The sequence below is a fragment of the Anaeromyxobacter sp. Fw109-5 genome (assembly GCF_000017505.1).
GTDB lineage: Bacteria > Myxococcota > Myxococcia > Myxococcales > Anaeromyxobacteraceae > Anaeromyxobacter.
Genome location: NC_009675.1, coordinates 3,264,952 through 3,724,083 on the forward strand (window position 1 = coordinate 3,264,952; position 459,132 = coordinate 3,724,083).

General features: G+C 74.0%; 359 protein-coding genes and 8 pseudogenes (2 of these 367 cut by a window edge). 169 read left to right on the forward strand and 198 right to left on the reverse strand.

What is annotated here, in order from left to right; genetic code table 11:
* Positions 1-103, forward strand: the 3' end of a protein-coding gene (locus tag ANAE109_RS14470) for an ABC transporter substrate-binding protein (protein ID WP_012097623.1). The gene continues 893 nt to the left of window position 1, outside the view; the window shows 103 of its 996 coding nt (coding positions 894-996); the start codon falls outside the window, past its left edge; it ends in the stop codon at positions 101-103.
* Positions 100-1,605 carry a HAMP domain-containing sensor histidine kinase gene (locus ANAE109_RS14475; protein ID WP_012097624.1) on the forward strand — a complete coding sequence of 502 codons (1,506 nt, stop codon included), beginning with the start codon at positions 100-102 and terminating at the stop codon, positions 1,603-1,605. The genes ANAE109_RS14470 and ANAE109_RS14475 overlap by 4 nt, the downstream gene beginning before the upstream one ends.
* An 18-nt stretch (positions 1,606-1,623) precedes the next feature.
* Here the strand turns inward: ANAE109_RS14475 and ANAE109_RS14480 are convergent, their stop codons facing one another.
* Positions 1,624-3,408, reverse strand: a complete 1,785-nt coding sequence (locus ANAE109_RS14480) for a hypothetical protein (RefSeq protein WP_012097625.1) — start codon at positions 3,406-3,408, stop codon at positions 1,624-1,626.
* Positions 3,409-3,561: 153 nt separating this feature from the next.
* Between ANAE109_RS14480 and ANAE109_RS14485 the strand changes: the two genes are divergently transcribed.
* The 3 genes from ANAE109_RS14485 to ANAE109_RS14490 all read left to right on the forward strand — a co-directional run bounded on the left by ANAE109_RS14485 (position 3,562) and on the right by ANAE109_RS14490 (position 4,768).
* Positions 3,562-3,957, forward strand: a complete 396-nt coding sequence (locus ANAE109_RS14485) for a hypothetical protein (protein ID WP_012097626.1) — start codon at positions 3,562-3,564, stop codon at positions 3,955-3,957.
* The gene (locus ANAE109_RS25320) at positions 3,954-4,124 is read left to right on the forward strand and encodes a hypothetical protein (protein ID WP_012097627.1); all 171 of its coding nucleotides are present in this window, start codon (positions 3,954-3,956) and stop codon (positions 4,122-4,124) included. Before ANAE109_RS14485 ends, ANAE109_RS25320 begins: the two co-directional genes overlap by 4 nt.
* A 146-nt stretch (positions 4,125-4,270) precedes the next feature.
* The gene (locus ANAE109_RS14490; protein ID WP_012097628.1) at positions 4,271-4,768 is read left to right on the forward strand and encodes a DUF421 domain-containing protein; all 498 of its coding nucleotides are present in this window, start codon (positions 4,271-4,273) and stop codon (positions 4,766-4,768) included.
* A gap of 49 nt (positions 4,769-4,817) precedes the next feature.
* On the opposite strand, the gene ANAE109_RS14495 is transcribed toward ANAE109_RS14490, so the two are convergent.
* Entirely contained in the window at positions 4,818-5,162 is a 345-nt protein-coding gene (locus ANAE109_RS14495) for a cupin domain-containing protein (protein WP_041448369.1), read from the reverse strand.
* 218 nt (positions 5,163-5,380) lie between these two features.
* Between ANAE109_RS14495 and ANAE109_RS14500 the strand changes: the two genes are divergently transcribed.
* Entirely contained in the window at positions 5,381-5,677 is a 297-nt protein-coding gene (locus ANAE109_RS14500; protein WP_012097630.1) for a TIGR04563 family protein, read from the forward strand.
* 166 nt (positions 5,678-5,843) lie between these two features.
* Here the strand turns inward: ANAE109_RS14500 and ANAE109_RS14505 are convergent, their stop codons facing one another.
* Positions 5,844-7,127 carry a DNA polymerase domain-containing protein gene (locus tag ANAE109_RS14505; protein WP_012097631.1) on the reverse strand — a complete coding sequence of 428 codons (1,284 nt, stop codon included), beginning with the start codon at positions 7,125-7,127 and terminating at the stop codon, positions 5,844-5,846.
* A gap of 186 nt (positions 7,128-7,313) precedes the next feature.
* Here ANAE109_RS14505 and ANAE109_RS14510 point away from each other — a divergent pair, with 186 nt between their 5' ends.
* The 4 genes from ANAE109_RS14510 to ANAE109_RS14525 all read left to right on the forward strand — a co-directional run bounded on the left by ANAE109_RS14510 (position 7,314) and on the right by ANAE109_RS14525 (position 10,687).
* Positions 7,314-7,730 (forward strand): YciI family protein, encoded by a 417-nt coding sequence (locus ANAE109_RS14510; protein WP_012097632.1) that lies wholly within the window; start codon positions 7,314-7,316, stop codon positions 7,728-7,730.
* 81 nt (positions 7,731-7,811) lie between these two features.
* The gene (locus tag ANAE109_RS14515) at positions 7,812-9,056 is read left to right on the forward strand and encodes an RNA polymerase sigma factor (protein ID WP_049768730.1); all 1,245 of its coding nucleotides are present in this window, start codon (positions 7,812-7,814) and stop codon (positions 9,054-9,056) included.
* 30 nt (positions 9,057-9,086) lie between these two features.
* Complete coding sequence (locus ANAE109_RS14520; protein WP_012097634.1) at positions 9,087-9,389, forward strand: DUF2277 domain-containing protein; 303 nt, start codon at positions 9,087-9,089, stop codon at positions 9,387-9,389.
* A gap of 65 nt (positions 9,390-9,454) precedes the next feature.
* The gene (locus tag ANAE109_RS14525; protein WP_012097635.1) at positions 9,455-10,687 is read left to right on the forward strand and encodes a winged helix-turn-helix domain-containing protein; all 1,233 of its coding nucleotides are present in this window, start codon (positions 9,455-9,457) and stop codon (positions 10,685-10,687) included.
* Between the two features lie 72 nt (positions 10,688-10,759).
* Here ANAE109_RS14525 and ANAE109_RS14530 read toward each other — a convergent pair whose 3' ends face one another.
* Positions 10,760-12,598 carry a hypothetical protein gene (locus ANAE109_RS14530; protein ID WP_012097636.1) on the reverse strand — a complete coding sequence of 613 codons (1,839 nt, stop codon included), beginning with the start codon at positions 12,596-12,598 and terminating at the stop codon, positions 10,760-10,762.
* A gap of 239 nt (positions 12,599-12,837) precedes the next feature.
* On the opposite strand from ANAE109_RS14530, the gene ANAE109_RS14535 reads away from it, so the two are divergent.
* Genes ANAE109_RS14535 through ANAE109_RS14545 form a run of 3 tightly spaced genes read left to right on the forward strand, consistent with a single transcriptional unit; the run spans position 12,838 to position 15,810 of the window.
* The gene (locus ANAE109_RS14535; RefSeq protein ID WP_012097637.1) at positions 12,838-14,484 is read left to right on the forward strand and encodes a vitamin K epoxide reductase family protein; all 1,647 of its coding nucleotides are present in this window, start codon (positions 12,838-12,840) and stop codon (positions 14,482-14,484) included.
* Positions 14,481-15,170, forward strand: coding sequence for an OmpA family protein (locus tag ANAE109_RS14540; protein ID WP_012097638.1), 690 nt, complete (start codon positions 14,481-14,483; stop codon positions 15,168-15,170). Before ANAE109_RS14535 ends, ANAE109_RS14540 begins: the two co-directional genes overlap by 4 nt.
* The gene (locus ANAE109_RS14545) at positions 15,160-15,810 is read left to right on the forward strand and encodes a TlpA disulfide reductase family protein (protein WP_012097639.1); all 651 of its coding nucleotides are present in this window, start codon (positions 15,160-15,162) and stop codon (positions 15,808-15,810) included. The genes ANAE109_RS14540 and ANAE109_RS14545 overlap by 11 nt, the downstream gene beginning before the upstream one ends.
* Before the next feature lie 79 nt (positions 15,811-15,889).
* Here the strand turns inward: ANAE109_RS14545 and ANAE109_RS14550 are convergent, their stop codons facing one another.
* Positions 15,890-16,441, reverse strand: a complete 552-nt coding sequence (locus ANAE109_RS14550; protein WP_012097640.1) for an O-acetyl-ADP-ribose deacetylase — start codon at positions 16,439-16,441, stop codon at positions 15,890-15,892.
* Between the two features lie 120 nt (positions 16,442-16,561).
* Between ANAE109_RS14550 and ANAE109_RS14555 the strand changes: the two genes are divergently transcribed.
* On the forward strand, positions 16,562-18,790 hold the full coding sequence (locus ANAE109_RS14555) for a hypothetical protein (protein ID WP_012097641.1): 2,229 nt from the start codon (positions 16,562-16,564) through the stop codon (positions 18,788-18,790).
* Between the two features lie 4 nt (positions 18,791-18,794).
* On the opposite strand, the gene ANAE109_RS14560 is transcribed toward ANAE109_RS14555, so the two are convergent.
* Positions 18,795-19,385 carry a carbonic anhydrase gene (locus ANAE109_RS14560; RefSeq protein ID WP_012097642.1) on the reverse strand — a complete coding sequence of 197 codons (591 nt, stop codon included), beginning with the start codon at positions 19,383-19,385 and terminating at the stop codon, positions 18,795-18,797.
* 166 nt (positions 19,386-19,551) lie between these two features.
* Between ANAE109_RS14560 and ANAE109_RS14565 the strand changes: the two genes are divergently transcribed.
* Positions 19,552-20,322 (forward strand): OmpA family protein, encoded by a 771-nt coding sequence (locus ANAE109_RS14565; protein ID WP_012097643.1) that lies wholly within the window; start codon positions 19,552-19,554, stop codon positions 20,320-20,322.
* 16 nt (positions 20,323-20,338) lie between these two features.
* Here the strand turns inward: ANAE109_RS14565 and ANAE109_RS14570 are convergent, their stop codons facing one another.
* Positions 20,339-21,655 carry a WS/DGAT domain-containing protein gene (locus tag ANAE109_RS14570; protein ID WP_012097644.1) on the reverse strand — a complete coding sequence of 439 codons (1,317 nt, stop codon included), beginning with the start codon at positions 21,653-21,655 and terminating at the stop codon, positions 20,339-20,341.
* Between the two features lie 232 nt (positions 21,656-21,887).
* Here ANAE109_RS14570 and ANAE109_RS14575 point away from each other — a divergent pair, with 232 nt between their 5' ends.
* Entirely contained in the window at positions 21,888-22,415 is a 528-nt protein-coding gene (locus ANAE109_RS14575; protein ID WP_012097645.1) for a phosphate-starvation-inducible PsiE family protein, read from the forward strand.
* On the opposite strand, the gene ANAE109_RS14580 is transcribed toward ANAE109_RS14575, so the two are convergent.
* On the reverse strand, positions 22,360-23,226 hold the full coding sequence (locus ANAE109_RS14580) for a trans-aconitate 2-methyltransferase (RefSeq protein ID WP_012097646.1): 867 nt from the start codon (positions 23,224-23,226) through the stop codon (positions 22,360-22,362). The two genes, ANAE109_RS14575 and ANAE109_RS14580, sit on opposite strands and share 56 nt — an antisense overlap.
* Positions 23,227-23,362: 136 nt before the next feature.
* Here ANAE109_RS14580 and ANAE109_RS14585 point away from each other — a divergent pair, with 136 nt between their 5' ends.
* Together ANAE109_RS14585 and ANAE109_RS14590 are read left to right on the forward strand one after the other, a co-directional pair.
* Positions 23,363-25,186, forward strand: a complete 1,824-nt coding sequence (locus ANAE109_RS14585) for a M20/M25/M40 family metallo-hydrolase (RefSeq protein ID WP_049768594.1) — start codon at positions 23,363-23,365, stop codon at positions 25,184-25,186.
* Between the two features lie 73 nt (positions 25,187-25,259).
* Complete coding sequence (locus ANAE109_RS14590) at positions 25,260-26,333, forward strand: TolB family protein (RefSeq protein WP_012097648.1); 1,074 nt, start codon at positions 25,260-25,262, stop codon at positions 26,331-26,333.
* Here ANAE109_RS14590 and ANAE109_RS14595 read toward each other — a convergent pair.
* Positions 26,311-27,243, reverse strand: a complete 933-nt coding sequence (locus ANAE109_RS14595) for a LysR family transcriptional regulator (protein ID WP_012097649.1) — start codon at positions 27,241-27,243, stop codon at positions 26,311-26,313. The two genes, ANAE109_RS14590 and ANAE109_RS14595, sit on opposite strands and share 23 nt — an antisense overlap.
* 113 nt (positions 27,244-27,356) lie before the next feature.
* Between ANAE109_RS14595 and ANAE109_RS14600 the strand changes: the two genes are divergently transcribed.
* On the forward strand, positions 27,357-27,848 hold the full coding sequence (locus tag ANAE109_RS14600) for a hypothetical protein (protein ID WP_012097650.1): 492 nt from the start codon (positions 27,357-27,359) through the stop codon (positions 27,846-27,848).
* Positions 27,849-27,946: 98 nt separating this feature from the next.
* Here ANAE109_RS14600 and ANAE109_RS14605 read toward each other — a convergent pair whose 3' ends face one another.
* The 3 genes from ANAE109_RS14605 to ANAE109_RS14615 are packed head-to-tail and all read right to left on the reverse strand — an operon-like array spanning position 27,947 to position 30,583.
* Positions 27,947-29,116 carry a dipeptidase gene (locus tag ANAE109_RS14605; protein WP_012097651.1) on the reverse strand — a complete coding sequence of 390 codons (1,170 nt, stop codon included), beginning with the start codon at positions 29,114-29,116 and terminating at the stop codon, positions 27,947-27,949.
* A gap of 53 nt (positions 29,117-29,169) precedes the next feature.
* Positions 29,170-30,048 (reverse strand): DUF2231 domain-containing protein, encoded by an 879-nt coding sequence (locus tag ANAE109_RS14610; RefSeq protein WP_012097652.1) that lies wholly within the window; start codon positions 30,046-30,048, stop codon positions 29,170-29,172.
* Positions 30,049-30,064: 16 nt separating this feature from the next.
* Entirely contained in the window at positions 30,065-30,583 is a 519-nt protein-coding gene (locus tag ANAE109_RS14615; protein ID WP_012097653.1) for a cytochrome P460 family protein, read from the reverse strand.
* Positions 30,584-30,927: 344 nt separating this feature from the next.
* Between ANAE109_RS14615 and ANAE109_RS14620 the strand changes: the two genes are divergently transcribed.
* The 5 genes from ANAE109_RS14620 (at position 30,928) to ANAE109_RS23520 (ending at position 34,734) form a co-directional block, all read left to right on the forward strand.
* Entirely contained in the window at positions 30,928-31,647 is a 720-nt protein-coding gene (locus ANAE109_RS14620; protein WP_012097654.1) for a carboxypeptidase regulatory-like domain-containing protein, read from the forward strand.
* A gap of 38 nt (positions 31,648-31,685) precedes the next feature.
* Positions 31,686-32,834: a metallophosphoesterase gene (locus tag ANAE109_RS14625; protein ID WP_012097655.1), complete on the forward strand. Its 1,149-nt coding sequence runs from the start codon at positions 31,686-31,688 to the stop codon at positions 32,832-32,834.
* Positions 32,835-32,867: 33 nt separating this feature from the next.
* A complete protein-coding gene (locus ANAE109_RS14630; protein WP_012097656.1) occupies positions 32,868-33,311 on the forward strand; it encodes a c-type cytochrome in 444 nt (147 codons plus the stop codon).
* A 79-nt stretch (positions 33,312-33,390) separates the two neighbouring features.
* Positions 33,391-34,176: a thiosulfate oxidation carrier protein SoxY gene (locus tag ANAE109_RS23515; protein ID WP_158305893.1), complete on the forward strand. Its 786-nt coding sequence runs from the start codon at positions 33,391-33,393 to the stop codon at positions 34,174-34,176.
* Positions 34,177-34,212: 36 nt separating this feature from the next.
* Entirely contained in the window at positions 34,213-34,734 is a 522-nt protein-coding gene (locus ANAE109_RS23520) for a rhodanese-like domain-containing protein (RefSeq protein WP_012097658.1), read from the forward strand.
* Between the two features lie 2 nt (positions 34,735-34,736).
* Here the strand turns inward: ANAE109_RS23520 and ANAE109_RS14645 are convergent, their stop codons facing one another.
* The 8 genes from ANAE109_RS14645 to ANAE109_RS14680 all read right to left on the reverse strand — a co-directional run bounded on the left by ANAE109_RS14645 (position 34,737) and on the right by ANAE109_RS14680 (position 40,693).
* Positions 34,737-35,276: a hypothetical protein gene (locus ANAE109_RS14645; RefSeq protein ID WP_041448370.1), complete on the reverse strand. Its 540-nt coding sequence runs from the start codon at positions 35,274-35,276 to the stop codon at positions 34,737-34,739.
* 110 nt (positions 35,277-35,386) lie between these two features.
* On the reverse strand, positions 35,387-36,310 hold the full coding sequence (locus tag ANAE109_RS14650; protein WP_012097660.1) for a cytochrome c: 924 nt from the start codon (positions 36,308-36,310) through the stop codon (positions 35,387-35,389).
* 13 nt (positions 36,311-36,323) lie between these two features.
* A complete protein-coding gene (locus ANAE109_RS23525; protein WP_012097661.1) occupies positions 36,324-36,950 on the reverse strand; it encodes a cytochrome c oxidase subunit 3 in 627 nt (208 codons plus the stop codon).
* Between the two features lie 16 nt (positions 36,951-36,966).
* The gene (locus ANAE109_RS14660; RefSeq protein ID WP_012097662.1) at positions 36,967-38,757 is read right to left on the reverse strand and encodes a cbb3-type cytochrome c oxidase subunit I; all 1,791 of its coding nucleotides are present in this window, start codon (positions 38,755-38,757) and stop codon (positions 36,967-36,969) included.
* Entirely contained in the window at positions 38,754-39,572 is an 819-nt protein-coding gene (locus tag ANAE109_RS14665; RefSeq protein WP_012097663.1) for a cytochrome c oxidase subunit II, read from the reverse strand. Before ANAE109_RS14665 ends, ANAE109_RS14660 begins: the two co-directional genes overlap by 4 nt.
* Entirely contained in the window at positions 39,569-39,751 is a 183-nt protein-coding gene (locus tag ANAE109_RS14670) for a hypothetical protein (RefSeq protein WP_041448371.1), read from the reverse strand. The genes ANAE109_RS14665 and ANAE109_RS14670 overlap by 4 nt, the downstream gene beginning before the upstream one ends.
* On the reverse strand, positions 39,748-40,068 hold the full coding sequence (locus tag ANAE109_RS14675; protein ID WP_012097664.1) for a cytochrome C oxidase subunit IV family protein: 321 nt from the start codon (positions 40,066-40,068) through the stop codon (positions 39,748-39,750). The genes ANAE109_RS14670 and ANAE109_RS14675 overlap by 4 nt, the downstream gene beginning before the upstream one ends.
* A 7-nt stretch (positions 40,069-40,075) precedes the next feature.
* Positions 40,076-40,693, reverse strand: coding sequence for a cytochrome c oxidase subunit 3 (locus ANAE109_RS14680; RefSeq protein ID WP_012097665.1), 618 nt, complete (start codon positions 40,691-40,693; stop codon positions 40,076-40,078).
* A 130-nt stretch (positions 40,694-40,823) separates the two neighbouring features.
* Here ANAE109_RS14680 and ANAE109_RS14685 point away from each other — a divergent pair, with 130 nt between their 5' ends.
* From ANAE109_RS14685 to ANAE109_RS14695, 3 genes are all read left to right on the forward strand, one after another.
* Positions 40,824-41,477: an SCO family protein gene (locus tag ANAE109_RS14685; RefSeq protein ID WP_012097666.1), complete on the forward strand. Its 654-nt coding sequence runs from the start codon at positions 40,824-40,826 to the stop codon at positions 41,475-41,477.
* 257 nt (positions 41,478-41,734) lie between these two features.
* A complete protein-coding gene (locus tag ANAE109_RS14690) occupies positions 41,735-43,735 on the forward strand; it encodes a cation/acetate symporter (RefSeq protein ID WP_012097667.1) in 2,001 nt (666 codons plus the stop codon).
* 80 nt (positions 43,736-43,815) lie between these two features.
* Positions 43,816-44,355, forward strand: coding sequence for a hypothetical protein (locus ANAE109_RS14695; protein ID WP_012097668.1), 540 nt, complete (start codon positions 43,816-43,818; stop codon positions 44,353-44,355).
* Positions 44,356-44,359: 4 nt separating this feature from the next.
* Here the strand turns inward: ANAE109_RS14695 and ANAE109_RS14700 are convergent, their stop codons facing one another.
* The gene (locus tag ANAE109_RS14700; protein WP_012097669.1) at positions 44,360-46,984 is read right to left on the reverse strand and encodes an AsmA-like C-terminal region-containing protein; all 2,625 of its coding nucleotides are present in this window, start codon (positions 46,982-46,984) and stop codon (positions 44,360-44,362) included.
* Positions 46,985-47,231: 247 nt separating this feature from the next.
* On the opposite strand from ANAE109_RS14700, the gene ANAE109_RS14705 reads away from it, so the two are divergent.
* The gene (locus ANAE109_RS14705) at positions 47,232-47,552 is read left to right on the forward strand and encodes a hypothetical protein (protein ID WP_012097670.1); all 321 of its coding nucleotides are present in this window, start codon (positions 47,232-47,234) and stop codon (positions 47,550-47,552) included.
* A 5-nt stretch (positions 47,553-47,557) separates the two neighbouring features.
* On the opposite strand, the gene ANAE109_RS14710 is transcribed toward ANAE109_RS14705, so the two are convergent.
* Complete coding sequence (locus ANAE109_RS14710; RefSeq protein ID WP_012097671.1) at positions 47,558-48,523, reverse strand: methyltransferase domain-containing protein; 966 nt, start codon at positions 48,521-48,523, stop codon at positions 47,558-47,560.
* Between the two features lie 327 nt (positions 48,524-48,850).
* Here ANAE109_RS14710 and ANAE109_RS14715 point away from each other — a divergent pair, with 327 nt between their 5' ends.
* Positions 48,851-51,100 carry an MSCRAMM family adhesin SdrC gene (locus tag ANAE109_RS14715; RefSeq protein ID WP_234945301.1) on the forward strand — a complete coding sequence of 750 codons (2,250 nt, stop codon included), beginning with the start codon at positions 48,851-48,853 and terminating at the stop codon, positions 51,098-51,100.
* An 819-nt stretch (positions 51,101-51,919) separates the two neighbouring features.
* Here ANAE109_RS14715 and ANAE109_RS23530 read toward each other — a convergent pair.
* The 3 genes from ANAE109_RS23530 to ANAE109_RS14730 form a co-directional block, all read right to left on the reverse strand.
* Positions 51,920-52,375, reverse strand: a complete 456-nt coding sequence (locus ANAE109_RS23530) for a hypothetical protein (protein WP_012097674.1) — start codon at positions 52,373-52,375, stop codon at positions 51,920-51,922.
* Between the two features lie 53 nt (positions 52,376-52,428).
* Positions 52,429-53,643 (reverse strand): trans-acting enoyl reductase family protein, encoded by a 1,215-nt coding sequence (locus ANAE109_RS14725; RefSeq protein WP_012097675.1) that lies wholly within the window; start codon positions 53,641-53,643, stop codon positions 52,429-52,431.
* 85 nt (positions 53,644-53,728) lie between these two features.
* Positions 53,729-55,420, reverse strand: a complete 1,692-nt coding sequence (locus tag ANAE109_RS14730; protein ID WP_012097676.1) for a methyl-accepting chemotaxis protein — start codon at positions 55,418-55,420, stop codon at positions 53,729-53,731.
* 616 nt (positions 55,421-56,036) lie between these two features.
* Here ANAE109_RS14730 and ANAE109_RS14735 point away from each other — a divergent pair.
* The gene (locus ANAE109_RS14735) at positions 56,037-56,345 is read left to right on the forward strand and encodes a hypothetical protein (RefSeq protein ID WP_143827978.1); all 309 of its coding nucleotides are present in this window, start codon (positions 56,037-56,039) and stop codon (positions 56,343-56,345) included.
* A gap of 24 nt (positions 56,346-56,369) precedes the next feature.
* Here ANAE109_RS14735 and ANAE109_RS14740 read toward each other — a convergent pair whose 3' ends face one another.
* Genes ANAE109_RS14740 through ANAE109_RS14750 form a run of 3 tightly spaced genes read right to left on the reverse strand, consistent with a single transcriptional unit; the run spans position 56,370 to position 61,771 of the window.
* Positions 56,370-58,148 (reverse strand): acyl-CoA dehydrogenase family protein, encoded by a 1,779-nt coding sequence (locus ANAE109_RS14740; RefSeq protein ID WP_012097677.1) that lies wholly within the window; start codon positions 58,146-58,148, stop codon positions 56,370-56,372.
* Positions 58,149-58,189: 41 nt separating this feature from the next.
* Positions 58,190-59,362, reverse strand: a complete 1,173-nt coding sequence (locus tag ANAE109_RS14745) for an acetyl-CoA C-acyltransferase (protein ID WP_012097678.1) — start codon at positions 59,360-59,362, stop codon at positions 58,190-58,192.
* Between the two features lie 21 nt (positions 59,363-59,383).
* Complete coding sequence (locus ANAE109_RS14750; RefSeq protein ID WP_012097679.1) at positions 59,384-61,771, reverse strand: 3-hydroxyacyl-CoA dehydrogenase/enoyl-CoA hydratase family protein; 2,388 nt, start codon at positions 61,769-61,771, stop codon at positions 59,384-59,386.
* Positions 61,772-61,992: 221 nt separating this feature from the next.
* Here ANAE109_RS14750 and prpR point away from each other — a divergent pair, with 221 nt between their 5' ends.
* Positions 61,993-63,939, forward strand: a complete 1,947-nt coding sequence (gene prpR, locus ANAE109_RS14755; protein WP_012097680.1) for a propionate catabolism operon regulatory protein PrpR — start codon at positions 61,993-61,995, stop codon at positions 63,937-63,939.
* A 3-nt stretch (positions 63,940-63,942) separates the two neighbouring features.
* On the opposite strand, the gene ANAE109_RS14760 is transcribed toward prpR, so the two are convergent.
* The gene (locus ANAE109_RS14760) at positions 63,943-64,329 is read right to left on the reverse strand and encodes an ACT domain-containing protein (RefSeq protein WP_012097681.1); all 387 of its coding nucleotides are present in this window, start codon (positions 64,327-64,329) and stop codon (positions 63,943-63,945) included.
* A gap of 387 nt (positions 64,330-64,716) precedes the next feature.
* On the opposite strand from ANAE109_RS14760, the gene ANAE109_RS23535 reads away from it, so the two are divergent.
* Complete coding sequence (locus tag ANAE109_RS23535; RefSeq protein ID WP_143827979.1) at positions 64,717-67,602, forward strand: fibrinogen-related protein; 2,886 nt, start codon at positions 64,717-64,719, stop codon at positions 67,600-67,602.
* A gap of 60 nt (positions 67,603-67,662) precedes the next feature.
* On the opposite strand, the gene ANAE109_RS14780 is transcribed toward ANAE109_RS23535, so the two are convergent.
* Positions 67,663-67,932 (reverse strand): acyl-CoA thioesterase, encoded by a 270-nt coding sequence (locus tag ANAE109_RS14780; RefSeq protein WP_369729520.1) that lies wholly within the window; start codon positions 67,930-67,932, stop codon positions 67,663-67,665.
* Between the two features lie 221 nt (positions 67,933-68,153).
* Positions 68,154-68,759, reverse strand: coding sequence for a hypothetical protein (locus tag ANAE109_RS14785; RefSeq protein ID WP_012097684.1), 606 nt, complete (start codon positions 68,757-68,759; stop codon positions 68,154-68,156).
* 183 nt (positions 68,760-68,942) lie between these two features.
* Between ANAE109_RS14785 and ANAE109_RS14790 the strand changes: the two genes are divergently transcribed.
* A complete protein-coding gene (locus ANAE109_RS14790) occupies positions 68,943-69,653 on the forward strand; it encodes a hypothetical protein (protein ID WP_012097685.1) in 711 nt (236 codons plus the stop codon).
* Positions 69,654-69,659: 6 nt separating this feature from the next.
* Here ANAE109_RS14790 and ANAE109_RS23540 read toward each other — a convergent pair whose 3' ends face one another.
* The 3 genes from ANAE109_RS23540 to ANAE109_RS14805 all read right to left on the reverse strand — a co-directional run bounded on the left by ANAE109_RS23540 (position 69,660) and on the right by ANAE109_RS14805 (position 71,879).
* A complete protein-coding gene (locus tag ANAE109_RS23540) occupies positions 69,660-70,355 on the reverse strand; it encodes an endonuclease V (protein ID WP_012097686.1) in 696 nt (231 codons plus the stop codon).
* On the reverse strand, positions 70,352-70,831 hold the full coding sequence (locus ANAE109_RS14800; protein ID WP_041448375.1) for a YbhB/YbcL family Raf kinase inhibitor-like protein: 480 nt from the start codon (positions 70,829-70,831) through the stop codon (positions 70,352-70,354). The genes ANAE109_RS23540 and ANAE109_RS14800 overlap by 4 nt, the downstream gene beginning before the upstream one ends.
* 61 nt (positions 70,832-70,892) lie before the next feature.
* Positions 70,893-71,879: an aldo/keto reductase gene (locus tag ANAE109_RS14805; protein ID WP_012097688.1), complete on the reverse strand. Its 987-nt coding sequence runs from the start codon at positions 71,877-71,879 to the stop codon at positions 70,893-70,895.
* Positions 71,880-72,011: 132 nt separating this feature from the next.
* On the opposite strand from ANAE109_RS14805, the gene ANAE109_RS25555 reads away from it, so the two are divergent.
* Positions 72,012-72,158: a hypothetical protein gene (locus ANAE109_RS25555; RefSeq protein WP_012097689.1), complete on the forward strand. Its 147-nt coding sequence runs from the start codon at positions 72,012-72,014 to the stop codon at positions 72,156-72,158.
* A gap of 36 nt (positions 72,159-72,194) precedes the next feature.
* On the opposite strand, the gene ANAE109_RS14810 is transcribed toward ANAE109_RS25555, so the two are convergent.
* The gene (locus ANAE109_RS14810; RefSeq protein ID WP_012097690.1) at positions 72,195-72,587 is read right to left on the reverse strand and encodes a VOC family protein; all 393 of its coding nucleotides are present in this window, start codon (positions 72,585-72,587) and stop codon (positions 72,195-72,197) included.
* Positions 72,588-72,691: 104 nt separating this feature from the next.
* Here ANAE109_RS14810 and ANAE109_RS14815 point away from each other — a divergent pair, with 104 nt between their 5' ends.
* Positions 72,692-73,369: an SAM-dependent methyltransferase gene (locus ANAE109_RS14815; RefSeq protein ID WP_012097691.1), complete on the forward strand. Its 678-nt coding sequence runs from the start codon at positions 72,692-72,694 to the stop codon at positions 73,367-73,369.
* A gap of 47 nt (positions 73,370-73,416) precedes the next feature.
* Here ANAE109_RS14815 and dps read toward each other — a convergent pair whose 3' ends face one another.
* From dps to ANAE109_RS14830, 3 genes are read right to left on the reverse strand one after another with little or no spacing between them, the layout of a single operon-like run.
* A complete protein-coding gene (gene dps, locus ANAE109_RS14820; protein ID WP_369729524.1) occupies positions 73,417-73,953 on the reverse strand; it encodes a DNA starvation/stationary phase protection protein Dps in 537 nt (178 codons plus the stop codon).
* A 27-nt stretch (positions 73,954-73,980) separates the two neighbouring features.
* A complete protein-coding gene (locus ANAE109_RS14825; protein WP_012097693.1) occupies positions 73,981-74,265 on the reverse strand; it encodes a GIY-YIG nuclease family protein in 285 nt (94 codons plus the stop codon).
* Positions 74,266-74,298: 33 nt separating this feature from the next.
* Positions 74,299-75,261 carry a patatin-like phospholipase family protein gene (locus ANAE109_RS14830; protein ID WP_012097694.1) on the reverse strand — a complete coding sequence of 321 codons (963 nt, stop codon included), beginning with the start codon at positions 75,259-75,261 and terminating at the stop codon, positions 74,299-74,301.
* Between the two features lie 180 nt (positions 75,262-75,441).
* Here ANAE109_RS14830 and ANAE109_RS14835 point away from each other — a divergent pair, with 180 nt between their 5' ends.
* On the forward strand, positions 75,442-75,663 hold the full coding sequence (locus ANAE109_RS14835; protein WP_049768597.1) for a hypothetical protein: 222 nt from the start codon (positions 75,442-75,444) through the stop codon (positions 75,661-75,663).
* A gap of 103 nt (positions 75,664-75,766) precedes the next feature.
* Here ANAE109_RS14835 and ANAE109_RS25325 read toward each other — a convergent pair whose 3' ends face one another.
* Positions 75,767-75,922, reverse strand: a complete 156-nt coding sequence (locus tag ANAE109_RS25325) for a hypothetical protein (RefSeq protein WP_158305894.1) — start codon at positions 75,920-75,922, stop codon at positions 75,767-75,769.
* A 171-nt stretch (positions 75,923-76,093) separates the two neighbouring features.
* Between ANAE109_RS25325 and ANAE109_RS14840 the strand changes: the two genes are divergently transcribed.
* The gene (locus ANAE109_RS14840; RefSeq protein ID WP_012097697.1) at positions 76,094-77,035 is read left to right on the forward strand and encodes a LysR family transcriptional regulator; all 942 of its coding nucleotides are present in this window, start codon (positions 76,094-76,096) and stop codon (positions 77,033-77,035) included.
* A 7-nt stretch (positions 77,036-77,042) separates the two neighbouring features.
* On the opposite strand, the gene ANAE109_RS14845 is transcribed toward ANAE109_RS14840, so the two are convergent.
* The 6 genes from ANAE109_RS14845 to ANAE109_RS14870 all read right to left on the reverse strand — a co-directional run bounded on the left by ANAE109_RS14845 (position 77,043) and on the right by ANAE109_RS14870 (position 85,727).
* The gene (locus tag ANAE109_RS14845) at positions 77,043-78,059 is read right to left on the reverse strand and encodes an electron transfer flavoprotein subunit alpha/FixB family protein (RefSeq protein WP_012097698.1); all 1,017 of its coding nucleotides are present in this window, start codon (positions 78,057-78,059) and stop codon (positions 77,043-77,045) included.
* A gap of 16 nt (positions 78,060-78,075) precedes the next feature.
* Positions 78,076-78,888, reverse strand: a complete 813-nt coding sequence (locus ANAE109_RS14850; protein ID WP_012097699.1) for an electron transfer flavoprotein subunit beta — start codon at positions 78,886-78,888, stop codon at positions 78,076-78,078.
* 66 nt (positions 78,889-78,954) lie between these two features.
* On the reverse strand, positions 78,955-80,775 hold the full coding sequence (locus ANAE109_RS14855; RefSeq protein WP_012097700.1) for a 4Fe-4S ferredoxin: 1,821 nt from the start codon (positions 80,773-80,775) through the stop codon (positions 78,955-78,957).
* 78 nt (positions 80,776-80,853) lie between these two features.
* Positions 80,854-83,019 carry an acyl-CoA dehydrogenase family protein gene (locus ANAE109_RS14860; protein WP_200860861.1) on the reverse strand — a complete coding sequence of 722 codons (2,166 nt, stop codon included), beginning with the start codon at positions 83,017-83,019 and terminating at the stop codon, positions 80,854-80,856.
* Positions 83,020-83,579: 560 nt separating this feature from the next.
* Positions 83,580-84,653, reverse strand: coding sequence for an HNH endonuclease (locus tag ANAE109_RS14865; protein ID WP_041448376.1), 1,074 nt, complete (start codon positions 84,651-84,653; stop codon positions 83,580-83,582).
* 633 nt (positions 84,654-85,286) lie between these two features.
* Positions 85,287-85,727: a hypothetical protein gene (locus ANAE109_RS14870; RefSeq protein WP_012097703.1), complete on the reverse strand. Its 441-nt coding sequence runs from the start codon at positions 85,725-85,727 to the stop codon at positions 85,287-85,289.
* A 175-nt stretch (positions 85,728-85,902) separates the two neighbouring features.
* On the opposite strand from ANAE109_RS14870, the gene ANAE109_RS14875 reads away from it, so the two are divergent.
* The 3 genes from ANAE109_RS14875 to ANAE109_RS23545 all read left to right on the forward strand — a co-directional run bounded on the left by ANAE109_RS14875 (position 85,903) and on the right by ANAE109_RS23545 (position 91,915).
* Positions 85,903-86,511 (forward strand): DUF2059 domain-containing protein, encoded by a 609-nt coding sequence (locus ANAE109_RS14875; protein WP_012097704.1) that lies wholly within the window; start codon positions 85,903-85,905, stop codon positions 86,509-86,511.
* 70 nt (positions 86,512-86,581) lie between these two features.
* Positions 86,582-89,161 carry a PEP/pyruvate-binding domain-containing protein gene (locus tag ANAE109_RS14880; RefSeq protein ID WP_012097705.1) on the forward strand — a complete coding sequence of 860 codons (2,580 nt, stop codon included), beginning with the start codon at positions 86,582-86,584 and terminating at the stop codon, positions 89,159-89,161.
* 123 nt (positions 89,162-89,284) lie between these two features.
* Positions 89,285-91,915: an HD domain-containing phosphohydrolase gene (locus tag ANAE109_RS23545; protein ID WP_012097706.1), complete on the forward strand. Its 2,631-nt coding sequence runs from the start codon at positions 89,285-89,287 to the stop codon at positions 91,913-91,915.
* A gap of 46 nt (positions 91,916-91,961) precedes the next feature.
* On the opposite strand, the gene ANAE109_RS23550 is transcribed toward ANAE109_RS23545, so the two are convergent.
* Positions 91,962-92,522, reverse strand: a complete 561-nt coding sequence (locus ANAE109_RS23550; protein WP_012097707.1) for an isoprenylcysteine carboxylmethyltransferase family protein — start codon at positions 92,520-92,522, stop codon at positions 91,962-91,964.
* Entirely contained in the window at positions 92,519-94,078 is a 1,560-nt protein-coding gene (locus tag ANAE109_RS14895; protein WP_012097708.1) for a GNAT family N-acetyltransferase, read from the reverse strand. Before ANAE109_RS14895 ends, ANAE109_RS23550 begins: the two co-directional genes overlap by 4 nt.
* 315 nt (positions 94,079-94,393) lie before the next feature.
* On the opposite strand from ANAE109_RS14895, the gene ANAE109_RS14900 reads away from it, so the two are divergent.
* The 5 genes from ANAE109_RS14900 to ANAE109_RS14920 all read left to right on the forward strand — a co-directional run bounded on the left by ANAE109_RS14900 (position 94,394) and on the right by ANAE109_RS14920 (position 105,342).
* Positions 94,394-95,593, forward strand: coding sequence for a 3-phosphoglycerate dehydrogenase family protein (locus ANAE109_RS14900; protein WP_012097709.1), 1,200 nt, complete (start codon positions 94,394-94,396; stop codon positions 95,591-95,593).
* Positions 95,594-95,694: 101 nt separating this feature from the next.
* A complete protein-coding gene (locus ANAE109_RS14905; protein ID WP_012097710.1) occupies positions 95,695-97,686 on the forward strand; it encodes a hypothetical protein in 1,992 nt (663 codons plus the stop codon).
* A 316-nt stretch (positions 97,687-98,002) separates the two neighbouring features.
* Complete coding sequence (locus ANAE109_RS14910) at positions 98,003-99,361, forward strand: APC family permease (protein ID WP_012097711.1); 1,359 nt, start codon at positions 98,003-98,005, stop codon at positions 99,359-99,361.
* A gap of 13 nt (positions 99,362-99,374) precedes the next feature.
* Positions 99,375-100,007, forward strand: a complete 633-nt coding sequence (locus tag ANAE109_RS14915; RefSeq protein WP_012097712.1) for a class I SAM-dependent methyltransferase — start codon at positions 99,375-99,377, stop codon at positions 100,005-100,007.
* Between the two features lie 94 nt (positions 100,008-100,101).
* A complete protein-coding gene (locus ANAE109_RS14920; RefSeq protein ID WP_012097713.1) occupies positions 100,102-105,342 on the forward strand; it encodes a carboxyl transferase domain-containing protein in 5,241 nt (1,746 codons plus the stop codon).
* 66 nt (positions 105,343-105,408) lie between these two features.
* On the opposite strand, the gene ANAE109_RS14925 is transcribed toward ANAE109_RS14920, so the two are convergent.
* Positions 105,409-106,281 (reverse strand): sugar kinase, encoded by an 873-nt coding sequence (locus ANAE109_RS14925; RefSeq protein ID WP_012097714.1) that lies wholly within the window; start codon positions 106,279-106,281, stop codon positions 105,409-105,411.
* Positions 106,282-106,289: 8 nt separating this feature from the next.
* Positions 106,290-108,047 carry a DEAD/DEAH box helicase gene (locus tag ANAE109_RS14930; protein WP_012097715.1) on the reverse strand — a complete coding sequence of 586 codons (1,758 nt, stop codon included), beginning with the start codon at positions 108,045-108,047 and terminating at the stop codon, positions 106,290-106,292.
* A 124-nt stretch (positions 108,048-108,171) separates the two neighbouring features.
* Between ANAE109_RS14930 and ANAE109_RS14935 the strand changes: the two genes are divergently transcribed.
* Together ANAE109_RS14935 and ANAE109_RS14940 are read left to right on the forward strand one after the other, a co-directional pair.
* Positions 108,172-109,332 (forward strand): hypothetical protein, encoded by a 1,161-nt coding sequence (locus ANAE109_RS14935; protein WP_012097716.1) that lies wholly within the window; start codon positions 108,172-108,174, stop codon positions 109,330-109,332.
* Positions 109,329-109,910, forward strand: coding sequence for a c-type cytochrome (locus tag ANAE109_RS14940; protein WP_012097717.1), 582 nt, complete (start codon positions 109,329-109,331; stop codon positions 109,908-109,910). The genes ANAE109_RS14935 and ANAE109_RS14940 overlap by 4 nt, the downstream gene beginning before the upstream one ends.
* 7 nt (positions 109,911-109,917) lie before the next feature.
* On the opposite strand, the gene ANAE109_RS14945 is transcribed toward ANAE109_RS14940, so the two are convergent.
* Positions 109,918-111,270 (reverse strand): GAF domain-containing protein, encoded by a 1,353-nt coding sequence (locus tag ANAE109_RS14945; RefSeq protein ID WP_012097718.1) that lies wholly within the window; start codon positions 111,268-111,270, stop codon positions 109,918-109,920.
* Positions 111,267-111,746, reverse strand: coding sequence for a hypothetical protein (locus tag ANAE109_RS14950; protein ID WP_012097719.1), 480 nt, complete (start codon positions 111,744-111,746; stop codon positions 111,267-111,269). The genes ANAE109_RS14945 and ANAE109_RS14950 overlap by 4 nt, the downstream gene beginning before the upstream one ends.
* 196 nt (positions 111,747-111,942) lie before the next feature.
* Between ANAE109_RS14950 and ANAE109_RS14955 the strand changes: the two genes are divergently transcribed.
* Positions 111,943-113,478: a serine/threonine-protein kinase gene (locus ANAE109_RS14955; RefSeq protein WP_012097720.1), complete on the forward strand. Its 1,536-nt coding sequence runs from the start codon at positions 111,943-111,945 to the stop codon at positions 113,476-113,478.
* Positions 113,479-113,511: 33 nt separating this feature from the next.
* Here ANAE109_RS14955 and ANAE109_RS14960 read toward each other — a convergent pair whose 3' ends face one another.
* From ANAE109_RS14960 to ANAE109_RS14990, 7 genes are all read right to left on the reverse strand, one after another.
* Positions 113,512-114,930, reverse strand: a complete 1,419-nt coding sequence (locus tag ANAE109_RS14960) for a (Fe-S)-binding protein (RefSeq protein WP_012097721.1) — start codon at positions 114,928-114,930, stop codon at positions 113,512-113,514.
* Positions 114,931-116,145 (reverse strand): FAD-binding oxidoreductase, encoded by a 1,215-nt coding sequence (locus ANAE109_RS14965; RefSeq protein WP_012097722.1) that lies wholly within the window; start codon positions 116,143-116,145, stop codon positions 114,931-114,933.
* Entirely contained in the window at positions 116,142-117,635 is a 1,494-nt protein-coding gene (locus tag ANAE109_RS14970) for an FAD-linked oxidase C-terminal domain-containing protein (protein WP_012097723.1), read from the reverse strand. Before ANAE109_RS14970 ends, ANAE109_RS14965 begins: the two co-directional genes overlap by 4 nt.
* Positions 117,632-119,605 carry a TRAP transporter large permease subunit gene (locus ANAE109_RS14975; RefSeq protein WP_012097724.1) on the reverse strand — a complete coding sequence of 658 codons (1,974 nt, stop codon included), beginning with the start codon at positions 119,603-119,605 and terminating at the stop codon, positions 117,632-117,634. The genes ANAE109_RS14970 and ANAE109_RS14975 overlap by 4 nt, the downstream gene beginning before the upstream one ends.
* Positions 119,602-120,234, reverse strand: a complete 633-nt coding sequence (locus ANAE109_RS14980) for a TRAP transporter small permease subunit (RefSeq protein WP_012097725.1) — start codon at positions 120,232-120,234, stop codon at positions 119,602-119,604. The genes ANAE109_RS14975 and ANAE109_RS14980 overlap by 4 nt, the downstream gene beginning before the upstream one ends.
* A 7-nt stretch (positions 120,235-120,241) precedes the next feature.
* Positions 120,242-121,405: a TRAP transporter substrate-binding protein gene (locus ANAE109_RS14985; RefSeq protein ID WP_012097726.1), complete on the reverse strand. Its 1,164-nt coding sequence runs from the start codon at positions 121,403-121,405 to the stop codon at positions 120,242-120,244.
* Positions 121,406-121,790: 385 nt separating this feature from the next.
* A complete protein-coding gene (locus ANAE109_RS14990; protein ID WP_012097727.1) occupies positions 121,791-131,207 on the reverse strand; it encodes a Calx-beta domain-containing protein in 9,417 nt (3,138 codons plus the stop codon).
* A gap of 695 nt (positions 131,208-131,902) precedes the next feature.
* Here ANAE109_RS14990 and ANAE109_RS14995 point away from each other — a divergent pair.
* Complete coding sequence (locus tag ANAE109_RS14995) at positions 131,903-132,595, forward strand: PrsW family glutamic-type intramembrane protease (protein WP_041448378.1); 693 nt, start codon at positions 131,903-131,905, stop codon at positions 132,593-132,595.
* On the opposite strand, the gene ANAE109_RS15000 is transcribed toward ANAE109_RS14995, so the two are convergent.
* Positions 132,588-133,715, reverse strand: a complete 1,128-nt coding sequence (locus ANAE109_RS15000; RefSeq protein WP_041449249.1) for a triacylglycerol lipase — start codon at positions 133,713-133,715, stop codon at positions 132,588-132,590. The two genes, ANAE109_RS14995 and ANAE109_RS15000, sit on opposite strands and share 8 nt — an antisense overlap.
* A 226-nt stretch (positions 133,716-133,941) precedes the next feature.
* Entirely contained in the window at positions 133,942-134,340 is a 399-nt protein-coding gene (locus ANAE109_RS15005; protein ID WP_012097730.1) for a GNAT family N-acetyltransferase, read from the reverse strand.
* Positions 134,341-134,370: 30 nt separating this feature from the next.
* On the opposite strand from ANAE109_RS15005, the gene ANAE109_RS23555 reads away from it, so the two are divergent.
* From ANAE109_RS23555 to tdh, 3 genes are all read left to right on the forward strand, one after another.
* Positions 134,371-136,242: an ATP-binding protein gene (locus tag ANAE109_RS23555; protein ID WP_012097731.1), complete on the forward strand. Its 1,872-nt coding sequence runs from the start codon at positions 134,371-134,373 to the stop codon at positions 136,240-136,242.
* Between the two features lie 217 nt (positions 136,243-136,459).
* Positions 136,460-137,653 (forward strand): glycine C-acetyltransferase, encoded by a 1,194-nt coding sequence (locus ANAE109_RS15015; RefSeq protein WP_012097733.1) that lies wholly within the window; start codon positions 136,460-136,462, stop codon positions 137,651-137,653.
* 12 nt (positions 137,654-137,665) lie between these two features.
* A complete protein-coding gene (tdh, locus tag ANAE109_RS15020) occupies positions 137,666-138,697 on the forward strand; it encodes an L-threonine 3-dehydrogenase (protein ID WP_012097735.1) in 1,032 nt (343 codons plus the stop codon).
* A gap of 61 nt (positions 138,698-138,758) precedes the next feature.
* Here tdh and ANAE109_RS15025 read toward each other — a convergent pair whose 3' ends face one another.
* A complete protein-coding gene (locus ANAE109_RS15025; RefSeq protein WP_012097737.1) occupies positions 138,759-139,157 on the reverse strand; it encodes a tautomerase family protein in 399 nt (132 codons plus the stop codon).
* Between the two features lie 128 nt (positions 139,158-139,285).
* Between ANAE109_RS15025 and ANAE109_RS15030 the strand changes: the two genes are divergently transcribed.
* Positions 139,286-139,831 (forward strand): hypothetical protein, encoded by a 546-nt coding sequence (locus ANAE109_RS15030; protein ID WP_012097739.1) that lies wholly within the window; start codon positions 139,286-139,288, stop codon positions 139,829-139,831.
* An 84-nt stretch (positions 139,832-139,915) separates the two neighbouring features.
* The gene (locus tag ANAE109_RS15035; protein ID WP_012097740.1) at positions 139,916-141,088 is read left to right on the forward strand and encodes a HAMP domain-containing sensor histidine kinase; all 1,173 of its coding nucleotides are present in this window, start codon (positions 139,916-139,918) and stop codon (positions 141,086-141,088) included.
* Positions 141,089-141,112: 24 nt separating this feature from the next.
* On the opposite strand, the gene ANAE109_RS15040 is transcribed toward ANAE109_RS15035, so the two are convergent.
* Positions 141,113-141,664 carry a hypothetical protein gene (locus ANAE109_RS15040; protein WP_012097741.1) on the reverse strand — a complete coding sequence of 184 codons (552 nt, stop codon included), beginning with the start codon at positions 141,662-141,664 and terminating at the stop codon, positions 141,113-141,115.
* Positions 141,665-141,806: 142 nt separating this feature from the next.
* Between ANAE109_RS15040 and ANAE109_RS15045 the strand changes: the two genes are divergently transcribed.
* Positions 141,807-142,409, forward strand: coding sequence for a tetratricopeptide repeat protein (locus tag ANAE109_RS15045; RefSeq protein WP_012097742.1), 603 nt, complete (start codon positions 141,807-141,809; stop codon positions 142,407-142,409).
* Positions 142,410-142,526: 117 nt separating this feature from the next.
* The gene (locus ANAE109_RS15050) at positions 142,527-143,558 is read left to right on the forward strand and encodes a ChaN family lipoprotein (protein WP_234945150.1); all 1,032 of its coding nucleotides are present in this window, start codon (positions 142,527-142,529) and stop codon (positions 143,556-143,558) included.
* Between the two features lie 114 nt (positions 143,559-143,672).
* Here the strand turns inward: ANAE109_RS15050 and ANAE109_RS15055 are convergent, their stop codons facing one another.
* Positions 143,673-143,888: a hypothetical protein gene (locus tag ANAE109_RS15055; RefSeq protein ID WP_012097744.1), complete on the reverse strand. Its 216-nt coding sequence runs from the start codon at positions 143,886-143,888 to the stop codon at positions 143,673-143,675.
* A gap of 225 nt (positions 143,889-144,113) precedes the next feature.
* Between ANAE109_RS15055 and ANAE109_RS15060 the strand changes: the two genes are divergently transcribed.
* The 5 genes from ANAE109_RS15060 (at position 144,114) to ANAE109_RS15080 (ending at position 150,074) form a co-directional block, all read left to right on the forward strand.
* A complete protein-coding gene (locus tag ANAE109_RS15060) occupies positions 144,114-145,679 on the forward strand; it encodes a B12-binding domain-containing radical SAM protein (protein WP_012097745.1) in 1,566 nt (521 codons plus the stop codon).
* Between the two features lie 128 nt (positions 145,680-145,807).
* Positions 145,808-147,295 (forward strand): DUF2868 domain-containing protein, encoded by a 1,488-nt coding sequence (locus ANAE109_RS23560; RefSeq protein WP_049768600.1) that lies wholly within the window; start codon positions 145,808-145,810, stop codon positions 147,293-147,295.
* Positions 147,292-148,818 carry a DUF3482 domain-containing protein gene (locus tag ANAE109_RS15070; protein WP_012097747.1) on the forward strand — a complete coding sequence of 509 codons (1,527 nt, stop codon included), beginning with the start codon at positions 147,292-147,294 and terminating at the stop codon, positions 148,816-148,818. The genes ANAE109_RS23560 and ANAE109_RS15070 overlap by 4 nt, the downstream gene beginning before the upstream one ends.
* A gap of 24 nt (positions 148,819-148,842) precedes the next feature.
* The gene (locus tag ANAE109_RS15075) at positions 148,843-149,118 is read left to right on the forward strand and encodes a hypothetical protein (protein ID WP_012097748.1); all 276 of its coding nucleotides are present in this window, start codon (positions 148,843-148,845) and stop codon (positions 149,116-149,118) included.
* Positions 149,115-150,074: a lipid kinase gene (locus ANAE109_RS15080; RefSeq protein WP_012097750.1), complete on the forward strand. Its 960-nt coding sequence runs from the start codon at positions 149,115-149,117 to the stop codon at positions 150,072-150,074. Before ANAE109_RS15075 ends, ANAE109_RS15080 begins: the two co-directional genes overlap by 4 nt.
* Positions 150,075-150,306: 232 nt before the next feature.
* Here ANAE109_RS15080 and ANAE109_RS24210 read toward each other — a convergent pair.
* The 3 genes and pseudogenes from ANAE109_RS24210 to ANAE109_RS24640 all read right to left on the reverse strand — a co-directional run bounded on the left by ANAE109_RS24210 (position 150,307) and on the right by ANAE109_RS24640 (position 152,869).
* A pseudogene (locus ANAE109_RS24210) lies at positions 150,307-151,477 on the reverse strand (HNH endonuclease).
* A gap of 675 nt (positions 151,478-152,152) precedes the next feature.
* The gene (locus ANAE109_RS15095; protein WP_012097752.1) at positions 152,153-152,518 is read right to left on the reverse strand and encodes a PilZ domain-containing protein; all 366 of its coding nucleotides are present in this window, start codon (positions 152,516-152,518) and stop codon (positions 152,153-152,155) included.
* A 63-nt stretch (positions 152,519-152,581) separates the two neighbouring features.
* Positions 152,582-152,869, reverse strand: a complete 288-nt coding sequence (locus ANAE109_RS24640; protein ID WP_041448381.1) for a hypothetical protein — start codon at positions 152,867-152,869, stop codon at positions 152,582-152,584.
* 167 nt (positions 152,870-153,036) lie between these two features.
* Here ANAE109_RS24640 and ANAE109_RS15105 point away from each other — a divergent pair, with 167 nt between their 5' ends.
* The 3 genes from ANAE109_RS15105 to ANAE109_RS15115 all read left to right on the forward strand — a co-directional run bounded on the left by ANAE109_RS15105 (position 153,037) and on the right by ANAE109_RS15115 (position 156,400).
* A complete protein-coding gene (locus tag ANAE109_RS15105) occupies positions 153,037-153,660 on the forward strand; it encodes a methyltransferase (protein WP_234945152.1) in 624 nt (207 codons plus the stop codon).
* A 66-nt stretch (positions 153,661-153,726) separates the two neighbouring features.
* On the forward strand, positions 153,727-155,544 hold the full coding sequence (locus ANAE109_RS15110) for an OPT family oligopeptide transporter (protein WP_012097755.1): 1,818 nt from the start codon (positions 153,727-153,729) through the stop codon (positions 155,542-155,544).
* 4 nt (positions 155,545-155,548) lie between these two features.
* Positions 155,549-156,400, forward strand: a complete 852-nt coding sequence (locus ANAE109_RS15115) for a PfkB family carbohydrate kinase (RefSeq protein WP_012097756.1) — start codon at positions 155,549-155,551, stop codon at positions 156,398-156,400.
* Between the two features lie 48 nt (positions 156,401-156,448).
* On the opposite strand, the gene ANAE109_RS15120 is transcribed toward ANAE109_RS15115, so the two are convergent.
* Positions 156,449-157,168 (reverse strand): RNA methyltransferase, encoded by a 720-nt coding sequence (locus tag ANAE109_RS15120; protein WP_012097757.1) that lies wholly within the window; start codon positions 157,166-157,168, stop codon positions 156,449-156,451.
* A 168-nt stretch (positions 157,169-157,336) separates the two neighbouring features.
* On the opposite strand from ANAE109_RS15120, the gene ANAE109_RS15125 reads away from it, so the two are divergent.
* From ANAE109_RS15125 to ANAE109_RS15135, 3 genes are all read left to right on the forward strand, one after another.
* Complete coding sequence (locus ANAE109_RS15125) at positions 157,337-157,744, forward strand: CBS domain-containing protein (protein ID WP_234945153.1); 408 nt, start codon at positions 157,337-157,339, stop codon at positions 157,742-157,744.
* A gap of 70 nt (positions 157,745-157,814) precedes the next feature.
* On the forward strand, positions 157,815-158,468 hold the full coding sequence (locus ANAE109_RS15130; RefSeq protein ID WP_012097759.1) for a trimeric intracellular cation channel family protein: 654 nt from the start codon (positions 157,815-157,817) through the stop codon (positions 158,466-158,468).
* A gap of 120 nt (positions 158,469-158,588) precedes the next feature.
* Complete coding sequence (locus ANAE109_RS15135) at positions 158,589-159,146, forward strand: cytochrome c3 family protein (protein WP_012097760.1); 558 nt, start codon at positions 158,589-158,591, stop codon at positions 159,144-159,146.
* 59 nt (positions 159,147-159,205) lie between these two features.
* Here ANAE109_RS15135 and ANAE109_RS15140 read toward each other — a convergent pair whose 3' ends face one another.
* From ANAE109_RS15140 to ANAE109_RS15150, 3 genes are all read right to left on the reverse strand, one after another.
* Positions 159,206-161,302, reverse strand: coding sequence for a GtrA family protein (locus ANAE109_RS15140; RefSeq protein WP_012097761.1), 2,097 nt, complete (start codon positions 161,300-161,302; stop codon positions 159,206-159,208).
* Positions 161,303-161,436: 134 nt separating this feature from the next.
* Positions 161,437-161,799, reverse strand: coding sequence for a response regulator receiver protein (locus ANAE109_RS23565; RefSeq protein ID WP_012097762.1), 363 nt, complete (start codon positions 161,797-161,799; stop codon positions 161,437-161,439).
* A 94-nt stretch (positions 161,800-161,893) separates the two neighbouring features.
* Positions 161,894-162,226 (reverse strand): hypothetical protein, encoded by a 333-nt coding sequence (locus tag ANAE109_RS15150; RefSeq protein WP_012097763.1) that lies wholly within the window; start codon positions 162,224-162,226, stop codon positions 161,894-161,896.
* Between the two features lie 79 nt (positions 162,227-162,305).
* Here ANAE109_RS15150 and ANAE109_RS15155 point away from each other — a divergent pair, with 79 nt between their 5' ends.
* The 3 genes from ANAE109_RS15155 (at position 162,306) to ANAE109_RS15170 (ending at position 166,408) form a co-directional block, all read left to right on the forward strand.
* On the forward strand, positions 162,306-163,061 hold the full coding sequence (locus tag ANAE109_RS15155; RefSeq protein ID WP_012097764.1) for a 16S rRNA (uracil(1498)-N(3))-methyltransferase: 756 nt from the start codon (positions 162,306-162,308) through the stop codon (positions 163,059-163,061).
* Positions 163,062-163,213: 152 nt separating this feature from the next.
* Positions 163,214-164,392 (forward strand): alanine--glyoxylate aminotransferase family protein, encoded by a 1,179-nt coding sequence (locus tag ANAE109_RS15160; protein ID WP_012097765.1) that lies wholly within the window; start codon positions 163,214-163,216, stop codon positions 164,390-164,392.
* 558 nt (positions 164,393-164,950) lie between these two features.
* On the forward strand, positions 164,951-166,408 hold the full coding sequence (locus ANAE109_RS15170; RefSeq protein WP_143827981.1) for a hypothetical protein: 1,458 nt from the start codon (positions 164,951-164,953) through the stop codon (positions 166,406-166,408).
* Positions 166,409-166,414: 6 nt separating this feature from the next.
* Here ANAE109_RS15170 and ANAE109_RS15175 read toward each other — a convergent pair whose 3' ends face one another.
* The 4 genes from ANAE109_RS15175 to ANAE109_RS15190 all read right to left on the reverse strand — a co-directional run bounded on the left by ANAE109_RS15175 (position 166,415) and on the right by ANAE109_RS15190 (position 172,269).
* Positions 166,415-167,596, reverse strand: coding sequence for an efflux RND transporter periplasmic adaptor subunit (locus tag ANAE109_RS15175; RefSeq protein ID WP_012097767.1), 1,182 nt, complete (start codon positions 167,594-167,596; stop codon positions 166,415-166,417).
* 2 nt (positions 167,597-167,598) lie between these two features.
* On the reverse strand, positions 167,599-169,959 hold the full coding sequence (locus ANAE109_RS15180; RefSeq protein ID WP_012097768.1) for an ABC transporter permease: 2,361 nt from the start codon (positions 169,957-169,959) through the stop codon (positions 167,599-167,601).
* Positions 169,956-170,672 carry an ABC transporter ATP-binding protein gene (locus tag ANAE109_RS15185; RefSeq protein WP_012097769.1) on the reverse strand — a complete coding sequence of 239 codons (717 nt, stop codon included), beginning with the start codon at positions 170,670-170,672 and terminating at the stop codon, positions 169,956-169,958. The genes ANAE109_RS15180 and ANAE109_RS15185 overlap by 4 nt, the downstream gene beginning before the upstream one ends.
* Positions 170,673-170,838: 166 nt before the next feature.
* The gene (locus ANAE109_RS15190; RefSeq protein WP_012097770.1) at positions 170,839-172,269 is read right to left on the reverse strand and encodes a short-chain fatty acyl-CoA regulator family protein; all 1,431 of its coding nucleotides are present in this window, start codon (positions 172,267-172,269) and stop codon (positions 170,839-170,841) included.
* A 196-nt stretch (positions 172,270-172,465) separates the two neighbouring features.
* Between ANAE109_RS15190 and aceB the strand changes: the two genes are divergently transcribed.
* From aceB to malQ, 4 genes are all read left to right on the forward strand, one after another.
* Positions 172,466-175,798: a malate synthase A gene (gene aceB / locus ANAE109_RS26075; RefSeq protein ID WP_012097771.1), complete on the forward strand. Its 3,333-nt coding sequence runs from the start codon at positions 172,466-172,468 to the stop codon at positions 175,796-175,798.
* 135 nt (positions 175,799-175,933) lie between these two features.
* Positions 175,934-177,157: a hypothetical protein gene (locus ANAE109_RS15200; protein ID WP_234945154.1), complete on the forward strand. Its 1,224-nt coding sequence runs from the start codon at positions 175,934-175,936 to the stop codon at positions 177,155-177,157.
* Between the two features lie 31 nt (positions 177,158-177,188).
* Positions 177,189-177,887 carry a hypothetical protein gene (locus ANAE109_RS15205; protein ID WP_234945155.1) on the forward strand — a complete coding sequence of 233 codons (699 nt, stop codon included), beginning with the start codon at positions 177,189-177,191 and terminating at the stop codon, positions 177,885-177,887.
* A 9-nt stretch (positions 177,888-177,896) separates the two neighbouring features.
* Entirely contained in the window at positions 177,897-179,423 is a 1,527-nt protein-coding gene (malQ, locus tag ANAE109_RS15210) for a 4-alpha-glucanotransferase (RefSeq protein ID WP_012097774.1), read from the forward strand.
* A 20-nt stretch (positions 179,424-179,443) separates the two neighbouring features.
* On the opposite strand, the gene ANAE109_RS15215 is transcribed toward malQ, so the two are convergent.
* Both ANAE109_RS15215 and treS read right to left on the reverse strand, forming a co-directional pair.
* Positions 179,444-179,782 (reverse strand): hypothetical protein, encoded by a 339-nt coding sequence (locus tag ANAE109_RS15215; protein WP_012097775.1) that lies wholly within the window; start codon positions 179,780-179,782, stop codon positions 179,444-179,446.
* A gap of 218 nt (positions 179,783-180,000) precedes the next feature.
* Complete coding sequence (gene treS / locus ANAE109_RS15220) at positions 180,001-181,662, reverse strand: maltose alpha-D-glucosyltransferase (RefSeq protein ID WP_012097776.1); 1,662 nt, start codon at positions 181,660-181,662, stop codon at positions 180,001-180,003.
* A 237-nt stretch (positions 181,663-181,899) separates the two neighbouring features.
* Between treS and ANAE109_RS15225 the strand changes: the two genes are divergently transcribed.
* From ANAE109_RS15225 to ANAE109_RS15250, 6 genes are all read left to right on the forward strand, one after another.
* The gene (locus ANAE109_RS15225) at positions 181,900-182,433 is read left to right on the forward strand and encodes a hypothetical protein (protein ID WP_143827982.1); all 534 of its coding nucleotides are present in this window, start codon (positions 181,900-181,902) and stop codon (positions 182,431-182,433) included.
* A 143-nt stretch (positions 182,434-182,576) separates the two neighbouring features.
* Complete coding sequence (locus ANAE109_RS15230; protein WP_041448384.1) at positions 182,577-182,999, forward strand: cyclic nucleotide-binding/CBS domain-containing protein; 423 nt, start codon at positions 182,577-182,579, stop codon at positions 182,997-182,999.
* 365 nt (positions 183,000-183,364) lie between these two features.
* Positions 183,365-184,462 (forward strand): Re/Si-specific NAD(P)(+) transhydrogenase subunit alpha, encoded by a 1,098-nt coding sequence (locus tag ANAE109_RS15235; protein ID WP_012097779.1) that lies wholly within the window; start codon positions 183,365-183,367, stop codon positions 184,460-184,462.
* A gap of 11 nt (positions 184,463-184,473) precedes the next feature.
* Positions 184,474-184,776: an NAD(P) transhydrogenase subunit alpha gene (locus tag ANAE109_RS15240; RefSeq protein WP_012097780.1), complete on the forward strand. Its 303-nt coding sequence runs from the start codon at positions 184,474-184,476 to the stop codon at positions 184,774-184,776.
* Entirely contained in the window at positions 184,773-186,161 is a 1,389-nt protein-coding gene (locus tag ANAE109_RS15245; RefSeq protein WP_012097781.1) for an NAD(P)(+) transhydrogenase (Re/Si-specific) subunit beta, read from the forward strand. The genes ANAE109_RS15240 and ANAE109_RS15245 overlap by 4 nt, the downstream gene beginning before the upstream one ends.
* 173 nt (positions 186,162-186,334) lie before the next feature.
* Positions 186,335-187,387 carry an NAD(P)-dependent alcohol dehydrogenase gene (locus ANAE109_RS15250; protein ID WP_012097782.1) on the forward strand — a complete coding sequence of 351 codons (1,053 nt, stop codon included), beginning with the start codon at positions 186,335-186,337 and terminating at the stop codon, positions 187,385-187,387.
* Between the two features lie 95 nt (positions 187,388-187,482).
* On the opposite strand, the gene ANAE109_RS15255 is transcribed toward ANAE109_RS15250, so the two are convergent.
* Positions 187,483-187,941: an ester cyclase gene (locus tag ANAE109_RS15255; RefSeq protein ID WP_012097783.1), complete on the reverse strand. Its 459-nt coding sequence runs from the start codon at positions 187,939-187,941 to the stop codon at positions 187,483-187,485.
* Between the two features lie 280 nt (positions 187,942-188,221).
* Here ANAE109_RS15255 and ANAE109_RS15260 point away from each other — a divergent pair, with 280 nt between their 5' ends.
* The 3 genes from ANAE109_RS15260 to ANAE109_RS15270 all read left to right on the forward strand — a co-directional run bounded on the left by ANAE109_RS15260 (position 188,222) and on the right by ANAE109_RS15270 (position 190,993).
* Complete coding sequence (locus tag ANAE109_RS15260; RefSeq protein ID WP_012097784.1) at positions 188,222-188,923, forward strand: HAMP domain-containing sensor histidine kinase; 702 nt, start codon at positions 188,222-188,224, stop codon at positions 188,921-188,923.
* 127 nt (positions 188,924-189,050) lie between these two features.
* Positions 189,051-190,574 carry a S41 family peptidase gene (locus tag ANAE109_RS15265; RefSeq protein ID WP_012097785.1) on the forward strand — a complete coding sequence of 508 codons (1,524 nt, stop codon included), beginning with the start codon at positions 189,051-189,053 and terminating at the stop codon, positions 190,572-190,574.
* 5 nt (positions 190,575-190,579) lie between these two features.
* A complete protein-coding gene (locus tag ANAE109_RS15270) occupies positions 190,580-190,993 on the forward strand; it encodes a hypothetical protein (RefSeq protein WP_143827983.1) in 414 nt (137 codons plus the stop codon).
* An 81-nt stretch (positions 190,994-191,074) separates the two neighbouring features.
* Here the strand turns inward: ANAE109_RS15270 and ANAE109_RS15275 are convergent, their stop codons facing one another.
* Positions 191,075-191,464, reverse strand: a complete 390-nt coding sequence (locus tag ANAE109_RS15275) for a hypothetical protein (protein ID WP_012097787.1) — start codon at positions 191,462-191,464, stop codon at positions 191,075-191,077.
* A 163-nt stretch (positions 191,465-191,627) separates the two neighbouring features.
* Here ANAE109_RS15275 and ANAE109_RS23570 point away from each other — a divergent pair, with 163 nt between their 5' ends.
* From ANAE109_RS23570 to ANAE109_RS15290, 3 genes are all read left to right on the forward strand, one after another.
* On the forward strand, positions 191,628-192,239 hold the full coding sequence (locus tag ANAE109_RS23570; protein WP_012097788.1) for a TetR/AcrR family transcriptional regulator: 612 nt from the start codon (positions 191,628-191,630) through the stop codon (positions 192,237-192,239).
* 91 nt (positions 192,240-192,330) lie between these two features.
* Complete coding sequence (locus tag ANAE109_RS15285) at positions 192,331-193,440, forward strand: efflux RND transporter periplasmic adaptor subunit (RefSeq protein WP_012097789.1); 1,110 nt, start codon at positions 192,331-192,333, stop codon at positions 193,438-193,440.
* Between the two features lie 28 nt (positions 193,441-193,468).
* On the forward strand, positions 193,469-196,555 hold the full coding sequence (locus ANAE109_RS15290; RefSeq protein ID WP_012097790.1) for an efflux RND transporter permease subunit: 3,087 nt from the start codon (positions 193,469-193,471) through the stop codon (positions 196,553-196,555).
* An 88-nt stretch (positions 196,556-196,643) separates the two neighbouring features.
* On the opposite strand, the gene ANAE109_RS23575 is transcribed toward ANAE109_RS15290, so the two are convergent.
* From ANAE109_RS23575 to ANAE109_RS15305, 3 genes are all read right to left on the reverse strand, one after another.
* Complete coding sequence (locus ANAE109_RS23575) at positions 196,644-197,228, reverse strand: DUF5666 domain-containing protein (RefSeq protein ID WP_012097791.1); 585 nt, start codon at positions 197,226-197,228, stop codon at positions 196,644-196,646.
* A gap of 222 nt (positions 197,229-197,450) precedes the next feature.
* On the reverse strand, positions 197,451-199,091 hold the full coding sequence (locus ANAE109_RS15300) for an AMP-binding protein (protein WP_012097792.1): 1,641 nt from the start codon (positions 199,089-199,091) through the stop codon (positions 197,451-197,453).
* A 102-nt stretch (positions 199,092-199,193) separates the two neighbouring features.
* Positions 199,194-200,165: a quinone oxidoreductase gene (locus ANAE109_RS15305; protein WP_012097794.1), complete on the reverse strand. Its 972-nt coding sequence runs from the start codon at positions 200,163-200,165 to the stop codon at positions 199,194-199,196.
* Between the two features lie 119 nt (positions 200,166-200,284).
* Between ANAE109_RS15305 and ANAE109_RS15310 the strand changes: the two genes are divergently transcribed.
* Positions 200,285-201,556: a hypothetical protein gene (locus tag ANAE109_RS15310; RefSeq protein WP_012097795.1), complete on the forward strand. Its 1,272-nt coding sequence runs from the start codon at positions 200,285-200,287 to the stop codon at positions 201,554-201,556.
* A gap of 259 nt (positions 201,557-201,815) precedes the next feature.
* The gene (locus tag ANAE109_RS15315; protein ID WP_012097796.1) at positions 201,816-202,991 is read left to right on the forward strand and encodes a hypothetical protein; all 1,176 of its coding nucleotides are present in this window, start codon (positions 201,816-201,818) and stop codon (positions 202,989-202,991) included.
* A 148-nt stretch (positions 202,992-203,139) separates the two neighbouring features.
* Here ANAE109_RS15315 and ANAE109_RS15320 read toward each other — a convergent pair.
* The 3 genes and pseudogenes from ANAE109_RS15320 to ANAE109_RS25330 form a co-directional block, all read right to left on the reverse strand.
* A pseudogene (locus tag ANAE109_RS15320) lies at positions 203,140-204,562 on the reverse strand (IS3-like element ISAnsp11 family transposase).
* Positions 204,547-206,271: an HNH endonuclease gene (locus ANAE109_RS15330; RefSeq protein ID WP_369730613.1), complete on the reverse strand. Its 1,725-nt coding sequence runs from the start codon at positions 206,269-206,271 to the stop codon at positions 204,547-204,549. The pseudogene ANAE109_RS15320 and the gene ANAE109_RS15330 overlap by 16 nt, the downstream one beginning before the upstream one ends.
* Positions 206,272-206,439: 168 nt before the next feature.
* Complete coding sequence (locus ANAE109_RS25330) at positions 206,440-206,589, reverse strand: hypothetical protein (protein ID WP_158305895.1); 150 nt, start codon at positions 206,587-206,589, stop codon at positions 206,440-206,442.
* 245 nt (positions 206,590-206,834) lie between these two features.
* Here ANAE109_RS25330 and ANAE109_RS15335 point away from each other — a divergent pair, with 245 nt between their 5' ends.
* Complete coding sequence (locus ANAE109_RS15335) at positions 206,835-207,122, forward strand: rhodanese-like domain-containing protein (RefSeq protein WP_012097799.1); 288 nt, start codon at positions 206,835-206,837, stop codon at positions 207,120-207,122.
* Positions 207,123-207,383: 261 nt separating this feature from the next.
* Here the strand turns inward: ANAE109_RS15335 and ANAE109_RS15340 are convergent, their stop codons facing one another.
* The 5 genes from ANAE109_RS15340 to ANAE109_RS15360 form a co-directional block, all read right to left on the reverse strand.
* The gene (locus ANAE109_RS15340) at positions 207,384-208,436 is read right to left on the reverse strand and encodes a 2-oxoacid:ferredoxin oxidoreductase subunit beta (RefSeq protein WP_012097800.1); all 1,053 of its coding nucleotides are present in this window, start codon (positions 208,434-208,436) and stop codon (positions 207,384-207,386) included.
* Between the two features lies 1 nt (position 208,437).
* A complete protein-coding gene (locus tag ANAE109_RS15345; RefSeq protein WP_012097801.1) occupies positions 208,438-210,276 on the reverse strand; it encodes a 2-oxoacid:acceptor oxidoreductase subunit alpha in 1,839 nt (612 codons plus the stop codon).
* A gap of 224 nt (positions 210,277-210,500) precedes the next feature.
* The gene (locus tag ANAE109_RS15350) at positions 210,501-213,950 is read right to left on the reverse strand and encodes a pyruvate carboxylase (RefSeq protein WP_012097802.1); all 3,450 of its coding nucleotides are present in this window, start codon (positions 213,948-213,950) and stop codon (positions 210,501-210,503) included.
* Positions 213,951-214,976: 1,026 nt separating this feature from the next.
* Positions 214,977-215,915: a hypothetical protein gene (locus ANAE109_RS23580; RefSeq protein WP_012097804.1), complete on the reverse strand. Its 939-nt coding sequence runs from the start codon at positions 215,913-215,915 to the stop codon at positions 214,977-214,979.
* 221 nt (positions 215,916-216,136) lie between these two features.
* The gene (locus ANAE109_RS15360; RefSeq protein ID WP_234945156.1) at positions 216,137-216,565 is read right to left on the reverse strand and encodes a bacteriohemerythrin; all 429 of its coding nucleotides are present in this window, start codon (positions 216,563-216,565) and stop codon (positions 216,137-216,139) included.
* 127 nt (positions 216,566-216,692) lie between these two features.
* On the opposite strand from ANAE109_RS15360, the gene ANAE109_RS15365 reads away from it, so the two are divergent.
* The gene (locus tag ANAE109_RS15365; protein WP_012097806.1) at positions 216,693-220,376 is read left to right on the forward strand and encodes a DUF3683 domain-containing protein; all 3,684 of its coding nucleotides are present in this window, start codon (positions 216,693-216,695) and stop codon (positions 220,374-220,376) included.
* Positions 220,377-220,585: 209 nt separating this feature from the next.
* Positions 220,586-221,932, forward strand: coding sequence for an NADP-specific glutamate dehydrogenase (gdhA, locus tag ANAE109_RS15370; RefSeq protein ID WP_012097807.1), 1,347 nt, complete (start codon positions 220,586-220,588; stop codon positions 221,930-221,932).
* A 134-nt stretch (positions 221,933-222,066) separates the two neighbouring features.
* Here gdhA and ANAE109_RS15375 read toward each other — a convergent pair whose 3' ends face one another.
* Positions 222,067-223,974: a GAF domain-containing protein gene (locus tag ANAE109_RS15375; RefSeq protein ID WP_012097808.1), complete on the reverse strand. Its 1,908-nt coding sequence runs from the start codon at positions 223,972-223,974 to the stop codon at positions 222,067-222,069.
* 107 nt (positions 223,975-224,081) lie between these two features.
* On the opposite strand from ANAE109_RS15375, the gene ANAE109_RS15380 reads away from it, so the two are divergent.
* Positions 224,082-225,764: an acyl-CoA dehydrogenase family protein gene (locus ANAE109_RS15380; protein ID WP_012097809.1), complete on the forward strand. Its 1,683-nt coding sequence runs from the start codon at positions 224,082-224,084 to the stop codon at positions 225,762-225,764.
* A 131-nt stretch (positions 225,765-225,895) separates the two neighbouring features.
* On the opposite strand, the gene ANAE109_RS15385 is transcribed toward ANAE109_RS15380, so the two are convergent.
* Entirely contained in the window at positions 225,896-227,305 is a 1,410-nt protein-coding gene (locus tag ANAE109_RS15385) for an NAD-dependent succinate-semialdehyde dehydrogenase (RefSeq protein ID WP_012097810.1), read from the reverse strand.
* A gap of 113 nt (positions 227,306-227,418) precedes the next feature.
* On the opposite strand from ANAE109_RS15385, the gene ANAE109_RS15390 reads away from it, so the two are divergent.
* Positions 227,419-227,994, forward strand: a complete 576-nt coding sequence (locus ANAE109_RS15390) for a type II CAAX prenyl endopeptidase Rce1 family protein (RefSeq protein ID WP_041449270.1) — start codon at positions 227,419-227,421, stop codon at positions 227,992-227,994.
* A 13-nt stretch (positions 227,995-228,007) separates the two neighbouring features.
* Here the strand turns inward: ANAE109_RS15390 and ANAE109_RS15395 are convergent, their stop codons facing one another.
* The 11 genes from ANAE109_RS15395 to ANAE109_RS15440 form a co-directional block, all read right to left on the reverse strand.
* Positions 228,008-229,657, reverse strand: a complete 1,650-nt coding sequence (locus ANAE109_RS15395; RefSeq protein WP_012097812.1) for an ATP-binding protein — start codon at positions 229,655-229,657, stop codon at positions 228,008-228,010.
* Between the two features lie 4 nt (positions 229,658-229,661).
* Complete coding sequence (locus ANAE109_RS15400) at positions 229,662-230,666, reverse strand: NAD(P)H-binding protein (RefSeq protein ID WP_041448385.1); 1,005 nt, start codon at positions 230,664-230,666, stop codon at positions 229,662-229,664.
* Between the two features lie 101 nt (positions 230,667-230,767).
* Positions 230,768-232,243 (reverse strand): deoxyribodipyrimidine photolyase, encoded by a 1,476-nt coding sequence (locus ANAE109_RS15405; RefSeq protein WP_200860862.1) that lies wholly within the window; start codon positions 232,241-232,243, stop codon positions 230,768-230,770.
* 2 nt (positions 232,244-232,245) lie between these two features.
* The gene (locus ANAE109_RS15410) at positions 232,246-233,202 is read right to left on the reverse strand and encodes a DUF523 and DUF1722 domain-containing protein (protein ID WP_012097815.1); all 957 of its coding nucleotides are present in this window, start codon (positions 233,200-233,202) and stop codon (positions 232,246-232,248) included.
* An 80-nt stretch (positions 233,203-233,282) separates the two neighbouring features.
* On the reverse strand, positions 233,283-234,362 hold the full coding sequence (locus tag ANAE109_RS15415; RefSeq protein WP_012097816.1) for a YihY/virulence factor BrkB family protein: 1,080 nt from the start codon (positions 234,360-234,362) through the stop codon (positions 233,283-233,285).
* A 160-nt stretch (positions 234,363-234,522) separates the two neighbouring features.
* On the reverse strand, positions 234,523-235,347 hold the full coding sequence (locus ANAE109_RS15420) for a DUF1206 domain-containing protein (protein ID WP_158305896.1): 825 nt from the start codon (positions 235,345-235,347) through the stop codon (positions 234,523-234,525).
* A 207-nt stretch (positions 235,348-235,554) separates the two neighbouring features.
* Positions 235,555-235,713, reverse strand: a complete 159-nt coding sequence (locus ANAE109_RS25560; protein ID WP_200860863.1) for a hypothetical protein — start codon at positions 235,711-235,713, stop codon at positions 235,555-235,557.
* 26 nt (positions 235,714-235,739) lie between these two features.
* Positions 235,740-237,914 (reverse strand): bifunctional alpha,alpha-trehalose-phosphate synthase (UDP-forming)/trehalose-phosphatase, encoded by a 2,175-nt coding sequence (locus ANAE109_RS15425; RefSeq protein ID WP_012097818.1) that lies wholly within the window; start codon positions 237,912-237,914, stop codon positions 235,740-235,742.
* A gap of 132 nt (positions 237,915-238,046) precedes the next feature.
* Positions 238,047-240,857, reverse strand: coding sequence for an Hsp70 family protein (locus tag ANAE109_RS15430; protein ID WP_012097819.1), 2,811 nt, complete (start codon positions 240,855-240,857; stop codon positions 238,047-238,049).
* 3 nt (positions 240,858-240,860) lie between these two features.
* Positions 240,861-242,723, reverse strand: coding sequence for an Hsp70 family protein (locus ANAE109_RS15435; protein ID WP_012097820.1), 1,863 nt, complete (start codon positions 242,721-242,723; stop codon positions 240,861-240,863).
* On the reverse strand, positions 242,720-243,583 hold the full coding sequence (locus ANAE109_RS15440; protein ID WP_041448388.1) for a DUF2760 domain-containing protein: 864 nt from the start codon (positions 243,581-243,583) through the stop codon (positions 242,720-242,722). The genes ANAE109_RS15435 and ANAE109_RS15440 overlap by 4 nt, the downstream gene beginning before the upstream one ends.
* A gap of 250 nt (positions 243,584-243,833) precedes the next feature.
* On the opposite strand from ANAE109_RS15440, the gene ANAE109_RS15445 reads away from it, so the two are divergent.
* Together ANAE109_RS15445 and ANAE109_RS15450 are read left to right on the forward strand one after the other, a co-directional pair.
* Positions 243,834-244,085: a hypothetical protein gene (locus ANAE109_RS15445; RefSeq protein ID WP_012097822.1), complete on the forward strand. Its 252-nt coding sequence runs from the start codon at positions 243,834-243,836 to the stop codon at positions 244,083-244,085.
* Between the two features lie 319 nt (positions 244,086-244,404).
* A complete protein-coding gene (locus ANAE109_RS15450) occupies positions 244,405-245,133 on the forward strand; it encodes a DUF72 domain-containing protein (RefSeq protein ID WP_012097823.1) in 729 nt (242 codons plus the stop codon).
* Between the two features lie 173 nt (positions 245,134-245,306).
* On the opposite strand, the gene ANAE109_RS15455 is transcribed toward ANAE109_RS15450, so the two are convergent.
* A complete protein-coding gene (locus tag ANAE109_RS15455) occupies positions 245,307-247,901 on the reverse strand; it encodes an ATP-binding protein (RefSeq protein ID WP_012097824.1) in 2,595 nt (864 codons plus the stop codon).
* A gap of 112 nt (positions 247,902-248,013) precedes the next feature.
* Here ANAE109_RS15455 and ANAE109_RS25335 point away from each other — a divergent pair, with 112 nt between their 5' ends.
* From ANAE109_RS25335 to ANAE109_RS15475, 5 genes are all read left to right on the forward strand, one after another.
* On the forward strand, positions 248,014-248,163 hold the full coding sequence (locus tag ANAE109_RS25335) for a hypothetical protein (protein WP_158305897.1): 150 nt from the start codon (positions 248,014-248,016) through the stop codon (positions 248,161-248,163).
* A 31-nt stretch (positions 248,164-248,194) separates the two neighbouring features.
* The gene (locus tag ANAE109_RS15460) at positions 248,195-249,139 is read left to right on the forward strand and encodes an aldo/keto reductase (RefSeq protein ID WP_012097825.1); all 945 of its coding nucleotides are present in this window, start codon (positions 248,195-248,197) and stop codon (positions 249,137-249,139) included.
* A 48-nt stretch (positions 249,140-249,187) separates the two neighbouring features.
* On the forward strand, positions 249,188-250,711 hold the full coding sequence (locus ANAE109_RS15465; protein ID WP_012097826.1) for a LysR substrate-binding domain-containing protein: 1,524 nt from the start codon (positions 249,188-249,190) through the stop codon (positions 250,709-250,711).
* Positions 250,708-252,420, forward strand: a complete 1,713-nt coding sequence (locus ANAE109_RS15470; protein WP_012097828.1) for an ABC transporter permease — start codon at positions 250,708-250,710, stop codon at positions 252,418-252,420. Before ANAE109_RS15465 ends, ANAE109_RS15470 begins: the two co-directional genes overlap by 4 nt.
* A gap of 220 nt (positions 252,421-252,640) precedes the next feature.
* A complete protein-coding gene (locus ANAE109_RS15475) occupies positions 252,641-253,492 on the forward strand; it encodes a putative selenate ABC transporter substrate-binding protein (protein WP_012097830.1) in 852 nt (283 codons plus the stop codon).
* Between the two features lie 64 nt (positions 253,493-253,556).
* On the opposite strand, the gene ANAE109_RS25565 is transcribed toward ANAE109_RS15475, so the two are convergent.
* Positions 253,557-253,916, reverse strand: coding sequence for a hypothetical protein (locus ANAE109_RS25565; protein WP_200860864.1), 360 nt, complete (start codon positions 253,914-253,916; stop codon positions 253,557-253,559).
* A 397-nt stretch (positions 253,917-254,313) separates the two neighbouring features.
* On the opposite strand from ANAE109_RS25565, the pseudogene ANAE109_RS24225 reads away from it, so the two are divergent.
* Positions 254,314-255,240: pseudogene (locus tag ANAE109_RS24225) on the forward strand (hypothetical protein).
* Between the two features lie 105 nt (positions 255,241-255,345).
* On the opposite strand, the gene ANAE109_RS15495 reads toward ANAE109_RS24225, so the two are convergent.
* The 11 genes from ANAE109_RS15495 to ANAE109_RS15545 all read right to left on the reverse strand — a co-directional run bounded on the left by ANAE109_RS15495 (position 255,346) and on the right by ANAE109_RS15545 (position 267,951).
* The gene (locus tag ANAE109_RS15495; RefSeq protein WP_012097832.1) at positions 255,346-256,311 is read right to left on the reverse strand and encodes a hypothetical protein; all 966 of its coding nucleotides are present in this window, start codon (positions 256,309-256,311) and stop codon (positions 255,346-255,348) included.
* Positions 256,312-256,334: 23 nt separating this feature from the next.
* The gene (locus ANAE109_RS15500) at positions 256,335-256,655 is read right to left on the reverse strand and encodes a nitrogenase-stabilizing/protective protein NifW (protein WP_049768604.1); all 321 of its coding nucleotides are present in this window, start codon (positions 256,653-256,655) and stop codon (positions 256,335-256,337) included.
* Complete coding sequence (gene nifB / locus ANAE109_RS15505; RefSeq protein WP_012097834.1) at positions 256,652-258,139, reverse strand: nitrogenase cofactor biosynthesis protein NifB; 1,488 nt, start codon at positions 258,137-258,139, stop codon at positions 256,652-256,654. Before nifB ends, ANAE109_RS15500 begins: the two co-directional genes overlap by 4 nt.
* 7 nt (positions 258,140-258,146) lie before the next feature.
* Positions 258,147-258,410 carry a ferredoxin III, nif-specific gene (fdxB, locus tag ANAE109_RS15510; protein ID WP_012097836.1) on the reverse strand — a complete coding sequence of 88 codons (264 nt, stop codon included), beginning with the start codon at positions 258,408-258,410 and terminating at the stop codon, positions 258,147-258,149.
* 43 nt (positions 258,411-258,453) lie between these two features.
* Positions 258,454-258,867 carry a nitrogen fixation protein NifX gene (nifX, locus tag ANAE109_RS15515; protein ID WP_012097837.1) on the reverse strand — a complete coding sequence of 138 codons (414 nt, stop codon included), beginning with the start codon at positions 258,865-258,867 and terminating at the stop codon, positions 258,454-258,456.
* 15 nt (positions 258,868-258,882) lie between these two features.
* The gene (locus ANAE109_RS15520) at positions 258,883-261,636 is read right to left on the reverse strand and encodes a bifunctional nitrogenase iron-molybdenum cofactor biosynthesis protein NifEN (protein ID WP_012097838.1); all 2,754 of its coding nucleotides are present in this window, start codon (positions 261,634-261,636) and stop codon (positions 258,883-258,885) included.
* 34 nt (positions 261,637-261,670) lie between these two features.
* The gene (nifK, locus tag ANAE109_RS15525) at positions 261,671-263,140 is read right to left on the reverse strand and encodes a nitrogenase molybdenum-iron protein subunit beta (RefSeq protein ID WP_012097839.1); all 1,470 of its coding nucleotides are present in this window, start codon (positions 263,138-263,140) and stop codon (positions 261,671-261,673) included.
* A gap of 99 nt (positions 263,141-263,239) precedes the next feature.
* Positions 263,240-264,691, reverse strand: coding sequence for a nitrogenase molybdenum-iron protein alpha chain (nifD, locus tag ANAE109_RS15530; RefSeq protein WP_012097840.1), 1,452 nt, complete (start codon positions 264,689-264,691; stop codon positions 263,240-263,242).
* 107 nt (positions 264,692-264,798) lie between these two features.
* The gene (gene nifH, locus ANAE109_RS15535) at positions 264,799-265,665 is read right to left on the reverse strand and encodes a nitrogenase iron protein (protein ID WP_012097841.1); all 867 of its coding nucleotides are present in this window, start codon (positions 265,663-265,665) and stop codon (positions 264,799-264,801) included.
* A 221-nt stretch (positions 265,666-265,886) separates the two neighbouring features.
* The gene (locus ANAE109_RS15540; RefSeq protein ID WP_012097842.1) at positions 265,887-266,345 is read right to left on the reverse strand and encodes a GNAT family N-acetyltransferase; all 459 of its coding nucleotides are present in this window, start codon (positions 266,343-266,345) and stop codon (positions 265,887-265,889) included.
* A gap of 25 nt (positions 266,346-266,370) precedes the next feature.
* Positions 266,371-267,951 carry a sigma-54-dependent Fis family transcriptional regulator gene (locus ANAE109_RS15545; RefSeq protein ID WP_041448394.1) on the reverse strand — a complete coding sequence of 527 codons (1,581 nt, stop codon included), beginning with the start codon at positions 267,949-267,951 and terminating at the stop codon, positions 266,371-266,373.
* A 117-nt stretch (positions 267,952-268,068) separates the two neighbouring features.
* Between ANAE109_RS15545 and ANAE109_RS15550 the strand changes: the two genes are divergently transcribed.
* Positions 268,069-268,857 (forward strand): NAD(+)--dinitrogen-reductase ADP-D-ribosyltransferase, encoded by a 789-nt coding sequence (locus tag ANAE109_RS15550; protein WP_012097844.1) that lies wholly within the window; start codon positions 268,069-268,071, stop codon positions 268,855-268,857.
* 37 nt (positions 268,858-268,894) lie between these two features.
* Here the strand turns inward: ANAE109_RS15550 and draG are convergent, their stop codons facing one another.
* Together draG and ANAE109_RS23585 are read right to left on the reverse strand one after the other, a co-directional pair.
* The gene (gene draG, locus ANAE109_RS15555) at positions 268,895-269,815 is read right to left on the reverse strand and encodes an ADP-ribosyl-[dinitrogen reductase] hydrolase (protein ID WP_012097845.1); all 921 of its coding nucleotides are present in this window, start codon (positions 269,813-269,815) and stop codon (positions 268,895-268,897) included.
* A gap of 143 nt (positions 269,816-269,958) precedes the next feature.
* Complete coding sequence (locus ANAE109_RS23585; RefSeq protein ID WP_049768605.1) at positions 269,959-272,985, reverse strand: M4 family metallopeptidase; 3,027 nt, start codon at positions 272,983-272,985, stop codon at positions 269,959-269,961.
* A gap of 433 nt (positions 272,986-273,418) precedes the next feature.
* On the opposite strand from ANAE109_RS23585, the gene ANAE109_RS15570 reads away from it, so the two are divergent.
* Both ANAE109_RS15570 and ANAE109_RS15575 read left to right on the forward strand, forming a co-directional pair.
* Positions 273,419-273,709 carry a hypothetical protein gene (locus ANAE109_RS15570; RefSeq protein WP_041448395.1) on the forward strand — a complete coding sequence of 97 codons (291 nt, stop codon included), beginning with the start codon at positions 273,419-273,421 and terminating at the stop codon, positions 273,707-273,709.
* Positions 273,710-273,834: 125 nt separating this feature from the next.
* On the forward strand, positions 273,835-275,163 hold the full coding sequence (locus ANAE109_RS15575) for a sodium-dependent transporter (protein WP_012097848.1): 1,329 nt from the start codon (positions 273,835-273,837) through the stop codon (positions 275,161-275,163).
* 7 nt (positions 275,164-275,170) lie between these two features.
* On the opposite strand, the gene ANAE109_RS15580 is transcribed toward ANAE109_RS15575, so the two are convergent.
* Complete coding sequence (locus ANAE109_RS15580; RefSeq protein WP_012097849.1) at positions 275,171-276,583, reverse strand: sodium:alanine symporter family protein; 1,413 nt, start codon at positions 276,581-276,583, stop codon at positions 275,171-275,173.
* Positions 276,584-277,158: 575 nt separating this feature from the next.
* Between ANAE109_RS15580 and ANAE109_RS23590 the strand changes: the two are divergent.
* Positions 277,159-278,144, forward strand: a pseudogene (locus tag ANAE109_RS23590) (HNH endonuclease).
* A gap of 520 nt (positions 278,145-278,664) precedes the next feature.
* Here the strand turns inward: ANAE109_RS23590 and ANAE109_RS15590 are convergent.
* The 5 genes from ANAE109_RS15590 to ANAE109_RS15615 all read right to left on the reverse strand — a co-directional run bounded on the left by ANAE109_RS15590 (position 278,665) and on the right by ANAE109_RS15615 (position 288,164).
* The gene (locus ANAE109_RS15590) at positions 278,665-279,459 is read right to left on the reverse strand and encodes a WecB/TagA/CpsF family glycosyltransferase (RefSeq protein WP_012097851.1); all 795 of its coding nucleotides are present in this window, start codon (positions 279,457-279,459) and stop codon (positions 278,665-278,667) included.
* A gap of 104 nt (positions 279,460-279,563) precedes the next feature.
* Positions 279,564-280,424: a formate dehydrogenase accessory protein FdhE gene (locus ANAE109_RS15595; RefSeq protein ID WP_012097852.1), complete on the reverse strand. Its 861-nt coding sequence runs from the start codon at positions 280,422-280,424 to the stop codon at positions 279,564-279,566.
* 80 nt (positions 280,425-280,504) lie between these two features.
* Positions 280,505-282,739, reverse strand: a complete 2,235-nt coding sequence (locus ANAE109_RS15600) for a 4Fe-4S dicluster domain-containing protein (RefSeq protein ID WP_012097853.1) — start codon at positions 282,737-282,739, stop codon at positions 280,505-280,507.
* A gap of 37 nt (positions 282,740-282,776) precedes the next feature.
* Positions 282,777-285,839 (reverse strand): formate dehydrogenase-N subunit alpha, encoded by a 3,063-nt coding sequence (gene fdnG / locus ANAE109_RS15605; protein WP_083776901.1) that lies wholly within the window; start codon positions 285,837-285,839, stop codon positions 282,777-282,779.
* A gap of 339 nt (positions 285,840-286,178) precedes the next feature.
* Positions 286,179-288,164, reverse strand: coding sequence for a sigma-54-dependent Fis family transcriptional regulator (locus ANAE109_RS15615; RefSeq protein WP_083776902.1), 1,986 nt, complete (start codon positions 288,162-288,164; stop codon positions 286,179-286,181).
* A 185-nt stretch (positions 288,165-288,349) separates the two neighbouring features.
* Between ANAE109_RS15615 and ANAE109_RS23595 the strand changes: the two genes are divergently transcribed.
* From ANAE109_RS23595 to ANAE109_RS15630, 3 genes are all read left to right on the forward strand, one after another.
* The gene (locus tag ANAE109_RS23595; RefSeq protein ID WP_049768607.1) at positions 288,350-290,323 is read left to right on the forward strand and encodes a Cache 3/Cache 2 fusion domain-containing protein; all 1,974 of its coding nucleotides are present in this window, start codon (positions 288,350-288,352) and stop codon (positions 290,321-290,323) included.
* Positions 290,308-291,192 carry a formate dehydrogenase accessory sulfurtransferase FdhD gene (gene fdhD, locus ANAE109_RS15625; RefSeq protein ID WP_012097859.1) on the forward strand — a complete coding sequence of 295 codons (885 nt, stop codon included), beginning with the start codon at positions 290,308-290,310 and terminating at the stop codon, positions 291,190-291,192. The genes ANAE109_RS23595 and fdhD overlap by 16 nt, the downstream gene beginning before the upstream one ends.
* Positions 291,193-291,314: 122 nt before the next feature.
* A complete protein-coding gene (locus ANAE109_RS15630) occupies positions 291,315-292,184 on the forward strand; it encodes a universal stress protein (protein WP_012097861.1) in 870 nt (289 codons plus the stop codon).
* A 54-nt stretch (positions 292,185-292,238) separates the two neighbouring features.
* Here the strand turns inward: ANAE109_RS15630 and ANAE109_RS23600 are convergent, their stop codons facing one another.
* From ANAE109_RS23600 to ANAE109_RS15675, 9 genes are all read right to left on the reverse strand, one after another.
* Positions 292,239-298,484 (reverse strand): CxxxxCH/CxxCH domain-containing protein, encoded by a 6,246-nt coding sequence (locus ANAE109_RS23600; protein WP_012097862.1) that lies wholly within the window; start codon positions 298,482-298,484, stop codon positions 292,239-292,241.
* Between the two features lie 591 nt (positions 298,485-299,075).
* Positions 299,076-300,035: an aldo/keto reductase gene (locus tag ANAE109_RS15640; protein WP_012097863.1), complete on the reverse strand. Its 960-nt coding sequence runs from the start codon at positions 300,033-300,035 to the stop codon at positions 299,076-299,078.
* Between the two features lie 163 nt (positions 300,036-300,198).
* Positions 300,199-301,821, reverse strand: coding sequence for a fumarate hydratase (locus ANAE109_RS15645; protein ID WP_012097864.1), 1,623 nt, complete (start codon positions 301,819-301,821; stop codon positions 300,199-300,201).
* Between the two features lie 154 nt (positions 301,822-301,975).
* Positions 301,976-302,404, reverse strand: coding sequence for a bacteriohemerythrin (locus ANAE109_RS15650; protein WP_012097865.1), 429 nt, complete (start codon positions 302,402-302,404; stop codon positions 301,976-301,978).
* A 159-nt stretch (positions 302,405-302,563) separates the two neighbouring features.
* Entirely contained in the window at positions 302,564-303,391 is an 828-nt protein-coding gene (locus ANAE109_RS15655) for a hypothetical protein (RefSeq protein ID WP_012097866.1), read from the reverse strand.
* Complete coding sequence (locus ANAE109_RS15660) at positions 303,388-303,825, reverse strand: phage holin family protein (RefSeq protein WP_012097867.1); 438 nt, start codon at positions 303,823-303,825, stop codon at positions 303,388-303,390. Before ANAE109_RS15660 ends, ANAE109_RS15655 begins: the two co-directional genes overlap by 4 nt.
* A gap of 9 nt (positions 303,826-303,834) precedes the next feature.
* Positions 303,835-304,203, reverse strand: coding sequence for a hypothetical protein (locus tag ANAE109_RS15665; protein WP_012097868.1), 369 nt, complete (start codon positions 304,201-304,203; stop codon positions 303,835-303,837).
* Positions 304,204-304,392: 189 nt separating this feature from the next.
* Positions 304,393-305,883 (reverse strand): glycine betaine ABC transporter substrate-binding protein, encoded by a 1,491-nt coding sequence (locus ANAE109_RS15670; RefSeq protein ID WP_012097869.1) that lies wholly within the window; start codon positions 305,881-305,883, stop codon positions 304,393-304,395.
* Positions 305,880-306,656 carry an ATP-binding cassette domain-containing protein gene (locus ANAE109_RS15675; protein ID WP_012097870.1) on the reverse strand — a complete coding sequence of 259 codons (777 nt, stop codon included), beginning with the start codon at positions 306,654-306,656 and terminating at the stop codon, positions 305,880-305,882. Before ANAE109_RS15675 ends, ANAE109_RS15670 begins: the two co-directional genes overlap by 4 nt.
* A 93-nt stretch (positions 306,657-306,749) precedes the next feature.
* Between ANAE109_RS15675 and ANAE109_RS15680 the strand changes: the two genes are divergently transcribed.
* Together ANAE109_RS15680 and ANAE109_RS24240 are read left to right on the forward strand one after the other, a co-directional pair.
* Entirely contained in the window at positions 306,750-307,208 is a 459-nt protein-coding gene (locus ANAE109_RS15680; RefSeq protein WP_041448397.1) for a DUF6496 domain-containing protein, read from the forward strand.
* A gap of 637 nt (positions 307,209-307,845) precedes the next feature.
* Positions 307,846-309,011 (forward strand): annotated as a pseudogene (locus tag ANAE109_RS24240) (HNH endonuclease).
* A gap of 1,038 nt (positions 309,012-310,049) precedes the next feature.
* Here the strand turns inward: ANAE109_RS24240 and ANAE109_RS15690 are convergent.
* A complete protein-coding gene (locus tag ANAE109_RS15690) occupies positions 310,050-310,508 on the reverse strand; it encodes a DUF2721 domain-containing protein (protein ID WP_012097872.1) in 459 nt (152 codons plus the stop codon).
* Positions 310,505-311,212 (reverse strand): TIGR02206 family membrane protein, encoded by a 708-nt coding sequence (locus tag ANAE109_RS15695; RefSeq protein WP_012097873.1) that lies wholly within the window; start codon positions 311,210-311,212, stop codon positions 310,505-310,507. Before ANAE109_RS15695 ends, ANAE109_RS15690 begins: the two co-directional genes overlap by 4 nt.
* A 167-nt stretch (positions 311,213-311,379) precedes the next feature.
* On the opposite strand from ANAE109_RS15695, the gene ANAE109_RS15700 reads away from it, so the two are divergent.
* Entirely contained in the window at positions 311,380-312,030 is a 651-nt protein-coding gene (locus ANAE109_RS15700) for a hemolysin III family protein (RefSeq protein WP_012097874.1), read from the forward strand.
* 18 nt (positions 312,031-312,048) lie between these two features.
* On the opposite strand, the gene ANAE109_RS15705 is transcribed toward ANAE109_RS15700, so the two are convergent.
* Positions 312,049-312,567, reverse strand: a complete 519-nt coding sequence (locus ANAE109_RS15705) for a hypothetical protein (protein WP_012097875.1) — start codon at positions 312,565-312,567, stop codon at positions 312,049-312,051.
* Between the two features lie 315 nt (positions 312,568-312,882).
* On the opposite strand from ANAE109_RS15705, the gene ANAE109_RS15710 reads away from it, so the two are divergent.
* Positions 312,883-313,368, forward strand: a complete 486-nt coding sequence (locus ANAE109_RS15710) for an aminoacyl-tRNA deacylase (protein WP_041448399.1) — start codon at positions 312,883-312,885, stop codon at positions 313,366-313,368.
* Positions 313,369-313,382: 14 nt separating this feature from the next.
* Here ANAE109_RS15710 and ANAE109_RS15715 read toward each other — a convergent pair whose 3' ends face one another.
* Together ANAE109_RS15715 and ANAE109_RS15720 are read right to left on the reverse strand one after the other, a co-directional pair.
* The gene (locus ANAE109_RS15715) at positions 313,383-314,399 is read right to left on the reverse strand and encodes an alcohol dehydrogenase catalytic domain-containing protein (protein WP_012097877.1); all 1,017 of its coding nucleotides are present in this window, start codon (positions 314,397-314,399) and stop codon (positions 313,383-313,385) included.
* Positions 314,400-314,459: 60 nt separating this feature from the next.
* Positions 314,460-314,657, reverse strand: coding sequence for a hypothetical protein (locus ANAE109_RS15720; RefSeq protein WP_041448400.1), 198 nt, complete (start codon positions 314,655-314,657; stop codon positions 314,460-314,462).
* 65 nt (positions 314,658-314,722) lie between these two features.
* Between ANAE109_RS15720 and ANAE109_RS15725 the strand changes: the two genes are divergently transcribed.
* Positions 314,723-315,115, forward strand: coding sequence for a TraR/DksA family transcriptional regulator (locus tag ANAE109_RS15725; protein WP_012097878.1), 393 nt, complete (start codon positions 314,723-314,725; stop codon positions 315,113-315,115).
* A 3-nt stretch (positions 315,116-315,118) separates the two neighbouring features.
* Here the strand turns inward: ANAE109_RS15725 and ANAE109_RS15730 are convergent, their stop codons facing one another.
* The 6 genes from ANAE109_RS15730 to ANAE109_RS15755 form a co-directional block, all read right to left on the reverse strand.
* Positions 315,119-317,215, reverse strand: coding sequence for a beta-propeller domain-containing protein (locus ANAE109_RS15730; RefSeq protein WP_012097879.1), 2,097 nt, complete (start codon positions 317,213-317,215; stop codon positions 315,119-315,121).
* A 147-nt stretch (positions 317,216-317,362) separates the two neighbouring features.
* Positions 317,363-318,820 carry a sensor histidine kinase gene (locus ANAE109_RS23605; RefSeq protein WP_012097880.1) on the reverse strand — a complete coding sequence of 486 codons (1,458 nt, stop codon included), beginning with the start codon at positions 318,818-318,820 and terminating at the stop codon, positions 317,363-317,365.
* Between the two features lie 13 nt (positions 318,821-318,833).
* Positions 318,834-319,256 carry a response regulator gene (locus ANAE109_RS25340; RefSeq protein ID WP_012097881.1) on the reverse strand — a complete coding sequence of 141 codons (423 nt, stop codon included), beginning with the start codon at positions 319,254-319,256 and terminating at the stop codon, positions 318,834-318,836.
* A 104-nt stretch (positions 319,257-319,360) separates the two neighbouring features.
* Positions 319,361-323,014, reverse strand: coding sequence for a 1,4-alpha-glucan branching protein GlgB (gene glgB / locus ANAE109_RS24645; protein ID WP_012097882.1), 3,654 nt, complete (start codon positions 323,012-323,014; stop codon positions 319,361-319,363).
* A gap of 16 nt (positions 323,015-323,030) precedes the next feature.
* A complete protein-coding gene (locus tag ANAE109_RS15750; RefSeq protein ID WP_012097883.1) occupies positions 323,031-325,055 on the reverse strand; it encodes an alpha-1,4-glucan--maltose-1-phosphate maltosyltransferase in 2,025 nt (674 codons plus the stop codon).
* Between the two features lie 153 nt (positions 325,056-325,208).
* Positions 325,209-327,101, reverse strand: a complete 1,893-nt coding sequence (locus tag ANAE109_RS15755; protein ID WP_012097884.1) for a 4-alpha-glucanotransferase — start codon at positions 327,099-327,101, stop codon at positions 325,209-325,211.
* A gap of 26 nt (positions 327,102-327,127) precedes the next feature.
* Here ANAE109_RS15755 and ANAE109_RS15760 point away from each other — a divergent pair, with 26 nt between their 5' ends.
* Together ANAE109_RS15760 and ANAE109_RS25830 are read left to right on the forward strand one after the other, a co-directional pair.
* Positions 327,128-327,526 carry a hypothetical protein gene (locus ANAE109_RS15760; RefSeq protein WP_041448401.1) on the forward strand — a complete coding sequence of 133 codons (399 nt, stop codon included), beginning with the start codon at positions 327,128-327,130 and terminating at the stop codon, positions 327,524-327,526.
* Between the two features lie 407 nt (positions 327,527-327,933).
* Positions 327,934-328,248: pseudogene (locus ANAE109_RS25830) on the forward strand (four helix bundle protein); the annotation flags it as partial.
* Positions 328,249-328,298: 50 nt separating this feature from the next.
* Here the strand turns inward: ANAE109_RS25830 and ANAE109_RS15770 are convergent.
* Positions 328,299-328,709: a four helix bundle protein gene (locus tag ANAE109_RS15770; protein WP_041448403.1), complete on the reverse strand. Its 411-nt coding sequence runs from the start codon at positions 328,707-328,709 to the stop codon at positions 328,299-328,301.
* Positions 328,710-328,856: 147 nt separating this feature from the next.
* Here ANAE109_RS15770 and ANAE109_RS25570 point away from each other — a divergent pair, with 147 nt between their 5' ends.
* Entirely contained in the window at positions 328,857-329,273 is a 417-nt protein-coding gene (locus tag ANAE109_RS25570) for a hypothetical protein (protein WP_041448404.1), read from the forward strand.
* On the opposite strand, the gene ANAE109_RS15780 is transcribed toward ANAE109_RS25570, so the two are convergent.
* Both ANAE109_RS15780 and ANAE109_RS15785 read right to left on the reverse strand, forming a co-directional pair.
* Entirely contained in the window at positions 329,249-330,424 is a 1,176-nt protein-coding gene (locus ANAE109_RS15780) for an HNH endonuclease (RefSeq protein ID WP_012097887.1), read from the reverse strand. The genes ANAE109_RS25570 and ANAE109_RS15780 overlap by 25 nt on opposite strands.
* Before the next feature lie 886 nt (positions 330,425-331,310).
* The gene (locus ANAE109_RS15785; protein WP_012097888.1) at positions 331,311-332,933 is read right to left on the reverse strand and encodes a GMC oxidoreductase; all 1,623 of its coding nucleotides are present in this window, start codon (positions 332,931-332,933) and stop codon (positions 331,311-331,313) included.
* Between the two features lie 151 nt (positions 332,934-333,084).
* Between ANAE109_RS15785 and ANAE109_RS25440 the strand changes: the two genes are divergently transcribed.
* Together ANAE109_RS25440 and ANAE109_RS15795 are read left to right on the forward strand one after the other, a co-directional pair.
* Positions 333,085-333,537: a hypothetical protein gene (locus ANAE109_RS25440; protein WP_012097889.1), complete on the forward strand. Its 453-nt coding sequence runs from the start codon at positions 333,085-333,087 to the stop codon at positions 333,535-333,537.
* Positions 333,538-333,694: 157 nt separating this feature from the next.
* On the forward strand, positions 333,695-335,143 hold the full coding sequence (locus ANAE109_RS15795) for an IS4 family transposase (RefSeq protein ID WP_011985615.1): 1,449 nt from the start codon (positions 333,695-333,697) through the stop codon (positions 335,141-335,143).
* A gap of 78 nt (positions 335,144-335,221) precedes the next feature.
* Here ANAE109_RS15795 and ANAE109_RS15800 read toward each other — a convergent pair whose 3' ends face one another.
* On the reverse strand, positions 335,222-336,748 hold the full coding sequence (locus tag ANAE109_RS15800) for a hypothetical protein (RefSeq protein WP_012097890.1): 1,527 nt from the start codon (positions 336,746-336,748) through the stop codon (positions 335,222-335,224).
* Between the two features lie 235 nt (positions 336,749-336,983).
* Between ANAE109_RS15800 and ANAE109_RS15805 the strand changes: the two genes are divergently transcribed.
* On the forward strand, positions 336,984-337,676 hold the full coding sequence (locus ANAE109_RS15805; RefSeq protein ID WP_012097891.1) for an Hsp20/alpha crystallin family protein: 693 nt from the start codon (positions 336,984-336,986) through the stop codon (positions 337,674-337,676).
* A gap of 32 nt (positions 337,677-337,708) precedes the next feature.
* On the opposite strand, the gene ANAE109_RS15810 is transcribed toward ANAE109_RS15805, so the two are convergent.
* The 11 genes from ANAE109_RS15810 to ANAE109_RS15865 form a co-directional block, all read right to left on the reverse strand.
* The gene (locus ANAE109_RS15810) at positions 337,709-339,283 is read right to left on the reverse strand and encodes a DUF3943 domain-containing protein (protein ID WP_012097892.1); all 1,575 of its coding nucleotides are present in this window, start codon (positions 339,281-339,283) and stop codon (positions 337,709-337,711) included.
* A gap of 280 nt (positions 339,284-339,563) precedes the next feature.
* Positions 339,564-340,397 (reverse strand): EamA family transporter, encoded by an 834-nt coding sequence (locus ANAE109_RS15815; RefSeq protein WP_012097893.1) that lies wholly within the window; start codon positions 340,395-340,397, stop codon positions 339,564-339,566.
* Positions 340,398-340,421: 24 nt separating this feature from the next.
* Positions 340,422-341,036 (reverse strand): alpha/beta family hydrolase, encoded by a 615-nt coding sequence (locus ANAE109_RS15820; protein WP_012097894.1) that lies wholly within the window; start codon positions 341,034-341,036, stop codon positions 340,422-340,424.
* 24 nt (positions 341,037-341,060) lie between these two features.
* The gene (locus ANAE109_RS15825; RefSeq protein ID WP_012097895.1) at positions 341,061-342,803 is read right to left on the reverse strand and encodes a hypothetical protein; all 1,743 of its coding nucleotides are present in this window, start codon (positions 342,801-342,803) and stop codon (positions 341,061-341,063) included.
* A gap of 57 nt (positions 342,804-342,860) precedes the next feature.
* A complete protein-coding gene (nrfD, locus tag ANAE109_RS15830; RefSeq protein ID WP_012097896.1) occupies positions 342,861-344,078 on the reverse strand; it encodes an NrfD/PsrC family molybdoenzyme membrane anchor subunit in 1,218 nt (405 codons plus the stop codon).
* Positions 344,078-344,869, reverse strand: coding sequence for a 4Fe-4S dicluster domain-containing protein (locus ANAE109_RS15835; protein WP_012097897.1), 792 nt, complete (start codon positions 344,867-344,869; stop codon positions 344,078-344,080). The genes nrfD and ANAE109_RS15835 overlap by 1 nt, the downstream gene beginning before the upstream one ends.
* 11 nt (positions 344,870-344,880) lie before the next feature.
* Positions 344,881-345,342 (reverse strand): cytochrome c3 family protein, encoded by a 462-nt coding sequence (locus tag ANAE109_RS15840; RefSeq protein ID WP_012097898.1) that lies wholly within the window; start codon positions 345,340-345,342, stop codon positions 344,881-344,883.
* 16 nt (positions 345,343-345,358) lie between these two features.
* Positions 345,359-345,541 (reverse strand): hypothetical protein, encoded by a 183-nt coding sequence (locus ANAE109_RS25835; RefSeq protein WP_041448405.1) that lies wholly within the window; start codon positions 345,539-345,541, stop codon positions 345,359-345,361.
* Positions 345,542-346,061: 520 nt separating this feature from the next.
* Positions 346,062-346,283 carry a hypothetical protein gene (locus ANAE109_RS15855; RefSeq protein WP_012097899.1) on the reverse strand — a complete coding sequence of 74 codons (222 nt, stop codon included), beginning with the start codon at positions 346,281-346,283 and terminating at the stop codon, positions 346,062-346,064.
* A 53-nt stretch (positions 346,284-346,336) separates the two neighbouring features.
* Positions 346,337-347,143, reverse strand: coding sequence for a hypothetical protein (locus ANAE109_RS15860; protein WP_041448407.1), 807 nt, complete (start codon positions 347,141-347,143; stop codon positions 346,337-346,339).
* Complete coding sequence (locus ANAE109_RS15865) at positions 347,140-347,979, reverse strand: PhnD/SsuA/transferrin family substrate-binding protein (protein WP_143827989.1); 840 nt, start codon at positions 347,977-347,979, stop codon at positions 347,140-347,142. Before ANAE109_RS15865 ends, ANAE109_RS15860 begins: the two co-directional genes overlap by 4 nt.
* A 74-nt stretch (positions 347,980-348,053) precedes the next feature.
* Between ANAE109_RS15865 and ANAE109_RS15870 the strand changes: the two genes are divergently transcribed.
* Positions 348,054-350,384: an RND family transporter gene (locus ANAE109_RS15870; RefSeq protein WP_012097902.1), complete on the forward strand. Its 2,331-nt coding sequence runs from the start codon at positions 348,054-348,056 to the stop codon at positions 350,382-350,384.
* Here ANAE109_RS15870 and ANAE109_RS15875 read toward each other — a convergent pair.
* Positions 350,366-351,529, reverse strand: coding sequence for an endonuclease/exonuclease/phosphatase family protein (locus ANAE109_RS15875; protein ID WP_012097903.1), 1,164 nt, complete (start codon positions 351,527-351,529; stop codon positions 350,366-350,368). The genes ANAE109_RS15870 and ANAE109_RS15875 overlap by 19 nt on opposite strands.
* A gap of 257 nt (positions 351,530-351,786) precedes the next feature.
* Here ANAE109_RS15875 and ANAE109_RS15880 point away from each other — a divergent pair, with 257 nt between their 5' ends.
* From ANAE109_RS15880 to metG, 4 genes and pseudogenes are all read left to right on the forward strand, one after another.
* Positions 351,787-352,239, forward strand: coding sequence for a universal stress protein (locus ANAE109_RS15880; RefSeq protein ID WP_012097904.1), 453 nt, complete (start codon positions 351,787-351,789; stop codon positions 352,237-352,239).
* Between the two features lie 446 nt (positions 352,240-352,685).
* A pseudogene (locus ANAE109_RS26160) lies at positions 352,686-352,922 on the forward strand (chorismate mutase); the annotation flags it as partial.
* Positions 352,908-354,071 carry a 3-deoxy-7-phosphoheptulonate synthase gene (locus tag ANAE109_RS15885; RefSeq protein WP_255342635.1) on the forward strand — a complete coding sequence of 388 codons (1,164 nt, stop codon included), beginning with the start codon at positions 352,908-352,910 and terminating at the stop codon, positions 354,069-354,071. The pseudogene ANAE109_RS26160 and the gene ANAE109_RS15885, both read left to right, overlap by 15 nt.
* Positions 354,072-354,554: 483 nt before the next feature.
* On the forward strand, positions 354,555-356,129 hold the full coding sequence (gene metG, locus ANAE109_RS15890; RefSeq protein WP_012097906.1) for a methionine--tRNA ligase: 1,575 nt from the start codon (positions 354,555-354,557) through the stop codon (positions 356,127-356,129).
* Between the two features lie 26 nt (positions 356,130-356,155).
* Here metG and ANAE109_RS15895 read toward each other — a convergent pair whose 3' ends face one another.
* Complete coding sequence (locus ANAE109_RS15895; protein WP_012097907.1) at positions 356,156-357,523, reverse strand: NAD(P)H-dependent oxidoreductase; 1,368 nt, start codon at positions 357,521-357,523, stop codon at positions 356,156-356,158.
* 55 nt (positions 357,524-357,578) lie between these two features.
* Between ANAE109_RS15895 and ANAE109_RS15900 the strand changes: the two genes are divergently transcribed.
* The 4 genes from ANAE109_RS15900 (at position 357,579) to pta (ending at position 361,860) form a co-directional block, all read left to right on the forward strand.
* Positions 357,579-357,947 carry a membrane protein gene (locus tag ANAE109_RS15900; RefSeq protein ID WP_012097908.1) on the forward strand — a complete coding sequence of 123 codons (369 nt, stop codon included), beginning with the start codon at positions 357,579-357,581 and terminating at the stop codon, positions 357,945-357,947.
* 43 nt (positions 357,948-357,990) lie between these two features.
* On the forward strand, positions 357,991-358,194 hold the full coding sequence (locus tag ANAE109_RS15905; RefSeq protein ID WP_012097909.1) for a 4-oxalocrotonate tautomerase family protein: 204 nt from the start codon (positions 357,991-357,993) through the stop codon (positions 358,192-358,194).
* Positions 358,195-358,501: 307 nt separating this feature from the next.
* The gene (locus ANAE109_RS15910; protein WP_012097910.1) at positions 358,502-359,698 is read left to right on the forward strand and encodes an acetate/propionate family kinase; all 1,197 of its coding nucleotides are present in this window, start codon (positions 358,502-358,504) and stop codon (positions 359,696-359,698) included.
* 26 nt (positions 359,699-359,724) lie between these two features.
* A complete protein-coding gene (pta, locus tag ANAE109_RS15915; protein WP_012097911.1) occupies positions 359,725-361,860 on the forward strand; it encodes a phosphate acetyltransferase in 2,136 nt (711 codons plus the stop codon).
* A 67-nt stretch (positions 361,861-361,927) separates the two neighbouring features.
* Here the strand turns inward: pta and ANAE109_RS15920 are convergent, their stop codons facing one another.
* Positions 361,928-363,985, reverse strand: coding sequence for an APC family permease (locus ANAE109_RS15920; RefSeq protein ID WP_012097912.1), 2,058 nt, complete (start codon positions 363,983-363,985; stop codon positions 361,928-361,930).
* Between the two features lie 204 nt (positions 363,986-364,189).
* Here ANAE109_RS15920 and ANAE109_RS15925 point away from each other — a divergent pair, with 204 nt between their 5' ends.
* From ANAE109_RS15925 to ANAE109_RS15935, 3 genes are all read left to right on the forward strand, one after another.
* The gene (locus ANAE109_RS15925) at positions 364,190-364,453 is read left to right on the forward strand and encodes a hypothetical protein (RefSeq protein WP_012097913.1); all 264 of its coding nucleotides are present in this window, start codon (positions 364,190-364,192) and stop codon (positions 364,451-364,453) included.
* A 134-nt stretch (positions 364,454-364,587) separates the two neighbouring features.
* The gene (locus ANAE109_RS15930) at positions 364,588-366,138 is read left to right on the forward strand and encodes an ATP-binding protein (protein WP_234945158.1); all 1,551 of its coding nucleotides are present in this window, start codon (positions 364,588-364,590) and stop codon (positions 366,136-366,138) included.
* The gene (locus ANAE109_RS15935) at positions 366,135-366,836 is read left to right on the forward strand and encodes a response regulator (protein ID WP_012097915.1); all 702 of its coding nucleotides are present in this window, start codon (positions 366,135-366,137) and stop codon (positions 366,834-366,836) included. The genes ANAE109_RS15930 and ANAE109_RS15935 overlap by 4 nt, the downstream gene beginning before the upstream one ends.
* A gap of 210 nt (positions 366,837-367,046) precedes the next feature.
* Here the strand turns inward: ANAE109_RS15935 and ANAE109_RS23610 are convergent, their stop codons facing one another.
* Positions 367,047-368,399 (reverse strand): RIO1 family regulatory kinase/ATPase, encoded by a 1,353-nt coding sequence (locus tag ANAE109_RS23610; RefSeq protein ID WP_012097916.1) that lies wholly within the window; start codon positions 368,397-368,399, stop codon positions 367,047-367,049.
* Between the two features lie 27 nt (positions 368,400-368,426).
* Positions 368,427-369,158, reverse strand: coding sequence for a translation initiation factor 2 (locus ANAE109_RS15945; RefSeq protein ID WP_143827991.1), 732 nt, complete (start codon positions 369,156-369,158; stop codon positions 368,427-368,429).
* A 348-nt stretch (positions 369,159-369,506) separates the two neighbouring features.
* Here ANAE109_RS15945 and ANAE109_RS15950 point away from each other — a divergent pair, with 348 nt between their 5' ends.
* Positions 369,507-369,857 carry a response regulator transcription factor gene (locus ANAE109_RS15950; protein WP_041448408.1) on the forward strand — a complete coding sequence of 117 codons (351 nt, stop codon included), beginning with the start codon at positions 369,507-369,509 and terminating at the stop codon, positions 369,855-369,857.
* A gap of 107 nt (positions 369,858-369,964) precedes the next feature.
* Here ANAE109_RS15950 and ANAE109_RS15955 read toward each other — a convergent pair whose 3' ends face one another.
* Positions 369,965-370,564: a dihydrolipoamide succinyltransferase gene (locus ANAE109_RS15955; RefSeq protein WP_143827992.1), complete on the reverse strand. Its 600-nt coding sequence runs from the start codon at positions 370,562-370,564 to the stop codon at positions 369,965-369,967.
* A gap of 585 nt (positions 370,565-371,149) precedes the next feature.
* On the opposite strand from ANAE109_RS15955, the gene ANAE109_RS15960 reads away from it, so the two are divergent.
* A complete protein-coding gene (locus ANAE109_RS15960) occupies positions 371,150-375,343 on the forward strand; it encodes a multicopper oxidase domain-containing protein (protein WP_234945159.1) in 4,194 nt (1,397 codons plus the stop codon).
* A 167-nt stretch (positions 375,344-375,510) separates the two neighbouring features.
* Entirely contained in the window at positions 375,511-376,023 is a 513-nt protein-coding gene (locus ANAE109_RS15965) for a copper-binding protein (protein ID WP_012097921.1), read from the forward strand.
* A gap of 161 nt (positions 376,024-376,184) precedes the next feature.
* Here the strand turns inward: ANAE109_RS15965 and ANAE109_RS15970 are convergent, their stop codons facing one another.
* The 3 genes from ANAE109_RS15970 to ANAE109_RS15980 all read right to left on the reverse strand — a co-directional run bounded on the left by ANAE109_RS15970 (position 376,185) and on the right by ANAE109_RS15980 (position 380,005).
* The gene (locus ANAE109_RS15970) at positions 376,185-378,935 is read right to left on the reverse strand and encodes a hypothetical protein (protein WP_012097922.1); all 2,751 of its coding nucleotides are present in this window, start codon (positions 378,933-378,935) and stop codon (positions 376,185-376,187) included.
* Positions 378,936-379,423: 488 nt separating this feature from the next.
* The gene (locus ANAE109_RS15975; protein ID WP_041448411.1) at positions 379,424-379,711 is read right to left on the reverse strand and encodes a hypothetical protein; all 288 of its coding nucleotides are present in this window, start codon (positions 379,709-379,711) and stop codon (positions 379,424-379,426) included.
* Between the two features lie 48 nt (positions 379,712-379,759).
* Positions 379,760-380,005 (reverse strand): hypothetical protein, encoded by a 246-nt coding sequence (locus ANAE109_RS15980; RefSeq protein WP_012097925.1) that lies wholly within the window; start codon positions 380,003-380,005, stop codon positions 379,760-379,762.
* Positions 380,006-380,538: 533 nt separating this feature from the next.
* On the opposite strand from ANAE109_RS15980, the gene ANAE109_RS15990 reads away from it, so the two are divergent.
* On the forward strand, positions 380,539-380,919 hold the full coding sequence (locus tag ANAE109_RS15990; protein ID WP_012097926.1) for a tautomerase family protein: 381 nt from the start codon (positions 380,539-380,541) through the stop codon (positions 380,917-380,919).
* Between the two features lie 139 nt (positions 380,920-381,058).
* Here ANAE109_RS15990 and ANAE109_RS23615 read toward each other — a convergent pair whose 3' ends face one another.
* Both ANAE109_RS23615 and ANAE109_RS16000 read right to left on the reverse strand, forming a co-directional pair.
* Positions 381,059-382,723 carry a serine/threonine-protein kinase gene (locus ANAE109_RS23615; RefSeq protein ID WP_049768609.1) on the reverse strand — a complete coding sequence of 555 codons (1,665 nt, stop codon included), beginning with the start codon at positions 382,721-382,723 and terminating at the stop codon, positions 381,059-381,061.
* 269 nt (positions 382,724-382,992) lie between these two features.
* Positions 382,993-383,871 carry a tetratricopeptide repeat protein gene (locus ANAE109_RS16000; RefSeq protein ID WP_041448413.1) on the reverse strand — a complete coding sequence of 293 codons (879 nt, stop codon included), beginning with the start codon at positions 383,869-383,871 and terminating at the stop codon, positions 382,993-382,995.
* 320 nt (positions 383,872-384,191) lie between these two features.
* Here ANAE109_RS16000 and ANAE109_RS16005 point away from each other — a divergent pair, with 320 nt between their 5' ends.
* A complete protein-coding gene (locus ANAE109_RS16005; RefSeq protein WP_012097929.1) occupies positions 384,192-385,169 on the forward strand; it encodes a DUF3365 domain-containing protein in 978 nt (325 codons plus the stop codon).
* Positions 385,170-385,239: 70 nt separating this feature from the next.
* On the opposite strand, the gene ANAE109_RS16010 is transcribed toward ANAE109_RS16005, so the two are convergent.
* The 4 genes from ANAE109_RS16010 to ANAE109_RS16030 form a co-directional block, all read right to left on the reverse strand.
* Positions 385,240-385,833 carry an RNA polymerase sigma factor gene (locus ANAE109_RS16010; RefSeq protein ID WP_012097930.1) on the reverse strand — a complete coding sequence of 198 codons (594 nt, stop codon included), beginning with the start codon at positions 385,831-385,833 and terminating at the stop codon, positions 385,240-385,242.
* A 266-nt stretch (positions 385,834-386,099) separates the two neighbouring features.
* Positions 386,100-386,366 (reverse strand): hypothetical protein, encoded by a 267-nt coding sequence (locus ANAE109_RS16020; protein ID WP_012097931.1) that lies wholly within the window; start codon positions 386,364-386,366, stop codon positions 386,100-386,102.
* A gap of 348 nt (positions 386,367-386,714) precedes the next feature.
* Positions 386,715-386,942, reverse strand: a complete 228-nt coding sequence (locus tag ANAE109_RS16025; RefSeq protein WP_041448415.1) for a hypothetical protein — start codon at positions 386,940-386,942, stop codon at positions 386,715-386,717.
* 289 nt (positions 386,943-387,231) lie between these two features.
* On the reverse strand, positions 387,232-387,456 hold the full coding sequence (locus ANAE109_RS16030; RefSeq protein WP_012097933.1) for a hypothetical protein: 225 nt from the start codon (positions 387,454-387,456) through the stop codon (positions 387,232-387,234).
* Between the two features lie 276 nt (positions 387,457-387,732).
* On the opposite strand from ANAE109_RS16030, the gene ANAE109_RS16035 reads away from it, so the two are divergent.
* The 3 genes from ANAE109_RS16035 to ANAE109_RS16045 all read left to right on the forward strand — a co-directional run bounded on the left by ANAE109_RS16035 (position 387,733) and on the right by ANAE109_RS16045 (position 393,384).
* Positions 387,733-389,229 (forward strand): HlyD family secretion protein, encoded by a 1,497-nt coding sequence (locus tag ANAE109_RS16035; protein WP_012097934.1) that lies wholly within the window; start codon positions 387,733-387,735, stop codon positions 389,227-389,229.
* On the forward strand, positions 389,229-391,382 hold the full coding sequence (locus ANAE109_RS16040) for a peptidase domain-containing ABC transporter (protein ID WP_158305899.1): 2,154 nt from the start codon (positions 389,229-389,231) through the stop codon (positions 391,380-391,382). The genes ANAE109_RS16035 and ANAE109_RS16040 overlap by 1 nt, the downstream gene beginning before the upstream one ends.
* A 73-nt stretch (positions 391,383-391,455) precedes the next feature.
* Positions 391,456-393,384, forward strand: a complete 1,929-nt coding sequence (locus ANAE109_RS16045) for a peptidase domain-containing ABC transporter (RefSeq protein ID WP_041448417.1) — start codon at positions 391,456-391,458, stop codon at positions 393,382-393,384.
* A 41-nt stretch (positions 393,385-393,425) separates the two neighbouring features.
* On the opposite strand, the gene ANAE109_RS16050 is transcribed toward ANAE109_RS16045, so the two are convergent.
* The 3 genes from ANAE109_RS16050 to ANAE109_RS25345 form a co-directional block, all read right to left on the reverse strand.
* Positions 393,426-394,772: a TolC family protein gene (locus tag ANAE109_RS16050; RefSeq protein WP_012097937.1), complete on the reverse strand. Its 1,347-nt coding sequence runs from the start codon at positions 394,770-394,772 to the stop codon at positions 393,426-393,428.
* Positions 394,773-394,946: 174 nt separating this feature from the next.
* Entirely contained in the window at positions 394,947-396,347 is a 1,401-nt protein-coding gene (locus ANAE109_RS16055; RefSeq protein ID WP_012097938.1) for an FHA domain-containing serine/threonine-protein kinase, read from the reverse strand.
* A 104-nt stretch (positions 396,348-396,451) separates the two neighbouring features.
* A complete protein-coding gene (locus ANAE109_RS25345) occupies positions 396,452-396,619 on the reverse strand; it encodes a hypothetical protein (RefSeq protein ID WP_158305900.1) in 168 nt (55 codons plus the stop codon).
* Positions 396,620-396,778: 159 nt separating this feature from the next.
* On the opposite strand from ANAE109_RS25345, the gene ANAE109_RS16060 reads away from it, so the two are divergent.
* The 8 genes from ANAE109_RS16060 to ANAE109_RS16095 all read left to right on the forward strand — a co-directional run bounded on the left by ANAE109_RS16060 (position 396,779) and on the right by ANAE109_RS16095 (position 405,305).
* Positions 396,779-397,000, forward strand: a complete 222-nt coding sequence (locus ANAE109_RS16060; protein WP_041448418.1) for a hypothetical protein — start codon at positions 396,779-396,781, stop codon at positions 396,998-397,000.
* Positions 397,001-397,081: 81 nt separating this feature from the next.
* A complete protein-coding gene (locus tag ANAE109_RS16065; RefSeq protein ID WP_041448419.1) occupies positions 397,082-397,369 on the forward strand; it encodes a hypothetical protein in 288 nt (95 codons plus the stop codon).
* Positions 397,370-397,430: 61 nt separating this feature from the next.
* On the forward strand, positions 397,431-398,627 hold the full coding sequence (locus ANAE109_RS16070) for a vitamin K epoxide reductase family protein (protein WP_012097939.1): 1,197 nt from the start codon (positions 397,431-397,433) through the stop codon (positions 398,625-398,627).
* 239 nt (positions 398,628-398,866) lie between these two features.
* Positions 398,867-399,196, forward strand: a complete 330-nt coding sequence (locus ANAE109_RS16075) for an STAS domain-containing protein (RefSeq protein WP_012097940.1) — start codon at positions 398,867-398,869, stop codon at positions 399,194-399,196.
* A 3-nt stretch (positions 399,197-399,199) separates the two neighbouring features.
* Positions 399,200-401,023 carry a glycosyltransferase gene (locus ANAE109_RS16080; protein ID WP_012097941.1) on the forward strand — a complete coding sequence of 608 codons (1,824 nt, stop codon included), beginning with the start codon at positions 399,200-399,202 and terminating at the stop codon, positions 401,021-401,023.
* Positions 401,020-402,366, forward strand: coding sequence for a DUF3131 domain-containing protein (locus ANAE109_RS16085; RefSeq protein WP_012097942.1), 1,347 nt, complete (start codon positions 401,020-401,022; stop codon positions 402,364-402,366). Before ANAE109_RS16080 ends, ANAE109_RS16085 begins: the two co-directional genes overlap by 4 nt.
* Positions 402,363-404,411 carry a DUF3131 domain-containing protein gene (locus ANAE109_RS23620; protein WP_012097943.1) on the forward strand — a complete coding sequence of 683 codons (2,049 nt, stop codon included), beginning with the start codon at positions 402,363-402,365 and terminating at the stop codon, positions 404,409-404,411. The genes ANAE109_RS16085 and ANAE109_RS23620 overlap by 4 nt, the downstream gene beginning before the upstream one ends.
* A gap of 18 nt (positions 404,412-404,429) precedes the next feature.
* A complete protein-coding gene (locus tag ANAE109_RS16095; protein WP_012097944.1) occupies positions 404,430-405,305 on the forward strand; it encodes a glycoside hydrolase family 16 protein in 876 nt (291 codons plus the stop codon).
* Between the two features lie 15 nt (positions 405,306-405,320).
* Here the strand turns inward: ANAE109_RS16095 and ANAE109_RS16100 are convergent, their stop codons facing one another.
* Complete coding sequence (locus ANAE109_RS16100) at positions 405,321-405,662, reverse strand: conjugal transfer protein TraR (RefSeq protein WP_012097945.1); 342 nt, start codon at positions 405,660-405,662, stop codon at positions 405,321-405,323.
* 264 nt (positions 405,663-405,926) lie between these two features.
* Between ANAE109_RS16100 and ANAE109_RS16105 the strand changes: the two genes are divergently transcribed.
* The 11 genes from ANAE109_RS16105 to ANAE109_RS16155 all read left to right on the forward strand — a co-directional run bounded on the left by ANAE109_RS16105 (position 405,927) and on the right by ANAE109_RS16155 (position 417,855).
* A complete protein-coding gene (locus ANAE109_RS16105) occupies positions 405,927-407,363 on the forward strand; it encodes a GuaB1 family IMP dehydrogenase-related protein (protein ID WP_012097946.1) in 1,437 nt (478 codons plus the stop codon).
* A gap of 71 nt (positions 407,364-407,434) precedes the next feature.
* Positions 407,435-408,595 carry a site-2 protease family protein gene (locus ANAE109_RS16110; RefSeq protein WP_012097947.1) on the forward strand — a complete coding sequence of 387 codons (1,161 nt, stop codon included), beginning with the start codon at positions 407,435-407,437 and terminating at the stop codon, positions 408,593-408,595.
* Between the two features lie 60 nt (positions 408,596-408,655).
* Positions 408,656-409,495: a pirin family protein gene (locus tag ANAE109_RS16115; RefSeq protein ID WP_012097948.1), complete on the forward strand. Its 840-nt coding sequence runs from the start codon at positions 408,656-408,658 to the stop codon at positions 409,493-409,495.
* A 226-nt stretch (positions 409,496-409,721) separates the two neighbouring features.
* A complete protein-coding gene (locus ANAE109_RS16120; RefSeq protein ID WP_012097949.1) occupies positions 409,722-410,276 on the forward strand; it encodes a hypothetical protein in 555 nt (184 codons plus the stop codon).
* A gap of 126 nt (positions 410,277-410,402) precedes the next feature.
* On the forward strand, positions 410,403-410,996 hold the full coding sequence (locus tag ANAE109_RS16125) for a 3'-5' exonuclease (protein ID WP_041449303.1): 594 nt from the start codon (positions 410,403-410,405) through the stop codon (positions 410,994-410,996).
* A gap of 203 nt (positions 410,997-411,199) precedes the next feature.
* Entirely contained in the window at positions 411,200-411,478 is a 279-nt protein-coding gene (locus ANAE109_RS25575; RefSeq protein WP_041448421.1) for a DUF4212 domain-containing protein, read from the forward strand.
* A complete protein-coding gene (locus tag ANAE109_RS16135) occupies positions 411,475-413,388 on the forward strand; it encodes a sodium:solute symporter family protein (protein ID WP_012097952.1) in 1,914 nt (637 codons plus the stop codon). Before ANAE109_RS25575 ends, ANAE109_RS16135 begins: the two co-directional genes overlap by 4 nt.
* 53 nt (positions 413,389-413,441) lie before the next feature.
* The gene (locus ANAE109_RS16140) at positions 413,442-413,723 is read left to right on the forward strand and encodes a hypothetical protein (protein WP_012097953.1); all 282 of its coding nucleotides are present in this window, start codon (positions 413,442-413,444) and stop codon (positions 413,721-413,723) included.
* Between the two features lie 54 nt (positions 413,724-413,777).
* Entirely contained in the window at positions 413,778-414,206 is a 429-nt protein-coding gene (locus ANAE109_RS16145) for a hypothetical protein (protein ID WP_012097954.1), read from the forward strand.
* Positions 414,207-414,213: 7 nt separating this feature from the next.
* Positions 414,214-416,040 (forward strand): putative nucleotidyltransferase substrate binding domain-containing protein, encoded by a 1,827-nt coding sequence (locus tag ANAE109_RS16150; protein WP_012097955.1) that lies wholly within the window; start codon positions 414,214-414,216, stop codon positions 416,038-416,040.
* Between the two features lie 9 nt (positions 416,041-416,049).
* On the forward strand, positions 416,050-417,855 hold the full coding sequence (locus tag ANAE109_RS16155; protein ID WP_012097956.1) for a DUF294 nucleotidyltransferase-like domain-containing protein: 1,806 nt from the start codon (positions 416,050-416,052) through the stop codon (positions 417,853-417,855).
* Positions 417,856-417,878: 23 nt separating this feature from the next.
* Here the strand turns inward: ANAE109_RS16155 and ANAE109_RS23625 are convergent, their stop codons facing one another.
* Positions 417,879-418,403: a BON domain-containing protein gene (locus tag ANAE109_RS23625; protein WP_012097957.1), complete on the reverse strand. Its 525-nt coding sequence runs from the start codon at positions 418,401-418,403 to the stop codon at positions 417,879-417,881.
* Between the two features lie 300 nt (positions 418,404-418,703).
* Between ANAE109_RS23625 and ANAE109_RS16165 the strand changes: the two genes are divergently transcribed.
* The 3 genes from ANAE109_RS16165 to ANAE109_RS25350 all read left to right on the forward strand — a co-directional run bounded on the left by ANAE109_RS16165 (position 418,704) and on the right by ANAE109_RS25350 (position 420,579).
* Complete coding sequence (locus tag ANAE109_RS16165; protein WP_012097958.1) at positions 418,704-419,654, forward strand: PAS domain-containing protein; 951 nt, start codon at positions 418,704-418,706, stop codon at positions 419,652-419,654.
* A gap of 143 nt (positions 419,655-419,797) precedes the next feature.
* Positions 419,798-420,271, forward strand: a complete 474-nt coding sequence (locus ANAE109_RS16170; protein ID WP_012097959.1) for a carboxymuconolactone decarboxylase family protein — start codon at positions 419,798-419,800, stop codon at positions 420,269-420,271.
* Positions 420,272-420,408: 137 nt separating this feature from the next.
* Positions 420,409-420,579, forward strand: a complete 171-nt coding sequence (locus ANAE109_RS25350) for a hypothetical protein (protein WP_158305901.1) — start codon at positions 420,409-420,411, stop codon at positions 420,577-420,579.
* Between the two features lie 241 nt (positions 420,580-420,820).
* Here the strand turns inward: ANAE109_RS25350 and ANAE109_RS16180 are convergent, their stop codons facing one another.
* From ANAE109_RS16180 to ANAE109_RS16220, 9 genes are all read right to left on the reverse strand, one after another.
* Complete coding sequence (locus ANAE109_RS16180) at positions 420,821-421,060, reverse strand: hypothetical protein (RefSeq protein WP_041448422.1); 240 nt, start codon at positions 421,058-421,060, stop codon at positions 420,821-420,823.
* 170 nt (positions 421,061-421,230) lie between these two features.
* A complete protein-coding gene (locus tag ANAE109_RS16185) occupies positions 421,231-421,881 on the reverse strand; it encodes a hypothetical protein (RefSeq protein ID WP_012097962.1) in 651 nt (216 codons plus the stop codon).
* A gap of 2 nt (positions 421,882-421,883) precedes the next feature.
* Complete coding sequence (locus ANAE109_RS16190) at positions 421,884-423,860, reverse strand: hypothetical protein (RefSeq protein WP_041448423.1); 1,977 nt, start codon at positions 423,858-423,860, stop codon at positions 421,884-421,886.
* Between the two features lie 200 nt (positions 423,861-424,060).
* Positions 424,061-424,642 (reverse strand): 50S ribosomal protein L11 methyltransferase, encoded by a 582-nt coding sequence (locus ANAE109_RS16195; RefSeq protein ID WP_012097964.1) that lies wholly within the window; start codon positions 424,640-424,642, stop codon positions 424,061-424,063.
* 39 nt (positions 424,643-424,681) lie between these two features.
* Positions 424,682-425,629, reverse strand: coding sequence for a hypothetical protein (locus ANAE109_RS16200; protein WP_012097965.1), 948 nt, complete (start codon positions 425,627-425,629; stop codon positions 424,682-424,684).
* Positions 425,630-425,778: 149 nt separating this feature from the next.
* Complete coding sequence (locus ANAE109_RS16205; RefSeq protein ID WP_200860865.1) at positions 425,779-426,585, reverse strand: alpha/beta hydrolase; 807 nt, start codon at positions 426,583-426,585, stop codon at positions 425,779-425,781.
* A 73-nt stretch (positions 426,586-426,658) separates the two neighbouring features.
* Positions 426,659-427,159: a rubrerythrin family protein gene (locus tag ANAE109_RS16210; RefSeq protein WP_012097967.1), complete on the reverse strand. Its 501-nt coding sequence runs from the start codon at positions 427,157-427,159 to the stop codon at positions 426,659-426,661.
* 133 nt (positions 427,160-427,292) lie between these two features.
* Complete coding sequence (locus ANAE109_RS16215; protein ID WP_012097968.1) at positions 427,293-429,371, reverse strand: M13 family metallopeptidase; 2,079 nt, start codon at positions 429,369-429,371, stop codon at positions 427,293-427,295.
* Positions 429,372-429,566: 195 nt separating this feature from the next.
* Positions 429,567-430,049 (reverse strand): cupin domain-containing protein, encoded by a 483-nt coding sequence (locus ANAE109_RS16220; protein ID WP_012097969.1) that lies wholly within the window; start codon positions 430,047-430,049, stop codon positions 429,567-429,569.
* 673 nt (positions 430,050-430,722) lie between these two features.
* On the opposite strand from ANAE109_RS16220, the gene ANAE109_RS16225 reads away from it, so the two are divergent.
* The 3 genes from ANAE109_RS16225 (at position 430,723) to nadB (ending at position 435,723) form a co-directional block, all read left to right on the forward strand.
* Positions 430,723-431,094 (forward strand): VOC family protein, encoded by a 372-nt coding sequence (locus tag ANAE109_RS16225; RefSeq protein ID WP_041448424.1) that lies wholly within the window; start codon positions 430,723-430,725, stop codon positions 431,092-431,094.
* 156 nt (positions 431,095-431,250) lie between these two features.
* Positions 431,251-434,091 (forward strand): cation-translocating P-type ATPase, encoded by a 2,841-nt coding sequence (locus ANAE109_RS16230; RefSeq protein WP_041448425.1) that lies wholly within the window; start codon positions 431,251-431,253, stop codon positions 434,089-434,091.
* A gap of 27 nt (positions 434,092-434,118) precedes the next feature.
* Positions 434,119-435,723, forward strand: coding sequence for an L-aspartate oxidase (gene nadB, locus ANAE109_RS16235; protein ID WP_012097972.1), 1,605 nt, complete (start codon positions 434,119-434,121; stop codon positions 435,721-435,723).
* Between the two features lie 31 nt (positions 435,724-435,754).
* Here the strand turns inward: nadB and ANAE109_RS16240 are convergent, their stop codons facing one another.
* The 5 genes and pseudogenes from ANAE109_RS16240 to ANAE109_RS16255 form a co-directional block, all read right to left on the reverse strand.
* Positions 435,755-436,696: a hypothetical protein gene (locus ANAE109_RS16240; RefSeq protein WP_041448426.1), complete on the reverse strand. Its 942-nt coding sequence runs from the start codon at positions 436,694-436,696 to the stop codon at positions 435,755-435,757.
* A 44-nt stretch (positions 436,697-436,740) separates the two neighbouring features.
* Positions 436,741-437,187, reverse strand: a pseudogene (locus ANAE109_RS26165) (tetratricopeptide repeat protein); the annotation flags it as partial.
* Between the two features lie 178 nt (positions 437,188-437,365).
* Positions 437,366-438,679: a PAS domain-containing sensor histidine kinase gene (locus ANAE109_RS23630; RefSeq protein WP_012097974.1), complete on the reverse strand. Its 1,314-nt coding sequence runs from the start codon at positions 438,677-438,679 to the stop codon at positions 437,366-437,368.
* A gap of 82 nt (positions 438,680-438,761) precedes the next feature.
* Positions 438,762-441,167, reverse strand: coding sequence for a catalase (locus ANAE109_RS16250; RefSeq protein ID WP_012097975.1), 2,406 nt, complete (start codon positions 441,165-441,167; stop codon positions 438,762-438,764).
* Between the two features lie 236 nt (positions 441,168-441,403).
* Complete coding sequence (locus tag ANAE109_RS16255; protein WP_041448427.1) at positions 441,404-442,735, reverse strand: hypothetical protein; 1,332 nt, start codon at positions 442,733-442,735, stop codon at positions 441,404-441,406.
* Positions 442,736-442,860: 125 nt separating this feature from the next.
* Here ANAE109_RS16255 and ANAE109_RS16260 point away from each other — a divergent pair, with 125 nt between their 5' ends.
* Positions 442,861-445,299, forward strand: coding sequence for a GNAT family N-acetyltransferase (locus ANAE109_RS16260; protein ID WP_012097977.1), 2,439 nt, complete (start codon positions 442,861-442,863; stop codon positions 445,297-445,299).
* Between the two features lie 56 nt (positions 445,300-445,355).
* Here ANAE109_RS16260 and ANAE109_RS16265 read toward each other — a convergent pair whose 3' ends face one another.
* On the reverse strand, positions 445,356-446,309 hold the full coding sequence (locus ANAE109_RS16265) for an electron transfer flavoprotein subunit alpha/FixB family protein (RefSeq protein ID WP_012097978.1): 954 nt from the start codon (positions 446,307-446,309) through the stop codon (positions 445,356-445,358).
* 17 nt (positions 446,310-446,326) lie between these two features.
* Positions 446,327-447,124, reverse strand: a complete 798-nt coding sequence (locus tag ANAE109_RS16270; RefSeq protein ID WP_041449310.1) for an electron transfer flavoprotein subunit beta/FixA family protein — start codon at positions 447,122-447,124, stop codon at positions 446,327-446,329.
* A gap of 151 nt (positions 447,125-447,275) precedes the next feature.
* On the opposite strand from ANAE109_RS16270, the gene ANAE109_RS16275 reads away from it, so the two are divergent.
* Positions 447,276-448,334, forward strand: a complete 1,059-nt coding sequence (locus ANAE109_RS16275; protein ID WP_012097980.1) for an AraC family transcriptional regulator — start codon at positions 447,276-447,278, stop codon at positions 448,332-448,334.
* Between the two features lie 21 nt (positions 448,335-448,355).
* On the opposite strand, the gene ANAE109_RS16280 is transcribed toward ANAE109_RS16275, so the two are convergent.
* From ANAE109_RS16280 to ANAE109_RS16295, 4 genes are all read right to left on the reverse strand, one after another.
* A complete protein-coding gene (locus tag ANAE109_RS16280; protein ID WP_012097981.1) occupies positions 448,356-450,152 on the reverse strand; it encodes an acyl-CoA dehydrogenase in 1,797 nt (598 codons plus the stop codon).
* Between the two features lie 103 nt (positions 450,153-450,255).
* Complete coding sequence (gene icmF / locus ANAE109_RS16285) at positions 450,256-453,549, reverse strand: fused isobutyryl-CoA mutase/GTPase IcmF (RefSeq protein ID WP_012097982.1); 3,294 nt, start codon at positions 453,547-453,549, stop codon at positions 450,256-450,258.
* A complete protein-coding gene (locus tag ANAE109_RS16290; RefSeq protein ID WP_012097983.1) occupies positions 453,546-455,249 on the reverse strand; it encodes an AMP-binding protein in 1,704 nt (567 codons plus the stop codon). The genes icmF and ANAE109_RS16290 overlap by 4 nt, the downstream gene beginning before the upstream one ends.
* A gap of 342 nt (positions 455,250-455,591) precedes the next feature.
* Complete coding sequence (locus ANAE109_RS16295; RefSeq protein ID WP_012097984.1) at positions 455,592-456,206, reverse strand: methyltransferase domain-containing protein; 615 nt, start codon at positions 456,204-456,206, stop codon at positions 455,592-455,594.
* A 257-nt stretch (positions 456,207-456,463) separates the two neighbouring features.
* Between ANAE109_RS16295 and gpt the strand changes: the two genes are divergently transcribed.
* The 3 genes in view from gpt to ANAE109_RS16310 are tightly spaced (at most 13 nt apart) and all read left to right on the forward strand, a layout consistent with a single transcriptional unit that may run on beyond the window.
* Entirely contained in the window at positions 456,464-457,024 is a 561-nt protein-coding gene (gpt, locus tag ANAE109_RS16300; RefSeq protein ID WP_012097985.1) for a xanthine phosphoribosyltransferase, read from the forward strand.
* 13 nt (positions 457,025-457,037) lie between these two features.
* Positions 457,038-458,576, forward strand: coding sequence for an ABC transporter ATP-binding protein (locus ANAE109_RS16305; RefSeq protein ID WP_012097986.1), 1,539 nt, complete (start codon positions 457,038-457,040; stop codon positions 458,574-458,576).
* On the forward strand, positions 458,573-459,132 hold the 5' portion of the coding sequence (locus ANAE109_RS16310; RefSeq protein ID WP_012097987.1) for an ABC transporter permease. 529 nt of this gene lie beyond the right edge of the window; only the first 560 of its 1,089 coding nucleotides appear in the window; it begins with the start codon at positions 458,573-458,575; its stop codon lies off the right edge, out of view. The genes ANAE109_RS16305 and ANAE109_RS16310 overlap by 4 nt, the downstream gene beginning before the upstream one ends.

Sequence of the window (459,132 nt, forward strand, 5' to 3'; positions counted from 1 at the left end):
GGGCGCGGGCCCCGATCTGCAGCGGCTCCTCGCACGCGGCCTCCTGGAGGACGTCGAGCCCGAAGCCGTCATGCTCCTGCCTGCGACGGGGGCCGCGCGGTGAAGAGCCTGACGCGCGCGATCTTCGTGCAGACGGTGGTCCTCGCCTTCGTCATCGGCGCCGCGCTCGCGTTCCTGGGCTGGGAGTCCGCGCGTCAAGCCCGCGCGCTGGAGCGGGACGCGAACCAGGTCCGCGTCGCGACCGCGCTCGCGCTCGCGCTCACCGACGCCGCGCACGAGGAGGAGCGCTGGATCTCGTCGCTCGCTTCTCGCTCCGCGGCGCTCCAGGAGACGCGCATCGCAGAGGCAGGGGAGCACGTGGCCAGGCGGTCCACGGACATCGAGGCGTTCCCGCTCTCGCCGCGTGCAGCGGAGGTCTGGACGCAGTTCGTCGGATCGCGGCGGGCCCTGCGCCCGTACACCGAGGAGGTGGTCGCGGCCGCGAGGCGCGGCGACCCGACGGCGATGACCCTCGCGCTGGACAAGTGGCGACTCATGAACGCCCGCGCGGACCTCCTGCTCAGCAACTTCACCGCCTACCACCTCAACCGGCTCGATCGGACGGTGGCGGATCTCCAGCGGCGCCGGACGCGCACGCTCGCGCTGGCAGGAGCCGCGGTCGCCGCCGCGCTCCTGCTGGCGGCCGGGTTCGCCGCCGCGCTCTCGCGCAAGGTCGTGCTGCCGCTCGTCGAGATGGCGAGCACCGCGAACCGCATCCAGGCGACGGGGACCGCGACCCCGGTCGCGGGGGCGGAGCGCCGCGACGAGCTGGGCGTCCTCGCCCGCGCCTTCAACGACATGACGGGACGGCTCGTGTCGGCGAACACCACCCTCGCCGGCGCCAACGCGAGCCTCGCCGAGGCCGTGCGCGCGCGGGACGAGTTCATCTCCATCGCGTCTCACGAGCTGAAGACGCCCATCACGCCGCTCGCCCTTCGCGTCCAGCATCTGCTGCGTATCGCGCGCGAGGCGCAGCACGGCCTCGTCCCACGCGAGCAGCTCGTCAGGGTGACCCGGAACCTGGACACCCACGTCGTCAAGCTCTCGAAGCTCGTCGAGAACCTGCTGGACGTCTCGCGCATCAACTCGGGTCAGCTCGCGCTCCGGATGGAGGACTTCCCCCTCGCCGCCGCCGTCGGCGACGCGCTGGACCGGGTCTCCGAGGAGCTGTCGGCCGCGAGCTGCGACGTGCGCGTCGAAGGCGCCACGGACGTCATCGTCCGCGGCGACCGATCGCGGGTCGAGCAGGTGCTCGTGAACCTCCTCGGGAACGCCGCCAAGTACGCGCCCGGCGGCCCCGTGGTCGTGAGGGTGGCGGCGAGCGCCGACGTGGTCGAGGTGGAGATCGAGGACGCCGGGCCGGGGATCACTCCCCAGGATCAGCAGCGCATCTTCGAGCGGTTCGAGCGCGCGGCCGCCGACCGGCACGTCTCCGGGCTGGGACTCGGCCTCTACATCGCGCGCGAGATCGTGCAGGCCCACAGCGGCGAGCTCTCGGTCCGGAGCGAGCCCGGTCGCGGGGCGACGTTCGCGATGCGCTTCCGGAGAGCGTCGCCGGGAAGCTAGCCCCGGCCGCCCGCGCCGCTAGCGCGCCGGGATCGCGAGCTTCGTCCCGAACCGCGCCTCGTACCGCGTCGCGAGCGCGGCGAGCGCGGGCGCATCCTCCAGCCGCCGGTAGGCGAGCGCGAGGCGCGTCCAGGCCTCGCCGTCCCCGTCGTCGAGCTCGATGGCGCGGCGGAGGTGCGTGGCCGCGTCGGCCCAGCGTCGCTCCGCGATGGCGGTCTCGCCGAGGGCGCGGGGCGGATAGGGGGCGTCGGGAGCGGCCGCCGCCGCGGCCTCGCAGGCCCTCCGGGTCGCCGCGAGGCGCTTGCCGGCGGCGCGCACGCGGCAGCTCACGAGCGCGGCGCCCGGCGTGCCGGCGAACGTCCGCTCGAGCCGCGCCGCGCCATCGGCCGCGGCGTCGAGCTTCGCCAGGGCGACGTGCCGCTCCGCCTCGCGGAGCGCGGCGACGTACTCGGCCTCGCGGTCCGCCGGGAGCGGCGGCGACACCGACGCGAGCCCGACCTGGCGGCGGGTCCGCGCGCAGTCCGCCCGGAGCACGTCGGCGCCCGGCAGGGAAGCGACGCGCGCGGCGAGCCGCTCCGCGGCGGAGCACGCCTCGACCTCCCCGTAGAGCTGCGCGACGCGCAGCCAGGTGTCCGGCGCCGCGCCGCGCGCCTCCAGCACCGGCTCCGCGCGCACGAGCGCCCGGGCGGCGCCCGGCCGGTCCCGCTGGTCCAGCAGGACCATGGCGAGCGCGACGAGCACCTCGGCGCCGGCGTCCGGCGCGTCCGCGGCCGCGCGGCAGGCCGCGAGCGTCTCTCGAGCCCGCGTGGAGCGCGCCATGGCGGCGAAGCAGGCGCGGCCCGGCCCCGGCGAGACGCCCGCGGCGGCCGGGCCCGGCGCCGGCGCCGCCCCGCCGGCGGGCCCGAAGAAGGCGTCCGCCGCCGCGAGCGCGCCGTCGCGGGTCGCCCCGTTCCACGCCGCTCCGGTCCGTGCGACGACGTCGCGGTACCCCCGCGCCCACTCCGCGCGCGCCGCCGGGTCCCGCGTGTCCCGGTGTCGAAGCCCGAGCCGCACGAGCGCGGCGGACTCCTGCGAGAACCGCGAGCCGCGCGTGCCGTAGAACGGCGACATGAGCCACTCCGGCGCGCGCTCGTGGAACGCGCCGAGCGTGTGCGCCCACTCGTGCAAGAGCACCGCGGTCTCGCGGTGGAGCATCCGCTCGCGGACGACCGCCTCGCGCTCCGAAGCGGAGAGGTGGTCGAGCGAGGCCTCCATCGCGTTCCGCTCGTCGCGCGAGTGCATCGCGCGGATCACCACGTGCCGGCCGAACTGGAACGCCATCCCGAGGAGCGGATCCGCCACGGCCACGGACTCGCTCGCGGGCACGAACCCGAACACCCAGTCGACGTCGCCCCCCGGATCGACGGCCGCGAGCGAGGCGAGCGCCGCCTCGAGGTTCCCCGAGCCTTCGCCGCTCTCCCAGGTGCGCACCGACTCCACGGCGAGCCGCGCGCCGAACAGCGGCTCGAGGACCCGGTTCGCACGCTCGAGCTGGGCGTGGAGCTTCTCTCGCCACCTGAGCGTCTGCCGCTGGTACCCCGCGTCCACGTACAGACGCACGCGATAGGTGCGCGCGGCGGGAGGGGCCTCCGCCGCGGAGGGCGCCTCGATGTCCGCCGGCCGCAGCGTCCTCGCGTAGTCGCGCTGCACGTCCGCGGTGGTGCGGCAGCCCGCGAGGATCGCCAGCCCCGCGATGAGCGCCGTGGCCGCGAGCCGGTGCAGCCGCTCCCCGCGCCGAGCCGCGCGGCATGTCCCTGGTGCCATCGTCGCCCCCTCGCGCGCGCAGTGTACCGAACCGGCCGGTTCCGCGTCCGGAATGACCTCGGCGAGCCCGCGGATTTGCCGTACAGCGACCGAAGGTGCAATCTTCGCGTCGACGTCTCCACACATCGCGATCGCCGAGGGCGGGGAACCCACATGACGCGTGCCACCAGGGCTGCCGTACTCATCGCCACGCTTGCGCTCTCGGGCTGCGGCGGCGGCGGCGGCGGCGGCGACTCCGACGGCGCACCGCTCCCGGACCAGTCCGCGAGCTTCGTGGGGCGGTGGGATGGCACGTTCAGCATGACCATGGAGGGCCAGACCAGCTCGGCGCTGGTCTACGTCCCGATCACGCGGCACGGGACGAACTCCATCAACGTCGGCGGGTTCTGCGCGGACGGCAGCGGCGTGGACGCGCAGGTCACGTCGAGCAGCTCGTTCCTCGTCGACGGCCTGACGTGCCCGCCGCAGGCGATCGGGACCTGCCCGGCCGTCACGTTCACGTTCCTCCGAGGCGGGACGGGAATCTGGCGAGCGGCCAGCTCACGATGAACGTCGCCGGGTCGATGTCGGGCTGCGACAAGACGTTCCCGTTCACGACGACCTTCGCCGGCGCCAGGACCTCGAGCGAGCCGCAAGCGATCTCGATGGCGCGAGACGATCGGGGCGGGAGCGACACCGTCGCCGCCGCGATCGCCGCGCAGGCCGGGCTCTTCTAGGCGCGGCAGGCCCCGCGACGCGTCGACGGCGACGGGCGCGCCGATGCCCTGGCCCGCTCTGCGCCCCGGCGTGCGGGCGCTCGCGCCGACGGGCCGGTGGCGCAGCGGCGGTACCGCCCGACGCGCGTCAGGCCCAACGTGAAGGCGTGAAGGGCTTCGACTTCGCGTCACTCTGGGCGCCCGAGCTGTCACCGTGGGAGGTCGTCCTCAGGGCGACGATCATCTACGTGTTCATCCAGGTGCTGTTCCGCGTCGTGGGGCGGAAGGAGCTCGCGCGATGGGGCGCGTCCGACATCGTGCTCCTGTTCCTCATCGCGACGGCGGCGCGCAAGAGCATCGTGGCGGACGACCCGAGCCTGACGACGGCGATGGTCGCGCTCGGGACGATCGTCGGCCTCGACTGGGCGCTCTCCGCGCTCTCGGCCCGGAGCAGCCGCGTGGCCGACTTCGTCGCCGGGCCGGTCAGGCAGCTCGTGCGGGACGGAGAGCTGCAGCGCGAGGTCATGCGCAAGACGCGCGTCTCCGAGGACGAGCTCCTCTCGCACGTGCGCGAGAAAGGGAAGGAGAGCCTCGCCGACGTGAAGCACGCCTTCCTGGAGCGGTCCGGCAAGATCACGGTGATCCCGCGCGAGCGGGGGCCCTGAGGGACCCCCGCCCGCCGACCTTCCCGGCGCCGCACCGTCACCGCCCCGCTCACTCGGGCTTCGGGTCGCGCAGCATCACGAGGAGCATGCGGGTCCGCTCGTCGGCGTCGAGCGAGTGCGGGACGTTCGCCGGCATCCGGGTGATGCTGCCCGGCGGCGCCGCGACCGGCTTCCCGCCGATGTGGAGCGTCATGGCCCCCTCCAGCACCACCACCAGCGCGTCGAACGGGGAGGTGTGCTCGGTGAGCCCCTGCCCCTTCTCGAAGGCGAAGAGCGTGACGTTGCTCGTGCCCTTCTTCGCGAGCACCCGGCTCGCGATGCCGTGCTCGGCATAGCCGAGGAGGTCCTGGAAGCGGTGCGCCTCGGCGGGTGGCAGGGTGTTCTCGCTCGCCATCAGGTCGATCCTTTCATGTCGCGCCGCCATCGAGGCCGCGCTCCGACAGGATAGGCGCCAGCGGGGAAGGGAGCACCGTCTCGCCGGCGCGCCGCGTGGACGGCAGGCCCGCGGAGCTCCCCCCAACGGGCGATACGGAGCGCAAACGAGCGTCCGCCGAATTGCCCGGCGCCTCTACCCGGGTACGATGCGGGGGGCACGGCGGAGGGAAAGTAGGAATGGCCTCGACCGACAAGCAGAAGCAGTCGCTGTATTTTCCCGAAGAGATGCTGCAGGAGATCATGCGGGAGGCGAACCGGCTCGACCGGTCGCTCTCGTGGACCATGCAGCAGGCGTGGCGCCTCGCGCGCGAGGAGGTCCGGAAGTTCCCCGCGATGAACCCACATCGCGGCCGGGCCGAGCAGCCGCGGCCGCCCCCGCTCGACGTCCGCCGCGCCGACGCGCCTCCGCGGGCCCCGTCGGCTCAGGTCCTCGAGTTCCTCCGGGGCAAGTTCGACCGCGAGCTCGCCGGCTGACGCGGCGGCGACGCCTCGGCCTCGCCCGCCACGCACGAGCCGCCCACCCCTCCCCTGCCACCGCCCGCGGCGTGCACCGCGCGCCGGACGTGCGCTCGCGGAATTAACGCCGAGTCTCGCGAGCCACACGCAGCGGCGCCGGACGACGGGGCCCTGGGCGGAGCGACTACCGCGCGTCGCGCGGATCCCACAGCGCCTGGTCGAAGTCCGGGTCGGGGGCCTCCGGGGCGGGGCGCTCCGGCTCCGGCACGTTGCGCAGGTTCACGCGCACGCGCGTCCACGTCGTGTAGCGCCCGCGCATGGCGTCCACCAGGACGTCCTCCGGCCGCAGGCGCGCCGCCGCCTCCGGGTGGCGCGCCCGCCACCGCTCGAAGCCGGCGAGCGCGTCGTCCTTGCGCGCAGCGCGCGCCACGACGACGAGCGGCATCCTCGCGCGAGGGGCGCCCTTGCGGCGCGAGGGCTGCACGCGGGAGGGCTCGTCGGCGGCCTTCGCATAGTGAGGGGGCCACGGCGCGTCGCCCATGCCGTCGGCCCGCTGGCGGGCGGAGAGCTCGAGCAGCGGGAGGAGCGAACCCGCGCTCGCGTCGATCCCCGCCCCGGGATCGCCCATCGCGGCCACGCGCGCGGGCACGGTGCGCAGGGTGAAGTCCGCCGGGTCGCAGGCCGGCAGCTCGTCCCAGGTGATGGGCGTCGAGACGCGGGCGTCCGGCGTCGGGCGCACGGAGTACGCGGAGGCGGTCGTGCGGTCCTTGGCGTTCTGGTTGTAGTCCACGAACACGCCGTGGCGCTCCTCCTTCCACCACTTGCTCGTCGCGCTGCGCGGCGCGCGCCGCTCCACCTCACGCGCGAGCGCCAGCGCCGCCTCCCGCACCTCCGTGAACGTCCAGCGCCGCTCGATGCGGGCGTAGACGTGCATGCCGCGGGAGCCGCTCGTCTTCGGCCACCCGGTGAGCCCGTGATCCGCGAGCACCTCGCGCACGACGGAGGCCACCTCCCGGACCCGCTCCCACCCGACGCCCGGCACCGGATCGAGATCCACGCGCAGCTCGTCGGGGTGCTCGAGATCGTCTGCTCGCACGGGGTGCGGGTTGAGATCGATGCAGCCCAGGTTCACCACCCACGCGAGCTGGGCGGCGTCCCGCACCACCACCTCGTGCGCGGTGCGGCCGGAGGGGAAGGCGAGCTCGACCACCTCCACCCAGCCCGGCCGCGACTCCGGCGCCCGCTTCTGGAAGAAGAACTCGCCCTCGGCGTCGTCGACGAAGCGCTTCAGCGCCATGGGCCGGCCCTGGACGCCGCGCAGCGCACCGCCGTGCACGGCCAGGTAGTACTCGACGAGCTCGAGCTTGGTGACGCCCGCGCCGCGGAACTTCAGCTTGTCGGGACTCGAGATGACGACCTCGCGCCCGGCGATCTCGAGGACGACACGCTTTCGCGCGGAGGACCCCATGCGCCAGGATCTGCTCGCGCGAGCGCGCGCTCGCCACCCTCCGTGCGTAAACGCCCGCTTGGCACGGCCCTCAAAGAGGACGCTCCGCGCCGTGTCGATCCCGCGGTGCTCCGTTCGTCGAGGCACTAGAGCCAGGGACCACGGCGATCATCGCCGGCATCCCTGCCCAACCGAAGGAGAACGACGATGCGAGTCATGGTGATCGTGAAGGCGAGCAAGGACTCCGAGGCCGGCATCCTCCCCGACGAGAAGCTCCTCACCGAGATGGGGAAGTTCAACGAGGAGCTCTCCAAGGCGGGCGTGATGCTGGCCGGCGAGGGACTCCACGCCAGCTCGAAGGGGGCGCGGGTGCGGTTCTCCGGCGGGAAGAAGACGGTCCTCGACGGTCCGTTCGCCGAGACGAAGGAGCTCGTCGCGGGCTTCTGGCTGTGGCAGGTGCGCTCCATGGACGAGGCCATCGAGTGGCTGAAGCGCGCGCCGTTCGAGGACACGGAGGTGGAGATCCGGCCGGTGTTCGAGGCAGACGACTTCGGCGCGGCGCTCACGCCCGAGCTCCGCGAGCAGGAGGAGCGCATTCGCGCGGAGGCGGCCGCGAGGCACTAGGCCCGCCGGCTGCCTCGCCATCCCGTACGAGCCGCCTTGACGACCAGCGACACGCGCCGCGCCATACACGCGGTCTACCGGATGGAGTCGGCGAGGCTCGTCGCCGGGCTCACGCGGATGGTGCGCGACGTGGGCCTCGCGGAGGAGCTCGCGCAGGACGCGCTCGTCGCGGCGCTCGAGCGGTGGCCTGAGTCGGGCGTCCCGGACAACCCGGGCGCCTGGCTCATGGCCGCCGCGAAGCATCGCGCCATCGACGAGCTGCGCCGGGGCAAGCGGCTCGAGCAGAAGCACGAGGAGCTCGGCCACGCGCTCGCGGCCGAACGAGAGGCAGGCGCGCCCGAGCTCGAGGCGGCGCTCGACGATCCGGTGGGCGACGACCTGCTGCGCCTCGTGTTCATCGCCTGCCACCCGGTGCTCTCGACCGAGGCGCGCATCGCGCTGACGCTGCGCCTCCTCGGCGGCCTGACCACCGAGGAGATCGCGCGAGCGTTCCTCGCCGCGGAGCCGACGGTGGCCCAGCGCATCGTCCGCGCGAAGCGGACCCTCGCCGAGGCCCGCGTCCCCTTCGAGGTGCCTCGCGGGGCCGAGTTCGCCTCCAGGCTCTCGTCGGTGCTGCAGGTGATCTACCTCGTGTTCAACGAGGGCTACACCGCGACCGCCGGGGAGGACTGGATGCGACCGGCGCTCTGCGAGGACGCGCTCCGCCTCGGGCGCATCCTGGCCGGGCTCGTCCCCGGGGAGCCGGAGGTGCACGGGCTCGTCGCCCTCATGGAGCTCCAGGCGTCGCGATCGCGGGCGCGGCTCGGCCCGTCCGGAGAGCCCATCCTCCTGCTCGATCAGGACCGCGCGCGCTGGGACCACGTCCTCATCCGGCGCGGGCTCGCCGCCCTCGCTCGGGCCGAGCGCCTCGGCGGGCTCGGGCCCTACGGGCTGCAGGCGGCCATCGCCGCCTGCCACGCCCGGGCGCGCACGGCCGCCGAGACGGAGTGGGTGCGCATCGCCGCCCTCTACGACGCGCTCGCCCAGCTCTCCCCCTCCCCGATCGTCGAGCTGAACCGCGCGGTCGCCGTCGCCATGGCGTTCGGGCCGGCGGCGGGGCTCGAGCTCGTCGACGCGCTCCGGACGGAGCCGGCGCTCAAGGCCTATCACCTCCTGCCGGCGGTGCGCGGCGACCTCCTCGCGAGGCTCGGACGGCTGGACGAGGCGCGCGCCGAGCTCGAGCGCGCGGCCACGCTCACGCGCAACGCACGCGAGCGCGATCTCCTGCTCGGGCGCGCCGCGAGGTGCGGCGGCGGCGCGCGTGAAGCGGGCGGGGCCGCGGATTAGGACGGACGAGGTGAGCCACGGAGGAGCCCCATGTGCCGCAACATCCGGGTGCTGTACCACTTCGACCCTCCCACGACGGAGGCCGAGATCCGCGACGCGGCGCTCCAGTACGTGCGCAAGGTGAGCGGGCTGCGCGAGCCCTCCGCGGCCGACGCCCCGGCGTTCGAGCGCGCCGTCGCGGAGATCGCGCAGAGCACCGGACGGCTCCTCGCGGCCCTCACCGCGCGCACCGCCGTGCGGACCCGCGAGCACGAGCGGGAGAAGGCGCGCCTTCGCGGCCTGCGACGCGCGGTCCCATCCGCCGCGAGCCTGGCGCCCCCTCGGCGAAGATGATCCCGCGCGGCACGGGGAGCGCCCGCGGCTGGCGCGGCGCCTGCCCGGCACGCTAAGACCTCGGCATGCCCGCCCCCGCGCCCCGGCGCCGCCCTCGCCCGCCGGCGACGGTGCTCACGCCGGCCGAGGCCCGCGCGTTCCTCGTCGGCCACCACGCGCTCGCCGCGCCCGAGCTCCCGCGCGGCGCGGCCGGCGTCCGCGCCCTCCTCGCGCGCCTCCGCTGCATCCAGCTCGACCCGCTCGATCCCCTCGGCACGAACGCGGATCTCGTCGCGCTCGCTCGCGTGGACGGCATCGGGAAGGGCGACGTCTATCGGCACCTCCTCCCCGGCCACGCCTTCGAGCACTTCGCGAAGGAGCGCTGCCTGCTGCCGGCGGATGCCTTCCCCTGGTACCGGGCCGAGCTCGCGGTCGAGGCCCAGTGGTGGTCGCACGCCGAGCGGCTGCGGCGCCTGCCGGCCGGCGTCGTCGAGAAGGTGCTCGAGGAGGTCCGCGCGCGCGGGCCGGTGGCGGCCGACGACCTCTCCGATCACGGCCGCGTCGAGCCGCTCGACTGGAGCGGCTGGAAGGGCACGCCGCGCGCCGCGAAGATGGCGCTCGAGGTCCTGCAGACGCGCTGCGAGGTGGTGGTGAGCGGACGCGGACCGCGCGGCAAGCTGTACGACGTGCCGGAGCGCGCGCTGCCGGACGCGGCGCGGCGGCGCGTCCACCCGCCCGGCCGGGGGGCCGAGGCCCGGGTCGAGGCGTTCCGGCGCTGGGCGCTCCTCGAGCGCGTGGAGGCGGCCGGGCTCCTCTCTCGAGGCGGCGGCGCGACCTGGTCGATGCTCGATCCCGCCCGGCGCGCCGGCATACCGGAGGCGCTCCTCGCCGAAGGCGCCGTCGAGGAGGTGCAGGTCGTGGGCTCGACGCGCGCGTACCTGGCGCCGCGGGGCTTCGCGGCGCGCAGGCACCCCGCGCCCGACGGCCGGGTCCGGCTCCTCGGCCCCCTCGACCCGCTCATCTGGGATCGGGGCCTGGTCCGCGCCGCCTTCGGCTTCGACTACAGCTGGGAGGTCTACCGCCCTGCGCACCTGCGCCGCTTCGGCTGGTACGTCTGCCCGCTGCTCCGCGGCGACGCGCTGGTCGGACGCCTCGACGGCGCGGTGGAGCGGGGCGCGCTCCGGGTCCGCGCGGTGTGGGCGGAGCCGGACGGCGACCTCGACCGCCTTGCGCTCCTCGCCTGCCTCGAGCGTCACGCGGCCGCATGCGGGGTGGAGCGGGTGGTGCTCCCACGCCGGATCCGCATGAACCGCGGGTGAGGTTCGCCGCGCGGCCGAAGGTCGGGGGACGACCGCGGCCAGGGGCTGGTGAGCCGCCAAACCCCGCGTCGGCTAACGCAGCGCCGGCGCGCTCGCCTCGGCGGCGGTCGCCCCCGTCGCGCCGGGCGGAGCCTTCGTCCGCCGCGACAGGCTGACCAGGCGCTGCGGGACGCGCCGGATCTTGCCGCGCACCCTCCCCTCCAGCACCTCGACCTCGACGGGCGGCGTCAGCTCGAAGCGGTAGCCGCGGTGCGGGATCGGGTGCCGGAGCGTCATGCCACGCCAGGTGAACTCGTGCACGAAGGGGCGGGCGACGAGGCCGTGACGGACGTGCTGCCGGTGCTGCAGGAGGAACGACGCCAGCTGCACCGCGGCGTGGTTGAACAGGCGGTGACAGCCGTGGCTCTCGCTGCCCAGGATGGAGTGGTAGTTCACCGATCCGTGCGTGCGGATGCCGTTGTCGTACCAGAGCGTGCCCTCCGCGCCCTCCACCGGTCGCAGGTGCGGGAGCATGACGAGGCCGTACGCGGAGGCGTAGCCCGGCCCGAGGAGGTCCGTGTCGGGCAGCCACTTCCGCGCTCCGTGCGCCCGGTGCACCAGGGCGCGCGCCGGGGTCTGGGGCGGCGGCAGCCACGCCGGCGACGCGACCACGAAGCGCCAGAGGCGCTTGCCCACGTCCGAGTTCTTGTAGCGAAGGCCGACCCTCCCCCGGCTCCCCACCTCCTTCTTCCACCCGCCGATGGTGGTCGGCCACCGCACGAGGGCGACCTCCTCTCCGCCGGGGGTGCGCGCGTAGAGGGTGAGCGTGGGCCGGTTGGTGATGCGCCCGCGCCACGTCGGGAGCTCGTACCAGACGTCGCCGCGATCGATCTCCGCGCGCAGCTCCATGTGCTCGGCGTGGTACGCGGGGGCGGGCGGGAGCCTCACGGCCACGAGGAGCCGGCGCGTGGCCCCGAACCCCCGCGCGCGGAAGAACCCGGCGGCCGCCTCCCCGTCGATCCATCCCAGCGCCTCCGCCGCGGCCTCGGTCGCCGGGGAGATCACGTCCGGCGCGCCGCCCTCCAGCGGCTCGAGCCGATCGGTGGCGTGGAACGCGTCCCCGTCGATGCGCCGCGACAGGATGGTGCCCCGGTCCGCCGCCGCGCTGCCGTCCTCCAGGAGCCCCGCGGCGTCGACCACGCGCGCGCGGAGCGAGCGCAGGAGCGCCCTGAAGTCCAGCTCGCGGCTGTCCTCCGCGAGCGCCCTGCGCGTCTCGCGATCCAGGACGCCCCAGGAGACGATCGCGTGCTTGCGCTGATACGCCTCGAGCGCCTCCTGCAGGCGCCACCGCGGCGTGCGCCGCGCGGGAGGCAGCAGCCGGTCGCAGATCAGCCGCTGCTCGAGCGCAGCGAGCGCGCTCCGGACGGAGGGCGATCGGGCTGCGGACGCGGGGCGCGGCGCGCTCGCGAGCGCCTGGATCGACGCCGCGTCGACGAAGGCGTGGCACCCGTGGCGCTCGTCGTCGAGGAGGCGCTGCGCCAGCACCCGGAAGCTCGGGAAGATGCCGTACGGCTCCAGGAACCCGTCGCGGCGCGCCCGCTCGCCGTCGTCCCCGGCCGGGAACTCCTCGTTCGCCAGCGCCACGTAGGTCGCGCGGTACGGCTGCGGGAGCTGGACCAGGTCGTCCGGATCCCGGAGCGCCATGGGCGCCCAGTCGTCGGACAGGTCGACCACCGTGAGGCCGTAGCTCCGCGCCTGCTCCGGGCAGATGCGCCCGACCTCCCCGCCCTGCTCGAACACCGGGACCGGGGTCTCGCACTCCTGCGCCGTCGGCTGGTCCGGCGTCCCGCCTCGCCCCGCCTCCGCCGCGGGCGCGCACATGGGCGCGGGCGGGGGCGGCGGCTCCACGACGCACCCGCCGAGGAGCGCCACGACGACCGGTGAGACGAGCCAGGGCGCCCGCGATCGCGGCGACGGCCTGGGGGCTCCACATCGTTGCTGCACGAACGAACTGTAGAGCGACGACGCGACGGGGCTCGATGTATTCGTCGGCGCACATCGCCCCGGGCGGTCGCGCGTGCACGCTCGGTGCCGGCCCGCTGTGCGCGACGGGAGCAGAGCGACGCAGCGCGGTCCTTGACCCTCCGAGGGCTGCTTGCTTTGTCAGCACGATGCCCACGCACGATCCAGCGTTCACGGAGCACCTCCGGGGGGAGCCTCCGCCGGTCGTGGAGCCGCGCCGGCGCCCGCCGCGCCGCGGCGACTTCCCGATCGCAGCACTCCTCGTCGCGCTCGCCGCGGCGCTCGTGGGCGCGACCTTCGCCGCGCTCAGCACCGGCGACTTCATGCAGCACCTCGACCGGCAGGTGCACGCGATCCACTGCTCGTTCCTGCCCGGAGCCGCGAAGGACCTGGCCGCGAGCGGCTGCCGCACGGTCATGATGAGCCCCTACAGCTCGTTCTTCCGCGAGAGCCTCTGGGGCGGCGTGCCGGTGAGCCTCTGGGCGCTGGCCGTGTTCGCGTTCCTCGCCTACCGCACCGCGCTCGTCCTGTGGCGGGGCGAGACGTCCGAAGGCGAGACCAAGGTGCTCCTCGCCGCCTCCGTCCTGCCGGTCGCGATGTCGGCCCTGTTCGGCGCGGTCTCCGTCGTCGCGCTCGACACCCTCTGCAAGATCTGCATCGGCATCTACGCCGCGAGCGCGCTCTGCTTCGGCGGAGCGCTCTTCGCGTACCGCGCCCAGCGCGCCTCGGCGCCACGCGAGGCGCGGTTCGCGCCGGCGCTGCTGGAGGGCGCCGGTCTCGTCGCCTTGCTGACGGTGGCGTACGTCGTCCTCGCGCCGAAGCCGGATCCCAGGAGCGCGACGTCGGGGTGCGGCTCCCTGGTCCGGGCGGAGGACACCGCCGGGGTGATGATCCCGCTCACGTCGAGCCCCGGCGGCGCCCCGTCGATCGAGGTGCTCGATCCGCTGTGCGCCTCCTGCAAGGCGTTCGACGCGCGGCTCGCGGCGAGCGCGCTCGGCGAGCGGCTGCAGCTGAGGGGCGTGCTGTTCCCCCTCGACTCGGCCTGCAACTGGATGGTCACCGAGGCGGTCCACCCGGGCGCCTGCGCCGTCAGCGAGGCGGTCCTGTGCGCCGCGGGGGTGGGAGACGCCCCGAAGGACGGCGCCGCCGCGGCAGCCGTGCTCCGGTGGGCCTTCGCGCGCCAGGAGGACCTCCGGGCGCTCGGCGCGAGGGACGAGGCCGGGCTGCGGGCGGAGATCGAGCGGGAGTTCCCGGCCGTTCGCGGCTGCCTCGGCGGCGCGCTCGTCAGGAGCAAGCTCACGAAGAGCCTGCGGTGGGCCGTCGCCAACGCCGTCCCGGTGCTCACCCCGCAGCTGTTCGTGGGGGACGTCCGGATGTGCGACGAGGACACGGATCTCGGCCTCGAGTACACGCTGGCGCGCATGCTGTCGCCGGAGGCCGAGCGGGAGCGCGCCAGGATGCGCGCCGCCGAGCCGCCCCGCCCCGCTCCCCCGCCCCCGCTCGCGGACCTCCAGGCGGCGGCGCCGGTGAAGGCGCCCGACGAGGCCATGGCGAGCGCGACCACGCCAGCCGCGCGACCGGCGAACGACCCCCCGTCTCCCGGGGAGTCCCAAGGGGCGGAGCCTCCGCGTTCGCCCACGCTCGTGGAGGCCGCGGCGAGGGAGGCGCCCGCCGAGCCGGCGCCGGACGAGGGCGGGGACGCGGAGCGCGCAGAGCCCACGCCGGAGCAGCCGCCCAGCGATCCCGAGGCGCCGCCCGAGGGCGTGCGCGCCTCGGGCGAGGAGACCGAGCCATGAACGACGCGTCCAAGCGCTGGATCCTCCTCGCCGCCGCGCTCGCGATCCCGACCGCGCTGGTGGTCACCTGGGCGCGGGCGGCGGAGCGGCGGCTCGCGGAGAGCGGGGGCGCGGCCCGCGAGGTGGCGACCGCGAGCGTCGCGAACGACGCCTACTGCACGCCGGAGCTGAAGGCCATCGTCCGCCGCGTCGCCGGCGCCTGCGGCCTGCTCGACGCCGGCGGCGGGGGGAGGGGCTGCCAGCCGCTCCAGGCCAGGAAGGTGGCGGCGCTCTCCGGCAGCGACTTCAACGCCATCTTCGAGCCGCTCGCTCACCGCGCGCACATCGTCCAGTTCGACCCCGCGACGGCGGCGCTGGACGATCCCGCCCGGCGGCTGATCGAGCAGGCCTGGAGCGATCAGCGCGGCGGGAGCTTCTTCTTCGTCGTCACCCGCGCCAGCGCCGACGGCGACGAGAAGTACAACGAGGCGCTGAGCCGCGACCGCGCCAAGGCGGTGCTCGAGTACCTCGACGGCAAGTTCCACGACGAGGACCTCCGGAAGCAGGTGGGCCTGCTGTGGCTGGGCGAGGAGTTCGCGCAGCTGTCGACCGAGTTCTGCGGGTGGGACCGCTCCCGCTCCGGGACCTGCAGCCGCTCCGACATCAACCGCAGCGCCTTCATCGCCTGGATCGACTGTGCGATCTGACCGGCGCGCGTCCGCCGGGGCGGCCGCGCTCCTCGTCCTGGCGCTCGGGACCGGGTGCCGGGAGCAGCCGGCCTCCGCGGCGGCCGCGGTCCCGGAGCGCTTCGCGGGGGTGCGGAAGCGCGACGCCTCCCCGGCGGCGCAGAGCCCGTTCTGCGAGCGCAGCTATCCCGCCGACGGCGCCGGCGCCCGCCGCTACGCGGCTCCTCCCCTGCGCCCCCTCCCCGGCGGCGAGGTCCGGCCCACCTCCGCGGGCACGAGCCAGGGGGCGAACGCCTGGACCTGGCTCAATCTCTGGGCCACCTGGTGCACCCCGTGCGTCGAGGAGATGGACCTGCTCCGCCGCTGGCGCGACGGCTTCGCCCGCGACGGCCTCGAGGTCCGCTTCGAGCTCGTCAGCATCGACGCAGCGGATCGAGAGAGGGAGCTCGTCGCCTGGCGCTCGAAGGGCCTCCCCGGGCGGCTGGGCTGGCTGCGCTCGGAGGGCGAGCTCGCAGCGGTGCTCGACTCGCTGGGGGTGGCGCGGGACGCGATGATCCCGATCCACGCGCTCGTGGACGGCTCCGGCCGGCTGCGCTGCGTCCGCGTCGGCGCGGTGCACGAGCAGGACTACGCCGCGGTGAAGGCGCTGCTCGCGCCATGAAACTCCGCCGGCGGCGCCTCGACGCCGGCCACGAGGCGCCCGCGGTCATGGTGACCGCCTCGCGGCGCAGCGCGTCCGTTCACGCGGGGCGCTGCGGGACGGCCAGCTCGTCCAGCGTCCGCCGGTAGACCGCGGCGTCTCGAGAGGAGAAGCAGCAGAAGATCGTCCGCTCGACGCTCGTCCCCCGCGCGATCGCGGCCAGGATCTCCCCGACGGCGATGCGGGTCGCCCGCTCGATGGGGAAGCCGTAGACGCCGGTCGAGATCGCAGGGAACGCGACCGAGCGGAGGCCATGCTCCTCGGCGAGCCGCAGCGCGCCCCGGTAGCAGGACGCGAGGAGGCCGTCCTCGCCCGCGCCGCCGCCCCTCCACACGGGGCCGACGGCGTGGAGCACGTACCGAGCAGCCAGGTCGTGACCCCCGGTCGGCTTCACCTCGCCCGTGCGTGCGCCACCCAGCCGGCGGCATTCCTCCAGCAGCTTCGGCCCCGCGGCGCGGTGGATGGCGCCGTCCACCCCGCCGCCGCCGAGGAGCGAGGTGTTCGCCGCGTTCACGATCGCGTCCACGGCGAGCGTCGTGATGTCACCCTCGACGACCTCCACGCGCCCGCCGGCCCAGCCGTGCTCCGCCATGCGCCGTCCATAACCCGGCGCGCCCGTCCCGCGGAGACCTTCGCTGCGCCCCCACCCGGGCGCTCCCTCGCTCGCCCGGCCAGTCGCCTCCGCACGCCCCTTCGCGGTAAGAAGGACGCCATGTCCCAGCCGAACGCCGCAGCCGACCTCTCTCCGGACGCGCCGGAGACGCCCGCAGCGCCGAGGTCGCGAGCGCGACACCGCTTCAAGTTCCACCGGGTAGGCGGACTCGATCAGGTCGCCCTGGAGACCGGCGCGGACCTCCTCGCGCTCGAGGAGCTGGACCAGAAGCTCTGGATCTCCCTCTCCTGCCCGACGCGCGGCCTCGAGCTCGATCCGCGCACGCTCGACCTCCTCGACCTCGATCGCGACGGGCGCGTCCGCGCCCCCGAGATCCTGGCGGCCATCCGCTTCTGCGCGGCGCGCCTGCGGGACGTGGGGCTCGTCCTGTTCGGCGCCGACTCGCTCGCGCTCGCCGAGCTCCGGGAGGACACGCCGGAAGGGACGGCCGCGCTCAGCGCCGCCCGCCACCTCCTCGAGCACGTCGGCCGGCCGGAGGCGACGTCGATCCGGGTGGAGGACGTCGCCGACACCACCAAGGTGTTCGAGCGGACGCTCTTCAACGGCGACGGCATCGTACCGCCCGAGGCGGCCACGGAGCTCGAGACGCGCCAGCTCCTCCACGACGTCCTCGTCACGATGGGCGGCACGACGGACCGGAGCGGCAAGCCGGGGGTGGACCGCGCCCGCGTGGACGCGTTCTTCGCGGAGGCGGAGGCGTACGCGGACTGGTGGCGGTGCGGCCAGGAGCTCCCGGACGTGCTGCCGCTCGGCGAGCGGACCGCCGCCGCGCACGCCGCCGTCGAGGCGGTCCGCGCGAAGGTGGACGACTTCTTCGTCCGCTGCGGGCTGGCCGCCATGGAGCCCCGCTCCGCCGCCGCGCTGAACCGGACCGAGCCCGAGTTCGCCGCGCTGGCCGCGAAGGATCTGGCCTCCGCCCGCGCCGACGTCGCCGCCTTCCCGATCGCGCGCATCGAGCCCGGTCGCGCGCTCCCGCTCGCGCAGGGCGTCAACCCCGCCTGGGCGGCCGCCGTCGCCGCCCTCCAGCGGGACGCCGTCGCGCCGCTCCACGGCGACGGGAAGGACGCGCTCACGCTCGAGGAGTGGACCTCGCTCGTCGCCCGGTTCGCGCCGTACGAGGCGTGGCTCGCGACGAAGCGGGGCGCGAAGGTGGAGGCGCTCGGGATCGCCCACGTGCGCAAGCTGCTCGCCGGGGCCGGCCGGACCGGCGCCGACGCCCTCCTCGCGAGGGACGAGGAGCTCGCGTCCGAGGCCGCTGCCATCGGTGACGTCGTCCGCCTGGTCCACTACCACCGCGACCTCGGGACGCTGCTCAAGAACTTCGTCTCGTTCGCGGACTTCTATGATCCCCTCCGCCCGGCGGTGTTCCAGGCGGGCACGCTCTTCCTCGACGCCCGCAGCTGCGAGCTGTGCATCCGCGTGGACGACCCGGCTTCCCACTCGGCGCTCGCCTCGCTGTCGCGCATGTACCTGGCCTACTGCGAGTGCCGGCGGCCCGGCGGCGAGGCGATGAAGATCGTCGCCTGCTTCACCCAGGGCGACGCGGACTACCTCATGGTCGGCCGCAACGGCATCTTCTACGACCGCAAGGGCCGCGACTGGGACGCGACGATCGTGAAGATCGTGGAGAACCCGATCAGCCTCCGCCAGGCGTTCTGGGCCCCCTACAAGAAGGGGCTCAAGTTCGTCGAGGACCAGGTCGCGCGCTTCGCCCAGGCCAAGCAGAAGGCGGCGGACGAGAAGGTGGAGGGCACCGCGACGCGCGTGGCGGACGCCGCCATCCTGGAGAAGGCCCATCCCCCGCCGCCCGTGGACGTCGGCAAGATGGTGGGCATCATCGCCGCCCTCGGCGTCGGCATCGGCGCCCTGGGCACGCTCCTCGGCGGGTTCGTCACCGGGTTCATGGACCTGCAGCCGTGGTGGGCGAAGGGCGTCGCCGTCGGCGCCATGGTCCTCGTGGTGTCGGGCCCCTCGGTGCTCATCTCCTGGCTCAAGCTCAGGCACCGCACGCTCGGGCCCATCCTCGACGCGAACGGCTGGGCCGTGAACGGCCGCGTCCGCATCAACCTGCCGCTCGGGACCGCGCTCACCGACCGCGCGGCGCTCCCGGCCGGCGCGCGCCGCCGCCTCGACGATCCCTACTCCGACGACCGCTCCCGTCGCCGCACGCGCCTGCTCTGGGCCGCCGCCCTCCTCGCCGCGCTCGCGCTCGCCGCCGCCCGCCACCTGGGCGCGTGGCCGTTCGGGCCGCCGTTCTGGCGGGGGTGACCGCTCAGTCCCCGCTCAGCCCCCGGATCGCCCCGGTGGCCATGTCGTAGACCCAGCCGTGGATGCGCAGCCTGCGAGCGTTCAGCGCGTGGCGCACGAACGGGTACTCGCGCAGGTGCTCGAGCTGGAGCCGCACGTTCTCCTCCACGATGAGGCGCGAGCGCTGCTCCGCAGGCAGCTCGACGTGGAGCCCGCGCAGCTTCTCGTCGACGCGCTCCTTCGCCTTGTAGGCGTTGATGAGCCAGACCGGGATGTACTTGTCGTTCCCGTCGTCCTCGTCGAGCGCCGCGATGCCGCCGCAGCCGTAGTGCCCGCAGATGACGACGTCCGGGATCTCGAGGTGGTTGATCGAGAACTCGAGGACCGCGGAGAGGTTCCAGTCGTTCGTCGCGACGACGTTTCCCACGTTGCGGTGCACGAACACCTCGCCGGCGTGGGTGCCGGTGATGATGTTCACCGGCACGCGGGAGTCGGAGCACCCGATCCACAGCACGGTGGGGTGCTGGCCCCGGGCGAGCTCCGCGAAGAACTCCTTCTCGCGGGCGAACGTCTCCGCGACGAAGCGGCGGTTTCCCTCGAGCAGCTTCGTGATCATCACGACCTCCGGACGGCGCTGGCACACGATGCCGCAGCGCGATCGGCCCTGCCAGCGCGAGGGTGCTCCGCGCGCGCCGTGCGCCGCACATGGGCGCCGGACTCCCTCCTTTGCCCGTCCCACGCGCTCGGTACAATGCGGCCTCCCCTTCGCCGGAGGTCAACCGATGCGCGCCGTCCTCGTCGTCGCCCTCGCCGGGCTCACGTCCGCCTGCGTCTCGCAGGGCAAGTTTCGCAACAAGGCCGCCGAGGCCGATCAGCTGAGGGCCCGCGGGGCGGAGCTCGAGGCCGCGCTCTCGACGACGCAGGGCGAGCTCGCCAGCTCCCGCGACGAGGCGTCCGCGCTGAAGGCGCAGCTCGACGCGCTCTCCGCGTCGAAGCAGCAGCTGCAATCCCAGGTCGCCGACCTCGCCACCTCCAAGACGAAGCTCGAGACCGTCAAGGCGGAGCTCGAGAAGAAGAGCTCCGAGTACGAGAAGATGGCGAACGCGCTCCGCGGCGAGATCGACGCCGGCCGGGTGGAGCTCACCGAGCTGCGCGGCAAGATGACCGTCAAGATGAAGGACAAGATCCTCTTCTCGTCCGGCTCGGCGACGCTCGGGCGGGCCGGGAAGGACGCGCTCCGCGCGGTGGCCGAGGTGCTGACCGGCGTGGAGGGCAAGGTCATCCGCGTCGAGGGGCACACCGACAACGTGCCGCTCGGCCGCGGCTTCGCGACGAACTGGGACCTGTCGGTCGCGCGCGCCCTCGCGGTCGTGCGCTTCCTGCAGGAGTCGGGCGTCCAGCCCTCGCGCCTGGCCGCCGCCGGCTACGGCGAGCACCAGCCGATCGCCTCGAACGACACGCCCGAGGGCCGCAGCCAGAACCGGCGCATCGAGATCGTCCTCGCGCCCGGGGAGCTGCCCGAGCCGGCCCCGGCGGCGCCCGCCGGGACGTGATGCATGAGGTGGGGCCCTACGCCCCTCCGCCCGCGCGCGGCGGCGTCCGGCGCCTGCCGCGGGTCCGGGCGCGCCGCACGCCGAGCGCCCTCGTCTCCGCCTCGATCCGGGCGACGAGCGCCGCCGGCTCCGCGAGGACCGCCGTGTCCGCCCGGACGCCCACCCGCACGTCCCCGGCGTAGCCCAGGACGCTCACGCCGAGCCCCAGGTTCGCCGGGTGCGGCACCCAGAACATCGCGGCCGCGAGCGGGCGGCCCGCGAGGTGGATGGGGCTCCTCGGCCCGGGGAGGTTCGTCAGGACGAGCGACGCCTTGCGCGCGAAGAAGCGGGTCAGCGCGTGCTGCACGGCGCTCGGCGCGTAACCGGCGAGCGCGAGCACGTCGTGCGCCACGAGCGCGCCCGCCCCGGAGCGCAGCGCCGCGACCCGCGCGTGGACCGCCTCGAGCCGCGCGCGCGCCGCCGCCAGGTCGACCGGCAGGTCGAGGAACACGAGCCCGAAGCGGTTCCCCAGCGACGCGTCGGCGCCGAGATCGGGCCGGCCCGGACGGAAGTTCACGGGGATGAACGCCCGCACCGGGCGCGGCGGCCGCCCGCCCCGCGACACGAGCGGCCGGAGGGCGCCGGCGATCGCCGCCACCACGAGGTCGTTCACCGTCGCTCCCGCGCGGTGGGCCGCCTCGCGGATCGCGTCGAGCGGCAGAGCGTCCGACCACGCCACCCTCCGCACGCCGGAGAGCGGCGCCGCGGAGAGGGCGGGAGGATCGCTCGGCATCGCCGCGAGGCGAGCGAGCGTCACGGCGAACCCGGCCGCCTCGCGCACGGCGGTGAGGTCCGGCCGGCCCGGCCAGGCGTGCGCCGCCGGATCGATCCGGGCGCGCGGCGCCTCCTGCGCGGCGTGCTCGTCGGCGAGCGCGAGCAGCAGCGCCACCAGCGCGAACCCGTCCCCGAGCGCGTGCTGCAGCTTCGCCACGATCGCGCCGCCGCCGCCGCGCTCCCGCACCACGTGCACGCGCCACAGCGGATGCGCCGGATCGAGCCACGAGGTGGCCACCTCGCCGATGAAGTCGCGGAGCGCGCCGGGTGGGAGCTCCGTCGCGGTGAGGTGGCGGCGCAGCGAGAAGCCCGGATCGAGCTCCCAGCCCGGCGCCCCGATCCAGGCCGGCACGGGACGCTGGCGGAAGCGCTCGACGGAGAGGAGCCGCTCCTCGACGAGCCGCTTCACCCGCCCCAGCTCCACGGCCCCACGGAACGCGAGGAGCGCGACCACGTCGGTCTCGTTCCTCGGACGATCCATCCGGTACCAGGCGGCGTCGCCGGCGGTCATCCGCTGCATGCCGAACCCCCGGCCGGCGCTGCACCCCCGCGCCGGTGCTGCACCCCTCGCGTGCAGCGTAGCGCCGTGCCACGAGGCGGCGTCCCCGTCCACGCGGGGCCCGGGAGCCGAGCCCCGCGCCGGCGCCGCGTGCGGACGGGCGCTCGTCCGCCCTCCGGCCCGCCGCACCCTCCGGGCGGACGGGTCGTCGCTGCCCACCGCCGCGGGTGGCTACTCATGGTGATGACGCTGCGTGATCGCGGCGAGCCCGGAGCGCGCGGCGGCCCGAGGAGCGGGGCGCCCGGAGGTGGCGGTGAGGCAGGAGAAGAGCGACGAGGGAGCGCGGGGCCTGTTCTCGATCGCGTTCACGCGGCTGCAGGACGTCATCTACCTCGCGCTCGGCGCGCTGCTGGGCGTGAGCGCCGTCGCCCTCGTGGTCCACGGCGGCATCGATCTGGTCCGCGCCATCCTCGCCGGGGTGGACGTCGCCGCGGTCGTCACGCTCCTCGACCGCATCCTGCTCGCGCTCATGGTCGTGGAGCTGCTCTACACGGTGCAGGTCTCCTTCCGCGAGCACGCCCTCCTGCCGGAGCCGTTCCTGCTCGTCGCCCTCATCGCCGCGGTCCGGCGGATCCTGGTCATCACCGCGGAGCTCGGCGCGAAGCCCGGGGTTCCGGAGGACGTCTTCCGCCACGTGATGTGGGAGCTCGTCCTGCTCACTGGCCTCATCCTCGTGCTGGTCGCCTCCGTCGTGATCCTGCGGAAGCGGGCGGCGGACTGACGCGCCTCCGCCCGATCACGTAGGCGATCCAGCCGGCCTGGTTGCGCGCGCTCGCCCGCGGCAGGTAGCGCGAGGGGCCGGAGGCGACGTCCCAGAGCACCTCCAGGTCGACGAGCCCGGCTTCGCCGAGCAGCTCGGTCAGCTCGGGGAGGCTCCACAGGCGCCAGTCGTACTCGAACGCCCGGCGCATGGGACGGCCGCGGGCGAACTCGAAGTGGATCGCGCAGCGGATCCCGTGCGTGATGGGATCGAAGCGCTGCTGCTCCCAGACGTAGGTCACGCCGCTCCCGATCCGTCGCCGCTCGACGAGCTCCTTCTGCGCGTCCCAGCCGCCGAACGCGTCGAGCATCAGCACCCCCCCCGGCGCCAGCGCCGCCCGCGCGGAGCGCAGGTACCCGCGCAGGGCGGCGCGCGTCCGGAACACCCCGTAGCTGAAGTTGAGCGCCACCACCGCGTCGAACCGCTCGCGTGGCGCCTCGCGCACGTCGGCCTGGACGAGGCGGAGCCGCGCCGCCGCGTCGCCCAGGGAGGGGATCCGGTAGCTGCGGGCCCAGGCGTGCACGGAGGGATCCAGGTCGACGGCGACCGCGATCCGCTCGGGCCCCCGCTCGACCCAGCTCGCCGCGAGCGCGGCGGTCCCGCTGAAGTCCTCGCGGAGGCGGCGCGCCGGCTGCTCGAACCTCCGGAGGACGCGCTCCACGACGGCGACGTCGGCGGCCGGGTCCTGGACGGCGCGCTCGTAGAGCCGGTGGCGGTCGCGAGGGCCTGGGGTGGGGAGAGCGTCGGCGCTGGAGTCGTGGGGGGCGCGCATCGGGGCGCCTCCATACCGCTCCGGCGGGTGTCCGGCAAATCCGCCACCTCGCCCCCGCCGCGGCCGCCCTCGCCGGGTACGCCCTCCGGTGGAGGCCGCCCTGCCCCGCCGCGCCTGCCGCCCTATCTACCGGCGCATGCGCCTGCCGGGAACGCTCGCCCTCCTCGCCCTCGCCCTCGCCTCCTGCGGTCGACGCGCCGCGACCCGCGCGGCGCCGGAGCCGGCCTTCGACGCCGGGCGTGCGCGCGCGGAGGTGGGCTGGCTCGCCGATCCGGCGCGCACCGGGCGCGGCGTGGGGACCCCCGGCGCCGCGCAGGCGGCCGACTGGATCGCGGCGCGGTTCCGCGAGGCGGGGCTCGCCCCCGCCTGGGACGAGGGGTACCTGCAGCGCTTCGAGGCGCCGTTCCGCGCCACGCTCGGCGAGCGGAACGCGTTCGCGGTGGGGTCCTCGCACGGCGAGCTCGAGCGGGACTTCCTCCCGTTCGACTTCAGCGACGACGGCGCGGTCGAGGCCGAGGTCGTCTTCGCGGGCCACGGGATCACCGCGCCGGCCCTCGGCCACGACGACTACGGCGGCCTCGACGTGAAGGGGAAGATCGTGCTCGTGGCGCAGGACTTCCCGCGCGAGTCCGACGCCGCCTCGCCCTTCCGCGACCCGCGCCACTACCGCTTCGCCGAGTGGCGCTACAAGGCGACGAACGCGCGCGAGCACGGCGCCGCGGCGCTCATCGGCGTGCGCGACGTCTGGGCCGAGGGGCACGGGGGCGCCGACGACCTGCCCCCCTGGCGCGGCCAGGTCTCGTCGCGCGCCGGGATCGTCGCGGCGCGCGTCACGGCCGCGGCGCTCGCCCGGGCCGGCGTCGACGTGCGCGCGCTCGCCGCTCCGGGCGAGGCCGACGGCAAGCCCCACTCGCGGCCGCTCGGCGTGCGCGCACGGCTCGAGGTGCGGGTGCTGCACGAGCGGGCCACCACCGCCAACGTGGTCGCCATCCTGCCCGGGCGGGATCCCGCCGTCGCGGGCGAGTGCGTCGTCGTCGGCGCCCACCACGACCACCTCGGCCTGGGCGGCGACTCGTCGCTCGCACCCGAGCGGCTCGGCACGGTCCACCCCGGCGCGGACGACAACGCGAGCGGGGTGGCCGCGCTCCTCGCCGTCGCCCGCGCGTTCGCCGCGGAGGGCCCGCCGCGGCGAACCCTCCTCTTCGCGGCGTTCGGCGCGGAGGAGCTCGGGATCCTGGGCTCCTCGGAGCTCGCCCAGCACCCCCCGCCCCGCTGCCCGACCGAGCGGATGCAGCTCATGGTGAACCTCGACATGGTGGGCCGCCCCGCCGCGGGGAAGGTCTACGTGGACGGCGCCGACACGGCGCGCGGGCTGCGCGACCTCGTGAAGGCGCTCGCCGAGCGCCCCCCGCGCCTCCCGCTGAAGCTCGCCTTCGGCGAGGGCGACGGCTACGGGCCCTCGGATCACACGAGCTTCTACGCCCGGGACGTCCCCGTGCTGTTCCTCTTCACGGGCCCCCACCCCGACTACCACCGGCCCTCGGACACGCCCGACAAGATCGACGGGGCGGGACTCGCCGCCGTGGCGCGCCTCGCCTACCGGGCGGCGCGCGAGGCCGCCGAGCGGGACGGCCGGCTCGAGGTGGTCCGGACCGCCTCGCCGCCGCCGCGCGAGCGCGGCGAGCGCGGCTACGGCACCTACCTCGGCGCGATCCCCGACTTCGCCGAGCGCAGCGCCCCCGGCGTGCTCCTCACCGGGGTGCGGGCGGGCAGCCCCGCCGAGCGGGCGGGGATCGCGGCGGGGGACGTGCTCCTGCGAGTCGGCCCGACGAAGCTCCTCGGCCTGCAGGATCTCGCCTTCGCCCTCCGCTCGCACCGGCCGGGCGACGAGGTGGAGGTGGAGTGGGAGCGCGCCGGGGCGCGCAGGACCGCGAAGGTGAGGCTCGAGGAGCGGCGGTGAGCGGGTCCCCTCGCTGTAGGGCCTCCCCCGTGCGGGAATCGACAGGCGCCCGCGCGGCGGGAAGCTTCGACCCATGAGATCCCTCGCCGCCGCCCTCCTCGCCGCCGCCTGCGCCGCGCCGGCGCCTCCGCCCGCGTCCGTCTCCGCAACCGCGCCGAGTCCGGACTCGGCCGCGCCCCGCCTCGCGCTCCCGGGCGAGCGCCACCTCGGAAACGTCCGGCAGCTCACCTTCGGCGGCGAGAACGCGGAGGCGTACTTCAGCTTCGACGGACGGGAGCTCGTGTTCCAGGCCACCCCGGAAGGCGCCGGCTGCGATCAGCTCTACGTGATGGGCGCGGACGGCTCCGGGCTTCGTCGCGTGTCGCGCGGGAAGGGTCGCGTCACCTGCGGCTACTTCTTCCCGGGGGGCGAGCGGATCGTCTACTCCTCGACGCACGCGTCGGCCGCGGAGTGCCCTCCCAAGCCGGACCACTCGAAGGGCTACGTATGGGCGCTGTACGACTACCAGCTCTACACGGCGCGGCCGGACGGCTCGGACCTCGCGCCGCTCGCCCCGGCCCCCGGCAAGTACAACGCGGAGGCGACGGTGTCCAAGGACGGCTGGATCGTCTTCACCTCGACGCGCGACGGCGACCTCGAGCTCTACAAGATGCGCCTCGACGGCTCCGGGCTCGTCAGGCTCACGCACACTCCGGGCTACGACGGCGGCGCGTTCTTCTCCGCCGACGGGCGCCGGATCGTGTTCCGCGCGAGCCGCCCCACGACGGAGGCGGAGCTCGCCGACTACCGCGCGCTGCTCGGGGAGGGGCTCGTGCGGCCCGGCAAGCTCGAGCTCTTCACGATGAACGCGGACGGCTCGGACGTGCGCCAGGTGACGCGCCTCGGCGCGGCGAGCTTCGCGCCGTTCTTCCACCCCGACGGGCGGCGCATCGTGTTCGCCTCGAACGTGGGCGACCCGAGGGGGCGGAACTTCGACCTGTACGTGGTGAACGACGACGGCACCGGCCTCGAGCGGATCACCACCAACGAGACCTTCGACGGCTTCCCCATGTTCTCGCCCGACGGGAAGCGGCTGGTCTTCGCCTCGAACCGCAACGCGTCCCGTCCCGGCGAGACGAACGTGTTCATCGCGGACTGGATCGAGTAGGCGCGACGTCGGCGCTCACCCGCCAGCGCTTCTTCGCGAGCTCGAGCCAGGCGCGCGTGGCGGGCGACAGCTGGCGGTCGCGCCGCCAGATGAGGGCCACGTCCCAGGGGATCCGCGGCTCGGAGATGCGCACCGAGCGGACCTGCTGCGGGTCGAGCTGGCGGCAGATCGTGTTCGGCAGCAGCGCCACCCCGATGTTCGCCGCCACGGCCGCGACGATGAAGTCCCAGTGCGAGCTCTCGCTCACCACGGTCGGCTTGAAGCCGCTGCGGCGGCACGCCTCCAGGATGTGGCCGTGGAGGGCGAACTCCGGCCGGTAGAGCACGAAGGGTGTACCCTCCAGCTCGCGCAGCGTGAGCGCGCTCCGGCGGGTGAGGGGATGGGTCGGGTGGAGCACCGCCCTGAGCTCGTCCTTCACGAAGGGCATCGTGCCGAACGCCTGCTCGTCGGTGGGCAGCACGATGGCGCCCACGTCGAGATCGCGGCTCATGATGAGCGCCTCGAGGTGGTGCGAGCCCTCCTCGCGCAGCTCGAGCAGGATGCCGGGGTAGGCCTGGTGGTACTCCGCGAGCAGCGGCGCGACGAAGGTGACGCCGACGATGGGGGGCATGCCGACGCGCAGCCGCCCGCGCCGGAGCTGCGAGAGCTCCGCGACCTCCTCCTCGATCATGCGCAGCGAGTCGAGCACGCCCTCGGCGCGCTCGAGCACGATCTGCCCGGCGTCGGTGAGGGTCACGCGCCGGCGCTCGCGCACGAGCAGCGCCGCGCCGAGCTCCTCCTCCAGCGCCTTCACCATCTTGCTGATGGCGGGCTGGCTCACGTGCAGCGAGCGGCTCGCCCGCGTGAACCCGCCCTGCCGCGCCACCTCGACGAAGTACCGCAGCGCCGTGACGTCCACCGTCTCCTCCATGTCGGTTGGTTATCACTAGAATAGCAAGAATGAATTTCCGGCATACACGGATCTTCGACTAGGTTGCGCGCGGGCTCACGGGAAGGACCTCCGGAGCCACACGGGAGACGACGATGACGATGGAAGATCTGCTGCGCGACGAGGAGGCGGCCATCCTGGAGGAGGCCGCACTCGAGGCCGCGCAGCTCGAGCACTACCGCCGCGACGGCGCCCAGGCGACGCGCGGACGGCTCGAGCTCCTCTACCGCCAGCTGGTGGACGCGGTGCTCGCACGCGATCTCAACGCGCTGCGCGCCCACGTCACCCGCCTGGCGCACGAGCGATTCGCGGCGGGGTTCGACCTCTCCGAGGTGCAGGCCGCGTTCTCGATCCTCGAGGACGCCATCTGGCGGAAGGCGCTGTCCCGGCTGCCGTCGGACGAGCGAGCCTGGGGCCTCAGCCTGGTCGGGACCGTCTTCGCGCAGGGCAGGAGCACGCTCGCGCGAACCTACGAGTCGCTCGCGCCACGCGCACCGGCGCCGTGCGTCGATCTCGCGCCCCTGTTCTTCGGCGCGGACTCCGTGCGGACCTCGCGGTTCGTGGAGGAGCTGGTCTACCCGGTCTGATCGCCGTTCGCTCTCCAGGGCCCCCGCCGCGATCGCGCGCACGCGCGGGCGGCGGGGGTCAGGGGGGGGTGTGGATCGAGCGATTGTTTCACGGCGCCTCAAGGGAGGTTCGCGAGCAGGAAGCGCAGCGCGTTCTCGCCCATGACGGCGCGGATCGCGTCCTCCGAGAGCCCCTCGTCGAGCAGCGCCTGGGTGAGCACCTCCAGGCGGGAAGCGTCGAACGGCACCGTGGTCGCGCCGTCCCAGTCCGAGCCGAGCGCGACGTGCCTCACCCCGGCGACCTTCACGGCGTGCCGGATCGAGCGGGCGATGGCCCGCGGCGAGCGATCGCACACCGCGCCGTCCCAGTAGCCGATGCCGACGAGCGCGCCGTTCCGGGCGAGCCTGCGGAGCTGCCCGTCGGCCAGGTTGCGCGGCCCCGGGCAGACGGCGCTCACGCCGGTGTGAGACACCATCACCGGCCGGCGCGCCTGCGCGAGCGCCTCGTCGAAGGCGCGCGGCGAGGCGTGCGCGAGGTCCACGATCATGCGGCGCTCCTCCATGCGACGAAGCGCGTCGCGGCCGAGGGGGGTGAGCCCGCCTCGACGCGCCCCGTGCGCCGAGCCGGCCGCCGCGTTGTCCGCGAAGTGCGCGAGCCCCGCCGAGCGGAAGCCCGCCTCGAAGAGGGCGTCGAGCGTCTCGAGCCGCCCCTCGAGCGCGTGCAGCCCCTCCGTCGCGAGCACCGCCACCACCACGCGCCGTCCCGCCGGCTGGCGTGCGCGGGCCTCCAGCGCGGCGGCGAGCTCCGCGCGCGAGGTGGCCAAGACCAGCCGGCCCTCGGACTCCGCGGCCGCCCGGCGGAGCTTGTCGCCCTGGTGGAGCGCCCGCGCGAGCCGGCTGTTCCAGCTGCTCGCGGGCCACCGCGAGGCGATCGCGAGCGGCGTGACGAGGTCCATGCCGCCGGCGTTCGCGTCGTAGTTGTAGCCGCGCGGGACCTCGGTGACCGTCGAGAACAGCTGCACCGCGACGTTGCCCTCCTCGAGGCGCGGCACGTCGCTGTGGCCCCGCGTCGAGCGGCGCAGCGGATCGCGATCCCAGAGCAGGAGGTCGTCGTGCAGGTCGGCGATCCGCAGCGAGGCGTGCAGGCGGCGGGCGCGGTCCGACACCTCGTGCACCGCGCGCGTCTCCACGCGGTTCAGGCGCCCCGCCACCAGGGGCGGGAGCGCGAAGAAGAAGATCCCCGCCGCGGCGAGGAGGAGCGCTGTGGCGAGGCGGAGCACGGAGGGCATGGTACGCCACGGCGAGGCCCCGCGGGCCGCCGTTCCCTGAGCCGGGCTCGTGATCAGTGGGCGTGCACCCCACTCCAGCGGGCCGCCTCGTGGCAGCCGGCGCACGCGCTCGTCACGGCGCCGAGGGATCGGGTGACCGCGGACCAGCGCCCCGCCGTCGCGGCGGCCTCGAGCTGGACCGCGCCCTCGCCGAGCAGCCCCGCCAGCTGCTCCACCGTCGCCGCCACCTCCGGCCCCGCGTGCTCACCGGCGTGCTCCGCGACGCGCCTCGGCCCCTCCGCCTCGAGCCAGCGCGCGACGCGCGCGATCTCCCCCGCCGCGCCCGCCACGCGCGCGTAGCCGCCGGCGGTGGGGCGCTCGACCAGCATCCGGCCGTAGGCCGCGCTGGCGTCGGCCCACGCGCCGCGGAGCCGCTCCATCGCGTCGTCGAGATCCTCGGGCGGAGTGCTCCGGCGCGACAGCGTGGGCGCCAGCGCGCCGTGGGCCGCCGCGGTCACGGCCATGCCCGAGTGGAAGACCAGCACCTCCCCGCCGATCCAGCCCGTCCCGGCGAGGAGGACCGCGAGCAGGAGGGCGCACGCCGCCGTCCCGCGCCCCGCGATCGCGCCGCGGCGGAGGGCCCGGAGCCGAACGGCCGCGAGCGCGAGCAGGAGCACGGTGCCGGCGGCGCCCATCCCGAGGTGCAGCCATCGCCAGGTCCCGAGCCCTTCCGGCCACGGCAGGAGCGCGTTCGCGACCAGGCCCGCCCCTGCCGTCGCGACCGCGAAGACCGCCCCCACGCCGAGCGCGACGTCCCCCGCGAACGACCAGCGATCGGAGCGCCGGACCGCGGCGAGCCCGTACGCGAGGACGACCACCGGGAGGACGCCCAGCGTGACGTGCACGAGCGCGGGGTGCACCGTCGTCGCGCGGATGGCGCTGAACGGGTCCACGACGTCCCGGCTCCGGTCACTTCGAGAAGACGAGGTCGTTCGGGGCGGCGGTGTGGCAGCCGACGCAGCCCTTCACATCCGGCCCCGCGACGGGCTTGCCGTCCCGCGTGAAGACCTTCCAGTCCGGCGTCGCGCGGATCCAGAACCAGGAGCCGTTGCGCTTCGCCATGACGGTGAGCGACGCCGCGTCGGCGTCGGGCTGGGGGCGGTTCTCCTTCACGATGACGCTGCCCTCCGGGTACTGCCCGCCCGCCGTCGGCCCCTTCGCCGCCGCCTCGTTGCGCCAGGCCACGACGTAGGTCCCCCCGTGGCCCTTCGAGAGCACGGGCCTGGCGTACTGCGGGAACGTGCTCCAGGATCGATAGCCCTTCGCCTCCTCGAGGATCGCCCGCGCCTCACCGGCCGGCGCGACGCCCTTCTGCTCCTCCCCTTTGCCGTGCCCGGGCTGCGCTTGCGCGGCCGACTGCGCCAGCACGCCCACCGCGGCGACGCTCGCGACGAGCGCCGCCAGGGCGACACCGTGGACTCCCTTCATCGTGGCTCCTCCGTCCAGGCGCTCCACCTGCAGTGTCGAGTGCACTAGGCCGGGCGCCGCGCCGAGGACACGGCGCGGATGGGCCGTCGCGACGGGGCCAGGACATCGGTGAGCGCGCGACCACGCGCCAGGCAGGATCCCCCAGGGACGAGCGTCCGCCCGGGAGAAGGAGAGTCGCTGCGAGGGCGGGAGCACGTCCGCTTCTCCGCCCGTGAAGCGGCTGCTGCCGCCCCCGGTCCCGACGCGGCGCGCCAGGACGCGCACTTATGAGACTTGACGCCGGTCAAGCGCAGCAACACGGAGTGAAACGAACGCGCAGACCATCGCCAAGGAGGCATCGACTCATGCCACGCCAGCGACTCATCCCGAGCTCGATCCTCGCCGTTCTCGTCACGGCCGCTCTCCCCTCCTCCGTCCTCGCCTACGAGGTCGCGCCGGTCGCGGACGGCGGGACCATCAGCGGGAAGGTCACGTTCAGCGGGCCCGTCCCGACGAAGAAGATCATCCCGACCAAGGACAAGGAGGTCTGCGGCGACATCCGCGAGGAGCCGGAGATCGTCGTCGGCGCGGACAAGGGCGTCCTCGACGCGGTCGTGTACCTGAAGTCCGTCGAGAAGGGGAAGGCGTTCCAGAAGCCCGCCCAGAAGCCGGAGATCGTGAACAAGGGGTGCCGCTTCGTCCCCAACGTCCAGGCGTTCCCGGTCGGGACGGTCGTCATCGTCAACTCCGACCCGGTCATGCACAACACCCACGGCTTCCACGACAAGGCGACCGTCTTCAACGTCGCGCTGCCGATGAAGGGGCAGCGCATCGAGCGGCCGCTCAAGAAGCCGGGCATCACGCGCGTGGAGTGCGACGCGCACGGCTGGATGCTCGCGTGGATCTACGTCGCGGACAATCCGTACTACGCCGTCACGCAGAAGGACGGCGCGTTCAGCATCACCGACGTGCCGCCGGGGAACTACACGCTCGTCGCCTGGCACGCGTTCACGGGCCCGACCGAGGTGGCGGTCACCGTGAAGCCGAAGGAGGCGGCGAAGGTCCCCGTCGAGCTGAAGAAGTAGTCCCGCCGTTCGGGATCGAAGAGTCGGAGGAGACGCCGATGGAACACAATCAGAGAGAGCGAAGCGAGCTGCACGAAGTGCTGCAAGGCTCCGGCGAGCGCCCCGACCGTTCGCTGGTCATCACCCGCCGCACCTTCCTCCACAGGTCGCTGCTGACCGGGACGGCGGGCGCGGCCGCCTACGGTTGGTTCCCGCTGATCAACACGCTCGACCTGGCCCTCGGTGCGCAGCAGGGGTTCAAGTTCGCCTGGATCTCCGACACGCACCTGTATCCCAAGGACGTCAACACGCGCTTCGTCGACAAGGCGGTGCGCGCGACCAAGGAGGTCATCGCGATGAGGCCCGCCGCGGACTTCCTCATGTTCGGCGGCGACCTCGCCCAGCTCGGCGATCCCGTGGAGCTCGACCTCGGCAACGAGATCCTCAAGGAGGTGAAGATCAAGAAGTACTTCATCCCGGGGGAGCACGACTGGTACCTCGACATGGGGCAGCGGTGGACGAAGCTGTTCGGCCAGCCCAACTGGACGTTCGACCACAAGGGCGTCCGCTTCGTCGGGCTCGACACGGTGAGCCGCGGCCCGGACTACTGGACGGCCAAGAAGATGAGCCCCAAGGAGCGGATGGGCCACATGGCCACGCTCGACGGGAGCGTGGCCGGGGCGTGGGCCGGCGTCGGGCGCGATCAGCTGGAGTGGCTCGGCAAGACGCTGTCGGACTGGCGCAAGGACGCGCCCGTCGTCGTCTTCAGCCACAACCCGCTCTACGAGTACTACCCGCCCTGGAACTTCTGGGTGCGCGACTGGCGGGAGGTGAACGAGGTCCTGCGGCCTTTCACCAACGTCACCAACATCCACGGCCACACGCACCAGGTCCTCTACAACGAGCTCGGCAAGATGCGCTCCATCGGCATGCTCGCCACCTCCTGGCCGTGGCCCTACGCGCCGCAGGGCGTGCCGGCGCTGACGAAGTGCATGGTCCGCGCCGATCCCGGCGACCACTTCGACGGCGTCGGCTGGTCGTCCCTGACGCTCACCGCCGCGAACAAGGTGGAGAACGAGTACGTCATGTGGCGGAAGGACGTCCTCGCGGAGGCCGCGACCGACTCGGGATGCGCGGACAACGTCAACCAGGAGACGCACCCGCGCGTCGCCGACCAGGCCTGGCCCTACTACGGCGCCTACAAGTGAACAGGCGGGCGTCACGACGAAAGGAGGAACGGTATGAAGATCGCGCGATACGGGTTCGTCGCGGCGGGCGCCTTCCTCGGGCTCATGATGATCTCCCAGGCGCTCGCTCACAAGGCGAAGCACTCGCCCGAGCAGCTCAAGGCGTTCGAGGACGTGTTCATGGAGCAGGTCCGGCTGGGGGACCTGCTCTTCCACGGTGACGAGGCGGCGCAGAAGAAGCTCGGGGTCCAGCTCTCCAAGACGGGGATGGCCTGCGCCATGTGCCATCCGTTCGGCACGGACGTCCACCCGCACGAGTTCCCCAAGTTCCAGGAGCAGATCGGCCAGTTCGCCACCCTCCGGGACATGATCAACTGGTGCGTCGAGAAGCCGAACGAGGGCGTGAAGCTCGAGCCGGACTCGCCCGCCATGAAGGCGCTGGAGACGTACATCTACTATTCCAATCGAGGCAGCACGCTCGACCCGGGGAGACATTGAGCCGAGCCCTGCGCGCTGCGCCATGACGCGCGATCCCGCCGCACCGATGGCCGGCGTCACCCGCAGACGCTTCCTGGGGATGACGTCGGCCGCCGTGGGGCTCTGGATCCGGCCGGCCTGGGGCGACGGCGCCCGCGACGGACCCCGCCGCTCCTCCTCGCTCGCGCGCGATCACCGTCCGGTGCTCCACCTCCCGGAGACGACCCGGAACGGCGCGAAGGTTCCGATCCTGGTGGAGATGGCGCACCCGATGACCGAGGACCACCACATCACCCGCGTCCAGGTGGTCAACGCGACGGACCCCGTCCCGCTGAAGGGCGACTTCCACCTCACGCCGGGGAATGGGCGCGTCTACCTCGCGTTCCAGGCGCGGATGCACGGCGGCGCCTCGGAGGTGTCGGTCACGGCCGAGTGCAACCGCCACGGCGAGTGGTCCACCACGCGCACGATCGAGATCCCCGCGGACGCGGGCGGCTGTGCCGGGACCGCGCCCTCGGAGGGGGGGCCCACCCTCCCCGACGACATCCGCGGGCCCGCGATCCGGATCGCGGAGCTGGTGGAGCGCGGCAGGCTCCGTCGCGGAGAGCTCGTCCACGCGAGCGTGAAGATGAGGCATCCGAGCCGGACCGGCCTCGCGCTCCGCGACGGGCGCTTCGTGCAGGAGTCGGAGCCGCTCCACCTCGAGGAGCTGGAGGTCCACTACGGCGGCCAGCGCGTGAGCCGCTTCTCGCTCACCCCGGCGCTGGCCGACGATCCGTTCATCACGTTCTGTCTGCTGGCGCGGGTGGAAGGGCCGCTCACGGTCCTCCTCACCAACAACCGGGGCCGGCGCTTCGAGGCGACGCACGACCTCCGCTTCTCCTGACGGGTGAAGCGGCGTCTCGCGGGAGGGAGGCGAACGATGCGCAAGATCCCGGCGGCACTGGGGCTGGCGGTGGTCCTCGGCGCCTTCGCCGACGCGGCGCAGCCCGGCGCAGGAGGTTCACCCGGCCGGACCGCGACGAGCGAGCAGCTCGCCAGGTTCTTCGACCGGACGAAGGGGATGACCCGGGTGGTCCCCGCCTCCGACGTGTGGGAGAGCCTCCACGCCGGCCGGAGCAGGTACCTCGTCGTCGACGTCCGCCCCGCGGACGAGTACGCGAAGGGCCACGTCCCCGGGGCGATCAGCATCCCGGTCGACGTGCTCTTCCTGGAAGGAAGCCTGGCGAAGCTGCCGTCCGGCCGGACGCCGATGATCCTCCTCGTGTGCCAGAGCGGGCACGTGGAGTCCATGGCCCTCGGCGGGCTCGCCGCCTTGGGCTACGAGCCGTACGTGATGCGGTTCGGCATGATCGGCTGGAACGCCGAGACGAGGGTGAAGGCCGGCGCGCCCGGCCAGGAGCCCGACACCGTCCGAGGCGTGGGCGGCCCGATCGAGAGGTAGCGTCAGAATCCAATGCCGGTGTGGAGCACCACGTCCAGGGTGAGGTCGGGATCGGGATCCGAGCGCAGGAACGTGGGAAACGCGGCCTCGACGAACCACGTGGCGCCGCCGCCCAGATCGACCAGGCCCTTGTTGACGAGCGGGATGACGCCGACGTTGGCTGGCGCGCCGATCACCGACGCCACCCGGAGGCCGAGCGCCACCGGTCCGGCGCCGTAGACCACTCCCGGATCGATGACGAGCGAGCTCTCCCCCCTCGGGTCGACCGGGTTCTGAACGATCATCTCGAAGTCGATGACCAGCCTCTCGCTGATCTTCACGCTCACGCCGACGGGATTCGCGATGACGAAGTCGTCGCCGATGTTCGTCGTGTCGTCGGACGTGACCGTCACGAGCGGCGTCGCGATCCCGACGTGCCCCCCGACGCTCCTCTCCGGGGGCGGTGCCGCCATCGGCGGCGGCTCCTGCGCCTGCGCCCCGGCACGCAGCGCGACCGCCAGAACGATCGCCAGTCGGCAAGCGAACGACATGAACTTGCTCATGGCTCGACCTCCTCCAGGCGCTGGGCACTCCTGGTGCGGCTTCCCTAAGGCCCTTCGCCCTGCGCGCGCGGGCATGACGGGCAGCAACGATGGTGGGAAGCACGGGTGATTCACTTCCGGTCAGGCGTGGGGGGCTTCCACGCCGCGTCGGCCGCCCGGTTCTCGTCGGCCAGCCGGCGCGCCGCGTCCGTGCCCTTCAGCGCCACGAGCGAGTCCACGAAGTGCACGAGCGCCCAGAGGTCCTCCTCCGGCAGCGAGCCCTGCCAGGTGGGCATCGCCGTCCCTCCGACCCCGGAGGCGATGACCCGGTACAGATCCTCCTTCCGATGCTCCGGCCGGACGGAGCGCAGCTCGGAGCGCACGAAGTCCGGCGGGAGCAGCTTCACGCCGTAGTCGCTGTCCGTGAGGACCGCCCCGTACATGTCCTCGCGGAACGAGCTGGTGGCGTTGCCGGTCAGCTCCTTCGAGGCCTGGCTGATGAAGGCTCTCGACGCGTACGCCGGGTGGCAGGAGAGGCACTGGGCGAGGCCGTGGTAGAGCTTCCGGCCGCGCGCCACCGCGTCCGCCTCCCGCCCGGCCCAGGGGTCGGGCGTGGGCCGGATGGCCTCCCCGGGCTCCTCGTCCTTCCAGCGCGGCGAGAACGTCTTCAGGTACTGGACGATCTCCCGGACCTTGTGCTCCGGGACCCCGTCCCACGCCAGCATGGCGGTGCCGTGCAGGCCGCTGCGGACGATGCGCTCGAGGTCCTCGTCGTTCGGGAGCATGCCGCCCTGCACGGCGGCGAACTTGAACACTCCCAGGGTGAAGTCGCGCGGCGGGGGACGCAGCCCCTTCGCCGCGGGCCCCTTGCCGTCGCCCTTGTCGCCGTGGCATGCGCGGCAGTACTGCACGTAGGCGCGCTCGCCCTCGGTGAGCACCTCGGCCGGCACCACCTTGCCCCCGAGCGTCCGCGGCTCGTCGAAGCCCTGCGGCCGGTAGCCCTTGCAGGCCACGGCGGCGATCGCGAGGAGCAGGAGCAGCGACGCGCGGATCATGGCGACCTCGACCTCACGCCAGGTAGACGGTCAGGTAGAGCACTCCCCACACGACGCCGACGAAGTGCCAGTACCAGCCCCACAGCCGCACGTCCGTGCGGAGGGACTCGCCGCCGGCGCGCGCGCGGACGGCGAGCCACGCCAGCGCGGCCAGCCCGACGACCACGTGCAGCGCGTGGAACGCGGTGAACGCGTAGAACACCGACGGGTAAGGACCGCCGGCCGGCACGAGCCCTTGCCGCCAGAGGCCGCTCCACACCACCCCCTGCACGAGGAGGAAGATCGCCCCGAGCACGACCGCGGCCGCGAGCGCCGCCGTCACGCCGCGGGGCCGGCGAAGCTCCTGCGACCGGGTGGCGCGCACCACCGCCGCGCTGGACGCCGCGATGACGAGCGTGTTCAGGCCCGGGAGCAGGCGCGGGAGCGGCGGGGCGTCGAGCGGCGGCCAGCTCGGCGCCCGGGCGCGCAGGAACGCGTACGCGAAGAACAGCGCCACGAAGAGCATCGCCCAGGAGCCGAGGAACACGGCCATGCCGACGTAGGCGGTGCGCTCCGCGCCGTGCGGGCGGCGCCGGTAACGGGTGAGGTCGCGCACGAGGCCGGGCGCCGGCTCGCGGCCGCGTTCCTCGCGCTGGGCCATGACGCGCGCCACCGCCTCAGCCCTTCCTGGCCGCGACCGCCGCCGCGCCGTCGCCCGGCAGGAGCTCCGCCTGTCCCGCGAAGTCCCTGCCGGTGAGCCGCCGCACCTCGGGGTTCGAGAGCTCGTGGGGCCCCCGGACGACCTCGGGGATCCGATCGAAGTTGTGGAACGGCGGAGGCGAGCTGGTCGCCGTCCACTCGAGCGTCGTCACGTGCCACGGGTTCGGGCCGGCCGGGGCGGCGCGCCTGCCGAAGACACCCCTGAAGAAGTTCACGACGAAGAAGAGCTGCCCCGTGAAGAGCGCGAACGCGAAGTAGCTCGTCCACCGGTTCAGGCCGCGGAGCCCCTGGATGAACGTGTACTGGAACGGATCGAAGAGCCGCCGCTCCTGGCCCGCGTACCCGGCGAGGAGCTGCCCGCCGAAGACCAGCGTGAGCCCGAGGAAGGTGAACCAGAAGTGGATCTTCCCGAGCCGCTCGCCGAGCCGCCGTCCGAACATCTTGGGGAACCAGAAGTAGATCCCGGTGAACGCCCCCATCACCGAGGCCGCCGCCATCGTGAAGTGGAAGTGGCCGACCACGAACATCGTGTCGTGGAGGTAGAGGTCCATGCTGATGTCACCCAGGAAGAGCCCGGTGAGCCCGCCGACGCCGAAGACGAAGACCGTCCCGAGCGCGAAGAGCATCGGCGTGTCGTAGCGGAGCGAGCCCTGCCAGAGGGTGAGGACCCAGTTCACCACCACCACCATCGACGGGATGCTGATGAGGAGCGTGAAGAGCATGAAGCCCTCGCCCAGGAGCGGGCTCATGCCGGTCATGAACATGTGGTGGCCGTAGACCATCGCGGAGAGGACGGTCACGAGGACCATCGCCCACACCGTCCCGCGGTACCAGTGGTGGGGCTTCCGCGCGAAGAAGGAGAGGACGTCGCCGAGGATCCCCCAGGCCGGGAGGATCATGATGTAGACCTCGGGGTGGCCGAAGATCCAGAACAGGTGCTGCCAGAGGATGGGATCGCCCCCGCCGCGCACCGCCGACGCTCCCGCCACGAAGAACTCCGTGCCGAAGCTCCGGTCGAGCAGGAGCAGGAGCGCCGCCGAGCCGAGCACCGGCACGAACAGGGCGTTCAGGATGGCGGTCAGCCACAGGCCCCAGATCGTGAGCGGCAGGCGCATGTACGTCATCCCCGGCGCTCGGAGCCGGATGACCGTGGTGATGTAGTTCACCGCCCCCATGGTCGACGAGACGCCGGTGACGAAGATGGCGGCGACGACGAGCGTCTGGCCCATCCCCGGCATGCCCACGTTCGTCGAGAGCGGCGTGTACGTCGTCCACCCGGCGCCCGCGGAGCCGAGCGGGGCGAAGAACGAGGCGAGGACCAGCAGCTGCGACAGCAGGAAGGTCCAGAACGAGTACATGTTGAGGCGCGGGAAGGCCATGTCGCGCGCGCCGATCATGAGCGGGATGAGCAGGTTCCCGAACGTGCCGATGAGCACGGGCGTCACGGCGAAGAAGATCATGACGAGCCCGTGCGTGGTGAAGATCTGCTGGTACGTCGCCGGCCCGATCACGCCCGACTCGCCGAAGAGCAGCCTCCCCACCAGCGGCACGGGCCGGTACGGGAACCCCCACTGCCAGCGGATCAGCATGGCGAGCGCGCCGCCCACCAGCAGGAACAGCAGCCCCGCCCACAGGAACTGCTTCGCGATCATCTTGTGGTCGATCGAGAAGACGTACCTCCGCCAGAACGAGGTCGGCGCCGGGTGGATCGGCTGCGCCTCCTCCATGAGCGCCTGCGCGGGCGTCATTCTCTCCTCCTCCACTCCCAGCCCCAGCGGGCGTCGGCGTCCTCCGGGTCGTGGGCGCGGCGGGCGTCGGCCACCGCGGCGTCGAGCCATGCCCGGTACCGCTGCGGCGGGAGCACGGTCAGGACGCCCCGCATCTTGTAGTGGTTCGGACCGCAGTGCTGGGCGCAGGCGATCTCGTACTCGCCCGCCGTCCGCGCCTGGAACGTGAGCCTCGTGATCTCTCCCGGGACCGCGTCCCGCTTCACGCGGAAGTGCGGCAGGTTGAAGCTGTGGATCACGTCGACCGAGGCGAGCTGGATGAGCACCGGGGCGCCCACCGGGACGCGGATGTCGTTCAGCGTGACCGCGTCGTCCTCCGTGTTGAACCGGCCGTCGGGCCCGGGGTACCGCGCCTGCCACGCCCACTGGTGCGCCTGGACCTCGATGCGCACGGTGTCGGCCCGGTCCTCCGCGGCGGCGAAGTTCCAGAAGAAGCGGCGCATGTCGACGATGGTGTGGAAGAACAGGTACCCGTCGACGATCAGCGCCACGAGCGCGACGAAGCCCAGCGCCACGCCGATGGAGAGCTTGCTCCCGTGGCTGTGGACCGCCGCGTGGTCGCGCCGGTGGCGGACGAGCGCCACGAGGAGCACCGCCCCGACGATCACGAAGATCAGGGTGGTCGCCGCGATCGTGTAGTGGATGAGCGAGTCGACCCGCCCGCCGTCGAGCGACGCGTCGCGCGGCAGCCCGAACCCGGACTCCGGCGCGGGGGCGGCCGCCGCCGCGCGCGCGACCCCGAGCGCTCCCGCGACCACCAGGCGGCGCCACGTCATCGCTCGTCTCCCGCCGCGCGGATGGCGCGGATCACCAGCGCGGCGACCACGTAAGGCGCCGCGATCATCCCGCCCACGAGGAGCGCGGAGGCCGGGTTCTGGTCGCGCGCGCACACCGGACACGCGACCGCCACGGAGGGCGCGAGGGCCGCGGCGAGGGCGAGGAGGCGCCTCCTCATGACGTCGCCCTCCAGGCGCGCTCGGCGATGAGGATGACGCCGTAGGCGGCGGGCGCCAGCAGCGGGCCGAGCACCGTGAGCCGCAGGATGCGCGTCTCGAAGCGCAGGTGCATGTAGAAGAGCGCGATGAGCGCCGCCTTGGCGACGGCGAGGCTCACCAGCGCGAGGACCACGGCCGCGCGTGCGATCCCGGGCGTCCGCGCGACCCCGAGCTCGACCAGGGTCAGGACGCCGAGGACGACGAAGACGACGACGTACTGCCGCCGGTGCACGGCGCCGTGCGCCGTGGCTCCCTGCGCTCGGGCGAGATCGGCCATCGCGGCCTCAGGGCATGAGGTAGACGAAGGAGAAGACGAAGATCCAGACGAAGTCGACGAAGCACCAGTACAGCCCGAGGAGCTCGACGTGGTGCGCGGTCGCGAGCCCGCGCAGGTAGCGCGCGAGCACGGCGAGGATGTAGACGACGCCGACCAGCACGTGCAGCCCGTGGTAGCCGGTGATCACGTAGAAGGTGCTCGCGCGCGCCGAGCGACCGAGGACGAGCCCCTCCTCCGTGAGCCCCGGCCCCCAGAGCCCGAACCACTCGTGGTACTGGCCGGCCAGGAACAGCACGCCGCCCGCGGCGGTCACCGCGAGGAGCGCGGCGGCGGCGCGGCGCCGGCCCTCGGCCGCGGCCGCCCAGGCGAGCACGTTCGTGAGGCTCGTGGCGACGAGCAGGAACGTGAGGAGGGCGGTGAACGGGATCGCGAGCGCCGGCTCGCCCTGCCGGATCCACTCCGGCTGGCCGCTCCGCAGGATCCCCATCGCGATGAGCAGGCCGGCGAACGAGAAGGCGTCCGAGAGGAGGAAGATCCACATGCCGATCTTCCCCGGCGTCGCCGCGCCGTACTGGGCGTCCGGCGGCCAGGCAGCTGGCGCGTGACCGTGGAGCGCGACAGCCATGCGAGGTCCTCGAGCGATGAGACTCGGACTCGGCTAAGGTTGGCGCTGCTACGCCGCGGCGCCATGCCGCAATCCATCCTCGTTGGGTCCGCCGGCTTGACCGCGCGCGATCGCGGACTACGACGAGGGCATGCCCGCCTCCGCGCGCGCCGCACGACTCGACTCCGCGGTCCGCGCCGCTGCTGCTCGTCCGCTCCTCTGGGTGGGAGCCGTCCTCCTGCTCGCCGCCTGGCCGGTGGTCTGGGCGCTGCGGACAGACGTGCCGCCTCCGCCGCCCGTGCTGGGGGAGGTGCCCGCGTTCGAGCTCGTCGATCAGGACGGGCGAGCGTTCGGCTCCGCCGACCTGTCCGGCCGGATCTGGGTGGCGAGCTTCATCTTCACCCGCTGTCCGACCGTCTGCCCGGCCATCACGCGTCAGATGGAGCGCGTGCAGGAACGGACGCGGAGCCTCGAGCCGGCGCTCCACCTCGTCTCGTTCAGCGTCGATCCCGAGCACGACACGCCCGCCCGGCTCGCCGCCTACGCGCGCGAGCACCGCGCGAATCCTCGCCGGTGGCGGTTCCTCACCGGCTCCACCGACGCGGTGCGGGAGACGGTCGAGCGGGGCCTGCGGGTGAGCATGGGCCGCGAGGGGGGCGACCCCTCGCCTGCCGCCATCTCGCACGGCACGCACCTCGTCCTCATCGACAGCTCGGCGCGGATCCGCGGCTACTACGACCCCGCCGAACCCGACGCCCTCGACCGGCTGGTGCGCGACGCCGCGCTCCTCGCCAACCGCGGATGATCCGCCCCGGCAGCCGCCTCCCTTCGTGGACCAGCGCGGTCGGGTGAGGGAGCTTCCCCCGGTTGTGGACGAGACGCGCGACGTGGGACCGTGCCGCCCCGGTCCAGGTCAGTCTCCCGACGACCAAGGCCCCCGCCACACGCCGCGCCGCGCCCACGGTCAGTCTCCGCCGCGACGATCAAGGGTCCAGACAGAAAACCCCGCACCCGACTCGCCGCGGCGCAAGCGCGCCGGCGTGCCGAGCGACGGAGCTCTTCATGAGCAGCGAGATGTACGAACGGATGCGCAGCAACCCCAAGTTCCACCTGCTGGTCGCCCGGCGTGGACGGTTCGCGTGGACCCTCGCGATCACCGTCCTGGCCGTCTTCTACGGCTTCGTGATGCTGGTGGCCTTCAACCCCGGCGCGCTCGGCGTGCCGGTCGCGGACGGCTCGCCCTTGACGGTCGGCGTGGCCCTCGGCCTCTTCATGTTCGTCTTCTTCTGGATCCTCACCGCCCTCTACGTCCGGCGGGCGAACGGCGAGTTCGACGCGCTGACCGCGGACGTCGTGAAGGACGCCCGGGACCGGGCGGCGCAGGAGGCCGCGCGCAAGGCCGGCTCGGTCGCCCAGCGCACGCTGGGCGCCCTGCTCCTGCTCGCCGCACCCGCCCTCGCCCTCGCGGGCCCGGCGGTGGACGGGATCGCGGAGAAGCAGCCCCTCAACGTGCACGCCATCGGGATGTTCCTCGCGTTCGTCGCCCTGACGATGGGGATCACCTACTGGGCGTCGCGCCGGACCCGCTCCACGGCCGACTTCTACACGGCCGGCGGCGGCATCACCGGCTTCCAGAACGGCCTCGCCATCGCCGGTGACTACATGTCGGCGGCCACGCTGCTCGGCCTCACCGCCATGACGTACACGCAGGGCTTCGACGGCTACATGTACATGATCGCGTTCTTCGTGGGCTGGCCGGTCATCCTGTTCCTCATGGCCGAGCGCCTGCGGAACCTGGGCCGCTTCACCTTCGCCGACATCACGTCCTACCGCCTCGACCAGGGGAAGGTGCGCACGATGGCGGCGGTCTCGTCGCTCATCGTGGTGTGCTTCTACCTCATCGCCCAGATGGTGGGCGCCGGCCAGCTCATCAAGCTGCTGTTCGGGCTCGACTACGCCGTGGCGGTGATCGCCGTGGGCACGCTGATGATGGTCTACGTGATCTTCGGCGGGATGATCGCCACCACGTGGGTGCAGATCATCAAGGCGGGCATGCTGCTCACCGGCGGCACGCTGGTGATGGTGCTCGCCATGAGCCGGTTCGGCTTCTCCTACGCCACGCTGGTCGAGCGGGCCACCGCCGTCCACAAGCTCGGGCCCAAGCTCTTCGCGCCCGGCCCGCTCCTCGCCGATCCGGTGAACGCCATCTCGCTGGGCATGGGGCTCATGTTCGGCACGGCCGGCCTGCCCCACATCCTGATGCGCTTCTTCACGGTCACGAACGCCAAGGAGGCCCGCAAGTCCGTGCTCTACGCCTCGGGCTTCGTCGGCTACTTCTTCAACGTCATCTTCCTGATGGGCCTCTGCGCGATCCTCATCGTCGGCCAGGACCCCGCCTTCTTCGAGGGCGGCAAGCTCGTCGGCGGCGGCAACATGGTGGCCATGCACCTCGCCAAGGCCGTCGGCGGGAACTACCTCCTCGGCTTCCTCGCGGCCGTCGCCTTCGCGACCATCCTCGCGGTCGTCTCGGGCCTCGCGCTCGCGGGCGCCTCCGCGATCTCGCACGACCTCTACGCGCGCGTCATCAAGCAGGGGAAGGCGACCGAGCAGGCCGAGATGCGCGTCTCCAAGATGGCGACGGTCGGCCTCGGGATCGTGGCCATCGGCCTCGGGATCCTCTTCGAGAAGCAGAACGTGGCGTTCATGGTGGGCCTCGCCTTCGGCATCGCCGCCGCGGCGAACTTCCCGGTGCTGATCCTCTCGATGTACTGGAAGGGCCTCACCACCCGGGGCGCCGTCGCGGGCGGCTACGGCGGCCTCGTCTCCGCGGTGCTGTTCGTCCTGCTCTCGAAGTCGGTGTGGGTGAGCGTCCTCGGCAACGCGAAGGCGATCTTCCCTTACGACCAGCCCGCGCTCTTCGCGATGCCCGTCGCGTTCCTCGTGACCTTCGTCGTCTCGAGGCTCGACGCGTCCCCGCGCGCCCGCGCCGAGGCGGAGGCGTTCGAGGATCAATACGTGCGCGCCCAGACCGGCTTCGGGGCGGCGACGGCGAGCAAGCACTGAAGGCGCCGGCGGCGGGGCCCCGGCGAATTCCACGCCGCCGGGGCGCCCGCCCCGCCGCCGCCCGAGGTAGAGTTCCCGCCATGGAAGAGCCCAGGGCGATGGGGATGGTGCTGGCGATGCTGGTCAACGCGGCGGGCAAGCCCGTCCGCAACGGCTCCGCGAAGGGACAGCTCTACGCGACGGGCGGCGAGCTCATGGTCGTCCGCCCGAGCGCCGGCGCGGAGCTCCTGCAGCGGGCCGCGACGGTGCTCCTGCTCGGCTCCATCGCCGCGGTGCTGGTGAACCTGTTCACGTGGAAGAACCCGGCGGTGCTGTGGGGGGCGATCGCGGCCCAGGCCGTCTACTGGCTCACGCTCCCCGCGCGCCGCCGCGCGCTCGAGCCGGAGCCGCTCGACGCCCGCGGCCTCGCCGCCGCCCGCAGCGCGGGCCGCGTGGCGATCCACCTCCCGGCGAGCGCGATCCTGCGGACCGTCGCGCCCGAGCCTCCGCGCAGCGGCTTCCGCAAGCCCGCCCGGTTCGAGCTCGCCGACGGCGCGCTCGAGGTGTACCTGTCGCCTCGGCAGCACGCCGAGCTCGCGGCCGCGCTGGGCCTGCGCGAGGTGCCGGCCCCGCGGGGCTGAGCCCTCACCTCCCGAACAGCCCCTTCAGCTTCTTCTTCGCCTCCTCCTCCAGCCTCTTCTGCTGCTTCTCGGCCTCCTCCCGCGCCTTCGCCTCCGCCTCCGCCTTCTTCTTCGCGGTCACCTCGCCCACGGACGAGCCCTCGACGCCGACGGCCCGGCCGATCGCCCCGGCCGCGGCCTGCTCCACGATGGCCTTCACCGCCGCGTCCAGCGCGAGCCCCCCCACGCTGGGCCTCCACGCCGGGCCGCTCAGCTCGAAGGCGACGGGGATCGGGCCCGTGGGCTTCGCGCGACCGCCGGTGATCCTCGAGATGAGCTCGGGCGCGAGCGCGAACGTCGCGGGCATGGCGAGCGTGCCGTCGAGCCGCAAGCCTCCCTCGAGCGAGAGCGTGCCCTGCCCGGTCTCGGCGCGCAGCGGCTTCGACAGCGACGCGAGGCCGTTCGCGATCTTGAAGCCGAACGGCAGCTCCTTGCCGAGCTTCGTCGCGCCGGCCTCCGGCAGGCGGGACGCCGCGAACGGGAGCTTCGCCGCGAGGGGGCTCGCCACCGAGGCGACCAGGTCCTTGCCGAAGAAGGCGCCGTTGCGCAGCGTGCCGTCCACGCCGCCCGTGACCGACTTCGTCAGGAGCCCGGCGTTCCAGCCGGTGCCGCCGAGCTTCAACACGGCGTCGAGCGTCCCGCCGATCACCTTGCGGTCGCCGAGCAGCTTCAGCGCCTCCTCGCCGGCGACTCCCTTCAGGTCGAGCGCGACCTCGAACGGCGCGTCGGGGCGCGCCACCGCGAGGTGCGTGCCGGCGGCCGACACCGCGCCGCCGAAGGCCTCCAGGCGCGCCTGCTCGAAGGTGACCTCGTCGCCCTTCACGCGCACCCGCACGGCGACGTTGCGCGCCTCGAGGTGCTTCATGCGCAGCTGGCCGAGGCGCAGGTCGGCGACCCCGGAGAGCCCGGCGAACGCCGCCGGATCGAGCGGCTCGGTCTCCTCCTTCGCGGGCTCCTTCGCCTCGGGCGCGGGGAGGAGCAGCTCGTCCAAATCCAGCCGCTCGCCGCGCAGCTCCGCCTCGAACGTCGTGGTGGCCGTCTTGCCCGCGCCCGCCAGCGCCACCTTCCCCTTCCCATCGAGCCGCGAGCGCAGGACCGCGAGCTGGACGGCGTCGAGCCGCACCTCCTGCCCGCCGCCCGCCTGGCGGTAGGTACCGGTGGCCCGCAGCGACATGGGATCGCCGGGCTTCTTCGCGAGCGTCCCGCCCGGCCGGAGGTCCGCGCCGGCGAGATCGAGCGTCGCGTCGAAGCGCATGCTCCCGCCCCCCTGCGCCGCGTCGGCCCGCACGAGCAGGGTCAGGGGCGCGCCGGCCGCCTTCGCGAGCTGCTGCGGTACCACGAGCCGCACCGGCGTGAGATCGACGCGGAGCTCGGCCGTCTGCGCCGCCTCGCCGCCCGAGCCGCGCACCACGAGCCCGATCGGTCCGGCGACCACGACACCCCCCATCTGCTTCCTGAGGGGCGGGTAGTACGGGACGAGCGCCTGCGGGTCGAGGTTTCGCCCGACGATCTCCAGCCCCTCGAACCTGGGCGAGTCACCGTTGAGCCCGGTCGCCCGCCCCTTTCCGACGAGCGCCGCAGGCCCGGCGGTGAGCTCCAGCTTGCCGATGCGAAGCTCCCCCGCCTTCATGTCCGCCTCGAGGTCCGAGTCGAGCGCGACGTCCAGCGCCTTGCCGCCCTCCTGCCCGGCGAAGGCGAGCTGCGTCGCGCGAAAGCCCCCGCGGACCTCGAGCGGTCCCTCTCCGCCCGGGACGGCGCCGCCGAGATCCGCGGAGAGATCCGCCTGGAAGCGCCCTCCCCGAAAGCCGAGCTCGGCCGGCAGGAAGGGGGCGAGCGGATCGAGGACGATCGGCTGCACCTTCAGCACGACCTCCTCCGGGACGACCTCGAGCGACGCGGGCAGCGGCGCCGCCTTCACGCGCAGCTCCAGGTTCTGCGTCTGCGCGAGCACCGCCGCGCGGACCACCAGCTCGAGCGGCTTGCCAGTCTCGAGGTCCTTCACCTCGACGTCGAGATCGTCGACGTACAGCTCCTTCGCGCCCGGGACGGTGCGGTCCAGGAAGGCGATGCGCGCGTTCTCGACCGCCGCCCGATCCACGCGGAGCAGGCGGAAGGGAGGCTGCTCCGGCGGCGCAGGCTCGGCGGGCCGCTCCTCCTCGGGCTTCGCCAGGCGGTCCGCGACGCGCTCCAGGTTCGTGGTGCCGTCGGGCAGCTTCACGACGTTGACGCGGAGCCCCTCGAGGACCGCCTCGTCGACCTGGATCTCCTCTCCGCCGGTCCGGAGGGCACGGAGGAGGTTCGCCTCCACCTCCGCGCGCCGGAGCTCGGCGAGCGGCAGCGGCTCCCCCTCGCCGGCGCCGATCTTCACGTCGGTCACCCGCACGCCCAGGCCGCCCCAGAGCTTGGTCGCGACGCCCCCGATCTCGACCGGGCGGCCGAGCTGCTGCGAGAGCGTCGCGGCCTGCTTTCGGGCCTGGGAGAGCAGGATGCGGTCGAGCGCGAGGAGCACGCCCGCGACGAGGACGACCAGGACGAGGACGACGGCGGCGAGGATCTTCGGCCAGCGCCGCTTCGGACGGGGCTCGGACATGCGCGCAAGCTACGGCAGACGACGCTGGGTGTCAGCGGATCCGTGGGGCTGGGCTGGGCCGCCTCGCGGGAAGCAGGGCGCCGAAGGCGTTGAAATCCTTCGTCGTCCGGGATAGATAAGCAAGGACGAGCGTCGGCGGGGCCTCCGGGCCCGACGAACACGGCGCCTCCACCCACATCGCAGCCGTGCCGGCCGAGCAGACGCCACGCGTCGCCGAGCCGCCGCCGGGCCGAGATCACAGGACCACATGCTGGACAGACCGCACCAAGAGAACCGCAACGGCGCCCGCGGCAACAACCGGCGCCGCCGCCAGCGCCCCGCGCGCGGCCCGGGAGGGCGCCGCGAGGAGCGCATCACGCTGACCGAGGAGGGGGTTCCCGCCGCGACGCCCGACGCGACGCCGGTGTCGCCGGTGGTCTTCGTCTCGGACGAGGCCCGCGCCCGCTACCCCTGGATCCCGGGGCGGGTGATCGCCGGGAGCGTCTGGCGCGGCCCGGATCACACCCGCGTCCGCGTGGACGAGAACGGGAACGCCGCGCCCTGGAAGACCGTACGGCGCGCCGGGTAGCAGGCTCAGCGCTTCACCGCGACCACGAAGTAGCCCGAGGTCCGCCGCTCGCGGTCGTCGAGGTGGTCGAAGGGAGCCCGGAGCCTCCGCGCCGGGAGCCCGTCCTCCTCCTCGTGCAGCAGCTCGGTGCGCACCTCGAAGAACCGGCGGATCGCCCGCGCGTGCGCGCTGTAGGGCAGCCGGTTGATGAGGTACACGCGGCGACCCCGCATGACCCGCCACGCCAGGCGCGACACGCCCCAGTGCCCGTTCCACTCCGGGAAGAGCTCGTGCGAGCGCAGGTCGATCTGGTGGCTCACGAAGCCGCCCGGCCTGAGCCAGCGTTGCATGGCGGCGTACGCCTCCTCCAAGTCGTCCACGTGCTCCATCACCGACTGCGAGTAGATCCAGTCCACCGAGGCGGGCTCGATCGCCGAGGCGGACGTCCACGGACAGTGATATCCGACGTGGATGGAGCCGCTCGGGCGGCCCTCGAGGGCCGCCCGGATCCCGTCGAGGCGGGCCGGCTCGAGGCTCGCCCGGAGCGCGTCGCGGCCCAGGATTCGGCTCGGGAAGAACTCGCCGTCCAGCAGGTGGTCGTAGTTGGGCCACCCCCATGACGGGTTCGGCCGGCGCTCGCGCAGGAACGCGATCAGCTCCTCCAGCACGAGCCCGTTGTGGGCGGCGAGCGAGTACGGGACCACGTCGAGCCCGGCGTAGCGCTCCGCGCCGGCGAGGAGCATGGCGAGGCCGATGCCGATCGAGTCCCCCGGCCCGATCTCGGCGACCGAGCGCGGCACCGCGCCCATGCCGGCCTCCGCGCACAGGGTGAGGTGCTTCAGGAAGACCTCGTAGCAGTAGGGAGCGGAGTCGGTCCCGCCGGTGCGCCCCCAGCTGCGCCGCGCGCCCGGCAGGCAGGTCTGCAGGCCGCGCGCGACCTGCACCGCCGACGGCGGCAGCACGCGCTTCAGATCCGAGACTCGGAGAGACACGCAGCCTCCGGGCGCCGCGCGATCGCCTGCCGGCGCCTACCTTCCGCTGGGAGTGGAACCCTACCCCGCCCGCCCCCCTGTGGCAGCGTGACCTCGCGGGGACGCTCGGACGAGGGGCCCTGGGTGCGCGCTCCGCCGCGTGGCCCGAACCGCCGCCGGCGCGCGTACCGCGGCGCACCCGGCCCCACGACCACCTTCACGGAGCGGAAAATACCCGGGCGATCTCGGCGCGCGGGCCCCCTATGATGCCGCCGCTCCCCGGAGGTGCTCCAGATGACGTGCGCGCTCTCTTCCCGTGCTGCCGCGGCACTCGCGGCGTCCTTGATCGTGTTCGCGACGGCGTGCGGTGGTGGCGGCGGCGCTTCGGCGTCGCGCTGTGACGGCGCGACGTGGACCGGGGACGACCCCGCCGCGGATCGCGACGGCGACGGGCTCCTGAACGCGGACGAGTGCGCGGGCGGGCTCGATCCCGCGCGAGCGGACACCGACGGCGACGGCGCGCTCGACGGGGCGGAGGTCGCCGCAGGCACGGACCCAGCGGACGCGGACACGGACGACGACGGCCTCGCCGACGGGGCGGAGACGAGCCAAGGCACCGACCCGAAGGACGCCGACACCGACGGCGACGAGCTGACGGACGGCGCGGAGGTGGACGGCGGGACCGACCCGACCCTCTCGGACACGGACGCCGACGGCCTCGCCGACGGGGACGAGGGGACCTACGGGACCGATCCCCGGAGCGCCGACTCGGATTCGGACGGGCTGGGCGACGGGGACGAGATCGCCCTCGGCTACGACCCGGCGGACCCGACCGACCCTCCCTCCGGCGGCGTGTGCGGCGTGCTCGCCGCCTGCGCTCGCGACGCGCTCGCCCCGGTGCACTGGGCGGAGCGCGCGGTGGGAGACTTCAGGCTCGCGTTGCCGGGCAGCGCCGCGACGAGCGAGGTCGCGTTCACGGGAGCGCCGGCCGGCCGTCGCGCGGCGGTCGGCTTCGACCTGCGCGACGCCACGGTCGCCGGGTTCCTCTTGTCGATGGACGAGCCGGTCGCGGGCGGCAGCCCCGCCGCGCAGCTCGACGCCCTCGCGGCCCGCCTCGCGGCGGCGACCGGCGCCCCGTGGACGGGGACCGAGCCCGTCGCCGGCCGCGCGATCCAGACCTGGGACGGGTTCCCCGCGATCGTGTCCGCGCGCGTGAACCTCACCGGCCCCAGCGACCTGCCTGCCGTGCGGCTCGCGGCGCTGGCGGCGATGGCCGGCCTCCCTACCACCGCGCTCTCCGGCCTTCCCAGCGGGGCGACGTTCGGCGCGGGCACGGACTTCGTCCTGGGGCTCGAGGTGGTCTCGCGCGAGAACGCGCAGGGCGACGCGAAGCGCGTGGTGGTCGTCGCGGCGATCGCGCCGAAGGCCGAGTTCGACGCTCGCGCGAAGCCGGCGCGGCTCGCGCTCTCCGACCTGTCGGGTGGTACCGCGATCGGTCAGTCCGGCGACGGCGAGAGCACGCGCTGCGAGCACCTCGACGTGGCGAGCGAGCCCAAGGCGGACTTCGTCTGGATGAGCGACATCTCCGCCTCGACGGACGACGAGCGCGGCCCGATCGCGGGGAACGCCCGCGCGGTGTTCACGCGGCTCGAGGACCTCGGGATCGACTTCCGCATGGGCGTCGTGAAGCACACCTCAAACTCGGTGACGGACAGGACCCCCGCGGGCCAGCTCCTCGGCGCGGGGTTCACGCGCGACGAGACCACCTTCGCCGGCTTCTGGTCCGACGTCGCGAGCAGCGACGGCCAGGAGTACGGCCTCACCGCCGTCGACGACGTGATCGGCCCGGCCGGCACCGCGGTCCCGCGCACCGCGACCGAGGAAGCTCGCAAGGTCCGGGAGGGCGTGAAGCTCGTCGTCGTCTACGTCTCCGACGAGCACGCCCAGGAGGTGGAGAGAACCTGCTCGGCGGCGGTGAAGGACGCGTGCAACAACCCCAGCGACGCGGACTACCCATGCGCGGATCTCACCGGCAACGCCTGCATCGCCGGGGCGGTCCAGCCATTCATCGACACGCTCGCCGCCCAGGACGCGATCGCCTTCGGGATCATCGCGCCGCCCCCCGGGGGCTGTGCGACGAGCTACGAGGTCGGCTGGGGATACGCGGAGGCGATCCAGGCGACCGGCGGCTCCTACGGCTCCGTCTGCGCCTCGGATCCCGGGCAGACGCTCGACGACATCGTCAACGCCGTCGCGGGCGCGTCCTCCAGCATGAAGCTCACCGGAGCCCCCATCGCCCTCACGCTCAAGGTCGTCGTCACGCCTGCGAACGCCGCCTGCGCTCCCGACGACCCCACCGCCGGGCTCCGCGAGCTCGCGCGCAGCCAGGTGGACGGCTTCGACTACGACCCGGTGAGCAACACCATCTTCTTCGTCGGCCCGAGCCGCCCGCAGCTCGGCGACACCGTCACGGTGAGCTACCGGGAGTGGGTGGACCGGACCGCGAACCCGGACCCGGACGGCACCGACTGCTGCGGCGGGTGCAACGACCGGATGTGGTGCAACGTCGCCACGTGCAAGTGCCAGTCGGCCGGCTGAGGAAGGAGCCATGGGGCCGGCTGGCGGACCGCTGTGCGCGGCCTCCCCTCGTTCGCACGCCGACGGGCCGGTGACGCCCATCTCGCCCGCGCAAGCAAGTCCCGCCGCGCCGGGATTGAGCCTCGCCGCGACCTGCGGTCTCCTTCTCGCTCGAGCGAGCGCGGAGGCGAATGGAACCGGAGCTGCGGGCAGCGTTGTTGAAGATGTACCTCGAGCGGCTGCGATCGCTGGGCGACGACGACGCCGCGGCCATCCGCCTCGACGTGGACCCCGCGACCCTCCGCCAGGTCGAGGGCGCGCCGGTGTCGGGGTGGCTCCCGCTCGCCCTGGAGGTGGAGATCCTGCAGGCCGTCGAGCGTCGCCGGGGCGAGGACGGAGTGCGCCAGCTCGGGCGCGTGCTCGGGCGTGTCGCCGTCGAGAGCCCCGTGTTCCGCCCGCTGGTCGCCGCCACGTTCGCGATGCTGGGGCGCCTGCCGGCGACGCTCGTCCCGCTCGCGATGCGGGGATGGGAGCTCGCGACGCGACATGCGGGACGGGCCTCTTACCGGTGGGTCGGGCTGCGGCTCGCGCACGGCGTCCTGGACGACCTCCCGCCCGTCTGCCGGAACCGCGCCCATCTCGTGCGCACCTGCGGCGCGATCGAAGGGTTGTTCGACTCCGTGGGTCGTATCGCGCGTGGAGCTCGAATGGGAGGCAGGGTCCGAGCGCGCCGTGTTCGCCGTCTCTTGGCGATCGCCGCCGCGCACTCCGCCGGGTCGCTCCGTCCGGCGGCCCACCGAGGCGGGTCCCAGCCGGCGCGGCCATCGCGGCCCAGCGGCGCTAAGGCGACCAGACCGGCTTCAAGGAAGCGTCGATGCGCCAGCGCAGCGAGAGCTGCACGTGCCCCCAGCCTCCGGCGCGGGGGGTGGAGCGGTCGAGCGCCGCGGGCGTGAAGTCGAAGCGGAGCCCGGTGGCGACGAGGAAGTGCGAGACGCTCGCCAGCGGCTCGAGGTGCGCGCGGTCGAGGAGGTGAGCGGCGAGCTCGGTCCGCTTGCCGCGGATGGAGAGCTTGGGCTCGTACCCCGGCACCGCCACGCGCGGCTGGCACAGGTCCCCCACGCACGCGGGGGCCGCGCCGTCGGCGGCGATCCCCTCCGCCGTCGCGAGCGGAGCTCTCAGGTCCTCGAGCGCCGCGTGAGAGGTCACGGCCGGCCGCTCGACCAGGCGAAGCAGCGGCCTCGCGGTCGAGCCGCTCCCGGCCAGCACGGCGACGAGGGGTATCCACGCGAGCGGCATCCCCTTTTCATCTAGGGATCGGCGCGGACCAGCTCAACTGCCCGTCCGTGCCCCTACGCACGCACCAGGGGCCCGATCTCGATCTGCAAGCCGGCGGCCTCGAGGCGGTCGAGCAGCAGGAGGCCGAGCCCGGTCGCCGGCGTGAGGACCCCGCCGGCGGGCGAGCGCGGCAGCGCGTCGCGCTGCATCGCGAGGGCGAGCGCCGCCTGGCAGAGGCACATCACCGTCACGCGGCTGCCGGGATCCCCGCTCGCGGCGAGCGTCGCCCGCACGAGCCGCCCGGAAGCCGCCTCGCCCACCAGGCGCAGCCGCACGGCTCCGTGCTCGCGGGCGGTCTCCGGCGGTCCCTCTCCGGGCGCGGGCCCCAGGCGCCGGATGAGCGCGCGCGACGGCTCCCACGCGAGCGCGCGCTCGAGGATCTTCAGGCCCAGCCGCGTCGCCGCCGCGGCCGCGCGCGTGCGGTGCTCGCCCGCCTCCTCGTACGCGAACTCCGGCCCGTAGCCGCGCCCCGCCGCGGCGAGGAGCGCGTTGCTGCGCCGGACGACTCGGGTGTTCACGCGCGCCATCGCGAAGGGCGCGAGCCAGACGCGGCGGACCGGATCCCATTCGACGGCGTCGCGGTCCACGCTGCGCGCCCGCTCCGCGTCGCTCGCGTGCTCCGGAGGGTTGAGGAGCAGCACGTCGCGGCCGACCTCGAGCTCCCCGGTCTCCGCCGAGTGCAACAGGGTCGCGAGCGTCCCACCGCTCCAGCCGCCGCGCAGCGCGAAGCTCGCGCTCACCCGGCGGGTGTCCTGCCCCCAGCGATCGCGGATGAAGGAGGCGACGAGGAGCGTGCCGAGATCCGAGGGAACCGAGTCGAACCCGCAGAACGGCACGAGGCGGATCCCCGCCGCGGCGGCCGCGGCGTGGTGACGGTCCACGAGGCCGCGGACCCACGCCGTCTCGCCCGTGATGTCGGCGTAGTCGGTGCGCTGGCGGACGCACGCCTCCACGACCGGGCCACCTCGATGGGCGAACGGACCCGCGGTGCTGGCCAGCACCCGGGTGCCGGCGGCCAGCTCGTCGAGCGTGGCGGGATCGTCGGCGTCGGCGACGACGAGGCCGCTGGCGTGCGTCTCGGCCTGGAGCAGCTCGAGCTTCGCGCGGTTGCGACCGGCGACCGCCCAGAGGAGGCCCGGGGTCGCGTGCTCCGACAGGTACCGCGCCGCCTGCCGGCCGGCGAAGCCGGTCGCACCGAAGAGCGTGACGTCGTACCGCCTGCCGGCCACCCGGATTTGCCCGCCCGCACCACCCTCGCACCGGCGGGGCCGCGGCGCACTCGCCTGGGCGGGTCCGCCCCCGGCGAGGTCACGGTCATGCGCGCGCGCCGCCCGCCTTCGGGAGCGGCCGGGACTCCGGCTCCGGGCCGGCGCCGCCGCGCCACGCCGTCCAGCCGGCGCCGTCCTCGAGGAGCGGGCGGCTCCTCGTCGAGGGCGGAGGCAGCGGCTTCGGCGTCGAGTCGGCCGGCGCGGTCGAGCTCGGCGCCGAGCCCAGCTCGTCGCGCACCTGGAAGAACCCGACCAGCCGCTGCAGCGACTCGGCCTGCGCCGCCAGCTCCTCGGCCGTGGACGAGAGCTCCTCGGCAGCGGCGGCGTTCCGCTGGGTGGTCTGGTCCACGACCGCCATGGCCCGCGAGACCTGCTCCACGCCGGCCGCCTGCTCCTGGGACGCCGCCGCCACCTCCTGGACGAGCTCCGCCGTGCTCCGGATGCCCGGCACGAGCTCGCGGATGAGCGTGGCCGAGCGCTCCGACACCGCCACGCTCGACCCGGCGAGCGTCCCGATCTCCTTCGCCGCCTTCTGCGCGCGCTCCGCGAGCTTGCGCACCTCGGCCGCGACGACGGCGAACCCCCGGCCGTGCTCGCCGGCGCGCGCCGCCTCGATCGCGGCGTTCAGCGCGAGGAGGTTCGTCTGGTAGGCGATCTCCTCGACGACCGAGATCCGCTCGGTGATCGCCTTCATGGCCGCGACGGTCTCGGCGACCGCGCGCCCACCCTCCTCCGCCCGGCCCGCCCCTGCGGTGGCCGCGGACGCGGTCTCCCGCGCGCCCTCGGCGTTGCGCGAGATCGACGCGTTCATCTCCTCGAGCGACGCGCTCGTCTCCTCCACGCTCGCCGCCTGCTCGCCGGTGCCCTGCGACAGGAGCTGCGAGGTCTCCGCCACCTGCTGGGCGGCGCCCCCCAGCGCGCCCGCGCCCGCGCGCACCTCGGCGATGACGGCGGCGAGCTTCTCCGCCATGGCCGCCATCGCCGCCTGGAGGCGGCCGAGCTCGTCGCGCCGCGTGACCGCCACCGCCTCGCGCAGGTCGCCCCGCGCGATCCGCTCCGCGACGCCGATCGCCCCGGCGAGCGGTCCGGTGATGCTGCGGATCACGATCGCCGCGCCGAGCACCAGCACCGCCACGATGGCGAGCGCCACGCCGAGGATCCGCCACGCCTCGTGGGCCGTCGCCGCCTCCAGGTCGTCGAGGTAGACGCCCGAGCCGACCACCCACCCCCAGGGCTCGAACAGCTTCACGTACGAGATCTTGCGGACGGGCTCGCGCGAGCCCGGCTTGGGCCAGAGGTAGGCGACCACGCCCGCCCCGCGCCGGCGCGCGGTGTCGACGAACTCCATGAAGAGCCGCTTGCCGGAGGGGTCCACCTCGTTCGCGAGGTCCTTCCCGTCCAGCTCGGGCTTGATCGGGTGGACGATCATCCGCGGCGCGAGGTCGTTCACCCAGAAGTACTCGCTCCCCTCGTAGCGGAGCGCCCGGATGGTGAGGATCGCGGCCGCCTGCGCCTCTTCCCGGGTGACCCGGCCCTCGGAGACGAGGCGGGCGTGCTCCCCCAGGACGCCGTGCACCGTCTCCACCGCGGCGCGGACCTTCGCCTCCCGCTCCTCGAGCATGCGCGACTCGAGCACCCGCACCGCCTGCCCAACGAGCGCGGCGAGCGCGAGGGCGCTCGCCCCGACGACGAGGCGCAGCTTCGCTGCCACGGTGAAGCTCCCCAGAAACCGAGTCATCTATCCTCCGGACGATGGTGCAGGACCTGCGTTGGAAGTCCCGTACCGCCGGGTCCCGGCGAGGAGCCGTCACGCCGAGTCGCCCGCTCGGGTCCGTGAATCCGCGGAGTTGCCACGGATCTGCGGGGGCCTGCAGACGATGCGGCGGCACGCAAGATGCGGGAGTGACGCGGGCCCCGGGTCAGGGCGGCCCGGGACAACCTGCCTCGTGGGATGCTGGCCGCCGCAAGCGCACACGCACGCCCGCGCGCAATACGGGCGGGCGGATCCCGCCCGCGGCGACGCGCACGATCCCCCGCGGCGACGCCTCGGCGAGCGCGCCGCGAGGCGCAGAACCCCGCGACGCTCTCGCGCCTCTCGGCACGGAGCCGGTTCATCCACCCACAGTGAACGCGTCCCGCGGGCCCTACGCGCCCTCGGAACAAGGCGAGCCTAGCGCCGCCCTCTGACACCGGGCGCGCGCGTCTCCGTCGGGTCGCTCGGCGCCATTTCTTTGACTTCCTACACGAGCGCCCTTGCGCGCCGGGAAGGCCCACCTAGCTTGATCGGCGGGTGGCAGCGTGGGCGGAGAGGGGCAGTGCCGGAGAGCGTCATGGGTGTGCTGGAGAGGATCCGGATGATGACCGCCGAGCAGCGCGCGGCGCTTCGCGCGATGGACGCGGAAGAGCGGCTCGCCCTCGAGATCGAGGAGCTCGAGGCGGAGCACCTCGCCGCGGAAGACGCCTACCTTCGCCGGCGCGACCGGCTGCTCGGGCGCGAGGTCCAGCAGAGCTACGTCGAGATCGAGACCGCCCGCGCGCTGCTGCACCGCGCGAAGGCGGAGCGGCAGCGGCGCTTCGAGCGGCGGCGCATGGCGGTGCTCGCCGGCCACGGGCTGAGCGCCGGCTTCCCCCCCTCGCAGCTCGATCTGCTCCCCGGCGAGTGACCGGGGGCGAGCCGGCGGGCGCCGTCAGAACGGGTAGCGCTCGATCTCGAGGGTGGCGGCCGCCAGCCGCCGCTTGGCGGGGAGCAGCCCGGTGGCGTCGTACCGGGTGAAGCGGCGGACGCCGCCGAGCAGCGCGGCGAGCGTGTCGCCCTCGGCGACGTAGAACGCGGCGCGGCGCGCGGCCGAGGCGAGCCGCTCCACCGCCGCGAACGTGTGGACCTTCACCGCCGCCGCGACGTCCGCCCGGCGCGACTCGGCGAGGCGCGGCGAGATCCTCTCGGCGCGCAGCAGCGCGCTCTCGATGGCGAAGACCTGGATGGCCACGTCCGCGAGCGCGAGCAGCACCTCCTGCTCGTCCTTGAGCGCGTCCTGGTGCCGTTGGACCGCGGCGCCCGCCAGGACGAGGAACGTCCGCTTCAGCCCGCCGAGGGCCGCCCGCTCCGCCGCGAACGGCCGGGACGGATCGGCGTCGTCGAGCGAGGGCGAGAGGAGCGCGTCCATCGCCTTCGCCACCTCGCGCTGCAGCGGGAGCTCCCCCTTCAGCGCGCGGCGCAGGATCGTGCCGGGCACGAGCAGGCGGTTGATCTCGTTCGTGCCCTCGAAGATCCGGTTGATGCGCTCGTCTCGGTAGTACTTCTCGGCCGGGTACTCCTGGATGAACCCGTAGCCCCCGTGGATCTGCACCACCTCGTCCACCACGTCGGCGAGCACCTCGCTGCAGAACACCTTCGCGACGGCGCACTCGATCGCGTACTCCTCGATGCCCTGCTGGTAGGCCTCGTAATAGCCCGGGGTGTCCTTCGGGATCGTCGCGAGCCGGTCGTCGATGAGGCCGGCGAGCCGGTAGACGAGGGACTCGGCGGCGAAGAGGGCGGCGGTGAGGTCCGCGACCTTCTCCTGGATGGCCCCGAAGCGCGCGATGGGGACGCCGAACTGCTTGCGGGCGTTCGCGTAGGCCGCGCCCGTCCCGAGCGCGAGCTTCGCCGCGCCGGTCACGGCCGCCCCGAGCTTGAAGCGGCCGACGTTGAGGACGTTGAACGCGATCTTGTGCCCCTTGCCGATCTCGCCGAGCACGTTCTCGACCGGCACCTGCGCGCCCTCGAAGATCACCGAGGTCGTGGAGGAGCCCTTGATGCCGAGCTTCTTCTCCTCCGGGCCCACGGTGAGGCCCGGCGTGGTCCGCTCCACCAGGAACGCGGTGAAGTGCTTCCGGTCCACGCGCGCGAACACGGTGAACAGATCGGCGAAGCTGCCGTTGGTGATGAACTGCTTCGTGCCCTCGAGGAGGTAGTGCCTCCCGTCGGGCGAGAGCGTCGCGCTCGCCTTGCCGCCGAGCGCGTCGCTCCCCGCCTCCGGCTCGGTGAGGCAGTACGCGGCGCTCCACTCCCCCGTGACCAGCTTCCCGAGGTAGCGATCCTTCTGGGCCTCCGTGCCGTAGTACACGAGCGGGAGCGTGCCGATGCCGCTGTGGGCCGCGTAGGACACCGAGAACGCGCCGCCGGCGCCCATCCGCTCCGCGGCGAGCATGCTCGTGGCCTTGTCGAGCGCGAGGCCACCGTACGCCTCCGGCGCGTCGATCATGAGCAGCCCCGCCTCGCCCGCCTTGCGCATGAGGGCGACCGCCAGGCCCGGCTCCTGGTGCTCGAGCCGCTCGAGGACCGGCCTCACCTCCTCGTCCACGAACTGCTCCGCCGTGCGCGCGATCTGCCGCTGCTCCTCGGTGAAGTCCTCCGGCGTGAAGACGTCGTCCTTCGTCGCCTCGGAGATGAGGTACTCCGCGCCCTTGAAGAGTCTCGCCGCCATGGTGTCGCCTCCCGGGCCGCCAGCGGCCCCGCCGCCGCGCGCTACGCGCGCTCGAAGACCGCCGCCGCGCCCATCCCGCCGCCCACGCACATCGACACCGCTCCGTACCGCTCGCCGGTCCTGCGCAGCCCGTGCAGCAGCGTGGCGGTGAGCTTCGCGCCGGTGCAGCCGAGCGGGTGGCCGAGCGCGATGGCCCCGCCGGTCGGGTTCACCCGCGCCGGGTCGAGCCCGAGCGCTCGCACGCAGGTGATCGCCTGGGCCGCGAAGGCCTCGTTCAGCTCCACCTGCCCGAGCTGCTCCTCGAGGATCCCGGCGCGCGCGAGCGCCAGCGGGATCGCCTCCACCGGTCCGATCCCCATGACCTCCGGCGGCACACCCCGCACCGCGTACGAGACGAAGCGGCCGAGCGGAGCGACCTCCGTCCGGGCGAGGAACGCCTCCGAGACCACGAGGACCGCGGCCGCCCCGTCCGTCATCTGGGAGGCGTTGCCGGCGGTGACGCTGCCGTTCGCCTTGAACGCCGGCGCGAGCCGCGCGAGCGCCTCCGGCGTGGTGTCGGCCCGCACCCCGTCGTCGGCCTCCACGCGCTCCCGCCCGCGCGCGAGCTTCCCGTCGACGAGCGCGACCCGCTCCACGTCCACCGGGACGAGCTCGCCGGCGAAGAGCCTCTGCGCCTGCGCCGCCGCCGCGCGCGCGTGGCTCTGCGCGGCGAAGGCGTCCTGGTCCTCGCGCGAGACGCGGTAGCGTGACGCGACGAGCTCGGCCGTGATCCCCATCGCGGCGTACGACTCGGGCCAGGAGGCGACGAGCCCGGGGTTCGCGCTGAACCTCGCGCCGCCCATGGGCACGAGGCTCATGCTCTCCGCCCCGCCGGCCACGATCACGTCGGCGTGGCCGGCCAGGATCCGCTCGGCCGCCGTCGCGATCGCCTGCAGCCCCGAGGCGCAGAAGCGGTTCACCGTCTGCCCCGGCACCTCCACCGGCAGGCCGGCGCGCATGGCCGCCACCCGCCCGAGGTTCATGCCCTGCTCGCCCTCGGGGAACGCGCAGCCCATGATGACGTCCTCGACGCGCCCCGGCTCGACCCCGGTCCGCTCGAGCAGCGCGCGGATCGCGATGGCCGCGAGGTCGTCGGGGCGGACGTCCTTCAGCTTCCCCTTCTTCGCCTTGCAGCCGGGTGTGCGGACGGCGCCGAGAATCCAGGCTCCACTCATGGTGATCACCCCTTCCGCGCGTCAGTTCCGCAGCGGCTTGCCCTTCTTCAGCATGTGCCGGATCCGCTCGAGGGTCTTCCGCTCGCCGCAGAGCCGGAGGAACGCCTCCCGCTCGAGGTCGAGCAACCACTGCTCGGTGACGGGGGTCCCGGCCGGCACGTCGCCGCCGGTGATGACCCCGGCGATGGTGCGACCGAGCTGCTCCTCGTACTCGGTGATGAACCCGCCCATGCGCAGGTTCCAGAGGCGCGTGGCGAGGCTCGCCGCCACCCCGCGCCCCGGCGCGCGGAGCGCGGTGGCCGGCGCTTGCGGGCGGTGGTTCGCGGCGAGGGCGATGGCCCGCTGCTTCGCGTCGTGGATCAGGCGGTCGGGGCCGAGCGTCACCCCGTCGCCGGCCCGGAGGAGCCCCATCCCGCGCAGCTCGTCGGCCGAGCCGCTCACCTTCGCGGTGGCGATGGCCTCGAAGTGCTTGAAGAGGAAGGGCGAGACGTCGGTCTCGTATCGCTCGGCGAGCCGCACCGCCCGGAGCGCCAGCTCCTTCGTGCCCCCGCCGGCGGGCAGGAGCCCGACGCCGACCTCGACGAGCCCCATGTACGTCTCGGCGAGCGGGTTCAGCGCGGTGGCGTGCAGGCAGAGCTCGCAGCCGCCGCCGAGGGCCAGCCCGTGCGGCGCGGCGACGACCGGCACCGCCGCGCACTTCACCGCCATCATCGCCTTCTGGAAGGCCCGCACGGTGAGGTCGATCTCGTCGTACGCCCCCTCGGCGATGGCCATGGCGACGAGCATCAGGTTGGCCCCCGCCGAGAAGGCCTGGCCCTGGTTGGCGACGACGAGCCCGCGCCCTTCGGCCTCGGCGCGGCGGAGCGCCCGGTGCACCATGGCGAGCACCTCGTCGCCGAGGGCGTTCATCTTGGTGTGGAACTCGAGGCAGAAGACGCCGTCGCCGAGGTCCAGCACCGACGCGCCCGCGTTCCGCTCGACCACCCCGCCCGACCTCGCGAGGACCTCGAGGTCGAGGTGGTCCGGCGGGCGTGGCACGTCCTGCCAGCCCTCGCCGTGCGCGAGGTCCACGTACCGCCGCCGCCCGCCCTCCTCCGAGTAGAACGAGGGCACGCCGTGGAGCGCGGCCGGGACGGGGACGCCGTCCGCCTGCGCCCGGCGCACGACCTCGGCGACGCCGATGGCGTCCATCATCTCGAACGGCCCGAGCTCCCAGCCGAAGCCCCAGCGCATCGCGGCGTCCACGTTGACCACGTCGTCCGCGATCTCGGGGACCCGCGCGAAGGCGTACAGGAGCGTGTCGCGCAGGCTCCGCCAGGCGAAGTCCGCCGCCGGGTCGGTGCCGGCGAGGACGGCCCGGAGCCGCCTCGCCGGGTCGTCGATCCCCCTGGCGGCCTCGACGGAGGCGAACCGGGGCTTCCTCGCCGGGAGGTACTCGCCGGTGCGGTGATCGAAGAAGAGGACCTGGGAACCCTCCGCGCCGCTCGTCTTCCTGAAGAAGCCGCCCTTCGCCTTGTCGCCGAGGAGGCCCCGCGCGACCATGCGGGCGACGAACTCGGGCAGGACGAAGGTGTCGCGCCGCTCGTCGTGGGGCAGCAGCTCGTACGAGTTCCGCGCCACGTGCGCGAGCGTGTCGAGCCCCACGAGATCGGCGGTGCGGAAGACCGCGCTCCGCGGGCGTGCGGTGGCGGGTCCGGCGACCGCGTCCACCTCCTCCACCGTCAGGCCGAGCTCGACCATGTGGTGGAGGGCGTTGCAGAGGGAGAACACGCCGATGCGGTTCGCCACGAAGTTCGGGGTGTCCTTGGCGCTCACGACCCCCTTCCCCAGCCGGACGCGGAGGAGCTCCGCCATGCGCGCCGCGACCGCCCGATCGGTGAAGCGGCTCGAGACGAGCTCCACGAGCCGCATGTAGCGCGGCGGGTTGAAGAAGTGGGTGACGAGCAGCCTGGGCCGGAGCGGCTCTGGGAGCGACTCGGCGAGCGCGTTCACCGAGAGCCCGCTCGTGTTGGTCGAGAGCACCGCGTCCGGCCGGAGGTGCGCCGCGACGCGCCCGAGGAGCTGCTGCTTCACGGCCAGGTCCTCGACGACCACCTCGATCACCCAGTCGCGGTCGCGGAGGCGAGGGAGATCGTCCTCGAGGTTGCCGACCTCGATCCTCCCCGCGTGCTCCGGCAGGTACAGCGGCGCCGGCTTCAGCCTCTCCAGCCCGGCGCGCCCCGCGGCCGCGATCCGATCGCGGACCGCGCGATCGCCGAGGCCCAGCCCCGCCGCGCGCTCTTCCTCGCTCGGCTCCTTCGGGACGACGTCCAGGAGGAGCACGCGGAACCCGGCGTTCGCGAGGTGGGCGGCGATCGTCGAGCCCATCACCCCCGCCCCGAGCACCGCCACCCTGTCGATCCGTTCCATGTCTCTCCCTCGCGGCCGGGCCCTTCCGCCTGCGCACTGCACGGGACGCACCGGAACGGGCGGTTCCCCGCGCGCGTTCGCAAGCGACCCGCGCGACTGGCGAATCCTCCCGCGCGTGGCTCCGGGCGGCCTGTCCGGGGCTCCCCTGTTCCACCGCTTTCGGAACAGGTACGTTTCGCTATCGGAACACCAGGTCGCCTGGCTGGACGAGGGAGAGCGCCATGGCCATCGACGCGGACCGCCGCCCGATCGTGTGGGCCTTCAGCACGAGCCGGCTGCGGCACGTCTTCGAGAGCGTCGCGCCGCTCCTCGCCGACGTCGCCGAGGTGCGGGTCTTCGACAAGGGCTTCGAGGAGGCGCTCCAGGTGTCGCGCGCGCTCGTCGAGGCCGGCGAGGAGGTGGACGCGTTCGTCGCCGCCGGCTCGAACGGCGCGTACCTGCGCGATCACGCGAGCGTCCCGGTGGTGGTGGTGATGGCCTCCACCCTGGACGCGCTCCAGGCGCTGGTCCAGGCGCGCAAGCTGTCGAACCGGATCGCGGTGGTGAACTTCCGGCGGGTGGTCGCGGGGCTCGAGCAGGGCATCGGGCTCATGGAGGACACCACCATCGTGCAGCGACCGTACGTGACGCCGGAGGACGCGAAGGCCCACGTGGCCGACCTCGCCGCCCAGGGGTTCGGGGTCGTCGTCGGTCCCGGCCCGGTGTGCGACCTCGCGGAGCGCGCGGGCCTCCCGTCGGTGCTCCTGTACGGGCAGGACTCCCTCTCGGAGGCGATCCGCCACGCCGCGGAGGTGGCGCACATCGCGCGCGCGGCCGAGGCGAAGCGGCTGGACGTCGAGCGCGTCCTCCGCCACCTGGACGTGGGGGTGGTCGCGGTGGACGGCGAGGAGCGGATCCAGACGGTGAACCCCGCGCTGCAACGGCTGCTCGGCGTCACCGCCCCGGAGCTCACCGGACGCCGCCTGTCCGCGGTCGCCCCCGAGCTCTCCCTCGCGCGGGTGCTCGAGACGGGCACGCCCGAGCTCGACGTGGTGCAGCGGCTCGGCAGCCGGACGCTGGTGGTCAGCCGGGTGCCGCTGCGCGAGGGGGGAGCGCAGCGCGGCGCCCTGCTCACCTGCCAGGACGCCGCGGTCATCCAGCGGCTCGAGCGCGGGCTCCGCACCGAGCACCGCCCTCCCCGCTTCGTCGCCCGGTTCGACCTCGGCGGCCTCGTCGGCGCGTCCCCGGCGATCGCCGGCGTGCGCGCGCTCGCCGAGCGGTACGCGCGCACCGACGCGACCGTGCTCATCACCGGCGAGAGCGGGACCGGCAAGGAGATGGTGGCGCAGGGCATCCACCGCGCGAGCCGCCGGCGCGACCGGCCGTTCGTGGCGGTGAACTGCGCGGCGTTCCCGGAGACGCTCCTCGAGGCCGAGCTGTTCGGCCACGAGGAGGGCGCCTTCACCGGCGCGAGGCGCGGCGGGCGCCCCGGCCTCTTCGAGGCGGCGCACACCGGCACCCTGTTCCTCGACGAGATCGGGGACGTCCCGACCACCCTCCAGACCCGGCTCCTTCGCGTGCTGCAGGAGCGGCAGGTGCTGCGCCTCGGCAGCAACCACCCCACCCCCGTGGACGTCCGCGTGGTGGCCGCCACGCACCGCGACCTGAGGGCGGCCACCGCGCGCGGCGAGTTCCGCGAGGACCTGTTCTACCGGCTGAACATCCTGCCGCTGCACGTCCCTCCGCTCCGCGAGCGCGGCGAGGACGTCCAGGCCATCGCCGCCGAGCTCCTGAAGCGCGCGCTCCTCCGCCACGGGGAGCCGGACGCGCACCCGCGCGCGCTCGCGCTCGTCCTGCCGCGGCTCGCCGGCTACGCCTGGCCCGGGAACGTCCGCGAGCTCGAGAACGTGCTCGAGCGGGTGGCGGCGCTGTTCGTCGATCGGGGACCGCGCGCTCGCATCCCGGAGGAGGAGCTGCGCGCCGCGATCCCCGAGCTCCTCGCCCGGCCGGGCGCGACGCCGGCGGCGCCCGCCGCGCCGCGGGCGGATCTGCGCGCGGCGCGGCGCGAGCAGGAGCGCGCGCACGTCGAGCGCGTCCTCGCCGAGTGTGGCGGGAACCAGGCGGAGGCGGCCCGCCTCCTCGGCATCGGCCGCACGACCCTGTACAGGAAGCTCGGGCGCGTGCGCTGATCGCTACCGCACCGCCTTGAGGGCGGTCTTCAGATCGGTCACGCCCATGAACAGCGTCGCCTTCCGGGCCGGCGCCGTGCCGACGAACACGTGCGTGATGTCCACGCCGGCCTTGCCGATGGCGGTGGCCGCGCGGCCGAGCGCGCCCGGCTTGTCCGGCAGCTCGAGCTCGAGGATCTCCTGCTCCTCCACGGCCCAGCCGCGCTTCGCGAGCGCGCGCTTCGCCGCGGCGGTCCGATCCACCACCAGCCGGACCACGCCCTCGTTCCCTTCGACCCACGCGTTCACCGCGCGCACGTTCACGAGCTTCTCTCCCAGCACGGTGGCGATCTCGCCCAGCATCCCGGGCCGGCTGGGGACGCGAACCTTCAGCTCCTTCGCTCGAGGCATTCGGTGCTCCTCCCGCTCCCCATCGCAGCCCGTCGCGGCCCGCGTCGCAAGCCCGTACGTGGGGTACGCGCGAGTCACTGTCGGTGACCGCGGCCCGGCCTCGGCGCTCAGGCAGGGCGCCCTGCGCATCGATCTAGGACGGTCGCCGTAGGGCGTTCGCGGGACGGCAGGGGCGTTCACGTCGGAGGGACCCGCGGCGGGTCCGCCAGACGCGCGACAGGCGGGCGCCCGGGGCCCTGCCTAGCTTGCGAGCCATCCAGCGTTCGCCGGCTACGCGCCGGCCTTGGGGGCAGCATGTCGTCGAGACCGCTCGTCGGTCTGGCGCTCGCCGCGTTCGTCGCCGCGTGCTCCAGCTCGAGCCCGAAGAAGACCGAGAAGCCATGTAGCGTGACCTGCGCAGCACCGAACGTCTGCGTCGGAGAGGTCTGCAGCCCTCCCTCCTGCACGGACGGCGTGCGCGATGGCGACGAGACGGCCGTGGACTGCGGCGGCGCGTGCGCGCCGTGCACCAGCGGCGGCGCGTGCACCCTCCCGGAGGACTGCGACTCCGGCGTGTGCTCCGATGGGTCGTGCGCCGCGGCGAGCTGCGGTGACGGCGTCGAGAACGGTCAGGAGACGGACGTGGACTGCGGCGGGAGCTGCTCGCCGTGTCCCGGCGGCGGCGCCTGCACCGGCGGGGGCGATTGCGCCTCCGGCGTCTGCGCCTCGGGGACCTGCGCGGAGCCCTCCTGCGACGACTCCGTCCAGAACGGCGACGAGACCGACGCCGACTGCGGCGGCTCGTGCGCGCCGTGCGCGAGCGGGGACGGCTGTGAATCCGGAAGCGACTGCGCCTCCGGAGCGTGCGCGTCCGGCGTGTGTACCCCGCCTGGCTGCGCGGACGGCGTGAAGAATGGCAGCGAGACCGACGTGGACTGCGGCGGCGCGTGCGCGGCGTGCGGCGTCGGCGGCGGCTGCGGCGCCGGGAGCGACTGCGGCTCGGGCGTTTGCAGCGAGGGCGCGTGCGTCGCCCCGACGTGCTCCGACGGTGTCACGAACGGGACCGAATCGGACGTGGACTGCGGCGGCACCTGCGAGCCATGCCCCGACGACGCGGGCTGCAACTCCCCCGCCGACTGCGCGTCGCAGGTCTGCACCAGCGGCGCTTGCCAGACGCCGACCTGCGATGATCGAGCGAAGAACGGGGACGAGACCGGTACCGACTGCGGCGGGCCGGCCTGTGGGCCGTGCGCGAACGGAGGCGGGTGCACCGAGGGGGCGGACTGCCTCTCCGGCACGTGCGCCGTCGGCGTCTGCGCCGACCCGAGCTGCACCGATGGGCAGCCCAACGGCACCGAGACCGGCACCGACTGCGGCGGCGGGAGCTGCCCGCCCTGTGGCGCGAACGAGGGCTGCGTCGTCCCGGCCGACTGCGCCTCCCAGGTCTGCACCGGCGGGGTGTGTCAGGCGCCTGCCTGCGACGACCAGGTGAAGAACGGCGACGAGAGCGACGTGGACTGCGGCGGGACCACGTGCGCTGGGTGCGTCGACGGGTTCTCCTGCGCGGGCCCTGAGGACTGCGCCTCTGCGAAGTGCATCGCCGGCGTCTGCTACCCGCAGTTCTGCGGGAACGCGCGGCTGGACGGCGACGAGACCGACGTCGACTGCGGCGGCTCTTGCCTCGCTTGCGGCCCCGGGGGCGCCTGCATCACTCCCGAGGACTGCACCTCGGGCGTGTGCACCGGGAACGTCTGCCTCTCCCCCACCTGCGATGATCGCGTGAAGAACGGCCCCGAGACCGACGTCGACTGTGGGGGCCCGACGTGCAACGCGTGCACGACCGGGTACCAGTGTGCCACCGGTACCGACTGCACCTCCGGAATCTGCACGGATGGGATCTGCCAGGCCCCGACCTGCGTCGACCAGGTGAAGAACGGGTTCGAGACCGGCGTCGACTGCGGCGGCTCCTGCGCGGGCTGCGGTGACGGCGGCGCGTGCCGGGTCGGCCCCGATTGCGACTCCGGCGTCTGCGCCGGGAACGTCTGCCAGGCACCGACCTGCGCGGACGGAGTGAAGAACGGCGCGGAGACGGGCGAGGACTGCGGCGGCGGAACCTGCAGCCCGTGCGAGAACCGCGAGGGTTGCGCCTCGAACGGCGACTGCGCGTCGGGCCTCTGCGTGAGCGGCGTGTGCGTCGCCGAACACTGCACGGACGCTGCGACCAACGGGGGCGAGACCGGTCTCGACTGCGGCGGCCCGGACTGCGCGCCGTGCGGCGACGGAGGGAATTGCCAGGTCGGGACCGACTGCGCCTCCGGCGTGTGCACGAACGGCACGTGTGCGCCGGCGACCTGCACCGACGGCGCGAAGAACGGTGACGAGAGCGACGCCGACTGCGGCGGGTCCTGCCCGGACTGCGGCGCGAACCAGGCCTGCACGTCGCCGTCCGACTGCGCGTCGGGGGTGTGCGTGAGCGGCGCTTGCCGAGATGCGACCTGCACCGACGCGGTCGAGAACGGCGGCGAGAGCGACATCGACTGTGGCGGCACCTGCCCGGCTTGCCCGCTCGGGCGGACGTGCACGAGCCCAGCCGACTGCAACGCGGGCGCGTGCGTCGCCGGGAAGTGCGCCGCGGTGAGCTGCGTGGCGCTGAAGCGCAGCGGGCTGGGCTTCCCCACGGGCACGTACTTCATCGCGCCGAACGGGACCTCGCCCGTCACGGCCTACTGCGACATGCGCACGCTCGGCGGGGGCTGGACGCTGGTTCTCCGCGCGACGTCGACGAGCGGAGCGGAGTACCCGGCGGGCCTCGCCTACACGCAGTCCTACTCGGATTGGCTCACGTCCGGCGTGGGGAGCCCGGTCGTCGCGCCGAAGGTGCTCTCGAGCCAGTACGTGTTCCCTCTCGAGCAGCTGAGGCGCCTCACCCTGCTCAGGAACGCGTACCTGCGCTTCTCCGCCGACGGCGTCACCCAGGTCGCGCGTCTCCGCAAGGTGAAGCTGTCCCCGGAGTACGCCATCCAGGGCCAGAATGGGCTAGCCGTCGCCGAGAAGCTCTGTGGGATCCAGTCGACCACGAGCTGCTTCCTGCGGGATCGTGGCATGCCGTTCGCGGCCCAGGGCGGCCCGGTTGGCCCCGCCGGCGCATGCGTCCTCGCGAACGGAGGGGTCGGGTTCTGGTACGACCCGAGCGGCTGCTACTCGCACAACCCGTTCCACGTGGACGACCCAGTCGCCTTCTCGAGAACGACGTCGGCCTCGGACACCGGGCACTGGAGCTGGTGGGTGCGCTGAGGGCGCAGGCGTCCGGAGCGGCGCGACGATGCCGCTCCGGACGCTCCGCCGGCGCGCTCCTCACCCAGCGTGAGCGGGCGCGCCGACCACGGCGCGGAACGCCGCCGGCATGCTGACCACCCGGCGAGCCCCGTAGTCGAAGAAGACGATCCCGGTCTTCACCCGCGCGATCTCCCGGCCGGTGGCGACGTCCGAGATCCGGTAGAGGAGATCGCACCCGCGCGTGCGCACGTCGTCCGGGGCGATCTCGACCGCGAGCGTCATCCCGTGGCGCCCCTCCGCCCGGTAGACGATCGCCGCGTCCACCATGAGGATCCCGGCGCCGCCCACGTCGAGCTCGCCGAGCCCGTGCGCCGCGAGGAAGCGGACGCGCGCCTCGTGCGCGATGGGCGAGCACCGCGTCGTTGCCGAGGTGCCCGCCGTAGTTCACGTCGCCGATGCGGACCGGGATCTCGGTGCGGAAGAGGAACGTGTCGGGGAGCGCGATCTCGACTCGGGCCATGCCCTCCCGTACCGCGAAAGCGGCCACGACGGCCAGGGCGCCCCTCGAGTCACGTCCCGCAGAGCACCCGCACCTTCCGGACGGCGACGTCCACCTCCGCGGCGACGCGCGCGCGGAGCAGCTCCTCCTTCGCCGCCGAGCAGCGCGCGGCGTCCTCCTGCGCGCTCCGCGCGAGCGCCGGGTCGGACGGCTCCGGCGGCGCGGGCTCGCAGAGCGCTCCGGAGACGCGGCGGAGGTTCGTGAACCGCGCGGTCTCGACCGCCACGCAGTCGCCGGGACGGAGGTCCGGCTGCTCGGTCACGACCCGCACCGAGCGCCCGTCCAGCAGGGTCACCGTGTACATCCAGGCCGGCATGGCGCCCTCGGCGGCAGCCGTCACCGCGCCGCCCACGAACGCGCCGGCGATCATCCCCGCCAGCGCGTCGGCCGGGCCGTGGTGATGGCCGCCGGTCGCGAGGAGTCCGATGAGCCCCCCGAGCAGGGCGCCGGCGGGCGCGTTGGACGGCCGCGCCACGTGCTCGGCGCCCACGACGCGCCCGTGCTCGATGGTGACGTACGGCTCGAGCGGTGGACCTCCGGGCGCGTGGACGCAACCGGAGGGGAGCGCGAGCGCGGCGACGAGCGACGCGAACGCGAGACGGGGACGGGACGTCATGGCGACCGACCTCTCCTGCTGGCGCGATCCTACGCGCGCGGGAACGCGGCGGAGCGCGCTCGCCACGGGCGCTTGGGTTCGCGGCATCGGGCTGAGGCGTCTCGCGCCAATCGCTCGCCTGCTCGTCCGGCGCCGAAGGGCACGTTGTCCCGTCCCCTCCTCCGCGGGTAGGCTGCCGCTCCCATGATCTCGATCACGCGCTCGCTCCTCGCCGTCGCGCTGCTCGCCCGCGGCGCGCCCGCCCTGGCGCAGTCGTCCCTCTCGGCGCCCGGCGCCGCGCCCGCTTTCGGCGCGGAGGCGGAGTCCACGGCGGGCTGCCACTGCTTCCGCGACCGCACGTTCGAGCTCGAGCGGCCTGCGGCGGCGGACCCGTACATCCTGGCGACCACGCGCAGCTCGCTGCTGTCCGCGGCGTTCGGGCCCGCGAAGGCGAGCCTCGTGCAGGCGGTGATGACCGGCACGCCGCCGGAGGACCTGTGGATCGCGCACTTCGCCGCGGCGCGGGCGGGCGCGGAGCCGGGCGCGCTGCTCGAGGCGAAGGGCGCGAAGGGCGCCTGGAAGGCGGCGCTCGCGGGTACGAAGGGGATCGACGGCCCGTTCGCGGCTGCGCTCGCCCGCGGCGCGCCCGACGCCGAGCTCGCGGCGCTCGCCGTGGAGGACGTCCTCGTGCGGCGCGCCGGGTCCACCGCCGAGGAGGTCCACGCGCTCCGCCAGGCGGGCGCGTCCACCGAGGACACGATCGTCGCGATCGTGCTCTCGAAGAAGCTCGCCACCCCCGCGGTGCCGCTCGTGCAGCGGGTGCGCGGCGGACACGCCACCTGGGGCCGCGTGCTGAACGACGCGGGGATCGTGCCGAAGCAGATGGACGGGATCGTGCGGGCCCTCGTGCGTTGACCCCGCTCACCCGTCCCGCAGCGCCCGCGCCCGCTGGACGGCGCGGCGCAGCGGCTCAGGGAAGCGCGTGCCGCGCGTGGCGGCGAGCACGACCTCGGCCGCGATCTCGGGCGTGGTCCGCCAGCCCGCGTGGGCGACGATCGGGTGGACCCCTGCGCGCGTCCGCACCCGGCACGCGACCTCCTCGCCGTCGCGCGTGAGCGGGGCTCGCGCGCCGACGCGGTCCTCCGGCAGCGGCCCGCCGGCCACGAGCGGCCGGCGCGTGACGCCGACGGAGGGCAGGCCGAGCGCCGCGCCCAGCTTCACCGCGAGCCCGCAGGCGCGAGGGTGGTCTCTCCCCGCCGCGTGGACGAGGAGCAGGCCGGGGGCCTCGGGGAGCGCGACCACCGCCTCCGCGAGCAGGGGCCCCTCGCGCAGCGCGAGCAGCCCGCTCTCGAACCCTGCGCGGAGGGCGCCGACCGCCGCCGAGTACGCGAGCGCGGCCAGGCCGTCGCGGCCCAGCTCGACGAGCGCCGCCGCGGCGAAGCCGAGCTCCTCCTCCGCGGCGACCGCCCCGCCACGACGCGAGACGACGGCGCACCCCGCGACTCGCAGGGCCCCGCCCTCCCACCCCCACGGCGGAGGACGCGCGGCGCCGAGCCTCGCCTGAGCGTCCTCCAGCTCCGCACGCGTGCGCGGCCAACCGCGGAGCGCGACGCTCACCGGCTCTTCTTCTGGTACGTCCCCATGACCCGCGCCTCCTCGAGGACGTGGCCCTTCATCGCCGCCTCGAGCTCCGCCTTCGTCGGGTGGCCCAGGTCAGGGAGCGCCGTGTCGAGCGCGTACAGCTTGAAGAAGTAGCGGTGACGGCCGATGGGCGGGCACGGCCCACCGTACCCGGTGCGCTTCCAGTCGTTGATCCCCTCGCGCGTGCCCGGCGGAAGATCCTTCGCCGCGACCGCCTCGGGCAGGCCCTTCGCATCGGATGGCAGCCCGTAGAGCACCCAGTGCACGTAGGTCATCTTGGGCGCCCTGGGATCGGGCGCGTCCGGATCGTCCACGACGAGCGCCAGGCTCCTCGCGCCCGCCGGGACGCCCGACCACGCGAGCGCCGGCGACGTATCCTCCCCCTCGCACGTGTGGACCTGCGGGACCTCGCCTCCGTCCTCGAAGGCGGTGGAGCGGATCGACATCGTCATGACGCTTCCCCCTCTGGCGGCGGCGCAGGCGACCGCGGCCGCCGCGTCCCCCGCGGCTCGGTCACAGGTTCACCATCTTCATGCCCGACTCCTGGTAACGGTCGCCGGCGGCGACGCCTTTCGGCGCGATCGCCTCGATGCGCGCGAGCTCCTCCGGCGCGAGCCGGACGTCCGCGGCGGCTGCGTTCTCCTCCAGGTACTTGCGCCGCTTGGTCCCGGGGATCGGCACGATGTCGGCGCCCCGCGCGAGCACCCACGCGAGCGCGAGCTGCGAGGGCGTGACGCCGCGCGCCTGGGCGAGCGCGCGGACGTGCTCGACGAGCCGCAGGTTGTGCGCGAAGTTGTCGCCCTGGAAGCGCGGGGCGGTGCGTCGGTAGTCGTCCGCCGGGAGGTCGTCGATCGAGCGGATCTGGCCGGAGAGGAAGCCGCGGCCGAGCGGGCTGTAGGCGACGAACCCGATGCCCAGCGCGCGGACGGTGGGGAGGATCTCGTCCTCCGGCTCGCGGCTCCAGAGCGAGTACTCGCTCTGGAGCGCGGTGATGGGGTGGACCGCGTGAGCTCGCCGGATCGTCCCGGCCGCCGCCTCCGACAGCCCGAGGTACCGCACCTTGCCCGCGCGGACGAGCTCCGCCATCGCGCCGACGGCGTCCTCGATGGGCACCTTCGGATCGACGCGGTGCTGGTAGTAGAGGTCGATCACCTCGACGCCGAGCCGGCGCAGCGACGCGTCGCACGCGCTCCGGACGTACTCGGGACGGCCGTTCACGCCCAGCCAGCTCCCGTCCGCGCCCCGCTCGTTGCCGAACTTCGTCGCCAGCACGGCGCGATCCCGCCGGCCGCGGAGCGCCTGCCCGACGAGCTCCTCGTTCTTGAACGGACCATACATGTCCGCCGTGTCGAGGAAGGTGACCCCGAGCTCGAGGGCCCGGTGGATCGTGGCGATCGACTCCGCCTCATCCGCAGGACCGTAGAACTCGCTCATCCCCATGCAGCCGAGCCCCACCGCGGAGACGGTGAGCCCCTGCTGCCCGAGCTTGCGCTGCTCCATCGCACACCTCCCACGCGTGGTCGTGCTCCCGCCGACCGCCGGGCGCAACCCCCGGGCGCGGCGAGGCGAGAAGGCCGTGCCGGCGCGGGGCCGGCTCCTTATCCGTACGGGCAGGGCTCTCCCGGAGGAAGGATGGAGATCGATCCGATCGCGGTGATTGGCGCGCTGGTGCTCACGCTCCTCGCCGTCCTGCTCACCGGGCCAGGCTTGTGGAGCGAGAAGTGGGGCTGGTGGATGCTCAACCGCCGCAAGCGGGACGGCGCGAAGCCGCGCGAGTGAGTTGCTGCGCCCCTGCCCGCTCATCGCGCGGCTGCGTCACAGGCCGCCGATCGGCTGCCCGAAGGTGAACTCGACGAGGTGCCCGTCCGGATCGCGGACCATGGTCACGTAGCCGATGTCGCCGCCGCCGTCGAACGGGGGCTCGGCGAGGATGCCGAGCCGCGCGCCCTCGGCCGCGAGGCGATCCACCTCGGCGCGCGCCTCGCACTGGAAGCCGAGGTGGTCGAGGCGGAAGTCCACGCGGGTGAGGTAGAGCACGAGCACGAACGCCGGCGGACCGTCCGGCCGCGCCGCGGGCGCGAGCCAGACGGTGTGCCCTCCGGGACGGCCGTCGCGGACGACCTCCAGCCCGCAGAACCGCCGGTAGAAGGCGATCGAGCGCTCCAGGTCCGCGACCTTGACGACGACGTGGGTCCAGCGGGCGGCCATGACGGCAGTATCGCCGCGGCGCCGCGAAAGTCACCCGGCTCCGCGGCGCGCATCCCGTCCGCTCCGCTCCACGACGGCGCCCGCGCGCGGGTTATGGTGCCCGCATGCCGGGGAGCCTCCTCTCGCGCCCGATCTCCGCGCCGCGCCGCGCCGTGCACGTGGGCGACGGCGTCGCCTGGCTCGAGGCGGGAGCGCTCCCGGCCGACCACGCGCTGGTGACGTCGCTCCCGGACGCGTCCGAGCTGCCGGCGCTCGGGGCCGACGGGTGGCGGCGCTGGTTCCTCGCCGCCGCGGAGCGCGCCTGCCGCGCCGTCGCGGACGAGGCGGTCGCGATCTTCTACCAGACGGACGTGAAGCGCGACGGCGCCTGGGTGGACAAGGCGTTCCTCGTGCAGCTCGCGGCGGAGCGCGCCGGCAGCGCCCTCCTGTGGCACAAGATCGTCTGCCGCGTCGCCCCGGGGACGACCACCGTCGGCCGGCCCGCCTACGCGCACCTCCTCTGCGTGAGCCGGGCGCTGCGGCTCGCGCCGGGCCAGTCGTCGCCGGACGTCCTGCCCGTGGCGGGCGCCATGACCTGGCCCCGCGCGATGCCGCTCGAGGCCTGCGCCGCCGCGGCGCGATTCCTCGTCGCGCACACCCGCTGCCGGACGGTGGTGGATCCGTTCTGCGGGCTCGGCTCGATGCTCGCGGTCGCGAACGCCCACGGGCTCGACGCCGTGGGCGTGGAGCTCTCCCGCCAGCGCGCGGAGCGGGCGCGCGCGCTCGCCCTGCCCTGCGCCTGATCGCGCCGCCGCGAGCGAGCCCGCGCCCGGGGCCACGGGCAGCGCGATCACTCACCGAGGGTCGCGCGCAGGAACCAGCCGTGCTTCTCGAACTCGGTGGCGATCCCTGTGAGGAGATCCACCGTGTCGAGGTCCCGGTGCTCCTCGGCGACCGCGCGAGCCGATCGGAGGCCGGCGAGGTAGACCTCGATCCGGTCCGCCAGGAGCCGGACGTGGTCGAGGTCGCGCGTCGTCTCCTGCGGGTACTCCGGCAGCCGGGACGCGCCGGCGACGTGCCGGGCGGTGCCGTACGCCTTGGCCCCGAGCGTCACCGCGCGCTCGGCCACCGAGTCGTCGTGCGCGGCGAGCGACACGGCGAACGTCTCGAGGAGCGGGTGCAGCGCCGCGAAGTGCGGGCCCTTGACGTTCCAGTGGGCCACCTTGAGCTGGCCGTGCAGGTCGAGGCCGTCGGCGAGCACCTCGTTCAAGGCGGCGGCGATCCGACGGCGGGACTCCTCGGGCAGCGGGTTCGGGCTTCGGTACATGCGTGCTTCCTCCTGTTCGGGAGACACGATGCGCCACGGCCGTCGATAGCGCCAAGACATCGTAACGAACCATGTGATTGGTTAAGCCTATCGCCTGCGCGTGCGGCGCCCGGGCCTCGACTGCACCAGGGCGAGCTTCTCCGCCCGCGTGAGCCGCTTCAGCGCCGCCTCGCGCCGGAGCGCGGCGGAGCGGTCCCCGGCCCGCTCCGTGTAGACGAGCACCACCGGCAGGCGCGCGCGGGTATAGCGCGCGCCGTCGCCGGCCGCGTGCCGCGCGACCCGGCGCTCCACGTCGTTGGTCGCCCCGGTGTAGAGCGAGCCGTCCCCGCAGCGCAGGACGTACACGTGCCAGGTCGGGCCGCGCCGCGCCATGCGGCAAAGCCCTAGCACGGGCAGGAGCGCCCGTCAGCCGCGCGGCGGGACGGGCCGGGTGGCCCGGTCCCGGGGCCACGCCGCGAGCACCTCGCGGATGCGCGGCAGCGCGGCGCGCGCGGCCTCCTCGCCGGCGGCGATCGCCGCGTCCTTGCGGTCGAAGTCGATGAACCCGACCTTGCCGACGTCCGGGACGAGCGTGACGTCGGCGATCCCTCGCAGGGTGTCCGCCTCCGCCCGCGCGACGAGGCTCACGACGCGGAAGATGACCTCGACGAAGCTCTCCGGCGTCGCCTTCGGCTCGAGCTCGGCGAGGTCCACCGCGATGATCACGTCCCCGCCCAGCAGCCGGGCGACGTCCACCGGCAGGTTCCGGACCACGCCCCCGTCCACCAGCACGCGCCCGTCGTGCCGGACGGGCTCGAGGACGCCGGGGATGGCGCAGGAGGCCCGCACCGCCCGCGCCACGTCTCCCCGACGCAGCACCACCCGCTCGCCCGTGTCGAGATCGGTCGCCACCGCCGCCACCGGGATGCGGAGCGCCTCGAACGTCCGCGCGCCGACGCGCTCGCGCACGAACCGCTCCAGCCGCTCGCCCGAGGCGAGCCCCCGGCCGAACAGCGCCGGCGCGAGGGAGAAGTCGAAGAAGTCGTCGCGATCCAGCCCGCGCGCCATCCGCTCCAGCGCGTAGCTGTTCGGCTGAGCGGCGTAGATCGCGCCGACGAGGCTGCCGACGCTGGTCCCCACCACGAGCTCGATGGGCACCCCGGCGTCCTCGAGCACGCGGATCACGCCGACGTGGGCGAACCCCTTCGCGCCACCACCGCCGAGGACGAGCGCCACCCGCGGCGGCACCTCGTCGTACGGCGCCGGCGCCACGTCGGGCAGCGGCGGCGGGGCCGCGGTCCGGCAGCCCGCGAGCGCGACGATGGCGGCGAGCGCGCAGACGGCGCAGAGCGGCGTGTACGGCCTGGGTCTCGCGAGCGTGCGTCTCATGCCTTCCCCCCGCCGCCTGGCGACCACGGCCTCGCCATCATGCGGCCGGGCGGCGACGCGGAGGGTGCTCCGGTGGGTTCCCGGCCGCCCGTGAGGTCGGGGAGCAGGCCCGCGGACGACGGCCGCCCGTTGTCGGTGGCGGCCGCCATCGGCAGCTTTCGAGGACCAGGGAGGGAGCACATGCACGAGAAGGAGCGGCCAGAGCTCGAGGGCGAGGGCAGCAGGAAGGCGGATCGGCGCTACCGGGAGGGCGTGCAGGAGCACCTGCGCAAGGGGCACGTCGAGGAGGAGGCCGAGCGCGCCGCCCGCGAGGTCGCCGAGCGGCCGGAGGAGTTCCGCCGCGCCGAGGACGAAGGGAAGAAGCGCAGCGCGGGCGATCTGCCCGAGGATCTGAAGCGCTGACCCTCACTCGAGCGCGCGGGGAGCGGGCGGCCCGGAGGATGGGCCGCCCGCTCCGTCGTCTGGGGCACGCCGCTGCGAGCGCGATGGGCCGAACCGGCCCGCGTCAGCGCACCAGCCGCAGGGTCGCGGCGGGCTCCAGGATCCCGACGAGGAAGAGGACCCAGAGCACCGTCCATCCGACGAGCAGCGCGAGGCCCGCCAGCACCTCCGGCGTCACCGCGTCCGCGAGGCGCCGCGCGCGCGCCGCCATGCGGTTCACGATTGGTCCGAGCGGCCGCGCGAGCCGTCGACGCTCGACGCGAGCCCCGTCGAGGATGGGAACGAAGGGCCGGGGGCCCCAGGAGGGCGGTGAAAGGCGGGTCCGGGCGGGCGAGGTCATCGTGGTCTCCTGGCGCGGAGTGGGGGGCGCGCTCCGGGAGGAGAGGTATCGATGGCGAGCACACCGTTGAACGCGCAGGTGAGCGCCGCCCCCGCGCACGAACGCGCGGGCCGGCTGGACTGGGGCAACCTGCGGTTCTTCCTGGAGCTGACGCGGTCCGGGAGCCTCTCCCGCGCCGCCCAGCGGCTGTCCGTCGACCGCAACACGGTGGCCCGCCGCGTGGCGGCGCTGGAGGAGGAGCTGGGGCTCGCGCTGTTCGAGCGTGGGCCGCAGGGCTGGACCCGGACCCCCGCGGGCGACGAGCTGGCGTCGCTCGCGTCGCGCATCGAGGAGGACGTGCTCGCCCTCGCCCGGCACGTGGACGCGCGCGACCCGGCCGTCGCGGGGGCCGTGCGGCTCACCACCGCGATGCACCTCTCCGCGCACCTGCTCGTGCCGGCCCTCCCGGCGCTCCGCGAGCGGCACCCCGCGCTCGTCCTCGAGATCGCCGCGGACCAGCGCACGTTCGACCTCGGCCGGCGCGAGGCCGATCTCGCCCTGCGGATGGGGCGGCCCCGGGACGCGGGGCTCGTCACGCGCAAGCTGTCCGACGTGGCCTACGGCCTGTACGCCGCGCGCGGGTCGCCCGCGGGGCGGCGCGGCGCCGTCGACTTCCTGAGCGATCCGTTCATCGGCCTCGACGACTCGCTCGCGAGCGCGCCCCAGGAGCGGTGGCTCGCGCGCACCGCGCCGGAGCGCCGGGTGGTGTTCCGCAGCAACAGCACCGCCTCCCTCCACGCCGCGGCGCGCCTCGAGGTGGGCGTGGCGGTGCTGCCGTGCTTCGTGGCGGAGGCGGACCCCGGCCTCGTCCGGCTCGACGCCCCGGAGCCTCCGCACCACGAGCTCTGGCTGCTCGTGCACGGCGACCTGCGGCGCACGCCGCGGGTGCGCGCGGTCATCGAGTGGGTCGACGCGCTCGTCGAGGCGGCGCGCCCGTCGCTCTGCGGGCCCTGACCGGCGGCTACTTCGCGCCGAGCAGCGCGTTCACCTTGTCCATCACCGCGAAGGCGTCCGCGACGTACAGCACGTCGGCCTTGCCGCGCGCCCACCCGCAGCCGGGGTCGAGGTTCACGGCCCGACGCTCGCGGATGAAGCGCCACCCCACGACGTGCGGCTCCTCCCCGTGGCAGCAGGTGGCGAGCCCCCTCGGGTGGCGAGGCGTGGCGCCGGTCTGCCCGATCTGGTTCAGGTGCGTCATGAACTCGAACACCTGCTGCCCCTCCCCGGCCTGATCGACGAGCGACTTCGACGAGCCGAGCGAGGCCCCCGACGCGCGCAGGAATCCGAGGATGAGCGCCTGGGCCTGGTCGGGGTGGGGCTTGCCGTCGGCCTGCTTCTTCGTCCAGCCCGCGCCGGCGACGAACAGCAGCTTCGCGTCGGGGCGGATGGTCTGCTCGCCCGACGAGGGCGCCCGGAGGCCGACGACCTTCGTGGAGGTCGTGCCCTCGGCGATGACCGCCAGCTTCTCGACGGGCGGCGCGACGCCGCGCTCCAGGGCGGCGGCGGGGTACGCGCCGGGATCCACGAGGAGCACCCACGGCCGCTCCTTCCGGCGGAGCCTCGCCTCGATGCGCTGCTTGTAGAACCAGCGCGTGGCCGCGAGCCCGCCCTCCGCCGAGAGCTGCGTCACGTGCGTGTCCACGCGACCGCCGAGCCGCTGCGCGACCCCGGCCGCGATGCGCGCCATGCGGCTCGTGGCGGGCGCCACCACGACCGTCGCGCCCGAGGCCCTCGCCAGGGCGGCGGCGGCCGCGGCGTCGGTCCCGTAGCGCGGGTCCGCGAACGCCGGCCCCTCCACGGCGAGGAGCTTCGTGGCGCCGGCGCCCCCGAGGGCGGCGGCGGCGGCGTCGACGGCGCCGCCGAAGAGGCCGATGACGAGCGGGCCGCCCACGGCGCGGGCCGCCGAGAGCGCCTCGAGCGCGGCGCGCGGGAGGCCGCCGTCGGGATCGGTGTGGGTGAGGAGGAGAACGGTGTCCATGGCGGGAGCCCTCGCGCTAGTCCTGGCCGATCCACTCGACGAGCTCGCGCGCGATCTCGTCGGGGCTCATGTCCTTCACGATCCGCGTCTCGCGCAGCGCCTTCGGCACCGCGACCGAGACGAACTCCACCCCCCCGGTGCCGACCTGCGCCGGCGGCGCCTTCTGCAGCGCCGGCATGACGCCGCGCATGTTCGCCATGCCGATCTGGGGGTTGTTCCTGGGCTCGCCCAGGCCACCCGTCGCCCAGCCGAGCACCGCCGGCGCGCCACCGCACCAGGAGACCTGGTGCTTCCCTCCCTCGACGCGCTCGAGCACCTCGAACGAGCCGTCCGGGCCGGGCGTCAGCTGGTCCACCCCCTGGAACTGGTCTGTGATCTCGAGCCGCTCGCCCACGAGCTGGAGGGTGACGCCCGCGCCGCGCGAGGCGGACTCCCAGCCGCCGAACAGGAGCAGCCGCGAGCGATCGAGCCCCGGGAGCGCCCTCACGGCCGCCGCGAGCGCCGCGGCGACCTCGTGCGGATCGGTGAAGCCTCCGGCGGGACCGTCGAGCGCCACGAGGTCGAACGGGACCTTCTGGCCCACCGCCATCATCACCTGCTGGAGCTTCGCCTTCGGACCGAGCGCCACGAGCGTCACCTTCGACCCGGGCGCCTTCGCGGCGAGGCTCGCCGCCTCGTACAGCGCGTGGGCGGCCCAGGGATCGAGCACGTGCGGCAGCATGAGCTCGTTCTTGAGCCCCGGCCCCTGGGGCGTCTGGGCGGGCTCGAGGGTCTGGAGCGGGTCCGGCACGACGCTCCCGAGGACGACGATCTGGTATCCGTTGCTCATTCCGACTCCGGTCTGCCGGCCGTGGGTGGAAGGCGGCGCTCCACGCACGGCCGGTCTGGTCAGCGCTCAGTTCTCCGCAGAGTGAAGCCCGCCCGTGCCGGCGCGGAGCAGCAGGTTCACCTCGTCCGATCCGGCGACGCGCCCGGTGCAGCTCCACAGGCACGCCCCGCAGTGGACGCACTTCTCCCGATCGAAGCCGGGGACCCCGTCCTCGCCTGGCCGGAGCGCCTCGGCGGAGCAGATCTCCACGCACGCGCGCCTGCCGCAGGCCCGGCACGTCTCGGCCGAGCGGAAGGTGACGTGGTCGGCGTAGCCCGCGGGCGCCTGGACCTTGCCGCCCACGAGGAGGGCGTCCTGCTGCGAGACGAGGAGCTTCCCGTCGAGCGGCACGGCGGGCCAGCCGGCGCGATCCATGAGCGCGTCGTGCAGCGGCGTCCCCTTCGCGTCGCACTCCGCCCGGAGGCGCGCGAGCTCCTCGGCCGGAATGCGCCCGGCGTAGAACTCCTCGAGCGTTCCGACGGCGTCCGCCGGGTGCGGCGGCTCGTGCCCGAGCGCGACCCTGCCGCGCGTGAGCCCCGCGAGCGCCATCCCGAGCAGCCCGGGCACGACCCCGCGCTGGAAGCCGTCGCGCGCCTTCTCCGCGACGCGCCCCTCCGCCTCGACCCAGCTCGCGCGGCGCCGCGCGACGTAGGCCTCCTCGAGGGTCTCCCGGGTGAGCGGCCTCCCCGCCTCGAGCAGCGCGATGACGCCCTCCGCGAGCTGAGCACCCGTGGTGAACGCCTCGTCGACGCCCGACGAGGTGAGCACGTTCGTCGTCCCGGAGCCCTCCCCGATCCGCGCGAAGCCGTCGCCGGCGAGGACGGGCTCGCCCCGCCGGCCCGACTCGAGGATCGACTTCGCGCCCCACGAGCGGAGCCGTGCGTCCTTCAGGTGCCGCCAGAGCGCGGGGTGCTGGACGTAGTGCTGCAGGTAGCGGTAGCTCGTGCGCGCGGGCGACTCGAACCAGCTCGGCACGAAGATCCCGACCGACGCCACGCGCTCCGGGTGGACGTAGAGGAACCCGAAGATCTCCGGCTCCGGGAACCCGAAGGTGTGGAGCACCGTGCCCGCCTCGAGCGCGGTGTCCTCCGGCAGATCCACGACGAACTTCATCCCCACCGCCCACTCGCGCCGCGCGTGGCCGGGGGGCATCCCCAGCTCCGCGTCGAGCTGACGCCCGACCGCGCCCACCGGCCCGTCGGCCACCACCGTGAGCGCCGCGAGCACGTCCATGCCCGGCAGGTACCCGGCCCCCGGGCGCCCGTGGCGATCGACGCCCTGGTCGAGGAGCCGCACGCCCCGGACCTTCCCGTCCTCCACGAGCGCGCGCTCCACCGGGGTGGAGGGCCAGATCTGCACGGCGCCGTCCGCGAGCACCTGAGCGCCCATCCACTGCATGAGCTGCCCCATCGAGAGGACGAGGCCGCCCTGCTTGTGCAGGAACTCGGGCGTCCAGGGCAGCTCGACCGCCTCGTCGGCGTAGGGGAGCGCGCGCCGCAGCGCGCGGATGCCCCGGTCCGCCGCGCGCAGCGTCGCGGAGCGGCGGCTCGCCCCGACCGGATCGAGCAGGTACAGGATGCGCTCGTCCTTCACCGGCGCCGCCATCGGGATCTGCGCGGGGTCGAGGTCCGGGAACCGCTCGCGGATGCCGCGGGCGCGGGTGACGACCCCCGACACGCCGAAGCCGACGTCGTCGGCGCGCTCGTAGCACACGACCTGCAGCGGCAGGCCCGGCGCCGCGGCGCTCTCGAGCGGCGGCCGGTCGGCCGCGGCGAGGCGGCGCGAGAGCGTGGTGAGGAAGCCGGCCGTCGCCGGCCCGAAGCCGACGCAGGCGATGTCCACGGACATCGTCTGACGCTCCGGCTGCTCTGGGGTCCCGAGGGGCTCCACGCGGTTCTCCTTCGCGAGCGCGAGCGAGCGCGGCCGCTACAGCGGGTAGTCGAGCGCCTCGGGGATCATCACCTTCGAGAGGGCCTCCGCCGCGCGATCCTTGGCGAGCATCGCGCCCGTCAGGCACCCGTCGACCTTGACGCGCAGCGAACGGAAGTCGCTGATGCCCTGGCACGAGGCGCACGGGCCTTCCTTGTCGGGGTGGGCGCCCTCGGTGAGCACGTCCACCGAGCAGCCGGCGAGCCCGGGGATGATCCCCTCGAGCGCGTCGGCGTCGCTCGCCGACCAGCACGCCGCGCGCCCCTCGGCGTCCCAGGACGGGTGGCGGTTGTAGCCGTGGACGAGCTCGGCGCAGATGCGGCCCACCTCGCCCGCGGTCCGCGCCGCCTGCGCGTGGCACAGGTCGGCGAAGAAGCGGGCGGTGCCGGCGTGGGCTTCCCCGAGCACCGCGCCCCCCTCCTCGGCGAGGACGACCGCGTCGAGGATCTGCGCGCGGGACGCGACGAGCCACCCGAGCGCGTCCGCGAGCTTGAAGGTGACCCCCTGGCGCGGGGACTGGACGAGCTTCACGCCGTCCGCGTCCGTCGAGCGCTCGAGGTGGCGGTAGGTCCAGAGCCAGAGGTCCATGGCCGAGGCGATCACGCACCCGCCGAGGCCCGGGTGCTCGCCGGAGAGGTGCCGGAGCTCGCGGACCCACGCCTTCAGCTGCGCGAGGAAGAGCGGATTGCCCATCGTCACCGACAGCTGGCGCCGCTGGACGGCCTCGGGCCCCTCGTACGTGGCCTCCAGCTGGGCGTCCATCCACTTCTGGCCCAGGAAGCCGGGGCAGTCCTCGGTGATGCCGTAGCCGCCCATGAGCGAGACCGCCTCGCGCATGAAGTCCGCGCCCACGCCGGTGTTCCAGAGCTTCGTCGCCGGGCAGAGGACGTTCGCCTGCGCGTCGAGCAGCGCGAAGCGGACCAGCTCGTCGCCGCGGAGCTCGGCGATGCGCGCCTCCTGCTTCTCGCCGCGCGGGTGCGCCTCCAGCTCCAGCAGCTCGAGGGCGCTCCGCTCCAGCGCCTTCATCCACTTCATGGTCGCCTTCATCCCGCCGATGCCCTGCGCGGCGAGCGCGGCGTCCTTCTTCCTCTCGAGCGGATCGAGCTCGTCGAAGAGCCGCGCCGTCGCGAAGCCGAGCGACGCGCCCGCCTCTCCCGCCGCCCACACGTCCACGAGCCGGTGCAGCGCGTCCTCGCGCTGCTGGATGCCGAGCTCGTAGCGCACGGAGCCGGGCGCGGCCTGCTCGGCCCCGCGGAACCGCCCCCGCTGGTAACGGATCACCGGCTCGACCGCGCTGAGCAGCTTCGCGGACGTCATGACCCCCACGGTCACGCGCGTGCGCCGGAAGACGGCCTCGATCACCTGCGAGTGATCGAAGTTCGGGACGATGACCCCGTCCTTGACGGTGTATCCGCCCACGATCCGGCTGGCCGGGACGCGCAGGCTGAAGATGGGATCGCTCGTCGACGAGAGCTGGTGCACGAGCTTCTTCGTGGGCGTGCCGCGGTCGAAGGTCCCGGGGTCGGTCTCCTCGAGGATCACGAGACAGGAGGACTTGATGCGCGGGTCGGCGGTGTCCACCGCCGCGGTGACGAAGTTCGCGAACCCCATGTTCGTGATGAACCGGCCGCGCTTCTCGACCTGCAGCACCGGCTCCGCCCCCGGGCTCCACTCCGCGACGCTCACCTTCCCGGAGAGCATCCCGGTGTCCACGCCCACGTACGGGATGGGCTCGGTGAGCGCGAACGCCGCCCGCCACGGCGCGCGGTCCTCGCCCGGCTTCGCGGGCGCGGCCAGGCTCATGTAGTGCCTCAGCTGCTCCGGCGTGCCGCGCTCGTGGATCGGGGAGAGCCCGAGGAAGCCCGCGAGGGCGCCGGTCGCCGCGCCCGCGTCGACCCAGGCGAGCTCGAAGGCGGCGAGCGCCAGGGCGAGGTTCTTCGGCCCCGTGATGAACCCACCCTCCTCCGGCTCCATGAACGCCGCCGTGATGCCCGAGGCGTCGTAGTGAGAGAGGAGCTCGTTCTTGCGCGCGGTCCACTCGTGCGCGTTGCGCCCACCGTCGGCGACGAGCCGCGCGACCGGTCCGCGCGCCACCCCGCGCGCCGACTGCACCAGCATCTGGAGGTCGTAGCGATCCGCGAACCGCCACATCAGCTGGCGCACGTCGTCCCCCGGGAGGGTCCGGAGGGTGTCGGGGGGTGTATTCAGGGCAGGCGTCGCCATGGGAGTTCCTCGCGGGGAAGTGCGCGGCTGCGCGCACCGTGAATTCGAGCGGACCCGATGTCCAGCGGCGTGCGGCGGACAGTAGCAGAGGAACGGGGGACGGCGGCAATTCCACCGACCCAGATCGAGCGTGATTGATCAATCGATTGTCCGGGATCCAGCCAATCCGCGACAATTCGCCACGCCAGCCCGGGATCCGCGGCGACCGCGGCCGCCCCCCTCGAGGCTGATCATTCGTCACAAGTCCGGCCGCCGGGTCCGTGACGGTGGTCCGTCTCCGCCTCGTGCGCGTCGCCGAGGTTGGCTCGGGACGAGGGTCAGGACCGGCCCGGTCCCGAGTGCCGGAACCGGTGCGGCGCGATCGGCTCACGAGAAGCCCATACGGGAAGCGGCGCACGGCGGCCCCGCGGCTCGTAGGTGGCCTGGAGCCATCCGGTCGCAGCAAGAGTGGCGGACGAGGCAGGAAGCTGTCGCAAGCGAATGCAGGCTCTGCTCGGGCGTCAACGGCCGACGGCGCGGTAGCGGTCCATCACCGCATCTCCAAAGACCTGCCGGGCCGCGAGAAGATTGTGGGGACGGCAGGCGAGCCGGACGTTGTCCATCGTGGACGCCCCGCCCAGCGCGAGGGGCTCGATGTGATCGTACTCGAGACGCCGCCGGCAGTCGCAGCGCTCGCCGGACTCGAAACGCCACTCGCACTGCCCCCCGGCGCGGCGCCACACCTCCCGCTTCACCTCGGCAGGGATCGTGTCGCGGCGGGACCCTCCGCGGCCTTTCCGAGGCTTCTCGACGAGACCGCGGCGCTTCGCGTGCTGGGCCAGGATGAGGTCGAGGCCGCGCTCGAGGATCTCCGCCGCGCTGCCTCCCGGGCAGGCATGCCCGAGCGCGTCCGTGGCGGCCTCGAGCTTCTCGAGGAACCGGCGGGAGACGGTGACGTGCACGCGGGCGACCTCGGCGTCGAGCCGCTCCACGGACTCGCGCGGTGGCGGCGGAGGGGGCAGGGACCTGGAGGCAGCGACCATGACGGGAGCGGTCGGTTCATCCAGGTGAACCAGAACCGGTTCATCCGGGTGAACTGGGAGCGCCGGCGACTCGGGCGAGGGTGCCGGGAGCGCGGCGGCCATGACCGCTCGGAGCGCCTGGGCGGCCGGCCGGAACGCGGTGATGACGTCGCGGGTGGGCACCACCTCGGCCGGCCGGAGCGACATGGCTACCGCCTCCGCCTCGCGGCGCGAGAGACCGAAGAACCGGGGCAGCACCTCCGCGCGGTTCTCGGGGGTGAGCACCTTCGCGAGCTCGTTCACGGTGGTGAGGCAGAGCTCGCCCGCGCGCAGCGCCGCCTCGACTTCGGGGAACGCCTGAATGAGCTCGGCCGCGGTCTTGCGGTTCTGGGCGGCGCCCTTCGAGAGCCTGAGCTCGCGGTGGAGGTAGTAGAACAGTGAGGCATGACCGAGCTCGCGCCAGAGCTTCTTCCGATCGAAGTCGGCGAGGGCGAGGAGGAAGTCGGCCATTGCGCCCTGCTCCTCGCGGAGAAGGCGGACGAGGTGGTTCGTGAGCTCGCGTGCGGTGGACATGCACGGAGTGTCTCATGCGAATTCCGGCCCTCCCCAAGCGCACGAGGAGGGCGCGCGACGCGAGCGACGCGCAGGGGACCGCGCCCCCTCCCGCGCAGCGCCGGCGCCCCCGGGCGGCCCGCGAGCGCTGCGAGGCACGCGTTCTCGTGCTGCGCGCGCCGCAGAACGCAAGCTGCAAGAAGATCATGTCAAATGGGTTCCCACGGGCAAATGGGTTGCCCTGGCACGACGAGAAGCGTCCTGGTTCGCCAACAGTGAACTAGCCTGGTCCTCATCCAGAGTTCCGCGCCAAGCGCCCGAGCACGCCCGCGCCGCGTCTCGCCATCGGGTTTCTTGTTAGCCGATCGCGCGGAGACGGTTCCGGTCCTCGGTAACGTTCCGGCCGGCCCGCCCCTTGTCTCGAGCCAGCCTCGGGACGCCCGCCTGGCGGACACGGCCGTTCCCGGCTGAACCGGTGCCGACTTGTGATGGATGATGAGCCCTCGCGGCCCTCCTCGGGGCGCCGGGGCGCGTCGCCGCCCCCGGAACCGCGGCGAGCCTCAATCACGGACCGTGAATAGCGACCAGCGGACACCGCCGGCGATCGTGACCTCGGGGAGACGTCGCCTCCACCCGCGAGCCACGGGCCGCGCGTCAGAGCGGGAACGCCAGCCGCACGCCCACCATCGCGGTCGGGTCGAGGTAGCCGACCTCGAGCCCGAGCGACATCCCGCCCGTCAGGAGGCCGAAGCCGACGCCCGCGTGGAGCTTCAGGGCGTCGTCGTCGTCGAACACGATCCACGGCCCCACGAGCCCCTCGAGGTAGAGCCGGTCCATCCGGATGCGCAGCTTCACGTCGATGGGGACGCCGACGCGCGTCGGCTCCGAGAGCAGCATCGCGCCGAACCGCGCGCCCACCGACAGGTGCCGCGCGAGCGGCTTCGCGACGGCCAGGGTGAGCTGGAACTCGCCGATCTCCGGATCGAGCAGGTAGTCCGCGCCGAGCCCGATCGCGGCGGAGGCGTCCGCCGGCCGCGCCCAGGCGAGCGCGGCGGCGATGGCGAGCGAGGCGACGGTGGCGCGGGCGGCGTGCATGTCGGAGGCTCCTTCCAGGCGAGGGGGGAGGCGGACGGGAGGCCGCCATCCTACGCATCGAGCGCCCGCCGGAAAGGCCACGGTGTCAGCGCTTCCGTGCCGATGTGCGATGTACCGCACGGGTCGCGACGGGCACGGGTCCGTGCTACGGTGCCCCCCCAACCCGGGAGCCTCGATGCCCTCTGCCCGCCGCCTCGCCGTCGCAGCCCTTCTCCTCACCCTCGCCGCCCCGGCGCTCGCGGCGGACCCCGCGCCCCCGGCGAAGCCCGCCGAGAGCAAGCCGGCCGCCGCCGCCGCGGTCAAGCCGGGCGCGAGCGATCTCGCGCGCGTGCTCATGCCGAAGAAGACCTGGGACGACGGGCTCGCCGCCCTCGCGAAGAACGTCCAGGCGCAGATGACGATGCACCCTGGTGGCTCGAAGCTCCAGGTCCCGGCCGATCTGAACAAGCAGATCCGCACCGAGCTCGACCAGGCGCTGCCCTACGAGGCGCTGCTCGACATGCACGCCCAGGAGCTCTCGGCCGCGTACACCGAGCCGGAGCTGAAGGACCTGCTCGCCTTCTACAAGACCCCGGTCGGCCAGAAGTCGCTCACGACGATGGGCACCGTCTCCGAGAAGGTCTCGATGCGGACGCAGGAGCGCATCGAGAGCAAGATGCCGGACATCATGAAGAAGGTCGGCAGCTCGGTGAAGGCGCCCGCGGGGAAGAAGGCGCCGGCGGGACACGGCGCGCCCGCGGCGAGCTCGAAGCCCGCGGCGAAGCCGGCCTCGCCGGCGAAGTAGCGAGCGGCCTCCGCCCGATGGGCTCGAGCGCCGGCGCGAGCCCGCCGGGCGCCGCGCGACGAGGAGCTCGATGACCTCCGTTTCTTCGCCCGGCACCGGCCTCGCCGGCCTCGACGCCGTGCTCCGCGGCCTCCGCGAGGGCGACAACGTCGTCTGGCAGATCGAGTCGGTCGAGGACGACTACGCGCCCGTCGTGGCGCCGTTCGTCCGCGCCGCGCGCGCGGCCGGGCGGCGCGTCGTGTACCACCGCTTCGCCCGTCACCCGGCGCTGGTCGCCCAGGGCGCAGGGGTCGAGCTGGACGCGCTCGACCCGTCGATGGGCTTCGAGAGCTTCACCGCCGCGATCCACGCCTCCGTGGAGCGCGCCGGCGCCGGCGCCTGCCACGTCTTCGACTGCCTCTCCGAGCTCGCGGGCGACTGGTGCAGCGACCTGATGCTCGGGAACTTCTTCCGGGTCACCTGCCCGTACCTGTTCCAGCTCGACACCATCGCCTACTTCGCGGTGCTCCGCGACGGCCACTCCCTCGAGGCGGTGCACGCCATCCGGAGCACGACCCAGCTCCTCGTGGACGTCTTCCGCCAGGGGCTCACGCGGTACGTCCACCCCCTCAAGGTCGAGGGGCGCCACTCGCCCACCATGTACCTCCCGCACGCGTGGGAGGGCGACCTGTTCCGGCCGCTCACCGAGAGCGCGGTGCTCGCGGAGGCGCTCGCCGACGCCTCGGCGGGCCGGCTCGATCCCGCCGCGCGGCTCGACGTGTGGGACCGCCGCTTCATCGAGGCGCGCGAGATCCAGGAGGCGGTGCGCGCCGGCGCCCGTCCGTGGAGCGACGAGCGAGACGCCTTCCGCGCGCTCGTGCGGATGATGCTCACGCGAGACGACCGGCTCGTCGAGCTCGCGGAGCGCTACCTCGAGCTCAACGACCTGCTCGCCATCCGGCGCCGCATGATCGGGACCGGGCTCGTGGGCGGGAAGGCGGCGGGCATGCTGGTCGCCCGGGCGGTGCTCGAGGTGACGGAGCCCGCCTGGCGGCACCGCTTCGAGCCGCACGACTCCTGGTACATCGGCTCCGACGTCTTCTACACGTACCTCGTGCAGAACGGCGCCTGGCACGCCCGCCGCGGGCAGCGGAGCCGCGACTCCTTCCTCGAGGGCGCGGCGCAGGCCCGCGAGCGGCTCCAGGCGGGCGCCTTCCCGCCCTTCGTCCTGCACCAGTGCGTCGCGATGCTCGACTACTACGGGCAGTCGCCGATCATCGTGCGGTCGAGCAGCCTGCTCGAGGACGGGTTCGGCAACGCCTTCACCGGCAAGTACGAGAGCGTCTTCTGCCCGAACCAGGGCGCGCCCGAGGAGCGGCTCGAGGCCCTCCTCGCCGCGGTGCGGACCGTCTACGCGAGCGCCATGAGCGAGGCGGCGCTGCGCTACCGCGACGATCGCGGGCTGCTCGATCGCGACGAGCAGATGGCGATCCTCGTGCAGCGCGTCTCCGGCGCGGTGCACGGGCGCTTCTTCTACCCGCAGGCGGCGGGCGTCGCGCTCTCCTACAACCCGTACGTCTGGAACCACGCCATCGACCCGGACGCCGGGGTGGCCCGGCTCGTGTTCGGCATGGGCACGCGGGCGGTGGACCGCTCGGACGACGACTACACGAGGATCATCGCGCTCAACGCGCCGCAGCTCCGGCCCGAGCACAGCCTGGACGAGGTCACCGAGTACGCGCAGCGCCGGGTGGACGTGCTGGACCTCGAGGCGAACCGCTTCACCTCGGCGCCCATCGACGAGGTCGTGGCCGAGAGCCCGAACCTGCCCATCGACCTGTTCGCCACGCGGCGCCGCGGGGCGGGCGGCGGCTGGGTCCTCACCTTCGAGAAGCTGCTCTGGGCCACGCCGCTCGTGGACGAGCTGCGCCAGCTCCTCGCGACGCTGCGCGAGGGCTACCGCTACCCGGTGGACGTCGAGTTCACCGCGAACTTCCTGGCCGGCGGGGACTTCCGGTTGAACCTCGTCCAGTGCCGCCCGCTCCAGGTGAAGGAGGGCGGGATCGTCCCGCCGCCGCCGGACGGGTTGCCCGACGAGGACCTCCTGGCGGCGAGCCGGGGACCCGTCGTGGGCCAGAGCACGAGCGCGCGCGTGGACCGGGTGATCTTCGTGGACCCCGACGCGTACGCCACGCTCTCCACCCAGGACCGCCACGAGGTGGCGCGCGTGATCGGGCGCGCGACGCGGGCGGACGAGGCGGGGCGGCGGGTGCTCCTGCTCGGCCCGGGCCGCTGGGGGACGACCACCCCTTCACTGGGAGTTCCGGTTTCGTTCGCGGAGATCCGCCGCGTGGCGGCCCTGGGAGAGGTGATGCGGCTCGGCGACGTCATCCCCGACGTCTCGCTCGGCTCGCACTTCTTCAACGATCTCGTGGAGTCGGGGATGCTGTACGTCGCATTCTATCCCACCCACCCCGGCCATCGGCTCGACGAGGCGCGCCTGCGGGCGGCGCCGAACCAGCTCTCGCGCCTGCTGCCCGACGACGCGCGCCTCGCGCAGGTCGTGCGCGTGGTGGACTTCCCGCTCCCGGGCGACGGGCGCGCGCTGTGGCTGCACGCGGACTGCGTTCGACAGGAGGTGATGTGCTACCTCCGCGCCGCCCGGGAATGACGCCGCGTCGTGGGACGCCCGCCGCGGCGCGCCCCGCTTCTAGAGAGCGGCCCTGATCCACTACACTCCGCGGGACCCCGAGACGGCGCGCTGCGCGCCCGGTCGCGGCGGTTCGAGGTCGGCGTGAGCGAGCAGCCTCCATCCGAAGGGCCACGACGGCGCCGCCGCCTCGATCGGAGGGGGCTGCTCACCTGGCTCTTCCCGGAGCTCCGGCTCGACGGCACGCCCTGGCGGGCGCAGTGGCGCGGACACGAGGACCGGCTCATCGTCCTCTCCGGCCGCATCGCGCTCGCGACCTCCATCGTCGGCCAGGTGCTGCACCACTTCGTCGTGGACGTCCCGCTGCGGCTGGAGCCCGCCGGCCGGTGGGCGGCGTACCGCTTCGGCAGCTCGGCGCTGTACGCGCTCCTCCTCCTCGCCACCCTCCTGCCCAGGCTGCAGCGCGGGGCGCTGGCGCGCCTCCCCCTCTTCGTCCTCGCGGTCGTGGTCAGCTCGCTGCAGGCGCTGACGGTCGTGTGGCTCCCGAGCGTCTCGTACCTCTACGCGTTCGTGTTCAGCGTGGTGGGCGTGCTCCTGCTGCGCCAGCCGGTGCCGAGCGCGATCGCGACGCTCTCGTTCTTCGCGGCCTGCCAGTGGGCGGTCGCGTGGCGCCACACCGACATCCACCCGTCGCGGCTGGTGAGCGTCTTCACCCTCGCGGTCGGGCTCGTCATCCTGTTCCGCGCGCGGATGACCACGGACGTGCGCGCGTTCCTCACGTCCCGGCGCGAGCGGCAGACGCAGCAGCGCCTCCTGGAGACGCAGGTCGAGCTCGATCGCGTGAAGACCAACTTCTTCACGAACGTCTCCCACGAGCTGCGGACGCCGCTGACGCTCATCCTCGCCCCGCTCGAGACGATGATCTCCGGCGAGCGGGCGGTCCCCGCCGACCTGCGCGCGGACCTCGAGCTCATGCTGCGCAACGCGCAGCGCCTGCTCCGCCAGATCAACACCCTGCTCGACCTCTCGCGCCTCGACGCGAAGCACGAGTTCCTGAGGCTGGAGGAGCTCGACGCCGTCGAGCTGGTGGGGTCGCTCGTGGAGAGCGGGAGGCCGCTCGCCGCGCAGCGCCACGTCGCCCTGGCCTTCGCCGTCGAGGGCCGCGTGCCGCCGTTCCCGGTGGACCGGGACAAGCTCGAGAAGATCGTCCTCAACCTCCTCTCGAACGCGATCCGCTTCACCGACGGGACCGAGGCCCGCCCCGGCGCCGTGACCGTGCGCTGCTCCCTGCGGGTGGACCGCTTCGTCTGCTCGGTCGAGGACACGGGCATCGGGATCCCCGACGACGAGATCGAGCGGGTGTTCGACCGCTTCCACCAGGTGCAGCGCCCCGCCACGCGCGGCCGCGGCGGCAGCGGCATCGGCCTCGCCCTCGTGCGGCAGCTGGCCGAGTTCCACATGGGCTCGGTGAGCGTCCGCAGCCGGGTCGGCGAGGGGTCCTGCTTCACGGTGGAGCTCCCCATCGATCGGGCGGTCTACCCGCCGGAGCGGCTCGACCGGCGGCAGGAGCAGGTCTCGGTCCCGGTGGAGCGGCGGCGCTCGCGGCCCGGCCCGGCCGAGCTGCACCTCGCGGGCGCCCGCCTCCCTCCGCGCCCGGTGCGGATCACCCCCACGCCGTCCACGCGCGCGGCGGCGGCGGCGAAGCCCCTCGTGCTCGTGGTGGACGACAACCGCGAGATGCTCGAGTTCGTCGCGGGGCAGCTCGCGGACGAGTTCCGCGTCCGGCTCGCCGAGCGCGCCGAGGAGGCGCTCCGGATGGCGGCGCTCGAGGCGCCGGCGCTGGTGGTGAGCGATCTCATGATGCCGGACCGCTCCGGGACGGACCTGCTGCGCGATCTGCGCCGCGACCCGCGGCTGCGCGGCGTCCCGGTGATCCTCGTCACCGCCAAGGCCGACCTGCAGAGCAAGATCGAGAACCTGCAGCAGGGCGCCGACGACTACCTCGCGAAGCCCTTCAGCGTGGCGGAGCTGCGCGCGCGCATCCGCTCGCTCCTGGAGCGGCGCAAGCTCGCCGTCGAGCTCGCCGAGAAGAACGAGTACCTCGCGAAGCTCAACTTCGATCTCGTCCTCTCCAAGCGGCAGGTGTTCCTGGAGACGATGGAGGCCTTCGCCGTCGCGGTCGAGGCGAAGGACCCGTACACGCACGGCCACTCGCGCCGCGTGTCGCTGCTCTCCGAGAGCGTCGCGCACGAGCTCGGCGTCTCCGACGCCGACCGCGAGACGATCCGGATCGCCGGCATCCTCCACGACGTCGGCAAGATCGGCACCCCCGAGGCGGTGCTGGTGAAGCCGGGCAAGGTCACCTCCGCGGAGTACGAGATCTTCAAGCGACACGCGCAGATGGGCTGGCGGATCGTGTCGGCGGTGAAGGAGCTCGACGGCGTCGCCCGGGCGATCCTCCACCACCACGAGCGCTTCGACGGCGCCGGCTATCCCCACGGGCTGGCCGGGCAGGAGATCCCGGCGCTGTCGCGGGTGCTCGCGGTGTGCGACGCCTACGACGCGATGACGAGCGACCGGCCGTACCGTGCCGGCATCGAGCACCGCCTCGCCCTCGACGAGCTCCTGCGCTGCAGCGGCACCCAGTTCGATCCCGAGTGCGTGCAGGCGTTCCTGCGGCTCTACGAGGAGGCCGCGCCCCGGTTCCCCGAGTTCCCCTCGGCCCTGCGCGAGCTCGCGACGTCCCGCGACTGCCTCCCGGGCGAGGGCCGCTGAGCGGCCGGGCGTCGATCGACCGCGCCGGCTCCGGCCGGCCCGCCGCTCACCCGCGGTCGCGCGGCAGCGGGAGGCGCGGCACGAACATGCCCACCCGCGCCGCGTACTCCTGGTGGGCCTGCGCCAGCGCGCTCGCGGCGAAGCCTCGCTCCTCCCGCGTCGCGGCGCGCCAGTAGGTGAGCGCGCCGAGCGCGATGGGAGCGAGGAGCCAGGGGTTCCCGGCGGCGACGAGCCCCCCGGCGAACGCGAGCAGGTAGCTCGCGTAGAACGGGTGGCGCACCAGGGCGTAGGGGCCGCGCGTCTGGAGGTGCTCGGGGACGTGCGCGGCGAAGGCGAGGAGGAGCGGCCGCTCTCGGTTGACCCGCGCCGCCCAGAAGAAGAGCCCGAGCGAGGCGCCGAGCAGCGCGAGCGCGCCGGCGAGCCGCGCGGGCGGGACGGGACCGGCCGCGATCGCGGCGGCCTCGGAGGCGAGGACGAGGCCTGAGACGAGCGACGCCCGGTAGCGGTGGGGGCCTTCGGGGCGACGGAACACGCGGCGCACTCCGCCGAGGAAGGTGGCGGCGACCCCCGCGAGCGCGGCGAGCGCGACGAGGCGCAGATCGCTCATCGGCGCCACCCCCGCGCGCCCTTGCGGCGCACGTGGAAGGCCGCGGCGGCGCGGGCGAGCGGGCCGAAGAGCCGCCACACCGCGACGCGCGCCTCGAGCAGCCTGCTCTCCGGCGCCACGCCGCAGAGGCGCGAGAACGACCAGAGCTCCCAGCCGCCCATCAGGTTCCAGACCACGGGGTTCACGTGCTTGCCCGACACCACCCGCGCGACCTCGGCCATCATGAGGTGGTGCTCGAGCCTCATGGTCGGGTGGACGTAGGACGCGCCGAGGGGACGGAAGCCGACCCGGCCGTACGCCTTCACGAGCTCGTCCGTGCAGCTCATCACCGCGTACCGCCGCCCCGACTGCAGCGTGGTGAGCGCGCAGTGCTTCACGAGCGTGTAGAAGAGATCGCTGCCGCGGAACTCGGGGTGCGTGCAGAACTTGGAGAGCTCGACGATCTCGTCGTGGGGCGGGGTCCCGGGCGGCAGCGTGACGTAGTCCTGGTGCTTGAGCGGCGAGTCCGGCGTGGGCGGGAACAGGAGCCGGACCGTCGCGACGATGCGGCCACGGTACTTCGCGACGAGGATGCGCGAGCGCGCGTCGAGGGCGTCCGCCATCTGCTCGTCGGTGGCCTCCGGCCCCGCCTTGCCCGCGTGCACGTACGCGAGGCGGCGAAGCGCGAGCACCTCCCGGTACTCCTCCTCGCTGCGGACGGCGCCGAAGTCCATGGCGCGGCTGGAGGAGCGGACGTGGAACCCGGTCTCGCGCAGCTGCTGCACGCTCGCGCCCGGGCCGAACTGCAGCAGGTACTGCCCGACGAGCTCGCGCGCCCCGGGCTCCTCGACGGACCAGGTCACTCCCAGCGCCAGGCTGCGCTTCGCGCCGTGCTGCGCGACCCGCGCGTGGACCACCTGGAAGCGGACCTCGGCCTGGCCCATGGTCGGGAAGGTGCAGGTGCCGCTGAACTCGACCCCGGGGATGAGGAACTTGTTCCGCAGGCTGGTGACGAGCTGCATCCCGTCCCGCGAGATGTCGACGATCCGGAAGTGGATGCGGTCGTCGTAGCGGACCGCGCTCGCCGCCACGCCCGTGGGGAGCCACTCGCGCTCGCAGGGAAACCGGGAGGCCCCGCGCTTCTCTTCGGGCGAGGGCTCCGGGTCCGCCGGCTCCGACCAGCGCACGGCCAGGATCTCCCGCCCGCGGTCGGAGCGGAGCGCGGCCACGCGGAGCGCGGCGAACGTGGTGGTGCTCGCGCCCACCCGCAGCGTCACGTCCAATTCGTCGCCGGGGGCGACCGTCCCGAGGGCAGGGCTGCGCACCAGCTCCACGCCGAGCGGAGACAGCCGCCAGACCTGCGCGGCCAGCTCGCCTGCCCGGCCCGCCACGCGGACCTGCGCCGAGATCGGGTCACCCGGCCGGACGTCAGCCGGCGAGATGGCGCCGTGGACCGGATCGCGCGCGGCGAGCGGGTGCACACGCGCCGTCGCGCCCTCGAGTCCGTCGAACCGGCCTCTCGGCAGCTCCGGCGCCGAGCGAGGGGGGTGGTAGAGCGGGGTGTTCAGCGATCGCATCTGTCTCCATCTCCAGGCCCCCCGGCCTCCCGCACTCGCGGGACACGCTAAGGTAGCAGAGCGGTCCCCTACGGGTCACATTTCACGTACCGTAGTGGGTGCACGCACATGTTGACGCCGGTCACGGATCGGAGGTCCAGATGGGCGCCGATTGCTCCTGAAATCGCTGCCGTTGCACAGGGTTACACCGGACTCCCGCCGCACTTTTTCCGGGCGGTGAAGCGGCTTCGCGGCTAAGGGCACCCGAGCGGCTGCGGCGGAAAACCGCACGCTGCCGCCCCCCACGCTCTCGATACCCCGACTCGGAGGCCCACCGTGAAGATCCTCGTCGCCGACGCTTTCCCGACCGAGCGCCTCGCCGACTTCCAGGCGCTCGGGCTCGAGGTCGCGCATCGCCCCGACGTCGCCGTGCAGGAGCTCGCCGCGGCCGCCCGCGACGCGGCGATCCTCGTGGTCCGCTCGAAGCAGGTGCAGGCGGACGTCTTCGACGCCGCGCCCGGCCTCTCCCTCGTGGTCAGGGCCGGCGCCGGCGTGAACACCATCGACGTGGCGGCGGCGTCGCGGCGGGGCGTCTACGTCGCGAACTGCCCGGGCCAGAACTCCATCGCGGTGGCGGAGCTCGCCATCGGCCTCGTGGTGGCGCTCGACCGGCGCATCCCCGACAACGTCGCGCTCCTGCGCGCCGGCAAGTGGGACAAGAAGACGTTCTCCGAGGCGCAGGGGCTCTACGGGCGCACGCTGGGCGTCGCCGGCGTCGGGTCCATCGGCCGCGAGGTGGCGCGGCGCGCGCAGGCGCTCGGGATGCGCGTCGTGGCCTGGTCGCGCTCGCTCGACGACCGCCAGGCGAAGCTGCTCGGCGTGGAGCGGGCTCCCGACCTGGCCGCGCTGGCGCGCGAGTCCGACTTCCTCTCCCTGCACCTCGCGCTCTCGAAGGAGACGCGGGGCATCGTCTCGCGCGAGGTGCTCGAGGCGCTGAGGCCCGGCGCCGCCCTCGTGAACACGGCGCGCGCCGAGATCGTGGACCAGGCGGCGCTCCTCGAGCTCGCGCGGGCAGGCCGGCTCCGGGTCGGCACGGACGTGTTCGCCGGCGAGCCCGAGAAGGGCAAGGCGGAGTTCGACAGCGAGCTCGCGAAGCTGCCGAACGTGTACGGCACGCACCACATCGGCGCGTCGACCGCCCAGGCGCAGGACGCCATCGCCCGCGAGACCGTGCGGATCGTCGAGGCGTTCGTGAAGAGCGGCGAGGTGCCGAGCTGCGTGAACGTGGCGCGGAAGACGCCCGCGCGCGCCCGGCTGGTCGTGCGCCACCTCGACAAGGTCGGGGTCCTCGCCAACGTGCTCGGCGCGATCCGCGAGGCGGGCATCAACGTCGAGGGGGTCGAGAACACGATCTTCGAGCACCACCAGGCGGCGTCGTGCACCATCGACCTCGACGAGCGCCCGCCGGCGCCCCTCCTCGAGCACCTGCGGACTCGCGTGGGGGACGTGCTCTTCGTGGGCTCCTTCGACCTGTGAGCGGCCCTCGGCGCGGGGACGTCCGCGGGGCGGCGCGGCGCGCTTGCCCGCCCCGCTCCGCGCGACTAGAACGCTGCGTCACCTCGAGCCGGAGCCCTCGGATGAACCACGCGCGCGCCGCCTTCCTCGCCGTCCTCCTCGCCTCCTCCTCCGCGGGCTGCGCCACCCGCGGCGGCGCCCCCGGCGCGATCCGGCCAGGCGCGCCGGGGCGCGCGGCGCTGAACCGCGCCTCCCTCGAGCTCGCCTATCCCCTCTTCTGGAGCGAGGACCGCGACGGGGACGGCGTCCTCGATCCCGAGGAGCTCGCCGTGGTGTGGGGCCTCGATCCGCGCCCGCGCGAGCACTGGGTGACGAAGGACGGCAGCTTCACCCACGCCTTCCTCGAGGCGTGGGACCGCGTCCGGGCCCGCGCCGCCGCTCCGCCCGCGCCGGAGGACGCGCGCCAGAGGGCGCTCGCGAAGGAGCTGGCGCAGAGCTACTTCACCGTCCTCGAGAGCGACTTCACGCCCGCGCCGGAGGAGGAGCGCGCGCTCGTGCGACACGTGCTCGAGGCGGCCCGGCTCGTCGAGCGGCTCCACGCGAGGCAGCTCGGGACGTACGGGATGGAGGCGCGGATCCCGCCCGCCGACGGCCGCTCGCGGCTGGTCTTCTTCCTGAACCAGGGCCCCTGGTGCAGCGGCCCCGCCACCGAGAAGGACCCCGCCTGCAGCGCGATCGCGCCCACCCCCGCGCGAATCTCCGGCCTCTACCCTCCCGAGCTCCAGACCGGCGCCGGGTTCTGCGACGCCCTCGCGAACGGCGCGCGGGGCGGCGAGCTCGCGCGGCCGTTCTCGCTCGTGTCGCGCGACGGGGCGGGCGACCTCGTGCCCGTCCCGTACCACGTCGCCTATCGCGAGGACATGGAGGCGATCGCGCGGGAGCTGGAGGCGGCGGGCGCCGCCCTCCGCGATCCCGGCGAGGCGGCGCTGCGGGCGTACCTCGCGGCCGCGGCCCGCGCCTTCCGCACCGGCGACTGGGCCGCCGCCGACGAGGCGTGGGCGCGCATGGACGCGGAGAGCTCGCGCTTCTACCTGCGCGTGGCGCCGGACGAGGTGTACTTCGAGCCGTGCAACCAGAAGGCCGGCTTCCAGCTGAGCTTCGCCCGCATCGACCGCGCCTCGCTCGAGTGGCAGCGCCGGCTCGACCCGGTGAAGGGGGAGATGGAGCAGGCCCTCGCGGCGCTGGCGGGGCCGCCCTACGCCGCGCGCGCCGTGTCCTTCCACCTCCCGGACTTCATCGAGATCGTCGTGAACGCCGGCGACGCCCGCGCGGCCCGCGGCGCCACCATCGGCCAGTCGCTGCCGAACTGGGGCGCGGTGGCGAACGAGGGCCGCGGCCGCACCGTCGCGATGACGAACTTCTACACGGACCCGGAGAGCAAGGAGATCCAGCGCCGGCGCGCGGAGTCGCTGCTCTGCCCGGCGACGATGGCGCGCTACTCGGACGACCGGGACGCGTCGGTGCTCGGCACCGTGCTGCACGAGGCGGCGCACAACCTCGGCCCCGCCCACGAGTACGCGGTGGAAGGGCGCACCGACGATCAGATCTTCGGCGGCCCGCTGGCGACCACGCTGGAGGAGCTGAAGGCGCAGACGAGCGCGCTCCACCTCACGGACTGGCTCGCCGCGCGCGGGATCCTCGACCGCGACCTCGCCGAGCGCGCGCACGTGCGCGACGTGGTGTGGACCTTCGGCCACGTGAGCCGGGGCATGTACGACGCGGAGGGGAAGGTGAAGCCGTACAGCGCCCTCTCGGCGATCCAGCTCGGCTTCCTCCTGAAGGAAGGCGGGCTCGCGTGGCGCCCCGAGGCGGATGCCGCGAACGGGCGCGACCGGGGGTGTCTCGACATCGACTTCGCCGCCTTCCCCGCCGCCGTCACCCGGCTCGAGCAGGTGGCGCTCGGAGTGAAGGCGCGCGGCGACGCCGCGGCCGCGCGGGCGCTGGAGGCCGAGTTCGTCCGCGGCGGGGGGGCCTTCGACGAGGTGCTGCGCGTCGTCGCGGAGCGCTGGCTGCGCCATCCCGGCGCGACGTTCCTGTACTCGGTCCGCTACTAAACCATGGTTCGTGATTCGCGATCACCTTCGGTGTCGCGAATCACGCCATGGTTTAGCCATGTTCTGACGGGGGCTGCGCCCCCGCCCCGCCGAGCGAAGCTCGTCGGGGCCCCACCCCTGCTACGCGGGGCCCGGGCGCGCTTCGCCCCTCGGGGCTCGCGCGCCGTCCCGCGGGCGCGGCTTCGCCGCGCTGTTTCCGAATCGCGCACGGTCGTTTAGGGCCACCCGCACGCTCGGCCGCCGGGGCGACGCCCGCCCGCGCGCGGCGAATGCGGAGCGTTGACGCCCGCTGCGGCGCGGCCGAACGTGGGCGGGCATGGGGGCGGGGGGAACGTCCGCGCGGCGAGGGGATCGGGACGGTGCGCCGCGCCCGTCGCTCGCGCGGCACGACGCGATCGCGCTGGTGCTCGGGATCGTCATCGGCGCGGGGATCTTCCGCGCGCCGTCCGCGGTCGCGGCGAGCGCGCCGGACGCCGCGGCGATCCTCGCGGCCTGGATCGCGGGCGGCGTCGTCTCCCTCGCCGGGGCGATGTGCTACGCGGAGCTCGCCGCCGCCTACCCGCACGCCGGCGGCGACTACCACTTCCTCACCCGCGCGCTGGGGCGCCCGATCGCCTTCCTCTTCGCGTGGGCGCGGCTGACGGTGATCCCCACCGGCTCCGTCGCGATGCTCGGCTTCGTGTTCGGAGACTACGCGGCCGACCTCCTCGGCGCGCCGCGCGCGAGCGGGCCGCTCGCCGCCGCCCTGGTCGTGACGCTGACGCTCGTGAACGCCGCGGGCCTCCGGGTCGCGCGCCGCCTGCAGAACCTCCTCACCGTCGCGCTCGTGCTCGGGCTCGTGGCGGTGATCGTGACGGGGTTCGCGCTCCCGCCGGCGCCGCCCGCCGCCGCGCATGTCCCGGCGCGGCCGGCGTTCGGCCTCGCCATGGTGTTCGTGCTGCTCGCGTACGGCGGGTGGAACGAGGCGGCCTACGTCTCGACCGAGCTGCGCGGGGGCCGGCGCGCCATCGCGATCACCCTCGTCGTCTCGCTCCTCCTCGTGACCGTGCTGTACGTGCTCGCGAACGTGGCGTACCTGCGCGGCCTGGGGGTCGACCGGGTTCGGGAGTCGAGCGCGGTGGCGGCCGACCTCCTCGCGCGCGGCCTCGGGCCGGCGGGCGCCGCGGCGATCGCGGCGATCGTCATCGCCGCGGCGGTGACGTCGGCGAACGCGACGCTGCTCATGGGCTCGCGGCTGGTGTGGGCCTTCGGTCGCGACTTCCCCCTCTTCGGCTCGCTGGGGCGGTGGAGCGAGCGCGCCTCCTCGCCCGTCAACGCCGTGCTGCTGCAGGGCGCGATCGCCCTCGCGCTGGTGGGGCTCGGCACCCTCTCCCGCCGCGGCTTCGAGGCGATGGTGGCGTACACGGCGCCGGTGTTCTGGCTGTTCTTCCTGCTCACCGGGATCTCGCTGTTCGTGCTCCGCCGCCGCGATCCCGCGGCGGCGCGCCCGTTCCGGGTCCCGCTCTACCCCGCCACGCCGGCCGTCTTCTGCGCGGCGTGCGCGTTCCTGTTGTGGTCGAGCCTCGTCCATGCCGGCCCCGGCGCCATCGCCGGCGTGGCGGTGCTCGCGACGGGGCTCGCACCCATGTGGCTCTCGCTGCGGCGGGCGCAGGCGCGCCCCTCCCCCGCGGCGTGAAGGAGGAGACGAGATGACCGCACGCTTCGAGGTCCCGTTCTCGGCGCGGCGCATCGCCGCGCGTGCCGCCGCCGCGGCCACCCTCGCCGTCGCGCTCGCGGGGCAGGCCCGCGCCCAGCTGGCACCGCCGCCCGGCGCGGCCGTCGAGGAGGCGCCCTCCCGGATCCCGGACGTGGTCTACGTGCCGACCCCTGAGCGCGTCGTCGCCACGATGCTCGACCTCGCGAAGGTCGGCCCCCGCGACGTGGTGTACGACCTCGGCTGCGGGGACGGCCGCATCGTCGTGGAGGCGGCGAAGCGCGGCGCCCGCAAGGCGATCGGCGTGGACATCGACCCGGAGCGGATCGCCGAGGCGCGCGAGAAGGTGCGCGCCGCGGGCGTAGGGGACCGGGTGGAGATCCGGGAGGGCGACCTCTTCGAGATGGACTTCTCCGACGCCACCGTCGTGACGCTCTACCTCCTGCCCGATCTCAACCTCAGGCTGCGACCGAAGCTCCTCGCCCTCCCGCCCGGCACCCGCATCGTCTCCCACGCCTTCGACATGGGCGACTGGGCGCCGCAGGAGGTCCGGCAGGTGGACGGCAAGACGGTCTACTTCTGGACCGTCCCCGCCCGCCCCAAGGCGCAGGCCCGGACCGCGAAGTAGCGGGGTTTTCGCCTGTGCCGCCGGCGCCTCCCGGCTAGATCCCACGCGCGCGCCGCTTCTCGCCGGATGGGCGTCCGCGGCGCGAGGAGGCGCGGTGCACGAGCGCAACGGGCTGGGCCGAGTCGCGGTGGTGGACCCGAGCGAGGCGGCGCGCCGCGTCGTGCGGGCCGTGCGTGCGCTGGGCCGGGAGGGGCTCGCGGACGGCGCAGTGGTGGTGCACGCCGCCGAGCCGCGGCGCGCCCCGGCGGTGCGCGAGGCGGACGAGGCGGTCGAGGCCCTCGCCGACGTGGAGGAGACGCTCCGGCGCGCGCGCGCCGACGCGGCCTGGCTCGGGCCCGCCCCGGTCGCGGAGCGGGCCGCCTTCGCGGAGGCGTGCGCCCGCGCCGGCGTGACGCACGTCGGCCCGCCCGCCGACGCGCTGCGCTGGCTGGCGGCGCCCGGGGCGCTCTCCGCGCTCGCCGAGAGGGTGGGCGTGCTCGCCGGCGAGGCGGCCGGTCTCGCCAGGCGCATCGAGGTCGTCGTCGCACGCGACCGGGCCGGCGCGGCGCGCGTGATCGGCGTCGGGGACGCCTCCCTCCGCGCCGCCGGAACCACCTCCCTCGTCGAGTCGCCACCCGCCGGGCTGGCGCCGGAGGTGGTGGAGCGCGCGCGCTCGCTCGGCCTGAGCGTGGCCGCCGAGGCGGGTTGGGTCGGCGTGTGCGGGGTGGAGCTCGCAGTCGACGCCGCGGGGCGCATCTCCCTCTCCGCCATCGGCGCCACCCCCGCCTCCGCGCCCGCCGTCGAGGAGGCGAACGGCGCCGACCTCGTGAGGCTCGCGCTGCGGCTCGCGGCCGGGCAGCCGCTCGACGCCGCCGCGCCGCCCCCGGCCGCGGCTCACGCGCTGGCGGCCCGCGTGGTCGCAGCGGGAGCCCCCGCAGGGCGGGTCGAGGTGCTCCGGCTCCCCTCGGGGCCGGGCGTGCGCACCGACGCGGCCCTCGACGAGGGCGACGACGCCCCCGCGGGCGCGGTGATCGCGACGGTGATCGCGCGCGCGGAGGAGCGCCGCGAGGCGCTCGAGCGGCTCGTGCAGGCGCTCGCGGAGAGCGACGTGCTCCTCCGCGGCGCGGCGCCCTCGACGGCATGGCTCCGCGCCCTCTGCGGGCGAGCGGAGATCCGCGCCGGACGTTTCGGCGCCGGGCTCCTCGACGCGCTGTCCTCCGCCGGGGAGCCGGCGGTGCCGCAGCGCCCGGAGGTCGCCGTCGTCGCGGCCGCGCTCGAGGCGTACGACGCCGAGCTGGACCTGGAGCGGGCGCGCTTCATCGTCGAGGCGCGGCGCGGGCGGCCTCGCGTGGGTCCCTCCTCTGGACGGAGCATCGAGCTCCGCCACGGGGGCCGCCGTCATCGCCTCGACGTCCGGCAGGTCGCCACCGACGCCTACCGTGTCGTCCAGGCGGGTGGCGCGCCGCTCGAGCTCCGGGTCGAGCGGCTCGGCGCCCACGAGCGCCGGCTCGCGTGGCGCGGCGGCCACGCGCGGCTCCTCGTCGCGAGCGACGGGCGGCGCCAGCTCGTCCAGGTCGACGGCGTTCCCCACGTCGTGCGGCTCGACCCGGCGGGCGTCGTGGCCTCGCCCTTGCCGGCGGTGGTGGTGGCGATCCCGGTCGCTCCCGGGCAGCGCGTGTCGGCGGGTGAGCCCATCGCGCGCGTCGAGTCGATGAAGGTCGAGATGGTGGTGCCCGCGCCGTACGGGGGGGTCGTGCGCGAGGTCCTCGCCGTCCCGAACGCCCAGGTCGACACCGGCGCGCCGCTCGTCAGGCTCGACCCCGAGGGCGAGGGCGCGCCGGAGCCGGCCGCTCCTCCGCTCTCCCTCGCCGCGGCGGCGCCCGTGGAGCCCGCCGACGCGGGCGGCCGCTACCTCGTCGCGCTCGCCGAGCTCCAGCGGCTGGTGCTCGGCTTCGACGTGAGCACGGCCGAGGCGCGCCGGCTCGCGGCCGCCTGGCGCGAGCTCGCGGGCGCCGCGCCGCACGGCGACGCGAGCACCCTGCGCGCCGAGTCGGCCGTGGTCGCCGCCTTCGCGGACGTTCAGTCGCTCTACGGCCGCGCCCGCCCGGCGGCGGAGGACGGCGGCGCGAAGCCCCCGCTCGAGGAGCTGTGGCGTTACCTCCACGAGCCCGAGGCGCGAGGCGCCGGGCTCGCGCCGTCGTTCGTCACGGCCCTGCGGCGCGCGCTCTCGCACTACGGCCTCTCGCTCGAGGTGCCCGGGGGGGCGCTCGAGGTGGCGCTGCTGCGCATGCAGAAGGCGTACGAGCGCGCGGAGGAGCAGCTCGCGCCGCTGCTCGGCATCCTCGAGCGGTGGCTCGCCGCGCCGGACGCGCCGGCCGCGCTCGCGCCGCGCGAGCAGCTCGACCGGCTCGCCGCGGTCGGCGAGGAGCGCTTCCGGGCGCTCGCCGACCTCGCGCGGGAGGTGCGCTACCGCCGTCACGACCAGCCCGGCATCGATCGCTTGGCCGCGGAGACGTACGCCCAGGCCGAGGCGGACCTGGCGCGGCTCCAGGACGCGGAGGCCGCGGAGCGCGAGGCGCTCGTCGAGCGGATCGTCCAGTGCCCCCAGTCGATCGCGACGCTGCTCGTCTCGCGCATGGCGGAGGCCGCGCCGCCGCTCCGGGCGCGGCTCGTCGAGACCCTGCTCCGGCGTTACTACCGCGACCGGGCGCTCGGGCCCGTCGAGCTCGGCGGCGTCGAGGGGCTCGCCTGCGCCTGGGCGGACTACGACCTCGACGGGCAGCGCTTCCGGGTGATCGCCGCCTTCGCGCTCCCCGGCGAGCTCGACCAGTCGGTGCGGCGGCTCGCGCGGCTCGCCGCCGAGGTCCCCGCGGACCGCGCGGTGGCGGTCGAGCTGTACGTCTGGCACGACGGGCCGGTGGAAGGCCCCGACGCTGCGGCCGAGCGGCTACGCGCCGCGCTCACGCAGGCCGCGTTCACGCGCGCGCTGCGACGCGCGTCGTTCCTGCTCGCGATCCGCGGTCGCGGCCTCGGCCGCCAGGCGAGCCAGGAGCACTTCACGTTCCGCGGCGGGCCGGCGGAGTGGATCGAGGATCGCCGTCACCGCGGCGTGCACCCCATGCTGTTCAAGCGGATGCAGCTCGGCCGGCTCGCGGGCTTCGAGCTCGAGCGCCTCCCCTCGGTGGAGGACGTCTACCTGTACCGCGGCGTCGCGCGCGAGGCGCCGAGGGACGAGCGGCTCTTCGCGGTCGCCGAGGTGCGCGCCATCGCGCCGGTCCGCGACGCCTCCGGGCGCGTCGTGCAGATGCCCCACGTCGAGCGCATGCTGCACGAGGCCCTCGCGGGCATGCGCCGGTTCCAGGCGCGGCGCGCGCCGGGGCAGCGGCTCGAGTGGAACCGCGTCCTCCTGACGGTGGGCCCGCCCCTGCCGCTCACGCCGGAGGAGATCCGCGGGCTGGCGGACCGCATGGCCCCGGCGGCCGCGGGGCTCGGCCTCGAGATGGTGCTCATCGACGCCCGGATCCCGGATCCGGCCACGGGCGAGCCCCGGCGCACCCTGCTGCGCTTCCTCGCGGACGACCGGGGCGGCGTCTCGATCCGCTGGGACGAGCCCACGGACCGGCCGCTCGAGCCGATGGCGGAGTACGAGCAGCGGGTCGTGCAGCTCCGCCGCCGCGGCCTCACCCACCCGTTCGAGATCGTGAAGCTGCTCGCGCCCCCGCGCGGCGGCCAGAGCTCCGTACCGCCGGGCGAGTTCGTGGAGCACGACCTCGACGCCGGGGGCGCGCTCGCCCCGGTGGACCGGCCGCCGGGGAAGAACGCGGCGAACGTGGTCGCCGGCACGGTGCGCAGCTTCACGCCGAGTCACCCCGAGGGGATGCTCCGGGTGGTCCTGCTGGGTGATCCGAGCCGCGCGATGGGCTCGCTCGCGGAGCCGGAGTGCCGGCGCATCGAGGCGGCGCTCGCGCTCGCCGAGCGGCTCGGCGTGCCGCTCGAGTGGTTCGCGGTGTCGGCCGGCGCCAGGATCTCCATGGAGAGCGGCACCGAGAACATGGACTGGATCTCCCGCGTGCTGCGCCGCATCGTCGAGTTCACCCAGCGCGGCGGCGAGCTCAACGTGATCGTGGTGGGCATCAACGTCGGCGCCCAGCCGTACTGGAACGCCGAGGCCACGATGCTGATGCACACCCGCGGCATCCTGGTCATGACGCCGGGCTCGGCGATGGTGCTCACCGGGAAGGAGGCGCTCGAGTACTCCGGCAGCGTGTCCGCGGAGGACAACCGGGGCATCGGCGGGTACGAGCGGATCATGGGGCCGAACGGGCAGGCGCAGTATCAGGCTGGCAGCGTCGCCGAGGCCATCGACCTGCTGATGCGCCACTACGCGCACGCGTACGTCGTGCCGGGGGAGCGGTTCCCGCGGCGCGTGCCGACGGCCGACCCCCTGGACCGCGACGTGCGCTCGTCGCCCCACGGCCCCGAGGGAGGCGCCGGGTTCGACACGATCGGCGACGTGTTCAGCGCAGAGCGGAACCCGGATCGCAAGAAGCCGTTCGACATCCGGCGCGTGATGGCGGCCTGCGTGGACCAGGATCACCCGCCGCTCGAGCGCTGGCCCGACCTGCGCGGCGGCGAGACCGCCGTCGTGTGGGACGCGCACCTCGGCGGCTTCCCCGTCTGCCTCGTCGGCATCGAGTCGCGCCCGCTGCCGCGGCTCGAGTTCGTGCCCGCCGACGGCCCCGAGCTCTGGTCGGCCGGGACGCTCTTTCCCCAGTCCTCGAAGAAGATCGCGCGGGCGCTCTCCTCCGCGAGCGGGAACCGCCCGGTGGTGGTGCTCGCGAACCTCTCCGGCTTCGACGGCTCCCCCGAGTCGATGCGCCGCCTGCAGCTGGAGTACGGCGCGGAGATCGGGAGGGCGGTGGTGAACTTCCGGGGGCCCATCGTGTTCTGCGTGGTCTCGCGCTATCACGGCGGGGCGTTCGTGGTGTTCTCCAAGGCGTTGCGCGACGACATGGAGGTGGTGGCGGTGGAGGGGGCGCGCGCGTCGGTGATCGGCGGCGCTCCGGCCGCCGCGGTGGTGTTCGCGCGCGAGGTGGACACCCGCGCCCGCAAGGACCCGCGCGTGCTCGAGGCCGAGCGGGCCGCCGCCGCCGGCGGTTCCCGGCTGCACCTCGAGGACGTGCTCGCCGCGGTTCGCGCCGAGAAGGTGGGCGAGGTCGCCGAGGAGTTCGACGCCATCCACACCGTGGAGCGGGCGCTCCGCGTCGGCTCGCTGGACCGCGTCATCCCCGCCGGGCAGCTCCGGCCGTACCTCGTGGACGCGGTGGCGCGGGGGATCGCGCGGGCGGGGCGCTGACCGCGCCGCGGCGCTCCGCCCATTCGCGCGCCCGCCGCCCGCGGGTGACGTCGCGCCGCCGCCCGCTCAGCGCGGCAGCGCGAGCGGCAGCTGCCCCTCGCGCGGATCGATCCCGCCGAGCACCGCCGCGCCGTGCTGGCCTGCGCGCGCGCACGCCTCCGCGATCGGCACGCCCGCGGCCAGGAAGAACGTGAGCGCCGCGGCGAAGCTGTCCCCCGCGCCGTACGCGCCGCCGCCCGCGGGCGGCGAACGCGGCGCCTCGAACGTGGCGGTCCCCTCCTCCGTCTCGATGCGCCCGCCGCGCGCGCCGTCCGTCAGCACCAGCGCGACCGGCGGCACCGGGTAGTCCGCGCGCGCGCTCGCCTCGCGCGGATCGCGGGCGCTGCCCACCACCACGTCGGCGCGGACCCCGGAGGCCGCGAGCGCCGGCCGGCGCCGGGCGGCGACCACGAGGAGGCGGGCCGCGCGCGCCGCGCGGAGCGCGGCGGGATCCTGCGCCGTGAAGTACGCCGCGTCGAGCCCCGCGAGCGCCCCCCAGGGCAGGGGGTCCTCGGCGCGGGGGTGCAGCGGCTCGCCCACGACGAGGATCGTCCGCTCGCCGGCGGGGTCGATCATGGCGATGGCGCGGGTGTGCGGCTCGGACCGGCGCACCGCGTGGACGTGCGCGCCGCTCGCCCCGAGCTCGGCCGCGATCGCGTCGCCCGCGGCGTCGTCGCCGATGGCCGTGTAGAGGTGCACCTCCGCCGGGCTCCGAACGAGCTGCCAGAACGCGACGCCCCCGCCGCCCCCGGGGAAGGCGAGCGGCGCCGCCAGGTGGACGATCGCGCCCGGCGCGGGCACCGCGGGGACGCGACCCGCCGTGACGTGCTCGACGTGGCCGACGACGGCGAGGCGGAGGCTCACCCGCCGGTTGTAGCGCGGGAGCGGCGGGCGGCGCACGCCGACCGCTACCTCGGCCCGCGCCGCTTGGCGGCCGGCGCGCTCCGCCGCGGCGGCGCCGGCTCCCCGTCCGCGCGCTCGTGACGCCGCGCCCCCTCCGCCCGGACCGGACGCGGGGCGTGCCGCGGCTCGCCGGCGCGCGGGTTCGTGCCCAGGAGCTCGATCCGCGCGTCGGGCATGCGCGGGTCGGGCCGCCGCGCGGCGCGGAGGAAGCGCTGGGCCGCGTCGGCGGCGACCTCGAAGCGCGTCTCCTCGGGCTGGATGACGATCTTCCCGATCTCGTCGCGGGTCACGCCGCCGCGCCGGCAGAGGAGCGGCAGCACCCAGCGCGGATCTGCCTGCCGCGCGCGGCCGAGGGAGAGCCGGAACCACACCGCGTTCGCGGGCGGCCCGGCGCGCGGCGCGCGCTTCTCGGCGCGCGCCGGCACCTCGCGGGCGGCGCGTGCCGTCTCGGGCAGCTCCTCGGGGGCGGGGCGCCGCGACCGATCGCGCCGCACGAGCGCGACCGCCAGCTCGAGCGCGGAGCGGCTCTCGGCGAGCCGCCGCGCCGCCGCGAGATCCTCCTCCGCGGCGTCTCCGGCGAGCGCGACCACGTCCGCGGCGAGCCGCTCGGCGTCGCCCGCGCGGATGGCCTCGGCGGTCGGCACCGGCGTCCACTCGGCGCGCACCCCCGCGTCGCGGAGCATCCGCTCGAGCCGGTAGCGCTCGGGCGGCGCGGCGAGGAGGACGGCGACGCCCTTCCGCCCCGCCCGGCCGGTGCGGCCGCTGCGGTGCTGCAGCGCCTCCGCGTCGCGGGGCAGGTCGGCGTGCAGCACGAGGGCGATGCCGGGGAGGTCCAGCCCGCGCGCGGCGACGTCCGTCGCGACCAGGACGCGGGCGCGGCCGTCGCGCAGCGACTTGAGCGCCCGCGTCCGCTCCGCCTGGGTGAGCTCGCCGGAGATGGCGACCACCTCGAAGCCCCGCTCGCCCAGGCTCACGGCGGTGTGCTGCACCGCCTCGCGCGTCGCGCGGAAGACGAGGGCGCTCGGAGGCTCCGCCTCGCGCAGCACGTTCACCACCGCGTGCTCCCGCTCCCTGGGCGCGACGACGTGCGCCCGGTAGGCGATGTCGGCGTGCGCCTCGCCGGCGGGCGTGGCGGCGATGCGCGACGCGTCGCGCGTGTAGCGCTTCGCGAGCTCGAGGATCGGCCTCGGCAGGGTCGCCGAGAAGAGCACGGTCCGGCGATCCGGCGGCGCGGCCCCGAGGAGCTTCTCGAGCTCCTCCCGGAACCCCATGTCGAGCATCTCGTCCGCCTCGTCGAGGACGAGGGCGCGGAGGGCCGAGAGGTCGAGCGCGCCGCGCTCGAGGTGATCGACGAGGCGCCCGGGCGTGCCCACCACGACGTGGGTCCCCTCGGCGAGGGCGCGCGCCTCGCGGCGCGGGTCCATCCCGCCCACGCACGAGGCCACGCGCCCACCCGCGTCCGCGAAGAGCCAGGCCAGCTCGCGCTGGACCTGGACCGCGAGCTCTCGCGTGGGCGCCACGACCAGCGCGCCAGGCGGGCCTGCCTCGCCGAAGGCGTCGGCGTCGCCGAGCAGCGTCTCCGCCAGGGCGAGCCCGAACGCGACGGTCTTGCCCGAGCCGGTGCGTGACGAGACCAGCAGGTCCTGGCCGCGGTGCGCGGGCTCGAGGACGGCGGCCTGGACGGACGTCGGCTCGAGGTAACCGCGGCGGTCGAGAGCGGGGAGGAGCGCGGGGTGCGCCCCGACGGAGCTAAAGGTGTTCACGGGCCCCCTTGTATCTCCCCCGGCGCCGGACCGTTAGGCACTTCTTAGGAAGCGCGCGCCGCCGCGTCCGGTCACATTGCGCACGGCACCGCGGGGGACGGAGCCCCCGGGGGCCGGAGGCGAGATGCGACGGACGGCGGGAGCGGGGCTTCGGGGCGGCTCCCGCCGGCGCCGCGCGGGCGTCGCGGCGGCGGCCGCGGCCCTGGCCGGCGCGCTGCTGACCCTCGGCGGCCCCGCCCCGCGCGCCGCGCCGGGGGACCACGGGGGATCGGCGGCCCCCGGCGCGCCGGCGCCCGCCCACCTCTCGGACACCGGGCTGTACGCCGACGCGGCCACGCGGCGGGTGGCTCCGGACGTGCTTCCCTACACGCCGCAGTACCCTCTCTGGTCGGACGGAGCCGCGAAGCGGCGCTGGATCCGCCTGCCCCCAGGGACGGCGATCGACGCCTCGGATCCGGACGCCTGGGTGTTCCCGGTCGGGACCCGCCTCTGGAAGGAGTTCAGCTTCGGGAGGCGCGTCGAGACGCGCTACATGGAGCGCACCGGCGACGGCAAGTGGCTCTTCGCGGCCTACGCCTGGACGCCGGACGGCGCCGACGCGCTCCTCGTCCCGGAGGGCGGCCTCCGCGCCGCGGCCGAGAGCCGCCCGGGGCTCCCCCACGACATCCCGTCGGTCTACGACTGCCGCGCCTGCCACGAGGGCGGTCCGACGCCCGTGCTCGGGTTCTCGTCGCTCCAGCTCTCGCCCGATCGCGATCCGCTCGCCGCCCACGCGGAGCGACCCGGGGCGGGCGACGTGGAGCTCCCGGCGCTCGTGGCGCGCGGGCTCGTCCGCGGCCTGCCCCAGGCGCTGCTGGACCGGCCGCCGCGCATCGAGGCGCCGACCGGGAGGGCGCGCGCGGCGCTCGGCTACCTCCACGCGAACTGCGGCATCTGCCACGACTCGCGGGGCCAGCTCGCGCCGCTCGGGCTCTCGCTGGTGCAGCGCGTCTCGGCGCCCGGCGGGGCCGGCGCGGCCCTGGCGACGGCGAGCGACGTGCCGTGCCGGTTCCACCCGCCCGGCACCGAAGGCGCCGCGCTGGTGCGGATCCGGCCGGGGCGACCCGCCGACAGCGTGCTCGTCGCGCGCATGGCGTCGCGCGATCCGCTCGTCCAGATGCCGCCGCTCGGGAGCCACGCCGTCGACGACGAGGCGGTGGCGCTCGTCTCCGCCTGGATCCGCGAGCTGCGGCCGCGGGCGCCGACGCTCTCTCGCAGCACCCATCCCAAGGAGGAAGCCCGATGAAGAAGCGCATCGTCCCCGTCACCCTCGGCGGCGCCGCCATCCTGCTCGCAGCGCTCGTCCTCGGCCGCGCGAGCGCGCAGGCGGGCGGTGACGTCGCCCGCGGCAAGTACCTCGTCACCGTCGGTGGCTGCAACGACTGCCACACGCCGTGGAAGCTCGGGCAGAACGGTCCGGAGCCGGACATGACGCGGCTGCTGTCCGGGCACCCGGAGCAGCTGACGATGCCCCCCGCGCCGACGCTGGCGAAGGGGCCCTGGATGACCACGGTGGCGGGCTCGATGACGGCGTGGGCCGGCCCCTGGGGGGTCAGCTTCACGGCGAACCTGACCCCGGACCCCGAGACCGGGCTCGGCAAGTGGACGGAGAAGGACTTCATCGACACGCTTCGATCCGGCCGTCACCTCGGCCGCGGGCGGGCCATCCTCCCGCCGATGCCGTGGCAGAACTACGGCACGATGACCGATGACGACCTGCGCGCGGTGTTCGCCTACCTGCGGTCGATCCCGGCGATCCGCAACCGCGTCCCCGAGCCCCGCCCGCCCGCCGTCGCCGCAGCGCAGGGGAAGCCGGCGCGGTGAGCCGCGCTCACCCGCACTCCTTCTCGACGAGCGCCACGGCACAGTCGAGCTTCAGGGCGAAGCGGCCGCGGCACACCGGCACGAGCCGCACCTCCGGACACTTCTCCTGGAGACGCCGGCGCAAGAGGATGAGCCGGCTCTCCAGGTTGTCCTTCAGGGGGGGCAGCCCGAGCCCCGGGTCGAGGCGCAGCTCGCGGTTCGTGAACTCGTTGCGGCCCTCGCTCCGGTTCAGCGCGAGCAGCTTCCAGAGGATCTTCCCCGGCACGTTGCGGACGAGGTACTCCCCGTCCACGAACACGCAGTCGTCGTTCCGGTAGTAGCAGAAGACGCGGGTGCGCGCCGGGGCGGGGCCGTCCCGCGGCGCCTCCCGCTCGACGGCGGGGCGCCGCACGCGGTCCATGCCCATGGCGATGAGGTTCCCGACCACCCCGAGGAACGCCTCGTCCCAGTCGTCGAAGCGGAGCGGATCCCGGCTCTCGAACGCGAGGACGCCGAGGAGCCGATCGCCTGCGAGGAGCGGGAGCGCGAGCTGCGCCTGCGCGTCCGCGAGCCCGGGGAGCGGAAGCTCGGGGTGGAGCGCGCCGCCGTCCCCGCAGGCCGCCGCCCGCTCGCGGATCGCGCGGCCGTAGCGCAGCTCCGAGCCGACCTTCGCCACCCGGACCAGCCGCCGCCGCTGGGCGACGCAGCCGATGATCCCCTCCCCCACCCGCACCGACGCGCCCAGGCCGGAGACGCCGTAGCCCCGGCTCGCGACGGTCACGAGCCGTCCCGCCTCGGAGGGCACGAGCACCATCGCGTGGGAGAACCCGAACAGCGCGTCGAGCGCCTCGAGGGCCTCCGCGAGGAGCGTCCGGAGGTCCGCCGCGCGGGCGATCCGGTCCGACACGAGCTGCAGCCCGCGCAGCTCCGTGAGCGGGCCCGCGGGCAGCGCGGGGGCCGGCTCCTCCGCCGCGGTGGCCGCCAGCAGCCCCTGCACGTGCTCGATCGAGAGCACCTCGTACACGTCGGCGGAGCGGAGCGCGAAGACTCCCGCCATGCCGGTGTGCGAGGCGATCACCTGGATCCGCGCCGCCATCGTCTCGAAGAGCGGCCCCTCGGTCTCCGCGTGGTCGAAGCGGAGCCGCAGCCGGTACGCCTCGAAGCTGAGCGGATGCCACACGACCACCGAGGCGAGCGGGTTCTCGTCGACGTTGCGCCTCGTCTTGTTGAAGAACTGGCAGGAGAGCGCCACGTGGCGAGCGTCCAGGTGGTGGACGTGCGAGAGGTACGTGACGTTCGGCTCTCCGTCGCGGCTGCACGTCGCGATCTGCGCCGGGACGACGCCTTGGAAGCACGGGCCGAGCTCCTCGAGCCGGATCATCGCGCGCCCCCGCCGCCTCCCTCGAGCGGCGCCCCCGCCCCCGGCCCGGGCGTCTGAACGAAGACCCCCTCCACCCTGAGGCGCACGACGTGACACGGCCAGTGCGCCAGGCGGAGGGTCGCGCGTGGCGGCACCCCCACGTAGCCCAGCTCCTCGGCGAGCGCGGCCCGGTACCGGTCCACCAGCGCCCGCTCCGGCTCCGCCGCGAGGCGCACCTCGATCGCACGGCCCTTCACCTGCACGGCGCGATGATCGAAGGCCCGGGAGAAGCAGACCGCGATCCGGCCGTTCTCGCCGACGTTCGCGAGCGCCGTCGCGCAGGTGGCGGCGGGCAGGAACACCATCAGCTCGCCGCCGCCGTGCACCACGCGAGCCCCCACCGCGCGTGTGGCGTCGGGCGCGAGGCGGGCATCGCGCGTGCCGACGAGCACCGAGACGCCCGACTCGAGAAATCCGGCGAGGTCCTGCGGGATCACGGCGCCTCCGTCGGGTGATCCTAAGCGGCGCAAGGTCTGCGCTCGATCCGTGCGTCGATCCCGAGCGGGTCCGGCGGCTGGTCGGGCGACGCGATCGACGCCCCGGCCTGCGTCCCGTCCTCCGGCGGCTTCTCGGCGCGCGCGACAACCGCTAACGTGGATCGTCCGCCCCGACGCACGCCCTGTGGAGAACGCGGTGACCCGAGAGGAGACGCTCCAGCTCGCGCTGCCTCCGTCCCCCGCGGCCGCGCCCGCCGAAGCGGCCGGAGCTGCGGGGATCCGCCCCGGATACCTGCTGGACGGGCGCTACCTGCTGCAGGCGCTGCTCGGCGAGGGCGGCATGTCGAGCGTCTGGCGCGCCGAGCACGTGCGCATCGGTCGCCCGGTGGCGGTGAAGATCCTGCGCTCCGAGGTGGCGGCGCACGGCGCGCGCGACGCGGAGCGCTTCCGGCGCGAGGCCCGGATCGCCGTGCGCCTGTCGTCGCCGCACGTGGTGGACGTGCTGGACTTCGGGGAGACCGCGGACGGCGCGCTGTACCTGGTGATGGAGCTCCTCCCCGGGGAATCGCTGCGCGAGCGGCTGCGCCGCGAGGAGCGGCTGCCGCCCGAGCGCGTCGTCGAGCTGTTGCGCCAGCTGCTCGCCGGCCTCGACGCGGCGCACCGGGCAGGCATCGTCCACCGCGACCTGAAGCCGGACAACCTCTGGCTCGTCCCCCTGCCCGACGGCGGAGAGCGGCTGAAGATCCTGGACTTCGGCATCGCGAAGCTCCAGGAGCCCGCTCAGGTCGCGGAGCCGACGCAGGTGGGGCTCGTCGTCGGAACGCCGCAGTTCCTCTCGCCCGAGCAGGCGGTCGGGGGCGAGGTGGACCACCGCGCCGATCTCTACAGCGCAGGCATCCTCGCGTGGCTGCTCGTCACGGGGCGTCACCCGTTCCCCACGCTCGATCCGCGCACGCTGCTGCGGGCCCACGCCTACGACCCGGTCCCGTCCCCCGTCGGCGAGCTGCCCTCGCTCCAGGAGCACCCCGCGCTCCTGCGCTTCATCGCGTGCGCCACGGAGAAGGACCGGACCGTGCGCGCGCAGAGCGCCGCCGAGCTGCTCGCCGTCCTCGAGGGGCGGACGCGTCCGCCGCCCCCCGCCCGCCTCCCGGCGCTGCGCTCCCTCCCGGACGCGCTGCTCGGCGCGCTGCGCGCGCGCCGGCCGGGACCGGTGCACGCGGCGGCCGCCCTCGCGATCGTCGCCGCCGCCGCCCTCGCCTGGGCGGCCCTCCGGCCGCCGCTGGAGTCCCTCATCTCCTCCGGGCGCCTCGCGGACGCGGAGGACCGCATCGCCGCCCTCGCCGCGCGCCGCGGGGCGGGAGATCCGGAGGTGCAGTACCTCCGCGGCCTCCTCGAGGCGGCGTACGCAGAGCACGACGCGCCCGAGCGGCTGCCCCACGCCTTCATCTCGTGGTCCCGCGCCCTCGCCGCCGGAAGCGCCGACGCGCTCGCCGCGCTCCGCCGCGAGGCAGCCTCCCCGCGCTGCGATCGGCGGCGCCTCGCCGCGCGCGCGCTCGGCGACTCCAGGGCGCCCGCCGCGCTCGAGGCCCTTCGCGAGCTGGCCGCGTCGGAGCCAGCCACGCCGGAGCCGTCCGGCGCGCTCGCCCGCGTGCTCCGCGACGTCGACCAGCGCTGCGGGGCGGGCGACCTCGCGCGCCGCGCCATCCGCGAGCTCGAGCCTCCTCGCGGTTGACGAGCCCCCGCCGTCCACGGGCGCGCCGGGGCCCTACGACGGGCGCGCCGGCGCGGCCACACCCTGGCGCGCGGCGTCCTCCTCCTCGGCGGCGCGGATGGCGCGGTCCAGCAGCTCGATCGGGTGCGCCGCGGGGAGGTCGACGTCCCGCTCGGCGAGCATGCGCCGGATGTGGAGCGAGCAGCCGGGGTTGGCGCTCGCGAGCAGCGCCGCGCGCGTGGAGAGCACCGCGTCCGCCTTCCGGCGGCCGATCTCGACCGCCGACTCGGGCTCCACGAGGTTGTAGACGCCCGCGGAGCCGCAGCACTGCTCGCCGTCGGGGATCTCCACGAGCTCGAGCTCGGGGATGGACCGTAGCAGCGCCCTCGGCGGCTCGTTCACGCGCTGGGCGTGGCCGAGGTGGCAGGGGGAGTGGTACGCGACGCGCGCGCGCACGGCGGCGCGGCGAGCGCGGGCCGGCAGCGCGGCGAGCAGCTCCGTCACGTCCTTCACGCGGGCGGCGAAGGCGCGGGCGCGCGGGCCGAACTCCGGATCGTGCTCGAAGAGCGCCCCCACGTCCTTGAGGTGCGAGCCGCAGCCGGCCGCGTTCACCACGACCACGTCGATCGCCTCGCGCTCGAAGCGCTCGATGAGCGCGCGCGTCAGCCGGCGCGCCTCGGCGTCCCGCCCGGCGTGCAGCGAGAGCGCGCCGCAGCAGCCCTGGCCGCGGGGCGCGACCACCTCCACGCCCTCGGCGGCGAGCACTCGCACGGTCGCCGCGTTCACGCCGGGGAAGAAGACCCGCTGGACGCAGCCGGTGACGAGCCCGGCGCGCAGCCGCCGCGCGCCCCGCGCCGGCGTCCGCGCGGGCACGCGGGCGAGGAGCTCGCGGAGCGAGACCGGCGGCGCGAGCGCCTCGAGCGCGGCGAGCCGGCGGGAGAAGCGCAGCAGCCCGAGCCGCCGCGCGAGCCGGCGCAGGCCGGTCGCGCGCCAGGCCCACAGCAGGAACCCGGCCGCGCGCAGCCGCCCGGGTCGTGGGAAGAGCGCGAACACCGCCGAGCGATGCAGCCGGTCCCCGGCTCCGCGCCGCAGGTCGCGCTCGACCCGCGCACGCGCCGCCTCGATGACGTGATCGTAGCGCACGCCGGACGGGCACGCGGTCAGGCAGGCCATGCAGCCGAGGCAGCGGTCGAAGTGCTCGGCGACGATGGGCGACATGGCGATGCGGCCGTCCTCGAGCGCGCGGTACAGGTCGATGCGGCCGCGCGGCGAGTCCATCTCCTCCTGCCAGCTCTGCCAGGTCGGGCACACCGGGAGGCAGAAGCCGCAGTGGACGCAGTCGTCGGCGGGGTTGCGCGCGCGCTCCGGCGCGCCGCCGCTGCGGCCGGTGCCGCGGTCCTCGGCGGGGACGCCGCTCGCGTCCCGGGCCGCCGTCCGCTGCGTGGCGATGAGCGCCTCGTCGCTGGTCGCCATTCAGATCCCTCCCGCGACGCGGCCGGGCGCGAGCCGCCCGTCCGGATCGAGCTCACGCTTCAGCCTGCGCATCAGCTCGAGGGCTGGCGGCGGATCGCCCCACGGGTCGGCGAGCGCGCGCAGCGCGGCGGGCGCGGCGGCGATCACGAGCGAGCCGTTGCCCGGCCGCAGCGCTGCACGCGCCGCGGCGACCGCGCTGCCGGTCGCGTCGTCGCGGACGAGCGTGCCCCCGGCGAAGGCGATCCCGAGCGTCGGGTACAGCACGAGCGCTCCCCCGCCCAGGGTCGCGGCGAGCGGCGCGAGGGCGCGGACGGCGCCCTCGAGCGCGGCGGGCGGGAACGCCGCCTTCGCGCGCACGTCTCCCGCCGCGCGGAGCGCGTCGTGCCTCGCCCAGAGGGCCGCCTCGTCGCCGCCCTCCAGCCGCTCGGCGCGCGCGTCGAGGGCGAGCACCCGCTCCGCCTGCTCCCGCACGCCGGGGGCGAACCCCTCGAAGCGGAAGGCGAGCCGGAACCCCTCCCCCTCCTGGATCGCCGCGACGGCGGACGGCTCCGCCCGCGCGTCGAGGGCGGCGCGGGTGAGCGCGGCGACCTGCGCGGCCGACAGCCCCCCCGCGGCGACGGTGGCCGAGGCCTCGGGCAGGGGGTGCAGCCGGAACACCACCTCGGCGACGAGCGCGAGCGAGCCGAGCGAGCCGCAGAGGAGGCGCGGCAGGTCGAACCCCGCCACGTTCTTCACGACCTTGCCGCCGCCGCGCGCGACGACGCCGTCCGCGCGCACCAGGGTGATCCCGATGACGAGGTCGCGCACGGCGCCGAAGCGCGTCCGCCGCGGTCCGAACGCGCTCGCGGCGAGCACCCCGCCCACCGTCGCGCGCTCCGGGTGAGGCGGGTCGAGCGCGAGCCGCTGCCCGTGCGGCTGCAGGTGGCGCTGCAGCGCGGCGATGGTGATGCCGGCCTCGACCGCGACGATCTGATCGGAGGGTGCGTGCTCGCGGACCCGATCCAGCCGGCGCGTGCGCAGCACCGCGTCCAGCCGCGAGGGCGGGGCGCCCAGCTCCAGGTCGGTGCCGCCGCCGACGAACACGACCGCGGCGCGGTCGCGGGCGAGGGCGCGCATCGCCTCGGCGGCCTCCTCGAGCGAACCCGGCTCGAGCGCCACCCGGGGGCGCACTCCGAGGACGGCGTCGCCGTCCGCCGGCGCGTGCACCGCGCTCACCAGCGCTCCGCGAGCCCGGCCGCCTCGGCGGGGTGGGGGCGGTACGGGCCGGGCTTCTCGCCGCAGAGGCGCGGCGTGGGGAAGACCTTGCCCGGGTTCATGAGCGCCGCGCCGTCGAAGGCGCAGCGGACGCGCTGCATGGTGTCGAGGTCGTCCGGGCCGAACTGCTCGGCCATGTACGCGGCCTTCTCCGCGCCCACGCCGTGCTCGCCGGTGATGGAGCCCCCGTAGCGGATGCAGAGGCGGAGGATCTCGCCGCCGAGACGCGCCGCCCGCTCCTCCTCCCCCGGCACGCGCGCGTCGTACAGCACGAGCGGGTGGAGGTTGCCGTCGCCGGCGTGGAAGACGTTCGCGACCCTGAGCCCCGCCGCGTCGGCGAGCCGGCCGATGTCGCGGAGGACGCGCGCGATCTCGGAGCGCGGGATGACCCCGTCCTCGACGAGGTAGCTCGGGCTGATGCGGCCCACCGCGGCGAAGGCGGACTTGCGTCCCTTCCACATGAGCTGCCGCTCGGCCTCGTCGCGGGGCACGCGGATCTCGAGCGCGCCCGCCCCGCGCGCGATCTCGATGGCTCGGGCGGAGACGTGCTCGACCTCCGCGCGGGGGCCGTCGGCGTCCATGAGGAGCGCCGCGCCCACGTCCGGCCAGTCGAGGCCGGTCGCCGCCTTCGCGGCGACGATGGCGAGGCGATCCATCATCTCGATGGCCGCGGGCAGGATCCCGGCCGCGATGATCCCCGAGACGGCCGCGCCCGCCTCGTCGGTGGACGGGAAGGTGGCGAAGAAGGTCCGCGTCGTCTCGGGCTTGCGCAGGAGGCGCACCGTGATCTCGGTCACCACCCCCAGCATCCCCTCGCTCCCCACGAGCGCGGCGAGCAGGTCGTAGCCCGGCGCGTCCGCGGCGGGCCCGCCAAGGTCCACGACCTCGCCGTCCGAGAGCACCACGCGCGCGGCGAGGACGTGGTTCGTGGTGAACCCGTACTTGAGGCAGTGGGCGCCGCCCGAGTTCTCCGCGACGTTGCCGCCGATGGAGCAGACGCTCTGCGACGACGGATCGGGCGCGTAGTAGAAGCCGTCGGTCGCCACCGCGCGCGTGACGTCGAGGTTGATCACCCCCGGCTCCACCCGCGCCCAGCCGTTCGCGAGATCCACCTCCAGGATGCGCCGCATCCGCGTGAGCGAGAGCACCGCGCAGCCGGGCACCGGCCGCGCCCCGCCCGAGAGGCCGGTGCCGGCGCCCCGCGGGACGAGCGGGACGCCCGCCTCGCGCGCCACGCGCACCACCGCCACCACCTCCGCGGTCGAGCCGGGCAGCACCACGAGGTCCGGCCGGACGCGCCCATGGGTGAGCCCGTCCGCCTCGTAGACGAGCAGCTCCGCGGGGTCGGTGATCACGTTGCGCGCGCCGACGATCTCCGCGAGCCGCCGGGCGACGCGCGGCGAGGCGCGGCCGTCGCGCCGAACAGTCTCCCCATGCACCGTGGCGGTCATCGATAGAGCACCTGCGGGAGCCACAGCCCGATCGCCGGGAAGAGGTACAGGATCAGCACGGCGAACACCTGGATCGCCATGAACGGCATCATGCCGGCGAAGATCTGGTTGAGCGTCACGTGCTTCGGCGCGACGCCCTTCAGGTAGAACGCCGCCATCGCGACCGGCGGGGAGAGGAAGGCGGTCTGCAGGTTCAGCGCCACGAGCAGGCCGAAGAAGAGCGGGTCGATGTTGAAGTGGCCCAGCAGCGGGATGAAGATCGGCATGAAGATGACGATGATCTCCGTCCACTCCAGCGGCCAGCCGAGCAGGAAGATGATGGCCTGCGCGAGGAGCATGAACTGGAGGGGCGTCAGGTTCAGGCCGAGCACCCAGTGCTCGATGATCGCCTGGCCGCCGAGGAGCGCGAACGCGGCCGAGAAGATCGAGGAGCCGACGAACAGCCAGCACACCATGGCGGTCGTCTTCGCCGTCAGGAAGACCGACTCCTTGAGCACGCTCCACTTGAACTGACGGTACGCGCCGGTGAGCAGCATCGCCCCCGCCGCGCCGAGCGCGGCCGCCTCGGTCGGCGTGGCCCACCCGAAGATGATCGACCCGAGCACCGCGAGGATGAGCGCGGTGAGCGGGAAGAACGACGTGAGCAGCATCTTCAGGATCTCGAGCCGCTCGAAGGTGAAGATGCTGTAGTGGAAGGCGAGCAGCGCGACGCCGGCCGCGAGGGCGATCCAGAAGGCGAGCGGCACGGGCTTGCGCCCGGGCGCGGTCTCGACCTGCGCGCCCTCCGCCCGCTCCGTCTCCGCCTTCAGCGCCCCGCCCGGCGCCTCCGCGCCGGGCGGCTCGGCGACCGCGCCGGGCGGCTCCTCGACGCCGGGAGGCTCGGCCACCGCGGGCGCCTCGGCCCCGCCCGCGGGCGCGGCCTCCTCCGCGGGCGGCTCCTCGACCCCCTCGTAGACGAAGGCGTCGGCTCCGCCGCCCGTCTCCGCGATCTCCTCCAGCCCGCCGGTGTCGATGACGACCGTCCGGGTGACGGCCTCGTAGACGACGAGGAAGGCGACCGCGCCGAAGATCGCCGGCAGGGCCGAGACGGCGAGCTGACCGGCGACCCACCGGCGCGGCGGATCGCCGGGCGCCGGACGGACGAGGGCGGAGACGAGCCGCGGCACCGCCCGGCGGTGCTCGCCGCCTGCGAGGGCGACGGCGCCCGCGGTGAGCGGCACCCGCCGCTCCTCCTCGGGCGGCATCGGCGCGAGGCGCGGCTTCAGCTTGGCGAGGACGACCACGTAGCCTATGTAGAGCCCCGCGAGCATGAGCCCGGGGAAGAACGCGCCCGCGTAGAGCTGGACGACCGACACGCCCGCGGTCGCCCCGTACAGGATGAGCATGACCGAGGGGGGGATGAGGATCCCCAGGCAGCCGCCGGCGGTGATCGCGCCCGCCGAGAGCTTGATGTCGTAGCCGGAGCGCAGCATCGCCGGCAACGCGAGCAGGCCCATGAGCGTGACGACCGCCCCCACGATGCCGGTCGCGGTGGCGAACAGCGCGCACGTCGCCAGCGTCGCGACCGCGAGCGAGCCGGGGATGAACGACATCGAGAGGTGCAGGCTCTTGAAGAGCTTCTCGATGAGGTTCGCCCGCTCGACCATGTAGCCCATGAACACGAACAGCGGCACGGCGATGAGGACGTCGTTCGTCATCGTCGCGTAGGTGCGCTGCACCATGAGGTCCAGCGTCTGCTGGACCGCGATGTCCGGGTTGACCCATCGATAGGCGAGCCACGCGAAGAGCACGCCCATGCCCATGAGCGTGAAGGCGGTCGGGAAGCCCAGCATGATGGCGACCACCACGAGCGAGAGCATCAGCAGCCCGAGGTGGCCCTGCGTCATCTGCGAGGGCGCCGGCATGATGATCACCGTCGCGAGGACGATGAGCCCCATGATCGTGAAGCCGAACAGGAGCTCCTTCCTCACGGCTTCACCTCCTCGTGCTCCTTGCGCAGGACGACCTGGTCGAGCGCGGCGATGTCCTCGTCCTTGACGTGGACCATCTCCTTCAGCTTGTCGACGTCCACCTCCTCCACGTCCTCCTCGCGCGACGGCCACGCGCCGTCCCGGAGGGCGACGACGCAGCGGACGATCTCGACCACGCCCTGGAGCAGGATGAGCGCGCCCGCGATGGGGATGAACGCCTTGAACGGATAGATGGGCGGCCCGTCGACCGTGATGGTCGAGTGCTCGCGGATGAGCCAGGACTCCTTCGCGTAGTACCAGCCCGCGAAGACCATCGCGATCGAGCCGGGCACGAAGAAGACGACGTACAGGAGGAGGTCGATGCTCGCCTGGACGCGCGGGGGGAAGAAGCCGTAGAGCACGTCGCCCCGCACGTGGCCGTTCTTCGCGAGGGTGTAGGCGCCCGCCATCATGAAGAGGACGCCGTAGCCCATGATCTGCGCGTCGAACGCCCAGGCGTGCGGGGTGTCGAAGAACTTCCGCGACAGCACCTCCCAGGTGATGAGCACGGTGAGCACGACGATGAGCCAGGCGAAGAGCTGGCCGATCCAGGTGGAGAGCTTGTCGACCGTGAGGAGGAGGCGCTGCATCGAGGTCCTAGCCCTTCTTCGCGGCGCCCTGCTTCTTGCCGAAGAAGTGGTTGTAGGCCATGCGGAAGTCGACGTTCGTGTCGTTCTGCCAGCGCGCGGCGCGCTGCGCGAACTTGCGCTGCGACTCGAGGACCTTCTTGAACATCGGGTTCTCGCTGGACCGCTTCTCCATCACGTCGTTCCAGATCTCGAGCTGCCGCTTCAGGATCGCGTCGGGGGTCTTGTAGAACTTCACCCCCTGCTTCTGCTGCATCTCCATGTAGTCGGTGGAGTAGCGATCGATCGCCTTCCACGACATGTCCGCGGACGAGGCCTGGACCGCGTAGGCGATGATGTTGCGGAGGTCCTGCGGCAGCGCCTTGTACTTGGTGCCGTTGAAGAGGATCTCGAACTGCTCCGAGCACTGGTGGAAGCTCTGGAGCATGCAGACCTTGGAGACGTCGGGGAACCCGAGGGCGCGGTCCGACGACGCGTTGTTGAACTCGGCGGCGTCGAGGAGTCCGCGGTCCATCGCCGGCACGATCTCCGCGCCCGGCAGCGCGTTCACCGCCGCGCCCAGGCCCGTGAAGATGTCGATGGACAGGCCGACGGTGCGGAACTTGAGCCCCTTCATGTCGTCGACCTTCGCGACCGGCTTCTTGAACCAGCCGAGCGGCTGCGTGGGCATCGGCCCGTACAGCATGGAGACGACGTCGAGGTTCAGCGACTTGTAGACCTCGTCGATGAGGTCCTTGCCGCCGCCGTAGTAGTGCCAGGCGAGCAGCATGTTGGGATCCATCCCGAACTCCGGGCCCGAGCCCCACAGCGCGAGGGCGGTGTTCTTGCCGTACCAGTAGGCGACGACGCCGTGGCCTCCGTCGAGCGTCCCCTTCGCCACCGCGTCGAGCAGGTCGAACGCCTTCACGACCGCGCCGGCCGGCAGCACCTCGATCTTGAGGCGGCCGCCCGACATCTCGTTCACCTTCTTGGCGAAGTCGAGGGCGTACTCGTGGAAGATGTCCTTCGTGGGCCAGGTGCTCTGGAAGCGCAGCGTGGTCGGGGCCTGCGCCACGTGGATGGTGGGACCTGCGGCGACCGCGGCGCCGGCGGCGCCCAGGGCCGCCTTGCGCAGGAAGTCACGGCGGGAAGGCACCTTCGTCTCGGACTGCGCGCTCTTCGCGTTCTTCTTCATTCTTCCGCTCCTCGTGCGGGTGAGCCGGTGGGTGGACGCCTGCGAAACACTTCCTTGGGACCGCGCACGACGGCCGGCAACGTACCGGCGGGGCGTCTTGGCGCATCCTCGGCCATGCCGCGGCGCGGCATGAGCCGTGTCGGCCTTCCCGGCCGCGGGCTGGACGCCTGAATGGGTGTAAGAGGCGCTGCGCGGAGGGCTCCGCGCAGCGTCGACCTTGGGTCTACTCGAGCGGCGGATGACGCTCGACCGTGGGAAGCCCCGAACGGCGCGCCGCTGCGGCGGGCGAGCCAGCGGTGCTCGACGGGTGTAACCGGTCGTCGGGTTCGCGGCTGGCCGCGCGGCTACCCGCCGGCTCGCGTTGCGGCCACCCTACGGCTGAGCGCTACTTGATCGCCAAGGGGGCTGGTCCCCCGTCGTTGTCGGCGTTCGTCAGCGACACCGTCGCGCTGGCCACGCTGTACAGAGGGTCCGTGCTCGCCGCCGACAGGTTCACGGCGTACGCGATCGGGCCGTCAGGCAGCGCGTCATCCACCCCGGTGACCGTCACCGTCTGCGCGAGGTTCCAGTCCGCGGGCGTGAAGGTCACGGCCGCAGGCGCGACGGTGCCTTCGCCGGGGTTACTGCTCGTCAGCGAGACCACCACGTCGGCGCTGGGCGGCGACGACAGCGTCAGCTGGAAGGTCGCCGTCCCGCCCGCCTCGGTCGTCACCAGGCCCGTCGACGGGCTCGCCATGAGCTGTCCCGCGGCGTCGTCGTCCGTGTTCGTCAGGGAGATGTCGCCCGGGTCGATCCCGCTGTAGCTCCCGTCCAGGCTCGTCGCCGCGCCGACGAGGACCGTGTAGAGCTGGTCGCCGTCGTTCACCAGGTCGTCGACGCCCGTGACCGTCACGGTCTGCGCCACGTTCCAGTTCGCCGCCGTGAACGTCAGCGGCGCCGGGGCGACCGTGCCCTCCGTGGGGTCGCTCGACGTGATCGGGACCGTCACGTCCGACGTCGGCTCCGAGGTCAGCACCACCGTGAACGTGACCTGGAGCCCCGCCTCGGAGGTGGACAGCCCGCTCGGAGCGCTCACCGCGATCCCCGCCGCGTCGTCGTCGGCGTTGGTCACCGACACCGACCCGGTACGCCCGCCGTAGCCCGGGTCCGTGCTCGTCGCGGAGAGGTTCACGGCGTAGGCGATCGGTCCGTCCGCCACCGCGTCGTCCACCCCGGTGACCGTCACGGTCTGCGCCGCGTTCCAGTTCGCCGTCGTGAACGTCACGCTCGCAGGCGCGACGGTGCCCTCCGTCGGATCGCTGCTCGACACCGCCACCACCACGTCTGCGAGGGGCTGCGACGACAGCGTCAGCTGGAAGCTCGCCGTCCCGGCTGGCTCGCTCGTCGTCAGGCCCGTCGACGGGCTCGCCACCAGCCCCGCCGCGTCGTCGTCCGTGTTCGTGAAGGTGAGGTCCGCCGGATCCTTCCCGGCGTAGCCCGCGTCGGAGCTCGTGGCCGGCCCGATCGCGACCTGGTAGGTCTGATCGCCGTCGTCCACCGCGTCGTTCACGCCCGTCACGGTCACCGTCTGCGCGACGCTCCAGTTGGCCGCGGTGAACACCAGCGACGCGGGCGCGACCGCGCCCTCCGTGGTGTCGCTCGACGAGACCGGGACCGTCACCTCCGCGGTCGGCTGCGACGTCAGCACCACCGTGAAGGTGGCGGAGGCCCCCGCCTCCGACGTCGTGGTGGCGCTCGGCGCGCCGACCGCGATGCCCGCCACGTCGTCGTCCGTGTTCGTGAAGGTGAGGTCGGCCGGATCTCTGCCTGCGTACCCCGCGTCGGAGCTCGTCGCCGGCCCGATCGCGGCCCGGTAGGTCTGGCTGCCGTCTGCCACGAGGTCGTCGACCCCCGTCACCGTCACGGTCTGCGGCACGCTCCAGTTCGCCGCCGTGAACAGCAGCGACGCAGGCGCGACCGTGCCTTCCGTGGGGTCGGTCGACGAGACCGGGACGGTGACGTCCGCGGTCGGCTGCGACGTCAGCACCACCGTGAAGGTGGCGGACGTGCGCGTCTCGGACGTCGAGGTGGCGCTCGGCGCGCCGACCGCGATGCCCGCCACGTCGTCGTCCGTGTTCGTGAAGGTGAGATCGGCCGGATCCTTCCCGGCGTACCCCGGGTCGGCGCTGGTCGCCGGCCCGATCGCGGCCTGGTAGGTCTGGCTGCCGTCTGCCACGAGGTCGTCGACCCCCGTCACCGTCACGGTCTGTGGCACGCTCCAGTTGCTCGCCGTGAACAGCAGCGACGCAGGCGCGACCGTGCCCTCGGTGGTGTCGTTCGAGGAGACCGGGACCGTCACGTCGGCGGTCGGCTGCGACGTCAGCACCACCGTGAAGGTGGCGAAGGCCCCCGCCTCCGACGTCGTGGTGGCGCTCGGCGCGCCGACCGCGATCCCCGCCGCGTCGTTGTCGCCGTTGGTCACCGACACCGAGCCGGTGCGGCCACCGTAGCCAGGATCCGTGCTCGTCGCGGACAGGTTCACGGCGTACGCGATCGCGCCGTCCGCCAGCGCGTCGTCCGCGCCGGTGATCGTCACCGTCTGCGCGGTGCTCCAGTTGGCCGCCGTGAACGTCACGCTCGCAGGGGCGACGGTGCCCTCCGTCGCGTCGCTGCTCGAGAGCGCGACCACCACGTCCGCGAGCGGCTGCGTCGCCAGCGCCACCTGGAAGCTCGCCGTCCCGCCCGCCTCGGTCGTCATGAGGCCCGTCGTCGGGCTCGCCACGAGCGCCGCGGTGTCGTCGTCGGTGTTCGTCAGGGTGATGTCGCCCGGATCGACCCCGTTGTAGCTCGGGTCCGCGCTGCTCGACGCGCCGACGAGGACCGTGAAGAGCTGGTCGCCGTCGTCCACCAGGTCGTCGACGCCCGTCACCGTCACGGTCTGGGCCACGTTCCAGTTGGCCGCCGTGAACGTCAGCGGCGCCGGGGCGACCGTGCCCTCGGTGAGGTCGCCCGACGTGATGGGAACCGTCACGCTCGCCGTCGGCTGCGAGGCGAGCACCACCGTGAACGTGACCTGGAGCCCTGCCTCGGAGGTGAACAACCCGCTCGCGGGGCTCACCGCGATCCCAGCCGCGTCGTCGTCGGCGTTCGTGACCGACACGGTCCGGACAGCCCCGTTGTACAGGGAGTCCGTGCTCGTCGCCGACAGGTTCACGGCGTACGTGATGGGACCGTCCGCCACCGCGTCGTCCACCCCGGTGACCGTCACGGTCTGCGCCGTGTTCCAGTTGGCCGAGGTGAACGTCACGCTCGCAGGCGCGACGGTACCCTCCGACGCGTCGCTGCTCGACACCGCCACCACCACGTCGGCGCTCGGCTGCGACGACAGCGAGAGCTGGAAGCTCGCTGACCCTCCTGCCTCGGTCGTCGTCAGACCCGTGGCCGGGCTCGCCACGAGCCCTGCCGCGTCATTGTCCGTGTTCGTGAAGGTGAGGTCCGCCGGGTCGCTCCCGGCGTAGCCCGGGTCGGCGCTCGTCGCCGGCCCGATCGCGGCCCGGTAGGTCTGGTCCCCGTCCACCGCAGGGTCGTCGACGCCCGTGACCGTCACGGTCTGCGGCGCGTTCCAGTTGGTGGCCGTGAACACCAGCGTCGCGGGAGCGACCGTGCCCTCCGTGGTATCGGTGGAGGAGACCGGGACCGTCACGGCCGAGGTCGGCTCCGAGGTCAGCACCACCGTGAAGGTGGCGGACGTCCCCGCTTCGGACGTCGAGGTGGCGCTCGGCGTGCCGACCGTGATCCCCGCCGCGTCGTTGTCGTTGTTCGTCGCCGACACCGACCCGATTCGGCCGCCGTAGCCGGGATCCGTGCTCGTCGCGGACAGGTTCACGGCGTAGGCGATCGCGCCGTCCACCACCGCGTCGTCCACTCCGGTGACCGTCACGGTCTGCGCAGAGTTCCAGTTGCCCGCCGTGAAGGTCACCGTCGCAGGCGCGACGGTGCCCTCGGTGGTGTCGCTGCTCGAGAGCGCGACCACCACGTCGGCGCTCGGCTGCGACGCGAGCGTCAGCTGGAAGCTCGCCGTCCCGCCCGCCTCGGTCGTGACGAGGCCCGTCGACGGGCTCGCGATCAGCCCCGCCACGTCGTTGTCCGTGTTCGTGAAGGTGAGGTCCGCCGGATCCCTCCCGGCGTACGCCGCGTCGGCGCTGGTCGCCGGCCCGAGCGCGGCCAGGTAGCTCTGATCGCCGTCCACCGCCGCGTCGTCGACGCCCGTCACCGTCACGGTCTGCGGCGCGTTCCAGTTGGCCGTCGTGAACACCAGCGAGGCAGGCGCGACCGTCCCCTCCGTGGTGTCGCTCGACGACACCGGGACCGTCACGCTCGCCGTCGGCTGCGACGTCAGCACCACCGTGAAGGTGGCGGACGTCCCGGCCTCGGACGTCGCGGTGGCGCTCGGCGCGCCGACCGCGATCCCCGCAGCGTCGTCGTCAGTGTTCGTCACCGGCACGGCCCGGGTGGCCCCGTCGTACAGGGTGTCCGTGCTCGTCGCGGAGAGGTTCACGGCGTAGGCGATCGCGCCGTCCGCCACCGCGTCGTCCACGCCGGTGACCGCCACGGTCTGCGCCACGTTCCAGTTCGCGACCGTGAAGGTCACGGTCGCGGGCGCGACGGTGCCCTCCGTGGAGTCGCTGCTCGACACCGCGACCACCACGTCGGCGCTCGGCTGCGACGTCAGCGTGAGCTGGAAGCTCGCCGTCCCGCCCGCCTCGGTCGTCGTGAGGCCCGTCGACGGGCTCGCCGCGAGGCCCACCGCGTCGTTGTCCGTGTTCGTGAAGGTGAGGTCCGCCGGATCCTTTCCGGCGTACCCCGCGTCGGCGCTCGTCGCGGGCCCGATCGCGGCCAGGTAGCTCTGGTTGCCGTCCACCGCCGCGTCGTCGACGCCCGTGACCGTCACGGTCTGCGCCACGTTCCAGTTCGTCGCCGTGAACACCAGCGACGCAGGCGCGACAGTGCCTTCCGTCGTGTCGCTCGAGGCCACCGGGACCGTCACCGTCGCCGTCGGCTGCGAGGTCAGCACCACCGTGAAGGTGGCGGACGTCCCGGCCTCGGACGTCGAGGTGGCGCTCGGCGCGCCGACCGCGATCCCCGCCAGGTCGTCGTCGCCGTTCGTCACCGACACCGCGCTCGTGAGCCCGCCGTACAGGGCGTCCGTGCTCGTCGCCGACAGGTTCACGGCGTACGCGATCGCGCCGTCCGCCACCGCGTCGTCCACCCCGGTGACCGTCACCGTCTGCGCCACGTTCCAGTTGGCCGAGGTGAACGTCACGCTCCCAGGCGCCACGGCGCCCTCGGTCGGGTCGCTGCTCGAGAGCGCGATCACCACGTCGGCGCTCGGCTGCGACGACAGCCTGAGCTGGAAGCTCGCCGCCACGGCCGGCTCGCTCGTCACCAGGCCCGCCGACGGGCTCGCCACGAGCCCCGCCGCGTCGTCGTCGGTGTTCGTCAGCGACACCGTGCCGGTACGCCCGGCGTACTGACCGTCCGTGCTCGTCGCGGACAGGCTCACGGCGTAGGCGATCGCGCCGTCCACCGAGGCGTCATCCACTCCGGCGACCGTCACGCTCTGCGCCACGTTCCAGTTGGCCGCCGTGAACGTCACGGTCGCAGGGGACACGGTGCCCTCCGTCGTGTCGCTGCTCGCGAGCGCGATCACCACGTCGGCGACCGGCTGCGAGGCCAGCGTCACCTGGAAGCTCGCCGTCCCGCCCGCCTCGGTCGTCGTCAGGCCCGTCGACGGGCTCGCCACGAGCCCTGCCGCGTCGTCGTCGTCGTTCGTGACGGACACGGTCCCGACAGCCCCGTTGTACAGGGCGTCCGTGCTCGTCGAGGCCAGGCTCACGGTGTACGGGATCGCGCCGTCCGCCACCGCGTCGTCGACCCCCGTGATCGTCACGGTCTGCGGCAGGTTCCAGCTCGCCGCCGTGAACGTCACGGTCGCAGGCGCGACGGTGCCCTCGGTCGCGTCGCTGCTCGACACAGCGACCACCACGTCGGCGAGCGGCTGCGACGCCAGCGTCACCTGGAAGCTCGCCGTCCCGCCCCCCTCGTTCGTCACGAGGCCGGTCGACGGGCTCGCCACGAGCCCCGCCGTGTCGTCGTCCGTGTTCGTCAGGGTGACGTCGTTCGGGTCGATCCCGGAGTAGCCCGGGTCCGAGCTGATCGCCGCGCCGACGAGGGCGGAGAAGAGCTGATCGCCGTCGTCCAGCACGTCGTCGACGCCCGTGACCGTCACGGTCTGCGGCGTGTTCCAGTTGGCCGCCGTGAACAGCAGGGAAGCCGGGGCGACCGTGCCCTCCGTGATGTCGCTCGAGGACACCGGGACCGTCACGTCCGACGTCGGCTGCGAGGTCAGCGCCACCGTGAAGGTGATTGAGACCCCCGCCTCCGAGGTGTACAGCCCGCTCGGAGCGCTCACCGCGATCCCGGCCGCGTCGTCGTTGCTGTTCGTCACCGACACCGCGCCGGTGCGGGTGTTGTAGCCCGGGTCCGTGCTCGTCGCGGACAGGTTCACGGTGTACGCGACCGCACCGTCCGCCACCGCGTCGTCCACCCCGGTGACCGTCACGGTCTGCGCCGCGTTCCAGTTGGTGGCCGTGAAGGTCACGGTGGCGGGGGCGACGGTACCCTCCGTGGAGGCGCTGCTCGACACCGCGACCACCACGTCGGCGGTCGGCTGCGACGCCAGCGTGAGCTGGAAGCTCGCCGTCCCGCCTGCCTCGGTCGTCACGAGGCCCGTCGACGGGCTCGCCACGAGCCCCGCCGCGTCGTCGTCGATGTTCGTGAAGGTGAGGTCCGCCGGATCCCTCCCGGCGTACCCCGCGTCGGCGCTCGTCGCCGGCCCGATCGCGGCCTGGTAGGTCTGGTCGCCGTCGTCCACCGCGTCGTCGACGCCGGTGACCGTCACCGTCTGCGCCACGCTCCAGTTGCTCGCCGTGAACACCAGCGACGCGGGGGCGATCGTGCCCTCCGTGGCGTCGCTCGAGGAGACCGGGACCGTCACGTCGGAGGTGGGCTGCGAGGTCAGCGCCACCGTGAAGGTGGCGGACGTCCCCGCCTCGGACGTCGAGGGGGCGCTCGGCGCGCCGACCGCGATCCCCGCCACGTCGTCGTCCGTGTTCGTGAAGGTGAGGTCCGCCGGATCGCCGGGCCTGCCGGCGTAACCCGGGTCGGCGCTGGTCGCCGGCCCGATCGCGACCAGGTAGGTCTGGTCGCCGTCCGCGACGAAGTCGTCGGCGCCCGTGACCGTCACCGTCTGCGGCACGTTCCAGTTGGTCGTGGTGAACACCAGCGGCGCGGGGGCGACCGTGCCCTCCGTGGGGTCGCTCGAGGTGATCGGGACCGTCACGTCCGACGTCGGCTGCGAGGTCAGCACCACCGTGAAGACAGCGGCCCCGCCCACCTCGGAGGTCGAGGTGGCGCTCGGAGCACCGACGGCGATCCCGGCCACGTCGTTGTCGGCGTTCTCGACCGCCACGGCCCAGGCGCGGCCGCCGTAGCCGGGATCCGTGCTCGCCCCGGCGAGGGTCACGGCGTACGCGATCGCGCCGTCGGCCACGAGGTCGTCCACCCCGGTGATCGTCACGGGCTGCGGCACGTTCCAGTTCGCCGCCGTGAACGTCACGGTCGCAGGCGCGACGGTGCCCTCGGTGGTGTCGCTGCTCGCCAGCGCCACCACCACCTCGGCGAGCGGCTCCGAGGTCAGCGCCAGCCCGAAGCTCGCCGTCCCGCCCGCCTCGGTGGTCACCAAACCCGTCGACGGGGTGGCCGCGAAGCCCGCCACGTCGTCGTCCGCGTTGGTCAGGGACGCGGCCGCGGTCAGGCCGTTGTACAGCGGGTCCGAGCTCGTCGCGGACAGGTTCACGGCGTAGGCGATCGGGCCGTCCGCCACGAAGTCGTCCTTCGCGGCGACCGTCACGCTCTGCGGCACGTTCCAGTTCGTCGCCGTGAACGTCACGCTCACGGGCGCGACGGTGCCCTCGGTCGTGTCGCTGCTCGCCAGCGTCACCACCACGTCCGCGAGCGGCTCCGAGCCGAGCGTCAGGCCGAAGGTCGTCGTCCCGTCCGGCTCGGCCGTGACCAGGCCCGTCGACGGGCTGGGGAGGAGCTCCGCCGTGTCGTCGTCGGTGTTCGTCGCCGAGACGCTGCCGGTGAGCCCCTGGTACTTGGGGTCGGTGCTGCTCGAGGACAGCGCGATCGAGTACCCGATGTCGCCCTCGTCCACGAAGTCGTTCACGCCGGTGACGGTCACGGTCTGGGCCACGTTCCAGTTCGCCGGCGTGAAGGTGACGCTCGCCGTGACCGTGCCCTCGGTGGTGTCGCTGCTCGTCAGCGCGACGACCACGTCGGCGAGCGGCTCGGACGTCAGCGCCAGCTGGAACGTCGCCGTGCCCCCCGCCTCCGTGGTGACCAGGCCCGTCGTCGGGCTCGGCGCGAGCCCCGCCGTGTCGTCGTCGGTGTTCGTGAACTCCACGTCGGCGGGGTCGATGCCGTGGTAACGCGGGTCGCTGCTCGTCGCGGGCGCGGTCACGATCGTGTACGCCACGTCGTCGTCGTCGACCCAGTCGTTCGCGCCCGTGACGGTCACGACCTGCGGCGTGCTCCAGTTGGACGGCGTGAAGGTGATGCTCGGAGACGAGACCGTGCCCTCGGTCGTGTCGCTGCTCGAGAGCCCCACCACGACGTCGGCGGCCGGCGGCTTGTTCAGGACGACGTCGAACGTGGCCGTTCCGCCCGCCTCGGTGGTCACCAGGCCGGACGTCGGGTTCACGAGGACCTGGTGGCCGCGCAGATCCCACGTACCCCTGACCCCTCCCTCGGCACCGCAGTCCGCGGTGTAAGCGCCGCGGATGAAGTCCTTCTCGGCGTACTGGCCCGGGTCGAAGGTCCCGGCGCACCGGGCGAGGTTGATACCCATCGTGTCGAACACGGCGGGCATGAACCGCGTCGTCACGCGGCCGTCGGTCCCGGTGCACGTCAACGTCCAGCCCACGCCGGTGCCCCAGCGGAACACGGACCTCACCTTGTCGATCTCGGCGGCGTTCGCCCAGGACTTCGTGGTCTGGTCGGGGACGCAGGTCTCGGTCCCCAGCGTCATCGTCGCGGGGACGGTGAGCGTGCCGGCCAGCACGTACGTCGTGAGCGACGTGGATTCGTCCCGGAGGTAGACCGTCGCCCGGCCCTGGGCGTCGAAGGGCACGTTGAGGTTCTGCGCGAGGCGGATCGGTCCGTCCGCCAGCGGCTCTCCCGTCTGCCAGGTGACGGTCCAATCGCTGAAGTGAGTCGTCTTGACGCTGATGGTGTTCGCGCCGAGATCTCGCGTCGCGGGCCCCACCTTCATCCAGAATCCGTTCCGATCCTGGGACTCGACGCCGACGTTGTCGATGCTGGTGCCGATCGGATATTGCTCCGGCCCCTTGAACGTGATCGTGACGGGGGCGGTGAAGCTCGCGCCCTCGGGCCCGAGGCGGAAGGCGCCGGCGACGGCGCCACGCGCCGTGTTCGTGATCGGCGTGATCGTGAACTCGGTCGGGGAGGCGACGGCACCGGCCGGGAACGAGATGGAGATCGCGCCGTCCGCGGCCGAGAGCGTCCCTCCCTCCGGCGTGATCGTGTCCGAGATGGGCGGGCCGGACGGAACGCCGGGCTTGGTGGGTACGGGAACGAGCGCGTCGTTCCCGTGATCGTTCGATGCTTCGATGCCACACGCGAGCGCGATGACCAGCAGCACCGTCGAGGCGCCACGGCGGTGCTGCTGAGTCAAGGGCATGGCGCGCAAGTTACCACCTCTTTTGGCGCACGTGACCGTGCGGCCCCGCTCGCGAGAAAGGCGAAAGGATTGCGCGAGCACCCGCGGAAGCTCGCCGTCACCGTCCGCAAACCAAGCCAACAGTCGCACCGGCCCAAAGCTTCCACGCGGCCAGAAGTGCTGGGCTTTCACCCGGGCTGATTGCGGCGGAGCGCCACATTGTCCCCAATGACCCACCCCCGCGGCAGATAGCTGCGGCGCGGTTCGGTCCTCGAGTCGATCGGCGACCTCAGGGCATCGGAACCGCCGCGAGGAGCGTCCGCCGTGTGCGACGACGGAGCAGGATGTGCGTGACGCGGGACGGCAAACCATCACGATCGGTGAACCGTCCGCCGTGGCGCGACGCGCGCGAAGGTACCTTGCACCACGGGTACCCGTAGACTCGGGCGTGCACGAGCTGCGTCTCTGCGACGAGGGGGGAGGCTGCCGGCAAGGACCTGGACGACCGAGGCGACATCCGGCTCGACCTGCACACAAACGCCGCCGCGAGACCACCTCGCCCCCGATCGTCCACGGAGGCGACGGTGCGTGGAGTCGGCTCCCGGTCGCGCGAGGACCGCGGAAGCGGGCTCCCTCCGGCGGCGCCTGTTCCCCCGGCGGGGCGGCTTCCTCCCGGGGGCTCGCCTGGACGTCCGCCCTGCTCCCACCTTGGCGCCATGGGGGAGCTCCTCTTCTTCGCCAGCTGTGCCGCGTCGGCCGTGGCGTGGGCCTCGCTCGGGGCGCGCCGCGCCGGCGACGGTCGGCGCAGCCCGATCGCGTACGCGCTCTTCGGCGGGGCCGCGGCGTTCGGGCTCGCCGTGCTCGCCTATGAAGCGCTCGCGGCGGCGGGCGTTCGCGTCGAGTGGGAGCGGCTCGTCCGGGGCGAGCTCGCCGTGGCGATCGCGCTGGCCGTCGCGGTCGGCCTCGTCGAGGAGGGGGCGAAGCTCGCGGGGATCCTGCTCGTCGTGGAGCGCGGCTGGCGGACCTCGGCGGTGCTCGGGGCCTCCGCCGGCGTGTCGGCCGGGTTCGCCGCGCTCGAGGCGCTCACCACGCTGCACGGGGCGGCCTCGCCGGTCGCGCTCGCGCGCGTGGCGCTCGGCCCCGCCGCGCACGCCCTGCTCGCGCTGCCCCTCGGGCTGGCCGTCGCGGCGGACGGCGGAGCGGGACGCCGCCCCTGGGCGACCGTCGCGGTCGGCCTCGCCGTGTCGGCGACGCTGCACGCCACCGGAGATCTGAGCCTCGCGCGCGCGCCCGCGGGCCAGCTCGGCTACGGCCTCGCGCTCCTCGCGGCGCCGCTCTGGGTCTTCGTGCGCGCCCGCCTCGCGGCGCGGTCGCCCGCCCCCGGCCGCAGGGCGATGGCGGCTACCTGACCCCGGCCGCCACGTACGCCGCCACCTCGCGCCAGACCTGCTCGAACTGCGCGCGGTCGAAGCCGCTGCCGCTCGTGAGCCAGTCGAAGTGCGGCGGCACGCGCGTCGGATGGTGGAAGTGGCCGATCACGTCCAGGTGATCCGCCCACGCCGCGTGGACCACGTCACCCCAGAGCTGGCTGAGCGTCGGGACCATCCCGTCGTTCGCGCGCACGTCGGTGCGCCAGCCGTACGCGCGCCGCAGCACGGCGGCCTGCGCGCGCGTGAGGCGCGGCTGCCGCTCCGCGGGGGTGCGAGAGGCGATCCGGTACAGCGCCACGTACACCGCGTGCGTGGTCTGCGCGTAGGGGTCGAGCCCCGCGCCGATCGCGGAGCGGAGCCCCGGCGGGCGGGCGCGCGTGAGGACGCAGCCGTAGCGCACGCCCGGGCGATCCTGGGTGGCCGCGTTGAACACGTCCATCGAGCCGGGCGTGATCTGGCCGACGAGATCCTGATCCTTGCCCAGGCTCGAGAAGAACGACTCGATCTCCACGCGCCGATCGCGCGAGAAATCGGCGAGCAGCTCGTGCATGAGCTGCTGGACGAGGCTGCCCGGCGGGGCCTCGCGGCGGCGGAGGAGGCGGGCCACGCGGAGCCCGAGGCCGATGGGGAGCCTCCCTGCGCGGAGCACGTAGATGGTGAGCAGCGACAGCAGCCGGAGCACCTGCTGCCCGAGCAGGCTGTTGAAGAGGTGCGCCACGGGCGTGCCGTGGTGGGGCGTCGAGACGCTGACGACGGTGCGGACCGCGCGCGCGTAGCGCTCCACCTCGCGCGGCGAAGGGAGCGACACCTCGGGCGTGACGACGAGCCGCGCGTCGAGGCCGCCGCTCGAGTGGCCGATCACCGAGACCGTCCCGCCCTCCGCGTCCACCGCCTCGGCGATGCTCTCCACGAGCCGCGCGGCGCGGACCCGCAGGGACGCCGTGGGGACGGTCGGCACCACGCGGACCGAGCCCCGTACGCCTAGCGCGGGACCGATCTCCGACAGGTAGTCGCGGACGTGCCCGAAGTAGGCGAAGTCGCCGAGGTTCGCGAACCCGAAGAAGCCGGGGACGAGCAGGAGGTGGTGCGGCCCGTTCACGCGGGGCAATCTACCCGAGCGAGCGGCCCCACCGGCCTCCCGGGCGTGGCGCGAGGCGCCGCCCCCCCGAACGAGCGCGCACCGCGCCCGCCTGACCCGCACGCGGCCGGGTCCAGCTTCACGCCGGTTCCGGGCCGGCATCGCGTCGGGGACGCGGGTGTACCGGGTCGCGTGACGTCGGGTCGCCGCCACGGTGGCGCTCCGCGCGGATGCCCTGCGGGCGGGATCAGACGAGCACGTCGCGCAGGGAGGCGTCGCGATCGAAGATCGCCTTCGCGTACGGGCAGAGCGGGACGAGGCGGGTGCCGCTCGCCCGCGCCCAGGCGACCGCGGCGTCCACCAGCCGGCGCGCGACCCCCTGACCGCGCAGCGCGTCCGACACCTGCGTGTGCTGGAGAAGGGCGCGGTCGGCTCCCTCGCGCTCGTAGGCAAGCTCCGCGACGCGGCGGCCGCCCTGCTCGACGTAGAACGCCCCCCACCGACCCTCCTCCTCCTGCCGCACGTCCAGCCCGCCGGCCTCCACGTTCACCTCGCTCATGCTCCAGGAGTAAGGCTCGGGCGCCCGCGCCGCACGCCTGACGGCGGCGGCCTGGAATGTGACGCGTCCCTGACCCAGGGGTATCATCGACCACACCTGCAGCGGAGGTGTTCCGACGTGCGGAGCAACGGGGGCACCGCAGCAGACGGTCTGGCGGACGCGCTCTTCGAGGAGGCCGGCGCCGGCCTCTGCCTCGTGAGCGCGTCCGGGAAGGTCCTCCGCGCCAACCGCGAGTGGCTGCGCGTCACCGGCCACCTCGAGGGTGAGGCGCTCGGGCGCGAGGTGGCGGAGCTGCTCCCGTGGGATCGCGCGCTCTCGCGCGCCCTGGACGAGCCGCTCTCCGCCGGGGAGCGGCGCGAGCTGCCGCGGCGGCCGCGGAGGGTGAACGGGCGCGAGGTGTGGTGGGAGGGGCGCGTCACGGGCGTCGCGCTCGAGGGCGGGACCGGTCGCCTCCTCGCGCTGCGCGACGTCACCGCCGAGGCCGTCCCCGGCCCGTTCCGCGACGCGGGCGCGCGCTACCGCCGGCTCTTCGACGAGCTGCGCGAGCACGTCTTCGTGTACACGGTGGTCCGCGACGGCGCGGGCCTGGTGATCGACTGGATCCTGGCGGACGCGAACCACCAGGCGCTGGCCCTCCTCGGCGCACCGCTCGAGCGCGTCGCCGGGCGCCGCGCCTCCGAGCTCTTCGGCGCCGCCGCGCTCGCGGAGCAGCTCGCCGCGTCCCGCGAGGTGATGGCCACCGGGCGCGGCCTCACGTTCGAGCGCCGGTTCGCGTGGGACGGCCGGCACTACCTCACCTCGCTCTTCCCGCTCGACCACTGGAACCTCGTCGCGGCCGGGATAGACACGACCGAGCGGGTCGCGGCCGAGGAGGCGCTCCGCGCGGAGGACCGGCGCAAGAGCGAGTTCCTCGCCATGCTGTCGCACGAGCTCCGGAACCCGCTCGCGCCCATGCGCACGGCCGTCGCCGTCCTCGAGCGGGCCGCCCCGGGGGCGCCGGAGGCCAGCCGGGCGCGCGCGGCGATCACCCGGCAGACCGAGCACCTCGCGCGGCTGGTGGACGATCTCCTCGACGTGACCCGCATCGCGCACGGGAAGATCCGGCTGCGCACCGAGCGGCTCGACCTCGCCGCGCTGGTGCGATGCACCGCCGACGACCACCGCGACCTCCTCGCCGCGAGCGGCGTCGCGCTGCGGGTGACGGGCGCGGTCGAGCCGCTGCCCATCCTCGGCGATCGCACCCGTCTCGAGCAGGTGGTCGGGAACCTGCTCGCGAACGCCGGCAAGTTCACGAGGCGCGGCGGCAACGTGACCGTGACGCTCGGCCGCGAGCGCGACCGGGCGGTCTTCTCGGTGGCGGACGACGGCGAAGGCATCGACCCCGAGCTCGTGCCGCGCCTGTTCGCGCCGTTCGTGCAGGCGGACGACGGCCTCGACCGGCCGCGCGGCGGCCTCGGCCTGGGGCTCTACCTCGTGAGATCGCTGGTGGAGCTCCACGGCGGCAGCGTGGCGGTCCGGAGCGGCGGCTCGGGACGCGGCGCGGAGTTCACGGTCGGGCTGCCGCTCGTCGAGGAGGCGCGGGCGCCCGAGCCCACGCGCGATCCGCTCTCGGGGAAGGGCCCGCGGCGCGTCCTCGTCATCGAGGACAACCCGGACGCCGCCGAGATGCTGCGCGACCTGCTCGCCGGGGCGGCGCACGAGGTCGAGGTCGCCCCCGACGGCCGCCAGGGCGTGGCGCGGGCGCGCGCGCTGCGGCCGGACCTGGTCCTGTGCGACATCGGCCTGCCGGTGATGGACGGGTACGAGGTCGCTCGCACCCTGCGCGGTGACCCCGACCTCTCGGCGACGCTCCTCGTCGCCCTGTCGGGCTACGCGATGCCCGACGACGTCGCGAAGGCGGCGCAGGCCGGATTCGACCGCCACCTGGCGAAGCCGGTGTCGCTGTCCGAGCTCGGCGCAGTGCTCGCGGCGGCGGCGCGTAGCGTCTGAACGTCCGATCCCGAAGCCGACGAGCGAAGCGAGTCCGCCGGGGCGCCATCGCGTTCGCGGCGAAGGCGCCCGCGATGGCGCAGGGGACCCGGCGAGCCAGGGTGGGGCTGCACACGCCGAGCTCGGCTCGGCGGGGCGGGGGCGCAGCCCCCGTTAGACGCCGCGCCCCGTCCGGAAATGCGTTAAACCCTCGCGCCGACACCGCCCGAGGGTTCCCATGAACGACGCCTTCACCGCGCACCTCCGCGCGCAGCTCCGCCAGCTCGAGGCCGACGGCCTGCTGAAGCGCGAGCGGGTGCTCACCACGCCGCAGGGCGCCTGGGTGGAGGCCGACGGCCGTCGCGTCGTGAACCTCTGCGCGAACAACTACCTCGGCCTCGCCGGGCGCCCGGAGCTCGTGAAGGCGGCCCAGGAGGCGCTGCCGCGGCACGGGTTCGGCCTCTCCTCGGTCCGCTTCATCTGCGGGACGCAGGACGTCCACAAGGAGCTCGAGGGGCGAATCGCCCGCTTCCTCGGCTTCGACGACGCGATCCTCTTCTCGTCGTGCTTCGACGCGAACGGCGGCGTGTTCGAGGCGCTGCTCGGCGAGGAGGACGCGGTCGTCTCGGACGCGCTCAACCACGCCTCCATCATCGACGGGATCCGGCTCTGCAAGGCGCAGCGCTACCGCTACGCGAACGGCGACATGGCGGAGCTCGAGGCGCGGCTCCGCGAGGCGGACGCGGCCGGGGCCCGCTTCAAGCTGGTCGTGACGGACGGCGTGTTCTCGATGGACGGATACCTCGCGAGGCTCCCCGAGATCTGCGACCTCGCGGAGCGCCACGGCGCGCTCGTCATGGTGGACGACAGCCACGCGGTGGGGTTCATCGGCGCGAAGGGGCGCGGAACGCCCGAGCACTTCGGCGTGATGGGCCGCGTGGACCTCGTGACCGGCACGCTCGGCAAGGCCCTCGGGGGAGCGTCGGGCGGGTACGTGGCCGGCTCCCGCGAGGCGGTGGAGTGGCTCCGCCAGAAGGCGCGGCCGTACCTGTTCTCGAACACCCTCGCCCCCGTGATCGCCGCCGTGAGCCTGGAGGTGCTGGACCTCGTGGAGCGGAGCGACGACCTGCGGCTCCGGCTTCGCGAGAACGCCGCCCACTTCCGCGCCGGGCTGACGCGGCTCGGCTTCGAGCTGCTCCCCGGCGAGCACCCCATCATCCCGGTGATGCTGCACGACGCGCCGCTCGCCCAGGAGTTCGCGCGCCGCCTCCTCGAGGAGGGGGTCTACGCGATCGGCTTCTTCTTCCCGGTCGTCCCCAAGGGCCGGGCGCGCATCCGCACGCAGATGAGCGCCGCGCACTCGCGGGAGGACCTCGACTTCGCCGTGGGCGCGTTCGAGAAGGTAGGCCGCGCGCTCGGCGTCATCCGCTGAGAGGGACCATCGATGAAGGCGCTGGTGAAGTCGCGGCGGGCCGAGGGCATCTGGATGGTGCACGACGCGCCCGTGCCGGAGGTGGGCGTCCACGACGTGCGCATCCGCGTCCGCAAGAGCGCCATCTGCGGCACCGACGTCCACATCTACAACTGGGACGAGTGGAGCCAGCGCACCATCCCGGTGCCGATGATCGTCGGGCACGAGTACGTCGGCGTGGTCGACGCGGTGGGCGGGGAGGTCGAGGCGTTCCACCCGGGGGACCGCGTCTCGGGCGAGGGGCACGTCACGTGCGGCTTCTGCCGGAACTGCCGCGCGGGCAGGCGGCACCTGTGCCGCCACACCATCGGCGTCGGCGTGAACCGGCCCGGCTCCTTCGCCGAGTACGTGGTCATCCCCGCCGACAACGTGTACCGCATCCCCGACGACATCCCGGACGAGGTCGCCGCGATCTTCGATCCCTACGGGAACGCGACCCACACCGCGCTCTCGTTCGAGCTCGTCGGCGAGGACGTGCTCGTCACCGGCGCGGGGCCGATCGGCGTGATGGCGGTGTCGATCGCCCGGCACGTCGGCGCGCGCCACGTCGTCGTCACCGACGTGAACGACTACCGGCTCGGGCTCGCGCGGAGGATGGGCGCGACGCGCGCCGTGAACGTCGCCCGCGAGGACCTCCGCGCCGTGATGAAGGACCTCGGGATGAAGGAGGGCTTCGACGTCGGCCTGGAGATGAGCGGGAACGGGCGGGCGTTCCGGCAGATGCTCGAGGCGATGAACCACGGCGCCAAGGTGGCGCTCCTCGGCATCATGCCCGGCGAGGAGGCGATCGACTGGAGCCAGGTCGTCTTCAAGGGCCTCGTGCTGAAGGGCATCTACGGCCGGGAGATGTACGAGACCTGGTACAAGATGGTCGCGATGCTGCAGAGCGGCCTCGACATCTCGCCCGTGATCACCCACCGCTTCCCGATCGACGAGTTCCAGCAGGGCTTCGACGTGATGCGGAGCGGCCAGTCCGGCAAGGTCGTGCTCGACTGGGGGACCTAGACGCGCCGCGGGCGATCCCGGTCCGCTCGGGGTTGTCGAAGGTGCGCGGCCCGGGGGCGCGTCAGCCCGAGAGCGGGTCCTCGCCCTCGGTCCACGACGGCAGCACCCGGTCGTCGAGCTGGAAGTTCTCGCCGTCGTGCTCGGTGAAGACGACGTAGACGCTCCGCTTCGGCACGCGCCAGGTCTTCTCCAGCTCGTCCATCACCGCGAGGGCGAGGCGGCGCTTCTGGTCGGCGGTGCGCCCGCGGCGGATGTCCGCGTCGAGGAACGCGATCCCCTGCTCCGGCCGCTCGGCCCTCCCGAACACGAGGTCCTCCCGGCCGTAGGCGCGGAAGGTGATGCCGATGTGATCGGTGCCCGTGTCCATGATCTTCGCGAAGTGCCCCACGACGGCCTCCGCGAAGCGGCGCTTCTCCTCGGGCGTGGGGCTGAAGTTCAGGTCGAAGGAGAGGTGGGGCATGGCGGGCTCCGGCGTCGAGGGAGGTCCGCTGTCGAGTAAGCGCCGCGCGGCGACGTCGCGACGGCCCGGGTGGGAGCGCCGGCGCGGGCCGGCTGACGCGCGGCGGCCGCGCGGTTACGCTCCGCTCCGTGCGCGTGGTGAGCAGGTGGGGGGCGACTGCGGACGAGGCCGCGGAGGAGTTCCCCTGCGATCGGCTGTGCGCGGGCGCCGACGCCGCCTACCTCAGGGCGGTCACCGTCCGCGCCGCGCCGCCCACGGTGTTCCGCTGGCTGTGTCAGCTTCGGGTGGCGCCCTACTCCTACGACTGGATCGACAACCTCGGTCGTCGCAGCCCGCGCGCGCTCACGCCCGGCGCGGAGCGGCTCGCCGCCGGCCAGACGGTGATGACGATCTTCGAGCTCCGGGCGTTCGAGCCGGACCGCTCGCTCACCGTCGTGAACAAGGTCCGCCGGGGCGGGCGCGCGCTGTTCGGCGAGGTCTGGGTGAGCTACCGCGTCGTCCCCGCGCCGGGCGGCGCTTCCAGGCTGACGGCGAAGGTCCTCGTCCGATATCCCCGTGGCCCGTTCGGCCGGCTGATGCGCGCCGTCCTGCCGATCGGGGACCTGCTCATGATGCGGCGCCAGCTCCTCAACCTGGGAGCGCTGGCGGAGCGCGAGGACCGGAGCCGCCGCTGATCCCTAGTCCCGAAGAGTGGGACCCACCGTCGAGGATCTGGGGACAGACGAACCCGGCCCGGGTTGAGTATCCTGCGCGTCCCCATGTCGTCCGGTAGCGACAGCGCCGCCCGCGGACGCGGCTCCTCCGCGAGCCCCACCCTCCCCGAGGCCCGCCGCGCGGCGCCGGAGGAGGTCCTCCGCCAGGTCGAGGCGGCGGGGCGCAGCCCGGTGGTGGCGGCGGTGCTCGAGGTCGCGGACGGAGCGGTGCTGGTGCTCAACGCGGAGCGCCAGATCGTGGCGTCGAACGATCGCGGCCCGCTGGCCGGCGATCCCGGCCACGCCCTGGGGCTGCGCATGGGGGAGGCCCTCGGCTGCGTGAACGCCCTCGCCGCGGGCGACTGCGGGGTCACCCCGGCGTGCGGGCAGTGCGGCTCGCTCGCCGCGCTCGTCGGCTGTCACCGCGAGGCGCGCTCGCTCGAGGCCGAGTGCCTGCTGCGGAGCGAGCTGCCCGGGCACGGCGCGCTCGAGCTCAACGTCCGCGCGACCCCGCTCGTGATCGACGGCCATCGCTTCACGGCGGTCTCCCTGCGCGACGTCTCCGCCGAGAAGCGGCGCGACGCGCTCGAGCAGCTCTTCCTGCACGACGTCCTCAACACCGTGGCCGGGCTGCGCGGCTGGGCCGCCCGCATGCGACGCGGCACCGTCGACCCCGCGGCGGCCTCGGCGCGGATGGATCAGCTCTCCGCCCAGCTCGAGCGGGAGATCCGCGATCACCGCGCCCTCGTCGCCGCCGAGCGCGGCCTGCTCGTGGTGGACCCCGGCCCGGTGCGGGCGGCGGACGTCCTCGCCGACCTCGCCGCGATCTTCGCCTCGCACCGCGCCGCGCGCGATCGCCGGCTCGCCGTCGCGCCGGCGCCCGCCGAGCTCGTCCTCGTCACCGACGCGTCGATCCTCCTCCGCGTGCTCGCGAACATGGTCGTCAACGCGCTCGAGGCCACCGCGCCCGGCGGGGTGGTCCGCGTCCGCTGCGACGCCCAGCGCGGCGAGGTGGGGTTCGAGGTCCACAACGCCGAGCTCATTCCCCTCGACGTGCAGTCCCGGATCTTCCAGCGCTCCTTCAGCACCAAGGCCGCGCGCGGGCGCGGCCTCGGCACCTACGGCATGAAGCTCCTCGGCGAGGGCCAGCTCGGCGGCGAGGTGGCGTTCACCTCGGACCCGGCGCGCGGCACCGTCTTCTCCATCCGCCTGGCCGCGGGCGGGCCTCGCTCCGCCTGAGGCCGGGGGCGCGGCCCCCCGGCATCATCTCCGCGCGCCCGAGCGCCTCCCCTCGATCCGCGCCTCGGCGGTGCCCCGCACCGGCGTCTCGGGAGCCAGGCCTTCCGGAATCGCGAGCTCGCTGCCCATCACCTGGATCCGCTGCCCGCCGAGCCGCATCCGCACCGCCCCGGAGAGCTCCCACGCGAGCTCCAGGTCGAGGGCGTCCCCGTGCGCGCGGCCCCTGCCCGAACGCAGCGTCCCCTCGACCCGCCCCTGCGCGCCCTCGTTCTCGTCGAGCTCGAACGCGCAGCGCTGCCCTGCCTCGAAGGCGAGCTCCCCCTTCGGCCCCGCCCGTGCCTGGAGCTCGCAGCTCTTGCCTCGCGCGGCGAGCCGCACCCGTACCCGCCCCGGTCCGCCCTGCGAGACGACGGCCCGCCCCTCCTCGCGGAGCTCCTCCTCGGGAAGGCCGCTGGCGCGGACGCGCACCGTCGCCTCGAGGCGGTACTCGCCGGCAGGCGCCGGCGGCGCCGCCGTCGCGGGAAGGGCCGCGCACGCGGCGATCAAGGCGAGCTGCATGAAGGACGTGCTCCGCATCGCTCCTCCTCGTCGACTGCCCGGTTCCCACTCGGCCCCCCGGTGCGACGGCCGCCCGGAGGCTCACGCCCCCGGCCGGGCGCTACTGTGCGAGAATCGCACGTCCGGACCGGCCGGTCCGCAAACTCGAGGAGGAAGTCCGTTGAACAAGAACACCATCATCGCGCTGCTCGTCGGCGTGCTCGCCGGTCTCGTGATCGGCTACTCGGTCGGCTCGAGCATGTCGGCCAGCGCCCCCCCGCCGGTCATGGCCGCGCCCGCCGGCGCCCCACCGGCCGGCATGCCCGGCATGCCCGGCGCGCCCGCGCCCAGCGGCGGCATGGACGTCCAGCAGCGGATCGCGACGCTCCAGCAGGTCGTGACCCAGGACCCCAAGAACGCCGGGGCGTGGACGCAGCTCGGCAACGACTACTTCGACACGAACCAGCCGCAGAAGGCGGTCGACGCCTACGGCAAGGCCCTGGCGCTCCAGCCCGGAAACGCCGACGTGCTGACCGACCAGGGCGTCATGTACCGGGCGCTCGGGCAGTTCGACAAGGCGGTCGAGAACTTCCGCAAGGCGAACGAGGCGAACCCGCGCCACATGCAGTCCCTGTTCAACCTCGGGGTGGTCTACGCCTACGACCTCAAGCAGCCGAACAAGGCGATCGAGGCGTGGGAGAAGCTCGTCGCGCTCGAGCCGAGCAGCCCCCAGGCGATCCAGGCGCGCACGCAGATCGAGCAGCTGAAGAACGCGCCCAAGTAGCCTTCGGGGAGGGTCGGGCGCACGACCTGGCGACGGTGCCGGGTGCCCGCCCGGGTCGGGCGCGCTCGCCTCGACTGGAGGCGCGCGCGACGCCGGCAGGTGCGGTATCTCACCCACGTGAGAACGCACCGCCTGCTCGCCGCCTCCACCCTCGCCGCCGTCGCCCTCCTCGCCAGCGCCTGCGCGTCGCGCCGCAGCGCGCGGCTCGCCGAGCAGCCCATCTCGCCCGAGCGCGACTGGGACTCGGAGCTCCGCCGCGATCACCCGCTCGTCGGCAAGATCTGGGACCAGCGCGGGCAGCGCTTCGTCGACGAGGCGACCCTGGCCGCCTCGGTGTCGGCCGCCGAGTTCGTGATCCTGGGAGAGGTCCACGACAACCCCGATCACCACGCCGTCCAGGCGCGCCTCGTCGGCGCCATCGGCGCGACGCGCCGTCCGGCGCTCGCCTTCGAGATGCTCGAGGAGGACGATCAGCCCGCGGTGGACGCGGCGCTCGAACGCCACCCCTCGGATCCGGACGCCCTCGCCCGCGCCGTCGACTGGGAGCACAGCGGCTGGTACGCGTTCTCGATGTATCGGCCGATCTTCGTCGCCGGGCTCGCGGCGAAGATGCCCATCGTCGCCGCGAACCTCCCGCGGAAGGTGGCGAAGGACGTCGCGTTCCAGGGCGAGGCGGCGCTGCCCGAGGAGGTGCGGGCAGCGCTCCAGCGCGCCGGCCCGCTCGCGCCCGAGACCATCGCCACCTGGCGCGCGGAGATGAAGTCCTCGCACTGCGACGCGCCGATGCCGGAGGAGATCCTCGATCGGCTCGCCCTCGCCCAGCGCGCCCGCGACGCGCAGATGGCGCTGCGGATGATCGGCGGCGCCGCCTCCGGCGCCGTGCTCGTGACGGGGAACGGGCACGCCCGCGTCGACCGGGCGGTCCCCGCCGTCCTCGGGCGCGAGGCGCAGGGACGGACCGTGCTCGCCGTCGGCGTGCTGGAGGTGCAGGAAGGGCTGCTCGAGCCCTCCCGCTACGCCGCCGACCTGAAGGCGGCCACGCTCCCCTATGACTTGGTCGTGTTCACCCCCGCGACCGAGCGCGAGGACCCGTGCCTCGCCCTGCGCGGTCACGACTTCTCGAAGCCCAAGGCGCCTCCACGCCGCTGACCGGGAGTGCCCCGCCGCGACCTCCCACCCCGAGAACGAGAGGACGCCGCCGGCCCCGAGCCCAGCGGCGTCCAACCCCTCGTGGCGACGCGAGGGGCTCCCGCTGAGAGAGCTCTAGTTCGTGGCGGACGCCTTCTGCGGCGTGGTCTTGGCCGTCTTCGTCTGGGTCGCCTTCTTCTCGGTCTTCTCGGTCTTCGCTACCGCGGCCTTGCCCTTCTCGGAAGCGCTGGTGGAGGACGCGGTGGTCATCTGCTTCTCGCCGCAGGGGAACGCCGGGGTCGCGAGGCCGAGGATCGCGAGCGCGGTGGCGGCGCGGAGGACGAGCTTCATGAAGGACTCCTTCCGTTTTCTGGGCCCCGGAGCGGAGCCTCGCGTCCCATGCCGGCCGCGACAGGCTGCCGCAACCCGTCCGCCTCGAAGCGGACGTTTGCGCCCCGTCGTCGCCCGTGCGCGCCCTGCCGCTCGAGGCCCCGCCGGGCGCCCCTCTTGCGGGCGACCCCACCGAAGGGCTGGGGCGGTGACCGTCCAATGACGCCGCCTCGGTAAGCCGCAGGGATGCGTGCGCTCCTCGTCCAGGGTTCCACGCCGCCGACGTACTGGGGCTACGGGCACAGCCTCCCCTTCATCCGGAAGGACGCGGCGCTGCCGCCCCTCGGCCTCGCGACGCTCGCCGCGCACCTGCCTCCGGGCTGGGAGCTGCGGCTCCACGATCTGCACCTCGGTCCGCTCCCCGACGAGCTGATCCGCTGGGCGGACGCGGTGCTCGTGTCGGGCATGCTCGTCCAGGCGCCGTCGATGCTTGCGACGCTCGCGCGGGCGCGCGACCTCGGGAAGCCGGGCGTCGTGGGTGGGCCGGCGCCCACCACCTCGCCGGAGCGGTTCCCGGAGGCGGCGTACGTGTTCCGCGGCGAGGCGGAGGGCCGCCTCGATCGGCTCGTCGCCGCGCTCGAGCACCCGGGGTCCGTCCGCGAGCGCGAGCTCTCGCCGCGCGGCGACGGCCGGCCCGATCTCGCGCTCACGCGCGTGCCGCGCTTCGACCTGCTCGCCCTCGACCGGTACGCGAGCCAGGCCATCCAGGTGTCGCGCGGCTGCCCGTTCAGCTGCGAGTTCTGCGACATCATCGAGGTGTTCGGGCGCGTGCCGCGCGTGAAGTCGGCGGCGCAGGTCCTCGCCGAGCTCGACGCGCTCTGGCGCCTCGGCGCGCGCGGGCCGCTGTTCCTCGTGGACGACAACTTCATCGGGAACCGGCGCGCCGCGGCGCGGCTCCTCCCGGAGATCGCGCGCTGGCAGCTCGCTCATGGGCGCCCGTTCGACCTCTACACGGAGGCGAGCCTCGACCTCGCCACGCTCCCGGACCTGCTCGACGGCATGGTCGCCGCCGGCTTCTCCGCGGTGTTCGTGGGGGTCGAGACCCCGGAGCCCGCCGCGCTCGAGGAGGCCGGCAAGCGCCAGAACCTGCGCGTCGACCCGGCGGAGGCGGTGCGGCGCCTCACCGCGGTGGGCCTCGAGGTGTTCGCCGGGTTCATCGTCGGCTTCGACGCCGATGGCGCCGAGACGTTCGAGCGGCAGCGCGCGTTCATCCAGGGGCTCCCCATCCCGCGCGCGATGGTCGGCACCCTCACCGCGCTGCCCGGCACCGCGCTGTGGCGTCGGCTCGAGCGCGAGGGTCGACTCCGCTCCGAGGCGACCGGCGACCAGTTCGACCGCACCAACTTCGAGCCGGCCATGGGGGAGGAGCCGCTCCTCACCGGCTACCGGCGGCTGCTCTCGGAGCTCTACGACGAGGACGCGTACTTCCGGCGCTGCGCGCTGCACCTCGCCCTCTCCCGGCCGCTGCGGTCGCCGCTGCGGAACGGCTCGCTCGCCGCGCTCGGGCGGGCGGTGTGGCGCCTCGGCCTGCTGGGCCCCCGGCGCCGGCACTTCTGGCGCCTCGTCGGCGCGGCCCTGCGGCGTGGCCCGGCGGCCGTCCCGCGCGCGGTGACGCTCGCGATCCTCGGGGAGCACCTCGTGCGCTACACGCACGAGGAGGTGCTCCCGCGCCTCGACCGCCGGCTCGCGGAGCTGCGCGCGGCCGGCGGCGGCGGCGGTCCCGCGCGAGCGGTGGCGTCGCCGGTGACCTGACGGCGGTGACCGCGACGCGGCGGGACGCGGCGGATCGAGAGGCCCGCTCCTCCCGAGCGTGGCGTCTCCGCGCACCGCAGACGCGGACGCGGCGGCAACAGTCGTTTATGTTGTCGAGCGCCACCCCCGTGACGCTCGCCGACCTCATCGACCTCGAGGCCCAGCTCGCCCGCGACCGCGAGGCGCCGTCCGGCGCGCTCGAGCGGCGCGACCGCGCGCTCCTGGAGGACGAGCCCGCCGGCCTCCCGCGGGGGGAGCTGCTGCGTCGCTGGCTCGCCGCGCTGCGCGAGCACGAGCCCGGCCTCCTCTTCCCCGGCCGGACGGTGTCCCGCACGCTGTCCGGCGTCCGGGTCGCGCTCGCGGCGATCGGGCTCGTCCTCGGGTGGGGCGCCGCGGCGGCCCTCCTGCGCTACACCGGCGAGCACCCGGTGAACGTCTGGGACGTGCTCCTCGCCCTCGTCGGCGTGCAGCTGCTGCTCCTGCTGTCCCTCGTCGCCGCCTTCCTGTTCCCGCTCGCGACCCTCGGCGCGCCGCTGCTCGGCGTCTTCCGCGAGGCGATCGCGGCCGTGTCCGCGCGGCTCGCCGGGCGCGCCGCGGGGCCCGCGCGCGGCGAGGAGTGGCGCGCGCTCTGGCACCGGCTGCGGAGCCGCCGCTCGCTGTACCACCACGTGGAGCCGTGGCTGCTGCTCGGCGCCACGCAGGCGTTCGGGGTCGCCTTCAACGCCGGCGCGCTCCTCGGCTGCCTCCGCCTCGTCGTCTTCTCCGACGTCGCGTTCGCGTGGAGCACCACCCTCGTCGATCTGGACGCGGCGCGCTTCCACGCGCTCGTCGCCGCGCTCGCCCGGCCCTGGGCCTGGCTCTGGCCCGACGCCGTCCCCTCGCTCGCGCTGGTCGAGGCCACGCGCTACTCGCGCCTCGAGAGCGCGTACCTCGGCCACGGCGGGGCGGGCCGCGCGGCGGATCCTGCGCTCGTCGGCGGGTGGTGGCGCTACCTGCTCGCCGCGGTCGCGACCTACGGGCTGCTCCCGCGCGCCGTCGCCCTCGCGCTGGCGCGCCTGCGGGCGGCGCGGCTCCTCGCGCGCCTGCCGCTCGACGACGCCGAGGTCTCGCGGGTCGTGAGCAGGCTCGCCGAGCCGCACGTCGAGGCGGGGGCCCTCGCGCCGGAGCCGGAGATCGCCGCCGCGCACCGCCCGCTCGCGCCCGCGGCGGCGCCCGCGAGCGGCGACCGCTGCGCCGTGGTGCTCTGGCGCGACGTGCCGGCGCGGCCCGACGTGCGGGCCGCGATCGCCCGTCACGTCCGGCGTGACATCGCCTCCGTCCACGCCGCGGGGGGGCGGGACGACGCGGGCGCGAGCTGGGGTGCGGCGGTGGACGGCGCGGAGCCGGTGGTGGTGGTGGCCGAGGCGTTCGAGGCGCCGGACCGGGCGGCGCTGCGCCTCGTGCGCGAGCTCCGGGGCGCGCTCGGTCCGCGCCGCCACCTGCTCGTGCTCGTGGTGGACGTGGGCGACGGGCGCGTCGGGCCCGCCTCGGAGGCGAGCGTTCGCACCTGGCGCGAGGGGCTCGCCCGCCTCGAGGATCCCTACCTCGCCGTCGAGTCGCTCGAGGAGGCGCCGTGACCCCGGACGTGCCGCGCTTCGCGGTGGTCGGCCGCGTGAACAAGGGCAAGTCGAGCATCGTCGCGACGCTGGCCGAGGACGACACCGTCCGCATCGACGCGCGCCCGGGCACCACCACGGAGGTCCGCGAGTTCCCGGTCCGCGTGGACGGCCGCACGCTGTTCGTGCTCGTGGACACCCCCGGCTTCGAGGACGCCCCGCGCGCCCTCGCGTGGCTCCGGGCGCGGGAGCCGAGCGCCGCCGAGCGTCCGGCGCGGGTCGCGGAGCTGGTGCGGACGTTCGAGGGCACCGACGAGTTCGTCGAGGAGCGCCGCCTCCTCGCGCCCATCCTCGCCGGCGCGAGCGTCCTGTACGTGGTGGACGGCACCCACCCCTACCGGCCGAACTACGAGGCCGAGATGGAGATCCTCCGCTGGACCGGCCGGCCCGGCATGGCGCTCGTGAACCGCATCGGCGCGGACGACCACGCCGCCGAGTGGCACCGCGCCCTCGACCAGTACTTCAAGATCGTGCGCGACTTCGACGCGTTCGCGGTGTCGTTCGAGGAGCGGGTGCACCTCCTGCGCGTCTTCCGGGAGCTCCGCCCCGACTGGCGCGCGGCGGTGGACGAGGCGGTGGCCGCGCTCGTGGCGCAGCGCGGGCGCCGGCGCGCCGAGGCCGCCGCGGTGGTCGCCGAGCTCCTCGTGGACGCGCTCACCCACACCGAGGAGCTCGCGGTCGAGGACGAGGCCGCCATCGAGGAGCAGCGCGATCGGCTCGAGCGGAGCTTCCACGACGCCCTGCGCGCGCGCGAGGCGGAGGCGCGCCGCCGGATCGAGGCGCTGTACGGCCACCGCGAGGCGCGGTTCGAGGAGGCCGCCGGCCTCGAGCGGCCGGTCTACCGGCAGGACCTGTTCGCGGAGGAGGCGTGGAAGCTCCTCGGGCTCTCGCCGGCCCAGCTCGTCGCGGCGGGCGCGCTCGCGGGCGCCGCCATCGGCGGAGCCGTGGACGCGGCCGTCGGCGGGGCGAGCATCTTCGCGGGCACCGTGCTCGGCGGCGCGCTCGGCGGCGGGGGCGCGCTGTACGGGGTGGGGAAGCGCTACGCGCGCGTCCGCTCCGTGGGGCCGCCGGGGATCCCCGGCCTGATCGTGGACGTGCAGCGCTACTGGTCAGGCGCCCGGCGCTTCCGCATCGGCCCGCACGCGCAGCCGAACTTCCCCTGGGTCCTGCTCGACCGGGCGCTGCTGCACTACGACAGCGTGGCCCGCCGGACGCACGCGCGCCGCGGCGCCATCCCGGTGCAGGGCGAGGGCGCCCGCGCCGGGATGGTGACGGAGTTCGCGCGCGGCGAGCGGCGCGCCCTCGAGACCCTCTTCCGCCGGCTCCGGCGCGAGCCTCACGACCCGCCGCGCACCGTCCGCGACGCGCTCGAGCGGGCGATCGCCCGCATCCTGCGCCGCGTGGATCCGCTCCCCGGCGAGGAGCCCGGCGCGGAGCCCCTCCCGGACGGCCCGGGCCCGGGCGGTGCCACGCCTGCGCGCTGACGGGGGAAGACCGATGTTTGGTCCATGGGCTCGCTCCTGCACCGCGCGTTCACGGCCGCCGAGGAGGCGCTCCTCGCCCGCACGCTCGTCGGACGGCGGCTCGCCCGGGACGTCCGGGGAGGCGACGGCCTCGTCGCGTTCGCGGCGGGGGCGGAGATCGACCGCGCCTTGCTCGATCGCGCGCGAGAGCGCGAGCTCCTCGACGAGGTGGCGCGGGCGGCCGAGCCGGGCACCAGCGACACCGAGCTCGAGGACCTGTTCCTGTGGCTCGCGGAGCGCCGGCGGAGCCGCGGCGCGTGACCGGTCCGAGGACGGCGCTCGTGGTGAACGTGCGCGCGCGGCGCGGGGAGGACTGGTTCGCGCGCGCGCGCGCCGGCCTCGCCGGACGCGGCGTGGAGCTCGCCGCGGCGCACGCGGTGGATCCGGACGAGCTCCCCGGGCGCGTGCGCGAGGAGCTCTCGCGCGGCGCCGAGCGGATCGTGGTCGGGGGAGGCGACGGCTCGATCGCGGCGGCCGCGGGCGTGCTCGCCGGCACCCGCGCTGCGCTCGGCGTGCTGCCGCTCGGCACCGCCAACGACTTCGCGCGGAGCCTGCGCATCCCGGACGACCTCGAGCGCGCGCTGCGGGTCGTCTCGCGCGGCGCCGTTCGCGCGGTCGACGTGGCGTGGCTCGGCGACCGCGCCTTCCTGAACGCCGCGAGCCTCGGCGTCTCGTCCGAGCTCACGCGCCGGCTGCACGGCGGCCTGAAGCAGCGCGTCGGGAAGCTCGCCTACCCCGTCGCCGCGCCGGCCGCGGCGGTCGGGCAGCCGGCGTTCAAGCTGCGGCTCGAGCTCGACGGGCAGGTGCTCGAGGAGGACGCGCTCCAGGTGGTCGTCGGGAACGGGCGGTTCCACGGCGGGGGCCGGCTCGTCGCCCCCGGCGCGCGGATCGACGACCATCGCCTCGACGTCTACGTCCTCCGCGCCGCCGCCGACGTGCGCAGGCCGGACCGCCTCCGCGACCTCGCCGCCCTCGCCCGCTACGGCTGGCTGCTCCTGCGCGGGCGGCACCTCGAGCACCCGCGCGTCTTCCACGCACGGACCGGCCAGGTGCGCGTGGTCACGGATCCGCCGCTCGAGGTCGACGCCGACGGCGAGCTCGCCGGCCATACTCCCGCCGAGCTGCGCGTCGCCCCCGGCCAGCTCCTCGTCATCGCGCCGCCGCCGCGCCGGTGGGCGAGACCCTGGAGGAGCGAGGTGCGCGAGGTCCGGGTGTGAGGACGACCGGGGCTGCGCGGTGATCACCGACCGCGACCTTGTCATTCGTCACATCGGCTCGCGCTGGACTCGGGACGAGGTGCCGACCGCGCGAGCGTGGTGGGCACGCGCGACGGAGCAGTACGAGCGAGGGAAAGGCGGGCTACGAGGAGGCCCGCGGGGCGGAGTCGCCGCGGATCGGCGTCGCCGGAAGACGCTGCGGTCGGCTTTGCTCCCGTTCCGCCGACCGCGGTCACGTTGCCCACAAGCCCTGCTGAATGGCAGCTGGCGCGGCGCCGGCGTACCCCGTCCGCTCGGAGGCGCTCTCACGCCGGAAACGATCCATGTGCTCGCGCCCGTAGGTCTGTTCGGCGTGCAACAGGTTGTGCGACCTGCAGGCGACTCGGAGGTTCTCGACCGTCGAGGGTCCGCCCAGGGCCTGCGGGTGGATGTGGTCGAGCTCCAGCTGCCAGCGGCTGTTGCAGCGCCGCCCGTCCGGAGCGACCCAGGCGCAGCGTCCGCCGTCGCGCTTCCAGACCTCGCGCCGCACTATCGCCGGGATCGTGCTCGTGGGCGCGGCGGGCTCGGCAGAGGGCCGTGGGTCCCGGTCCGCCTTCCGCTGACGCTGCAGCTGCGGCGCGACCGCGCCCTTGCGCTTGCCGTGCTTCTCGACGGCGCAGCGGATGGCCTCGCGGAGCACCGCCGCGAGATCGCCGTCCGGGATCTTGTGCGAGAGCAGCGCGGTGAGCGTCGAGGTCCTCCTTGCAGCCCCGGTCGATGGTGACCCGCAGCGACCAGTCGCTCTCGCTCACCGCGCGGGTCTCCGCCCGCGCCTTCTGGCGAGGAACGTCGGGCAGCGCGGAGACCGTGGGCGGCAGCGACCCACCAGCCGCCGCCGGCGCGGGGATCGCCTCCTGCGGCTCGGCAGGTCCGGCATCCACTGCCGCCAGCGGCAGCGCCGGGGCGCTCGCGGCTGGAGCGCGGTCGGGCAGCTTGCGGACGCCCGTCCGCGGAGCGGTGCGCGCCTGGAGCGAGGCGACGAGGTGATCCACCTCGGCCTTGGTGCGGTAGGCGGCCCGGGCGACGAGGTCGGGCAGGTTCTCCTCGGTCAGCACCTGGCCGAGCAGCTGGACGGTGGAGATGCAAAGGCGGCCATCGCGCAGGGCGCCCTCGAGGCTGGGGAACCGGCGCAGCACCCGCATCGCCTGGATGCGTCGCCCGGCCGCGCCCTCGCGCAGGTGGAGCACCTCCAGGCAATACGCCCAGAGCGAGGGGTAGCCGGCGTCCACGTACGCGCGGCGGCGATCGAACTCCTCGAGGTGGAGGAGGAACTCGACCTGGACGTCGCGCTCCTGGCCTGCGAGCTCGCGCAGGCGCTGGGCGAGCAGGGTCGAGTCGAGGGCGGAAGGGGCGACAGCGGGCATGGTGCACCTCCTTGTGCACCGTTCGTAACACGCGATTTGCGGCTCTCCTGGAACGCACCAGGCTCGCGCCTGCGCTGCGTTCCGGGCCCGCCCCTTCGCCGTCCACGCGGCGCGCAGGACGCGCACGGCGCGCCCTGCCTACGCTCGCGAGGAGCGTGTTCCCGACGCGCCGAAGACGTGTGAGCGCGTTTCGTCTCGAACCTCGTCAAGAGGGCAACGTTCACCCACCGCAACTGGGACTCGCGTGGCTCGCAAGAGCTATCGCTGGAGATAGCAAGGACTATGAGTGAATGCCGCCGTCGGCCGAGCGTGCGCGCAACTTCCTCGGACCTGCTCTGCCCGCACGTCCAGTCCTCGCGCCGACGGCGACGAAGACCCGCCGCGTGCCATGCCCGAGGCGCGCCGGGAACCGGGCGCTTCTCCCCTCGATGCCCGAGCCCTCTGCGTCGAGCGGCGGCACACAACCCCGCGCGCGCGCGCGTGCTGTCGCCGTGGGATGTGATGAATCGAGAGACCGCGACCCCGACGTCGCCCCGGTCGGATCACTCGAGGCCGGTCATCCCGAACGTAGCTCCGTCGCGTCAGCGACCGAGCGGAGTCGAGGGACCGCGACCCCAACCACCCCGACCTCGACGACCCCAACCACCCCGACCTCGACGGACCTCGACCCCGACCCTACTCGTCCTCCACCAGGGCGGCGAGCTCGCCGTGCACGTCGCCGCCGAGGTTCAGCTCCACGAGCCGGCGCAGGTGCGCGATGCTCTCGAGATCGATCGCGTGCCAGCGGATCCCGACGCGCGTCCCCTCGCGATGCGCGACCGCCCCGTCCATCCGGACCACCGCGTCGCCGCCGCCGAGCCGGAGCGCGAGCGCGCACGGCTCGCCGCGCTCGGCGTCGAAGCCGTCGCCCACCTCGATGAGCGCGCCCTTCAGCGACACGTCGACGAGCCTGGCCGGCGCGACGCCGTTCCGGACGTGCAGCTCGACGCTCGACTGGAACGGGATGCGCGAGAACCGCCGCCGCTCGGGTGCGTCCGCCATTTCGCCCCTCCTCGTCGCCCGAGCCAGGGATCCGGGGCGTCCGAGCGAGGGTCGCCCGGACGGTCACCGCGACGCAACGGGGGGGCCGGGGCGCGCGTGTGCGCACACGTCCACGTGCGACCCGGTCACCATCACCGGGCCCAGGCGCGCGTCGGCGAGGGCCTCGAAGATGGCGCGAGAGACCACGGCGGGATCCTGGAAGACGTCGGCGACGACGGACGCCGGAAGGATTTCCCGGGCTTCCCCGGGACGCCGGTGGGGCTGGAATCCGGAGCGCCCGAGCAGCTCGAAGGCGTCGCGGTAGCGAGCGGGTTCGGCGCTGGAGAGCGCGAATCGGATGACCGTCCACATGACCCTTTCGGCAACCTCCGTCCCGACAGTCGACCCACCAAGTGCCCGAAGGGGAGCCGCCAGCGGGTGAGGCAGGGTGTGCGGCGCTCGCCCGCCAGGGTTGCGCCGCGTCCTCGTGGCGTGGTGTGTGGTCCCTCGTGCGAACGCTCGACGAGCTCGTGACATTCGTGCGCGAGCGAACCGCGCCCGCCCCCGTGCCGCTCGTGCCCGAGATCGTGCTTCACCAGGCGAGCGAGCTGACGCCGCTGTGGCACGCGACGGCGGCCGAGCTGGCGGGGTGGGACGACTCGCCGTTCTGGGCGTTCCCCTGGGCGGGCGGGCAGGCGCTCGCGCGCCACCTGCTCGATCACCCGGAGCTCGTCCGTGGCCGGTCCGTCGCCGACTTCGCGACGGGCAGCGGCCTCGTCGCCTTCGCGGCCCTGCGCGCCGGCGCGGCGCGGGTGCTCGCCCTCGACCTCGACCCGTTCTGCGAGGCGGCGGTCCGGGCGAACGCGGCGCTGAACGGGGTCGCGCCCGAGTTCCGCGCCGGCGACGCGATCGGCGACGCGCTGCCGGGGGTGGAGGTGCTGCTCGCCGGCGACGTCTTCTACGAGCGATCGCTCGCCGCCCGGAGCACGGCCTGGTTCCGCGCCCTCGCCGCTCGAGGCGTGCGGGTCCTGGCAGGCGACGCCGGCCGCACCTACGCGCCGCCCGCCGGGTTCGAGGACCTGGCCAGCTACGACGTTCCCACCAGCCTGGAGATCGAGGACGGTCCCTCGCGCCGCGCGCGCGTGCTCGCGTTCCTGGCCTGAGCGTCCCGCCCCGGTCGGCGCCGCGCGGGCGGCGCGTCCGCCGGTCGGGTGTTAGGCTCCGCGGCCATGCTCGACGTCTCCGCCCCGCCCGGCCCCGAGGATCCCGAGCGCCGCTGGCTCGCCGAGGTCTATCAGCCGGACGCCCGCCAGCTGACGCTCCGCGCCGCGCTGGCGGGCTGCGCGCTCGGAGCGGTGATGGCGCTCTCGAACCTCTACGTCATCCTCAAGACGGGGTGGAGCCTCGGCGTCACGATCACCGCCTGCATCCTCGCGTTCGCCTTCTTCCGGGCGGCGCGCGCCGCCGGGCTCGCGCGGACGGAGTTCGGCCCGCTCGAGAACAACGCGATGGCCTCCGTCGCCTCGTCCGCGGGGTACATGACCGGCGGCGGGAACATGGCGGCGCTCCCCGCGCTCCTGATGCTCACGGGCGCGCGCCCGGACGCGCTCCCGCTCGTCGCCTGGTTCGCGACGATCGCGGCCCTGGGCGTCTTCGTCGCCATCCCCATCAAGCGCCAGCTCGTGAACCGCGAGCAGCTCCCGTTCCCGACCGGCACCGCGACGGCGGAGACGATCCGGGCCCTCCACGGCGACGCCTCGAGCGGCAAGGCGCGGCTCCTCGGCGGCGCGGCGCTGCTCGGCGCGGCGCTGGCCTGGCTGAAGGACGCGCCCGCCGCCTGGACGCCTCTGCGACTCCCCGCGACGCTCGGCCTCCCCTTCTCGATCGCAGGGCTCCCCGCCGCGCGCTGGGGGCTCGCCGCCGAGACCTCGCTCCTGCTCGTCGGCTCGGGCGCGCTCGTCTCCTTCCGCACCGGCTGGTCCATGCTCCTCGGCGCGTTCCTCACCTACGGCGTCCTCGCGCCGGCGATGGTCGCGCGCGGCGCCATCGAGGCGGTCACCTACCGCGCCATCGTCCAGTGGACGCTCTGGGGCGGCGCCGCACTGCTCGTCAGCTCGGGCCTGCTCACCTTCGCCCTGCAGTGGCGGAGCGTCGTCGCGTCGCTCGGCGGCCTCGGGCGCGCGGTGCGCGGCGGCGACCGCGGCGACCCGCTCGCCGCCGTCGAGGCGCCGGCGTCCTGGTTCGTCGGGGGGCTGCTGGTGCTCGGTCCGGCGGTCGTGCTGCTCATGCGCGCGCTGTTCGGGATCCCGCTCTGGGTGGGCGCGCTCACCGTCCCCCTCGCGGTCGTGCTGGGGTTCATGGCGGCGCGCATCACCGGCGAGACGGACACCACGCCGACGAAGGCGTTCGGGCCGCTCACGCAGCTCCTGTACGGCGGGCTCCTCCCCGGCCAGCTCGTGCCGAACCTGATGGGGGCGAACGTGACGGGGGGCATCGGCCTCCACGCGGCGGATCTCCTCACCGACCTCAAGAGCGGCTACCTCCTCGGCGCGCGCCCCCGCCCCCAGCTCGCGGCGCAGCTCCTCGGCACGATCGTCGGGGCGGCGGCGATCGTGCCGGTGTTCGACCTGCTCGTGCCGGACGCGAGCGTGCTCGGCTCGGAGAAGTTCCCCGCCCCCGCCTCCCAGGTGTGGGCGGGCGTCTCGCGCGTCCTCGCGGCTGGCGTCGGCGCGCTCCACCCGACGGCGCGGGTGGCGATCGCCGCCGGCGCGGCGCTCGGAGCGGCGCTGGTCCTGCTCGAGCGCCTCCTGCCGGCCCGGGCGCGCGCGTTCGTGCCGACCGCCTCGGGCCTCGGCCTCGCCATGGTCATCCCGGGCACGAGCTCGATCGCGATCTTCGTCGGCGCGACGCTCGCCGACGCCCTGCGGAGGACGCGGCCGGCGCTCGCGGACGCGGCCGTGCTCCCCGTGGCGTCCGGGCTGATCGCCGGCGAGAGCCTCATGGGCATCGTCGTGGCGATCGTGCTCGCGCTGGGGCTCGGCGGGTGACCCCGTGAGCGCGGCGAGACCGGTCGCGGTCGTGTGCGGGAACGTGACGCTCGATCGCGTCGGGGCCGGGCTCGTGCCGGGCGGCTCGGCGTGGTACGCGGCGCACACCCTGCGCGCGCTCGGCGCGGACGCGCGGGTGCTCACCTCGTCCGGCGCCGACTACCCGAGGGAGGCGCTCGCGGGCGTGGAGGCGCGGATCGCCCCCGCGCCGCGCACCACGCTGTTCGTGAACGTGCACGCACCCGGCGGCGAGCGCACGCAGCGGGTCGAGGCCGCCGCGCCGCCGCTCGATCCCGCCTCGCTGCCCGCGGAGTGGCGTGGGGCGGACGTGCTCCACCTCGCCCCGGTGCTGGGCGAGCTCTCGCCGCGCGCCTTCGCCGACGTCGCCGGCGCGGGGCGGGTCGGCCTGGGCGTGCAGGGGCTCGTGCGGGCGGTGGCACCCGACGGCGCGGTGCTGCAGCCGCGCTGGTCCTTCGCGCCCGAGGACCTCGCCGGCGTGACCGCCGCCTTCGTCGGGGAGGACGATCTGCGCGGCCAGGGCGATCTGCTGGCGCGCCTCTCCGCCGCCGTGCCGATCGTCGTGTTCACGCGAGGCGCCGCCGGCTGCGAGATCATGGCGGAGGGCCGCACGCTGCGCGTGGGGGTGTTTCCGACGCGAGAGGTCGATCCGACGGGCGCGGGGGACGTGTTCGCGGCCGGGTTCCTCTTCGCCCTCGCGCGCGGCGCCGACCTGGCCGAGGCGGGCCGCCTCGCCGCCGCGGCGGCGTCGATCGTGGTCGAGGGCGTGGGAGGGGAGACCCTCGGCCGCGTCGGCGAGGCGTTCCAGAGGGCGAGGATCGTGACTGTCGCGGGGTAGTGGCGCCCGGTCGAGGTCGAGGTCGAGGTCGAGGTCGGGGTCGTCGTTCTACCTCCCCCTCCCCATCGTCCGCAGCGCCGCCGTCCACAGCCGCACCTCGCTCCTCGTCAGCCGCGCGCGGCGGAGCGGCGAGAGGAGGTCGCGGACGGCGTGGCGCTCCGGGCCGGCCAGGAACCCGGTCTCGCGCAGCGCCGCCCGCAGCATCTCCTCCAGCCCGCGCAGCTCGCCGTCGGTCGCGCCCGCTGCCGCCGGGGCTGGCTCGCGCGTCGCGAGCGCGGCGCGGCGGAGCTCGTAGGCGTACAGGAGCACGGCCTGCGCGAGGTTCACGGACGGCTGCGCCTCGTCGGTGGGGATGGCGGAGAGATCGTGGCAGCGGAGCACCTCGTCGTTCGCGAGCCCGCTGCGCTCGTCGCCGAAGACGAGCGCGGTGCGGCCCGCCGGCGCGCGCTCCATCGCCTCGCGCGCGACCTCCGCCGGGGAGAGCCGCCGCTTGCCGCGCACGCGCCGGGAGCTCGTCCCCACCACCCAGGCGCAGTCGGCCACGGCCTCGTCGAGCGTCCGGACGAGCCGGGGGCGGTCGAGCAGATCCTCGGCGTGCACGGCGACGCGCCTCGCGGTCGCGAAGTCGTGCGTCCCGAGCTCGGCGATGGCCCAGTCCGCCAGGCCGAAGTTCTTCATGGCGCGCGCCACCGCTCCGAGGTTCTCGGGGTTTCGCGGCCGGAGCAGGACGATGCGCACCGGCGGCGCCGCGGGGTTCGCTCGGGACATGCGCGCATCCTAACCGCACTCGCCCGCCCGCTCGGCCGGCGTCCCCACGCGCCCGCGCGCCCGTCCACCGCCTCGACGGGAGCGCCCCGACGAGCCCCCTCGCGCCCTGCGTCTGCGCGAGGTTCCATGGGGCGGCCGGGAGGTGAGGTCATGCGGGTTCGAGAGGTGATGACGCGAAACGCCGTGACGATCGGCGTCGACGAGACGTTGGTCGCCGCCGCGCGGAAGATGAAGGAGCTCGGCGTCGGCGCCCTGCCCGTGCTCGCGGAAGGGACGCTCACGGGGATCCTCACCGACCGGGACCTGACGGTGCGGGCGACCGCGGCGGGGGCGGACCCCAGGCGGACGCGCGTGCGGGACGCGATGACGCCGCAGGTGGTGGCCTGCACCGAGGACGACGAGCTCGCCGAGGCGGCGCACGCGATGGAGGCCTGCGCCGTGCGGCGCCTCATCGTCCTCGATCGGGAGGGACGCCTCTGCGGGATGCTCTCGGTCGAGGACCTCGCCGGCGCGAGCACCGCGCTCGCGGCGGAGGTGCTGCGCCGGGCGCGGGACCCCATGCTCCCCGCGCCTTGAGGGGGCGCGACGAGCGTGCGGCGCCCCGGACCGGGGCGCCAGGTCGGGTGTCGCGTGCTAGAAAGCGCGCGTGCTCGACGGCCCCTTCCAGCTCCCCATCGCCTTCGACGTCGCCGCCGCGTTCCTGTTCGCCATCACGGGCGCGATGGCCGCGGTGCGCAAGCGCTACGATCTCGTCGGCATCCTCGTCCTCTCCTTCGCGACCGGGCTCGGCGGCGCGCTGCTGCGCGACGGGCTCTTCCTGCAGCAGGGGCCCGCCGCCGTCCTGACCGACGGCCGCTACCTCCTCGGCGTCCTCGGCGGCGGCGTCACCGGCGCGTTCTTCGGGCGCCACCTGCACCGCGTCCGGCTGGTCATCGAGGTCATCGACGCCCTCGCGCTCGGCGTCTACGGCGTGGTGGGCGCCCAGAAGTCGCTCGCCGCGGGGCTCCCGCTCGTGTCGGCCGCGCTCGTCGGCTGCGTGAACGCGGTCGGGGGCGGCGTGCTGCGCGACGTCCTCGTGCGCGAGGAGCCGCTCATCTTCAAGCCAGGCGAGTTCTACGCGCTCGCGGCCCTGGCGGGGGTGGTGCTGTTCATCGGCCTCGCGGCCGGGGCGCGCCTGCCAGAGGAGACGGCCGCGCTGGCCGGGATCGGTCTCGCGTTCATGGTACGGCTCCTCTCGATCCGGCTCGGCTGGCGTACGGGTGCGTTCGAGCCCGAGGGGTCCCCGCCGACCCGTCCATGATCCTGGCGCCTGCCCGGTTGCTCGCAGTCAAGGCGAGCGACCGACCCGTTTGCGTACAGTCCGCGCGCCTTGGAGAGACCCATACAGGTCTTCAACCCGCGGTACGCATCAGGAGCTCGAATGCACTTCGCCCGGATCCTCGTCCTCTCCCTCGCCGCCGCGCTGCCGCTCTCGGCTCTCGCGGCCGGCGGTCACGACGGCGTCGGCTGCGCCGGCTGCCACGCCATCCACACGGCCAAGGGCGAGATCATCTTCGCGGTGGGGCCGAACAAGGTCGCCCAGAACCCCCGCACGAAGTCGGCCTACACCGCCTCGACGGCGCTCTGCCTCGGCTGCCACGAGGAGTCCTCGAAGGGCGGCCAGGGCTATGCGCCGGTGGCCGGTCACATGAGCCACCCCTACGGCCTGGCGTCGGTGAACTCGAAGGTCGCGAACGTCCCCGCCGACCTGCTCCGCAACGGCCGCTTCGAGTGCGTCGGCTGCCACGACCCGCACCCATCGAACCCGAACCACAAGTACCTGCGCGTCGACACCGCGAAGGGCCAGAACATGGACGCGTTCTGCGGCGTGTGCCACTCGGTGAAGGCCGACCCGAGCGTCGTCTCGAAGAAGGCCGCGGTCTTCACCTCGATGGATCAGCGCGCCGGCGTCGCCGCCCCGGCTGCCTCGAAGAAGTAGCCCTCCGTCGCCGCGTTGTCCCGAGGCCCCCGGCGAGCGTCGCCGGGGGCCTCGCCGCATCACCGCGAGAGGGGCCCCGGCAGCTGGGCGTGCCGCGCGCCCGGCCCCGTCGGTCGCCAGACCTCGAGCATGCCGGTCGGCGAGGAGCGGTAGACGCGCTCGAAGCGCGCGCGGAGATCGCGCTCCATGCGCGCGCCGCACGGGCTCGCGAGCGCCTCCGGCGTCGCGCCGTACAGGAGCACGTAGTCCACCTTCGCCCGCACGGCCGCGCGCAGGTCGATGCAGGGGGGCTCCCCCTCCATCCGCCCCAGCGATCCGGCGAGCAGCAGGAACGGGTTGTTCTGGTCCGGGAAGCGGACCGGGCAGTGGTCGGTGAACGCCTGGCTGTTCTTCAGATCCACCCCGCCGTTCCGGGCGACGATCCAGCCCGTCGCGTGCAGGAGCGGCTTCACGCGGTAGCCCAGGTTCCGCCCGTTCTCGTCGCGCGGCCCGTGCGGCGAGACGGCGACCGGCAGGAGCACGCGGTCCGGCCCGAGGGTCTCGGCGGCCGCGACGTACTCCTCCACGTGGGCGGAGAGCTGGAGCTGCTTCTCGAGGCGGATCCCCGTCACCACCACGGCGATCCCGGCGAGGGCGAGCGCCACGCGCCGGACCGCGATGGCGGGCGCCGCGCCGGTGGCGATCCACGCCGTCACCGACAGGAAAGCGAACAGCGACAGGCGGTCCGAGACGTGCGCGCCCGCCGCCACGACCTCCGGGATGGCGAAGTAGAGGACGGCGAAGGCGGCCGCGGCGAGGAGCCACCCGTCGTACGGGCGGAGCGTGCGCGTGCCGGTGGCGCGCACCAGCGCGAGGTGCACCACCCCGACGAAGAGCACCAGCGACACCGCGCAGGCGAGGAGGATCTCCCGCCGGTCGATCGAGACGAGCGCGTAGGCGGTGGCGAGCTTCGCGGCGAGCTCCAGGAACGGGAGGCGCGAGGAGACGCTGTCGGAGTGCGCGAGGAGCCACGCGACGAGCAGCGCCCCCCCGGGCAGCGCCGCCAGCGCCACGGCGCCCGAGCGGAGGGCGTAGGCTCGGAGCACGAGGCGACGGCGCGCGGGGCGGCCGCGGGCGCGGTGCAGCGCGAGCGCGAGGCGCCAGGCGAGCAGGGCGCCGATCGCCAGGAACGCCCCGGCGAACGCGACGGAGTGAGCGAAGAAGAGGAGCAGCGACAGCACCGCGAGCGCGAGCCAGCGCGCCGGCCCGAGCCGCCCACGCCTCCGCGCCCAGAAGCCGACGGCGAGCAGCGCGAGCGCGAGCCCGTAGCAGAAGTTCCAGAAGCCCATGTGGAACGGGAACGCGTGCACGAACGGGAACGCGGCGAGGGCGGCCCACCATCCGTCCCTCCCTCGCGGGAGCAGGGCGCGGAAGCCGAGCGGGAAGAGCACCGTGTAGCCGGTCAGCACGAGCTTCTCCGCCGTGACCGGCCCGACCACCTGCAGGAGCCCGGCGAGGATCGCCTGGGTGAGCCAGTTCGGCTGGGCGCCCCAGTTCGCGACGTACCAGTGCTGCAGCAGTGGGGACTCGCGGTAGTGCAGCAGGGCGAGCACGTTCTCGACGTGCAGGGGTCCGTCCTGCGTCGGGAAGTAGGGCGCGATCCAGATCGGCAGGACGTGGAGCAGGAGCAGCCCCGCGAAGATGGCCGGGGCGATCCACGCCCCGGGCCGAGGCTCCGAGAGGGCGGCCCGAGGCGCGCCGGCGTCCCCGGGACCCCACGCGAACCGGAGGCTCCCGAGGTAGTTCACCGCGAAGGCGACGCCGATGCCGGCCGACTGGGCCACGTAGCGGAGCGCGCCGAGCTCCGGGCGCCCGAGCAAGCGCCGGAGCGCCACGGCCACGAGCACGAACGTGGCGAGCTGGATGACGCCGCCCGCCAGGCACACCGCGTGGTAGCGCAGGAGCCGGCGCACGATCCCGGCGCCCAGATCTCGCCGATCGCTGAACGTGAAGCCGTCGTTGAGGAGGAAGTTCGTGACGATGCTCGTCTCGATCGCGAGCGCCGAGGCGACGACGTCCTGGAGCTCCAGCACCGCCGCGAACAGGTGCAGGGCCGCGAGGTTCACGAGGACGCCCGAGAGCCCGACCAGGGCGAACCTCGCGACACGACCCTTCATCGGGCATTCCCCTCCCGGTGCTCACCCTGTGAGCCCCGCTCCCGAAGGGCATTCCCGCGACGGGGCGCTACGCCCACGAGGGTGTCGCGGACATGGCTCCGCCGTGCGCCGCGTCACCCTCGCCCGCCGTGCGGTCAGGCGCAGCGTTCGTGCTCGCAGAGCGAGAGCACGATCCCGAGCACGTCCTCGAGGTCGAACGGCGCCTCGCCCCGTTCACGCGCCCGAGCTCCCCCTTCTGCGGTCATGGTGATCACCGGCACGTCCCCCAGCCGCGGATCGGCGCGGACGGCGCTCACGAACCCCCGCGCCGCGCCGCTCGCCCGCCGCAGATCCACGATCACCACGGCGGGAGCGACGCCGTCGCCGAGCCGAGCGAGCCCGTCGGTGAGATCGCTCGCGACGACGACGTCGGCGCCACGGCCGGCGAGCGCCTGCACCACCGAGGCGCGGACGTCCGCGTCGTGCTCGATGAGGAGGACTCGACGGCGCTCGGGCATCGCACGAGCCTACCGCGGCCGCGCGCGCTCTTCGGTCTCACGACCGCGGGACGCGCCCGTGTGGCCAGGGGTGCGCGGCGCCCTGCACCGCCGATCAGTTCACGAACGAGCCGCGCGGCCGCTCGGCGGCGACGCCGAGGAGCTCGAGGCCCTGTCGTGTCAGGAGATATCTCACCGTCCCGCTCCCGCGCTCGGTGTCGATCCTCGCCTCGAACGCGGGGCCCGTGATGGCGCCGAGCTGGAGCGTCCGCTTCAGATTGACGACACGTCCGTTCATGAGGTCGCCGGCGACCTGCCCGACGGAATCGTCGCGCCGGTACAGGTCGACGGCCGCCTCGTGCAGCGTCGCGGCGAGCGACGGCGAGAGCGGGATGGACGAGAAGAGGACGGAGATGAGGGTCCAGGCCTGGGTGGCTTCCGCGGACATCGCGCGCATTGTACCCCGCCCGGCCGACCGGGCGCCGCCGGCGCCCGCGGCCGGGCGCGGTGGGGTGTAGTCTGCGCGCGTGAACCTGCTCCTCGTCGAGGCCTCGGAGCTCGCGCCCGATGGCACCGCCCGGCTCGCCGGGCGACGCGCGATGCACGTCCACGGGGTGCTGCGCGCCTCGGCGGGGGACCGGATCCAGGCGGGCGTGATCGGCGGCCGGATGGGCGAGGCCGAGGTGCTCTCCGCGAGCGAGGGCGAGGTCGTGATCGCGCCGCGGCTCGAGCACCCTCCTCCGCCGCCCTCGCCCGTCGCGCTGCTCGCCGCGCTGCCCCGGCCGAAGATCCTCCGGCGCGTGCTGCAGGCGGTCGCGTCCATGGGCGTGAAGCGGCTGGTGCTGCTCGGCAGCTACCGCGTGGAGAAGAGCTATTTCGGCACGCCGTTCCTGGATCCCGCCGCGATCCGGGCGGAGCTCGTCCTCGGGCTCGAGCAGGGTCGTGACACCGTGCTGCCGGAGGTCTCGGTGCGCCGCTTCTTCAAGCCGTTCGTGGAGGACGAGCTGGACGAGACCTTCCCGACGCGCGCGCGGCTCCTCGCCCACCCGTCCGGGAGCGATCCGCTCGAGGCGCTCGCGCCCGGCGCGGAGCGGGCGTGCCTCGCCATCGGTCCGGAGGGCGGGTGGACGCCCTACGAGGCGGCCGCGCTGTGCGCGCGCGGCTTCACGCCGTTCTCGCTCGGGCCGCGGGTGCTCCGCGTGGACGCGGCGGTGCCGTACGCGGTGGGCCAGGTGGAGCTCTGGCTGCGCCGCGCGGGCGCCGCTCCGCCGCCCCTCCGCTGAGCGGCCCGGGCGCGTCGACCCGGGCGGGAACGCACCTTCCGCGGTGGCGACCTGCGGCGTGCACCCCATCACGGTTGGGCCTCTCCCGACCCGTGGTGTATCTGTACTCGACACTCTCGCCCCGCCGCACCGCCGGCTCACGAGGTCTCGACATGAACGTTCCGGAGCTCTCCCCTCCCGCCCGCCTCCTCCTCGGCCCCGGCCCGAGCCCCGTCCACCCGCGCGTGCTCCGCGCGATGTCGACGCCGCTCCTCGGGCACCTCGACCCGAAGTTCCTCGAGATCATGAACGAGGTGCAGGCGCAGCTCCGCGGCGTCTTCCGCACCGAGAACCCGTTCACGATCGCCGTGTCGGGCACCGGGTCCGCCGGGATGGAGGCCGCGCTCGTCAACGTCGTGGAGCCGGGCGACACCGTCGTGGTCGTCGCGGCGGGCGTCTTCGGCAACCGCATGGCCGACATCGTCGGCCGCTGCGGCGCGAAGCTCGTGAAGATCGAGATCCCCTGGGGCGAGACCTGCGATCTCGGCCGCATCGAGGAGGCGCTGAAGGCGGAGCGCGTGAAGGCCGTGGGCCTCGTGCACGCCGAGACCTCCACCGGCGCGCACCAGCCGCTCGAGGGGCTCGGCAAGCTCTGCCACGCTCACGGCGCGCTCCTCGTGGCGGACACGGTCACGTCGCTGGGCGGCGTCCCCGTCGAGGTCGACGCGTGGGGGATCGACGCCTGCTACTCGGGCACGCAGAAGTGCCTGTCCTGCCCGCCGGGCCTCGCGCCGCTCACCCTCTCCGCGCGCGCGCTCGACGTGGTCCGCGCGCGCAAGACGAAGGTGCAGAGCTGGTACCTCGACGCCTCGATGATCGCGGACTACTGGGCGGAGGGGAAGCGCGCGTACCACCACACCGCGCCCATCAGCATGGTGTACGCGCTGCGCGAGGCGCTCCGCCTCGTGCACGAGGAGGGGCTGGAGGCCCGCTTCGCGCGCCACCGCCGCCACTCGGCCGCGCTCATGGCTGGCCTCGCCGCCCTGGGCTGTGCCCCGCAGGCGCAGGAGGGGCGGCGGCTGCCGACCCTCAACTGCGTGAAGGTGCCGGCGGGCATCGAGGAAGCGCCGGTCCGCAAGGCGCTCCTGCTGGAGCATGGCATCGAGATCGGCGGCGGCCTGGGACCGCTCGCGGGCAAGGTCTGGCGCATCGGCCTCATGGGCGAGGGAGCGCGGCAGGAGAGCGTGCTCGTGGTGCTCGCCGCGCTCGAGCAGGCGCTCGCGAAGCAGGGCAAGGCGCCGAAGCCGGGCACCGCCACGTCTGCGGCCCTCGAGGTGTACGCGCGCGGGTAGCGCCGCCACGGGTCGCCCGACGCCGTGGTCGTCGTTCCGCTCGTCGCGTCGACGGCGCAGGCGCACCCGGGTCGGGCGGTCGGGGTCGCGGTCGCGGCCGGGGTGGTCGCGGTCGCGGTCGCGGTCCGTCGCGGACGGGGTCGCGGTCGGGGTCGGGGTCGCGTCGACGTTGCGCGCGGGATGAGCGGCTTCGATCCCGCCCCGCGCATCGTCCCCCCTCGCGCGTAACCCCAACGACCGCTCCCCCGCTCGCTCCCCTTCCGGCCCACCGTGCTTCCGCCCTCGGTGCGCCTCGTGGGGCATCCGGGCGGGCAGCCGCCCAGGGGTGGTCCCACCGGGCGGGCGCCCCCGCGCGCGACCGCACAGGCGCATCGCCGCGTTCTCTCGCAGCGTTTTCCTCGGCGCGGCCCGGAACGTCGGGGGCGAGCTCGGGACCGAGCGCTCGCTCTCCGTGTGCCCCAGTCTCGCCGCCCGTACGCCTCTCCCCCGAGCCCCTCCAGGCTCGCCCCGCCGGGTTCGCTTCCGGGGCTCGCTTGCCCTCCATAGGTTCGCCGACGAGTGGGAAACGGAGGCATCTCGAACATGCACGTCGGTGACGACACCGTTGGCCTCGTGGCCGAGTTCAAGCGTCGGAAGGGGCCGGCGTGGCGGCGCGCGCTGGACCTCCTCACCGAGGCCTCGCAGCGCCGCTCCGCGGAGCGCGAGGCGACGAGGCGTCCCCGGCCGCTGCCGGAGGTCAGGGTGGCCCGCTCGCGGCTCGACGCCGCGATCGAGGCGCGCGTCGCGGTGCGCGCCGGCGTCCGGCTCGAGGACTTCCTGCGCAACCGGCTCGCCAAGTACGCGGCCCGGCTCCCCGTCACGCTCGAGGACCTGCCGGTGGTGATCGACATCGACGGAGGCGAGCCGGTGGTCCGCGCCCGCCCCTCGGCGACGCCGGTCCCCGCCACCTACGCCGCCTCGTACGCGACGTACGCGGCGCCGGCCCGGATGGACGAGCAGGCGCGCTGGATGAAGTCGCTGGTGGAGCGCGAGGGGCCCTTCGCCGCGCAGGAGATCCGCGAGGCCGAGGCCGAGGTCGCGGCGCTCGACGGCCGCGTGGCCGCCGCCCGCGAGCGGGCCGAGCAGCTCGCGCGCTCCCTCGCCGACGATCTCGCCGCCGGCAAGGTGCCGGGCCCGGTCGCCGTGGACGCGACGCCCGAGCAGCTCGGGCGCCCGCCGGTCGCCTCTCCCGTGCCGGAGGTGGCCCTGCGCGGCTTCGTCCTCGCGCTGGTCGTCGCGGAGGCCTTCTTCTTCTCCGGCCCGATCCTCGCCGCCCAGGGGGTGGACCCGACCTACATCGTCGAGGCCTTGAGGGGCTCGCCGGTGCCGGTCGGCATGGCGGTCGTCTTCGCGCTCGGCGCCGCCGCCGCGGTGTTCGCGTTCGCGTCGGTCGCGCTCGAGCGCGCGGCCCAGCTCGACGCCGCGGCCGACGGCGGGCGCCGCCGGGGCCTGGGCGGCAGCGCCGCGCTCTTCGCCGCGCTCCTCGCCGGCGGCGTCGTCGCCGCCGCGACCGCGCCGAATCGGCTCGCCCACGTCGCCCTGCTCGCCCTCGTCCCCTTCGCCGGCGCGCTCCTGCTGCGCGCCGCCGCGCGGCTCCAGACCAAGCGCGACGCCGCGCTCGAGGCGGCCCTCGCGTGGGATCGCGTGCTCGCCCGCGACGTGTCCGAGCGTGCCCGCCGCGGCGAGATCGTCGACCAGGCCCGCGCGGAAGTGGAGCGCCTCGAGACCGAGCGCGCGGAGGCGCGCCGCCGCGTGCGGCTCCTAGAGCAGCGTGCCGTGTCCGCGGAGCGCGCCTCGGCCGAGCGCGGCAAGCTCGAGTCCCGGCGCCTCGACCGCCTCGCCGAGTCGCTCGCCGGTGCGCTCGAGCTCGACCGCTACGCCTTCCTCCGCCTCACCACGGAGGCGACCCACGACGCCCTCGTCCGGCCCGTCCGGCGCCTCGAGCGGTCCTCCGAGCGGCTGGGCGTCGCGGGATGACGGTGGTCACCGCGCCCTGACGCGCGTGCCGCCGGCGAGCGCGTCGGTCGGGTGCAGCACGACGCGGTCGCCCTCCGCGAGGCCCGACGCGATCGCCGCGTGGGATTCGCCCTGCTCCGCGATCGTCACCTCGCGGAGCCGGGCGCGCCCGCCCTCGACGGCGAAGGTGGCCCACCGGTCGCCCTTGCGGAAGAGCGCCGACGCCGGCACGAGGAGGGCGTCGTCGCGGGCGGCGACCACCACGCGCGCCTCGAGCGAGAACCCGTCCCCGAGCCGCTTCCAGCCCTCCCCCACCGGATCCACGATCGCGAGGACGCGCTGCTCCTCCACGCCGAGCGCCGAGACCTTCGTGAAGGCAGCCGGCTCCACGCGGCGCACGCGCCCGGCGAGCGTGCCAGGACCACCCCAGCGAACGATCTCCACCGGCGCGCCCGGCGAGACGCGCACCGCCTGCGTCGTGAGGAGCTCCACCTCCACCTCCAGCGCGCAGCAGTCGCCGATCTCCAGGATGGGCGTTCCCGCGGCGATGGGCCCCTCGCTCTCGCGGAGCACCGCGAGCACCCGTCCCGAGGCGGGGGCGCGGAGCGGGACGCGCTCTCCCCCTCGCGCCGACGCGCCCGCCAGGGCGGCCCGCGCCGCCTCCACCTCGGCTGCCGCCCGGCGGACGGCGTGCTCCGCCCTGCCGGCCTCCTGCGCCCCGGCCTGCGCGGCCGACTCGGCGGTCTCCACGCTGGACGCGGACGCCGAGCCGCCCGAGGCGAGCGCCCGGACGCGCGCGAGGTCCCGGCCGGCCTGCGCGGCCTCGACCCCGGCCCGGTCCGCCGCGGCGCGCACCTCCTCCTGCGCCGCGCGCGCGACTCGCAGCCGCGCCTGCAGCTCCGCGCGGGTGCGCGCGTCGAGCGGCGCCGACGCGGCGGGGGTCACGACCGCCACCACCGCCCCCGCCTCGGCCTCATCCCCGGGCCGGAGCGCGACCCGCTCGAGGTGCCCCGAGACCGGCGCCGAGACGACGAAGCGCTCGCGCACGCGCGTCTTGCCGGTGCCGTCGACGGTCTCGCGGATGGGGCCGCGCGCGACGGTGCCCACCTCCACGGGCACGCGCCCGGGCCGGAGCGCGAGCGCGACCGCGCCCGCGAGCGCGGCGGCGGCCAGGGTGAGGAGCGCGGCGCGGGTCGGGCGGACGGCCATGCTCACTCCCTCGACTTCAGCACCTCGACCAGGTCGAGGCGGCGGATCCAGCGGAGCGCGACGAGCGTGACGAGGGCGGAGGCGCTCGCGACGACCAGCGCCGCCGTCGCGAAGGTGGGGCGCGCGATCGTCGTCGGCAGCCGGTAGAGGTCGGTGCTCGTCGCGCTGGCCGTGTACGCTACGAAGGCGTACGCCACGAGGAAGCCGGCCGGCACCGCCGCGGTCACGTGCAGCGCGATCTCGCCGGCCAGGAGCCGCCAGGCCTCGCCGCGCGTGAAGCCGATGACCCGGAGCGTGGCGAGCTCCCGCTCGCGCTCCGAGTACGTCACGCGCGTGGAGCTGTAGACCACGCCCGCCGCGATGGTCAGGGCGAGCACGGCGATGACGGCGAGGTAGAGGCCGAGGAGCTCGGCGATGAGCGCGCGGAACGCCGCCACCGCCGCCGCCCGCAGGGTGACGCCGGCGACGTTGGGCCGCGCGCGCAGCTCCGCCTGGACCTCCGGCAGATGGCGCGGGTCGATCGCGAGGTGCGCGCCGGAGACGAGCGCGCCCTCCCCGAGCAGCGCGCCGAGGTGGGCGCGATCGACGGTGGCCTGCACGCCCAGGTAGTCCTCGACCGTCGCCACGACCGGGAGACGGAGGCTGGGCCGGCGCCCCTCGAGCACCTCGGCCTCGAGGGCGTCGCCCGGGACGACGCCCAGGATCTCGGCGAGCTTCTTCGAGAGGACGATCCCCGCCGGCGGGACCGGCACCACCGCCCCGTCCCCGTCCACGAGCCGCGTCAGGGCCGCGTCGCGGTCCACGCCCAGGAGCGGGGTCCGGTGGGTCCGGTGGCCGCTGCGGAGGACCGCCGCCACCGCGCGGAACGGCTCGACGCGGCGGACGCCGGGGAGCGCGCGCAGCTCCGCCTCGACGTCCCCGGCGAGCGCGTGGGTGAACGTGACGGTGCCGTCCTGCCGCTGCCCCTCGACCATGACGCGCAGGAACATGACGTCGAACGCGTCCCCCGCGAAGAAGGCGACGACGAGGATGCCGATGGCGAACGCCAGCCCCAGGGCCGAGAGGGCGGCCCGCGCCGGGCGGCGCGCGACGTCCCGCAGCACCATGCGCGCGCCGGGCGAGGCGAGCCGCGCCCCAGCGAGCCGCTCGAGGGCGCTGCGCCGGTAGGTGGGCGGCGTGGCCGGGCGCATCGCCTCGGCGGGCGGGAGCCGCACCGCGCGCCCGACCGCGCCGAGCGCGCCCGCGAGCGCCCCACCCACCGCGAGCGCGGCCGCGAGCGCCACGACGCCCACGTCTCCCTCGAACACCAGCACCGGCAGCCGGTAGAAGTCGGCGTAGGTCCGCGCGAGGCCGTGCCCGAGGGCCGCGCCGCCGGCGGCGCCGAGCGCGGCCCCGGCGCCCGCCACGAGCGCCACGAGCTTGGCGTAGTGCAGCCCGATCTCGCCGGAGCCGTACCCGACGGCCTTGAGCATCCCGATCTGCTGCCGCTGGGTCGCCACGAGGCGCGACATCACGAGCGAGACCAGGTAGGCAGCGACGCCCAGGAAGATGACCGGGAGCGCCGCCGCCACCGCCTTCAGCTGCGAGATCTCGTCGGTCAGGAACCGGTGAGAGACGTGCTCGCCCCGCCCGTAGGCGCCGAGCCCGCCGTACGGCGCGAGCACGCGGTCGACCGCGGCGACGACCGCCTCCTCCCGCGCCCCCGGCGCGAGCTGGAGCGACACCTCGTCGAAGGCGCCCTCGAGGTCGAGCGCGGCCTCCAGCGCCTCGCGCGGCAACCAGAGGATCCCGTAGTGGCGGTCGTCGGGGAACACGTCCCCCGGGCGGATGGCGTAGACCACCTCGGGCGAGATCGCGATCCCCACGACGCGCACTCGCTGCGCCCGCCCGTTCACCACGAGGTCGAGCACCGCGCCCGGGGCCAGCGCGTTCGCCTTCGCGAAGCCCTCCGACGCGAGCGCCTCGTCGAGGGCGCCGGGCGCGAGCGCGCGCCCCGCGCGCAGGTAGGGCACGTTGAGCTGCGGCTCGCCGGGCGGGAGGGACAGGACGCGCGCGGTGGCGGGCTCGCCGGAGCCCGGCACCGTCACCGTGGCACCGCCCACGACGCGGGTCTCGAGCGTCGCCACCCCCGGCAGCTCCGCGAGGCGCTCGCGCACCGGCTCCGGGACGCGCCGCGCCTCGGCGAACACCTGCGCGAAGCGGTGCGTGTCGTAGTAGCGGGCCCGGCTGCGCTCGAGCGCGCGGTACGTCGCGACCGAGCCGACGAGCAGCGCCACGGCGCACGCGACCAGGGCGGCGATGGCGACCGCCTGCAGCGCGAGGCGCCGCAGGTCGCGGAGCAGCTTGCGATCGAGGGCCCTCACCAGGACAGCTCCGCCGCGGACCGCCGCCTCGCGTTCCGCTGCTCGCGCACGATCCGGCCGTCGGAGAGGGCGATCACGCGGTCCGCCATGTCCGCGATGCTCGCGTTGTGGGTGATGAGCACGGTGGTCGTGCCGACCTCCCGGTTGACCCGCTCGATCACCTCCAGCACCAGCCGTCCGGTGGCGGCGTCGAGGGCGCCGGTCGGCTCGTCGCACAGCAGCACGTCCGGCCGCTTCACGACCGCGCGCGCGATGGCGATCCGCTGCTGCTCGCCCCCCGAGAGCTGCGCGGGGAAGTGGTCGAGGCGCGATCCGAGCCCGACCATCTCGAGCGCCTCCTCGGGTCGCAGGGGGTGCTCGGAGATCTCCGCCGCCAGCGCGACGTTCTCGCGCGCGGTCAGGCTCGGGACGAGGTTGTAGAACTGGAACACGAAGCCCACGTGGTCGCGGCGGTAGCGGGTGAGGAGCCGGTCGTCGCGCGTGGCGAGATCGTGATCGCGCCAGCGCACCGTCCCGGCGGTCGGCGCGTCGAGCCCGCCGAGCACGTTGAGGAGCGTGGACTTGCCGCTGCCCGAAGGGCCGAGCAGGACCACGAGCTCGCCCTCGTGGAGCTCGAGGTCCACCCCGCGCAGCGCGCGCACCTCCACCTCGCCCATCCGGTAGACCTTCTCGATCCCCCGGGCGCGGAAGACGGCTGGCCGCACGTCGGTCATGGCCCCTCGCCACCTCGATGCTCCGCCCCGCCCGCGCACGCGTCAATGCGCGCAGCAGCGCGGACCTGGGTGGGGCACGGAGGAGAGGGAGCGGGCGGGCGCGGCCGCGATCGCGCCCAGCGCGGTCGAGGTCGAGGTCGGGACTTCGCCGTCGAGGGTGCAGCCCCTACGGCCCCCGCACCGGCGCGTAGAACGACACGCCGCGGACGTTGGCGTTCACGTTCAGCGGATGCTGCAGGGGCGGGAAGGCGCGCTGCTCGCAGTCCATCCGCTCGCAGAGGCGGCACGTGACGCCCACGGGCACCACCGCCTCGCGGCTCTCGAGGTCGACCCCGTCGGCGTAGACGAGCTCCTTCGCCCGCGACGCCTCGCACCCGATGGCGAGCGCCAGCACCGAGCGGGGGGCGTGGTACCCCGCGCCCTCGCGGTTCACCGTGCGCGCGACCCAGAAGAACGTCGCCCCGTCGGGCATCCGCGAGAGCTGGGTGCGGAAGAGGCCCGGGGTGGTGAAGGCCTCGAACACGTTCCAGCGCGGGCAGGCGCCGGAGAAGCGCGCGAAGCGCAGGCCGGAGGCGCTGAAGCGCTTCGAGATGTTGCCGGCGATGTCGACGCGCACGAGGTGCAGCGGCACGCCCTCCGCGCCCGGGCGGCGCAGGGTGGTGAGGCGGTGGCAGGTCTGCTCGAAGCTCGTCCGGAAGCGGTGGCCGAGCAGGTCGATGTCGTAGCGCTCCGAGCGCGCCGCCTCGAGGAACGGGCCGTAGGGCATGAGCACGGCGGCGGCGAAGTAGTTGGCGAGCGCGACCCGGGCGAGGGCGCGCGACGACTCGCTCGTGAGGTGCCGGTCCGCGGCGATGCGGTCGAGCACGCCCGCCATGGTGAGCAGGCCGATCTGGTAGGCGAGCTGGAAGTTCCGGCTGCCGCGGCGGAGCACCTCCGACAGGGAGAGCACCTTCGACTCCTCGTCGTAGCGGCGCACCGCCCCCTGCAGCTCCGCGGCGCGCACGACGCGGACCTGCACGCCCAGCTCCGCCAGGTAGCGCACCAGCCCCGCGTAGAGATCGTCGCGATCGATGCGCGCCTCCCGCCAGATCGCCTCCGCCCCCTCCTCCAGCTCGGCGAAGTGGTTCATGTGGCGCTGGACGAGCTCCGAGACCTCCTCGGTGGGCAGGTGGGAGGAGTCGAACCCGGACAGATCGCCGTCCGAGAGGGTCGCCGCGAGGGTGTCCGCCGCCTCGCGCGCGGCGCGGTAGGCCTGGTACAGCGTGAGGACGGCGCGCCCGGCGTTCGGCGTCGCGGCGCAGAGGTCGTGCACCTCCGCGTTGGTCACGTCGTGCGCGTCGAAGATGGGATCGCCGAAGACCTCCATGAGATCGGCCACGCTCCGGGCGTGGTTCTCCGCGGAGAGCGCCTTGAGGTCGAGGTCGAGGATGTCGGCGAGCTTGATGAGGAGCGGGGCGGACAGGCTGCGCCGGTTGTGCTCGATGAGGTTCAGGTAGCTCGCCGAGATGCCGAGCCGCTCCGCGAGGTGCGCCTGGGTCAGGCCGCGCTGTCGTCGAAGCGAGCGAACCTTGGCTCCGAGGTGGGCCGCATCCCGCATGGAGCGCCTCCTTCAGGTCGGGACAGGCCGGGCTCCCAATCGCCAACCTGTTGACGCACCCCGACATTTTCAACATCCACCGTGTGACAGGTGCGCTTTACACGCGTTGGGCAGCTTAACGGCGTGTAATCCCTGGAGGTATTGACCTTGATCCAAATCACGACAACCTTTCTGGCGAACTGGAGGACACCGCACGATGCCCGACACCGAGTCGAAGCCGCTCACCCTTCCGCCCGGGATGGAGCTCCTAGGCGCCCTGCCCCCCCGCGCCGAGGAGGTGCTCACGCCCGACGCGCTCCAGTTCGTCGCAGACCTGGTGCGCCGCTTCCGGCCCCGGGTCGAGCAGCTCCTGGAGCGCCGGCGCGAGATGCAGCGCCGCTTCGACGCGGGCGAGCGGCCGAACTTCCTCTCCGCGACCGAGGAGATCCGCGCCGGCGCCTGGACCGTGGCGCCGCTGCCGGACGACCTGCAGGACCGCCGGGTCGAGATCACCGGCCCGGTGGACCGTAAGATGATCATCAACGCGCTCAACTCCGGCGCGAACGTCTTCATGGCGGACTTCGAGGACTCGAACTCCCCCACCTGGCGGAACGTCGTCGAGGGCCAGGTGAACCTCAGGGACGCCGTCGATGGCACCATCGAGTACACCGCGCCGGACTCCCGCAAGCACTACCGCCTGAAGGACCGGACCGCGGTCCTCATGGTGCGGCCGCGCGGGTGGCACCTCCTGGAGCGGCACGCGCTCGTGGACGGCAAGCCCGCCACCGCCGCGCTCTGGGACTTCGGCCTCTACCTCTGGAACAACGCGCGGCGCCTCCGGGAGAAGGGCTCGGGGCCCTACTTCTACTGTCCAAAGCTCGAGAGCCACCTCGAGGCGCGCGTCTGGAACGAGCTCTTCACCCTCGGCGAGGACCGCCTCGACCTCCCGCGCGGCGCGATCAAGGCGACGTGCCTCATCGAGACCATCCCCGCCGCGTTCGAGATGGACGAGATCTTGTGGGAGCTGCGCGAGCACTCGGCCGGCCTGAACTGCGGGCGCTGGGACTACATCTTCTCGACCATCAAGCGGTTCCGCGCCGATCCGAAGCACGTCATGCCGGACCGCGGGCACATCACCATGGACAAGGGGTTCCTGCGCGCCTACGTGCAGCTCCTCATCCAGACCTGCCACCGCCGCAACGTCCACGCCATGGGCGGCATGGCCGCGCAGATCCCGATCAAGGACGACCCCGCGGCCAACGAGGCCGCCCTCGCGAAGGTCCGGGCCGACAAGCTGCGCGAGGTCACCGACGGCCACGACGGCACGTGGGTGGCGCACCCGGGCCTGGTCCCCATCGCGAAGGCGATCTTCGACCAGCACATGAAGACCCCCAACCAGCTCCACCGCAAGCGCGAGGACGTGCACGTGAGCGCGCGCGACCTCCTCAAGGTCGCCGAGGGCCCGCGCACCGAGGCGGGCCTGCGCCACAACGTCCGCGTCTCCGTCCAGTACCTCGAGGCCTGGCTCCGCGGGACCGGCTGCGTCCCCATCTACGACCTCATGGAGGACGCGGCGACCGTGGAGATCTCGCGCTCGCTCGCGTGGCAGTGGATCCACCACGGCGTCACGCTGGACGACGGCTCCCCGCTCACCGTCGAGCGCTTCCGCACCGTCCTCGCCGACGAGATGGACCGCGTCCGCCTCGAGGTCGGCGACGCGGCGTTCCACGGCGGCCGCTTCGAGGACGCCCGCGCGCTGTTCGAGCGCATGAGCACGCAGGCCGACTTCGTCGAGTTCATCACCCTGCCCGCCTACGAGCTGCTCGAGGCCGAGGGCGAGCAGCGGGAGCGGCTCCTCGCGGGGGGCGCCGAGGCCGGCGCCGACTCGCCCGCGCCGCCGCACCCGGATCCGCGGCGCTGGGAGGGGATCGTCCGGCGCTACGGCCGCGCCGAGGTGGAGCGCCTCCGCGGCTCGGTGCGCGTCGAGCACACCCTGGCCCAGCTGGGCGCGAACCGCCTGTGGGACCTGCTCCACTCGGAGCCCTACGTCCACGCCCTCGGCGCCCTCACCGGGAACCAGGCCGTGCAGATGGTGAAGGCGGGCCTCAAGGCCATCTACCTCTCGGGCTGGCAGGTGGCCGCCGACGCGAACACCGCGGGGCAGACCTATCCGGACCAGAGCCTCTACCCGGCGAACTCCGTCCCCGAGGTGGTCCGCCGCATCAACCGCGCGCTGCAGCGCGCCGACCAGATCGAGCACGCGGAGGGCAAGGCCGGCACCTGGTGGTTCGCGCCCATCGTCGCCGACGCCGAGGCGGGCTTCGGCGGTCCGCTCAACGCCTTCGAGCTCATGAAGGCGATGATCGAGGCGGGCGCCGCCGCGGTGCACTTCGAGGATCAGGTGGCCTCCGAGAAGAAGTGCGGCCACCTCGGCGGCAAGGTCCTCGTGCCCACCTCGACGTTCGTCCGCACCCTGAACGCGGCGCGCCTCGCCGCCGACGTGATGGGCGTCGCGACGATCCTCGTCGCGCGCACGGACGCGGAGGGCGCGAAGCTCGTGATGAGCGACGTCGATCCGTACGACGCGCCCTTCATCGAGAGGGGCGAGCGCACCCCCGAGGGCTTCTACCGGATGAAGCCGGGCCTCGAGACGGCCATCGCGCGCGGGCTCGCCTACGCGCCGTACGCCGACGTGATCTGGTGCGAGACGCAGACCCCGGACCTGCACGAGGCGCGGCGGTTCGCGGAGGGCCTCCACGCGAAGTTCCCCGGCAAGCTCCTCGCGTACAACTGCTCCCCCTCCTTCAACTGGAAGCGGAACCTCGACGACGCCACGATCGCGCGCTTCCAGCGCGAGCTGGGCGCGATGGGCTACCGGTTCCAGTTCGTGACGCTCGCCGGGTTCCACGCGCTGAACCACTCCATGTTCCAGCTGGCGCGCGGCTACCGCGACCGCGGCATGGCCGCCTACACCGAGCTGCAGCAGGCGGAGTTCGCGGCGGAGCGGCAGGGCTACACCGCCACGCGCCACCAGCGCGAGGTGGGCACGGGGTACTTCGACCTCGTGGCCACGGCCGTCTCGGGCGGCACCGCGTCCACCCTCGCGCTGGAGGGCTCGACCGAGGCGGCGCAGTTCACCGCGGCGGGGAAGACCGGGCGGACGCACGCCGCGGAGCAGGTGCAGGCGGCGCTGCACGAGGACCACGCGCGGATCGAGGCGCTCGTGGATCGGCTCGCCGAGGCGAAGGACCTGTCCGCCGTCACCGCGGCGCTCGAGTCGCTCACGCAGCTCCTCACCGAGCACTTCGCGCACGAGGAGCACCAGAAGGGCTTCTACGGCCTCCTGAGCGCCACCTCGCCCGAGTACCGCGCGCTGGTGGCGGGGATGATCGAGGAGCACCGCGAGCTCCTCGGGACGCTGCAGCAGCTCCGCGAGCGGACGAAGGGCCAGGCGACGTCCTCCGACCTCGCGCCGCTCGCCGGCGCGCTCGGCGCTCGCGTCCGCGACCACGAGGCGCGCGAGATGGTGCTCGCGCGGGCGCTCCACTGATCATGAGGCTGGGCGGGCGGGGGGCCTCCCCCCACCGCCCGCCCCGCGAGGGCCACCCGCGGGCGTGCGAGCGCCGGGCGGGAAGCCCGAACTTTCCGCGGGGAGAAACCGCCGTCAGGGGTTACGTTGTCTCTCGTGCTGGAGCCGTCGTCCCGACCCAACGAGCCCACGGGGCCCGACGTGGTCGTGGGCGTGCCCGCGGAGCCGGACGTGACGGCGGCGAGCGAGGCCGCGCTCGCGCTCGAGTCCGGGCTGCAGCAGGCCTTTCCCGGGCGCCCCGCCCTCGCCGTGGTGCTCACCGGCAACCCGAGCGGCGCCACGACGGCGGACGCCGCGCTCGCCTCCGCGGAGCGTGGCCACCCGCCGGCCGTCTACACCGGCGGTCATACCGGGCCCGAGGCGGCCCTCCCCACGCTGCTCGAGATCGCGATCGCCCGGGAGGCGCCCGCGTGCGCGCTCCTCGAGCCCTTGCCCCGGCCGGCGGACGCGGCGTGGCTGCGGGCGCTGCTCGACCCGATCCTCTCCGGCGGGTTCGATCTCGTCGTCCCCTCCTACGCCCGCGGCCGGCTCGAGGGCGTGCTCGTCACGGGCGTCGTCTATCCCCTCACGCGCGCCCTGTTCGGGCAGCGCCTGCGCCAGCCGCTCGGGCGCGAGCTGGTCCTGTCGCGGCGGCTCGCGCAGCACCTGCTCTCCGACACCGAGTGGCGGACGGATCCCGCGCACGCGGGCGAGGACCTGTGGTGCGTGTCGAAGGCGCTCGCGCGGGAGGTGCGGATCGCGCAGGTGTTCATCGGGCCGCGGCCGCGCCCGGCGGCCCAGCCCCAGGACGTGTCGGAGGCGCTCGCGCGCGTGCTCGACCTCATCTTCCACGAGATGGAGGTGCACGCGCACCACTGGCAGCGCGTGCGGGAGTCCGCGGCGGTCGCGACCTTCGGGGACGAGCACCTCGCCGAGGAGCCGGTCGCCGCGCCCGCGGTGGCGCCGCTGGTGGACGCCTTCGCGCTCGGCTGGCGCGACCTGCGTCCGATCTGGAGCGTCGTGCTGCCGCCGCAGACGCTGCTCGCGCTCCAGCGGATCCCCCGCTCGCCGCCCGAGAGCTTCCGCATGCCGGACGCGATCTGGGCGCGCGTCATCTACGACTTCGCGGTGGGCTGGCGCTTCAAGGCGATGGATCGCCGCCAGCTCCTCCGCTCGCTCACCCCCATCTACCTGGGCTGGGTCGCGAGCTTCGTGAACGAGGTCGCGCCGCTCGGCCCGGACGCGGCGGACGAGCGCGTCGAGCGGCTGTGCGCCGTGTTCGAGGACGAGAAGCGCTACCTCATCTCGCGCTGGCGCTGGCCGGATCGCTTCAACCCGTGAGGGAGAGGCCATGTGGGAACGCGTACGAGAAGTGCTGGACGAGGCCTTCGAGCGCCTGCGCATGGTGCTCGCCGCGGACCTGCCGGGGATCGTCGCGATGCTCATCGTGGTGGTCTCGGCGGTCGTCGCGGCCTTCGTCATCCGGGCGATCCTGCGCGCCGCCCTCGCCCGGATCGGCTTCGACCGGCGGGCGCGCGAGTGGGGCATGACCTCCGGCCGCGACCTCTCGCCCGGCCACGAGCCCTCGGTCATGGTGGCGCGGGGCGCCTACTGGGTGGTCATCGCGACCGGGCTCGCCCTCGCGCTGGAGGTGCTGGGCGCGAGCACGGTGAGCGCGTTCGGCCTGTCGCTCCTCGTGTTCCTGCCGAAGCTGGTGCTGGGCGCGATCATCCTCCTCGTCGGCATCGGGATCGCCCGCTTCCTCGAGCGGAGCGCGCTCATCAACGCCGTGAACCAGCAGATCCGGCAGGCGCGCCTCATCGCGCTCGCCGTGAAGTGGCTGGTCCTCGTGCTCGCGGCCGCGATGGCGCTCGAGCACGTGGGGGTCGGCGGGCTGCTCCCCACCATCGCCTTCACCATCGTGGTCGGCGGCATCGTGCTGGCCGTGGCCCTGGCGGTGGGGCTCGGGGCGCGCGACGCCGTGTCGCGCGCGCTCGATCGCGAGGCCCGCGCGGAGCCGCGCCCCGGCGAGCCCCGCGCCCCCGAGGAGTCGAAGGTCCAGCACCTCTAGCCCGCCCCCATGGCCCCGCGCGACCGCCGCAGCGGCATCCTGCTCCACCCCACCTCGCTGCCCGGCCCGCACGGCCTGGGCGACCTCGGCGCCGGAGCGCACCGGTTCGCCGCGTGGCTCGCGGAGGCGCGCCAGCGGCTGTGGCAGGTGCTGCCGCTCGGCCCGACCGGCTTCGGAGACTCTCCCTACCAGGCGCTCTCGTCGCGCGCCGGGAACCCCCTGCTCGTCTCGCTCGAGACGCTCCGCAACGAGGGGTGGCTGGAGGACGGCGAGCTCGCCGGGGCGCCCGCCGGGCCCCCGGACCGGGCGGCGTACGAGGCGGCGGGCCCGTGGAAGCGCGAGCGGCTCGGCCGGGCGGCGGCGGCCTTCTCCGCGCGCGCGGGCGCCGAGGCGCGCGCCGAGCTGGAGGCGTTCCGGGCGCGCGAGGCGGACTGGCTCGAGGACTGGGCGCTGTTCGCCGTCCTGAAGGACGCGCACGAGGGCCGGCCCTGGACCCGCTGGGCGGAGCCGCTCGCGCGCCGCGAGCCGCGCGCCCTCGACGCCGCGCGCGCGCGCTACGCGACCGCGATCTTCGCCGAGGTGTTCTCGCAGTGGTGCTTCGCGCGGCAGTGGGAGGCGCTGCGCGCGCGCTGCCGCGCCCTGGGGATCGCGCTGCTCGGCGACTTGCCCATCTACGTCGCGCACGACTCGGTCGAGGTCTGGTCGCGCCCGGAGCTGTTCCGGCTCGACGCGCGGGGCGAGCCCACCGTCGTCGCCGGGGTGCCCCCCGACTACTTCAGCGCCACCGGCCAGCTCTGGGGGAATCCGCTCCCCGACTGGGAGGCGGTGGCCCGCGACGGCTTCCGGAGCTGGATGGAGCACATCCGCGGGACGCTCGCGCGCGTGGACCGGATCCGGCTCGATCACTTCCGCGGCTTCGAGGCGTACTGGGAGATCCCTGCCGGCGCCGCCACCGCCGAGGAGGGCCGCTGGGTCCCCGGGCCTGGCGCGCGGCTGTTCGAGGCGCTCGAGCGCGCGCTCGGCCCGCTCCCGTTCGTGGCGGAGAACCTCGGCGTCATCACCCCGGAGGTGGAGGCGCTCCGGCACCGCTTCCGCCTGCCCGGCATGGCGGTGCTGCAGTTCGCCTTCGGCAACGATCCGCAGGCGCCGACGTTCCTGCCGCACAACTACGAGCGCGACACCGTCGCGTACACCGGCACGCACGACAACGACACGGTGATGGGCTGGTGGGAGGGCGGCGCCGGCGACAGCGTCCGCACCGCCGAGGACGTGGCGCGGGAGAAGGCGCGGGCGCGCGCCTACCTCGGGACGGACGGGCGGGACATGAGCTGGGTGATGATCCGCGCCGTCCTCTCCTCGGTGGCGGACACCGCGATCGTGCCGATGCAGGACGTGCTCGGGCTGGGCTCCGCGGCGCGGATGAACACGCCCGCGACGCTCGACGGCAACTGGCGGTGGAGGGTCCGGGAGGAGGCGCTCACGGCGCAGGTCGCGGCGCGGCTCGCCGAGGCGGCGGAGCTCTACGGGCGCGCGTGACGGCGGCTCGCGAGGCGCGCTCAGCCCGCGCGGAACGTGCGGACGCCCAGCACCGCCGAGACGAGCCACGAGAGCACCGTGAGCGCGATCGCGACGAGGAGCGCCCGCCAGAAGCCGATCCCGTACGCCCCCATGATCACGGCCAGCCAGATGGCGGCGTAGAGCAACCAGGGCAGGACGAGGAACCAGAGGAACTTGGCGAGCGTCACGTAGTACGCGAGCGACAGCACGATCGAGACGGTCACCGCGCGCCCGAACGTGTTCGCCGGGTTCGCCGGCGACACCCAGGCGACCGCGAGCCACAGCACGCCCGCGGAGAGCACGAGGCGCAGCAGGAAGGCGACGACTTGGGCGGCCATGGACGGAGAGTCTAGCGGGTCGCACGGCGCTCGAACAGCGCACCCGCGCCAGCGGCGGGACGGGCGAAGCCGCGGCGAAGCCCCTCCCGGCGGGGAAACCTACGCGCAGCCGCGCAGCGGGCCCCCTCGACTTCGCGCCCGCTCCGCGTGCGCTACGCTCGGGGTGAGCGGGGCTTCAAAGGTCCAGCCGGGCAGGGGGGACGCAGTCCCCCGTTCGCTCAATGCGGCTTGCGCAGCTCGAACCAGTAGAAGCCGTACGGGCCGAGGGTGAGGAAGTAGGGCAGCTTGCCGATCCGCGGGAACTCGGTGTAGCCGAGCATCTCGACGGGGACGTAGCCCTCCAGCGCGGAGAGGTCGAGCTCCGCCGGCTGCGCCGAGCGGGACACGTTCGCGACGCAGAGGATGACGTCCTCCTCCCAGCGCCGCACGTACGCGAGCACCTTCCGGTTCGCGACGGGCAGGAACTCCATCGTGCCGCGCCCGAACGCCTTGAAGAGCTTGCGGAGCGCGATGGTGTTGCGCATCCAGTGGAGCAGCGAGGAGGGATCGCGCGACTGCCCCTCCACGTTCACCGCCTGGTAGCCGTAGACGGGATCCGAGATCGGCGCGCTGTAGAGGCGGCCCGGATCGGCGCGCGAGAAGCCCGCGTTGCGATCGGGGGTCCACTGCATCGGCGTGCGCACCCCGTTGCGGTCGTGGAGGTAGATGTTGTCGCCCATGCCGATCTCGTCGCCGTAGTAGACGACCGGGGTGCCCGGGAACGAGAAGAGCAGGCTGTTCAGGAGCTCCATCCGCCGGCGGCTGTTCTCCACGAGCGGCATGAGGCGGCGCCGGATCCCGACGTTGAGCTTCATGCGCGGGTCGTGGCCGTACGCGAGGTACATGTAGTCCCGCTCGTCGTTCGTCACCATCTCGAGCGTCAGCTCGTCGTGGTTGCGCAGGAAGAGCGCCCACTGGCTGGTGTCCGGGATGGGCGGCGTGCGGCGCATGATCTCGACGATGGGCTCCACGTCCTCCAGCCGGAGCGCCATGAAGATGCGCGGCATGAGCGGGAAGTGGAACGCCATGTGGCACTCGTCGCCCTCGCCGAAGTAGGGCCGGACGTCGTCGGGCCACTGGTTCGCCTCGGCGAGCAGCATCCGCCCGGGGAAGTGCTCGTCCACGTGGCGGCGGACCTGCTTGATGACCTCGTGCGTGCGGGGCAGGTTCTCGCAGTTCGTGCCGTCCTGCTCGATGAGGTACGGCACCGCGTCGAGCCGGAACGCGTCCACGCCGAGCTCCGCCCAGAAGCTGAGCGCGTCGAGCACCTCGCGCAGCACCTGCGGGTTCTCGAAGTTGAGGTCCGGCTGGTGGCTGAAGAACCGGTGCCAGTAGTACTGCTTCGCCTCCGGATCCCAGGTCCAGTTCGACTTCTCGGTGTCCGTGAAGATGATGCGGGCGTCCGGGTACTTCTGGTCGGTGTCGCTCCAGACGTAGAACGCCCGCTCCGGCGAGCCGGGCGGCGCGCGCCGCGCCCGCTGGAACCACGGGTGCTGGTCGGAGGTGTGGTTCACCACGAGCTCGATCAGCACGCGGATGCCGCGCGCGTGCGCCGCCGCGACGAGCTCGCGGAAGTCGTCCATGGTCCCGTAGTCCGGGTGGATGCCGCGGTAGTCCGCGATGTCGTAGCCGTCGTCCTTGAGCGGAGACGGGAAGAGCGGCAGGAGCCACAGGCAGTTGATGCCGAGGTCCTGGAGGTAGTCCAGCTTCTCCACCAGGCCGCGCAGATCGCCGATGCCGTCGCCGTTCGAGTCGTAGAACGTCTTGACGTGCGTCTCGTAGATGACGGCGTCCTTGTACCAGAGGGGATCCTGGCCGCGCCTTCGCTGGAAGCTTGCCATCCGCCGTCCCGACCTCCTGCCTCGTTCTAAGCTCGCACCCCGCCCCCGCAAGCGGAGGATTCCGCGCGGGTCGGGGCGTGCGGCCGGCGCCACCCGGCGGGCGGACGCCCGGCGGGCCGCCGCGCGGGTTGCCCCAGCGTGAATCCCGCCCGCGTCGAGGCTCCCCGACCGGCGCGGGCGCCGGCCACGATGGGCCGGGGCGTTCGCGCGGCCGGCGGCGCGTCTCTAGCTTTCGACGTGGCGGCGCGGTGTGGGGGCGGCGTGCGGATCTGGTTCGCGGCGATCGCGGCGGCGTGCCTCGCCTGCGAGCCGTGGCGCTGCGACTTCCACGTCCGCGACGCCTGCGTCGAGTTCGAGACGGACCCGCCCGACCTCGCCGAGGCCGAGCGGCGCGTGTCGGCGCTGCTCGATCGGGAGCTGCCGTTCTGGGGCCTCTCGAACCTCGATGGCTGGCGCATCCAGTTCCGCAACGACGCCGAGTATGCCTGCTACCTCGCGGCGCACAACGACGGCTGCACCGACTACCTCGAGAAGACCCTCTCGGTGCGGGTCCCGCCGGACGCGGACGGCTGCTTCGAGGCGTCGGAGCTCCTCCACGAGCTGGGTCACTACAAGCTCGGCGATCCCATGCACTCGAACTCCCGCTGGAAGGACGTGGACGCGCAGTTCGCGCCCATGGTGTGGGACCGCCCGGACGCGGCCCCCTCGTGCGTGGAGCGCTACCACGGGATCGAGCACGGCATGTGGCCCGTGCGGATCGACCACTTCTGATCATGAGGCGCGGCGCCGGGCTCGTTCCCGGCGGGTCGTGGTTTCGCCCCTCGCGGGCGGGGCCCCGTCTTTTCCAGCGGGCCAGCGGTGCTTGGCCGCACCCGCGGTTACTCACCTCCCAGTCCCTGCAACAGGAGCGACGCATGGCCTCTATCCGGAAGCACGTGACGCGCGACATCGTGGCGCTCGACGCCGGGGTCCCGCTCCGCCAGGCGGCCCAGCTCATGGCGGAGCGGCGGATCGGCTCGGTGGCCGTGAAGGGCCCCGAGGGCATCCTCGGCCTCGTCACCGAGCGCGACCTCGTCACGACCGTGCTGGCGCGCGGCGGCGACGGCAGCCTCCCCATCCGCGAGGCGATGCGGACCGGCGTGCCGCGCGTCCAGGCGAGCGCGAGCGAGGCGGACTGCGCGACGCTCATGCGCGACCACTACACGCGCCACCTGCTCGTCGAGGAGGACGGGCGCGTGACGGGCGTGGTGTCGATGCGCGACATCATCCAGCTCATGCTCGACGAGAAGCAGTACCTGATCGAGCAGCTCCAGGGCTACATCACCGGGCGCGGGTGAGGCCCGGCCCCGGAAGCCGCCCCTCACTGCCCCGGCGCGTTGGGATCGAGCGGCGCCTCCGGGCGCGACGGGGGCTTGGCGGGCATCTCCGGCTGCGGGCGGGGAATCCCCGGCACCTCGCGCCCGGGCCTCGCTCCTCGTCCCGGCATCTCCGGCTGCGCCGGCGGCACCCGCGGGACCTCGGGCGCATCCTGCCCTGGCCTGCGTTCCTCGCTCACGTCCCCTCCTCCGGTCGCGCGCGCGACCCTTCGCCTCGATCGATGAGCCTTGCGCCGGGCCGCTGCTCGGTTAGAGGCTCCCCCGGCGGGCGTGCGACCTGCGGCGCCCCGGCGGGGAAGGGCTCATCGACGGCGCTCGAGGAGATCATGCGCATCGCAGTCCCGAAGGAGACGACGCCGGGGGAGCGCCGCGTGGCGCTCGTCCCGGAGAACGTGACGCGGCTCGTGAAGCAGCAGCACGAGGTCCGGATCGAGCGAGGCGCCGGGGCCGCGGCGGGCTTCGTCGACGCCGCGTACGAGGCCGCGGGCGCGTCCCTCGCGGAGGGCCCCGCCCTGCTCGCCGGCGCGGAGGCGATCGTGCGCGTCCAGCGCCCGTCCGAGGCGGAGGCGGACCTCCTCCCGGAGGGCGCCCTCCTCGTCGGCCTCCTCGCGCCGCACCTGAGCGGCCCGCTGCTCCAGCGGCTCGCCGCGCGGCGCGTCTCGGCCCTCGCGATGGAGAAGGTGCCGCGCACCACGCGCGCGCAGTCGATGGACGCCCTCAGCTCGCAGGCGACGCTCGCGGGCTACAAGGCGGTGCTCCTCGGCGCGAGCGCGCTGCCGCGCATCCTGCCGATGATGACGACCGCCGCCGGCACGCTCGCGCCGGCGAAGACGTTCGTCGTCGGCGCGGGGGTGGCCGGGCTGCAGGCCCTCGCGACCGCGCGGCGGCTCGGCGCGATCGTCTCCGCCTTCGACGTGCGCCCGGTGGTGAAGGAGCAGGTCCAGTCGCTCGGGGCCTCCTTCGTCGAGGTGCCGCAGGTCGCGGCCGAGGCGGCCGGCGGATACGCGAAGGAGCTCGCCGCGTCCGAGCAGGAGCGCGTCCTCGGCGCGATCGGCGCGCACGTGAAGGACATGGACCTCGTCGTCACCACCGCCCAGATCCCCGGGCGGCCGGCGCCGCGGCTCCTCACCGCCGCGATGATCCGCTCGATGCGACCGGGCTCGGTGGTGGTGGACCTCGCGGCGGAGGCGGGCGGGAACTGCGAGCTCACCCGCCCCGGCGAGACGGTCGTCGAGGCCGGCGTGACGATCCTCGGCCCCCTGAACCTCCCGTCCACGGTCCCCTTTCACGCGAGCCAGATGTACGGCCGCAACGTCACCACCCTCCTCCAGCACCTCTCCAGGGACGGCCGGCTCGCGCTCGATCCGGGGGACGAGATCGCCGGCGCGATGCTCGTCGTCCACGACGGACAGGTCCGCGTCTAGGAGGACGTTCCATGCCAGGCCTGGAGCTCATCGAGATCTACGTCTTCGTGCTCGCGGGGTTCGTCGGGTTCTTCACCATCACCCGCGTGCCCGCCCTCCTCCACACGCCGCTCATGTCGGCGACGAACGCCATCAGCGCGATCTCCCTCGTCGGCTCGCTGGTCATGGCGGGCGCGGATCGCGGCGCCCTGCCGACCATCCTCGGGTTCGTCGCGGTGACGAGCGCGACCATCAACGTGGTCGGCGGCTTCATCATCACGGATCGCATGCTGAAGATGTTCAAGCGCACCGACCGCGGGGGGAAACGCAAGTGAGCCCCCGTACCGTCTTCATCGAGGCCGCCTACCTCCTCGCCTCGATCCTCTTCATCCTCGGCCTGCGCAGCCTCACCCTCCCCGACCGCGCCCGGCGCGGGATGCAGCTCGCCGCGCTCGGCATGCTCGTCGCGATCGTGGGCACGCTCGTGAACCACGAGATCGTGCGCTACGAGTGGATCATCGCCGGCCTCGTCCTCGGCTCGCTCATCGGCTACCCGCTCGGCGTGTACGTGCCGATGACCGCGATGCCCCAGCGGATCGCGATCTCGCACATGTTCGGCGCGGTCGCCGCGACGCTCGTCGGCGTCGCCGAGTACTGGCACCTCGGCAACGGCGCGGAGGTCTCGCGCCCGGTGATGGCCGCGCTCGGGTTCGAGGTGCTGTTCGGCGCGCTCACCATCACCGGCAGCTTCATGGCGTTCGGCAAGCTCCAGGAGCTGCTCCCCTCCCGGCCCGTGACGTTCAAGGGCCAGAACATCGTCTCGCTCGGCATCTTCGGGGTGGCGATCGCGCTGTTCGCGTGGCTCGTCGCGGATCCGGCGCACCCGGTCGCGTTCTACGCCATGGTCGCGCTCGCGCTGGTGTTCGGGGTGTCGCTCGTCCTGCCCATCGGAGGGGCCGACATGCCGGTCGTGATCTCGCTCCTCAACTCCTACGCCGGCCTCGCCTCCGCGGCGACCGGCTTCGCGATCGGCAACAACGTCCTCATCATCGCGGGCGCGCTCGACGGCGCCTCCGGCTTCATCCTCTCCATCATCATGAGCCGGGCGATGAACCGCTCGTTCGCGAACGTGCTCTTCGGCGCGTTCGGCGCGGCGCCCGAGGCGTCGCAGAAGTCGGCGCAGGAGCTCACGGTCCACGCGATCACTCCGGAGGACGCGGCCATCCAGCTCGCGTACGCGCGGCTCGTCATCGTGGTGCCGGGCTACGGCATGGCCGTCGCGCAGGCGCAGCACCAGGTCCGCGAGCTCGCGGCGCTCATCGAGAAGAACGGCGGGACGGTGCTCTACGCCATCCACCCCGTCGCCGGCCGCATGCCCGGGCACATGAACGTGCTGCTCGCCGAGGCGGACATCCCCTACGAGAAGCTGAAGGAGATGGACGACATCAACGACGAGTTCAAGGGCGCCGACGTGGCGCTCGTCATCGGCGCGAACGACGTGGTGAACCCGGCCGCCCGCACGGACAGGGGCTCTCCCATCTACGGCATGCCCATCCTCAACGTGGACGAGGCGAAGCACGTCATCGTGATGAAGCGCTCCATGAACCCGGGCTTCGCCGGCATCGAGAACGAGCTCTTCTACCGGGACAACACCTCGATGCTCTTCGGCGACGCCAAGGCGTCGCTCGCGAAGCTGGTGCACGAGATCAAGCAGGCCTAGCAGGCGGCGGGGCCCGCGATGGCCCTCTCCCTCCCCCGTCGCGCCGGGGGCGACGGCGGACGTGAAGAGAACCCGAACGGCGCGTGCACGATTTGGCGGTTTCCCCGCACCGCGAACGGGCGCACATTGCCGTCCCGCGAACGCGCTCGAACGAACCTCCGAAAGGTACGAAGATGCCGAAGATCCCCGCCTACGCCGCCGCCTCCGCCGGCGCCCCCCTCGCTCCCTTCACCGTCGAGCGGCGCGAGCCCGGACCTCGCGACGTGCTCATCGACGTCCTCTACTGCGGCGTGTGCCACTCCGACGTCCACCAGGCCCGCGACGAGTGGGGGGGAGGGCTCTTCCCCATGGTGCCCGGCCACGAGATCGTCGGTCGCGTGCGGCAGGTCGGGAAGGGCGTCACGAAGCTCGCCCAGGGCGACCTCGCCGGCGTGGGGTGCTTGGTCGACTCGTGCCGCGAGTGCGGCCCGTGCCGGCACGACACCGAGCAGTTCTGCGAGAAGGGCGCCGCGTTCACCTACAACGGCACCGAGATGGACCGGCGCACGCCGACGTTCGGCGGCTACTCGAGCCGGATCGTCGTCGACGAGCGGTTCGTGCTGAAGGTCCCGGCCGGCCTCGACCCCGCCGGCGCGGCGCCGCTCCTGTGCGCGGGCATCACCACCTGGTCCCCGCTGCGCGAGTGGAGCTGCAAGCCCGGCGACCGCGTCGCGGTCGTGGGCCTCGGCGGGCTGGGACACATGGCGGTCAAGCTCGCCGCGTCGATGGGCGCCGAGGTCACCATGCTCAGCACGTCGGCCTCGAAGGAGGCGGACGCGCGCCGGCTGGGAGCGCACGCGTTCGCGTCCACGAAGGAGGCCTCGACCTTCTCCCGGCTCGCCGGGCGCTTCGACCTGATCGTGGACACCATCTCGGCGCCGCACGACTACGACGCCCATCTCGGGCTGCTGCGTCCGAAGGGCGCCATGGTGCTGCTCGGCGTCCCGCCGGCCCCGACCCCCGTCGCGGCCTTCTCGCTCATCTCCGGCAACAAGCGGCTCGCCGGATCCCTCATCGGCGGCATCGCCGAGACCCAGGAGATGCTCGACTACTGCGCGCAGCACGGGATCGTGTCGGACGTCGAGGTGATCCCCATCCAGAAGATCAACGAGGCGTACGACCGGATGGTGCGGGGCGACGTGCGCTACCGGTTCGTCATCGACATGGCGAGCCTCGACCGGGCGTGACCCGCCCGAGCGCGGGCGAGCGCGCGCGGGCGTGGGCCGAGGCGGCGGCCGCCGCCGGCTTCACGCCCGCCGTGGCCGGCGCGGTCTCGAAGCCCTCACGCGTGCGGCCGCGTCTCCGGAGGGCGCGCCCCCGCGCCCGGCTGCGCCGTGGGCGCGACGCCGAGCTGGCGGAGCAAGCCGAGCCCGTCCCACTGCGTCCACTCCTCGACGATCTTGCCGCCCTTGAACTTCGCGAGGGAGATCCCCTCGACGGTGCAGCGCGTCCCGGTGGGCTCGATGCCCATGAGGGCGCCCCGGTGCGTGCCGGTCATGCGCCAGTGCGTGACGACGGTGTCGCCGTCGGCGTAGGAGCCGAGGAACGTGGGCTTCACGTCGGGAAACGCGGAGCGGTACATGCGGCACGTCTCGCGGGTCTGCTCGAGATCCGTGTCACCCGTCATCGGGTCGTGGCCTCGGTACCCGCGATCGCAGATCTCGTCGAAGACGCCGAAGTTCCCCTTCGTCCACGCCTCCTCGAACAGCCGGCGGTGAGACTGCTTGATGTCCACGGCCATGGCTCGCTCCCTTCTCCTCCCCGAGAGCCCTGCGATGGGGAGGCGAGGTTGACGTAGGCGGAGGAGGTCCCCGCCGCGCGGTCAGCGATCGCTGACTCCCCGAGATCGACGGGGCGGTCGGACCCGGCCGTCGCAAGGACGGTCGTTCGCCACCCGCCTCGCCCGGTCACGAACCCTCGCCCTCACCCTCCTTCACCAGGGATCCCCTCGAACGGCGGCGGTCGCCCTGTCGATCCTGCGCCCTCCCGTTCGACGTCGCTTCGAGAGGAGAAGGAGGCTCATGACGACGAGGCTCGAGACGGTGCCGGCCGGGGAGGCGCTCACGCGCGCCCGAGACCTCGAGCAGCTCGGGGCGAAGGTGGCGCACGAGCTCAAGAACCCGCTCACCGCCGTGAAGGCGCTCCTCCAGCTCGGGCTGCGCAACCCCGCGGAGGCCGCTTCCCACGAGCGGCTGGCGCTCGTCGAGCGCGAGGTCGCGCGGATGCTGGAGATCCTGCAGCGCTACCTCGCGTGCTACCGGCCGCTGGAGGAGCTCGAGCCGACGCCCGTCGCCCTCGGCCCGCTCGCCGCCGACACGCTGCTCGCGCTGTCGGCGCGGGCGGCGGACGCCGGGGTCCGCCTCTCGACGCGCGGGGACGCCACGGCCGAGGCCGATCCGCGCCGCCTGCGGGAGGCGCTCCAGAACCTGGTCTCGAACGGCATCGAGGCCACGCCGCGGGGTGGAGAGGTCGTCGTCGAGGTGCTCGCGCGCGCTGACGGCGCGGAGATCGTGGTCCGCGACACCGGCCGGGGGATGGCGCCCGACACGCTGCGGCGCCTCGGCACGCCGTTCTTCTCGACGCGCGAGGACGGCACCGGCCTCGGGGTGGTGCTGGCGCGCGCGGCGATCGCGCGTCACGGCGGAACGTTGCGCTACGAGAGCGCGCCGGGGAAGGGCACGACCGCGAGGGCCACGCTGCCGACGCGGGCGCGCGCGGCGTGAGGCTTCTCTGCAAGTGAGACCCTGGGCGGCGCCCTCCCGCTCGCGCCCGGCGCCGCGGGCTCCTTGCCGTCCCACACCCTCCGTGCGAGCATGGCCTCCGACCCGGCTCCAGCCGAGGGGGACCTCCATGCGCACCATCGTGCGGGGCGCGCCGCGCCTCCGTCGCGGGCTCCGCCAGCTCACCTTCGCGCTCGTGGCCGCGGCCGCCGCGTGCGGCTCCTCGGACGACGCGTCGTTCGGCCCCTCCGCGCAGTACGAGGCGCGCTGCGCCGCTCCGCGGGCGGGGATCGACCCCTCCACGGGCGAGCCGTACCGCGATCGGCGGGGCACGCTCGCCGACGAGAAGGCGTGGGTCCGCTCCTGGATCCACGAGCTCTACCTCTGGTACCGAGAGGTGCCGAACGCGAACCCCGCCGGCTACTCGACGCCCGCGCGCTACTTCGACGTGCTGAAGACGCCCGCGTCGACCGCCTCGGGGCGGCCCAAGGATCGGTTCCACTTCACCTATCCGACCGACGCGTGGGTGGCGCTCTCGCAGTCGGGCGTGGAGGTGGGGTACGGCGTGCAGTGGGTGATCCTGTCGCAGGACCCGCCGCGCCAGGCCGTCGCCGCGTACGTGGAGCCGGACTCGCCGGGGGAGATCGCCGGCATCGCGCGCGGCACGGCGCTCGTCGCCGTGGACGGCGTGGACCTCGCGAACGGCACCGACGTGGACACGCTGAACGCCGGCATCGCCCCGTCGACCGCGGACGAGGTGCACACGTTGACGATCCGCGACGGCCTCGGGACCCGCACGGTGCAGGTCACCTCGACCGCCGTCGAGGGCACCCCCGTCCCGGTCGTCCAGACGATCTCGACCGCGAGCGGGACCGTCGGGTACGTGCTCTTCAACGACCACGTGGCGACCTCCGAGGCGCAGCTCGTCGCGGCGATCGAGCAGCTCCGGACCGCGGCGGTGCGAGACCTCGTGCTCGACCTCCGGTACAACGGCGGCGGCTACCTCGCCATCGCGAGCCAGCTCGCCTACATGATCGCGGGCCCGGCCTCGACGACGGGGAAGGCCTTCGAGCGGCTCGTCTTCAACGACAAGGTGGACATCCGCGACCCCGACACCGGGGAGCCGCTCCCCCCGATGCCCTTCTTCGAGACGACCCTGGACTTCTCGCTCCCGCCGGGCGCCGCCCTGCCCACGCTCGGGCTCGGGCGCGTGTTCGTGCTCACCGGCGCGGGCACCTGCTCGGCGAGCGAGTCGGTCATGAACGGCCTGCGCGGCATCGGCGTCCAGGTGATCCAGATCGGCGCCGCGACGTGCGGCAAGCCCTACGGCTTCTCGCCCCGCGACAACTGCGGCACGACCTACTTCGCGATCCAGTTCCAGGGCGTGAACGAGCAGGGCTTCGGCGAGTACGGAGACGGCTTCGTGCCCGGCGGGAGCGGCGTCGCCGGCGTGCCCGGGTGCGCGGTGCCGGACGACTACGGCCACGAGCTGGGGGATCCCGCCGAGGCGCGCCTCTCGGCCGCCCTCGCGTACCGCGCGACCGGCCGGTGCCCGGCGGGGGGGACGTCGGCGCTCACCGCGGAGACGGCGCTCGCGGGCGAGGGTGAGGTGGTGAAGTCGCCCTGGCGCCAGAACCGGATCGTGGAAAGATGAGCGCGATGCGCCCGACCGGTTCCGCCCTCGTCCTCGCGTCCGCGCTCCTCGCCGCCGGTTGCCGGACGAGTGCGCCCGCATCCATGGAGCCGTCGGAGCCTTCCGGGCCGCGCGACGTGCCCGCGGTGATCGTGGAGCCGACCGACGCCAGCCGCGCCGCGCTCGCCGCCGCCGTGAGCGCGGCGCTCCACGGCATGCAGGTCATGCTCGCGGACGACGCCCTCACCCGGTCGAGCACGCTCGTCGTCGAGCGGGCGCGGCTGCGGGACGCGTCGGGGCTCCCCGTCGCGGGCCGCGAGCTCACCCCTCCCGAGCGCTTCCACCTCGTGAAGCGCGGCGGCGCCTGCGTGCTCCTGCACGAGCCCACGGGGCGTGCCGCAGTCCTCGAATCGACGCGCTGCGCGGCGAGCGCCCGTTGAGCCCGGCGGGCCTCGCCGCCGGGGAGCGCGGCCGTGAGCCGGCGGGACAGGGGAGATCACGCCCCGCTGCCGCGCCGTCGTTCAGCGCGACGACGCGAGCGCCCTCGCCCGCCGTCCGAGGTGCGGGCGCCGGCCGGCGGTGACCACGAGGCCGAAGGCCAGCAGCGACAGGATCGCGGCGTGATAGGCGAGGTCCGGCGCGGTGCGGGGTCCGATGCCGACCGCGATGGTGAACAGCCCGACCAGCGTCCCGGCGAGCGCGAACGCCTGGGCGGCGACGCCCGCCGCGCGCGTCCACGACGGACGGACGAGGGTGAGCGCGAGCGCCGCGAGGAGTACGCCCCCTATCACGGTCTCCGCGGTGCCGGCCTTCTGGTGCTCGTAGCCGCCGGCGAGCACGCCGAAGTGGACCAGGGCAGCGGCGACGAAGCTCGTGCCTTCGACGAGCAGGAGAAGTCGAGTCCGGTTCATGGCGGTGCCTCCGCGAAGAGGTTGGGGGCGCTTCGCGTCCGGCACTTTGCGCGTCCGTGAACGTTCGTGTCGACGGAGGCCTCGCCCCACGCAGGCAAGGGAGCGCTCGCGACCTCGCGACGGTGCTTGACACCGCGGCCCTTCTGCGCCAAATACGCGTTCGATGGCGGCGAATACGAAATCGGCGCGGCGCGCTCGGGAGATCGAGCACACCCGGCGCGACATCATCGCGGCGGCAGAGCAGGTGTTCGCCGAGGCGGGCTTCCACGAGGCGACGATGCAGGCGATCGCCCGGGAGGCCGGGTTCACGGCCGCCTCCCTCTACACGTACTTCGCCAGCAAGGACGAGATCTTCCAGGCGATCGTGGAAGATCTCGCGGGGGCGCTGAGCGCCACCTTCGACGCACATTTTCCCGCCGGCCTGACGCTCGAGCAGCGGCTCGAGCTGCTCCTCGAGCGTCAGCTCGAGGTGGTCCTCGCGCGCCGGCAGGCGCTGCGGATCCTGTTCGACCTCGGACCGCAGCGCCGCTGCGAGCCCGACGAAGGGCGGCTCCCCTTCCTGCGCAGGATGGCCGAGTTCCTGGAGCGCTCGGGCGCGGCGGAACGGCTGCGCTGTCCGCCCGAGGAGGCCGCCCGGGTCCTGCTCGGGATCCTCCAGGCGACCACCCTGCCCTGGCTCCTCGGTGGCGCGACGGCCATGCCGGACCCCGCCCGCCACTCGGCGCGCGCCGTGGATCTGTTCCTGCGCGGAGTCGCCCGTCCGGCTGGCGGCTAGCGGTGCCGCCGTTCCCCTACTGCGGCGCCTTGTCGGCGCCCACGGCGCGTGCTAAGCGCCGCTTCAATTTTGCCGAATGGAGATTCGGAAGATGACGCGAACCCTCCCCCGCCTCGCCCTGCTCGCCGCCCTCACCCTCGCCTGCGGCCGCGGCGGGGGTGCAGCCCTCCCCGCCGCCGCCGCGTCCCCCGCCCCTGCTCCTGCCGGCGGCGCCGCCGAGGCCATCGGCGTCCGGACGGTGAAGCCGCACGCCGGGTCGGCCCGGGTGACCCGCGCCACGGGCGAGCTCCGCGCGCGCCACGAGGCGACGCTGTCCTCCGAGACCTCCGGCCGCATCCAGCGCTTCCTCGTGGACGTCGGCTCGCAGGTGAAGAAGGGGCAGGTGCTCGTCGAGCTCGACGCCTCCACCGCCCGCATCCAGGTCCAGCAGGCCCAGGCCGCGCGCGCCGCCGCCGAGGCGGCCCACCGGGGCGCCGAGTCCGAGCTGCGCCGCGCGCGCGAGCTCGCCCGCGGCGACGCCGCCTCCCCCGCGATGGTGGAGCGCGCCGAGACCGCCGAGCTGCAGACGGCCGCGGCGCTGCAGCAGGCGAGCGCCGCCGTCGCGGCGGCGCAGGATCAGCTCGCGAAGCACTCGCTCAAGGCCCCCTTCGACGGCGTCATCACCGCGCGGACGAAGAGCGCCGGCGAGTTCGTGGCGATGGTGCCGCCCACCGCCGTGCTCGCGATGGTGGACGTCGGGTCCCTGGAGGTGCGCGCCGGCGTGCCCGAGGCGGTGGCCGACCTCCTCGCGCCCGGCGCCGAGCTGGCCGCGACCGTGAGCCCATCCGGCAGGCCGTTCAAGGCGCGCATCCGTTCGGTGGGCGCGGTGGTCGAGCCGGGCACGCGCACGGTGGACGTGCGCGCCGACCCGCTGGGCGGGCCGCTCAAGGAGCTCCGCCCCGGCGCCATCGTCGAGATCGCGCTCGGCGGCGCCGCCGCGACCGAGGGGCTCTTCCTGCCCGCGGCCGCGGTGCAGGAGGCCGAGGGCGCCCAGTTCGTGTGGACCGTCGAGGCGGACCGGCTGAAGCGCCAGGCGGTGAAGGTCGAGAAGCTCGGGCCAGGCACGGTCCGGGTCCTGTCGGGCGTCGGGCCCGAGGCGCTCGTGGTCGCGGAGAGCGGCGCGGGCTTCAAGGACGGCGCGCCGGTGCGCGTCCTGCAGTGACGATCAAAGAGAGAGCCGAGGCCCGCACTTGAGCCCGATCCGCACGTTCATCCGCCGTCCCATCTTCACGAGCATGCTGCTGCTCGCGGTGGTGGTGTTCGGCCTCGTCGCCTACCCGCGCATCGGCGTCGACCAGATGCCCGAGGTCGACTTCCCGATCGTCACCGTCACCACCATCCTCCCGGGCGCCGACCCCGAGACCGTCGAGGAGAACCTCTCGAAGCCGCTCGAGGAGGCGCTGAACACGCTCTCCGGCCTCGACACCCTGCGCTCGCAGAACTTCGAGAGCATCTCGATGGTCGTGCTGCGCTTCGACCTGTCGGTGCCGGTGGACGTGGCCGCCCAGGACGTGCGCGACAAGGTCCAGGCGACGCTCTCCCAGCTGCCGAAGGAGATCGAGACGCCGGTGGTGCAGAAGCTCGACCTGGGCGCCATGCCCATCGTGCAGCTCGCCCTCTCCGGCCCGGTGCCCATCCAGGAGCTCACGCGCATCGCCGAGGACGAGCTGAAGCCCGGGCTCCAGCGGCTCCAGGGCGTCGGCTCGATCGACGTGGTGGGCGGGCGCGAGCGCGAGATCAACGTGGTGGTGGACCCGGTGCGGCTCCGCTCCTACGGCCTCGCCGCCACCGACGTCTCCCAGGCCATCAGCGCGCAGAGCATCGACGTCCCGGGCGGGCGCATGCTCGAGCCGGGGCTGGAGCGCGTGGTGAAGCTCGAGACCGAGGCCCGCTCGGTGGAGGAGCTCCGCGACCTCGTGGTGGCGAGCCCGGGCGGCAAGCAGATCCGCGTGCGCGACGTCGCCGACGTGGTGGACGGGCCGGGCGAGGCGCGCTCGTCGGCCACGCTCGACGGCCGCTCCGCCGTGGCGCTCGTCGTGCGCAAGCAGTCGGGCGCGAACACCGTCGAGGTCGCCGAGCGCGTGAAGGCGGACCTCGCGGCGCTGGCGCAGCGGCTCCCCGAGGGCTCGAAGCTCGAGGTCGTCACCGACAACTCGAAGTTCATCCGCGGCTCCATCTCCGCGGTGCAGCACGATCTCCTCATCGGCGCCATCCTCGCCGTGCTCGTCGTGCTCGTGTTCCTGCGCGACTGGCGCGCGACCATCGTCTCCGCGTTCGCGCTGCCGACCTCGGTCGTCGGCACCTTCGCCGTGATGCACGCGCTCGGCTTCACCTTCAACACCGTGACCATGCTCGCGCTCACCCTCTCGATCGGCCTCCTCATCGACGACGCCATCGTGGTGATCGAGAACATCGTGCGTCACCTCGAGAAGGGCGAGCGGCCGCGAGAGGCGGCGCTGAACGGGACCGGCCAGATCGCGCTCGCGGTCCTCGCGGTGACGCTGTCCGTCATCGCGGTGTTCATCCCGGTCGCGTTCATGAAGGGGATGGTCGGCCGCTTCTTCTTCCAGTTCGGCGTCACCGTCGCGGTGGCGGTCGCCATCTCCTACTTCGTCTCGATGACGCTCACGCCGATGATGTCGGCGCGCCTCCTCGCGAAGCACGGGCACGGCACGACGCGGGTCGGCGCGGCGCTGGAGCGGTTCTTCACGGGCATCGAGCGCGCCTACCGCCGGGCCCTCGAGTGGGCGCTCGCCCACCGGGGCCTCACGGTCGCCAGCGCCGTCGGCGTCCTCGTCGCCACGGTGTTCCTGGGCAAGTTCCTCCAGTTCACCTTCATCCCCTCCCAGGATCAGAGCGGCGTCACGGTGAGCGTGGAGCTGCCTGTGGGCACGCCGCTCCTGGAGACCGAGGCCCAGGCGGAGCGGATCGCCGCGCAGATCCGGGGCGTGCCGGGCGTGGTGAACGTCTTCGCCCTGGTGGGCGGCGGCGTGGACGAGGCGGTGAACAAGGCCGATCTCACCGTGAACCTCGTGCATCTGAAGAGCCGGCGATACAGCCAGGAGGAGTTCAAGCAGCACCTGCGCGAGTCGCTCGTGGTCCCCCCGGGCGCGATCCTCTCGGTGGCCGACCAGCAGATGATGGCGGGCGGCGGCTCGCGCCCGCAGCCGGTGCAGTTCAACATCCGCTCGGACGACTGGGACGCGCTCCTCGCCGCGGTCGAGAAGACCAAGGCGGCGATGGAGAAGAACCCTGGCCTCACCGACGTGGACTCGACCTACCGCGCCGGCCGGCCGCTCCTCTCCGTGCAGGTGGACCGCGACCGCGCCGCCGCGGTGGGCCTCCCGGCCGCGGCGCTCGGGCAGACCCTGCGCGCCTACCTCGGCCAGGACGCGTTCGCGACGTACCGCGAGAAGGGCGAGCAGTACGACGTGAAGCTCCGGCTCCCCGAGGCGACCCGGGCCGATCCCGACGCCATCGGCGCGCTGACCCTGCGCACCCCCAGGAACGAGCTCATCGAGCTGCGCAGCGTGGCGCGGCTCGAGAGCGGCGAGGGGCCCTCCCAGATCGAGCGGCAGGCGCTGAAGCGGCAGGTGACGATGGTCGCGAACCTGAAGGGCTACTCGCTCGGCGAGGCGATCTCGTTCCTGAACGGCGTCGCGAAGGACTTCCCGCCGCAGGTGCAGACGGACTTCGAGGGCCAGGGCAAGGAGCTCGCGAACACCGGGCGCGAGTTCCTCATCGCGCTCTTCCTGGGGATCGTCCTCATCTACATGATCCTCGCCGCGCAGTTCGAGAGCCTGCTCGACCCGGTGACGATCATGCTCTCGCTGCCGCTCGCGGTGATCGGCGCGATCGCCGCGCTGCTCCTCGCGAACGAGTTCATGTCGATGCTCGCCATGATCGGCATGATCATGCTGGCGGGGCTCGTGACGAAGAACGGCATCCTCATCGTCGAGTTCACGAACCAGCTCCGCGCCGAGGGCCGCTCGACGCTGGAGGCGCTGCTCGAGGCGGGTCCCCTGCGGCTCCGCCCGATCCTCATGACCTCGATCGCCATGATCGCCGGCATGGTCCCGGTCGCCTTCGCGCGCGGCGACGGCGCGGAGATGCGCACGGGCATGGCGTGGGCCATCATCGGCGGCCTCGCGGCCTCGACGGTCCTCACGCTCGTGGTGGTGCCCGTGGTGTACGCGCTGCTCGACGGGCTGCGCCGCCGGCTGGTGCGCGCCGTCCCCTCCGTTCGCGGCGACGACGAGGGAGAGCGGGCCGCCTAGCCCGCCGCCCGCGCCGCCCGGAAGAAGCCGACGGGCTCCCCGCGACACCGGGGAGCCCGTCTCGTTTCGCGGAGCCCGGGGGCGCCCGCTACTTGTCCATCTTCTCGGCCTTGATCTCCACGGCCATGGGCTTGTCGTTCTGGAGGTTGAACGACGCCTTCACCTCCTGGCCCTGCTTCAGCTGGGACGCGGAGACCCGCTCGCCGTCCAGCTCGATCTTGGTGTTGGGATCGACGCTCAGCTTCGCGGCCGGCAGCTCCTCGCGACGGACGGTGATCGAGCTCGCCGACACCGACTCTATCCTGCCCTCGAGCTTGAAGTTGTCCTTGTCCCCGAAGGTGGGGTGCTTCTTCTCGTCGCGCATCGCGGCCGCGCCCGAGCCGGTGCCCATGCGCTCACCCGCGCTGGTGCCCTGCGCGCGCCTCGCGGCGTCCCTCTCCGTCTCGCGCAGCTCCTCCTTCGCCTCCGCCTTCTCCTCGCGCGCCTCCTTGCGGGCCTCGGCGGTCTTCTCCTGTGCCTCGGCCTTGGCCTCCCGGGTCTCCTTGCCCGCCTCCGCCTCGGCCTTCTGCACCTTCTCCTGCGTCTCGGCCTGCTTCTTCTCCACGTCGTCTGCCCGGACGCCCTGCGCCCAGGCGAGCGCGGCGGCCGCGCCCACGATTGCCAGTCTCTTCATCCTGTGAACCCCCCTCACGTTGGCGGGCCTCACGCCCGCAACCGAGAAGGTGCGCACTCTCCCTGCGTGCCGGGAACCTGGCGGTCGGACCGGAGTGACGCACGCTGGAGGCGCGCGCGGGAGAGCGCCCGGCGACCGTGCGGGCGGGCTGTGCCCGGCGGCATGTGGCGGGTGACGAGCGAGGACGCCCGCCGCAGGCCCGGCATCGTGCGCCGCAGCCAGCTAAGCGGTCTGGATGCTCGCGGCGCGCTGGAGCCCCAGCTCGCGGATGGCGAGCTCGCGCATGCGGAACTTCTGCACCTTGCCCGTCACCGTCATGGGGAACGCGTCGACGAACTTGTAGTAGCGCGGGATCTTGTAGGTGGCGATCTTGCCGCGGCAGAGCCGGCGGATCGCCTCGCCGTCGAGGGTCACGCCCGGGCGGAGCTTCACCCAGGCCATGAGCTCCTCGCCGTACTTCGCGTCGGGCACCCCGATGACCTGCACGTCGGAGATGCCGGGGATCGTGTAGAGGAACTCCTCCACCTCGCGCGGAAAGACGTTCTCACCCCCGCGCAGCACCATGTCCTTGATGCGCCCGACGATCTTCACGTACCCCTCCGCGTCGAGGGTGGCGAGATCGCCCGTGTGCATCCAGCGCCCCGCGTCGATCGCGGCGCGCGTGGCCGCGGCGTCGTCCCAGTATCCGAGCATCACCGAGTAGCCGCGGGTGCAGAGCTCGCCTGGCGCGCCGCGCGGGACGACGCGGCCGGTGGTGGGGTCGACGATCTTGATCTCGACGTGCGGGTGTACCTGGCCCACGGTCGAGACGCGCTTGTCGAGCGGGTCGTTCACGCGCGACTGCGTCGACACCGGCGAGGTCTCGGTCATGCCGTAGCAGATGGTGACCTCCGGCATGTGCATGTCCCTCTGGACCCGCTTCATCACCTCGATCGGGCACGGCGAGCCGGCCATGATCCCGGTGCGCAGCGAGGAGAAGTCGAAGGAGGCGAACTCGGGGTGCTCGAGCTCGGCGATGAACATCGTCGGCACGCCGTAGAGCGAGGTGCAGCGCTCCTCCTGGACCGTCCGCATGACCGCGCGCGGCTCGAAGCTCTCCGCCGGGATCACCATGGTCGCGCCCGCGGAGGTGCAGGCCAGGTTGCCCATCACCATGCCGAAGCAGTGGTAGAAGGGCACCGGGATGCAGACGCGGTCGTGCTCCGTGTAGCGGAGGTGCTGCCCGACGAAGTAGCCGTTGTTCAGGATGTTGTGGTGCGAGAGCGTCGCGCCCTTCGGGAAGCCGGTGGTGCCGCTCGTGTACTGGATGTTGATCGGCTCGTCGAACTGCAGGCTGCGCTCGACGTTCGAGAGCTCCTCCTCCGACAGCCGCCGCGCGTCCTGCCGCAGGTCCGTCCACTCGTCGTCGATGACGATCGTCTGGCGCAGCTCCGGACAGCGCAGCCGGACCTCTCGCACCATCGACACGTAGTCCGCCTGGCGGAAGGCGCGGGCGAGCACGAGCGTGGAGACGCCCGCGTGCCGGAGCGCGTGCTCGAGCTCGTGGACGCGGTAGGCCGGGTTGACGTTCACGAGGATCGCGCCCACGCGGGCGCACGCGTACTGGAGCACCACCCACTCGTACCGGTTCGGCGACCAGACGCCGACGCGGTCGCCCTTGCGGACCCCCCGCACGAGCAGCGCCCGCGCGAGCTCCGAGGTCTGCTCCCAGAGCTCGCGGTAGGTGGCGCGGTAGCCTTGCTGCACCGACACGAGCGCCTCGCGCTCCGGGAAGCGCGCGGTGGTGCGGCGCAGGTTCTCCCCGACGGTCTCGCCGAGGAGCGGCACGGAGGACGTGCCGCTGACGTACGAAGGTTTGTTCACCGATGCCCTCCCGCGCCGCGGGGCGCGCGCAGAGGGCGAGCATCCTAGTGCGAGCGAGCGGGCGACCGCTAGACGCCTCGCGTCAGGCGCGGCTCTCCCCGGCTACGGGAGGAGCACCACCGAGCCGGTGGTCCGGCGCGCCTCCAGCGCGCGGTGCGCCTCGGCGGCCTCGGCGAGCGGCCAGGTCTGGCCGATCTCCACCTCGACCTTTCCGCTCCGCAGCATCTCGAACAGCTCGGCCGCGCCCCGCTCCAGGTCCTCGCGGCGGGCGATGTAGGTGAAGACGGTGGGGCGGGTGAGGAAGAGCGATCCCTTGCGCGCGAGCAGCCCGATGTCGAAGGGCGGGACGGCGCCGGAGGCGTTCCCGAAGCTGACCATGAGCCCGAGCGGCGCGAGGCAATCGAGGGACCCCTCGAACGTGGCCTTCCCGACGGAGTCGTAGACCACCGGCACGCCGGCGCCGCCGGTCAGCTCGCGGACCCGCCGCGGGAAGTCCTCGCGGGAGTAGACGATCACGTGATCGCAGCCGTGCGCGCGCGCGAGCGACGCCTTCGCGTCCGACCCCACCGTGCCGATCACCGTCGCCCCGAGCGCCTTCAGCCACTGCGTCGCGATGAGCCCGACGCCGCCCGCCGCGGCGTGCACGAGCACGGTCTCGCCGGCGCGCACCCGGTACGTGCGGCGCACCAGCGCCTGGACCGTGAGCCCCTTCGTCAGGACCGCGGCGGCGGTCCGCTCGTCGACGCCGTCGGGGAGCTTCACCAGCCGCTCGGCGGAGACCAGCCGGACGTCGGCGTAGGAGCCGATCGGCCCCGTGTACGCGACGCGATCGCCGGGGCCGACGTGGCTCACGCCGGGCCCGACCTCCTCCACGACGCCGGCGCCCTCGACCCCGATCCCCGACGGCAGCGGCAGGGGGTAGAGGCCAGAGCGGTGGTACGTGTCGACGAAGTTGACGCCGATGGCCCTGTGCCGGACGCGCGCCTCGCCCGCGCCGGGCGCGCCGACCTCGACGTCCTCGAGCCGGAGCACCTCCGGCCCGCCGGTCTGGTGGAAGCGGATTGCCTTGGGCATGGCCGGCTCCTAACCGGTCGCGCCGAGGAACGCCAGCGGCCAATTCGACCCGGTCGAGGCCCAAAAATCAGGGGAGCAGGCAGGCGCGAACCGACCGACGTGCCGACACTGTCCCCGCCATGCCCCTCGCCGACCACCTCCTCGCGCCTCGAGCGGTCTTCCTCGTCCCCGTCGCCCTGTCCGCCTTGCTGGCGTGTGGTGGAGGGCCCGTCTCCGGGGCGGCTGGGGAGGCGCCGCTGGGCGGGCCCGCTCCCGTGCAGTCCACCACCGTGCAGCCCACCGTCCCGGCGCAGGTGGCGGCCGGGGCCGTGACCGTGGAGCGGCTCGACGACGCCGCCGAGTGCGACGCCCTCGTGCCCGACGCCGTCCCGGAGCCGGTCACCGCGCGGCTCTCCCCTCCGGCCGGCGGCACCTGCGTCGGCGGCATCGCCGACGGAACCGGCGCGGTGGCGCTCGGCTTCCGCGACGCGGCGGGGAGTCTGTCCTGGCAGGCGACCACCGCGGACGGCCGCGCGCAGGCGACGTTCGCCGCGGAGGCGCTGGTCGCCGCGCCCGACGGCTGGCAGGGGCTCGCCGGCGGCGGCGACCTCGTGGACCACCTCGCCGTCGCGCCCGACGGGCGGGTGCGGCGCGCGTCCGCCGTCTCGCCGGACCCGGCGGAGCGCACCGGCTTCCGCTGGCGGCTCGCGCAGGATCCGTCGGGAGGCAGCGTGGTCCTGTTCCGCTCGGTGACGGTGGCGGGCAACCACTGGAACGCGCTCGACGCCTACCGCTTCGACGCGAGCGGCGCCCCGCGCTGGCCCGAGGCGGTTGCGGTCTCGTCCGATCCGGACGCGTCGGAGCCCTGGTTCATGGCGGCCGGCGTCTCCACCACGGGCGCGGCGCTCTCGCTGTTCCAGGACTCGGCCTTCGTGCGCGCGCGCTGGATCGAGCCCTCCGGCGCGGCGCGCGAAGGGACCGCCGAGCCGGAGCCGTCGACCGGCGTCGTCGGCGAGGGGCTCGCCCACGAGGTGGAGCTCGCGCCGCTGCTCGACGGCTCGCTCGCGGTCCGCTCCGACGGCGCCTGGCGCCGCCGCTACCCGCCGCTCGCGGAGCGCTCCGAGCCGCTGCCCGCCTGGCTGGCCGAGCGCTCGACCTGGAGCTTCAGGTTCACGCGCGGTAACTCGGGCTACGCGGCGCTCGAGCCCGCCGGCCGGGCGTCACCCGACTGCGCCCAGCGGATCGAGCTCCTGGCGCCCTCGGGGCGGCTCTGCGGCCGCGTGACCGTTCGTGAAGACGGTACCGGCTGCACCACCGGCGCGCTCGACCAGGGCTGGGACGGGACCGTGGTGCAGCAATCTGCCGCGGACGCCTGCACGTTCCGCTGGTGGCCGCGGCTGCTCGCCCGCTGAGCCGGACGAGAGACGGGACGGACCCGCGTGCGGGCTTCGCCCGCGGGGCCGAGGTGCCGATCTTCCCGGCGTGCGGGTCTCCGTCGCCCTCCTCCTGACCGTGCTGGCCTTGGCCTTGGGCGCGTGCAACGGCGACGGGGGCTCGCCCGCGCCGCCGACGGACGGCGGGTCGGACGGTGGAGGCGGCGGGACTGGGGGCGGTGGCGGGTCCGGCGACGGAGGGGGTACCGGCGGGTCGGGCGGGGACGGGAGCGGTGGCGTGGTCCCGCCGGGCGGCGGCGGGGGCGGCGGCGGTGGGGTGGATGGCGCGTATCCGCAGAGCGCGACGGTGGCGGTGGAGCGCCTCGACGCGAGCGGCGAGTGCGACGCCCTCCTCCCCACCGCCGCGCCCTCCCCCGTGACGGTCCGCGTGGCCCCGCCGGCCGGCGCGGCCTGCGCGTTCGCGATCGCGGACGGCACCGGCGCGGTGGCCGTCGCGTTCCGCGGTGGCGGCGGCGTGACCGGCTGGCGCGCGTACGGGCCCGACGGGGCACTCCGCGAGGCGTTCGCGGCGTCCGAGCTCGTCCCGGAGCCGCGCGGCTTCCAGGGCCTGCGCGTGAGCCCCGGCCCGACCGAGTCGCAGCCGCTCGTCGAGCACGTGGCGATCGATCCGCAGGGCGCGGTCGCGAGCGCGGCGACCGTCTCGGAGGATCCCGCCTCGACGACGGGCTTCCGCTGGAGCTTCGCGCAGGACCCGCTCGGCGGCTCCGTGGTCGTCTTCCGGGGGGTGAACGTCTACGGCAACCACTGGCACGGGCTGCGCGCCCACCGCTTCGACCCGGCCGGCGCCGCGCGCTGGCCGGAGCCGAAGACGGTGGAGTACGGGAGCGACGCCGCGGAGCCGCTCTTCCACGTGGTGGGCGTCTCGACCCGCGGCGAGGCGCTGCTCCTGTACCAGGACTCCGCCTTCCTGGTGGTGAAGTGGATCGACGCGAGCGGATCGACCTCGCTCGAAAGCGACTGGACGGAGCGGTACGACGGCGTGCTCGGCTCGCCGGCGCTGCGCTTCGACCTCGCGCTGAAGCCCCTCCTCGACGGCGGCCTCGCGCTCCGGGTGGACGGCCGCTGGCGGCGCGCGTACGAGCACCGCGCGGCGAAGAGCGGCGCGCTTCCCGCCTGGCTCGCCGCGCGCACCGCATGGACCTATCAGTTCACGCGCGGCAACGCGGGCTACGCGGCGTTCCAGCCGCCCGGCGAGTCGTCACCGGACTGCACCCAGCGGATCGACCTCGTCTCGCCCTCGGGCCGCCTCTGTGGCCGGGTCACCCTGCGCGAGGGCGCCACCGGCTGCACCACCGGCGCGCTGGACCAGGGGTGGGACGGCACCGTCGTGCAGCAGTCCGGGCAGGACGCTTGCGCGTACCGGTGGTGGCCGCGGCTGCTCGCGGGCGGGTGAGGATCGCCGCGTGCTCTGATGCACATGGCGGCTTGGCTCGACACGCGCCCAATCAACGTGACGCACGTACGGGATAGAACACGAGTCGTTCGGCCCCCGCCCGGACCGCGGAACCTGTCAACGTGAATGAGACAGGGTGCTGCTGAGATTACTGACGCGCCTCCTCTGTGGGTGAAGCCGGCTGCGGCTTGTTGATCCAGACCTCGCACGGCACCGCGCCCGCCGACGGCGCGCCGGCGGGAAACCGCTCAGGCCGGGCGGCGAAGGCGGCCGCGAGGACCACGTCGCGCGCCTGGAGCCGGGCGGCCGCGAGGCCGTGGTGGACGTCGTGCGGCGTCACCAGCCCGAGCCCGCCGTGGCGGTGCTCGGTGTTGTACCAACCGAAGAAGTCGGCGCAGTGCGCGCGCCCGTCCTCGATGGCGCCGAAGCGTTCCGGGAAGTCGGGCCGGTACTTCATCGTCTTGAACTGCGACTCGGAGAACGGGTTGTCGTTCGAGACGTGCGGCCGCGAGTGGCTCTTCGTGACGCCCAGGTCGGCGAGCATCAGCGCCACCGGCTTCGAGGTCATCGAGGTTCCGCGGTCGGCGTGGACGGTGAGCTGGTCGCGCTGGATGCCTTGGCGTTCGCAGGTTTCGCGGATGAGCCGCTCGGCGAGCACCGCCGTCTCCCGGTGCGCGAGCATCCAGCCGACCACGTACCGGCTGTAAACGTCGAGGATCACATACAGATAGAAGTAGGTCCACTTCTGCGGGCCGAGCAGCTCGTGATGTCCCAGCTCCAGAGCTGGTTCGGCGCGGTGGCGAGTAGCTCGGGCGCCTTGTACTTCGGGTGCCGCAGCTGGTTCCGCCGCTCGCGGACCTCCGCGTTCTCAGCGAGGACGCGGTACATCGTGCGCTCCGAGCAGAGGTACCGGCCCTCGTCGAGCAGCGTGGCGTAGACCTGGGCAGGCGCGAGCTCCGCAAAGCGAGGCTCGTGAAGCACGTCGAGCACGGCACGGTGCTCGTCGGCGCCAAGCGCGCGGTGGTAGGTCCGCGTCCGCCGCGGCGGGCGCGGCTTGAGCGCGCGGTAGTAGGTGGCCTTCGGCAGCCCCAGCGCGGCGCACGACGCCGCGATGCCAAGCCGGGCGCCGAGATCGGTGACCGCCTGCATCACTTCTCCTCGTCGGGCTTCGGCAGTTGGATCCCCAGCAGCTCCGAGACTTTTTTTTGGAGTTCGACGAGACCCTCCGCGCGCTCTGCGCGCCGCGTGGCCCGCGCGACCTCGCGCTCGAGCTCGGCGACCTTCCGCTCCAGCGGGTGCGGGACCTTCGCGGCCGGTCCGCGCTTCCTGGGCGCGAGCCCGGCCAGCGCACCGCTGTCACGGGCCCGCCGCCACTCCACGAGGTGCGACGAGTACAGGCCCTCGCGACGGAGCAGGGCGCCGATCTCGCCCGTCTTCGTGCATGCCTCGGCCTCGGCGAGGACCTTGCGCTTGTACTCGGCGGTAAACTGCCGCCTGCGCGCCTTCGCGGTCACCTCGGTCTCCTGCCCAACCAACCCGATCACTGCGCTGCTGCTCACCGTGAAGTCCAAGCTCGCCCTTCTACACAAAACTCCGTGGGGGTCGCTGTCTCACTCACGTTGGCAGAGAGGGCCGGGGGTCCCCTCCAGACCCTCCCACCCAGCCGCCAGGTGAGCCCGTCCGGCGCCCGTCCGAATACGCGAAGGAACCCACCGTGGATGCACCTCAGGTGATGGAAGGCGCACAGGCCGACCTGGTTCTCAGGGTCGTCGCTGCCGCCGTGTGAGCGGAAGTCGATGTGGTGCGAGTGGGCGGCGCGGTGGCTGCACCCAGGCACCTGGCACCAGCCCTGATCCCGCTCGCGGACCTTCTTCGAACGGCTCTTCGAGCGTCTTTCCGCGCCTCTCCACGACGCGAGGAAATGGAACGCGAGGACCGCGAGGCACGTTCCGGTCGAGAGCACGCGCCCGAATCGTCCCCGGACGGCCTCGATGGCGGCCGCGAGGAGCACCGCCACGCGGCGAGGCAGCGGGACGAGGAGCTTCTGGCGCGCACGCATCTGCCGCTCGCGCTCCCCTTCAACCTCGCGCTTCAGCGTGATGCAGGTCGCCCCGAGCGCCCGAGGGAGCCACGACGCCATGTCGGTCTCCGGCAGCCGCGCCAGGACCCGCAGCTTCTCGTACGAGACGCCCTGCCGCCGCGCCTCCTGGAGCGGGGGCGACTCCCATAGCCGCTTCTCGAGCGCGACGCGCTGCTCCACCGCGCGCGCGGGGAGCCCCAGCCGCTCCTCGACGTACTGGCGAAAGCCGCCGTACCCCAGGAGCACGTGCATCCCGCTCCGCTTCACCGCGAGCCCGCAGAATCCGATGAGCCGATCCCACCCCACTCGCAGGCGGGCCAGCGCGCGGAGCCGCTCGTCGATCTCCTGCGCCGTCGACGCCTCGTCGAACGACACCTGCGGCGCGGCGAGCTCCGGAACCGGGGGGAGCTCCGCCCATCGATCGGTGGCGGCCCCGACCGCGGCGCGCCGCGCAGGGGGGCCGAGGCCGCACGCGCGAAACCCGGGCCCGAGGGGGCGCGTCCCGTCGGAGTCGCCGTCGGTCGAGAACTCGCCGAGGTACTCCTGCGCGAGCGCCTCCAGCTGCTCGGTCCGGGTCGAGCCGGGCAGCTGCTCGCGGGCGGCCGCGAGCGCCTCGTCGACGACGAGCCGCTCGTCCGGCGGCAGATGCGTGCGCAGCTGGACCCACTCGTCCTCGTCGTCGCCTGCCGGAGCCCGCGCGGCCCGGACCGCACCCTCCAGCTCCCGGACGGTCTGCACGCTGGCGCGCTCGACCCATAGCGCCTCGGCCTCGCCCACCGCGACCGGCAGCACCGTCTCCGCCGCACGGATCCGGACGCGCCCGGACCGCAGCGCGTCGCGGAGGAGGGGACGGGCGCGCAGCCCGGCCCCGAGCCGGGCGAGGCTCTCGGCGGAGCGCTTCCCGAGGTCGAGGACCTCGCGGGCGTAGTCGTCGAGGTGATAGCCCAGCTCCGCGAGCCGGTCCCCGTGTCTGAGCGCGTCGAGGCCCTCGCCGATCGCGAGATCCAGGGCGCCACGGGCCCGCGCAGCCCAGGCGAGGAGCTGCTCGCACGCGTCCGCCTCCGGCTCTCCGCCGCGGAACCACGTCTCGAGCTCGGCCATGGTGAGCGGCGGGAGGTCGAGCCGCGGCGCCGCGTAGCCGGCCAGCGAGGCGTCGGGCGTCACCGCATCCGTCTCGAGCGTGGGGAGCGCGGCCTCCATCGCGTGCAGGATGGCATGGCGCTCTGACACTGACCGTCAACGCAGGTGGCCTCGAGCCCACCGATCGCAAGCGCGCCGATCCCGATCGGCCAGGTGGGAATCGGCGCGTCCAGACGCGCACTTCGCACGCTGATCCGATCACGGCGGGCTCCGGCGTGATCGGACGTCCTACGTATCCGCAACCTCGAGGACCTTCACCTGCAACGCCTTGATCTTGACGATCAGCCGACGCCCACGCGCATCGGTGACCCGCACCGAGCGGTCGCCATCCTCGGAATCGAACCACTCCAGCTGCGCACCAGCTCGTCTTCCGTGCACGCGAGCTCATCCGGTTCGCCTTCGACTGCGATACGAATGGGATACTGCGCGAGGCACCGCTTGCGAAGCGGATTGGAGCGGAGCGAAAAGCTCATCGACTACCACACGACGCGCTCTTCGAGGCGAGGAGCGCGCTCAGGGGCCCGGCGACACGACGTCGCGCCCCGCCGCCCCGGGAACCCTTCCCCCCGCCCGCGGCTCTCACGCGGCTGCGCACGTCGTCGTTCCGCAGCCGGAGGTAACCCGTGGGTCATTCTCGTCTCGTCGCGGCCGCGGTGGTCGCCGCCGCCCTCCTCCCCGGTGCCGCCCTCGCCGAGGTCCGCACCGTCGGGGCGGAGGAGGTCCAGGCGCTCTCGCTCGCCTCGAGCCGCCACAAGGTGTTGATCGTGGACAGCCGCTCTGCCGAGGAGTTCGCGCAGGCGCACCTGCCCGGCGCCATCAGCATCCCCGCGGGGTGGATGATGGCGCACCAGGGGTCGCTGCCGAAGGACCGGGCCGCGCCCATCGTCTTCTACTGCCGCGGCGCGGGTTGAACGCTGAGCCACGAGGCCGCCCGTGCGGCGGCCGAGATGGGCTACACGAATCTGCTCGTCTACCAGGGCGGGCTGCCGGACTGGCTGAGCCGCGGGCTGCCCGTGGAGCGCGGCGGCGCGCCGGCGGCGAAGCGGGGCTGAGCGCGTCCCGGCCGCCGCTCGTGCTTCAACGGGCTCAGCACGAGCGGTGACCCCTCGAGCGCTCCTGGCGACACCTCAGCGCGCACCGCGCGCTCGCGATCTCGGGGCGTCGTTCGCTAGCTAGCGCAGGTCTTCCATCAGCGCGTCGAGCACGCTCCGGGGCGGCCGCACGCGCGCCTCGGGCAGGGTCGTGAGCGGGGCCTCCACGAGGTTCAGGAGGTCCACGAAGCTCGGCGCCCGCGCGTCGAGGAAGAGCACGCCGGTGAGGACGTCGCCGCCGGCCTGCGCCTCCATGAGGCGGGCCATCGCCCTGGCGCGATCGCGCGGGTCGTAGCCCTCCTCGAGCTTGCGCAGCCGCAGGCTCGACCCGTCGTGCATCGTCACGTCGAGGGTCGTGCCCGGGTCGTACTCGACGGCGATCTCCTCGAACGCCGGCACGAAGCTCAGCTCGTGCAGCGGCACGTCGTGCTCCTTCATGTAGGCGTAGGACTTGGTCGAGCCCTCGTGGTCGTTGAAGGTGACGCAGGGGGACACGACGTCCAGCATCGCGGTGCCGCGGTGCGCGAGCGCGGCCTTGAGCATCGTGGAGAGCTGGCGCTTGTCGCCGGAGAACGAGCGCCCGACGAAGGTCGCGCCGAGCTGGATGGCGAGGGTGCAGAGGTCGATGGCGGGGAGATCGTTCTGCACCCCCGTCTTGAGCTTCGCCCCGAGGTCCGCCGTCGCCGAGAACTGCCCCTTGGTGAGCCCGTACACGCCGTTGTTCTCGACCACGTAGAGGATCGGCAGGTTGCGGCGCATGAGGTGCACGAACTGGCCGATGCCGATCGAGGCGGTGTCGCCGTCGCCGGAGACCCCCAGGGCGAGGAGCTCCCGGTTCGCCAGCGCCGCGCCCGTGGCGACCGACGGCATCCTTCCGTGCAGCGCGTTGAACGCGTGCGAGCGGCTCATGAAGTAGGCGGGGCTCTTGGACGAGCAGCCGATCCCGGAGAGCTTCACGACGCGCTCGGGCAGGACGCCCATCTCGAACATCGCCTCGAGGAGGCGCTCGGAGATCGCGTTGTGGCCGCAGCCGGCGCAGAGCGTGCTCTTGCCGCCCTTGTACTCGACGACGGTCAGGCCGAGCCGGTTCGTGCGCGGGGCGGCGGGGCTGGTGGGGGTGGCGGGGGTGGCCATGTCAGCGCCCCTCCTCGGCGCGGATCGCGCCGGACACGGCGCGCGCGGTGAGCGGCAGCCCGTCGATCCGGGCGATGGGGCGGAGCCGCGGCACGAGCGCCGGGGGCAGGTCGAGCTTGAGGAGCGCCGCGAGCTGCCCGTCGCGGTTCTGCTCGACGACGTACACGCGCTCGTGCGCCTCGACGAACGCGCGCACCTCCCGCGCGAACGGGTAGGCCCGCACGCGCAGGGCGTCGGTCTCCAGCCCCGCCTCGCGGGAGAGCTGGTCGCGCGCCTCGGCGACGGCCGGGTCGGACGAGCCGTAGCAGAGCACGCCCACGCGCGCGTCGCCCCTCCCCTCCGCCACCGGGGCCGGCCCGAGCGCGCGCGCGGCGTCGAGCTTCTTCTCGAGCCGGGCGAGGTTCCGCTCGAAGGTGCGCGGATCCTCGCTGTAGGCAGCGGCCTCGTCGTGCCCGGTGCCGCGCGTGAAGTAGGCGGCCTTCGGGTGCGGCGTCCCCGGCAACGTCCGCCAGCCGATCCCGTCGCCGTCCACGTCGGCGTAGCGGGCGAAGCCTCCCAGCCGGTCGAGATCCTCCTTCGAGAGCACCTTGCCGCGATCGAGCGGCTTCGACGGGTACGGGAACGGGTCGGACATCCAGACGTTCATGCCGAGATCGAGATCGGTCAGCACGAACACCGGCGTCTGCAGCCGCTCGGCGAGGTCGAACGCCTCCACCGCCAGCGTGAAGCACTCCTCCACCGACCCGGGGAAGAGCAGCACGTGGCGCGTGTCGCCGTGCGAGAGGAACGCCGTGGAGAGGACGTCGCCCTGCGCCGTGCGGGTGGGGAGCCCGGTGGACGGGCCGACCCGCTGCACGTCGAAGATCACCGCGGGGATCTCGGCATAGTAGGCGAGCCCGGCGAACTCGCTCATGAGCGAGACGCCGGGGCCCGCCGTCGCGGTCATGGCGCGCGCACCGGCCCAGCCCGCGCCGATCGCCATGCCCACCGCCGAGAGCTCGTCCTCCGCCTGCACCACCGCGAAGGTGGCCTTGCCGTCTGGGTCGATGCGGTATCGGCGCAGGTAGCCGATCAGCGTCTCGACCAGCGATGACGACGGGGTGATGGGGTACCAGCTCACGACCGTGACGCCCGCGAACAGGGCGCCCATCGCGGCCGCCGAGTTGCCGTCCACGAGGACCTTCCCCGCGGTCTCGTCCATGCGGCGGACGACGAACGGATCGCGCTTCTCGAGGGTCGCGGCGTGCTCGAAGCCGGCCCTCGCCGCGGCGACGTTGAGGTCGCGCGCCTTGGGCTTGCCGGGGAACTGCTTCTCGATGGCGTGCTCCACCTCGCGCGGGTCGATGGAGAGCAGGCGGGCGAGCACCCCGACGTACGCCATGTTGCGGAGCAGCTTGCGGAGCTTCGGCTCCTTGGTGAGCGGCTCGACCAGCCCGTCGAACGCGACGGGGTAGAACACGAGGTCGCCGCGCAGCTGGTCCAGCGCGAGCGGGGCGTCGTACACCACCACCGCGCCGGGGCGGAGCCCGAGCACGTCCTGATGCGCCGTCTCGGGGTTCATCGCGACGAGGAGGTCGAGCTCCTCCTTGCGCGCGATCCAGCCGTCCCTGGAGGCGCGGATCGTGTACCAGGTCGGCAGCCCGGCGATGTTGGACGGGAACAGGTTCTTGCCGGAGACCGGCACGCCCATCTGGAAGAGGGCGCGCAGGAGCACGGTGTTCGAGCTCTGCGAGCCCGAGCCGTTCGCCGTCGCGACCTGGATCGAGAAGTCGTTCACCACCGCGCCGCCGTCCGGACGCACGGCCGGTGGCGGCGCGACGACGCTGTCGGGGGACGCCATTCCTTTGCGCTCCTTGCCCCGCGGTACCACTCCAGTGGCAGACATAACGCCACGGGAGGCGCGTGCCAGACGCGCTTCGGGCAAGGAGGCCGCCTGGCCGCGGCGGCCGCCCTCCATCCGTGCTGGTACCGCGCGGGCGCATCCCCTGCGGGGCCGTCGCTCCCCGGCCGCTCGCCCTGAGCCTGTCGAAGGGCGAGCGGATGCCGAGGCAGGAGCGCCGACGTCTACGCGAGGACGACGAGCAGGTCGTCCTTCTCCACCTTGTCCCCTTCCTTGAAGCGGACCTCGGCGACGGCGCAGTCCGCCTTCGCCTTCACGTTCGTCTCCATCTTCATCGCCTCGGTCACGAGGAGCACCGCGCCGGCCTTCACCTGCTCGCCCGGCTTCACGTTCACCTTCACGACCTTGCCGGGCATCGGCGCCCCGACGTGGGCGGGGTTGCCCTTCTCCGCCTTCGGGCGCGCGGCGCCGCCCTGGGCCGCCGCCTGATCACGGACCGTGATGGTGCGCACCTCGCCGTTCAGCTCGAAGAAGAGGTCGCGCGTGCCGTCCTTCTCGAGCTTGCCGATCGTGACGAGCCGCACGATGAGGGTCTTGCCGGGCTCGATCTCGATCGACGTCTCCTGCCCGGGCTCGAGGCCGTAGAGGAAGACCGGCGTCGGGATCACCGAGGTGTCCGAGTACTCGTCGCGGTGCCGCACGAGGTCCGGCCACACGTTCGGGTAGAGCAGCCACGACACGAGCGCCTTGTCGTCCACCGCGACGCCGGCCCGCTCCGCCGCGCGCGCCCGCTCGCGCTCGAGGTCGGCGGGCTCGAGCAGCTCGCCCGGCCGGTGCGTGATCGGCTCCTGGCCCTTCAGGATCACCCGGCGGAGCTCCTCCGGGAACCCGCCGTACGGCTGGCCGAGCATGCCCTTCGCGAGGCCCACCACCGACTCCGGGAACGCCAGGTCCCTGCCCTTCTCGGTGAAGAGGTCCTCCGGCTCGAGCCCGTTCTTCACGAGGAACATGGCCATGTCGCCCACGACCTTGGACGAGGGGGTGACCTTGACGATGTCGCCGAAGAGCAGGTTCACCTTACGGTACATGTCCTTGCACTCCTCCCACCGGTCGAGGAGGCCGAGCCCGGCCACCTGCGGCTTGTAGTTGGAGTACTGGCCGCCGGGGATCTCGTGGCGGTACACCTCCGCCGTCCCGCTGCGCAGGCCCGACTCGAACGGCGCGTAGTACTCGCGCACCGTCTCCCAGTAGGCGGCGAGCTGCTGCAGGCCCTCCTCGTCCAGGGCCGCGTCCCACTCGCTGCCGCGCAGCACCGCCGCGAGCGAGTTCAGGTTCGGCTGCGCCGTGAGGCCGGAGAGCGGCGAGAGCGCCGCGTCCACCACGTCCACGCCGGCGCGCGCGGCCTCGAGCAGCGTCGCGGACGCGACCCCCGAGGTGTCGTGCGTGTGGAGGTGGACCGGGATCCCCACCGCCTCCTTGAGCGCCTTCACCAGCTTCGCCGCGGCGAGCGGCTTCAGCAGGCCCGCCATGTCCTTCACGGCGAGGAAGTGCGCGCCCATGCGCTCGAGCTCCCGCGCGAGCTTCACGTAGTAGTCGAGCGGGTACTTGTCGCGGCGCGGATCGGTGATGTCGCCCGTGTAGCAGAGCGCCGCCTCGAGCACGGCGTTCTTCTGCTTGCGCACCGCCTCGCAGGCGACGGTCATCCCCTTGGTCCAGTTGAGCGAGTCGAAGACGCGGAACACGTCCACGCCGCTCTTCGCCGCCTCCTCGACGAAGCGCTCGACCACGTTGTCCGGGTAGTTCGTGTAGCCGACCGCGTTTGAGCCGCGGAGGAGCATCTGGAAGAGGACGTTGGGGATGGCGGCGCGCAGCTTGTGGAGCCGCTCCCACGGGTCCTCCTTGAGGAACCGCATCGAGACGTCGAACGTGGCGCCGCCCCACAGCTCGAGCGAGAACAGCCCGGCGCCGAGCCGGGCGGTCGCCGGGGCGATGCGGACGAGGTCGTCGGTGCGGACGCGCGTGGCGAGGAGCGACTGGTGCGCGTCCCGCATCGTGGTGTCGGTGAAGAGGAGCCGCTTCTGCTCGAGCGCCCACCTCGCGAGCCCCTCCGGGCCGCGCTCGAGGAGGACGTCGCGCGTCCCCTTCGGCGGGGCGCGCGTCACGTCCACCTTCGGCAGGCGCGCCTCGGCGAGCTCCGCCGAGCGCAGCGGCTTCGCCACCCCGGGCGTGCCGTTCACGACCACCTCGGCGAGGTACCGCAAGAGCTTCGTGCCGCGGTCCTTCTTCACCTTCGCCTGCAGCAGCTCGGGGTGCCCCTCGATGAAGGACGTGTCGCACCCGCCCGCGAGGAACACGGGGTGGCGCACGACGTTCTCGAGGAAGGCGATGTTCGTCTTCACGCCGCGTACGCGGAACTCCTGGAGCGAGCGATCCATCACGCGCGCCGCCCCGCCGAGCGTCAGGCCCCACGTCGTGATCTTCACGAGCAGCGAGTCGTAGTGCGGCGTGATCACCGCGCCGTTGAAGGCGCTCCCGGCGTCGAGCCGCACGCCGAAGCCGCCCGGCGAGCGGTACGCCTTCAGGACCCCGTAGTCCGGGGCGAAGCCGTTCTGCGGATCCTCCGTCGTGATGCGGCACTGCACCGCGAAGCCGCGGCGCTGCACGTCCTCCTGGCGCGCGATGCCGATCTCCGGATCGGACAGCCGCTTGCCCTGGGCGACGAGGAGCTGCGCCTGGACCAGGTTCCGGCCGGTGATGCTCTCCGTGACCGTGTGCTCCACCTGGATGCGGGGGTTCACCTCGATGAAGTAGTGGCGGCCCTCGCGATCCACGAGGAACTCCACCGTGCCGGCGTTCCGGTACGACACGCTGCGCGCGATCTTGAGTGCGTCCTCGCAGATGGCGGCCCGCTGCGCCTCCGAGAGCGCCAGCGACGGCGCGAACTCGACCACCTTCTGGTGGCGGCGCTGGATGGAGCAGTCGCGCTCGAAGAGGTGGACGAGGTTGCCGTGGTGGTCGCCGAGGACCTGCACCTCGATGTGCTTCGGCCGCTCGATGTAGCGCTCGAGGAAGACGGCGGGGTTCCCGAACGCCGCGCCCGCCTCGCTCCGCGCCGAGACGAGCCCCTCGACGAGCTCGCGCTGGTTGCGCGCGACGCGCATGCCGCGCCCGCCGCCGCCCGCGCTCGCCTTGATGATGATGGGGTAGCCGTGCTCGCGGGCGAAGAGGAGCGCCTCCTCGTCGTGCTTGATCGGCTCGGCCGTGCCCGGCACCACCGGCACGCCCGCCCCCTGCGCCGCCTTGCGCCCCGCGACCTTGTCGCCGAGCCGCCGCTGCATCTCCGGCGTGGGCCCCACGAACACGATGCCGGCGCGATCGCACGCCTCGGCGAACTCGGGGTTCTCGGAGAGGAAGCCGTAGCCGGGGTGGATGGCGTCCACCTCGAGCCGCTTCGCGAGCGCGACGATCTCCTCGATGCCGAGGTACGCGTCGATGGGCTTCTTGCCCTTGCCGACCAGGTACGCCTCGTCGGCCTTGTAGCGATGCAGCGAGAGCCGGTCCTCCTCGGAGTAGATCGCGATGGTCTGGATCCCGAGCTCGGTGCAGGCGCGGAAGATGCGGATGGCGATCTCGCCGCGGTTCGCGGCCATGACTCTCTTGAACGGCACGGGCATGTGAGGCTCCTCGGAGCGAACGTTGGACGCCCGCCCGGCGCACGGCGCGGGCGTCGGATCTCGGGTGTCGTTCGCTGCTGGCCGCCCGGGCCCGCGGGAGCAGGCGCGGATGCGAGGAGGATCGGGTCGGGCTTGGGTCAGCCTCGGCTCGGTCCAGCGCGATGAGGCGTGCTGCGTCGTGCACTGGAGCACATCCCGACGCGGTGTGTCGAGGGGTGCCGCGGGCGACGAGACGTGATTCTGGAGTCGGCCGGTTCAGCCGATCCGGCGGCGCGATCGCCGTTGGAGACGCCGGCCGAGCGAGCGGTTCCAAGGGGTTGCGGAGTCGTGCGGTCGATGGGGGAGGATGCGCGATTCGGCGGAATGAAGGGGTAGCCACCGGGGGGCTTGGAAGGCGCTGGTCCCGTCCTCGAAGGACGTCGGAGCCGCTTGGATTCATCGGGTCGGACCGCCGCGCGGGAGAACGGCGAGCTACTGCCTACCCCGCGTTCACTGTTCGTGACTTGAATGGGCGGACGTTGGCGCCCTCGCCTCGCGCGATGGATCACCGCGACGGCGGGGCGAGAAATCGGCTTCGCCGTCCGGACGACCTGAACTCCACCGTCGACGCAAGTGACTATCTGTGAACGGTCGAGGTCGAGGTCGAGGTCGAGGTCGAGGTCGAGGTCGAGGTCGAGGTCGAGGTCGGGGTCGAGGTCGGGGTCGGGGTCGGGGTCGGGGTCGGGGGCCGGGGCCGGGGTCGGGGTCGAGGTCGAGGTCGACCTCGGGGTCGGGGTCGGGGTCGGGGTCTGGGTCTTGCGGTTGCGGTCGTCCCTCGACTTCGCGCCTCCGCTGACGCGTGGTCGCTACGCCCGGGATGACCGGATCACAGGTCGCGGTCGAGGAAGCGCACCGCCCGCCCTTCGACAGGCTCAGGGCGAGCGGAGCCTCGCGAGGTCACCGCACGGGCGCGGTCGCCGGGTGGTGCGCGGTCCACCCGGTGGCGAAGGCCGCGAGGCGGGCATGCCTGCGCCGCTTCCCTCCCCCTCACTCCCCGTTCGCCGCTCCCGTCGCTGGCGCGGGGACCATGGCCGGCTTCTCGTCGGCCGCGTTCACCACCGGCCCAGGGGCCGGGGCGACGGCGGCGCTCCCCGCCTCCACGATGGGCGTCGCGGGCGCGGCGATGGACGGCGCGGCACCGGGCTGCGTGACCGCGGGCGGCTCGCACTCCGGCGCCTTCGCGGCGACCACCGGCTTCTTTGCGGCGCGCGCGCGCTTCGTCGCGGCCGGCGCGGCCGGAGCGGGCTGCGCGGGGGCGCACGCGGCGGCCGGCTGCGTCCACGGGGCGGCGTTCACGAACGCCACGGGCGCCGTCTCCCGCGGCGCACCCTCGGTGCGCTTCGTCTTCTCCTCGGTGTCCAGCCGCGCCCGGCCGTCGCTCGAGGCCGTGGCCGTGGCCGTGGCGGGCGCGGCGGGCTTCTTGGCGGCCTCGCCGAGCGCCTCGGCGAGCTTCTCGTGGCTCGCGTACATGCGGTCTCGCTCGGCGTCGGCGCGCTTGCGCAGCGCGTCGCGATCGCTCGCGACGTCGGCGAGCCGCTCCTTCGCGAAGGAGATCCGTTCGTTCGCCGCGTCGAGCTGGTTCTTCAGCGCGTCGTTCTCGGCGAACCCCGCGCGCGCCGCCTCGCTCGTGCAGGTCGCGAGCACGTTGGCGTTCCGCTCCGCCGGCAGCGGTTCGCCGCGGTTCCACGCCGCGAGGGCGCGCATCTGCCAGCGGTAGTCCTCGCGCGCGACGCACTCCTGCACGAGGCGCGTGAGCCTGTCGTCCGACCACGGCGACGCCGTACGGGCGCACGGCCCGACGTCCTCCCGCACCTGCCCGAAGGGCTTCTCCGTGCGGCGGATCCAGCAGCCGTCCCGCTGCATCACCTTCACGGACGTGCACCCGCCCAGCGCGGCGACGAGCAGGATCGCGGTGAAAGCCCTCATGTGAGCCCCCCTTCGGCCCATCCGGCGGCAGGCCGCGTTCATCTTAGGGAGCCGGTCCGGCCGCGGGCAGCGCTCGCACTCCGGGCGAGACGCCTCGAGCCCCGCCGTGGACACCTCTCCGAACCCGAGCGGGCGTTGCGAAGGGGCGCCGCCGGCGGCTGCGCTGGTCCCGTCCCGGATCGCCTCCCTCGCCTGGCAGGCGGCGCGAGGGCCCTGGGCGGCTACGCGCTCCGCTTCGCGAGGTACCGCCCGAGCTCGGCGTCGGTGCCGCCGATGTGCTTCTTCAACCACTGGGCGAGCCACTGCCCGAGCTGGAACGGGGCGAGGCCGAGGCTGCGCCCGTTCGCGTCGAGGTCGCGCGCGATGAGCGCGAGATCGGAGACGAAGCGATCGTGCTCCGCCTTGTGGCGCAGGAAGCCGGGGAAGCCGATCTCCCGCATCCACGCCTCCTCGAGCCCGAAGTGCGTGGTCGCGTAGCCGTGCAGGTACTCGATGAGCTCGGCGACGTCGGCGCGCTTGCCGGCCTCGAGCGCGTCGAGCAGGCGCGAGGCGCGGCGGAACAGCTCCTGGTGCTGGGCGTCGAGGTCGCCGACGCCGAGGGAGAGCGCGTTCGTCCACTGGATGTGCATCGAGAGGGTCTCCACGTTCACGGGGTCGCGACGCCACTTCGAAGGCTGCGGCGAGCATCCCCCGAACGCGGGGCGACGCGCCAGCCCGCGCGCGTGGGACGGGGCGACGCGCGGCGGGAAACCTGCTACAGTTGCGCGCTTTCCCGCCATGCAGCACCCCAACCTCGAATCCGCGCTCGCCCCGACTCCCTCCGTTCGGGAGATCCCCTACAACTACACCTCCGCCGACGACCGGCAGGCGCTCAGCCTGCTGCTCGGCCCCGACCTGTGGGGAAAGCTGGAGGAGCTTCGCACCCGCCGGGTGACCGGGCGCAGCGCGCGCCTGCTCATGCGGTTCTTCGGCGAGATCCTCATCCACCGCCGGAACCCGTTCCTGTTCCAGGAGCTCGTGGACTCCGCGCCCCGGCGGCGCCGCTTCTTCCGCAACATCGAGAAGGACCTCGGCATCGTCTCCCGCAACTCGAACGGCGAGGAGCGCGTGGGGGAGGTGCTCGCCGCCTCGCGGAAGCTGCTCGCCGCGTTCCGCGCCGAGGTCGAGGGCGCCCCCGAGCTGCGCCGCCGCATGGTGCGCGAGCTCGGGGCGGTGGTCGGCAAGGACAGCGTCCTCTTCGATCCGTTCACGCTCGTGTCTCACGCCACGGACGCGACCGACTGGCGCCTCCACCTGCCGATCGCGGTGGTCATGCCGGACGACGAGCGGCAGGTCGCGCCCCTCCTCGCCGGCATCGCGCGCCTCGGGCTCAAGGCGATCCCGCGCGGCGCCGGCACCGGCCTGACCGGCGGCGCCGTGCCGCTCCGCCCCGGCTGCGTGGTGGTGAACACCGAGAAGCTGAACCGGATCCGCGGCGTGTCGGAGCGGACCTTCCGGCTCGCCGACGGACGCGAGGCGGCGGCGAAGGTGGTCGAGCTCGAGGCGGGCGTCGTCACCGAGCGCGCCATGGAGCACGCGGCGGAGCGCGGGCTGGTGTTCGCCACCGATCCCACGAGCGCCTGGGCGTGCACCATCGGCGGCAACGTCGCCGAGAACGCGGGCGGCAAGGACTGCGTGCTGTGGGGCACCTGCATCGACAACCTGGTGTCCTGGCGGATGGCGATGCCCTCGGGGCGGCACTGGACGGTGCGCCGCGTGGATCACCGGCTGCGGAAGATCCTCCCCGAGGACCCGGTCACCTTCGACGTCGTGGACGAGGACGGCGCGCTCGTGAAGCGCATCGCGCTCACCGGGGCGGACATCCGCAAGAAGGGGCTCTGGAAGGACATCACCAACAAGGCGCTGGGCGGCGTGCCCGGGCTGCAGAAGGAGGGCACCGACGGCGTCATCACCTCCGCGGAGTTCGTCCTCTACCCCGAGTACGAGGCGAAGCGGACGCTCTGCCTGGAGTTCTTCGGGCCCGACTTCGACGAGGCCTCGCGCGTCATCCTCCAGCTCGCGCGCGCCTTCCCCTTCCCGGACGGCGGCAAGGAGGCGCTCTCCGCGCTCGAGCACTTCGACGACGAGTACGTGCGCGCCATCGACTACAAGGTGAAGGCGCCGCGCCCCGAGACGCCGAAGGCCGTGCTGCTCGTGGACGTGGTCGGCCACGCCGCCGACGAGGCCGCGCGCGGGGTGGACAAGATCCGGCGCATCCTCGACGAGCACCCGAACACCGAGCTGTTCGAGGCGCGCGACGCGGCCGAGGCGAAGCGCTTCTGGGCGGACCGCAAGAAGCTCGGCGCCATCGCCCGCAGGACCAACGCGTTCAAGATGAACGAGGACGTCGTCCTGCCGCTCGAGGCGCTGGCCGAGTTCGCGCGCTTCGTGGAGGCGACGAACGTCGAGGAGGAGCGCTACGCGCAGGGCCGCTTCGTGGACCGCGCCGAGGACCTCCTGCGCGGCGCCCCGCCGCCCAAGGACGACCCGGAGTGGCTCGCCCGCAAGATCCCCGCCGCGCTCGCGCGCTGCGCGGCCGCGCGGGAGGCGCTGGTCGGGGCCGACGCGAAGGCGCTCCGGGCGCTGGCGGCGATCGAGGCGCTCCGGCGCGACCTCGGGCAGCTCGTGCGCGGCTACCCCGGCCTCGTCGCCGCGCTCGACCGCGCCCACCGCGAGGTGCGCGACCGGCTGGTGGTGCTCGCGACCCACATGCACGCGGGCGACGGCAACGTGCACGTGAACGTGCCGGTGCTCTCCAACGACCGGCCGATGCTGCGCCGCACCGAGGAGGTCATCGACGCCGTCATGGCGAAGGTGGTCGCGCTCGGCGGCGTGGTCTCCGGCGAGCACGGCATCGGGGTCACGAAGCTCAAGTACCTCGAGCCCGCGCGCGTGCGGGAGCTCGCCGTCCACCGCGCCGAGGTGGATCCCGGCGGCCTCATGAACCCTGGCAAGCTCGAGGACCTCGCCGTCCTCGACCAGGTGTTCACGCCGTCCTTCAACCTCCTCGAGCTGGAGGCGCGCATCCTCCAGCACGGGCAGCTCGAGGCGCTCGCGAAGGCCATCGCCCACTGCGTCCGCTGCGGCAAGTGCAAGGCGGACTGCTGCGTCTACCACCCGGCCCGCGGGATGTTCTTCCACCCGCGCAACAAGAACCTCGCCATCGGGTCCCTCATCGAGGCGCTGCTCTACGACGCGCAGCGGGAGCGCTCGACCAAGTTCGAGCTGCTGCGCTGGCTGGAGGAGGTGGCGGACCACTGCACCATCTGCCACAAGTGCGCGAAGCCCTGCCCGGTGGACATCGACACCGGCGAGGTGTCCGTGCTGGAGCGCGAGATCCTCGCGAGCTACGGCTACAAGCGCACCACCGTCGCGACGCGCGCGACGCTCGCGTACCTCGACACCCGCTCGCCCGTCGCGAACGCCGCCTTCCACGGCGGGCTCGTGCGGCTGGGCGGCGCCCTCCAGCGCGCCGCCTGCGCCGTCGCCGCCCCGCTCCAGCCCGAGGACGCGCGGCGCGCCCCGTACGCGCTCCAGGTGCTGCGCTCGCCCGTGCCGCCGGCGCCTTCCGAGACCCTGCGCGACGTGCTGCCGCACTGCGAGCAGGACCAGGTGCTCGTGCTCGACCCCGAGGGCGCGCCGGCGCAGCGGACGGTCTTCTACTTCCCGGGCTGCGGCTCGGAGCGGCTCCAGTCGCACGTGTCGATGGCGGCGCTGCACGTGCTCGGGTCGGTGGGGGCCCGCGTGGTGATCCCGCCGCCGTTCCTCTGCTGCGGGTTCCCGGCGCACGTGAACGCCAAGGTCGAGCAGCACTCGCGCACGCTGCTCCGCGACACCATCCTGTTCAGCCAGATCCGCGACATGTTCAGCCACGTCTCCTTCGACGGCTGCGTGGTCACCTGCGGCACCTGCCGCGAGGGGCTCGAGGCGATGGAGGCCGAGAAGCTCTTCGGCGGCCGCATCGTCGACGTGGCGCGCTACGCGGCCGAGCGCGGCCTCTCGCTGGCGGCGCCTGCACCCGAGGCGGGCCCTGGGCCGGAGCTGCTGTACCACGCCCCCTGCCACGACTCGCTCGACGGCGACGCGCGCGCGGTGCTGGCCCGGATCGGCGGGTTCGGGAAGGTGGAGGCCGTGCCGCACTGCTGCTCCGAGGCGGGCACCCTGGCGCTCTCGCGGCCGGACATCACCGACGCCATGCTCCACCGCAAGCGGGAGGCGATCGCCGAGGCGCTGGACGGCCGCCCGCGCGGCGCGGTGATGCTCACGAACTGCCCGTCCTGCGTGCAGGGGCTCGGGCGCAACGCGGCGTTCGGCGTCGAGCCGAAGCACCTCGCGGTGGCGCTCGCCGAGCGCATCTCCGGCCCGGACTGGCGCGAGAAGTTCCGCGCGCAGGCCACGCGCGCAACCGCGGTGCATTTCTAGCGATTCGCCCCGCGGCGGCGCCGCCCCTTTGGCGCGGCACGCCGCGGCGGTTGGCGGCCCGCGCCGCCCGGACGGGCGAGCACGCATCCCTTGCGCACGCACGCTCGGTGCGCCCGGACGCAGCGTCCGTGGCACCCGTGCCCGCGGCTCGGGCAGACTGCTCCGCTTCCGGGCAGAGGGATCGCGCCCAAACCCGAAGGAGCAGTCAAATGGTCATGAAGGACGAGAGGCTGGAGTCGATCTACCAGGACGTGCTGCGTCGTAACCCCGGCGAGGCCGAGTTCCACCAGGCCGCGCGGGAGGTGCTCGAGTCGATCGGGCCGGTCCTGGCGAAGTACCCCGAGTTCCGCGAGCGCAAGATCATCGAGCGGATCATCGAGCCGGAGCGGCAGATCATCTTCCGCGTGCCCTGGCAGGACGACAAGGGCGAGTTCCACGTCAACCGCGGGTTCCGCGTCCAGTACAACAGCGCGCTCGGCCCGTACAAGGGCGGGCTCCGCTTCCACCCGTCGGTCTACCTCGGGATCATCAAGTTCCTGGGGTTCGAGCAGATCTTCAAGAACGCGCTCACCGGCCTGCCCATCGGCGGCGGCAAGGGCGGCTCGGACTTCGACCCGAAGGGCAGGACGGACGACGAGATCATGCGCTTCTGCCAGAGCTTCATGACCGAGCTCTGGCGCTACATCGGCGAGCACACCGACGTGCCCGCCGGTGACATCGGCGTGGGCGGCCGCGAGATCGGCTACCTGTACGGTCAGTACAAGCGGCTCACCTCGCGGTACGAGGCGGGCGTCCTCACCGGGAAGGGGCTCGACTACGGCGGCTCGCTGGTGCGCACCGAGGCGACGGGCTACGGCGCCACCTTCTTCGTGGAGGAGATGCTCAAGGTCCGCAAGGACTCGTTCGACGGCAAGCGCTGCGTCGTGTCGGGCTCCGGCAACGTCGCGATCTACACGATCGAGAAGATCAACCAGCTCGGCGGCAAGACCGTCGCCTGCTCCGACTCGAACGGCTACATCTTCGACGAGAAGGGCATCGACCTCGACCTCGTGAAGCAGCTCAAGGAGGTCGAGCGGCGGCGCATCAGGGACTACGTCGAGTACCGCAAGCACGCGCGCTACGTCGACGGCGGCAACATCTGGGAGATCCCCTGCCAGGTGGCCATGCCGTCCGCGACGCAGAACGAGATCAACGGCAAGGACGCCGCGCTGCTCGTGAAGAACGGCTGCATCGCCGTCGGCGAGGGCGCGAACATGCCCACCACGCCCGAGGGCATCCAGGTGTTCCTCCAGGCCGGCATCGCCTACGGCCCGGGCAAGGCGGCCAACGCGGGCGGCGTCGCCACCTCCGCGCTCGAGATGCAGCAGAACGCGTCGCGCGACTCGTGGACCTTCGAGTACACGGAGAAGCGGCTCGCGAACATCATGAAGAACATCCACCAGACCTGCTTCGAGACCGCCGAGGAGTTCGGCGCCAAGGGCAACTACGTCGTCGGCGCGAACATCGCGGGCTTCATCAAGGTCGCGAAGGCGATGGTGGCTCACGGGCTGATCTGAACGATCAGACGGGGGCTGCGCCCCGGCGTCTTGCCGGGGGGACGCACGAGAAGCGTCCCCCGGTCCCCCCTGCTAGCTGGCTGAGACTCCTCCCCGCCGGTCGCTCACCACGCAGCGGCCGGCGGGGTCCCATTTCAGCCCCCGCCCGGCTCCTCACGGACCAGCAGCCCCACGCCCACGATCTCGCCGCCGACCCGGACCGGGAACCAGCTCTCGCGCCGCCGTCGCGTCGTGCCGCCTTCCACGGGCGTCTCCCCGAGCAGCACGGTCTCGATCGCCCGCCCGGTCTCCATCACCGCCCGGAAGTTGGCGGCGAGCTGCTCGCCGGGCAGGCCCGGCAGCACCTCCGCCGGCGTCTTGCCGAGGTGCGCCGCCGCCGGGAGGCCGTTCATCGCCTCGAGCCGCGCGTTCACCCGCGCGAAGCGCATCTCGCGGTCGAAGAGCGCGAGCGGCACCGGCGCGGCGTCGAACAGCGCGTCGAGCACCGCCGCCCCCGACTCGGCCCCGGCGCGGCTCGCGGCCACGGCCTCGTAGAGCCGCGCCCGCGCGAGGGCCTCGGCGCTCGGCGCCGCCACGAGGCGCACGAAGGCGCGCTCGTCCTCGCCGATCGGGTGCGCCGTGGCGAACGCGACCGTGAGCGCGCCGAGCGTCTCGCCCGACGCGAGCAGCGGCACGGCGGCCCAGGCGTGCTCGTTCGCGCGCGCCGGATCGGCCGCCTCGTGGGGGAAGCGGAGCTCGAGCTCGGCGCGGGAAGCGAGCCAGACCGCTCGCCCGGTGCGGACGACCTCGCCCGCGAGCGTCGGGGCGTCGAGCGAGCGCGCCGGGCGGGGGCCGGCCTCCCGCGGGACGAGCATCAGCCGATCGGCGCGATCGAGCGCGTGGAGCTCGGCGCCCGACGCGCCGATGGCGCTCATCGCGCCGGCCGCGACCTCCGCGACGTCGCGCAGCGTCGCCGCGCCGGAGAGGGCCGCCGCCGCAGTCTGCACGCGCGCGAGCCGCTCGCCGTGACGGCGATACGCCTCGAAGAGGCGGGCGCGCTCGAGCGCCTGCGCGCACTGTTGCGCGAGCGCGACGGCGTCGCCGCGGGCGTCGTCGCCGAGCGGCTGCTCCAGGTCGAGCGCCAGCACGATGACGCCCACGTCGCGGCCCTCGACCCGCATCGGCACCGCGACCCAGGGACCCGCCGCGGGGTCGAGCGCGGCCGCGAGCGACGGCGCCTCCGCGGCGAGCGCCTCGCCGCTCCCGATCCACCGGCGCCCAAGATCCACGGGCTCGGCCGCGACGAGGGCGAGGGGCCGCTGGGCGTCCGGGTCGAGCCCGTGCGCCACGACGAGCTCGAGGTCGCCGGCGACGCCCCGCTGGAGCACTGCGCCCGCGCGCGCCCCGCTCGCGAGCAGCTCGCGCAGCGCGACCGCCCCGACCTCCTGCGGCGTGACGGCCGCGGACAGCTCGGAGGTCGCGAGCTGGAGGCGAGCGATGCGCCCGGCGAGCCTGCGCTCCGCGTCGTAGAGCCGCGCGCGGTCGACCGCCTGCGCGCACTGGCGCGTCACCGCCTCGATGAAGGCGCGTTCCTCCGCCCCGAACGGCCGGGGGTCGGCGAACCGGAGGCCGATGGCGCCGCGCCGCCGGTCCAGCACGAGCGGCAACGCCGCCCAGGCCCGATCTCCCTCGTCGCTCGCCAGGTCCGCCGCGAGGGGGTAGCGCGACGCGATCTCGCCAGGGTCCCGCAGCCACACCGGCTCCCCGGTGCGGAAGGCGTCCGCGTGCGGCAGCCGATCCTCCGCGGAGACGGTGCGCAGGCGCGTGCGGAACTGCTCGGACAGGCCGACGGTGCGCACCAGCGCGAGCACCCCCGGCTCGCGCTCCAGGAAGAGGGAGACCGCGCGCGCCCCCACGAGCGAGAGCCCGCGGTCGAGGACGATGTTCGCCACCTCTTCGATGGTCGCGGCGGCGGACAGCGCGTCCGAGAGGGCGTGGAGCTGCTCGCAGCGCGCGAGGCGCGCCTGGGGATCGGCCGGCTGCAGGGAGGCGGGTGGCGGCACGGGAAGGAAGACTTACCAGGCCTCGAGGGACCGCAGCCGACCTGTTCGGGCTGGCGCCTCGTGCGCGTGCCGCGCCCCCGGGTCCGGGCGGTTAGGGAGCGCTCACGATGGCCTTCTTCCAGGACCCGCCCAGGCTCGCCAACGCCTACCTGTCGGACCCGCTCCTCCGCGAGCACCTCGCCCGGGCACTGTCCGGGACGCTGCCGGAGGCCGAGCCGGAGCTCGAGCACCTCGGTGAGCTCGCGGCGGGACGGCTGTTCGCGCAGCAGGCCGCGGAGCGCCACCTGGAGCCGAGGCTCGAGCCCTTCGACGCCTGGGGCCGCCGGGTGGACCGCGTCGAGCTCACGCCGCTCTGGCGCGAGGCCGCCGCGCTGGCGGCGCGGCACGGACTCGTGGCCGCCGCGTACGAGCGGCGCCACGGGGGCGCGTCGCGCGTGCACCAGCTCGCGCTCGTGTACGTGCTCGAGCCTTCGCTCGACGTGTACGCCTGCCCGCTCGCGATGACCGACGGCGCCGCGCGGACGCTCCTCGACGCGGGGAACGCGGCGCTCGTCGCGCGCGCCCTGCCGCGCCTCACCTCGCGCGACCCCGCGCGCATGTGGACGAGCGGCCAGTGGATGACGGAGCGGACCGGCGGCTCGGACGTCTCCGGCACCGAGACCGTCGCCCGGCGCGACGGCGAGGCGTGGCGGCTCCACGGGACGAAGTGGTTCTCGTCGGCGACCACCGCGGAGATGGCGCTCGCGCTGGCGAGGCCGGACGGCGCGCCCGCCGGCTCGCGCGGGCTCGCGCTCTTCTACCTCGAGACGCGCGACGAGGACGGCTCCACGAACGGCGTGCTCGTGAACCGGCTCAAGGAGAAGCTCGGCACCCGCAAGCTCCCGACGGCGGAGCTGACCCTCGACGGCGCCCTCGCGCTGCCGGTCTCGGGGCTCGCCGACGGCGTCCGCGCCGTCGCGCCGATGCTGACCGTGACGCGCACCTGGAACTCCGTCGTGGCCGCCGCCGGGATGCAGCGCGCGCTCGCGCTCGCGCGCGATTACGCGCGCCGCCGCGCGGCGTTCGGCGCGCCCCTCGCGCGGAAGCCCCTCCACGCGGACACGCTCGCCGGGCTCGAGGCGGAGCGCGAGGGGGCGTTCCTGCTGGCGTTCCGGGCGGCGGCCCTCCTCGGCCGCGCCGAGTGCGGCGAGGCGAGCGACGCGGAGCGGCTCGCGCTGCGTGCCGTGACGCCGCTCGCGAAGCTCACCACGGGCAAGCAGGCCGTGGCGGTCGCCTCCGAGGCGCTCGAGTGCTTCGGCGGTGCCGGCTACGTCGAGGACACCGGCCTCCCGCGGCTGCTCCGCGACGCGCAGGTGCTGCCGATCTGGGAGGGCACGACCAACGTGCTCGCCCTCGACGTCCTGCGGGCGCTCGCCGGGGAGGGTACGGCCGAGGCGCTCGCGGCCGAGATCCGCCGCCACCTCGGCGACGCCCGCGAGCCCTCGCTCCGGCCGGCGATCGAGGCGGCGCGAGGCGCCCTCGAGCGAGCGCGCGCGTGGCTCGCCGAGACGGGCGGCCCGGCGCGCGAGGCGGGCGCGCGGCGCCTGGCGCTCACCCTCGGGCGCGCGCTCGAGCTCGCCCTCCTGATCTCGCACGCGCAGTGGTGCCTCGACCGGGGCCGCGGCCCCCGCGCGCTCGCCGCCGCGCGCCGCCTCGCGCGGCACGGCGTCGATCTCCTCGCCGCGGAGGAGCCCGGCCCGGAGGAGCTCGCGCTGCTCGCGGGGACCGCCGCGGACGGGGCCGATTCGTGAGCGCCGGGCTCGCCCCGCCCTTCGACGGGCTCGGGGCGAGCGGAGGCGCGAGGGGCTGCGCGGGATCCGGCCTCCGGCGAGCTCGACCGCTCAGGCCGCTCGTCCCGAGCGAGGCGACCGGCTGAGGTCCCCTACTCCATCGCCGCGCCGCTCGACACCGGGTGCGCGGGGTCCTCCTGCACCACCACGGTCTTCACGTTCACGAACTCGCGGATGCCGTCGCGCGCGAGCTCGCGGCCGTAGCCGGAGCGCTTCACGCCGCCGAACGGGAGGCGCGGATCGGAGGCGACCATCGCGTTCACGAACGTCGCGCCCGCGGCGAGCTCGTCCACGAAGCGGCGCCGCTCCTCGGCGTCGTTCGTCCACACGCTCGAGCCCAGGCCGAACGGGACGTCGTTCGCGACCGCGATCGCCTCGTCCACGCTCCCCACGCGGTACAGCGCCGCGACCGGGCCGAAGATCTCGTCGCGGTAGGCGGGCGACGAGGGCGGGATGTCCCTGATGACGGTCGGAGGATAGTAGGCACCCTTGCGCGCGAGCGGCGCGCCGCCGACGAGCACGCGCGCGCCGGCCTTCACCGCGGCGGCCACCTGCGCGACGAGCTTGTCGCGCTCGGCCATGCTCGAGAGGGGGCCGACGTCCGTCGCCGGATCCATCGGATCGCCCACCTCGAGCGCCGCCATCCGCTCGACGAACGCCTGCTGGAAGCGGTCGTAGATCGCCTCGTGGACGATGAAGCGCTTCGCGGCGATGCAGGACTGGCCGTTGTTGATCGTCCGCGCCGTCACGGCGGTCGCGACCGCCTGCTCGAGGTTGGCGCTCGGCATCACCACGAAGGGATCGCTGCCCCCGAGCTCGAGCACGGTCTTCTTGATGACCCGCCCCGCGGTGGAGGCCACCGCGGCGCCCGCCGCCTCGCTGCCGGTGAGCGTCGCGGCCGCGACGCGGTCGTCCTCCAGGACGCGCGCGACGCGCGAGGAGCCGACGAGCAGCGTCTGGAAGGCGCCCTCCGGGAAGCCGGCCTCGCGGAAGACCTCCTCGATCGCGAGGGCGCACTGCGGCACGTTCGAGGCGTGCTTCAGGAGCCCGACGTTGCCGGCCATGAGCGCCGGCGCGGCGAAGCGGAACACCTGCCAGAAGGGGAAGTTCCACGGCATCACCGCGAGCACCGGCCCGATGGGCAGGTAGCGCACGAACGAGCGGGTCGCGGAGGCCTTCACCTCCTCGTCCGCGAGGAAGCGCTCCGCGTTCTCCGCGTAGTAGCGGCAGACCCACGCGCACTTCTCCGCCTCGCCCACGGCCGACCGGAAGGTCTTCCCCATCTCGGCCGTCATGGTGCGCCCCCAGTGCTCCTTCCGGCGGTCGAGCACCTCGGCGGCGCGGGTCATGAGCGCCGCGCGCTCCGCGAAGGGCCGGCGCCGCCACGCGGCGAACGTCTCGGCCGCGCGGGCCAGGCGCGCCTCCAGCTCGGCGTCGGTGAGCTCTTCGAAGCGGGCGAGGACCTCCCCGGTGGCGGGGTTCACGGACGTCATCGTGGCCACGAGATCCCTTCCTTTCCGCGCGTCTCGGTTCGGCGGTAATGTCGAACGTGTCCCATAGCACGGAGCGAGCGAGGTCGCCGCGCCCCCGGTACGTGGCGGCCGCGGCGGGCGCGATGGCGCTCTGGTCGGGGCTCGTGGCGTGGAGCCCGCCCGACTTCTTTCTCCTCGCGGCGGTGTTCAGCGCCGCCTGGATCGCCCTCTCGGCGACCGCCGCCCCGCCGGGACTCCTCGCGCGCCTGCGGCCCACCGTCGCGGACGTCGCCCTGGGCCTCGGCACGGGCGGCGCGCTGTACGGCCTCACCCGCGCGTTCCTCTGGGCGACGTGCGGCGGCCTCTCCGAGGCGCTCTGCCGGCCCCTCGTCGAGATGTACGTCCGGTTCGAGACGCGCGCGCTCTTCCCGGCGCTCGCGCTCGCCCTCCTCATCGCTCCCGCGGAGGAGCTCTTCTGGCGCGGCGTGGTGCAGCCCAGGCTCGAGGGGCGCCTCGGCGCGCCGGGCGCGGTGGCCCTCGCGACCGTCCTCGCGGCGGTCGTCGCGCTCGCGAGCGGCGAGCCGTTCCTCGCGCTCGCCACCCTCCCCACCTACGCGGTCTGGGGCGCGCTCACCGCGTGGCGCGGGAGCCTGGTGCCCGCCCTCGTGAGCCATGCGGCCTGGAGCGTGCTCGTGGCCTCCCTCGCACCCCCCGTGTGAACACCGCGGCGGGTCACGCGACGGGCAAGGTGAACCAGAAGGTGCTCCCCGCTCCTACGGCGCTCTCGACCCCGATGCGACCGCCGTGCGCCTCCACGATCCCGCGCGCGATGGCGAGCCCGAGGCCGGTGCCGCTGTAGGTCGCCCCCGCGCCACGGCGGTACGGCTCGAAGATCCGCTCCAGCTCGTCCGGAGCGATGCCCGGCCCCGTGTCCGAGACGGCGAACCGGACCGCCGCCGCGCGGGGTTCGGCGCGCACGCCGATCCGGCCCCCCGCCTCCGTCACCTTCACGGCGTTCGAGACGAGGTTCCCGAGCACCTGGAGGATCCGGTCGTGGTCGGCGAGAACGAGCGGGAGATCGGGGGCCGCGTCGACGTCCAGCTCCACCCCGTGGCCGCGGACGAGGCTCTGCATGGACTCGACCGCCTCTCGCACGAGCTCTCCGGGGCGGCGGGGCGACGGGTCCACCGTGAGGCGTCCGGCCTGCACCGCCGCGACGTCGAGCAGGTCGCCGATGAGCCGCTCCATGCGTCCGGCCGACCGCTGGATGACGTCCGCGATGGCGCCGAGGGCCTCCGGCACCGCGCTGGCGGCGGACGCCCGGAGGCGGTGCGCGCCCATGCGGATCGCGGAGAGCGGCGTCCGGAGATCGTGCGAGACCACGGCGAGGAGCTGCTCGCGCGCGCGCGCCTCGCGCCGGGCCGCCTCGAGGAGACGGGCGTTCTCGATCGCGAGGGCCGCGCGCCGGGCCAGCTCGACCGCGATCGGCACCGAGCGCTCGTCGAAGCACCGGCCGGAGGTGGACATCCCGAACGCGAAGGCGCCGATGACGCCCGCCGGACCGCGCAGCGGGACCGCGAGGTAGGAACGGATGGCGAGCCGCTCGAGGAGCGCCCGCCCCTCCGCGGTGCCGCCGACGAGCTCGGGGAACCGGCAGTCGGCGTCCTCGACGAGCAGCGTCTCTCCCTCGCGCAGCACGCGCCCGAGCCCGCGCTGGGCCTGGAGGTCGATGGGATACCGCTCCAGCACCTCGCGGGCGAGCGCGCGCCGTTCGGGGTCGGCGGTGTGGACCGCGATGCGCCTCAGCTTCCCCCCGGGCTCGAGCAGCACGATGGCGGACCAGTCGGCGAAGTCGGGCACCGCGAGCTCCGCCGCGCGGTCGAGCTGGGCGGTGAGCTCGGGGCGGGCCGCGAGCTCGTCGCTGACGCGCGCGAGGAGCGCGAGCTCCCGCGCGCGGGCGGAGAAGAAGCGCTCGCGCGCGTCGGCCGCGGCCCGCGCCGCCGCCGCGACCGCGTCGTGCAGCGCCCGCTCGAGCGCGGCGAGCGCGTCCACGGTGAGGACGGAGGCGTCCGCCCACGCGCGCACGACGCAGCCGCGGAGCGCGGACAGCTCCGAGATCACGGTCTCGACCTCCACGCCCTGCGCCGCCCGGTGGCGCCCGTGCGCGCCGGGATCCCCCGCCGTCCCGCCGCCGGCGAGCTCCGCGGCCACCCGATCCAGGAGCGCGGGGACGTCGTCCCGCAGCGCGGCGCGGGAGAGCTCGCGCGAACCCGGGAGCCCGCGGACCGCCGCTTCCCAGGCGGACAGGATCTCCTCCCTGCGCGCCCGGAGCATCTCGGCGGCGAGCACGGCGACGTGGGGGGGTGAGCCGCCGGGTTGCATCGCGTCAGCCCCGGCGCGGGTGCGGGGTGGGAGGGGTGGTGGGCCGGACGGTCTCCTGCTGCCGCGGCGCGAGCCGGTCCACGAGGAGCTCCTCGGCGGACAGCACCCACCCGCGCACGCCGCCGGGGCGCCGCCCCTCGTCCTCCGCGAGGGCGCGCCGGGCGGCCTCCTCGAACCGCGTTCGCGGTGGCAGCCCGGTGAGCGCCCAGTAGCGGTCGTCGCGTGGCAGGAGATCGTGCGAGAGCCCCTGCACGAGCTCCCGCACGACCTGCCACGGCGCATCCGAGACGAGCTTGAGCCAGAGGGCGGAGATGCGCGGGTGCGGGAGCGGCGCCTCGACGGCCGGTAGCGCCCGGCCGCGCAGCGCCGCGACGCGCTCCAGGATGTCGCGCACGGACAGCACCTCGGGCCCGGGGACGTCGTACCAGGCGCTCTCCGGCAGCGGCACGTCGAGCGCGGCGACGAGCGCCGCCACCACGTCCTCGATCGCGATCGGGCAGGAGCGCGACCGCGCCCACGCCGGCAGCACCATGGCCGGGAGCCGCATGGCGAGATCGCGCACGATGCGCCAGGAGGCGCTCCCCGGACCCACGATCATCGAGGCGCGGAGCTCGAGCGTGGGGACGCGTCCGGCGCGAAGCACCTCCCCCACCGCGAGCCGGCTCGCGAGGTGCTTCGAGGGGCGTCCGCGCGGCGCCACGCCGCCGAGATAGACGATCCGGCGAACGCCCGCGATCCCGGCCTCGCGGGCGAAGAAGGCCGCCGCGCGCCGCTCGTCGTCCGCGTAGTCCTCACGCCCGCTCGCCATCCCGTGCACGAGGAAGTAGGCGGCGTCCACGCCCTCGAGCGCAGCCGGCAGCTCGGCGGGCCGGGTGACGTCCGCCCGCACCCACTCGACGCGCGGGTCCAGGTCGTCCCGGAGCGCACGCGTGGTCGCGCGGACCGCTCGCCCCCGCGCGAGCAGGGCGGGGACGAGCGCCTGGCCCACGAACCCGGTGGCGCCGGTCACGAGGACCGGGCGAGCGGCCTGCGCGCGGCTCGCCGCACCCGACGCTCTCCTCCTCGCGCCCATCACGGGAACTCTGGGGCGGGTCGCCGCGTGGCGCACGGCTAAGCCGGGCCGTGGCGAGCGAGGTAGCGCCGGACCGCCCACTTCCGCGCGCTGTTCTGGCTCGACATGTAGCGGACGGTCCCGAAGATCGGCCGCTCGGGCCCCCACGGACGGTCGTAGCGGCCGAGGCACCAGAACACGCCGGAGACGGAGTTCGGGTCGCGCCCGTCGAGCGCCCAGCGGTCGTTGAGCTCGAGCGCGGCCTCGAGCGCCGCGCGCGGCGACGGCGACCACTCGAGGATCTTCTTGCCCCAGAGCATCCGGAGCGCGTTGTGGATGACGCCCTCGACGCGCAGCTGCCGCTGCGCCGCGTTCCAGAGCGGATCGTGCGTCCGGGCCGCGTCGAGCGTGTCCCGGTCGTACGCGTGGGGGCGCGGGTCGCCCGCGTGGGCCTCGAGCGTCGCGCGCGCCCAGGCCGGGAGCGAGCCGTACTCGCGGTGATCGGCCCGGTGCGCGCAGGTCGCGAAGCCGAGCTCGCGCCAGGTGACGAGCTGATCGAGGAACGCCTCCGCCGCCGCCGAGACGCCCCACCACCCGGAGCGCGCCCCGGTGACGCCGGGCGAGAGGAGCGCCGGCGTCCAGCCCTCGCGGCGCAGCACCGCCCGCACCACCTCGAACGAGGAGACGTGGCCGAAGTGCAGCCAGGGCGACAGCCCGCTCGCGACCCCCTCCTCGTCCGGATCGCTGCGCGCGTCCGCGTAGCGGGGCAGCCCCTGCTCCAGCCAGCGCGCCAGCCTCACCCCGGCGGCGCGGGCGCCGCCGCGGAGCGGTGCGGGCGGCACGCCGTGATCGATGGGGAGCGACGCGGTGAGGCGCGCGGGTCGCGCGAGCGCGTCGGGGGTCACCGCGGGCCAGCGCTGCGCGATGCCGCGCGACAGCGCCGGCGGCGGCGGCAGCGCGGCGCGCGCGAGGGGATCCGCGGACGGGAGCCGGTCGAGCCACGCCGGCAGGAGTCGCTGGAGGTGGCGGCGGTAGGCGTGGGCGGTCGGGAAGTCCTTCCCGGCGAGGCGGAACGGCACGACGCAGCTCCCGTCCACCGCCTCGACCCGGACGTCCACCTGCGCCGCGGCCGCCGCGCACTGGCGAGGGAGGAAGAACGTCGGGAGGTCGTCCGTCACCACCGCGCACGCGCGCGCGGCCAGCGCCTCGAGGAGCCCCTCGCCCTCCCCGGGCGCGCGCTCGACGTAGGGGTGGTGGAGCACGCGCCCCGCGAGGCGGCGCGCGTTCTCGGCCATTCCCTGCAGGACGAAGGCGTGCAGCCGGTCGCTCGCGTAGGGGTCGCCGACGCGGAGCGCCTCCAGGATCGCGACGGGCCTCTCCAGCTCGCGGGCGAGCGCGATCGCCCGCTCCAGCGCCGGGTTGAAGCGGACGCGGCGCGCGGCGGTCATCCAGTACAGCACGTACGCGCGCTCGCGCCTCACCGGCGCGTCGTTCGCGGCGCGGATGCGCTCCTCGAGGCCCACGGCACGGCTCACGATCACACGCGGTTCCGCAGCATGAGCTCCTTGGGATCCGGATCGAGGTAGGTCTGCGCGGCGAGGTACGCGACGCCCTCCCGTCGGACGTGGTGGCGGAACAGCGTCTGCGGCACGACGAGCGGAACGAGCCCGCGCCCGTAGTCGCGGACGACCTCCTCCAGCTCCTTGCGGTCGTCGCGCGGGAGGGCGTCGCGGAAGTAGCCGAGCATGTGCTGCAGCACGTTGGTGTGCCGCCCGCGCGTCGCCGGCACGCGCAGCGCCTCCATGAAGCCGCGTCCGTACGCGTCGACCACCGGCGCGATGGAGCCCTTCTTCATCGACGCGACGAGCGCGCCGAGCCGCCGGTACGCCGAGGGGCTGTGGGCGAGGAGCGCGAGCTTGTGCGCCGCGTGGAACGCCACGAGGTCGCCGCGGCGCATCCCCGCCGCGACCGCGGCCTTCCAGCGCGCGTAGGCGAAGATCCGCTCGATGAAGCTCTCCCGCAGCGCCGGATCGGCGAGGCGCCCCTCCTCCTCCACCGGCAGCAGCGGCATCGCCTCGAGGAGCACGCGCGCGAACGCGCCGACGCCGTCGCGCCGGGGCGGTCCGCCCTTCTGTGGATAGACCCGGACGCGCGCCATGCCGCACGAGGGCGAGTCCTTCTTCGTCACGTACCCCGAGAGCTCGAGCCCCTCGAGCTCCGCCACGCGCGCCTCGGCGTAGCGCCGCATCGCCTCGGTGTGATCGGCCCCGCTGCGCTCGGCGACGAGCCGCGGGGACCGGGAGGGCCCGACGAGGCGGATCGGCTCGCGGGGCACGCCCATCCCGACCTCCAGCTCCGGGCAGACCGGCACCCACTCCACGAAGTCGCCGAGCACCTCCACCAGGAAGGGGTCGCGCTTGTGCTGCCCGTCGTAGCGGACGTTCCGTCCGAGCAGGCAGGAGGAGACGCCGAGACGGAGCCGGGCCTTGGCCACGTGCGGATCGTACGCGGACGGCGCCGGCGGCGCACGTCCCGCGGGAGGAGACCTGCCGGGCGACGGCGCGCCGCTCGCCGTCAGTACGATCGCCGCGCCACCAGCACGCCGGCCATGAAGCCGGTCGCGATCGCCATGACGCCGCGCAGCCGCGGCCGGTCCTGACGCCCCGCTGGCGCCCGCCCGCGCGGGGCGCCGCTCACGCCGGCGCGCGCGAGGGCCGCCTCCGCGGTCGGGGCGGTGCCCGCCACCGCCGCTGCCTCGGGCGCGGCGCCGGTCGGGACCGGCTCCTTGCCGGGGATCGCCGCGGCGGGCGCCAGGCCGACGTCGGACTTCCGCTTGGCCCCCTGCCGCTTGCCCTCGACGGACCGGTGCTCGATGAACGCGTTCACCTCGGCGCCGACGAGCAGCACGAGCGAGGTGATCCACATCCACAGGAGCAGGACGATCACGCCCGCGAGCGACCCGTAGGTCTTGTCGTAGCTCCCGAAGCTCGTGACGTACCTGGAGAAGCCCCACGACGCGAGCACCCACACCAGGACCCCGAACACCGAGCCCGGCGTGATGAAGCGGAAGCGCTGCTCGACGTCGGGGAGGACGTAGTAGACGAGCGCCCAGAGCAGCATCATGACGAGGCCGGCGACGGGGAGTCGCAGCCAGGTGATGGCGGTCCCGAGCGGCCCGCCGATGGCCTCCGCCAGCGGAGCAGCGGCGATGGCGACGAGCGCCGCGATCAGCCCGAGGGCACCGGCCAGCAGCGTCATGAGGATCGCGATGCCTCGCACCTTCCAGAACGGCCGCCCTTCCTTCACGTCGTAGGCGGTGTTGAGCGCGCGCATGACGGCGGTGACGCCGCCCGACGCTGCCCAGAGGGCCGCCACGGCCCCGAACCCGAGCAGGCTCACGTTCTGCTCCGCCCCGAGCTGGCGGATGCGGTCGCCGATGATCTGCGTGACCGCCCCGGGCGCCACCTGGCCGAGCTCCTCGACCATGCGCTCGGCGTCGGACGGCTCGATCACGACGCTCGCGAGCGCCACGAGGAAGAGCACGAACGGGAACAGGCTGAGGACGCCGTAGTACGTCACCGTGGCGGCGATGTCCGTGACCTGGTCCTTCGACAGCTCCTCCTTGAGCCCCTTGCCGAACTCCTTCCAGCTCATCCCCTTCCCTGGCAGCCGCACCGCGCACCCCCGTCGTCGCGGGCGTCAGGCTTCAGGCCGGGCTTCGGGAGAAGCTGTACCCGTAGCCTGAGGCCGTAGCCTGTAGCCCGCTCCATCCAACGATGTGCATCCGGCGCTGCCGGTCGCCTTGCGCCGCGCGTCAGGCGGCGGCCGCCCGCCTGGACTTCCCCTCGCGCTGCGGCATGCGCTTGAGCGCCCCCTCGAGGCCCGCGTACAGCGCGTAGGCGAGCAGGCCGATCGCCGCGGAGAGGAGGAGCGTCGTGCCGTACGGCTTCCGGGCCAGCGCCGCGAGCGCGCCTCCCGTTCCGGTCGCCTCCAGCGGCTGCCGCTCGAACGCGGCCTGGACGAGGAACGCCCCCACCAGCGCGAAGATCGCGCCCTGGGTGCCGAAGCCCAGCGCGGCCACCGCGGCGACGCGCTGGCGGAAGCCCGCGGAGAACCGCTCGAGGTCGAGGGTTTCGAGGGAGGCGTGCGTCACCCCGAGGCGCGCCTGACGCACGCCGATCACGATGGCGCCGACGCCGATCACGCCCATGGCGAGCGGTCCGGTGGGCTGCTCGAGCACCCGCGCCGCGAAGCCGCGCGCGAGCTGATCGCCGCTCGGGCCGATGCCCTCCCCCAGGGCGAGCCGGATGCCGAGCGCGCCGAGCGCGACGTAGCCGGCGCCGCCGATCGCCTGCCCGACGCGGGAGATCGCCTGCAGCCGCCCCGCCCGCGCGCGGAGCGGGTTCGCCAGCCCGTCCAGGACGAACCAGCCCCCGAGGATCGCGATCGCCGCACCCACGAGCACCGTGGTGGCGCGGCCCGCGGCGCCCACGTCGAGGACCAGGAGCGCCTCCTTCACGTCGATGGTGCGCCCGCCGCGGAGGCCGAGCGCGGTCTGGAGGGCCAGCGCGCCGACGACCCCGTACAGCACCGTCTTGCCCAGGAACCCGACCCGCGCGGCCACCTGCACGGCGGGCACGCACGCGAGCCGCCGCGCGCGCCGCACGGTGCGACGGCTGGCGCGCTCGAGGACGGCCGCGGCACGACGCGGGAGGGAGCCGCGGCCTGGCGGCCGCCGCGCCGGGATCGTCCCAGCTCTGCCCGGGTCCGTCGCGTCCCCCACGGGCCGTACGTCCATCGTCGCCACGCCTTCAACGTGGCGTCCCCGGTCGAAGGGCGCAACGCGTCAGCGCCGCCGGGCCCGCGTGCGGCGGGCGGAGGCGGACTGCACGAGGAACCAGACCACGAACACGATCGCCACCGGCACGAACAGCCGCGGCTTCCGCGCGACGATGGCGATCACGGCGGCGAGGAGCAGGGCGAGCGGCCAGCTGACGCGGAGCATGCCCGGTCATCATACCCGCGCCGCCCTCACCTGGCGTCCGCGATCTCCTCGAGGAACGCCCGCGCCGCCCGCACGTCGGGGATCCGCAGCGGCGCGCGGCTCCACGCGGAGCCGACGTGGACGGCGATGCTCCCCGTCGGCAGCGCCGCGAAGAGATCCTCGTCCGTTCGATCGTCTCCCAGGGCGACGGCGAGCACGCCCTCACCGGCGCGGGCGAGCGCCGTGGCGACCACGCGCCCCTTGTGGATCCCGTGCGGCCGGACCTCGATCACCATCGCGCCGGGGAGGATCTCGACCGGCACGTTGGAGAGGAGCGTCTGCAGGTGGAGCGTGAGCTCCTTCGCCTGCGCGGCGCCGTACTCGGGGTCGGCGCTGCGGTAGTGCCAGGCGACGCCCGCGGTCTTCTCCTCGACGACCGAGCCGGGCGTGCGCTCGGCGAACTCGCGCAGGATGGCGAGCACCGGCTCGCGCCAGCCGGCGACCGGCACCTCGGCGCCGACCCAGAGCCCGCCCGGCGCGCGCGACCAGAAGCCGTGCTCCGCGTGGAGGCCGATCGGGAGCGCTCCGAGCCACCGCTCCAGGGTCCCGCGCGAGCGGCCGCTCACCACGTCCACCTGCGTCCGCGGGCGCGCGGCCAGCCGCCGCAGGAGGTCGAGCAGCCTGGGATCCGGCCCCGCGAGCTCGGGCGTCGGCGCGAACGGCACGAGGGTGCCGTCGTAGTCGAGCAGCAGCGCGAGCCGCTGGGCCGCCCGGGCGCGCTCGACCGCCGCGCGCAGCGTCTGCGGCGGCGTCGGGCCGGGCTCCTCCGGCTGCCGGCGGATCTGCTCGAGCCGCCCGATGAAGGCCCGCGCCCATCCGTGCACGTCGTAGCCGAGCACCCGCCCGCGCAGGATGGACATGCGCGTCCGGCGCTCCTCCTCCGCCATCGTGAGGGCGCGGTGCAGCGTCGCCGCCGTCCGCTGCACGTCGTAGGGGTTCACCACGAGCGCCTCGGCGAGCTCCGCGGCCGCGCCGGCGAACTCCGAGAGCACGAGGACGCCGTCGCCGTCCGGACGGGAGGCGACGAACTCCTTCGCGACGAGGTTCATGCCGTCGCGGAGCGGGGTGACGAGCACCGCGTCCGCGGCGCGGTAGAGGGCCACGATCTCCGCCTGCGACAGGCCGCGGTACAGGTAGTGGATCGGCGACCACGCGGGCGTCGCGAACTCCCCGTGGAGGCGGCCCACGAGCGCGTCCACCTCGTCGCGGTACTCGCGGTACGCCTCGACGTTCTCGCGAGAGGGGACCGCGACCTGCACGAGCCGCACGCGCTCCCGCAGCTCCGGGTGCGTGCGCAGCAGCGCCTCGAACGCCAGCAGGCGCCGGGGAATGCCCTTCGAGTAGTCGAGCCGGTCCACGCCCACGAGGAGCTGCTCGCCGGGGACCCGGTGCGCGTGCGCCACGGCGCGGACCTCGGGCGTCTCGGCGAGCTTGCCGAGCTGCGCCGCGTCCACGCCCATGGGGAACACCCCGAGCCGCACCTCCCGGTGGCGCCAGGCGATCCGGTCCACCTCGGTCCAGGCGCCCAGCAGCCGGAGCACCGAGGACGCGAAGTGGCGCACGTACGTGGCGGTGTGGAAGCCCACGAGGTCGGCGCCGAGCAGGCCCTCGAGGATCCGCTCGCGCTGCGGGAGGATGCGGAAGATCTCCGAGGACGGGAACGGGATGTGGAGGAAGAAGCCGATGCGCGCGTCGGGGATCCGCTCGCGCAGCAGCTCCGGCACGAGCATGAGCTGGTAGTCGTGGACCCAGACGAGGTCGCCCGGCTCGTACCGCTCGGCGACGGCGTCCGCGAAGCGCGCGTTCACCGCCTCGTAGACGTCGAAGTCCCGCACCTCCTGCGGGAGGCGCGCGGCGGAGTAGTGGAAGAGCGGCCACAGGACGGCGTTCGAGTAGCCCTCGTAGTAGCGCGCGATCTCCTCCGCGGAGAGCGGCACCGCCGCGAGCCGGAGCTCGGCCAGCCTCCGCTCGAGCTCCGCCCGCCCGACGCCGGACACCCCCCCGAGCTCCCCGGGCCAGCCGATCCAGAGACCTCCGAGCCGCTCGTGCGGCCCGCTCATGCCGGTCGCGAGGCCGCCCGTGCTCGGGGTGACGGACGGTGCACCGCCCTCGGCCTTGACGGTCACGGGCAGGCGATTCGAGACGATGAGGAGCCGGGGCATCTCGGTCCGCCGGAGCGGCGGCGGTCGTCCAGAAGGTAAGGCCTGGCCGCCAGGCTGCGCTCGCCCCGGAGAGGGGGCGAGCGGGCGGACGTTCACCCGGCGCTCGAGTCCCCGCGCCGGATGGTGCGGCCTCTATGCGGCGGGCTCCTCCTCGACGAGCCGCAGCCCCGCCGGCAGGCTCTCGCCGAAGATGCGCTGCTCCTCCTCCGCGCTCGCCTCGGCCACCTCCCGCACGGCGCGCACCGTCTCCGCGGGGGCGCCGCCCTCCGCGAGCGCGGAGATCACCCGCGCGCGGACGTCGTCCGCCACGTCTCGCACGCGGTCGCCGCTGCGGCGGGCGAGCTGGGCGAGCGGGAAGACCAGCTCTCGCCGCGAGACCGGCAGCGCGAGGAGCCGCGCGATCCAGTCCTCCGCGGTCGCGGCGGGCACCGCGAGGTGCGCGCTCGCGTGGAACGGCACGCGGGCGCCCAGCCGGCCGAGGGACCACAGGAGGTGCGGGGCGGGCCCCTCGTCCGCGAGCCGCGCGAGGAGCCACGCTCCCGCCTCGACCTTGCGGGCCGGCTCGACGCGCTCGAGCGCGCCCGCGAGGCGGACCATCTCGTCGACCGCCTCCGGCTTCACGCCGGGCACCCTGGGCGGCGGCTTGCGCGGATCGCGCGGGCGGAGGAACGGCGCGAGGGACTCGAAGAGCCTCCCCTGCGCGGCGGGATCGAGGCCGCCGGCGATGCGGCGCCACATCACCCACCACGCCGCCCAGGCGCGCGGGTCGGCCTGGTACTGGAGCCCCTCGCCGAAGACCGCCCAGGTCTCGGCCGCGCGCCACGCGTCGAGCGGGGCGCCGAACCCGGGGCGCAGGCAGTAGCCGGTGAGCTGGAGCCAGACCCGCTCGTGGTCGGCGCTCCGCCGCCTCCGCGCGCGCCCGGCGTGCAGCGCCGCCCACAGCTCGCGCACGAGCGGGGTGGACCAGCCCTCGCGCGGCCCCAGCAGCTTCTCCAGGGCGCGGAGCAGCCCCTTCACCTCCTTCCGCTCGACCGGCGCCTTCCTTCCGTAGAAGAGCTCGACCTGCGCCCGCGCCTCCTCGAGCTTCCGGGGCGCCTGGCCCACCTCCCCGCGTCCCTCCCGCGCGCCGTCGGCGCGCCGCTCCCCATCGGCCTGCCGGCCCCGCAGCGAGAACTCGAGCTTCCAGCGCGCCTCGCGGTCGGTGGCCGCGCACCAGAGCTCGAGCGTTCCGATCTCGGTGAGGGCCGCCTCGAGCCGCACCGGCACCTCGCCCGCCGGCGCGCCCTCGGCGCGGAGCACCGCCTCGACCGGTGGGAGCGGCACGAGGTCGTCGCTCACCTCCACCACGTCCCCGGGCCGCTCGACGCGCGCCCGCGCCGAGGCGAACAGCGGGAAGCGCACCGGCCGCCCGAGGGCGAGCGCGAACGGGCGCGGGACGGAGACGCGCGTCCCCTCCTCGAGGTGGCGCGGCACGACGCAGAGCGCGCGCGCTCCCTCGGGCGCGGCGATCCCCACGTAGAACGCGCGCGGGCTGCCGCCGCCGATCCGGAACCCGATGCCGCGCCGGACGAGGGCCGCGTACGCAGCGCCGCGCGCCACGGCGAGGTCCAGCGCGGGGCTCGCCAGCACCGGCACGGGCGGCGCCTGCGGGAACCACGACGAGACGATCCCGGCGAGCCGGTCCCGCACCTCGCGCGGCGTGAACACCCCGCCGTTCACGAGGATCGCGTCCGGCCGCGCGAGGCCGCCCCGCGCGCCCGCCTCGGAGGCGTGAGTGGCCAGGAACGCGGCGACGTGCCGGGGGATGGCGGGATCGGGCTCGTAGGGCAGGCCGAGCTCGGCGAGGCCCGCCGTGCGCGGGGCGCGCCGCGGCCGCTCGTCCGCCGCCGTCGCCGGCAGGAAGCCGTCGAGGAAGACCTGCCGCACCTCCTCGCGCGTCACCTCCGCCGAGAGCGCGCTCGCGACGAGCCGGCTCCCCCGCCCTACCACCGCCACCGGGAGCCGCGCCGGCCCGCCCTCCTCCATGAGCCGCTCCTTCGCGAGGCGGCAGGCGAGCACGAGCGACGCGAACCGGCTCGCGTCGAGCCGCTCACCGAGGCGGGCCTCGACCGCCCGGGCCAGGGCCAGATCGACGTTGTCGCCGCCGAGCAGGAGGTGGTCGCCCACCGCGAGCCGCGTGAAGGCCGGCCGTCCCTCGCGCAGCTCGACGCGCACGAGGGTGAGGTCGGTGGTGCCGCCGCCCACGTCCACGACGAGGACCATCCCGCCCCGCGCGATGGGCCGGACGTCCTCGGCGATCTCGCCCGCGCCCGCCGCGGCGAGCGCGGCCCGGTGCCGGCTCGCCCAGTCGTGGAACGCCGCCGAGGGCTCCTCGATGAGCGTCACCCGCCCGAGCCCCGCCTCGCGCGCGGCGGCGAGGGTGAGCTCGCGCGCGACCTCGTCGAAGGAGGCCGGCACCGCGAGCACCAGCTCCTGCTCCGCGAGCGGCGCGCCGGGGTGGCGGTGGTCCCACGCCTCGCGCAGGTGCGCGAGGTAGGCCGCCGAGGCCTGCACCGGCGAGAGGCGCGGCACGCCGTCGGGCGCGCCCCACGGCAGGAGCGGCGCGGTCCGATCGGCGCGCGCGTTCGCGAGCCAGCTCTTCGCCGACGTCACGAGCCTGCCGGGGACGCGCGCCCCCTGCTCGCGCGCGAGCTCCCCGACCACCACGGGCCGGTCGCCCCAGGGGAGCCGCATGGCGTCCGCGGCGAGCTCCGGGCCGGGCAGGTACGCGCAGGACGGGAGCAGGCGGCGCTCGCGCACCTCGCCGGGCGCCACGAGCTGCGCGATGGGGAAGTGCTCGACCGCGGCGGCGAGATCGCCCTCGCGCGCGAGATCCACCGCGGCGAGCGCGGAGTTCACCGTGCCCAGATCGACGCCGACGAGGTAGCGCGCCTCCCCCGCCATGGCCTATGCCGGCGCGCCCGCCTCCGCCTCCGGCGCGGCGGCTCCCGCGGGTGGCTGACGCAGGTTCCACTCCAGCCGCCAGGCCTTGCCGCCCCGGTCGACGCACTCGAGCTCCAGGGTCCCGATCTCCGTCACGTGGGCACGGAGCCTCACCGGCACGACCTCGCCCGGCGCGCGGCCGTCGGGGGGCAGCGTGGCCTCCACCGGCGGCCCCTCGTCGAGCTCGGTCTCGTCCTCGACCGCGTCGCCCGGGCGGTCCTCGCGCCGGCTCGTGGTCCCGAACAGCCGGAACTGGACCGGCTCGCCCACGACGAGCCCCATCTCCTCTCCGGGCAGGTCGACGGTCGTCCCCTCCTCCATGCCCATCGGCGCGAGGCAGACCGCGCGGATGGGCGGCGGCAGCCCGGGGACCGCGGGCATCGCCGCCTCGACCCCGACGTAGTAGGCGCGCGCCGTGCCGCCGCGGATGCGGATGCCGTGGCCGGCGCGCACGCGGCCGTACGTGGCCGCGCCCTTCGCGACGGCGAGATCCGGATCGGCCGCGGGCAGGACGCGCGGCGGCGGCGCGCCCTCCGTCGCGAGCCAGCCGCCGACCACCTCGAGGAGCCGCGCGACGAGCGGCTCCGCCTTCGTCACCCCGCCGTTGAAGAGGATGGCGGTCGGGTGCAGGAACGCCTCGCCCGCGAGGGGAACCGGGGCGGCGGCGCCGGCGAGCCCGGCCCGGTGCCGCGTGAGGAACGCCGACAGGTGGCGGGTCACGGCCGGATCCGACGCGTAGGGCAGCCCCAGGGTGGTGAGGCCCGCGCGCCTCGCCGCGAGCGGGTGCGCTCCGACGTCCACGCGCGGGAAGAAGCCGTCCACGAGGACGCCCACGAGCTCCTCGCGCGTGAGCTCGCTCCGGAGGGCCCCGCCCACGAGCGACGAGCCGCGCCCGGGGATCGCCACGGCCGCCGAGGCGAGCGATGGATCGGCGAAGAGCGCCTCCTTCGCCTGGCGGGCGCCGTGCGTCAGCGCGAGGAGCTGCCAGCGATCGAGCTTCCGCCCCTCGCGCGCCAGCTTCTCCGAGAGCGCGTGCGCGAGGGCGAGGTCCATGTTGTCGCCGCCGAGCAGGATGTGGTCGCCGACGGCCACGCGCTCGAGCCCGAGATCGCCGCCGCGGTCGACGACCGCGATGAGGCTGAAGTCGGTCGTGCCTCCGCCGATGTCCACGACGAGCACGAGATCGCCCGGGCGCACCTCCCTCCGCCAGCGGTCGCCCATCGCGTCGACCCAGGCGTAGAGCGCCGCCTGCGGCTCCTCGAGGAGCACCACCTCGCTCAGGCCCGCCTGGCGCGCCGCCTCCACCGTGAGCTCGCGCGCGACCGCGTCGAAGGAGGCGGGCACCGTGAGCGTCACGCGCTGCGCCGCGAGGGCGCGCGCCGGGTCTCCCTGCGCCATCGCGTGGTCCCACGCGTCGCGCAGGTGGGCGAGGTAGCGCGCCGAGGCGTCGAGGGGGGACACCCGCGGCACCTCCGGAGGGGCGCCCGCCGGCAGGGTCGCGGCGCGCCGATCCACCCCGGCGTGCGAGAGCCAGCTCTTCGCCGACGAGACGAGGCGGATCGGCGTCTGCGCGCCCAGGTTGCGCGCGAGCTCGCCGACGAGCTGGGAGGGAGGCTCCGCCGTCCAGGGCAGCCGGGCGTCGTCGGCCGACAGCTCCTGCGGGTGCGGCAGGTAGAGGAAGGACGGCAGCAGCGCGCGCCCGCGCACGTCACCCGGCCGGACGAGCTGCGGGATCTCGAACACCTCGACGGCGCCGTCGCCCTCGATCGGTCGGTGCGCGAGCGCGGTGTGGGTCGTGCCGAGGTCGATGCCGACCGCAAGGGTCACAGCTCGACCTCGGCGGGGGCGACCAGCGTCTGGTCCCCGCCGTCCTTCGCGGGCGGCAGGCGCACCTCGCGCGCGCGCCAGCCGTGGTGGCGGAGCGCCCCCTGGAACGGCGGCTTGCCCACGACGTTGCCGGTGAGGCGGATGGCGGTCGGATCGAAGCCGGTGGCGACGGTGACGCGCGCGCCCTCCGGCTCGCGGAGCACCGGCTCCAGGCGGAAGTACTCCTCGATGGCACGCTTGCACCCTGCGTGAACGGTGCGTGCGGCGGCGCCGATGGCCGAGTCAGGGAACCCGGCGAGGTCCTCCTCGATGAAGTCCACGAGCCGGCCCTCCCGCTGGAGCACTGCGAGGAGCTGGAGCGCGGCGCGAGGATCGGGCTTCACGGGCTCGACCGGCTTCGGCGCCTCCACCGGCTTGACGACCTCCGCCGGCTTCGCGACCTCCGCAGGCCTCGCGGCCTCCGCAGGCTTCGCGAGCTCCGCAGGCTTCGCGAGCTCCGCAGGCTTCGCGGCCTCCGCAGGCTTCGCGAGCTCGGCGGGCCTGGTCGCGGCCGGCCCCTTCACCTGCGCCGGTCCACCCGTCGCGGGTTCGTGCACGGTCGCCGCCGGAGGCTGCGGGCCGGCGGGGGCCGCGGCCGGCTTCGCGGAGGGTGCGGGGGCCGGAGCGGGCGCGGCGGGAGGCTCGGCCATCCGCGCGGAGGGACCGGGCGCCGGAGCGGGCTCCGGCAGCAGGGCGCCTGCGCGGCGCGCCTCGCGCACGCGATAGACGGCGGCCGCGACGTCGGCTCGGAAGAGGATCGCGAAGAAGGCGTAGAAGGCGAGGACGAGGCGCTGGATGGGCGAGATGTCGGGACCCTGCACGATATTCACCTTGCGTTGATGAGCGCAGCCCGCGGAGCGCGGCGCCCTGGCGAGCCGGCCGAGCGCGGGAGCGGAGATTCGAAAGTGGAAAAGGTGCACCCGTTCCCGGGCGGAGGGAAAGGAGTTTCGGGGGCGGACCACCGAGGGGCCGCTCGCAAGCTCGCCTGGGTACCGCCGCCGGGGGATGCCTCGCTTCCCACGCGGTTCGCAGCTTTTCAGGAGGCCGACGGACGGCCCAGGGAGGGGAACGATGACGAAGCTGTTCGGAGCGGCGCTCATGATCGCGGCACTCGGGATCGCGGGCTGCGAGGACCGGAAGGATCTCGACAGCCGGGGCGAGGCGAAGAAGGAGCTGAAGGAGCTCCAGCCCGGGAACCAGACGATGGAGGAGCGCGCCGAGAAGACCCGCGACGAGCTGAAGGAAGCCGGCCAGGACGTGAAGCGCCAGGGCAGGAACGCGGGGCGCGAGCTCCGCGAGGGCGCGCGCGACGCGGAGCGCTAAACCATGGTTCGTGATTCGCGATCACCTTCGGGTGTCGCGACTCACGCCATGGTTTAGCCATGTTCTGACGGGGGCTGCGCCCCCGCCCCGCCGAGCGAAGCTCGTCGGGGCCCCACCTCTGCTACGCGGGGCCCGGGCGCGCTTCGCCCCTCGCATGGCTCGGGGCTCGCGCGCCGTCCCGCGGGCGCGGCTTCGCCGCGCTGTTTCCGAACCCCGCACGGTCGTTTAGGAGCCTGAGCGAGCGGCGCGGGGACCACCTGCCGGAGCGGACCCGCCGCGAGGGGCGGCGCCTCGGCGCACCCGTGCCTATCGCTGAGCGGTGCGCGTGCTCACGGGGACGAGCGGGTGGAGCTACCCGGCCTGGAAGGGCCGCTTCTACCCCCGCGACCTGCCCGCGTCCCGGTTCCTCGCGTACTACGCCGCGCGGCTCGCCGCCGTCGAGGTGAACGCCACCTTCTATCGCATGCCGCTCGCGCGGACGCTCGCGCTCTGGGGAGCGCAGGCGCCCGAGGGCTTCGTCTTCGCGCTCAAGGCCTCGAGGCGGATCACGCACGAGAAGCGGCTCGAGGCGGTCGGCGAGGACGTGGCGCGCTTCTTCGGCGCGGCCGCCGCCCTCGGACCCGCGCTCGGACCGGTGCTCTTCCAGCTCCCGCCCACCGCGAAGCGCGACGTCGCGCGGCTCCGGGCGCTCGTCGAGGTGATCCCTCCCGGCGTCCGGGCGGCGTTCGAGTTCCGCCACGAGAGCTGGCTCGCCGAGGACGTCCTGCAGACCCTCGCCGACGCCGGCGCCGCGCTGTGCGCCGCGGACACGGACGAGGCGGCGACCCCGCTCGAGCCGACGGCGCCGTTCGGCTACCTGCGCCTGCGCCGCTCGGAGTACGGCGCCGAGGACCTCGCCCGCTGGGCGGGGCGCATCCTCGCGCAGCGGTGGGGGGAGGCCTTCGTGTTCTTCAGGCACGAGGAGGCCGCGCGCGGACCCGAGTACGCCCTCCGCATGGCGGCGCTCGTCGCCCCCGCCGAGCCGTTCCCGGCGGCGCAGGGGCCGTGAGGCCGGGCGCGTCGGGTCGAGCTCATGGGCGTGCCCGCTTGCGTCGATCCGGCTGGCTCGCGGTTCGTACACAGCCTCACCGGGAGCGGCATTTCTTGATCCGCTCGCCCCGACCCCTCGGCAGGCTCGGGGGAAGGGCGAGCGGGATGGCTCGACCCGAGTGATCGCGGCCATCAGGCGGCGTCGCTCTCGGTCGCCGTCCGCTCCGGCGCGTCGAGCGCGGCGCGGACGGCGGCCAGCAGCTCCGCCGGCGCGAAGGGCTTCGCGAGCAGCGGCGCGTCGGCCGGCACGAGCGGGACGCCCGAGGCGTGGCGCTCGTAGCCGGAGACGAAGAGGACGCGCAGCCCCGGAAGGCTTCGCGCGAGCGCCTGGGACAGCTCCCACCCGTTCCGGCCGGGGAGGATCACGTCGGACACGAGCAGGTGGAGCGGCGCGCCGGCGCCGCGGGCGACGGCGAGCGCCTCCTCCGCCGAGCCCGCCTCGCGGACCCGGTAGCCGGCCCCGAGCAGCGTGCGCCGCGCGACGGCGCGGATGGCGGCGTCGTCCTCCACGAGCAGGATCGTCTCCTCGCCGCCCCTCGCCGGCGGGTCCCGCAGAGGCGGCGCCTCCGGCGCGAGCGGCTCGGCGTGGCGCGGCAGCAGGAGCCGGAACTCGGAGCCCTCCCCCGGCGCCGAGCGGACGCGGATCGCGCCGCCGCTCTGCGAGACGATGCCGTAGACCGTCGAGAGGCCGAGGCCGGTGCCCTGGCCGACCGGCTTCGTCGTGAAGAACGGCTCGAAGGCGCGCGCCCGAGTCGCCTCGTCCATGCCGACACCCCCGTCCCGCACCGCGAGCACGGCGAGCGGCCCGGGCGGCAGCGAGACCCCCTCCTCGGCCGCCTCGGCGGCGGAGCGCTCCTCCACCGCGATGACGACCCTCCCGCCCTCCGGCGACGCGTCGCGCGCGTTCACGGCGAGGTTCAGCACCGCGAGCTCGAGCTGACCGGGATCCGCGACCACCGTCCCCGGCGCGCGGGCCTCCACCTCCAGCGTGACGCGCTCGCCGAGGATCCGGCGCAGCATCTCCTCCATCCCGCGCACCACCTCCGCGAGATCGACCACGCGGGGGGCGAGGCGCTGGCGGCGGCTGAAGGCGAGCAGCTGTCGCGTGAGCGTGCCGGCGCGCCCCGCCGCGGCGACGATCTCGCGCACGTCCGGGAGGCTCTCGTGCCCGGCGGGGAGCGCCTCCTCGACGAGGCGCGCGAACGACAGGATCGCGGTGAGCAGGTTGTTGAAGTCGTGGGCGACCCCGCCGGCGAGCTGCCCCACCGCCTCCATCTTCTGGGCGTGGCGGAGCTGCTCCTCGAGCCGGCGCCGCTCGCCCACGTCCCGGAACGCGAGCACGAGGCCGACGATGTCGCCGCGGTCCAGCAGCGGGGACGCGACGAACTCGGCGGGGAACATGCTGCCGTCACCCCGGCGGAACGCCTCGTCGGCTCCGTGCCGGACCAGCCCGTCGCGCATGGCGGCGCCGATGCGGCACTCGGACGTCGGGAAGGGGGTGCCGTCCGCGTACGTCGGATGGACGACGTCGTGCCCGTGCTGGCCGACGAGCTCCTCGACGCTCCGCCCGAGCAGGCGGGCGGCGGCGGGGTTCGCGAAGACGATGCGCCCCTCCCGATCCATGCCGACGATCCCCTCGTCCACGGCGTCGAGGATGAGCCGGTTCTGTCGCGAGAGCGCCTCGAGCGAGTGGGCCATCTCGTCGAAGGCGCGGATGAGCTGCCCGAGCTCCTCGCGGCCGGGCTCGAGACCCACGCGCGCCGTGTAGTCGCCGGAGGCGATGCGGCGCGCCGCCGCCATGAGGGCGTGCAGCTTGCGGACGAGGAGCCGCTCGCCGGCGAACCCGGCGGCGAGCAGCGCGAGCAGCGCGACCGCGCCGAACGCGAGGAACGTGCGCAGGAGGAGGCGGTTCACGGGAGCGTACGCGGTGGCGACGGTGATCCCCGCCACGGCGTGCAGCGCCGCCGGTCCCGCCGCCACCGACACCGAGTGAAAGCCGAAGATCCGCTCGATCCCGTCCGGGCCGGAGGCCCGCATCACCCCGGCGTGGGCCACCGCCCGCGCGTGCAGCTCGGCCGGGAGCTTCGTCCCCACGAGCCGGGCGTCGAAGGGCCGCGCGGCGAGGACGGTCCCCTCCCGATCGAGGATCGCCGCTGCGCCGCCGGGCGGGAGCTCCATCGCGTCCAGATCGCGCTGGAGCGCCTCGAGGTCGAGCATCGCGATGGCCACCGACGAGATCCGCCCCGCGTCGTCGTGCACCGGCAGGCCCAGGCCGAGGGTCGGCACGCCGCGCGAGCGAGAGACGACGAAGCGCCCGACGGTGAACTCGCCGGACTGGAGCGGACCGCTGACGTGCTCGCGGTCGAGCAGGTTGACCTGGCGGCCCCCCGCGCCGCGGCAGAAGTAGTCGCCGTCGCGCGAGACGACCCCGAGGCTCCCGAGCTCGACCGTCGCCGCGACGAGCGGGGCGACGTCGCGCGCACACGTCTCCCCGTCTCCCGCGCGGACGCTCGGGAGCCGGGACATGCCGAGCAGCACGCCGCGGGCCCTCTCGATCAGGCGGCCGTTCCGCTCGGCGATGAGCCGGGCGATGGCGTGCGCCTCCTGCTCCGCCGAGGCCTCGAGCAGGCGGCGGTGCTCGCGCGCCGAGTACGCGAGGATGCCCAGGGCGGGCAGGACGGCGACCAGGACGAGGAAGAGCAGGCGAACCCGCAGGCTCGCGAACATCGGATGCACCTGCGCATTCGACCACCTCGCCCCGGCGACATCAAGCGAGCGCCCGCCTCGCCGGCGCCCCATCGTCGACTGGTTTCCACGCTCGACCTGCTAGACTGCGGGCGTGATCTCGCTCCGTCGCTCGACCGAGGGACAGCTGCCCGCGCGTGGCCCCGCTCGCGCCGCCGTGATCGTCGCGCTCGTGGTCGGCGGCGTCGTCGCGATCCTCGTGCCGGTGTTCTTCGCGGTGATGCTGCTCGGGATGCTCGAGTAGCGCGGAGGCCGGGAGCGGCTAGCATCCCGCCATGAGCCACCGCTTCTCCCCGCGCCGGGCCATCGGGCGCACCGGCTTCGTCGCCACCGCGCTCGGCGCCGGGGATCTCGCCGACCGCTCGGTGCCGAAGGAGCGCTGCGTCGCCACGCTCCGGCGCGCCCTCGACGCCGGGCTGAACGTCGTCGACACCGCGCCCATGTACGAGGACGGCTACTCGGAGGAGATCGTGGGGGAGGCGCTCCGGGGACGTCGCGAGGCGGTCTTCCTGGTGGACAAGATCGACCACCTCGATCGGCCCGTCGCGCCCCAGCTCGACGAAAGCCTCCGCAGGCTCGGGCTCCCGTCGGTGGACCTCCTCGTCCTGCACTCCTGCTCGGAGCCCGCGGCGTGGGCGCGAGCGAGGTCGCGCGGAGGCGCGATGGAGGAGCTCGGCGCGGAGGTCGCGCGCGGGCGGGCGCGGCTCCGCGGGATCTCGTCGCATCACCCGGACGTCCTCGCGGACGCGATCGCGTCGGGGCTCTGCGACGTCGTCATGTTTCCGGTGGGCCCGTACTGCCATCCGCGCTACGTGGACGAGCTCCTCCCGGCGGCGCGGTCCCGCGGGGTGGGCACGATCTGCTTCAAGACCTTCGGCGCCGGGAAGCTCGTCGCCGACACCGAGGGCTACGGCCGGCCCCTCTCGAAGCGGCCGCGCGGGAAGGTGTCGTCCGGCGGCGAGGACGGCGCGCGCCCGGTGCTGCCGCACCTGTCCGTCGCGGAGTGCCTTCGCTACACCCTCACGCTGGACCCCGACGTCGCCCTGCTCGGGCTCTCGTTCCCGAACGAGCAGGACGCGGCCTTCGACGCGGCTGCCGCCTTCCGCCCCATGACCGCGGCCGAGCTCGCGGCGACCCGGGATCGCGCGGCGGAGGCCATCCGCGGCAAGGGCGAGGTGTGGTGGAACCCGCACCCCACCCCCGAGAGCACGGTGCGTTGATCCGCCGCTTGCGGGCGGCCTCGGGCCCCCGCTAAAGACCGGGGGTCCATGACCCTCGACGACCCAGGACGCGCCGCGCGCCGCGCCGGCCCCGGCGGTGACGAGCGACCGCTGAGCGCTCCCGCCGCGCCGCCCGCGCTGACCCTCTCCGGCGCCGGGAAGCGCTACGGGCAGCGGGAGGCGCTCCAGCCCCTCTCGCTCGCCATCTGCGCGGGCGAGCGCGTCGCCGTGGTCGGGCCGAGCGGCGCCGGCAAGTCCACCCTCCTCCGGCTCCTCGCCACCTCGCTCGCGCCCTCGTGCGGCTCGGTGGCGGTGCTGGGCCACGACGTCGCGGCGCTCTCGCCGCGCGCCCTGCGGCGCCTCCGCGCCCGCATCGGGACGGTGCACCAGCAGCTCCACCTCGTGCCGCAGGCGAGCGTGATGCAGAACGTGGTCGCGGGCCGGCTCGGGCGCGTGTCGCTCGCGCGGGCGCTCGCCTCGCTCGTCTCGCGCGAAGAGGCGGCGCGCGTCGCCGCCGTGCTCGCCGAGGTCGGGATCGCCGGCCGCCTCCACGACCGCGTGGACCGGCTCTCCGGCGGCGAGCAGCAGCGGGTCGCCATCGCGCGCGCCCTGTACCAGGATCCCGAGATCGCCCTCGCGGACGAGCCCATCGCCTCCGTGGACCCCACCCGCGCCTCCGAGCTCGCGGCGCTCCTCGCGCGCGCCTTCGCGGGGCGCACGCTCGTGGTGACCACGCACCGCCTGGAGCCGCTCCTCCCGGTGGTGACGCGCGTCGTCGGCCTGCGGGACGGCGCGCTCGCGTTCGACAAGCCGACCGCGGCGCTCACGCTCGACGATCTGTCGCGCCTGTACGCCTCGCGCCGCGGGGCGCCGGCGCCCCGCTCACCCACCGCCGCTCCGGCCGCGGCCGCGAGCCCCGCCGCGCCCGCCGGCGTGCTCGCGCTCGGCGCCTCGAACACGCCGGGCGAGTTCGTGCTCCCCCGCGCGCTGCGCGCGTTCGTGCGGGATCATCCGGGCGTGCGGGTGAGCCTCGCGGTTAAGGATTCCGCGGAGGTGACCGCGGACCTCCTGGCCGGCCGCATCGAGGTCGGGTTCGTCGGGGCGCGCTCCCCCCACCCCGAGCTCCACTACGAAGACCTCGTCGAGGACGAGATCGTGCTCGTGGCCTCGCCGGCGCTGGAGGGGATCTCCCCGGAGCCCATCTCGCCCGCCGACGCGGCCCGCCTCCCGCGGGTCGAGCGAGAGGCCGGCTCGGGCACCCGCGTCGTCGTCGAGGAGCACCTCGCCAACCTGGGCGTCCCCCTCGATCCCGCCGCGGTGGCGCTCGAGGTCGGCACGCTGGCCGGGCTCAAGGCCGCGGTCCTCTCCGGGGTCGGCGTCGCGTTCACCTCGCGCCTCGCGGTCAGGGAGGAGCTCGAGCACGGGCACCTGCGCGTGCTCCGGCTCGAGGGCGTGCGCATCCCGCGGCGACTCTTCGTGGCGTGGCGGCGCGGCGCCGCGCCGAGCCCCGCGGCCCGCCGCTTCGTCGAGGTCGCCCGCGCGTCGCTCGCGCACGCGGCGGGGCGCGCATGAGCCCGCGGCGCCCGCCGCTCCCGGCGCTCCTCTCCTGGCCGGGCCTCGCCCTCGCCGCCGCCGTCGGCCTTTCGTACCGGCTCGTGGACGGCGACCTCCGCGCGCTGCTCGCGGCCGACGCCCGCCGCGCCATGAGCGACCTCGTGCGCGGCTTCTGGCCCCCCGCGCACAGCCCCGAGTTCCTGTCCTTCCTCGTCCGTCCGCTCGCGGAGACCGTCGCCATCGCGTTCCTGGGGATGTCGCTCGCGCTCGCCCTCGCGGCCCCCCTCGCGTTCCTCGCCGCCTCCCCGCGCGTGCTCTCGGCGGGGGGCGAGCGGACGCCGTGGCCCCGCCGCGCCGCCTGGCTCGCCGCGCGGGTCGCGCTGAACCTGATGCGCTCGGTGCCGGAGCTCGTCTGGGCGCTCGTGCTCGTGCGCGCCTTCGGGCTCGGGCCGCTCGCCGGCGTGCTCGCCATCGGGATCGGCTACGCGGGCGTGCTGGGGAAGGTCTTCGCCGAGATCTTCGAGTCGGCGCCCCGGGCGCCCGCCGCGGCGCTCGCGGGCGCGGGCGCGCCGCCCGCGAGCGCCTTCGCCTTCGGCGTCCTCCCCTCCACCCTCCCGCTCCTCGCCTCGTACGCCCTCTATCGCTTCGACTGCGCGCTGCGCGCCGCCGCCGTGCTCGGGCTGGTCGGCGCCGGCGGGGTGGGCGTCCAGCTCGAGCTCTCGCTCAAGATGTTCGCCTACGACGAGGTCGCCGCGATGGTGATCGCGCTCTTCGCCCTCGTGGCAGGCGTGGATCTCCTCTCCCAGCGGGTGCGCCGCCGCATCCACCTGAGCCGCGGCCTCTTCCCGCTCGGGCTGGGGGCGCTCCGCCTCCGCCTCGTCGCGGTCGCCGCCTGGGTGGTCGCGGCCTTCGGCGCGGCGCGGGTGCTCGCGCTCTCCTGGAGGGACGTCCTCTCCCCCGGCGCGTTCGCGAGCGTCGGCGCGCTCGCGGGCGCGATGTGGCCGCCCGATCTCGACCCGGCGTTCCTGCGCCAGCTCGCGCCGGCCGCGCTCGTCACGCTCGCCACGAGCGTGCTCGGCACCGCGATCGCCGCGCTCGTCGGCCTCCTGCTCGCGTACCCGGCGGCGTACCGGATCCACGCCGTCGATGGCTCGGCCGGCGGGTCCGCGGCCGGCCGCGCCGCGGTCGCCGCCGCCGCCTGGCTCGCCCGCGGTCTCATGAACCTGGGACGGACCCTTCCCGAGCTGCTCTGGGCGCTGGTCCTCATCTTCGCTGTCGGTCTAGGCCCGTTCGCGGGGGCGCTGGCGCTGGGGATCCACACCGCCGGGGTCCTCGGGCGGCTCTACGCCGAGGCGCTCGAGGAGGTGCCGCTCGCCCCGTCGTCCGCCCTGCGCGAGTCCGGCGCGGGGGACGCCGCCGCCTCGATCTTCGCGGTGCTGCCGCAGGCGTTTCCTCAGCTCGTCGCCTACACGCTCTACCGCTGGGAGGTGAACATCCGCGCGTCCGCCGTGCTCGGCGTCGTGGGCGCGGGCGGGCTGGGCGGGCTCCTCCACGTGTCGCTCAACCTCTTCCACCACCACCGCACCCTCACGCTGCTCGCCGTGACCGTGCTCCTCGTCACCGGCGTGGATCTCCTCTCCGGCGCCATCCGCCGGCGCATCCTGGAGGGCCCGCCGGCCGAGGCGCGCCGGGCGCCCGAGACGCCGGTGATGGCGGACGCCTGGTGAACGCCCCCGCCGTGGGTTGCGCCCGTGGCCCGGCCGTGCGATGCACCTGTCCCGGCGAGAGGAGGTGATCGCGTGCTGCGCATCGAGCGTCGTGTCCCCCTCGACCGCTGAGGCCGTCCCGGCGGGAGGCGAGTTCGCCTCCGAGCATCCGAGCACCCTTCGCGCCGTCTCCAAGCCCACGTACGCCGCGCGGTCCTCCGCAGCGCGGCCGGAGCGTTCCATGCACCGCCTCACGCGCATCCTCGCCGTCACCCTCTCCCTCCTCCCGCTCGCCGGCATGGCCCAGGAGCCCCTCCGCGTCTCCGCCATCCCCGACGAGTCCCCCACCGAGCTGCAGCGCAAGTTCGGGCCGCTCGGGAAGTACCTCGAGCGTCAGCTCGGCCGTCCCGTGAAGTTCACCCCCGTCACGGACTACGCCGCCACGGTCGAGGGGCTCGCCGCGGGCAAGCTCGACCTCGTCTGGTACGGCGGCTTCACCTTCGTCCAGGCACGGCGACGGACCGGCACGGCCATCCCCCTCGTCCAGCGCGAGGAGGACGCCCGCTTCCACTCCAAGTTCATCGTGCCCGCCGCCTCGAAGGCCCAGCGGCTGCAGGACCTGAAGGGCGCGACGTTCGCGTTCGGCTCGGTCAGCTCCACCTCCGGCCACCTCATGCCGCGCTACTTCCTGCTTCAGAACGGGATCGACCCCGACCGCGACTTCGCGAGGGTGGCCTACTCCGGCGCGCACGACGTGACGGCGAAGTGGGTGGAGGCCGGCAAGGTGGAGGCGGGCGCGCTGAACGAGTCGATCTGGCAGCGCCTCGTCGACGAGAGGAAGATCGACCCGTCGAAGGTGCGAGTGCTGTGGACCACGCCGGAGTACCACGACTACAACTGGACGGTCCGCGGTGACCTCGACCCCAAGCTCGTCGAGAAGATCCGGGCCGCCTTCCTCGCGCTCGATCCCGCGAACCCGGAGCACGCGGAGATCCTGGAGCTGCAGCGGGCGAAGCGCTTCATCCCCACCTCGCCCGAGAACTACGCGGCCATCGAGCAGGCCGCCCGGGCCGCGGGGTTGCTGAAGGACTGACCGCCTCCCAGGTCGCGCCGCACGACCGCTCGCCCCTCGACGAGCTCGGGGCGAGCGGCTCCGTTCACGATCCGCTCGTGCGAGGGTGGAGGTCGAGGTCGGGGTCGAGGTCGGGGTCGGGGTCGGGGTCGGGGTCGAGGTCGAGGTCGGGGTCGGGGTCGAGGTCGGGGTCGCGGTTGGGGTCGGGGTCGGGGTCGGGGTCGAGGTCGCGGTCGGGGTCGGGGTCGGGGTCGGGGTCGGGGTCGAGGTCGAGGTCGGGGTCGGGGTCGGGGTCGCGGTCGGGGTCGGGGTCGCGGTCGGGGTCTCTCGATTCATCACATCCCACGGCGGCAGCACGCGCATGCGGGCAGGTCGTGTGCCGTCGCCCGTACGCAGACGGGGGCTCGGGCATCGAGGGGAGAAGCGCTCGGTTCCCGGCGTGCACCTCCGCGCATCGCACGCGGCGGGTCTTCGCCCGCGTCGGCGCGAGGATTGGGCAGCGGGCAGCGCAGGTCCGAGGATGTCGCACGCACGTTCCCGTTGCGCGGCGACATTCACGAATAGTTCTTGCTGTCTCCAGCGATAGCTCCTGCGAGCCACGCGAGTCCCAGTTGCGGTGGGTGAACGTTGCCCTCTTGACGAGGTTCGAGGCGAAACGCGCTCCGACGTCCGCGGTACGTCGAGAGCACGTACCTCGCGAGCGCAGGCAGGCCGCGCCGTGCGCGTCCGGCGCGCCGCGTGGACGGCGAGGGGCTGGCCCGGAAAACGGCGCAGGCACGATCCTGGCGCGTATCCGAAGGGGCCGAAATCGCGTGTTACGAAGGGTGCACAGGAGGTGCACCATGCCCGCTGTCGCCCCTTCCGCCCTCGACTCGACCCTCCTCGCCCAGCGCCTGCGCGAGCTCGCAGGCCAGGAGCGCGACGTCCAGGTCGAGTTCCTCCTCCACCTCGAGGAGTTCGATCGCCGCCGCGCGTACGTGGACGCCGGCTACCCCTCGCTCTGGGCGTATTGCCTGGAGGTGCTCCACCTTCGCGAGGGCGCGGCCGGGCGACGCATCCAGGCGATGCGGGTGCTGCGCCGGTTCCCCAGTCTCGAGGGCGCGCTTCGGGATGGCCGCCTTTGCATCTCCACCGTCCAGCTGCTCGGCCAGGTGCTGACCGAGGAGAACCTGCCCGACCTCGTCGCCCGGGCCGCCTACCGCACCAAGGCCGAGGTGGATCACCTCGTCGCCTCGCTCCAGGCGCGCACCGCTCCGCGGACAGGCGTGCGCAAGCTGCCCGACCGCGCCTCAGCCGCGAGCGCCCCGGCGCTGCCGCTGGCGGCAGTGGATGCCGGACCTGCCGAGCCGCAGGAGGCGATCCCCGTGCCTCGGGCGGCTGCTGGTGGGTCGCCGGCCACGGTTTCCGCCCCACTCGACCCGCCTCGCCCGAAGGCGCGGGCGGAGACCCGCGCCGAGCGAGAGCGACTGGTCGCTGCGGGTCACCATCGACGCGTCCTGCAAGGAGGACCTCGAGACGCTCACCGCGCTGCTCTCGCACAAGATCCCGGACGGCGATCTCGCGGCGGTGCTCCGCGAGGCCACGCTCTGGGGGGTCCCTCGACTCTCGACAACGTCCGGCTCGCCTGCAAGCCCCATAACCTGTTGCACGCCGAACAGACCTACGGGCGCGAGCACATGGCCCGTTTCCGTCGCATAGGCGTCGCCGGGGCGACGCCAGATGCCGGCGGGGCGCCACCAGCGCCGCAGCAGGCCCTGTGGGGACCGTGACCGCGGTCGGCGGAACGGGAGCAAGTCCGGCCGCAGCACCTTCCGGCGACGCGGCGGATGCGCGGCGAACCGTCGAAGCACGAGCCCGGGGGGGGGGATGCTGCCTCACCCTCGCGGATCGCGCGCCTCGAGCCCGAGGATCCAGCCCTCGACCGAGCGCGCCATCGGATCCACCGGCTCGTGGAGCTCGGTCCGGCCGAGCACCACGTCCAGCATCCCGAGCAGCGCCGCCACCGCGTCGAATGGGTCCTCTCCCGCCGCGCTCGGGCCGAAGCCGGAGGCGAGCTGGCCGAGGAGCCGGCGCGACGGGACCACCCCCGCTCGCGCGAGCCAGCGGCGGAGCGCGGCGCACGCCTCGCGCCGCGAGCGCGGATCCCGCTTGGAGACGCGGGCAACGCCGAGCCGGCCGTACGCGTCCGCGGGGTAGATCTCCGAGAGCACCACCGCGCCGGGACGCAGCAGCGTCAGCAGCTCGCCGTGGAAGGGCCAGATCACGGCCTGCCCCTCGCGCAGCGCGGGCAGGACGACGTCTCTCCAGCCCGCGAGCGCCGCCTTGCCCGCCTGCTTGGCGCCGACGGTCCAGAAGAGCGCCTCCGCCGCTCGCCGCCCGGGACGGGCGCGCTCGCAGGCGCGCCGGAGGGCGTCGATCCCCGGAACCGCGAGGGCGGCGCACAGCTCCGCCTGCCGGTGCTGGCCGGGGCGGCGCGCGCGGACCGGGTAGAACGGCCGGTGGAGCGTGATCTCGCTCGCCGTGGCGGCCGGCGAGAAGAACGCGTGGTACGGCGGGGCGCCGAGGCCGCGCGCCCACGGGAGGAACGCCGCGATCCCCGCGCGCTCCGCGTAGGCGGCGGGGACGCCCACGGGGAAGTCGAGCCCGACGAGGGCGGCGCGCCGCGTCCCGGCGCGGCGCGACAGCCGCGCGACGAGCGTCTCCGCCCGTCCGACGGGACGCGCCCCGCCCGCGCGCCAGCGCCCGTCGCGGCCGCGCACCGCCACCGCGAGCCAGCGCTTCCGCGCGGCGACGCTCCAGTCTGCGGCGGCGACGAGGTCGGCGGCGAGCGGCTCCGGCACGTCGCCGATCTAGCCCGCGCCCTTCACCCGCGCCTCCCCAGCTTCACCGGCCGCGCGGCCTGGAGCACCCGGAAGTCTCCCGCCTCGAGCGGCGACTCCCGCGCGAACAGCGCGTGCGCCTCGCGCAGCGCGTGCCGGAGCGCGGCCCGGCGCTCGCCCTCGGTCGCGTCCGGACGCTCCCGCGCGAGGGCGGCGACCGCGACGCCGAACCGCCTCAGCACGTGCAGCCGGCTCACCGCGATGACGCCCGGCTCGAAGGGGACGCCGAGCGCGGCGAAGAAGTCCTCCGCCGACTCCAGCCCCTCCAGCTCCGGCAGCGGCGCCGGCGCGCCCGCCTCGCTCACGCGACCTCCGCCCGCGGAGCGGGATCGCCCCCGGCGGCCTCCACCTCGCCCGCCCGCGCGCGCGCGGCGAACCCCTCGAACCAGGCCAGCGCGGCCGTCTCGATCGGCCGGAACGCCTGATCGACCACCGCCTCGATGCCCGCGGCGGCGAGCCGTGCGCTGGGACAGCGCCCGATCTTCGAGACCAGCACGGCGCGGCAGCCGCCGAGCGCGCGCAGCATGCCGTCGAGCGCGTCCTCGTCCCCCTCGCCACCGACGCAGTAGCGCTCGACGGGGCGCCGTCCGACGAGGCGCGCGCCGGCGCGGCTGACGTCGTACACGAGCAGCTCGCGCGCCTGGCCGAAGTGCTCGTCCACCTGCCCGCCCCCGCGCGTGGCCACCGCGATCCTCGCCGAGACCGCCGCCGGCACCGCCGCCAGACGCTGGAGCGCGGCGTCGCGCTCGCTCGCGACCCGTCCCCGCACGCGCGCGATCGCGTCGCGGCGCGCTGCTCGCGCCTCCCGGGCGTCGCGGGCAGGCCCCGGCGGGAGGGAGGCCAGGGTGAACGAGGTGAAGCGATCCTCCCCGAGGCGCCCCACCGCGTCGGCCCGGCACTGGCGGCAGTGCCGCATGAGCCGCGCGTCGAGCTCGCAGGCCCGCTGGACCTCCTCCAGCTCCAGGGCGGTCGGACCGCGCCGGCCGGTCCGGCCGTAGTGCGTGCCGTGCTCCGGCGCCGAGATGAGCGGGACGAGGTTCACGAGGAAGGCGCCCGCCCGCCGCACGGCCCGCGTCACCTCCGGCAGGTGCGCGTCGTTCACGCCCGGGATCACGACGGAGTTCACCTTCACGAGCACGCCGCGCGCGGCGAGCGCGGCGATCCCCTCGAGCTGCTGCGCCGAGAGGATCCTCGACGCCTCGGGGCCCCGCACCTTGCGCCCGCCCCGGAGGACCCAGGGGTAGATCCGCTCGCCCACGGCGGGGTCGATCATGTTCACGGTCACCGTCACGTGGCGCGCCCCGGCCGCGGCGAGCCGCTCCGCGTGCTCCGGGAGCGCGAGCCCGTTCGTCGAGACGCAGAGCCGCAGGTCCGGCGCGGCGCGGTGCACGCCCTCGAGGGTCGCGAAGGTCGCGTCGGCGTTGGCCAGCGCGTCCCCGGGCCCGGCGATGCCGACCACCGACAGCTCGGGGAGCTCGGCCGCGACGGCGAGCACCTTGCGGACCGCGTCCTCGGGCCGGAGCCGCTCCGAGACGACGCCCGGTCGGCTCTCGTTGGCGCAGTCGTACTTCCGGTTGCAGTAGTGGCACTGCACGTTGCAGGCGGGCGCCACCGCGACGTGCATGCGCGCGAAGTGGTGGTGCGCCTCCTCGCTGTAGCAGGGGTGGTCGGCGACCAGCGCGGCCACGTCCTCCGGAAGCGTGGGCGCGGCGTCGCCGCAGCCCTGCGCGAACGTGCAGTTGGCCGCGGGCGCTGGCGGGGCGGAGCGTTCGAGGACCGGGAGGCGCATGGGGCCCTCACGCGACCAGCGGCTCGAACGAGAACGCGCCCTTCTTGCAGGTGCGGCCGCAGGCCTCGCACCCGATGCACTCGTCCGCGTTCTCGACCGCCGCGAACATCTTGGCGGTCTCCTCCTCGTCCACCTCCGCCGGCGCCAGCACGCCGTGCGCGCAGATCTTGATGCAGCGACCGCAGCCGATGCACAGCTCGGCGTCGATGGACCTCACGAACCGGGGGGTCCACTCTTTCTTCCCGCGCCTCAGCCCCGTGATGAACGCCATGGCTTCCTCTCCTCCTCGCAGTGCGCCGGGTCCCGGCGCGGTTTCACTCGTCGCTGTCGCCTGCCGTGGCCGAGCCGCCGTCGCCGTCCTCGCCCGCCGGGACGCCCATGGCCTTCCGCAGCCACGGCGGCGGGCGTCCCCGCAGGACCTCCTGCAGCCTGCCCACGACCTCCTCCACGGCGACGTCGCCGCTCGCCTTCATCGGCTGGATCCGGCGGGAGACGAGCTTCGCCGCGGCCGGGCCGCCGATCTGGGCGGTGTAGACGATGGCGCAGCCCGCGAGCGCGCTCGCCCGCGCGGCGATCCGATCGTCCTCGTCCTCGGCGCTCGTGACGGCGCTCACCCGCTCCACGAAGCGGGCCGCGTCGGGGCCGACCTCCCACACCCAGAAGTGCCCCGCCCGTCCGAAGTGCTCGTCCACCCGCTCGCCGGTGCTGCTCGTGAACGCGATCCGCATCCGTGCCTCCGCCCTTCAGTTGTGCGCGAGCCGCTGCGCCTCGGTCGCGCTCGCCTGGAACAGGTTCGCCACCTCGAAGACGAGGTTCATCGTGCCGCGGTAGCCGACCCACACCTTCTGGTGGGCGCCGAGCCGGTCGAACACCGGCAACCCCGCGCGCAGGTGCGCCTTCACCCCGAGCCTCGCGACCGCCTGGCGGCCGTTGGAGTTGGCCACGACGAGGTCGACCCCCTCGGCCGCGCCCTCGAGGTCCTCGAGGTCACCGGCGGCCACCGTCGCGGCGGGGAGCTCGTGCAGCCCGCGCGTGCGCGTCGCGGCCAGGGCGGCGGTGACCTCGCAGCCCATGCCGTGCAAGAAGCGGGTGAGCACCTTCAGCGGGTCCGCCTCCAGGGCGAGCGCGACGCGCTTGCCGCCGAGCTGGTAGTGGCTGTCGACCATCGCGTCCATGAGCCGGCTGCGCGCGCGGCGGAGCGCGCCGGGCACCGGCCGGCCGGAGATCGCCGCGAGCGTCGCCACGAGGCGATCGACCTCGCCGATCCCGGTGAGCGAGGTGAACCCGTACGCGGGGACGCCGTGCGCCTCCTCGAGGCTCCGCGCCGCGCGCGCGAGCGAGTCGCCCACGTAGAGGGTCGCGACGCTGCGGCCGGCGGAGCGGATCGCGTCCACCCCGGCGCCGCCGGTCGAGAGCGGCGAGACCTCGGCGTCGATGTGGCCGTCGAGCGCGTTCGCCACGTCGGGCACCGCGACGACGGAGAGCCCGAAGGCCTCGATCGTGCCCTTCAGCTCCTCCACGTCCGCCGGGGTGAGGTGGGCGCCGGGGAGCAGCGTCACCTGGCCCGGGATCGGGGCGCCTCCGTCGACGAGCGTCGAGACGAGCGCCTCGACCGCCGCGGCGTAGCCCTCCTGCAGCGAGCCGCAGTAGTCCGGCGTAGAGGCCCAGACGATCGGCACGCCGGCGTGCTCGGGGTGCTCCTCGCGGAACTGCGCGATCGCGCTCCGCACGTCGTCGCCCATCGTCTCGGTGAGGCCGGAGGTCATCACCCCGACGACGCCGGGCCGGAACTTCTCGATCACGCGGGCGAGGCCGGCTTTCAGGTTGCTCCAGCCACCGAAGATCGCGGCGTCCTCGCTCATCGCCGTCGAGTTGAGCGCGATCGACTCCTTGAAGTGCCGGGAGAGCTGCAGCCGGATGAACGTCGAGCAGCCCTGCGCGCCGTGGAGCAGCGCGAGCATCCGGTCGACGCCCAGGTACGCCAGCGTGGCCCCCAGCGCGGGCGAGTTCTTCTGCGGGTTCACCGTCGCGGGCTTGGCGGGGACCTTCACGCGCGAGGCGGAGAGCTCCTCCGCGAGGAGCGCCGCGCCGTGGCCGCGCGCGGCGGCGCGCTCCGCCTCGAGGCCGGCGGCGCTCCGCTCCCAGGGGGCGGGAGCGGTCAGCGCGGACCAGATGGGGTTGCTCACCGTGAGGTCGAGCTGCCGCGCGAAGGTGACCATCCCCTCGTACCCGGCGTAGGGGTGCGCCCGCCCGTGGTTGATGTCGAGGAACGGCGTGCGGGTCTTGAGCGCGAGGAACTTGGTCTTCCCGCCCGCCACCACCAGGTCCGGCAGCTTCTCGCGCATGATCTCGAGGAGCCCGGCGGTCGAGGTGTCCTCGATGATGCGGGCGTCCCGGTGCATGAGCGCCTTCATCCGGTGGAAGTCCTCGAGCGTGGAGTTCTGCGTCCCCGCCGCGAGGACCTCGACGCCCAGCTCGCGCAAGGCGTTGACCATCGACCAGGTCTTCACGCCGCCCGTGAAGAGCACCGCGCGCTTCCCCTCGAGCCGCGCCCGGTAGGGCGCGAGGCGCGCCCGGCAGCGTTCCTCCTCCTCCGCGACGAGCGCCTCCACCGCCTCGGCCATCACGCTCGCCCCGTCGCCGCGCGCGAGGTCGAGCTCGCGCGCGATGTGGCGCAGCGCCTTCGCCGTGTCCGTCATCCCGTAGAACGACTCCTCCAGGTACGGGATGCCCCAGCGCTTCTTCATCTTGCGCGCGAGGTTCGTCAGGCTCTTCGAGCAGATGATGACGTTCAGGCGGGCGCGGTGCGCCCAGCGCAGCTCGTCGAAGCGCGCGTCGCCGGAGATGCAGGAGAGGACCCGGATCCCGAGCCGCTCGAAGAGCGGCAGCATCCCCCACAGGTCCCCGGCGATGTTGTACTCGCCGATGAGGTTGACGTCGGACGGGGTCGTCGTGGCCGGCTCGGCCGTGCCGATGACGTGCTCGAGCAGCACCTCGCCGGCCAGCCGGTTGCCGATGTTCTTGTCGCCGATGAACCCCGGCGTGTTCACCGGCACGACCGGGATCGCCACCTCGCCGGCGACGGAGCGGCAGACCGCCTCGACGTCGTCGCCGGTCATGGCCGACACGCAGGTCGCGTACACGAAGACGGCCCGCGCCTCCGGGTAGCGCGCCGCGAGGTCGAGGATGGCGCGGCGGAGCTTCTTCTCCCCGCCGAAGACCACGTCGTTCTCGAGCAGCTCCGTCGTGAAGCCGCGCCGGTACAGCTGCGAGCCGGAGGAGCGCGCGCCGCGGTTGTCCCAGGAGTTGCCGGCGCAGGCGATCGGGCCGTGGACGAGGTGGATGGCGTCCGTCACCGGCATGAGCACCACCCGCGCTCCGTCGTAGGCGCAGCTCCGCTCGGTGCCCTCGCCGGGCTCGGACCTCCTGCAGAACTTCGGAGCGCCCTTCTCCTGCGTCTCGCACTCGGGCGCGTCGTAGTAGTCGGGGCGGGGCATGGCGTCCTGTCTCTCCTGAAGGAGCCTGCTTCACTCAGCGCATCATCTCGAAGGTGCGGTCGTCGGAGGTCGCGTCCGCGAGATCGATGAACGTGTTGCAGATCTCGGTGACCATGTTGACGACGCCCTGGTAGCCGACCAGCGGGTAGCGGTGCTTGTTGACGCGGTCGAAGATCGGGAACCCGAAGCGGAAGAGCGGGATCTTCGCGTCGCGCGCGGCGAACTTGCCGTGCGTGTCGCCGATGAGCGCGTCGACCGGCTCGGTCACGAGCAGGGACCGCAGGTGCCACAGGTCCTTGTTCATATAGACCTTCGCCTCCTTCCCGAACGGAGACGCCTCCAGCAGCGCGTGGAGCTCCTTCTCCAGCTTCTTCGAGCCCTTCGAGCAGAGGACGTGGACCGGCTTCGCGCCCATCTCGAGCAGGAAGGAGACGTAGCCGACGAGCTGATCGGCGTCGCCGTAGAGGGCGAACCGCTTGCCGTGGACGTACTGGTGCGCGTCCGTCATGGCGTCCACCGCCCGGCCGCGCTCCGCCTTGAGCGCGTCCGGGACCGGCCGCTCGAACAGCTCCGAGAGCTTCACGAGCAGCGCGTCCGTCTTGGCGACGCCCATCGGCATGGGCAGGGACACGTGCTTGCCGGTGTAGCTCTCCTTGATCCACGTGAACGTCTTCGAGGTCGCGTAGGGCGCGACCGTGATCGTCGCCTTGCCGTTGATGGAGTCGGCGGCCTCGGCGAGCGGGGTGCCGCCCGGATAGATGCGGTAGGTGCCGTCCAGCGGCGAGTCGAACGTCTCGGAGATGTCGGCGAGGAAGGTGTACGGGATGCCGAACGCCTCGAGGATCTTCTTGTACTCGCGGTAGTTCCCGACGTTGGCGTCGAAGCCGGCGATGAAGTTGAGCTTGCCCGTGCAGCGCCCCTCCACGGCCTTGCCCTCGGTGAGGGTCTCGAGGATCGCCGCGAGCATGGCGTCGTAGCCGTGGACGTGGGAGCCGTTGAAGCTCGGCGTGTTGGCGTAGGGCGCCGGGAGCTCCTTCGGGAGGTGCCCCTTCTGGCGCGCGTTCTTGAGGAACGAGGAGACGTCGTCGCCGATGATCTCGGGCATGCAGGAGGTGAAGATGGCGATCATCTTCGGGTGGTAGAGCGCGCAGGCGTTCTCCAGCCCCTCGTGCAGGTTGTTCTGCCCGCCGAACACCGCGCCGTCCTCGGTCATCGCGCTGCAGACCGCTGGGGCGGGCTCCCGGAAGTGCCGGTTCAGCGTGGACCGGTAGTACGACGCGCAGCCCTGCGACCCGTGCACGAACGGGAGCGTGCCCTCGAACCCGTGCGCGCACAGCTCCGCTCCCAGCGGCTGGCACGCGTGCGCCGGGTTGATCACGAGCGCCTGGCGCGCGAAGTTCTTCTCCCGGTACTCGGGCGTGTCGATCCAGGCGGCGACCCGCGCCTCCTCCTCGGGGGTGATCTCGCAGACGGGCTTGACGGTGAGTCCAAGGTTGTTCGCCATGTTTCGGTTCCTTCGGACGAGCGGGGGGCGTTCCGTCCCCGAGGGACGGTGGATCGAGTCTGGTGGAAGCGGCGGGGGCCCGGGCCCCCGCCCGTCGAGCTAGAACGGCGACTTCACGAGCCCCCACGTCGGGCTGTTGATCGCCATGTCGATGTCGCGGGCGAAGGTGGGGAAGCCCTTGTACCCGTGGTACGGGCCCGAGTAGTCCCAGCTGTGCATCTGCCGGAACGGCAGCCCCATCTTCTGGAAGAGGTACTTCTCCTTGATCCCCGAGGCGACGAGGTCCGGCTTCAGGTCGTGGACGAACCGCTCGAGCTCGTACTCCGAGGCGTCGTCGTAGATGACGGTCGCGTCGGGCATCTCGGGCGAGGTCCGGTCGTAGTCGTCCGAGTGCGCGAACTCGTAGCCGGAGCCGACCACGGTCATGCCGAGGTCCTCGTACGCGCCCACGGTGTGGCGCGGGCGGAGGCCGCCCACGTAGAGCATCACCTTCTTACCCTCCAGGCGCGGCCGGACCTCCTCGATCACCCGCTGCATCATGGGGTCGTACCTGGCGATGACCTTCTCCACGTTCGCCTTGATCCGGTCGTCGAACCGCTCGGCGAGCTTGCGCAGGCTCTCCTTGATCTTCGTGGGCCCGAAGAAGTTCAGCTCGATCCACGGCACGCCGTACTTCTCCTCCATGACCTTGCACATGTAGTTCATGGAGCGGTAGCAGTGGATGACGTTGAGCTTCACCTCGTGCGTCGCGGCGATGTGCTCCATCTGGCCGTCGCCGGTCCACACCGCCTTCACGTTGAAGCCGCACTCCTCCAGCAGCGGCTTCGTCGACCAGGCGTCGCCGCCGATGTTGTACTCGCCGATGAGGGCGATGTCGTACGGCGTCTCGGGCTCCGCGAACTCGCGCGTCTCGATGATGTAGTCGCGGATGGTGTCGTTCGAGATGTGGTGCCCGAGCGACTGGGAGACGCCGCGGAAGCCCTCGCAGTTGCAGGGGATGATCGGGAGGTCCAGCTCCTTCGACATCTGCTTCGCCACCGCGTTGATGTCGTCGCCGATGAGGCCCACGGGGCACTCCGACAGGACGGAGATGCCCTTGGCGAGCGGGAAGAGCTCCTTCGCCTCCCGCAGGAGCACGGCGAGCTTCTTGTCGCCGCCGTAGACGATGTCCTTCTCCTGGAAGTCCGAGGTGAACTGCATCGCGAAGCTCGAGACGCCGTTCTTGCCGGACATGAGGTTCCGGCGCGTGCCCCACGAGTACCAGCCGCAGCCGACCGGGCCGTGGGAGACGTGCACCATGTCCCGGATCGGCCCCCACACCACGCCCTTGGCGCCGGCGTAGGCGCAGCCGCGGGCGCTCATGACCCCGGGGACCGTCTTGCGGTTCGACTTCACGCAGGCGCTGGCGGACGCCTGATCGTTGGGGGCGAGGTGCGGCGCGCGCTTCTTCTTGCCCTTCTCCGGGTACGCCTCGAGCGTCCGGTCGATCATCGCCTGGGTCGACTCCTTCGTGATGCCGTCGACCTTCTTCACGTTCGTACGGGGGGACACTCCGTCCCCGCTCCGCTTCGCGACGGGGACGTTGCGCCCCCCCGGTCCCCCCGCTCGCTCTGGCCCAGCCTCATCCGGCTGGGCCGCCGCTCGCCGCAGCTCCTCGCTCATGCCACTGCCTCCGCGACGCCGACCTGCGACTCGTCCTCGTCCGCGATGATGCCGAACTCCATGAGCAGCGCCTCGAGCTCCTCCATCTGCAGCGGCTTCGGCACCACCAGCTTCTTGTTCTCGGAGATCTTCCGGGCCAGCTCGCGGTACTCGTTCGCCTGCTTGTGCTCCGGCGAGTACTCGATGACGGTCATGCGGCGCAGCTCGGCGCGCTGCACCTGGTTGTCGCGCGGGACGAAGTGGATCATCTGCGTCCCGAGCTTCGCCGCGAGCGCCTCGATGAGGTCCGCCTCGCGGTCGGTGTTGCGGGAGTTGCAGATGAGGCCGCCGAGCCGGACCTTGCCCGAGGAGGCGTACTTGAGGATGCCGCGCGCGATGTTGTTCGCCGCGTACATGGCCATCATCTCGCCGGAGACCACGATGTAGATCTCCTCCGCCTTGTTCTCGCGGATGGGCATCGCGAACCCGCCGCACACCACGTCGCCGAGCACGTCGTAGAAGACGAAGTCCAGGTCGGGCGTGTACGCGCCGTTCTCCTCGAGGAAGTTGATGGCGGTGATGACGCCGCGGCCCGCGCAGCCGACCCCCGGCTCCGGGCCGCCGGACTCGACGCACTTCACGTCCCCGTACCCGACCTTCAGGACGTCGGCGACCTCGAGGTCCTCGACGGTCCCGCGCTCGCGGACGAGGTCCATCACCGTCGCCTGCGCCTTCGCGTGGAGCATGAGCCGGGTCGAGTCGGCCTTGGGATCGCAGCCGACGATCAGCACCTTCTTCCCGAGCGAGGCGAGCCCCGCGACCGTGTTCTGCGTCGTCGTGGACTTGCCGATGCCGCCCTTCCCGTAGATCGCGATCTGCCTCATGTCGTCTCGTTCTCCTCGCGGGGAGCGTCCCGCGCCGTGTTCGCGAGGAGAGAGAGCAAGTGGCGTACCGCCGCACCGCGCGCGAATCCTGCGCGCGCGAGGCCGGTTCCGCCGCGCCGGCGCAAGGCTCTCGCGTCCTCGGGACGCGAGGCGCAGCGCGCGTTCGAGATCGGACATTCGCCCCTGCGCGAAACCCGACATCGCGTGCGGAACCGGACGCACTAGGACCCGCCGCGGCGGAGGCACACGAGCCGCGTCGAGCGCCAGCCGGCCCGCCCGTAGAAGCCGAGCGCCGGCGCGTTCTCGCGATCGGCGAGGAGCTGCAGCCGCGTCGCGCCGCGCGCGGCGGCCCACGCCTCGACCGCCAGGAGCAGGCGGCGACCGAGACCCCGCCCGCGCTCGGCCGACTCCACCACCATGTCCTCGACGAGCGCCGACGGCCCGCCCTCCGCGGTCGACACGACGAGCTGGGCGGTGACCATCCCGACCACCTCGTCCTCTCGCTGGGCGACGAGCACGACCCGGCGCTCCGGCTCGGCGAGCATGAGCGCGAGCCCGCGCCGCTGCCGCTCCGGATCCGGGCGGAAGTCCGCCTCGATCGAGAAGAGGATCTCGAGCAGCCGCACGAGCCGCTCGAGGTCCGCGGGGGTGGCGCTGCGGATCGCGACCTCGTCGTCCATCGTCCGCCTCCGCCCGGCCGGGAGCTCAGAACCGCTCGACGGCGATGCCGTACTTGCGGACGCGCCAGTCGAGCTGCCGGACGGTCATGCCGAGGAGCCGCGCCGCCTTGGCCTTCACGTAGCCGGCGCGCGCGAGCGCGTCGCGCACCTCCCGCTCCTCCCGGCCGCCGTCCTCCCCGACGCCGGCCTCCGCGACGCCGTCCTCCGCCGGCGGCTGGACGGCCCCGGCGCCGCCGGCGGACTGCTCCCGATCACGCGCGCACGGCTCGGCCGCGGCGGCCTGCGCCGCGGCTCGGCCCAGGCCGAGGTGGGCGGCGCGCAGCAGCGACGCCTCCGTCGAGACCACCGCCGCCTCGAGGACGTTGCGGAGCTGCCGGACGTTGCCCGGCCAGTCGTGCGCGAGCAGCGCGTCCAGCGCGTCCGCGCCCAGCCGCACCTCGCGCCCGTTCTCCTCGGAGAGCTCCCGGAGGAGGTGCTCCGCCAGCGCCGGGACGTCCTCGCGCCGCTCGCGCAGCGGCGGGAGCAGCACCGTCACCACCGACAGGCGGTGGAACAGGTCGAGGCGGAACTCGCCGGCCCGCACCGCCGCGTCGAGATCGCGGTTCGTCGCGGCGACGATGCGGACGTCCACGGTGACCGCGCGGCGCCCCCCCACCCGCTCGAACTGGCGCTCCTGGATGGCGCGCAGCAGCTTCGCCTGCGCCGAGAGCGACAGCTCGCCGACCTCGTCGAGGAACAGCGTCCCGCCGTCGGCCAGCTCGAAGCGGCCCTTGGTGCCCGCGGCCGCCCCCGTGAACGCGCCCTTCTCGTGGCCGAACAGCTCGCTCTCGAGGAGCGCCTCGGGGAGCGCCGCGCAGTTCAGGGCCACGAACGGCCGGCCGGTGCGGGGGCTCGCCTCGTGAAGCGCCCGCGCGACGAGCTCCTTGCCGGTGCCGCTCTCGCCGCGCACGAGCACGGTCGCACGGCTCCGCGCCACGCGCTCGACCCGCTCCAGCACCTCGCGCATCCCCCGACCCACGCCGACGATCCCGGGCAGCCGGGCCTCGGGCGCGCCCGCCTCCTCCTCCAGCACCGCCCGCCGCCGTGGGTTCTCGAGCTCCTGCAGCCGGACGCGCGCGCCCACCATGCCCGCGAGGATCTCGAGGAAGCGGAGATCCCGCTCGAAGGAGATCGGCCCCGCGCCGTGGCGCCGGTCGACGGTGAGCACGCCGAGGGTGGTCCGCCCGTGGCGGACGGGGACGCCGAGGAAGGCCCGCGGCTCGGCGTCGAGGTCGCGCCAGGTGCCGGTCCGGTTCAGGAACAGGGGCTCGCTGCCGATGTCCGGCACCGCCATCGGCATGCCGGTCGCGAAGATCCGTCCGACGATCCCCTCCCCCGGCCGTAGCCTCCCGAGGATCCGCTCCCGGTCGCGCATCTCCGGCGCGGCCTCGATGAACACCTCGCCCGTCACCGGGTCGAAGAGCGAGAGGGTCCCGTTCTCCATCCCGAGCTCGAGCTGGAGCACCGACAGCGTGGCGTCCAGCGCCTCGCGGAGATCGGTCGCGAGCCACAGGACGCGCGCGGCGTCGTGGAGGGCCTGGACCTCGCGCGCCTCGCGGCCGGGCATGCGCACCCGCTCTCGCAAGGTCGATGCCACCTGCCGGGCGCAGCGTCCGCGGGCGACGGTTCTTGCAGGTCGCGAGGAAACACCGCCGGATCCCGCGGGATCCCGCCGCCCCCGACCATGAACATCTCGCTCAACCGCTGCAACCTGCCGCCCTGGGTGATCGCGAGCTGCCAGTTCAACGAGCACCCGGTGCCTCTGGAGATCCAGGGCGTGCGGTCGTCGAACGCCTTCCTGTTCCGCGCCCTCGACGCGCTCGACGACCCGGTGGCGCGCGCGCTCACCTTCGACGACTGGATCTCGGTGCGCTTCCAGCTCCACAGCTGGGCGGAGCAGGCGACGCCGTCGGCGCGGCGGAGCCTCAAGAACTCCTACCTCCGCTTCCTGCGCGGCTGGGGCATGGACGCCTCGAGCATCGAGGGGGCGGTGCTGAAGGGCTGGGTCGAGAGCCGGATGGGCATCGCCCCCTGCTTCCACCGCGCGCCCATCCGCGACCTGCACGGCCCCGAGTACGCCCGCTACGCCCTCGATCGCACGCGCGGCAGCGCCTGCACGAGCGCCATCCTCGATCAGCTCGACCTCGTCTACACGTTCACGCAGTACGAGCTGGCGCGCCGCCGGCCCGGGGAGCGCTGGGTGACCCTCTGGCGCGGCGTGAACGATCCCGGCGATCACGAGGTGGTCGCGGAGGTCGGCCGGCGCGAGCGGATCGTGCGGCTGAACAACCTCTGCTCGTTCACCGACGATCGGGAGCGGGCCTGGGAGTTCGGCTCGACGGTGTGGGAGGTGCGCGTCGCGCTGCCGCGCGTGTTCCTCGCGCCGGACGTCTTCCCGCGCGCGATCCTGCGCGGCGAGCGAGAGTGGCTCGCGGTCGGGGGCGAGGCGCGCGTGCGCCGCGTGCTCGGCTGAGAGCGCCGTCCAGAACTCCCCTGTGAGCCGCTCGCGGCTAGACCTCGGGCGGGCGCCCCCGTCCCACCGGCGACAGGTCCACCAGCCGGCCGGCGAGCCGCGCGAGCTCGTCCGTGAGGCGCCGGTCGAGCCGCCGCAGCCATCGCCGCGGGATCGCCTCCGGCCCGTGGTACGCGCCGGCGATGGCGCCGGCGATCGCCGCGGTGGTGTCGGCGTCGCCGCCCCGGTTCACCACCGCGACGAGGCACTCCTCGAACGAGCGGGTCGCGAACACGAAGTGCAGCACGGTCTGGAGCGTGTCCACCACGTAGCCGGTCGCGAGCCCCGGGTACGGCGCGAAGCGGAAGCGCGGCTCGGCCGCCACGAGCGCGTCGGCCGCGCCACGCAGCCGCCGCAGCGACAGCCCGAGGCAGCCGAGCTGGACGAGCTCGCCCACTAGGCGGCACGCGGCGTCGGAGAGCGGGTGGTGGTGCGTGATGCGGCCCTGCTCGAGCGCGACGCGGCGGAGGGCCTCGCCGTCGCCGAGCGTGAGCAGCGCCACGGGCACCATCCGCACCGCGGCGCCGTTCCCGGCGTCGCCGTCGTGCGGCTCCCCCTCGAGCGTGCCGTCCAGCAGGTACCGGCGGATGCCGCGCCTGCAGGTGGAGCCGACGTCCACCGGGCCGCTCCGGAGCCACGCCGCGAGCGCGTCGGCGGCGGCGCGCCGGGACCAGCCGCCCTCCGCGTCGACGGCGCGCGCCAGGCACAGCGACATCTCGGTGTCGTCGGTGACGGCGCCGGGCCTCAGGTGAAGCCACCCGCCTCCCGTGATCTCCCGATGGACGCCCAGCTCGGCGCGGATCTCGCCCGGCGTCATGAACTCGACGGTAGCGCCGAGCGCGTCGCCCACCGCAGCGCCGAGGAACGCGGCCCGGGCGCGATCCCGGACGTCGGGCAGGTGAACGCGGAGGGACGTCACGCGGGGGAGGCCATGCGAGAACCGTACCCCGACGAACGCTCCCGGCTCGGCCGCCTCAGCGGATCCGCGCGAGGGATCGATCGTCGAGATGGAGACGCGGGCGGGGCTCGCCCCGCCCGCGCTCCGGCTGCGGTCCTGCTACTTCAGTTCTGCCCCGGAGGCGCTCCGTCATCCTCGAGGATCGTCACCACCGCCTCGCCGTCGGCGAGCGTGGCGCCGGTGACGCCGGTGATCCTCACCAGGAACGCCTCGTCGCCCTCGGGCACGATGTCGCCCTTGAGGCCGATGGCGATGCTCGCGGCCGTCCTGCCCGCCGGGACGACGATCGTGCCGGAGGTGGCAGCGACCTCGAAGTCGTTCCCGTGCTGGGCGGTTCCGTCGACGACCACGTAGCGGACCGCCACCGGCTGGACCGTCGCCGCGGAGAGCCGGACGGTGACGCCCCTCGTCGCGACGCCCGCGTCGCCTTCTGGATACGCCGCGTCCTCGACCGCCACCGTCGCCGCGTTCGGCGTGCAGCTGAACACCTCGACGTCGTCGACGTACCACCCTCCGCGGCCACCGCAGCCGTCGGTGCCCAGGTCGAAGCGCAGCTGGATCCGGTCCCCGGCCTTCGCGAACGTGCCGAGATCCACGTGCGACCGTCCCCAGGTCCCGCTCTTGAGGGTACCGGCGTCCGTGCCGGTCCAGGCCGGCTGACCGGCGAGCGGGTTCGTGTTGCCGGCGGCGGCCGTCTCGAGGAGCGCGTTGTACCCGTTGTACGTGAACGCCGACGGCGGGAGGAGCTGCCACGGCCCACCGTTGACGCTCACCTTGACGTTCCCGCCGTCGAACCCCGCCTCCGTGGCGACCCAGTGCCAGAACGTGGCGCGGGCGAACTCGGTGGTGCCCGGGAGCGTGATGGCGGGGCTCGTCAGCGAGAGCACCCCGGTCTCGTCCCCGCCCGGTGCGCACGTGCCGATGTTGGGATCCGGGGCGAAGAAGGCGGAGCCCGGCCGGCCGTTCGGGAGCGCGCCGAGCCAGGTCCACTCGCGCGGGGTGAAGTCGCCGGGCGCCGCCGCGAAGGTCGCGGAGGTCCAGCCGGAGGCCCCCGCGTCGAACGAGAACAGCTGAATCGCCTGCTTCGCTCCGTTCGTGCCCGCCCCGCACTGCGGCGTCTCCTGCGGGTTGAGGAGCGGCCTGAACCCGCAGAAGGTCGGGGGCGTCCGCAGCTCGACCGCTGCGATCGTCCTCGCCACCTCCGCGCAATCGGCGGCGGTGATGGTCTCGCCCGAGGCGCCGCCCGTGAGCGCCGGGAGCGTGGCCCCCGTGAGGTCGGCGCAGGAGGACTCGAGCGCGGTCGCGTGGTCGGCGAAGTCGCTGTCCTCGACCTGGTAGACGTCCGCGGCGCGGAAGTAGAGGTGCGCGGCCTTGGTGAGCCCGATCCCGGCGATCGTCTGCCCGTTGTACGAGCCGCCGTCGACCAGCAGGGCGAACGCGTGGTTCGGCACGCCCGAGTTGGTGTGCACGCCGCCGTTGTCGCCGGCGTAGTCGCACACGTAGTACGCCCGGTCCGTCACCTTGCCCGGGTTCGAGTAGCAGGTCGGGTTCCACATGTCCCGGAGGGCGCCGCTGAACGCCGCCGAGTCCTCGCCCATGAGCCAGCGCACCGACGCGTCGCTGCCGGGCTGGGCCACCAGCTTCGCGGTCACCACCTCGGCGCCGGCCAGCGCGGCGCGGATGGAGTCGCCCGTCGCCTTCTGCACGCCGACGGACGGGATGGTCACCGACGCGTCCGACCCGCCCATCCCGGGGAGGCCATTCGCCGCGTTGTTCGCGACGATCACCGCGACCGCCCCGGCGGTCTGCGCGTTCTTCACCTTGACGGTGAAGTTGCACGAGCCGCGGTTCACGAGGGCGATCTTGCCCAGGACCGCCGCGGCGTTGGTGAGAGGCGAGCACGCATCGAGGGTGCTGGGGCCTCCGGCGTCGGCGGGATCGAGCGCGGCGACGACCTCGCCCGTGATCCCCGCCGCGGTCAGCCTCGGGCCGAACGACGCCGACTGCGCGAAGTACTCGCCCGCGAGGGAGGCCGGCGCCGTCACGACGAGCTTGGCGACCGGCGGCGAGAAGGTCGAGCAGGCGCCCGCGCTGCGCGCCGCGTCCGGCGCGTCGCCGCCCCGGCCGTTGATGGCGTCCACGATCTCACCCCAGATGTCCGAGTACGCCTCGTTGAGCGCGCCCGGCTGCCACGCGTAGATGAGGTCGTGGGTGTACTGCGTGTACGCGTGCCCCCACTCGTGCGCGGTCACGTCGTCGGTGGTCGTCCCCGGGCAGAACGAGATGAACGTCCCGTTCCACGAAGCGTTCGGGCAGCTGTAGCCGCGGTCGAAGATGGCATCCATCGTGGCGCCCTGGCCGTCGAAGGAGTCGCGGCCGAACGCGTTCTTGAAGAAGTCGTAGACCTCCTTCGACGAGGCGATCATGTTGTTCGCCTCCTCGGACGCGGTCGGGAAGCCCTGCCCCTCCGTCCAGTAGGCGGCGTTCGGGTAGCTCCTCGGCGCGAACGCGAGCTCGTGCCCGTCGTACGCCCGGCGGTTCAGCTCGTCGTGGATCCCGGCGACGGTCTCGACGACCTTGCCCGTGTGCGCGCCGACGTAGACGAGGTCGCGGACGCCGGCGCCGTCGGTCACCTCGATCTCCCACGCGAGCTGCGCTTCGCCCGGGACGCCCTTCGCCAGCCCCTCGCGATAGACGTACAGCTTCGTCGAGCCGATCCCGAGGGTGCCCGAGGGGCCCCGCTCACGGACGACCGCGGAGAGCGCGAGCTCTGCCGCCTGCGCGGCGCTCCACGTCGGCGTCGGGACGACCGCGAGGTCCGGGACCGCGGTGCCGTTCACCGCCTTCAGCTTGTGCGCCGCGTCGAAGTGCGTCTTCACCGTTCCCGCGAAGACCGGGACGCCGTCGTGGAACTGCCGGTACGTGAGGTGGGTCTCGCCGAGCGCGTCGACGACGGTCGAGACGTGGCGGAGACCGGCGGGATCCGAGACCCCGATCGCCGCGCCGTAGCTGCGGAAGAACGCGGCGGACTGCGCCTTCTTGTCGCGCTCCGTCCTTGCCGCGGCCTGGCCGAGCCCGCGTGCAGCCGGCGGCAGGCTCACGAACCGCGCCACGTCGGTCGACTTGTGCATCGACACGGCGGCGGTGCCTTTTGCCGCATCCTGTAGCCTCTTCAGCGCGACATCGCGGGCGCGGGGATCGGCGAGCGCCGGCGAGGCGGCGAGCGCAGCGCTTACGGCAAGGGCGAGACACGAGCGAACTTGCATGCGGACCTCTCGACGGCGGGTAGGGGAACGTCGGTGAGAGGGGCATACGCTAGCTGATCGATATCAGTCCTGTCGGGGGAGAGCCCATCGAGGGGGGACGTACGCCCGACATAGGACGGTGGGTGGAAGGCCCGCGCTTTCGTAGCGCCCGTGCCAGGGCCTCGCGAGACGTTCCCCCGGGACCGCAGCCTCTCAACTCGAGAGCGTCGGGACGGTCCCGACGCCCCCACCCGTGGGGGCCCTGTCGAGGGGGGTCACGTCCGAGCGAGCGGGATCTAGTTTCGGAGGTCTGCGGCCGGTGGGTCGGCCGCCGCCGGGTGACACCATGAACGTCGCGCTCCTCACGCTCTCAGCCGCCGCCATCATGACGCTCGCCGTGGCCATCGCCGCGACCCGCCGCCGCCGGCGGACGCGCGCGCTCCCCGGCGGGCTGGACCTCGACCTGGGTCAGACGACGGAGCTGCTGCCCGCCGGGCTGAAGCACCTCGGCGCCCGGCTGAACGAGCCGCTCTCCCTCGGCCTCCGCATCCCCGCCCCTCACGCGGGGACGGCGCAGAAGCGGCTAGGGCAGCTCATCGGCCTCCGCTGAGCGGGCGCTCACGATCGACCTCCGAGCGGCTCCACGGAGGAGCCTCCAGCTCGGAGACCACGCGGCGAGCGTTGCCCTGCGCAGGCCCTGTTGTAACGAACCGGGCTCCCCGCCGAGGAGCCCACGTGACCGAACCCCGCCCGAGCTGGCACAGCAACGTCGGCTTCCTGCTCGCCGCGGTCGGCTCGGCCGTCGGGCTCGGGAACCTCTGGCGCTTCGCCTACCTCGCCTCCGAGAGCGGCGGGGCCGCGTTCGTCCTCGTCTACCTCGTCGTGATCGTCCTCGTCGGCGCGCCCCTGCTCGTGGCCGAGCTGGCGATGGGGCGGAGCGCGCGGGAGGGCGCGTTCCGCGCCCCGGGCCGGCTCGTGGGCCGCCGGCTGGAGTGGGTGGGCGCCCTGTTCGTCCTCACCGGGTTCGCGATCCTCTCCTACTACTCGGTCATCACCGGCTGGACCGCGCGCTACCTCGTGGCCGTCGCGCGCGGCGCAGTGGAACGGGACACGGCGGCGCAGTTCGCGGCGGCGGCGTCCGGCGGCGCCGCGGTGACCTGGCACCTGGTGGCGATGGCGCTCACCGTCGCGATCGTGGCGGGCGGGGTGCGCGGCGGGATCGAGCGGGCCTCCCTGGTGCTCATGCCGGCGCTCTTCGTGCTCCTGATCGCGCTCGCCGCATGGGCGGCCACGCTCCCGGACGGCGGCGCGGGCTACGCGTTCTACCTGCGCCCGGACCCCGCCAGGATCTGGCGGCTCGACACCTTCACGAGCGCCGTCGGTCAGGCGTTCTTCTCGCTGTCGCTCGGCATGGGCGCGATGCTCACCTACGCCTCGTATCTCCAGAAGGGCGGGAGCCTGGTGCGCGAGGGGTTCGTCATCGCGCTCGCCGACGGCTCGGTCGCCTTCGCGGGCGGGCTCGTCACGTTCCCCATCGTCTACCAGTTCGGCCTGCAGGGACAGGTCGGCGAGAGCACGGTCGGCGCCCTCTTCATCGCGCTGCCCCACGCGTTCGCGACGCTCGGCGCGACCGGACGGATCGTGGGGACGGCGTTCTTCCTCGCGCTCCTCATCGCCGCGCTCACCTCGGCGATCTCGCTCCTGGAGGTGCTCGTGGACGCCGTGGTCGCCCGCACCGGCTGGAGCCGCCGCCGCGCCGTGGTCCTGGCCGGCGGCGCGACGGCGCTGGCCGGCGTGCCCGCGGCGCTGGACCTCCGCTGGCTCGGCGCCGCCGACCGGATCGCGGGCAACCTCCTGCTCGTCGTCGGCGGACTCATCATCGCGATCCTCACCGGCTGGATCTGGACCGGGGCCGACGCCGAGCTCGCCGACGGCTTCCCGCATCCGCGGGTCCGCCGCGCGTGGATCTGGCTGCTGCGGGTCGCGATCCCCGCCGCCCTCGCGCTCGTCCTCGTCGGCGCGGTGCGCGACGCGCTCGGGGTGATCGCCGCGGCGATCCGGTGAGGGCGGCCTAGCCGCGGGCCGCGGGGTGGGAGCGGGACGGCCAGACGGTGGCGCGCGTCTCCGCCACCACGACCGGGACGAGCAGCACGAGCCCGACGAGGTTCGGCAGCGCCATGGCGCCGTTCATCACGTCGCTGAACGTCCAGACGAGCTCGAGCCCCTCGGCGTGGCCGAGCTCGAGCACGTACGACCCGACGAACGCGCCCACCACGAACAGCAGGCGGAAGAGCGGGATGACGCGCCGTCCGAGGAGGTACTCCAGCGCGCGCTCGCCGTAGTAGGCCCAGCCCAGGATGGTCGAGAAGGCGAACAGGGCGAGCCCCACGGAGACGATGATCCCGCCCCACTCCCCCGGGAGCCCGGTGCGGAAGGCCGCCATGGTGAGCGGCGCGCCGGTGAGGGCCTTGCCGGTCACCGCGTCGGCCCGCGTCCACGCGCCGGTCGCGATGATGGTGAAGCCCGTGATGGAGCAGACGACGATGGTGTCGATGAACGTCTGCGTCATCGAGACGAGCGCCTGGGCCGCGGGCGTGCGGGTCTGCGCGGCGGCGGCCGCGATGCCGCCGGTGCCCAGCCCGGACTCGTTCGAGAACACACCGCGCGCGAGCCCCCAGCGGATCCCATCGCGCAGCGTGGCGCCGAGGAAGGCGCCGACCGGCGCCGCCGGGCTGAACGCGTCGCGCAGGACGTAGGCCGCGATGTCCGGGATGCCGCGCCAGTTGAGCGCGAGCACCACCAGCCCGCCCGCCAGGTAGAAGAGGATCATCGCGGGGACGAAGAGCTCCGTGACCCGCCCGATCGTCCGGATGCCGCCGACGATGACGAGCCCGGTGAGCGCCGCGATCACGATCCCGGTCCAGAGCGGGCGGATCCCGAACGAGGCGCGGAGCGCGTCGGCGACCGAGTTGGACTGCACCATGTTGCCGATGCCGAAGCTCGCCATCGCGGCGAAGAGCGCGAAGATCCCGCCGAGCGCGCGGCCCCAGCGGCCGCCGACCCCGCGCGCCAGGTAGTACATCGGGCCGCCCTGCATGTTGCCCGCCTCGTCCGCGACCCGGTACTTCACGCCGAGCAGCGCCTCCGCGTACTTCGTCGCCATCCCGACGAGCCCGGTCACCCACATCCAGAAGAGCGCGCCGGGCCCTCCCGCCGCGATCGCGGTGGCGACGCCGGCGATGTTCCCGACGCCCACCGTGGCGGCGAGCGCGGTCATGAGCGCCTGGAAGTGCGAGACGTCGCCCTCGGCGCCCACCTCCTTGCGGACGAGGAACGCGAGCCGGAGCGACGCGGCGAGGCGGGTGAACTGCAGCCCGCGCAGCGCGAGGGTGAGGTACAGGCCGGTGCCGACGAGGAGGAGGATCGTGGGGACGCCCCACACGATCCCGCTCGCCCAGGAGAGGAAGGCTTGGAGGGTGCTCATCGAGCCCGGACTGTACCGCGGGACGGGGGCAGAGGACGACCGGGTCGAGGTCGAGGTCGAGGTCTCTTCATTCGTCACATCCCACGGCGACAGCACGCGCGCGCGCGGGGTTGTGTGCCGCCGCTCGACGCAGAGGGCTCGGGCATCGAGGGGAGAAGCGCCCGGTTCCCGGCGCGCCTCGGGCATGGCACGCGGCGGGTCTTCGTCGCCGTCGGCGCGAGGACTGGACGAGCGGGCAGAGCAGGTCCGAGGAAGTTGCGCGCACGTCTCCGCCCATGCCGGCGTTCACTCATAGTCCCTGCTATCTCCAGCGATAGCTCTTGCGAGCCACGCGAGTCCCAGTTGCGGTGGGTGAATGTTGCCCTCTTGACGAGGTTCGAGGCGAAACGTGCTTCGACGTCCGCGGCACGTCGAGAGCACGCTCCTCGCGAGCGCAGGCAGGTCGCACCGTGCGCGTCCGGCGCACCGCGTGGATGGCGAAGGGGCGGGCCCGGAACGCAGCGCAGGCGCGAGCCTGGTGCGTTCCAGGAGAGCCGCAAATCGCGTGTTACGAACGGTGCACAAGGAGGTGCACCATGCCCGCTGTCGCCCCTTCCGCCCTCGACTCGACCCTGCTCGCCCAGCGCCTGCGCGAGCTCGCCGGCCAGGAGCGCGACGTCCAGGTCGAGTTCCTCCTCCACCTCGAGGTGTTCGATCGCCGCCGCGCCTACGTGGAGGCCGGCTACCCCTCGCTCTGGGCGTATTGCCTGGAGGTGCGCAAGGCCGAGGTGGATCACCTCGTCGCCTCGCTCCAGGCGCGCACCGCTCCGCGGGCGGGCGTGCGCAAGCTGCCCGACCGCGGCTCAGCCGCGAGCGCCCCGGCGCTGCCGCTGGCGACAGTCCATGCCCGACCTGCCGAGCCACAGGAGGCGATCCCCGTGCCTCGGGCGGCTGCTGGTGGGTCGCCGGCCACGGTTTCCGCCCCACTCGACCCGCCTCGCCCGAAGCCGCGGGCGGAGACCCGCGCCGTGAGCGAGAGCGACTGGTCGCTGCGGGTCACCATCGACCGGGGCTGCAAGGAGGACCTCGAGACGCTCACCGCGCTGCTCTCGCACAAGATCCCGGACGGCGATCTCGCGGCGGTGCTCCGGGAGGCCATCCGCTGCGCCATCGAGAAGCACGGCAGGCGCAAGGGCGCGGTCGCGCCGCAGCGGCAGCGGGGGACCGACCGGGAGCCACGTCCCTCCGCCGAGTCCGCCGCGCCCACGAGCACGATCCCGGCGATAGTGCGGCGCGAGGTCTGGAAGCGCGACGGCGGACGCTGCGCCTGGGTCGCTCCGGACGGGCGGCGCTGCAACAGCCGCTGGCAGCTGGAGCTCGACCACATCCACCCGCAGGCCCTGGGCGGACCCTCGACGGTCGAGAACCTCCGAGTCGCCTGCAAGTCGCACAACCTGTTGCACGCCGAACAGACCTACGGGCGCGAGCACATGACCGCTTCCGTCGCATGGGCGTCGCCGGGGTGACGCCAGATGCCAGCGGGGCGCCACCAGCGCCGCAGCAGGCCCTGTGGGGACCGTGACCCGGGCCTACGGAACGGGAGCAAAGCCGACCGCAGCGTCTTCCGGCGACGCCGATCCGCGGCGACTCCGCCCCGCGGGCCTCCTCGTAGCCCGCCTTTCCCTCGCTCGTACTGCTCCGTCGCGCGTGCCCACCGCGGGCGCGCGGTCGGCACCTCGTCCCGAGTCCAGCGCGAGCCGATGTGACGAATGACAAGGTCGGGGTCGAGGTCGAGGTCGAGGTCGGGGTCGGGGTCGGGGTCGGGGTCGAGGTCGGGGTCGAGGTCGCGGGTCGCGGGTCGCGGGTCGCGGTCGAGGTCGAGGTCGAGGTCGAGGTCGGGGTCGAGGTCGCGAGGTCGAGGTCGAGGTCGAGGTCGAGGTCGAGGTCGAGGTCGAGGTCGAGGTCGAGGTCGAGGTCGAGGTCGAGGTCGCGGTCGCGGTCGCGGTCGCGGTCGCGGTCGCGAGGTCGAGGTCGAGGTCGAGGTCGCGGGTCGCGGGTCGCGGGTCGCGGGTCGGATCCGATTTCCCGGCAGCCGTGTCGCCTCACCCTCCCCGCTCCGCCCTCCGCTCCCACCACGTCCGCAGCAGGATCGGCGCGAACGCAGCGTCCTCGACGAGGTAGCGGCGCCACAGCCGGCGCGGCTCGCGCGACAGCCGGTGCAGCCACTCGAGGCCCGCGCGCGACATCCAGCGCGGCGCGCGCGGGACGGTCCCCGCGACGAAGGCGAGGCTCGCGCCGACGCCCAGGACCACCGCCGGCCGGAGCAGCTCGAGGTGGCGGTGGATCCAGAGCTCCTGCTTCGGCGCGCCCAGCCCGACGTAGACGAGGTCCGGGCGCGCCGCCCGGACGCGCTCCGCGGCGGCGCGGCAGGCCTCGGCGCCCGCGGGCGAGAGGTCGAGGGCCGGCGCGTCCACGCCGGCGATCCGGACGCCGGGATCCCGCGCGAGGACCTCCGCGGCCCGCGCCGCGTCGCCGGGCGCGCCGCCGAGCAGGTACAGCCCCCAGCCGCGCCTCGCCGCGCGCGCCGCGAGCGGCGCCACCAGATCGGAGCCCGCCACGCGCTCGGGCAGCGGCGCCCCGAGGAGCCGCGAGGCCCAGACGAGCGGCATCCCGTCCGCGAGGGCGAGGTCGGCGCCCGCGTAGGCGGCGCGGAGCTCCGCGTCGCGCTCCGCCTTCACGACGTGGTCCACGTTCGGCGTGAACACCGCCCCGCCCCGCCCCGCGAGGACGAGCGCCTCGATCGCGTCGAGCGCCTCCTCCAGGGCGAGCGGGTCGAGCTCGAGCCGGCCGATCCGCAGGCGGCGCGACGGGGGAGGCGGTGCGGGGGGGGACGCCACGCGCCACTTCTCCCCGCGTGCGGGGCGCCCGTCCACTTTTTCGAGCAGCGCAGGACCGAGCCCGCCCGGCGCGGCGGGCAGGCAGCGTGCGCCGCGGCCGCGCATCAGGCCTGGTGGTCTCCGCCTTGGCCCTCGAGCTCGTACAGCGACGTCCCGAGCCGCCGGTAGCCGCGATCGCGCGCGAGCACGTCGAGGTGGAGGGTCGGCCAGTCGGAGAGGACCAGCTCCAGGTCCCGCGTGCCGGTGTACGTCTTCACGTAGCCCTTGCACGCCTCGCACACGTCGAGCCGCAGGCCGGGCTCCTGCTCGAGCTCGAGCACGCCGAGCCGGTTCGCGTCCTCGTTGTCGCAGAACGGGCAGGCCACGCGCTTGAAGGTCCACCGCGTCCGGCAGCAGCCGCACGCGAGCTGCCGGCCGCGCCCCTCCGCCACCGAGACGAGGGTGCCCATGGTCGGGGCCGATCCGCACGTCGGGCACTCGCCGCGGCGCCAGCGCTCCTCGTCGCGCCAGCGGTCGAACTCCGCCACGATCGGCGCGAGGACGCGCTGCAGGGCCGTCCACCCGAGGTACCGCACCAGCCCGCCGCCCTCCGGCTGGCCCTTCTCCGGCGAGCCGCACACCAGCCACGCGATCGCGGCCTCCGCGGCCCGGGGCGCGCTGAGCGCCTCGTCGAGGGCCTTCGCCGCCGTGGCGATGGCGGGGGGCAGCGCCGCCCGGGAGACGGCCGCCGTCACCGCGCGGAGGGCCGCCGCCCCCTCGGGCGCCACGTCCAGCCCGGCGCGCGCGCTCCGCAGGAGCGGTACTCCCGCGGCGAGATCCGCTGCGTACGCGTCCCACGCCGGGCGGCGCGCGATGGGCGCCGCCTGGGCGGCGGCGGCCTCGACCAGCGCCTGGAAGGCGGCGACGCCCTCCAGGTAGGGGTGGGCCTCGATCCACTTCTTCGTCGAAGCGTCGTTCATGTTCATCGTCGTCAGATCCTAGCAAGTGAGAAGGCCCCCGGCCGCGAGCGACCGGGGGCCTTCCGTCGTTCGATACGGCGGCGCCGCTACGCGGCGGCGTCGGCCTGCCGCTCCGGCTCCGCCTCCACCGCCGCGCCCTGCTTCGGCAGCACCGGCATGTGCCGGACCGCGAGGCCGAACAGGAAGATGGTGGCGGCGATGAGGCCGATGGAGATGCCCCACTCGACCACGCTCGGGAAGTAGGACTGCGGCGCGATCTGCGGCGCGGCCCCCTTCAGCTCCATCCCGAACACGACCACGTTCACGCGGTTGAGCACGATCCCGCCGGTCGCGAGGAACGCTCCGAGCGCCAGCGTCCGGGGGTTCTCGCGCAGCTTCGCGACGCCGAGGAGGGCGAGGGGCAGGATGCCGCCCGCCACCAGCTCCACGAGGATGAGCCCGGCCTTGGGGCCGGTCAGCGCCGCGGCGAGCTGGCCGCGCACCGCGAGGTCGCCCACGCGGAAGGCGAGGTACACCGCGAGCGCCCAGAACGCGATCTTACCGAGCGACGCGAGCTGGTCCATGCGCAGCTGCCGCTTGAACCCCTTCGCGATCCACATCTCGATGAGCACCATGAGCGCGGTGCCCGCCGCGACGGCGGAGAGGAAGAAGTAGACCGGCATGACCGGCGACCACCACGCCTTCGAGAGCTTGTCGGGCATGAGGAGGAACAGCGACCCGAGCGAGCTCTGGTGCATCGTGGAGAGCGTCACCGCCGCGATGGCGAGCATGATGGGCTCGGCCTTCTTGCCCGGCTGCGCGCGGAAGGCCCAGGCCATGAAGCCGAAGGTCGCCGCCGCGAGGCCCGTGTACACGAGGTTGCGCGACATCAGGTACACGAAGAGCGAGACCGCCGCGACCACGTAGACGGGCGACCAGCGCTTCCAGGTCTCCATCGCCGCCTTGAGGCCCCACCGGTCGAACGGCACCGGCAGGAACTCGGCGAGGAGGACGGTCACGTAGAGGCCGACGCACCACGAGACCTCGAACATGGCCGAGTGCTCGGGGGCGTTCAGCGCGAGCTGGTAGAAGTGCCACGGCAGGCCGAGGTCGGCGAGGAGCGTCACCGTGACGAACGAGTAGCTGAGGAGCCCCATCAGCACGGCGGACCGGCCGATGGAGTAGAGGTCCTTGCGCTGGAACACGTAGATGAGGCCCGCCGTCGCGAACGCGCCGGCCGCCACCGCGATCCAGACGAGGTCGAAGACGATCCAGAGGCCCCAGGCCCAGGTGTCGGAGAGGTTGGTGGAGCCGCCCAGGCCGAGCGCGAAGCGGGCGATGAACGACGCGCCGCCGAACGCCATGAGCGCCGCGAGGAAGACGTTCGCGGGCGTCCACAGCTTCGACTTCACCGGCGCGAACTCGAGGTGGTGGTCGTGCCCCTCGTCCCTGTGGGCCTTCCCCGCGCCCTTGGCGTGCTTCATGGGCGTCGGCTCCACCTTCTGGACCTCCTGACGGCGCTTGTGCAGGGCGTAGGCCCCGCCGAGCGCCGCGCCCACGCCGATCACCGCGGGCGGCACGGCCCCGAGGGCGACGGCGCTGCGCTTCGGGTAGCTCTCGTTCCCGACCTCCGGGAACCCGAGCTCCGAGAACGGCACGCTGGCGAGGTACAGCATGTTCGTGCCGCCGGCCTCCTGCTCGCCGTAGATGCGGTCCACGTACTTCCCGGGGCTCGCCGCCATGCGCTCGCGCGCCTCGCGGAGGAGCTCCTCGCGGTCGCCGAACTTCAGCGCGCCCGCCGGGCACTGCTTCACGCACGCCGGGAGCGCGATCGCCGCGGCGAACCGCTGGTGATCGTCCGCGCTGAGCGCGTCGCCGTTACGCACCGTCGGCGCGGGCTGCAGCGCCCGGTCGTGGCACATGTCGCACTTCTGGATGGTGGGCGCGAGCGAGTCCCACTCCGCCATGGGCACGCCCCACGGGCAGGCCCACATGCAGTAGCGGCAGCCGATGCACTTCGACTCGTCGTAGACGACCGGCCCTTCCTTCGTCTTGTGAATGGCCGTCACCGGGCAGGCCGACGCGCAGGCCGGCTCGTCACAGTGCATGCACTGCCGCTTGGCGAAGGCGTACTGCAGGCCGCCCGGCGCGCTCGGGGCGTCCACCTCGTGCGTGGTGATGACGCACAGGGTCTTCGCCGAGAGCGTGAGCGGGTTCTGCAGGCCGACGGCCGCGTTCAGCTGCGTCCGCTCGGCCGGCATGTCGTTCCACTGCTTGCAGGTGACCTGGCACGAGCGGCACCCGATGCACTTCGTCGTGTCGATCAACGTGGCGTTGCTCATGGTCTTTCCTTTCGGAGGCGTCGCGGCCGTGAGGCCGCTACGCCACCGCCTCCGCCACGCGCACCACGTTGACGAGGCAGGCCTTCGTCTCCTGCGTGCCCGCGCCGGGGTCCACCGCGTCGATGGTCAGCACGTTCGTCGACGGACCGGTCGAGAGCCCCTTGAAACCCCAGTTGTAGGGCATCCACACCACCGGCACGTCCTGCCCGGCGATCTTCATGACCTGCATGCGCTTCGTGACGACGGCCTTCACGACCATCTCACCGCGCGCCGACGAGACCTTCACCCGGTCGCCGCCCTTCACGTGCAGCTGCTCGGCGAGCTGCGTGGGCAGCTCCACGACGCACTCCGGCTGCAGCTCGTTGAGCCAGGGCACGTTGCGGGTGGTGGACCCGGCGCACCAGTGCTCCGCGATGGAGGACGTCATGAGGACGTACGGGAAGTCCTTCGCCGTCCCGACGGGCTGCTTGCCCGGGACGCGCGGGTACTTCACGCACGGGTTGTGCTGGACGGTCGGGTGCAGCACGTTCGCGACCGGGCTCTCGATCGGCTCGTAGAACTCGGGGAACGGGCCGTCCTTGGGCGTGTACGAGCCGTCGCGCGGCAGCCCCTTCTCCTTCGCGTCCGGGTCCTTGTAGACGGCGGCCATGAGCCGGCCGACGCCCTCGCCCGTCATGCGGAAGGCGCGCTGCCCCTCCGGCGTGTCCGGGCCCTTCGTGGGGTCCGGCACGTCCGGCGTGTCCACGCCCTTCCACTTGTTCTCCGTCGCGTCCCACCAGATGACGGGGGTCGTGCCGGCCCAGGGCTTCCCGCTCGCGTCGCAGGAGGCGCGGTTGTAGAGGATCTTCATGTTGCCGGGCCAGGACCACGCGAAGCCGGGGAACATGCCGAGCCCGGAGGGATCGGTCTTCGCGTCACGGCGCTTCGAGAGGTTCTTCCCTCCCCCGAACACGCCCGCGTAGATCCAGACGCCCGACGAGGTCGAGCCGTCCGCCTGGAGCTGCCCGATCCCGGCCACCAAGGTGCCCGGCTTCAGGACCTTGCCGTCCGGCAGGGTGACCTCCTTCACGACGCGGCCGCTGATCTCCTGGAGCACCGCCTCCGCCTTGTTCTCCGCGGGGTAGTTCCAGACCGCCTTCTGGAGCGGCTCGTCCTTCGGGTCGGTGGACCCAGCGTAGAGGTCGCGCACCTTGCGGAAGACCGTGTCGATGATGTCGAGGTCGGCCTTGGCCTGGCCGGGCGGCTTCACCGCCTCGTAGCGCCACTGCACGAGGCGGCCCGAGCCGGTGATCGTGCCCTCCTTCTCCATGAAGTAGGCGGCGGGGAGGAGGAGCACCTCGGTCTGGATGGCCTTCGGGTCCGCGCCCGGCCGCTGCCAGAAGCTGGCCGTCTCCGTGTCCCACAGCTCCTGCACCACGAGCATGTCGAGCTTCGACAGCGCCTCGTGCACGTAGTTCAGGTTCGGGTTCGTGACCATCGGGTTCTGTCCGACGGCCCACAGGAGCTTCAGCTTCCCGGCGTACGCGTCGTCGATCATCCCGTAGACGGTGTAGTCCTTCGCGCCGTTCTTCTTCGGGAGCCAGCGCCAGCCGAAGTCGTTCTCGGCCGTGGCGTTGTCGCCGAACCACGCCTTGAGGCCGTTGACGGTGAACTTCCGCCGGAACGTCCCGTTCGACTTCGTCCACGCCTCGAGCGTCGGGTGGTCGTGGTTGGGGGCGTTGATGTAGCCGAACATGTAGCCGTTCAGGACGGACATGTCGCAGGCGCCCTGGACGTTCGGCTCGCCGCGCAGGGCGTTCACGCCGCCGCCGACCTTGCCGATGTTGCCGAGGAGCAGCTGGAGGATGCCGTAGCAGCGGATGTTCTGGATGCCGACGGTGTGCTGCGTCATCCCGAGCGCGTAGAGGATCGTGCCCGGGCGGTTGTTCGCGAAGGTCTCGGCGATGAGCTTGATCTGGTCCGCCGGGACGCCCGAGATCTCCTCGCCCACCTCGAGGGTGTAGCGCGCGAAGTGCTGCTTCAGCTTCGCGAACACGCTCCGCGGGTCGTCGAGGCTGGCCGCCTTCTTGGGCTTCTGCGTCGCCGCGTCGAGGTCGTACGCCCACGAGGCGGTGTCGTACTTGTGCGCGTCCCCGTGGTAGCCGGTGAACACGCCCTCGTCGAAGCCGAACTCGTCCTTCGCGAGGAGCAGCGCGTTCGTGTGCAGCTTGACGTACTCCTCGTCGTAGAGCTTGTTCGCGAGGACGTGGTTGATCATCGCGCCGAGGAACGCGATGTCAGCGCCCGGACGGATGCGGGCGAAGATGTCCGCGATCGACGAGGTGCGGTTGAAGCGCGGGTCGACGTGGATGATCTTCGCGCCCTTCGCCTGCGCCTTCCGGATCCACTTCATCGACATCACGTGGTTCTCGGCGGCGTTGCTGCCCTCGATGAGGAACACCTTGGCGTTCTGCAGATCCGCCCAGTGGTTCGTCATCGCGCCACGGCCGAACGAGGCCCCCAGACTGGGGACCGTGGGGCTGTGTCAAAGCCTGGCCTGGTGCTCGATGAAGCTCGCTCCGAAGAGCCGCCCCATCTTGTTCCAGAGGTAGCACTCCTCGTTGGTGTTCTGCGCGCCGCCCAGGAAGCCGATCGCGTCGGTGCGGTTCACCGGGTACTCGACGTCGCCGGCCTTCTCGGTGGCGATCCAGGTCGAGTCGCGGACCTCCTTCACCTTGCGGGCGAGCTTCTCGAACGCCTCGTCCCAGCTGATCTCCTGCCAGCGGTCCGAGCCCGGCGCCCGGTACATCGGCGTCTTCACGCGCCGATCGGACTCATGGGTCGCCTGCATGGCCGCGCCCTTCGAGCAGAGCGCGCCCTGATTGATGACGTGATCGGGATCGCCCTCGAGGTTGACGAGCTTGCCGTCCACCACGTTGCAGACCATCCCGCAGCCGCAGGAGCAGAAGTTACAGGCGGTCGTGTACTGCTTCGCGCCCGTGAGCTTCAGGTGCCCCGTCGCCGCCTGGACCTTCGACGCGCTGAAGCCGAGCTCGGCGAGCGCGAGGCCGGCGCCACCGCCGGCCGTCCACTTCAACCAGTCTCTTCTGCTGATGCTCATCGCTTCCCTTTCCGGTTCCCCTGCTGGCCGCTGCTGGACTGCGAAGCCTTCGCCGGATGCCGCATGTACTTGACCGCTCAGGTCTTTTTTGGCGTCCGTGCGCCGGTGCGGCCGCAGAGCAAGAGATCTGCCAGCGGGGCGGCGCGAAACGGATGCGCGGCGCGGCCCCGCAGGACGGGCGCGCGACAGCGTTTGCGCGCGGCGGAGCGACGAGGAGCCGGCGCCGGCGTCACAGGTGTCACGGTGCGCCTGTGACATGTCACGCCGATTGGCGTGACACCGTCACGCGTCGCGCAGCGACCCGCCGTGAGGTGCGATGCGCGCCGCGCGGTGGTCGCGCTAGCGGGTGATGCCGAACTTCCGCAGGCGCCGGTAGAGGGTCATGCGCGAGACGCCGAGCGACGCCGCCGTCCGCGCGATGTTCCAGCCGGACGCGTCGAGCGCCGCGACGAGCTCCTCCCGCTCCGGTCCCTCCCCCTCGGCGGCCGCGAGCGGCTGCGGGGGGCGCTCGACCGCGGGAGAGGGCGCCGCGGGGCGCGCCGGCGCGGCTGCCGGACGCGCAGGGCCGAGCCGCAGATCGGCGGGCTCGATCCGCGCGCCCGACGCCACGGCGGCGGCGCGCATGATGACGTTCCTGAGCTCGCGGACGTTCCCCGGCCACGGGTGGGCGAGGAGCAGCGCCTTCGACTCCTCCGACAGCTCCAGCCCGGCGCGGCCCATGCGCTCCTCGGCTTCGCGCAGGAACGCGCGCGCGAGGAGCGGCACGTCCTCGCTGCGGTCGCGCAGCGGCGGGATGTCCACGTGGAGCACGTTCAGGCGGAAGTAGAGGTCCTGGCGGAACCGGCCGGTCTCGACCTGATCGTACAGCCGCCGGTTCGTGGCGGCCACGATGCGCACGTCCACGGGCCGGGGCGCGCTCCCGCCCAGGCGGACCACCTCCGACTCCTGGAGCACGCGCAGGAGCGCCGTCTGCGCCTGCGGCGGGAGCTCGCTGATCTCGTCGAGGAAGAGGGTCCCGCCGTCGGCCTCCTCGAACCTCCCGGCCTTGCCCTCCCGCTGCGCGCCGGTGAAGGTCCCGGGCTCGTAGCCGAACAGCTCCGCCTCGACGAGCGCGGCCGGGATGGCGCCGCAGTTCAGGGCCACGAACGGCTCGTCGGCGCGCGCGCCGCCGGCGTGGATGCCGTGCGCGAACAGCTCCTTGCCCGTGCCGGACTCGCCGTGGAGCACCACCGGCAGGTCGTTCCGCGCCGCGACCTCGGCGAGATCGAGCGCGGTCCGCAGCCGCGCGGAGCCTCCCAGGATCGCCTCGAACCCGTAGCGCGCCGCGAGCCGCTGCCTGGCCGCGCCGCGCGACGCGCGCCCGGCCGGGGCCGCCGCGAAGAGGAGCGCGCCGACCGGACGCCGCTCGTGCGCGACCACGGAGCAGACCACCCGCCGCCGCTCGTCCCCCGCGCCCGGCCACTCGACCGTGAGCTCGTCCTCGCGGGTCGCCTCGGAGCCGTGCAGCGCGGCGACGATCCGCTCCCGCGTGCTCCGCGGCAGCTCGCCTCCCTCGAAGGCGAGCCGCCGCCGGGCGGCGTCGTTCGCGGCGAGCACGCGGCCGCGCGCGTCCACCGCGACCACCCCGTCGCCGGAGCTCCGCGCGGCCCGCAACGCGTGGCGGACGAGCTCGTCGCGCAGCTCCGCGCGGGCGCGGAGCCGCTCCTCCACCGCCGCCGCGATCGCGACCGCGGCCACGACCCCCTGCGGCTCCCGGGTGTCCCACGGCCCGGTGACCTGGACGAGCCCCACGAGCTCACCGCCGGGCGCGACGATGGGGGCCGCCGCGCTCGCCCACGGGTGCCACGCCTCGACGAAGTGCTCGGACGCGAAGACCTCCACCGGGCGGCGCTCGGCGAGCGCCGTCCCCGCGCCGTTCGTCCCCGCGACCTCCTCGCGCCAGCTCGCCCCGGGGGTGAGGTTGAGCTCGGCGAGGCGCGCGACGACGTGGGGGTCGCCGCCGATCGACAGCACGCGCCCCTCCGCGTCGAGGAGGGCGAGGGCGTGCCCCGTCTCCCCGAGCCTCGCCGAGAGCTGGGCGAGCACGGGGCGCGCGAGCTCGAACGTCTCGTCCTCGCCGCGGCGGCGCAGCACCTCGCCGCCGGCGTCGAGCGGGGCGCGGCGGAGCGCCGGATCCACCCGGTAGAGGTCGCGGACGCGCGTCCAGGAGCGCGCGATCTCCGGCCGGACGCCCTCCAGCTCGCCGTCGCGCAAGAAGCGCTCCCACGCGCGGTCGAGGCGGCGCCGGAGTGACGAGCGGTCTGTTGCATCCGGGAGTACGTGCATCGAGGCGCACCGACGGCCGCGCGCCTCGCAGGATGGCGCGCTTCGCGGTATATCCCCCTTTACTTACAGGTTCTGCGGACGCGCGGCTCACGAAAGTGCGACCGGCCGCCAGCCCGGGCGGCCGCCGCCGCGCGGCGCGATTCTCGCAGGCGACGCGAGCCTCTCGGGAGGAAGACGTGCCTCACATGCGAACGCCCGGACTCGATCTTCGCCGCAAGATCCTGCTCGTCGCCCTGCTCCCCACCGCGCTGCTCGTGGCCGCCTTCCTCGTCGTGTTCGCCGTGCAGCGCAGCCGCATCGCCGGCCGCGTCGAGGCGAGCATGGGGCGCCTCGCCGAGGAGGGGCTCTCGCGGGCGGCCCACGACCTGCAGACCCTCTGCGAGTCCGCTCACCGCGAGCTCTGGCTCCAGGTGCCGCGCAGCCTGCGCGTCGCGCGCGACCAGATGGAGCGGCTCGGGCCGCTCTCCTTCTCCTCGGAGACGGTGCGCTGGTCCGCGGTGAACCAGCTGGACCGCAGCGCGGCGGAGGTGGTCCTCCCGAAGCTGCTCCTCGGCGGCGAATGGGCGGGCCAGAACGCCGATCCGGCCCGGCCGAGCTTGCTCGTGGATCGCGTGCGCGAGCTGGTCGGCGCCGAGGCCACGCTGTTCCAGCGCATGAACGAGCGCGGCGACATGCTCCGCGTGGCGACCACGGTGCCCGACGAGAAGGGCGCCCGCGCGATCGGGACCTACATCCCGGCGGTCGATCCCGACGGCGGGGCGAACCCGGTCGTCTCGACCGTGCTGCGCGGCGAGACCTACCGCGGGCGCGCGCGGGTGATCGACCGCTGGTACCTCTCCGGCTACGAGCCGATCCGCGACGCGAGCGGACGCATCGCCGGGATGCTGTTCATCGGGCTGCGGCAGGACTCGCTCGAGGGCATCCGCGCCGGTGTGGCCGCCTCCCGCATCGGGCAGACCGGCGCCATCCACGTGCTCGGGGCGAGCGGCAACCAGCGCGGCAAGTACCTCATCCCGCCGCCCGGCCACGCGGACGGAGAGGACGCGTGGGAGGCGCGCGACGCCCGCGGCGAGGAGTACGTCCAGCGCGTGCTGCGCGCGGCGAAGGAGGCGGAGGGCGGGACGGTCCGCCTGTCCTACGCGCTGCGGGACGGCGCGGGGGCGCCCCGCGAGCGCGTGGCCGCGGTCACCTACTTCGCGCCGTGGGACTGGGTGATCGTCGCGGAGATGGACCGCAGCGAGGCGGTCGCCGCGCTGCGCGAGGTGCAGTCCTCCCTCGCCGCGTCCGCCGTGACGGTGGTGGGCGTCGGCCTGCTGCTCCTCCTCGCGAGCATCTGGGCCGCCCGCAAGGCGGCGAGCCGGCTCGCCGCGCCGCTCGAGGCGATGGCGCTCGCCGCCGAGCGCATCGCCGAGGGAGACGTGCAGCAGGAGGTGACCTACCGCTCGGGCGACGAGGTCGGCCGGCTGGCGGAGGCCTTCCGCGGCACCATCCGTTACATCCAGGAGGTCGCCCGCGGCGCGGCAGCCGTCGCGCGCGGAGACCTCTCCACCCCGCTCGTGCTCCGCTCCGACCGCGACGAGCTGACGCGGAGCTTCCAGTCGGCGCAGTCCGAGCTGCGGCGGCTGGTCGAGGACGCGGGCGCGCTCTCCCAGGCGGCGGTCGAGGGCCGCCTGACGGTGCGGGCGGATCCCTCGCGGCACCAGGGCGACTTCCGCAAGGTGGTGGAGGGCGTGAACGCGACCCTCTCGTCGCTCGTCGGCCACCTCGACGCCATGCCGGCGCCGGCCATGATCGTCGGGACCGAGTTCGACATCCGCTACATGAACCAGACGGGCGCGAGCCTCCTCGGGCGCACGCAGCAGGAGCTCATCGGCACCAAGTGCTACGACAGCTTCCGCACCGGCGACTGCAGAACCGGGCGCTGCGCCGGCGGCCGCGCGATGGCGGAGGGCCGCGAGGTGAGCAGCGAGACCGAGGCCCACCCCGAAGGGCTCGATCTGGAGATCTTCTACTCGGCGGTGCCGCTCCGCGACGGCGACGGGCGCGTGGTGGGCGCGCTCGAGGTGGTGACGGATCAGACCGCCCTCCGGCGGGGCGCCGCGGAGGATGGCGGAGGCCGCAGCGAGGGTCCGGAGTGCCGGCCGTGCCTCGTCCGGTGACCGCCCCCGATCCGGCCCGCGCGCGCGCCGCGCAGCTCGCGGGGCGCGCCGCGGCCACCGCGCTCCGGCGCCCCGGCGGCGACGCGGTGTCGGACCTCGTGGCCCTCGAGGAGCCGCTCGAGATCCGCATCGCGGGCGAGACGGTCGGCGTGCTGATGCGGACGCCAGGTGACGACCACCGGCTCGCCCTCGGCTACCTCTTCTCGGAGGGCATCGTCTCCTCCGCCTCCGAGTTCAGCGCCGTCTACCACTGCGGCCGCCCGGGCGAGGAGGCGTACGGCAGCGCGATCGAGCTCGCCCCGGCCTCGGGCGCGCGCATCGACTGGGAGCGGATCGAGGGCACCCGGCGCGCGTCCGCCTCCAGCTCCGCCTGCGGCGTGTGCGGGCGGCGTGCCGTCGAGGACCTCGTGGCCGGCCTCGTGCCCCCCGAGCCGATCGCGCCCGTCCCGGCCGCCCTCCTCGCCGAGAAGGTGGAGGCGCTCCGCGATCACCAGCCCGTGTTCGCGGCGACCGGCGGCGCGCACGTCGCGGCGCTGTGGGCGCAGGACGGGTCGCTCGTCGCCGCGCACGAGGACGTCGGGCGCCACAACGCGGTCGACAAGGTCGTCGGCGCGCTCCTGCTCGCGCGGGCGGAGGCCGCCGCCGGCGCACCCGAGCTCCGGCCGGCGCTGCTGACGGTGAGCAGCCGGGCGGGGTTCGAGATCGTCCAGAAGGCCGCCCGCGCGCGCGTCCCGATCGTCGCCACCGTCTCGGCGCCCACCTCGCTCGCGGTGGAGCTCGCGCGGGCCGCCGGCCTCACCCTCGCGGGGTTCGTGCGCCCCGGGCGAATGAACGTCTACGCGGGCGCCGAGCGCCTGATCGGCCTCTGAGACCGGACGCCGCCTCGACGCCGCCACCTCCCAATGGCGTCGACGCCGCGGGCTGGGTCCGTGACAATGGAGGCGCGGCCCGGGCGGGCCCCGGCCGCGACCGCGCGGGGGGCGCCATCGCCATGAAGTGGATCATCGGACTCGACCTGCGGCCGCGCTGCAGCGGCGCCTTGCACTTCGCGACCTGGCTCACCAAGACGGTGCCGAAGGCCGAGGAGCGGTTCATCGCGGTCCACGTGCTGGAGCCGGATCACCTGCGCGCCGCGCTCAAGTTCCAGCACATGGACGAGGTGCTCGCGGCGGCCCGCGACGCCGGCCACAAGATGCTCGAGCGGGAGGCGCCGGGCGATCGCGTGCAGGAGCTCGAGATCGTCCAGGCGAGCAGCGCGGACGAGGGGCTCGCCGCGGCGCTGGCCCGGCACGACGCCGACGCGCTCATCGTGGGGCGCATCGCGGGGCGTTCGGAGTCGGCCCTCGTCCGCCTCGGCCGCGTGGCTCGCCGGCTACTGCGGAGGCTCCCCGCGCCCGTCGTGGTGGTGCCGCCCGACGTCGAGACCGCCGGGCTGGGCAGCGGTCCCGTCATCGCGCTGACGAGCCTCGACGAGTCCGCGACCGAGGCGTGCCGGTTCGCGGCGCGCCTGGCGGAGCAGACGGGCCGCCGGCTCGTGGTGCTCCACGTGGCGCCCTACCTCGAGCTGCCCTTCCTGAAGGGTGCGACCGTGGAGGAGATCGCCCGGGAGCAGCGGCGCGCGGCGGAGGTCGCGCTCGGGGTATGGCTCGAGCGCGAGGGGCTCCGCGCCGACGAGCGGCTCGTCGAGCAGGGCGACGTGCTCGACCGGGCCGATGCCGTCGCCGTGGAGCGCGACGCGCCCCTCCTCGTCATCGGCGCCTCGCGCCGGGTCGCGCTCGATCGCCTCGCCACGCCGAGCATGGGGCGGGAGCTCGCCGCGACGGCGGCGGTCCCCGTCGCGGTCGTGCCGCCGCGCGCGTGACAGCGCGGGGTCCCGCCGCGCCGGCGCCGGCGCGGCGGGGACACCTCACCTCTCTCACGGTGCGCAGCGGCTCGAGTGGCAGCGGCAGCAGCTCTCGGTGCCGGTGGTGTTCCCGGGGTTCAGGTAGGGCCGCCCCCAGACCGGCGCGTCACCGAGGTGGCAGGCCACGCCCGAGCACCGCTTCGTCGCCGGATCGTACGCCGCGCCGGACAGCTCTATGGAGAGCGTCGTGCCGTCGATGACGGCGCCGGCCGGGACCGCCTCGCAGAACTTCGCCGGCGCCACCCAGTACGGCCGCGTGGGCGTGTCCGGCGCGGGCGGCAGGCCCGAGCTCGGCGGGAGCGTCGTGCGCGGATCGAACGCGACGTCGCGCCGGCCGTTGACGTGCGTGAGGGGCAGGACCCTCCCCGCACCCACCGGCGCCGCGCCCGCGGCGTGACACGTCCCGCACTGCGTCGCCTTCCAGAGCGGATCGGAGAGCCGCGCGGGATCGCCGCCGGGGAGCTGGTAGCTCCCCGTCGTGTCGAGCCAGTAGACGCCGGAGGGCCCGACCGCCGTGGGATCGGTCGTCGCGTAGTGGCAGGCCTGGCAGGTGATCGCCGCCGCCCCCACGCCCGGCTGCGCGCTGCCGTGCTTGCTCGCGTGCGCCGGCCCACCCAGGCCCGCGTAGTGGCCGAACTCGCGGCCGCGGTCGGTGAGCCCGAGGTGACCGTTCGCGTTCACCGCGCCCTCGCCGCCGGACGGGTACCGCGGCGGGTTCCCGTGGCAGCCGTCGCAGGCGAGGTCCGCCCCCGAGGTCCAGGCGGGCGCGAGCGCGTACGCGGGGATCGCCTGGCCCGAGGAGTGGCAGTACACGCCGCTGCAGCGGCCGGTCGACTCGTCGTAGGCGGCGTCCGGAGCGTTCCGCGCGCGCAGGGACCCCGTCCCCGCGCCGGCGGGGCTCAGCTCCACCTCGAGCTCGAAGTCCATGTGCTTCGCGGCGTCGAGCGGGTGACAGTGGCCGCAGCCGAACCGGTAGGCCGGGCCGCCCTCCGGCGCGTACGCCTCGAGGATCCGGAGGTCGCCGTACTGCGGCACGTCCGGCGTCGGGAAAGCCGCGTGCGCGAGGTGCGCGCCGTTCGTGGGCGGCACGCCGTGGCACGCGCCACACGTGCCGCTGGCGTCGAGCTTGCCGTCGATGTGGCGGCCTCCGGCGACGTCGATCGTGCCGTCGGGCTTCACCGTGTCGGGGTGGCAGCCGGCGCAGCTGGCCGCGACCGGATGGGGCGGCGGGGGCGGTGCGCCGTGGCAGGAGCCGCACGAGGTCTGGCCCGGCGAGACGTCCGTCCACGTGGGCGTGGTGAGGGCGCCGCCGGCCGCGAGCTGCGCGCCGTGACAGTAGGTGCTTGCGCAGGTCGCCTGCGAGGGGTCCCACGACGGCGCGGCGCCGAGCGCCGTCGCGAGCGGGCCCCACGCGAGGTCCACGGTCTCGTTCCCGTGCAGGAGCTCCGTCGGGACGACGTGGCACTCCTCGCATGGCACGGCGGCGCGGATCGGGCCGTCCTGGACGTGCTTCTGGTGCGCGCCGACGGCGAGCTCGGTGGTCTCGCTCTCGCCGCGCGTGCCCACGGGCGGCGCGGGATTCGCGGACGAGCCGTGGCAGGAGCGGCAGGTGAGCCCGGCCACGTCGACGATCCCGTCGACGTGGCGTCCACCCGCGACGTCGATCTTGCCGTCGATCCGAACGGTGAGCGGATGGCAGGAGTTGCAGAGCGGGTTCTGCGGATGCGGCGTCGGCGGCGGGAACCCGTGGCAGCTCGTGCAGGAGGTGTCGCCGGCCGAGACCTGCGTCCACACCGGCGCGTGGGTCGAGCCGCCCGCGCCCAGCGTCGCGCCGTGGCAGTAGGTGGAGCTGCACGTGGCGGTCGCGCGCGTCCAGGTGGGGGTCGCCGGCGAGGTGGCGGCGAGCCCTTCGAACGGCAGCGAGATCGTGCCGTTCACGTGGGTGAGGTCCGTCACCGGCGCGTGGCAGTCGCTGCACGTGAAGGCCTTGCGGATGTTCCCATCCACGACGTGCTTCTGGTGCGCGCCGACCGCGAGCTGCGTGGTCAGCGTCTCGCCGTTCGTGCCGAGCGGGGGCGCGGGGTTCAGGCCGTCCGTGCCGTGGCAGGCGGTGCACCCGCCTCCGTCCACCTGGACGGTCCCGTCGATGTGCTGCCCGCGGGCCAGGTCGATCACGCCCGTGGCGAGCACCGTGCCCGGGTGGCAGCGGTTGCAGTCGGTGTTCTGCGGGTGCGGCAGAGGCGGCGGGCTTCCATGGCAGGAACCGCAGCCGGTCGGGCCCGTGGAGACCACGGTCCACGTCGGCGCCTCGTTGGCGCCGCCCGCGGCGAGCGTCGCGCCGTGGCAGTAGGTGGACGCGCACGTCGCCCCGTTCCACACCGGGGTCGTCCCGCTCGAGGCGAGCCCGGTGAACGGCAGCGAGATCGTGCCGTTCACGTGGGTGAGGTCCGTCACCGGCGCGTGGCAGTCGCTGCACGCGAAGGCTGCGCGGATGGTGCCCGTCACCAGGTGCTTCTGGTGTGCGCCGACGGCGCGCTGGGTGGTCAGGGTTTCCCCGTTCGTGCCGAGCGGCGGGGCGGGGTTCACGCCCTCGGTGCCGTGACAGGCCGTGCACCCGCCCCCGTCCACCTGAACGGTCCCGTCGATGTGCTGCCCCCGGGCCAGGTCGATCGCGCCGCTGGCGAGCACGGTGCCGGAGTGGCAGCGGCTGCAGTCCGTGGTCTGCGGATGCGGCAACGGCGGCGGCGCTCCGTGGCAGGAACCGCAGCCGGTCGGACCGCTGGACACGACGGTCCACGTCGGCGCCTCGTTGGCGCCGCCCGCGGCGAGCGTCGCGCCGTGGCAGTAGGTGGACGCGCACGTCGCCCCGTTCCACAGCGGGGTCGTCCCGCTCGAGGCAAGCCCGGTGAACGGCAGCGAGATCGCGCCGTTCACGTGGGTGAGGTCCGTCACCGGCGCGTGGCAGTCGCTGCACGCGAAGGCTGCGCGGATGGTGCCCGTCACCAGGTGCTTCTGGTGTGCGCCGACGGCGCGCTGGGTGGTCAGGGTTTCCCCGTTCGTGCCGAGCGGCGGGGCGGGGTTCACGCCCTCGGTGCCGTGACAGGCCGTGCACCCGCCCCCGTCCACCTGAACGGTCCCGTCGATGTGCTGCCCCCGGGCCAGGTCGATCGCGCCGCTGGCGAGCACGGTGCCGGAGTGGCAGCGGCTGCAGTCCGTGGTCTGCGGATGCGGCAACGGCGGCGGCGCTCCGTGGCAGGAACCGCAGCCGGTCGGACCGCTGGACACGACGGTCCACGTCGGCGCCTCGTTGGCGCCGCCCGCGGCGAGCGTCGCGCCGTGGCAGTAGGTGGACGCGCACGTCGCCCCGTTCCACAGCGGGGTCGTCCCGCTCGAGGCAAGCCCGGTGAACGGCAGCGAGATCGCGCCGTTCACGTGGGTGAGGTCCGTCACCGGCGCGTGGCAGTCGCTGCACGCGAAGGCCTTGCGGATGTTCCCATCCACGACGTGCTTCTGGTGCGCACCCACCGCGCGCTGGGTGGTCAGGGTCTCGCCGTTCGTGCCGAGCGGCGGCGCCGGGTTCACGCCCTCGGTGCCGTGGCAGGCCGTGCACCCGCCCCCGTCCACCTGGACCGTGCCGTCGATGTGCTGGCCGCGGGCCAGGTCGATCGCGCCGCTGGCGAGCACCGTGCCGGAGTGGCAGCGGCTGCAGTCCGTGCTCTGCGGGTGCGGCAACGGCGGCGGCGCTCCGTGGCAGGAGCCGCAGCCGGTCGGACCGCTGGACACGACGGTCCACGTCGGCGCCTGGTTGGCGCCGCCCGCGGCGAGCGTCGCGCCGTGGCAGTAGGTGGACGCGCACGTCGCGCCATTCCACACCGGCGCGGTGCCCAGCGAGGCGAGGCCGTCGAAGGGCATCGTGATCGTGCCGTTCACGTGGGTGAGGTCCGTCACCGGCGCGTGGCAGTCGCTGCACGCGAAGGCCTTGCGGATGTTCCCATCCACGACGTGCTTCTGGTGCGCACCCACCGCGCGCTGGGTGGTCAGGGTCTCGCCGTTCGTGCCGAGCGGCGGCGCCGGGTTCACGCCCTCGGTGCCGTGGCAGGCCGTGCACCCGCCCCCGTCCACCTGGACCGTGCCGTCGATGTGCTGGCCGCGGGCCAGGTCGATCGCGCCGCTGGCGAGCACCGTGCCGGAGTGGCAGCGGCTGCAGTCCGTGCTCTGCGGGTGCGGCAACGGCGGCGGCGCTCCGTGGCAGGAGCCGCAGCCGGCCGGACCGCTGGACACGACGGTCCACGTCGGCGCCTGGTTGGCGCCGCCCGCCGCGAGCGTCGCGCCGTGGCAGTAGGTCGACGCGCAGGTCGTCCCGTTCCACAGCGGGGTCGTCCCGCTCGAGGCGAGCCCGGTGAACGGCAGCGAGATCGCGCCGTTCGCGTGGGCGCCGAGGTCGGTCACCCGCGCGTGGCAGTCGCTGCACGCGAACGCGGCGCGAATGCTGCCCGTCACCACGTGCTTCTGGTGCGCGCCGACCGCCCGCTGGCTCGTCAGCGTCTCGCCGCGCGTGCCGAACGGCGGCGCCGGGTTGACGCCCGGAGTACCGTGGCACGCGGTACAGGTGCCCTTCCCTTCCGCCTGGACCGTCCCGTCGATGTGAAGGCCACCGGCGACGTGGATCCCACCGTCGGCGAGCACCGTGCCGGAGTGGCAGCGGCTGCAGTCCGCGCTCTGCGGATGCGGCAGCGGCGGCGGCGCCCCGTGGCAGGCGTCGCACGCGGTCGGGCCCTCGGACACGGAGGTCCACACCGGAGTCGTCGCCGTCCCGCCTCCGAGGGCGAGCGTCGCGCCGTGGCAGTAGGTCGACGCGCAGGTCGCGCTCGCACGCGCCCACGCGGGCGTGGTGCCCCTCGCGGCGAGGGGTCCCCAGTCGACGTCCACCTCGCCGTTCGCGTGCAGGTACTCCGTCGGCGCGGGCGTCACGTGACACTCGACGCACTCGATGGCGCTGCGAATCGGGCCGGTGCGCACGTGCTTCTGGTGCGCGCCGACCGCGATCGCGGACGTGTCGCTCTCCCCCAGCGTGCTCAGCGGCGGCGCGGCGTTCGTCTCGGAGCCGTGGCACATCGAGCAGGTGAGCGGCGCGAGATCCAGCGTGCCGTCGACGTGCTGGCCACCGGCGACGTCGATGCCCGTCCCGTCCGGCTTCAGCGTGCCGGGGTGACACGGCCGGCAGTCGGCTCGCTGCGGGTGCGGCAACCCCGGCGGCGCCAGGTGGCAGGCGCCGCACGAAGCCTGCGTGCCGTCCACCGTCGTCCAGACCGGCGCCGTGAGCAGCCCGCCGCCGCCCGCGAGGGTGGCGCCGTGGCAGTAGGTGGAGCTGCACGTCGCGCTGCCGGCGTCGAACGAAGGCGTCGCGCCGTCCGCCGTGGCGAGCGCGCCCCAGTCGAGATCGACCGTGCCGTCCGCGTGGAGCGTCTCCGTCGGGAGGGCGTGACAGTCCTCGCACCTCAGCCGCGCCCGGATGGCCCCGTCCCGCAGGTGCTCCTGGTGCGCGCCGACCGCGACCGTCGTGTTCGCGGTGTCTCCGGCCGTGCCGATCGGGGGCGCGGCGCTCGTCGCGGAGCCGTGGCAGCCGTTGCACCCGAGCGGCTTCACGTCGACCTTGCCGTCCACGTGGGTGGCCGCGACGACCGCTCCGGCGGAGTAGCCGACGTGGCACCGCCCGCAGTCGGGGTTCTGCACGTGCGGGGGCGGCGGAGGGAGGCCGTGACACGCACCGCACGCGGCCTGGGACGCGCCTCCGGTCCACACCGGCGCGGTCAGGGCGCCCCCGTGGAGGGTCGCGCCGTGGCAATAGGTGGCGCTGCAGCTCGCCGTGGCGCGGAACCACTCGGGCGACGCGCCGCCGGCGCGCGCCAGCGCCCCGAAGCTGATCCTGGCCTCGCCGTCGATGTGGCTCGCCACGCCCGCGCCCTGGGGGACCACGTGGCAGTCGGAGCAGGCGAGCGGAGCGCGCAGGGCGCTGCCCCGCACGTGGACCTGGTGGGCGCCGACGGCTGGGTCGCGCCCGTCGCGAGCACCCTTCACGGAGAGCGGGGGCGCCGAGTTCTCGGCGCTGCCGTGGCACCGCGAGCAGGTGGCGGCGTCCGCCTCGCCCTGGATGGTTCGCTCATTCCCGCACCCGAGCGGACCCGCGGCCAGCGCCGCGGCGCACAGCAGCAGCGCAGGTAGGCGCCGCCGTGCGCACGACCAGAGTCCGACCTGCATGGCGAAACCCTCCCCGCTCGTAGGATTCGGAAGTTAGGTCGTGTTGCACGATCGCAGGTGACAGCGATCAAGCGACGCCCGGGCGGATGGGGTCGTCCCCCTCCGGCATCGCGTTTCACGCAGCGCACAGTGGCATAGGCGCGCGCACTCGGCACGTCCCACACTGTCGCTTGCTACCGATCAACGCCGGCAACGCTGCGCAGGTGCGCACGCGCCCACGTGCCAGCGCCCGCTCAGCGCCGATCGGGGCGTCGGCACCGGTTCACCGAACGTGATTGCTCTCGATGGGGTCGAGGTCGCGGTCGCGGTCGGCGTTCGACGATCGACGTTCGACGGTCGGTCGCGGTCGAGGGCGAGGTCGAGGTCGAGGTGGGGGTCGAGGTCGGGGTCGAGGTCGGGGTCGAGGTCGGGGTCGAGGTCGGGGTCGAGGTCGGGGTCGAGGTCGAGGTCGAGGTCGAGGTCGGGGTCGGGGTCGGGGTCGAGGTCGAGGTCGAGGTCGAGGTCGGGGTCGGGGTCGAGGTCGAGGTCGCGAGGTCGCGGTCGCGAGGTCGAGGTCGCGAGGTCGAGGTCGCGAGGTCGAGGTCGCGGTCGCTACGGGTGCTCGAGCAGGAATCGCTCGATCTCGCCGACGTCCTCGTTCGTGAGCGCCAGCTCCGCGGCCTCCACGAAGCCGTCCACCTGCTCCGCGCTGCGGGCGCCGACGATCGCGCCGGTGACGGCGGGGTGGAGGAGCGTCCACGCGACCGACACGGCCGCCGCGGTCGTCCCGTGGCGGGCGCCGACGTGGCCGAGCAGGTCCTGCAGGGCGAGGTTCCGTGCGAGGCGCGGCTCCTGGAAGTCCGGGTTCCGGCGGCGCCAGTCGTCGGGCGGGAACGCCTCGACGCGGGCGCGCGTCATCTTGCCGGTGAGCAGGCCCGCGCCCATCGGGGAGTAGGCGATGACGCCGATCCCGTTCTCGAGGCAGTACGGCAGCACGTCCTGCTCGACCTCCCGGTGCAGCAGCGAGTAGCGCGGCTGGAGCGAGGTGACGGGCGCGAGGTCGCCGGCGCTGCGGAGCTGCTCGACGTCGTAGTTCGACACGCCGATCCAGCGGACCTTCCCCTCGCGCTTGAGCGCGGCGAGCGTCGACCAGCCGTCGTCCATCTCCGCGGGGTCCTGCACCGGCCAGTGGATCTGGTAGAGGTCGATCGCGTCCACGCGCAGCCGGCGCAGGCTCGCCTCGCACTCGCGGCGGACGGAGTCACCGCGCAGCGAGCGGCCGATCCTCCCCTTCTCGTCCCAGACCATCGAGCACTTCGTGAAGACGTAGGGGCGCGAGGCGACGCCGTCGAGCGCGCGCGCCACGATCTCCTCGGAGTGGCCGAGCCCGTACACCGCCGCGGTGTCGATCCAGTTCACGCCGCGCTCGAGGGCGCGGCGGATCGCGGCGACCGAGGCCGCGTCGTCCTGCGGCCCCCACGCGAACTCCCACTGGCCGCCTCCCGCCGCCCAGCTCCCGAAGCCGAGGACGGTGACGTCCATGTCCGAGTCGCCGAGTCGCCGGGTCTTCATGCGCGCTCCCGTGGAAGGGTCCGCGCATAGAGATGTCCGACCCGGAGCGGCTGTCACGCGCCCGGGTGGAGCGCGAGCGGCGCGAGCGAGCGGCGTGGGGGGAGCGGGCGGGCCGGCGGGCGCGGGCTGAAGGGCTCCGGCCCGCGTCGCCGGTCGCCTCAGCTCAGCAGCCGAGCTTCTTGAAGAAGTCGTTCCCCTTGTCGTCCACGAGGATGAAGGCGGGGAAGTTCTCGACCTCGATCTTCCAGACCGCCTCCATGCCCAGCTCGGGGAAGTCGATGCACTCGACCTTCTTGATGTTCTCCTCGGCGAGCACCGCGGCGGGGCCGCCGATCGACCCCAGGTAGAAGCCGCCGTGCTTCTTGCACGCGTCGGTCACCTGCTGGCTGCGGTTGCCCTTGGCGATCATCACCATCGACGCGCCGTGCGACTGGAGCAGGTCGACGTAGGAGTCCATGCGCCCCGCCGTCGTCGGGCCGAACGAGCCGGACGGCTTGCCCTTCGGCGTCTTCGCCGGGCCGGCGTAGTAGACCGGGTGATTCTTCAGGTAGTCCGGCACTCCCTTGCCCTGGTCGATGAGCTCCTTGAACTTCGCGTGCGCGATGTCGCGCGCGACGACCAGCGTCCCGTTGAGGAGGAGGGGCGTCGACACCGGGTACTTCGTGAGCTCGGCCAGGACCTCCCTCATCGGCCGGTTCAGGTCGACCTTCACGCCGTGCTCGTGCTTGCCCTTCTTGTACTCGAGCGGGATCAGCCGCTCGGGGGCGTGATCCAGCTCCTCGATCCAGATGCCTTCCTTGTTGATCTTGGCCTTCACGTTGCGGTCGGCGGAGCAGGAGACCGCCATCGCGACCGGGCAGGACGCGCCGTGGCGCGGCAGCCGGACCACGCGCACGTCGTGGGCGAAGTACTTGCCGCCGAACTGGGCGCCGATGCCGAGCTTGTTGGCCGCGTCGAGCAGCTTGCCCTCGAGCTCCGTGTCGCGGAACGCCACGCCGTGCTCGTTGCCCTTCGTCGGCAGCCCGTCGTAGTAGCGCGTCGAGGCGAGCTTCACCGTCTTCACGCACTGGTCGGCGGAGGTGCCGCCGACGACCACCGCGATGTGGTACGGCGGGCAGGCGGCCGTGCCGAGGTGGCGCATCTTGTCGACGAGGAACTTCTCCAGCTTCTCGGGCGTGAGGAGCGCCTTCGTCTCCTGCCAGAGCTGGGTCTTGTTGGCGGAGCCGCCGCCCTTGGTGATGAAGAGGAACTTGTACTCGGCGCCCTCGGTCGCGAAGAGGTCGATCTGGGCGGGCAGGTTCGTGCCCGTGTTGACCTCCTGGTACATGTCGAGCGCGGCGGTCTGCGAGTAGCGGAGGTTCTCGCCGACGTACGTCGCGTAGACGCCCTTCGAGAGCCACTCCTCGTCCTTCGCGCCCGTCCAGACCTGCTGCCCCTTCTTCGCGATGATCGTCGCGGTGCCGGTGTCCTGGCAGATGGGCAGCTCGCCGCGCGCGGCGATCTCGGCGTTGCGCAGGAACGCGAGCGCGACGCCCTTGTCGTTCTGCGACGCCTCGGGGTCGCCGAGGATCTTCGCGACCTGCTCGTTGTGCGAGGGGCGCAGGAAGAACGAGACCTCGCGGATCGCCTCGCGCGCGAGCCGCTCGAGCGCGGACGGCTCGACCTTGAGGACCTCCTTGCCGTCGAACGTCGTCACCGACACGCCGTCGCGCGTCAGCAGCCGGTACTTCGTGTCGTCCTTCGCGAGGGGAAACGGATCCTGGTACTGGAACGCGGGGGTCGCCATCGCCGTTTGTCTCCGGGGGCTGCGGCGTAAGTGCCTGGGGGCAAAAGAGAACCACAGTCCCAGGGGCGTGTCGACGCCGGTGGGGCCGGGCGCAGGGCGCGCAAGCGGACGGCTCGGGTCCAGAACTCGCGCGGCGAGCGGCCGGCGCGGCGAGTCAGCGCGGGGTTCGGCGGGCCGCCACGAAGCCGGCCGTCACGACGTCCATCGAGGTCGTGTGCGCCACGAACCAGCGGGGCACCGAGTCGATCAGGTACCGGCGCAGCCGCTTCGTGTCCCCCCGCTCCCGGAACGCCTTCGCCTCGGCGTCCATCTCGGCGAGGACGCGGTCGTGCTCCATCTTGTGCGGCAGGTAGGCGGGGAAGGCGGCCTCGCGCATCACCGACTCCTCGTGCAGGAAGTGCTCGCGCGTCTTGACCGCGAGCACCGCGAGGCGCTGCAGGATCTCGTCGGTCGTCCCGCTCCCCTGCCCGTGCGCCTCGAGCGCCTGCCCGAGCTCCTCGAGGAGGCGGAACTCCTCGGCGTGGTCGCGGTTCATGAAGGCGAGCGGCAGGTCCGGGAGCTGGCTCGAATCGACGTAGGGCATCGAGGATGAGTCCCTTGCGGGGGAGCGGGCCGCCCGGGTCTATAACCCCGGTCCCGGAAGTCCGCCGTCACCGGGCGGGGAGAGACCGGCCCCCCGGCCGGGCGGGCGTCGCCCCGGCACCGTCCTGGGCGCCGGGGCGACGCCGTCTCGCCGAGGCCGTCAGTGGAGATCCGGCGGCGGCGACAGCGTCGTCGGGGGGACGATCGGCTCGCGGCCCTGGCGCCCCGCGTCGCTCCTCCGCTCGGCCTCGTCGACGGCGCTCTCCGCCTTCGAGAGGACGGTATCCACCGCCTGCTCTCCGGCCTCGCGGACCCGCTCGCGCGCGGGCTCCAGCGCGCGGCGCTCGCGCTCCGACACCGGCACCGCGAATCCGAACAGCGCGCCGAGCGCCATCGCCCCCAGCGCCCAGAGCCCGGGCTGCTCCCGCGCGCGTGCGCCGATCGTCTCCGAGTCCGGGGTGCGCTCGCGCAGCGCGTGCGCGCCCTCCCTCACGCGCTCGCGGTACTCCCCCGCCTTCTCCGCGACGCGCTCCCGCACGTCGCTCACCGCATCGGACGCGCGCTCCGTGAGATCGGCGGCCCCGTGCGCGGCGGGCTCGCCCCGCGACGCACCTTCCGAGCCGAGGCCCGGCGTGGCGCCCGTCCCGGTCACCCGGCCCGCCAGCGTGTCCTCCCGCCACGACTCGCCGTACGTCCCGTACCCGAGATCCTCCCGGAAGCCGAGGCCACCCGGGGCCCCGTAGTACGGCCGGCGCCCGTAGTCGCGGCCGAGCCGGTCCCACTCGCGCTCGCGCGCGCCCTGCGACCGCGACACGAGCGCCCGCCCGACGAGCGCCCCGATCCCCGCGCCGATGAGCGGCACGAGCCATGGGTTGTCCACGGCGCGGTCCCTGGCCTGCATCGCCCTGTCTCGTGCCATCTCCGTCACCCTCTCCTTCGCGTAGTCCTTCGACATCCGCCGCGACACCTCGTGCGCGACGGCCGTCATGCGTGCGCGTGTCTGCTCGACCTGATGTCGCGCATCGTCTCTTTCGCCCATCTCTTGTCCTCCTGGAGGTTCTCGATGGCCTTCGCCGGCCGCGCCTCCGCGAGCTGCCGCTTGCCGGAATACAGCGCGGCCGCGCCCGCCCCGGCGTAGAGCGCCGTCACGATGAGAGCGGCCAGCCACGCCGGCATGAAGGTCGCGCCGAGGAGCACGAGCGTCGCAGCGAAGCACAGCAGCGCCGCGAACAGCACCGCCGCTCCGCCGCCGAGCGCTGCGCCGCCCCGCGCCGCCTTGCGCCCCTCCTCGCGGAGCTCCGCCTTCGCGAGCCGGACCTCCTCACGCAGCAGGGTCTGCCCGTCCTCGACGAGCTCCCGCAGCAGCTCCCGCAGCGGCAAGTCCTGCAGCCGTTCCCGATGCAGCTCTCCCTCTGCCCGCACGGCGGCCCCCTACCGGCGTGCCAGCCGCGCGAGCGCGAAGCCCGCGAGGAAAGAGAGGGAGAGGAACGCCGCGGGCCGGCCGGTGAGCTCCGTCCGCGCCGACGAGAGGAGCTCGTCCGCGGAGCGGCCACGCAGCAGCTCCGCCCCGCGCCGCGCGAAGTCGGCGGCATAGGCGCCCATGCGGTCCTGCTCCATCGTGTCCGCGAGCCGGTCCAGCAGCCCGGACAGCTCGCCCTTCTGCACGTCGATGCGATCCATCGCGCGGCCGCGCGCCTTGCGCGTCACCTCCGACGCGCGCTGCTTCACCTCCTCGCCGCGTAGGCCGTGACCCGTTCCCTCCGGACGCCCGAAGGCGCCCGTACCCATCGTCGATTCCATGTCGGTTCCCCCCGTACGGGATCAAGCTGTACATCCCGTGAGATCGCGGAAGGGGCGGGCGTCGCCGAACGAGCCCACGCGCTCGCTCGCGCCGCGCCCGCCCTCACGAGGCCCCGGCGTGAGTGGACCCGGGCCACGCCCCCACGGCGCGGCGGGCGAGCGCGCGGGGCGCTCCCGCTCGGCGCGCGCTCAGCGACCCGCCGCCCGCGCGCGGCGCAGGCCGCGCGGGACCAGCCAGCGCTCGGCGAGGTCGAACAGGCCCTGCGCCGCGAGGGCGAGCAGCGCCGCGGGGAGCGCGCCCTCGAGGATGAGCGGGACGGAGGCGAGCCGCACGCCGGTCAGGATGGGCTGCCCGTAACCGCCCGCGCCGACGAGGGCGCCGAGGGTGGCGGTCCCCACGGTGATGACCGCCGAGGTCTTCACGCCGGCGAGGATCGCGGGCGTGGCGAGCGGCAGCTCGACGAGGCGGAGCCGGGCCCCCGGCGAGAGCCCGAGCGCGGCCGCGGACTCGCGCAGCTCCAGCGCGATGCCGGTCAGGCCCGCGTGCGTGTTCCGCACGATCGGCAGCAGCCCGTACAGGAAGAGCGCCGCGACCGCCGGCCGCGCCCCGATGCCGAGCAGCGGGATCAGCATCACGAGCAGCGCGAGCGAGGGCACCGTCTGCACCACGCCGGCCGCGCCGAGCACCACGCGGCCGAGGCCGGGGCGGCGAGCGGCCACCACGCCGAGCGGGACGGCGAGCGCGAGGGCGGCCACGAGCGCCACCGCGACGAGGGCGACGTGCTCGCGCGTGCGGCGGAGGACGCGCGCCGCCCTCCCCTCTTCCTCGGGCGCGGCGGCGGTCACCCCGAGCGCGTCGCGCAGGAACTCGCTCGCCACGCGCGAGGGCGCGACGCCGTCGAGCTCCGCGCGCGAGTTCATCGCGATCATCGCGCCGGCGTCGATCCGTCCCTCGAGCCGGCGGATCGACGCCAGCGCCTGCGGGGCGCGCCGCGCGAGCTCGAGCCGGTGGAGGAAGACCGCCTCGTACGGCGGGAACGCGCGGCGATCGTCCTCCAGCACGATGAGGTCGTGGCGGCGGATCTCCGGATCGGTGGAGTACAGGTCGGTCACGTCGAGCTCGCCCGCCGCGAGGGCCGCGTAGGCCACCTCGTGCTCGAGCCCGCGCACGTCCCGCTGCGGCAGGCGATAGCGCGCGCGCAGCGCGGGCCAGCCGTCGCCCCGGTCCATGAACTCGTTCGTGAACCCGAGCCGCAGCTGCGGGTGGCTCAGGAGATCCGAGACCCGCGAGACGCCCAGCTCCGCGGCCCGCGAGCGGAGCATCCCGAGCGCGTAGGTGTCCTCGAACCCGAGCCCTCCCGTCATGCCGACCCCTCGGGCGGCGAGCGCGGCCTGGAGCGCCGGCACGTCGTCCGCGGCGACCGCGCCGCCGAGGAGCTCGCGGGCGATGGTCCCGGTGTACTCCGGGTAGAGGTCCACCTCGCCGCGGACGAGCGCCTCCCACACGACGCGGGTCCCGCCGAGCGCCGCCCGGTGGCGCGACTCGACCCCCGCCTCCCGCGCCAGCTGCGCGGCGAGCTCCCCGAGCACGAGCGACTCGCCGAACTGCTTCGACCCGACGGTCACCCCCGCAGAGGACGCGGCGAGCGACGCGGCCGCGAGGATCGCCGCGGCGCTCACGGCGCCCCCCTGGGGAGCCCGAGCGCCCGCTGCGCGCCCACGAAGCGCGCGACGAACGGGTCCGCGGGCGCTTGCACGAGGTCGTCGAGCGTGCCGCGCTGCACGACGGCGCCGTCCCGGAGCAGCACCAGCTCGTCGGCGAAGAACGCCGCCTCGGCGAGGTCGTGGGTCACGAGGAGCACCGTCTCGCCGAGCGTCGCGAAGACGGCGCGCAGGTCCGCCCCGAGCTCCGCGCGCGTCACGGGATCCAGCGCGCCGAGCGGCTCGTCGAGGAGGAGGGCCTCCGGCTCGAGGAAGAGCGCGCGCATGAGGCTCACGCGCTGGGCCTGGCCGCCGGACAGCTCGTGCGGGTAGCGCGCCAGCGCTGCCTCCGGCAGGCGCGTGAGGGCGGCGAGCTCCGCGAGACGCGCGGCGATCCGGGAGGACGGCCAGCGGAGGTGGCGCGCGACGAGGGCGGCGTTTCCCTCCGCGGTGAGGTGGGGGAAGAGCCCGCCGCCCTGCACGACGTAGCCGAAGCGGCGGCGCGCCGCGTGATCGGCGGGGCGGAGCGGCGCGCCGGCGATCCTCACCTCGCCGCGCTCCGGCGCGACGAGGCCGAGCACGAGGCGCAGGAGCGTGGACTTGCCGGCGCCGCTCGGACCGATGAGCGCCACCGTGCGCCCCGCCGCCACCCTCAGGGAGACGGGTCCCAGCCCCTCCCTCCCGCCGAACCGCTTCACCACGTCGCGGAGCTCGATGGCCGGTGCACCGCCGGTCGAAGCCTCCGCGCGCATGCTGCCGTCCCGGTAACCCGGGCTGCGTGCCCGTGTCCAAAGCTCTGCCGGGGCGTCGGAGGGTACGCATCCTTGTGGCAGGGGGACACGACCATGCCGTCGAAGACCACGGTCCGGCGCGCGAAGGAGGACCTGCGCGCGGGGAAGAAGCCCTCCACCGCCGCGGGGGAGTTCGTCCGCGAGGAGATGGAGCACGTCCGCGAGGGCAAGCACGGGGCCCGCTCGTCGAAGCAGGCGATCGCCATCGGCCTGTCCAAGGCCCGGAGGGCGGGCGTGCCGCTTCCGCCGCCGGAGAAGGGCGCGACGAGCGAGCGCACGCGCCGCTCGGCGGCGCGCGACGCCGAGGTGGGCAAGGGAGCCCGCAAGCGGGGGGCGCCCTCGCGGCGCCGCAGCGTGGCGTCGAAGCGGGCCCTGAAGCGCGAGGGGCGCGGAGCGGCGTCCAGGCGGGCGCTGTCCGCGCAGGCGAAGAGCGCGGCGCGGCGGCGCGGGCGCGCCGCGTCGCGCCGGAAGACGTCCCGCCGCCGCTCGAGCGCCGGGCGCCGCAGCCGCTAGAGCGAGTCGGCGATCGGCTGGCCCGAGTCGCGTCGCGAGCGCAGGTTGCCCTCCCATCCGGTCCACGAGCGCCAGGCTGGCGAGGGCTCGAGCATCTCGACGCGGCACCGCTCGAATGGCGTCGCTGGGGTGGGGACCCGAGGACCGACGCAGCACGCGCGCGCGCTCGAATGGTTCGCCGTCCGTCGTACGCAGACGGGGCTCGGGCATCGAGGGTGGTCGCTCGGGTTCCCGGCGCGCCTCTGCGCATCGCATGGAGGCCTTTGCCGCCGTCGGCGCGAGGACTGGACGACCGGGGCAGAGCAGGTCCGAGGAAGGTCGCCCGAGCGTCCCGTCCCGCGGCGTTATTCACTAATAGTCGCTGCTATCTCCAGCGATAGCTCTTGCGAGCCACGCGAATCCCAGTTGCGGTGGGTGAACGTTGCCCTCTTGACGTGGTTCGACGCGAAGCGCGCTCCGAGGTCTTCGGCGCGTCGAGAGCACACTCCTCGCGAGCGCAGGCAGGCCACGCCGTGCGCGTCCGGCGCGCCGCGTGGCCGGCGAAGGGGCGGGCCCGGAAAACGGCGCAGGCGCGATCCTGGTGCGTTTCCGAAGGTGCGAAAAACGCGTGTTACGAAGGGTGCACAGGAGGTGCACCATGCCCGCGATCGCCCCTTCCGCCCTCGACTCGACCCTGCTCGCCCAGCGCCTGCGCGAGCTCGCCGGCGAGGAGCGCGACATCCAGGTCGAGTTCCTCCTCCATCTCGAGGAGTTCGATCGCCGCCGCGCCTACGTGGAGGCCGGCCACCCTTCGCTGTGGGCATATTGCCTGGAGGTGCTCCACCTGCGGGAGGGCGCTGCCGGGCGGCGCATCCAGGCGATGCGGGTGCTGCGTCGGTTCCCCAGCCTCGAAGGCGCCCTTCGCGACGGGCGCCTTTGCCTCTCCACCGTCCAGCTGCTCGGCCAGGTGCTGACCGAGGAGAACCTGCCCGACCTCGTCGCCCGAGCCGCCCACCGCACCAAGGCCGAGGTGGATCACCTCGTCGCCTCGCTCCAGGCGCGCACCGCTCCGCGGACGGGCGTGCGCAAGATGCCCGGCCGCGCTCCAGCCGCGAGCGCCCCGGCGCTGCCGCTGGCGACAGTCCATGCCGGACCTGCCGAGCCGCAGGAGGCGATCCCCGTGCCGCCGGCGGCTGCTGGTGGGTCGCCTGCCACGGTCTCCGCCCCACCCGACCCGCCTCGCCCGAAGACGCGGGCGGAGACCCGCGGTGAGCGAGAGCGGCTGGTCGCTGCGAGTCACCATCGACCGGGCCTGCAAGGAGGACCTCGAGACGCTCACCGCGCTGCTCTCGCACAAGATTCCGGACGGCGATCTCGCGGCGGTGCTCCGCGAGGCCATCCGCTGCGCCATCGAGACGCACGGCAAACGCAAGGGCGCGGTCGCGCCGCAGCGGCAGCGGCAGCGCAATTCGGACCGGGAGCCACGGCCTTCCGCCGCGCCCACGAGCACGATCCCGGCGACAGTGCGGCGCGAGGTCTGGAAGCGCGACCGGCGGACGCTGCGCCTGGGTCGCTCCGGACGGGCGGCGCTGCGACAGCCGCTGGAAGCTGGAGCTCGACCACATCCAGCCGCTAGCCCGGGGGGGCCTCTCGACGCTCGACAATCTCCGGGTCGCCTGCAAGCCCCACAACATGCTGCACGCCGAGCAGACCTATGGGCGCGAGCACATGGACCGCTTCCGGCGCGAGAGCGTCTCCGACCGGACGGGGCATGCCGTCACCGCGCCAGGTGCTGCCATTCAGCAGGGCCTGTGGGCAACGTGACCGCGGACGGCGGAACGGGAGCGAAGTCCACCGAAGCGCCTTCAGGCGAAGCGGCGAAGGCGCGGCGGCGCCACCCCTCCAGCCCCTCGTAGTCCGCCTTTCGCTCTCGCGTACTGCTCCCTCGCGCGTGCCACCCGCGATCGCGCGTTCACCGGGCCGCGAGTTCCTGTGCCCGGCGCAAGTACGCCAAGAAGCGTGTCCCCTTCCACGCGACCCAAACGCCTCGACGCGTCGCGAGCGCGGAACTCAGCCGAGCATGACACTCGGCCCAGCCATGCAAAGTCCGACGTGCATCGCGCCTTCGCCGAATGCGGCATCGTCGCGAGTCACCCCGAGACCGGATGGCCGCCGACGTGTCGGACGCCATGATACGGTGAGTGCTTCGGAGGGGGCTTCGGATCTTCCGACGGACGGCACGTGTTCCGCTCGGCCGCGGAGCGCGTTCGTTCCCCTCCCAGGGGGAAGAACATGGTCGCAGCGGTGTTGCCGTCGCTCGCGCGGACGAGCCCTCGACTGAAGGCGCTCGGTCTTGCTGTGGTCGCGCTGAGCACCCTCGGCTCCTGTGACGCAGGGTACGAAGTGCACGGAGTAGTTCGCGGCGCAGACTGCGGCGCCGCTGCGGCCACCGCTGCCCCGCTGGACCAGGTCGAGGTGACGGTCGTCGACGGAGGTATCGCTCGCAGTCCCGTCCACACGGGGCCGGACGGAAGGTACGAAAAGTTCTGGGCCGGATCCCCCTGCGGTGCCGGAGACGTCCGCGTGAGATTCGCGAAGCCGGGTTACCGACCCGTCGAGGTTCGCCTCGACCGCGATCCGCGTGCCCGACGTCACGGCGACCGCTCGGGTCCCCGCTGGGAACTCGACGTGGTGCTCGAATGCGAGTCCGCCCGAGGCGTGTCACGAGCGCCTATGCCGCGAGCGCTCCTTGATGATCGGCCGCCGTCAACGTAGAGGGGGCCGTTCACGGCAGCGTCCTTCACGGCGGCACGGACCGCCGATGCGGCACCTCGTCGCGGTGGTCGGGTCGCGCTCGCCTCCTCAGCGCTCGTCCGGCAGCTCGAACCGCAGCGTCGCCACCGCGATGAGGATCTCGCGCAGGAACAGCACGAGCGCGGCGACGAAGGCGCCCATCGCGGCGATGAAGGTGACCGCGAGGAAGATGGAGAAGTCGACGCCGATGAGGTAGCCGACGAACGCGCTCGCGATGAGGACGCAGACGAGGAGCGCGGCGCTCGTGCCGGAGGTGATCGCGAGGTTCACGAGCTGGCGGCGGCGCAGCAGGGACTCGACCTCGCGCTCGATCCAGCCGCGCTCCTCGCGGGGGAGCTTCGAGGCGCGGTCGATGAGCACGCGGACGCGGTCCACGATGCGGGCGAGCCGGCCGGAGAGGACCGACAGGATGGTCCCGATGGCGGTGAGGAGGAAGACGGGAGCGACCGCGAGCTGGATCACGCGGGCGATGTCGGTGATGTGGCTGTCGCCGGGCACGGCGCTCATGGTAGCCGAAGGCCGTCCGCCGCGCGGCGCGCCCGGACGCCGCGGAAGGGGAGCGACAGCAGGAAGAGCAGCGCGAGGGCGACCACGTCCGCGGCGAGGACGTAGACGGGCCAGGGCCCGAGCCAGTCGAGCAGCGTCCCCGAGCGCGGCTTCTCGCACAGGTACATGTAGTTCGTCCCGAGCACCGCGTTGAAGAGCGCGACCGCGGCGGCGAAGGCGTTCACGCCGAGGAAGGCGCGCCACCACGCTCCGGGCCGCGGCCTCAGGATCCCGGCGAAGGCGAGGAACAGCACCGACCCGACGACGCCGCCGTGCGCCAGGAAGAACTGGACGGCGGCGTAGGACGGGAACGGGACGTCCGCCAGGTCCGGCGTGAGGAGCGCCATCCCGCTGCCGGCGAGGCCCAGGAAGTAGACCGCCTCCAGCGCCCAGGGGGCGAGGGTGGCGAGGGCGTAGACCGTCAGCCACAGCGTGACGTCGCAGAGATCGAGCGGGAGGCCGTGCGGAGGGTGGACCCACCCCAGGGCGAGCGCGTGGCGGTACCAGGCGAGCTCGTTCAGCGCGATGGCCGCCGCGAGCGCGCGGCACACCGGCCGCGCGAGGCCGGGCCGCGCGCGCACCGCGGCGGCGAGGGCGGCGGCCCCCAGCGGGACGGCGGCGAGGATCGCGAGGTGCGTCCACGAGAACGATCGGAGCGTGCCCACCCCGGTGGCGATAGCGCCGCCGAATCACGCTGCCCCGGCCCTCTCGTTCGATGCTGCCGCAGCCCGCTCCGTGAGGCCGGGCCAGGGACCCGATCGGCCCAGGCGCGATGACGCACCGGTGACGAGCGAACCACAGTTCAGGAGAGGCGGCACCGCGGGAGGCGGGCATGGAGGACGGGTTGCTGGAACGGGCGAAGCCGCGGCTGCGGGGGGTGTCGCACGAGATCGCTGCCTACGTGGCGGCCCCGAGCTGCGCGCTGCTGGTCGGGGCGGCGGAGACGAGGCTGGCCCGGACAGGGGCCCTCGTGTACGGCGCGAGCCTGGTCGCGCTCTTCCTCGCGAGCGCGGTCTATCACCGCCCCACCTGGTCACCCCGGGCGCGCCGCATCCTCTGGCGGGTCGATCACTCCGCCATCTTCGTGCTCATCGCCGGCACCTATACGCCGATGTGCCTGCTGCTCGGCGAGGCGGGCCGGACGATGCTCACCGCGGTGTGGCTCGGCGCGGCGGCCGGCATCGGCCTGTCCATCGCGTGGGTCACCGCGCCGAAGCCGCTCATGGCCGGGCTGTACGTGCTCCTCGGCTGGTTCGTCGTCCCGCTGGTCCCCGCGCTCCGGGAGGCGATGGGCCCGGGCGCGCTCGCGCTGCTCCTCGGCGGGGGGCTGCTGTACAGCGCCGGCGCGGTGATCTACGCGCTCCGGCGGCCGGATCCCTACCCCGCGGTCTTCGGCTTCCACGAGATCTTCCACCTGCTCGTGATCGCCGCCGCGGCGTGTCACTTCGCGGTCGTCGCGGGCGTGCTCCGCGCGCTGCGCTGATTCGCGGCCTCGGGGGCCTCACCCTCGCGCGCGCAGCAGGGCGCGGCGGAGCTCCTGGAACGCCGCCTCTCCCAGTGCATCCTTCACGCGGGCGGCGATGCCCTCCGCGATGCCCGGCCAGGCGGGATCGAACCACGCGCTCGAGGTCCGTCCGCCCTCGTCGTGGACGCGGTCCAGGGTGGCGCGGAGCTCGGCGACCGCCGCGTCCTCCAGCCGGTCGGCTTCCGCCACCCCGAGCGCCACCTCCGGGATCACCCGGTCGCAGACCCGGGCGGCGAGGACGCGCGCCTCGAGGTAGGAGAGCGCGCGGACGTCCTCCGCCGAGAACCACAGCTCGCCGCGCGTCAGGGCCTCGAGCTGCGACGCGACGGTCAGGGGACGCGCGCCCGTCCCCAGCACGGTGCGCGCGGCCTCGAGCGCAGCCGCGGCGTCGACGCCCGGGGCGGCCTCCAGCAGGAAGAGCCGCCCGGCGCAGTCCACGCGGACGCGCGAGAGCTCGGACAGCAGGGAGAGTCGCGCCAGCACGGGCGCGAGCACGGTGCCTCAGCCGAGGCCCGCGACGGGACCTCAGGAGAACCCGCTCGCTCGAAGGAGGAGCGCTCGATGGGGAAGCACGCGCGGACTCTAACCCGGGCCCCTCGCCCAGCCCAGGAGCGGCTGCGGCGCCCTCCCCGTGAGCGGCTCTCGCCGTGTCCGTCGCAGGGGCGACGAGGGGCCGGCGGCCGGGGTGCCCACGCACGTGGGCGCGAGCGCCCGGCGGCCCGGCTCCACGCCGCGGGGGACGCCCGGGAGAGGCGCCGCGCGGGAGGCCTGGAGGCCGGACAATGCGCATGTACGGCCTGGAGGAGCCCCATGATCCCGTCGCAGATCGAGAACCACCTCCGCGAGAGCCATCGCGGATTCGAGCATCACACCCACCGCACGGCGATGTCCGCGCAGGAGCTCGCGGCCGCCGAGCACGTGAGCGGGCACCGCGTCGCGAAGGCGGTCGTCGTGAGCCTCGACGGCCTGCTCGCCTTCGCCGTCGTGGCGGCGACGGAGCGCGTGAGCCTCGCCGCGCTGGAGGAGGCGACCGGCCGCCCCGCGGAGCTCGTCCCGGAGTCCGACTTCTCACCCCGCTTCCAGCCGTGCGAGGCCGGCGCGGAGCCGCCCCTCGCCATGTTCGGCGTGCCGATCTTCGTGGACGAGGCGCTCCTGCAGGAGCGGAAGCTCGTGATGCCGGCCGGCACGCACGAGGACGCGATCGTGCTCGACACCTCCGAGTGGATGCGCTGCGAGGGCGTCACGCCGATCGCCGCGCTGGGAGTGCCGGCGACGCGCTCCGAGTTCGGCGGCTGACCGGCGGCGCGGTCTCAGGGCGCGAGCACGGCGCGGCCGACGAGGCGGCCCGCGGCGAGCGCGTCGATGCCCTCCTGGAAGCGTTCGAGCGGCAGGACGCGGTCGACCACCGTCTTCACGCGCCCGGCGGCGACGAGCTCCACCGCCGCCTGGAGCTCGGCGAGCGTGTTCCCCACCGAGGCGGTGACGACCTGCTCGCCGACCACCAGCTGGATGGGGTGGATCTCGAACGTGTCCTCCGAGTAGCCGACGAAGACGAGCCTCCCGCGCTTGGCGAGGGCGCGGGAGCTCGCGGCCATCGTCTCGCGCGTCGCGACGAGCTCGAACACCACGTCGGCGCCGCGCCCGCCGGTGAGCTCCCGGAGCCGCGCGGCGACGTCCTCCACGCCGGCGCGCACCGTCGCTTCCGCTCCCAGCGCGCGCGCCCGCTCGAGCTTCTCCGGCGTGCGGCCGACCGCGATCACGCGCGCGCCGCGGAGCCGCGCGACCTGCACGAGCCCGTACCCCACCGCCCCGACGCCGAACACCACCACCCAGTCGCCCAGCCCGACGCCGGCGAGGTTCGCGGCGTGCACCGCGGTGGTGACCCCGCACCCGATGGGCGCCGCCTCCGCGTCGCCGATCGCGTCGGGCAGGGGCACCGCGTTCCGCGCCGGGACCCGCACGTACTCGGCGAAGCCGCCGTCGGTCACGAACCCGTGCTCCGCCCGCAGGGCGTCGCACAGGTTCTCGTCGCCCCGCAGGCAGTGCGGGCAGCGGCCGCAGCCCGCGTAGTAGTACAGGATGACCCGCTCTCCGACGCGCTCGCGTGGGACGCCCTCGCCGACCGCCTCGACGCGCCCGACGATCTCGTGCCCGAGCGTGAGCGGCGCGACGCCCAGGTCGAGGAGCCCGGAGAGGAAGTGGAGCTCGGTGTGGCACACGCCCGCCGCGGACACCCGGACGAGCACGTCGCCCGGGCCGGGCGCCGGGGTGGCGATCTGCTCGAGCTGCAGCGGCTTCCTCGGGCCGTGATAGCGGATGGCGCGCATGCCGCCCTCGCCTAACGGAGCGAGCGACGCCCGGCTACTCTTCCTCGTCCGCCGCGCCGGTCACTCCCCGCGCATCGGGCAGCCGTGGGCGACCACCTCCACCGCTGCCTCCGGGTGGCGCTCGCGCAGCAGCCGGGCGTATTCCTCGGCGCGCTCCCGGTTACGCGTCCCGCAGACGGGCGGCTCGAGCCGCTCGTCCGCGCCCACGACGGTCGACGTGCAGGCGGGCGTCCCGTCGACGGTGACGTGCCAGACCATGGCGGCATGATACCCCGCGACGTCCGGCTGGCGCGCCGCAGAAGGTTCCGGTAGTCGTGAGGCGAATGACCCCGAAGCAGCGCGCGACCCTGAAGAACACGCTCGAGCGGCTCCGCGCCGAGCTCGTCCGGGCGGGCCCCGCGAAGATCCAGCCGAACCGCACCGACGCCGCCACCACGGGCGTCGCGGACGAGGACGCGCAGGCGCTCTCCGAGATGCTCCAGGTGCTCGCCTCGCAGCGCAACAAGGGCCAGGCGGAGCTCGTCGCGCGCATCGATCGCGCCCTCGCGAAGCTGGCGTCGGCGCCCGAGGACTTCGGGCTCTGCGAGGACTGCGAGGAGGAGATCGCGCCGGGGCGGCTGGCCGTGATGCCCTACGCCACCCGCTGCCCGGCGTGCCAGGCGAAGACCGAGCCGAGGCTCGGGGCCGGGCGGCGCAAGCTCACGGACTACCGCTGAGCGTCACGGCGCCGTGAAGTCGACCCGCGCCACGTCCGTCCCCAGCGCGCGCGTGTCCTGCACGCGCAGCTCGCGCTCGGTGAACGAGAGCACCCAGTCCTCGAGGAAGATGCTCCGCTTCACCGGCGTGCTCGCGTCCGTCCACCACGTCCAGCAGCCGTCGCCGTAGGTCCCGGGCGGCTCCGGCTCGGCGTGCGCGACGCCGCCGAGGTACGTGAAGCCCTCGTCCGGACGCACGCGGTAGATCATGAGGCCGCTGAAGGTCATGGTCGCGCCGTAGCCGCCGCTCGCGTCGCCGCCCTCGCAGATCACCATCGGCAGGGCGAGGAGCGACCTCGGCGCGAAGTAGTTGAAGGCGAGGTGATCGGTCGCCGCCTCGGAGGTGGACCCGCGCGTGCCGATCAGCTCCCGGTACGCGAGGGCGGGCGCGGCGGGGTCCGCGACGTCGAAGAGCTGGAGCTGGAAGCCGGTGAACCAGGCGAAGTCGCCCTGGTCGGCGGCGTCGAAGCCGAGGGTGAGGAGGTGGCCCGGATCGACGAGGTGGAGGTACGTCGAGAACCCCGGCACCTTCAGCTCGCCGGCGACGGCGGGCGCCGCCGGCTCGGCGAGGTCGAGCACGAACAGCGGGTCGGTCTTCTTGAAGGTGACGACGAAGGCGCGGGCGCCGTCGAAGCGCACCGCGCGGATGTCCTCGCCCGGCGCGATCCCGTCCAGGCGGCCCACCTCCTCGAGCCTTCCGCCCGTCTCGCGCAGCACGGTCACCGCGCTGCGGGTGGCCGGATCCGGCAGGTGACCGGTGGTGGTCGCGATCCGCAGCGCGCCCCCGTGCTCGTCCAGCGAGAACGAGCTCAGCACGCGCCCCCCGACGAGCCCGCTGGCGGCGTACTCGGACCGCGGCGAGGGCGCGTCCGCCAGCCGGAAGGCGTGCACCGTGGTGGCCTCCGGGCTCGTCTCGGGCTCCGCCCAGAACCAGCTCCCGCCGCGCCACGCGTGCGGCGAGGCGAGGTACAGCGCGTCCGGCCCCGCGTAGACGAAGCCGGGCCGCCCGAGCACGGACGTCACGGAGAGCGGACCGTCCCCCGCGGACGAGAGCGACGCGATCGACACGAACCCCGCCCCCTCGCCCTCGGCCGACGCGTAGAACCCCGGACATCCGCCGAGCACGTCGGCGTCCTCGACGTCGCCGTCCGCGCGGTGGCGGACGTCGCGCGCCGAGGGCACCCAGCCGCCGAGGTCCGCCTCCTCGATGCGGGCGCGGTTCTCGCGGCGGAGCCGCTCGAACGCCGCGCGGGTCCCGTCCTCACCCGTACCGTCGCAGTAGCCCGAGCTCGGCCAGAGCTCCAGGCCGGGCACGCTCCGCTCCGGGAGCGCGACGACGGCGTGGACCGAGGCGCCGATCCTGCGCGCGGCGAGGTAGGAGCCGTTGAACGTCACCTCGCGCACCACGCGCGGATGGGCCGGCTCCGAGACCTCGAGCAGCGTGAGCTTCGACGCGTTGCCGTCCCCCGACGGCACGCAGTCGTAGCCGTACGTGCAGTCGCCGCCTGCCGGCCACGTCGGCGCCCCCGGCGCGCCCGGCGCGGGCCCCTCGGCAGGCCGCGGCACGGACGAGAACACGAGCAGGTGCCCCTCGTGCAGCAAGAGGCCCTTCGGCGTCCCCTCGACCTGCACCACCGCGATCCGGCGCGTCTCGGCCGCCGGCCAGGCGTCGAGGATCTGCACGCGACCGTCGCCCACGGCGTAGACCACGTTCCCGTCCGTCTTCACGAGGTCGGGCTCGTCCACGCCGGCGACCTGCACGTTGGTGTCGGACCGGTCCATCGCCCCCCCGCCGGCGTCGCCCTCGGGCGTCGCGGGCCCGGGGACGAGCGGGGGCTGCCCGTACGCATGGTCCCAGCAGCGCCCCTCGAGCGCGGCGGCGAGGTTGGCGTCGAGGTCCCGCTCCATGTCGGCGATGGCGCGGTCGCGGAGCGCGCGGGCCAGGTCCTCGCAGCCGGCGATGGGATCGAGCCCGACGCGGGCGACCGCGACCGCCGGCCGATCGCGATCGGCGCGGCAGGCCAGGACGAGGAGCGCGAAGACGAGCGTCGACGCACGCACGAGGCACCTCCGGGCGCGGCGAGCGCCGCGTCCAAGGAGGATAGACCGGCGCGACGCGTCCGGCGGGGCCGGGCAGGGGCGGCTCTTCCAGGGACGGCTCCGGCGGGAGCGCGGCGCGCCGTCCGGGGCGTGCGTTCCCGGGGTGAGCTAGCCCGTGGGGCGATGCGCGTCGAGGCCGAGTGGGGGGCCGAGCCTCACCGCATGCACCGGGAGCCAGACCACGAAGCGCGCTCCTCCGGTATGGACGCCGTCGAGGAACATCGTGCCGCCGTGGCGCTCGACGATCTGGTAGCTCGTCGCGAGCCCCAGGCCGGTGCCCTTGCCCACGCCCTTGGTCGTGAAGAAGGGCTCGAACAGGCGCGCCTGATGCTCGGCGGCCACGCCCGGCCCGCTGTCCGTCACGGTCACCTCGATCCGATCGCCCGCCGTTCGCGCCGCCACCGCGACCGTCCCGTCGGCGCCGACGGCGTCCAGGGCGTTCTGGATGAGGTTGTGCCAGACCTGGTTGAGCTGTCCCGGCTGGTAGGTGATGCGCGGGAGCGGACCGACCTCGACCGTGACGTGCACGCCCTCGGGCAGCCGGCGCGAGAGGAGCGTGGCGGTCGCGCGGAGCCCCTGGCTCGGATCGTCGAGCACCATGTCCGGAGCGTCGCCGCGGATGAAGGAGCGCAGGTCCGCGTGCACCTGCCGGACCCGCTCCATCGCCGCGCGCATCATGTCCGTCGCGTCGCGGACGTCGGCGGCGGTGGTCGCGACGTCCAGCTCCGCGCACCGCCGTCGCAGCGCGTCCACGTCCGCGGGGGTCGCCTCCTCCGCGGCCCGCGCCACTCCGAGGAGGCCGTCCATCGAGGCGCGCAGCGGCTCGAGGTTGTTGTGCAGGACGTTGAGCGGGTTGTTGATCTCGTGCGACAGGCCGGCGAGGAGCCGCCCCAGCGCGGACAGCTTCTCCGAGGCGACCAGCCGTGACTGCGCGTCGCGGAGCTGCTCCAGCGTGCGCTCCACGTCGGCGTTGCGCTTGGCCAGCGCGTGCGACGCGTCGAAGGCGTCGCGCACGAGCCGGCCGCGCACCCAGACCATGATGGTCGCGATCATCCCCGCGCTGCCGATGTAGAACCCCACCGCCACGTAGTCGGCGGCCTCGCGCATCCCGGGCCAGAGCGCGAACCCCGCGCACATGACGGCGACGAGCCACGAGAAGAGCCCCGCCGCCCACCGCGTCGGCCAGGAGAACAGCGCCCCGACGCCCCAGAAGTAGAGCGAGAACCCGAACACGTAGGCCGGGAAGTGCCGGACGTGCGGGAGCATGAGCGCGATGGTCGCGCCGCTGTACGCCAGCTCGGCCGCGACCCACGTCCGCAGCGCGCGGGTGGTCCCGACCCGGCGGACGACGAGCACCACGGCCCACGCCACGGCCGCCGCGGCGAGCCGCATGGCCGTGAAGGGGTTCAGGAGCGCCGGCTCGAGGTACGCGTCGAACGCGATCCAGAGCGGGACCAGCACGCCGGTGAGCACGACGGCGGTGGTCCCCTCCCAGCGCTCCCGCTGGAGGGACGCCGCCTCCCAAGCTGCCGCGACGTCGAGGCTCGCCGGCTGGGACGCGGACACCGGAGCTCCGAGGCTACGCAGCGTCGATCCCGCCGCGCTCGAGGCGACGGTCGCGGGCGGCGCGGATCTGCTCGTCGATGATCCGCTCGAGCGCCTCGCGATCCCACGGCTTCATCACGACCGCGGAGGCGAGCCCCGAGCGCGCCGCCGCCGCGAGCTCCGGCAGGTCCGGGTACCCGGTCACGAGGATTCTTCCGACGGTGGGGTGGTCGCGCTGGAGGTGCGCGAGCAGCTGCAGCCCGTTCATGCCGGGCATGGCGTAGTCGACGAGGGCGACGTCGAACGGGCCGGCGGCGAGCGCCGCCAGCGCCTCGTCGCCGGACAGCGCGAGCTCGGCGTCGTACTCCGCGCGGAACACGATGCGGAACGTGCGGAGGTTCGCGTGGTCGTCGTCGACCACGAGGATCCTGGGCTTCGCGGCGGCCGCGGGAGTCACCCGCGCAGGATAGCGGAACCTGCCGGCTGCGCCGAGGGGCCCGACGTCCCAGGCAACAGGGACGTCCCAGGCGGCCGATCGCCGGCTCGCCCTTCCCCGGCGGATCAGCGCTCGCCCGCCGGCTCGTGGCGGAAGAACAGCGCGCCCAGGGGCGGCAGCGTGAGGGACAGCGAATGGAGCCGCCCGTGCGCGCCCACCGGCGCGGCCTCCTGCCCGCCCAGGTTCCCCCACCCGCTCCCGCCGTAGCGCTGCGCGTCGCTGTTCAGGACCTCGCGCCAGAAACCGCCGCGCGGCACGCCCACCCGGTAGTTCGGGCGGGCGACGGGGGTGAAGTTGAGGACCACGAGGATCTCCGGGTCGCCCTCCCGCCCCTTCCTCAGGAACGAGAGCACGCTCGCCTCGGCGTCGTTGGCGTCGATCCACTCGAAGCCCGCCGGCTCGAAGTCGCGGACGTGCAGCGCCGGGTTCTCGCGCATGAGCCGGTTCAGATCCTCGACCCAGGTCCTCACCCCCGCGTGCCCCTCGATCCCGAGGAGGTGCCAGTCGAGGCTCCGCTCGTGGCTCCACTCCTGCCCCTGCGCGAGCTCACCGCCCATGAAGAGCAGCTTCTTCCCGGACTGCGCCCATTGGTACGCGTAGAGCAGGCGCAGGTTCGCGAGCTTCTGCCAGGCGTCCCCCGGCATCCGGCCGAGCAGGGAGCGCTTTCCGTGAACCACCTCGTCGTGCGAGAGGGCGAGCACGAAGTTCTCCGAGAAGGCGTACATCATCCGGAAGGTCACCTCGTTGTGATGGAACTTCCGGAACACCGGATCGTGGCCCATGTACGCGAGCGTGTCGTGCATCCAGCCCATGTCCCACTTCATCCCGAAGCCCAGGCCGCCGACGTAGAGCGGGCGGGACACCATGGGCCAGGAGGTCGACTCCTCCGCGATCGTCTGGACGTCCGGGTACTCCGCGTACACCACCTCGTTGAAGCGGCGCAGGAAGTCGATCGCCTCGAGGTTCTCGCGGCCGCCGTACTTGTTCGGGATCCACTCACCGTGCTTGCGCGAGTAGTCCAGGTAGAGCATCGACGCGACCGCGTCCACGCGGAGCCCGTCCGCGTGGTACGCGTCGAGCCAGAAGAGCGCCGAGGAGAGCAGGAAGCTCCGCACCTCGTTCCGCCCGTAGTTGAAGATGAAGCTGTCCCAGTCCGGGTGGTGTCCCTGGCGCCGATCGGCGTGCTCGAAGAGGTGCGTGCCGTCGAAGTAGGCGAGGCCGTGCTCGTCGGTCGGGAAGTGCGACGGCACCCAGTCCAGGATGACGCCGATCCCGCGCTGGTGGAGCGTGTCCACGAGGAACATGAAGTCCTGCGGCGTCCCGTAGCGGCTCGTGGGCGCGAAGTAGCCCGTCGTCTGGTAGCCCCATGAGCCGTAGAACGGGTGCTCGGTGACGGGGAGCAGCTCGACGTGGGTGAAGCCCAGGGCCGCGACGTGATCGGCGAGGAGCGGCGCCAGCTCGCGGTAGGTGAGCGGCCGGTTCCCCTCCTCGGGCACGCGGCGCCACGAGCCCAGGTGCACCTCGTAGACGCTCATCGGGCTCGCGAGCCCGTTCCGCTCGCGGCGCGCGCGCATCCACGCGTCGTCGCCCCACGCGTAGGCGAGGTCCCAGACGATCGACTGCGTCCCCGGGGCCGTCTCGTGCATGAAGCCGAACGGGTCCGCCTTGTCCACCGCGTAGCCGCGCTCCCGCGAGCGCAGGTGGTACTTGTAGACGGCCCCCTTCCCCACGCCGGGCAGGAAGCCCTGCCACAGGCCCGAGTCGTCGATCCGCCGGAGCGGGTGCCGCTCCTTGTCCCAGCCGTTGAAGTCCCCGATGACGCTCACCCGCTCGGCGTTCGGGGCCCACACGGTGAACGACGTCCCCGCCGCGCCGTCGATCGTCTGCGGATGCGCACCCAGGGTGCGGTAGGCGCGGTGGTTCGTCCCCTCGTTCCAGAGGTGCCGGTCGAGCTCGCCGGGTCCGCCGCGCGCGAGCACCGCCCCCGGCGCCCCGCCTTCCCGCGCCTCTCGCGCCGCCGCTCGCGGCGCCTCCCTCGTTCCCTTGGTCGGCAACGCGTCCTCCCGCTCCCGGGCTCCGGCCTCCGCCGCGCCGAGCAGCTCGGCGATCCCTTCCAGCGGCAGCCGGACCCAGTCCGGCCGGTTGTTGAGCTCGTAGGCGAGCTCGTACAGCGCCTTCTCCGTGAGGTACAGCGCGAGGAGCTCCCGCAGCTCCCCTCCCGCGGGCAGGAACCGGGCGCCTCGGGCGGCGTCCAGGTACGCGCGCAGGAAGCTCGCGGCCACCCACGCGTACCACACCCGGGCCCACGCCTGCGCGTGCGCCGCCTCGCCCGGCGCGGCGTCCGGCCGCTCCGCGCGGCGCGCCGGGCCCGCGTGCGCCGCGTAGTGGAGCGAGCGCACCATCCCCGCGACGTCCCGCAGCGGAGACGCCTTGGCGCGCCGCTCCGCCATCGGTCTCGCGGGCTCCCCCTCGAAGTCGATCACCACGTAGTCGCCCCCCGTCCTGAGCACCTGGCCGAGGTGGAAGTCACCGTGCGTCCGCGTCCGCAGGGCGGTCAGCGGCCGGTCGAGCACCCAGCGGAGGCCAAGCTCGAGCTCGTCCTCGCGCGCGAGGACGGCCTCGGCGCGCGCGCGCACCTCGGGCGGGAGCACGTCGCGGCGTCGCCGCAGCAGCGCGAGCGCGGCGCGGACCTGCGCGCGGGCGCCGTCGTGGAGCCGGCGACGGTCCTCGCGCGAGAACGGCTCGGGGCGGAACGCCTCCTCGTCCACGCCGCGCGCGAGCGCGAGGTGCAGCTCCGCCGTCCGGCGGCCGAGCAGCGCGGCGGCGTCGAGCGACGGCGCGGCGAGCGCGCGGAGCTCGGGAGGCGGCGCGACGCCCGCGAGCTCCACGAGCGCGGCGGCGGGGGCCGCGGGGGGCGCGCGGCCGGCGGCGCGATCGAGGAACGCGCTCAGCTCGGCGAGCGTGAACTCCCACGCGTCCCCCCGGTTCGGGACGAACGCCTGGAGGAGCGCGAGGACGTGGGGCTCGCCGCCGCGCGGCCGGTACTCCACCGCGCCGAGCACCGCCGGTACGTTCGGGAACGCGGCGCGCTCGGTGAGGTAGGCGCCGACCTCCAGCTCCGGGTTCGGGCCGGCCTCCGTCCGCCGGAAGAGCTTCAGGATCATCCGATCCCCGAAGCGGATCGAGGTGTTGCTCTGCTCGCCGCCCAGGGGCGTCGGGACGAGCTCCTCCACCCCCTCCGAGCGCCGCGCGAACGCGCGCGTGGACCAGGCGACGATCTCGCCCCCCCGGCCCTTCAGCGTGCGCCCGTGGGCGATGGCGTCGAGGAGCGCCCGCGAGAACGCCGGATCGCGATCCGTGGCGTACAGGACGCCCTGCTCACCTCCGGCCTCGAGCAGCGCCACCTCCGAGCCAGGCCAGGCGCCGTGGACCCTGTCGGCCCACGGGCCGGGCGCGAACGCGAGCGGGAGCGAGTACACCTCCGGCGCCGAGTCCCCGTAGCTCACGCGCAGGAAGACCAGGCGCGACGCCCCTGGCCCCGGCCCCACCGGCGCCGCGTCGAGGAGCTCGACCCGCTGGATTCGCCGGGCCTTTCCGCCGAACCAGCGGCGGCCGACGAGGTAAGGCGGCAACGCCGCCTCCAGGCCCGCCCGCCCCGGGCCGTGCAGGAGCTCGTCCCACGGTCCCGTCGTCGTGAGCCTCGAGAGCGAAGCGTCCATCCTCTCCTCGCGCCGTTCACATGAAGTAGTCGAAGTCCCGCTCCGTCCGGACGCGCCGGCGGATGCGGAAGATCTGGGCGGGGGCGCTCCGCGGATCGAGCTCCACGTAGTTCCGCGCGCCGTGCCAGAGGTAGCGCCCGTCGCCGAGCAGGTCGTGGACCTGGTACGGCTCGTCGCGCGAGAGCCCGAGGAGCTCGAGCGGGAGCTCGAGCCAGCCCGCGTGCACGTGGTGCGGATCCAGGTTCACCACCACGAGCACGAGGTCGGCGAGGTCCTCGGTCGCCTTCGAGTACGCGAGGAGCTGCTCGTTGTCGATCCGGTGGAACGTCAGCCCCTCGTTCGACTGCAGGGCCGGGTTCTCGTGCCGGATGCGGTTCACCCGGGCGACGAAGTCGCGCAGGCTGTCCGCCCGCTCCAGGTCCCAGTGGCGGAGCTGGTACTTCTCCGAGTCGAGGTACTCCTCGCTGCCGGGGCGCACCGCGCGGGCCTCGAGGTGCTCGAAGGCGGGGCCGTAGATGCCGTAGCTCGAGGCCAGCGTGGCCGCGAGGACCAGCCGCGCCTGGAAGGCCGGGCGCCCCCCGTACTGCAGCGGCTCGGGGAGGATGTCCGGCGTGTTGGGCCAGAAGTTCGGCCGGAAGTACTCCTTGGCCTGGGTGCGCGTGAGCTCGGTGAGGTACTGCGTGAGCTCCCCCTTGGTGTTGCGCCAGGTGAAGTACGTGTACGACTGCGCGAAGCCGGCCTTCGCGAGGTGCGCCATCACCTTGGGCCGGGTGAAGGCCTCTGCGAGGAAGACGAGCTCGGGCCGCGCGCGGCGGGCCTCAGCGATGAGCCACTCCCAGAACCGGAACGGCTTCGTGTGCGGGTTGTCCACGCGGAAGATGCGCACCCCCTCCTCCGCCCAGTGCTCCACGACGCCGAGGAGCGCCGCCCAGAGCCCCCGCCAGTCGGGGTTGTCGAACTCGATGGGGTAGACGTCCTGGTACTTCTTCGGCGGGTTCTCGGCGTACTGGATGCTGCCGTCCGGCCGACGGTGGAACCACTGCGGATGCTCCTTCACCCAGGGATGATCCGGCGAGCACTGGAAGGCGAGGTCCAGCGCCACCTCGAGGCCGAGCTCCCCCGCGCGCGCGACGAGCCGCCGGAAGTCCTCGATCGTCCCGAGGCGCGGGTGGAGGGCGGTGTGCCCGCCCTCGGGTCCGCCGATCGCCCAGGGGCTGCCGACGTCTCCGGGGGAGGCCTGCGGCGCGTTGTTCGGACCCTTGCGGTAGGCGTGCCCGATGGGATGGATGGGGGGCAGGTAGAGGACGTCGAAGCCCATCGACGCGACGTCCGGCAGCCGGTCGAGGACGTCCTGGAAGGTGCCGTGCCGCCCGGGCTCCTGGGACGCCGAGCGGGGGAAGAGCTCGTACCAGCTGCTGAAGCGCGCCCGCTCGCGATCGACCGACACCGCCAGCTCGCGCGGATGACGCGCGGCGTGGGCGCGATCCGGGTGGCGTGCCACGAGCTGCCGCAGCTCCGGGTCGAGCGCTCGCCGCACCCGCGCCTCCAGCGGCTCGTCCCCGCGCAGCGCCGCGGCCCACCTCCGCAGCCGCGCCGCGGCCTCGTCCGGCGCGCGCGACGCCGCCTGCTCCACGAGCTCCGCCCCGACGAGCAGATCCACCGGCTCGACTGCGGCTGCCGTCGCCTTCTTCGCGAGCCCGTGCTCCCAGGTGGCGAACGGATCCAGCCACGCCTCGACCGTGTAGCGGTAGGGCTCGAGGGCGTGGACGCCGAACGACGCGCGATAGCGATCGTTGCCGAGGGGCACCATCGGGAGCTCCGTCCAGGCCGGATCGCTCTCGCGCCGGTAACGGAGGACGGCCGCGAGCGACTCGTGCCCGTCGGTGAACACGTCCGCCTCGACGACGACCTGCTCTTCCACGGTGCGCTTGATCGGAAAGCGCCCGCCGTCGATCTCGGGCGTGACGTTCTCGATGACGACCCGGGGCGGGCGCTCGGTGGCCGGCGGAGAGGCCGGCCGCGAGCGTGCGCGCTCTTCCATGTCCACCTCGCGGTGCGGTGTCCGACGGCAATGTGTGGGCGCTACGGCGCGGCGCGCACGGCGCACGGCGGTGGAGCGGGCGAGCCTCGTCCCGGTCCCGCGCCGGGCGAGGCCCGGGGCGCACGCGAGCGGACTGCCGTCCCCTCGGCCCGATCAGCGGCGGGCCGCCGCGTCGAGCGCGGCGAGGAGGTCGCGGTGCGACGCCGCGAACGCCGCGCCGCGCGAGCGGAGCGCCCGCGCGAGAGCCCCCGGCACGTCCAGCGCGCGGGCTCCCCGGACCCGATCCGCGTGCTCGCGCCGCACGCCGTGCGGGATGCGCAGCGACCAGTTCTGGTCCGACACCGTGCCCGGGACGTTGTAGGGCGCGCGGGACCCGAGCAGGTCGGTGAAGTAGACCATCACGTTGCGCGCCGGGCCGACGAACAGCTCCGCGAAGCGCGCCTGCGCGAGCGCGGCGGGATCGGCGGCGACCGAGCGGATCCACGCGGCGCGGTCCTCGCCCTCCGCGAGGAGGCGCGAGGCGAGGTACGCCGCCTGCTCCCCCGAGCCGCCCGACCCGACCCACCGGTCCGCCACGCTCCAGATCGTCGGGGTGTCGTGACTCCCGAGCATGATCCAGTCCTCGGGCGCGGCGTTCTCGCCGCGGTAGACGTCGGCCGCGTCGTCGAGGCGCGCCTTCTGCGTGACGCGGAACCGGCCGAGCCCGTGGCGCGCCGCCACCCTCGAGAGCGGGTACGGCAGCGTGCTCAGGATCTCGCAGGCGACGTCGCGCCGGTCGGGCGCGGCCTCCACCACGAGGTCGAGGAGCGCGGCGTGGCGCGCGACCTGCTCCTCTTCGAGCGCGACCACCCACCCGTCCGCGTGGCGCTGCAGCTTCCGGTCCAGCTGCTCGGCGCGCGCGATGGCGAACCCGGCGAGGTCGGGCACGTCGGGGGAGCAGAAGAGCCGCGCGCCCGCCCGCACCGCCGCGGCGGGGTCCCCGCCCGCGCGGTACACCCACGGCGCGACGAGGCCGTGCGGGTGATCCACCCGCAGGCCGTCGTGCTCGCTCATCACCTTCCGGACGCGCGCCCGCAGGAACCGCGCGGCGGGGCCCTCCTCGCGCACGCCGGACGCGTCCACCTCTGCGTACGCGCGGGGGTCGAGGACCGCGAACCCCCAGGCCTGTCCGCCCGGATCCGTGCGGCTCGGCGGCGCGCCCATGAGCCACCCGTCGAGGAGGAAGCGCTGCGCGGCCCAGGCGTCCCGCTCCGACATGCCCACCTGGAAGTCGGCGAAGAGCGCGAGCCCGAGCGACCGCGCCCGCGCCCGGAACGCGGCGTGCTGCTCGTGCGCGAGGAGCTGGACGAGCGCGTACGCCTCCACCTCGTCCCGGTGCCGGCCGAGCAGCTCCTCTCGCCGCGCCGCCGCAGCCGCTTCCGCGCCCGGCGCGGGTGCGAGCAGGGACCGATCCGCCGCGCTCGGCCACGCGCGCCAGGTGGCGCCCCCGTGCGACGCCTGGAGGATCTCGTAGAGCGCGTCGCGGACGAGCCAGTCGGCGTGCTCGGCCCGGAAAGCGTCGAGCCGGCGCGCCAGGTCCGCGGCCGAGCCGCGGGCGCCCGCGGCGCGCTGCGCCCGGAACCGCCCCGCCGCCTCGGCGAGAGCGCGCCGCGCGGCCTCGAAGGCGTACCCGTAAGCGACGCGATCGCCGCGCGGCCGCCCCTCCACGAGCGCCGCCAGGGTCTCGGCGCGGAGCAGCTCCGCGCCTTCGGGGCGGGTGAGCGGGAGGAGCGCGATGGACAGCGGGCTCCGCGAGAAGAGCGTCCCGTCGTACGGCGAGGGGTTGCAGGCCGAGGTGGCGCCCGACGGCCCGAGCTGAAGCCCGTCGAAGCCGAGCTCGGAGGCGAGCTCGAGCAGCTCGACAGCGCCCTCCGCGCACGGAGTACCGCGCCCGATGTCCTCCGAGGGGTGCGCTGGGAAGGCGGCGTCGTGGACGCCGAGGAGGAGGCGGCGAACCCCGAGCGCGTCGAGCGCCTCGCGGACGAGCCGGCGGGCGGGTGAGGACAAGGCGCCGGAAGGCTAGCACGGGGGACGTGAAGGGCCCTCGCACGGCGACTGGGCGTGGGAGCCGGCGGGCGGACGCTTCGGCGCCGCAAACCGACTACGGTCACCGCCGGCGACTCGACCGCGACCCCGACCGCGACCTCGACCTCGACCTCGACCTCGACCGCGACCTCGACCGCGACCCCGACCCCGACCCCGACCCCGACCCCGACCCCGACCCCGACCCCGACCCCGACCCCGACCCCGACCCCGACCCCGACCCCGACCGCGACCCCGACCCCGACCGCGACCCCGACCGCGACCCCGACCGCGACCCCGACCGCGACCCCGACCGCGACCCCGACCGCGACCCCGACCTCGACCCCGACCTCGACCCCGACCTCGACCCCGACCTCGACCCCGACCTCGACCCCGACCGCGACCGTTAGAAATTTCCGCTCGTCCCGAGCGTAGCGCCGTCCTGAGCCTGGCGAAGGACGGCGCGGAGTCGAGGGGCGACCCCGACCGCGAGGACGTGAACCGCTCAATCAGCCGCCGCGCCGGGCTTTGCCCGTCACGGCGGCTGCAGCGCGTGGTCCTCGTGAATGGAGGACGGGTTCGAGCTTGGGCGTTTGGCATCGCGCCTCCTGTCCGGGGTGAAGGAGGCGCGATGCCAAACACCGTTCTCGTCCCGCTGAAGCCCGATTCCGGTCACTCTTCCCCCACCCTCACTCCCTCCCCCTCCCCCTCTCCCTCTCCCTCTCCTTCTCCCTCCCCCTCTTCCTCTCCCTCTTCCTCTCCCTCTCCCTCTTCCTCTCCCTCTCCGTCACCCTTCCCCTTCCAGACCCTCGACGTCTACCGCTGCGCCCGAGAGCTCGCGGTGCGCGTTCACCGCGCCCACCTCTCCGACGCGGAGCTCCGCGATCAGGCCACCCGCGCGTCCAAGAGCGCGTTCCTGAACCTCAGCGAGGGACTCCCCGACGATCGCGTCGCCATGCGGCGCAAGTACTTCCTCGCCTCCGACGGCTCGCTCCACGAGGTCGTCGCGGCGGTGGATCTCGCAGCCGCCATCGGGGCGGTCCAGGAGACCGACGCAGCCGAGATCCTCGCCCTCGCCGACCGGCTCCGGGCCATGCTGCGCGGGCTGCTCCGCAGGGCCGCCACGCGTTGAACGCAGCACGAGGCGCGGTGACCCGAGCGAGGTCACCGCGCCGCTCCGGTCTAGCGCACCAGCCCCGTCAGCATCGCCACGAGGCGGTCCGCGATCCGGGCGACCTCCTCCGCGTGGGCGGCGGAGGTGTCCCCGCACAGCGCCGCGATCTCGACCGCCGCCGCGGCCTCGACGGTCTCGGCGCGGGCGATGGCGAACGCGCGGGCTTTGTCGCCCCTCGTCACTCGCCCGGCGCCCTCCGCCGTGTTGAGGCAGGCGGACTTGGCCGAGCGGACGGCCTCGTCACGGAGCTTCGCGTCGCGGATGGGCGAACCGAGGACGGCGAGGAGCAGGTCACGCGCGACGGCGAACGCGTGAAGCTTGTGGTGAGGGAGGACGCGGACGGGGGAAGAATTGCGGGAGCGGGAGGAGGGGACGGTGGAGCGGGCTGCGTCTGCAAGGGAAGCGAGGTTGTTGGCCATGGGGCGGCTCCTTTCACCCCCGGGAGAAGGAGCCGCCCCATGACCAACGACTGTGAGCCCCCGGACGAAGACCGTCCGCCCGAACGGCGCGTGGACCCGAGAGCCGCAGGCGCAGTGCCACCCACCGGTGGCACGAGCCTGCCCGGGATGAGAGCGCCGTTCACGACCAGTGACCGCGACCGCGACCGCGACCGCGACCCCGACCCCGACCCCGACCCCGACCGCGACCCCGACCGCGACCCCGACCCCGACCCCGACCCCGACCCCGACCGCGACCCCGACCGCGACCCCGACCGCGACCCCGACCGCGACCCCGACCGCGACCCCGACCGCGACCCCGACCTTGTCATTCGTCACATCGGTTCGCGCTGGACTCGGGACGAGGTGCCGACCGCGCGCCCGCGGTGGGCACGCGCGAGGGAGCAGTACGAGCCAGGGAAAGGGGCCTACGAGGGGGCCGGAGGGCCGGCGTCGCCGCGCGTCCGCCGCGTCGCCGGAAGACGCTGCGGTCGGCTTTGCTCCCGTTCCGCCGACCGCGGTCACGTTGCCCACAAGCCCTGCTGAATGGCAGCTGGCGCGGCGCCGGCGTACCCCGTCCGCTCGGAGGCGCTCTCACGCCGGAAACGATCCATGTGCTCGCGCCCGTAGGTCTGTTCGGCGTGCAACAGGTTGTGCGACCTGCAGGCGACCCGGAGATTCTCGAGCGTCGAGAGACCGCCCAGGGCCTGCGGGTGGATGTGGTCGAGCTCCAGCTGCCAGCGGCTGTTGCAGCGCCGCCCGTCCGGAGCGACCCAGGCGCAGCGTCCCCCGTCGCGCTTCCAGACCTCGCGCCGCACTATCGCCGGGATCGTGCTCGTGGGCGCGGCGGGCTCGGCAGAGGGCCGTGGGTCCCGGTCCGCCTTCCGCTGACGCTGCAGCTGCGGCGCGACCGCGCCCTTGCGCTTGCCGTGCTTCTCGATGGCGCAGCGGATGGCCTCGCGGAGCACCGCCGCGAGGTCGCCGTCCGGGATCTTGTGCGAGAGCAGCGCGGCGAGCGTCTCGAGGTCCTCCTTGCAGGACGCGTCGATGGTGACCCGCAGCGACCAGCCGCTCTCGCTCACGGCGCGGGTCTCCGCCCGCGTCTTCGGGCGGGGAACGTCGGGCAGCGCGGAGACCGTGGGCGGCAGCGACCCACCAGCAGCCGCTGGCGGCGCGGGGATCGCCTCCTGCGGCTCGGCAGGTCCGGCATGGACTGTCGCCAGCGGCAGCGCCGGGGCGCTCGCGGCTGGAGCGCGGTCGGGCAGCTTGCGCAGGCCCGCCCGCGGAGCGGTGCGCGCCTGGAGCGAGGCGACGAGGTGATCCACCTCGGCCTTGGTGCGGTAGGCGGCACGGCCGACGAGGTCGGGCAGGTTCTCCTCGGTCAGCACCTGGCCGAGCAGCTGGACGGTGGAGATGCAAAGGCGGCCATCCCGAAGCGCGCCCTCGAGACTGGGGAACCGGCGCAGCACCCGCATCGCCTGGATGCGTCGCCCCGCAGCGCCCTCGCGCAGGTGGAGCACCTCCAGGCAATACGCCCAGAGCGAGGGGTACCCGGCCTCCACGTACGCGCGGCGGCGATCGAACACCTCGAGGTGGAGGAGGAACTCGACCTGGACGTCGCGCTCCTGGCCGGCGAGCTCGCGCAGGCGCTGGGCGAGCAGGGTCGAGTCGAGGGCGGAAGGGGCGACAGCGGGCATGGTGCACCTCCTTGTGCACCGTTCGTAACACGCGATTTGCGGCTCTCCTGGAACGCACCAGGCTCGCGCCTGCGCTGCGTTCCGGGCCCGCCCCTTCGCCATCCACGCGGTGCGCCGGACGCGCACGGCGCGGCCTGCCTGCGCTCGCGAGGAGCGTGCTCTCGACGTGCCGCGGACGTCGAAGCACGTTTCGCCTCGAACCTCGTCAAGAGGGCAACGTTCACCCACCGCAACTGGGACTCGCGTGGCTCGGCAAGAGCTGTCGCTGGAGATAGCAGGGACTCGTAGTGAATGCCGCCGTCGGCCGAGCGGCGCGCAACTTCCTCGGACCTGCTCTGCCCGCTCGTCCAGTCCTCGCGCCGACGGCGACGAAGACCCGCCGCGTGCCATGCCCGAGGCGCGCCGGGAACCGGGCGTTTCTCCCCTCGACGCCCGAGCCCTCTGCGTCGAGCGGCGGCACACAACCCCGCGCGCGCGCGTGCTGTCGCCGTGGGATGTGACGAATGAAGAGACCCCGACCCCGACCCCGACCGCGACCGCGACCCCGACCGCGACCCCGACCGCGACCCCGACCGCGACCCCGACCGCGACCCCGACCGCGACCCCGACCGCGACCCCGACCGCGACCCCGACCGCGACCCCGACCCCGACCCCGACCGCGACCCCGACCGCGACCGCGACCCCGACCGCGACCCCGACCGCGACCCCGACCCCGACCCCGACCCCGACCGCGACCCCGACCCCGACCGCGACCCCGCGACCTCGACCGCGACGACCCCGACCGCGACCCCGACCGCGACCCCGACCGCGACCACGACCGCGACGACCCCGACCGACCGACCCGAGGCCGGTCATCCCGAGCCCTTCGACTCCGCGGTCTCCGCCCTCACCCGCCCGACGGCGGTCGCGGCGCCGGCTTCGGCGTGCCCTCGGGGTTCGCCGGGATCCCGCTCATCACGTGCTCGGCGAGGGCGGTGATGGTGAGCGACGGGTTCACGCCCAGGTTCGCCGGGACGAGGCTGCCGTCCGCGACGTAGAGGTGCTCGTAGCCGAAGACCCGCCCCCCGCTGTCGCAGACGCCCTCCGCCGGCGAGGCGCCCATGGTCGCGCCGCCCAGGATGTGGGCGGTGCTGGAGGCGCCGAGGAGCACCTCGTGCAACCCGCTCTGCGGCACGCCGTCCATCTTGCGCGCCAGCCGCCGGGCGAGCGCGTTCGCGAGGGGCATGTACGTCGGCGGCCGCTGCCCGTCCGAGAGCGCCGTGGTGAGCGCCCTCCCCCACGGACGCCGCGCGAGCCGCAGGCGCATGTGGCTCGAGAGCGGCTGCATGACGAGCAGCACGGCGGTGCGACGCGCCCAGCCGAACGGCCAGTGCGCGCGCAGGAAGTCGAGCGGGTGGCGGAACGCGTTGCCGATCCAGCGCAGCCAGCGCGGCCAGGGCGGGCCGTGGCCGGTGAGGTGCGTCGAGAGCAGGGCCATGGCGTCGTGGCCGGCGCCGTAGCGGACGATCTCGACGTGGGTGTCGTCGTCCGCGTCCACGCCGGAGGTGATGGCGATCCCGCGGCTGTAGTCGACGTCGCCGCGCCGCGCGGTGACGGCGAGCAGCGCCTCGCTGTTCGTGCGCACGTAGTCGCCGAGCCGGTCGCTCAGGCGCGCGAGGCTGCCGCGCTCCTTGCATCCCAGGAGCAGGCTCACGGTCCCGAGCGCGCCGGCGGAGAGCACGACCCCGCGCGCTCGGAGCACGCGCGAGCCCACGGAGAGCGGGCGCGTGGAGCGGACGGTGCGCACCTCGTAGCCGCCCTCCGGCATCGGCCGGACGTCGGTGACCTTGGTCTCGGCGTGGATGACGCACCCGCGCCGCTCGGCGAGGAAGAGGTAGTTCCGGTCGAGTGTGTTCTTCGCGCCGTGCCTGCACCCCGTCATGCAGCCGCCGCACAGGGTGCAGCCAGTGCGCGCGGGGCCCTCGCCGCCGAAGTACGGATCGGGATCGGTGCGCCCCGCCTCGCCGCCGTAGTACACGCCGACCGTGTGGCGCGCGAACGTGCTCCCGCGTCCGGTCTCCTCCTCCACGGCCTCGCGGAGCAGCTCGTCCGCGGGGAAGGTCTCCCGCGCGGGCCTCGCGCCCAGCATGAACCGGGCGGTCGCGTAGTGCGGGGCGAGCTTCTCGCTCCAGTCCTCGCTCCCGGGCCAGCGCGGATCCCGGAACGCGCGCGCCGCCGGGACGAGGAGCGTGTTCGCGTAGACGAGGCTGCCGCCGCCGACGCCCGCGCCGTGCAGGACGAGCACGTGCTTCAGGACGGAGATCTGCTGGATCCCGTAGCAGAGCAGCCTCGGCATCCACAGCGACTTGCGCAGGTTCCAGTTCGTCGCGGCGAAGTCGTCTTGCCCCCAGCGCTTCCCCATCTCCAGCACCGCGACGCGATAGCCCTTCTCGGAGAGCCGCAGGGCGGAGACCGCCCCGCCGAAGCCGGAGCCGATGACGATGAAGTCGTAGTCGAGCGCGCTGGGCACGCGCGAAGTCTGCCTCAGCGTGGCCCGGAGCGCGAGCGGGTGCCCTCCCGCCCGTCCGGCGTCCCGGCCTCGAGCCGGGTGGGCCGCGCGACGGTCCCTCGCTCGCACGCGACGTCGCGCCACCGGGTCGCGGCGTGGCCAGACTGGAGGGATGAGGAACCGACGAACGACGGCGACGATCCTCTCCGCGGCCCTGCTCGCGGGGGTGGGGTGCAGCCGGGGGGGCGACGGGGAACGCGGCCAGGAGCGGAGCGCGCCCGCCGCGCACATCGACACGGCGGACCAGCCGCGGCAGGAGCGCATCGCCGAGCTCGAGGCGCAGCAGCGCCGGGTCCAGCCGCAGCCGGAGGGCGCGCTGACGAAGGCGGTGAGCGGGACCATCGTGACCACCAGCGACCACGAGATCGTGGTGCGCCGGGATGACGGCGAGGAGCCCGACCTGCGGCTCCGCCTCGCACCTCGGACGCCCATCACCGTCGCCGGCCGCGACGGCGGGCGGGACGACTTGAAGGAAGGAGCGCACGTTCGCGCGTCCTTCGAGCGGGTCAAGAACGACGAGGTCGCGACGCGGATCGAGGTGACCGCGGAGGGCGGTGGGAAGTAGGGCTCGCGACCACGACGTCGACCGGATCTCTCGAGGCCGGTCATCCCAAGCGTCGCTCCGTCGCATCGACGGAGCGGAGTCGACCCCCGACCGCGACCCCGACCTTTCGATCCTACACATCTTGCCGGGGCGGTCGGCCCCGTGATCTACGGGTGGGGTGACTCGCCACGACATTGGACGGGCTGATTTTCTGCGCGACGAGCTCCGCGCCGCGGACTTCAATGACGAACGGCTGACGAGGCGCCTTTCGGCGATTGCGACCTCGCTGGCGGCGGACCCATCGAGCAGCTTTCCCGAGGCGGCGGCGGACGACGCGGCGCTCGAGGGCACCTACCGCTTCTTCAACAATCCGAAGGTCACGCCCGAGCGGTGCCTCGGGCCGCACGTCCGCCGCACCATCGAACGCGCTGCCGTTCTCCGGCGGGTTTTCGTCGTCCACGACACGAGCCAGTTCAACTTCGGCCTGTTCCCCCGGAAGGGCCTCGGCCGCGTGGGCCGTGGCCGGAGCTACGGATTCTTCGGCCACTTCGCGCTGGCCGTCGCCGCCGACGGCAGTCGCCTGCCGCTCGGCGTCCTCGGTCTCCACACCCTCTCGCGCACCGAGAAGGCGAAGCGGCTCAAGCACGGGAAGAACCAGGAAAATCCGGACAACTCGTCCCTTCGATGGAGGGCGCTGTTCGACGAGACGAATGCCGCGCTCGCAGGAAAGGCGTCCGCGGTGCATGTCATGGATCGCGAGGGCGACAACTACGCCCTGTTCTCGCACATGGTTGCCGCCGAGGCGCGCTTCGTGGTTCGGCTGGCGACGGATCGACGGCTTCCACGTCCGCCGAATCAAGACACCGACGGTGAACACACCACCGTGACGTCCGCGATGCGAGACGCCCCGGTTCTTGCGGAGAGAGAGGTGCCACTCGCGACCCGTCGGCGGCAGCAGATGCCGTCAACCCGCAAGCGCCATCCGGCTCGTATCAGCCGCGTCGCGAAGCTCCAGGTCAGCGCCGGGCAGGTCACCATCCCGCGCCCCGTCACGTCCAACCGCAGTCCCCATGCGCAGCTCACCTTGAATCTCGTTCACGTGGCGGAGGTGGACACTCCGCCGAACAGTGAACCCGTCGAGTGGTGGCTCTGGACGAACGAGAGTGTAGCGACAACCGACGACGTGCTGGCAGTGGTCGACACGTACCGTGCTCGTTGGGTGATCGAGGAGTTCTTCAAGTCGCTCAAGACCGGTTGCAGCATCGAGAAGCGTCAACTCGAGTCCGGCGCTGCGCTCCTGAATGCGCTGGCAGTCCTCGCCTCGGTTGCCTGGCGACTGCTGGCGTTGCGAACGCTGGCGCGAGATGCAAGCGACGCCCCTGCCGCGACGGCGCTCACTTCCGTCCAAGTGAAATGCCTGCGGTTCGCCTACAAGAAGCGACGGAAACGGGAGCTCCCCGAGTCGCTCACCGTGCGAGAGGCGATGCTCGCCGTCGCCGCCTTGGGCGGACACCTCGTCTCGAACGGCGACCCGGGCTGGCAGGTGCTCGGGCGAGGTTTCGAGAAGCTGCTCAGCATCGAGGAGGGCTACTTCCTCGCCCTCGAAACGGCGCGCGGCGAGATGTGATCAATAGTCAGACCCCGACCGCGACCCCGACCCCGACGACGCCGACCGCGAGGACATGCGGCCAGGACCGCGAACGCGTCAGCTCCGTCCGGCAGCCCGCGCGAGGCTCGCCCCGCGGAACACCACCCCTCCGTCGAGGACGAGCGAGTCGAACCGCCCACCGACCGCCCGGGCCCGGCCGGCGGCGAGCTGGATCCCGAGCCGTGGCGTGAGCTCGAGGAGCCACGACACGCTGGCGTGCAGGAGCGCGCCCCCCTCCGTGGAGATGCCACCGCCGCCGCCCGCCCCGGCGAGCAGCTCGATCCCGAGCCGCTGGCGGCGCCAGCTGGGCGACTCGATCCCGGCGCCGAGCAGGCCGGTGGCCCACGCCCCCGCGCCTCCGGCGAAGGCCCAGCCGCTCTGGGCGGTGAGGTAGATCGTCCGCGACAGGAGCAGGTCGGCCTTGAACGCGAGCTGATCGACGGGCGGCGCCCGCTCCGCGTCGCTCCTGCGCTGGCTCGTGGCGTAGCGCTGGACGCTCGGCCGGAGCCGCCAGCTCACCGCGATGGCCTCGCCACGGCCGAGGGCCGCGCCGTCCCCGCCCACGTCTGCGGGGGGCCCGGCGAGCTCGAGCTCCCACCCGACCTTCACGGCCAGCGTCACGGCGCGGAAGGAGGTGGAGGGCGCCGCGACGGCCCCCGCCTCGATCCCTGCCCGCAGCGAGGCGGCGGGGCGCACCTCGAAGCCCGCCGCCCCCTTCACGAGGAGGCCGTCTCCCGTGGGAACCCCACCTCCGCCGCCGCTCCCCGCCGTGAAGGCCAAGACCGCCGCTCCCGCCGAGCCGAGCCCGAGCCGCAGCGCCGGTCCGGCGAGCACCTCCATGTAGCCGCCGCTGCCGCCGCCGTACGCGGCCGTGCTCTCGACGCGGAGGCTCAGGGGCCCGGCGACATCGAACCCGGCGGCCGCGCCGACGAGGTCGAGCTCGGGGAGCGTGCGCGCCCCGGCGAGCCGCCCGAGCGCCGCGGGGTGGCCGTAGCGCGCGAGGCGCAGCTCGAGCGAGGTGCGCGAGAAGCGGAGCGGCCCCGCCTCCTGCGACGTCCACGGGTCGAGCGGCGCGCGCGCGTAGGCCGCTTCGAAGCGTCGCTCCCAGGCGAGGAACGGCTGCGTGCTCCGGAGGTCGCCCGTCGGGAAGACGGCGTGCGCGATCCCGACGCTCAGGCGATCGCGGCGCCCGCTCCAGGTGAGGGCGAGCCGTGGCCTGAGCATCAGCCCGCCCCCGACCGGCGCCGAGCCGCCGCCCCCGCCACCGGCGAGGAGGCCCGCGTCGAGACCGACGCCAGCCGCGATCCCCAGGCGCAGCCCGGCCTCCACGCCGGCGACGAAGAACCCACCCCGCTCGCCGCCCACGGCGCCGAGCAACGCGGGTCCGGCGTACAGCCCCGCGGGCAGCTCCGCGAGCCAGGCGACCTCCGCCAGCGCGAGGGGCCGCTCGCCGCCGGGCATGTGCAGCCGCTCGTACCCGAGCCGTACGGCGGCGGGGTGGGCGCCGAGCGGGATCGTGGCACGGCCGGCCGCGGGAGCGCACGCCGCGGCGAGGGCGGCGAGGAGCACGGAGGAGCGCGGCATCGGAGGCCGCGATTGTACGCGACGCGCGGCCGGGCTTCGCCGTCCATGGAACGGGCGGGCGGTCGCGCCCGGCGTCCGAGGCGCCCGGCGCGCGGAGCCTCGCCGCTGCTGCCACTGCGGCACTGCGCCGAGGGCGTTTGATGCCGGTGCGAGCGTCACCACCGTCCCACTGGAACCCCGTCACGTGTGCCGGACGCGTTTCCATTCCGGACGCGCGTGCCGGCGAGGAGAGGTCATGGCGAGCGAGAACCGACCGGGTGCAGAGGGGACCGAGAAGCAGCAGAAGAAGGGGGAGGCGCAGCAGGGGGCGGAGAAGCGGGCGGGCCAGCCCAGCGGCGCCATGGCGGAGCGGAAGGGCGCCGGGGCCACGGAGGAGCGACGGGGAGGAGGCGGCCTCACCCGCCGCGAACGGCACCTGCCCATGCTGCGGAGCGGGGACGTCTGGGCCATGAGCCCCTTCTCACTCATGCGCCGGATGATGAGCGACTTCGATCGCATGTCCGAGGAGATGGGCTTCGGGGGCCTCACGCGCGGCGGAGAGGAGCTGCCCGGCGAGGCGCTCGCGCGCGGCGGGCCGTGGTCGCCGCAGGTGGACGTGTTCGAGCGCGAGGGCAACCTCGTCGTGCGGGCCGACCTGCCCGGCCTGAAGAAGGAGGACCTCCGGGTGGAGATGAGCGAGGACGCGCTCGTCATCGAGGGCGAGCGCCGGCGCGAGCAGACGGAAGAGGGGGCGGGCTTCTACCGCGCGGAGCGGAGCTACGGCTCGTTCCGCCGCGCCATCCCGCTGCCCGAGGGCGTGAGCGCGGAGCAGGTCGACGCCCGCTTCGAGAACGGCGTGCTCGAGATCTCGATGCCGCTGCCCAAGGAGCGCGCCCACGGCAAGCGGATCGAGATCCGCGAAGGGGGCGAGACGAAGAGCGTCCACTGAGGTGACGAGGGGACGGGCGCTCGCGCGCCGCGTCAACGCGCTCGGGCGCGGAGCGCGTAGTAGGCGCGGACCTCCGTGCCCGTCTCCGACCGGGCCGGCGCGCCGTCCCCTGCCTCGCCGGAGTGGTGGGAGAGGACGCCCTCGACGCCGAGGGCGTGCGGGCCCGCGATGCGGACCTGGAGCCCGCCGCGCAGGCTCGAGACCCGCTCCAGCCCGTGCAGCGAACCGGCGCCGACCACGAGGTAGTGCCGCGCCGTGAGGCGGGCGGCGAGCCGCTCGAGCGCGTGCACCTCCAGGTCGAGGTGCGCCTGGCCGCCCGGGCCCATCCGATAGCTGCGCAGCTCCTCGCCCGGAGCCTCGCTCGCGCGCGGGACGAGGTAGCCCGCCGCGCCGAGCAGCACCGCCGAGGCGGTCGCGGCGCCCTCGACCGCCACGCGCGGCGACACCTCCCACCGGCCCTCGGCGCCGAGACCGACGGCGCTCGTCGAGACGCTGTAGCGGCGCACCGCGGAGAAGTCGAACTCCAGCGATAGACCCGCGAGCCCCCGCACCCGCTCTCCCTCGAGCGTCGTGCCCGCCACCACCCCGCGCGCGAACAAGGTCGCGAGCGGGTTCTTCTCCATCGAGAAGGTCGACTCGAGCTCGAAGCGATCGAACGGCCGCTCGAAGCGGAAGCCTGGATCGCCCGGCAGGCCGTAGCTGAGCCGAACGCCGATCTCCGGGACGATCCCCTCCGTGCCGGGCGCTCCGCGCTTCGGGTCGAACACGAGGGCGCCCGCGCGAAACTCGACGCGGGAGGGAGGGGACGGCGCGTGCGGCTCGGTCCCGACGAGCTCGCGGTTGATCGCCTCCATCGGCGCGACGATCATCGCGGCCGCCTGGCGCCAGGGGCTGCGCGGGCCGGCGAGGATCATCCCGGTGGCGCGGTGGAGCGCCTCGCCGAGGACGACGCCGGCGACCGAGGTCGTGATCTGATCGTTCACCGAAGGCGGCGTCGTCTCGCCGACGAGCTCCCACACCGCGCTCGTGACGAACGGATAGGGCGTGGAAGCCCAGAACCCCACCCCGGCGGAGCGCGCCGCGCCGTACGGGAAGATGCCCTGATACGGGTGGCCGACCTGGTTGATCCAGAAAGCGTCGTCGTCGAGCACCCACGCGCTCTGGAGATTCCGCCCGATCGTGTCGGCGTTGATGCGGGCCCATTCCGCTTCACCGATCGTCGCGTTCCAGCCCAGCATCACGAGCGTGACCACGCTCGACTCGATGATGGGAACGAGGTGGCCCTCCGGCAGCGGGCCCCGGCGCGCCGGGCGTCCCTCGACGCCGGGGACGCCGGACGCCCGGCTCACGGGGACACCCGGCAGGCAGGGGGGATCCACGTCGCTCTCCTCCCCCCGCGCGTCCTCCCCGCAACCGATGAGCGCCGGAGGGCCCCCGGCCGGATCCGCCCGGGCCGCCACGAGCGCGGCGCTCTCGGGCGCGACGACGCACGCGCACTTCACCGGTGGGGCCGCGCGTGCCCGCGCTGGCGCCAGCGCGACGAGCGCGAAGAGCGCGACCGCGACACGGGATGACTGGGCGAGCTGCGCGATCGAGAGGGTCGGCATCGAGTCTCCCCGCCGGCGCGTCGGTCGCCGCCAGGGCTCACGTGATGGGACGAGCGTCGCGGCGTGCACGGCACCCGTCCAGTACCCCGGCGGGCCCCGGTCCGGCGCCCGCGCGGCCGAAGGACGCCCGTGCCGTCGCGCGCCGCCAGCGCCGTCTCCCGCACGAGTCACGTACAACGACCCCACCATCTGGTGGACGCGACGATTCGACGCGGGGTCCGTGAAACGGCGCGAGCGGGCTGCGTCCCGGCCTGGAGGTGCGGGCGCCATGCGCGGTGTCTCACAGCTTCACCAGCGCTGCGCCTGCCGCGACCAGCGCGGCGGCGGCGAGGGTCCGCGCCGTGGGCCGCTCCCGGAGAGTGCAGGCGCCGATCAGCCACGCGAAGACGATGGCGGTCTCGCGCATCGCCGCCACGGCTGCGACGGGCGCGCGCGTCATCGCCCACAGCACCAGCGCGTACGCGCCCGTGGTGAGCGCGCCGGTCGCCAGCGCGCGGCCGGCGTCGGCGAGCCCTCCGAGCAGGGCGGAGGCCCCGCGCGCCCCGAGCGCCCACGCGACGAGCGGGACCGCGTCGAGGGCGAAGATCCAGAGCGTGTAGCTCGCGGGGTGGGCGGCGCGGCGCACGCCCGTGCCGTCCACGAGCGTGTAGGCCGCGATGACGCACGCGTTGGCCAGCGCCACCAGGAACGCCCGCCCGGGCACGCCCCCGTGCACCAGCGGAGCGCCCAGGCCGGCGACGCCGACGCACACGAGCGCGATCCCGGCCCAGGAGGAACCGGACAGCGCGTCCACGCCCAGCGTCGACGTGGCGAGCGCGACGAGCACCGGCGCGGCGCCCCGCATCACCGTGTACGCCGGCGCGAACGCGCCGCGATAGGCGGCGGCGAGCAGCGCGAAGTAGGCGGTGTGGATCAGCGCCGACGCCGCGATGAAGGGCCAGCTCGCCGGAGCGGGCGCGGGCAGCGCCAGGAGTCCGGCGGCGGAGACGATCCCGGCGCCGGCGGCCACGCGGACCGTCTCGAGCGCCCGATCCCGCGACCGCCGGAGCACGGCGTTCCAGGCCGCGTGCAGCAGCGCCGCCACCAGCACGACCGCAGCGACGCGCCAGGGCACCCCGCACCCTCCGTTCCGAGCCGCTCAGCGCCGTCCCGCGCCGGCGCCCGCCGCGCCGCGCAGGAAGTCCGCGATCGCCTGGAGCGCCCGCCGCTCCACGTCGTCCTGGGTCTCGCCCCGCGCGCGGAGCTCGCGCGAGCCGACCTCGAGCGAGTGGTTGCCTCCGGGCACCACGTGGAGCGCGGAGGGCGCGGTCATTCGAGCGCGAACGTCCTCGATCGCGTCGAGCGGGCAGAGCGGATCGCGCGCGCCCTGTACGAACAGGATCGGGGTCCGCAGCGCGAGCAGCACCTCGCTCCGCAGCGCGCCGCGCTGACCCCGGAGCGGGTACCCGAGGCACACGAGCGCGTCCACGCGCTCCTCGAGCGCGACGTGGCAGCCCACGCGCGAGCCCATGGACTTGCCTGCGAGCACCACCGGGACGCCGCCTCGACGCGCGCGGGCCTCGGCGAGCGCGGCCCGGTGCGCCGCGACCAGCACGGGCAGGCGATCCGGGGTACGCCGTCCGGCCTTCGCGTAAGGGTAGTCGAGCCGCTCCACGTGGCCGAGCTCGCCCAGCCGCGCCGCCCAGCGCTCCATCCACGGAGAGGTAGAGGGCCCCCCGGCGCCCGGAGCGAGCAGGATCAGCGGACGGGTCACCCTCCCCTTATACCCGGCGCGAGCCTACGCGGCGCTCCTCGCCGGCGGCGCCGCCGCCGCGGCTCGGCGGCGCAGGCGTGGGACCAGGATGAGCGCCGCTCCGTAGCAGGCGAACGCGACGAGCAGCGTCGCGGGCCGGCCGCGGGGCAGATCCTCGAGCAGCAGCTTGAGCCCGATCGCCGCGAGCGCCGGATACGCGAGGGTCGCCGCCTCGGACCACGCCGGACGCCGGCCGAGCGCGGCGAGGGCGAGCGCCGTTCCGACGAGCAGCGCGCTCCGGCTGGCGGCGAGCTTGCCCGCGTCGGCGCCGGCCCCCGGCACCCCCGCTGCGACCGGCGCGACCCAGCCGATCGCCACGCCAGCGGCCGCGGCCGCGAGGAGCGCGAGGAGGGCGGCTCGAGCCGCGCGCTCCGGGCGCCCGCGCGTCCGTCCGTCGGCGCCGAGCCAGGCGACGACGCAGAGCGCGGCGAGCGCAGCGAGCGCCGCCGGCGCCACGGGGCTCCATGGCCTCCGCGCGGAAGCGAGGGAAGCCTCGAAGGCGTGCGCGACGAGCCCGCTCGCGATGGCCGCGGCCACCGCGTACGCCATGGCGTGGGCCATGAGGGTGAGCCGCCCGAGGCGGCGCCCGAGCGTCCCGGCCGCGAGGGCGAGCCCCGTCCAGGCGAGCGACAGGGCCGCTCCCGGGAGGAGCAGGCCCGTCCCGGCGAGGACGAGCAGGCCCGCGACGGTCGCGTAGAAGCGGAAGTTCCTGCGGCGCTGCGCCGGGCGCTCGAGGAACGCGAACGCCACCGCGTACGCGGCCAGCCCGAGCGCCGTCGCCGCGGCGCCGACTCCCGTCGCGCTCCCGCCCGTGCGCGCCGCGACGAAGGCGGCGCCGCCGAGGCCGACCGCGATCGCCGCCGCCCCCTGCGCGACCTCGAAGGCCAGCACGTCGCGGCGCAGCAGGAGCGTGCGGGTCGCCACCGTGCCGAGGTAGAGCGCCATGAGCAGGGTGAGCACGGCGAACGCGGCGAGCGGCCCCTCCTCGCCCCGCCCCGTGCCGGCGCGGAAGGCCAGCGCCGCCGCGACGAGATCGGCAGCGATCGCGGGCGGCGCGCGGAGCGAGAACCAGTCGAGCACGTAGCTCATCCACAGCGTCGCGACGCCGAGCAGCACGAGGTAGGCCGCGGAGGGCGCGGTCCGGCCGGTGGCGCCGGCCATCGCCACGGCGGCGGCGATCCCGCCGAGGGTCACCGCCCAGGCGAGGGGCTCGAGGCGCCGGCGGGCAGCGACCCCGAGCGCGACGGCCGTGAGGGCGGCGAGCAGCGCGGAGGCGGCCGCCGGGGAGAGCAGCCCGAAGCGCGACGTCGCCTCGAGCAGGAGCGGGAACCCGACGAGCACGGCACCGACGCCGTGGAAGACCGCGCTGGCGGTCGCGCCCGCCCTCCCCGCGCGATCGGCGAGGGCGACCCACGCGCCCGCGTACGCGAGGCCGAGCGTCACGCCCAGCCAGCCGGGCAGCGTCCCCGCGTCCGTGAGGGCGCGCAGGACGAACGCGCCCGCGAGGACGAGCAGCGTGCGGCCGACGAAGGTGACGCTCCCCACCAGGGCGGCGGCGGAGGGGGCGGCGGCCGGCGCCGCACCGGGCCGGGCTGCGCGCGGCCGGGACCGCGGCTGCCCGACGGAGGCCGGCGCGGCCTCGAGCGCCGCCATCCGCTGCTCGAGCGCGTCGATCCGCTCCGCGATCCCGGCGACCCTCGCCTCGAGCTCGGCCAAGCGATCCGTCACGGCAGCCTCCGGAGGTGGATGCCCGGGCCGCCGCGGCGCGCGGCGGCCCGGAGCGGCTCACGCGGTGCGGCGCGCCGGCTCCTGCTCGGGAGCGGGCCCCCGCCCGGCCTCGGGGGGCGCCGAGGCGGGCTCGATGGGGAGCACCCGGTCGAACACCCAGAGGAGCGCGAACGGCAGGACGAACAGCCCGATGGCGACGAGGACGCCCTCGCGGTGGAACAGCTCCGGCTGGTAGCCGGAGCGCAGGCCGCGGAAGGACTTCGACAGCAGCTGCCCGCCGATCACGACGTTCCAGCGCATCGCGAAGACCTGCACGAGGAGCAGCAGCGAGGCGACCACCGCGAGCGTGTTCCGCACGCGATCGTGCAGGTAGCGGTTCATCGTCACGATGATCGCCAGGAGGATGAAGGGGACGAGGCTCCCCACGATCATCTGGATCGAGATGAAGGAGAACTCGAGGCGGGTGGTGAGGAGCTGCGAGATGATGTGCCACGCGTCGGAGTTCTCGTAGGCGAGGAGCACGATCTCGAGCAGCTCCAGCGTGACGGTGAGGATGAGGAAGAACCACAGCCACCTCGCCATCGCCTGCACCGTCTCCCGCTCGACGGGGCGGCGCCACAGCCTGGCCGTCACCTGGTGGAGGAGCACGAGCAGCGCGATCCCCGACACCGCCGCCGAGAGCAGGAAGATGACCGGCATGAGGGGCGTGGACCACCAGGGGTTCGCCTTGATGCCGCCGAAGATGAAGCCGACGTAGCCGTGCAGCATGCAGGCGGCGGGCAGGCCGAAGGCGGAGAGCACCTTCACCGCGCGGTGGTCGATCTCGAGCGCCTCGGGCGAGGTGTCGTAGGTGCCGAGCGCGAGGGACGCGTAGAAGGCGCGCTTCAGCCCGCGGCTCCGCCGCGCGGTCTCGATGATCTCGCGCCGGTACACGAACCACACCTCGAGGAGCAGGATCACGAAGTAGGCGGAGTAGAGCAGGCCGAAGCCGGCCATGGCGGAGGAGAAGTGCGGCGTCACGATGACGTTCAACGAGCGCTCGGGATGGCCGAGGTGAAGGTTCAGGGGGAACGTCGCGATCGCCATGAAGCAGAAGGAGGTCGCCAGGGCGAGCCGCGCGACCGGCTCGAACTCCTTCTTGCCGAACAGGTGGTAGAGCGCGGTGACGATGAACGCGCCCGCCACGAAGCCGGTGATGTACGGGTACATCACGATCATGAGGCTCCAGTGGACGTGCACGTCGTTGGGGAACGCGTAGCCGCTGATCTCCGGCATCACCGCACCTCCTTGTCGAGGCCGAGGTAGAAGCACTGCGGCTCCGTGAGCAGGTGCGGCTGCAGCACGCTCACCCGGCCCCGCGCGACCGCCAGCCGGACCGGGTCGTCCTCGCGGCGCATGTCCCCGAGCTGGCGCGTGCCGGTCGGGCAGACCTCGACGCAGGCGGGCTTCATTCCCTTCGTGACGCGGTGGTAGCACCAGGTGCACTTCTCGGCGGTGTGCGTCTCCGGCGAGAGGAACCGGCTGCCGTACGGGCACGCCTGCACGCAGTAGCCGCACCCGATGCACCGGTCGCCGTCCACGAGCACCAGGCCGTCCTGCGTGCGGTACGAGGCGCCGACGGGGCAGACCTGCACGCAGGGCGTCTCCTTGCAGTGGTTGCACATCTTCGGGACGAAGAACGACTTCGTCGGCGTGAACGGGGTCTGGACGGGACGGAAGCCGTCGAGCCCGCCGTTCGGCGAGTCCACGTGCGACGCCTCCGGCGAGACGACGTAGCGCTCCACCCAGGTTCGGAAGAAGCCGTCCGGCACGCCGTTCTCCGCCTTGCAGGCGCGGACGCAGGAGCCGCAGCCGATGCACTTCTCGGTGTCGATGAGGTAGGCCCACCGGTGCTGCGTCCAGTCGTAGCCGCTCGCGAGCGCCTCGCCGGAGGGCGCCCCGGCCAGGAACACGAGCACGCCGCCCCCGAGGCGGAGCGCGTTCGCGAGGAACTCCCGGCGGCCGACCGGCTCCCCGGGCTGCTCCGGCGCGGTCGCGGCAGGGGCGTCGCTGCGGGTCTCGTCCATGGGACCTCCTGCTAGAGCTTCGGGGAGTGCGGGTCGTGACAGTCGATGCAGGCCGTCCCCTCCACCCCGCCCTGGTGCTGCGCCAGCACGATCTGGGGGAACGCGGTGGGGCGCCCTTCGATGCGGCGGTGACACCGTGCACAGAGCGTGAACGAGCGATCGATCGGCATGTCCGCGGCCTTCGCGCCGTCGCGGACGTGCAGCGCGACCGGCGCGTGGCACACCTCGCAGCCGACCGCGCGGTGGGCGCCCGCAGAGGAGACCTTCAGCCGCTCGGCGTGGCACGCCCCGCACGACGCGGCGCCGCCGTGCTGGGGGAGCCGGATCGCCGCCTGCTCGGCGACGTTGTCGAACCGGTACGGGCCGTAGGCGCCGTACGAGGGGGGCACGAGGAAGGTTCGCCCGATCGCGAAGACCACGACCACCACGAGGAGCAGGAACAGGACGCGGAACACGTGTCGGGCGGCTTCCATGGGCTCCTCCTGCTCGCTACGGCGGGTCGAGCGGCTCCGGCGCGAGGAGCCACCTCAGCCAGCGGGATCGCCGCCGGGTAGGACGCGGCACGGGGACGGTGTCCAGGCGCTCCATCGCGAAGAGGAGCCGCAGCCACCCGCGCCGGCGGCGGGGAGACGCCGCGGCGTCACGCGGGAGGGGCTCGATCGCGAAGATCATGCGGAGGAAGCCTCGACCGCGGCGCGTTGGCGCAGGCGCAGCCGGAGGCCCGAGGTGCTCGATCGCGAACACCTTGCGCAACGACGCAAATGTCGCAGCCCATTTTTGCGTCACGTCGCCAAGGCAATCACACTCCAGCACACCGCCGCAATGAGCCCCGAATTAGCTATCCGCTGGATAAATGGGCGCTTCGGGCGGCTCGCGAACGTGCATGCGGCGAGATTCCGAGGGTTATTGTCTGCCCGGGTGCGCGTTTGAGCGCAGGTCTCAATTGATCTCGGTCAATCGCCGCCGCCTTTGTGGGCTGGACGGATTGGCGCAGCGGGCGCTCACTCGGAGCGACCGCGACCTGCGCGGCCGCGGAACGGAGGTCGTCATGCCCCTCGCCGCCGTCGTACGAAGCGCCTGGAAGGACCACGGATCGGACTACGCGATCACGCTCGCGGTGCTGGCGGTGCTCGCGGGAGGCGCGATCCTCTTCTTCGTGTTCTGAAGCCGCCGTCTCGGGCTGCTCGCGCGGTCAACGGCCTGCCGGATCGCGGCGCAGGGCGCGCGGGCCGCGCAGCAGCCGCGCCGGGAAGAGCAGGATCGCCGCGAGCAGCCCGAGGACACCCTCCACCGCGACGCCGATCAGCCGGAACGGCAGCAGGACGAGCCACACCAGCGGGTACACGATCAGCGCCGCGAGCGCGAGCGGCCAGCACAGGACGAGCAGCACGAGCCAGGCGAGGAAGGTGAGCATCGCTCGACCTCCTACGCCCCGGCGCGGCGGGTATTTCGCGCTCACGCGAGCGCCTACGGGTCCGGCGCCGCCGCCTCCCCGATCGATGCGATGAGCCGTCGCGCCTCCGCGATCCACTCCTCGGCGTCGGGATCCCCCGCCGCCTTGCGCGCCTCGGCGAGCGCGAGCCCGCGCTGGGCGGCCGCGCGCGCGGCCGCCACGTCCCCGCTCGCCGCGAGCCCCTCGGCCAGCGCGAGCGGGTTGGGCGGGAACTCCGGCGCGCGCGCCTCCGCCTTCCGCGCGGCCGCGAGGCCTTCCTCGGGATCTCCTGGGCCGACGGGCCACGCGGGCGCACGCAGCAGGACGAGCGCCAGCACGCGCTCCGGCCCGGCGTCGTCCAGCGCCGGATCCCGCTCGGCGGCGCGGCGAAGCCGCTCCACCATGAGCCGCAGCCCCTCGCGGACGGTCGCGGTCCGCTCGCGGGCCTGGACGCCGAGCGCGAGCGCGAGGGCGTAGTCGCACCGGGCGTCCGCCGGCGCCCGGGCCTCGCACAGCTGGCCGAGCTCCACGGCCTCCGCGGCGCGCCGCGCCCGCTCCTCCCCCGAGCGCTCGCGCTGCGCGAGCCACACCGCCGCTCGCGCGGCGCCGTAGAGCCCCTCGATGGCGAGCGGAGCGGCCTGCGCCGCCTGCCGGTAGAGCCCCGCGGCCCTGCGCACCTCCGCCGGATCCGGGCGGTGGGCGAACGCCTCCTCCGCCTCCGCGAGGAGCCGCGCCGCGTCCCCCTCCCCGCCTCGCGACGGCGGGAGCGGCGCGGGCGCGCGCAACGCCGGCGCGCACGCGAGCGCGGCGGCGAGCGCGAGGAGCGGCGCTCCGCGGCTCACCGCGCGCGCCCGCCGGCGGAGAGGCGGCGGACGGCGGCGACCGCGCCCGGGTCGACGGGGACGAAGCGGGCGATCCGCAGCGCCGCGAGCGCCGCCGCGCCCTCCGGCCTCGCCTCGAGCGACGCGAGGGACCGCTCCAGCGCCCGCCAGCGCGCGGCCGGGAGGCGCCGCTCGACCGTCGCGACGAAGGACGCCGGCAAGGGCTCGGAGCGCGCGATCACCTCGAGGTCGCCCGCGAACGGCAGCGTCGGGAGGGCCGCCGACTGCGCGCCGTCGAGGAGCACCGCCACGTCCTCCCCGGCGGCCGCCTTGCGCAGCGCGGAGAGCACGGCCGGGGAGTGCACGATGCGCACGCTTCGCGGGAGCGTGCCCCACCCCGCGAGCGCGCCGCGCACGAACGCCGGCGCGTACCCCGCCGTCGAGTGGAGCGCGAACCCGGCGAGCCGCTCGGACGAGCCGACGCGGCCCTTCCGCGCCACGAGCGCCCAGACCTCCGTCGCCCCTCCGCCGGCCGCCTCGACCTGCATGCGCGGGACGAGCCGCAGGGCCTCCCCGTGCGCGACCAGGAAGGGCAACGGCACGAGCGCGACGGCGGCGTCGGGCTCGGCGAGCCAGGCGACTCCTTCCTGCTCGCGCGGGGTGTACACCGCCGAAACGGCGCCCTCGCCCAGCCCTGCGCCGCGCGCGACGGCTGCGGCGAGCGCGTCCATCCGGGGCTGCGCCTCCGCGGTGGTGCCCGGGTAGCCGGGCGCGCACGCGACCAGCGTGACGCGTCCCGGCGGGGCCGCGGCAGCCGCACTGAAAGCGAAGAGGGTCGCCAGGAGGACGGCGCGCACGCGCGGAGGAGCGTAGCGCGGCACGACCGGGACGGGACCCGGACAGACGGGGCCGATCGGGCTACCCTCCGCGGATGTCCCGGTCGCGGCTCGAGCGCGTCTTCGGCACCGTCGTGGCGCTCCGCGGTCCGATCCTCGTGCTCTATGCGCTGCTCGTCCCCGCCGCGGCCTGGCTGGCGGCGGGCATCCCCTCGGAGGGCGCCATCGATCGGCTGGTCGTGCCGAGCGACCCGGACTTCGTCGCCACGCGCGAGCTCCAGCGCATCTTCCCGGAGCGTCCCCTCGTCGTGCTGCTGCTCGAGGCGGAGGACCCGTATCGTCCCCGCGTGCTCGCGCAGGCGTCCGCGATCGAGGCGGCGCTGCGCGCGCTCCCGGGCGTCACCCCCGTCTCGATCCTGGACGCCTACGCCCGGGCGCGCGGCGGGGCGCCGCCGCTCGAGGATCCGGCCACCGCGAAGGCGCTGCGCCGCTTCGCGACGGGGACGGACTTCTTCCGCCGCCAGGGCCTCGTGGGCGAGGGCTTCCTCGGAGTGGTGGTGACGTTCGAGGCGACCACGCCTCCGGCCCGCGACGCCGCCCTCGCCGCCATCGACCGGGCGGTCGAGGGCGCGCGCGGCGACGCGATCGCGCGCGTGCGCCGGGTGGGCGGCCCGTACCTCGAGTCATGGATCGAGCGCGAGTCGCGCGACGCCTCGCGGCGCCACTTCCCGGTCTTCGGGCTGCTGGTCGTCGCCGTCGCGCTCTTCCTCTACCGGTCGTGGCGCGCGCTGCTCGCGATCCTGCTCACCCTCGCCGCGGCGGTGGCGCTCGCGGCGGGCGCCGGGAGGCTGCTCGGCTTCTCGTTCACGGTCGTGTCGGCGATCGTCCCGCTCACGGTGATGGTCACGACGCTCGCGTCGCTCGTGTACCTCCACTCCCGCTTCGTGGACCAGCCCGAGGGCGTTCCGGTCGAGGCGCACCAGCTCGCCGCGCTGGCCGGGAAGTTCCTGCCGGTGACGGCCTCGAGCGCCGCCGCCGTCGCCGGCTTCGCCGCGCTCGCGGTCTCCCGCATCCGCCCCATCCGCGAGATGGGGCTGTGGACGGCGGCGGGGCTCGCGATCGCCTGGGTGGTCGCCTTGACGCTCTTCCCGGCCCTGCAGCGCGCGCTGCGCACGCCCACGCGCCGGTCCGTCGAGATCCGCGCCCGGCTCTACGAGCGGGTGGCCGGCGCGCTCCCCGCGTTCACCTGGCGCTGGCGGCGGCCGCTCGTCGCGGCGGCGCTCGGCCTCGCCGCGGCGGGCCTCGTCGCGCTCGTCGGGGTGCCCGGGCGCGTCGCGCCGATGGAGGTCGGCCTCGACGTGCTCCGCTACGTCGATCCGTCGCTGCCCATCCACGAGGACATGCTGTTCTTCCGGCGCCACGTCTCCGGGCTGAACGTCGCCCGCCTGTGGGTGCGCACGCCCCCGGGGGCGATCACGGATCCGGAGGTGCTGCGCGCGCTCGACGCGTTCACCACGCGGGTGGAGGCGATCCCCGGCGTGTCCTCGGTGGTCGGCCCGACGTCGCTGCTGCGGCTGCGCCGCTACGCGGCGGGCGAGCCGGAGGCGCTCCCGCGCGACCCCGCCGCCTTCGCGGAGGCCGTCGCGGATCTCGAGCAGCTCCTCCTCTCCGAGCCGGAGCTGCGCGCCTTCGTGGACGTCGGGACGCTCGCGAACGCGCAGCTCACCGTGGTGTTCGAGCGAGGCGACGGGCCCGGGGTGGCGGCGCTCGCCCGGGCCGCGCGCGAGGCGTGGGACCGGACGGCCGCGGAGGCCCCCGCGCTGCGCGGCGCCGAGCTGCGCGTCGCCGGGGAGTCGATCCTCGCCGGCAAGGTGGGCGCGAGCCTCGTCCCCACGCTCACCGAGAGCTTCGCCATCACCGCCGCGCTGGTGTTCGCGGCGTTCCTCCTGGTCTTCCGCTCCGCCTCGGCGCGGCTCCTCGCGATGATCCCGTCGCTCTTCGCGATCCTCGTGACCTTTCTCGCCATGCGCCTCGCCGGCGGGTCGCTCGACGTCGCCACCATCCTCGTCGCCACCACCGTGCTCGGCACCACCGAGAACGACCAGATCCACTTCTTCCATCACCTGCACGAGGGCGAGGGCTCCGGCGGCCTCGACGGCGCGCTCCGCCACACCCTGCGCGTCTCGGGCCGGGCGATCGTCTTCGCGACCTTCATCAACGCGGCGGGCTTCCTCGCGCTCGCCCTCTCCGGCTTTCCACCGCTCCGCCAGTTCGGCGTCGTGACGGCGGGCGCCTTCCTGCTCGCCATGATCGCCGACTTCACCGCGCTGCCCGCCGCGCTCTGGATCGCGCGCGGCGAGGCGCCGGCGACGGCGCCCCCACCCGGCCGCGGCGCCTCTCCGCGGCGCTACGGCTGGAGAGCGTAGAACCGCGGCTCGACGTAGCGCAGCTTCGCGACGACGCCGGCGTGATCCGACGGCCACATGCCCGTGGCGGTGAGATCGGCGGGCTCGTCGCCCACGACGGTCGCGTCCAGGGCCACGAACGGAGGCGTGAACAGGACGAGGTCGATGCGCTCGTCGAACGGCGGAGAGGCGGTGTCCCTGAGGAGCGGGTCGTTCGAGCAGCAGGTGTACCCCGGGCCCTCGGCGCCGGACTCCACCCACGCGTCCGCGAGCACCGAGGTGAGCTCCACGTACGGCGCCGAGCCGGGCTGCGCGTTGAAGTCGCCGACCGCGACGACGGGGAGCGGCGAGGCCTCGACGAGGTCCACGAGCTCTCCGGCCTGGGCGAGGCGAACCGCGGGCACGAACGCCTCGAGGTGCGTGTTGAGGAACCGGAACCACTCGCCCTCGTACTTCACGTCCACGCCCGTCCAGCCGCGCACGTAGTCGAACGCGAGCACCGGCGCCGCCGGGTCGCCGATGACGATGGGCACCGTCGCGTCGAAGTGGCCGGCGCTGGCGTTCGACCACTGCACGTCGCGGCGCACCAGGATCGCGTCCCGGTCCGTGATGCGGAGGTCGAGCAGCTCGAGCGGCTCGAGGGACACCGGGACCGTCAGCTCGAGGTCGGCGTTCTCGACGACCGCGGCGAGGTCGTAGCGCAGCCCTCGGTCGGCCAGCGCGGCGAGCAGGATCGCGAGGAAGTCGTACGCCACCTCCTGCGCGTCGGGCGGCGCGCCGAGATAGGCGTCCGGGGGCGACTCCGTGCGCCAGAGCGCCGCCTCCTGCAGCCCGATCGCCACCGGCCGGGTCGCCGCGACCTGATCGGCGATCGCCTCCGCGCGCTCGGGGAAGTCGGTCAGCTGGAGCGTCGCCCACGCCTGCGCCGCGAGCACCGGGAGGAGCTCGGGCGGCGCCGAGAGGAACGCCTCGACGTCGGTGCCGACGTACAGATTCTGGTCCATCACCGTCACGGTCTTGTTCCCACCGGCGTTCCCCCGCGCGACCGCGGCCCCGCTGATCGCGGCGGACGCCGCCTGCGGCGCCGTGGAGTCCGAGGCTGCCGGGCCGCAGGCGAGCAGCGCGCCGGCGGCGGCGAGGACGGGCAGAGCGATCCGGACGTGCATGACGACACCTCCTGTGAAGGGCGGCAGCACGGTAGCGCCACCTCGCGCGTCCGCGAGGACGCCGGGACGGGCCTGCCCCACGCGGCGCGCCCCACCGGGTCGCGCCAGCGCGGGAGCGCCGTCCAGCTCACCCGCGTCCCCTCGGAGGGCCCTCCCTCCGAAGCTCCCCGGGGCGGGGCCCGGCGAGGAAAGCGCGGGGGGTAGCATGTGAAGGCAGTCGCGCTCGAGCGCGCCGCGCAGCGAGAGGAGGAGTCGCGATGACCGCCTGGACGAGGATCCTGTGTGCGGTGGACTTCTCGGAGGGCGCGCGGCAGGCGCTCGCGGACGCGGCGGACCTCGCCCGGCGCCACGGCGCGGAGCTGACGCTGCTGCACGTATGGGAGGCGCCGCACGCGGTCGCGACCATGGCGGTGGTGGCGTGGCCGGTGCCCACCGGGGCCGAGGCCGAGGAGCTCGCCGCCGAGCTGGAGCGGTGGAAGCAGGAGGCGGAGCGGCTCGCGGGTACGCGGGTGCGGATCGCCTTCGGCCACGGCGCGCCGGGCGCCGCCATCGTGCGCATGGCGGAAGCGGGGCGGTTCGACGTCGTCGTCGTCGGCACGCGCCGGCACGGCCTCGCGCGCGCGCTGCTCGGCTCGGTGGCCGAGCACGTGGTGCGCCACGCGCCGTGTCCGGTGCTGGTCGCCCGGCCGCCTCCGGATTGGGGCGACTGACGCGGTCACAGGGTTGTTCAGAATGCCGGGGACCGAGCCAGGCGAGCGAGACGCGAGCAGCGCAAGGCGCGACGACCGAGCATGGCCGCAGGCCATGTAAGGGAGGAGCAACGCAGCGATGCGACACGGATCGTTCGCCGCGGCGACGCAGCCCTCTGCACGGGCGCGCCGCGGAGGTTGAACTGCTCGTCGCGGACGGGTATGGTGGGCCCGTGGTCCTCTCGAGCGCGCGCTCCTATCGATTTACCTGCCCCCCGCCCCGGCCTGGGCGCTGGGTGGGCTTCCGCGCGTAGCGAGGACCCTCCCGCACATCGAGATCGCTCGGGCCAGGACGGGGGGGAAACGCAGACTCCCTCTCCCCTGCCGCCGCATCGCCGGCGGCCCCTTCGCCCGAGGAATCCGACGTGAACGACGAACGACAGAAACGAACCTCCCTGCCCGAGTGCATGACGCTGCGCGACGTGCGCACGTCGATCGACGAGGTGGACCGGCGCATCGTGGCGCTCCTCGCGGAGCGGCGCGGGTACGCGCTGCAGGCCGCGCGCTTCAAGAGCGCCGCCGACGGCGTGAAGGACCCTTCGCGCGAGGAGCAGGTCATCGCGAACGTGCGGGCGCTCGCCGGCGAGGAGGGCATCGAGCCCGACCTCGTCGAGATGCTCTACCGCGACATGATCGCGGGCTTCGTGCGCGTCGAGCTCGCGTCCGGCGGCCACCGCGCGCCGCCGGTGATCGAGAACGTCAACGTCGCCGCCTTCGACGCGATGCTCCCGCCGGAGGAGGTGAAGCTCCGCATCCCGGTGTCCGAGCGGGCCGCGCGGACGGTCGTCGAGGGGCGCCGCACCGTGGAGGCGATCCTCGACCGGACGGATCCGCGCCTGCTCGTGGTGGTCGGCCCCTGCTCGATCCACGACCCCGTCGCCGGGCTCGACTACGCCCACCGCCTGCGCGCGCTGGCGGACGAGCTCTCCGACACGCTCTACCTCGTGATGCGCGTCTACTTCGAGAAGCCGCGCACGTCGGTGGGCTGGGAGGGGCTCACGAACGATCCGCACATGAACGACTCCTTCCAGGTGAAGGAGGGCATGGAGCGGGCGCGCCGGTTCCTGCTCGAGGTGAGCGATCTGGGCCTGCCCACCGGGACGGAGGCGCTCGATCCCATCTCCCCGCACTACCGCGGCGACCTCGTCACCTGGACCGCCATCGGGGCGCGCACCTCGGAGTCGCAGACGCACCGCAACCTCGCCTCCGGGCTCTCCACGCCCGTCGGGTTCAAGAACGGCACCGACGGCGAGGTGGACGGCGCGGTGAACGCCATCCTGGCCGCGGCCCGGCCCCACGCTTTCCTGGGCATCAACGACCAGGGACGCTCCGCCGTGATCCGCACGCGCGGCAACCGCCACGGCCACCTGGTGCTGCGCGGCGGCGGCGGCCGGCCCAACTTCGACAGCGTCTCGGTGGCCATCGCCGAGCAGGCGCTCGCGAAGGCGGGACTCCCGCAGACGATCGTCATCGACTGCTCGCACGCGAACTCCTGGAAGAAGCCGGAGCTCCAGCCGCTCGTCCTGCGCGACGTGGCGAGCCAGCTCCGCCAGGGGAACCGGTCCATCGCGGGGATCATGCTGGAGAGCTTCCTCGAGCAGGGGAGCCAGCCGATGTCGGCCGATCCGGCGCAGCTCCGCTACGGCCGCTCGGTCACGGACCCTTGCCTCGGCTGGGACGAGACCGCCGCGGCGCTCCGCGAGGCGCGCAGCCTGCTGCGCGGCGTGGTGGAGGAGCGGCGTCGGGCCGCCGACGCGCCGCCATCGGCGTCGCCTCGCGCCGCGGCGAGCTGAGTCGGCAGGCCGTCGTCGAAGAACGACGCTCGACGGGGCCGTTCGGCCCGGCGTAGCCGCCGCGAAGCGGCGCCGATGTAGAGGGCCCCGCCTGAAGCCGCTCGCCCTGAGCCTGTGAAGGGCGAGCGGCGCCCGCTGGGGGTTCGTACACGAGCTCACGATGAGCGGGGGCGGGCGCGCGCAGCAGCTTCGAGATCCCCGGGGCTCGTCCTCCGGGCGGAGACGCTGAGCCGCGCTCAATTCCAGCGAGGTCGTTCGGCTTGACGGAGCGTCTCGCGACTGCCATCTTCTTCGATGTGATCCACGCTGGGTCCCAGACGCGAATGGCGATGATGAGCGCCCTGCCTGCCGGGGCTGCCGTGCCGCTCGCCGTCTGCGTCTGATCCGTCACGACGCTCACGTCTCGAGCCGACCGGCCGCCCTCTGGGGCGGCCGTCGTGTTTCGGCCTCCACAGAGGGCGGCCCCTCCCCGAAGGAGCCGCCATGACCGACGCAGCGCAGGAGACGTCCTACGTCACCACCTCCATTCCGTACGTCAACGCGAACCCTCACCTGGGATTCGCGCTCGAGCTCTGCGTCGCGGACGCGTTTGCGCGACACCGTCGTGCGCGCGGACGCCGCGTCCGCTTCGTCACCGGGACCGATGATCACAGCCTGAAGAACGTGATCGCCGCCGAGCGCGCGGGAGTTCCGACCGCGCAGTGGGTGGCAGACCACGCTGCGGCGTTCGAGGCGCTGAACGGCGCGCTCGGCATCTCCGCGAACGAGTTCCAGCGTACGAGCGCGAGCCCCGCGCACGGTCCAGCCGTTCGCGCTCTGTGGGAGGCGTGCGCCCGACGCGGCGACCTGTACCGGAGACCGTACCGCGGGCAGTACTGCGTCGGGTGCGAACGGTTCTACGAGCCGGAGGAGCTCGCGAACGGTCGCTGCCCCGAGCACGACGCCCCGCTCGAGACGATCGAGGAGACCAACTGGTTCTTCCGGCTGTCGCGCCACGCCGACGTGGTGCGCGAGGCGATCGAATCGGGGAGGCTTCGCATCGTTCATGAAGGCGCGCGCGAGGAGACCCTGGCTTTCCTTCGCGGCCCCGTGCGCGACATCTCGGTCTCGCGATCGGCCGCCCGCGCGAGAGGGTGGGGGCTCCCCGTGCCAGCGGACCCTTCGCAGGTGGTCTGGGTCTGGTTCGACGCTCTGTGCGGCTACCTCGCGGCGCTCGGATACGGAGGGATCGACGCCGGCCTCCTCGACGCCTTCTGGTGCGGTGACGGCGAGCGCGTCCACGTCATCGGCAAGGGAATCGCGCGGTTCCACGCGGTGTACTGGCCCGCGTTTCTGGAGTCGGCGGGGCTGCCATGGCCGACGGACCTGCTCGTGCACGGGTACGTCACGGTGGAAGGCGAGAAGATCAGCAAGTCGGGACGAACGATCGATCCCGCGCCGCTGATCGCGGAGTACGGGGCGGACGCCGTGCGGTACTTCCTGCTCCGACACATCCGGACGGCACGGGACGGCGACTTCAGCATCGCGCGGTTCCGCCAGGCACACGACGCGGAGCTCGCGAACGGGCTCGGCAATCTGGCGAGCCGCATCCTGGCGCTCGTGGCGAAGCTGACGAACGGTCTCGTACCCGCTCCGGGCGTGGAGCTCGCCCGGGACGAGGACCTTCGACGAGAGGCCCTGAAGCTTCCTTCGGAAGTCGACGACGCGGTCGACCGCTTGTCCCTGGACGGTGCGCTCTCGGCCATCTTCAGACTCGTCGACGCGACGAACCGGTTCCTTACGATCGCCGCACCGTGGGAACACGCGCGTGAAGGACGAGCCGCGCTCGCCGCTGCCACGTTGAGGACCGCGCTCGAGGCGCTCCATGTGATCGCCCGTGAGCTGGCGCCGTTTCTGCCGGCGACGTCCGAGGACCTACGGAGGCGCCTCGAGGCACCGCCCCTCGAGGACCAGGTCGGCTGGAACGCCCTGCCGACCGGGCGCCCCCTATCGAAAGGTCCGCCGTTGTTCCGGCGGACCGGGGAGAGAGTCACGCCGCCGCGCGCCTACGGACCGTGACTGGACCGCGGCATGCGAAACGTCGGTCAGCCGCTGGCGGGGCGGGGGTGCAGCGGAGGATCGAGCGTCGCCTCGAGCGCGCGGCGGAGCCGCACCGCCTCCGCGCCCTCGTCGACCTCGACGTCCGTCCAGCGCACCGGGTCGCCCGCGCGCACCGGCGCGCGGAGCCGGACGCCGTGCGCGAGCCCGATGGGCAGGGCGCCCGCGCGGCGCGCGTCCGCCGCCGGCGCGAGCTTGCCGAAGACGAGGTAGCCGCCCTCCCCATCCAGCACCTCGCCCGCGGCGAGGTCGCGCTTCGCGACCGCCATGACGTCGGCGAGCCAGCGGCGCGGCTGCCCCGTCGGCTCGCGCCGCAGCGCGACCGACGCCACGGAGATGCCGAGCTCGAGCCCGATGAGGTGGAACGGCTTGTACGTGGCCGTGTACCGCCCGCTCTCGTCGGTGACGAGCCCGTACTCGCGGAAGCAGCGCTCGACGTAGGGGCTCTCCGCCTCGATCACCACGTACACGCCCCAGCGGAGATCGCGCGGCACCGGCGACCCGTCTCGCGCCAGGCTCGAGACGACCTCGACCTGGCCCGCGTGATGGAGGACGCCGCCCGCCGCTCGCGGCCGCAGGACGCGGGCGAGGTCGTCCGCGCCGGCGGGCGGGAACGCGAGCCCCTCCGGCGCCGGGGTGAGGCCCGTCGCGTTCGAGACGGCCGCCATCTCGATGGCGGACTTGGTCCCGTCGAGGAACGAGTTGAACATCTGCGCGTTGAGGCCGCTCGCCCTCGCCTCCTCCGGCGGGATCCCGTAGTCGGCCCAGACGGTGTCGGGGGTGGAGGCGTGGTAGCGCGGCAGGTAGCGCGTCCCCTTCCCCGCGGCGACCACCGCGAACCCCGCGGCGCGGGCCCAGTCCACGAGCTCGCTCACGAGCGCGGGCTGATCGCCGTAGGCGAGCGAGTAGACGATGCCCGCCTGGCGCGCGCGCTCGGCGAGGAGCGGCCCCGCGAGCGCGTCCGCCTCCACGTTGACCATCACCACGTCCTTCCCGTGCGCGCAGCAGGAGAGGACGTGGCGGATCCCGGCCGACGGGCTGCCGGTCGCGTCGATGACGAGCTCGACCCCCGCGGACGCGATGAGCCGCTCGGCGTCGTCGGTGATCCAGGTCGTCCCGCGCGCGAGGGCCTCCTCGGCGCCGCGCGCCCCGGCGCGCTCCGCGGGCCAGCCCGCCCGCGCGAGCGCGTCGCGCGCCCGCTCCGGCCGCAGATCCGCGACGGCGACCACGTGGACCCCGGGCGTGCGCGGGGCCTGGGCGAGGTACATCGTCCCGAACTTCCCCGCGCCGACGAGCCCGACCCGGATCGGCCGGCCCGCCGCCGCGCGCTCGAGGAGCCGCTCGTGCAGGTTCATCCCGGGTGCTTAAGAGCTAACATCCGGACACGCCCATTTCCCGAGGGAGCCGAGCATGGAGACCAGCCCCAGCACCGCAGCGCCCGCCGCCGAGGTCGCGAAGGGCGAGCGCATGGCGAAGGTGGTGTACGTCCTCTACCTGGCCTCGTTCGTCGTGGGCGTCACCCTGCTCGTCGGCGTCGTGATCGCTTACGTGTACCAGCGCGACGTCCCCGAGGGCCTGCGGACCCACTTCCGGCTGCAGATCCGGACGTTCTGGATCGGGCTCCTCTATCTGGTCGCGGGCGGGATCCTCTCGGTCATCGGCGTGGGCGTGGTGCTCCTCCTCTTCGTCGCGGTCTGGCTGATCGTCCGCTGCGTGAAGGGGCTGCGTCACCTCGACCGGCGAGAGCCGTACCCGAACGAGAGCACCTGGCTCTGGTAGGCGGCGTGGCGCCGCTTCTCCTTTCCCCCACGCAGGAGGTCGCATGCCGTACGTGAACATCAAGATCACGCGCGAAGGGGCCACCCCCGAGCAGAAGGCGGAGCTCATCCGCGGCGTCACCGAGCTCCTGCGCGACAAGCTCGGCAAGAATCCCGAGACGACGGTGGTGGTGATCGACGAGGTGGACACCGACAACTGGGGGATCGGCGGCGAGTCGGTCACCGTGCGTCGGCGCCGCGGCAGCTAGACGCACCCTCGGTGTTGCTACCCGTCGCGCGCGCACCCGTTGCGCGCCAAGATTGCAGCTCCCGGTCGCTCCGCGCACGCGTTGCGCTCTCGCGCCTTGCGCCTTCGGGACGAATCCAGTCGGAATCACTCGTGCGACCTCTTGCGCGCGCCGATCGCGATGTGCGAAGCGTTTGAGTCCGAAGCCATCGTGCCGTCCGCGAGGCTTACGGGTCCCGGCTCCTCCGTCTTCCGTCGTCGTCCCGCCTCGTCGAGCAGGCGCGGACGAGGAGCCCGTCGTCTCGGATCCTGCCCCGCGGAGGCTTCGCTTGAACGTCCTCGTCCTGAACTGTGGCAGCTCTTCGGCGAAGTTCGCGGTCATCGACTCCGCGTCCGGCGCCGAGCGCATCTCCGGCATCGCGCAACGGCTCGACTCCCCGCACGCCACGCTCGACTGGAAGCTCGACGGGCACCGGCACTCGCGCGACATCCACCACGCCGACCACGACGTCGCGCTGCGCGCGGTGGTGGAGCTCCTGAGGGGCGTGGGGCTCGCGGACGATCTCGCCGGCGTCGGCCACCGGGTGGTGCACGGCGGCGCGCGCTTCTCCGGGTCCATGCCGATCACGGAGGAGGTGGTCGCCAAGATCGAGGAGTGCATCCCGCTCGGCCCCCTGCACAACCCGCCGAACCTCCGCGGCATCCAGATCTCCCAGGAGCTGTTCCCGAAGCTCCCGCAGGTGGCGGTGTTCGACACCGCCTTCCACCAGTCGATGCCGCCGCGCGCGTACCTGTACGCCGTGCCGTACGAGTGGTTCGAGAACCACGAGGTGCGCCGGTACGGGTTCCACGGCACGAGCCACCGCTACGTCTCGGAGCAGGCGGTGCGGCTGCTCGGGCTGCCCCCGAACGACCACCGCCTCGTCACGGCCCACCTCGGCAACGGCTGCTCCCTCGCGGCCGTCCACGACGGGAAGAGCGTCGACACGACCATGGGGCTCACGCCGCTCGACGGCGTCGTGATGGGGACGCGCTCCGGCTCCATCGACCCCTCGATCATCGCGCACATGAAGAAGGCCCTGCACCGCGGCGCCGACCACGTGATGGATCAGCTCAACAAGCGCTCCGGCCTGCTCGGCATCTCCGGGCTGTCCAACGACATGCGGACGCTGCAGGAGGCCGCCGCCAACGGGCACGAGCGCGCCGCCCTCGCGATCGAGAAGTTCTGCTACTCCGTCGCCAAGGCCGCCGCCGGCATGGTGGTGTCGCTCGGCCGGCTCGACGCCCTCGTCTTCACCGGCGGCATCGGCGAGAACGCCACGCTCGTGCGCGCCAAGGTGGTCGAGCTCCTCGGGTTCCTCGGCATCACCCTCGACCCCGAGCTGAACGTCATCCACGGCAAGGGCTACAACGGCCGCATCACGCAGGCGACCGGACCCCAGGTGATCGTGGTGCCCACGAACGAGGAGCTCATGATCGCCATGGACACCGCCGAGATCATCGCCGCCGAGCGCCGCGCCGCCTGACCCCGCCGCCCCCCAGGTACCTCCGCATGCCCCGCACCCTCCTCGTCGCCCCCGCCGGCCGCCAGGTCGGCGTCACCACCGTCTGCCTCGGCCTCGTCCGGGCGCTCGACCGCCTCGGCGTCCGGGTCGCCTTCGCGAAGCCGATCGCCGCCCGCGGCGAGAACCGCGCCGCGGCGCTCCTGAAGCTCGGCGCGCGCGTCGATTCGCCCGAGCCGATCGCGCGCGCGGCCGCGGAGAACCTGCTCGCCACCGGGGACGACCAGACGCTCATGGAGCGCGTGGTGGCGCTGTGCGCCAGCGCCGCCGAGGGCGCCGACGTCCTGGTGGTGGAGGGGATGGCCCCGGAGCCGGGCATGGTGTGGTCCACGCGCGTCAACGCGCTCATGCTCAAGGCCCTCGACGCGGAGCTCGTGATCGTGGGGGCGCCCCGGGGCGAGACGCCCGCGGAGCTCGCGAACGCGGTGTCCATCGCCGCCCGCGGCCTCGGCGCCGACGTGGACGGGCGCGGGGTCGGGTGCATCCTGAACCGGGTCACCGCGGGCGCGGCGAGCGCGGGTGAGGCGCGCACGCACTGGTTCGACGCCGCCGTGGAGGCCGAGGACGTGCCGCCGTCCGTGCTCGACGGCTACGCCGACGCGCTGCGCGCCGAGAAGCTCCGGCCCATCGGGATCGTCCCCTCCCGCAGCGACCTCGCCGCCCCGCGCGTGAAGGACCTCGCGGGCGCGCTGGGCGCGAAGGTGCTCCGCGCCGGCGATCAGGACCGGCGCCGCATCCGCAGCGTCGCCCTGTGCGCGATGAGCGTGCCCGGCTCCATCAAGGTCTTCCGCCCCGGGACCCTCATCATCACCCCCGGCGACCGGAGCGACATCGTGGTGGCCGCGTCCCTGGCGGTGCTGAACGGGATGCCGCTCGCCGGGCTGCTGCTCACCGGCGGGGTGGAGCCCGAGGAGCACGTGTTCGCCATGTGCGAGCGGGCGCTCGAGACCGGCCTGCCGATCCTGGCCGTGAAGGAGGGCAGCTACGCCGCCGCCAGCGCCGTCGCCGCGATGAACCTCCAGATCCCGCCGGACGACGTGGAGCGGGTCGAGCGCGTCATGAACACCGTCGCCGACCGGCTCGACCGCGAGTGGCTGGAGGGCCTCGGCCGCACCCGGCGCGTGCGCCGGCTGTCGCCCCCGGCGTTCCGGCACCGGCTGGTCGAGTCGGCGCGCGCGGCGGACAAGCGCATCGTGCTCCCCGAGGGCACCGAGCCGCGCACCATCGCCGCCGCCTCCATCGTGCAGGAGCGCGGGATCGCGCGCTGCGTGCTGCTCGGCAACCCCGACGAGATCCGCGACGTGGCCCGGAAGCAGGGGGTGAGCCTCCCCGCCTCGCTCGAGCTCCTCGATCCGGCGGTGATCGCCCCTCGGTACGTGGAGCCCCTCGTCGAGCGCCGCCGCAGCAAGGGGATGACGCCGGAGATGGCGCGGAGCGAGCTCGGCGACACCATCATGGTGGGCACCATGATGATGGCGCTCGACGAGGCGGACGGCCTGGTGTCCGGGGCCCTCCACACGACGGCGCACACCATCCGGCCGGCGCTGCAGATCATCAAGACGGTGCCCGGCTGCGACCTCGTGTCGAGCGTGTTCTTCATGTGCCTGCCGGAGCAGGTGCTCGTCTTCGGCGACTGCGCCGTGAACCCGAACCCCACCGCCGAGCAGCTCGCCGACATCGCCATCCAGAGCGCCGACTCCGCCCGCGCGTTCGGCATCGACCCCCGCGTGGCGATGCTCTCCTACTCCACCGGCACGAGCGGCACCGGCGCGGACGTGGAGAAGGTGAAGAAGGCGACCGAGCTCGCGCGGGCGCAGCGCCCCGACCTCGCCGTCGACGGCCCCCTCCAGTACGACGCCGCCATCGTCCCCGACGTCGGGCGGCAGAAGGCGCCGAAGTCCGACGTGGCCGGCCGGGCGACCGTGTTCGTGTTCCCGGACCTCAACACCGGCAACGTCACCTACAAGGCGGTGCAGCGCAGCGCCAACGTGGTGAGCATCGGCCCCATGCTGCAGGGGCTCGCGAAGCCGGTGAACGACCTGAGCCGCGGCTGCCTCGTCGAGGACATCGTCTTCACCATCACCCTCACCGCCATCCAGGCGCAGCAGCGCGCGGCCCAGCGCTGAGCTCGTTCCCCGCGCCGGCGGGCCCCCCGGGCGAGGCCGCGCCGCTCGCGCTCCTCGTCGCGAGGCGTCACGCGGCCTCGGCGAGCACCCGGACCGGCATCACCATCGCCGAGAGCCCGCGGAACTGGAGCCGGCGCTGGAGCTGGTACGCGGTCTCGTTGTGGAGCAGCCGCTGGAACCAGCGCTCCTTCTGGAAGACGAGCTTGCCGGCGAAGAACACCGCGCGCGGGAAGTCCTGGGCGATGGCCGCGCAGAGCCGCTCCCCCACCTCGACCGCCTCGGTCCCGAGGTCCATGCGGTAATCGGCGGCGAGCTTCAGCCGGTGGGCGAGCTCCACGTAGCGCTCCAGGTCCGCCTGCGTCCGCGCCCGGACGCGGTCGACCTCCTCGATCCCCTTCATCGCCGCGGAGTCCACCACCCCGACCGAGACGAAGACGAAGTTCCGGAAGTAGCCCGGGAACGTGCGCTGGACGGTGAGGAGCGCGTGCACGCCGAGGCCTCCATACCCGCCGACGAGGAGCACCGCGGTGGGCGCGCGCCGGTCCACCACGGGCCGGGGCCCGCCCGGCACCGGCGGCAGGACCTCCAGGATCGCGTCGAGCCGCTTCAGGCTCGCCTGCACCGCCCGGTAGTGACGCCGGACGACGAAGCAGAGCCCGATGACGAGCCCGGTGACCGCGACGGTGATCCAGCCGCCCTGCTCGCCCTTCTCGTAGATCGTGCCGGCGAGGATCGCCGCGCACAGCGCGAAGGCCAGCCCGTGGATGGCGAGCCCGCGCCGGCGGCCGGCGCTCCGGGTCCGGCCCCAGTAGCGCAGCATGGCGAGCTGCGAGAGCGAGAAGGTCACGAAGACGTTGATGGCGTACATCGTGACGAGCCGGGTGATGTCGCCCCGCGTGTAGTAGAGCGTGGCGAGCGACGCGGCGCCCATGAGCAGCACTCCGTTCTGCGTCGTGAGCCGATCCGACAGCTGGGCGAAGCGATGGGGCAGCCACGAGTCGGTCGCCATGTTCGCCATCACCCGCGGACCGTCGATGAAGCCGGCCTGCGCGGCCACCACGAGGAGCGCGGCCTCGGCGAGGAGCGTGACGACCACGAACCCCTGGCCGATCGCGACGCCGCCGGGCCTGAAGCCGCCCGCGAACCGCTCGAGCAGCACCGCGTTCATCGTCTTCCCCGGCTCCGGGGCCGCGCTGAAGAGCAGGTAGCAGACGAGGATCCCCCCGGCCGTGACCGCGAGCGAGGCCGCCATGTACGTCATGGTCTGCCGCGCCGTCGCGACCTTCGGCTCGCGCATGATCTGGATGCCGTTCGAGACCGCCTCGATCCCGGTGTAGGTCCCGGCGCCCATCGAGTACGCGCGCAGGAACACCGCGAAGAGGCCCGCGGCGCCGACCTCGGCGAGGCCCGCGCGAAGGCCCTGGGAGACCTCGCCCGCGACGCGGGGGACGTCCGCGACGTGCGACCCCACGCCGCCGACGATCAGGACCACGTGCGTGACGAGGAAGAGCCCGAAGATCGGGGCGAGGATCGAGACGGACTCCTTCACCCCGCGCAGGTTGAGGACGACGAGCAGCGCGATGGCGGCGGCCTCGGCAGGAAGCTTCCACGGGCCGGATCCCGGCGAGAGGAAGCTCCAGATCGCGTCCCCGCTCGAGGCGACGGACACGGAGATCGTGAGCACGTAGTCCACGAGGAGCGCCGCCCCCGACACGACCCCGACGCGCGGACCGAGCAGCTCGGTCGCGACCACGTAACCACCCCCGCCGAAGGGGAAGCGCTTGATGATCTGCCCGTACGCGACCGAGATCACGAGGACGGTGAGCCCGGTGGCGAGCGCGAGGACGATCGCGAGGTACGAGTTGTGGCCGAGGGCGCGGAACGCCTCGTCGGGACCGTAGGCGGACGAGGACAGTCCATCCGCCCCGAGGCCGACCCAGGCGAGGAGCGCGATGAGCGAGATGCCGTGGTGGGTGCGCGGATCCCGCACGTCGCGCGGCGCGCCGAAGAAGAGCCGGCGCAGCCGGCCGCCGAGCGTCGCCGGGCCCGCCGCCTGGGGAGAGGGCTCCTCGGGCGGCGCCGCGTCCGCACGGTCAGGCTGGAGGTCGGGGGATCTCGGCGCCATGCGCGAGGGAGCAGCATGGCCGGCGAGAGCTCAGCGCCGCGTCAAGAGCGTGGGGCGGCGCATCAAGGCGACGTCAACGCAGCCGCCCTCGGGGTTCCCCTCCTCTCCCCGCGCGCTCCTTGACGCCGGGTTGACGAGGCGGACCCGGACGTTGACACGCCGCTGACGTGGGGTCCCGTATCGTCGGGAGCGGAGGAGAGATAGATGCGGGCTGCCAACCATCCCATCCGGCTGGTCGACCCGGCGCCCGGAGAGACCAAGGGCGCTCCCGCTCCTGCGGCGGGCGACGTCGCGCTCGTCGCCGCGCTACTCGGCGTGAACCTCGTGCCGATCGTCGGCGAGCTCGCGCACGAGGGGTGGTTCGGCCCAGGGACGGTGGGGCTCGCCACGGCCTTCGCCCTCTTGACGGGTCGGGAGCTCTGCCGCGAGGTGCGCTCGCTCGTGCAGGCCTGGGCGGGCCGCGCGTGAGCCCGCGCGGCCGTGCGCTCCCGGCGGCTACACCCGGACGCCTGGCCCGCCGCCGGCCCTTCGGACGGGGCCAGCGCGCACGCTCCCGCCCGCGCGCTTGACGGGGGCTCCGGCGGGTGCGCGGATCCCTTCCCGTGGCGATCGACACCACGACGCAGCGCCCCCGCCCGCGCGCTCCGCGAACGCGCGCCGGGTACCTCAACGCGGTGGCGGCCATGGCGGCGACCACGGCGGTCGCGACCGCCGCCCGCGCGCTCGGCCTCCCGGACGTCGAGATGCTCTTCCTGCTCGGCGTCATGATCACCGCGCTGAGCAGCGGGCGTCGCGCCGCCCTCCTCGCCGCGGCGCTGGCGGTGGTCTCGTACGACTTCTTCTTCGTGCCGCCGCCGTACACCCTCGACATCTCCGACGCGCGCTACCTCCTCACCTTCGCGATGCTGTTCGGGTTGAGCGTCGTCATCGGGACGCTCACGTTACGGCTGCGCGAGCAGCGGCAGGCGGCCGTCGAGCGCGAGCGGCGCACCGCCGCGCTGTACGCGCTCAGCCGTGAGCTCGGAGCCGCCCTGGACGAGGAGAGCGTCGCGAACGTGTCCGTGCTGGCGGTCGCGCACGCGTTCGAGGCCGAGGCCGTGTTCCTGCGCGCGCGCGGCGGCGAGCTCGCCGCGATCGCCGCGTCGCCCCCGGCGGCGGTGCTCGGTCCGTCCGAGCGCGCCCTCGCGCAATGGGTGGCGGAGCACGGCCAGGCGGCGGGGCGCGGCACCGGGACGCTCACCGGCGAGGAGGTGCTGTGCACCCCCGTCCGCGCGTGGGGCGACGCCCTCGCGGTGCTCGCCGTCAGGACCCCGGAGCCGCGCGATCTCGACCTCGAGCAGCGCGGCCTGCTCGAGGCGGTCGCTCGCCAGGCGGCGCTCGCGCTCGATCGCGTGCGACTCGCCGCCGAGGCGCGGCAGGCCGAGCTGCGCGCGAGGACCGAGGCGCTCCGCAGCGGGCTCCTCTCCTCGGTCTCGCACGACCTCCGGACGCCGCTCGCCGTCATCACCGGGGCCGCCTCGACGCTGCGCGCCGACCTGGCGCTGGAGCCCGAGACGCGACGGGACCTCTCCGACGCGATCTGCGAGGAGGCCGAGCGGCTCGAGCGGCTCGTCGCGAACCTGCTCGACATGACCCGGCTCGACGCCGGCGCCGTGGAGCCGAGGCGCGAGTGGGTGCCGCTCGTCGAGGTCCTCGGCGGGGCGCTCACCCGGCTCGACCGCCGGCTCGCGGGGCGACGCGTCGTGACGGCGCTGCCCGACGATCTGCCGCTCGTCTCGCTCGATCCGGTGCTGGTGGAGCAGCTCCTCGTGAACCTCCTCGAGAACGCGGCGAAGTACACGCCCGCGGGCTCGACGGTCGAGATCGGCGCGCGCAGCGAGGGGGACACGCTCTGCGTGGAGGTGGGGGACCGCGGTCCAGGGATCCCGCCGGGCGACGAGGAGCGGATCTTCGAGCGCTTCCACCGGGGCGCCCACGCGGGCGTGCGCGGGGTCGGCCTCGGCCTGCCCATCGCCCGCGCCATCGCCCAGGCGCACGGCGGCCGGCTCGTCGCCGCGAATCGCCCCGGCGGCGGCGCCGTGTTCCGCCTCACCCTGCCCATGTCCTCGGAGCCACCTCGAGCCGCCGAGCCCGCGGGAGAGAGCAGCGCATGACCCCACCCGGACCGCTCGTGCTGGTGGTCGACGACGAGGCGCAGGTGCGCCGGTTCCTGCGCGCCGCCCTCGGCTCTCGTGGCTTCCGCCTCGTCGAGGCGGAGACGCTCCGCGAGGCCGAGCAGCTCGCCACGAGCCACAACCCCGACGTCTACCTCCTCGACCTCACGCTCCCGGACGGCGACGGGGTGGACCTGGCGCGGCGCCTGCGCGAGTGGACGAGGGCGCCGATCATCGTGCTGTCCGCGCGCGGCCGCGAGGAGGACAAGGTGAACGCGCTCGACGCGGGCGCGGACGACTATCTGACGAAGCCCTTCGGCGTGAACGAGCTGCTGGCGAGGCTCCGGGTCGCCCTGCGCCACGCGCAGGCGAGTCCGGCGCAGCCGGCGGTCCTCGAGGCGGGGCCGCTCCGGATCGACCTGGCGCGCCGGGAGGTGACCGTGGAGGGTCGCGAGGTGCGGCTGACGCCGACCGAGTACCGGCTGCTCGCGCTGCTCGCCCGTCACGCCGGCATGGTGCTGACGCACCGGCAGATCCTTCGCGAGGTGTGGGGGCCGAACGCGACCGAGGCGCACTACGTGCGTGTCCACATGGCCGAGCTGCGCAAGAAGATCGAGGCCGATCCGGCGCGTCCGCGGCTGCTGGTCACCGAGCCGGGGGTCGGTTATCGCCTGCAGGACCGGGCGGAGGGCAGCTGAGCGGCGAACCGGCAGGCTGTCGAGCTGCCCGCCTAACGACCGCTCGTGGTGAGCTCGTCGAACCACGAGCGGGACGCCGCTCGCCCTTCGACAGGCTCAGGGCGAGCGGACAACTGGTTCACCCGGCCGCCCCTCGACTCGGCCCGCCTGCGGCGGGCTACGCTCGGGGCGAGCGGGGTTGTGAAAGCGCGTTCTTCAACAGCCTGCCAGCTAGCGGCGTCCGCGCCGGGGGTGCGAGCGCTGGCCCTGGGCCTGAGGGCCGCCGTGGGGCGGCCGCGTCGTGGAAGGCGGCCGCTCCGGCGGCGGAGCGGAGGGCGCGCCCGGTCCGAGGGGCGGCCGCACCACGCGGATCACCTCCGGCGCCGGCGCGCTCCTGCGGTCCTGACCGCGTCCGGGCGGGCGATTCCCGCTGCCCTGGCCGGGGCCGGGAGGACGCGCCGCGTTCGGACGGCGGTCGCTTCCCTGCGGCTGGCCGCGCTCGGGCGGTCGGCTCGAACGGCGGTCGCCGCCCTGCGGCTGGCCGCGCTCGGGCGGTCGGCTCGGACGGCGGTCGCCGCCCTGCGGCTGGCCGCGCTCGGGCGATCCGTTCCGCCGGCGGTTGCCGCCCTGCGGCTGGGATCGCTCGGACGATGGGGGATGCGCCTCGCGCGACGAGTGGCCGCCACCCGCGCCGCCGCCGCGCTCGGGCCGCTCGGGCCGCTCGGGCCGGCCGCGCCCGCGCGCGTCGTTGCGCCGGTTCCCTGGGTGCGCCGGGCGGTGACGCTCGCCCTGTCCACCGCCGTGGCGCTCGTGTCGCTCGCCGCCGCCCCGCGGCGCCTCCGGCGCACGGCCGCTCGGGACGAAGTCGGGCGTCAGCTCGCGGCGCACGTACGCACGCCAGATCTCCCGGGCGTCGTTGGACGCCGCCCGGAGCGACGGGTCGAGGGCGGCGAAGAAGCGGCGCAGGTTCTCGAGGTCGCGCTCGAAGTAGAACTCCGCCCGGGAGTTGTGCGCCGCGCCGACGACCTGGGGGAAGTCGATGACCACCGGACCGTCCCACCCGACGAGCACGTTGTATGGGGAGAGATCGCCGTGGATGAGGTCGGCGCCGAGCATGCGCACCATCTGCCCGCGCAGGTCGGCGTAGAGGGCCGCCGCCTGGTCCGGCGCGACGTGCGCGTCCACGAGCCGCGGCGCGGGGTGACCGTGCGCGTCCACCACGACCTCCATGAGGAGGACGCCCTCGTAGAACATCACCGGCCGCGGTACGCGCACCCCGGCGGCGTGGAGCGCGTAGAGCGCGTCCGCCTCCTTCGCCTTCCACGCCTCCTCGGCCGCGGCCTGCCCGAAGCGGCTGCCGCGGTCCATCGCGCGCTGCATGCGCGTGTCGCGCACCTGCCGCCCCTCGCGATAGCCGGCGTTGTTCCGGAAGTTGCGCGCCTCGCGCGCCTTGTAGACCTTCGCCGCGACGACCTCGCCGCCGTGGCGCACGAGCCAGAGATCGGCTTCCTTGCCGCTCTTCAGGCGGGCGCAGACCTCTTCTACGACGCCGTCCGCGAGGAGCGGTGCGAGGGGATCGTTCATGCCCTGGGTCGGGTTCCGCAGGCGAGCCTACTTCTTGGGCGCGCCGCCCGGACGACCGCCGGCGCCGCCCGGCCGCCGACCGCCACCGCCCGGCCGGCCGCGGCCGCCGCGCTCGTTCTTGCGATCCTCGCGGAGCGAGTCCATCGAGAAGCCGCCCGTCGCGCCGGCCTTGGTACCTCCGCCTCCACCTCCGCGCCCACCGCCTCCGCCGCCTCCGCGCCCTCCGCGTCCGCCCCGGCGGCCGCCGCGATCGTCCCTGGCCTCGCCGGCGACCTGCTTCATGTTCCGGGGGAGCAGGTCCACGACGTACTGATGGCCTCCGAGCGTGGTCGCGCCGGGGACCGGCTCCTCCGGTCCGAAGACGCGCACGAGCCGCACGTCGTCGACGCGTCCGCCCACGACCTCCACTGCGGCGCGCAGCATGCCGAGCCGCTCGCCCGCGAGGCCGGTCGCCTTCGCGACCGCCTCCTCCAGCGCCGCGGCGGCCGCGTCCGGGGCCGGCTCACCGGGCGCGGCGGTGCCCGCCTCGGAGCCGGGAGCGATCTCCGTCCCAGGCGTCGTCTCGGCGGAGGACGCGGCCTCGACCGGCGCGCTCTCCGCGGCCGCCTCCGGGCCACCGCTCTCCGCTCCGGCCGGCGCCGGCGCTTCGGGCGTGGGCGCAGGCGCCTTCTCCTCGCGGGGAAGGGTTCGCCGCGTCGCTTCGATGGCGGCCGCAGCCGTCCGGATCAGGGAGCCGCTGAGCTCGGTCAGGGTCTTCATGGGGGGGTAGCCATACACCGTCAGGGCGCGGGCGGCAAAGAGCAGCCGACGCGAGCGCCTGGCTGCCAGCGACCGGGACGGGCGACGGCGACTGGAGCTCCCACCGGCGTCATCTCGCCGCGCCTCATCAGGGGCCGATATGCGCGGGGTGCGACATGGTCCCACCGACCGGCGAATCGACACTCACCTGGCGTCATCGTCCGGCGTGCTGCCCGCGCCGCGAAATGCCCGTGCTGGCGCGCGCGGGACCGTACGGCGGGAACCGGTCTCGATTCGCGCGACGGGCGAAGGGCGACCGCCCGCCTGGCTGAATTTGCACCACACGCTCCCACGTGCGACACGGGCGTGATGCAACGCCTCCTCGTGGTGGACGACGACGCAGACCTCCGGGAGACGCTCGCTCACCGGCTCTCCCATGAAGGATTCGTGGTCGAGGTCGCGCGCGACGGCGCGGAGGCCCTGGCCAAGCTCGCCTCGGGGCGCTCCCCCACCGCCATCGTGCTCGACCTCGGGATGCCCACGATGAGCGGCTGGCAGTTCCGCGATCTGCAGAAGCGCAACCCGGCCCTCGCCGAGATTCCCGTCGTGGTCATGACGGGCGAGGCGCCGCTCGGCATCGACGTGCAGCACGTGCTCCAGAAGCCGTTCGCGATCGACCACCTCGTCGAGACGATCCGGCGGATCACCGTCAGGAGCTGACGCGGCACGTCGCCCGTCGGGGGAAGCCCGACGCGCCGTGGCTCGCGCGCTCATGGGGGCGTCTCCCCGGCGCCGGGCGGGGCTCGCGAGCGGGTCCAGCCGCGGAGCTAGCTGCCCGCGCCCGCCGAGAACCGCAGCTCCCACCGGCGTCCCGGCTCCGCGCTGGGTGCCGGGATCACGTGATCGCGCAGCGCCGAGCTCGCGCAGGCCACGTCCGCGGCGCTGGCCGATCCGCTCGACTCGAGCCGTACGCCCCTGATCCGGATGCCGTTCGCGACGGTCTCGACGTCGAGGACGAACGACATCGCCGCGACGCCCGCGTCCGGACCGTTCCGCGCCGCACAGCGTGCCACGCGGCCGTCGAGCTCGGCGAGCCCCGCCGCCAGCTCGCGACGAAAGGACGCGAGCGCGTGGCGCCGCGACGGGAGCATGGCCTGCGGCCTCGGGGGTCGATGCAACGCCGCAGCCCGAGCGGTGCCCTCCCCCGCGCGTGTGGCGGCGCCTTCCCTCGCGACCGGCACCGGCGAGGGGCTCGGCGATCGTCCCGAGCCGGGCCCGAGCGGCGGCGTGGTGGAGCTCGTCGCCGGCGCTCCGCGCGAGCCGCCGTCGAGGCGGAGGAGGATCGCGACGCTGCCCAGGAACAGGAGCGCGATCGCCAGGAGACCCCCGAAGAAGATTCGCGACACCTGGACCTCCCCTCGAGCCACGCCCTGCGGTGCTCGAGCTCGCTCGACCGGGGGATCGCGCCACACGGGTATCGATCCACCAACGGTCGCTCGCGCCTCGCTCTCGCCCGCGCTCGACCATCCTGAGCACGCGCGCGCGACCGGACGACCCTCGTACCCGCCGTGACTCGCCGCCAGGATCGAACTCACCCGGGGTGACGCCTACAGGTGCACGCACCGCGTGCTCACGCGGCGGCGCGTAGGCGCGTCGTCGACCCCGAGGCGAACGTCCCCTGTCCTCACGACGCGGGCTCCGCGCCGTGGCGGACCTCGACGCCGTCGATCGTCCACCGCGGCATCGGGCGGGTCGAGACGGGATCTCATTCGCGCTTTACCCAGGGTAATCACCGGATACAGCGATCGGTCGGGCCCCGAGGTCCGGCTTGCACGCCGCTCGGCGCGGACAGTACCTGTGCCCTCACCATACCGGAGTGACTCACGGTGGATGCGACCCGACGCGGAGCTTCGATGCGTTCTTGTCCATGCGTCGCGGGTCACGTTCCAGGTCGGAGTTGCAAGCGGGCCGGCTGCGCAGCCGCCAAGGGGGACGCGATGAAGGGTCGTGGGGTGATCTTGCGTTTGGTGATCTCGCTGGCGCTCGCCTCGAGCATGAGCTCCGCATCCGCTCAGGCCCGCAAGGACAAGGACCGGCCCCGGATCACCCACGCCGACAGGGCCGCCGCCGCCGCCCGGGCGAAGGCGAAGGGGCTCGCCTCTGGCGCCGCGGCAGTGGCCGCCGCGGAGATGGCGATGGCGATGCCGGGCGACCCGCCCCGCTACTACTCGCACCCGAACTACGCCAACAGCCCGCTGCCGGTCGTCAGCGGCGCGCTCGTCTCCGTCGGAAATCCGCTGGTCGACCGCGCCTACGCGACCGACTTCGCCGGCCCGGTCGGCGAGCTCGGGCAGGTCTTCGTGGTCATGCCCTCGGCGGTGCTTCCGGAGGGGTTGATCCAGAGCTTCCAGACCTGGAACCAGGCCACGGCCGGAGCGAGCCCGACCCCGTCGGCCGGCGGCGTGTTCCACGCGTACGTCCTGCGGCCCACGGGCATTCCCAACGAGTACACGGTCGCCTTCGACAGCGGGACGCTCACCGTGCCGGCCCTGGCCGATCCCACCGTCGGCGAGGTCGCGAAGTTCGACATGGTGGGCGGTATCGGCGTCCAGGCGGGTGACCTCCTCGCCTTCTACGGGCAGGGCATCCCCGTCGACACCTCCTCGGGCTCGGACGTCCTGAGCTACCCGGCCCCGACCGCGCCCTTGCAGGGCGCCACGATCACGCTCGGCAGCCTCGAGTATCCCATCTATCCCCAGGCGCGCACGTACTCGTTCGCCGCAGAGGTCGTCGACCTGTCCGGCACCAACGTCGCGATCACCGAGGGTATCCGCAAATTCGTCGACGGCCTGCCTGGCCTGGGTCCGGACGCGGCGAACAACCTGGGGCAGTTCATCCCCGTGGCCGTCCCCGAGCGCTGGCCCGCCACGGACACCGCGCCGGAGTCGGACTACTACGTCATCGAGCTCGTCGAGTACTCGGAGCAGATGCACTCGGACCTGCCTGAGACGAAGCTGCGCGGGTACCGGCAGGTCAACGCGCCCGGCGGCCCCACTCCCCCCCACTACCTGGGACCGATGATCGTGGCCCAGAAGAACCGGCCGGTCCGGATCCTGTTCAGGAACTCCCTCCCGACCGGCGCGGGCGGGAACCTGTTCGTGCCGGTGGACACCACCGTGATGGGCTCCGGCATGACGCCAGCCGGCCACGAGATGTGGCCGGCGGAGGAAGACCCGCAGAACCCGATGTGCAGCCAGCCCGGCAAGGAGATGATGGTCGCCTCGGGCCACTGCTTCGCGGACAACCGGGCCACGCTGCACCTGCACGGCGGCATCTCGCCGTGGATCAGCGACGGCACGCCGCACCAGTGGGTCACGCCGGCTGGCGAGCTGACGGCCTATCCGGAGGGCGTGAGCGTCGTCGACGTGCCCGACATGCCGGCCCCCGGCTCGGGAGAGATGACCTTCTTCTACACGAACCAGCAGAGCGCGCGGCTGATGTTCTATCACGACCACGCGTGGGGCATCACCCGGCTCAACGTCTACGCCGGTGAGGCTGCACCGTACGTGATCACCGACGACACCGAGAAGGCGCTCGTCGACAGCGGGATCATCCCCGGCGCGGCGGACACTCTCCCGCTCGTCATCCAGGACAAGACCTTCGTGCCGAAGGCGGCGCAGCTCGCCTCGCAGGACGAGACCTGGGACGTCGCCCGCTGGGGCGGCGAGGGCAGCCTGTGGATGCCCCACGTGTACTCGCCGGCGCAGAACCCGGGCGACGCCTCCGGCGTGAACCAGTTCGGCCGCTGGGCGTACGGTCCGTGGTTCTGGCCGCCGACGACCAACGTCGAGAACGGCCCGATGCCCAACCCCTACTTCGACCCGGCCTGCGACCCCGAGCTGACGTGGTGCGAGCCGGCCGTGATGCCGGGGGTGCCGTACCTCTCGATGGGGATGGAGTCCTTCCAGGACACGCCCGTGGTGAACGGCACGGCGTACCCCACCCTCACGATCGATCCGAAGCCCTACCGCCTGCGCGTCCTGAACGCCGCCAACGATCGCTTCTTCAACCTGTCGCTCTACAAGGCCGTCGACGCGAACGGCGCGCTCTGCGACACCGCCAACGCGACCCCGGCGCCGGAGCGCACCGGCGTCGCGTGCACCGAGGTGCTCCTGAACCCCGCCGAGGTGGCGGCCGCGCTCGACGACCCGGCGGGAGTCTTCCCGACGCCGGTGGCGGGCACGGAAGGCCCGGACTGGATCCAGATCGGCACCGAGGGCGGCTTCCTCCCCGCCCCGGTGGTCATCCCGCCGCACATCACGACGTGGGTGACGGACCCGACGGTGTTCAACGCGGGCAACGTGGACCAGCACTCGCTGCTGCTCGGCCCGGCCGAGCGCGCCGACGTGGTGGTCGACTTCTCGCAGTACGCGGGTCAGACGCTGATCCTCTACAACGACGCCCCCGCGGCGTTCCCGGCGCGCGATCCCCGCTACGACTACTACACCGGCAACCCCGACCTGAGGGACACGGGCGGCGCGCCGTCCACGCTCCCCGGCTACGGCCCGAACACCCGCACCGTCATGCAGATCAAGGTGAGGCCGGGAGAGGGTCAGCCCTTCGACCTGGGCGGCCTGCAGGCGGCGTTCGCCCATAAGCCGGACGCCCCGGGCGTGTTCGAGAGCGGGCAGCACCCGATCATCGTCGGCCAGAGCGCCTACAACTCGGCCTACGGGAAGACGTTCCAGGCGAACGGTCCTTTCGCGGGCCTCGTGCAGATCTTCGACACCTCGCTCACCTTCGACACGCTCTCGGACGATCCGGCGAACCCGGGCACCCCGCTGAGGCTGACGATCCCCCTGCGCCCGAAGATGATCCAGGACGAGATGGGAGAGGCCTTCGAGCACGAGTACGGGCGGATGAGCGGGTTCCTGGGGGTGGAGACGGCGAACGCGCAGGCGGGCCTGCAGAACATGATCCTGTACCCGTTCGCCTCCCCGCCGACCGAGCTCGTCGACGGGGTCGAGCTCCCGGGTTCGGCCCCCGCGCTGGAGGTGACTCCCATCGCCTCGGCCGACGACGGCACGCAGGTCTGGAAGATCACCCACAACGGCGTGGACACGCACCCCATCCACTTCCACCTGTACGAGGTGCAGCTCCTGAACCGCGTCGGGTGGGACGGCATCGTCCGCAAACCCGACCTGAACGAGCTCGGGTGGAAGGAGACCGTCCGCGTCAGCCCGCTCGAGGACACGGTCGTGGCGCTGCGGCCGATCATCCCGCACGTCCCCTTCGACCTGCCGAACAGCATCCGGCTGCTCGACCCATCCATGAACGAGGGCGACTACCTGGCGAACACCACCCTGCAGGAGTCGCTCGGGCTGCCCATCTTCGCCTTCGCCCCGAACGGCGAGCCGATCGACGTCGTCAACCACTACGTGAACTACGGCGCGGAGTACGTGTGGCACTGCCACATCCTCAGCCACGAGGAGATGGACATGATGCGCCCGCAGGCCGTGGCGCTCGCGCCCAGGGAGCCGACGGGGGTCACGTGGGCGCTCGCGGGGAGCGGCCGCAACACGCGGAACGTGGTGTCCTGGACGGACGCGTCGAAGAACGAGACGGGCTTCGTCGTCGAGCGCTCCTCCGACGGGACGAGCTGGACGCGGATCGCGACGGTGCAGTCGTCCGAGCTCGGCGTGGTGCCGTACGTCGAGACCGGCCTCGGGCCCGGAACCGGCACGGTCCGGACGTACGCCGACGTCATCGGGAACGACAGGACCCCCTACTCCTACCGGGTGTACGCCATCAACACGGTGGGTGACACGTGGGACTACTCCAACCCGGCGCTGAACAGGCTCCCGCCGGGCGGCGGCTTCCCCGTCCTGACGGTCGACTCGAGGGGCATCACCACCAGCAGCGTCGCCGCCCCGACGAACCTCACGGGGAGCGCGGCCGTGCGGAACCGCACCAGCGCGACGGTCACGCTGGGCTGGACGGACAACTCGACGGAGTCCGGGTTCCTGATCCAGCGGGCGGACAACGCCGGGTTCACGGTCGGCGTGGTGAACGCCACCGTGGCGGCCGACGTCACGACGTTCAAGCAGAACGTGGCGCGCGGCCGGACCTACTACTACCGGGTCCTCGCCTTCACCGACGCGCACCAGTCGGCGTGGTCGAACACGGCCACCGTCCCGACGCCGTGAGCTGAGCCCTGACTGCCGCACGGGGGAGGGGCCAGTCTCCCTCCCCCGTGCGTGCTTCTCGCGCCTCGGCCCGCGAGGAGCGCGCCTCGTGAATCACGGCGCCGGCCGCGGCGACCCGGGGTAGAACGGCCGCTCGGATCCGTCCGAGCGACCCGAGGAGCCCCGCCATGTCCGACCCGCGCCCGAAGTGCTCGCGCTCAGAGCGCCTCTCGCCGAGCCCCCTCCCCCCAGACCACGCAGCGACCTCGCTTGCCGGGCGCGTCCGGCGCCGGTATGCCGCCGCGCTCGTCGCGCTCGCGCTGCTCGGGCTCGCCTCCGCCTGCCGCGACGGCGGCGGCGCCCGCGACGAGAAGGCGTCGGGCGTGCGCCGCTACACCGTCCGCGGCGAGGTGGTGCGGCTCCCGGAGACGCCTGCCGGCGCGCGCCAGGTCGGGCTCCGCCACGAGGCCATCGACGACTTCGTGAACCAGGCCGGCGAGACCGTGGGGATGGGCTCCATGGTCATGTCGTTCGAGGCGGCCCCGGGCGTGTCGCTGGAGGACGTCCGCGTGGGCGACAAGGTCGAGATCCAGCTGGCGGTGGGGTGGTCGCCGCCGACCCTGCGCATCGAGCAGCTCCGAAAGCTGCCCGCGGACACGGCGCTCGAGTTCCGGGAGGCCCGGGCGAAGCCCGCGCCGTAGCGGGAGGCGGCGGCCGCGTTCGCTCGCCCGTCGAGCGGCGGAGGCCGCGGGCGGGCCGGGAGACGACTCGGGCCCGCGCGCCGGCCTCGGGAGACCGGCGGGGCGGGCCCGCACCCTTCGGATCGGTCCCGGCGCGCCGGAGCGCGCCGGGTCTCACGCCGCTAGAGGCAGGCGGCCGCGCAGGCCGCCGCCGGCGTCGCGGCCTTCAGGGCCTCGTCCGTCGCCTGCAGCACCTCGAAGACGAACGTCGGGTTGTGGAGGGAGCTCGAGCCGTCGTTCACGAGCCCGAGGTTCCACAGCGCGCGCGAGAGCACGCCGTCCACCGCAGCGAGGGTGACCGTACCGGTCGCATCCTTCAGGGTCGAGGCTGCGCCGACCACCGTCGAGGTCGTGACCGTACCGGACGGGAAGGTGACGGCGATGGGCGCGGTCAAGTTGAACACGATGCTCGTCCCGCTCACGCCGATGCTCTCGATGCTCGCGAGCGGTAGGACGAACGGCGTGCCGCTCGTGCGGCTCTGGACCGGCGTCACGGTGAACCCCGTCGCGCCGACGGAGGCCGTGAGCGCCTCGCCCAGCTGGGCGATGGCGCTCGCGCGCGCCGCCACGTAGGCGGCCTCGATCGCCTCGCCGTTCACCTCTTCACCGTGGCACTCCTTGCAGATCGAGCTGGCCATGTTCACGCCGTCGTCGTTCGTGAAGCCGAACGTGTGGTTCGTCATCGTGTAGCGGAGCCCCTCGACGGCCGTCTTCATGTGGCAGCCGACGCAGGTCTCGGACACCGCGGCGTGGCCCGAGACCATGTAGCCGTTGGCGTCGCCGATGAAGTACGCGTTCATGCCCATCAGCACCTCGGCCTGGGTCGGCGCGTGCGGCGTCTCGAAGCTCGGCAGGGCGATGTCGTCGCCTCGCAGGCCGCGCCGGCCGTTGTGACAGGTCATGCAGAGCGCGCCCGTGCCGGCGCCCGACACGGTGAACCCTGCGGCGACGTAGACGGGCGCCTTCCCGTCGATGCGGACGGTCGTGGAGTGGGAGTCGTGGCACGCGGCGCAGGTCTGCGCCTCGACGGTGCTCGGGGTCGCGCCGCTGTCGACCGTGCCCTGCGTGGTGTCCTCGGCGTACTTCACGAAGCCCTGCGCGGAGTGGCAGCGGGCGCAGCTGGAGTTGGCGCGGGTGCCGGTCGCCTCGGCGAGGGCGAGGCCGGTGTTCGCATGGCCCGACCGGCGCCACAGCGCGACGCGGTCATGGTTCGTCGGACGATCGTGGCACACCGCGCAGGCGGCCACGTTGTACTCGCCGACCGGCTTCGAGCCGCCGTTCGCCACGTGACGGCCGAGCGGGCCGTGGCAGCTCTCGCACTGCATGCCGGCATAGGCCCTCGCCGCGAGCGGGATGGCGTCCCAGGCGCCGTACTGGGGCGCGGGAGTGACGAGGTCGTAGGCCGGATCGCCGGTGAGGCCGGTGAACACCTTCGTGAGGTCCGGGAACGTCCAGCCCGCGGCCTTGGCGACGTCGTCGAAGCCGTCGTTCTGGAGCGCGGTGTTGTAGCCGGTGGTGTGGCAGGACACGCAGCTCGCGCTGTAGTGCGTCCCCTCCGCGCCCGTCATGCCGAACTCGAACGTGGTCATCGCGCCGGGCTCGGCCCAGAAGACCGTCGGGTTCGCGGTGGGCGCCGGGATGGGCTCGCCGTCGGGGCCGGTCTTCCACACGAGCACGCCGTTCGCGTCGTACTCCATGTACTTGAAGAAGTGGTTCCCGTGCGCGGAGTTGTTCCACTTCTTGAAGGTGGTCTCCATCCTGGCGAGCTTCTCGGCGCTCATGAGGTACTCGTGGCAGCCGCCGCAGCTGGGGCTCGAGCTGACGTAGTTCGAGACGGCGGCGCGCAGCCCGTCGAACCGGTAGACGCCCGGGACGTCGGCGACGAACCAGGGGAACTCGGAGTCGGCGCCGTTCAGGACGGCGTTCGAGCCGAGCGGCTTCTCGACGAAGGCGAGCGCGGTGGTGTTGCCCGGGACGCTGGCGATGACGAGCGTGCCCGTCGGGATCGAGCGCGTCACCAGGTCGGTCGAGTCGTAGATCGCGCCGTTGGCCTGGGCGAGCGTCGCCGGGACCACCGCCACCGTCACCTTCGCCTCGAAGCCCATCTGGTCCTTCACGACGACGTCGAAGTTGTAGGTCATCTCGGTGAGCTGGCGCGCGCTGACGCCGAGGAACTCGGAGCGGAACGGCTCCCCGTCCTCGGTCAGCGACGGCCCGAAGCCGATCACCTTCTCGTCGGCGGCGACGATGTCGGCGAGGGCGCCCGTGGTGAACTTCGGGGCCGCCACGTCGTTCGCGGAGAGCGTGACCGTCGTCGGGTTCGCGGCCCGCGGCGTCCACTTGTACGCGTACGGCGGCGTTCCGCCGCTCACCGTCACCCCGAGCGTGACCTCACGCTCGAAGCCGGCGGGGTTCGGCATCGCCGCGGCCTTCAGGACGATCGGGCTGATCGCCGTGAGCTCGCGGTTCAGGATGAACTCCTTGCCGGCGACGATGGAGACGTTCGGCACCTCGAGCTTCTGGAAGCCGTTGCCCGAGAACACGATCGTGTAGACGCCGATGGGGCAGCCCGAGCCGAGCTCGTACTCGCCGTTGGCGTCCGAGGTCGTCACGCCGCACCAGTCCGGGACGCTCGTGACGACGACGTTCGTCGCCGGGTACTCGACGCCCGCCACCTTGAACGTCAGCCGGCCCATCACCCCGCCCGTCGACCTGCCATCGGCACCGTCCTGACCCGACGATCCCGGCGTCCCCGGCGCGCCGTCCCGGCCGTCCTGCCCGTCCCGACCGTCCTTCCCGTTGGACCCGCCGGAACAGGCGGCGAGCGCGACGACCATGAGCAGCGACAGCCCGCGACACTTCCTCGCATGCATGAAGGGATTCCCCCTGATTACCTACCGTGAACAGCGCAGACAGACACGCCTCCGGCCAACCGGCCGCCGGCGTCCAGGCTGCACGTGCGAAAGCCAGGCCGGACGCCTCGCGATCGCTCTCACGGTTGGTGTACCCAGCAGCGCGGACGAGACCCGCGTGAACCGCGCGCTCGGCACGCCGCGCGGGTGCGTCGGGCAGACGCCGAGTGATCCTTCGGGCTTGAATGCGCCTGCTCGGCTCGCCGTCGACGCCGTGCTACCCGCCGACGAGATCCCACGTGGACAGGGCCCCTGAGCGTGCGCGGCGGAGCCGCTCGGGGTCCGGTCTCACCCTGCGTGATTTCACGCGGGTGATTTCACCCACCGATATACGCGCCCGGCGGGCAACCCTTTGGAATGCTGGGCGAATCACCGCACTCCAGGGTAGCTCCACGGATGGTCTGCGTTGGTCCAGGGGAGCCCCGCCGGAGACGCGTTTTCCACACGCCTCAGCGTCGACGGGGATCGTCCTCGCCGGGCGCGGGCGGGGGCGCATCGCGCCACGTCCGCCGCAGGCGAACCACCGAGATCGCGACCGCCACGAGCGCGGCGAGCAACCCGGCCGCCACGCCGAGCCAGGGCGCGCCGAGCGGCGCGAACCACCCGGCGAGCAGGCGCGGCAAGAGCCCCGCGGCGATCATGACGAGGAACCCCACCATGCCGATCTGGAAGAGCCCCAGCGCACCGCGCAGCCTCCGGCGCTCGCGCTCCTCCCGCTGCTCGTCCGTCTCGCCCATGGGCATGCTCGAGGCCGGCCGCCCAGTGACGGCCGAGCCGGCGTCGCCTCACTCCTTCTTCTTGAGCTTCGCCTCGTTCTCCCTGATGAAGCCGCGGATGTCCTCCGCCAGGTCGAGGAGCTTCAGCCACTGCTCCTGGTAGAGCGTCACCGGGAAGCGGCCGAGGCCGTAGACGGACACCGCGCCCTTCTCGCTCACCTTCATCGACACGCCCTTGCTGCCGCGGGCCTTGAGGGCGGCGTTCTCCGCCTTGAGCCGCTCCAGCTCCGCCTTCAGCTCGTCATCGGTGGCCATCGCCGTCCTCTTCTTCTTCGCGGGGATCCGCGCTCGACGTACACGCCGCTGCGTGTGTACCAATCGCGGCGATGGTACTCGACCCGGCTGACCTCGGGCGGGCGAACGCACGGTCCCCCGCCCTCACCCGAGGCACGACGCGTCGGGCCTTTCGCTCGGAGGGGGTCGTCCTCATGGTCGTGCGCGGAGGTGCCACATGACCCCGTACGACCCCGACGAACCCCGCACGCGGACGAGCGCTCCCTCGAAGCCCGCCGGAAGGGAGGACGACGTCCCCGCTCCACGCCGTGACCCGTCCGCGGAGCGTCCCACGTCACGGCAGGCCGGGGACGACCCTGGCGTCGGCGGCGACCGGATGCCCAAGGGCGCGGACGAGCCCGGCGCCGGGTTGTGACGGGCGCCGAGAGACGCGGCGTGGCCACCCGTGGTGATCGGCCACGAGCTTCACGGCACGGGGTCTGCTAGGACCAGCGGGTCGCCGACGCGCGGCGGAGCAGCGCGCGCGGCCAGGACCGACAACCGGAGGAACCCGCATGCCGCTCGTCCGCATCTCCCTCAGGGAAGGCAAGCCGGAGGCGTACCGCGCCGCCATCGCCGACGGCGTCCACCGCGCCATGGTGGAGACGATGAACGTGCCGGCGAAGGACCGCTTCCAGCTCGTCACGGAGCACCCGGCCGCCGGGCTGATCTACGACCCCGCCTATCTGGACGTCGCGCGCACCGACGACCTCGTCGTCGTGCAGATCACGCTCAACGCCGGACGGACGACCGAGATGAAGAAGGCGCTGTACGCGCGCATCGCCGAGCTGCTCGCCGAGTCCCCCGGCGTCAGACGCGAGGACGTCCTCGTCTCGCTCGTGGAGGTGACGAAGGAGAACTGGTCCTTCGGCAATGGGCTCGCGCAGTACGCCTGAGGCCGAGGCCGCGGCGTGAAGGTCCGTGGATGGTCACGTCGCTGCCGGCTCCGGACGGGACCCGCCTCGCCGTCGGCTCCGGTCGGCACGGCGTCGCGGGGTGGCGCGGCCAGCGCGGCGGCGCCGTGCACGCCCGTCGCTACTCGCCGCGCTGCTCCCGCACCGTCAGGCGCAGGAACGCCGCGCGATCGTCCTCGCTCGGGATCTCGCGGGAGATGAGCTCGTACAGCTCGCGCGTGTCGCGGGCTCGGGAGCACGCGCGCCGCACGATGACGCGCGCGAGCGGTCCGACGTAGGCCGCGAGCTCGCGCCGGGCGCGGTCGAGGAAGCCGGGGTCCCACTCGCGGACGGGAGTGGGCGGGGGCGGCGTGCTGGACGGCCGCTCGCGGATCGGCGCGGCCACGCGCAGCTCGGCGCCGCACCAGGCCAGGAAGGCCTTGCGGTCCTGCGGCGAGGGGAGGTACGCGGCGAGCTGCTCGCAGAAGTCGCGCGGTGTCACCGCCGCGAGGCCGACCTTCTTCACGAGGTGGGGAGCGACGGGCCCGAGCAAGGGCGTGATGCGATCCTCGACCCGCTTCTCGAAGGTGGGCTCTCGCCCCGAGGGCGTCGCCTCGCTGGCGCTCTCGCGGCGAGCGGTCGCCGGACGCGGCTCGGTGCGCTCGGCGCGAGGCGTCCGGCGTCCCTCCGCCGCGTCCGGCCGGGTCCGCGCGGGCGTCGGGGAGCGGGCGCGCTGGGCCTCCGACCGAGGGGGAGTCGCGCGCGGCGGGAGGGGCACCGACCGCGAGGACTCCCTGCGCGGGAAGACCTCCGTCGCGAGCCCCACCTCGAGGTCGTCGTCCTCCGCGAGCGAGAGCTCGGCCCGGAGGAGCTCCGCGCGCATCGACTCGGCGCTGGCGGGGCGATCCTCGCGCGCCGGCGAGAGCGCCTGCAGGACGAGCCGCTCGAGGTCCGGCGAGACCGGTCGTCCCCTGCGCTGACCGGGCGGCGCGACGGGCTCGGTGAGGTGCCGGTGCAGGATCTCCATGGGCGTCTGCGAGTCGAAGGGCAGCTTGTGCGTCAGCATCTCGTACAGCACGACCCCCAGCGAGAAGAGATCGCTCCGGCCGTCCACCTCGCCGCCCCGCAGCTGCTCGGGGCTCATGTAGCCAGGCGTGCCGCACACCAGGCCCGCCTGCGTCAGCGTCGAGGCCCCCTCGCCCACCGCCAGGACCTTCGCGATGCCGAAGTCGAGCACCTTGACCGAGTCCGACACGTCGCGGCGCCGCTCGATCATCACGTTCTCGGGCTTGAGGTCGCGGTGGAGGATGTGGTTCGCGTGCGCCTCGGCGAGGGCGGCCAGGATCTGCGCGGCGACGTGGACGACGCGCCGCTCCGAGAGCGGGGCGTCGTCCGCGATCACCTGGGCCAGGCTCTTCCCCGCCACGTACTCCATGACCATGAACAGCAGGCCGTCCTCCGAGCGGCCGAAGTCGGTCACGGTCACGACGTTCGGGTGGTGCAGTCGCGACGCGGCGCGCGCCTCGCGCTGGAAGCGATGGGCCATGGCCGTGTGCGCGAGCAGCGCCGGCTTCACGATCTTGAGGGCGACCGGAGAATCCAGCTTGTTGTGGATGGCCTTGTAGACGTCGCCCATCCCGCCGCTGCCGATCTTCTGCTGGATGAGGTAGGTCCCGTTGACCGTCCGCCCGATGAACGGGTCGGCGTGCTCCTCGACGGCCGGCTCCGCGACGAGGCGCGACCCGCACGATCCGCAGAAGACCGCGCTCGGGCGCCCCTCTTCACCGCACGTGGGACAGGTCGGCATCGCCGCCGGCGTACATAAGGCCTCGGCTCGCATCGTGCTCCTCGCTTCGGAGCGCCCGGCGCTCAGCCCCGCCGCGAGCGCCACGCGGGGGACACCCGCACCGGCTTCGACGTTGGGGCTACCCCGCGGCCGTTCCCCTTTCCGCGTCCCGGCCCGGGGCGCTCCCGCTGGTTGCCCGTCCTCCGCCCGCACGCCGCGCCACCCCCGCGTCCGTCCCCGTCTGGCCTCGAGACTGGGCGAGGGCCGACGACCTGACCCTCCTCATCACATCACTCTCGCTTCTTCCCCGCCGCGGTGCTCGCGTTCGGGGTCTCGGCGAGCAGCGAGCGGGCGCGCGCGGCGGCGGGGGTCCCGGGGTACCGCTGCGGGACCTCGGACAGGACGGTCTTCGCCTCCTCTCTCATGTCGAGCTGCAGCATCGCCTCGCCGGTTCGCACCAGCGCGTCAGGCGCCTTGCCGGAGCGCGGGAACTCGCGCGCCACCTTTCCGAACTCGAGGACGGCGTCCCGGTAGCGGCGCTCGCCGAACGCCAGCTCGCCGAGCCGGAAGTGCGCCTCGGCGCTGGCGGGGTCCGCCGGGAACTGGGCGACGTACTGCTCGTAGAGCTCACGGGCCACGGTCTTGTTGCCCTGCTGCTCCTGCGCGCGCGCGAGGGCGAGGACGTCCGTCTCGTTCGCGGAGAGGGCGGGGCCCGGCGCGGGGCCAGGGGCGGGAGCCGCCGCCGACGGCTTCGACGAGGTCTTCGACGCCGAGGGCCGGCTCTCCGCGACGCGCGCGGCGCCGCTGCGCTGCTGGCCCTGGGCGAGCGACCTCTCGACCGCGTCGAGCCGCTGCCCGTGCTGCTCGAGCGTCGCGCGCAGCTGCCTGAGCTCCTTCACCAGCTCGGCCTGACCCTCCGGCGGCGGGGCTCCGGCTCGGGTGGCGCGGTCCAGCGCCTCGAGCCTCGTGTTCACCTGCGCGAGCGTCGCGTCCACGCGACGCGCCTGCTCCCGCGCCGCCTCGGCGTCGGCGCCGGGCTGCACGGCCGGCGCCTCGCCCTCGATCCGCTCGACGCGCTGCTCCAGCCGCGCTCCCCGCTCCTTCGGGTACCAGCACGCGCCGAGGAGCACCGCGAGCGCGACCATGCCGCGCCGCGTCCAGATCGCCACGCCGCCCGATCCTGCGGGCGCTCGAACCGCACCGGGGTGACCGCTCATCGTCGACCCTCCTTGCCCCCTCGAGCGGGCCGAAGGCGATCGGCGGACCACCGAGTCGCCGGCCGTCGCGAGAGATTCGCCGTGCGAGTGATATTTGCGGCGCCGCGCGCACGGCTGCGGCGCGCAAACCGGCTTGCGCCCCATCAGAGCGGTGTCAGATCGCGCGCCAGGGGAAATCCATCGGAGCGTTCCAGCCGGCGTGGACCCGATGACCCACCGTCCCGCCACGCTTCACGGTGGCAGCGGGGCGTCGCGCTCGATGGGGAGAGGTCATGCGACTGCTCGCGAAGTTCAGCCTCATCTTCGTGGTGGTGTTCGGCCTCGGCCTCGGCGCGGCCGCCTACCTGTTCTACGGTCTCCTCCAGCGCAACGCGCGCGATCAGGTGCTCCACAACGCGCAGCTGATGATGGACACGGCCCTGGCCATGCGGTCCTACACCATCAAGCAGGTCAAGCCGGCCATCAACGACAGCTTCAAGGAGCAGGGGAAGCAGAGCAGCCGCGACGACGACGTGTTCCGCGAGCTCTGCGCCAAGCGCGGCTTCGCGGCGAAGCGCGTGTTCCGGCCGCAGACCGTCCCCGCCTACTCGGCCACCGAGATGTTCATGGAGCTCCGCAAGAAATACCCGGACTACCTCTACAAGGAGGCGACCCTCAACCCGACGAACCCGCGCAACCGGGCCCTCGACTGGGAGGAGGACCTCATCAAGAACTTCAAGAACCGCCCCGAGATGACCGTGTTCGGCGGCGAGCGCGACACGCCGCTCGGGCGGGCGCTCTACCTCGCGAAGCCCATGCGCGTGCAGTCCGATTGCCTCGAGTGCCACTCGGTCCCGAGCGCGGCGCCCAAGGAGATGATCGAGCTGTACGGACCCAACAACGGCTTCGGGTGGACGGACGGAGACGTGGTCGCGGCGCAGATCATCTCGGTGCCGGTCTCGGTGCCGGTGCAGATGGCGAACCACGCCTTCCGCCGCCTGATCCTCTCGCTCGTCGCGGTCGGCGTCCTCACGCTGATCGTCCTCGACGCGCTGCTCTACGTCACCGTGATCCGGCCGGTGAGCCAGTTCGCGGCCCGCGCCGACGAGATCAGCAAGGGCCAGCTCGACGTGCCCGAGCTGCCGGTGCGAGGCAAGGACGAGATCTCGGTCCTCGCGGCCGCCTTCAACCGGATGCACCGCAGCGTGGTCGCCGCGATGAGGATGCTCGAGGACGAGCCGGACCGCACCCGCGATCCGGACGACGAGTAGCGCCTCGCGGTGCTCGCCGGGCGCGCGGGGACGGCTGGCGCGAGATCGGGCGGAGACCCCGCTCCGCTCGCTACTCGTCCAGCGCCTGCTTCTTGACCATCTCCGCGAGGCGCTTCTTGATCCGCTCGAAGCGCTTCATGAGCGTGAGCGCCTGGACGGGCTCGCCTCCGGCCGACATGATCTCGGCGACCTCCTCCCAGGAGAAGCCGCGGTCGAGGCGCAGCGCCAGCAGTGACTGATCCTCCGCCGAGAGCGCCCGCCGCAGCTTCTCGAACGCGTCCCGCCGGCGCTCGACGCGCACCACGGTCTTCGTGCGGATCTCCTCGGCGAGCGCGGAGGCCTCGCCGGTCGCGAACCGCCGCCCGCGCCGGTGCCACGCGTCGTTGCGGATGCTGAGCGCGGAGTTCCAGGCGATGCGGAACGCCCACGTGCGCAGGGAGGAGCGACCCTCGAAGCTCGAGAGCCCGCGCCAGAGGCGCTCCGCGAAGTGCGAGAACGCGTCCGCGGCGTCCTCCTCGTCGCGCAGGACCGAGCGCAGGAAGCGCAGGATCTCCGGGCCGAGCGCGCGCAGCGCCGCGGTGGCGGCGGCCGACACGTCGCCGGCGTCGACGAGCTGCTGGACCGACTGCTGAACGGACGCTGCCGCGCTGTTCTGGTTCTCCACGGCCGGCTCCTTCGGATGGACGCTGCGCGGTGGGCGCTCACGCGCCGCGCTCGCTCCCGGCGAGCGTGGTGCGAAGTATCGCCGCGCCCGCGGCCGGCCCAGCGATCGGGCGGCGGCGCATCCGCTCCGTCGCACGCGCGCTCCTCGGAGCCGGGAGCGTCGAGGACGAGCACGGCCCCGGCCTCACCGCACCTCCTCAGGTGTGGTGAGCCGAGGCCGGATTCGTCGCGCCAGCTCGGGCGCCAGCTCGGGTTCCGCCGAAGCGGCTAGAGGGTGGTGGTCGCGCCGTTGGCCTGCTGCACGCCCGCCACCATGGTCACGTCGCCCGAGTTGTCGGTCGCGATCTGGTAGATGTTCGTGACGTTGGTCTGCTGCACGAGGGAGCTGAGCCACGGAGGCCCGCCGTGGCTCTTGTCGTGACCGTACGCGTTTCCCTGCCCCTTCGCGCCGGACACCGCGCTCAGCTCGTCGTCGCCGAGCGGGATCGGGGCCGACGCGGTGCGGAGGGGCTTCTCGTTCGTCTCGCGGCTCATGAAAGTTCTCCTTCGACGTGTGAATTGCGTGGAGGACCGAGGAGAACCTGCGGGCGTCCCAGCGTTCCTCGCTGCTCCGCGGCCCGCAGGGGAGACCGGCCGGGACCGGAAAGCTGACGCCAGGCGCACGTCCCGGGCCTGCGTCCGCCTCCGGTCTCCTGCGCCTCGCAGCGCCTCGCTCCGGAGTCCGGCGCGCGGTGCGGAGGCGCCGCGGCGCCCCTCGCCTCGGTTCGCCTCGAACGACGGCGGCCTCGCTCGACCGCACCGAGGGTGCATGCGGTCGAGCGAGGCCCGGGATGATCTGGACCCCGGCGATCGACGCGCCAGGGCCGTGTTCAGCCGACGCCCTTAGTGGGAGTAGCTGACCGACGACGAGTTGCTCTGGACCGAGCCCTGCGCGATGGCCACCGCGCCGAGGTTGCCGGCCACGAGCGCCGTGGGGGTGCTCACGTTGACCTGGGTGACCGTCACCGGGCTGCCCAGGGAGAAGATGTCCCCGGCCCCCGAGACCGCGCCGAGCTCCTCGTCACCGAGCGCCACCAGCTCCACCGACTTCTTCTCCGTCTTGCGATCCATCGTGTCTCTCCTCTTTCGACGTTCGGGTGGTCGTTGCGTTGAGGGCTGATGGGTGGGCGACGCCTCGTCGCTCCCTCGGCCCGTCGGAGAGACTCGCCGGCGGCGGAGATCTGACATCGCCCGCGCCCTCTCGCTCGTGAAGCATCGCGGCCGTCCCGCGCCGCACCTCTCCGCCGACGACGACCACCTCGCTCGACCGCACCGGCAGGTGCATGCGATCGAGCGAGGTGGGGATGATCCGTGCTGCGGCCGGGCCGGGCGGCCCGGGGCCTGCGTTCAGCCGAGCCGATCAGTGGCCGTAGCTGACCGTGGACGAGTTGCTCTGCATCGAGCCCTGCGCGATGGACACCGCCCCGAGGTTGCCGAGCACGACCGCCGTGGGGGTGCTCACGTTGACCTGCGTGACCGTGACCGGGCTGGCCAGCGAGAAGATGTCCCCGGCCCCCGAGACCGCGCCGAGCTCCTCGTCCCCGAGCGCCACCGGGGCCATCGCCTTCTCCATCTTGCGATCCATTCGTCTCTCTCCTCGTTCGAGTGATTGCTGCGTCGAGGGCTGACGGGTTGGCAACGCTCGTCGTTGCTCGCTCAGCCCGTCGATGAGACTCGCCGGGAGCGGAAAGCTGACGTCGCTCCTGTCGCGGCCGCCTCGGGCGCGCGCTCGGGAGCGACCCGCCGCGATCGTGATCTGAGGATGGGCGATGGGCCTCGCGAGCGACGTCCGCCGTGAGGCGACGGTCAGATCGTCGGAGGTCGACGGTCCATCCGACGGGAGGGCGCCGTGAGCGGAACCATGACTCGCAGGAACCCCCAGGCGTCGGTCTCGGAGATGGCCAGGGCGAGGAAGCGCGAGGAGTTTCTCGCCAGGATCCGTCAGGCGTCGCGGGTGGACGTCTCGGCGCAGAGCGCCCGTCCGAGCGGCAAGGGACGAGAGGCCGAGCGGGCCGAGAAGCGGCCGCCCGCCCGTCACCAGACCGTGGCCGTCGCGCCCGCCCCCGCGCCGGAGCGCGTGCCGGCTCGCGCCGAGCGCCCTCGGCCAGCGCCGGTCCGGGTCGAGCCCTCGCAGCCGGAGCGCGCGGAGCGGCCCCACGCAGCCCCCAGGCTGTTCCGCGAGGAGGCGCTCAAGCACCGCCTCGCCTTCGAGGAGGGGCGTGGCCTCGTCCGCGTGTCTCCCCCGTGGACGTGGGCGCTCCTCTGGGTCGTGGTGTCGGGCCTCTGCGCGGCGATCGCGACGTCGTTCGTCGGCAAGGTGGAGGTCACCGGGCGCGGGCGCGGCATCCTCCGGCCGGCCACGGGCGTCCGCGTCCTGACGAGCCAGCTCGGCGGGACCGTCGTTCGCGTCGAGGCGCGCTCCGGCGAACGGGTGAAGGCTGGCACCTCGCTCCTCCGGATCGAGTCGCCGACCGTGCAGGCGCAGCTCCTCGAGGCGGACCGAGAGCTCGAGGCCCTGCGCACCCAGTACTCCGCCGTCTCCTCCCAGCAGGACGAGCACTACGGCGAGCAGCTCGCGAACCTGAAGGCCCGGGCGAAGCGCGTGGAAGAGCAGATCGCGAGCCTGCGGAGCTCCGCGCAGCACTACGAGCGCCGCGTCCAGGCCGACGTCGGCCTCCTGCAGCGGGGCCTCGTGAGCGAGCTGGCGGTGAGCGAGACCCGGGACTCCCTCGCGCAGGCCCAGCGCCAGCTGAGCGCCGCCGATCAGACCCTCGATCAGACGCGGCAGGAGCTCGCCTCGCTCGAGTCCCGGCGCGAGGACGAGCTCTGGAACCGCCAGGAGCGCCTCGCGGCGGCGCAGAACAAGCGCGACGCGCTCGCCGTGGTCCTCCGGCAGGCGGTGATCGAGGCGCCGCAGGACGGGACCGTCGAGGCGCTGCTGGTGAAGGAGGGCGAGGTGGTCCAGGCCGGCCAGCCCCTCGGGAAGCTCGTCCCGGTCGATTCCCCGCTCCAGGTCGTGTCCTTCCTCGCCGAGCGGGATCGCGCCTTCGCGAAGCCCGGCGACGAGGTTCAGCTGGAGCTCGATCAGCTGCCGCACGCCCAGTACGGCACGCTGCGGGCGAGGGTGCTGCGCATCGGCGACGACCTCGCCTCGCCCTCCGAGATCCACGACGCGCTCGGCGACCAGAAGCTCGAGGCGCCGAGCTACCGGGTCGAGCTCGAGATCACCGATGCGCGCGCGGCGGAGTCCGCGCACGTGAAGCTCCGCACGGGCACCCTCATGAACGTTCGCTTCACGCTCCGGACCGAGCGGCTCATCACGCTCGTCCTCAACCCGCTGCGGCGATGGTTCCGGTGATGGCCCGGCTCAGGCTGCGACGGCGGCGCGTGCGGTTCGTCCCGCAGATCGAGGTGACCGAGTGCGGCGCGGCGAGCCTCGCCATGGTGCTCGCCTACCACGGGCACCACGCCCCGCTCTCCGAGCTCCGCCAGGCGTGTGGCGTGTCCCGCAGCGGAGCGGACGCGCTCTCCATCGTCCGGGCCGCGCGCGCGTACGGGCTCACCGCGAGCGGCGTCCGGGTGGAGATGGAGCAGCTCCCGCAGCTCGCGCTCCCGGCCGTGCTGCACTGGGACTTCGAGCACTTCCTCGTCCTGGAGCGCCTCACGGCGACCCACGCGCACCTCGTCGATCCCGCGTGCGGCCGCCGCGCCGTCCGCCTCGACGAGATGAGCCGGCACTTCACCGGGATCGCCCTCCAGTTCGCGCCGTCCCCCTCCCTCTCGCGCCGCCGCCGGACGCGGCCGAGCCTCGCGAAGTACCGCGAGATCTTCCGGCGGTCGCTCCCCAGCCTCGCCCAGATCCTCCTCGCGTCGATCGGGCTCCAGGTGATCGGCCTCCTCTTCCCGGTCGCCACGCAGATCCTGGTGGACTCGATCGTGGTCCCGCACCAGCCCGCCTGGCTCATGGGGCTCGGGGCCGCCCTCGCCGCCGCCGTCGTCACGAAGGCGCTCCTCATGGTGGTCCGGAGCTTCGTGGTCCAGGGGCTCAGGAACGTCCTCGACTTCACCCTCATGACGCGGTTCCTGAACCACCTCCTCCACCTGCCGCTCGGGTTCTTCATGCAGCGGGAGGCCGGCGATCTGGTGCAGCGCGTCCACAGCAACGCGACCATCCAGAACCTGCTCAGCAGCCAGTCCATCTCGGCGCTGCTCGACGCGCTGCTGCTCGTCGGCTACGCGGGCCTGATGCTCGCGTTCGACCTGAAGCTCGGCCTCGTGATCCTCGGCTTCGGCGCGGTGCGCGTCCTCCTGCTCCTCTTCGTCCGCGAGCGGAACCAGCTCGCGATGGCCTCCGAGCTGACGGCCTCCGGCCGCGAGTTCGGGGCGCTCCTCGAGGCGCTCAGCGGCCTCGAGACCACGAAGGCGAGCGGCGCCGAGAACCGGATGGTCCAGCGCTGGGCGCACCGCATGACGGGCCGCGTGAACGGCGCGCTCGAGCGCCGGAAGCTCACCATGCACGCCAGCCACGCGACGGTCCTCCTCCAGGGGCTCGCCACCGCGGTGGTGTTCCTCGTCGGCGGCGAGCAGGTCGTCGCGCAGCGGATGACGCTCGGCACGTTCGCCTCGTTCCTCGCGCTCCAGAGCCTGTTCATGTCGCCGCTCGACTCGCTGCTCGAGACGGTGGGCCAGCTCCAGTACCTCGGGAACCACCTCGAGCGGCTGGACGAGGTGCTCACGACGCCGCCCGAGCCGTCGGGCAGCGCGGATCCCGGCCGGCTCCAAGGCGCCGTCGAGCTGACGAACGTCAGCTTCGCCTTCTCGCCGGGCGCGCCCCCCACGCTCCAGGACGTCTCGGTGTGCATCCGCCCCGGCGAGAAGGTCGCCATCGTCGGTCCGTCGGGGGCCGGCAAGTCCACGCTCGCGCGCCTCCTGCTCGGGATGCACCTCCCCACCGCGGGCACCATCGCCTTCGACGGCCGCGATCTGCGCGAGCTCGATCTCCGGAAGGTGCGCGACCAGATGGGCGTGGTCCTGCAGGAGACCTTCCTCTTCGACGACACCATCCGCGCGAACCTCGCCCTCAAGGACGAGGAGCTCCCCCTCGAGCGGCTGCGCGAGGCCGCCAGGCGCGCATGCGTGGACGAGGTCATCGACGCGCTGCCCGAGGGCTTCGGCAGCCGGCTGGGCGACAACGGCAACGTGCTCTCGGGCGGGCAGCGGCAGCGCCTGAACCTGGCGCGGGCGCTCGTCCAGGAACCCGCCATCCTCCTGCTCGACGAGGCGACGAGCGCCCTCGACCTCGACACCGAGCGCCAGGTCCACGCCGCCCTGGCGAGCCTGGGCTGCACCCGGATCCTGATCGCGCACCGCCTCGCCACCGTGCGGGACGCCGATCGCATCCTCGTCCTCGAGGCCGGGAAGATCGTCCAGGAGGGCACCTACGACGACCTCGCCGCGCGCGAGGGCCTGTTCCGATCCCTCGTCCACGCGAAGGAGTTCGCCGATGCCTAGCGCCGCCGATCGGTCGGGGACCGCGCTCAGCCTGGCCCCGCCTGCGCCCGGACCCCGGGAGGTCCCGCCGCCCGTGCGCGGCTTCGACGCGGTGGAGGCGGTGTGGCGCCTCCTCCGGCACCACGGCCACGAGGGCGGGCTGCAGGCGTTCCGGGAGGCCCATGACGTGCGCGGCTCCGCGGAGTCCCTCGCCGAGCCGCTCGAGCGGGCGGGGATCCAGGCGCGGCCGGCGATCGTGACCGCCGAGGAGCTGGCCTACCTCGACGTCCCGACGCTCCTCCAGCTCGGCGACGGCTCGTGGGTCGTGCTCGAGGATCGCAGGCGGGACGTGCTCCACCTCCTGGGCTCGAGCGGCGCTCGCCCGGTGCCGGAGGCGGAGCTGGCGCCCTTCCTGTCGGGCTACGCGCTCGACGTGTCGCCCTCCCTGCCGGCCGGGAAGGGGCTCTGGAGCCGCCTGAGGGCGCTCCTGCTCCATCACCGGCGGGCGCTGGCGATGCTCGCCCTCGCGAGCCTGCTCCTCCAGGCCCTCGCGCTGGTGCTCCCGGAGATCACCGCCACCGTCATGAACCAGGCCCTGCCCGACCGCGCGCGCTCGACGCTGCACGTCGTGTCGATGGGCGTGGTGCTGGTGGCCGCGTTCCAGGCCTGCACCGGCTGGCTCCGCGACAAGGTGCTGCTGTTCCTGGTCACGCGCATGGCCGTGTCGGCCGAGCGCGGCGTCCTGCAGCACCTGCTGCGGCTGCCCTTCCCGGTCCTCGACAAGATGACGATCGGCGAGCGGCTCCAGGCGTTCACGAGCGTGGGCGCCGCGCGAGACGTGCTCGCCGAGCGCGCCGTCGCCGCGGTCCTCGACGGCGCCATGGCGATCGCGTTCGTGGCCGCGATGGCGACCAAGATGGCGGGGGCGACGCTGTTCGTGGTGGCGGTGGCGCTCGTGATGGCCGGGATCGCCGTCTTCGTCGGCTCCGCCCAGGCGCGCCACCAGGCCCGCGAGCTCGAGGCCCAGGCGCGCGAGCGCGGCTTCCTCTCCGAGCTCATCGCCGGCATCGGCACGATCAAGGCGGCCGGCGCGGAGCAGCAGGCGCTCCAGCGCTGGCTGCAGCGCTTCAGGGCAGAGCTGGGCCACACGCTCCGGCGGCAGCGCCTGGGCCTGTGGAGCGACGTGGGGCTCGAGACGCTGCGGCAGGGGATGTACGTGGGGCTGCTCATCTGGGGGGGGAGCCTGATCCTCCGCGGCGAGCTGCTCGTGGGGACCCTCCTCGCCTTCGTCCAGCTCGGCTCGGGGTTCCTCGGCGCCGTGTTCGGGCTCGTCCGCGTCCACCTCATGGTCGCCGTGCTCCGGCCGCAGCTCGCCGGGACCCAGCAGATCCTGGACGAGGCGCCGGAGCACCGGACCGCTCGTCGCGCCATCTCGCGGGCGCGCAGCGTGCCCGTGGTGATGGAGGACGTCTGGTTCCGCCACGGCCCGGAGTCGCCGTGGATCGCGAAGGGCTATTCCAGGCGCTTCGAGGCGGGCGCCAAGGAGGTCATCACCGGCGCGTCGGGGTTCGGGAAGAGCACCCTCCTCCGCATGCTCGCCGGCCTCTACGTCCCGGAGGAGGGATCCATCAGCGTCGGCGGGACGAGCCCGCAGGCGGCGGCCAGCGACATCCTGTACCTGCCGCAGTTCGTGAACCTGTTCAGCGGCTCGATCATCGAGAACCTGCGGCTCCTGTCCGGCGGCGCGCCCGTGGCGCGCCTGCTCGAGGCCGCCGAGCGCACCGGCCTCTCGGCGCTCGTGGCCACCTTGCCGATGAGCTGGGAGAGCATCGTGTCGCCCGGCGGGAAGAGCCTCTCCGGCGGGCAGCGCCAGCTCATCGCCCTGACGGCGGCGATCGCCTCGGACCGCAAGCTCCTCCTGCTCGACGAGGCGCTGTCGAACCTCGATCCGATCCGCGCCGCCGAGCTCCGGAAGATCCTCGACGGCCTGCCCGCGACGGTGATCGAGGCGCGCCACGTGTGAGGTGCGAGAGGTGCTGGAGAGCGTGGCGGAGCCGCGGATCGCTACAGCGATCCGCCCACGGCGCGGTTCAGGTCGGCGCGGGCCACGACGAGATCCACCACCGTGCGGACCCACGCGAGCCTCGCCTCGGACAGCTTCACGGTCGCGTCGCGGATCTCGAGCTGGCTGCCCACCCCCGCGTCGAGCCGCTCCCGGGCGAGTCGGAGCGCCGCCTCGGACGCCTTCACGTTCTCCTGCACCGTGGCCACCGTGTCACCGAGCGCCGCCACCGCCTCGCGCGCGACGATCACCTCCGCCGCGACCGTCTGCTCCTCCTGCTCGAGCAGGGCCCAGGCTCGGCGGGCGTCCACCTCGGCCCGCTGCACGCCCGCCCGCGTCGCGCCGCCGGCGAAGAGGTTCCACGCGAGCGTGACCTGCGTCACGGCGACGTACTGCGTCGTCGGATCCCCCAGCAGGCCGAAATCTCCCCCGAGCTCGGGAGCCGCCTTCTGGTAGCTCGCCTGGAGCCCGAGGACGGGCCACCAGGCTCCTCGGGCGCGTGCGATCTCCAGGTCACCCGCCTCCCCCGTCAGCTTCCGCGCGGCGAGCACCGGCCGCCCTCTCCGTGCCTCCGCGAGCAGCGCCGCGATCGGCGGGAGCTCCTGCTGCGCGGGCACGAGCGGTCCGGTCACGATCCCGGGGGGCACGACCTCCAGCCCCGCCGTCGAGGTGAGCCCGAGCACGATCGCCAGCTCCGCCCGGGCGCGCTCGAGCTCGGCGGCCTGGGTGCGCACCGCGATGCGATCGTTGCCGAGGTTCACCCGGGCGCTGAAGGTGTCGGCCTTGGTGCCGCGGCCGGCCGAGAAGAGGGCGTCGGCGCGCTCGACCAGCTCCGCGGACAGGGCCGCCGTCTCGCGCCGGACCTCGAGCGCGCGCTGCTGCTTCACGACCTCGTAGAACCGGCGCGTCACCTCGAAGGCGACCCGCAGGGCCGACTCGTCGACCAGCCTCCGGGCCGCCGCCGATCGCGTACGGGAGGACTCGATGAGCTTCCAGCTCGCGAGGCCGTCGAAGACCGTCCAGGTCGCGGCGACGCCGAGCTGGTGCGCGCCGAAGTCGTTCGCGGGGTAAGTCACCGGGATGCGGACGAAGTCGGGGGGCGGGGTCTCGTTGGGGACGACGTTCACCTGCTGCTGCTCGCCCTGGAACTGCCGGCCGAAGGCCGCGTTCAGGTCGAGGCGCGGCAGCACGCCCTGGTAGCTCAGGCGGACGTCCGTGGCGGCGGCCTCCTGATCGAGGCGAGCGATGGTGAGCTCGGCGTTGCGCTTGGCCGCCGCGGCGAGCGCGTCATCCAGGGTGAGGGGGGCCGCGGTGACGGTCGCGGCGAGGAGGAGAGCCAGGGTGGCCATGCGATCCCCCAGTCGACGGTCCGGAGAGCCGGGCGTCGGCCTCCGGGGAGGATCCCCATCTGCTCCGGGTCGATCGCGCCGGCCCGCCGCCGGTGGGGTCCCTTGGCCGGGCCATCACGGGAGGTCTGCGTCGGAGGGGGCACCGCCAGACGCTCCGCGGGCTCGCGCGGCGACTCAGCGGAACAGCTGGTAGAGTAGCCCGCCGACCGCCGCGGTCACGCCGGCCGCCGCGATCACCAGGCGCCACTCCCCCACCCATCGCCGGATCTTCCCGGCGCGCGAGGGCTCCACGCGGCCGGGGCGGTCGAGCCGCTCCTGGAGGGCGAGGAGCGCGGCGAGCCACGCCGCGCCGTCGCGCGGACGATCGGCCGGGCGGGGAGAGAGGGCGCCGCGGAGCAGGACCTGGAGCTCCTCCGGGACGTCGGGGCCCTCGACCCTGGGACGAGCCCCGGGCTCGAGCACCGCGCTCGTGTCCCTCGTCACCCGGTACGGGAGCCTGCCCGTCACGAGCTCGCACAGGATCGCGCCCGCCGCGAACACGTCGGTGCGCGGGTCCTGCGCGCCCATCCGCCACTGCTCCGGCGCCATGTACGCCGGCGTGCCGACGGCCCGCACGTCACCCCCGCCGAGCACGCTGGCGATGCCGAAGTCGAGCACCTTGACGGTGCCGCTCGCGCAGACGAAGACGTTGGCGGGCTTGAGGTCGCGGTGGACCACGCCGGCCCCGTGCGCGTGCTCGAGCGCCCAGGCGATCTCGATCGCGATCTCGAGCGCCCGCGCGAGCTCCACGCGCCCGCGGCGCATCGTCTCGTACAGCGTCTCCCCCCGCAGCAGCTCGAGCACGAGGTAGGGACCGCTCTGGCAGGTCCCCGCGTCGTACAGGGTCACGATGTTCGGGTGGGCGAGCTGCGCGATCGCCTCCGCCTCCTTCTGCATCTGCTCCTGGCGCAGCTGCACCTGCGAGTTGCGTCCTGGGCGGACCGCCTTGAACGCGACGCGCCTGCGCAGCTGGCGGTCCTCGGCCTCGAACACCACCCCGAAGCTGCCGCGGCCGATCTCGCGCACGAGCTCGAACCTGCCGATGACCGATCCCGGGAACAGCACGTCCTGCCACTCCTGCTCCAGCGTCGGCGCGCGGGCGATCTGCTGCATGACGGCGGTGATGCCGCCGGGGCGGATGGGGGCCGGAGGCGCCTCGACGTCCCCCGCCGCGCCGCATGTCGGAGCGCGGGCGGCGGGGCTCGGGAAGGTGACGCGGAGCGAGCCGATGGACAGCACGGCGCCTGGCTCGAGGGGGACCGCGACGCGCGGGATGAGCTGCGCGCCGTCGAGCACGCTGCCGTTGGTCGAGCCGAGATCCGTGTAGCGCCGCTCGTGCCGAGTGAACTCCACGACGGCGTGGGACGCCGAGACGAACCGGTGCGGGAGGGAGAGGTCGTTGCGCGCGCTCCGCCCGATGCGGACCGGCGACTGCGTGAACGTGTACTCGACGGTCGACTGACCGTCCGTGTCCTCGACGCGAACGACCAGCTCCGGGACGCCCTCGCCCGCGCGCGGTGACCGAGCGGTGGCCACGCGGAACTGGTTGGCCGATCGCGACGTGCGGGCAACGCCCGGGAGGGGACGCCGTGCCCGCTCCGGCCGTTCGCGCCGCCGGGGAGCCTGGCGGTCGAGCACGGCTACCAGAGGTCGACGACGATGGGCTCGCGCGTCCGTTCCGGCTCTCGCTCCGGCCGCTCGTGGCGGACGGGCTCGGGCACCTCGATCCAGAGCTGCGGCCGCTCCAGCTCCTCGCGCTCCTGGCGGCGCCTCTCCAGCTCCTCGATCATCCACGGCGGCGGCATCATGGCTTCGTCTCCTGGCGTGGCTCCTGCCGTGGAGACACGCGAGGCGGGCGGGCCTGACATCCCTGGCGAGGCTCCGCCGCGGCCGGTCAGATCGCGCGCCGGCCGCGGTCCGTCCTCCCGGAGGCGCGGGCCGCCCACATCCCGGCCGGCGTGAACCGAATGCACACGACGATCAAGGCCGCGCTGCTGGCGGCGGGCGTGCTGTTCCTGGGCGCGATGCTCCGCCTGCAGCACCGGACCTTCGCGGAGCGCGCGACGCGAGCCCCCGCCCTGCTCGAGGCGACGGCCGCGGCGGACCGCCCGGCAGGCCGCCTCTCTCCGCTCGCCATGAGCAGCGGTCCCGGCTCCTCCCCGCTGGCGTCCCGCTCCGCTCCGCGCTGACGATCGCGGCCTCGCGGCCCGGGGCGCGATTGGGGCGGGCCGCTGGCGAGCCTCGTGCTATGGACGTGGGCGGAGGAATTCATGACCCGCGCCCTCGTCCTGACCTTCGCGACCCTGCTCGCCCCCGCGACCCTCGCGGACGCGCCCCCGCCCAGGCCGGAGCCGGCGCCCGCCCGGAGCGATGCCGCCCCGCCCGCCCCCAAGGCGGACGGTGAGGGCGCGGCGAAGCGGGACCCCGCCGCTGACCTGCGCCCGCGCCCGCGGAAGGACGAGCCCAGCTCGACCGGCGCGGCGAAGCGCCAGCGCTCCGAGCCAGCTCCGGCCAAGCCCGCGCCGTGCGTCGAGGTGAAGCCCTGCTCGATCGACTGATCGCGCGGCAGGCCCGGCTGCCGGTGCTCCGGCGCGTGGCACGCGCTCACCCTCACGTCCCATGACCCGCGATCGCAAGAAGAAGCCCGACCGGCGCCCGAGCGCCCCGACGCCCGCTCCTCCGCGCGCCGCGCTGCTCGTCGCCTCGTTGCTGCTGGCGCTCGGCGGCGTCGCGCTCTCGGTGGCGCTCGCCCGCCTCCACGCGCGCGCGCACGCGGGGCTCTCCAGCTTCTGCGCCATCAACGACGTCGTGAACTGCGATCGCGTCGCCCTGAGCCGCTTCTCCACGTTCCTCGGGCTGCCGGTGGCGCTCTGGGGCGCCCTCGGGTACGGGCTCGCCGCGGTGCTCGCCGCGCGGGCCCTCGCGCACGCGCGCCGGGGCGTGACCGCGGCCCGCGGGCTGCTGTTCGCCGTCGCGGCCGTCGCGGTCGCGGCCTCGGCCGCGCTCGCCGTGGTCAGCGAGCTCGCCATCGGCGCGTGGTGCCTGCTCTGCATGGCGTCGTGGGCCACCGCGGCGGGGCTGCTCGCGACCGCCTGGCGCGCCTGCCCGTCCGGCCCCGCCGCGGCCGTCGCCGCGGACGTCGCCGTCCTCCGCGCGCGGCCGGCGCGCACGGCGGCCCTCGCGCTCGTCGCCCTCGTGGCCGTCGTCGGGGCGCGCGCCGCGTACGCGCGCTACGCGGCCACGGTGCCGCGAGCGCCCGCCGCGAGCGCCGGCGCCCGGGCACCCGGCCCCATCTCGCCGGCCCCGGTCGCCGCGGGCGGCGTGGTGGTGGAGTTCAGCGACTACGAGTGTCCCTTCTGCGCGCGCGCCCACGAGCAGCTCGCCACCCTCCGCGCGGCCCGCCCGGATCTCGAGATCGTCCGCCGGCACTTCCCGCTCGACGCCGCCTGCAACCCCGCCCTGGCACGCTCGATCCACCCGTCGGCGTGCGCCCTCGCGCGCGCCGCGATCTGCGCCGAGGCGCAGGGGCGCTTCGCCGAGATGGACGACGCGCTGTTCCGGAACCAGCAGGCGCGCGAGCCGGCGTCGCGCCTCGCCGCTCGCCTGGGCCTCGACGTCGCCGCGTTCGAGGCCTGCCTCGCGTCGCCCGCCACGGAGGCGCGGCTCGCGCGCGACGTCGAGGACGGGATGCGCGCGGGCGTGCGCGCGACCCCCTCGTACGTCGTCGGCGGCAAGGTCTACGCGGGCGAGCTTCCGCCGGGGCTCCTGGCCGCGCCCGCGGCCCCCGCGCCGCCCCCTCGCGCCGCGGAGCGCTGAGAGGTCGTTTCACGCCTCTGAAGCGCGGCGGTGCGGCCGGTCGATGACCGAAGGTCTGCCGTGCTCCCGCACCGGCGGGGGCGACGACCCGACGCCTCCGCGGGCGCCGTCCCTGCTCCTCGCGGCACGCCTTCCCGGCGAGGGTCGGACGGAACGGTCAACCCTTGCGTCGTTCGGGCGACGTTCCAGTTTGCAGGAGGGGGGCGGAGGCGGAGGGCCGTATCCGCCGCAGCGAGCGCATGCTCCATCTCCGGCTCGAGCACAGGAACGGAGCTCTCGTCGTCACGCCGCTCGCGGCGCGGCTCGACGCCGAGTCCGCCGTGGAGCTTCGCACGCTGATCGCCGGGCAGGCGGTGGGGCGGAGACGCGTGGTCGTCTCGCTCGAGCACGTCGCGACCATGGACGGGTCTGCGCTCGCGGCGCTCATCTCGATCCTCAAGTCGATGGACCCGGGCGCCGAGCTGCGGCTCGCCCGCGCGTCGCCCTCGGTGCGCGCGCTCCTCGCGCGGACGCGGCTCGACGCGCTCTTCCCGACCTTCGACGACGAGGCCGCCGCCCTGGGGGGATGAACCGTGGACGTCGCGTACGTGCCGCGGAGCGAGTGCGAGGCCGCCGCGCCTCGTGCGCGCGCGCGCGGGGACGCCGTGCGCAACTTCGCGTTCCAGGCGCTCGCGGTCCTCGCGACCGTGCTGGGGGGCTGGTACCTCTCCTGGCGCTGGACCTCGTCGCTCAACCCGGACGCGCCGGCGTTCTCCGCCGTGATCGCGGCGGCGGAGACCCTGGCCTACCTCGGCGCGGTCCTGTTCTTCCTCTCCATCTGGCGCGCCGAGGATCCCGTCGTCCACCCGCCGCCACGCACGGTGAACGATCTCCGCGAGGAGCCGCTCCCGCGCGACCGGCCGATCAAGGTCGACGTGATGATCACCACGTTCGACGAGCCGCTCGGGCTGGTGCGCCTCTCCGTCCGCGACGCGAAGCAGCTCTCGTACCCGCATCCGCTGACGCTGCGCGTGTACCTCCTCGACGACGGCCGCCGGCCCGAGATGCGGGCGATGGCCGACGAGGAGGGGGCCGGCTACCTCACCCGCGCGACGAACGAGGGATACAAGGCGGGCAACCTCCGCAACGGCTTCGATCACACCGACGGCGATCTCGTCGTCATCTGCGACGCGGACACCCGGCTGCTGCCCGCGCTGCTCGAGGAGACGCTCGGGTACTTCCGGGATCCCGAGGTCGCCTGGGTCCAGACGCCGCAGTCGTTCTACGACCTCGATCCGGGCCTGCCGCTCGCCGAGTGGCTCGCGCGCCGCGCCCGGCTCGGTCGCGTGGGGCGCGCCCTGGGCCGCGCCGTCGAGGCGGTGATCGGCCCCGTCGCGATCGGCGCGGATCGGCTCGGGTCCGATCCGCGGGCCTTCTACGACGTCATCCAGCGGTGCCGCAACTGGTGCAACGCCGCGTTCTGCTGCGGGGCGGGCAGCGTGCACCGCCGCGAGGCCGTGATGGAGGGCGCCGTGACCGAGTTCGGCGCTGCGGTGGAGGCGGCCGTCCGCCCGCTCGCCGCGCGCGTGCCGGACGCGGCGGCGCGGGCGTCGCTCGAGACCGCGCTCGCGTCCCAGGCCGCGCGCGGGATCGAGCTCACGCCTTACGAGTTCCACGTCTCCGAGGACATCTACACGAGCATCCGGCTCCACGCGGGGACGCGTCGCTGGCGCTCGGTGTACCACCCGCGCGTCCTCGCCAGGATGCTCTCGCCCCAGGATCTGCTCGCCTGGAGCATCCAGCGCTTCAAGTACGCGAGCGGCACGCTCGACATCGCGCTGCACGACAACCCGCTGCGGCGGACCCGCCTCACCGCCTGGCAGAAGGTGATGTACGGCGCGACCATGTACGCGTACCTCGCGCCGCTCTGGATCATCCCGCTCGTGCTCGCGCCCATCGCGTTCTTCTTCGCGGGCGTGCTGCCGGTCCGCGCCTACGACGGCGAGTTCGCGGCGCGGGTCGTGCCGTTCCTCGTCGCGAGCCGCCTCGCCGTGATGGTCGGCACCTGGGGCGTACCGACGTGGCGCTCCGAGCAGTACCACCTCGCCTCGTCCTGGCTGAACCTCCGCGCGCTGATCCACGTCGTCGCCCGTCGGCCGCTGCGGTTCCCCGTCACGCCCAAGGTCGCCACGTCGCGGCGCTCCGTCGGGCTCGCCGTGCCGCACCTCGTGCTCCTCGCGGCGATGGCGGTCGGGCTGGTCTACCGGGGGGCGCTCGTGGCGCAGGGACCGTCCGTGCCCGGGGAGGCGACGGCGTACCTCGCGAACGTGTTCTGGAGCCTGCACAACGCCGCCTGCCTCGCCCCGTTCGTCCTCGCGGCCCTCCTGCCCAGACGGGCGAAGGAGGTCGGGGCGTGAGCTTCTGGGCCGGACTCCTCACGGCGAGATCGCACCTCGCCTTCCTCGTCGGGCTCGGGGCGGCGATCCTCGCGGTGCACTACGCGGGCGAGCTCGCGCGCGCCGAGGCGGCGCCGGCCCCGGGGTTCGCCGCGCTCGCGGCCGGCGAGGCGCCGCGGCTCCGCTCGCGTTCACCCCTCGGCCCGGACGAGCTCCGGCTGGCGAGAGCCGCCTGGAGCTACTTCGAGCGGAACACCGACGCCACCACGGGGCTCACCGGCTCGGTGGAGGACTATCCGTCCACCACGATGTGGGACACAGGGTCGCAGCTCATGGCGATCCTCGCGGCGGAGGATCTCGGCGTGATCCCGGCCGACGAGGCGGTGCTGCGCCTGCGGCGCGCCCTGCGGTCGCTCCGCGCGATCCCGCTCTTCGACCGCAAGCTCCCGAACAAGGCCTACGACACGCGGACGCTCGACATGGTCGGCTACGACAACCGGCCCGCGCCGGAGGGGATCGGCTGGTCGGCGCTCGACGTCTCGCGCGTCCTCGTCCCGATGTGGATCGTGACGTGGCGCCACCCCGAGCTGACCCCGCTCGTGCGCCGCGCGGTGTCGCGCTGGCGGCTCGGCGCGCTCAGCGATGGGAGCGCCCTGGTCGGCGCGCAGCGACGGAAGGACGGGCTGATCGAGACCTACCAGGAGGGCCGCTTCGGCTACGAGCAGTACGCCGCCAAGGCGCTGCTGCCGTGGGGCGTGCCCGTCCCGCGCGCGCTCGACTACCGGGCCCACCTCGCGTTCTCGGAGGTCCTCGGGCAGCGCCTCCCCCACGACGACCGCCACCCGCGCTCGTACGGCGGCACGCACGCCGCCGTGCTCTCCGAGCCCTGGATCCTCGACGCCCTGGAGCACGGGTTCGACGCGACCACGCTCCCCATCGCGCGGGCGCTCCTGCGCGTGCAGGAGCGGCGCTTCGCCCGGACGGGGAAGCTCACCGCGATCTCGGAGGACGCCATCGATCGCGCGCCGTGGTTCGCGTACTCGGCGGTGCTGAACGGCGACGAGCGCTGGACGGCGTTCGCGCCGGACGGCACCGCGATCCCGCAGGACCTCGGGTTCTCGACCAAGGCGGCCCTCGGCTGGGGCGTGCTGTTCGAGGGGAGCTACCCCGATCGCCTCCTGTCGGCGGCGCGCGAGCTCGCCACCGAGCGAGGGCTCTACGCCGGTCGCTACGACCACGACGGCTCGGTGAACCGCGCCCTGTCGCTCAACACGAACGCGATCGTCCTCGAGGCGCTCGCGTATCGCACGCGCGGTCCGTGGCTGCGGCCGGACGAGCCGGACGCGCGGGAGGCCCGGCGATGAGCGCCCGCGTCGCCGCCGCCGCCCTCGCCGCGGCGATCGCGCTCGCGGCGCCCGGCGCCGTCGCCGCCGAGGACGTGGAAGCTCCGTCCCCCCCCCGGCCGGACGCGCCGCCGCGGGCGCCGGCCGGCGGCGATCCGCAGGGCTCGCTCCAGGATCCGGAGCTCGAGGCGGCGCGGATCGCCTGGCGCTACTTCGAGCGGAACTACCAGCCCGCGACCGGGCTCGTGAACTCGGTCGAGGGCTACGCGAGCACGACGATGTGGGATCTGGGCTCGACGGTGCTCGCCACGCTCGCCGCCCGCGAGCTCGGCCTGCTCGAGCCCGCCGCGTTCGACGAGCGCGTCGACACGCTGCTCTGGACCCTGGCGATGCAGCCGCTCTTCCAGGGCGAGCTGCCGAACAAGGCGTACGACGCCGCCACCGGCAGGATGGCGAACTACGCGAACCAGCCCACCGCCACCGGGATCGGCTTCTCCGCCGTCGACCTCGCCCGCCTGTCGTCGGCCCTGTCCATCCTCGCGGAGCGCGCCCCGCAGCACCGCGCCGGGGTGAGGCGCGTGCTCGGGCGCTGGCGCTACTGCCGCCTCCTCGGCGACGGCGAGCTGCACGGCGCCCACGTCGACGACCGCGGGAAGGTGCAGATCGTCCAGGAGGGGCGGCTCGGCTACGAGCAGTACGCGGCGGAGAGCTTCGCCCGGCTCGGCTTCGCGATGTCGCGCGCGCGCGACTTCGATCGCCACGCCGCGGACACGCCGATCCTCGGCGTGCCGGTCCGCCGCGACACCCGGGACCGGCACCGCTTCGGGGCCGTGGACGCGCTCGTCACGGATCCCTGGGTCCTCGGCGCGTTCGAGCTCGGGCGCGACGGCGAGCGGGGCGAGCTGCTGCGGCGGGTGTTCGAGGTGCAGAAGCGGCGATGGGAGCAGACCGGGATCCCGACCGCGGCCGGCGAGGACCACGTCGACGAGGCGCCGTGGTTCGTGTACGGCGCCATCTGGGCGGACGGCGTGCCCTGGAACGTCGTCACGACGGAGGGGGCGGACGCCACGCGGTTCCGTGCGCTCTCGACGAAGGCGGCGTTCGCGCTCGCGACGCTCTTCCCGGAGGATCCGTACGCGCGGGTGCTCCGCCGCGCCATCGCGAGGGCGCGCGATCCGGACCGCGGCTGGTACGCGGGGATCTACGAGCGCGGCGGCCTGAACGAGTCGCTCAACGCCAACACGAACGGCGTCATCCTGGAGGCGATCCTGTACGCGCGCGCCGGCCTGCTCCGCGCCCCGCCGGGCCGCGCCCCCGTGGCGGCCCGCCGGGGCGGGGTCACCGTCCCCGCCGCGTTCCCGGTCGTCCCCGGCGCGTGCTACCCCGGGACGCCGGAGGCCGCGCGCGCGGAGGCGACGCCGATCACGCCCGGCGGCGCGGGGCAGCCCGCGGCGCGACGTGCCCGGCTGTACGCGCACCCGCTCACGTTCACCGCGTTCGCCAACTACCGCGGCGTCGATCGCGCCGGAGCGGGCGCGGTCGCGACGCTCTGGCCCTGGCGCGCCTCGTTCTTGCGCGTCGGGGCGGAGGCCACGCCGTACTCGCCCGGAGGCCGGGTGCGCATGCTGTGGGGGATCGGCTGGGACGACTGGCGCGCTCGGACGCCGTACCTGCGCCTCGAGAACTGGGGGCCCATCCGGCCGGGGGACGGGCTCGCGATGGACGTCGCCGAGCTCAACTTCGGCTATCGCGGGCCGCGGCTCTGCGGCGGCGCCCTCTGCCTCTCCCCGCTCCTCGGCGGCACCGTGCCGTTCTCCGGGGGTCCCTACGTGAGCGCACGCGCGACGCTCACCATCGCGGGGACGTGGTTCGCGATGGGCGGCATCGGCTGGACCGTGCCGCAGGTGTTCGAGGGGCCGGCCGGCACGCCCCGCTGGCGCATCGTGTACGGGTTCGGCCGGTGGGACTGGCGGCCGGGGACCCTCTACGTCACGTACCACGACTGGGGCCCGACCAGCCGGTCCCACAACGGCGTGCTCGCCGTCGGCGTGAACCTCGCGTTCTAGGAACCACGGGAGGAAGGCGTGAACCGTTCCGCGTGGACGAGGGCGATGCTGCTGGCCGCGGCGGTGGTCGCGCCGTGCTGCGGCCTCACGCCGCCGCCCGAGCCGTCGGCGGAGCAGCCTGCGGCGCCTCCGGAGGAGGTCCCCGGGGACACGAACCCCGCCGCGCTGCCCCCGCCCGGCTACCAGCTCGTGTGGCAGGACGACTTCGACGGCGAGGCGCTCGGGCCGGACTGGACCGCCCTCTCCGCTCCACGCCTCGACGCGATCGCGACGCCCGAGGCCGTCGAGGTGCACGGCGGCCTCCTCACGCTGACGACCTTCACCGACACCTCCGGACGGCACCACACCGGCTTCATCGGCACGCAGGGGACGGTCGAGGTGACCTACGGGTACTTCGAGGCGCGGATCCGCTTCAACGACTCGCCGGGCGGGTGGTGCGCGTTCTGGATCGACTCGCCGACGAACGGAGACCCGATGGGCGACCCCGGCGCCGCGGGCGTGGAGATCGACGTCGTCGAGCACCGCGCCACCGACCAGGACGGCTGGTTGGCGCTGCGCGACATGTCGGCGATGAACCTGAACTGGGATCGCACCGCCTCGTCGCGCCAGAACGTCCAGAAGATCGTGGCGCTGCCCGGCAACGCGCCGATCCAGGGAGCGTGGCACGTCTTCGGCGTGCTGTGGACGGACGCGGGCTACACGTTCTACATCGACGACCTGCCGGTCTGGACCACGGCCGCGGCGATCTCGCACCGCAGCGAGTACCTGCAGCTCACCTGCGAGGTGGCGAGCGCGAGCTGGGCCGGGTACGTGCCGGCCGGCGGCTACGGCTCCCGCGAGACGAGCACGACGAGGATGGAGGTGGACTGGGTCCGGGTCTGGCAGGCGCGGTGAACGGCGTACCAGCCGTCACTCGTCCACGCCCTGGCGCGCCCACGGCACCGCCCGCAGGCGCTCGTAAGGGATGGGATCGCCGGTCGTCTCGCTGAGGCCGTACGTGCCCGCGGCGAGCTTCGCGAGCGCGTGCTCGACCTCGACGAGGAGCGCGCGCTCGCGCGCGGCGACGTCCAGCTGGCGGCTCGCGTCCGTCTCGCGCTGCGCCAGCTCCTCGAGCTCGCGCGTCTGATCCGGCGCCGGCGCCGTGTCCGCCGGCGCCCGGAGCACCTGCTGGATCCGCCTTCGCTCGTCTTCGAGCTTCTTTCGAAGCTCCTCGCGCTGCGTATCGGTGAGCGGAGATTGGGCGTTGGCCACGATCGCTGCCTCCCTGGCGGAGCGGGTGCGCGGAGCGCTCCCGCGGGACGTACGATCGGACGTGTAACGTCTCGGCTCACGTTCGCTCGAGGCGCGGCTGGGTGCGCGCTCTCCTTGGTTCCCCCGCGGGGGCGCGGGCGGGCCGATGCCCGCCCCCTCCGAGCGAGCGGCGTGCCGATCCGCCGCAGGGCGCCCAGGCGGGCCGGGTCGAGGACCGCTGCGCAAAAAGTTCCCTCGCGGACCCGTCTGGCTTATCGCGTCCGCATGCGCTTCCTCCATCCCGAGCACGACGAGACGCTCGAGCTCTCCCTCGACGACGTCTTCCTCGTCCCCGGCTACTTCGACGGCAGCTCCCGGCTCGACGTGAACCTGCGCCCGGTGGACTTCGCGGGGGGCGCGCACCCCATCGTGTCCGCGAACATGAACGCGGTCACCGGCAAGCGGATGGCGGAGACCGTGGCGCGCCTCGGAGGCCTCGGGGTCCTGCCGCAGGACATGGACCTCGAGACGGCGGCGCGGATCATCGCGCAGATCAAGTCGGCGGACCCGCGCTACGACACGCCGCTCTCGGTCTCGCCGCGGGCCACCTTGCGCGACGTGCTCGGCATCATCCACAAGCGCGCGCACGACATGGTCGTCGTGGTGGACGACGAGCGCCGCCCGGTGGGCATCGTCACGCACGCGGACCTGCGCGACCGGGATCAGTACTCGCCCGTCGGGTCCTTCATGTCGTCCCGCCTCGTCACCGTCCCCGTGGGCACGCCGAACCGTGACGCGTTCCTGCGCATGGACGATCACCGCGTCAAGGCCGCGCCCGTCGTGGACGCGGCGGGCCGGCTCGTGGGCGTGCTGACCCGCGACGACGCGGTGCGCCTCGAGCTCGTCGAGCCTTCGCTCGACGCGCGCGGGAAGCTCATGGTGGCGGCGGCCGTCGGGATCTCCTCGACCGCAGGCGCCACCGCCGCGCGCCTCGCGGAGCTGGCCGTCTCGGCCATCGTGCTCGACACCGCGCACGGGCACCAGCGCCGCATGCTCGAGGCGATCCGGGACGTGCGGCGCGCCATCGGCCCCGAGCGGCCGCTCGTGGCGGGGAACGTCTGCACGGCGGAGGGCACCCGCGCCCTCCTCGACGCGGGCGCCGACGTCGTGAAGGTGAACGTGGGCCCGGGCGCCATGTGCACGACGCGCATGCAGACGGGCGCCGGCCGGCCCACCTTCTCGTCGGTGCTGGCGTGCGCGCGCGAGGCGCACCGGCGCGGCCGGCACGTCTGGGCGGACGGTGGAGTGCGCGAGCCGCGCGACGTGGCCCTCTACCTCGCGGCGGGCGCGTCGCGCGTCATGATCGGCACCCTGCTGTCCGGGACGTACGAGAGCCCCGGCGACGTGAAGGAGGACCGCGAGGGCCGCAAGTACAAGGAGAACTACGGGATGGCCAGCGCGCGCGCCGTGAGCGATCGCGCGGCCGGCCTCGACGCGTTCGAGCGGGCCAAGAAGGGCTTCTTCCGGGAGGGGATCTCCACGTCGCGGATCTACATCCGCGAGGGCCGCGAGAGCGTCGGAGACATCCTCGTGGACGTGATCAGCGGCGTGCAGTCGGCGTTCACGTACGTCGGCGCGACCACGCTGCCCGAGTTCCACGAGAAGGCGGTGGTGGGGGTGCAGAGCCCCGGTGGCTACACGGAGGGCAAGCCGCGCGGGTAGCCCTCGGCGGCGCTCCCCGGAGGCCTGCGCGCGAGCGAGCGGCGGCGCCTCCGGGTCCGCATGCTTGGCCCATGACGGGCGGCGCGATCCGTATCGGCGGCGTGCGGGGCATCCCCATCCGCATCCACGTGAGCTTCCTCGTCGTGCTCCCGTTTCTCGCGCTCGGGTTCGGGCGCATGTTCGGAGAGGCGACCCGGATCGCGGGGATCCCTCCCGAGCGGCTCCACGGCTCGCCGTTCCTGTGGGGGCTCGGGATCGCGCTGGCGCTGTTCCTCTCCGTCCTGGTCCACGAGCTCGCGCACTCGCTGTACGCGCTGCGGGCGGGGGGCCGCGTCCAGGCCATCACGCTGCTCATGATCGGCGGCGTGTCGCAGATCTCCGAGCCTCCGAAGACCGGGCGCGGCGAGGCGGTGATGGCGTTCGTGGGCCCGCTCGCGAGCCTCGTGCTCGGCGGGCTGTTCTACGTCGTCCACCGCGCGATGGCGGGCACCGCGCTCTTCGACCTGAGGTTCGCCGTCTTCCACCTCGCCTACCTCAACGTCGTCCTCGGGCTGTTCAACCTGCTGCCGGCCTTCCCGATGGACGGCGGTCGGGTCCTGCGGGGACTCCTCGCCGAGCGCGTCGGGCTGCTGCGGGCGACGCGCACCGCGGCGGCCGCCGGCAAGGGGTTCGCGGTGCTGTTCGCGATCTACGCCGTCGTCTCGGCGAACCTGGTGCTCATGGCGGTGGCCTTCTTCGTCTACCTCGGCGCGGAGGCCGAGAGCCGGAGCGTGCTCGTGAAGGCCCTCCTCGGCCACATCCGCGTCCGGGACCTGCTGCGCTCGCGGCCGCCCTTGATCGACCTCTCGGTCTCCGTCTACGACGTCGGCGAGCGGATGCTCCGCGAGCGCTGCGTGGCCTTCCCCGTCGGCGACGGCGGGCGGGTGGCCGGCGTGGTCGGGCTGGCGGACGTCCAGCGCGTCCCGCGCGGCGAGCGCGGGCGCGTCAGCGTCGGGGACATCGCACGCCGCATCGACCCGGTCGACGCCGACGACGAGGCGTCCAAGGCGCTCCGCGTCCTGGCGGAGACTCGCGCCCCCGCGGTGCCGGTGCTGGAGAGCGGCGTCCTCGTGGGCCTCCTCTCCAGCGGGGACGTCGCGCGCGCCCTCCAGCTCGGCGAGCTGGAGGCGACGCAGCACCCCGCGCAGCCCGTGCGGCGGGCGGCGCGTCCCAACCTGGAGCAGCACGCGTGAGGCGCAGGCGGGTTGCGCCGCCGCCGCCGCCCGTTACCTCATTCGCCGGAGGGAGCGGCGATGACGGAGCGGAGAGTCCTCGAGGTGATCACCCCGGTCGTCGCGAGCGACGGCGCGGGCGTGCGGCTGAAGCGCAGCATCGCGACGGAGCGCCTCGATCACCTCGATCCCTTCTTCCTGTTCGACCACTTCGGGTCGGAGAACGCCGACGACTACGTCGCCGGCTTCCCGCTCCACCCGCACCGCGGCATCGAGACGATCACGTACATGCTCGACGGGAGCGTCGCCCACCGCGACAGCATCGGGAACTCCGGCGTCGTCGGCCCGGGCGACGTGCAGTGGATGACGGCGGGGAGCGGCATCCTCCACGAGGAGATGCCGAAGATGGGCCCGCGCCGCCTCGACGGCTTCCAGATCTGGGTGAACCTCCCCCGCGAGCTCAAGATGACGAGGCCCCGCTACCAGGACGTGCCGGCCGCGCGGATCCCGGAGGTCGTGCGGCCGGACGGGGCCCGCGTCCGCGTGGTGGCGGGGCACGTGGACGGGGTGGACGGGGCGGTGAAGGAGATCTTCGCGGGCCCGACCTACCTCGACGTCTCCCTGCCGGCGGACGGGAGCTTCGAGCACCCGGTGCCGCGCGGGCACACGGCGCTCGTGTACGTGTTCCAGGGCGAGGTGACCGCGGGCGGGAAGGCCGTCGGGGCGCCTCGCCTCGCGATCCTGGGCGACGGCGACGTCGTGCGTCTCCGCGCGAGCGGCGGGCCGGCCCGGTTCCTGCTCCTGTCAGCGCAGCCCCTCGAGGAGCCCGCGGTGCGCTGGGGGCCGTTCGTGATGAACACGCAGGAAGAGATCCGGCAGGCGCTGCAGGAGCTCCGTGACGGCACGTTCATCAAGGCCTGAGCGCCGGCGAGGGCGGTGACCGGCGGGCGGGGCGACGCGTGCGCGCCAGCGGACCGCCGCGGGCGTGGCGGCGGTCCGCTGGCGCCAGAGGCTCACTCCACGAAGCGCCCCGCCGTATACTCGCCCGTCCGGGAACTGACGTCCGGGCCCGTGCGTTCATGCACGGACGCCGGCGTGCGGCGGCGGAGCCGGTGCCGGCGGCCAGCCAGGCGAGGACCTCGAGACGATGGTGACGACGGATCGATTCGCGGACACGCGCGGGGCCGGGAAGGCCGCAGCCGCCTGGGGCCTCATCGGCGTGACCGCGCTCCTCCTGAACGCCGTGGTCCGGCTCACGCCGGTGGCGGTCCAGGGGTTCGCGGCCTACCGCCTGGAAGCCTGGCAGTGGGCGCTCGCCGCGGGGAACGTGGCCTTCATGGGGTACTTCGAGGGTTATCGCGGCTTCCAGCAGGGCTTCGCGCCCCGCGTGGTGGCGCGGGCGCTGCACCTCGCCCGCCATCCTCGCCCGCTGCACGTGGCGCTCGCGCCGCTCTTCTGCATGGGCCTCTTCCACGCGTCTCGCCGGCGTCTCGTCACGAGCTGGACGCTCCTCCTGTCGATCGTCGGGATCGTGCTCGCGGTGCGTACCATCGCGCAACCCTACCGCGGCATCGTGGACGCGGGCGTGGTCGTCGGGCTGGGCTGGGGGCTCGCCGCGCTGGCCGCGTCCGCCTGGCGCGCGATGGCCGGCGACCCACCGCGCGTCTCGCCCGAGCTCCCGGTCTCGACGCCTTCGCGCTGAGCCCCCGCCGCGCTCGCGCCCACCCACCCGTCGCCCGGCAGCCCCCACGCATCCCCGCCGGCAGGCGCCACGTGGTGCTTGACGGGCGCGCATCGCAGAGCCATCGAACCAGCGGCCGGAGCTCGCCTGCGCTTCCGTTCGCCGCCATGGGACTCGCTCGTGTACTGGGCGATCGACGTCGAGACGGGGGGGCTCGACGCGAAGCGCGATCCGCTCCTCGCGATCGGGATGGTCCCCGTCCGCGCCGGGAGGATTCGCCTCGGCGAGTGCTATCGCACGCTCGTCCGACCGCACGCCGGGACCCGCATCACCTCCGCGTCCGTCACCGCGCACCAGCTGGTGTCGAACGACTTCGAAGCGGCCCCCCCGCTCGGCGACGTCCTCCCGGAGGTCGAGCGGCGCGCGCGCGAGGGCGCCCTGCTCTTCCACCACGCGGCGATCGACGTGGCGTTCCTCCGGCGCGACTTCGCGCGGACGGGGCTCACCTGGCCGTCCTGTCCGGTGGTGGACACGGCGCGCCTGCTCGTCCGCCACGCGCAGCTCCGCGACCCCACCCGCCCGCGCGATCACATCGCGCTGAACCTCTCCGTCGCGCGCGCGGAGCTCGGGCTGCCGGAGTACCAGGCGCACGACGCCCTGTCCGACGCCATCGCCACGGCGGAGCTGTTCCTGGCGCTCCGCATGGCGCTCGGCGCGCGGACCCTTCGAGACCTGCGCTGACCCCCCTCGGAAGTGAGCGAGCGGCGGTGCAAGGGGCCCTCGCGAATCGCTGCGGCACGCATGGTGACATCGAGGCGTGCTCCACCCCGAGCGGGAGTGGCGCCGGAGCGTCAACTCTCGTTTGGACCGTGGTGACGCACTGTCGCGCGTCGGAATGCCTCGCCCGTTCGCCTGGCGCGACGCGCCGCACGCAGGGGGACACGATGCTGACTCAACTCACACAGGAGCAGCGCGAACGTTACTGGAAGTACAACATCCGGCTCACGGTCATCCTGCTCGTGATCTGGTTCGTCGTCGCCTACGTCCTCGGTGGGCTCCTCGCCGGACAGCTCAACAAGATCGTCATCCTGGGCTTCCCGCTCGGCTACTACATCGCGGCGCAAGGCTCCCTCGCCATCTTCGTCATCGAGATCGCGGTCTACGCGAGGCTCATGAACAAGAAGGACCTCGAGTTCGGGATCCGAGAGGAGGCGACGCCGTGAACCTCCGCAAGGTCTTCGGGCTGTACACGATCTCGTTCATCGGGGTGACGATCCTCATCGGCCTCGCCGAGTGGCTCTTCGACCTCCCCAACCGGTGGATCGGCTGGATCTTCATGGGCCTGTCGATGGGCATCTACGTCGTCATCGGCATCGTCACCCGCACCTCCGAGGCCGACCAGTACTACGTCGCCGGCCGCGGCGTGCCCGCGGTGTTCAACGGGATGGCGACCGGCTCGGACTGGATGTCCGCCGCGTCGTTCATCTCGATGGCGGGCGCGCTCTCCGCGCAGGGGTTCGGCGGGCTCGCCTACGTGATGGGCTGGACCGGGGGGTACCTGCTCCTCGCCGTGTTCCTCGGCCCCTATCTGCGCCAGTTCGGCCGCTACACCATCCCCGACTTCCTCGGCGCACGGTACGGCGGCAACGCCCCGCGCGTCGTCGGCGTGGTCGCGGCGATCCTCGCGTCGTTCACCTACCTCATCGCCCAGGTCACCGGCGTCGGCCTGATCGTGTCGCGCTTCATCGGGCTCCCGTTCCAGATCGGCGTGTTCGTCGGCCTCATCGGCGTCCTCTTCTGCTCCGTGCTGGGCGGGATGCGCTCCGTCACCTGGACGCAGGTCGCGCAGTACATCATCCTCATCATCTCGTACCTCGTGCCGGTGGTCGTGCTCTCCTTCAAGCTGTTCGCCGTCCCGATCCCGCAGCTCACCTACGGGCAGCTCCTGCAGCGGAACAACGCGCGCGTGATCGAGCTCGCGCGCGATCCGCAGAACGTGGCGACACGGGAGGCGTGGGCGGCCGAGTCGAAGCAGCTCGGGGAGAAGCTCAAGGACCCGGCGCTGCCCCCCGCGGAGAAGGCCAAGCTCGAGGCCGCCAAGAAGACCGCGGACGGGCAGGCGAAGCCGCTCGTCGCCCCGAACGACCGGATCGAGAACTACCTCAAGGTCCCGACCGGCACCGGGATGTGGAACTTCCTCGCGCTGACGTTCTGCCTCATGGTCGGCACCGCCGGCCTCCCGCACATCCTGACGCGCTACTACACCACGCCGTCGGTGCGCCAGGCGCGCCAGTCGGTGGCCTGGTCCCTCCTCTTCATCTTCCTCCTCTACTTCACGGCGCCGGCCTACGCGTCGTTCGCCCGGCACGCCGTGTTCCACAACCTCGTGGGATCCAACGTCTCGGACCTGCCGCGCTGGGTCACGCTGTGGGCGCCGGCGGGGCTCTTCAGCGTGGTGGACAAGCTGGGCGACGGGGTGGTCCAGCTCGGCGACTTCGTCGTGAAGAGCACCGACTTCGTGGTGCTGGCGACGCCGGAGATCGCCGGGCTCCCGTTCGTGATCACCGGCCTCGTGATGGCCGGTGGCCTCGCCGCGGCGCTCTCCACCGCCGACGGCCTCCTCCTCACCATCGCGAACGCCATCTCGCATGACCTCTACTACAACGTGATCAACCCGAAGGCCTCGCTGATGCGACGGCTCACCATCACGAAGGTCCTGCTCATCGTGACGGCCCTCATCGCGGCGTGGACTGCGACCTTCCGCCTCGCCATCATCGTCGAGCTGGTCGCGTGGGCGTTCAGCCTCGCGGCGGCGTCGTTCTTCCCGGCCCTGGTGATGGGCATCTGGTGGAAGCGGGCCAACAAGCCGGGCGCCCTCGCCGGCATGATCGTCGGCCTCGGGACCACGCTGTACTACATGGTCGGGAGCCGGTTCTTCGGCGTGTCGTGGTTCGGCACCACGACCATCGCCTCCGGCGTGTTCGGGATTCCGCTCGGGTTCCTGACCATCTGGATCGTCTCGCTCCTGACGCACGCGCCCGCGAAGGAGATGCAGGACCTCGTCACCGAGATCCGCTACCCGCGGTCGGGCGGAGTGGCGGTCCCCGGGACCGTGGTCCCGATGCCTTCCTGAACGGCCGCCGGGGCGGAGGGCGCCGTCCCTCCGCCCGCGCCAGGAGCGCCGAGATGGACTCACCGCTCGTCAGCGCGTTCACGATGCTCCGGCTCCTGGCCTTCATGGTGCTGCTCTATCTCGCGCTCGGCTGGCTCGCCGAGCGCTACGTCACCCGGCCCGACAGCAAGCTGAAGGGGTTCTTCCGGCTGCTGTGCGGGCCGGTGACCCGGCTCGTCGCCCGCGCCATGCCCGGCCCGGCGAGTCAGCGCCGCCTGCTCGCGGTCTCGATGGGGGTCGTCGCCGGGGTGTGGGTCGTGCTCATCGTCGTGACGGAGGTGCTCCGGGCGCGATGACCGGAGCTGAACGGCGCCACGTCTCTCGCGCGCGCGCCGGGTCGGGAGGTCGCCATGGGGTTCCTTGGGAGGGTGCTCGGGACGGAGAAGCACAATCCTCCGCTCGATCCGTCCTCGCCCGCGGCGGCGCGCCTCGCGCGCGACCGTGCGACGGTCGAGGAGTTCGCGCACCGGGTCCACGACAAGCTCGAGCTGGTCCCGGGCGAGCGGGCGATCTACGTCTTCATCGGCAAGCCGCCCGAGGCCTTCGGGATCGCCTGGCTCGAGCGGGGCGAGGAGCACAACTTCAAGCGGCTCATGAAGGAGAAGGGCCTCTCGGACGCGCAGGTGCGCGCGCGCTCGGAGGAGCTGCGGGCGGCGTACGTCCGCAGCAAGGAGGAGCCTCGGTACACGGCCGACGTCGGGGGGAAGCACGTGCTCGTGACGCCGTCCCCGTCGCTGGAGCGGGAGCTCGTCGACATCATCCACCGGGTCGAGGAGTGATCGCCGCGTGACGCCTGGCGAGGTGGGCACGCTCGACCCGGTGGCCTACGTCCGCCGCATCCCGCCCTTCGACTCGCTCCCGGAGGGCGAGTTCCTCGAGGCGGCACGCGGGCTCGAGATCGGCCTCTTCGAGACGGGCACCCGCCTGGTCGCGGCCGGCGGCGAGCCGCTGCGGGATCTCTACGTCATCCGCAAAGGCGCCGTCCGCCTCGAGCGGGAAGGGCACGTGCTGCAGGTGCTCGAGGAGGGAGAGGTCTTCGGCTACACCTCGCTCATCTCGAGCCGGGCGTCGCTCGACGTCCTCGTGGACGACCGCCTCCTCGCCTACTGCCTGCCGGCGGCCGCCTTCGAGCGGCTGCTCGCGGACGCCAGCTTCGCCGCGCACTTCGCCGTGGTGCTCGCCGACCGCCTCAGGGCGAGCCTCACCCCCGCCCGCGTCGCCCGGTTCGAGCCCGACGTCGGCGTCCCCATCGAGCAGCTCATCCGGCGCCCGGTCGTGTGGGCGAGCGCGGAGGCGACCGTCGCCGACGTCGCTCGCGTCATGCGCGACGAGCACGTGTCCTCGGTCCTCCTGCCGGAGGTCCCGCCCGCCATCGTGACCGATCGCGACCTGCGCAACCGCGTCCTGGGGGAAGAGCTCGGCCCCGAGATCGCGGCGACCCGCGTCGGCTCGCGCCCGCTCCGCACGGTCGCGGCGTCCACGCCGGTGTGGGAGGCGTGGCGGGCGTTCCTCGACGCGGGGGTGAACCACCTCGCGGTCGTCCGCGACGACGAGATCGTCGGCGTCCTCACGTCGACGGATCTGCTGAAGCACTCGGCGCGGGGCCCGATGGCGGTGCTGCGACGGTTCGAGCGGCTCTCGTCGCGGGATCGCCTGCCGGACTACTCCCGCACCGTGACCGAGATGTGCGCGACCGTGCTCGGGGCCGGGATCGACGTGGCGATCGTCTCGGGGTTCGTGTCCCAGCTGAACGCGGCGCTCCTGCGCCGGCTCCTGGTCCTCGCCGAGACCGACCTGGGCCCGCCTCCGGGCCCCTACGCGTGGCTCGCGTTCGGCTCCGACGCCCGGCGCGAGCAGACGCTGCCCACCGACCAGGACAACGCCCTCGTCCACGTCGATGGCGCTCGGCCCGACTGGTTCCAGGCCCTGGCCCGCCGCGTCAACGCGGATCTCGAGGCGGCGGGGTTCCCGCCCTGCCCCGCCGACCGCATGGCGCGGAGCTGGAGCGGCCCGCTCGCCGGGTGGGTACGCGGGATCGACGCCTGCGTGGACGAGCACCCGTTCCACGCGGGCATCCTGTTCGATCTCCGCCGCGTCGGCGGGACGCTCGACGTCGGCGCGCTCGACGGCGCGCTCGCGCGCGCGGCGCGCCGACCGCCGTTCGTGCGCCTCCTGGCGAAGCAGGCGCTCGCGGTCGCACCGCCGCTCGATCTCCTGCTCCGGATCCGCGGGGGCTCCGCGCGCGTGGACCTGAAGCGCCAGGGGATCTTCCCCATCGTGCTCCTCGCGCGATGCTTCGCCCTCGACGCGGGGAGCCGCGCGCGGAGCACCCTCGAGCGGCTCGAGGACGCGTCGAAGGCGGGCCTGCTGTCGGAGCGGATGCACGCGGACGTCGCGGGGGCGTTCCGGTTCCTGCTCGGCCTGAGGCTCGCGGTGCAGCTCCGCGCGCTGGAGGCGGGCACTCCCGCGGCGGACCAGGTGCAGCTCTCGGAGCTCACCGGAACGGAGCGCGGCCGCCTGAAGGACGCCTTCCGCGCCATCCGGCAGTGGCAGGACAGCGCGTCCCTGCGATACCAGCCGGAGCTCGTCCCGACCGGCCCGGCGGGCGGGTAGGAGCTCCCCATGCTCGGGATCGATCCCGTCGCTTACGTCAGGTCGCTCCCGCCGTTCGACGCGCTCCCGAAGGCGCTCTTCGACGCGGTGGCGCCGACCATCGACGTGAGCTTCGATCCCGCCGGGGCCCGCCTCGTGTATCCCGGGGGCGAGCCGCTGCGCCACCTGTACGTCATCCGCAAGGGCTCGGTGAAGCTGCTGCGCGAGGGCCGGGCCCTGCAGCTGCTCGAGGAAGGGGAGGTCTTCGGCTACACCTCGCTCCTCCGGCACGAGGCGATGCTCGACGTCGTGGTGGAGGAGGACCTCGTCGCGTACCGGCTGCCCGAGCGAAGCTTCGCGCTGCTGCTCTCGGACGCGCGCTTCGCCCGGCACTTCGCGGCGCGGGCCGCGGAGCGCCTGCAGGCGAGCCTCTCGGGCGGCGAGGTCGCGAGCTACCGGCCGGATCTCGCGGTCGAGGTCGGGCAGATCGCGGTCCGGGCGCCCGTGTGGGTCACGCCCGACGCCCGGGCGGGCGAGGCGGCGCGGACGATGCGAAGGGAGCGGATCTCGTCCGTCCTCGTGCGAGGCGATCCGCCCGGGATCCTCACGGATCGCGACCTGCGCGGCCGCGTGCTCGCGGAGGGGCTCGGGCCCGGGACGCCCGTGGACCGGATCTGCACGAGGCCGCTCGGCACGATGCCGGCGACGACTCCGGTCTACGCGGCCTGGACGTATCTGCTGGACAAGGGCGTGCACCACCTCCCGATCACGCGCGACGGGGAGATCGTCGCCGTGATCACCTCGACCGATCTCATGCGGCACACGACCCCCGGACCGATCACGGTCCTGCGGCGCGTCGAGTGGCTCCCGTCGCGCGAGCACCTGCCCGGCTACGCGGGCAGGCTGGCGGAGATGGCCTCCTCGCTCCTGGCGAGCGGCCTCGACGCCGTCGCCATCGGGGGGTTCGTGGCGCGGCTCAACGAGGTGCTCCTGCGACGGATTCTCCAGTGGACGGAGGCCGATCAGGGCGCGCCCCCCGCGCCGTACGCCTGGATCGTGTTCGGGTCCGAGGGGCGGATGGAGCAGACGCTGCTCACGGATCAGGACAACGGGCTCGTCTACGCCGACGCGGGCGCCGGGAGGCGCGAGTGGTTCCGATCCTTCGCGGAGCGTGTCAACGCCGACCTGATGGCGGCGGGTTTCCCGGAGTGCCCCGGCCGCTACATGGCGCGCTGGTGGCATGGCCCGCTGTCGGAGTGGGAGGAGCGGTTTCGCGGCTGGATCGACGTGCCCGATCCGAAGGCGCTCCTCGTCGCGTCCATCTTCTTCGATTTCCGCCGGGCCGGCGGCGCGCTCGAGCTCGCGCCGCTCGACGCGATCCTCGCCGAGGCGAGGAGGAAGATCGTGTTCCTTCGCCTGCTCGCGAGCGCGTCGATGGAGCACCACCCTCCCGAGCGGCTCCTGCTCCGCGTCCGCGGCGACGCGTCGACCGTCGATCTCAAGACGCAGGGTCTGTCGCCCGTCGTCCTCCTCGCCCGCTGCTACGGGCTCGAGGCCGGCACGCGCGCGCGGAGCACCCTCGAGCGCCTCGAGGCCGCGGCGCGGGCCGGGCTCCTCGCCGAGGACGAGCGCGCGACGGTGGCGGGGGCCTTCCGCTTCGTGCTCGGGCTCCGCCTCCGGCGTGAGCTCGAGGCCCAGACCCGGGGCACGCCCGCGACGACGAGGCTGTCGCTCGGCCAGCTCAGCGCGATCGAGCGGACGCGGCTCAAGGAGGCGTTCCGCGACATCGAGCGCTGGCACGACGCGGCGAGGCACCACTACCACGTCGAGTCCTAGCCGCGCGCCACCGCTGCGCGAGCTCAGTGGGTCGACCGCCCCGGCCCCGTCTCCTGGCCGGGCGCGTCGGTGCGCGCGACGCGCAGGTGATCGTGTACGTCCTCGACGCCGAACACGCCCTCCACCAGCTCCTCGAGCCACCACTTCTCGCGGCGGCTGCGCACGGTCCCGGTGAGCGTCACCTCGCCGTTCTCGACCTTCACCTCCACGTCGCTCGCGTCGACCGGGCTGCGGGCGATCCGCTCGCACACGGCGTCCTGGATGCGGTCGTCGGCGCGCCTGTAGCCCTTCGGACCGTGCGGGCGTTTTCCGGTCGCCTCACGCGCCCGCTCTCCCATCCACGCGAGGGGGCCGCGATCTTCCCACTCGATGAGCCCGCGGGTGTCGGCGTCCGCGCTCCGTGCGTACGGGCCGCGCTCCACCCACGGCGGGTCGAGCTCCTCGCGCTCGCGCCAGCGCCCCGCCCGCGCCTCGCCGTACCCACGTTCCCCTGCCGCTCGCTCCCGCTCGTCCCAGCGTGGATCCTCCCAACCTCCGTAGCGTGTCATGGCTCGGCCTCCCGTCCGCGGCGCCGGCGCCGGAGACCCGGCGCCGGGCGCCACTCGGAAAAGGTACGCACCGACCCGCCGGTCACGTGGGCCGCCCGGACGCCGCAAGCCTGGCGCCGGGCACCGATATGGCGTTGCTCGTTCAACGGGGGCTGGGTGCCGCCTCGCCCGCCCGGCCGGAAGAGGCCGGAAAGGTCGACCCGTCACCGTTGGCCGGCTCCTTGCTGTGATCCGGGGGCGAACGGGCGCCGCCGGAAGTCTCCGGCGCATCCCCCTCCCCTTCCCTCGACCGGAGCGACCATGAGCCAGACCTGGCGCGAGTTGCTGATGACCGACCACGAGACCACCGAGCGCGTCTTCTCGGCGGCCGAGAAGGCCCTCGCGGCGCCAGAAGGCCCGTCGCCGGGGATGGTCGCGAACCTGCGCGAGTACCTCGTCGGCTACGTCGATCGCTGCCACAACCAGAAGGAGGAGCAGACCGTGTTCCCGCTGCTGCAGCGCGCCGGCCTGCCGGTCGAGGGCGGCCCGCTCGCGGTGATGCTGGCGGAGCACCGGCAGGCCAAGGCGCTCGTCGAGCGGATCGACGGCGCCGCCGCGGCCTTCGTGGCCGGGGACCGAGCGCGGCTGGACGACCTGCGCGACGCCTTCGGCGCGTACGCGGCGCTCTGCAAGGATCACTTCTGGAAGGAGAACGACATCCTCTACCCGCTCGCGGCGCGCATGCTCGACGAGGCGACGCAGGCCGGCATCGTCCCGGGCATCGAGGCGGTGGAGGCCGCGCTCGGGCCCGACACCCGCCGGCGCTACTACCGGATCGCGGACGAGCTCGTGCGGGCGGTGGAGCTCGAGGACCTCTCCTACGGCCTCGACCGCCAGGTGCTCGCCGCGATCCTCAACACGCTGCCGGTGGAGCTGTCCTTCGTGGACGAGGAGGACCGGGTCCGCTACTTCAGTCACGAGCGCGGCGAGAAGATCTTCCCGCGAAGCCGCGGCGCCATCGCGACCAACGTCCGCAACTGCCACCCGCAGAAGAGCGTCCACCTCGTGGAGAAGATCCTGGCGGACTTCAAGGCGGGCCGCCGCGAGGTGGCCGAGTTCTGGATCGACATGGGCCCGCGCAAGGTCCACATCCGCTACTGGCCGGTGCGCGACGAGGCCGGCCGCTATCTCGGCTGCCTCGAGACGGTGCAGGACGTCTCCGGCATCCAGCGGCTGACCGGGCAGCGCAGGCTGCTCGAAGAGGCGGCCTGAGCGGAGGCCGAGGCCGCCGCGGCCCGTAACCGATCCGCCGGCTCATCCGTGTCTCAGGGCGGAGGGACCTGGAGCCGAAGGTCCCTCCGGCCGTGCCGAGGTCCTCGAGCGGCACGGCGTCCACCCGACGACCGGAGAAGACGATGACGAGACGCATCGACCTCGAGCACGTGGCGCCCGGCGCGGCGCGCGCGATGCTCACGCTCGAGCAGTACGTGCGCGGTTCGGGCCTGGAGCACGAGCTCCTCGAGCTCGTGAAGCTCCGCGCCTCCTACCTGAATGGCTGCGCCTACTGCGTGGACATGCACACGAAGGACGCCCGCGCCCGCGGCGAGTCGGAGCAGCGGCTGTATGCGATCCCGGTGTGGCGCGAGACGCCGTTCTACACCGTCCGCGAACGCGCCGCGCTCTCGTGGACGGAGGCGGTGACGGAGCTCGGAAGGACCGGCGTGCCCGACGCGGTGTTCGACGACGTCCGGCGCCACTTCTCCGACGCCGAGCTCGTGAACCTGACGATGGCGGTGATCGCCATCAACGCGTGGAACCGCCTCGCCGTGAGCTTCCGCAAGGAGCCGGGGACCTACCAGCCGCGCGCGGCCGCGGCGGCGGCAGGCTGACGCGCCCGGGGATCACGGCCGCGCCTGGAACGAGGAGCTGTCAGATCGAGGCGCTCCTCCGGTCCACCTCTGCGAGGCCGATGCGGTCGGCGCTGGGCTGGCTCGCACCCGGCCTGCTCACGAACGAGGAGATCCCCATGGGTAAGCGAAGCGAGAAGACCACTCGACCTGCGGCGCCGAAGGCGCTCGGCACCGAGGAGCTCGGGAAGGTTTCCGGAGGGAGCCTGCACCCCGTCTTCCCCCCCGGCCAGTTCCCTTCGCCGGAGAAGCCCGGCTGGCACCCGGGCCACGACGAGGGCAAGCCCTAGCAGGGCGTCTCCGGACCCGCGACGCGCGGCCGCGCTCGTGACGTGATGCCACGTGACGGGCGGGCGGCGCGGCGCGGGTCGGGAGGTCACTCTCCGTAAGGCCCACCACCTCCGCCGAGGCGGCTCAAGTTTCGTTCGAGGTGGGCACGAGGGAGGGAGCCGTGACGGTACGCGAACGTTGCCTCTCGCTGCTGGGCGCCGTGCTGCTGGCAGGCACGCTCGCCTGTCCGGAGCGTCCGGGTCAGCCGCGAACAGGCGAGGTAGGACGCCAGGGGAGCACCGCGGCGAAGGCGGAGGAACGGCCGGACGACCCGGGCCGCGCCAGCCGGGACGGACCCTCGACTCCCGGCGGGACGGGCTCGGCCTCGCCGAGCGGCCCGCCCAGCTCGGTGGGGACCACGGGCGACTCGCGCAGCGTCGGGACGACGGGCGACACCGGTGCGCCGGGCGGGACCGACACGGCGCCGGAGAAGTCGGGCACGTCGCGCTGACCGCGGTCGCACCGACGTGGACGAGACTCCTGCGCCGCGGCCGACGTACGGTCAGCCGGCTTCAGCAACGCCGCAGAGCTTGCCGGGGAAGACCACTCGCAGCCGCGCGGCAGCCGAGCCGCGCTTGCGTGACCTCGAGATCGTCACCAGGCCGATCCGGCTACAGGTCGAGAGTGGCGCGGATTCCGAGCTGGAGCCAGCCGTGGAGGGTCTCGCTGGCGATCTCGCCGTCCAGCGAGCCGCCCTCGGACTTCACCTGCACCCGCTCGAACCGGCCGATCGAGGCGGAAGCGTACGGCCCGAGGCGGCCTCGCCCGAGCCGGACCACGTCGGCGCCGAGCTGCACGTTGAGCCACTCCCAGCCGCGGTACGTGACCGTGCCCGAGCCGCTCGGGTCTCGAGCGGAGTACGAGAGCGCTTCGTAGGCCGTCCCCACGGCCCCCCAGGTCGTCACCCGGCCCGAGCCGTCGAACAGCCAGAAGAGCTGGGCGCCCGCCCGGAGGACCCGGGCGTCCTCGCAGCGGGAGCCGGTGTCGGCGCAGGCGCCCGAGCCGAGCGGCGCGCTCGACGAGAGGGCGCCGGGAGCGTACTGGAGGAACGGGCCGACGCTCAGGCGAGGCGAGACGCCGAAGGTCAGCTCGGCGGTGATCGGCAGCGCGAAGCGGAGCTCGTCCGAGAGCGCGGCGGCAGAGGCGGTGCGGCCGTAGGGGACGCCGCCTCCCGCGCGGAGGCTCAGCGTGATGTCCGAACGCGCGCGCGCTGCGCCCGCCGGGACGGCGAGCGCGGCGGCGAGGAGGACCAGGGTGCGCATGCTCACGGCTCCTCGTAGAGGACGTGGGGGAGGCGGTCGGGGTCTGCGTACGCCGTCGAGCGGCCGATCCCCATGAGGACCCACAGCTTGCCCGCGGGCGTGAAGCCGAGCGCGAACTCCCCCTCCACCGCGGCGAGGGGGCGGACCGTCCAGCCGCCGGCGTCCCGGATCGCGACCCGCGGCGGGCTGCTCGTCGTGGCGATCGCGATCCGCGTCCCGTCCGGCGAGCTGGCCGCCCGGTAGGCGGGCCAGCTGTCCGTCGCCGCGAGCGCGGGCTCCGCGGCGGACCAGCTCGACCCCTCCCGCACGCTCACCCCGATGACCGCCGTTCCGCTCGTGTCGCTCCAGCGCCCGACCAGCACCACGCGGTCGACCGCGGGGAGCAGCACGGGGCCCCAGGCGGCCCCGGACGTCCCGGCCGTCGGGAGGGGCTCATCGGACCAGCCCCCGCTGCCGTGACGCAGGAGGAGCGTCGAGGCGCCCTGCATCAGGAACGCGGGCTCGTTCGCCGGATCCGTCGCGATGCGGCTCGTGGCGTAGGCGGTGTCCCAGGGCGCCGTGAAGACCTCCTCGGTCCAGGCGCCCTCGCGCCGGACGGCGTACGTCATGGGCAGGCTCGCGCCGAGGGCGGTGCAGCAGTCCTGCCAGAGCAGGTGCGGATCACCTCCCGCGTCGAGCGCGCTGGAGGAGGCCCCGGCGCCCAGGGCGAGGATCGTCCCGGCGCGCTCGTCCCGCCAACCTGCCGAGTCCTGCCAGCGATGGCGGACGTCCCAGTGTCGTGCGTCGGTCTCCTGCTCGTACAGAACGTGAAGCCGTCCCTGCGCGTCGAAGTGGACGCCGGGGCGCGCGGCCCGCACGCGGTCCGCGGTCGCGGGGAACCAGCGCTCCCAGCCGTCCGGCGTGGGCACGTGGACGGCGAGCGTGCTCCAGCCGTCGCCGGACACCACCGCGAACGCGCCCGACGGCGCGCGCGCGACCTCGTCCGCCTCGGGCAGCTCGATCACCGAGGCCTCGAGGACTCCCGCGAGCGCGGGATCGGGCACCAGCACCGACGCCGAGGCCGGCGTCGAGAGGAGGTCCCAGTCGTACCAGCTCGCGTCCGGGCTCTTCGCCTGGACGACGTACGTGTAGAATCCGGGCGGGGGCGCCGGCATCTCGAACGAGGTCGCGGGCGGGTCTGCCACCCCGAGCTCGACCTCGGCTGCGCCCAGCGGGCGCCGGGTCACCCTCACCTGGATCGGGGCCGCTCCGGCGTACGTCCAGCCGACGCGAACGACTCCGGCGTCGTGGACGGCGGTTGCGGCCAGGGCGAGCGGCCGCCCACCCGGGCTGCGCGCCTCGACGGGCTCGCTCTCGACGTCGCCCGCCAGGTACACGATGCGATAGGCGAGGCGCGCGCCGTCGCGCCACTGCGCCGTGTCGGCGTCGTCGTACCTCGTGGTCGCGGCGCTCGCGAGGAGGACCTGCTGCCAGGGGGAGGCCGGCCCCGTGGCCGGCTCGATGCGCCGCTCCACCCTCACGGCGGTGGCGCCCTGGGAGGTCCTCTGCCACCACACCGACACGGGCCCGGCGACGCTCCATCCGACCTGCGCGTTCGCGGCGGCCGCAACCGGGAGCTGGACGGCGGCCTGGTTCGTGGGAGTGGAGCGGACGCCGTTGTCCACGGCGACCGCGCGGAACGTGAGCCGTGCGCCGTCCTCGACCTGGGACAGCGCGAGCGTGCCGGCCGTGGCGCTGCCGCCGAACCAGTACCCCTGCGTCCAGGGCCCCTCCCCCGTGCGCATCTCGAGGACGATGCCGTCGGGGACGGCGCCCGGAGGGCGCGACCACTCGGCCTGGAGCTCCGGCCACCCCCACGCGGAGGACGAGAGCGCGACGCGCAGGTCCGATGGCGGGGCCGGGGCGGGCGGTCCTTCGACGTCGAACCCGCTGCAGCCGCACACCAGGATCGCCGCGGCCAGGGCGGCGGGTCGGCTCACGGAAGGAAGGCTCACCGAATCCCCCTGGGAGAGAGCGCGCAGGACAGCACGTACCGTCGGAGGAGTCGATGACCGCGCGCAAGATCGCGCACGCGAGGCGCGAGCCGCGGCGCCTCGCGCGACGGCGCGTGCCTCGGCGACTTCGAAGGCGACGGCGCCGACTGCCACGACACCGCGGTCGCGTCCGGGGGCGCGACGGGTCAGCGGCGCACGAGCAGCACCGTGCAGAACTCGCCTGGAGAGCGGCGGGCCACGACGCGGCAGCCGAGCCGCGCATAGGCGCGCTCGAGCTCGTCGGCCCAGCCGCGCAGGAGGCCGGACAGGAGGAGCCGGCCGCCCGGACGCGCGAGCGGGGCGATCCGCGCCGCCTCGTCGAGGAGGAGCTCGCCGCCGATGTTCGCGACGACGAGGTCGAAGCGCTCCCCCGCGAGGTCGCCGGCGCTTGCGCAGCGGTGCTCCAGCCGCTCGGCGGCGCCGTTCGCGGCGCCGTTGCGGCGCGCGCTCGCCACCGCGTCGGGGTTCACGTCCACGCACACGGCGCCGGCGGCGCCGAGGCGAAGGGCCGCGATCCCGAGGATGCCGCTCCCGCTCCCGAGGTCCAGCACCCGCAGCCCGGTGAGGGGCGCGACCGCGGCCAGCTCCTCCAGGCAGCTCACGGTGGTCGGATGCGTGCCGCCCCCGAACGCGCTCGTCTCGAGGACGAGATCCATGGGACCGCCCGCGCCCGCCGCCTGCGCGGGCGGAAAGATCCGGAAGGGATGACGGGCGGCGGTGCTCGACATCTCGCTCGGAGCTCTCCCTCGCGGCGCGGACTCCCTCTCCTACCGGAGCTCGCCCGACGACGCGGAGAGCTTGTTCATCAGCGGCTGCATGTCGGCGAGCGGAACACCGGAGCGGTTCATGTTCGAGGTGATGAACTGACCCATCGCCGTGGCGAGCTCGGTCGTGCCGGTCGCGCTCGGCATCGTCATCGTGCCGCCCATCATGCCGCCCATCCCGCCCATCGAGACCTGCGTCGAGCCCATCATGCCGTTCATCGTGCCGTCGGAGGCGTCCTGCATCATCGCGGTCACCATGCCCGAGGACGAGCCCGTCATGCCGAGCATCATCGCGTACTGCGACATCGCCGCGAGCGTCATGCCGTAGTTCTTCGTCTCCTGCGTCGCGTCGGCGCCCGACCCCGAGACGAGCGGGTCCATGGGGATCGTGTGCAAGATGTCGCCGCACGAGAAGTAGCTGCCCACGCTCGAGTTGGCAGAGTCGACGTTCGCCTCCGTCATGCCTCCGGGCATCCCCTGGGCCATCACCTGCGCCATCGACGTGAGCGGCGTCACCTGGACCATCGTCGAAGATCCCGCGGCGAAGCTGGGGACGGCGCACGTCATCACGTCGGCGGCGCCCATGGGCATCGTCGCGTTCGTCGCCTCGTCGGTGTAGGTGCCGCTCCGGAGCTTGACGAGCAGCGGACCCGAGTAGCTCCCGACCCGCATCGTGAAGCGACCCTGCGAGTCGGTATGGCCGGTCGCGAGCAGGGCCCCCTTCGCGCCGTTCGTCACCGCGAAGGCCGTGACCGTCCCGCTCGCCACCGGACCCTTCCTCGCGGTCCCGGCGAGCGTGCCGTCCGTCGTCGGCGTCCCGCCGCCCTCCCCTCCTCCGTCGCCGCTCGAATCGCCTCCTCCGCAGGCGGCGAGCAGCAGGCCCGCGGCGACGAGAGCAGTCGCCGCGAGCCTGGGCGTCCTGGGCCGCGGATCGAATGCGAACCGTTTCATCGCGTGCCTCCGCGCTGGTGCTTACCGCGCGGATGACGCGCCGGCCACGACCTCGCGAGTCGGGTCTCGCCCCCCCCCCCGGCGTCTGCGGCGCGCGGGCACCGCTCCACCGCTCGCACGCCTTCCCCCGCCTCACCCCGCGGAGCAGCTCAGGGAGATCGTCGCTCCGGCCGCCTGACCCCTTCGAGGAACGCGCTCACCGCCCTCCGGTACTCGGCCCCGTTCACCGCGAGGATGGAGTTGTGGTCCCCGCGCTCGAACACCTGCAGCGTGACTTGACCGCCCGCCGCGGCGGCGAGCCGCTCGCCGTGGGACACGTCGATGAGGCCGTCCCGGCGCGTGTGGAGGATCAGCACGGGCCCGCGGTACCGGCGCAGCTTGGCCCGCTGATCGAGCCGTCCGCTCACCTCCGCCACGAACGCCTCGGGCGAGACGCCCAGCTCGGCCGGGGCGACGCGGATCGAGAGCCGCTCGCTCACGTCCGCGATCCCGCTCTCGACGACCAGCCCCGCGGCCTGCGGGAAGCGGGACACCGCGTGCACCGCGAACAGCGAGCCCACCGACCGGCCGAAGAACACGATGCGGTCGGGCGCCACGCCGCTCGCCTCGACGATGCGCTCGACGTCGTCGAGCATCCTCCCGAGCTGCGGGGCGCCCGTGGACGCACCGTAGCCGCGGTACTCCGCGAGCAGCACGTTCCACCCGAGCGAGCCGAGCCACCGCGCGAAGTCCTCCCAGTCGCCGGCCACCTCCCCGTTGCCGTGGAAGTGGACGAGCGTCGGCGCGTCGGGTGCGACCTTCCGGAAGGCGCACGCGAGGGTCGCGCCGTCCACCGCCACCAGCATGGGCGAGGCGAGCCGCTCGCGGCGCGGGAAGAAGTAGCGCTCCGAGATCAGCGGATGGTCGAGGAGGGAAGCCGTCATCGCGAACGCACCGAGCAGCGTGGCCGCCGTCACGGCCTCCCTCGCTCTCGAGCGGGGCGGATCATGAGGGAGGTGTAGCGCCCCCCGCCGGCGCCCGCCGCCCCGGCTAGGAAACCTTCTGGTACTTCGCCGCCGGCGCGCCGCAGATCGGGCACTTGTCCGGCGGAGCGCCGAATTCGAGATCGCCGCAGACGGGACACAGGTAGACGTCCATCTGCGAGAGGTCCGCTCCGGCGCGGAGCGCGTCGAGCGCCTGCTTGAAGAGGCCCGCGTGTACCTGCTCGGCGCGGTTCGCGTAGTCCAGCATGACTCTCGCCTTGTGCCCCTCGGCCCTGGCCTGCTCCACCATCGGCGGGTACATCTGCGTGAACTCGTAGGTCTCGCCCGCGACGGCCTCCTCGAGGTTCTCGAGCGTGGTCTTCACGCCGCCCTTGTTCTGCAGGTGCGCGAGCGCGTGGAGCGTCTCGGCCTCGGCCGCCGCCCGGAAGAGCTTGGCGATCTGCGCGTAGCCCTCACGCTCCGCCTGGCGGGCGAAGGCGAGGTATTTCCGGTTCGCCTGGCTCTCGCCGGCGAACGCGGTGGCGAGGTTCTCGGTGGTGGTCGGCAAGGTGAGCCTCCAGCTGCGGCGGGTGAGCCGACCTTGTAGCCTCGCGACGGCGGCACGATCAAGCTCGACCCCGGCCCGGCGGCGACGCCTCCCCCACTTGCGCCGCCCAGCGCGTGAGCACACGCGGCGGCGCTCACCACACCCGTACGCGCTCGCCGGGCGCGAGGTAGAGGGCGTCCCCGGGCTGGACGTCGAAGGCGGCGTACCAGGGGTCGAGGTTCCGCACGGTCAGGGCGCGATAGCGGCCTGGGGCGTGTCCGTCGGTGAGGAGCTGCCGTCGCAGGGCGGCTTCACGCGGCTTCGTCTGCCAGGTCTGGGCGTAGGCGACGAAGAACTGCTGCTCGCCGTCGAGGCCGCCGACCCGGGGAGGTGTCTCCCCGCCGAGTGAGGCGCGCCACGCGTCGTGAGCGGCCGCCAGCCCGGCGAGGTCGGCGATGTTCTCACCCAGCGTGAGCTTCCCGTCGACCGCGGCATCCGGGAACGGCCGGTACGCGTCGTACTGGGCGGCGAGCTGCCGGCCCTCCGCCTGGAAACGCGCGAGATCGGCCGGCGACCACCAGCTCTCGAGCTCGCCGCGCGCGTCGAAGAGCGCGCCCTGGTCGTCGAAGCTGTGGCTGAGCTCGTGGCCGATGACGGAGCCGATGGACGCGTACTTCACCGCCGCCGTCGCCTGGCGATCGTAGAAGGGCGGCTCCAGGAACCCCGCCGGGAAGTTGAGCGCGTTGCGAACCGGGAGGTTCACCGCGTTCACGGTGTGCGGGAGCATGCACCACTCGCCGCGGTCGGGTGCCTTGCCGAGCTTGGCGAGCTGGCGGCGGTACTCGAAGAGCTCCGCGCGCTCCACGTTGCCGAGGAGGTCTCCCTTCACGATCTCGAGGCCGCCGTGATCGGTCCACCGGTCGGGGTAGCCGATGCCGACCTCGATCACCGCCAGCTTCTCCTTGGCGCGCGCCTTGGTGGTGGCCGTCATCCAGTCGAGCGCGTCGATGCGCCGGGCGAACGCCGCGCGGATGTTCCGCTCCATCGCCTGGATCTCGGCCTTCGCCTCGGGCGGGAAGTGCTTCTGGACGTAGAGGCGCCCGACGGCCTCGCCCAGCGCGAGGTCGACGACGCCGAGCCCGCGCTTCCAGCGGGCGCGCTGCTGCGGCGTGCCGGTGAGCGCCGTGCCGTGGAACGCGAACGACTCGGCGGCGAAGGCCTTCGACAGGAACGGCGCCGCGCGCTCGAGGGCGCGGGCCGCGAGATAGTCCTTCCAGGTGGCGAGCGGCGCGCTCTTCACGAGCGCCGCGAGCCCGGAGACGGCGGTGGGCTGCCAGACGATGAACCGGGGCTGCCCCTCGAGCCCCGCGGCGCCCAGGAACGCGCCCCAGTCCATTCCCGGCGCTTGCCGCTCGAGCTCCGCCCGCGTCCACGGGTGGTTCCCCTTCTGCACGTCGCCCGCGTCCTGCCGCGACCCGTGGGCCTTCGCGAGCTCGGTCTCGAACGCCAGCACGCGCTGCGCGCGCGCCGCGGCGTCCGGGAACCCGGCGAGCCCGAACATCTCCTCGAGGTGCGCGAGGTACTTCGCCCGGAGCGCGGCCTGCCGCGGCGAGCGGTCGAGGTAGTAGTCGCGGTCCGGCAGCCCGAGGCCGCCCTGCACGAGGTAGACGGTGTTGCGCGACGGCTCGTTCAGGTCCTGCTCGATCCAGACGCCCAGCGGACGCGGGGTCGTCAGGTCCGTGCAGTTGAAGATGTCCACGTCCGCGCGCACGGTCGCGCCGAGCTCCGCGGCCAGCGCCCGGGCGTCGGCGAGCGCCGCGATGCGGGCGAGCGCAGGGCGGAGCGGGTCCAGCCCCCTCGCCTCGATGCCGGCCTCGTCCATGAAGCTCGCGTAGAGGTCGCCGATCTTGCGCGCGTCGGAGCCGGCCGGCGCGTCGCCGCGCGCGGCCTCTTCCACGATCGCGCGGGTGCGCGCCTCCACCGTCTCGAAGACGCGCAGGGACGCGCCCGTGCTCGCCCGGTCCGGCGGGATCTCCGCCGTCCGCGTGAAGGTGCCGTTGGCGTAGGCGTAGAAGTCCATGCCCGGCTTCACGGCGGGGTCCATCGCGGCGAGGTCGACGCCGCGGGCGGAGGCGGGCTGCGCCGGCGGGACGGCCTCGGCGGGGACCGGCTTCTTGCCGGCGCAGGCGGCGAGCGCGGCGAGGGAGAGGACCAGGGCGGCGCGCAGGATCACGGGTGGCCTCGGGGATGCGCAGGGTCGATGGCCCGGCGGGTGCCCGCCGGGCGCGGGAGCGGATTCTGTCACCGCCCCGGCGCGAAAGCTGCGAATTCCGACGGGTCGCGTGTCACTCCGGAACCGCTCCGCCCTTCCTTCGTCGGCGTCACCCCGAGTGATGCGTCACCGAGGCCGACCGGCCAGGCCGATCGTTCAGGCACTTCGGCCGGAAGGGTGGACGGGATCGACCCACCTGACTTCCTCCGGCGGCTCGACGGCGGGGAGCTCGAGGTTCACGACGACGGGCGTCTGATCGCTCCGCACGACCACGCAGCTCAGCGGCTCGTCCGCGCTGGCGTTGATCTCCTGGTGGGGCACGAAGGGCGGCACGTAGATGAAGTCGCCGGGGCCTGCGTCGGCGACGAACTCCAGCCGGTCGCCCCACCGCATGCGGGCGTGCCCGCTCACGACGTAGATGACGCTCTCCAGCGCCCCGTGATGGTGGGCCCCCGTCCTCGCGTTCGGATGGATGACGGCCGTACCGGCCCAGAGCTTCTGCGCCCCGGCGCGGGCATGGTCGATCGCCGAGGCGCGGGTCATGCCGGCGGTCTGCGGGGTGTTCAGGTCGAGCTCGCCGGCGTGGACGATGCGCACCCCATGTTCGCGCCAGCTGGACGTGGCGGGTTCGGGCGTCATGATGGGTCCCTCCCGCGCTTGTCTTTGCCGCCGGAGCGCGCGGCCGCAACCGGCTGCACGCGCCTGGCGAGCCCACGGCGCCTACGGCCGCCGGGCCCCCCCGAACACGCTGGCGATCTCCTCGGGGCGAGGTCCACGCCAGAGAGGGTCACGGCGCAAGTCCCCCGGGCGTGGGCAGCCCGAGGACGTGCTCGCGCCGGGCAGTGCTGGCGTCCAGGCCAACCTGCCGGAGCGCGTCCTTGAGGTTCCACCAGGCTCGAACCAGCCGGCGCCAGCGCGCGGGAGTGCAGTCGCGGCGGGCGGCCGAGAGGGCGTGATGGTACGTCGTGCGAGCGAGCGTCACTCGCGCTTGCGAGGTCACCGAGCCTCCTTCCGGATGTGTGGGACGGGACGAGGTGTGCAGGTCCAAGACAATCTCGACGTTGGGTCCGCGAGGCGCAACGCCAGCGCGCCGCGCGGCTCCCGTGGTTCGGGAGGGGACCCGGGACCGGTCGGTCGTCCGGACGGGCTGGGGATCGAGCGTGAGGCGGCGAGTCGGCTCTCAGGCCCAGGGGCCCGACCGTCGACGCGCGCTTCGCTCCTTCGGGGAGATCGCACGCGGCCACGCCCGTATCACCACGGAGCGCCGATGAGCTCGAGCATCCTCAACGGTCCAACCCTGAAAGGAGGGGTCATGTTCAGGGACTCGAAGGCGTTCAGCAGTTTCGCCGTACCCGACGTGGAGAAGGCTCGTGCGTTCTACGGCGACACGCTCGGGCTGAAGACGTCCATGGAGAACGGGCTCCTGACGCTGCACCTCGCGGGTGACCGGCCCACGCTGGTCTACCCCAAGCCGGATCACGCGCCGGCGACCTACACGATCCTGAACTTCCCGGTGGATGACATCGACGAGGCCGTCGACGCGCTGTCCGCGCGGGGGATCCGGCTCGAGCGCTACGAGGGATTCGATCAGGACGAGAAGGGCATCTCCCGCCGCGAGGGTCCCTACATCGCGTGGTTCAAGGACCCCGCCGGCAACGTCCTGTCCGTGCTCCAGGAGAAGTGACGCGCGACCCGCGGCGACGTGTCGCTCATGGGCCGGGGCTCGGGACGTCGTCGGGCGGCTGCCCTTCCGTGCTCTACACGCGTCCCCCGGCAGGGCGTACGCTCATCGGCGCCCGCATCACCTCGGCAGCCTCTGGCCGACGGTCGCGAGCGACGCATGGCCGCGAACTCGGATGCCCTCGCCGCGCGGGAGGAGCCGCTCCCGCCCTACCGGCGCCTCGCGGCGGAGGTGATCGCCTCGCTCGGCAGCGACGCCCGCCGCGGCCTCTCCTCCGCCGAGGCCGGGGCCCGGCTCGGGCGCCACGGCCGCAACGAGCTGCCCGCGCCGCCGCCGGTCCCGGCCTGGCGCCGCTTCCTCGCGCAGTTCAGGGACGTCCTGACGGTCCTCCTCCTCGTCGCGACCGCGATCTCGCTCGTCGCCTGGTGGATCGAGCGCGAGTCGTCCATCCCCTACGAGGCGCTCACCATCCTCGCGATCGTGATCGTGAACGGCGTGCTCGGGTTCGTCCAGGAGGGCCGGGCCGAGCAGGCGGTCGCGGCCCTCCGGGCCATGTCCGCCCCGAACGCACGCGTGCTCAGGGACGGGGAGCAGCGCGTGGTGCCGACGGCGGAGCTCGTGCCGGGCGACGTCCTCCTGCTCGAGGAGGGTGACACTCTCCCCGCCGACGCGAGGGTGCTGCAGGCCATCGCGCTGCGCGTCGCCGAGGCGTCCCTGACCGGCGAGAGCACGCCCGTGTCCAAGGACGAGGGTCTCCTCGACCAGGAGGTCGCGATCGCCGACCGGCGCAACATGGTCTTCAGCGGGACCGCGATCGCCTCGGGCCGCGGCCGCGCGCTCGTCACGGCCACCGGCCCGGCGACCGAGATCGGGAGGATCGCCGGCTCGCTCGTGGCGACGAAGGACGTCGAGTCCCCGCTGCAGAAGGAGCTCGACCGGACCGGCAGGCTCCTCGGGCTCGCCGTGATCGGGATCGCCATCGTCGTCAGCGTGACCATCCTCCTCACGGAGGAGCTGCGGTCGCTGACCGACGCCGTGGACGTGCTCCTGCTCGCGGTGTCGCTGGCGGTCGCGGCGGTGCCGGAGGGTCTCACCGCGATCACCACGGTCGTGCTGTCGCTCGGGACGCAGCGCATGGCGCGGCGGAACGTCATCGTCCGCAAGCTCGCCGCGGTCGAGACCCTCGGCTCGACCACGACCATCTGCTCGGACAAGACCGGGACGCTGACCCGCAACGAGATGACGGTCCGCACCGTCGTCACGGCGAGCGGCGCGGCCGACCTGACCGGCACCGGCTACGAGCCGGCGGGCGAGCTGCGGCAGGACGGCGCGCCGGTCTCCGACCCTTCGCTGCTGGAGGAGATCGAGTGGCTCCTCGCCGCCGGCGACCTCGCGAGCAACGCGGAGCTCGCGCAGCGGGACGGCCGCTGGACGATCCAGGGCGACCCGACGGAGGGCGCGCTGCTCGTGGCGGCCCGCAAGGTCGGTGGGAAGGCCGCGCAGCACCGCCAACGGTTCACGCGCGTCGGCGAGGTGCCCTTCTCCGCGGAGCGGAAGCGCATGAGCACTGCGCACGTGGACGCCGAGGACGAGCAGCGCGTGCTCGTGGTCTCGAAGGGCGCGCCCGACATCCTCCTCGCGCGCTGCTCGGCCGAGCGGGTGGGCGGCGGCACGCGTCCGCTCGGGCGGGAGCGCCGCGAGCAGATCGCGCGGACCGTGGAGGGGCTGGGCTCCGCCGCGCTGCGGACGCTGGGGGTCGCCTATCGCACCCTCGGGCGCGAAGCCGTGACCGGCGAGCTCTCCGACGAGGTGGAGCAGGCGCTCGTGTGGCTCGGCGTGGTCGGGATGATCGACCCTCCCCGGCCCGAGGCCCGCGCCTCGGTGGACGAGGCGCGGCGGGCGGGCGTCCGGCCCATCCTGATCACCGGGGATCACCCGGCGACGGCCGCGGCGATCGCGGCCGAGCTCGGGATCTCGGAGAAGGGCGCCCGCTCGATCGGCGGAGCGCAGCTCGAAGACATGGACGACGCCGAGCTACGCGAGGCCGTCCGCGAGGTCTCGGTCTTCGCCCGGGTCGCGCCGGATCACAAGCTGCGCATCATCCACGCGCTCCACGCGAACGGCGAGATCGCCGCGATGACCGGGGACGGCGTGAACGACGCCCCGGCGCTCAAGGCCGCCGACATCGGGGTGGCGATGGGCATCACCGGCACGGACGTGGCGAAGGGCGCGTCCGACATGATCCTCACCGACGACAACTTCGCGTCGATCGTCTCGGCGATCGAGGAGGGGCGCTCGATCTTCGCCAACATCCAGCGCTTCCTCCGCTACCTGCTCTCGTCGAACGTCGGCGAGGTGCTGGTGATGTTCCTCGGGGTCGTGCTGGCCGGGACGATCGGCCTCACGCCGGAGGAGGGGTCGGTGCTCGTCGTCCCGCTCCTCGCCACCCAGATCCTGTGGATCAACCTCCTCACCGACTCGGGCCCGGCGCTCGCGCTGGGCGTCGAGCCGCCGGACCACGACGTCATGCTGCGGCCGCCGCGCGATCCCCGCAGCGGCGTGATCACCGGCCGGATGTGGGCGGACATCGCGCTCGTCGGCCTGGTGATGGCCGCCGGCACGCTCGGGGTGATGGACTGGGCGCTCCCCGGCGGGCTCGTGACCGGCGGCGAAGGGCGGAGCCTGCGCGACGCGCACACGCTCGCGTTCACGACGCTCGTGCTCTACCAGCTCTTCAACGCCCTCAACGCGCGGTCCGAAGACCGCAGCGCCTTCCACCGGCTCCTCGCGAACCGCTGGCTGTGGTTCGCGATCCTGCTCTCGGTCGCGCTGCAGGTCGCGGTGGTCTACGCGCCGTTCCTGCAGCGCGCGTTCCGCACCTCCCCCCTGTCGCCCGGCGACTGGCTCCTCTGCGCCGCCGTCGCGAGCACGGTCCTCTGGGCGATGGAGCTGAGGAAGCTCGCGACGCGGGGGCGCCGGACGTCGGCCGCACGCGCGTGATCGAGCGGTGTGCTACATCGGACCTCCATGGCACCCCTCATGGAACGCGAGCGCGTCGACTTCCTCGTGCTCGGCGGCGGCGTCGCCGGCCTGACCTTCGCGCTGCAGGCCGTGAAGCACGGCTCGGTCCTCGTCCTCACGAAGCGCCAGCGCTGGGAGGGCTCCACGCAGTACGCCCAGGGCGGCGTCGCCTCCGTGCTCGGCCCCGACGACGACTTCGACCTCCACATCCAGGACACGCTCGTGGCGGGCGCGGGGCTCTGCAAGCGCGACGCGGTGGAGGTCACCGTCCGCGAGGGACCCGACCGGATCCGCTGGCTCCTCTCGCTGGGGCTCGACCTCGACCGCGAGGGCGACCGGCTCCACCTCACGCGCGAGGGCGGGCACTCGCGCCGGCGCATCGCCCACGCGAAGGACGCCACCGGCCGCGAGGTGGAGCGCGCGCTCCTCGCTGCCTGCGCGGCCGCCGGCATCCGCATCGTCGAGGACCAGATCGCCATCGACCTCGTCACGAGCGGCAAGCTCGGGCTGGGCGGGCCGAACCGGGCGCTCGGGGCCTACGTGCTCGACCGCGCCACCGGCGCCATCGCGACGGTCTCGGCGGCGGTGACGGTCCTCGCCACCGGCGGCGCGGGGAAGGTCTACCTCTACACGCCGAACCCCGACGTCGCGACCGGCGACGGCATCGCCATGGCCTACCGGGCGGGCGCGGCGGTCGCGAACATGGAGTTCTTCCAGTTCCACCCCACCTGCCTCTACCACCCGCAGGCGAAGAGCTACCTCATCAGCGAGGCCTGCCGAGGCGAGGGCGGCATCCTGCGCAACGGGGCGGGCGAGGCGTTCATGTCGCGCTACGACCCGCGGCGGGAGCTGGCGCCGCGGGACGTGGTGGCGCGCTCCATCGACGCCGAGATGAAGCGCCGCGGCGACGACTGCGCCTTCCTCGACATGACGCACCTGCCGAAGAGCTTCCTCATCGAGCACTTCCCGAACATCTACGCGACCTGCAGGGAGTTCGGGATCGACCTGGCGGTGCAGCCCATCCCGGTGGTCCCCGCGGCGCACTACCTGTGCGGCGGCGTGGTCACGGACCTGCTCGGCCGCACCACCATCCCGCACCTCTACGCCATCGGCGAGGTCTCCTGCACCGGGCTCCACGGCGCCAACCGGCTCGCCTCCAACTCGCTGCTGGAGGGGCTGGTGTTCGGCTGGCGCGCGGCCGCCGCCGCGGCGGAGGAGCTCGGCGCGACGAGCGGCGAGGCAGCTGCCGTCCCCGGCTGGAACCCCGGGGACGCCCTCGCGCCGGACGAGGGCGTGGTGGTGGCGCACAACTGGGACGAGGTGCGCCGCCTGATGTGGAACTACGTCGGCATCGTGCGGACCGAGAAGCGGCTCGCGCGCGCCCATGGCCGGCTCGAGATGCTGCGGGCCGAGATCCGGGATTACTACTGGCAGTACCACGTGACGCCGGACCTGGTGGAGCTGCGCAACCTCGCCGACGTGGCGATGCTCATCGTGGCGTGCGCCCGCCAGCGCAAGGAATCACGGGGACTGCACTACGTCCTCGACACCCCGAGGGCCGACGACCGGTGGCTGCGGGATACGGTGCTGACGCGCGGCGATCTCGAGTGACGTGAGGGCCGCGGCGTCGCCGCTCGTGCGCTCAGCGTGCCCCGGCGAGCCGCGCCCTGAGCGCGCGCGCCTCCCGGAGCTCCGGGAGATCCGGATCCGCGGATCTCCAGAGCCGGAGGAGCGCCTCCGCCTCCTGCAGCGCCTCGTGCCGCCGCCCGAGCCGCTCGAGCGATCGCGCGGTGAACAGGAGGCTTCGCGGGTACACGAAGGCGTACTGCGGGAACTGCAGCGTGGGAGCGCGGAGCTCCCGCATCGCGCGCACGGTCTCCTCGTCGCGCCCGAGCTCCGAGAGGACCTCGCCGAGGAAGGACGACGCGAGCCGCCTGCTCATCGTCATCGAGCTGCCCCGGGCCGCGGCCTCGAGCCGCGCCACCGCCCGGACCCGATCGTCCCGTCGCCATGCCACGAGACCCTCGTGGAGCTCGCGGTCCGGGCCGGGCGGGAGACCGCGCGCGAGCTCCGCGCTGCGAGCGAGGTCGCCCGCGTACGCGAGCGGGAACGCCGCCAGGGCGCTGCCCCACCCGCGGGCTTCGAGCCGGAGCCGATCGCGGCCGGCCCCCGTGCGCGCGAGGGCCTCCAGCGCGAGCCGGTGGTAGCCCACCGGGTTCGCGGCGCGCTCCGCTGCCGGAATCCCCTCGAGGAGGCGCAGCAGGTCGCGGCGCTTCCCCTGCATCGCACGCACCTGGATCACCAGCGCGTATCCGCCGAGCCGCCAGTACGGGGGCACGTCCCCGGCGAGGAGCCGCTGCCCCTCGGCTTCGGCCTCCTCGAGCCGATGGGCGAGGAGCAGCACCTGGGCGCCGTCCTTGATCGCCGCGGGGCCCCCGCCCGCCGTGGCCGCGCTCCGGAGTGCCCGGAGCGCCTCGTCCCACTCCCCCCTCGCCAGGTGCGCCCGGCCCAGTGCGCCGAAGGTGACCGGGCCCGGCGCCGCGTCGACCGCGCGCCGCGCCGACGCCAGAGCTCCTCCGGGCACCCGAGAGCCTCGAGGGCATCGAGCAGGTGGTTCAAGGGCGGGCCCCACCCCGGCCGCGCGTCGACTGCACGCTGGAAGAGCGGAACGGCACGGTCCACGTCTCCGGCGTGGAAGAGGTGGTCGGCCGCGAGGTAGAGCACGTCTGCGTCCTCGGGGTAGGCGTCGACGGCGTCGCGGTAGATGCGCCAGGCCGTCGCGTTCTCGCCACGCGCGTGCGCCACCCACCCCTCGACGAGGAGCCGCTCCTTCGCCGGGAGGCGAGCCCGGCCGCGAGCCAGCGCCTGCGCCGGAGCGCACCGCGGGTGCGCTCCCGCGAGGCCAGCACGCGGTCGGCCTCGAGCAGCCGCTCGAGGAGGACCTCGGCGTTCCGCGGGCGATCGTCCAGGGCGGAGATCCCCGGCGGTCCGGCGGTGCTCGCCACCGGCTTCTCGCCGGCCGGCTCGTCGCTCTCCCCGAGGCTGCGCGCCACCCGGACCCCCCTGCCGCCACATCTAGCGGCCCTGCGTCCACGGATCACCGCCGCCGGCGGCTGGGACGGGCGAAGGCTCGCCGCCGGTCGGGACGGGCCGTGCGAGCGTGGCCCCGCCCGCCATGCGCCGCGGGGGGAGAGCCTCCGTAGGCCAGCTTTACGGCCGCCGTTCCGCGCGCACCGGGAGGCCCCGCCCCCCTCTACGAGGTGGCGCGGTCCGCCTTGGGCAGGGCGACCCGGAACACGCACCCGCCACCGGGATTGTCCTCCACCCAGATCTTCCCGCGGTGCAGCTCCACGATGTGCTTCGCGATGGCGAGGCCGAGCCCGGTCCCCTTCACGCCTTCCCGCTCCAGCCGCTCGAAGCGCGTGAAGATCCGCTGCTTGTCCTCGTCCCGGATCCCTTCCCCGCAGTCGGTCACGGCGACGACCCAGTGCTCGCCGGCGTCCTCGACGCCCACCGTGACCGTGCCACCCGCGCGGCCGTACTTGAGCGCGTTGGAGACGAGGTTGGCGAAGACCTCGCTGACGAGCGGGTTCGCGCGGACGGGCAGCTCGCCGAGCGAGGAGAGCGAGCTGCGCAGCCCGTCCTCCTGGAGCGTCTCCTGGAAGTCCGCGATCACGTCCTGCAGCACCCGTCGAAGATCGAGCGTGTCGAGCTCGAGCTGCTCCAGGGTCGAGATCTTCGCGTACTTCGCGGCGTGCTCGATCAGGTCCGTCAGCCGCGCGCAGCTCCGGCTCATCTTCTCGAGCAGCCGCGTGGCGGCCGGGCTCGCCTCGTTCTTCGCGAGGAGGTCGATGCCCATCCGGAGCGTGGCGGCGGGGCTGAGCAGATCGTGCCGCAGGATGTCGGCGAACAGGTCCTTCAGGCGGGTCGCCTCCTCGAGCTGCGTCGCGTAGCTCCGCAGCTCCTGCTCCGTACGCTTTCGCTGGGTGAGGTCGCGGATGATCCCCACGGCGGCGGTCGGCCTCCCCCGGGCGCCGAGCACGAGCGAGGTCGTCAGCCAGATGGGGAAGGACCGCCCGTCCTTGTGCCTCACCTCGACCTCCCCGGCCCAGCGTCCCGTCTGCTGGAGCGCGGGGAGGATGACGCGGCTCGCGAACTCCGGGTCGACGTTCATCGAGCTGACGTGCTTCCCCAGGAGCTCGTCCGGGGAGAACCCGTAGATCTCCTGCACGGCACGGTTCGAGTAGGCCACGTGGCCGTCGAGGTCCGCGATCTGCACGCCGTCAGGGGCCTCGTCGATCACGGACGCGAACAGGTGCAACCGGGCTCGCTCGCGGCCCAGGAGGAACACGACGAAGATCAGCGCGGCCACGAGGATCCGCATCCACACGTCGGACGGCGACGGCTGGAGCAGCTCCCGCACGAAGCCGCGGTCCCCGAGGAGGAGGCCGTCGGTCGCGGCGTCCACGACCCAGAACCCGACCAGCGCTGCGAGGGCGACGAGCGCGATCTTCCCGGCCCGCTTGCGCGGACGGTCGGAGAGCAACGCCGCCGTGGACAGGGGCATTGTCGCCTACGTTAACCCGGGGACGCACTCGCCGCGCACCCCCGTCCGCGTCCGCCCGATCCCCGGGCTGTCGGGTCGCCAGCTACACGGGCGGTGGGTCCACCGCGCGATCCCAGTTGCGATGGCCCGCCAGTCCGGCCAGCAACGCCTTCGTACCGGCGCCGAGCTGGCCCGCCGGCACGACGATCAGCGCCGGATCCTCTCCCTCGAACGGCAGACCCGCCTTCGCGAGGAGCCGCTGGCCCGCGCCGATCGCGAGGAGGGTCTTGCAGTGGCGATACTGGTCCTTCACGAACTCGACCGCGTGGCCCAGGGCGGAGAGCGCCGCGGCGCAGGCCTCGCCGTCCGGTACCACCACCGCGTCGAACAGGCAGGAGGGCATCGTCTCGAGCGTCGCGTCGGGGTCGAGCGCGTCGCCGGTCGAGCTCTCCACCGGGCCGAGCCGGGCTGCCACGAGCCGCGGCACCGCGCCGGCCTCGGTCAGGGCGCGGTGCACGGCGAGCGCACCCTCGCCGTCGACGCCCGCGGCCACCAGGATGGCGATCTTCCTTCCTCCCACGTCACCCCGGCCAGGTCGCGCGGTGAGGGAGAGCGCCGGCGATCTCGTCACCTCGGGCTTCGCGGCCCTCACCAGCACCGGCAAGGGCTCCGGCACCTCGATGCCGAGGCCGTCCGCGACCGCTCGAGCGAGCTCGTCGCTCACGTTCGCGAGCTGCGCGACCACCCGCTGCCGCACCGCCGGCGTCTGCACCTTCGTGAGCTCGAACCGGAAGGCTCGCACGATGTGCGCCTGCTCCACCTCGGACTGGCTCTCCCAGAACAGCGTGGCCTGCGTGTAGTGGTCGGCGAACTTCTCGGGCTTGCCGCGCACCTTGTCCTCGGGCGTGGGGTCCGGAAACGAGGTGAAGCCCGCCGCCGCGCCCTGCTGGAACGGGCAGCCGCCGGCGAGCGAGTTGGGCTCGTAGGCCACGCGCCCGCGGTGAATCGCCTGCCGGTGCATCCCGTCGCGCTGGACGTTGTGCACCTGCGCCACCGGCGCGTTGATGGGGATCTCGTGGAAGTTCGGCCCCCCCAGGCGGGAGATCTGCGTGTCGGCGTAGGAGTGGATGCGGCCCGCGAGCAGGGGATCGTTCGAGAAGTCGATCCCCGGGACCACGTGCGCCGCGCAGAAGGCGACCTGCTCCGTCTCGGCGAAGAAGTTGTCGGGGTTGCGGTCGAGGACGAGCCGCCCCACCGTGCGCACCGGCACGAGCTCCTCCGGGACGATCTTCGTCGGGTCGAGGACGTCGAAGGAGAACCGTCCGGCCTCCTCCTCGGTGAAGAGCTGGACGCCCAGCTCCCACTCCGGGAACTGCCCCGCCTCGATGGACTCCCACAGGTCGCGCCGGTGGTAGTCGGGATCGGCGCCGTTGATCTTCACGCACTCGTCCCAGTCGAGCGAGTGGGTGCCGCGCACCGGGTTCCAGTGGAACTTCACGAAGCGCGCTTCGCCTCTCGCGTTGACGAAGCGGAAGGTGTGCACCCCGAAGCCCTGCATCATCGAGAAGCTGCGGGGCAGCGCGCGGTCGCTCATGAGCCAGAGGAGCATGTGCGTCGACTCGGGCATGAGCGACACGAAGTCCCAGAACGTGTCGTGCGCGCTCGCCGCCTGCGGCATGCCGTGGTGCGGCTCCGGCTTCACCGCGTGCACCAGGTCGGGGAACTTGATGGCGTCCTGGATGAAGAACACGGGCATGTTGTTGCCGACGAGGTCGTAGTTCCCCTCGTCGGTGTAGAACTTCACCGCGAAGCCGCGCACGTCGCGCGGGAGATCCGCCGAGCCGCGCTCGCCCGCGACGGTCGAGAACCGCACGAAGACCGGCGTGCGCTTGCCCTTCTCCGAGAGAAACGAGGCCCGGGTGACGCCGGTGAGGGCCTCGGTGCACTCGAAGAACCCGTGCGCGGCCGAACCCCGCGCGTGCACGATGCGCTCGGGGATCCGCTCGTGATCGAAGTGGGTGATCTTCTCGCGGAGGATGAAGTCCTCCAGGAGCGTGGGCCCGCGCAGCCCCGCCTTGAGCGAGTTCTGGTTGTCGGCGATGGGGACGCCGTGATTGGTGGTGAGCCCCTGGCCGCTGGAGTCCACCCTCACACGGTCGAGCGGCAGGTTGCCTGGATTCACTCCGAGCTGATCCTGCGGCTTGCCCCTTCCCACCTTGAGCGACGAGGCGGTCTCGCTGAGCGTGCTGCCGGTCGCCGTCGCGTCCGTCGGCGCCACCTGCGCGCCCCGCGGCGGGGTTCGCGCGAGGGCGCCGTGCTCGGCCTTCTTGGTCGCGTTGAACGGCATGCTCGCGGCGAGCTCGTCCGTGGCGGCGAGCTTCGCGGCGGCCCGATCGATCGCTCTCGCCGCGGACGTGCCTCTCCGCGCCCCGCCGACCGTGGAGCGGGCGGACGCCTTGGCGGGGGACTTCTTCGGACGCGGAGCGGGCTTCTTCGGCTTGGAAGGCATGCGCAGGTGCTCCTCGGCGTGGACCGATCGGACGGGCGCGCTCCGATCCGGGGCCGCGAGGCGGCCTCCGAGAATCTCGGTCCGCCACCCGCGCCGCGGTAGGCCGGCTCGTACCGTGCGGCCTGCCGACGCTGGGGGCGGGACGGCGCCGCCCTCGGCCGAGCGCTCCTGGGCGTCCCGCGAGGTCGGGACCAAGGTTTCGCGGCTTCACCGGTGGTCGCGCGCGAGCGCGGCCTTCACAACACGCCGTCGATGGTCACGACGTCCACCAGTCCCGAGACCTGGTAGAGCGCGGGGATCACCTTCTCGGGCCGGTGGCGCCGTCTGAGCTCTCCGACCTTCTCGGTGCCGGCTCGGTAGCACGGCAGGTACATGCGCCCGTTGAGCGGGTGGCGGCCCCAGGCGCCCGAGAGCTTTCCGGCGCGCTCCTCGGAGCACAGGTACTCGCCCCGGAGCACCCGGGCGACCTCGTCCTGCGGCCGGCGCTCCTCCCACGTGAGCCAGGACGCCTGGTTCTTCGCGTCGTCCTGGAGGAGCGCCAGCAGGGAGCCGATCTGCAGGTCCGGGTCCTGCAGCTCGGAGACCTCCGTCGCGCCGAAGGCCATCAGGAGGGCGTGGTTGGCGAGCCCCTCGGACAAAGCCGCGCCCCGCGTGTTCATGGTCAGCACGGTCGCCTCGAAGCCGAGCTTCCCCTGGACGTGGAGCGCCTGGGCGAGCGCGAAGTTGGTCACGTGTCCGGGCACTACCTCGTGCGCGACGAGGTTCACGAGCTCGGGCACCGAGATCTCGAGCGCCGCGTTGATCTCGTAGGTCGCCTCGTAGCGCGGCGAGCCGTCCCGGTTGCGGGCCCGGCCGACGTAGTTCATCGAGCCCGAGAACCAGGCGTTCTCGACGAGCAGGAACTCGACGTTCGCGCGCGGGACGGCGTGGAGCGCGGCCGGCAGGTGCGGCACCACGTGCCTGCGGGTGCCCTCCTCGAGCTGGGAGATGAAGCCGTCGGCGAGGAGCTTGATCGCCTTGCGCGGGACCAGCCGCTCGCCGCGCCAGGCGTCGACCGCCTCGAGCAGCCGCGCCGGCTCGGCCGGCACCCCGAGCAGCTTCGCGAGGAGCTGCCGCTTCGGCTCGGGACGCGAGGGCGCGGGAGGCGTCCCGGTCGCGGCGACCACGCAGCGCTCGTAGGGCACCTCCTGCCCGCGCCCGCGCAGCTCCTCGGCGAGCTCCCACATGACGCGGAGGGACTCGCCCTGTCCGACGAGGAAGGCGCCGCGCAGCCCGCCGAGCTCGCGCCCCTGCGCGATCGCCTCGTCGATCGCCGCCGGCACGTCGACGGCCGCGAGGTAGGCTCCGACGGCGTCCTCGTCCGGCGACCGCGCGGCCACGCCGCCCGTCTCGCGCAGCCTCGCCGCTGCCCGGTGCGTGTAGGCCTCCGGGAGCGGCTCGTCCGAGAACCAGGAGTCTGCGATGAACCGCCCCGTACCGGAGGGGCTCATCACGTCGCCCCCCCAGAGCGTGTCGATCCCGAGGATCGCGGTGGCGAGGGTCCTCGCCAGCTTGGCCTCGTCGGGCATGTCTGCCGCCTCCGTGCGTTGCGGCGGACCATAGCATCGGGCGCGGGTCATGAAACGCCTGCTCCGGGGGGCGCGCGAGAGATCTGCGCCCACCGCTTCGGCTCCGGCGGAGGTAGCATCACGAGGTGCGCCCCCACCCGTTCGTACGCGTCTTCGCCCCTCGCGCGATCGCGGTGTTCGGGGCCGGCGAGCGCGAGTCGCCCGGCGATCTCATCCTCCGCAACGTGGTCGCGGGCGGCTTCGAGGGGCCGATCCACGTGGTCGGCGAGGCGGCTGAGCTCCCGGCCGGCGTGCGGCGCTGCGCTTCGCTCGCAGAGCTCGAGGGCGAGGTCGACCTCGCCATCGTGGCCGCACCCCCCGCGTCGATCCCCGAGATCGTGGGTGCGTGCGCGGAGCGCCACGTGGCCGGGGCCGTGATCGCGGCCTCGGCCTCGGGCTCGGTCGGACCCGGCGAGCCGGACCCGGACGCCGCCGCCGCGCTCCTCGCGGCGGCACGGGGCGGCGTGCGGCTCCTCGGCCCCAACAGCGTCGGGCTCGCCCGGCCGGACGCGAGGCTCAACGCGACCTTCACGAGCGGGAGCGCTTCCCCGGGCTCCATCGGGCTCGTCTCGCAGTCCGGCGCCCTCTGCGCCACCGCGCTCGACTGGGCGGCGGCCCACCGGATCGGGTTCTCGGCGGTGGTCTCGCTCGGGGACGCGCTCGACGTCGACTTCGGCGAGGTGCTCGAGTACCTGGCGCTCGACCCCGCGACGAAGAGCGTCCTCCTCTACGTCGAGACGCTCCGCGCCGCGCGTCCGTTCCTGAGCGGCCTGCGCCTCGCGGCGCGCCTGAAGCCCGTCGTGGTGGTGAAGGCGGGCCGGCACGGCGCGGGGGCGGACGGCGCGCCGCCGGCCTCTTCGGACGACGCCTTCGACGCGGCGCTCGCGCGGGCCGGCGCGGTGCGGGTCGAGTCGATGGACCGGATGTTCGCCGCGGCGCGGCTCCTCGCGACCCCCCGCCCCGTGAGCGGCAACCGGCTCGCCGTCGTGACGAACGCCCGCGGGCCCGGCCTGCTCGCCGCGGATCGCGCCGACGAGCTCGGGGTCGTCGTCGCGCCGCTCGCGGACGCGACGCGAACGGCGCTCGACGCGCTCGTCCCGGAGAGCGCCCGCTCGAATCCGCTGGACCTCCTCGGCGACGCCGATCCCGCGCGCTACCGGTCGGCGGTGGAGCTCTGCCTCGGCGACCCGAACGTCGACGCGGTGCTCGCGGTGCTCGCCCCGTACGCGCGCTCGCTCCCGGCGGAGACGGCCGACGCGGTCGTGGCGGCGAGCCGGGGCGGGTCGAAGCCGATCGTCGCCTGCTGGATGGGAGAGGAGCTCGTGCGGAGCGCCCGCGCGCGCTTCGTCGAGGCGCGCCTGCCGGACTTCTCCTCGCCCGAGGCCGCGGTGGACGCGTTCGCGCTCCTCGCGAGCCACGCGCGCAACCAGCGCCTGCTCCGCCAGGTGCCGGGACCGCTCGCCCCGGACGCGATCCCTCACGTGGATCGCGCGCGCGAGCTCGTCCGCGCGGCGCTCGCGCGCGGGCACGACCGGCTCACCGCCGCGGAGCTCCGCCGGCTGCTGGCGGCCGTCGGGATCCGCGACCGCGACGCGGCCGGCCAGCGGGTCACGGGGACCGAGCTGTTCGTCCGCGTCGGACGCGACGCGCTCTTCGGACCGGTGATCCGGTTCGGCCGGGCGAGCGCCTCGGGGCCCGGGGGCGAGGCCGTCGTCGCGCTCCCGCCCCTCGACACGGCCATCATCCAGACGCTCGTGCGCACGAGCCGCATCGCCTCCGTGTTCACCGCGCCGGGGGGAATGACCGCCCCGGAGGTGGCCGCCTTCGAGCGCACGCTCTGGGGGCTCTCCGCGATCGTGAGCGAGCTGCCGGAGCTGCGTGAGCTCGAGATCGCACCCGTCGTGGTCTCGGGGGACGAGGTCTACGCCTCCGGCGCGCGAGCCTCCGTCGCGCCCGCCGTGCCCGAGGCGGGACGCTACGGGCACATGGCGATCCACCCGTACCCGACCGACGTCGGCGAGCGCTGGCGGCTCCCCGGCGGCGACACGATCACGGTGCGCCCCATCCGCCCCGAGGACGCGGAGATGGAGGCGAGCTTCGTGCGCAACCTCTCCGAGAACGCTCGCCACTTCCGCTTCATGATCGCGCTCCGGGAGCTCACGCGGGAGATGCTCATCCGTTTCACCCAGATCGACTACGACCGCGAGCTCGCCCTCGTCGCCCTGGTCGAGCGGGAGGGCAAGGAGACCCAGATCGCGGTGGCGCGCTACGCCAGGACCGACCCGGAGACCGCCCACGTCGCGATCGTGGTCGCCGACGCGTGGCAGGGCCGGGGCATCGGCGCGCGGCTGTTCCGGATGCTCATCGCGGCGGCGCGGGCGCGCGGGATCACCCGCCTCGAGGGGGAGGTGCTGCACGAGAACACCTCCGCGCTCGCGCTGATGGAGCGGCTCGGGTTCTCGATCCGCCGGGACCCGGAGAGCCCCGACCTCTGCCTCATCGAGCTGGGCCTGGCGGGGAGGTAGGCGGGAGGGCCGCCGCCGTCAGCCAGGGTTCATGGGGCGGGCGCGCTCCCGCGCGGTCACCTCAGCTTCGCCTGGAGCTCCGCCAGCGCCGGGAAGAGGTCGGCGACGAGGCCGTAGTCGGCGATCTCGAAGATGGGCGCGTCGGGGTCCTTGTTCACCGCCACGATCACCTTCGCGCCCTTCATCCCGGCGACGTGCTGCATCGCGCCGGAGATCCCGGCCGCGACGTAGAGCTCGGGCGCGACGACCTTCCCGGTCTGCCCGACCTGCCAATCGTTCGGCACCCAGCCCGCGTCGACCGCGGCGCGGGTCGCGCCGACGGCGGCGCCGAGCGCGTCCGCGAGCGCCTCGACCGGCTCGAAGTCGCCCTTCGTGCCGCGACCGCCCGCCACGATCGCCCGCGCCTCGGTCAGCTCCGGGCGCGCGCTCTTCACCTCGACGAAGCCCACGTGGCGCGTCCGGAGGCTCGCGGCGTCGACCGCGACGGGCGCGCGCCGGATCTCCCCCTGCCCTCCCCTGCGCGCGGGGGCGAACTCCGTCGCGCGCACCGTGAACACCTTCACGGCCGTCGCGAGCTCCACCTCCGCGAGCACGTTCCCCGCCCACATCGGGCGCCGGAACGTGAGGGCGCTCCCGTCGCCGCCGAACCCCACGACGTCCGTCGCCATCCCGGCCTCGAGCCTCGCCGCCACGCGCGGGAGCACGTCCTTGGAGACCGCGGTCGCGGCGGCGCCGACGTGCGTCGCCCCCAGCGACCGCGCGAGGTCGGCGACGACCGGGGCCCACGCCTCCGCGAGCGGGTGCTCGAGCACGGGCGCGTCCGCGACGTGCACCTCCACGCCGTGCGCGGCGAGCTCCGCCGCGGCCGCCTCGAGCCCGCTCCCGAGGAGCGCCGCCGCCAGCCTTCCCCCGGTGCGCGCCGCCAGCTCCCGTCCGGCCTCGAGCGCGTGCAGGCTCGCCCTCCGGAGGGTGCCCGCGTGCTGCTCCGCAACGATGAGAACGTTCGCCATGTGCGTTCCCCCTCCCGCTAGACCACCTTGGCCTCGTCGCGGAGCTTCCGGACGAGCTCGTCCACGTCCGCGACCTTCACGCCGCCCTCGCGCGCGGGCGGCGTCACGAGCTTCCTCACGATCACCTTCGGCGCGAGGTCCACCCCCAGCGTCGCGGCCGGCAGCTCCCGGACCTCCTTCTTCTTCGCCTTCATGATCCCGGGGAGCGACGCGAACCGGGGCTTGTTGAGCCTGAGGTCCGTCGTGACGACCGCCGGGAGGCGCACCTCCAGGGTCTCGACGCCCCCGTCCACCTCGCGCACGACGGTCACGCGCGTGCCGTCGGCCGACACGGCGAGCCCGGGCACCCGCTTCTGCTCGGCCTCGCTCTCGAGGCTCTCGCTCTTCGAGGCGAACGTCGCCTGGCCGAGCCCGAGCCGCTCCGCGAGGTACTGGCCGGCCTGGTTCTGGTCGTCGTCGATCGACTGCTTCCCCAGGATGACGAGGTCGGGCTGCTCCTGCTCGAACAGCCTCGCCAGGATGGCGGACACGACCACGGGATCGAGCGGGCCGTCGTGCCGGACGAGGATGCCCCGGTCGGCCCCCATCGCGAGCGCGGCGCGGAGCTCGGTCACCGACCGCTCCCCGCCGATGGAGACGACGACGACCTCCCCGCCGTGCTTCTCCTTGAGCCGCAGCGCCTCCTCGACGGCGATCTCGTCGAAGGGGTTCATCTTGTAGTTCACGCCGTCGGTCACGATCCCCGTGCCGTCCGGCTTGACCTGGATCCTCGACTCCGGGTCCTCGACCCGCTTCGCGGTGACCAGCAGCTTCAGCGGCATGCCGTCCCTCCCTCGCAGTCGAGGCACGACTGTAGGCACCGGCGCGGCGCCGGGCGATGCCCGGCGCGACCGGTCGGCTGGCGCTTTTTGCCAGTCATCCCGGCGGCGCAGTAAGATCCGGGGTCCCGAAGCGGCCTCCAGAGCGATGCAAAAGCACACCGTCTCCATGCATTTCGTGGGCGCCGCCGTCGCCGGGCTCTCGGGAGAGGCGCGCGCGCGGGTGCTGGCGTCCGCCGGCATCCCCTCGGAGCTCCTCGCGGCATCCCACGCGCGGGTGCCCGCCGAGTCCTTCTCGGCCCTGTGGCTCGCCGTCAATCGCGAGCTCGACGACGAGTTCTTCGGCCTCGATCGGCGGCGGATGAAGTGCGGCAGCTTCGCCCTGCTGTGCCACGCGGTGCTGCACGCCGGGAGGCTCGACCGCGCGCTGCGGCGGATGCTGAGGGGGTTCGCGGCGTTCCTGGACGACGTCCAGGCGGAGCTGCGCGTGGACGGGCCGGACGCGGTCGTCGCGGTCACGAACCGCATCGAGGCCGCCCAGGCTCGCCGCTTCGCGGACGAGACCTTCCTCATCATGGTGCACGGGCTGATGTGCTGGCTGGCGGGGCGGCGGATCCCGCTCACGATGGCGGAGTTCGCGCACCCGCGGCCCACCCACGCGCAGGAGTACACCGTCATGTACTCGCAGCGGCTGCGGTTCGACGCGGAGCGCACGGCGGTCCGGTTCGACGCGCAGCTCCTCGCGTTGCCCGTCGTGCAGAACGCCACCGCCCTGAAGACGTTCCTGCGCACCGCGCCGCAGTCGGTGTTCCTCAAGTACACGAACGAGGACAGCTGGACGGCCCGGCTGCGCCGGCGCCTGCGCGGGAGCATCGGCCGCGAGGAGTGGCCCCGGCTCGAGGACGTGGCGCGCGAGTTCCACGTCGCGCCGACGACGCTCCGCCGCAGGCTCGACGCGGAGGGGACGAGCTACCAGGGCATCAAGGACGAGCTGCGCCGGGACGCGGCCGTCCATCACCTGTGCGGCAGCCGCCTGAGCGTCGCCGAGATCGCCGCCTCCCTCGGCTTCCAGGAGACGAGCGCGTTCCACCGCGCGTTCAAGCGCTGGAGCGGCGTGCAGCCCGGGGAGTACCGCAGGCGGCAGGCCGAGCTCGGGCCGGGGCGGGCGGACGACGCGCCGCCCCCGCCCGCCCTGGCGCGAGGCTGAGGGCCGCGGGCGGCGCAGCCATCAGAACTGGTCGTCCTCGATGGCGAGCACCGCGTCGGCGCCCGAGACCACGGTCCGCGAGAGGCCCGCGGCGCGCACGAGCACGTGATCGGCGTAGAAGCGCGCCGTGGACACCTTGGCGCGGAGGAAGGCCGCCTCCCCCCGCCCGGCCTCGAGGTGCCGGTGCGCGGCCAGCGCGGCGCGGGCCATCTGCCAGCCGCCGGCCACGGTCCCGAAGAGCTCGAGGAACGGCACGGCGCCGACCGAGGCGCGGCGGGCGTCCTTGCCGTAGGTGGCGACGATGAACTGCACGGCCTGCTCGAGCGCGGCGACGCCCAGCCGCAGCCGTGCCGCGATCGCCGTGAGCGGCTCGCTCTCCTCCAGCTCGAGCTGGGTCTCGACCTCGCGCATCTCGCCCATCACGCGGCGGATCGCGTCGCCTCCGTCGCGCGCCACCTTCCGGCCGACGAGGTCCACGGCCTGGATGCCGTTGGTGCCCTCGTAGATCGAGGTGATCCGGGCGTCGCGGAGGAGCTGCGCCGCGCCGGTCTCCTCGACGTAGCCCATGCCGCCGTGGACCTGGATCCCGAGGGAGGCGATCTCGATGGCGCTGTCGCTGCTCCAGGCCTTCACGATCGGGATCGTGAGCTCGACGAACGCCTGGCTCCGCGCGCGCCGCTCCGCGTCGGGGTGGCAGCGCGCCGCGTCCATCGCCGCCGCGGTGACGCACGCGACGGCGCGCATCGCCTCGGTCCGCGACTTCATGAGCAGGAGCATCCGGCGGACGTCGGGGTGGCGGAGGATCGGGACCTTCTCCTTGCTCCGCGCGCCGAGCTCCGTCCCCTGGAGCCGCTCGCGCGCGTAGGCGAGCGCGGCCTGGTAGGCGCGCTCCGCGAGGCCGACCGCCTCGAGGCCGACCGCGTACCGCGCCTCGTTCATGGTGATGAACATGTACTCGAGGCCGCGGTGCTCCTCGCCGACGAGCCACCCGACCGCGCCCTCCCTGTCGCCGAAGGCGAGGACGGCCGTGGGGCTCGCGTGGATGCCGAGCTTGTGCTCGATCGACACGCACCGAACGTCGTTCCGGGGGCCGAGGCTGCCGTCCGCGTTCACGAGGACCTTCGGCACGACGAACAGCGAGATCCCCTTGACGCCCTCGGGAGCGTCCGGCGTCCGGGCGAGGACGAGGTGGACGATGTTCTCGGTGAGGTCGTGGTCCCCGTACGTGATGAAGATCTTCTGCCCCTCGAGACGGTAGCTGCCGTCGCCCTGCCGCACCGCCCGGGTGCGCACCGCCGAGAGATCGGAGCCCGCCTGCGGCTCGGTGAGCACCATCGTGCCGGTCCACTCGCCCGAGGTGAGCTTCGGCAGGTACCTGCGCTTCAGCTCCTCCGAGCCCTTCAGCTCGAGCGCCGCGATGGCGCCGCGGGTGAGCATGGGGCAGAGCGTGAACGCCATGTTCGCGCCGTTCCACATCTCCTCGACGAGCGCCGAGACGAGGCGCGGGACCCCCTGCCCGCCGTACTCGGGGTCGCACGACAGGGCGTTCCAGCCCCCTTCGACGAACTGGCGATACGCCTCCCGCCAGCCGGTCGGCGTCACGACCTCGCCGTCCCGGGCGCGCGCGCCCTCGCGGTCGCCCACGGGGTTGAGGGGCGAGAGGACGCCGGCGGCGAGCTTCCCCGCCTCCGTGAGGATCGCCTCCGCCACCTCGAGGTTCACGTCGCCGCAGCCCGGGAGGCGGGAGACCTCGTCCAGCGGGGCGACCTCACGCAGGACGAACTGCATGTCGCGGAGCGGGGGGGTGTATTCCTTCACGGGGAACCTCCATCAGCCGGGGCAGGAACGTTCGACCGGGGGGACTTCACTGCGAGAGTCATGAGCCGCACGCTCATCCGCGCTCCCTCCTCCGTGCGGCCCGTCACATGCTGCGCCGGTACTGCCCGCCCACCTCGAAGAGCGCGGCCGTGATCTGCCCGAGCGAGCACACCCGCACCGCGTCCATCAGGACCTCGAAGACGTTGCGATCCTCGAGGACGGCCTGCCTCAGGCGGCGCAGCGCGAGCGGCGCCTCGTCCGCGTGGCGCGCGTGGAAGTCCCGGAGCCGGTCGAGCTGGGAGCGCTTCTCCTCCTCCGTCGAGCGCGCCAGCTCGACGTGGCCGGGGACCGGATCGCCGTGCGGGTTCCGGAAGGTGTTCACGCCCACGATCGGGTACTCGCCCGTGTGCTTCAGCAGCTCGTAGCGCATGCTCTCTTCCTGGATCCGGCCGCGCTGGTAGCCCGTCTCCATCGCGCCGAGCACGCCGCCGCGGTCCGCGAGCCGCTCGAACTCGGCGAGCACGGCCTCCTCCACGAGCTCCGTCAGCTCGTCGATCACGAACGCGCCCTGGTTCGGGTTCTCGTTCTTGGCGAGCCCCCACTCGCGGTTGATGACGAGCTGGATCGCCATGGCGCGGCGGACGCTCTCCTCCGTGGGCGTGGTGATCGCCTCGTCGTAGGCGTTGGTGTGGAGCGAGTTGCAGTTGTCGTAGATCGCGACGAGCGCCTGGAGCGTGGTGCGGATGTCGTTGAACGCGATCTCCTGCGCGTGCAGCGACCTCCCCGAGGTCTGGACGTGGTACTTCAGCTTCTGGCTGCGCTCGTTCGCGCCGTACCGGTCGCGCATCGCCACCGCCCAGATGCGGCGCGCCACGCGGCCGAGCACCGTGTACTCCGGGTCCATGCCGTTGCTGAAGAAGAAGCTCAGGTTCGGCGCGAACTCGTCGACGTGCATGCCGCGCGCGAGGTAGGCCTCGACGAACGTGAAGCCGTTCGCGAGCGTGAACGCGAGCTGGCTGATCGGGTTCGCCCCCGCCTCGGCGATGTGGTACCCGCTGATGCTCACCGAGTAGAAGTTGCGCACCTGGTTGCGCACGAAGTACTCGGCGACGTCGCCCATCACCTTGAGGCTGAACTCGGTCGAGAAGATGCAGGTGTTCTGGCCCTGATCCTCCTTGAGGATGTCGGCCTGCACCGTGCCGCGCACGCTCGAGAGCGTGCGGGCGCGGAGCTCCGCCGCCTCCCGCTCCGTCGGCGCCCGCCCGTGCTCGGCCGCGAACCGCTCGACCTGCTGGTCGACGGCGGTGTTCATGAACATCGCCAGGATCGCCGGCGCCGGGCCGTTGATCGTCATGCTGACCGACGTCGCCGGGTCGCAGAGATCGAACCCCGCGTACAGCACCTTCATGTCGTCGAGCGTCGCGATCGAGACGCCGGAGTTCCCGATCTTCCCGTAGATGTCCGGGCGCGGGTCCGGGTCGCAGCCGTACAGGGTCACCGAGTCGAACGCCGTGGAGAGCCGCCTCGCGGGCATGCCCTCCGAGACGAGCTTGAAGCGGCGGTTGGTCCGGAACGCGTCGCCCTCGCCGGCGAACATGCGGGTGGGGTCCTCGTTCTCGCGCTTGAACGGGAACGTGCCCGCCGTGTACGGGAACGCGCCGGGCACGTTCTCCAGCATGAGCCAGGAGAGCCGCTCGCCCTCGTCCTCGAACCGGGGCAGGACGACCTTGCGGATCCTCGTGCCGGAGAGGGAGGTGTGCACGAGCCGGGTCCGCACCTCCCGGTCGCGGATCTTCACGACGTGCTCGTCGCCCGCGTACGCCTTCACCAGCTCCGGCCAGCAGGCGAGCAGCCTCCGCGCGGCGGGATCGAGCTTGGCCTCGCGGGCCTGCGCGAGCGGCTCGAGCGCCTCGGCGGCGCCCGGCCGCGCCGGGTCCGCCGCGAGCGCCATGCGCTGCGCCGCGCGGAGCTGCTGCGCCTCTCGCGCGAGCGCCGCCTGCTCGCGGGCGCGGCGCTCGTAGCCGCGGACGGCGTCCGCGATCTCGGCGAGGTACCGGGCGCGCCCGCCCGGCACGATCGGGGTCCGGGGCGAGCTGTGGCGCGAGGAGACGGCCGGCAGCCGGCCCTCCCCTGCCGGGAGGCCCAGCTCCCGCAAGCGGGGGCGCAGCGCCTGGTAGAGCGCGGTGACGCCGTCGTCGTTGAAGCGGCTCGCGGTCGTGCCGAAGACCGGCATCGACTCCAGCGGCCGGTCGAACGCGCCGCGGTTGCGCTGCACCTGCTTCGAGACCTCGCGCAGCGCGTCGGCCGCGCCCCGGCGGTCGAACTTGTTGATGGCGACGAGCTCGGCGAAGTCGAGCATGTCGATCTTCTCGAGCTGGCTCGGCGCGCCGAACTCGGGGGTCATGACGTAGAGCGGCACGTCGACGAGGGACGCGATGGCGGCGTCGCCCTGGCCGATGCCGGGCGTCTCGACGACGACGAGGTCGAACCCGGCGACCTTCGCGGCCGCCACCACGTCCGGGAGCGCGCGGCTCACCTCGCTGCCGGTGTCCCGGGTGGCGAGGCTCCGGAAGTAGACGCGCGGGCCGCGCGACCACGGGCCGATGGCGTTCATGCGGATGCGGTCGCCGAGGAGCGCGCCGCCGCTCTTCCGGCGCGACGGGTCGATGCTGACGACCGCGATCCGCAGCGCGTCGTCCTGGTCGAGGCGCAGCCGCCGGATGAGCTCGTCCGTGAGGCTCGACTTCCCGGCGCCGCCCGTCCCGGTGACGCCCACCACCGGCACGCGGCGGGTGCGCGACTGCGCGTGGAGCGCCATGACGAGCTTCGCGTCGGCGGCGCCGTCCTCGAGGGCGGAGATGAGCCGCGCGAGCGCTCGCCACGCCGCGTCGCCATGGCCGGTGATCTCCTCGAGCGTCCTCGGGGCGAGCGGCGACGGGCCGGCGTCGCAGCGCGCCACGATCTCGCCCATCATCCCGGGCAGCCCCAGGCGCTGCCCGTCCTCGGGGCTGTAGATCCGCCCGACGCCGTACGCGTGCAGCTCCCGGATCTCCGCGGGCACGATGACCCCGCCGCCGCCGCCGAACACCTGGATGTCCTCGCCGCCGCGCGCCCGGAGCGAGTCGACCACGTACTTGAAGAACTCGAGGTGTCCGCCCTGGTACGAGCTGACGGCGACGCCCTGCGCGTCCTCCTGCAGGGCCGCCGTGACGATCTCGTCCACCGAGCGGTTGTGGCCGAGGTGGATCACCTCGGCCCCCTTGTCCATGAGGATCCGCCGCACGATGTTGATCGCCGCGTCGTGGCCGTCGAACAGCGCCGCGGCGGTGACGATGCGGACCTTGCGCCTCGGCCGAACCTCGAGGACGGGTGCGAGCTCGCGGGGCGCGCTGGTCATGGACTCGCCTTCAGCTCGGGGAAGTCGTCCTCGAAGAACTCGCGCTCGCCGCGCGCCGCGGGCGACTCGTGCCGCTGCCTCTCGAGCCGGGAGAGCTCGGTGCGGCGGATCTTCCCGGAGATGGTCTTCGGGAGGTCGGCGATCTCGATGCGACGGACCCTCTTGTAGGGGGCGAGCACCGCCCGGATGTGCTGGAAGATCGAGAGCGCCAGCTCCCGGCTCGGCTCGTAGCCGTCCCGCAGCACGACGAACGCCTTCGGCACGGTGAGGCGGCGCGGATCGGGGCTCGGCACGACCGCCGCCTCCGCGATCGCGTCGTGCTCGATGAGCGCGCTCTCGAGCTCGAAGGGGCTGATGCGGTAGTCGGACGACTTGAACACGTCGTCCATCCGGCCGACGTACGTGTAGTAGCCCTCGTCGTCCACCGAGGCGACGTCGCCGCAGTGGTAGTGGCCGTTGCGCAGCAGGTGCGCCGTCTTCGCCGGGTCGTCCCGGTAGCCGGACATGAGCCCGACCGGGCGCTCCTCGAGCGACAGGCAGATCTCGCCCTCGCGTGCGGGCCGCTCCCCGTCGCCGAGCAGCGCGACCCGGTAGCCGGGCATCGGCCGCCCCATCGATCCTGGCTTCACCTTCTGTCCGGGCGAGTTGCCGATCTGGCAGGTCGTCTCGGTCTGGCCGTAGCCGTCGCGGATGACGATGCCCCACGCCTTCTCGACCTGGTCGATCACCTCCGGGTTGAGCGGCTCGCCCGCGCCGACGAGCTCGCGGAGCCTCACGGGGTAGCTCGCCAGATCCTCCTGGATGAGCATCCGCCAGACGGTCGGCGGGGCGCACAGGGAGGTGACGCCGCAGCGCGTGACGACGTCGAGCGTCGCCTTCGCGTCGAACCGCGCCTGGTTGTAGATGAACACCGTCGCGCCCGCGTTCCACGGCGCGAAGACGTTGCTCCAGGCGTGCTTGGCCCAGCCCGGCGAGCTGATGTTGTAGTGCACGTCGCCGGGCATCAGCCCGATCCAGTACATGGTCGAGAGGTGACCGACCGGATAGCTCGTGTGCGTGTGGAGCACGAGCTTCGGCTTCGCCGTCGTGCCGGAGGTGAAGTAGAGGAGCAGCGGATCGTCCGCGGCGGTGGGCCCGTCCGGAGTGAACTCCGGCGCCGCGTCGCGAGCGCCGTCGTAGGCGATCCAGCCGGGGCGCTCGCGGCCGACGACGATCCGCGTGTAGTCGCCCGGGAGCGCGTCGAACTTGCCGGCGTCCGTGTCGCCGACGATCACGTGCCGGACCTTGCCTCGCTCGAAGCGGTCCTCGAGGTCGTCGGTGGTGAGGAGGGTCGTGGCGGGGATGATCACCGCGCCGAGCTTCATGCAGGCGAGCATGACCTCCCAGAGCGGAACGACGTTCCCGAGCATCATGAGGACCGCGTCGCCCCGCCGGACCCCATTCTCCCGGAGGAAGTTCGCGACCTGGGCCGACCGGCGGGAGAGCTCGGCGAAGGAGAGCTTCAGCTCGTCGCCGCCGCCGTCGACGAGCCAGAGCGCGGGGCGCTCGTTCCCCCTCGCCAGCAGGTCGAAGTGGTCGAGGGCCCAGTTGAACCGCTCCAGGCGCGGCCACCGGAAGTCCAGGTAGGCCTGCGCGTAGTCGGTCCGGTGGGCGAGGAGGAAGTCTCGCGCTTCGAGGAAGGGCCGTGACGGGCTCATCATGGACGCACCTCGGTCGAATCGGGGTGGATGCGTCCGTGACTGTACGCGGCGCCGCCGCGGGGCAGCGATGCCCGAGGCGGCCGCGGCAGCTGGCTGTTTTTGCCACACCCCAACCGCGGCGTCGGGGTCGCGGCCGTCCCGCTCGGCGTGGGCCCTGGCTCCTCCTCGTCAGGCGCCGGGCCTCGCGGCGTGCACGTTCACGGCGCCGACGTGGTACTTCCGCGCGACCCTCTCCTTGGACGTCCCCAGGAACGGGTCGAACCGCTCCCGGAGCTCGACCCCCTCGAACCCGACGTCCGCGAGCAGCCACAGGAGCTCTGCCTCCGGCAGAGCGCCGCCGATTCAACCCGACCAAAGCTCGACGTCGTGTCGGATGGCGTCCGGCAGCTCCGCCGCGACCGCGATGTCCGCGTAGAGGAAGCGCCCGCCGGGGCGGAGAACCCTCAGCACCTCCGAGAAGGCGCGGCGCTTGTCGGGGGCGAGGTTCAGCACTCCGTTCGAGATCACGACGTCGGCCGAGGCGTTCTCGACGGGGAGCTCGAGGAGGTCGCCGCTCCGGAGCTCGACGTTCGGGAGCCCGGCTTCGCAGGCTGCCGCCTCCGCCTTGGCGAGCATGGCTTCGGTCATGTCGATGCCGACGGCCCGCCCAGCGGGACCGGCGGCGCTCGCCGCGAGCAGCAGATCCATCCCCGCGCCGCACCCGATGTCGACCACCGTGGCGCCCGGAGGCACGGGCGCGATGCGCAGCGGGTTCCCGACGCCGGCGAACGATTCGACCGCGAGCGCCGGGAGTCGCGCGAGCGCCTGGGGCTCGTAGCGCAGGAACGTCTCGGCGTACTCGGCGCCGCGGTGGAAGTGGAACTCGCCGTCGGGCGCCGACGCCACCCGCGAGTAGACGGATCGTATCTCGACGCGCAGCCGCGCGGTGTCCAGATCGACGGGGCAGGTGATGGCCATGGCGCCCTCCGGCGACGTGTCGCCGGAGCGGGTATGGTCCGCGTCCCCGGCCGCGGCAACGCGCCGCTGCTCCTCGGTCCATCCGGGTGGCGTGAATCGATCTCCGCCGCCGGTCGACGGTGCAGCCGCTCGCCAGCGCGATCGCCCACCGGCTTCTCTACCCCCCCCCCCCGAGCCAGCACCGGCCGGCGGGGCGGCGTCGCCCCAGGGGCGTGCTCGCGGTAGACGCCCGTCAGCCCCATCCGGTAGAACGCGCCATGGCGACAGAGTCGACCAACTCCTCCCCGGGCGAGGAGCGCGGCGCGGTGCCCTCCGACGAGGGTCCGTACAAGGACGAGATCGTCATCTCGTGGCCGGAGCTGCATCGCGACACGCGGTACCTGTCACGCGTGCTGCACGAGCGCGGTGACTGGAAGGGCATCATCGCCATCACCCGCGGCGGCCTCGTGCCGGCGGCGCTCGTCGCCCGGGAGCTCGAGATCCGGCTCATCGACACGGTCTGCATCGTCAGCTATGGCGCGGGCGAGTCCGGCGGCGCGGAGCAGAAGCAGGGCGAGCTCCGCTGGCTGAAGACGGTCCCCGGCGACGGGGACGGCTGGCTCCTCATCGACGACCTCGTCGACACCGGACGCACCGCGCAGGCGGTCCGGGAGCGGCTCCCCAAGGCGCACTTCGCGACGCTCTACGCCAAGCCGCTCGGGCGTCCCGTGGTCGACACGTTCGTGAAGGAGTTCCGGCAGGAGAAGTGGATCTACTTCCCCTGGGACATCGACTACCGGTTCGTCTCGCCGATCCGGCAGAGGCGCGTGACGGAGTGAGGGACCGCCGGCAGTGAGCGCACCGCGCCTCGAGCTCCGTCAGGTCACGAAGCGCTATGGGGACGTCGTCGCCAACGACGACGTCGCCCTCTCCGTCGCGCCCGGGGAGATCCATGCGATCCTGGGCGAGAACGGCGCCGGCAAGTCGACGCTCATGAAGATCGTCTACGGCGCGGTCGCGCCGGACGCCGGCGAGCTCTTCTGGGACGGCGCGCCGGCCGCGATCCGAAACCCGCACGACGCGCGCGCCCTCGGCATCGCGATGGTGTTCCAGCACTTCTCGCTGTTCGACTCGCTGACCGTGGCCGAGAACGTCTGGCTCGGCCTGTCCCGCGCGGTGAGCCTGCGGGAGGTGATCGACGGGATTCGCGAGAAGGGGGCCGAGTACGGCCTCGACCTCGATCCCCACCGGCCGGTGCACGTGCTGTCCGTCGGCGAGCGCCAGCGCGTCGAGATCGTCCGGGCGCTCCTCGCCAACCCCCGGCTCCTGATCCTCGACGAGCCGACCGCGGTGCTCACGCCCCAGGCCGCCGAGAGGCTGTTCGAGACCCTGCGCAAGCTCGCCGCGACGGGGTGCTCCATCCTCTACATCAGCCACAAGCTCCACGAGATCCTGGCGCTGTGCCACCAGTGCACGGTCCTGCGCGGCGGCCGCGTCGTGGCGAGCTGCGATCCCTCGCGGGAGAGCACCGCCAGCCTCTCGCGCATGATGATCGGCGCCGAGCCGCCGCGGCTCGAGCGGCGCCCCGCGCAGCCCGGCGCGCTCGCGCTCTCGACGCGAGGGCTCGCCCTCGAGAGCCACGATCGGTTCGGGGTCGAGCTCGAGGACGTCTCGCTCGACGTCCACGCGGGCGAGATCGTCGGCATCGCCGGGGTGTCCGGGAACGGGCAGCAGGAGCTGCTCGCCGCGCTCTCCGGCGAGGACCCGCGCGCCGACGCCGGCGCGATCCAGCTCTTCGGGCAGCCCATCGGGCGGCTGGGCGCGGCCGCTCGCCGGCGGCGCGGCCTGCACTTCGTCCCCGAGGAGCGGCTCGGCCGGGGGGCGGTGCCGTCCCTCTCGCTGGCGAACAACATGCTGCTGACGCGCAAGGAGGCGCTGCGCGCGTTCGGCTGGATCGATCGTGCCGCGCTCCGCGACCAGGCGTCCGGAGTGCTCCGGCGGTACTGGGTGAAGGCCTCCGGGCCGGGCGCCGCGGCCCGGAGCCTCTCCGGCGGCAACCTCCAGAAGTACATCGTCGGGCGAGAGCTCGACGCCCTCCCGAAGGTGCTCGTCGTGGCGCAGCCGACCTGGGGCGTCGACGTCGGCGCGGCGTCGCAGATCCGGGCCGAGCTCGTCGCGCTCCGCGACGCGGGGTGCGCCGTGCTGGTCGTCTCCGAGGAGCTCGAGGAGCTGTTCGCGCTCGCCGATCGTCTCCACGTCATCGCGAAGGGGCGCCTCTCGCCGTCGCTCCCGACGGCCGCGGCCACCGTGGAGCAGATCGGGGAGTGGATGAGCGGGCTGTGGGACGGCGGCCCCGCGCGGACGGCCGCGCTCGCCGGAGACTCCCGATGATCCGCCTCGACGTCCGCCCGGTCCCCTCGCTCGCGATGAGCGTCCTGTCTCCCATCATCGCCCTCGCCGTGACCGTGGCCGCGGGCGGGGTGCTCTTCCTCGCGCTCGGCAAGGACCCGGTGCGCGTGCTCTCGATGTTCCTCGTAGAGCCCTTCAACGGCGTGCGCGCGCTCACCGAGCTGGGGCTGAAGTGCACCCCGCTCGTGCTGTGCGCGCTCGGCCTCGGGCTCTGCTTCCGCTCGAACGTGTGGAACATCGGCGCCGAGGGGCAGTTCCTGATGGGAGCGATCTCCGGCGGCGGGCTGGCGCTGTGGGTCACGACCGCCTCGGCGGCGCTCTCGCAGTGGGCGTTCTTCCCCCTGGTGGTGGTGGCGGGGGCCGCGGGCGGCGCGGCGTGGGCCGCGATCGTGGCCCTCCTGCGGGACCGCTTCAACGCCAACGAGATCCTCGTCAGCCTGATGCTCGTCTACGTCGCGGACCTCCTCCTCTCCTGGCTCGTGTTCGGGCCGTGGAAGGACCCGCACGGCTTCAACTTCCCGCAGACGGTGCAGTTCGC

What these genes read in the sequence shown, in the direction of transcription:
- ANAE109_RS16140 (WP_012097953.1), top strand. Translation starts at nt 413,442, where the DNA reads ATGGACTCACCGCTCGTCAGCGCGTTCACGATGCTCCGGCTCCTGGCC.
- ANAE109_RS15750 (WP_012097883.1), bottom strand. Translation starts at nt 325,055, where the DNA reads ATGGAAGAGCGCGCACGCTCGCGGCCGGCCTCTCCGCCGGCCACCGAG.
- ANAE109_RS14895 (WP_012097708.1), bottom strand. Translation starts at nt 94,078, where the DNA reads ATGCGATCGCTGAACACCCCGCTCTACCACCCCCCTCGCTCGGCGCCG.
- ANAE109_RS15470 (WP_012097828.1), top strand. Translation starts at nt 250,708, where the DNA reads ATGAGCCCGCGGCGCCCGCCGCTCCCGGCGCTCCTCTCCTGGCCGGGC.
- ANAE109_RS16005 (WP_012097929.1), top strand. Translation starts at nt 384,192, where the DNA reads ATGCGACTGCTCGCGAAGTTCAGCCTCATCTTCGTGGTGGTGTTCGGC.
- ANAE109_RS14905 (WP_012097710.1), top strand. Translation starts at nt 95,695, where the DNA reads ATGAACCACGCGCGCGCCGCCTTCCTCGCCGTCCTCCTCGCCTCCTCC.
- ANAE109_RS23575 (WP_012097791.1), bottom strand. Translation starts at nt 197,228, where the DNA reads ATGAAGAGACTGGCAATCGTGGGCGCGGCCGCCGCGCTCGCCTGGGCG.
- ANAE109_RS14910 (WP_012097711.1), top strand. Translation starts at nt 98,003, where the DNA reads ATGGGGGCGGGGGGAACGTCCGCGCGGCGAGGGGATCGGGACGGTGCG.
- ANAE109_RS14790 (WP_012097685.1), top strand. Translation starts at nt 68,943, where the DNA reads ATGATCTCGATCACGCGCTCGCTCCTCGCCGTCGCGCTGCTCGCCCGC.
- ANAE109_RS25345 (WP_158305900.1), bottom strand. Translation starts at nt 396,619, where the DNA reads ATGATGCCGCCGCCGTGGATGATCGAGGAGCTGGAGAGGCGCCGCCAG.
- ANAE109_RS15285 (WP_012097789.1), top strand. Translation starts at nt 192,331, where the DNA reads ATGACGCGAACCCTCCCCCGCCTCGCCCTGCTCGCCGCCCTCACCCTC.
- ANAE109_RS14560 (WP_012097642.1), bottom strand. Translation starts at nt 19,385, where the DNA reads ATGATCACGAAGCTGCTCGAGGGAAACCGCCGCTTCGTCGCGGAGACG.
- ANAE109_RS15340 (WP_012097800.1), bottom strand. Translation starts at nt 208,436, where the DNA reads ATGGCCACCCCCGCCACCCCCACCAGCCCCGCCGCCCCGCGCACGAAC.
- ANAE109_RS23595 (WP_049768607.1), top strand. Translation starts at nt 288,350, where the DNA reads ATGCGAACGCCCGGACTCGATCTTCGCCGCAAGATCCTGCTCGTCGCC.
- ANAE109_RS14645 (WP_041448370.1), bottom strand. Translation starts at nt 35,276, where the DNA reads ATGAGCAAGTTCATGTCGTTCGCTTGCCGACTGGCGATCGTTCTGGCG.
- ANAE109_RS15880 (WP_012097904.1), top strand. Translation starts at nt 351,787, where the DNA reads ATGACCGCCTGGACGAGGATCCTGTGTGCGGTGGACTTCTCGGAGGGC.
- ANAE109_RS14495 (WP_041448369.1), bottom strand. Translation starts at nt 5,162, where the DNA reads ATGGCGAGCGAGAACACCCTGCCACCCGCCGAGGCGCACCGCTTCCAG.
- ANAE109_RS16070 (WP_012097939.1), top strand. Translation starts at nt 397,431, where the DNA reads ATGACCCGCGATCGCAAGAAGAAGCCCGACCGGCGCCCGAGCGCCCCG.
- ANAE109_RS15945 (WP_143827991.1), bottom strand. Translation starts at nt 369,158, where the DNA reads ATGAAGACCCTGACCGAGCTCAGCGGCTCCCTGATCCGGACGGCTGCG.
- ANAE109_RS14600 (WP_012097650.1), top strand. Translation starts at nt 27,357, where the DNA reads ATGACGATGGAAGATCTGCTGCGCGACGAGGAGGCGGCCATCCTGGAG.
- ANAE109_RS14580 (WP_012097646.1), bottom strand. Translation starts at nt 23,226, where the DNA reads ATGCGCGCCCCCCACGACTCCAGCGCCGACGCTCTCCCCACCCCAGGC.
- ANAE109_RS16050 (WP_012097937.1), bottom strand. Translation starts at nt 394,772, where the DNA reads ATGGCCACCCTGGCTCTCCTCCTCGCCGCGACCGTCACCGCGGCCCCC.
- ANAE109_RS15460 (WP_012097825.1), top strand. Translation starts at nt 248,195, where the DNA reads ATGAGCCACCGCTTCTCCCCGCGCCGGGCCATCGGGCGCACCGGCTTC.
- ANAE109_RS16195 (WP_012097964.1), bottom strand. Translation starts at nt 424,642, where the DNA reads ATGTCGAGCACCGCCGCCCGTCATCCCTTCCGGATCTTTCCGCCCGCG.
- ANAE109_RS23615 (WP_049768609.1), bottom strand. Translation starts at nt 382,723, where the DNA reads ATGCCGACCTGTCCCACGTGCGGTGAAGAGGGGCGCCCGAGCGCGGTC.
- ANAE109_RS23530 (WP_012097674.1), bottom strand. Translation starts at nt 52,375, where the DNA reads ATGCCGCTCGCGTGGATACCCCTCGTCGCCGTGCTGGCCGGGAGCGGC.
- ANAE109_RS14875 (WP_012097704.1), top strand. Translation starts at nt 85,903, where the DNA reads ATGCCCTCTGCCCGCCGCCTCGCCGTCGCAGCCCTTCTCCTCACCCTC.
- ANAE109_RS14660 (WP_012097662.1), bottom strand. Translation starts at nt 38,757, where the DNA reads ATGACGCCCGCGCAGGCGCTCATGGAGGAGGCGCAGCCGATCCACCCG.
- ANAE109_RS15055 (WP_012097744.1), bottom strand. Translation starts at nt 143,888, where the DNA reads ATGAAGCTCGTCCTCCGCGCCGCCACCGCGCTCGCGATCCTCGGCCTC.
- ANAE109_RS15810 (WP_012097892.1), bottom strand. Translation starts at nt 339,283, where the DNA reads ATGCCGACCCTCTCGATCGCGCAGCTCGCCCAGTCATCCCGTGTCGCG.
- ANAE109_RS16220 (WP_012097969.1), bottom strand. Translation starts at nt 430,049, where the DNA reads ATGACGCCCGAACCCGCCACGTCCAGCTGGCGCGAACATGGGGTGCGC.
- ANAE109_RS15970 (WP_012097922.1), bottom strand. Translation starts at nt 378,935, where the DNA reads ATGCATGCGAGGAAGTGTCGCGGGCTGTCGCTGCTCATGGTCGTCGCG.
- ANAE109_RS14505 (WP_012097631.1), bottom strand. Translation starts at nt 7,127, where the DNA reads ATGGGGTCCTCCGCGCGAAAGCGTGTCGTCCTCGAGATCGCCGGGCGC.
- ANAE109_RS15770 (WP_041448403.1), bottom strand. Translation starts at nt 328,709, where the DNA reads ATGGCCAACAACCTCGCTTCCCTTGCAGACGCAGCCCGCTCCACCGTC.
- ANAE109_RS14880 (WP_012097705.1), top strand. Translation starts at nt 86,582, where the DNA reads ATGACCTCCGTTTCTTCGCCCGGCACCGGCCTCGCCGGCCTCGACGCC.
- ANAE109_RS15675 (WP_012097870.1), bottom strand. Translation starts at nt 306,656, where the DNA reads ATGCGCGCGGAGGCTTCGACCGGCGGTGCACCGGCCATCGAGCTCCGC.
- ANAE109_RS15615 (WP_083776902.1), bottom strand. Translation starts at nt 288,164, where the DNA reads ATGCACGTACTCCCGGATGCAACAGACCGCTCGTCACTCCGGCGCCGC.
- ANAE109_RS15350 (WP_012097802.1), bottom strand. Translation starts at nt 213,950, where the DNA reads ATGCCCGTGCCGTTCAAGAGAGTCATGGCCGCGAACCGCGGCGAGATC.
- ANAE109_RS16065 (WP_041448419.1), top strand. Translation starts at nt 397,082, where the DNA reads ATGACCCGCGCCCTCGTCCTGACCTTCGCGACCCTGCTCGCCCCCGCG.
- ANAE109_RS16295 (WP_012097984.1), bottom strand. Translation starts at nt 456,206, where the DNA reads ATGGCCATCACCTGCCCCGTCGATCTGGACACCGCGCGGCTGCGCGTC.
- ANAE109_RS15215 (WP_012097775.1), bottom strand. Translation starts at nt 179,782, where the DNA reads ATGGCCGCCCAAGTCGTCGCCTTCCTGCTGCGCCTCGTGCTCTCCGCG.
- ANAE109_RS15445 (WP_012097822.1), top strand. Translation starts at nt 243,834, where the DNA reads ATGACGAAGCTGTTCGGAGCGGCGCTCATGATCGCGGCACTCGGGATC.
- ANAE109_RS15270 (WP_143827983.1), top strand. Translation starts at nt 190,580, where the DNA reads ATGCGCCCGACCGGTTCCGCCCTCGTCCTCGCGTCCGCGCTCCTCGCC.
- ANAE109_RS25835 (WP_041448405.1), bottom strand. Translation starts at nt 345,541, where the DNA reads ATGATCTTCGCGATCGAGCCCCTCCCGCGTGACGCCGCGGCGTCTCCC.
- ANAE109_RS16110 (WP_012097947.1), top strand. Translation starts at nt 407,435, where the DNA reads ATGACGGGCGGCGCGATCCGTATCGGCGGCGTGCGGGGCATCCCCATC.
- prpR (WP_012097680.1), top strand. Translation starts at nt 61,993, where the DNA reads ATGGCCATCGACGCGGACCGCCGCCCGATCGTGTGGGCCTTCAGCACG.
- ANAE109_RS14960 (WP_012097721.1), bottom strand. Translation starts at nt 114,930, where the DNA reads ATGGCGACCAGCGACGAGGCGCTCATCGCCACGCAGCGGACGGCGGCC.
- ANAE109_RS15260 (WP_012097784.1), top strand. Translation starts at nt 188,222, where the DNA reads ATGACGACGAGGCTCGAGACGGTGCCGGCCGGGGAGGCGCTCACGCGC.
- ANAE109_RS15390 (WP_041449270.1), top strand. Translation starts at nt 227,419, where the DNA reads ATGGCGCTCTGGTCGGGGCTCGTGGCGTGGAGCCCGCCCGACTTCTTT.
- ANAE109_RS15455 (WP_012097824.1), bottom strand. Translation starts at nt 247,901, where the DNA reads ATGTTCGCGAGCCTGCGGGTTCGCCTGCTCTTCCTCGTCCTGGTCGCC.
- ANAE109_RS14970 (WP_012097723.1), bottom strand. Translation starts at nt 117,635, where the DNA reads ATGACCGCCACGGTGCATGGGGAGACTGTTCGGCGCGACGGCCGCGCC.
- ANAE109_RS23565 (WP_012097762.1), bottom strand. Translation starts at nt 161,799, where the DNA reads ATGCCCGAGCGCCGTCGAGTCCTCCTCATCGAGCACGACGCGGACGTC.
- ANAE109_RS14670 (WP_041448371.1), bottom strand. Translation starts at nt 39,751, where the DNA reads ATGAGGAGGCGCCTCCTCGCCCTCGCCGCGGCCCTCGCGCCCTCCGTG.
- ANAE109_RS14690 (WP_012097667.1), top strand. Translation starts at nt 41,735, where the DNA reads ATGAGCAGCGAGATGTACGAACGGATGCGCAGCAACCCCAAGTTCCAC.
- ANAE109_RS15680 (WP_041448397.1), top strand. Translation starts at nt 306,750, where the DNA reads ATGCCGTCGAAGACCACGGTCCGGCGCGCGAAGGAGGACCTGCGCGCG.
- ANAE109_RS14520 (WP_012097634.1), top strand. Translation starts at nt 9,087, where the DNA reads ATGTGCCGCAACATCCGGGTGCTGTACCACTTCGACCCTCCCACGACG.
- ANAE109_RS15190 (WP_012097770.1), bottom strand. Translation starts at nt 172,269, where the DNA reads ATGCGGGATGCGGCCCACCTCGGAGCCAAGGTTCGCTCGCTTCGACGA.
- ANAE109_RS15700 (WP_012097874.1), top strand. Translation starts at nt 311,380, where the DNA reads ATGGAGGACGGGTTGCTGGAACGGGCGAAGCCGCGGCTGCGGGGGGTG.
- ANAE109_RS14740 (WP_012097677.1), bottom strand. Translation starts at nt 58,148, where the DNA reads ATGGCGGCGAGACTCTTCAAGGGCGCGGAGTACCTCATCTCCGAGGCG.
- ANAE109_RS23520 (WP_012097658.1), top strand. Translation starts at nt 34,213, where the DNA reads ATGCGCAAGATCCCGGCGGCACTGGGGCTGGCGGTGGTCCTCGGCGCC.
- ANAE109_RS14500 (WP_012097630.1), top strand. Translation starts at nt 5,381, where the DNA reads ATGGCCTCGACCGACAAGCAGAAGCAGTCGCTGTATTTTCCCGAAGAG.
- ANAE109_RS23610 (WP_012097916.1), bottom strand. Translation starts at nt 368,399, where the DNA reads ATGAACGATCCCCTCGCACCGCTCCTCGCGGACGGCGTCGTAGAAGAG.
- ANAE109_RS14550 (WP_012097640.1), bottom strand. Translation starts at nt 16,441, where the DNA reads ATGGCGGAGCACGGCTGGGCCGGCGGGCGCGTGGAGGTCGTCGAGGGT.
- ANAE109_RS14675 (WP_012097664.1), bottom strand. Translation starts at nt 40,068, where the DNA reads ATGGCCGATCTCGCCCGAGCGCAGGGAGCCACGGCGCACGGCGCCGTG.
- ANAE109_RS14915 (WP_012097712.1), top strand. Translation starts at nt 99,375, where the DNA reads ATGACCGCACGCTTCGAGGTCCCGTTCTCGGCGCGGCGCATCGCCGCG.
- ANAE109_RS15425 (WP_012097818.1), bottom strand. Translation starts at nt 237,914, where the DNA reads ATGCCCCGGCTCCTCATCGTCTCGAATCGCCTGCCCGTGACCGTCAAG.
- ANAE109_RS14700 (WP_012097669.1), bottom strand. Translation starts at nt 46,984, where the DNA reads ATGTCCGAGCCCCGTCCGAAGCGGCGCTGGCCGAAGATCCTCGCCGCC.
- ANAE109_RS14680 (WP_012097665.1), bottom strand. Translation starts at nt 40,693, where the DNA reads ATGGCTGTCGCGCTCCACGGTCACGCGCCAGCTGCCTGGCCGCCGGAC.
- ANAE109_RS15160 (WP_012097765.1), top strand. Translation starts at nt 163,214, where the DNA reads ATGAACGTTCCGGAGCTCTCCCCTCCCGCCCGCCTCCTCCTCGGCCCC.
- nifH (WP_012097841.1), bottom strand. Translation starts at nt 265,665, where the DNA reads ATGAGGCAGATCGCGATCTACGGGAAGGGCGGCATCGGCAAGTCCACG.
- ANAE109_RS15475 (WP_012097830.1), top strand. Translation starts at nt 252,641, where the DNA reads ATGCACCGCCTCACGCGCATCCTCGCCGTCACCCTCTCCCTCCTCCCG.
- ANAE109_RS15975 (WP_041448411.1), bottom strand. Translation starts at nt 379,711, where the DNA reads ATGGGCGAGACGGACGAGCAGCGGGAGGAGCGCGAGCGCCGGAGGCTG.
- ANAE109_RS15895 (WP_012097907.1), bottom strand. Translation starts at nt 357,523, where the DNA reads ATGAACCTGCACGAGCGGCTCCTCGAGCGCGCGGCGGCGGGCCGGCCG.
- ANAE109_RS14515 (WP_049768730.1), top strand. Translation starts at nt 7,812, where the DNA reads ATGGAGTCGGCGAGGCTCGTCGCCGGGCTCACGCGGATGGTGCGCGAC.
- ANAE109_RS15140 (WP_012097761.1), bottom strand. Translation starts at nt 161,302, where the DNA reads ATGAAGGGTCGTGTCGCGAGGTTCGCCCTGGTCGGGCTCTCGGGCGTC.
- ANAE109_RS14760 (WP_012097681.1), bottom strand. Translation starts at nt 64,329, where the DNA reads ATGCCTCGAGCGAAGGAGCTGAAGGTTCGCGTCCCCAGCCGGCCCGGG.
- ANAE109_RS14995 (WP_041448378.1), top strand. Translation starts at nt 131,903, where the DNA reads ATGGGGGAGCTCCTCTTCTTCGCCAGCTGTGCCGCGTCGGCCGTGGCG.
- ANAE109_RS15175 (WP_012097767.1), bottom strand. Translation starts at nt 167,596, where the DNA reads ATGGCCGTCCGCCCGACCCGCGCCGCGCTCCTCACCCTGGCCGCCGCC.
- ANAE109_RS14835 (WP_049768597.1), top strand. Translation starts at nt 75,442, where the DNA reads ATGCACGAGAAGGAGCGGCCAGAGCTCGAGGGCGAGGGCAGCAGGAAG.
- ANAE109_RS14665 (WP_012097663.1), bottom strand. Translation starts at nt 39,572, where the DNA reads ATGACGTGGCGCCGCCTGGTGGTCGCGGGAGCGCTCGGGGTCGCGCGC.
- ANAE109_RS16105 (WP_012097946.1), top strand. Translation starts at nt 405,927, where the DNA reads ATGCGCTTCCTCCATCCCGAGCACGACGAGACGCTCGAGCTCTCCCTC.
- ANAE109_RS15655 (WP_012097866.1), bottom strand. Translation starts at nt 303,391, where the DNA reads ATGACGGCCGTCGCGCACGAGGTGTCGCGGCGGATGTCGAAGGACTAC.
- ANAE109_RS25560 (WP_200860863.1), bottom strand. Translation starts at nt 235,713, where the DNA reads ATGCTCCGCGTCAGCTGGCCGCTCGCCCTGCTCCTCGCCGCCGTGATC.
- ANAE109_RS15125 (WP_234945153.1), top strand. Translation starts at nt 157,337, where the DNA reads ATGACGCGAAACGCCGTGACGATCGGCGTCGACGAGACGTTGGTCGCC.
- ANAE109_RS16030 (WP_012097933.1), bottom strand. Translation starts at nt 387,456, where the DNA reads ATGGATCGCAAGATGGAGAAGGCGATGGCCCCGGTGGCGCTCGGGGAC.
- ANAE109_RS23515 (WP_158305893.1), top strand. Translation starts at nt 33,391, where the DNA reads ATGACGTCGGCCGCCGTGGGGCTCTGGATCCGGCCGGCCTGGGGCGAC.
- ANAE109_RS15060 (WP_012097745.1), top strand. Translation starts at nt 144,114, where the DNA reads ATGCGTGCGCTCCTCGTCCAGGGTTCCACGCCGCCGACGTACTGGGGC.
- ANAE109_RS15415 (WP_012097816.1), bottom strand. Translation starts at nt 234,362, where the DNA reads ATGAGCTGGAAGGAGTTCGGCAAGGGGCTCAAGGAGGAGCTGTCGAAG.
- ANAE109_RS14705 (WP_012097670.1), top strand. Translation starts at nt 47,232, where the DNA reads ATGCTGGACAGACCGCACCAAGAGAACCGCAACGGCGCCCGCGGCAAC.
- ANAE109_RS15690 (WP_012097872.1), bottom strand. Translation starts at nt 310,508, where the DNA reads ATGAGCGCCGTGCCCGGCGACAGCCACATCACCGACATCGCCCGCGTG.
- ANAE109_RS16165 (WP_012097958.1), top strand. Translation starts at nt 418,704, where the DNA reads ATGAGCCAGACCTGGCGCGAGTTGCTGATGACCGACCACGAGACCACC.
- ANAE109_RS15715 (WP_012097877.1), bottom strand. Translation starts at nt 314,399, where the DNA reads ATGCGCGCCATCCGCTATCACGGCCCGAGGAAGCCGCTGCAGCTCGAG.
- ANAE109_RS15950 (WP_041448408.1), top strand. Translation starts at nt 369,507, where the DNA reads ATGCAACGCCTCCTCGTGGTGGACGACGACGCAGACCTCCGGGAGACG.
- gpt (WP_012097985.1), top strand. Translation starts at nt 456,464, where the DNA reads ATGGCGACAGAGTCGACCAACTCCTCCCCGGGCGAGGAGCGCGGCGCG.
- ANAE109_RS15150 (WP_012097763.1), bottom strand. Translation starts at nt 162,226, where the DNA reads ATGTCCGCGGAAGCCACCCAGGCCTGGACCCTCATCTCCGTCCTCTTC.
- ANAE109_RS16265 (WP_012097978.1), bottom strand. Translation starts at nt 446,309, where the DNA reads ATGGCGAACGTTCTCATCGTTGCGGAGCAGCACGCGGGCACCCTCCGG.
- ANAE109_RS23620 (WP_012097943.1), top strand. Translation starts at nt 402,363, where the DNA reads ATGAGCGCCCGCGTCGCCGCCGCCGCCCTCGCCGCGGCGATCGCGCTC.
- ANAE109_RS14750 (WP_012097679.1), bottom strand. Translation starts at nt 61,771, where the DNA reads ATGGAACGGATCGACAGGGTGGCGGTGCTCGGGGCGGGGGTGATGGGC.
- ANAE109_RS25350 (WP_158305901.1), top strand. Translation starts at nt 420,409, where the DNA reads ATGGGTAAGCGAAGCGAGAAGACCACTCGACCTGCGGCGCCGAAGGCG.
- ANAE109_RS14730 (WP_012097676.1), bottom strand. Translation starts at nt 55,420, where the DNA reads ATGACTCGGTTTCTGGGGAGCTTCACCGTGGCAGCGAAGCTGCGCCTC.
- ANAE109_RS16170 (WP_012097959.1), top strand. Translation starts at nt 419,798, where the DNA reads ATGACGAGACGCATCGACCTCGAGCACGTGGCGCCCGGCGCGGCGCGC.
- ANAE109_RS14785 (WP_012097684.1), bottom strand. Translation starts at nt 68,759, where the DNA reads ATGACGTCCCGTCCCCGTCTCGCGTTCGCGTCGCTCGTCGCCGCGCTC.
- ANAE109_RS15925 (WP_012097913.1), top strand. Translation starts at nt 364,190, where the DNA reads ATGCGGGCTGCCAACCATCCCATCCGGCTGGTCGACCCGGCGCCCGGA.
- ANAE109_RS15330 (WP_369730613.1), bottom strand. Translation starts at nt 206,271, where the DNA reads ATGGAGGCCGCGCTCCCCACGCTCGAGACGGATGCGGTGACGCCCGAC.
- ANAE109_RS14570 (WP_012097644.1), bottom strand. Translation starts at nt 21,655, where the DNA reads ATGCAGCGGATGACCGCCGGCGACGCCGCCTGGTACCGGATGGATCGT.
- ANAE109_RS16145 (WP_012097954.1), top strand. Translation starts at nt 413,778, where the DNA reads ATGGGGTTCCTTGGGAGGGTGCTCGGGACGGAGAAGCACAATCCTCCG.
- ANAE109_RS25320 (WP_012097627.1), top strand. Translation starts at nt 3,954, where the DNA reads ATGAACGTCGCCGGGTCGATGTCGGGCTGCGACAAGACGTTCCCGTTC.
- ANAE109_RS14525 (WP_012097635.1), top strand. Translation starts at nt 9,455, where the DNA reads ATGCCCGCCCCCGCGCCCCGGCGCCGCCCTCGCCCGCCGGCGACGGTG.
- ANAE109_RS14650 (WP_012097660.1), bottom strand. Translation starts at nt 36,310, where the DNA reads ATGATCCGCGCGTCGCTGCTCCTGCTCCTCGCGATCGCCGCCGTGGCC.
- ANAE109_RS15035 (WP_012097740.1), top strand. Translation starts at nt 139,916, where the DNA reads ATGTCGTCCGGTAGCGACAGCGCCGCCCGCGGACGCGGCTCCTCCGCG.
- ANAE109_RS14945 (WP_012097718.1), bottom strand. Translation starts at nt 111,270, where the DNA reads ATGATCCGGCTCGAGGAGCTCGGCCCGTGCTTCCAAGGCGTCGTCCCG.
- dps (WP_369729524.1), bottom strand. Translation starts at nt 73,953, where the DNA reads ATGTCTTGGCGCTATCGACGGCCGTGGCGCATCGTGTCTCCCGAACAG.
- nadB (WP_012097972.1), top strand. Translation starts at nt 434,119, where the DNA reads ATGGCACCCCTCATGGAACGCGAGCGCGTCGACTTCCTCGTGCTCGGC.
- ANAE109_RS16290 (WP_012097983.1), bottom strand. Translation starts at nt 455,249, where the DNA reads ATGATGAGCCCGTCACGGCCCTTCCTCGAAGCGCGAGACTTCCTCCTC.
- ANAE109_RS15905 (WP_012097909.1), top strand. Translation starts at nt 357,991, where the DNA reads ATGCCGTACGTGAACATCAAGATCACGCGCGAAGGGGCCACCCCCGAG.
- ANAE109_RS15015 (WP_012097733.1), top strand. Translation starts at nt 136,460, where the DNA reads ATGAACGACGCCTTCACCGCGCACCTCCGCGCGCAGCTCCGCCAGCTC.
- glgB (WP_012097882.1), bottom strand. Translation starts at nt 323,014, where the DNA reads ATGGACGCTTCGCTCTCGAGGCTCACGACGACGGGACCGTGGGACGAG.
- nifX (WP_012097837.1), bottom strand. Translation starts at nt 258,867, where the DNA reads ATGCGGATCGCGTTCACGAGCAGCACCGGCGAGCGGGTGGACGAGCAC.
- ANAE109_RS15965 (WP_012097921.1), top strand. Translation starts at nt 375,511, where the DNA reads ATGTCCGACCCGCGCCCGAAGTGCTCGCGCTCAGAGCGCCTCTCGCCG.
- ANAE109_RS15235 (WP_012097779.1), top strand. Translation starts at nt 183,365, where the DNA reads ATGCGCATCGCAGTCCCGAAGGAGACGACGCCGGGGGAGCGCCGCGTG.
- fdxB (WP_012097836.1), bottom strand. Translation starts at nt 258,410, where the DNA reads ATGGCGTTCATCACGGGGCTGAGGCGCGGGAAGAAAGAGTGGACCCCC.
- ANAE109_RS14830 (WP_012097694.1), bottom strand. Translation starts at nt 75,261, where the DNA reads ATGAGACGCACGCTCGCGAGACCCAGGCCGTACACGCCGCTCTGCGCC.
- ANAE109_RS15725 (WP_012097878.1), top strand. Translation starts at nt 314,723, where the DNA reads ATGACCCCGAAGCAGCGCGCGACCCTGAAGAACACGCTCGAGCGGCTC.
- ANAE109_RS15545 (WP_041448394.1), bottom strand. Translation starts at nt 267,951, where the DNA reads ATGCCCGGCCGCGAGGCGCGCGAGGTCCAGGCCCTCCACGACGCCGCG.
- ANAE109_RS23625 (WP_012097957.1), bottom strand. Translation starts at nt 418,403, where the DNA reads ATGACACGCTACGGAGGTTGGGAGGATCCACGCTGGGACGAGCGGGAG.
- ANAE109_RS15095 (WP_012097752.1), bottom strand. Translation starts at nt 152,518, where the DNA reads ATGGCGGACGCACCCGAGCGGCGGCGGTTCTCGCGCATCCCGTTCCAG.
- metG (WP_012097906.1), top strand. Translation starts at nt 354,555, where the DNA reads ATGACCGACGCAGCGCAGGAGACGTCCTACGTCACCACCTCCATTCCG.
- ANAE109_RS16155 (WP_012097956.1), top strand. Translation starts at nt 416,050, where the DNA reads ATGCTCGGGATCGATCCCGTCGCTTACGTCAGGTCGCTCCCGCCGTTC.
- ANAE109_RS15110 (WP_012097755.1), top strand. Translation starts at nt 153,727, where the DNA reads ATGCTCGACGTCTCCGCCCCGCCCGGCCCCGAGGATCCCGAGCGCCGC.
- ANAE109_RS15630 (WP_012097861.1), top strand. Translation starts at nt 291,315, where the DNA reads ATGAAGTGGATCATCGGACTCGACCTGCGGCCGCGCTGCAGCGGCGCC.
- ANAE109_RS15255 (WP_012097783.1), bottom strand. Translation starts at nt 187,941, where the DNA reads ATGGCCGTGGACATCAAGCAGTCTCACCGCCGGCTGTTCGAGGAGGCG.
- ANAE109_RS16040 (WP_158305899.1), top strand. Translation starts at nt 389,229, where the DNA reads ATGGCCCGGCTCAGGCTGCGACGGCGGCGCGTGCGGTTCGTCCCGCAG.
- ANAE109_RS23630 (WP_012097974.1), bottom strand. Translation starts at nt 438,679, where the DNA reads ATGCCCCTGTCCACGGCGGCGTTGCTCTCCGACCGTCCGCGCAAGCGG.
- ANAE109_RS15920 (WP_012097912.1), bottom strand. Translation starts at nt 363,985, where the DNA reads ATGGCGCCGAGATCCCCCGACCTCCAGCCTGACCGTGCGGACGCGGCG.
- ANAE109_RS15595 (WP_012097852.1), bottom strand. Translation starts at nt 280,424, where the DNA reads ATGAACATGAACGACGCTTCGACGAAGAAGTGGATCGAGGCCCACCCC.
- ANAE109_RS15120 (WP_012097757.1), bottom strand. Translation starts at nt 157,168, where the DNA reads ATGTCCCGAGCGAACCCCGCGGCGCCGCCGGTGCGCATCGTCCTGCTC.
- ANAE109_RS14590 (WP_012097648.1), top strand. Translation starts at nt 25,260, where the DNA reads ATGAGATCCCTCGCCGCCGCCCTCCTCGCCGCCGCCTGCGCCGCGCCG.
- ANAE109_RS14990 (WP_012097727.1), bottom strand. Translation starts at nt 131,207, where the DNA reads ATGCCCTTGACTCAGCAGCACCGCCGTGGCGCCTCGACGGTGCTGCTG.
- ANAE109_RS23585 (WP_049768605.1), bottom strand. Translation starts at nt 272,985, where the DNA reads ATGCACAAGTCGACCGACGTGGCGCGGTTCGTGAGCCTGCCGCCGGCT.
- ANAE109_RS15310 (WP_012097795.1), top strand. Translation starts at nt 200,285, where the DNA reads ATGCCCCTCGCCGACCACCTCCTCGCGCCTCGAGCGGTCTTCCTCGTC.
- ANAE109_RS14855 (WP_012097700.1), bottom strand. Translation starts at nt 80,775, where the DNA reads ATGTCCGTGGACATCGCCTGCGTCGGCTTCGGGCCGGCGACGGCCGGC.
- ANAE109_RS14620 (WP_012097654.1), top strand. Translation starts at nt 30,928, where the DNA reads ATGCCACGCCAGCGACTCATCCCGAGCTCGATCCTCGCCGTTCTCGTC.
- ANAE109_RS15580 (WP_012097849.1), bottom strand. Translation starts at nt 276,583, where the DNA reads ATGAGCACCCTCCAAGCCTTCCTCTCCTGGGCGAGCGGGATCGTGTGG.
- malQ (WP_012097774.1), top strand. Translation starts at nt 177,897, where the DNA reads ATGGCCCCGCGCGACCGCCGCAGCGGCATCCTGCTCCACCCCACCTCG.
- icmF (WP_012097982.1), bottom strand. Translation starts at nt 453,549, where the DNA reads ATGACCAGCGCGCCCCGCGAGCTCGCACCCGTCCTCGAGGTTCGGCCG.
- tdh (WP_012097735.1), top strand. Translation starts at nt 137,666, where the DNA reads ATGAAGGCGCTGGTGAAGTCGCGGCGGGCCGAGGGCATCTGGATGGTG.
- ANAE109_RS15805 (WP_012097891.1), top strand. Translation starts at nt 336,984, where the DNA reads ATGGCGAGCGAGAACCGACCGGGTGCAGAGGGGACCGAGAAGCAGCAG.
- ANAE109_RS14535 (WP_012097637.1), top strand. Translation starts at nt 12,838, where the DNA reads ATGCCCACGCACGATCCAGCGTTCACGGAGCACCTCCGGGGGGAGCCT.
- ANAE109_RS15265 (WP_012097785.1), top strand. Translation starts at nt 189,051, where the DNA reads ATGCGCACCATCGTGCGGGGCGCGCCGCGCCTCCGTCGCGGGCTCCGC.
- ANAE109_RS14615 (WP_012097653.1), bottom strand. Translation starts at nt 30,583, where the DNA reads ATGAAGGGAGTCCACGGTGTCGCCCTGGCGGCGCTCGTCGCGAGCGTC.
- ANAE109_RS15720 (WP_041448400.1), bottom strand. Translation starts at nt 314,657, where the DNA reads ATGGTCTGGCACGTCACCGTCGACGGGACGCCCGCCTGCACGTCGACC.
- ANAE109_RS15230 (WP_041448384.1), top strand. Translation starts at nt 182,577, where the DNA reads ATGGCCTCTATCCGGAAGCACGTGACGCGCGACATCGTGGCGCTCGAC.
- treS (WP_012097776.1), bottom strand. Translation starts at nt 181,662, where the DNA reads ATGGCAAGCTTCCAGCGAAGGCGCGGCCAGGATCCCCTCTGGTACAAG.
- ANAE109_RS14695 (WP_012097668.1), top strand. Translation starts at nt 43,816, where the DNA reads ATGGAAGAGCCCAGGGCGATGGGGATGGTGCTGGCGATGCTGGTCAAC.
- ANAE109_RS14540 (WP_012097638.1), top strand. Translation starts at nt 14,481, where the DNA reads ATGAACGACGCGTCCAAGCGCTGGATCCTCCTCGCCGCCGCGCTCGCG.
- ANAE109_RS14735 (WP_143827978.1), top strand. Translation starts at nt 56,037, where the DNA reads ATGATGACCGCCGAGCAGCGCGCGGCGCTTCGCGCGATGGACGCGGAA.
- nifB (WP_012097834.1), bottom strand. Translation starts at nt 258,139, where the DNA reads ATGCGCCTCCCGGTCCTCGAACGCTCCGCCCCGCCAGCGCCCGCGGCC.
- ANAE109_RS15650 (WP_012097865.1), bottom strand. Translation starts at nt 302,404, where the DNA reads ATGCCCTACGTCGATTCGAGCCAGCTCCCGGACCTGCCGCTCGCCTTC.
- ANAE109_RS16275 (WP_012097980.1), top strand. Translation starts at nt 447,276, where the DNA reads ATGCAAAAGCACACCGTCTCCATGCATTTCGTGGGCGCCGCCGTCGCC.
- ANAE109_RS14630 (WP_012097656.1), top strand. Translation starts at nt 32,868, where the DNA reads ATGAAGATCGCGCGATACGGGTTCGTCGCGGCGGGCGCCTTCCTCGGG.
- ANAE109_RS16035 (WP_012097934.1), top strand. Translation starts at nt 387,733, where the DNA reads ATGACTCGCAGGAACCCCCAGGCGTCGGTCTCGGAGATGGCCAGGGCG.
- ANAE109_RS14825 (WP_012097693.1), bottom strand. Translation starts at nt 74,265, where the DNA reads ATGGCGCGGCGCGGCCCGACCTGGCACGTGTACGTCCTGCGCTGCGGG.
- ANAE109_RS14625 (WP_012097655.1), top strand. Translation starts at nt 31,686, where the DNA reads ATGGAACACAATCAGAGAGAGCGAAGCGAGCTGCACGAAGTGCTGCAA.
- ANAE109_RS14815 (WP_012097691.1), top strand. Translation starts at nt 72,692, where the DNA reads ATGCCGGGGAGCCTCCTCTCGCGCCCGATCTCCGCGCCGCGCCGCGCC.
- ANAE109_RS15800 (WP_012097890.1), bottom strand. Translation starts at nt 336,748, where the DNA reads ATGCCGCGCTCCTCCGTGCTCCTCGCCGCCCTCGCCGCGGCGTGCGCT.
- ANAE109_RS14985 (WP_012097726.1), bottom strand. Translation starts at nt 121,405, where the DNA reads ATGAAGAAGAACGCGAAGAGCGCGCAGTCCGAGACGAAGGTGCCTTCC.
- ANAE109_RS15900 (WP_012097908.1), top strand. Translation starts at nt 357,579, where the DNA reads ATGGAGACCAGCCCCAGCACCGCAGCGCCCGCCGCCGAGGTCGCGAAG.
- ANAE109_RS16200 (WP_012097965.1), bottom strand. Translation starts at nt 425,629, where the DNA reads ATGAAACGGTTCGCATTCGATCCGCGGCCCAGGACGCCCAGGCTCGCG.
- ANAE109_RS16185 (WP_012097962.1), bottom strand. Translation starts at nt 421,881, where the DNA reads ATGCGCACCCTGGTCCTCCTCGCCGCCGCGCTCGCCGTCCCGGCGGGC.
- ANAE109_RS14845 (WP_012097698.1), bottom strand. Translation starts at nt 78,059, where the DNA reads ATGGACACCGTTCTCCTCCTCACCCACACCGATCCCGACGGCGGCCTC.
- ANAE109_RS15935 (WP_012097915.1), top strand. Translation starts at nt 366,135, where the DNA reads ATGACCCCACCCGGACCGCTCGTGCTGGTGGTCGACGACGAGGCGCAG.
- ANAE109_RS15380 (WP_012097809.1), top strand. Translation starts at nt 224,082, where the DNA reads ATGGCCTTCTTCCAGGACCCGCCCAGGCTCGCCAACGCCTACCTGTCG.
- ANAE109_RS14595 (WP_012097649.1), bottom strand. Translation starts at nt 27,243, where the DNA reads ATGGAGGAGACGGTGGACGTCACGGCGCTGCGGTACTTCGTCGAGGTG.
- ANAE109_RS15990 (WP_012097926.1), top strand. Translation starts at nt 380,539, where the DNA reads ATGCCGCTCGTCCGCATCTCCCTCAGGGAAGGCAAGCCGGAGGCGTAC.
- ANAE109_RS25555 (WP_012097689.1), top strand. Translation starts at nt 72,012, where the DNA reads ATGGAGATCGATCCGATCGCGGTGATTGGCGCGCTGGTGCTCACGCTC.
- ANAE109_RS16255 (WP_041448427.1), bottom strand. Translation starts at nt 442,735, where the DNA reads ATGCCCGACGAGGCCAAGCTGGCGAGGACCCTCGCCACCGCGATCCTC.
- ANAE109_RS15465 (WP_012097826.1), top strand. Translation starts at nt 249,188, where the DNA reads ATGACCCTCGACGACCCAGGACGCGCCGCGCGCCGCGCCGGCCCCGGC.
- ANAE109_RS23570 (WP_012097788.1), top strand. Translation starts at nt 191,628, where the DNA reads ATGGCGGCGAATACGAAATCGGCGCGGCGCGCTCGGGAGATCGAGCAC.
- ANAE109_RS14850 (WP_012097699.1), bottom strand. Translation starts at nt 78,888, where the DNA reads ATGAGCAACGGATACCAGATCGTCGTCCTCGGGAGCGTCGTGCCGGAC.
- ANAE109_RS16115 (WP_012097948.1), top strand. Translation starts at nt 408,656, where the DNA reads ATGACGGAGCGGAGAGTCCTCGAGGTGATCACCCCGGTCGTCGCGAGC.
- ANAE109_RS15025 (WP_012097737.1), bottom strand. Translation starts at nt 139,157, where the DNA reads ATGCCCCACCTCTCCTTCGACCTGAACTTCAGCCCCACGCCCGAGGAG.
- ANAE109_RS16225 (WP_041448424.1), top strand. Translation starts at nt 430,723, where the DNA reads ATGTTCAGGGACTCGAAGGCGTTCAGCAGTTTCGCCGTACCCGACGTG.
- ANAE109_RS15835 (WP_012097897.1), bottom strand. Translation starts at nt 344,869, where the DNA reads ATGGACGAGACCCGCAGCGACGCCCCTGCCGCGACCGCGCCGGAGCAG.
- ANAE109_RS15075 (WP_012097748.1), top strand. Translation starts at nt 148,843, where the DNA reads ATGGGCTCGCTCCTGCACCGCGCGTTCACGGCCGCCGAGGAGGCGCTC.
- ANAE109_RS14940 (WP_012097717.1), top strand. Translation starts at nt 109,329, where the DNA reads ATGAAGAAGCGCATCGTCCCCGTCACCCTCGGCGGCGCCGCCATCCTG.
- ANAE109_RS16250 (WP_012097975.1), bottom strand. Translation starts at nt 441,167, where the DNA reads ATGCCTTCCAAGCCGAAGAAGCCCGCTCCGCGTCCGAAGAAGTCCCCC.
- ANAE109_RS15185 (WP_012097769.1), bottom strand. Translation starts at nt 170,672, where the DNA reads ATGACCGACGTGCGGCCAGCCGTCTTCCGCGCCCGGGGGATCGAGAAG.
- ANAE109_RS14510 (WP_012097632.1), top strand. Translation starts at nt 7,314, where the DNA reads ATGCGAGTCATGGTGATCGTGAAGGCGAGCAAGGACTCCGAGGCCGGC.
- ANAE109_RS15780 (WP_012097887.1), bottom strand. Translation starts at nt 330,424, where the DNA reads ATGCCCGCTGTCGCCCCTTCCGCCCTCGACTCGACCCTGCTCGCCCAG.
- ANAE109_RS15645 (WP_012097864.1), bottom strand. Translation starts at nt 301,821, where the DNA reads ATGGCGACCCCCGCGTTCCAGTACCAGGATCCGTTTCCCCTCGCGAAG.
- ANAE109_RS15540 (WP_012097842.1), bottom strand. Translation starts at nt 266,345, where the DNA reads ATGGACGACGAGGTCGCGATCCGCAGCGCCACCCCCGCGGACCTCGAG.
- ANAE109_RS23525 (WP_012097661.1), bottom strand. Translation starts at nt 36,950, where the DNA reads ATGGCCCAGCGCGAGGAACGCGGCCGCGAGCCGGCGCCCGGCCTCGTG.
- gdhA (WP_012097807.1), top strand. Translation starts at nt 220,586, where the DNA reads ATGGTCATGAAGGACGAGAGGCTGGAGTCGATCTACCAGGACGTGCTG.
- ANAE109_RS25575 (WP_041448421.1), top strand. Translation starts at nt 411,200, where the DNA reads ATGCTGACTCAACTCACACAGGAGCAGCGCGAACGTTACTGGAAGTAC.
- ANAE109_RS15875 (WP_012097903.1), bottom strand. Translation starts at nt 351,529, where the DNA reads ATGCACGTCCGGATCGCTCTGCCCGTCCTCGCCGCCGCCGGCGCGCTG.
- ANAE109_RS15240 (WP_012097780.1), top strand. Translation starts at nt 184,474, where the DNA reads ATGCCAGGCCTGGAGCTCATCGAGATCTACGTCTTCGTGCTCGCGGGG.
- nifK (WP_012097839.1), bottom strand. Translation starts at nt 263,140, where the DNA reads ATGGCGAACAACCTTGGACTCACCGTCAAGCCCGTCTGCGAGATCACC.
- ANAE109_RS16060 (WP_041448418.1), top strand. Translation starts at nt 396,779, where the DNA reads ATGCACACGACGATCAAGGCCGCGCTGCTGGCGGCGGGCGTGCTGTTC.
- ANAE109_RS16025 (WP_041448415.1), bottom strand. Translation starts at nt 386,942, where the DNA reads ATGGATCGCAAGACGGAGAAGAAGTCGGTGGAGCTGGTGGCGCTCGGT.
- ANAE109_RS16230 (WP_041448425.1), top strand. Translation starts at nt 431,251, where the DNA reads ATGGCCGCGAACTCGGATGCCCTCGCCGCGCGGGAGGAGCCGCTCCCG.
- ANAE109_RS16120 (WP_012097949.1), top strand. Translation starts at nt 409,722, where the DNA reads ATGGTGACGACGGATCGATTCGCGGACACGCGCGGGGCCGGGAAGGCC.
- ANAE109_RS15665 (WP_012097868.1), bottom strand. Translation starts at nt 304,203, where the DNA reads ATGGAATCGACGATGGGTACGGGCGCCTTCGGGCGTCCGGAGGGAACG.
- ANAE109_RS15855 (WP_012097899.1), bottom strand. Translation starts at nt 346,283, where the DNA reads ATGCTCACCTTCCTCGCCTGGCTCGTGCTGCTCGTCCTGTGCTGGCCG.
- ANAE109_RS24640 (WP_041448381.1), bottom strand. Translation starts at nt 152,869, where the DNA reads ATGTGGACGGTCATCCGATTCGCGCTCTCCAGCGCCGAACCCGCTCGC.
- ANAE109_RS14865 (WP_041448376.1), bottom strand. Translation starts at nt 84,653, where the DNA reads ATGTCCACCGCACGCGAGCTCACGAACCACCTCGTCCGCCTTCTCCGC.
- ANAE109_RS15980 (WP_012097925.1), bottom strand. Translation starts at nt 380,005, where the DNA reads ATGGCCACCGATGACGAGCTGAAGGCGGAGCTGGAGCGGCTCAAGGCG.
- ANAE109_RS15040 (WP_012097741.1), bottom strand. Translation starts at nt 141,664, where the DNA reads ATGCGGAGCACGTCCTTCATGCAGCTCGCCTTGATCGCCGCGTGCGCG.
- ANAE109_RS14935 (WP_012097716.1), top strand. Translation starts at nt 108,172, where the DNA reads ATGCGACGGACGGCGGGAGCGGGGCTTCGGGGCGGCTCCCGCCGGCGC.
- ANAE109_RS14800 (WP_041448375.1), bottom strand. Translation starts at nt 70,831, where the DNA reads ATGACGATGTCGATCCGCTCCACCGCCTTCGAGGACGGAGGCGAGGTC.
- ANAE109_RS16020 (WP_012097931.1), bottom strand. Translation starts at nt 386,366, where the DNA reads ATGAGCCGCGAGACGAACGAGAAGCCCCTCCGCACCGCGTCGGCCCCG.
- ANAE109_RS15550 (WP_012097844.1), top strand. Translation starts at nt 268,069, where the DNA reads ATGAACATCTCGCTCAACCGCTGCAACCTGCCGCCCTGGGTGATCGCG.
- ANAE109_RS15395 (WP_012097812.1), bottom strand. Translation starts at nt 229,657, where the DNA reads ATGCAACCCGGCGGCTCACCCCCCCACGTCGCCGTGCTCGCCGCCGAG.
- ANAE109_RS14805 (WP_012097688.1), bottom strand. Translation starts at nt 71,879, where the DNA reads ATGGAGCAGCGCAAGCTCGGGCAGCAGGGGCTCACCGTCTCCGCGGTG.
- ANAE109_RS14485 (WP_012097626.1), top strand. Translation starts at nt 3,562, where the DNA reads ATGACGCGTGCCACCAGGGCTGCCGTACTCATCGCCACGCTTGCGCTC.
- ANAE109_RS25440 (WP_012097889.1), top strand. Translation starts at nt 333,085, where the DNA reads ATGAGGAACCGACGAACGACGGCGACGATCCTCTCCGCGGCCCTGCTC.
- nrfD (WP_012097896.1), bottom strand. Translation starts at nt 344,078, where the DNA reads ATGCCGGAGATCAGCGGCTACGCGTTCCCCAACGACGTGCACGTCCAC.
- ANAE109_RS25570 (WP_041448404.1), top strand. Translation starts at nt 328,857, where the DNA reads ATGAGAGCGCCGTTCACGACCAGTGACCGCGACCGCGACCGCGACCGC.
- ANAE109_RS15250 (WP_012097782.1), top strand. Translation starts at nt 186,335, where the DNA reads ATGCCGAAGATCCCCGCCTACGCCGCCGCCTCCGCCGGCGCCCCCCTC.
- ANAE109_RS15365 (WP_012097806.1), top strand. Translation starts at nt 216,693, where the DNA reads ATGCAGCACCCCAACCTCGAATCCGCGCTCGCCCCGACTCCCTCCGTT.
- ANAE109_RS15710 (WP_041448399.1), top strand. Translation starts at nt 312,883, where the DNA reads ATGATCCCGTCGCAGATCGAGAACCACCTCCGCGAGAGCCATCGCGGA.
- ANAE109_RS15005 (WP_012097730.1), bottom strand. Translation starts at nt 134,340, where the DNA reads ATGATACCCCTGGGTCAGGGACGCGTCACATTCCAGGCCGCCGCCGTC.
- ANAE109_RS23580 (WP_012097804.1), bottom strand. Translation starts at nt 215,915, where the DNA reads ATGAGGGCTTTCACCGCGATCCTGCTCGTCGCCGCGCTGGGCGGGTGC.
- ANAE109_RS15275 (WP_012097787.1), bottom strand. Translation starts at nt 191,464, where the DNA reads ATGAACCGGACTCGACTTCTCCTGCTCGTCGAAGGCACGAGCTTCGTC.
- ANAE109_RS14585 (WP_049768594.1), top strand. Translation starts at nt 23,363, where the DNA reads ATGCGCCTGCCGGGAACGCTCGCCCTCCTCGCCCTCGCCCTCGCCTCC.
- ANAE109_RS15345 (WP_012097801.1), bottom strand. Translation starts at nt 210,276, where the DNA reads ATGGCGTCCCCCGACAGCGTCGTCGCGCCGCCACCGGCCGTGCGTCCG.
- ANAE109_RS23550 (WP_012097707.1), bottom strand. Translation starts at nt 92,522, where the DNA reads ATGAGCGATCTGCGCCTCGTCGCGCTCGCCGCGCTCGCGGGGGTCGCC.
- ANAE109_RS15870 (WP_012097902.1), top strand. Translation starts at nt 348,054, where the DNA reads ATGTCCCGGTCGCGGCTCGAGCGCGTCTTCGGCACCGTCGTGGCGCTC.
- ANAE109_RS15430 (WP_012097819.1), bottom strand. Translation starts at nt 240,857, where the DNA reads ATGGCGGGGGAGGCGCGCTACCTCGTCGGCGTCGATCTGGGCACGGTG.
- ANAE109_RS14565 (WP_012097643.1), top strand. Translation starts at nt 19,552, where the DNA reads ATGCGCGCCGTCCTCGTCGTCGCCCTCGCCGGGCTCACGTCCGCCTGC.
- ANAE109_RS14840 (WP_012097697.1), top strand. Translation starts at nt 76,094, where the DNA reads ATGGCGAGCACACCGTTGAACGCGCAGGTGAGCGCCGCCCCCGCGCAC.
- ANAE109_RS14745 (WP_012097678.1), bottom strand. Translation starts at nt 59,362, where the DNA reads ATGAGTGGAGCCTGGATTCTCGGCGCCGTCCGCACACCCGGCTGCAAG.
- ANAE109_RS15640 (WP_012097863.1), bottom strand. Translation starts at nt 300,035, where the DNA reads ATGAAGACCCGGCGACTCGGCGACTCGGACATGGACGTCACCGTCCTC.
- ANAE109_RS14480 (WP_012097625.1), bottom strand. Translation starts at nt 3,408, where the DNA reads ATGGCACCAGGGACATGCCGCGCGGCTCGGCGCGGGGAGCGGCTGCAC.
- pta (WP_012097911.1), top strand. Translation starts at nt 359,725, where the DNA reads ATGCCCCGCACCCTCCTCGTCGCCCCCGCCGGCCGCCAGGTCGGCGTC.
- ANAE109_RS15885 (WP_255342635.1), top strand. Translation starts at nt 352,908, where the DNA reads ATGATCGCGGGCTTCGTGCGCGTCGAGCTCGCGTCCGGCGGCCACCGC.
- ANAE109_RS16075 (WP_012097940.1), top strand. Translation starts at nt 398,867, where the DNA reads ATGCTCCATCTCCGGCTCGAGCACAGGAACGGAGCTCTCGTCGTCACG.
- ANAE109_RS14870 (WP_012097703.1), bottom strand. Translation starts at nt 85,727, where the DNA reads ATGCACGCCGCCCGCGCCACCGTCGCCTCGCTCGCCATCGCCGCCGCG.
- ANAE109_RS14980 (WP_012097725.1), bottom strand. Translation starts at nt 120,234, where the DNA reads ATGCAGCGCCTCCTCCTCACGGTCGACAAGCTCTCCACCTGGATCGGC.
- aceB (WP_012097771.1), top strand. Translation starts at nt 172,466, where the DNA reads ATGCCCGACACCGAGTCGAAGCCGCTCACCCTTCCGCCCGGGATGGAG.
- ANAE109_RS14810 (WP_012097690.1), bottom strand. Translation starts at nt 72,587, where the DNA reads ATGGCCGCCCGCTGGACCCACGTCGTCGTCAAGGTCGCGGACCTGGAG.
- ANAE109_RS15135 (WP_012097760.1), top strand. Translation starts at nt 158,589, where the DNA reads ATGCACTTCGCCCGGATCCTCGTCCTCTCCCTCGCCGCCGCGCTGCCG.
- ANAE109_RS15600 (WP_012097853.1), bottom strand. Translation starts at nt 282,739, where the DNA reads ATGAGCAACGCCACGTTGATCGACACGACGAAGTGCATCGGGTGCCGC.
- ANAE109_RS15840 (WP_012097898.1), bottom strand. Translation starts at nt 345,342, where the DNA reads ATGGAAGCCGCCCGACACGTGTTCCGCGTCCTGTTCCTGCTCCTCGTG.
- ANAE109_RS14605 (WP_012097651.1), bottom strand. Translation starts at nt 29,116, where the DNA reads ATGCCCTCCGTGCTCCGCCTCGCCACAGCGCTCCTCCTCGCCGCGGCG.
- ANAE109_RS14685 (WP_012097666.1), top strand. Translation starts at nt 40,824, where the DNA reads ATGCCCGCCTCCGCGCGCGCCGCACGACTCGACTCCGCGGTCCGCGCC.
- ANAE109_RS23600 (WP_012097862.1), bottom strand. Translation starts at nt 298,484, where the DNA reads ATGCAGGTCGGACTCTGGTCGTGCGCACGGCGGCGCCTACCTGCGCTG.
- ANAE109_RS14555 (WP_012097641.1), top strand. Translation starts at nt 16,562, where the DNA reads ATGTCCCAGCCGAACGCCGCAGCCGACCTCTCTCCGGACGCGCCGGAG.
- ANAE109_RS15305 (WP_012097794.1), bottom strand. Translation starts at nt 200,165, where the DNA reads ATGCCCAAGGCAATCCGCTTCCACCAGACCGGCGGGCCGGAGGTGCTC.
- ANAE109_RS15520 (WP_012097838.1), bottom strand. Translation starts at nt 261,636, where the DNA reads ATGCCCCGCCCCGACTACTACGACGCGCCCGAGTGCGAGACGCAGGAG.